We start from the raw sequence: 461373 nt of genomic DNA on the forward strand, positions 1-461373 counted from the left end.
CTTTTTTGGGCCGGAGGCCGACATGGCAAATTACCTGTTCGTAGAATCGCGCGATCCATATGGTGCCGGGGACACTCAGCGTGTCGAGGAGCTTGTCAGGGGCATACGCCAGAGGGGCAACACGGTCACAGTGTTCCTGGTTCAGAACGGCGTCCTTTCCACTCGTCCGGGGGCAAAATTCAGCGAGCGATATGCGGATCTGACGCGCAGCGGCATCACCGTCCTTGCCGATGAATTCTCCCTGCGCGAACGGGCGATCGGACGGCTGGCGGAAGGTGTCCAGAAGGCGGACATCGGACAACTCGTGGATCTTCTCTTTGTGGCGGGAACCAAGGCCATTTGGCATTGAATTAAGGAGAACGTGATGGCTACCGGTATGAAATTGACCCTGGCACTGATGGATCCCCCGTATGAGAAGGCAGCGAGCACGACGGCGCTGCGCATTGTGGATGCAGCCCTGCAACGAGGGCACGACGTAACGGTGTTCGCCTACGAAGGTGCAGTCAATCTGACCATGAAGGCGCAAGCCCCGCATGCCAATCCAGTCAAGGGCACATCCGTGGAGGAGGAGGATCACCCGACAACCAGGGACTGGGTGGCAGCCTTGTTTCAACTCGCTGCCCAGCAGGGCGCCAAGCTCGATTGGATCAACTGCGGCCTGTGTGTGGACGAACGCGGCGCAGGCGACTGGATTGAGGGTCCCCGCCGAGGCAGCCCGAAGGATTTTCTCGACGCCTCGATTCAGAGCAACGCTGTGCTGGTAATCCCGACGAAATAGGAGCCGCGCCATGAAAATCCTGAGCATTGTTGAGACAGCGTATCGGGCTACCCTGGAAGAACAGGATGACACCATCCTGTGGCTAAACCATGTGCTGAAAAACGCCGGTGCGGACATCAGCCTGCTGCTGTGCGGGAGCGCCGTGAACTATGCAGCGCGCGGGCAGGATGCCACCGGCCTCGCCTTCGGCGCGCGCCGACAGGTCCATCCGCCGGCGCTCGATAAGGATCTGGACAAAATGATCGGCGTCGGCGTTACCGTGTATGCGGTCACCGAGGACATGCACGACTGTGGACTGGCACAGGACGATGTCATCGGCGGCCTGACGCCGCTCGCGCGTGCCGAGATCCCCGCCCTGTTCGACCGCTTCGATCAGGTCTGGCACTGGTAACGGCTCAAGGCTGCACGGCATTCTGCTGACCCGAGGGAATGCTTTCGTTTCGCTCGCAACCCTTGCGGGATGCCGTCAGCACGGCACTCCGGCCATACGCAACGGTCGCTGAGCGGAGAGTTGCAGTGATCAGTGAACAAGCTTCCGGAAACTCGTTGCGCTCCAACCTTCACCGCGTCAGCGGTGTCTGCGCATCGACAGCTGGCGACGCGCCGAACGCGCAAGACTTCCGCCCGCCGGGCATCACGAATCCCGGCGGTCAGGTCGCCCCTACCTCGCTACGCCTTTTTCGCATAAGCGCTGCACCAGCCTTTCGCATTGACCTGCTTGCCGCCGAAAATGGCGCACGGCGCCATCGCGGCACCGGTCTTGCCCTGAAAGAACTGGCAATTCGCGCAGGCCTCGCCCGCCTGAAATGTCGGGAACTTCGCATGGTCGACCCGGCTTGCATCCGTCTTGTAGCCGAGGGCCTGGGCGTTTGCATCGGTTTCCTGCACGGCACCGGCCCCGGCATCCGCCGCCGCAGCGCGGCGTCCGAAGGCCAGCGCGGATGCCAGAACGGTGGTGGCAGCAATAAAACGTCTGCGTGAAAACTTCATGGCGTCCTCCTCCATGTTTGTGTGACCGGATGTCCGCGAAGCGTCGCCCGATAGTTCGTCAGGCCCGAACCAGACGGGTTCGGGCACGTGAAGCATGTCCGCCATGGCGTGCACGACGCAGGCCGGCAGCATCATCATGCCGGCCGTTGCAACACGCCTCTGTTCCGGAGATTTCAAACCTGGCCGCCTCCGATGCCATGACGCCACCCGGCCCGTAACCGCGGCACATCACCCTATCCATCGCGATGCGACACATTCGTCGCCCCCGAACCGCCCGGCGAAGCAATCATCTAAAGAACAGCTCCCGCATACCCAGCGTGTGATGCGCTTCCGCAGCCATCAGCACCATGAGCACCAGCAGGCACAGCGGCGGCATCAGGATCGCGTACACCAGCGCCAGCCGCTCCCACATCATGTGCATGAAGATCGACACGATCAGCCCGGCCTTGGCGATCATGAGCACGACGATCAGCCCCCAGCGCGCCAGGCCCTGCACGCGGAAGTAATCGACCAGGTACGACATCGTGCTCAGCACGAACAGCAGGCCCCAGATCTTCAGGTAGAGGCCGATCGGATGCTGCTGCCCGTGCGCGGCGTCGGGTCGATCGGCGGGATCGGTGTGATCCATGGCTTGCCTCACCACAAATAGAACAGCGCGAAGATGAACACCCACACCAGGTCGACGAAGTGCCAGTACAGACCGGCAATCTCGACGATCTGGAAGTTGCCGTGCGCGTCGAACCCCGGCTGCCGGATCCTGCGTGCGACCAGCAGCAGGTAGATCACGCCGCAGGTCACGTGAAAACCGTGGAACCCGGTGATCGTGAAAAAGCACGCGCCGAACTGCGCCGCGCCCAGCGGGTTGCCCCAGGGCCGGATACCCTCGTGGACGATCAGCTTGGTCCATTCGAGCGCCTGCATCGACACGAAGGACGCCCCCAGCAGCGCGGTCGCGAGCAACAGCGCGCTGGCGCGCCGGGCGTTGCGCCGGTAGCCGAAATTGACCGCCATCGCCATGGTGCCGCTGCTGGTGATCAGGATGAACGTCATGATGGCGATCAGCAGCAACGGCACATCCAGGCCGCCCACCGTGAGCCCGAACACCTTCGACGTGTCGGGCCACGGCGCCGTGGTCGAGATGCGCACCGTCATGTAGCCGATCAGGAAGCTGCTGAACACGAAGGTGTCCGACAGCAGGAAGATCCACATCATCGCCTTGCCCCACGGCACCTTGAAGGCTTCGCGATCGGCCGACCAGTCCGTGACGATGCCGCGCCAGCCGTCAGGCCCGGTGTCGGGCGGCGCGGGGGTAGCCGGTTCGCCCGCCGATTCGCCAGGAAGCGTGGGCGAGGTCATGGCGCGGCTCCATACAGCGGCCCGCAGATGGCGGCGACGAATCCGGGGGTGATCCACCACATCGCCGCCAGCAGCACGAGCCAGACCGCCAGCAGAAAATGCCAGTAGAGGGCGCAGAGCGCGATCGCGCGCTGAACCCGGAACGGATCCGTGCGCCGCAGCCGCGCTATCGTCATGACCCAGGCCACCAGCCCGCCCAGCACATGCAACCCGTGCAGGCCGGTCAGCAGGTACAGGAAGCTGTCGGAAGGATTGACGGTGACGGTCTGCCCGGCCGCGGACAGCATGCGCCACGCGGTCAGTTGCCCGATCACGAACAGGGCCGCCAGCACCCCGCCGGCGACCAGCCACGCCGCGCGGTGCGGGCTCATCCGTCGGGCACGCTGCATGGCGATGCCGGCCAGCGCCAGCGCGGCGGTGTTCCACCACAGCAGCGCCGGATGCGGGATCGGTTGCCAGTCGGGTTCACGCATGCGCATGCCATAGGCGAGCAGCAGCAGCGAAAACAAGGTCGTGGCCACCGCCATGAAGACGATCAGGCCGGTGCGACCCGCATTCGGCAACACCGGTCGCGCGTCGGGAACGAAGGGGCGCGGCAGCGTGGTCATTCGTGTGCCTCGCCGGAGTGAAGCGTCGGCCGGGCCGGCTCGGGCGCAGTCGCGGGCGGCTGGTTTTGCGGGACGAAATCCTGTTCCTGCCCCGGCGGACTGTATTCGTATGCCCAGCGGTAGACGACGGGCTGCTCGGTGCCCCAGTTGCCGTGCACCGGCGGCGTTTGCGGCGTCTGCCATTCGAGCGTGGTGGCCCGCCACGGATTGCCGTCGGCACGCTTGCCGCGCACGAGACTCCACGCCAGGTTGAACAGGAACAGCAATTGCGCAGCCGCCACGACCAATGCGACGACGGTGATGAAGGTGTTGAGCGTCTGCGCCGATTGCGGAATGAAGCTGTAACCCTGATATGCGTAATACCGTCGCGGCATGCCGAGGATGCCGAGATAGTGCATCGGGAAGTAGATCGCATAGGTGCCGACGAAGGTGATCCAGAAGTGCGCGCGCCCGAGCGTGTCGTCGAGCATGCGGCCGGTCACCTTCGGATACCAGTGGTAGAGGCCGCCGAACACCACCAGGATCGGCGACACGGCCATCACCATATGGAAGTGCGCGACCACGAAGTACGTATTCGACAGCGGAATGTCCACGCTCACGTTGCCGAGGTAGAGCCCGGTCAGCCCGCCGAGCACGAAGGTGCTGATGAAGCCGATCGCGAACAGCATCGGCACGGTCAGGTGGATATCGCCGCGCCACAGCGTCAGCACCCAGTTGTAGACCTTGAGCGCGGTCGGGACGGCAATGATCAGCGTCGTGGTCGCGAAGAAGAAGCCGAAGTACGGGTTCATGCCGGCGATGAACATGTGGTGCGCCCAGACCACGAAGCTCAACGCGCCGATGATCACGATCGCCCACACCATCATCCGGTAGCCAAAGATGCTCTTGCGCGCGTGCGTGCTGATGAGGTCCGACGCAATGCCGAAGGCCGGCAGCGCGACGATGTAGACCTCCGGATGCCCGAAGAACCAGAACAGGTGCTGGAACAGCAGCGGGCTGCCGCCGGCATGCTTGAGCGTCTGCCCCATCGACACCACGGCCGGTATGAAGAAACTCGTGCCGAGCGTCCGGTCGAGCAGCATCATCACCGCCGACACGAACAGCGCCGGAAACGCCAGCAGCGCCAAGATGGTCGCGATGAAGATGCCCCACACGGTGAGCGGCATGCGCATCAGCGTCATGCCGCGCGTGCGTGCCTGCAGCGTCGTGGTGACGTAGTTCAGGCCGCCCATCGTCGCCGCGACGATGAAGATCGCCAGCGACACCAGCATCAGCACGATGCCCCACTCCACGCCCGGCGTGCCCGGCAGGATCGCCTGCGGCGGATACAGCGTCCAGCCCGCGCCGGTCGGCCCGCCCGGCACGAAGAAGCTCGCCACCAGCACCAGCACGGCCAGCAGATAGACCCAGTAGCTCAGCATGTTGAGAAACGGGAACACCATGTCGCGCGCGCCGAGCATCAGCGGGATCAGGTAGTTGCCGAAGCCGCCCAGAAACAGCGCCGTCAGCAGGTAGATCACCATGATCATCCCGTGCATGGTGACGAACTGGTAGTAGTGGCTGGCGTCGATGAAAGCGAACTTGCCCGGAAAACCCAGCTGCAACCGCATCAGGTCCGACAACACCAGGCCGACCAGCCCGATGGCGATGGCCGTGAGCGCGTATTGCACGGCGATGACCTTGTGGTCCTGGCTCCAGACATAACGAGTCCAGAAACCGTGCTGGGCGTGGTCGGTGTGTGCGTACGGCATGGCTGGCTCCGCTACGGCTGGGTGGCGGTGCTGGCAGCCGGCCCGCCCTGCGCCTTGATATAGGCAACCAGCGCGGACAGTTCCTGCTCGCTCAGGTCGAAGTGCGGCATGATCGGCGAGTAGCCCTTCACGACGCGGGCCGTCGGGTCGCGGATGAACGCGCGCAGATAGGCGTCGTCCACCTTCGCGGTACTGCCGTCGGCCATCGTTTCGGTCTTGCCGTACAGGCCCTGCCAGGTGGGGCCCACGCGCGGGCTGCCGTCCACGGTATGACAGGCGACGCAACCCTTGGCCGCCGCGAGCGCCTTGCCCTGTTCGGCAAGCGCCTGCGCGCTGCCGCCGGCGGCGGCGGGGGCGGCCTGCACGCGGGCCTGCTGCCGCTGCTCGAACGTGCTTTGGCGCGCCAGCCAGCGCGAGAACGACGCTTCGTCTTCCACCACCACCACGCCGCGCATGTTCGAGTGCCCGATGCCGCAGAGCTGCGCGCACAGGATGTCGTAACGCCCTGCCCGGGTCGGCGTGAACCAGAAGGTGGTGACCATGCCGGGCACCATGTTCATGCGTGCACGGAACGGCGGGACGTAGAAGTCGTGCAGCACGTCGCGCGAGCGCGTCAGGACCTGGATCGGCCGGTTGAGCGGCAGGTGCACCTCGGGCGCCTCGATCAGGTAGTTATCCCGACCATTCGGGTCGGCGGGGTTGAGGCCGAAGGGGTTGTCGTTGCTGATGTAGCGCACGTCCGACGTGCCCAGCTTGCCGCCGGGGCCGGCAAAACGGAAGCGCCATTGCCATTGCTGGCCGAGCACCTCCATCTGCAGCACCTTGGGCGGCGGCCGTACGTAGTCCGCGTAGACAAAGAGCCCCGGTGCCAGCAACGCTGCCACGCCGACCGAGGTCAGGCCGATCAGCCACCATTCCAGCCGCCGGTTGTGCGGCTCGTAAGCAGCACGATGCCCGCTGCGGTGGCGGTAGCGCACCAGTGCGACCACGATGAACAGGTTGATCGCGATGAAGAGCGCGCCGGTGATGACGAGCGTGATCGTCAGCATGTCGTCCATGCGCACCCAGTTCGACGCGATCGGCGTGATCCACCAGGGACTGGCAAAGTGAAACCCCACCGCCAATACGATGATCAGGGTCAGGGCAATCGCAAGCGCCATTCGCCGCCTCGCTGCGTGTCACTCGTCGGAGCCGCCAACAACGTTCCTGGCGTCGTTGTGCCGCCATGTCGTACGTCGTATTGATTTCGCCGGCAGTCTGCCAGGACCGATTCGCCAAGCGGTTCAAGCGGGCTCTAAAGCAAAGGTAGTCCTCTCCTCCGCATCGTGCAAGGCAGCGCAACGGGGACGCGCGCCCCATGGGCGCACCGCGCGAAGGGAGGCGTCGCTTGCCGCGATGCAATGCAGAACGGCGCCTCCGGCATGGGTTGTCGAGGCGGCTGTCTCACGAGGGCGCCGGGTGTTCCGGGTTTGTTCGCGTGTGCGACCTACGTACGTCGCACACGCGAACAGACCCTGTCGGCGCGGCGGGAAAACACGGCGTGTCAGCGCATCGCGTCCTGCTTGCGCCGCTCGAGCATGCCGTAGGTGACGGCGGTGACCACACCGAACAGCAGGTTTGCCAACAAGGGTCCGGAACCCCGCTCCGAGACGAACCATGGGAACACGGCTGTCATCACATAGAAGTTCCACACATACGCGACGATCCCGAAGGCCAGCCCGATGACAGCCTCCATGCGCACACTCGAATCGAAGCGGAACGGCGCAATGATCACGGCGAGAATCATCCCCATGATGGCGCCGAGCACGTAGTGCAGTATCAGCGCCGTCCCCACGATGCCGACGCTGAAGACCGACATCTGTTCGAGCGCACTGCGACCCAACACCATCGCCGCGATCTTGTGGGTCGGTTGCCACGGGCTTTCGTCGAGCACCATGGTCGACCAGAAGAATTCGAGCACGATCACCAGGGCGCCACCCGCAAGACCGGCCACGGCAGCGGCGAGCCAGTCGGGCGTCCGCCGTTGCCAATGGTGTGATTGAATGTTCAGTTCCATACGACCTCCTTGCGGACAGTTCAGCTTCGGCATTCAGGTTAGGAGGGCGCCACGTGCGTCACAAGTACGTCCCTTCTGCGATTCAGAATGGCAGATATGGGTGCCAATGCAAGGTGCAAAAACCCTGCGCTCTGCATGGCGCCACGGCGTTCTGCATGCGTTCCGGCGAGGGGGCCGGCGGGTGTCGGTGCGACATGGAACGGCGGTGCCGGGGCAACGGGCGTCCCCGGCAATTCTCCTGCGCGGACGGATGCCGATTTCACTCCGGCCTGAATCCGGCATGCGCAATGCCGAGCCAGCCTCGGGTGTCGTGTATCGCGGTTTTCGAGTGTCAGGGGAAGATCGGTGTCGTAGGCTCGGCGCCTTCCAGATCCGCCTTCGGAAAATGCTGGGCGACCATCTCCTCGATTTCCTGCTCTCGCGATCCCGGTACGTCGGCCATGATCAGAATCTGGCCTTCCCGGATGGCTTCGCGAAATCGCTGGAGTCGCACGTTCGGCTCGGCGATGCCGATCATCGCGGCCGTCCATGCCCCGAAGCCCGCTCCGGCCAGCGTCAATGCGACGACGGCGCCGCCCGCGATCACGAGCTCGGCGGGCGGAAACACCAGCGCGACCAGGCCGATCAGCGCGCCCGTCGCGCCGCCGAGCGCCACGCCGCGCTCGAGTGCGTGAACGACATCGCTGCTTTGAAGCAACGATGCTTCGGGCAACTGATCGAGTGTGACGCTGTGATCAGCGAGCACGTGGATATGGCGCCAGATGATGCGTGCGCGCAGCAAATCGTCGACGATCGCTTTCGCCATCTGCGTATCGGGGACGAGGAAATAAAGGCGTCTCATGTTGGCACCCCTTTTCTGCCATCAACTCACCCGCAAGGGCGTATTTTGTATTCTAGGTCAGCAACGGCGACGCGGTAATTGTGCAAATACGCGTGGTGGCGCCGTATGGCCGATTCGTTTCGTGCGGCAATGAGCGCTCTGCGCGTCCCCGCGTGTCGGGCAGGTGCCAAGAACAACGTCGTGTGCGAATCTCCGGACCAAACGGCAACGACGACCGATGCGATGTGGGCGGCGTAGCGCGCAGCGCCAAGCGCCGCCGATTTGCTCTATCCGCGTTTGCGGAGCGGCTCCAGCAAACCTCTCAGGCCGTTGTGATCGATTTCGTGCATCAGCGCGAGCTGTCGGCCGATTTCTCCGCGCGGGAATCCCTCACGGGCCAGCCAGTTGAGGTAGTTCCCGGGCAGGTCGGCAATGAGTCGTCCCTTGTATTTTCCGAAGGGCATGGTGACGGTGACGAGGGTTTCGAGGTCTGGGGCTTGCATGCGCGTATTGTGCACGGCTTTCCGCCCCCACTGCAGGCAGACAGATCGGGGCCGATCGAAGATCCTGAAACCGCCTCGTCACGCGATGCCGGATCGATGGACCGCTTCGGGTCGACGGCCATCCGTGACGTCCGGCGGATCGGACGCAGCGGATCGCCCGCCCCTCCTCCGGCCTGCTAGACTGAAACTTCCCCCTGCAAACCATGGAGGGAATCATGATGTCCATCTACGTCGTGAAGACCGGCGAGCAGTTCCTCTGTACCGCCGAGGACGGTGACATCGGTATGGCACCGGCGGTTGAAGATGCCACGTCCTTTTGTTCGTATGAAGAAGCGGAAGAAGCAGCCCACGCGCACGCCGACCCCGGGTATGAAATCGTGGCCGTCTGCGTGATCAGACACTGACGTGGCGTCCGCTGTCGGGCGCTCGACTTGTCCACCACACGTGCGTCATATCGGCCCCGTCTCTGCCATGCGGTCATTGCAGTCCTGCCGATGCGGCCGCGCTGACACCCGCCTGGCGCGGCAATGCGATGGCGGGCGCCGATGGGCCGACGACGCATGAGTGTCGGGCAGGAACGATCCGCAAACGTGACGAGCGCCGTCGGAAAATCGACGGCGCTCGTCCAGTTCGGATTGCCGTTTCGCGGTCGAGACGACGGGCGTGAACGCCAACCCGTCCAGTGACGGACCTTCACGGACTTCCCGCTGTCACGCATGATAACGAGCGGGCGGGCCACACGGGCCCGGCGCGACCGGACCCGTCTCCCTCCCGCTCCACGTTGTTTTGGTCTCCCCAACGCAGGATCGTCGCATGCCGGCCGCCGTTGACGATGTCGCCGGCGGCCGTCTGTCCGTTAATTCTGAAGTGAAATCTCCACGCGCCGATTGCTCGCTCGCCCTTCCGCGGTATCGTTCGAGCCCACCGGATCGGCTTCTCCCCTGCCGGTCGCCGTGACGGAATCCGCCTTCAGGCCATGTTCGCGCAAGTACGACGCGACCGACTCGGCTCGGCGCCGCGACAGCACGAGATTGTGCGCCTCCGAACCGACCGCATCGGTATAACCCGTCACCGCGGCACGCGAGAAACGCCGGTCCGCCTGACGACTCAGCAATGCGTCGAGTGCCGCCTGAGCCTTGGGCGTCAACGTTGCGGAGTCGGTCGCAAAGTACGCATCGCCGGTCAAACTGATCTTTTCAACGGCAGCCGGCGCTGCCGCGGCGGGCTCCGGAGCCGGCGCTGGCGCCGCGCCGCACTGGAACTCGAGCGACCGCGGGTCGGCACCTTCGCGCAATGGCGCCGCGGAATCGACGACGCGGACCGCCTCCTTGTCGCACACGCGTGTTGCAACCTTCATGCAGGTCTTTTCGCTCGACAGGATGCCGTGACAGTCGACGCGGAACGTCCGGATACCGTTTCTCGGTTGCAGCTCATACGCGTTGAAGGTCGGCCCGGACGCGCTCGAGCATGCGGCGAGGGACGCCACGGACACAAGCAAGGCAAGAGAGTATTTGTTCACTGGATAACTCCGGAAAATCGATTCGAAATCGCGCATGCGGCGCGACAGCGCGGCCGCATGCGGATGCGTTCTCATTCGGTGCGCGCGGAACTACTTCCACTGGTACAACATGCCGCCGCCAACGACGCGTTGACTGCCGCTGAAACCGCCATTCAGCGTCGCCTTCAGGTTCTCCGTAATGCGCGCCTGCACGCCGACCGCCATCGCTTTCTGACCGAGGAAGCTCGCCGTACCGACCCCCATCGCGAAATTCGAGTCGCGGTCCATGTGCGGAATCGACGCGATCGCGGCGGTTGCGGCGATCCCTTCGCGCGCCATCGAATCGGTCTGCTGGATCTGCTGCTGCATCTGCGTCAGCTGGTTGTTGACGGTGTTCAGCGACTGCGTGAACTGGTTCGATACCGCATTCAACTGGTTCACGTTGACCGCGTCGGTGCCCTGCGTGCCGGCCGCGACGTTGACGACCTGGCGCGCCGAATCCGCCGAGCCGACCGCGACGACGTTCGAGCGCCCGCCGTCGTTGCTGCCCGTGCCGATCGCGGTCGAATTGCCGCCCGACGCCGTCGACCCGACCCCGATCGCGGTCGACCCGTTGCCGGACGCCAGCGACCCGTTGCCGACCGCCGTGCTGTTCGAGCCCGATGCAACCGCGCCCGAGCCGCCCGCCGACGAGTTCGCACCGGTCGAACCCGGCGTCACGTTCGTGCCGATCGGATTCGTCGTGTACGAACCGAGGTTGGACGTGCGCTGGGTGATCAGCGTCGTCAGCTGGTTGGCAACCGAATCGAGCTGCGACACGTTCACCGCGTCGGAGCCGTTCTTCCCGGCCGCCAGCCCGGTGATCTGCCGGTTGCCGACGTTCACTTCGCCGGCCGACGACTGCGGGGTGCTCAGGCCGTACGCGATGTAGTTGGTCAGCGCGCCGACCGTGGTCAATGAACCCGCGCCGAGCGCGACGCTGTTCGCCAGCGTCGCCGACGCGCCGGCGCCGAGTGCGAGCGCGTCGGTCGCATTGCTGTGCGCGCCCGATCCGAGCGCGACGCTGCCCACGCTGGCCGCGAGCGCGTTGGCGCCCTGCGCGACCGACTGCGCGCCGGTGGCCGTCGCGCCGCTGCCGAGCGCGATGGCATCGGCTTGCGCGGAACTGGCCGCCTGACCGATCGCCACGCCGCCCGGCGCGGTCGCGTCGACGATCGCGCCGTTGCCGATGCCGACGCCGTTGTCGCCGTTGACGACCGTCGTCGGGCCGACCGCGACCGATTCGGCGCCGACCGCGAGCGAATCCACCGCCGTCGAGTTCGCATGGAAATACTTCGTGGTCGTGACCGCGAACGACTGCAACGCGCCGGCCAGCTGCCGCACGGTCACCGCGTCCTGCTGGCCGGTGCCGTCCGCGACGTTGGTGATCTGGCGATACGTCTTGCTCGCCGCGTCGCCGACCGATACCGCGCCCAGCAACGTCTGGTCGGTCGTGTTGAACGGAATCGACGCGCTGCCGTTGCGGATGATGCCGGACGCCGGCACCGTCGCGCGATCGGACACCGAGCCGGCGCCGAGCGCGATGCTGCCGTCCACCTTCGCGATCGCGTTCGGGCCGATCGCGACGCTGTCGACGCCGAGCGCCTGGCTGTCCGGCGCGGTCGAGTTCGCGTGGAAATACTTGATGCCGTGCGCGTTGATGTTGTCGATCGCCGAGCCGACGTTGTTGTTGACCGTCGTCGAGCCGTCGCCGTTATAGGTCACGTAGGACGGCGCCGAAATCGTCCCGGTCGTCGGGTTGTAGGTCGCGCCGCCGCCGAGCGCGCCAGCCGTGCTGTTGCCGAGATTGCCGTTGTTCGACGCGATCGAGCTGAGGCCGGTCGACAACGAACTGATGCCCGTCGACGTGGCGGTCGACAGCGACGTCAGGTTGCTGTTCGTGCTCGACAAGCCGGTGGACAACGAGCCGACGATCGTCGAGGTCGACGTCGACAGCGACGTGATCGAACTCGTCGTCGAACTGAGCCCGGTGGACAGCGAACCGATGCTCGTCGACGTCGCGGTCGACAGTGACGTCACGTTGCTGTTCGTCGTGCTCAGGCCGGTCGACAGCGAACCGACGACCGTCGAGGTCGACGTGGACAGCGACGTCACCGCGCTGTTCGTGCTCGACAAGCCGGTGGACAGTGAGCTGATGCCCGTCGACGTCGATGTGGACAGCGACGTGACCGAACTGTTGGTCGAACTCAGGCCGGTCGACAGCGAGCTGATACCGGTCGACGTCGACGTCGACAGCGACGTGACCGAGCTGTTCGTCGAACTCAGGCCGGTCGACAGCGAGCCGACGACCGTCGAGGTCGACGTGGACAGCGACGTGACCGCGCTGTTCGTGCTCGACAGGCCGGTGGACAGCGAGCTGATGCCCGTCGACGTGGACGTCGACAACGACGTCACCGAACTGTTCGTCGAACTCAGGCCGGTCGACGTCGACGTGGACAGCGACGTGATCGCGCTAGTGGCCGACGACAAGCCCGTCGACGTGGACGTCGACAACGACGTCACCGAGCTGTTGGTCGAGCTCAGGCCGGTCGACAGCGAGCTGATACCCGTCGACGTCGACGTGGACAGCGACGTGATCGCACTAGTGGCCGATGACAAGCCCGTCGACGTGGAAGTCGACAGAGAAGTCACCGAACTGTTGGTCGAACTCAGGCCGGTCGACAGCGAGCTGATGCCAGTCGATGTCGACGTGGACAGCGACGTGATCGCGCTAGTGGCCGACGACAAGCCCGTCGACGTGGAGGTCGACAGTGAAGTCACCGAACTGTTGGTCGAACTCAACCCCGTCGACAGCGAGCTGATACCGGTCGACGTCGACGTGGACAACGACGTGATCGCGCTAGTAGCCGACGACAACCCCGTCGACGTGGAAGTCGACAGCGACGTCACCGAACTGTTGGTCGAACTCAACCCCGTCGACAACGAGCTGATACCCGTCGACGTCGAAGTCGACAACGACGTGACGGCACTGTTCGTCGAACTCAACCCCGTCGACAGCGAGCTGATACCCGTCGACGTCGACGTCGACAGCGACGTAATCGAGCTAGTGGCCGACGACAACCCGGTCGACAACGACGACACGCCCGTCGACAACGAACTCACACTCGACGCCGTCGACGTCGACAATGAATTGACCGCCTGGTTCGTCGCAGCGAGCTGCGAACCGTTGATCGCATCCGTGCTCGTCGAGCTGATGCGCCCGGCCGCGACGTTGGTGATCTGGCGTTCGGTGCCCGGCGCACCGACGCTGACGACGCTGGTCGGCGTCGTGCCCTGGAAGTTGTACGTGACGCCGCCGATCACCGCGCTTGCCGTCGGATTCGGCGCGGCCGTCGTCGACCCCGAGCCGAGCGCGACATCGTTCGCATTGTTCGCTACGGCCGACGCGCCGAACGCCACCGCGCCCGCCGCCGCTGCGGTCGACGTGTTGCCGAGCGCGAGCGAGCCGGTGCCCTGCGCGTTGTTGGAATTGCCGATCGCCACCGCGCCGTTGCCGTTCGCGGTGTTGTTCGAACCGGCCGTGACCGCGCCGGTGCCGATCGCGGTGCTCGGGTCGCCGATCGCCACCGCGCCGTTGCCGCTGACCGTCTGGCCTTCGCCGAGCGCCACGGCACCGGTGCCCGTCAGCACCTTCGAGTTGTTGCCGGCCGCGATCGAGCCCGCGCCCGCGGCAGCCGCAACCGAGTTGGTATCGCCGATCGCGACGGAGGAACCCGCCGCCGCGACGCTGTTGATGCCGATTGCGGTCGAATTGTTGGCCGACGCGGTCGCACCGGACCCCAATGCGGCCGCCGATATGCCGCTGGCGAGCGCGAGATTGCCGAGCGCGACGCCGAACTGCTGCGTCGCGGTCGCCTGCACACCCATCGCGATCGAACTGACGCCCGACGTGTTGGCGCTCAGGCCAAGCGCCATCGACTGGTCGGCGCCGGCCGTCGTGCTCGAGCCCAGCGCGATCGAGCTGATGCCGAGCGACTGCGTGCCCGATCCCGGTACACCGGCGACGCCACCCCAGCCGATCGCGATCGACGTCCCGCCCTTCGCGCCGCTGTTGACGCCCATCGCGACGGCGGAATTGCCGGACGCCAGCGAGCCGCTACCCACCGCAACGCCTGCCGCACCCGAACTCGTCGACTGGTTGCCGATCGCGATCGTGCCTTGATTGGTCGCCTGTGACGAAAAACCGAGCGCAACGCTGCCAAGGCCCGACGAAACCGCGCCGAGTCCGAGTGCAGCCGCATTCTGGCCAGAGGCCGTGGCATTGTTCCCGAGCCCGATGGCGGAAACGCCGTTCGCGGTCGCGCCACTGCCGATCGCCACCGTGCCGGACTGCGTCGCCTGGGTCTGATTACCGACGGCAACCGCAAACGCTCCCGAACTGATCGCCTGCACGCCGAGCGCCGCGCTATTGGTGCCGGTCGCCTGCGCGTTGATGCCGACGGCCGTCGAACCGTCGGCCATCGCATGAGCGCCCGGGCCCAGCGCGGTGGCCGACACGCCCTGCGCCGTCGACAGGTTGCCCAATGCGGTGGAATTCTGCTGCGCGGCACTCGAACCGACGCCGATCGAGATCGAACTGATGCCGCCGGTTGCCGACCCGCCATCCTGCGCGTACTGCGCATGCGCGGCAGCATGGAACAAGCCGAGATACGCCGATGCCATCAGCACGGCCAGCCGTCGTAGCGACAGCGCGGAAGGCATCCCCTCGTGTGTCGCGGCCCCCCCGTTCGCGGCCCGCTCCGGCGCGCGACTCGACGACGCAACCCGCTTTCCGCGCGCGCGGTCAAGCTCCGACGCCGCAACCCAGGCTCCCAATGCTTCGTTCCAGATCGACTTGAACGACTTGTTCATCTTGTCTTCCCTCGGTTCTCATGTGCTGGATGACGCGACAACGCACGCTGCGGCCGGCGAAGACGCATCCCTGCGCGTTCCGCTTGCTTCGTGACGCTCCGCTCTTCACTTTGGATGACTAACTAAACGACTGAGCAACGCTGCACGACACTCGCGATCGTTATCGCGATCACGCGACCGCACCCCGCATGTGCGTGGCAGCACGATGCGCGGCGACGATCGCCGGTTATCGAAACACGGAAGCCGACATCGCCGTCCCGGCGGCGGCACGATGCGCGACGCATGGCCAATGCACGCGCGTGCGCCGTCGCGCCGAACCAGCGGCGACTTCGGATCTCATCGGAAAGCGCCGTTCAGACGCCGGATGGACGGATGCCGGCCCGCACCTCGGGGCGGCCCGTCCTGTTTCATTCGGGAGGAGGATGACGTCGCGTGACCCGCGGGACTGAAGCATGCGCCGCCGGATCGCTGACGCTGACGGTCGGCACCGGTTCGCTCGAACCGGTCCGTTGACCTGCCATGCCTGTCGTGTTCATATTTTTCGTGCCCGCCTGATTCGATAGCGCACCGTACGCGACTGCCCCCGGACCTTCGAACCGCCAGGCTGCCAACGCGACGCCACTCACCCTTTCCGCTCAGCTTTCAAACGCATTTTCCGGATTTCCGGAAAAACATCGCCGCCGTGCCGAACGACCCCCGCATCGAATTAATCGATCGAATTTCCTTGACGATTTTTCTTTCTCGATGCTTCACACCCACACAAACCCGATCATTCGCCGGCTCTTCTTATATATCAACGGATACGGCGAAATATGAAGTTTGTATTACCCTCGTGCCAGTTATTTTCTTGCTGCCCCATTCCCAGATCTTGAGAATGCCATCATGCGATGTCACGTTTAACATCGCATGCTGAAGATACGACAGCGATATGCAATCCGCGTGAAACCAGCCCACCTCTGAAGAACCGATTCCAGCCGCGCCGGGGCTAGTGTGCAGGTGTTCTTCCAAACAAACCTTTTCCGGAGCGGAAAAACCCTTTTCCGGAGCGGACGGCATTTACATTCATACACACCGGCACGAAATCCGATTTACGGGCGAAAGAACTTTTGACCGTCTATCAACAAAATCTTAATCAGGCAAGCAGTGAATTGGCGGATTCAATTTACATCGAGCACCATCGACTTTTCGATACGTGACGCACGAATACATCGCCCGGGCCAAATCAAGTCCAATAACATTGAAACGGAAATAAAGACCGATATCAATATAACCATTCCGGAATATTTTTCCACCTCTTTCGTGCCAGCCGAACGTCGCGGCCGAAAACGCGCCGCGCCCCCGCCGGATATGCCCACACAGGCCGCACGGAATCCTCACAATCCGGCTGTTGCCGACATATAATTTTTCGCAACAATCGTGCACATAACGATGCTTTCAGCCCGTCTGGCCTACTTCCCTACCCGTTCGCAACCATGTCATCCCGCTTGTCCAGTCCGGCACCGCCTCGCTCCACGCCGGATCTCGCCGACGCACATATTCTTGTCGTCGACGATCGCCCGAACGACCTGCGGCTCCTGACCGAGATATTGCGTGTCGCGCGGTGCCGGATCAGCGTCGCGTTCGACGGGCTGCAGGCCTATCACCGCGCGCAGGCGATCGCGCCCGACCTGATCCTGATGGACGTGCGCATGCCGCGCATGGACGGGTTCGCCGCGTGCCGGCTGCTCGCGTCGACGCCGTCGACGCAGTCCATCCCGGTCATCATCCTGACGGCCGCGGGCGATCTCGAGGATCGCATCGCGGGGCTCGAGACCGGCGCGATCGACTACATCGTCAAGCCGTTCGAACCGGCGGAAGTGATTGCCCGGATCCGCAATCACCTGAAGCGGACGCGGCGCAGCCAGCCGTTCGCGCACCTGCCCGAACTGCCCGACAACCCCGAAGCAGCGCTGGTGCGCGCGGCGAGCGAGGTGCTGCTGCGCGACCTGCGTCATCCGCCGGCGCTCGAGGATCTCGCCAGACAGGTCGGCACGCATGAAAAACGCCTGTCCCGCGTGTTCCGCGACCATCTCGGCCAGACCGTATTCGAGTATCTGCGCGACACGCGCCTGCGCGCCGCGATGCATTTCCTCGCGGAGACATCGATGGGGATCGGCGACATCGCCGAGGAAATCGGCTTCTCCACACCCGGCAATTTCGCGACGGCCTTCCGCGAGCGCTTCGGCATCACGCCATCCGACTGGCGCCGCCAGCGTCATGCGGCCCATGCGCCGCCGACGCCCGGGGCGCACCATCACGATGCATAGGCGCCACGCCGCCTGGGCAGCGGGATGTCGCGCACTGCTGCTGCTCCTGATGGCGATGGCCATCACCTGTACGACGGCCCGCGCCGCATCGACGCCGAACCCCGCGCAACTGGAAGCCGTGTCGCTTTTCGAGGACACCGGCACGACGATGACCGCCGACCAGGTCGCCGACCGGCTCGCCGATCCGTCACGCAGTCGATCCTCAGCGACCACGCCGGCGTTCAACGTCGAGTTTTCCCGGTCGGCATGGTGGGTCCGCGCGACGCTCGGCAACCGCGGCAGCACGTTGCGCCCGCTGGTCCTGGTGTTGCGCGACGCGCGCGTCGACCAGGTCGACTTCTATCTCCAGCGGAACGGCCAGTGGACACACGCCAGCCGCTTCCCCGCCGCCGATGTCGAAACCGACGGCGACGCGAACCGGCAGCCATCGCGGTACCCGGTACTCGACGTCACGCTGCGCGCCGGCGAAAGCGTCCCCGTGCTGATCCGCGTCACGTCGCGCAAGGAAATGCGGCTCGCGCCGGCCGCGTACACCCGCGAAGCATGGTCCGCGCAGGAATCGCGCGCCACGATGTGGGACTTCGGTTTTTTCGGCGGGTTGCTCGCGCTCGTGTGGTGCGCGCTGCTGATCGGGTTCTTCTCGCGCAGCAGCGTGTTCTACGTGCTGGCCGCGATGGCGCTGAGCACGACGCTGTTCGAAGCGGCGTACCGCGGTTATGCGGCGATGGCGCTGTCGCCCGCCGCACGCGAGTGGGCGGCGCGCGGCGAAGAAGTGTTCGTGTACCTGTCGGTGGCATGCTTCATCGTCTTCATCCTGACGGTCGCGCGACGCGAGCAGGCCCGGATGCCGATGCGTGCCGTCTACATGGCGTTCCTCGCGCTCGAAGGCGTCGGCATCGCCGGTGCCGTATGCGGCGACCTGCTGACCTTCACGTGGTTCTGCCTGCGGTTGAACACCGTGCTGGGGATCGTGAACATCTGCGCGGCGTTGACGCTCGCGATCCGCCGGACGCCGACCGGCCGCGTGATGCTGATCGCGATCGCGACCGCCACCTTCAACATGCTGATCCGGATACTCGACGGCATGGACGCGCTGCCGCCATTCCTGTTCTGGCTCAAGTCCGATATCTATCCGAATCCCGTCATCGCGATCATCGGGCTCGCCACGCACCTGCTGGTGCTGGCCGCGTGGATCCACCACGTGGGCCGTCAGCGCACCGAGGCGAGAAAACGGCTCGAACAGTTCCAGCTCACCGAACAGGATCGCCTGCGCGACGAAGTCGCGAAACGGACGGTCGAGCTCAACGACGCGCTGCAGCTGGTCAAGACGCACATGCAGCAGAAGATCGAGACGCTCGGTTATGTCAGCCACGACCTGCGCGCGCCGCTGTCCACCATCAACGGCTACGCGAAGCTGCTGCTGCAAAGCGCGACGCGCGGCCAGGCGCGGCTGATCCGGTCGATCGACCGCAGCATCCGTTACCAGCTCGCGCTGATCGACGAATTGCTCGCGTTCACGAAGGCCGAACTGCAGCCGCTCGGCGTTGCGCCGGACACGAACAACCTGCCCGGCCTGCTCGACGACATCGGCCACTACGCGGTCGCGCTGTGCGGACAGCAGGACAACCGGTTCGTCTACCGGCCGGCCACGCCGCTGCCGCGCACGGTGTCGATCGACGGGATGCGGCTGCAGCAGGTGCTGCTCAACCTGTTGTCGAACGCGTCGAAATTCACGCGCGACGGCACGGTCACGCTGTCGGTTCATGCGGCGCGCGACGGCGATGCGTGGCGCCTGCTGTTCGAGGTGGCCGATACGGGCATCGGGATCGACATCACCGGAACCCGCGACATCTTCCGCGCGTATCAGCAGGTGCAGGCCGTGAACGGCGGAACCGGGCTCGGCCTGTTCATCGCGCAGCGCATCGTCGGCGCGATGGGCGGCGAGCTGACCGTCGCCAGCCGGCCGGGCGTCGGCACGACGTTCTCGTTCCCGGTCGTCGCGCCGGCCGTCGGACACGCGCTCGTGCCGGTGTCGGAGCTCGTCCGGCGGTTTCAGCCGGGCGACGATGTCGAGCCGGAAATCGCCGCGCCCGTGATGCACGGCCCGCCCGCCGATGCGCTCGACACGCTGATCCTGCTCGCCGGCGACGGGCGGCTCACCGATATCGAGGAATGGCTCGGTCAGGTTGCGGACGATCCGGATCAGGCCGGCTTCGTGCAGGACGTGCGCCATCACCTCGATATGCTCGATCTGCACGCGATCGAGAAACTGGCCCGCTCGCTGAAACGTGCACACGTTGCCGATACGTCGTTCGATGCCGAGACGGATTCGGCAGAACCGGCCTGACGGCGCAACCGCGGACAGTGCGACACTGGATCCGCATCCTTCATCCCTGCCTGGAGATCACCGTGCCCGTCAACGTGTTTGCCGAATCATTCGACCTCGAAGCCGCATTCGGCGATGTATCGGAATACTGGTCGCCGAAAGTCGTCGCACAGGTCAATGATCAGTACGTCAAAGTTGCCAAAGTGCGTGGACAGCTCGTCTGGCACGATCACGCGCACGAAGACGAACTGTTCTTCGTCGTGCGCGGACACCTCAGGATCGAATACGAAGGCGGCCGCGTCGTCGATCTGCCGGCCGGTTCGATGCACGTGGTGCCACGCGGCACGCTGCACAATCCGGTCGCCGACGACGAATGCTGGATCGTGCTGATCGAACCCGTGCAGACGAAGCACACCGGTGACGTCGCGTCACCGCTGACGCGGACGATCGACGAGCAGTTGCGCGCGGCGCGCTGAGTTCGTTCGTCTGTCTAACTAACCCACGCGATACATCGGCACGACATTGCTGTCGGCTTTCTCCGGCAGCGACGCAAGCGGGTGGCACGCTTGTTCGAGCAGCCAGTTGGTCAGCACGGCGATATCGAACTCGTTGCAGGCATCCGGGTTCTGGATGAGCACGTAGCTCCCGGACGCAACCGTACAGTGCGGAAACAGCTCGACGAGCCGGCCCTGCTTCAGCAGCCCGTCTACCAGCGGCCGCCGTCCAAGCGCGATACCGTGTCCGTCGACGGCAGCCTGAACAAGCTGGTCGTACTGGCTGAAGTGCAGCGCGCCGGCAGGCCGCAGGCGCGGCACACCGAGTTCCCTCAGCAGATGGCTCCACGCGTGCCATGGCCACTCGCCGCGCGGATCGTCGAGATGCAGCAGCACATGCTTGTCGAGATCCGAAGGCACCATCGACGCGGCGTCGCCCGAGGCCGACAACAGGCTCGGGCTGCAGACCGCAACGACGCGCTCGCGAAACAGCACTTCCGTGTCGTCGGTCGATGTACACGGCCCCGCATATCGCACGGCCAAGTGCAAACGTTTGCGTTTAAGATCTTCAACTTCGCTCGTTGCCGATACGCGCACGTCGATATCCGGATAGCTTGCCCGGAACGAACCGAGGCGCGGAATCAGCCACAGCGCCGCGAATGACACGGTTGTCGACAACGAGATCGAGCGCTGGCCCACGCTCGACGACAGCTTGCCGATCACCGATTCCAGGTCGGACAACGCGAACGCGATCGCGTCGTACAGTTCGCGTCCCTTGTCGGTCAGCGTCAGCGAACGGATGTGCCGGTGAAAGAGCTCGATGCGGAGCTGTTCCTCGAGCGCCTTGACCTGGCGACTCACGGCGGACTGCGTGACGTTCAGTTCCTGCCCCGCACGCGTGAAGCTCAGATGACGCGCCGCGCATTCGAAGCCCCTCAGGAAATCCAGCGAAGGCAGACTTCTCAATCGTTTTGCCAATCTCACATTAGCCATACCGCCGCCTCAAAGTTGCACCATCACCAAACAAGTCTCTATTCGTCTCCCAGAGTCGTTTCCTTTCATTTGAATTCGGAAACGATTTTATATTGAAGCATACATGCATCTCATTCTTATTTTCAATCATGACATTTGTATTTATCTATCAATTTTCGCGACCCCCACATTCTTACATAAGCGTTATGGAGTAACGATTTTGTAAATGAAGATGTGCACGATATTGCGTCGTGATTGATGCGAAAAATACCGCTCCCACAGCGGATTTCGGGCAGATTTCGCCGTTGCGTTGGCAGTTTTCACGCTACAACGGAGCAATCGCGATATGCCTACAAATCAATTTCAATTACCTGTCTTTTCAATTGATTTACCGTATTACGAAAACATGCAAAATACCGGCATGCATATCGAATGCATATAAATCATGAATTTACTGTTTATTGCGAACGACTAAACAGGTGGAATTTCGCTTGATTTCAACGCCGCCAGGAAATTGACACGCGGATCATTTCCGGAAATGGATATTCCGCCGATCGCGATTGGCGACCGGCGTTTTTTTCACCGCGTTGCGGCCCGCTCCCGACTACACGTCCGCCACCGCCGCGTCCACGCGCGCCGTCACCTCGCGGCGATAGCGGTTCAGTTCCTGCGCGGTCGCGAACGTGCGCTCGAACAGGATCGACAGGTTGTGCAGGATGCGCTCGACGACCTTCTTTTCCCACTCGCCGTCGAACCGGATCTGTTCGTCGAGCCAGCGCTCGAGCCATTCCGGATCGGGCAGGCGCGACTGCACGGTGTCGCGCGGGAACAGCGCCTGGTTCACGTGCAGGTTGGTCGGGTGCAGCGGCTTCTCGGTACGGCGCGCCGACGCCATCAGCACGCCGATCTTCGCGAACGCGGCACGCGCGACGTCGCCGCAGTTGTTCAGCTCCTTCTTCATGTAGCGCAGGTACGCGCCGCCGTGGCGCGCTTCATCGCGCGAGATCGTTTCGTAGATCTGCTTGATGACCGGCTCGGTGTGCCAGTCGGCCGCGCAGCGATACCAGTGGTTCAGGCGGATCTCGCCGCAGAAGTGCAGCATCAGCGTCTCGAGCGGCGGCGCCGGATCGAACTGGAAGCGCACCGCGTGCAGCTCCTCTTCGGTCGGCACCATTTCCGGCTTGAAGCGGCGCAGGTATTCCATCAGCACGAGCGAATGCTTCTGCTCCTCGAAGAACCACACGCTCATGAATGCGGAAAAGTCGCTGTCGTGCTGGTTGTCGCGCAGGAACATCTCCGTCGCGGGCAGCGCCGACCATTCGGTGATCGCGTTCATCCTGATCGTCTCCGCCTGCTCGTCGGTGAGCAGCGAAGCGTCGAAGCGGTCCCACGGAATGTCCTTCTCCATGTCCCAGCGAACCGCTTCGAGCGACCTGAAAAGTTCGGGATAGAGCATCGTCGTCACCGTCGTCGAAAGGCGTTCGGGCCAGGTTCGATCATGCCGACTGCGCGGACGCCGGCGCGCCGGCTTCGGCGTCGGGCCCGCGATCGTCCGCATCGTCGTCCACCGTGCGCGGCGACAGCCTGCCGCGCAGCAACGCGGCGTAGAACTGCCGGTACGTGCGGTGGTAGTAGCGGATCTGCGGCGCGATCGCGCCATGCAGATCGTGCAGTCGCTCGATCGGCAGGCCCGGCATCATGTGGTGCTCGACGTGATAGTTGTTGCCGTTCGTGAACCACGTCATGAACGCATTGCTCTCGATCGTCCGCGTGTTGCGGAACGGGTCGGTACTCGTCAGGTCGCAGCGATAGTGCTCCGGCATCTCGACCAGCGCGTGCACGGGCGCCGCGACGAGCACGAGCGGCACGACCCACACCCACACGACAAACCACGTATGCAGCGCGAACGACACGCCGGCCAGCAGCGCGATCGTCGCGACCATCAGCAGGTGATCGCGGCGGATCGCGCGCGACACGAGCGCGTTGTCGCCGAAGCGCGCGCCCGGCACGACGAGTTTCGCGACGTTCTTCGCGAACTGGATATAGTGCGCGGCCATCGACAGCCGCCATGCCCAAAGCCCGAGGTTGACGACGGGGCTCGCGCCGTACTGGTCGCCGTAGTCGAAGAACTCCTTGTTCTCGGGCGTGCCGAGCAACCGGTGATGCCGCAAGTGGCTGTCCTGGTATGCATGGAACGACACGAGCATCGGCATGCCGACCAGCACGCCGAACACCATGTTGAGCCGCTTGCTCCTGAACCCCTGGTAATGCAGCGCCTGATGCTGCAGTTCGACGCCGTGCGCATACATCGCACCGATCAGCACGATGCCGACGATCTTCAGGATCACCAGAGTCGACAGCGCGAACATCATGCCGTGCGCGAGTAGCGCGACGTAGACCGCCAGCTTCAGCGAGAAGACGACGCCGCTCGGGCGGCTTTTCATGTCTGCAACCGGTTTCGGGCGGGCGACAAGCGATGAGGTGACGGACAAAACGCTCTCCTTGGCCGGACCCTCGCCCGGCACCGTGGACATTGACGACGCTGGCGCGCTGCCGGGTTGCAATTCTTCTGTGAGTCGATGCTTCGGACAAACGAATTTTCCGAACGCATTGCATGACGCCCGCGCATGAGCGAACCACATCGTGAACTAGACGACTGGTCGAATGCGACCGACCGGTCACCTAGGGCCTGTTCCCGCTAATAACGGGCTTGCGCTGGCCCCACGAATGATTTTTTCCAAACAGGGGAACGCGCCTTGCCGGCCGTATTGCGGCGTCGATCGTCGCTTGTTTGGCGCGGCCAAACGGCGCTCCTCACTCCTTGCACTACGACCGGCAAGGCACGTTCGCAAGCCCGTTATTAGCGGGAACAGGCCCTAGTGAATGCGCGCTGCTCATGCATAGCCTGCAAAGATTCCGTTTGTCGCGTTGCGCCGATCCGGCAAGAATCCGCCTCACTCGACGAACGGCGCCGCCGGCACCGTGGCGCGAGCGGCCGTGTTCCTCAACGGGAGATCCTCGTGACGAAGTGCGCATCCACCATCCATCGCCTGATCGAATCGCTCGAGGACGTCGTGGGCGCCTCGCATCGCATGACGTTCGTCGACGATGCGGGCAACGAAGCGGACATCACGTACCGGCGCTTCGCGGAAGCGGTGTTTCGCCAGGCCGGCGCACTGCGCGAGCTGGGCGTCCGCGAGAACGATCTGGTGATGCTCGCGCTGCCCGCATCGATCGAACACGCCGCCGCGATGATGGCCTGCGTGATGACGGGTGCACTGCCCTGCACCGTGCCCGTCCCCGCGCGGCGCGCCGCCGCCGGGCGGCAGGTGGTCGATGTCGCCTGCGAGCTGTACCGGCCGCGCCTCGTCATCGCCGCGGATGCACAGTCGGCCGCCTGGCGCGACGATGCGTTTCCCGCTGCGTCCACCCGTGTCGTCGATCTCGCGACGCTGTCGATCGCCGCGGAAGCCGGCGCGCGTGCGCTGATCAGCGCGAAGCGCGGCCGCGATCCGCATCACGTCCAGCTCACGTCGGGCTCGACGTCGCATCCGAAGGCGGCCGTGCTCAGCCACGAGAACGTGGTCGCCAACGTGCTCGGCATCGGCGGATCGGTACGCTTCGACATCGCGGCCGGCGACGGCACCGCGTCGTGGCTGCCGCTCTATCACGACATGGGGCTGCTCACGCTGCTGTCGAACCTGCACTACCGCGCGCCGTTGCTGATGATGCAACCGAACAGCTTCATCCGGAATCCGCTCGGCTGGTTGAAGCGCATCGCATCGGCGCGCGCGACGACGACGTCGGTGCCGACCTTCGCGTTGCGCTACTGCGTGCGCCGTTTCAATGCCACTGCGATGGAAGGCGTCGACCTGTCCGCGTGCCGCAACATCTTCATCGGCGGCGAACGCGTGGACGACGCCACGCTGCGCGATTTCGCCGCGACGTTCGCGCCGTACGGCCTCGCGGCATCGGCGCTGCAGCCGTGCTACGGGATGGCCGAGTCGACGCTCGCGGTGTCGATGCACCGTGCGTGGCATGAAGGCACGGTCGACGGCGCCCCGTACGTGATCGCGGACACGCTCGACCGGCGCGCGCTGATCGAGCGCCGCGATGCGCAACCGGCCACCGCGAACGACCGCGACGAGCCCGAAACCGAAACCGTGCTCGCGATGGGCACGCCGATCGAAGGGATGGCGTTTCGCATCCTCGACGACGGCGACCACCCGCTGCCGGGCCGTGCGGTCGGCGAAGTCGCGATCCGCGGCACGTCGGTGATGCTCGGCTACCTGAACCCCGACGACGGCACGATCGCCGCGCCGCTGACGGCCGACGGCTGGTTCCGCACCGGCGACATCGGCTACGTCGCGGACGGCCAGCTCCATATCCTCGGCCGCAAGAAGGAAGTCATCATCATTCGCGGCAGCAACTACTTCCCGCACGAGATCGAGGAAGCGCTTGCGTCGCACAGCGCGCTGCGCAAGAGCACCTGCATCGCGTTCGGGCTGCCCGATCCCGAGACGGGCACCGAACGGCTGGTCGTCGCGATCGAAGCGCGGCCGGTCGATGCAACGCCGCAGACGCGCATCGAATGCCAGCAACTGCTCGCGTCGCGCATCGGATTCGCCGCGCAGGACCTCTGCTTCGTCGAACCGGGCTCGCTACCGCGCACGACGAGCGGCAAGCTGCAGCGCCTGAAGTGTCGCGACCTCTACGCGAACGGTGCGCTGCCCGTGATCCATGCGCCGGCGGCCGAAGTCGCACAGGGAGCGTACGCATGACGGCCGCCTCGCTCTCGCCGGTGCTCGAACTGCGCGACGTCACGCGCGTGTACGAAGGGGCCGGCCGCGTCGTTGCGGTGCGCGGCGCGACGATTTCGATCGGTCAACGCGACGTGGTCGCGCTGGTCGGCCCGTCCGGCAGCGGCAAGAGCACGCTGCTCAACCTCGCCGGCTTTCTCGACGTGCCGAGCACCGGCGAACGCTGGCTCGAAGGCCGCCGGATCGACGATGCGCCGGACACGCTCGAACGGATTCGCCGCGAGCGCATCGGCTTCGTGTTCCAGCAGTTCAACCTGATTCCGGTGATGTCGGCGCTCGAGAACGTCGAACTCGGCTGCTTCGCGTGGGGCACGCCGCGCACGCGCCGCGAACGTGCCCGCGCGATGCTCGACGCGGTCGGGCTCGCCGCGCGCGAACGCCACCGTCCCGGCGAATTGTCCGGCGGCGAGCAGCAGCGGGTCGCGCTGGCCCGCGCGCTCGCCAAGGAGCCGGCCATCGTGATCGCGGACGAGCCGACCGCGAGCCTCGACAGCACCAACGCGCAGGCGGTCGCCGAGCTGATCCTCGACACCAATCGCACGCTGGGAACCGCTTTTCTGATTGCGTCGCACGACGATCGTCTGTGCGCGCGCCTGCCTCGCCGCATCGAGATGCGCGACGGCGTACCGGGAGTGAACCGTGAACTGGTCGACGTTTGCGTGGCGTAACCTCTGGCGCAACCGGCGCCGCACCGTGCTCACGATGGCGATGATCGGCGTCGCCGCGTTTGCGTCGAGCCTCGCGCTCGGCTACGTGATCGCGACCTTCGACGCGGTGCGCGAAGGGTCGATCGACAGCGGCGTCGGCCATGTGCAGGTGCTGCATCACGGTTACCTCGACCTGATCGGCGAACGGCCGCTGCAATACGGGCTGACCGCCGACGAGCAGGCCGCCGCGGCACGCGCGGTGGCCACGCTGCACGGCGTCGCGACGACCGCGCGCGGCATCGACTTCGACGGGCTGATCTCGAACGGCGATCTCAGCTACGGCTTCGTCGGCGAAGGCATCGAGCCGAACCGCGAGCCGCCCGGTTTCTTCGACTATCACACGGTGCTGTCGGGCCGCTATCTGTCGCCGACCAACGCCGGCACCGAAGTCGTCGTCGGCGCCGAACTCGCGCGCAAGCTCGGCGTTCACGTGGGCTCGGTCGTGCAGCTGATGGCGTCGACCGCGCACGGCGGCATCAACGCGACCGACGCGCAGATCGTCGGCGTGATGAGCACCGGCAACAAGGACGTCGACGAGCGGATCGTCAACGTGACGTTCGCCGCCGCGCAGGCGCTGCTGCGCACCGACCGCGCGTCGCGCATCGCGGTGTTCCTGTCGGACACGTCCAACACACCGGCCGCCGCCGCAACGCTGCGCGCCGCGCTGCCGTCGCTCGACGTGAAGACGTGGGATCAGCTCGTGTCGCTGTATCACCAGGTCGTTGCGCTGTACAAGAACCAGTTCTCGGTGTTCGGCGCGATCCTGAGCCTGACGATCCTGCTGTCGATGAGCAACTGGATCCTGATGAGCATCGTCGAGCGTCGCCGCGAGATCTCGACGCTGCGCGCGCTCGGTGTGCCGGCCGCAACGGTGCGCGGCGTGCTGATCCAGGAGACCGCGCTGCTCGGCCTGCTCGGCGCGGCCGCCGGCATCGCGGTGGCGCTGCTCACGATGGTCGCGCTCAATCACGCGCAGATCCACCTGCCCGCGCCGCCGGGCCGCGTGAAGCCGATCCTGCTCGAATTCACGGTATCGCCGGCCGCCGTGGCCGCCGTCGAAGGCGCGTTCGTCGTGCTCGGCGTGGCGGCGGCGCTGCTCGCGACGCTCGGACTCGCCAAACGCAACATCCTCGAAGGACTCGCCCCATGATCCGCATTCGCGTTTTGTTCGCCGCGCTCGTCGCGTGCGCGCCGGTTGCCCATGCCGCCGACGCACCGACGGCCCAGACCATGCTTGCCCGTGCCGACGCGTATCGCAGCACGGCCGCCGACACGCAGACGAACATCGAGATCACGAACCTGGTCGGCGGACAATCCGACGACGCGACGCGTTATCTCGTCTATACGCGTGGCAACGGCGACACGCTCGCACTGACCCGCAGCGGCGATAACGACGGCCAGAAGTACCTGGCGACGACGCGCGGGCACTGGTTCTACGTGCCGAACACGCGTAGCGCGGTACGCATCAACGGGATGCAAAGGCTGCAGGGCGAAGTCGTCATCAGCGACATCACGCGCACGCATTGGGCGGACAGCTACCGCGCCACGGCCGCACCCGGCACGACGACGATCGCCGGCAAGCCGGCCACCGAGCTCGACCTGACCGCGACCGATCCCGACAACGTCTATCCGACGATCAAGCTGTGGGTCACGCCGGACAGCGACGTGCCGGTGCGCGCGCAGTTCTTCCTGGCCAGCGGCCTGCTGTTCCGCAGCGCCGATTTCTCCGCGCCGGTCGACGCGAACGGGCGCAAGGTGATCCGCAAGATCACCTATCGCAACGAGATCGAGAAGCAGCGCGCGAGCGTCGTCGACATGCTCGACGGCCAGCCGCGCAAGATTCCGTCGGGCTGGTTCAATCCCGACACGCTTGCCGATGGCCAGTGACCACGACGCCCATGCCGACGCCCATCGTGACCGCCCTCATCCATCGTCCGGCCGCGCCCGCACGCCGTGCCGGCGCGCATGGCAAGGTGCCGCGCTCGCCGTCCCGCTCGCGCTGGGCTGCACGCTCGCGCACGGAGAATCGCTGATGGACCAGCTCAGCACGCTGAACGGCATCGCGTACGCACGCTCGGTCGACAGCATGGACGGCCATGCGCTGCTCGGCAACCTGATCGGAGACCAACCGCGCGACCAGCAGGAAGCCGGCGTGCTCGCCCGCATCGACGGCGAGAACCTGTTCATGAATGCGCGCGTCGTGGCGAGCAATCACTCGCTCGGCGCGCAGTCCAGCCGCTTCAACGAGGCCGGCGTGCGCTACGCGTTCGACGACGGGATCACGCTCACGGCCGGCAAGCGGATCGACCCGCTCGACACGTCGCAGGCGTTCTTTCCGCTCGGCTTCTTCCAGAAGCGGGCCGCGACGGCGGACATCTACGATCGTTATGGCGACGTCGAAGGCACGCCGCTCGTCGAGGCGAAATGGGCCGGCGAGCAGACCACGCTGCAGTTCATCGCCGGCGAGAACCGCACGCTGCGCAACGACGTCGACAACCGCGACGTGCAGGGCGCGACGCAGCTCGTGCGCGGCGCGGTCAACTGGTCGGGCGGCTCCGCCGCGTTGCTGGCCGGTCGTCACGCGGGCCGCGGCGGCGCCGGCGCGACGCTGTCGTTCGACGTCGCACGCTCGAACACCGTCTATGCGAGTGCATGGCTCGAACGCGGCACGACGCGGCCGCTGCCGGCGTTCATCGCGAACGGCACGCCGCTCGATTCGCCGGCTGCCTACGACGCGGTCGACCGCCGCAACGACCGCCAATATATGTGGCGCAGCGCGGTCGGGATGCAGAGCGCACTGCCCGGCAACCTGTCGCTGATCGTCGAGTGGTCGCACGACGAGGCGCGTTACGACGCGAACCAGTGGCGCCAGCTGGTCCGCGCGGTCCGCGTGAACAACGCGCTGCTGCCCGTCGCGCCCGACGCCGCGCTGGCCAGCCTCGGCGGCACCGCCGATTTCGTGAGCGTCGACGGCAACCTGCGCGACTACCTGTTCGCACGGCTCGGCAAGAAGATCGGCCGCGTCGAGTACTCGCTGCGCGGCGTCTATTCGCCGCAGGACAAGGGCCTGCTCGCGATCGCCCAGGTCGTCGCCGACGTGAACAAGCGTGTGAGCGTCGATGTCGCGCTCACGCACGCATTTTCAGACAGCAACGCCGAGTACCGGATGGTCGGTCTCGGCACCCGCATCGACGCCGCCGTGCGCGTGCGCTTCTGACAGGAACCCTGCCATGTCCACGCTTTCCGTTTCCGCCTCGTCCGCTGCCCCGCTGTCGCCGCCGCTGCTGTTGCGCGTGGCCGACCAGGCCGCGTATCCGGTCATGCGCCACCTCGACACGATCGGCACGCCGCCGCGCGCGGCGGCCCGGCTCGTCGAAGCCGCCGCCGTGCGGCTGCTCGACAGCGAGATGGTGATCGCACTGCGCGCCGCCACGCCCGACGTGCTGCCCGATTCGTCCGCCTCGACGCCGCTGCGGCACGACGAGGCGCCGCTCACCGAAGCGCTGCTCGAACAGATCGGCCGCGAAGGCTTTCACCATCTGTTCAAGCCGTTCATGCGCGCGTTCATCCGCATCATGTTCGGGCTGTTCTTTTCCGAGGACCAGAACCGTCGTGCGTGCGACTGCATCGACGCCGGTCACAACTTCGCGTTCCTGATGAGCGACGGCGGCGGGCCGACCCTTGCCGCGTGGCGCACGGTCGTGCGCAGCGACGACAGCGGCCTCGCGCTCACCGTCGACAAGGTGTGGGGCATCGAGGCGCACCGCGACTGCATGGCGGTCGTCGCGGCCCGCTTGCCGGGCGTGATGTTCCCGGCCGCGTACCTCGTGTGGCCCGACGAGTATCGAAAGCTGAAGCGCGCGACCTGCGGCGCGCCGTTCCTCGCGGGCAACCTGCAGCTCGCGAACGTCGGCGGCCAGGTCCGCGTCGACGCCGAGGACCGCCTCCGGATCGGCGGCCCGACCGTGTTCAACAAATACCTGACCGTCGTGCGGCCGTACTTCGTCCGCGCGCTGATGGCACACGTCGACTGGCTCGCGCAGACCGGCCGCGTCGAACTCGATGCCGACGCGCGCGCCGTGCACCGTTTCATCGCCAGCGCCGCGCGCAGCCAGACCGACGACGCGCACTACAGCTTCGGCAAAGTGCAGCGCGTGCTCGCGATCAAGCTGCTGTCGAACGAGTTCCTGACGGCACTCGTGCGCGACGGCAAGGTGGCCACCTTCGACGACCAGCGCGACCTGCTGGCGTTTTCGAAGATGGAAGGCAGTTCGTACCGTTGTTATCACGAGCTTCGCAAGAGCCTGCGCTGCGAAGCCGGCAGTTGACCCACGCGACAGGCCGATCGATCCCGATCAATCCACTCAAAAACCCAGGAGCTCCTCTCATGACGACCCAGAACGTTCCGGCCGACGCGCTCGACATCCTGTCCCGCGAAGTCGCGAAGATCCTCAACATCGAGACCGTCGACACGGATGCCGGCATCGGCGAACTCGGCATCGATTCGCTGAACATCGTCGAACTGATCGTGTTCTGCGAACAGCTGTACGGTTCGATCGATCCGGAAGCGCTGAACATCACGCAATATACGACGCTTCAGCAACTCGACGCGCAGCTGCGCCGCCAGCAGCACGCCGCCTGACACGACGATGCTCGCGCCTCTTGCCACCGCGACGGCAGCCGCCGTCCAGCCGGCCCCGGCGACCGCGCTGACCGTGCAGGCGCTCGCGTACCGGCGCGTCGCGCCGGCGCGCGACGGCGCGGTCGTGCCGCTCGCCGACACGGCCATGGCGATCGGCGCGCTCGCCTGTGCCGAACGCGAGCGGTTGTGCGGCACGGTCTGCGCGGACGACTACGTGGTCAGCTCGACGATCCTGTCGATGCTGTTGATGAACGACTCGCCGGAGCACCGCGTGTTTGCGCAGGCGCTCGCCGGCGCGAACGACTACACGCCCGACTGGATGACCTGCTCGTACGAATGCGCGGGCTGGGGTTACGTGCTGCGCCGCGCGCTCGCGACGACCGCCGACACCGGGCCGCGCACGCTGCTGCTGCAGATCATCGACATCGACGTGCACGGCTACACGTACTGGCACGGCAATCCGGCATGGGGGCGCTCGGGTTTCGGCGTCTGCACGCTGCTCGTCGATGTCGGCCGCGAGCCGGCGCAGTCGGTGCTCACGGACGCCGCGCCGCCCGCCAGCGCGGTCGTGCGGCTGGGCCGCGACATCCGCACCTTCTGCGCGGCCCGCCCCGGCATGCACGCGGCGCTGCCGTTCTTTCCGGCCACGTCGCGCCGCGCGCTGCTGGCTTCCGTCGGCAAAACGCCGCTGCTGCCGGACGGCCACGGGCTGTTCGGTCATGCGTTCGGCAGCGATCCGTGGCTTTCGGTGCTGCTCGCGCATCGCGGCGGCGACACGCCGCGCCGCGCGGCCGTCTGCTCGCTCGCGCTGAACGGCTATTACGCGATCGCCGACATCGCGTTCGCGCCGGACGCGACGTTTTCTCTGCACGGCGAGGCGTGACATGGTGCGCCCCGTTCACTTCACCTACCGGATCGAGCGCGACGCACGGCAGCCGGTCGCGGTCGCGGCGAGCGCGTACCGGATGCCGCTCGACACGCCCGCCGACTACGCGCGCGCCGCGCTGGCCGAAGCGGCCGGCGACACGTACGACGCAGACGACGCACCCGTCGGCGAGCGCCGCGTGCTGCTCGACCACGTCCAGTATTTCGCATTCCTCGCGGAAGCCACCGCGCGGATCCGCGACGCCGTGCATCCGGATGCACGCGTCTTCATCGAAGTCTGCGCGCCGTACTTCGGCGCGCTGCCGGCCGAACTGCTCGCGCCGCACGTGCTGCTCGGCGTGCACCTGTACGACGAAGCGCTGCGCGATGCCGCGCGCGGCACGCCGATCGTGTGGATCGGCGACCGGATCCTGCGCGATGCGGAGTTCGCCGGCGACAACCGCGTGTGCTGCGCGATCTGGCCCGCCCGGCTCGCCGACACCTTCGACGCGCAACTGCGCGGCCCGTGGCCGTCGTATGCGATCCGCCTCGAGCCGCATCCGGGCGCGTCGCGCGCCCCCGCCACCTTGACCGATTCCGCCCATCATTCCGGCGCCGCCGTGCGGCCGGGGAGACCTTGACATGAATCAAACGCTCACCGTTATGCAGGACACGGCCGATATCCGCTGGTCGATGCCCGTCGATGCGCTGATGTCGAACGACTACGCGCTGCGCGAAGAGGCGCTGAACCGGCTGTACGAAAAAGCGAAGGCCGCGCAGTGGGACGTCGCGACCGACGTCGACTGGAGCCACGAGCTCGACCCGGCCAATCCGCTCGGCATGCCCGACCCGACGCTGCTGATCTACGGCACCGAACTGTGGGGCAAGCTGTCCGACACCGACAAGCGCGAGGTGCGCCATCACGCGCAGGGCTGGCTGCTGTCGCAGATCCTGCACGGCGAGCAGGCCGCGCTGATCTGCGCGTCGAAGCTCGCATCGGCCGAGACCGGCCTGAGCGCACGCCTGTGCGCGGCGGCGCAGATGATGGACGAAGCGCGCCACGTCGAGGCCTACGCGAAGCTCGTCAACGAGAAGCTCGACGTCAGCTACCCGATGAGCCGCTCGCTGAAGGGGCTGCTGCACGACACGATCACGAGCAGCGCGCTCGACATGACGAACCTCGGGATGCAGGTGCTCGTCGAGGGCATCGCGCTGTCGATCTTCCAGAGCGTCGTCGCATACAGCACCGATCCGTTCATCAAGGATCTGTTCGTGCGGATCCAGCGCGACGAATCGCGCCACTTCGCGGTCGGCCGGATCACGCTGTGCCGCGTGTATGCGGAGATGAGCTCGAGCGAGCTGCGCGAGCGCGAGCAGTTCGTCTGCGAAGGCGCGGCCGTGCTGTACGAGCACCTGTGCGCGGACGACATCTGGGAGCCGATGGGGCTGTCGAAGCGCGAATGCAGCGCGATGGTGCGCGAGTCGCCGGTGTCGAGTTCGATCCGGCGCTCGATCTTCCGGCGCCTCGTGCCGACGATCCGCGAGATGGGCCTGCTCACGCCGACCGTGCAGGCGACCTTCGAAAAACTCGACGTCCTCGACTACGCGGCGATGCCGCTCAACTGACATGACGATGCCCTCTTCCCACGCATCCCGCGACCCCGGCTTCTGGATCGGCATCGACGCGGTGGCCTACGAGCTGCCGGGCCTGCCCGTCGATATCGAGGCCTGGGCCGCCGAGCGCGACTACCCGGCGCAGCGGGCGGCGGCGATCGCGCAGTCGGGCAGCCGCTATTTCCACATGGCGCTCGACACGAGCGAGACCGACCTCGCGATCGCCGCGGCCGGCCGCCTGCTCGACACGGCCCGCGTGCAGCCGTCCGACGTCGGCGCGATCGTGCACGTGCACACGCAGCAGTTCAGCGTGCCGCCCGCGCCGCGCAGCCTGCCGCACGAGCTCGCCGCGCATTTCGGCATCGAGCCGTTGTGGCTCGGTTCCGTCGCGCAGCTGAACTGCGTGTCGGTGGCGGCCGGCATCGAGACGGTCCGCGCGCTGATGCGCCGCCATCCGCAGCTCGACGCGGCACTCGTCGTGTCGTCCGACCGCGTGTACGGCGAGGATTACCGGATGCGGCAGATGACCGGCGTGCAGTGCGACGGCGCCGCCGCGATGCTGATCGCGCGCAACAGCACGAAGAACCGGCTCGGCGGCATCGCGATCGAGACGCACGCGAAATGGCATCGCGGCTCGGATACCGTCGCCGCGAACGAGGCCGACCTGATCATGATGGAGTGGCCGTACACGCGCAAGGCGATCGACGCGGCGGTCGCGCTCGAGCCGCACGCGCTCGATGCGTACGAGCTCGTGCTGCCGCACAACGCCGACCTGCCCGGCTGGAACGCGCTGTGCCGCGCGATGCGTGTGCCGGCCGAGCGGCTCTATGCGGAAAATATCTTTGCGCGCGGCCATGCGTGCTGTTCGGATTTTCCGATCAACCTGGCCGACGTCGGGCTCGACGCGGTGGCGCGCGGCAAGCGCGTGCTCGGCGTGATGCAGTCGAACTGCGGCGCGTATGCGGCCGCCACGCTTCATCCGGTGGGCCGCCATGACGCCTGACCGCCCGCTTTCGCCCGCCGGCGATCACGCGTGGATCGCCGACCTGCGCACGCCATGCTACGTGTACGAGCCGGAAGTCGCGATCGCGCGCTACCGGTCGTTGAAGGCGCATCTCGGTACGAAGTTGATCGTGTCGCTGAAGGCGAACCCGAACCAGGACATGCTCGCGCGCTGCGCGCATGCGTACGAGGACGGTGTCGAACTCGCGAGCCGCGGCGAACTCGACGCGGTGATCGGCCGGATCAAGACGCCGCGCTACCTGAACAATCCGTCGATGGACGAGATGTTCATGCGCGCGGGGCTCGCGTCACGCTGCCATTTCGTGCTCGACAACCCGGACGCGGTCGCGCGCTTCGTGCCGCTGGCGCGCGAGGCAGCGGCCGGCGGCAGCACGCCGGGCCCGGTGCTGCTGCGCCTGAATGCCGGTGCGCTGGCCGGCGAGCACGCACGCGCGCTGTGGCACGACCACTTCGGGATGACGCCGAACGAAGCGCACGACGCGGTACGCACGCTCGCGGCCGCCGGCTTGGCCGTAGCCGGGCTGCACGTGTTCTCCGGCCCGCATTCGTTCATCCGCCAGGACGCGACGCAACCCGACACGCTCGCGCTGCCCGAATTGCTCGCGGCGCTCGCACGCGATCTCGCGCCGGCCAACGGCGCGCCGCTCGGCTCGCTGAGCCTCGGCGGCGGGTTTGCCGACGATCATCCGGGCGATGCCGCGTTCGCGCGCTATGCGACCGCGCTGGCGCCGCTGGCCGGCAATTTCACGCTGGCCCACGAAGCCGGCCGCGCGATCTTTGCCGACGCGGGCGTGTTCGCGACGCGTGTCGTCGCGGTCAAGACGTGGCAGGACCGCACCATCGCCGTCTGCGACGGCGGCCTGTCGCACGCGTTCCTGCTCGCGCAGACCGAATCGGTGATGCGCCGCCTGGCCGCCCCATCGCTCGTGCGCCGCACACCCGCGCCGCCGGCACGCGGCGTGCCGACGATCTACGCCGGCAGCACCTGCAGCCGCGCGGACGTGATCGGCCGCGACGACACCGGCGCCCCGCCACAGGTCGGCGACATTGCCGTGTTCGCGCGCTGCGGCGCCTATCACCGCACGTACTCGATGGCGCATTTCCTGTCCCACGACGCCGCGCACGTGTACGTGCGGCCCGCCTAAAACACCCAGAGGAGCCGATCATGAACGCACTGATCAGCGTCGCCGACCTGCTCGAGCACGGCGCACAGCGCTGGCCGCGGCATCTCGCGTATGCCGACGGCGGCGGCGCGATGACTTACGAACAGCTTGCGCGCGCGGTCCGGCGCGCGGCGGCCGCACTCGCGTCGCGCGGCGTGCTGCCCGGCGAGCGCGTCGCCATCTACGCGCCGAAGCGCATCGAAACCGTGGTCGCGATGCTCGCGGCCAACGCCCTCGGCGCGATCTTCGTGCCGGTCAATCCGCAGTTGAAGGAAGCGCAGATCGAACACATCGTCGCCGACAGCGGCGCGGCATTGTTCGTGACCGGCGCGCAGCGGCTCAAGCGTCTGCCGGCGCTCGCGTCGCTGGTCGGTACGCGCGTGCTGCTGATCGAGGAACTGGCCGATGCGATCGCCGCACCGGGCGACGCGCCGGCGCCGGCCATCGCCGGCCGGCCGGTCGACGACGATCCGGCCGCGCTGCTCTACACGTCCGGTTCGACCGGCAAGCCGAAAGGCGTCGTCGTGTCGCATCGCAACCTGGTCTCGGGCGCGTTCAGCGTGGCCGCGTACCAGGGGCTGGCCGACGACGATGTCGTGCTCGGCGTGCTGCCGCTCAGCTTCGATGCGGGCCTGAGCCAGCTCACGACCGCGCTGGCATCCGGCGCGTGTTATGCGCCGCTCGACTTCCTGCAGCCGGCCGAGGTGCCGCGTCATTGCGACGCGCTCGGCGTGACGTCGATCACCGGCGTGCCGCCGCTGTGGATGCAGCTCGCGTCCGCCGACTGGAACGACACCGCGCGCACGCGGATCCGCCGTTTCGCGAACACCGGCGGCCATCTCGCGACGCCGCTGCTGCACCGCCTGCAGGCGCTGTTCACGCACGCCGCGCCGTACCTGATGTACGGGCTGACCGAAGCGTTCCGCTCGACCTACCTGGCACCGGCCGACGCGGCGCTGCGCCCGACATCGATCGGCAAGGCCGTGCCGAACGCGGAGATCCTCGTGCTGCGCGCGGACGGCAGCGAATGCGCGGCCGACGAACCCGGCGAACTCGTGCATCGCGGCGCGTTCGTCACGCTCGGCTACTGGAACCGGCCCGAGCTGACCGCGCAGCGCTTTCGCGCGCTGCCGCGCCGGCACGCCGAGATTCCGCGCGGCGACGTCGCCGTGTGGTCCGGCGACATCGTGCGGCGCGACGCGGACGGCTACCTGTACTTCGTCGCGCGCGGCGACGACATGATCAAGACATCCGGTTATCGCGTGAGCCCGACCGAGATCGAGGACGTGCTGTTCGCGCTGCCGCACATCCGTGAAGCGGCGGTGTTCAGCGTTCCGCACCCGGCACTCGGCGAGGCGATCGCCGCATGCGTCGTGTCGACGCTCGACGCCGACGCGTGCCGCGCCGACATCGCACGCGCCTGCCGCGACGCACTGCCGACCTACATGAACCCGCTCGTCGTCGAACCGCTGCCGGCGTTGCCGCGCAACCCCAACGGCAAGATCGACCGCCCGGCACTGAAAACCCAGTATCGCGACACGTTCGCGCGCACGAACCTCGAGGAGACCGCCGCATGACCCTGTCGACGCTCGATGAAACCTGCCTCGGCGCACGTCGCGTCGCCGCGCCCGGCACGCTCGCGCTGTCCGGCGGCGTCGTGGTGCTGCCGCCCGCCGTCATGTTCAGCGCGATCCAGGCGCAGGAGCGCCATCCCGGCTACCGCCACCTGCTGTTGCCGCAAGCGCGCTTTGCGCGGCCGCGCGGGATGGGTGCGCTGACGCCGGAAGAAGGCACGCGCCTCGCGCCGGGCGGCCGGCCCACGCTGCGGGTCGCGCCGCCCGGGCGCAGCCTCGCCGATCTTGCCGCCGACGCGGCGCTCGACCTGCGCGACCAGCTCGGCTCCGGGCAGCTCGCCCGCACGACCCACGTGATCGTCGCGAGCTGCGCGCTCAACGAAGGCATCGGCGATTCGGTGGTCGGCCGCATGCAGTACGAACTCGGCCTGCAGCGCGTGACGCCGTTCGCACTCGGCCAGAACGGCACGCTCGGCTGGTATTCGGCGCTGATGCTGCTCGACGGGCTGCTCGACGAAGGCGACCAGGCGCTCGTGATCCTGAGCGACAAGTGGCTCTATCCGTTCTTCCGCCAGTTCGGCGACCTGGTCGGCTACGGTGACGCGGCCGCCGCGCTGCTCGTGTCGCGCGCGGGCCCGGCGCCCGAGCCGGCCGTCTGGGGCGGCGTGCGGTCCGTCGCGGTCGAATACGGGCCGTCGATCGCCGATCCGTGGGCCGACGCGCCGGCCGCGCTGCGCGACACGCTCGCGCCGGTCGCCGCGCGCGCGATCCGCCGCGCACTCGACGGCGCGAAGCTGCGCGCGGGCCAGATCGACTGGTGCGTGCCGCCCGGCTTCGATCCCGGCTTCGCGGCACGCGTGGCCGATGCCGCGTCGATCCCGCTCGGCGCGCGCATCCAGCACGACGGCTCGGGCCACCTGTCGTCGGCCGAATCGGCCGCCGCGCTGATCCGGCTCGCCGGCGCGCTCGACGAAGGCGAGCACCGCACGGTGCTCGTCTGGGACGCGGCGCTGCATGGCGCGGCGGCCGCCGCCGTCGTCGACCTGGCCGGCGGCCTCGACGCCGCGCTCGATATCGAAGGAGACGCGTGATGAGTGCCTACAAGGTAAGCCTGCGCGAACTGCGTTTTTTCCTGTGGGAACTGTTCGAGGCCGACCAGCGCTTTCTCGAACACGGGCCGTACAGCACGCACGATCGCGCATCGATCGACGCGTTGCTCGAACGCGCGCGCGACTTCGCGCTCGACCTCGGCCGCAGCTACCAGCAGGCGGACGCCGAGGGCTGCACGCTGCTCGACGACGGCCAGGTGCGCATTCCGTCGCATTTCCATGCGCTGTGGGCACGTTTTCGCGACGAATGGTCGAACACGCTGTTCGGCACCGCACACGGGCTGCCGCCGATCGTCACGCAGATGATCTACGAGATGTTCATGGGCGCGAATCCGTCGTTCATGACCTACGGCGGCTTCACGCGCCCGGCGATCAAGCTGCTGCAGATGCACGGCACGCCGCATCAGAAGACGCTGATTGCGCCACTCGAGGCGTACCGCTGGGATGCATGCTTCTGCGCGACCGAACCGCAGGCCGGCACCGATCTCACCGCGGTCGCGTTACGCGCGACGCCGCTCGAGCGTGACATCTACGCGATCGACGGCGAGAAGGTCTACATCTCGGCCGGCATGCACGAGCTGACCGAGAACACGCTGTATTTCGTGCTCGGCCGCATCGACACCGCGTCGCCGGACTCGTTCTCGCTGTCGTGCCTCGTCGTGCCGCGCTTCTGGCCGGACGAGGAAACCGGCGAACTGCAGCCGAACCATGTCGACTGCATCGGCCTGCCGCGCAAGATGGGGCTCAAGGGCTGCGCGAACACGCACCTGGTGTTCGGCTCGAACGGCACGACCAGGGGCTGGCTGCTCGGCGGCCGGCGCAACGTCGGCCTGCTGCAATTGATGCCGCTGATGAACCAGGCGCGGATGAGCACCGGGATGTTCGGCGTCGGCGTCGCGTCGAGCGCGTACCTGCATGCGGTCGACTACGCGGGCCGCCGGCTGCAGGGCCGGCCGATCGAACGCGCGTCGAACACCAGCGCCGCGCGCGTCGCGATCGTCGAGCACGCGGACGTGCAACGCATGCTCGTCGACATGAAGAGCCGCGTCGACGGTTGCCGCGGCCTGCTCGGCAAGCTCGCGGCGACCGCGACGCGCGCGGCGATGCTCGAAGCGACGCCCGACGCCGATCCGGCCGAGATCGAGCGTCATCGCAAGCTGCAGTTGCTGCTGACGCCGATCTGCAAGGCGTTCATCTCCGACCAGGCGTGGCGGATCTGCGAAACCGCGATCCAGGTGCACGGCGGGCTCGGTTATACCGACGCGAGCCCGGTCGAGCAGAACGCCCGCGACGTGAAGATCCTGTCGATCTGGGAAGGCACGAACTACATCCAGTCGCAGGACCTCGTGCGCGACAAGCTCGGTTTCGGCCGTCATTCGCGGCTGATCCAGTACTACCGCGACGAACTCGACACCTTCCTGGCACGCCAGCATCACGCGGGCACGCACGCGGAACTGCGCCCGCTGTTCGACGCGCTGCGCGCGGGCGCCGACCGGATCGCCGCCGCGCTCGACGACATCGCGCGCGACGTGCAGGACGGCCACACGCATCGCAGCAGCCAGTTCTACACGCGCTTTCTCGAGATGTTCGGCGTCGTCACGTCGGCATGGGTGCTGCTCGAATCGGCGACGATCGCCGCGCGCCGGCTCGACGCACCCGACACGGCCGATACGCCCGCCGAACTCGCGTTCTATCGCGGCAAGCTGAAAAGCGCGCGTTATTACTTCGCGAACGTGCTGCCCGTCGTCGACCAGCATGCGGCGGTGATCGCCACGATGGCGCACGCGGCGATCAGCGTCAGTTGCGAAGAACTCGTGCAGGCGGAATGACATGGACACGACTCTCGACTCCGGCGCGGCCGCGACGACCGGCGATGCACCGCGCAACCTGCTCGGCCGCCCGGCGACCCGCCACCGCGGCACCGACATCGACGGCGCGACGCTCGAACCCGAAGCGCTGCGCGTGCGCGATCTCGACCTGAACGCGCTGATCGGCGCGACGACGTTCGAAGGCGCGCTCGCGCACCTGTGGTTCGACGTCGCGCCCGGCAGCGTTGAACACGGCGCATACGAAGCGGTGATCCGCGCGCGGCTGGCGGAATTCTCTGCTGCACTGGCACCGGGATCGGCCGCACAGTTCGTCGCGGCGAATCTCGGCGCGGCGGGCGTCGCGCCGGTGTTCGCGGCCGCGTCCGGCCTGCTGCGCGGCTTCGACGACGTGCTGGCACGCATGCACGGCAACGCGCCGGACGACGCCGATCTCGACGCGATGCTGCTGTGCGCGGCCGCCGCGCCGTTCCTGCTGCATGCGGCGATCGAGGGCCGGCCGTTCGCCGCCCTCGGCAGCGCGGGGCTCGACGACGCCGCGACGCAAGCGCAACGCATGCTCGTGCTGACCGGCGCGACGCGCACCGATGCGTCCGCGCAAGCCGCGATGGACATGCTGCTCGTCGCGTGGCACGCCGGCTTCGGCTACATCACGCCGACCGTGCTCGCGCCGCGTGTCGCAATTGGCACCGGCGTCACGCTGACGCAGGCAATTGCGGCCGGTTTCCTTGCGAGCGGACCATCGCACGTCGGCGCCGCACTCGAAGCAATGAACTGGCTCGGCGCGCTCGCGCTGTCGGTCCCGGGCGGCACCGGCGCGCCGGCCGCGGCGCTCGACGCGGCCGGGCGCGCCGCGATCGATGCGGTGCTCGACGCGAAACGCACGCTGTACGGCTTCGGCCATCCGCTGTTCGTCGCCGATCCGCGTCCGCCGCACATGCGCCGCCTGTTCGCGGCGCAGGGCTTCGACGGCGCGTACGTGACGCTGTTCGACGCGTGTTGCGCGCAAGCCGACGCGCGGCGCGCGCTGCGGCCGAACATCGATTTCCTGACCGCCGCGACGCTGCTCGAACTCGGTGTCGCCGCGCCATCCTGGGGCGTCGGCATCGGGCTCGGCGCACGCATCGCGGCGATGGCCGCGCATGCGGTCGAGCGCCGCCGCCGCCCCGCGTTCGGTGTCAACAGCGCGACCGCGCGACGGCTGCTGGCCGCCGTGCCGGTCGGCTGGCTGTGATCCTCTCACCCATTCGTAAAAGGAACGTCATGCTGCTCAAGAACCTGCGCCCGGCGAACGACTACGATCGTTTCGCCACCGAAACGCTCGAACCGTGGGACCTGCTGTTCATCAGCCGCATCCGCCAGCTGGCGCGCGGGATGACGCCCGGCGTGATCGCCGACATCGGCACGGCCACCGGCGTCGTGCCGGTGCGGCTCGCGACCGATCCGGCCATGCGCGGCTGGCGCTACGTCGGCATCGACCTCGATCCGGCGATGCTCGACGAAGGCCGACCGCGTATCCACGAGCTGGGCCTCGACGACACGGTCGAGATGCGCGTCGGCGACGCGCTCGCACTGCCGTTCGACGACGGCACGCTGACGATGGCGGTCGGCCGCGCGACGCTGCACCACCTGCCCGACAAGGCGCTCAGCCTGACCGAGATGTATCGCGTGCTGGAACCGGGCGGCATCGCGCTCGTGCACGACATGCGCCGCGACGCGCCGCAGCACCTGCTCGACCGCTTCACCGAGATGCGCGCGGCGGCCGACTATCCGCCGACCCACGTCGAGGAAAAGATCACGCTCGACGAAGCGCATGCGCTCGTCGCGGAAGCCGGCCTCGCGGACGTCGCGTCGATCTACAGCCCGAGCGCCGGGCTCGGCGCGCTCGGCTTCGAAATCCTGCTGAAGAAACCGGCGCTGGCCTGAGCGATGACCGATCTCGCCTTCCTCGCCGCGCACGCCGCCGTGCGGCTCGGCGCCGACGACGTCCACTGCTCGGCGGTCGCGCCCGGCGCGACGCTGCCGCTGTGCGTGACGCCGCGCAGCGCCGAACTCGCGACCTCGCCGGACATGTTCGTCGCGTGGTACCGCTCGCGGCTCGACACGATCGACACGCTGCTCGACGCGTGCGGCGCGCTGCTGTGGCGCGGCTTCGCGGTGCCCGACACCGCCGCGTTCGGCCGCCTCGGCGCGCTGTATCCGGCGCACGCGAACGGCTACACGGCGGGCGCCGCGCCGCGCCGGCAGATTGACGGCCAGGTCTACGAGTCGACCCGCATGCCGCCGCCGTTCAAGATCGGGCTGCACCAGGAGATGGCCTACATGCCCGCGTTCCCGCGCCTCGTCGCGTTCTATTGCCGGCAGCCGGCCGACGCGGGCGGCGAAACGCCGATCTGCGACATGCGCCGCGTGACGGCGCGCGTGCCGGCCGCGCTGCGCGACCGGTTCGCCGAACGCGGCGTGATGTACCTGCGCAATTTCGCGGCGCCCGGCGATCGCGCGGACGGGCTCGCCGCCAACCCGAACCTGCCGTTCGCCGCGTACCACCGGCCGTGGGACGACGCGTTCGGCACCGCCGAGCGCGGCGAGGTCGAGCGGCTGTGCGCGGAGCGCGGCGTCGGCTGCCGCTGGCTCGACGACGGCAGCGTGACCGTGTCGCACGTCGGCAGCGCGCTGCGCGCGCATCCGCGCACCGGCGAAACCGTCTGGTTCAACCAGGCGAGCGCGCAGCATCCGAATCCGCGCTCGATGGGCGAGCTCAGCTACCGCTACCTGCAGCGCATGTACGGCGAGCGCGCCGCGTTCCCGTACGAGATCCGCTACGGCGACGGTTCGCCGATGCCGTACGACGATCTCGTCGCGATCTACGACGCGCTCGATGACGAGGAACTGTCGTTCCCGTGGCAGGCCGGCGACGTGCTCGTGGTCGACAACATGCTGGTCGCGCACGGCCGCAACCCGTACCGGGGCGCGCGCGATACGCAGGTCATGCTGTTCGACTGACAGGATCCCGACCATGAGCGTCTCGTTTCTCGCTTCCGTGCGCGCGATGTTCGGCCCGCACACCGCATTCGACCGGCCGCAGCGTTCGGGCACGCAGCCGCTGCCCGATGCGCATGCGCCGGGCGCGGCGCTCGGCGCGCGCGCGATCGACGTCGCGGCCGGCGATTTCCGCTTCTCCGCGCGCCACGTCCGGTTCCGGCTCGGCGCGATCACCGCGATCGTCGGGCCGAACGGCTCCGGCAAGACCACGCTGCTCGAAACGCTGCTCGGCTTCCGGCGCGGCGGCAGCGACGTGCGCGTGCTCGACGTGCCGGCCGAGCGCTTCATGCGCGATACGCCGTCGCTGCGGCGGCTCGGCGCGCAATTGCAGAAGGTCGAGTACCCCGACCATCTGCGCATCTCGGAGATCGTCGCGCTGCACCGCGCGATGTACGTGCATGCGGATGCCGCGATCACCGCCGCACTCGGCATCGCCGAACTGCTCGACAAGCCGTGCCGCGCGCTGTCGAAGGGGCAGCGCCAGCGCGTGGACCTCTACGTCGCGCTCGCGCACCGGCCCGAACTGGCCGTGCTCGACGAACCGTTCACCGGCCTCGACCGTCGTTATGCGGGCGTCGTGATCGACCTGCTGCGCGACCGCGCGCGCGGCACGAGCGTCGCGATGATCTGCCATTCCGAAGAAGAGCTGGCCGTCGTCGAAGATCTCGTATGGGTGCGCGACGGCGGCGTGCGCTACCAGGGCGACAAGGCGACGCTGCAGGCGGAACTCGTCGGCGCAGCGCGCGCGGTCCTGCATTGCCGCGACGAAGCCGACGCGCGTGCGCTGCGCAAGCGGCTCGCGGCGCTGCCCGGCGTGACCGGCGTGCGCGTGTCGGCGGCGCACGTCGTCGAAGTGTTCGGCGACGCGACGCTGCATCCGAACGTGCACCGGATCGTCGGCGAACGGGGCATCCAGCATCTCGCGCTCGCGCCCAGCACGCCGGGTGACCTGTTGCGTCTCTGCACCGAGGGCCCTGCCCATGACTAAGGTCTTCCTGATCCTCGTTCGCAACGAGCTGCTCGGTTATCTGCGCAGCCGCTCGTCGCTGTTCTGGACGCTCGTGTTCCCGGTGTTCCTGTTGAGCGTGATGCTGTTCGCGTTCGGCGGGTCCGGCTCGCTCGGCACGGCCGACATCGCGTTCGACGTGCCCGGCGGCCCCACCGCTTACAGCCGCGCATGCGAAGCGCAGATCGTCGCAAGCCTGTCGCACAGCGACACGGTCAAGGCGACCTTCGGCGGCAGCGGCGCGGCGGCCGATCGCGTCACCGTCGTGCTGGGTGCGGACGAACGCACGCCGGCGACGATCCGCTACGACTTCAACGGCTCGCTCGCGGTCAAGGCCGCATCGCGGGTCGTCGAGATCGCGCTTGCGCGCTGCGACGCGCAGCGGCTCGGGCTGCCCGCCGCGCAGGCGCGCTTCGAGAACGCCGCACCGGCGCGCCGCCCGTTCGACTATGGCGCGTTCTTCGCGACCGGCATTCTCGTGATGGCGTTCATGGCGATCGGCCTCAATTCGACGACGACCGCGATCGCCGCGCTGCGCGAACGCAATACGTTCAAGCTGTACGTGTGCTTCCCGGTCTCGCGCGGCGTGTTCCTGGCCGCACTGATCGTCGCGCGGATGGTGATGATGGCGTTGTCGGCGCTCGTGCTGCTGACGGTCGCGCGCGTCGCGTTCGGCATCGCGCTGCCGATCGCGTCGCCTGACGGACTGCGTGCGTTGCCGATCGTGCTGCTCGGCGCGGCGATGGTGCTGAGCATCGGTGTGCTGCTCGCGAGCCGGACCCGCTCGCTGGCGGCCGCCGAACTCGCGTGCAACGTCACCTACTACCCGCTGCTGTTCTTCAGCGACCTGACGATTCCGATGCACGACGCACCGGCATGGCTCAAGGCCGTGCTCGCGTTCCTGCCGACCAACCAGTTCGCCGTTGCGCTGCGCGGCGCGCTGGTCGACGGCGCGCCGTATGCACAGCTCGCGCCGCAACTGCTCGGCATGACCGCGAGCACGGCGCTGTTCCTGTTCGCCGCCGCGCGGCTGTTCCGCTGGCATGACGCATGACGCGTCGCCCGCTGTTTCGACGATGGAGAAAATCCCGATGAAATCGACCAATCCCATAACCGACTACCTTCTGCACGCCAGCAACTTCCTGCCCGCGATCGTGTTCCTGTTCTACGGCCGGCTGGGGCCCGGGCAGCCGGACGTGCGCTGGACGCACGCGTTCCTGATCGGCGGCGTGCTCGCGCTCGTGCACGGCGCGTGGCTGATCCGCCGCGCGGACCGCAACAGCATCGCGCTCGGCGTCGACCTGTTCCTGGTGATCGGCGCCGTGCTCGCGATCGTGTCGCCGACGGGTAGCCGCCTGTGGGGCGAGGAACTCGGGCCGGCCGCGATGCTCGTCTGCGTGCTGGTCGTCGGTATCGTGCATACCGCGTGGTCGGACGGCGGTTTCGTCGACGGCGCATTCGTCGACCATGCGCGCGCGCGTTCGCTGTCGCTCGTGTTGCTCGCCGTCACCGCCGTCGCGCTCGCGGTGTCGATCACGATGCGGCACAGCCCGCTGTGGGGCGGCGTCGTGCCGCTGCTCGCGCTGGTCGTCGTGCGCGGCCGGCTGCGCAAGCAACTGGTGCGGGCGAACTGACGATGAACGCGCTGCCCGAACGCATTGCGCAGCAGCGCGCGCTCGCCGCGACGCTCGGCGACGGTTGGCTCGAAGGCCCATCGTGCGAGCCGTACGCGACCGACGCGGCGCTGATCGGCGGCGTGGCGTTGGGCGTCGCGCGACCGGCATCGACCGCCGACACGAGCGCGCTCGCACGCGTCGCCGTCGCGCACCGGATCGCACTCGTCGCGCAGGGCGCGCGCACCGGGCTCGTCGGCGCCGCCGTGCCCGATCGCAGCGGCACGCAGTGCGTGGTGTCGTTCGACCGGATGCGTGCCATTCGCGCGTTCGATCCGGCGAATCGCAGCATCACGGTCGAGGCCGGCGTGCGCCTGTCCGACCTCAATCGCGTGGCGGCCGAAGCCGGCCTGTGCCTGCCGATCGATCTCGGCAGCGATCCGGCGGCCGGCGGCCTCGTCGGCGCCAACGCGGGCGGCAGCCGTCTCATCAAGTACGGCGACGTGCGCCGCAACGTGCTCGGCGTCGAAGTCGTGCTTGCCGACGCGGCGGGCACCGTGATCGACGCGCTCGCGCCGCTGCGCAAGCGCAACGCGGGCTTCGACGTCACGCAGTGCTTCATCGGTGCGAACGGCGCCAACGGGCTCGTGACGGCCGTATCGTTCGCGCTCGCGCCGCTGGAACGCTCGTCCTGTGCGGCGTTCGTCGCGTTCGCGTCGTACGATGCGGCGCTCGCCGGCCTGCTCGCGTTCGAGCGTGCGTTCGGCGAGATGCTGTCGGCGTTCGAATTCATGTCGGCGACCGCGGTCGGCTGTGTCGCCGCCGCGTTTCCGGCATTGCGCGTCCCGTTCGCGGCCGGCGATGCCGCGTGCTACGCGCTCGTCGAGATCGCGACCGGCATGCCGGGGCTCGATGCGTTGCTCGAGGAGCGCGCCCTTGCCACGCTCGACGCGCTCGCGAACGAACGCGTGGTGCTCGACGCGGCCTGCGCGCCGGCCGAACGATTCTGGCGGATCCGCGATGCACTGCCGGCCGCGGTCGCGCAGGACGGCATCCCGTTGTCGTTCGACGTGTCGTTTCCGCGCGGTGCGCTTGCCGCGTTCATCACCGACGCCGAGCAGTGGATCGCGGCCGCGCATCCGTCGCTGCGCTGTCATGCGTTCGGCCATTTCGGCGACGGCGGCTGCCATCTCGTCGTGTCGATCCCGCACGCCATTGCGCAACGGTACGGACCGCTGCAGCAGGTCGCGCTGCGCGGCGCGCTGTATGACCGCGTCGTGCGCGCGGGCGGGTGCTTCAGCGCGGAACATGGCGTCGGCCCGGTCAATGTCGCGTACTACCGGAAGCTTGTCCCGGCCGAACCGCGGCAGCTCGCCGCTGCCGTCCAGCACGCGATCGACCCGCTGGGTTTGATCGGGCGTGTCCGATACTGACGCGCCGTCACGGCGCCACGGAGAATTCGCATGATGCTTCAACACCCGCCCAGCGCAGGCACGCCCGCCGAACCGGATGCGGATCAACCGCTGTCCGGCATTCCGACGACCCTGCCCGACTCCGGCGTGGTGGTCAATGTGGATGGCATCGCGTACCTGATCAATCTGCCGCGACGCGACCATGCACGCCCGGCGCTGTGGCGCGACCTCGAACAATGGCGGGACGGCAATTCGAACCACCTCGCGCCCTATCGGGTTCGGAAGCCGGACACGCGGAAAGACTGATCGTTCGTACGCAGGTGCGAGATGACTCGGCGAGGTCCCGGTGTCATCGTGTCCGGGCTCACCGAAGGGCCAGCGTATCCGTCTCGCGCGGTGTGGGACACGATCCCGACGTCGTCGAATTCGATCGCGCCGCGCGCGGCCCGTCGACGTAATCGCGCGGCGTGCGCCCGAGCACCCGGCGGAAATGGCGGCACAGATGGCTCTGGTCGAAAAACCCGACCTCGGTCGCGACGACCGACGGCGGCAGCCCCGCGCGCAGCAGGTCCTGCGCGCGCCGGACCCGCACGAGACACAGATAACGATGCGGCGAAACGCCCAGCTCGCTGCGAAAACGCGCGGCAAACCGCGACACGCTCAGCCCGGCGACCGTCGCGAGCGCCTCGATGCTCAACGGCTGCGCGTACGACGTCTCGATGATGCGCAGCGCGCCGCCGACGGCATGCGACACGGATTGCGCGACACCGAACGGGCGGATCGACGCGGGCTCACCAGCAGAATGAAAAACGTCGGCCATGCGAGGCTCCATCAGGTCGTCGCGTGCGTCGCGTCGGCCGGCGCCGCGAAGCGCGCGATCGCGAACGGATCGATCGGCGTGCTCGTCGCCCCCGTGTCGATCAGCTCCGCCATCGTGTCGCCGACGCCCGGCCCGAGCTGGAAACCGTGCCCGCAGAAGCCGAACGCGTAATACAGCCCGTCGACCTTCGCGCTGCGCCCCATGATCGGCCGATCGTCCGGCATGTAGCCCTCGACGCCGCTCCATACGCGAATGATGTTCAGCCGCGTCAGCGCCGGTGCGACGCGCGCGAGCTGCGTGAACTGCAGCAGCGTGCTCTCGGGCAGCACCTTCGCGCGCCGTTCGTCGAGATAGGCCGGCGCACGCGCGCAGCCGCCGATGACGATGTTGCCGCGCTCGACCTGCCGGAAGTACACGACTTCCTCGATCTGCGGCGACGAGACGCCGACGGACGGCAGGATCGAATACGGCACGGGCTCCGTCACGCACATCTGCGGCCCGTTGACCGCGATCGGCACCGGCTCGCCGAACTGCGTGCTGAGCTGGTTGCCCCACGCGCCGGCCGTCACGAGCAGATTCGGCGCGCAGAACACGCGCCCGTCTTCGCTCGTCGCGCGGAATGTATCGCCGTCCTTCTCGACGGTCGCGATCGCGGTGTTCTCCTCGATCCGCGCCCCCGCGCGCACCGCCGCACGGCCGAACGCCGGTGCGGCGAGCCGCGGGTTCGCATGGCCGTCCAGCGCCGAATGGGACGCGCTCAGCACCTCCGGGCCGAGAAACGGAAACTTCGCGCGCATCGACGCGCCGCGATACAGGTCGAGCTTCAGCCCGTAATGCGCGGCCTCGCGCGCATAAACGTCGAACGAGTCGTCCTGCTCCTGTCGGTAACACACGCGAACGTGCCCGGTCTGCAGGAATTCGGCGCTGTGCCCGATCAGTTCGGGCATGCGGCCCCAGATCTCGCGCGAGCGGTTCGCCAGCGGCAATTGCGGCAGGAATCGGCCCTGGCGTCGCACATTGCCGAAGTTGGTGCCGCTCGCCTGCTGCCCGATCAGCCCGCGTTCGAGCAGAATCACCGAGCGGCCGCGCCGGCGCAGGAAAAACGCCGCCGCGGCCCCCATGAAGCCGCCGCCCACGATCACGACATCCGCATCGGCCCGCATCATTCGTCTCCCGTCATCGCCGCGGCTTCGGCCCGCGGCGCGGGCGGCCCGCCCGCCGCACGCAGCGCGACCGGCAGCGGCTTCACGGGCGCCTGTCCGCGCAGACGGCCGACCGCTTCGAGCGGCACACCGGCCGCGGCGGCAATCACCTCGGCGCCCGCGTGGCCGCAGTAACGGCCCTGGCAGCGCCCCATTCCGACGCGGCTGAACGCCTTCGCGCGATTCGCTTCGCACGCGCCCTCGTCGCGGATCACGCGGCGCAACTCACCGACGCTCACGCCCTCGCAGCGGCACAGGATCGTGTCGTCGGACAGCGTCGCGGCCTGTTGCGCGGGCCACGGAAACGCCTGCGCGAGCCCCGCGCTGAAACGGCCCATCTTCGCGCGTTCGCGCTGCAACGCGGCGACCGCGCGTGCGTCGACCGGCCGCCCGAGATCCGTCAGCACCGCGAGCGCCGCGAGGCGGCCCGCCGCTTCCGCGCCGTCCGCGCCGAGCACGCGCGCGCCGTCGCCGGCCAGATAGACGCCCGCGACCGAGCTGCGTCCCAGGTCGTCGAGCTGCGGCAGCCATTGCCGCGTGTCGCCGTCGAAGCGGAACGCGCAACCGGCCAGATCCGCGAGCTGCGTCTCCGCGCGCAGGTGGTAGCCCAGTGCGAGCGCGTCGCAATCGATGACCGCGGCGGTGCCGTCGGCCGTGCGAAAACTGACGCCCGACACGCCCTGCGCGGGATCGCCGTGAATCTCGAGCGGCTCGATCCCGTGCTCGATGCGCACGCCGGCACGCTTCAGCGCACGGGTGAGCGCGATGCCCTTCACGAGCACGTCGGGCCGCGCGAGCAGTTTCGGCAGCGCGCGCAGCCGGTTCGCGGCGGGCGACGTGTCGAGCACGGCTGCGACGTTCGCGCCGGCCTGCACGTACTGGTTCGCGACGAGATACAGCAGCGGGCCCGAACCCATGAACACGACGTTCGCACCGATCGCGCAGGCCTGCGCCTTCAGCGCGATCTGCGACGCGCCCAGGCTGTACGTGCCCGCGTACTGCCAGCCCTTGACGGGCATCAGCCGGTCGGTCGCGCCCGGGCACAGCACCAGCGCGTCGTACGGGCGGCGCTCGGACGCGCCATCGTGCGCGGTGTAGAGCGCGCCGCCGGACACGTTCCACGCGAGCGTATCGGGCGCGTAGTCCAGCGACGCGCGCAGGCGCTCGAACGTGTCGTGCAGGTCTTGCGCGCGCACGGCCTCGGTGCCGTACAGCTTTTCGTAGGGGCGCGAGAACGTGTCGGGCTGACGCCGGTAGATCTGGCCGCCGTCGCGCCGCCCTTCGTCGATCACGAGCGGCCGCACGCCGGCTGCCACCAGCGTCTGCGCGCAGCGCACGCCGGCCGGCCCGGCGCCGACGACGATTACGCGAGGCTCGACCATTGCGCCTCCGGTTGGCGGGTGACGATGTCGAGGCCCGCCTGCACGACGGTCGTGCACGCGCGCAGGCGCTCGCCGTCGGCGGTCCAGACCCAGCAGTCCTGGCACGCGCCCATCAGGCAGAACCCGGCCCGCGCCTCGGGGCCGAACTCGGACTGCCGCACGTGGCCGGTCTGCGTCAGCATCGCGACGAGCAGCGTATCGCCCTCGAGCCCGGTCACCGCGCGGCCGTCGACGCTGAATGCAACCGGACGGCGCCCGGTTTCGGCGAGACGAACGAATCGCCCTGTCATCTGCAACCCTCCTGTCGCGCGAGCGGCCCGCACACCGGCCGGCCCGCCGCGTCGCTGTTCATCATTCAGTGCAGGATGTCCTGCAGCCGGTAGTACGCGCCGACGAACGGCAGGAACCACGCGTGTCCGAAATGGCCCGGCATCGCCGGCCAGTCGAGCTCGCGCCACGGATTCGATGCGGCCGCGCCGTACAGCACGTCCGCCATCACGCGGCCCATGTGCACCGACATCTGCACGCCATGGCCGCTGTATCCCATCGAGTAATACACGCCGTCGTGCTGGCCCGCGCGCGGCAGGCGGTCGGCGGTGATGTCGACGAGACCGCCCCAGCAATAGTCGAGCCGCACGTTCGCGAGCGCCGGGAAATAGGCTGCCATCCCGGCGCGCAGGATATCGCCGCTTTTCGCATCCGAGCGCGGGCTCGACATCGCGAAGCGCGCGCGGCCGCCGAACAGCAGCCGGTTGTCGGGCGTCACGCGGAAGTAGTTGCCGATATGGCGCGACGTCACGTACGCGCGGCGGTGCGGCAGCAGCCGGTTCAGCTGCGCGTCGGGCAGCGGCTCGGTCACCACGATGAAACTGCCGACCGGCGCGATGCGCCGCCGGAACCACGCGAACGGCCCGTGCTGCGATGCGCCGGTCGCGACCAGCACGCGATCGGCCACGATCGTGCCGCGCGTGCAGGTAATCGCGTGGCGCTCGCCGTCGAGCCGCTCGAGCTGCGTGACGGCCGCATGCTCGTAGATGCGTGCGCCGGCCCGCGCGGCGGCCTGCGCGAGTCCGACGCCGAACTTGCCCATGTGCATCTGCGCGCCGTTGCGTTGCAACAGGCCGCCGTGGAAGCCGTCGGAGCCGACCTCGTCGCGAATCCGCGACGGTTCGATCAGTTCGATGTCCGGATCGACGTCGCGCCGCAATGCGTCGAAGGTCTTCGCGAGCCCCGCGAAATGCTGCGGCTTCGCCGCAAGCTTCAGCTTGCCGGCGCGCCGGAAATCGCAGTCGATCGCATGGTCGGCAACGATCGTCTCGACACTCTTCACCGCGCTTTCGTACGCGCGGTAGAACTGCTTCGCCTGCACGGCGCCGATTCGTCCGGCAAGCGATGCATAGTCCTGCGCGACGCCCGTATTGCACTGACCGCCGTTGCGGCCGGACGCCTCCGCCGCAACCTGCGCGGCTTCGAGCACCACGACCGACACGCCGCGCTGCGCGAGCGCCAGCGCCGCCGACAATCCGGTAAAGCCGCCGCCGATCACGACCACGTCGGCACGCCCTTCGACGCGCCCTTCGCTACCGGCGCCAAAGGCGGGTCGGGTATCCAGCCAGTACGATTCGAATTTCATCGGATCCTTCGTGAGCATTCCGCGCTCGGACGATCGCCGCCCGGTGAAAACCATTTAATCATCGCCAAAAAGCGCAGTTGCCGCGTATTGGCGCGCGGCGCGCGCATCAAACGCTGTTTTGCACGGCCGCGGCAGCACACCCTGCTCGACATGCGCCGGCGCCATCCGTCACGCCTCCACCGACATGTCGATCAGCACGCTCTTGAAGCGCAGGTTCGCCTCGTAAGCGTAACGACCGAGATCCTTGCCGATGCCCGACTGCTTGTAACCGCCGGTCGGGATCACGAAATCCGACGTGCGGCCATAACGGTTGATCCACACGGTGCCGGCCTCGAGGCCGCGCATCATCCGCAGTGCGCGCCCGAGATCGGCCGTATGCACGCCGGCCGCGAGCCCGTACTTGTCGTGCGCGGCGAGCGCGAGCGCCTCGTCCTCGTCGTCGAACGTCTGCACGGTCAACACCGGCCCGAAGATTTCGTCGCGCACGGCCGGCGATTGCGTCGTCACGCCGGTCAGGATCGTCGGTGCGTAAAACGCCCCATCGCCGGCGAGCGCGATGCGCGCGCCGCCCGCGACCGCCTGCGCGCCGCCTTCGAGCGTGCGCTGCACGATCGCGTCGATCCGCTGCAGCTGCGGCTGCGACACGATCGGCGCGAGCGTCGTGCCGGCCGCCCAGGTCATGCCTGGCTTCAACTCGGCGAACGCGGCCGCAACCCGGTCGACGAAGCGCGCTTCGATCCCGCGCTGCACGAGCAGCCGCGAACCGGCAACGCACACCTGCCCCGCGTTGCCGGCGATCGCGGCGGCGACACGCCGCGCGACCGTATCGAGGTTCGGCGCATCGGCGAACACGAGCTGCGGGCTTTTGCCGCCGAGTTCGAGCGTGACGGGTTTCGTGCCGGATTGCGCGCACGCCACCATGATCGCCGCGCCGGTCTGCGTCGACCCGGTGAACGTCACCTTCCCGATTCTCGGATGCCGGCACAGTGCATCGCCGGTCGTCCGGCCGTCGCCCTGCACGACGTTGAAGATGCCCGGCGGAATCCCCGCCTCGATCGCGAGTTCGGCCAGCCGCAGCGCCGAGAACGGCGTCATCTCGGACGGCTTCAGCACGACCGCATTGCCGGCCGCGATCGCCGGCGCGATCTTCCACGACGCCATCACCAGCGGGAAGTTCCACGGCGCGATCGCCGCGATCACGCCGTACGGTTCCGCGATCGTCATCCCGAGATGATCGCTGCGCGTGGCGGCGACTTCGCCGCCGATCCGGTCCGCCCACTCGCCGTAGAAACGAATGCCTTCGGCGGTAAACGGCACGTCCCAGCGCGCCGCGTCGGCGATCGGCCGGGTCGAGCCGACCGCTTCCAGCGGCGCGAGCGTCGCGACATCCGCCTCGATCAGGTCGGCCCAGCGCCGCATCGCGCGCGCCCGCTCGCGCGGCGCGCGGCGCGCCCAGTCGCTCGTCTTGAACGCATGCCATGCGTTCTCGACCGCGTGGTCGACGAGCGTCGCGTCGGCGATCGGCAGCGTCGCGTACACGTGGCCGTCGGACGGCCTGCGCACGTCGAGCGCCGCCGCGCCGTCGATGAATGCGCCGCCGATGAAGTGCGCGCTGCGCACCGCGACGACGGCCGGATCGAAACTGTTCATCAGGATGACTCCGGGGTGCGTCGCGCCCGGCGCCGACGGAACGGCCATCGGCAAACCAGCGCGACGAGTGAATGGCGTGGCATGGGCTACAGGCGCACCGGTTGCGACGGCACGGCGGCCGCAACGGGCGGCTCCGCCTGGAAGCGCGTCAGGTCGTCCTCGCTGCGATGGCACAGCACCTGCGCGCCGTTGTCGAGGGTGCGCAGCACGGGCGCCGTCCGGTTGCATACGCCGTCCACCCGCATCGCGCAGCGCGACAGGAACGGGCACAGCGCGGCGTTGTCCGCGCTCGCGCCGATCGGCACCAGCGGCTGGTGGCAGCGCTCGGCCGCATCGTCGAGCCAGCCCGCGCGCAGTTCCGGCGCCGACGACACGAGCAGGTGCGAATACGGGTGATAAGGCGGCGCGCACAGCGCGTCGCGGCTGCCCGTCTCGACCCGGCGGCCCGCGTACAGCACGACGATGTCGTCGCTGATCGCGCGCACCTTGGCGATGTCGTGCGTGATGAACACGTACGACACGCCGAGCTTCGCCTGCAGTTCGCGCAGCAAGTCCATGATCGCGGCGCCGACCACGGTATCGAGCGCCGACGTCACCTCGTCGCACAGGATCAGGTCGGGCTCCGCCGCGAGCGCGCGCGCGAGGTTCACGCGCTGCTTCTGCCCGCCGGACAGCTCGCCGGTGCGCCGCCCGGCGACGGCCTGCGGCAGCCGCACGAGCTCGAGCAGTTCCGCGACGCGCCGCCGGGCGCGCGCGCCCTTGATCCCGTGATAGAACGCGAGCGGTCGCGCGAGCGTACGCTCGACGGTATGCACCGGGTTGAGCGCGGTATCCGCGTTCTGGAATACGATCTGCACGCGCCGGTGCTGCTCCTTCGTGCGTTTGCCGATGTCGAGCGCGAGCGGCTCGCCGTCGAGCAGGATCTGCCCGCCGGTGGCCGGCACCAGGCCCGCGATCACCTTCGCGAGCGTGGTCTTGCCGGAACCCGATTCGCCGATCACGCCGACGGTCTGCCCGCGCCCGATGCGCAGGTCCACTTCGTGCAGGATCACCTTGGCCGGCCAGCCTTTCGCGGTGCGGCCGCCGTAGCCGGCGATCGCGCCACGCACGTCGAGCAGCGGCGCGGGCGCGGCGGGCGCGAGGCTCGCCGCCCGTTCGGCATCGCCCGGCGCGACCGCCGCGATCAGGCTCTGCGTGTAAGGATGCACGGGCGCATGCAGGATCTGCTCGGTCGCACCCGATTCGCGGATCACGCCGTCGCTCAGCACGATGATCCGGTCGGCCATCTGCGCGACGACGGCCAGGTCGTGCGACACGTACACCGCACTCATCCCGTAGCGCCGGATCACGCTCTTGAACGCCAGCAGCACGTCGATCTGCGTGGTCACGTCGAGCGCCGTCGTCGGCTCGTCGAGGATCACCAGCTCCGGATCGGTGATCAGCGCCATCGCCGCCATCAGGCGCTGCAACTGGCCGCCCGACACCTGGTGCGGATAACGCTTGCCGATCGTCTCCGGCTCCGGCAGCGCGAGCGCGCGGAACAGCTCGACCGCCTTCGCCTGCGCGTCGCGCTTCGTCAGCGTCCGGTGGATCAGCGCGCTCTCGATCACCTGGTCGAGGATCGTGCGCGACGGGTTGAACGCGGCGGCCGCGCTCTGCGCGATGTACGCGACCCGGCGGCCGCGCAGCGCGGTCAGCGCCTGCGCGGACAGCGTGCAGACGTCCGCACCGTCGAGCTTGACCGAGCCGCCGGCGATCCGGCAGCCGGCGCGCGCATGGCCCATCAGCGACAGCGCGATCGTCGTCTTGCCCGAGCCGGATTCGCCGATCAGCGCGAGCACCTCGCCGCGCCGGACGTCGAAGTCGACACCGTCGACGATCGTCGTTTCCGTACCGCCCGGCCGGCCGCCGACCACGCGCAGCCCGCGCACCTCGACGAGCGGGTTCGATTCGTGTCGCATCAGTGTGCTCCCGCGGCGGCGGCCGCACCCTTGCGGCGGCCGCGATGCGGCAAGCCGTCGATCAACAGGTTGACGCCCACCGTCAGGATCGCGATCGCGACCGCGGGCATGATCGCGACGGCCGAGCCGTCGCCGAGGCTGGCGATGTTCTCGCGCACGAGCGAGCCGAGATCCGCGTACGGCGGCTGCACGCCGAGCCCGAGAAAGCTCAGGCCGCTCAGCAGCAGCACGACGAACGTGAAGCGCAAGCCCGTGTCGGCGAGCATCGGGTGAATCATGTTCGGCAGCATCTCGACGCACGCGATGTACAGCGCGCTCTCGCCGCGCGCCCGTGCGACCTGCACGAATTCGAGCGTGCTGATGTTGACCGCCAGCGCGCGCGCGATCCGGTACGAGCCCGGCATGTAGCTGATCGCGGCCGTCAGGATCAGCAGCGGCAGCGACGAGCCGAACGCGGCGACGATCATCAGCGCGAACATCTTCGACGGGATCGACGTGAGCGCATCGAGCACGCGGCTCATCGTCTCGTCGACCACGCGGCCCGACACCGTCGCGAGCAGCCCGAGCGTCGTGCCGGTCAGCGCGGCGAGCAGCACCGCCGCAAGCGCGAGCAGCACGGTCAGCCGCGTGCCGTACAGGATCCGGCTCAGCATGTCGCGGCCGAGGAAGTCCGAGCCGAACGGCAGCTTCGCGCTGAACGGCGCGAATACGTCAGGCGTCACGATCGTGCCGACGTCGTGCGGCGCGAGCAGCGGCGCGAACACCGCGATGAACAGCATCAGGCTCGCCATCGACAGGCCGATCCAGCCGCCGGTCGTCAATGCGGGGCGCATCGCGCGGCGCTTGCGCGGTTGCTCGGGAGAAGGCGCGGCAGGCGGCGTGTCGCCCCACGACGGGCGCGGATCGCCGGGCGGCGGCAGCGCGCTGCTGCGTTGTACGGGTTCGGTCGGGTGCATGTTCGGCATCTCGGGAGAAGGACGGGACGGTCAGGTCCGCAGTCTCGGGTTCGACACGATCGAGCACAGGTCGGCGAACAGCACGAGCGTCAGATAGGCCACGCAGAAGATCAGCGTGCACGCCTGCACGAGCGGAAAATCGCGGTTGCCGACCGCATCGACCATCAGGCTGGCAAGGCCCGGATAGTTGAAGATCGTCTCGACGACGATCACGCCGCCGAGCAGATACGACAGGCTCAGCGCGATCGCATTGGCGATCGGCCCGATCGCGTTCGGCAGCGCATGGCGCAGCACGACACGCGCGGGGCTCGCGCCCTTGAGAACGGCCATCTCGACATACGATGCGCTCAGTTGCTCGATGACCGCGGCGCGCGTCATCCGTGCCATCTGCGCGATCACGACCGCGCACAGCGTCAGCACCGGCATCGCATACGCGCGCAGGAAATCGTGGACGCTTTCGATCGGGCCGCTGTACGACAGCGCGGAAAGCCAGTGCAGCTTCACCGCCAGCACGAGCACGGCGACCGTCGCGATCAGGAATTCCGGCGTCGCGACGAGCGACAGCGTGCCGAGGCTGATCACGCGGTCGATCACCGACTCGCGCTTGACCGCCGCGAGAATGCCGAGCACCAGCGCGATCGGCACCGAGACGCAGGTCGTGATCGCCGCGAGCGTGAGCGACTTCGGCAGGCGTCCGCCGATCATGTCGGACACCGGCATGTCGCTCGACAGGGAACGGCCGAAATCGCCGTGCAGCAGGCCCGCGAGCCAGTGCACGTAGCGCACGTGGGCCGGCATGTCGAGACCGAACTGCTGGCGCAGCGCGGCTACCGTTTCCGGCGTCGCGGACTGGCCGAGCGCGGCCTGTGCGGCGTCGCCCGGCAACAGGTTCGTGATCGCGAAGATGATCACGGACACGAGCAGCAGCGTCAGCGCGGTGACCGCGATGCGGCGGCCAATCAATCCGAGCAGAATGCGGTTCATTGAGCAGCACTCCGGAAAGGTGTGGCCGTTGCCGGCGCGGGCATCCGCACCGGCAACGCGACCGTGGCGGGCAGCGGCGTCAAGCGTTCCACCACACGTGCTCGGCGAACATGAAGCCCATCATCCCGCCGGTCGGGATCGAGCCGAGACCGCCGAGCCGCTTGTCGTAGCCGTCGAGAAAACTGATGAAGGCCGGAATGCCGATCCTGCCCTGCTGCGCGACGATCACCTGCATCTCGCCATACATCTGCTTGCGCTTCGCATCGTCGGTCTCGGAACGCGCGGCGAGCAGCAACTGATCGAACTTCGCGTTCTTCCAGCCCGACTCGTTCCACGGCGCATCCGACTTGAAGAATTGCGTGAACAGCACGTCGGCGCTCGAACGCGGATTGATGTTGCCGAAGCCGAGCGGGTGCTTCATCCAGTGGTTCGACCAGTAGCCGTCGGCCGACACGCGGTTCACCTGCAGGTTCAGTCCGATCTTCTGGCCGGCCTGCTGCAGCAGCACGGCCATCTCGATCGAGCCGTTCGCGTCCGACGTCGCGTAGATCGGCGGCAGCGCGGCGCCCAGCGCACCGGCCTTCTGCAACAGGAATTTCGCCTTGTCCGGATCGTGCGGCCGTTGCGGCAGCGACGCGTTGAAGTAACGATGGCCCGGCGGAATCGGCTGGTCGTTGCCGATCACCGCGTAACCGCGGAACACCGCCGAGCGGATCTGCTCGCGGTCGAACAGGTACTTGATGCCTTCGACGAAATCCGGATTGGCGGTCAGCGGGTTTTCGCTGCGAATGATGAGGTCGGTATACAGGCCCGACTTGGTTTCCTTGAGCGCATAACCGGGCGTCGACGCGACACGCTGCGTCGAGCGCGGGTCGACCGCATTCACGAGATGCACGTCGCCCGACAGCAGCGCGTTCAGGCGCGCGGCGCTGTCGCTGATGCCGATCAGCTCGATCTCGTCGAGATACGGCATCCCTGGCTTGAAATAACTGTCGTTGCGCACGCCGACCGTCGTCACGCCCGGCTTGAACGTCTTCAGCTTGTACGGGCCGCAGCCGATGCCGGTCGTGAAGTCGGTCGTGCCGTCCTTGACGATCACGAGCTGCGGCGTCGCGAGGATCACCGGCAGGTCCGCGTTCGCGCTCGCGAGCGTCAGCGTGACTTCGTCGGGGCCGGTCGCCTTTGCGTCGGTGAACTGGTCGGCGATCGTCTTGACCTTCGACGCCGTGGCCGCATTCTTGTGGCGCAGCAGCGAGAACACGACGTCGGCCGGGCCGACCGTCTTGCCGTCGTGGAACGTGACGCCCTTGCGCAGCTTGATGACCCAGGTCTTCGCGTCGCTCGTGCGCAGCGACTCCGCCAGGTTCATCTGCGGCGTCAGGCTGGCATCCAGCTGCGTGAGGCCACTGTAGAACATGAAGAAGCGGATGTAGTCGGCGCCCGTCGAGCCCTTGGCCGGGTCGAGCGTATCGGCCGTCGAGCTGGATTCGTTCGCCACGCGGATCTTGCCGCCGCGCTTCGGCGCGGGCGCGGCGAACGCCGGGTGCGCACCCATCAGCAGCCCGCCGGCCCCGGTGGCCATCATGCCGCCCGCCGCCATGACCCGCATCATGTCGCGGCGCGTAAAGCCGCGGTGATCTCCGCCGTTGTCGATATCGTCGCTCATCCGAACTGCTCCTGACTGTGGAAAGTGGGTCCTGGGGTCCAGCGTGGTTCGAGATTCCCGCCGCGCCCGCCTGCTGGTGGCGAGCACGACGTCGTACGCATTGAGTTCATTTAAGCACCGCCAAAATGCGGGTTGTCGCGATTCGGGGCGCCTGCACGACACGATTCGACCGTTTTGGGCCGTCCGCGCAGCATGATCCGCTGCGCGTTCGCGTCGGCTGCCGCCGCTTCCCGATCGACTCGCGACACATGCGTGACACAGGGAATCGTAAAGCGGCGGCCGCCGCAGATTGCACCGACAAAATTGCCCGTTCGGCATCCGAAACGCGTTCGGCGGCCTCAAACCGCATGTTGTGCGTCGATCGCGCGCGCGGGCCGAAACGAGCGAAACGTCCTAGTCGCCGGCCCCGCGCGCATGCGACAGTGAGCCGCCCTCGCAGCCGCTGCGCGAGGGCGACTCCCCCCACCCGCAAGGACACCCACGCATGAAAGTTCAGAAGATTGCCCGCTCCGTCGACATCGACTTGCCCGAAGACTGGGGCACGGCCGGATTGCCCGGCACCGAGCCCGCCCGCGTGTCGGGCCGCCAGGTCGTGATCCCGGGCAGCGAGGCGTTCGACACCGGCGTGTTCGAATGCACGCCGGGCACGTATCGACGCGGCGTGAAGGAAGCGGAGGTGATGCATTTCCTCGCGGGCGCCGGCACGTTTGCGCCGGACGGCGAGGAAGCGATCGCGTTCGGCGCGGGCGACACGCTGTTCTTTGCCGCGAACACCGAAGGGCTGTGGGACGTGCGCGAGACGATGCGCAAGGTGTATGTGATTTTCTGACGCGGGTGCATCCGCACCCGCGGGCATTCCCGAGACGGCGGGCCGGCCGCTCAGTTGGCCAGCCGGAACACCGCGACCGCGGACCTCAGGCGTGCCGCCTGTTCATCCAGCGACGAAGCGGCGGCGGCAGCCTGCTCCACGAGCGCGGCGTTCTGCTGCGTGACTTCATCCATTTGCGTCACCGCCTTGCCGACCTGTTCGATGCCGGTACTTTGCTCGGCGGAGGCCGTGGAGATCTCGCCCATGATGTCGGCCACGCGGTCGATCGACCGGACGATCTCCGTCATGCGCGCGCCCGCCGCCTCGACGAGCCGGCTGCCGCTGCCGACCTTCTCGGCCGACACCTCGATCAGCCCCTTGATGTCCTTCGCCGCCGCGGCGCTGCGCTGGGCCAGCGAGCGGACCTCCGCGGCCACGACGGCGAACCCGCGCCCTTCCTCGCCGGCTCGCGCCGCTTCGACGGCTGCGTTGAGCGCAAGAATGTTCGTCTGGAACGCGATGCTTTCGATCACGGCGGTAATGTCGGCGATCCGCACCGACTCGTCCGAAATCTGCCGCATCGTTTCGACGACTTCCTGCACGGCGGCACCGCCGAGTTGGGTCGCCTCCTTGGCCGTGGTGACGAGCACATTGGCCTGACGCGCATGCTCGGCATTCTGTCTGACCGTCGACGTGATCTGTTCCATGCTGGCGGCCGTTTCCTGCAGCGACGCGGCCTGTTCCTCCGTGCGCTGCGACAGGTCCAGGTTGCCTTGCGCGATCTCGCCGGTGCCGACGGCGATCGAGCGGGTCGTGGTCTGGATTTCGGCGATCGTCTCGGTCAGCCGCGCCTTCATTTCGCCGAGCGCCGCGAGCAGGCTGCCCGGCGCGGCCCTTGCCGCATCGAACTCGACGTCCAGTTCGCCGGCGGCGATGCGCGCCGCGATGTGCGCCGCGTGCGCCGGCTCGCCGCCCAGCGTGCGCCTGACGCTGCGCAGCACGCCCCATGCGATGGCCGCCAGCGTCGCGGCGATCACGAGCGCGATCGCACCCAGCACCATCGCGAGCCGGGTGAACGCCGCGTTGATATCGTCGTAAAAGAATCCCGTGCCGATCCACCAGTCCCAGTCCGGAATGGCAACCACGCCCTGGAGTTTCGGCTCCGGCTCCGCGTCGGGGCTGCGCTTGACCAGCACGTCGACGAGCGCGAAATGCGCCTGCGCCATGCCGGCGCGGTAAGCCTCGCTATCGGTCAGGCCAGCGGTCGTGCGGTTGCCCTTGGCCCGGGTGCCGATGAACTTCGCGTTCGGATGAACCAGGTTGACGCCGTCGGCCGTCGTGACCCAGTAGTAGCTTTTCGTATCCGCGTTGAGCGCCGACAGCGCGGCCTTTGCCTGCTGCTGCGCCTGATCCGCCGTGAGCGTGCCGCTCGCCTGCAGCGCGCGGTACGAATTGACCAGGTGTTCGGCCTTCGTCAACAGAATCACGATCTCTTCGCGACGGCTGTCGATCAGCGCGCCGCGCAGCGTGTGCAGCGACATGGCGGCAAGCAAAGTGACACCGAGCAGCGCGGCGGCGACGAGCATCAGCAGTTTCGTGGACAACTTCATGCGGGAGCCTCGATATATTAACCATTCGGTACATATATCGGCGCTGGCGGCTCCAGCTTGAACGGTACCGCATCGGTAATTACCCTCGATCCGTGCGCTGATCGCACGCACACGGCGGCGCGCCGCACGACAGGTGCGCGCGCAGCCGGCGCGCCGCTTACAGGCCCAGTTGCGTCGCGAGATCGCCGATGTCGGCCACCTCGTGGTAGTTGTAGAACGGCGTGCCCGGCTCGTGGCCGCGATTGACGAACGCCTTGTGCCTGATCCCGAGATCCTCGGCCGTCATCAGGTCGTAGCGCAGGCTCGACGACACGTGCAGCACGTCCTGCGGTTCGCAGCCGAGCTTGCCGAACATGTACTCGAACCCCTGCATGCGCGGCTTGTACGACTGCGCCTGCTGCGCGGTGAACACCGCGTGGAACGGCGCGCCGAGCTTGTCGACGTTGCTCATGATCTGGTCGTCCGATGCGTTCGACAGGATCACCAGCTTGTACTTCTTCGCGAGCCGCGACAGGCCGGCCGGCACGTCCGGATGCGGGCCCCAGGTCGGGACCGCGAGATAGAAGCGTTCGGCTTCGGTTTCGTCGAACTTCACGCCGAGCTTGCTGCAGGTACGCCGGATCGCATTGACGACGACGTCGCGGTACGGCTTCCACGCGCCGAGCACCTCGTCGAGGCGGTAGCCGGCGAACACGCGCACGAACTCCTCGAGCGCGGCCGGCGACAGGCGGTCGGCGTAAATCTCGCGCGCCATGTCGCCCATCCGGAAGCGGGTCAGCGTGCCATAGCAGTCGAACGTGATGAATTTCGGTTCAAATTGGATCATGGTGACGTCCTGTCGGTGTGAAGCCCCGGCAGGGCCGGGGACGGGCTGGGTTGAATGCAATTGAATCAGGGCAATAAATCCTTCGCGCATCGTTCGGCGCCGCGCGAAACGCACGATCGCCGCGTATTGCCGGGCCTGCACGGCACGATCTGCGGCACGTTCCCGGCGGGCGGCGGGCGCCAAACGCGCTGCACTGCCTGCTTGAATCGTACTGGCGATCGCGCAGCAGAAGCTGCCGGAATGACCGCCCGCGCCGGCACGCAGCACGCGTTGCGTCGCGCCGTTCGAACCGGTTTGCGTCGATTTCGCGCGACCGGCCGCGATCGCCGAAAAACAGGCGAATCGTCCTATCCGCACCGTGGCGCCGCTGGCAGAGTGGATGCGTCATTCCTACCGATCCGGAGTCCGGCGTGGCCGACCTCAACCTTTCCCGCCCGCTTATCTATCGTCCGTTCGCCGAAAGCGACCTTCCCGCCGCGCATCGGCTGTCGGAAGCATTCAACTGGCCGCATCGGGTCGACGACTGGCGTTTCGTGCTGCAACTCGGCAGCGGTTTCGTCGCCGAAGACGAGACCGGCGTCGTCGGCACCGCACTCGGCTGGCGCTTCGGCGAGTCGCACGCGTCGCTCGGCATGGTCATCGTGTCGCCCGAACGCCAGGGCCGCGGCATCGGCCGCGAACTGCTCGCGCGGATCGTCGACAGCTTCGGCACGCGGGTCATCTTCCTGCATGCGACGCCGGCGGGCGAACCGTTGTACGTGAAATTCGGCTTCGACGTGATCGACACGATCGATCAGCACCAGGGCGCCGCGTTCCAGCCGCCGCTGATCTCGCTGCCGCCCGGCGAACGACTGCGGCCGATCGGCGCGAACGACGGCCCGCGACTCGCCGCGCTCGCGTCGCGGGCGGCCGGTTATCCGCGAGACGGCGTGATCGACGCACTGCTCGGCATCGCCAACGGCATCGCGATCGATCGCGACGGCGAGTTGCTCGGCTTCGCACTGTTCCGCCGATTCGGCCGCGGCCACGCGATCGGACCGGTCATCGCGCCGGACACGCTTCGCGCGCAAGCGCTCATCAGCCACTGGCTCGCGCTGCACGAGGGCATGTTCGTGCGGCTCGACGTGCCGGGCGACAGCGGCCTGTCCGACTGGTTGCAGGGGCTCGGGTTGCCGCGGGTCGACACGGTCGTCGCGATGGTGCGCGGTGCGGCGCCCGCGCGCGATCCGGCGCTGCGCGCGTTCGCGATCGTCAACCAGGCGCTCGGCTGAGCGACGCGCCCGATGAGCTTCGTCTACAAGGCCGATCCGGTGCGCGGCGCGCAATGGGCACGCCGTTTCGCCGAGCTGGCCCCCGATCTCGCGTTCCGGATATGGCCCGACATCGGCGATCCGGACGCGGTCCGCTACCTCGCCGCCTGGCAACCGCCCGACGATCCGGTCGCGCTGCTGCCGAATCTCGAGATCGTGTTCTCCGTCGGCGCCGGCATCGACCAGTTCGACCTGTCGCGCGTGCCGGCGCACATCCCGGTCGTGCGGATGATCGAACCCGGCATCGTCGACGGCATGGTCGAGTATGTGACGCAGGCCGTCCTGACGATCCACCGCGACCTGTTCGACTATGCGGCGCAGCAACGTGCCGGGGTGTGGCACGAGCGGCCAGTGCGCGCGGCCGCATCGCGGCGTATCGGCGTGCTCGGGCTCGGCACGCTGGGCCAGGCCGTGCTCGACATGCTGCGGCGCTTCGGCTTCCCGTGCGCCGGCTGGAGCCGCACGCCGCGCACGCTCGACGGCGTCGAGTGCCATGCGGGCGATGCGGCGCTGGACGCGTTTCTCGCCCGCACCGACATCCTGATCTGCCTGCTGCCGCTGACGGACGGCACGCGCGGGCTGCTCGGCGCGCGCGTGTTCGACGCGCTGCCGGCCGGCGCGTCGCTCGTGCAGGTCGGTCGCGGCCCGCAGCTCGACGCGGCCGCGCTGCTCGCGGCGCTCGACAGCGGCCGGCTCGACAGTGCGATCCTCGACGTGACGGACCCCGAACCGTTGCCGGCCGGCCATCCGTTCTGGACGCATCCGCGCGTGCGGATCACGCCGCACATCGCGAGCGCGACGCGGCCCGACACCGCGGTCGACGCCGTGCTCGCGAACCTCGCGCGGCATCGCGCGGGGCAGCCGATGATCGGCGTCGTCGACCGCACGCGCGGCTACTGACCGTTCGCGCGCGCCGGCGCGCGGGCGCAGCAGAAAATGCCGAAGCGCGCCGTGCAAACGCCGCACCCGTACGTTTCACGCGGCAAATTGACGGCACGCGCGCATTTCTCGCTCGGTAGCATGACTCCATCGCTGACACCCGACGAGAGACCCGCCCTGCCATGACCTACTCCGCGCTGATCGAAGCCGATCGTCAACACCTGATCCATCCGGTCGTCAATTACCGCGAGCACGAGGCGCGCGGCGTCACCGTGCTCGACTCCGCCGACGGCGTCTTCCTGCGCGACGCGAACGGCCATACGCTGCTCGATGCGTTTTCCGGCCTGTGGTGCGTGAACGTGGGCTACGGCCGCGACAGCATCGTCAAGGCGGCAGCCGACCAGATGGCGAAGCTGCCCTACGCGACCGGCTATTTCCACTTCGGGTCGCAGCCCGCGATCGAGCTCGCCGAACGGCTCGCGGCGCTCGCGCCCGCGTCGCTCAACCGCGTGTACTTCACGCTCGGCGGCTCGGACGCGATCGATTCCGCGGTGCGCTTCATCACGCACTATTTCAACGCGACCGGCCGCCCGACGAAGAAACACATGATCGCGCTCGAGCGCGGTTATCACGGCTCGTCGTCGATCGGCGCCGGGCTCACCGCGCTGCCCGCGTTCCATCGCCATTTCGACCTGCCGCGCGCCGACCAGCACCACCTGCCGTCGCCGTACCCTTACCGGCACCCGCTCGGCGACGATCCGCAGGCGCTGATCGCCGCGTCCGTCGCCGCCCTCGAAGCGAAGGTCGCGGTACTCGGTGCGGACAACGTCGCCGCATTCTTCTGCGAACCGGTGCAAGGCTCGGGCGGCGTGATCGTGCCGCCCGCGGGCTGGCTGAGGGCGATGCGCGACGCGTGCCGGCGTCTCGGCATCCTGTTCGTGGCCGACGAGGTGATCACCGGCTTCGGCCGCACGGGCCCGCTGTTCGCGTGCGAGACCGAAGGCGTCGAGCCCGACCTGATGACCGTCGCCAAGGGGCTGACCGCCGGTTATGCGCCGATGGGCGCGGTACTGATGTCCGACGAAATCTACGAAGGGATCGCCGGCAGTCGCGCCGATGCCGCGGTGGTCGGGCACGGTCAGACGTATTCCGCGCATCCGGTCAGCGCCGCGATCGGCCTCGAGGTGCTGAAGCTCTACCACGACGGCGGGCTGCTCGCGAACGGCCAGGCGATGGCGCCGCGTTTCGCGGCCGGCCTTGCCGCGCTGCGCGACCACCCGCTGGTTGGCGATGCGCGTTCGGCGGGCCTGCTCGGTGCGCTCGAACTGGTGGCCGACAAGGCGCGCAAGACGCGCTTCGACCCGGCGCTGAACGTGCCCGACCGGATCACGGCGGCCGCCTACGCGAACGGCATCGTGTTCCGCGCGTTCGGCGACGGCGTACTCGGTTTCGCGCCGGCGCTGAGCTTTACCGCCGGCGAGTTCGACCTGATGTTCGAGCGCGTCCGCCAGACGCTCGACGACGTGCTGGCCGACCCGGGCGTGCGGCACGCGCTCGACGCCGCCCACGCGCAGCCCGCCTGAATCGGGCGAGGGAAAGACGGGCTTGTGGCGGCTACCGTTCGACTCTAAAGTAACTGGACATTCCATTTCTGCCTTCTCACGCGAACATGACGGACAGCAAGCTAGACCGGATCGACCTGCGCATTCTTTCCCAGCTGCAGAAGCGCGGGCGCATGACCAACGTCGAACTGGCCGATGCAGTCGGACTGTCGCCGAGCCCGTGCCTGATCCGCGTCAAGCGGCTCGAGAAAGCCGGCTACATCGCCGGGTACGGCGCGCATATCCAGATCGAGAAGCTCGGCGACGTGCAGGTGGTGTTTACCGAGGTCACGCTGGCCGACCACCGGCGCGAGGACTTCGACCGGTTCGTCGCGGCGATCCGCAATGTCGACGAAATCGTCGAATGCCATCTCGCGAGCGGCGGTTACGACTATCTGCTCAAGTTCGTCACGCGCAGCGTGAGCCACTACCAGACGATCGTCGAAGGACTGCTCGAGCAGAACATCGGCATCGAGAAGTATTTCAGCTACGTGATCATCAAGTCGCCGTTCGTCAAGCGGCACTATCCGCTCGAGTCGCTGTTCGGCGAACGACACTGACGAGCAGCGTGCGGCCGCCCCGGGCGCAGCCGCACGCCGACTTCGAGCCGCCTTCATCCAAGGACCCGACATGTCACTTACCCTCACCCGCACCGAACTCGTTCGCAGTGCGAATCTGATCGACGGCGCGTGGTGCGACGCGCTCGACGGCCGACGTTTCGCGGTCACCGATCCGGCGACGCTCGAGCGCGTGGCCGATGCGCCCGACAGCGGCGCGGCCGACGCGCGTGCCGCGACCGACGCGGCCGTGCGCGCGCTGCCCGCGTGGCGCGCGACGCCGGCCCGCGAACGCGCGGCGATCCTGCGCGCCTGGCATGCGGCGATCGTCGCGCACACCGAGGATCTCGCGAAACTGATGTCGCGCGAACAGGGCAAGCCGCTCGCCGAAGCGCGCGGCGAAGTCGCGTATGGCGCGTCGTACGTGCTGTGGTTTGCCGAGGAGGCGACCCGCGCGTACGGCGACCTGATTCCGCAACAGCAGCGCGGCAAGCAGTTGAGTGCCGTCAAGGAGCCGATCGGCGTCGTCGCCGCGATCACGCCGTGGAATTTCCCGCTCGCGATGATCGCTCGCAAGATCGCGCCCGCGCTGGCGGCCGGCTGCACGGTCGTCGCGAAGCCGGCCGAAGACACGCCGCTCACGGCGCTCGCGCTGGCGTTCCTCGCGCAGGAAGCCGGCGTGCCGCGCGGCGTGCTGAACGTGATCGCCGCATCGCGCGCGCACGGCATCGACGCGGTGGCCGACTGGCTCGCCGACGGCCGCGTGCGCAAGATCACGTTTACGGGATCGACGCCCGTCGGCAAGCTGCTCGCACGCGAATCGGCCGCGACGCTCAAGAAGCTGTCGCTCGAACTCGGCGGCAATGCGCCGTTCATCGTGTTCGACGATGCCGAGCTCGACGCCGCCGTCGATGGGCTGATGGCCGCCAAGTTCCGGAACGGCGGGCAGACCTGCGTGTCGCCGAATCGCGTGTACGTGCAGGCCCGCATCTACGAGGCGTTCGCCGCGAAGCTCGCCGCGCGGGTCAGCGCACTGAAAGTCGCACCGGCGACCGACCCGGCCGCACAGATCGGCCCGATGATCAATGCACGCGCGGTCGACAAGATCGCGCGCCACGTCGACGACGCGCTCGAGCGCGGCGCCCGCGTGCTGACCGGCGGCAGGCGCCTGCCCGAACTGGGGCCGAATTATTATGCGCCGACCGTGCTGGTCGACGCGGCCGCCGGCATGCAGCTGGGTTGCGAGGAGACGTTCGGGCCGGTCGCCGCGCTGTTTCCGTTCGATACCGAGGACGAGGCCATCAGCGCCGCAAACGACACGCCGTTCGGGCTCGCCGCGTATTTCTACACGCAGGACGTCCGGCGGATCGCGCGCGTCTCGGCGCGGCTCGAAACGGGCATCGTCGGGATCAACGAGGGCGCGCTCGCGAGCGAAGCCGCACCGTTCGGCGGCGTGAAGGAATCGGGCTACGGCCGCGAAGGTTCGCGTCATGGCCTCGACGACTACCTGTCGATCAAGTACCTGTGCCAGGGCGGGCTCGACTGAACGCGCGCCTCATTCTTACGTTTTCGTTACCCGGTATGCCGCCATGAACGCTTTCACCCCCTACCCGATCGAAGTTTCGTTTCCCGACCTGGCGCCGCACCGCGCGGGCAATACCGGGGTCGACCACGTCTATCGCTTCGCGTCCGGCCTGGCCGGCCCGAACGTGATGGTCAACGCGCTCACGCATGGCAACGAAGTCTGCGGCGCGATCGTCGTCGACGCGCTGCTGGCGCTCGGCCTGCGGCCGCGCCGCGGCACGCTCACGCTGTCGTTCGCGAACGTCGCGGCCTACGCACGCTTCGATCCCGCGCAGCCGGACGCGGCGCGCTTCGTCGACCAGGATTTCAACCGCGTGTGGACGCCCGCCGTGCTCGACGATCTGTCGGTCCGCTCGGTCGAGCTCGATCGCGCCCGCGCGCTGCGCCCGTTCGTCGATGCGGCCGACTGGCTGCTCGACCTGCATTCGATGCATGAGCGCAGTGCGCCGCTGATCGTCGCGGGGCCGCTCGACAAGGGTGTCGCGCTCGCGCGCCGCGTCGGCGCGCCGGCCACCGTGATCCGCGACGAGGGCCACCCGGAAGGCACTCGGATGCGCGATTACGCCGCATTCGGCGAGCCGGACAGCCCGAAATGCGCAATGCTGGTGGAATGCGGGCAGCACTGGGAAGCGCGCGCGGTGGACGTCGCGCGCGACACCACGGCGCGTTTCCTGGTTGCGTCCGGCGTGGTCGAGCACGACGACCTGCCCGCGGACTGGTTCCTGCCGCTGCCCGACACGATGCGCGTCGTGCAAGTGACGGAACCCGTGGTCGCGACGAGCAGTGCGTTTCGTTTCGCGGGCAACTATACCGGGCTCGAACATTTCCCGGACGCCGGCACCGTGATCGGCTGGTCGAACGATGTCCCGGTCGTGACGCCCTATCCCGACTGCGTGCTCGTGATGCCGTCGCTGCGGCAATTGCGGCCCGGCGTCACCGTCGTCCGGCTCGGGCGGCTCGTCGACGAATCCGGCGCGCGCGGCTGACGGTTCGGCTTCGACGCAACCGGCGCGCCGGCCGCACACGTTTGCGGCCGGCGCGCGTCGATTTGCTTCGCATCCGGACCTCGATTTCCCCGCTTACCTGCCGTTAACCCGGATTTCAGCGCAGCCTCGGTCATCGCACCGGGCGTTCCCTACGAGCGCGTAGCATGTCCGCATCCACTTGCATCGAAAAAATCGCCGACTGGGCGGGCCGAAACCATCTCGTCGTCGGCGCGCTGGGCACACTGATGGCGCTCGCTGCGCTGAGCATCAGCGCCATGACGCTCTGGGCCACGAGAAGCGGTGTCGTCGAGCATGCGCACGAAACCTCCCGCAACGTCGCCGCCGTGCTGGTCAGCGAGATCGCGCGCACCGTCGAAACGTCCAACAACGCATTGATCGCGCTCGCATCCGATCTCGGCAAGCCGGAGGTCCGGCGCATGGATGCCCAGCTGCGGCACGACCTGCTGTTCCAGCGCGCGGCCGCGCAGTACGTGACCGGCATGGGCGTGACGGACCAGTCCGGCCGCCTGATCGACGGATGTTGCGGCCCGTCTCACCGTTGGGACTTCAGCGATCGCGACTACTTCAAGGTGCATCGCGACGCGGCGAACGTCGGCCTTTACGTATCGGAGGCCTATCGCGCACGATCGCGCGGCGGCAAGGAGTCCATCGCGCTGTCGCGGCGCATCGAACGGCCGGACCATACCTTCAACGGCATCGCGGTCGTCGCCATCGACCTCGCCTATTTCGATCAGTTGCTGTCCCGACTGAACGTCGGGCCGAACGGCATCAGCGCGATCCTGCGCGCGGACGGCACCATCCTCGCCAGAAATCCGCCGCTGAGCGACCACCAGATGGTCCGCCTGCGCCGATCGAGGGCCTTCGATCGCATGCTGAACCAGGACTCGGGGTTCTATGCGGCCTACTCGCGTATCGACGGCACCTTGCGGCTGTATACCTTCCAGCGGGTGCCCGGCACGCCGCTGATTGCCGTCGTCGCGCCGGCCGAGCGCGACGTGCTGGCCGGCTTCACGCGCATGTCATGGTCGGTCGGCGTGTCGGCATCGTTCATCTGCGCGCTCTTCTGCGCCGTCGTCTGGCTGCTCGCGTTCGCGCTGCGGGACAATCTTCGCAAGCAGACGCTGCTGACCGATCTCACGCGCACCGATCCGCTCACGGGCCTGCACAACCGCCGCGCGCTCGACGTCGCACTCGCCGACGAATGGGAACGCATCCAGCGCAGCAACGACGGCAGCCTGTCCGTGCTGTTCATCGATGCCGACCACTTCAAGCAGTACAACGACCGATACGGACATGCCCAGGGCGACACGGCGCTCCGGTTCCTCGCCGAATGCATCCGCGCTCACACGCGACGGCGCGGCGATCTGGCCGCGCGCTACGGCGGCGAAGAGTTCGTCGCGGTGCTGCCGGACACGGATGAAAGCGGTGCCGCGAAGGTCGCGGAGGCGATCCGCCAGGAAGTGGAACGCAACCGGCTCGCCGAGTTTGCCGAGACGGTTCCCGCTTTCACGGTGAGCATCGGGTACGCGACCGGTCATCGCGCACACCCGGCGTCCGTCGATGCGCTCACGCATCAAGCGGATCTTGCGTTGTATGCGGCGAAGCGACAGGGTAGAAACCGCGTGTGCCGCGGAGAGACGGAACCGCTCGCGCTTGCGGTTTGAGGAGCGCATCGATCGACGATCTCATGGTCCGACGGACGGATCGTGACAGTTTCATTACCCTGCAGATTCAAGAATCACGCACTCCATAACGTCTGACGTAAACACCTCTCCCGAGAACGCTCCGAATTGCGCGTTCTCGACCATTGCGAGTTTCACCCCCGCAAACGATTGCATTTCTTCGACACCCTAAATTCTTCTGAAACCAACCCGATAATAAGGAACGCTACTCAATATCGACGCAACGGGGCATGACAGATGGATAACAGACAATTAATGGTGCGTACCAAACTCACCCTTACATTCGGCCTTCTGACATGCGTGGTGCTGCTCGTTTCGTTCCTCGGCGTCGTATCGCTCAGCAACGCGAACGCGGTGTTCGCGAGCTACGTCAACGGCATCAACGCTCGCGCGGAACTGGCGGCCAAGGTCCGTGTCGCCGTCGATCGGCGCGCCATCGCGGCTCGCAATCTGGTGCTCGTGACGACGCCACACGACATGGAGATCGAGAAGGAAGCCGCGCTGCAGGCTGACCGCGACGTCGGCACACGGCTCGCCGCACTCAGGAACGCCGTTACCAGAGACGCCGACGCATCCGACCAGGCGCGCGAGCTGGTGCGGAAAATCGACCAGGTCGAGGCCAGGTACGGCCCGGTGGCACGGGCCATCGTCGACGCCGCACTGAACAACCGGCGCGATCAGGCCATCACGATGATGAACGAACAATGCCGACCGCTTCTGGCGCAACTGGTCGACGCATCGCAGGCCTATAGCGTGTACACGCGCGAACGCGCCGTGCAGATGGTGAAAGAGTCGGAAGACCGCTACGCGGCCCGGCGGGCGCTGCTCATCGTCATCTGTATCGCCGCCGTCGCGGGCGCGGTGGTGGCGGGCGTCATCATCGTGCGAGGGCTCACGCGTTCGCTCGGCACGGAGCCCGCCACGCTCAGCGACATCGCGCGTCGCATCGCCAGCGGCGATCTCGCCGCCGGGTCCACCACCGTCGACGCGCCACACGGCAGCGTGCTGGCTTCCATGCGCGAAATGCAGGCCAATCTGGTGCGTCTGATTTCACAGGTCCGCATTGCGTCCGGCAATGTCGCGACAGGCGCGAGCGAAATCGCGTCCGGCAACCAGGACCTGTCGTCGCGCACGGAACAGCAGGCCGCATCGCTGCAGGAGACCGCCTCCAGCATGGAAGAACTGACGTCCACCGTACGACTGAACGCCGACAATGCCCAGCAGGCGAGCTCGCTGGCCAATAACGCATCGGAAGTCGCCCAGCGCGGCAGCGCCGCGGTCGGCCTGGTGGTCGAAACGATGACGGGTATCAGCGACAGCTCGACGAAAATCGCCGAGATCACCGGGATGATCGAAGGGATCGCGTTCCAGACGAACATCCTCGCGCTCAACGCGGCCGTGGAGGCGGCGCGCGCAGGCGAACAAGGTCGCGGCTTCGCGGTCGTGGCCAGCGAAGTGAGAAGCCTCGCGCAACGTTCGTCGACCGCCGCGAAGGAAATCCGGCAACTGATCACGCAATCGGTCCAGAAGATTCAGGACGGCTCGCGTCTCGCGAACAATGCGGGCGACACCATGAACCAGGTGACGCAGGCGGTGGCACGCGTGACGGACATCATGGGCGAGATCGCCGCGGCATCGGACGAGCAGAGCCGCGGCATCGCGCAGGTCGGCCTGGCCATCACGCAAATGGATGAAGTCACGCAACAGAATGCGGCGCTCGTCGAAGAAGCCGCCGCCGCATCGAAGTCGCTTGAGGAACAGGGAAGCCAGCTTGCCGAGTCGGTATCCCTGTTCCGGCTGGAAGCGGGCGCATCGCACGCGTAGCCGCGTCGACGCGTCACGCCATTCGTGACGCACACCTTGCTTTCGATACCCTATCCGTTTAGGAAAGCAAACTAAACATCATCATCCGAGGGCAGGACGGTCTGAATCGCGCCGCATGACGTTAAACGGTTTCGTAACCGCCGCGTAACGATCGGCCACCACAATGCGCCATCTTCTACCCTCAGGATGGAGTCTTGCATGTTTGCGTCACCGAGCCGTCTCCCGCTGCACGTCGCAGCCCTGTCGACCGCGATCGTACTGGCTGCCTGCGGCGGCGGCGACGATGTCGTCGCAACCAGCTCGACGAATGCCGCGGTCCCGGCGCCGCCGGCCGATCCCGGCTTCGTCGACAGCGCGCCCGTTCCGAGCGTGCCCGCGTTCGTCGACAACGTCGCGACCAACCAGCGCGGCGACGCTCGTTATGCAACGCTGTCGACCAACGCCGCGGTACGCGTGGTGAGCCGCTTCCTCGACCTGTGGCAGCCGGCGACGATGCTCGTCGATGCGGGTGTGGCCGCGCCGGCCAACGGCGCGTTTCCGGCCATCTCGCCTTCCACCTGCTCGGGGCTGCCCGGCAACGGCACGCCGTGCGGCACGATCGTGAATGACGCGGTGCTGTCGGCGAATGTCCAATATGTGGTCAACGCAACGACCGCGCGCACGCCGCAACAAGCCAACGCCGCCTACTATGACGACCGGCGCGGCAAGGGCTACAGCGTGACGGACGGCATGGGGCCGCTCACCGCGGCATGGCGCACCGCCGCCCAGCAGACGACCAGCATCACCAGCGTGCCGGCCGACGCCACGACCGTCCTCTATAACGACACCGGCAACAACGTCGGCGTGGGCAGCAGCACGAACGCGAGTTTCGGGAAAGTCGTCGACCTGCTCAACGAAATGGGCAACAACGCGTCGACCGAACCCGCCAAGCGCTTCTATAAATATGCGCGTCCGTATCGCTGGAGCACGAGCGTCGTCGTCGCGCCCACGCTCGTGCCTGCGGAAAGCACGACGCCGGCGACCGACGGCGGCTTCATCAGCGGCCACCAGGCCGAAGCGATGCGCGACGCCGTGACGATGGCGTGGCTCGTGCCCGAGCGCTTTCAGGAAATGGTCGGCCGCGGCCTCGAACTCGGCGAGAACCGGATCCTCGCCGGCATGCACTCGCCGCTCGACGTGATCGGCGGCCGCATGCTCGCGCTGGCCCTCAGCGCGGCCAACCTCGCCGCGTATGCGAGCGACGCGCAGGCCGCCTATGGCCAGGCACACCAGACGCTGCAGCAGCTCACCAGCACCACCGATGCGACCTTCCCGGCCTTCGCGCACTCGGGCACGACGACGACCGACCGGTTCGCCGACTACGCGACGAACAAGGCGGCCGTCACGCGCCGCATGACGTACGGCTTCGGCGCGATCGACGCAACCGGCGCGCCGCCGGTCGTGCCAAAGGGCGCGGAGATCCTGCTGCAGACGCGCTTCCCGTACCTGGGCGCGGACCAGCGGCGCGTCGTGCTGAAGACCACCGAACTGCCGTCCGGCTACCCGGTGATGGACGATGCGGAAGGCTGGGGCCGGCTGAACCTGTTCGCCGCCGCCGACGGCTACGGCGCGTTCAACGGCAACGTGACCGTCGCGATGGATGCATCGAAGGGCGGCCTCAACGCCGCCGACCTGTGGCGCAACGACATCGCGGGCACCGGCAAGCTGACGCTGCAAGGCAGCGGCACGCTGACGCTGGCGGGCAACAACAGCTATACGGGCGGCACGCAGGTCAGCGGCGGCACGCTCGCCGCCGCTTCCACGATGGCGTTCGGCAACGGCGACGTCTATGTCGGCGCCGGTGGCGGCATCCAGATCGCGGCCAGCGCACCCGTCACGGTCGCGACCCGCTACACGCAGCTCGACAACACGACGCTCGAACTCGACATCGACGGCAACGGCGGCGGGCGCCTGCGCGTGGGCGGTGCGTTCACCGTCGCGGGCGGCACGCTGCACGTGAAGTTCGTGAACGGTTATGTGCCGAAGGCCGGCGACACCATCGCGCTGATCGACGCAGCAGCCGGCGCCGCGAAATTCTCGACGGTGACGGTCGACGGCTTCAAGGTGACGCCGGTCTATACGGCGACGGGCGTGTCGATCACGCTGTCGGCGGCATAACAGGCATCAGGAATCGATCCGTGCGACGGCGCCGCCCGCTGGCGGCACCGTCCATCCGCAGCGGGTGGAGGTCATCCCTTCGTCGAGCATGCCGACTTCGCTCGATGGCAAGTCGTCCGTCGCAGCCGACCGGCAGTTCCACATTCTGATCGCGGAAGCCGCCGGCAATTCGGTCGCGGCCCGGACCGCCATCCGCGCGCACCTGCCTCCTTGTCGCAACGCGTCGCCCGGCGTCGTGCGTAAACCCCACTCCTCCATACTACACAAATCCCTTATTATGGGATTGTGATAAATTATTTCTGTATTTATCCCAATATATCTTCAAATTATCCCGCATTTAAGACTTTTATTTCATTATTCTTACGACCACCCGTCGGCGGCGCTCGACGTGATGCAACAAGCAGTAACCGGGCCTCGCCCGACGCGTGCCCCGGCGTTTTTTTCTGGATATGATCGTCGCCATGACCTGCCGGTCGGCATGACACCTTCCGGCAGACGCCATGCGGATCGCGCGCGTCAAGGCAATCACCCTGCTCCGCGCCCGGACGGCATGAACCGGCTTCGGCCGGCATCGGATTTGAGAAGGGACACGTTAGCCAGACCATGAACCTGCACGCTGAAACACGGTGCTTCTCGGATGTGTTCCTCCATTCCCAGGCGATCGTGAACTGGTCGCAGCACTACGATCAGATCAGTCCCGGCACCGCCACGACCTCGCTGCGCCAGGTTGCCGGCCAGCGCTTTCACGTCTTTCGCGAACGCATCAACCAGCGCGTCATGCAACACGGGATGGCGCCGCGCGACCGCCTCTGCTTCGCGCTGCCGATCGCCAGCTCGGTCGCGCCGGTGGTCCAGGGGCGCACCGTCGAGCGCCCGAGCCTGCTGACCTTGCGCGGCGGCGAGGAGTTCGTCGCCCATCTTCCGTGCGATACCGAAGTGCTCGCGTTCACGATCGATCGCACGCTCACTGCCGATCGCGCACTCGACGAACTCGCGAACCTGCCCGCGCGCGTGCTGAAGCAGCCGGTGCTGCCCATCTCGCACGCGCGTTACGCCAATGCACTGGATGGCCTCGAGCGCGTGCTCTGCCAGGCGCTCGACAGCGGTTCGCTCACGGCGCGCGATGCGTTCGACGAACGCGTGCTCGCGCACAGCGTCGTCGGCATCCTGCTCGACCTCGTGCAGTCCGACGAATCGGATGCCGGTGCGCTGCCGTCGGCATCGACGCAAAGCTACATCGTTCGCCGCAGCCAGGAAATCGCGCTGGAAAGCGACGACGTGCCGACCGTCATCGATCTCTGCCATCACCTCCGGATCAGCCGCCGCACGCTGCAATACAGCTTCCAGAACGTCGTCGGCACCACGCCGACGGCCTACCTCCGCTCGATCCGGCTGAACGCGGTGCGACGCTTCCTGATGACGACACCCGAGACGATGCGGATCGGCGACGCGGCGGCGCAATTCGGCTTTTGCCACTTTGGGCGCTTCTCCGCGTACTACCAGCAACATTTCCACGAGTTGCCGTCGCACACGCCGCGCCTGAGCTGAGACCGCGCGTGCACGGCACGCTGCGGCGTCGCATCCGGGTAATCCCCTGCCGCCCGACGCACGCGGATTGCCGATAGCGGACAACGTCCCGCTTTTCGGCACCGTAAATTTTGTCGTCGGCCTGCTCGCGCGCTCCGTGCGTGTCACCGGGCGGCCGTCGAAGCGCACACCTGTGTCGCCGGCGGACGGCAGCCTCCACTGCCGGATCGTCAGGATCGGCCCGCGACGCAGGGACATTGATCAGGCATGCCGGTGTCGATTCCTGACGGACGATCCGGCCAGCAGGACTACTCATGAACGAACTGTCATCCCGGTCCGAAGCGGGGCTCAGTAAAAACGCCGTCGGACTTTCGCACATCGTCTTCTTCGTCGTCGCCGCGGCCGCGCCGCTCACCGCGATGGTCGGCGCCACCCCCGCGGCATTCTCGCTCGGCAACGGCCCGGGCGTGCCCGGCGTATTCGTGCTCGCGGGCGTGATGTACCTGATCTTCAGCATCGGTTATGCGGCGATGAGCCGGCACATCTCCAATGCGGGCGCCTTCTATGCGTATATCGCGAACGGCCTCGGGCGACCGGTCGGCGTGGGCGGCGCATTCGTCGCGATCGTCGCGTACAACGCCGTGCAGATCGCGATCTACTGCATGTTCGGCTTCTTCCTGAACAACGGCGTCCAGCAGCACTACGGCATCGACGTTCCGTGGTGGGTGTTCGCGCTGGCCTGCGTCGCCGCCGTCCACTTCTGCGGCGCGCGGCGCATCGAGTTCAGCGGGCGCCTGCTCGGCATGCTGATGATCGGCGAGATCGCGATCGTGATGCTGCTCGATCTCGCGATCGTCGTGCACGGCGCGAGCACCGGCGGCTTCAGCGCGAAACCGTTCGGCCCCACGATGGTGTTCGCGCCCGGGCTCGGCACCGCGCTGGTGTTCGTCCTCGGCTCGTACATGGGCTTCGAGGCGACGGCCATCTTCTCCGAGGAAGCCCGCGATCCGAAACGCACGATCCCGCGCGCCACGTACCTGGCCGTGGTCCTCATCATGGTGTTCTACGCGCTGTCGTCGTGGGCGATCGTCGAGGCGTGGGGCGAAGGCCAGATCGCCGCGCAAGCGAACCGCGATCCGGCCAATCTGTGGTTCGCCGTCAGCGGCCGGCTGCTCGGCGGCATCGCGACCGACGCGATGAACGTGCTGCTCGTCACGAGCCTCTTCGCGGCCATCCTGTCGTTCCACAACACGATCACGCGCTATTTCTACGCGATGGGCCGCGAACGCGTGCTGTGGCGCAAGCTCGGCCATACGTGCCCCGTGCATCGCTGCCCCGATGTCGCCGGAAAAGTGCAGACGCTGATCGCGCTCGCGGCCATCGCCGGCTCCGCCGTCTTCCGCCTCGATCCGTTCGCGGTCGTGTTCTCGTGGATGAGCGCACTGGCCACGATCGGCATCATCGCGGTGCAGATCCTCGTGGCGGCATCGGTCATCGCGTTCTTCGCGCACGACCACCGCGATGCCGGCCTCGTGCACCGCCTGATCGCACCGCTCGTCAGCATCATCGCGCTCGGCGCCTGCCTCGTGCTGGTCATACGCAACCTGTCCGTGCTGAGCGGATCGGATTCGACCTTCGTCGCGATGTTTCCGTATTTCCTGCTCGCCATCGGCGCGCTCGGCATCCGCGCCGCGTTGCGATTGAAGCGCAGCGATCCCGACCTGTATCGCGAACTCGGACGCGCCGTCCAATAGTCGCCGCGCTGCCGATGCCGCACGCGACATCGGCATCGGCCTCGCGTTGCCCCGCACCTGACACTTTCCCGCTGCCGGCGCGACACGCATCGACGTGTCGCGCCGCTGTCGTTGCGCGGGTATTCCCTATCCCGATCTCGCCGCAGCGATTGCCGATAGCGGACAAGGCCCGCCATTTCATCGACATACAGTGGATCCGACGTTGAAGCCGAGCCGTGGCAGCCGCCATCGCCTCGACCGGCCCGGCCCGACGATTCGCCCCTGGGAAATACGGACACCATGATGAAAATTCAGAACCTGATCGGCGGACGGCATTGCGACGCATCTGCCGGCCGCACCTTCGAAAAGCTGGCGCCGGCGACCGGTGACCATGTCGCCGCCGTGCCCGCGTCGACCGCCGAAGACGTCGATCGCGCGGTGCGCGCCGCACACGGCGCACTGCACGACGACGCATGGGCGCGCGCGGGCGGCTCGGCCCGGGCCCGCTGGCTGCTTCGGCTGGCGGACCTGGTCGAGCGCGAGCGCGAAGCGCTGGCAGGACTCCTGGCCGTCGAACAAGGACGTCCGCTCGCCGAGATGCGCATGATGGACCTGCCGATGTGCATCGACACGCTGCGCTACTTCGCCGGCTGGGCCGACAAGCTCGAGGGCCGCACGATTCCCACCGACGGCTTCATGGGCCGCCCGACGCTCAACTACACGCGGCGTGCGCCGGTGGGCGTCGCCGCGCAGATCATCCCGTGGAACGCGCCGCTGATGATCGCCGTGTGGAAACTCGCGCCGGCGCTCGCGGCCGGCTGCCCGGTGGTCATCAAGCCGTCGGAGGACACGCCGCTTGCGCTGTCCCGGCTCGGCGAACTCGTCTGCGAAGCCGGCCTTCCCGCCGGCGTCGTCAACATCGTCCACGGTGTCGGCTCGGAAGTCGGCGCCGCGCTGGTCGCACACCCGCTCGTGAGCAAGGTCAGCTTCACCGGCAGCACCGAAGTCGGCCGGGCGATCGCCGGCGCAGCCGCCGCGACCTTCAAGCGCGTCACGCTCGAACTCGGCGGCAAGGCCGCGCAGATCGTGTTCGCGGATGCCGATCTCGACCGCGCGATCCCGTCGCTGATGGCCGGCATGTTCGCGAACCAGGGGCAGACGTGCGCGGCCGGCTCGCGCGTGCTCGCGCACCGCTCGATCGCGAGTACGCTCGAAGAGCGGCTCGCCGACGCGGCCCGCGCCATCCGCGTCGGCCCGCCGACGGAGCCCGGCGTGCAAATGGGCGCGCTCATCAACCCGCGTCACCTCGCGCGCGTGCGCGCGCACGTCGAAGGCGCGCTCGCCGAAGGCGCGGTCATGCTCGCGGGCGACGAACAGGTACCGCCGCGCGGCTGCTTCATGCGCCCGACGATACTCGGCGGCGTGCATCCGGACATGCGCATCGCTCGCGACGAAGTGTTCGGCCCGGTCGGCATGGTGATGCCGTTCGACACCGAGGACGAGGCGATCCGCATCGCCAACGACACGCCGTTCGGCCTGTCCGCGTCGGTCTGGACGCAGGACGTGGGCACCGCGCACCGCGTCGCCGAGCGGCTCGACGTCGGCGCGGTCGCCATCAATGCCTGGAGCCCGATCGACGCACGCCTGCCGTGGGGCGGCACCAAGCAGAGCGGGATCGGGCGCGACCTGTCGAAGGCCGCGCTCGATTCGTACCTCGAGGAAAAGATCATCAGCGCAGCCCTGTGATTCCGCGGCGCACGTCGCGCCGCACTGTCTTCAAGCACTTCGTGAGAGAACCACCATGGACTACCAAAAGCGACAAAAGCGATTCTGGCACCCGATGAGCTCGGCGGCCGCCGGCCACACGACCCCCACCGTCATCATCGCGCGCGGCGACGGCAACTACGTGTACGACGTCGAGGGCCACCGCATGCTCGACGGCGTCGGCGGACTGTGGAACGTCAACGTCGGCCATAACCGGCCGGAAGTGAAGGCGGCGATCGCCCGCCAGATGGACGAGCTGTCCTATTACCAGACCTTCGACGGCGTCGCCCATCCGCGCGTGTACGACCTGGCCGACCGCCTGTGCGCGATGTTCGCGCAGGAGGACATGCAGCGGGTGATGTTCGGCAGCGGCGGGTCCGATGCGGTCGAGACCGCGCTCAAGATGGCACGCCAGTACTGGGTCGCCGCGGGCGAGCCGTCGCGCACGAAATTCCTGTCGCTGCGCAACGGTTATCACGGCGTGCACGTCGGAGGCACGTCGATCGGCGGCAACGGCGTCTACCATTACAATCACGGCCCGCTGCTGCCCGGCTGCGTGCTGCTCGACACGCCGTGGCTCTATCGCAATCCGTGGAACTGCGACGATCCGCAGCAACTCGTCGAGCATTGCATCCGGCAACTCGAGGAAACGATCGCGTTCCATGGTCCGCAGACCATCGCCGCGTTCGTCGCGGAGCCGGTGCAAGGCGCGGGCGGCCTGATCGTCCCGCCCGCCGACTACTGGGCGCGCGTGCGGGACGTGTGCGACCGCAACGGCATCCTGCTGATCGCCGATGAAGTGGTCACCGGTTTCGGCCGCACCGGCAGCATGCTCGGCAGCCGCGGCTGGGGCGTCGCCCCCGACATCCTGTGCGTCGCCAAGGGCATTTCCGCCGGCTACGTGCCGCTCGGCGCGACGCTGTACAACGGGCGCATCGCGGACGCGATCGAACATGGCGCCGGCTTCTCGCACATGGTCATGCACGGTTATACGTACAGCGGGCATCCGCTCGCGTGCGCCGCGTCGCTCGCGGTGCTCGACATCGTCGAAGCCGAGGATCTGCCGGGCAATGCGGCACGGGTGGGCCAGCGCCTGCTCGAGCGACTGCTGCCGCTGACGGCCGACTTCGAGACCGTCGGCGACGTTCGCGGCAAGGGGCTGATGCTGGCGCTCGATCTCGTGACCGACAAGGCCAGCCGCACGCCGCTCGATCCGGGCCAGGGATTCGCGGCGCGTGTGGCCGACGCGGCGCGCAAGCGCGGCGTCCTGGTCCGCGCGATCGCCAACAAGGTGGTGATGTCGCCGCCGTTGACGCTGCAGCAGGACGAGGCCGACTTGATCGCGGTGACGCTGCGCGAAGCGCTGCAGGAGTGCTGCGCGGATCCGCGATCGATCGCCTGACGCCGCGGGCCCACGCGCGCACGAATGTCGCGTCACCGGTTCGTGCGCATCGCGATCCGGCCGCCGCAGGGCCCCGGCTCGATAACGATCTCCGCGGGATGTCGGCACCCGGCATCCCGCCTGTTGCAGTTTTGCTTTCAAGGACGACACGCCAAATGGAAAACCAGGCCATTACCTTTGCTGTGGAGAAATATCCGCTCGCGCTTCGGCTGCTTCACTGGGTCAGGGCGATCCTGATCGGTGCGCAGCTCTGGACCGGCTGGACCATGGTCCGGCTCGACGACAACCTGCCGGCCAAGTTCGACTGGTACTACCCGACCCACAAGGAATTCGGCGTGCTCACGCTGCTGGTGGTGCTCACTCAACTGGCGATCCGCGCGATGAAGCCGTTGCCGCCGCTGCCGGCGAGCCTGCCGAAACTCGACCGCAAGCTCGCCAAGATCGGCCACTACCTGCTGTACGCGCTCGCGATCGTCGTGCCGCTGATGGGTTATTCGATGTCCAGCACCTATACGCAGAGCGACGGCGTGCCGTTCTTCCTTTTCCGCGTGCCCGAGCTGCTGCCGAAGAACGACCACTGGTTCGAGGCGTTTCAGTGGCTGCACAGGACGCTCGCCTATACGCTGCTCGCGCTCGTCGTCCTCCATGTTCTCGCCGCGCTGAAACACCGGTTCTTCGACCGCAACCCGGAAAACGACGTCTTGCGGCGGATGCTGTAACGCTGCGGTAACACGGGGCCGCGATCCCGCCGACGTTCCGCATGCGGGTCGCTCGACGACGGCGGCCCGATCTCTTTCAGTTCAAATATTTCGTTTTACTAACTACAAGCGGACCGTTTCGAGCGTCCGGCGATCCCGCACGCCATCGAAAACGGCACCGCACGGCCCTACCGGCCCTCACCTGGAGATCGACGATGAAGAAGATGATTGCGGCCGTATCGGCCGCCGGTGCGATGGGATTCAGCCTGACCGCGCACGCGCAGAGCACCGTGACGCTTTACGGGTTGATCGACGAAGGCGTCAATTTCACCAGCAACGCGGGCGGCAGCAAGGCCTACCAGATGGTCAGCGGCGACACCGTCGGCAGCAACTGGGGGCTGAAAGGCACGGAAGACCTCGGCGGCGGGCTGAGGGCGCTGTTCCAGCTCGAGAACGGCTTCAACGCGAGCACCGGCGCGCTCGGCGTGACGTCGCGGATGTTCGGCAGGCAGGCGTACGTCGGGCTCGACTCCGACCGGTTCGGCACGCTCACGCTTGGCCGCCAGTACGATCCCACGCTCGACATGTGGAGCCCGTTCACGGCCACCGGAAACTGGCTCGGCGACTTCGGCGCGCACCCGTACGACAACGACAACGCCGACTGGGACTACCGCATCCAGAACAGCGTCAAGTACGTGTCGCCCGCGTACGCCGGCTTCAAGGGCGAGGTGCTCTACGGCCTCTCGAACCAGGCGGGCGGCTTTGCGCGAAACCGTGTGTACAGCGCGGCGGTGCAGTACCAGATGGGCGCGTTTTCCGCCGCCGTCGCATACCTGAGGGCGAACAACGGCGGCGCGACCGCGGGCGGCGCGTTGTCGAGCGACGATACTGTCTTCAGCAGCCGCTCGCAGCAGAACATCGATGCTGGTGCGTCCTACAAGCTCAGCGACAAGCTGACGCTGTCCGCCGCGTATTCGCACGTGGACGTGTACAACCCCGAATCGAACCTCTACTTCGCGAGCCAGCCGGCGGCCGGCTCGGCGCACGCGTGGAAATTCGACAACTTCGAGGTCAACGGTCAGTATTTCTTCCGGCCGGACGTCTGGCTCGGCGCGGCCTACACCTTCACGCACGCGCATGTGACGACGGTGGCTGGCGATGCTGCGCCGAGCTGGCACCAGGTGTCGATGATGCTCGACTACGACCTCAGCAAGCGGACCTCGACATACATCCAGGGCGCCTACCAGCATGCAACCGGCAACACCGGCACCGACTTCGACTATGCGCATGTGCTCGGTACCGCCGGGCAATCGTCGGGTCGCAACCAGCTGGCGCTGCGCGTCGGGATGATGCATCGGTTCTGACGGCGCCGGGCCGGGTACCCGCGCGCGCACCGGCGCGAACCGCCGTCGCCCTGCACCGGCACGGCCGGCGGTCACTCCCGATCCGGCGCTCGATGCCCGGACCGGGACACACTCGCGATACCGGTACACGCGCGGGCGCCGACGCTCAGGCATTCGACGTGAGCAGCACTGCCCCGTGTCGATCCGCACGCTCCATATGCACGATCGCCTCGGCGAACCGGGCCAGATCGTAGCTGGCCGCCACCTCGAACGGTTCGGGCGCGGCGCGGCCGATCTCGATCGCCTCGGCCACGTCGTCGCGGCGCTGTTCGGCAGACGTGGTCTGCAGCCATCGCGCGCTCGACACGCCCTTGAACATGATCTCGTGATGGGCCAGCTGGATCGAACCGAGCGCGACGGGCTCCGCCGCGAGGCCGCCGTAAAACAGCAATGCGCCACCGTCGCCGAGCAAGCGCACGAGATCGCTCGCCATCGCCCCGCCCACCGGGTCCATGATGACCTGGAGTGGTTGCCCCGAAGCGGCGCGGCGGATCTGGTCGATCCAGTCCGGCTCGGCCGTCGATACCACGGCGACATCCGGAAACCGTGCGGACAGCGCTTCCGCGCCGCGCGTGCTGCGCACCGCGCCGATCACCTTCAAGCCGCGCCGGCGTGCGGCCACCGTCAGAAAGGAAGCGACGGCGGATCCGGCCGCGGTCAGGAGGATCGGGGTCTCGCGCCCCGCATCCGGCACCGCCCGCTGCGCCGCGCGCAGCAGCAGGAATGCGATCACCGCGTTCGGGAGCAACTGGGCGGCAACGGCGTCGGACAGGCCGTCGGGCACTGGCGTCACCAGCTCGACTCGGGTCTTGAGCCGCTCGGCCCAGGCGCCCGGGGACGGATTGAAGATCACGCGCTCGCCCGGCTTCACGCCCGATGCCGGATCGACGCCTTCGCCCACGGCTTCGACGACGCCCACGCCGTCGGCACCCGGTACCAGGAAGCCGTCGGCCGGAAGCGGGATGTTGAACCGCCCGCGAATCATCGCGAGGTTGCCGGGATGCACGCTGCGCGCGGTCACGCGGATCACGACCTCGCCGGGCCCGGGCGGTGCCGGGTCCGGAAGGGTCGTCAGTTCGAGGAATTTGGCCGGATCGCCAAAGCCGGTAAGAACGATCGCTTTCATGATTTCACTCCAGATCGGGATAGTGGTGAGGAGCGAAGATAGGCGCTTTATTGCACGTTGATTAGCGGGTATCGTTTTGTTCCTGTTTCAAGCAATCGTTGAAGGTCGTGATCCCATGGAAACACTGGTCAATCTCGAATCGTTCGTGCGGGCGGCGCAAGGCGGCAGTTTTTCGGAGGCGGGACGCAGGTTGGGGCTGACCGCGGCGGCGGTCAGCAGAAACGTGGCGATGCTCGAACGCAATCTGGGGGTTCGGCTGTTTCAGCGATCGACCCGCAAGCTCACGTTGACGGAAGCCGGCGAGCGGTTCCTGATGTCGATCGACGGCACTCTCGATGCGCTCCAGGCGGCCATCGCCGAGGCTGCCTCCCACGACGGCGAACCGGCCGGCGTCCTGAAAGTCAGCTTGAGTCCGGCGTTCGGCGTCGCGCATATCCTGCCCTTGCTACCCCGTTTCCTGGAGAAGTACCCGCGCATCAAGCCGGAGTGGCATTTCGAGAATCGGCCGGTGGACCTGATCGCCGAGCACTACGACGCCGCGATCGGCGGCGGCTTCGACCTCACCCCCGGTCTCGTATCGCGCACGCTGGCGCCGGTGCACATCGTTGCCGTGGCGTCGCCGGCCTACATGGCCGGCCGGCCGCCGCCCGGCGATCCGTCGGAGCTCGCGGCCTGCGACGGCATCGCGATGCGCTCGCCACGCACGGGTCTAATTCGTCGCTGGATATTCCGCAACGCGCACGGCGCCGAGATCGCGGGCACGCCCGCCGAAACTGTCGTCGTGAATGATCCCGTGGCGATGCGCGAAGCCGCGCGCCTCGGCTTGGGCGTATCGCTGATCGCACTGATCCACGTGCTGCCCGACCTCGCGCGCGGCGACCTGATTCGGCTGCTGCCGGACTGGTACGCCGATGCCGGCGCAGTCTCGCTCTACTATGCGTCGCGGACGCTCGTGTCGGCCAAGACGCGCGCATTTGTCGATTTCGTCATCGACGCCTTCGAGCCCGAACGGATGCAGCGCTTCGCTCCGTAGCAGAGGCCGCCTCCCGAATCGACCTCGTGTCGGGTCGCGAGGCGTTCGAACCGGACGCACAAGCGTCTGATGTGTGCAGCCATGTACAGGTGCGTTCGACGCCCCACCGTGTTTTGCCGTGCCGCTGCCGTGCGGTTGGCGCCCGGGCGTTCAGCGCCCGATGCAGGTTGATACAAGACGAACGGGCGTCGCATCGGTGTGGGCGATGCATGATTCTTCTCGATAAGCGAATTCCTATATAAAAATCAGAAATTCCCTACCCGATTATTCTGGAAAGATTGAAGCGGCTGGTTGGATACCGGGGTATCTTCAGCATTTACCAAGAATATCGGGTTGTCTGGTTTTAGCGCTGAAGAACCGGAGTCGGTCAGCCCATGTCGCATTTTCCGAAACAAGGCGTGACGGCTCTTTCGAAGTCGAATTGACACTACCCCCTCGAATCCTTTCCTCGCACGCGACGGTCAACCCGACCCGGCAAAAGCCTTGCAGCGCAATAATCGGACGAAAGTGACATGGCCGCGCAACATGCATCAAGAACAATGTCAGCCGCCCAAGCGGATAGGGTTCCTGATGAAAAACGCGACGACATCGAGCGGCAGCATCGACCGCTCCTTTATTTAATCGAATTGAATCAGTCGAACCATTTAATCAGCTAACGCGCAAAAACTCATGAAACGCATTGATACATCGAATTGATTTCAGAAATTGACAATGACCATCAATCGTAGAAATTTCATCAAGCAATCCGCCACATTACTGGGTGCGGCAAGCGCAGTGTCTCTTTTGCCTGCCAGCATACAGCGTGCACTCGCCATTCCCGCTGCATCGAAAACGGGGACGATTACCGATATCGAGCACGTCGTCATCCTCATGCAGGAAAATCGCTCGTTCGATCACTATCTCGGCGGTCACGCCGGTTTTCGTGGATTCAACGATCGATCGACACTGCCGATCGACAATCAGGCATCCATCTGGAATCAACCCAATGGAAAGGGCGAGTACGTGACGACCTTCCACCTGGACAGCAACTCCACGAAAGCGCAGACGATCAGTTCCCTTCCGCATGGGTGGCCCGATGGGCATAGCGCGTGGAACAACGGCCGCTGGGACAATTGGGTGCCCGCGAAAGGCGGGCTCACCATGGGTCATTTTTTGCGCGCCGATATTCCGTTCCACTACGCACTGGCCGACGCATTCACGGTATGCGATGCGTACTTTTCATCCTGCATGGGGCCCACCAACACGAATCGTCTTCATTTGATGACCGGCATGATCGATGTCGGGAGTACCGGGGGCGGCCCGCTGATCGACAACACGCCGACCAATATCTTCACCTGGACGACCTACCCCGAACGTCTTCAGAAGGCAGGCATAAGCTGGCATGTCTACCAGGGATCGGACGGCACGGAATCCTTCAAGACGACCCTCACGCCGAATCCGGCAGGATCGACGAACGTCGACTACCCGAATCCGTATAACGTCCTGAATTTCTTTCAGGCATACACGTCGACCAACGCCGACCCGGCACTCGTTGCAAATGCGGTACCCAAGCGAACACTCGCGGATTTCACCCGCGACGTGAAGGCCGGCACGCTGCCGCAGGTCTCGTGGCTCCTGCCGCCCTACATGTGCTCGGAACATCCGGCCCGCTCGCCGGCCGACGGTGCGACCTACATTGCCGCCGTGCTCGATGCCTTGACGTCCAATCCGGATACGTGGAGCAAGACGGCGCTGTTCATCACGTACGACGAAAATGACGGCTTCTTCGATCATGTCGTGCCGCCCTCACCGCCCGCGTCCGGCAGCGACGGCATCTCGAACGTAGCCACGCCGGGCGAATTCTATTCAGGCAGTGCGACGAATCCCGCCGGCCCGGTCGGGCTCGGCGCGCGTGTTCCGATGTTCGTCGTCTCCCCCTGGTCAAAAGGTGCGTGGACATGTTCAGAGGTGTTCGATCACACGTCGGTCATCAAATTCCTCGAGAAACGCTTCGGCGTTGTCGAACCCAACATCAGTGCGTGGCGGCGGGCAATGTGTGGCGATCTGACCTCTGCGTTCGACTTTGCAAACCCCGACACGAGCGCCGTGACCGTGCCGTCGGTTGCCGGGCTGAGTGCCGCTGCGGCAGCCCAGAGCACGCTGCCGTTGCCGGCGGTCCCGGTGACGCAGGTGCTGGCGCAGCAGGAGCGCGGCAGTCGGAATGCGCGCGCGCTGCCCTATGAGCTGTTCGTCAATGCGACGGAGAATATGGCCGCCAGAAACGTCACGCTGACGTTCATGAACAGTGGAAGCGTCGCAGCCGGATTGACCGTGTATTCGGGCATCTCGCCGACATCGCTCAAGCGATATACGGTCGATACCCGAACCAGGCTGTCCGACACGTGGAACTTCTCTGCAGCGTCCGGCACAGCCGCGTACGACATTACCGTAGTCGGTCCGAACGGTTTCGTGCGCCGCTTCGGTTCCTCCGGTTCGAGCGCGAGCACGCAGGAGGCGACCGTTTGCTACGAGGTCACCGCAGGCGATCTCGAGATCAACCTGACCAATAGCGGAAAATCCAAAGTGACCTTCCTGATCACGGACAACCGTTATGGCGTCACGGCCCAATCGACGACCGTCCCGGCCGGCCAGACGATGCAAGTCGCATGGCCGCTTGCAGCGAGCAGGCGATGGTACGACCTCAGCATCACGTGTGATGCCGATGCGCAATTCTTGCGCCGGTTTGCCGGGCATGTCGAAACCGGTGCGCCGGGCATCACCGATCCGTCGATGGCCTGATTCATCAATCGCCGTCGCCCGACGCCGTCGATCCAATGCGTTGGGCGATCGCCAAGCTGATCCGCGGACGTACTGCGTGTGCCGCAGCCCCGCTCTTGTTTGTGCCGAGCCCGGTTCGCTGCCTCGTCGACCCGGCAGCCCAGGCCGGATGAGCGTCGGTCGCCGTTTTTCGAAGCCCTTGTCAGAACTGGTGCCGAACGCCGACCCGCATCGCGGTCTGCGTCGAACCGGCCGCCGCCCCGCCGAGCGCGGCCTCGACCTGCGCGCCGTAAGCACTGTCGTGCCCGCGTGCAAATACCGCGTACAGGCCGGTGCGCTTCGACAGCGAATAGTCGGCGCTCAGCGTGACCTGGTTGGCCGAGCCGATGTCGCCGCCGCGCTGCTGGTACTGGAAACCGCCGCCCAGTTGCAGCGACGGCGTGACCGCATAGGTGAGCCCGGCGTCATAGGTGGTGGCCCTCAGCGGCGCGGCGGCGCGGATCCGGACGTCCGACACCATGCCGAAGACGCGGAACGGGCCGAGGTTGTAACCGGCCCCGCCCGAGAAGTTGCGAAGATTGCCGCCGGACGTCACGTCGTGCTGGCCGAAATAAGCGAGCGCGGCGCTGAACGCACCCTGCGTGTAGGACAACATCGCGCTCTGCACGCTGCTGCGCGCGACCGTGCCGGGCACGTTGCCGAACCCCCACATGCCGCCGAACGACAGCCCGCCGAAGGTCGGGCTCACGTACTTCACCGCATTGTTCACCTGAACGCCCCATACGCGGTTGTCGAGCGCGCCGCCTGCCGACGCATTCGCCGGCAGCCCCCATGCGAGCAGGCCGGCCGGCGTGTTCGCACCGACCGCGAAGGCCGGCATCAGATCGCCGACGAAATCGAACTGGCGCCCGAGCGTCACGGTGCCCCAGTCGCCGCCGAGCCCGACGTACGCCTGCGAACTGAACGCGGAGCCCGGCACGGTCAACGCGCCGTCCGACGTCTGGAACTGGCTTTCGAGCCGGAACACGGCAAAGTTCGCGCCGCCGAGATCCTCCCGGCCCGTCAAGCCCCACACGTCGTTGCGCGACACGCCCGCCTGCAGCGCGAGCTGACGGCCGCCACGCGGTAAGGACGCCACGTCGCTCGTATAGGTCAGCCCGGTGTCCAGCGAACCGTAGAGCGTCACGCTCGATTGCGCAAACGTCGGCGTAACGACACCGCAGCCGCACAATGCCACCATCCGGAACCACGTTTTCATCTTCCTTTCCTCATCAGGTTTTTCCGGTCGATGCGCTTGTGCGCCGACCGGCACGCCGGCGGCATCGAGCCGGCATGATTCGCCCCATCAACGTAGGAGTCCATATCGACACAAGACGGCACGATCCGTCGTGCCTCTGCCGACCCGCATCCCACGGCTTTCTTGACGCGGTTCCGGTTGCTGCCTGCGCGACTTAAGTTAGACTACGACCCTGTCGCCGCCGCTGCCGCATTCCGTGCCGCAGCCTGGCTGCCCGAACCGCTGCCGATCTTCTCGTTCCATTGCCGCAAGCCGCCTGAATCCCGGATCACGTCATGTCGAGCCTCACCAAAATGCTGTCCATCCTCGACGTCTTCTCTTCGTCCGCGACGTCGATGACGGCCGAGGAGATCGCCGAACACATGGGCTTTTCGCGGACCACGTGCTACCGCTACGTGAAGGAACTGGCCTCCGTCGGCTTGCTCGTCAGCAGCAACGGCCGCTATACGCTCGGCCCGCGCATCATCCATCTTGACTACAACATGCGGCAGTCGGATCCGACGCTCACCGCCGCAAAACCCGTCATCCAGAAACTGGTTCAGGTCACCGGCGGCGATGCGCTCGTGTCGACGCTGTTCGACGAGCAGATCATCAACGTGATGCACGAAACCGGCGCCGAGAACCTGCAGCTCGGCTTCGGCCGCGGCCGCATCATGCCGCTGTTCCTCGGCGCATCGTCGAAAGTGATCGTGGCCGCGATGTCGCGTGCACGCCTGAAACGCCTGCACGAACGGCACAACGCCGAGCTCGGCGAGCTCGCGGCCGACTGGACGCAGTTCTGGCGCGCCTGCCAGCAGATCGCCGACGCGGGATACTGGATCTCGCGCGGCGAGCTCGACGCAGGGTTCATCGGTATCGCCGCACCGATTCGCACCGCCAGCAGCGGCGAAATCAACAGCAGCCTGTCGCTGGTCTTTCGCGCCGAACACTTCGCGCTGTTCGACGAGCATGTGCTCGGCAAGCTGCTGATCGACGCCACCGCTCAGATCGGCGCAGCCACCTGAACGCTTGCGCGGCGTCGCGAACGACACCGCGCGCGATCGTCGACGCACAGGGTCAATTCATCTGCGTGATGAATTTGGTGACCAGGTAACCGTCGAACGTCTCCGTGCCTCCCTCGCTGCCGAAGCCGCTGTCCTTCACGCCGCCGAACGGAATCTCCGCCGGCCCCATGCCGAAGTGATTGATGTTGACCATGCCGGCTTCGAGCGCGCGGCCGATCCGGTGCGCATTGCGCGCCGAAGCGGTGAACGCGTACGACGCGAGGCCGAACGGCAAGCGGTTGGCTTCGGCCAGCGCGTCGTCGAGTTCGTCGAACGGCACGATCCCGACGATCGGGCCGAACGGCTCTTCGTTCATCAGGCGCGACTCGCGCGCCGGGCTCAGCACGACGGTCGGCGCGAAATAGTGCCCGGCTCCCGGCAAGCGCGTGCCGCCCGCGGCGATTTCCGCGCCTTTCGCCCTGGCATCGGCGACGAATGCGTCGATCTCGGACACGCGTCGCGCATGCGCGAGCGGCCCCATCGTGGTCCCCTCTTCCAGCCCGTGGCCGACGCGGATCGCGCCGACCGCATCGAGATACGCGGCAACGAACCGTTCGAATACCGGGCGCTGCACGAAAAACCGCGTCGGCGATACGCACACCTGCCCGGCATTGCGAAACTTGTACGCGGCCAGCATCGTCGCGGCACGCTCGATGTCCGCGTCCGCGCAGACGAGCACCGGCGCATGCCCGCCCAGCTCCATGGTCATGCGCTTCATGTGCGACGCGGCGAGCGCAGCCAGTTGCTTGCCGACCGGCACCGAACCGGTGAATGAAATCATCCGCACCAGCGGCGACTCGATCAACTGCGTCGACACGTCGCCCGGCACACCCCAGACGATATTCAGGCAACCCGCGGGCAACCCGGCATCGTGAAAGATACGGGCGAGCGCAACGATCGCGCTCGGCGATTCCTCGGGCCCTTTCAGCACCAGCGTGCACCCCGATGCAAGCGCGGCCGCGATCTTGTGCATCGCCTGACTGAACGGAAAATTCCACGGCGAGAACGCCGCGCACACGCCGATCGGTTCCCGCAATACCGTCTGCACGACGTCCGGAGAACGCGCCGGCACGACACGGCCGTAGGTGCGGCGCCCCTCCTCCGCATGCCATTCGAGCTGCTCGGCGGACGACCTGACCTCGGCGATCGCCTCGCGCAGCGGTTTGCCCTGGTCCATCGTGATGTGGCGGCCGATGGTCTCGGCACGCTCGCGCACGAGCGCAGCGGCACGACGCAGGATGTCCGAGCGCGCGAGCGGCGACTCGCGCCGCCATGCCGCGAACGCGCGATGCGCGGCGTTCACCGCGGCGTCGATATCGTCCGGCGTGGCATGCGGCAACTCGCCGAGCACGCGGCCGGTTCCCGGATCGAACACGGGCTGCGTGCGACGGCCGTCGGCCTGAAGGAACCGGCCATCGATAACTAGCTGGAGTGGCGCGTAATCGCGTGGTGCATCAGGCGTCATGCGGGAAGTCAGCGGCGTGAACGGAATCAAGACGAATACCTCGGTAGAGACTGCACGATGGGCCCGGACGGTGCGACGATCGCATCACTCGGCCGGTCGCGACGCACGCAACAGACCGCCGATTTCCTGCCGGAGAATCTGGTTTTCCTGCCTGACGAGCAGATGCCGGACCTGGCCGCGAAACGTCCTGAACTCGGGATCGGCCATCAGCGCGGCACGACGCCGCGCGCGATCGTCCAGTGAATCGAACGCCCACAGATAGACGAGCTGGTTCAGCGGCCCGACTTCCGTCGCAAAACAGCCGACCATCGTGCCGAGCGCCTGCTCCTGCGCCGCGCGTCCGCATTCCGCGTACAGCCGCAGATATTCGGCGACGCCGCCCGGCACCAGCGTATAGGTGCGTTGCTCAACAAACATGCGCTTCCTCCCGTTGTCGCGGCGCGAACGCCTGAAAGGCCGCGGTCACGCGGGCCATCCCCACGGCATCCGTCTGCGCCGCCACGTAGCGATCAGGGCGCACCACCACGAGCGGGCCGGCATGCCGGTCGAACCAGGCGCCCAGCGCGTTGTCGACGTCCTCGACACACGTGCTGCCGTAGGCGCTGGCCACCCGCCGGGTGCGGCCGGTCCCGCTGCGCGAGCGGCTGACCTGAACGAAGGTCGCGCCCAGCGCCGCCCAGTACGCACGATCGTCATCGCTCAGGCACGCCTGCGGATCGCATTGCCAGCCGACGATCGAGAACCACGGGCCCAGCACGTCGTCGAGCTTGCGGCGCGCGCCGTCGGCCGTTTCGACGTCGGGCTGCGCGATCATCCTGCCGACCGCGTCGTCCGGCGCCCCCGGCAGCACGACCCCGCGCGTATAGCTCGGCATCGGCTTGAAACGCATCTGCAGGATGTAGTCCTTCAGGCCCGGCACGTACCGCGCGAGCCCGAGCACACGATCGCGCAGGAACGCGACGAGCCGGTTGGTCGGCATCAGCATCGCGCCGAACGTGTCCGCCAGGTCGATCATCGCCTTCGCGTGGTCGCGCCGCTCCGATTCGTAGCTACCGATCACGCCGGGATGCAATACGCCGTTGACGACGCCCGCCAGTTTCCACGCGAGATTGCCCACGTCGCGCAAGCCCGCGTTCAGACCCTGGCCGACCCATGGCGGCGTCAGGTGGGCGGCATCGCCGATGAGCGCCACGCGGCCCACGACGAAACGTTCGGCGAGTCGCGAATGGTGCGTGTAGGTCCGCGCGCGCACGATCTCGATGCGATCGACGTCGTCGACGTACGGCTCGATCAGCGCGCGGATCGATTCCGGTTGCGCGATCGCCGCTTCGTCCTCGTGCGGGAACACGAGAAACTCCCAGCGCCGGAAATTGAACGGCAGATAGATGCAGACGTTCGGGCGGCGCGGGTCGCAGTTCAGCGCCGTGCACGGCTGGTCGAGCCCGGCGTTCTTCACGTCGACCACGACCCATTTGATTGGATGCGTCGTGCCGGCCAGCTTGACGCCCAGCAGCTCGCGCATCGGGCTGCGCCCGCCGTCGGCCGCCACCACGTAGTCGGCCTCGAGCGCATACCGCTGCCCGTCGGCGCGGCGCACCTGCAACGTGACACGTTCGTCGTCCTGTTCGACCGCGACCACTTCTTCGCTGGTCCGCAGCGACACGTGCGGATAACGGGCCAGCCCGTCGCGCAGCGTTCGCTCCGCCAGTTGCTGCATGAAGATGTTGCGCCGCCACCAGCCGAATTCACGCATCGACGGGCGGATGTCGGCAAAGCATTCGCCGTTCGCCTTGTACATGCGCAGCGGCACGTTCTGGATGATGTCGCGGCTCAGTTCGTCGGCCAGCCCGGCGGTCTGGAACATCCGCAATGCCTCGTCGTCGATGCCGACCGCACGCGGAAATTCGACGATCTGCGGCGTCTTCTCGACGATCACCGTCGCGACGCCATAGAGGCCGAGCAGGTTCGCCATCGCCGCGCCGTTCGGCCCCGCGCCGACGATTGCAACCGACGTCCGCTCCGGATTGTTCGCTTTCATGCGTCAGCCTCCCGTCCGCCACGCCGGATCGTCGAGACGATCGAGCCACGTGCGCAATGCGTGGTTGAATGCGGCAGGCTGATCGTCATGTACGTAATGCGTCGCACCGGGAATATCGATCCGCTCGATGCCCGCGTTGGCCGCCGCCATTTCGGCCGCCACGTCTGCGGACAGGAAATCCGATGCACCGCCGCGCAACAGCAGCGTCGGCACATGCAGGTTGAGCACCAGCGGCCACAGATGGACAAGTTGCTCCGGGGTCGCGGCCAGCCGCGCCGCCGCAATCCCGTCGGCATCGTGCCGCCATACGATCCGCCCCTGCGCATCCTCCCTCAGCGAGTGCGCGAGGCGCGAATCGAGCGCGGATGCCGCGATGTTCGGCCGCTGGCGTCGCCAGAACGCGCGCGCGTCGTCCCACGACGCGAACGCGTCCGGCGTTTCCTTCAGCTCGCGCTTGATGCGCTCCGAACCCTGCGAACCGGCCGACGCACCCGGACCCATGTCCTCGATCACGAGGCCCGCGAGCCGTTGCGGTTGCGCCGCCGCGTAAACGAACGCATTGGCGCCGCCCATCGAGTGCCCGACCAGCACGAATCGTTGCAGGCCGAGCGCGCGCACCAGCGCGTCGAGATCGCGCACATAGGCCGCCGCGTAGTAGTCGCGCCGCGGATCCCAGTCGCTCCATCCACGCCCGCGCTGATCGAGCGCAACGACCCGATAACGATCGACCAGCGCGTCGGCGACCGGCTCCCACGTATGCGCATAACTGCGCAAGCCGTGCAGCATCACCACGACCGGCGCATCGTCGCGCCCCCAGCTCACGTAGTGCAGCCGCAGCCCGTCGCTGTCGACCCATCCATCCTTGACGGACGCCGTATTCATCATGTGCTCCCCGGCCCGCATCTACGATCAGACCAGACCGTCGCGGCCGACGATCTCGCTCGCCTTCAGGCCGCCGAGCCGCGCATGCAGGCGGCCGCGCGTCGCGAACGCGAAGATCACCAGCACTTCGTCGTCGTTGGGCGCATCGGGGAACAGGCACGTCACCGTGTCGTAATGCGAACGCACGTAGAGCGCGTCCTTGTGCGCGAGCGGGACGTCGATCACCGTGTTGACCGGGCCGCGCTTGCCGCTCGACGGCACCCATGACTTTCCGCCGCCCAGCGCCGCGCGGATTGGCTCCGCGAAGATCGACGTGAGGAACGCGTTGCCGTGTTCGTACTCGCCGGCCGAGCCGACCAGGCACGCCTTGCCGTAGCTCTCGATCGCACGGCCCGCGGCAAGCGCCTCGATGCGCCGCGCGAACTCCTTGCCGAGCGCCGGCGACGGCCGCACGAGATCGTCGAGATTTTCGCTGAAGCGTCCCGCGTACGGGTTATGAACGGCCGCGGCGATCACGATCTTGCGCAACGGCTCGCCGTCCGCGAGCTGGCCGGACTCGTTCGCGAGCGAATCCTCGATCTGCGTGTACCACTTGCGGATATGAAAGCCTTCGAAATTGGCGATCTTGCTCATCAGGAATCCTCTATGAAATATCGGTTGTACGGGAATGAAAGGCGGCACCTCAATCGAACAGCGGCTCGAGCTCCACGGGATCGCTGGGCGCGTTGTACCGGTGCAGCACGCGCTTGCCCTCTTCGTCGTCGGTGACGGTTTCGCAGAAGAACTCGAGGCGGTTGCCGTCCGGGTCCGGGAAATACACGCCGATCCCGACCTTGTGATCGGTGATCTTGACGATCGGCACGTCGCGGCGAATCAGCATGCCGTACAGGCGTCGCAACTCGGTCAGGCCGCCGGCGATCTCGAGGCCGTAGTGCTGCAGGCCGATCGTGCCGAGCTCCGCGTCGGACGCCGCGCGAATCAGCGCGATGTCATGGTGTTTCTGGCCGAAGGACATGAACACCCACTGCTCGCCGCGCGCGGTTTCCGTCATGCCGAGCACTTCGGCGTACCAGGTGCTCGAGCGCACGGGATCGCGCACGAACAGCGACAGGTGGGTGCGCTGGACGCGCGGCGTGGGCAACGGCAGCCCGCGCGCGTTCGCGCGTTCGGCGTGTTGCTGGATGTCGGACGGTGTCATCGTTCGCTCCGCTCAATCGGTCGACTGCGCGTGGGCGACGAGCGGCGCGTCGAACGGCGTCCACGCGACCGCCGTGATCTCGCTGAAATCGCGCCATTCCTTGGTCCAGTTCCGGCCGCCGTCGCGCGAGCAGAACAGGTGCCCGTACTTGGTGCCCGCATAAACGAGCTCCGGCCGGGCCGCATGCACGCCGAACGCCCAGAACGTCGAATTCGGCGGCGTCTGCAGGTCCGTCTCTTGCCACGCGTAGCCGCGATCGGTCGAGCGATAGATGCGGCTGCGGGTGCCCGGTGTACCGTCGCCGATCGCCATCAGCAGGTCGCCGTCCGGCTTCGGCAGCTGCGCGACCGTACGCGTGTAGTACAGCCCGTCGAAACGATCGCGCGACAGCTTGCCGTCCCAGGTCTGGCCGTCGTCCTCGCTCACATGCACCGCGTTGACCGTCAGCAGCACCGTGGTCTTCGGCTGGTCCGGCGTCGCGGACAGCACGGCGATCGCATGAATGTCGCTGTTGCGGATCGCCGTGCCGGGACCGTCCACGCGCGTCCAGCTCGCGCCGGCATCGCGGCTGCGCCATGCGCCGCCTTCCTCCACGCCGTACCAGACATTGCGGGTGTCGTCCGGGTCCACGCAGATCGTCAGCAGCCGCGGACGATTGACGCCCGAGCAAAACTCGGGAAACTCGGGCGCCGTTCTCTCCCAGGTCAGGCCCGCATCGATCGACTTGTACAGCGCGGCGCGCGACGGTGCGCCGGTCCCCGCATAGAGCACCGCCGGGTTCGCCGGGTCGATCGCGACGGACCAGACCGTCTGCCCGTTCAGGCAGTTGTCGGGCCGAAACCAGTGCGCGCCGCCGTCCTCGCTGATGGACAACCCGGAATCGGCGCCGGCATAGACGCGCGACGGCGTCGCGGGGTCCACCGCGAGCGCGCGCACGATGCCGTCGAACTCGATGGGCTCGGTCAGCCCGAGGCGATGCCAGGTCTTGCCGTCGTCGTTCGAGCGTAGGATGCCTTGCCCGGCCGTGGCGACCAGTACGGTTGCGGTCATGAAATGCTCCTTGTGTCAGAGAAAAATGCCGCGCGTGAGCCCGCCGTCGCAGCCGATCGACTCGCCGGTAATCGAGCCGGATTTCGGCGATGCGAGAAACGCGACGATCCACCCCATTTCTTCCGGCTGCAGCACGCGCCGAATCGGCGTGACCTTCACGTAGTTGGCCTCGACCTCCGCGGCCGTGAGCCCCTGCTTCTGCGCTTCTTTTTCGTAGAGTTCGTGGATGTGCGGCGTCTCGACGACACCCGGGTGAATCGTGTTGACCGTGATGCCGAACGGGCCGAGCTGGTCGGACAGCGTCTTGGTCAAGTGCACGATCGCCACGTTGCGCATGCCGGACAACTGCTTGCTGCCACGGCCCGTCAGGCCGCCGATGTTGACGATCCGGCCGAAGCCGTTGCGCCGCATGTACGGCGCGGCCGCCTTCGCGCAACGCAGGTAGCCGACCACCTTGATGTCGATGTCCTGCAGCAGCCCCTGCGGGTCGGCGTTTTCCAGTTCCGCCCGCACGAGGCCGCCCGGATGCGCGGCGCCGTTCAGCAGGATGTCGAGCCGGCCGAAGCGCTCGACGCTCGCGGCCATCGCCGCTTCGACGGACGCCATGTCGGTCGTGTCCACCGTGACGGGCAGGATCGTCCCGGCCGCGTTGCCCAGCGGCGCGAGCGCCGCGCGAATCTCGGCGGCGGCGGCCTCGAGATGTTCCATGCGTCGCGCGGCGATGGCGACGTTGACGCCTTCGCGGGCCAGTTCGAGCGCGACCGCCTTGCCGATGCCCATGCTGCCGCCGGTGATGAACGCGGCTTTTCCGTGGAGTTGCAGATCCATAACGATGAAAGGTGAGAGTCGGGATTGAAGGGATAAGCGGGTTGCGCGATCAGGACAGGCACATTTCGATGAGCCTCGGCCCGTCGGCGTGGGCGAGCGCGGCATCGAGCGCTTGCGACAACGCTTGTACGGTGCTCGCGCGCTCGGCCGCCACGCCGTAGCCGCGCGACAGCGCGAGCCAGTCGATCGGCGGATCGTCCAGCAGCGTCAGGCGGCTGGCATGCGGTGTGTCGGCCGGCAGGCCGCTGCGCGCGAGCTCGGTCTGCAGGATGCCGTAGCGCCGGTTCGATGCGATCAGCATGACGATCGGCAGACGCTCGCGCGCCATCGTCCACAGCGCCTGGATCGTGTACTGCGCGCTGCCGTCGGACTGCAGCGCGAATACGCGGCGCTCCGGGCATGCGACCGCGGCGCCGAGCGCCACCGGCAAGCCCTGGCCGATCGCACCGCCCGTATTCGTGAGGATCGTGTGACGGCGCGCGCGCGCCGACGCGGTCACGAACGGATAACCGCACGTGCCGCCCTCGATCGACACGATCGCGTCGTCGGGCAATGCATTCGCCAGCACGCGGCCGACGGCCTGCGGTGTCAGCGGCCCCTCCTCCACCTCCCAACGCTCGACCTGCACGCCGACGGCGTTGCCCGGCGCACCGATGCGATCGGCCAGCGCTTCCAGCGCTTCATCCGCTGCGTCGCCCGGTTCGGCCAGCATCACGATGTCCTCGGGGCGCGCGAGTTCGCCCGGAATGCCTTCGTAGCCGAAGTAGGTGACGGGTGCGAGCGCGCCCGCCAGCACCACGCGCCGGTCGGCCAGCGCGGCCAGCGCCGGCTCGGGGAAATACGGCAGGCGGTCGATATCCGGCAAGCCGCCGCCGCGCTCGGCGCGCGCCGGAAAGGTCTCGCTGAAGCAGGTCGCGCCGGTCGCCGCCGCGATGCGCGCCGCCGCGCGCTGTCCGCGGGCCGACAGTGCGCGACCGCCCATCAGCAGCACCGCGCGATGGCCGCTGAGCAGCAGATCGGCGACGCGTTCGACCCGTGCGTGATCGAACGACTCCGCGGCCGGGCGAACGACGGCGGGCGATGCCGCGTCGCGCACCTTGACCGACTGGAGATCGACCGGCAGCACGAGGGTCGCGACACCGCGCTGCGCGCCCATCGCGGCCGAGATCGCATCGGCCGTATCCGTCGCGAGATCCGCGTCGCGCGCCACGCTGCGGTACCACACCGACACCGGGCGAGCGAGGGATTCGATGTCGGACGTGAGCGGCGCGTCGTACTTCAGATGGTCGCGCGTGTGATCGCCGACGATGTTCAGGATCGGCGTGCGGGCGCGGCGCGCGTTGTGCAGGTTGGCGACGCCGTTCGCGTGGCCGGGCCCGAGATGCAGCAGCGTCATCGCGGGCTTGCCGGCCATGCGGCCGTAGCCGTCCGCGGCGCCCGTGCATACGCCCTCGAACAGCCCGAGGATGGAACGAACACCGGCCACGGTATCGAGCGCGCCGACGAACGGCATCTCGGTGGTGCCGGGATTCGCAAAACAGACGTCGACGCCGGCATCGCGCGCCGTCTGGAGCACGATGCTCGCCCCGCTTCGTGTTCCGGTATCGGTGTCCAACTGTGGGATGTTCATGCGGCCGCTCGACGGTGTGAAAGGAGTGGAGATGACTGTAATCCCGAATTACGGGATTTGTCAAACACCCAAGATTCCGCCAACGAACCGATTTGATCCACGTTTACCCGATTAATTTCGCTTCTTTCTGGTATATGGCACCCTTCTTCAATCCATAACACCCCACTCCGACATGACAAAATTCCCGCAATTCGGAATTTACTCATTTAGATGGCCGCGCGAGCGCCGACACCGGGGCATGAACAGGAAGAGCCGGGGCAGCCACACCGATGGGCATCGGGAGACCTGTACGACTGGGTGCGGGCGTCGCGCGGTAGAACAACTTCGGCGGGCTGTGGGACAACTACGCCGTGCGCGGATTAGCCGGCGACGGGACGGTCGCCGACATCTCCCGCATTGCTGCCGCTATGTACGCTCCGCGCATAGCGCAGCGGGCCTCGACACCTATCGTGTCGAGGCCCGCTTCAGCCGCGATGTCGCGACGATCGATCAGGTAGCCGAAGTACCGTACACAATGCCGCGACCGCTGTTCGGCGACACGTAGACGGTGCCGAACGTCCTCGGGTCACCGACCACCAATGCGTAGCCGCCCCACTGATGCTGCGCATCGTTGATCTGCACCCAGGTTGCGCCCTGGTCGATCGAACGGAACAGCGCGATCACGCCATTGACCGTGCCCGCCAGATAGATGGCCGGATAGCTCGCGCCCGGCGCCGCCTTGCCGAAACCGACCGAGATCGCCGACGTGACGATGCCCGGCTGGAAGGCGTCCCAGGTCCAGCCCGAATTGCTGCTCCGATAGAGGCCGGACGACGTCGCTAGCCAGATCTGCCCCTGGATGCCGGTCACCGTCGACGCCTTGCCGTTGGCGGGCAGACCCTTGGCGGACATCTGCCACGTCGCGCCCTGGTCGCCGCTGCCGTAGAACACACCGTTCGTGCTGTCCCACGCATAGAGCAGGTTGGCGTTGAGTCCGTCCGACAGCACCTGGACACCGACCGGCAGCGGCGTGTTCGTCCACGCCCCCACGCACGGGTTCCAGCTCTCGCCGTTGTTGGTCGAGTAGACCGGCGCCACGTCGGACGGCGCCCACACGATCGTGCGCCCGTCCGCGGACAAGGCCACCGTGCCGGCCCCCTTGGACGAGCCGGCCTGGTTGGCGAAGGCCGTCCATGTCGTGCCGCCGTCCTGCGAGACCGCGCCGAACGCGCTGCCGCCCGCCACGCCGGTCCCGACCAGAACCATCTTCGCCGGAACGTTTCGCGCGAAATCGACCCCCGTGCCGTTGCCGCCGTTGATGTTCCCCGCCGACCGCTTCGGCGCCTGCGTCAGATCGGTATGCACGAACCCGCCTATGTCGCCGAGGCCGCTGATGAGCGGGGCGCCCGCCGTCGGCGAGGCCAGCGCGAGCACGGCGGTTTCCTCGACGCCGTTGGCGCCGATGGTCCAGCGGGTCGGCAGGCCGCGATCGGCGTCGGTCAGGTTGGAGGTGCGCCAGATCGTGGCGCCGGTCGAATAGAACGCGTGGTCGACATTCGACGGATCGATCACGACCTGCCCCCAGTTGCCGAACCCGGCCTGTGCGTTGCCATCCGTCAACCAGGGCGCCAGGCTGGCGTCCCGCACCGCCTGCGCGCCGACGTCCGTCCAGGTCTTGCCGCCGTCGCCCGTGCGATACATCGTGTCGCTCGGCCACCAGTGATCCATCGTCATGACGACCGCGACGCCCGGGTTCCACGGATCGACCGCCAGGCCGCTGAAACCCGATGGGTAGCTGCTCGCCCCGGGCGGCGTGATGTTCTCCCAGGTGCCCGCGTCGATGCTGTACTTCCACACCTGGCCGGCCGTCATGCTGTTGGGGCCCGCGACGTTGCCGTACGTGACATACAGGTTGCGGTCGGGCCCGATCAGGCCACGCTGCGGCATCATCGGGCTCGCCGGGCCGCCCGCGACCGCGTTCCACGTCACGCCGCCGTCACCGCTGCGATACAGGGTTGACACCGCCGTGCCGGTCGACACGCCAGCGAACAGGATCTGGCTCGGCGAACCGTTGCCGCCGGAGCGCGGATCGAATGCGACGAACGCGACGCCGGCGCCCGTGTCGTCGCTCGACAGCGCATTGAAGCCGCCCACCTTCGCCCAGGTCCGGCCGCTGTCGGCACTCTTCCACAGGCCGTTGGCGGCGGGTTGGGAGCTGTCGTTGGAGCTCCCGTAGAACAGCGTCGACCCATGGTTCGGATCCACCTGCAGCCGTTCGCCGACCTGCCGCCCGTCCTGGTTGCCGCCCACTCGCAGGCTCAGCGGATACGACGTGAAGGTCGCACCGCGGTCCGACGACACGAGCACGGCCCCGTTCTGGGCCCACCAGCTGGTATAGAGGCCGACGACCATGTAAAGCATGTTCGGATTGCCCGGATCGACGGCAATGCTCTCGATCCCCATCCAGTGCGAGTTCGACGGCGGCGTCCAGTCGTTCAACGGGATCCAGGTACTGCTCGCCGCGTCGTAACGATACGCGCCGCCGATATCGGTGCGCGCATACAAGAGCCCGCTTGCCCACGGATGCGCGATGAGGCCCGATACATAGCCGCCGGCGACGACTCGCACGTTACCCCACGTATAGGCGGGCTGGGCGGCCGCTCCGGCGACGCCGGTTGCCGCGGCCTTGATCGAGGCCGCCAGCGGGCCGCCGCCGTCTGCTCCACCGCAGGCGGAAAGCAACGTTGCGGCGCCGAGACCGCCAAGGCCCAGCAGAAAGTGTCGCCGGGCGTTGCTTTCGATGCGGCTGTCCGCCGCTTGATGGGCGGCCGGCTCGCATGCCGGCACTTTTTCCTGATCCATGACACCACTCCTCTCTCGTTGTTGATGCACGCAAGCCAGAGGCAATGAACCGCACTGGCCGCGCGACAAACGCGGCGCCAGCCCGACACGAGCTCGAAAGAACGACAGGACACCGAAGCGATGCCGATCGCCACGCGACGTGCGTGCTTGCGCTGCCGATACGGGCCGCCACGGCGGCCCGCATGCTCGTGCCGCCGTTACGTGGCCAGGGCCACGATCTCGCTGTCGCTCAATGCGCGCGAGTACACGCGGAAATCCTGGATGCGGCCGTTGAACGACGGATGCACCGCATCGCGGCCAAGCAGGCTCAATCCATCGCCGACCTGGCGCGGCGACAGCAGGAGCTGATCGCTGCTGCCGGCCACCTGGCCGTCGATGTACAGCTTCGCGGTGTTGCCCTGCAGCGTGACCGCCACATGCGTCCAGCGGCCCGTGGGCAATGCGATGCCTGCCTCGACGAACTGCTCGTCGTTGTAGCTGGCGCCGGCGATCCCGAAACGCAGATGCCCGCCGCCCGCTTGCGGGGCGAGCCGCATATAGGCGATGTTGTCGGTCCCGATGAAGAAGAGGCAGCTGTCCCAATGGAGCAAGTTCGCGTACACCCACATTCCGGCGGTGAAATCGCTCAGTTGACCGAACAACCCGGCCGGAAGCTGCAGATACGCTTGCCGACCGTCGAATGCGACCGCATTGCCCGAAAGCCGCCCCGCTCCCCACGTCGCACCTTGCCCGAGCGTTCCCGCGACGCGCTGGCGCGTGCCGTCGCCCGCGAAACTCCAGCCGACGGCCGTGGCGCCGCTCCCGTCGTCCAGCCCCATCGACAGTTGCATCTCGCCGGGGAACGCCACGCGCAACGACCCGGAGGCCACGGTGCCCTGACTGGCCGCGCCAACGGCTTCGACGCGGTAGAACCAGACGCCGGCCGGTGGCGTATCGGTAAAGGTCAGCACGTCGCCGGCCGCCACCGTGCCAAGATCCGAGAACGAACCGTCCGCGACGGTACTGCGCTTGATCCGGTACGACGCGGCACCTACGCTGCCCCACCACGACAGGACGACATGCCCACCGGTACTGGCTGCGGACAGGCCGCCCGGCGCCTTCATCGCCCCCGCATACGGCGGCAGGCGATGCGTGAGCGTGCCGAACACCATGTCGTCGCTGTTACCGGACCAGTAGTTCTGCTCAGTCTTCGCGACGATCTTCGTGACGTTGGGCGCATCGATGCCCATGCGATTGACGTAGTGGTTGTAGAGTGGCTCCCAGCAGCCGCGCAGGTTTTGATAAGACTGGTTGTTGGCCGCGGTGAAGACGCCCTGCGAGCTCCATTGACGCGCAAACGGCATCACGTAAGGCTTGCCGGCGGCATCGAGCAGGTTGGACTTCGCGACGTATTCCGCGCCGGCCAGGAACCGGTTGTTGTCGAAGCCGTACAGGTCTTCGCCCTGCTTCCAGGCCATCTCGCACAGCGCCCCGCACAGCGACATGCCCAGCGTCGCGTGCCCCTGATCGCGCCCGCTCTCCTGCCATTGACCGAAGTAGCCCGGATGCATGAAGTACACGCTGTGCGCCGACGCGCCATTGCCGAAGGTCGCGCGGAAGTCGCCGAGGTTGTTCGCCTTGTAGTAGTCGATCGCCTGCTGATAGAGATCGGCCCGATCGCAAAACACGCCGATGGCGAACGTGCCGCACAGTGCGGCCAGATCCCAGTTCGCAAACGAGGCGAGGTGCTGGCCCTTGGTGCTGGTGTCGGTCAGCCAGCCTGACGAGAGGCTCGCGAAGACCGTCAACAGCATGTTCTGGAAGCGGGCGATGGCGTCCGGCGCCCATTTGGAATACGTCCGCATGAGCTCGCCAACGTTTGCCCATTGGTGCCCCTGAATGCCCGCAATCAACCAACCGGTCCAGTCTTCCGGCGCACTGGAGCCATCCGGGCGGGACCATACCCGCTTCAGCTCGGCCGACCACGCATCGAGCGTCGCCACCGCGAGATCGGCATAACGATCGTCCTGCGAGATCTTCCAGCGCAGCGCGCAGCAATACGCGCGCTGGATGTCCCGGTACATCGCATAGACGCTGCGGTCGGAGCGATACACGGCGCTGCGCGCGCTCGGCTTGCCGTTGAGATCGGTCGCGGAGTTCGCGCACAGCGTCGTCCACCAGGTCGACCACGGTTGTTCTCCCGCCTTGATGCAATCGCGAATCCGTGTGAAGTCCGCTTCGGCAAGCAGCAGCCCGGGGTGGCTGAAACCAACCGACGTCGCAGCGGCAGCCGCGCCGGATGCCGGCAGCACCGCGTCGGCCGGCGCGACACTGCCCTGCATCGCCGCTACGCTCGCGGCCGCGACACCGCCGTTACCGCCGTCTCCCCCGCCGCATGCGGGCAACAACGTGACGGCCCCCAGCCCGGCCACGAATCGCCGTCTTGAACGGCTGTCGACCTCCGCGCCCGTATCGAATATCGATTCGACCGCGTTGCCCGCGCTGCTTCCTGCTTCCATGTTTCCCGACCTCGTAATCGTTGACTTTAGTATGTGTGGACCGCCGCGACACCGGCCGGACGGCACGGCGGCACCGCGAATCACGGAGGCTCGCAAGCGCCCGTGACATGCAGATGACTTGCACGCCAAATCGGATTCGCACGGCGAAAATCCGTCGGCGAATTATCCGTATACCTGAGTAACTTTCCAGTACAAAAATATTCTGGCGCGGACTCGCCCCGTCGGTCGACGTGCGTTTCCGCCCGAACGCGCCGGTTCGGCATCGCATGCGTTGTCTCGATGCCTGCGTGCAATGCATGCGTTCCCAGGCGGTTGCCAGCCGAAGCCCGCTTTTCCTGAAAATTCCGCAAGGCGTTCGCCGATCGAGCGCATCGATCCATGCCGACGCGCGAAGCGGTCAAGCAACGGAGAATCGTCCGAAGAAAGGAAAGGAAAAAGTTCGCGCGGGATGCGCGGGATGGCACCGGCAACGGCGCGGCTGCACCGCCTGCTTCGGCGGTGGTGACGCGGCAACGAAGCCATGCGCGCGCAGCCAGCCGGACAGCGCGACGAACACTGTGCATGCGACGACCGCAACCGATGCAAACCGCAGCGTACGCATTACGAGGGCATTCCGGTCGACGCCGCCTTCGCAAGCTCGATCGCGATATGCGACGACAGTCCGTGACGAATCTTCTCCCAATAGAGCGGCTTGTAGACTAGTTGCCACAATGCTTCGTACGCAGCAACCGACATCAACACCCAATATGCGAACCCGGTCAGCGCATAGGGAACCAAGTCGCCCCATCGACGACGCAGCGGTGCGAGCATCGTCAGATAGATGAACGCACCATTGCCAGCCAGCCGGTTGAACAGGCTCAGATAGCGTAGGAACGGCGGGAAAAAAGGTCGTCTAAACGTGTCGTATGCGAGAACGACCACATCACTAACGTCGCCTAATAGAGCGGGCTGAGCAGCCCGGACAGCACGGTTCCGCCGACGATGAACGCGAAGCCGAGCGCCCCTCCGACGCCCGTCAGAAATGCATGAGGCTTCTCTGTAACCGACAACGCTCGGGACTATGTTCCGGGAGACTACTCTGAACCATGTTCCCTTCCTCAACAGATTGGCGAACCTCCAGTTCGCCATCGGTCTTGACCCGCAACAGTTAGAACTTGTGCCGAATGCCAATCCTCGCCGCAGTCTGAAAACTCGTGCTGGACGGCGATCCGAGCGCTGCTTCGATTTGAGCGCCGTGTGTGTGATCATGCGCGAGCGCGCCAACGAAATAAACGTCGGTGCGTTTGGAAATGAAGTAATCGGCCCCGATGGTTACCTGATTCGCGCTGCCGCCCCCATTGTTGCGCTCTTGAAACTGGAACCCCGCTCCAAGCGAAATATCGGGCCTGACAAAGTAAGTCATGCCACCGTCATAGGTCAGCGCCCGAGCTTTGGTGCCGCTGCTCAACTGGACATCAGTCACTACGCCGAATATCTGAGCTTTCCCCAGGCTGTAAGTTGCACCGCCAGCGTATTCCGTCAAATTCGCGGAATTTGTCGCGTTATGCTGCTTGAAATACGACAGCGATGCGGCGAGCCCACCTTGGCTGTAGTTCAGCAGAAAATTCATCGAGCTGTTGGTGCCCAACGAGCCGGCCACATTGCCGAAACCGTACATGGCACCGGCACTGAACCCCGAGATCGTTGGCGAAAGATACTTCACCGAGTTATTGACGTTATCGCCCCACAGTCGGTTATCAAGCGTATACCCGCCAGCAGCATACGCCGGGATTCCCCACCCCAGGATACCCGCTGCCGTGTTCCCTGCGATCGAGTACGCCGGGAAAATATCGCCGATGAAGTCGTATTGCCGCCCGAGCGTCAGCGTCCCGAAGCGACCATCAAGGCCCACGAAGGCTTCACGATTGAACAACAGCCCGCTTTGCGCCAAGGCCCCGTTAGAAAGTTGAAAGCCACTTTCGAGCGTAAAGATCGCCTTGAGCCCGCCACCCAGGTCCTCTTTACCCGTTACCCCCCAGCGATCCCCCTGCGAAGACCCGGATGCAAACTGTACGAGCGCGCCATGTCCCGTGCTCGATGTCGCATTGTTCGTGTACGTAATGCCCGCATCGATCAGCCCGTACAGCGTCACGGACGACTGTGCATGTGCCGCGCTGCACCCAACCGCGGCGCACACAACCATGCTTCTCTTGATGACCATATTCATATCGCTTTCCTAATTTTATAGAGTAGTTTTCGTTGACGAGAATGACTGAGGAAAACGTCCCGCTGGAAATGCATCGGAATCGTTTGGTCAATGGGCAGGCGTCTCCGGGTAATCCTCCAGCTTGCCTCGCTACAACGAACAGTCTCAGCACGTCCGCTTCCCACTGTGCGTCTACTCTATGAGCAGCTTTTTTTGATCCCCATCGTTAGAAATGTCGACACGAAAGCCGTGGCTCGAACCCTCTCCCACGAAATTCAAGGGCCCCGTCGAGCGTCGCCTTTTGCACCGCAAGCATCCCGTGGATCCGACTGCGGCATGAATGCAACGAACAGGTAAATGAAGCGAAGTTCGTTGCCGATCAGTATTTTTTCCCTGCTATGCTTGATGTGTAATGCGAACCAGTTTTTCCGGGCTGCAGCGTATGCTGTCTCCTGATTCCTCCTACCGATGAGGCCCCCTTGAAGCCACCAGTTCACGACCTCACGCTCGACGAACTCCGACTTTTCGGGGACATCATCGGACGGCTCGAAGAGCTCGGACCGATGGTGGATGTCAGGCGCGTCGTTTTGTCAGACCTGACCCGGCTGCTGCGATCCGATTTCTGCGTGTCGTACAACTGGGATGCGGAAAAAGGGATGTACGTCGACCCGATTGCAGTCAATGTCGACTCCGATCACGTGCGTCGCTACACAAGCTGGTACCAGCACAATGACCCGATGACAGCGCAGCTCTGCAAGATGCGCAGAGCTACCTTGGTGGAGGAGGTCATGGACCGGCCTGCACTGGAGAAAAGTGCGTTCTATAACGAGTTTCTCGCGCATGACGGTTTGCATCACGGAATCAACGTGTTTGTTTTCGACGGCGAACGGCAACTCAGCGATCTGAGAATCTGGCGGACGAAGAATCGACCTGACTTCGAGATGCGCGACAAACTCGTGCTCGATGCACTCGAGCCGTTCCTTTGCCGCGCCATCAAACGGAGGGCCGGCAGCGCGACGGGTCTCACCGACCGGGAGAGCGAGATCGCCCAACTTGTCGCGAAGGGTTGTACCGATCAGGATATCGGCCGTCTTCTCTGCATCAGCTTGTCTACCGTGCGCACCCATTTGCGGCGGATCATGGACAAGAAGGGATTCTCCAACCGTGCGGAGCTTGCTGCTTCCGTCGCCGCGACCAGAACGACCGTGCCGTCATGAGTGTTGAACGGCACGGTCGACAGTCAGGTGCGAGCGACGAATCGTTCGATACGAGAGACTAAACCGCCAGTACGGCTTCGAGCTGCTCGCGAGACATATCGATCGAGTCGCCCGACAGCACGATCTCTCCATGATCCAAACCGATGAAATTGTCGGCGATCGAAGTGAGAAACGTCAGATTCTGCTCGACAACCACAAACGCCGCCCCTTCAGCGGTTCGAGACCGGATAACAGATGCCATCCGCTCCAGGTTCTCCTGCTGAACACCTTCCGACGGCTCATCGATCAGCGTGACAGGCGAACGCTCTGCGACGATTCTGGCGAAGGAAAGCAACTTCTTTTCACCGCCGCTCAGCTTGCCAGCCGGCTGTAACAACCGCTCTTTCAGACGCGGGAAAATCTGGAACAAGTCGTCGTATGCTTCCAGGCTTCTTGTCTTGAATCCAAGCGTCAGGTTGTCTGCAACGCTCAGATTGTCAAAGACAACCCGCTCCTGCGGTGCGTAGCTCATCCCTAGACTTCGCCGTCGGTGCGACGGCACTTTGCCGACATCACCGCCGTTGACAGTGACAGTACCGGACGTGGGCTGGATGACGCCTGTCAACGCGCGCATCAGCGTCGACTTGCCAACACCATTGCGGCCGAATACGCCGAGGACGTTACCCGCGGCCACCTCGCCGCTGATCCCTTTGAGCACCATCGTGTCACCATAGCCGGCGACGATCGACGAAAACCTCAACATTGCTTCTCGCTGGCGTGCGCTCATTTTCTTCCTCCCGAGTAGACAGCCTTGACCTCTGCCGACATCTTGATTTGCGACAGCGAGCCAACCGCGAGGCTTCTTCCCTGATGAAGGACCACCACGTTGCTGGCGATCTTTTCGAGCGCGCTCATGTCATGCTCGATCACAATGGCCGACGCCTCCAGTTCGCTGACCGTCGACGTGATCGCGTCCATCATGTGATGGGTTTCGTACGCCGAGAGGCCAGCGCAAGGCTCGTCAAGAAGCAGAAGACGCGGCTCGGTGATTGCCACCATCGCGAACTCCAGCATCTGGCGCATCCCTTGAGAAAGATCTCCCGCACGAACAGCCATATGCAATTCAAGAAACCCGAATTTGCCAAGCGTGCGGATTCGTTGAACCGAATTCCAATGCAGGGGGGCATCGGTCAGCATCTCGTGGGAACGTATCCGGTTCGCCCACAGGGCGATCTGAAGATTCTCGTTGACGGACAACTGGGCAAAAACCGTGGGAATCTGAAACTTGCGGCCGACGCCCAATCGGGCGACCTGCCAGGCCTGAGAGGACGAAATCTCGGCCCCGCGAAAGTGGATCTCGCCTGAACGTACTGGCAAGCGGCCCGTCATTGCATTGAATGTCGACGTCTTCCCGGCGCCATTGGGGCCAATGAAACAATTGATGACCCCGGCCCCCACCTCGAGATCGAGCCCGTTGAGAATGTTGACGCTGCCCTGGCTTACTTGCACCTTGCTGAAACTAAGCAGCGTAGATTGGGGCGGTCGTACGTCAATCGTGGCGATGTCGGGCGCATCTACCCGTTTCTCCGGAATGGTGTTCGCGACGCGCAGGCCCGCGATTCGGGCAAGCGCTGCGGCCGCGCCGGCCAGGCCATCGGGAAATAGCCGCACCACACCGATGAAAATCAGCGCGACCAGTACCTCCCAATAGGTGAACAGATCACGCCAGGTCGCTGCGAGCAGTCCGATCACCACGGCACCGAGTTGCGCGCCCAACGGACTGCGCTTCCCCCCAACGGCAGCCCAGATGACAAACTGCGCTGACAACGCCACGCCGACCGCCTGAGGACCGACAAGACCCTCGTGCGGCGCATACAGGGCGCCACCCAAACCCGCGATCGCGCCTGAGAGGCCAAACGCGGCAGCCTTCAGTTTGTGTGTCGCGAATCCAAAAAACTGAAGGCGATCTTCATTCTCCGAGGTAGCGGCCCAGAGCGTCCCGATCGGTCTGCGGTTCAACCAGGTGATCAGTCCAGTGACGACTACCGAAGCCGCTGCGATCACGTAATACAGGTTTCCATACCTGTCGGTCATCGGCAGGTCAGGGATATCGGTCAACCCGTTGAAGCCGCCGGTTACGCTGCTCCATTGATTGGCAACCAGAAATCCCAACATGCATAGCGCAAGGGTAATCAATGAAAAGAACGGTCCGCTGTCGATCCGGCGCGCAAAGACGATGAATCCGATTGCATAGGCCAGCGCCGCAGGTACTGCGATTGCAAGCGGAAGCAGAATCATCTGCCATTCGCCGCCGGCCGCTGCCGCGGAGCGCAATACAAAGGCGCTGACATACGCGCCCAGCCCGAAAAACAGGCTTTGGCCCAGCGGCAGGAATCCTGCATTCCCCCAGCACAACGCAACGCTTTGCGTTGCCATGCCATACAGCAACAGAAGCCCGATCTGGTTTGCGCTGTAGTCACCGGCCCACAGCGGCAAGCTTAGAAGAATCGCCGCCGTGACAGCCTGGAGGGACGTTTCAACGGCGCGAGACGAGGCCATTTGGGCGACTCCACAAGAAATAGATGGATAGGATCAGAACAGCGGTATACCCCGACGTCTGATCGATGAAACTCGACACTGCGACCTGCGTTCCTCCAATGACGAACGTGCCTACCGCGAGACCGAGCAGACTGCCCAGACCGCCGACAACGAGCACAAAGAACGAATTGAGCAGATAGTCGAGGCCCATGTACGGCTCGACCCGCACGATCGGTGCGAGCAGCACGCCCGCCAACCCGGCCAGAACCACACCCGTTATGAAAGTGCCACTGGCCAGTCGGGTCGTATTGATGCCGGCCGCCTTGGCAAGAAGGGGATTCGCGACCATGCCTCGAATCCGCGCGCCCGTCTGGCTGCGGCTGTACCATGCCGCGAGCCCGGCGAATGCCAGGCCCACCGCGAGCATCATCGCAAGCCGGAATGCCGGGTACTGGGTGCCGAAGACATCGATCGATGCGCCATCCGCACCCGCCACGTCCTGGTAACCCTTTCCGAACAATGCGACCACGCCTTCGCGGAGAAGGATCGACACGCCCCAGGTTGCGAGCAAGGTATCGAATGGCCGCTGATACAAAGGACGAACCAGCAGGCGCTCGACGATCCACCCGACCGCAGCGCATACGACGATCGCCAAAGGTATGGCAAGCAAGGCGGGCAGCCCGAGACGCTGCACGACGACCACCGAGTACGCGCCCAGCATGATGAACTCGCCATGCGCCATGTTCAACACGCCCAGCAGCCCGAACACGATTGCCAGACCTATCGTCGTGAGCGCGAGGGCCGCACACGCGTACCCGAGATTGAGAAGATAGGAAAGCAGCATGACTTCAGCCCGCACCCGCTCCGCTCGTGCAGGTTTCGGCCGAGCTAAGTTGTGAGAACGTCTTGACGATGTCGTATCGGGCGCCTGAAGCCTTGGCGAGGAAGATGTCGGCCGTCACGTTGCGGGACTTCATCGTGACCACGCCACGCGGGCCTTTGTAACTCGCGCCGTCGGAAGCCTTCATCAGATCGCCGATCGCCGCGGAGTTCGCCTTCCTGGCCATGGCGTCATACATCAGGATGCCCTCGTACGTCGACTCGCCGATGCTGCTCAAAACCGCCGAAGCGCCGAACTGCTTGTGATAGCGCTCCAGAAACTGGCCGGACGTGGCGGTCGGCGTCGAGAAAAAGCCGGAAGCCGAGTAGAGGTTCCTGGAGTTGGACGCCCCGATGCCGATCAAGGTGTTTTCTTCGATCATCGTGCCGAAGCGGATCAGCTTGTCGCTGAGACCGAAGCTCGCAAAACTTCTGTTGAACGTGACGGCCGACCCGCCCACCAGTGTGATGAAGACCGCATCTGCCTTGCTGTCCCGGATTTTGCCAAGCACCGCGTCAAAGTTATCGACGTCGAATGGAACGTACTCTTCGCCGACCACGGTCGCGCCGGAACCTTGAATCGCCTTTTTCGCCACTTCGTTCGACTTGCGCGGCCAGATGTAGTCGTTGCCGATCAGGAACCAGTGCTTGACCTGGTGTTTGGCCGTCAGCCACGGAATGACCGGCGTCAGTTGCTGTGCGGGCGTCTCGCCGACGAAAAACGTACCCTTCGCGCAATCGCCTCCCTCGTACATCGGGGTATAGAAGTAAGGCACCTGGCCTCTGAACAGACTTTCCAGCGCCGTGCGGACAGCACTATCGTGCGATCCGACAAAGACCTCCGCCTTGTCGCGCTTCCAGAGGCGAAGCGCCGTCTGCGCCGACTCGGAAGGCGCGGCGCCGGCGTCTCCCACCAGCAACTCGAGCGGGCGCCCCAACACGCCCCCGCGCGCATTGATCTCGTCGACTGCCATCGCTGCGCAGTTTTTGCAGGCTTGACCAAAAAATGCGGCAGGCCCACTCATCGGCGCCATCAGCGCCAACTTCAGTGGCTGGTTTGCCGCGCGTACCGATGCCGGCACGAGCCCCCCGACGCCCACTGCGGCACTCGCAGCACCGAGCGCAATACTTTTCAGGACATTTCGACGATTCATTTGCTTGCCTTTCTCGTTAAGCCGTTGCCGGACGTATTAAATGTGTGCATCGAGACGCGGGAACGTCGCGGCACTCAGAACGCGCTCCATTTCCTTGCCGATCTGCAGGATTCGCTGATCCGAATGCGGAACACCGTCCAGCGCCAATCCAACCGGGAGCCCCTCCTGGGTCAGCCCTGCGGGAACGGTGATGCCGGGTACCCCTGCATTGCTGCCTGGTTCGGTATTTCGCGTGTACGCGGCAAAGACGTCGAGCGCTTCCGACCCGACCGCCACGGTTTCAGCGCCGATGGTGCAAGCCGGAACCAGGATGGTGGGAAATAGCAGTGCGTCTGCCCCCACCTCGCGAAGACACTCCACGTAAGACGCGCGCGACCGCTCTCGCGCGAGAAGCGCTTCGGCATAGTCGGTTGCAGATATCGCACCGTCCCCCAGGATCTCGCTGACGATCCGTGCCACATCCGGGCTCTTGATCTGGGCAACGATCTCCGGGAACGTCACAGCCACCCCGCCTGTTTCCAGATAGCGTCCAACGGCACCGCCAAACTCGAAAAACGGGATGGTTGCGCTCTTCTGCGCACGGAAAAACGGATACCGTCGCAGATCGACATCAACCAGTTCGAAGCCTGCGTCCTCGAGCTTCTGCAGGGCGCCTTCGAGTACCGGCCGGGCATCGGGTGACAGCCCCTCCCACATCGTCGAGTACGGGACTGCCACGCGGAAGTCACGTGCGCCGTCGACAACGGGAAGCGCTGAGCCACTTCCAGACAGGATCTCGTCCAGCAACATCACGTCGGCGACGGTTCGGGCGATCGGGCCTACCGTGTCGCGCGTGGGCGATATCGGTACAACGCCCTCTGACGGATACCGTCCATGCGTAGGACGAAAACCGACCAGTCCACACAGCGCCGCCGGTATTCGCACCGATCCGCCCGTGTCAGTGCCGAGGGCCGCCGGCACCGCACCACTTGCCACCACCACTGCAGACCCGCCGCTGCTTCCTCCGGGAATTCTGGACGGGTCATACGGGTTGCGGGCCGGGCCAAAGAATCCGTTGTCGTTCGTGCAGCCGAAAGCGAGTTCGTGCATGTTGGCTTTGCCGGCGGCCAACGCGCCCGCTTCGATCACGCGTGCGACGACTGGCGCGTTCGCTCGAGGTACAGCGTGGCGGAGCGCTGCCGTTCCCGCGGCTGTCGGCATGCCCACGCAATCGATGTTGTCCTTGATTGCCAAAGGAATGCCTGCAAGCGATATCCGCCCTGTTCGGGCAGCGGGCGATTCGTCATGCGCCCGCGCCGATTGCAAGAACTCCTCAGGGTTGAAATACACGAACCCGTTCAGCGACTCGGTTTTGGCCTGTTGATCCACCAGAGCCTGAACGTATTCCAGGCAGGAGATCTCGCGTCGATCGATCGCACCTTTTGCGTCGACGACTGAAAGCTGCGGGAGGGTTGGCATCTACGTCTCTCTTACGTTTCGGTCTTCGTAGAATGCGCGCCTGCTTTTTTGTATCGCATCGTTAGAAATGACGACGCAGTCAACCCTCGCAACGTCGCCTCGCCCCCCCTGATTCAGCCTCTCTGCCGACGTCAGCGGCCTTGATCGCGCGATTCCCGCAAAGGCCTCAAATCCACCGGCGCTTTCCCCGACGTTCAGACCGCGTCTATGTTCGAGACGGAATGCTTCGACGTAGCAGCGGGCACCGTTTCCTCGAGAAACATTCCCACGAGTGCGCTAACCAACGACACGCCCCCGACGATCAGCATCGGATAACCAAGACCGAATGTGTCGGCAAGCCCACCTGCCACCACCGGCATCAGGACCCCGCCGATGAGTTCACTGACAGCGGTGGGAACGCCCACGGCGGAGCCCGTCAGAGTGGGCGGTACGGATTCGCAGGGAATCACGGCAAGAAAGAGCGGTGCGATGCCGAAGCCGCAAATCCCGGCGGCAAAGAGGTTGCAGAACATGACGATCGGAGAAGCGTGGCAAAGAACGAACGCCAACATCAGGACCCCATAGCAAGCCGCGGAAACGACCAGCACGATACGCCGACCGAGCCGATCAGACATCGCCGGAACAGCGATCATCCCGATGAATCCGCCGAAACCCCATCCGGATATGATCAGGCCAACCGTGCCGAGACTGAGGCCCACCACCTTGGTCAGATAGAGCGCGACAAACGTCGAGAAAACGAACAGGCCCGTCTGGAAAAGTGATCCAATTACCGTGGTCAACCAGATGTTCTTGTAACGCAGCACGGTCAAGGGGCCGGCCGATGCCGTTCGGGCCTGCTTATCTCGACCTGCCTCCGACTTTCGCATGGTCTTGCCGATCAGGAACGTCAGCAGAAGCCCCGGGATACCGAGAACGAAAAACACCCACTCCCAACGCATATGCATCACGAGCTGGGTAGCGATGATCGGTCCAAGGCCGATACCCAGAAGGGGAAAGAACGACTGGTGGATGCCCAGATTCAAGCCGCGCCGACGCGGCGTCGATATTTCATCGATGGTCGCGACGCTGGCACTGAAGACGCCCCCCTCTCCGACGCCAAGGAGGCCGCGCACGAGCAGCATGCTGTGGAACGACTTGGCGACCCCGGTAAAGGATGTCATCACCGAGAAGAAAATCGAAGACCCGAGCAGAATCTTGCGACGCCCATAGCGGTCGGACAGACTCCCGAGCACCCATGTCGAAATTGCCCAGGTCAACGCGAGAACCGAGGCGATGGCGCCGGCCTGCGTGTTATTCAGTTTGAGTTCCGGCAGAAGAACCGGAAACAGGTACACGATAACCAGACGGTCGAGACCGACGATTCCGAACAGCACCGCAAGAAAGATGACCATCTTCCATTCGTAGTCTCTATTTTCTTTGTATTTCATATCGACATCCTAAATATAAAGTCATGACTGGATTGCTGTTATTCCGAAGAAAAACCATCCAGTTCCAATCGACATCAATCAAACACGGCTGCGACGTAAAACCCATGAACCGGCTCGCCATGGAATGCCACCGCGAGCTCGATGGTCCCGCTACCGATCTGCTCCACTTGTCGCAAACTCGAACAAGCAGCCGTTGTCTGCCGACGGTTGGCCATCGGCAACCGTCTCCGCCGGCGTTTTATCGAGAATCTCGGTGAAAGGGGGGCGCGGTCGCCGGTCGATCAGCAATCGAACAACGTCCGGCCGGGAGTAATGCCCCGCGGGATCGAAAACGCACTTCGAAAGCGATTGCTTGCCGAGATCGATATGGGCGTAGAGCAGGCCTTCTGCGGTTTCGTCGATCTTTTCGAACAGCTCCGCCCCGTCGGGCCCGTATCCCACGCTATGGCCGCCGCCTGCCCGCAACAGCTGACGCTTGTCCGCGGTGTCGCAGAGACTCTCGACCATCTCTTCGGTGACGACTGTCGAAGGCGCAAGGACAAAGCAACTGCCTTCGACGGCATAGGTCCGCGTAACCGCGTTGTTCACCTGGTGGCTCAATGCGCTGGCGAATTCATACAGGGAAAAGCTCGGCCAGGCGGCAACGTGAACCTGTTCGCCTTGCGCATACATCGCGGCTTTGGTCAGAGGTTGCACGTGTTCGGCACAACAAAGCGCGCCAAGCTTGCCCAGCGGGCTGTCGATCACGGTCAAGCCACTGCCCTCTCCGTCACCGAAAACGGTCCGCTCGAGGTGTGTAGGCTTGAGCTTCTGTCGTTGCAGGAGCGTTTCTCCGTCGGGGCCGATAATCCATTGGGAGATATACAACGAGTGACCCTTGCGCTCCGAAAGCCCCATCACCACCGTGATACGGTTTTTTCTCGCCGCGTCCCGCAGTGCATCGGCTTCCGGACTCTCGTAGCTCAGCGAGTTGTCGAAATAACGCTGAACATAGCCTTTGCTCATATACCAGGCCGGCGTACCGAGCCAGACATAGAACGGATAGCCCGGCAGCCAGACTTCGGGGAATGCGATCAGGTCGGCGCCGGCCTGTGCGGCCTCCTCAATCAAGCGTATGGATTTTTCGATTCCTGCCTGAAGATCGAGGAACGCCGGGGCGGCCTGCACCACGGCCGCTTTATATTGGGGATGGTTGAGAGCCAAGATACTCCTCCACGACTCGCGGGGCGGGACGCCCGCAACGTTGTGGATGAAGTGTCCCGGGCCAATATGGCGGCCGCTTGACTCAGACAGAACAGGAATTTCACATATGCTGCCAGCAGGCGGGATCGCTGCGCAGCCAACTCAAGGCCGATTCAGAAAACGTCTTGATGCTTCGCACGGTAGTCGCGCGCGGACATTCCGAAGTGACGTCGAAACGTACGACTGAAATGCGATGCATTATTGAAACCCCATGCCATCGCGATATCGGTAATCGAGCGGTTTGCGTAGGCGCGTTGCTGAAGCCACTCGCCGCACCCATTGAGCCTGGTCGTGCAGATGATCTCGCCAATCGACTCCCCGACCTCGGCGAACAGCCGGTAAAGATAACGGCTGGAAACGCCCAGCTCGTCGGCGACCTGCTCGGGTCCCAATTCCGGTTCGTGAATACGATCCTTGATGAACGCACGTGCCCTGAGCAGGTGCATCTCTTTCACGTTGGATTTGGGCAGGGGAACCGTGTTGAAATAATCGGCCAGCGCCAGGGCGACCAGATTTGCGGTCACATCGGCAAGCCTCGCGCAGCCCGCCACGGCGCCTTCGTCCGACGAAAGCGCTCTGTGCAGGGACGCGATATGGTCCGCGGCGATTCGGCGTATCCCGGTCGCGGCGGGAATCCTCACCGCGGTGTGCTGCCGGCCACACGGCACCAGGTTCTCCAGCGCCTTGCGTGGAAAGCGGATCGTGTAATGCTCCCCGGAGAAATGCCAGGCGAAATTGCGCGACGAGTCAAACAGCACCATGTCGGTAGGGGCGACGAACGCGGTGCGGGCATCCTGCTCGATCGCACCGCGTCCCTCGATCTGTATCGACACGAGCAGGTAGTCGTCCGCCGTACGCCGAACTTCGTCCCAGTCATGCGCCGCAACGTGATCGACCGCCGAGATCCGGGACACGCACACGCCGTCGGTGCTCACGCTGGAGATCTCCCCACGAAATCCCTGATCGGACTCGGTCCGGAAAACCATGGGGACGCAACTGGCCCGAACCTGATCCGCCCATGCCAACAGCCTGTCGTCGCGATGGTAATGATCCGTAGTAATCACTTTATTCATGGCACAAAATTCCGACGGCAAATACGCGGGTAGCTATCCCGAACCATTGCGCATCCAGAATCCGGCGTCAATGCGCAAAAACCTACGAGGGGCGCTTCGAAATATAGCTGCGATCGAGCTCACCGACCGAGCGGCAACCGATGAGGGCGAGCGTCCGGTCGGTTTCCCGTTTGATCATCTCGATGACGTCGCTCACGCCGATTTCCCCTCTGGCTGCCAACCCGTATAAAGTAGCGCGCCCCAGCATCACCGCATGTGCCCCCAAGGCGATCGCCTTGACAACGTGGGCCCCCGTCCGTATGCCACTGTCGAGAATGACAGTCGCCCCGGAGGTGCGCTCGACAATATCCGGCAGCACATCGGCAGTGGCGGGCAGGTCGGCGAGTTGCCTGCCGCCGTGGTTGGAAACGATCACGCCGTCCGCACCGAGCTCGACGCACCGCGCCGCATCTTCAGCCGTCACGATGCCCTTGACAAGGAGTTTGCCCGGCCATTCGTCCCGCAAACGGCGCAGGTCGTCCCAACTGAAGCTCGCATCCATCTGTCTGCGAAGAATCGCTGCCTGGGAGGCGGTGTCCGATGCGTCATCCGTCGCGAAATTTTTCAACTCCGGCATGCCGTTCATCAGATAAGCCCAAAGCCAACGCGGGTGCGATAGTCCGTCGACAGCCGCACGCGCACTTGCCTTGAACGGCATGGTAAATCCGTTGCGAAGATCGCGCTGGCGAAAGCCGTTGACCGCTACATCGGTGGTGAGGATCAAGGTCGAATAGCGAGCCGCACGGGCACGATTGACCAGGCTCTTCGCGAGGTTGCGATGAACCACGTACAGTTGAAACCACAGTTCTCCGTCAGCCCCTTTTGCCACCTCTTCGATGGACATGTTGGACGCCGTCGATAGTGCAAACGGAATACCGGCGTTGCCCGCTGCGCGCGCAAGTGCGAGGTCGCCTTTGGGCCAGAATGCGCCATTGAGGCCCGTTGGTGCGATCACCAGCGGTGATGGAAGCCGCTGGCCCAGAAGCTCCACGGACTGCTCTCGCGTGCTGACATCCGACAGTCGGCGTGGCAACAACTGCAACTTATCGAACGCGGAACGGTTATGCCTCAGTCCCGATTCATCGTCCGCCGCGCCTTCCAGATAGTCGAACACCATTCGTGGCAGCCGCCGTCTGGCTTCGTCACGGTAGTCGCTGACGGAGAAAATGCCGGGAGATCCTGTTGTCATGATTTGCGTACTGTCAGAGTAAATCGTGATGCGAAAACATGAGGCGCGCTGTACTCCAGTTTCGCGCGCCTCTCTCGATCGTTCGAACCGGAAGACGACAAAGCAATTGCACGAATGTCGAAAGCTAGACGACGACGCTCCCGACATAGTTTTCGGCCAGGGACCTCGCCGCAGTCTCGGACGTGGTCACATGTTCGAGTTCGGCAACCTGCAACTGCTGCTCGAACGGCGATGCGTCATCGAGGCGATGCATCATGCGGGTCATCCAGTAGGAGAAATGCTCCGCTCTCCAGATCCGCTTCAGCGCGGACTGACTGTACGAGGCGAGTTGCACTTCATCGCCATTCCGGTAATACGCGTCGAGTCCACTGCTCAGGATCCGTACGTCGGAGACGGCCAGGTTGAGGCCTTTGGCTCCGGTGGGAGGAACGATATGAGCGGCATCGCCGGCAAGAAACAGCCGGCCATGCTGCATCGTCGTCGAGACAAAGCTTCGCATGCCGACGATATTCTTCTGAAAAATCTTCCCGTCGACAACGCGCTGACCATCGGCGGAGTCGACTCGTGCGTGCATTTCGGCCCAGATCCGATCGTCGGACCACGTATCCACGGAATCTTTCGGGTCGCACTGGAAATACATACGTTGAACCGTCGGCGAACGGGTGCTGACCAGAGCAAAGCCACGATCGTGACGTGCGTAGATCAGCTCGTCGGCGGAGGGCGCACCTTCAACCAGAATGCCGAACCAGCCGAAGGGATAAACGCGCTCGAAATCGCGACGAACGCTCTCGGGAATCGCCGAACGCGATACCCCTTGCGAACCGTCGCATCCGATCACGAAATCGCAGTCCAGCGTGTGTGCCTGCCCCTGATGCACGAACTGGATCGACGGGGCGGAGGTGTCGATGTCGTGAATCGAGACATCCGAGACACCGAACAGGATTTCCCCGCCCGCTGCAACGCGAGCCGCCACCAGATCCTTGATGACTTCGTGCTGCGCATAGACGGTGATGGACCGACCGGTCAACGCCTTGAGGTCGATGCGTCGCCGCTTTCCGTCGAACGCAAGTTCAAAGCCGTGATGCAACGCACCTTCCGCCTTCATCCGTTCGCCGACACCGGACGCTTCGAGCAGATCCATCGTCCCCTGCTCGAGTACACCCGCCCTGATCGTCGATTCAATCTGCTCGCGTTCGCGGGTTTCGAGCACGACGGATTCGATACCCTTCAGGTGCAAAAGATGAGAAAGAAGGAGGCCGGCGGGACCGGCGCCAATAATACCGACTTGAGTGCGCATAAAATCTCCAACTGAAGGTACTGTCAGGTGCTTTCTGAAATTCGATTCAACATGAGCGACGCCGTTACCTGCTCTGCGCGGAGCCCGTGGCAAACGTCGCCCTCGAGACTGACGTCATGCTTGGTCGACGGGCGGAATATGACGATGCACGATCATCAGGCAGATAAAGACCATCGCCATCGCGCCACCCAGCATGCCCAGGTACGCAGACGCCCCGCCCTGCGTGATCACGAATGCCCCCGCGAACGCGCTGAGAATCGCGCCGAGCCGCCCGAATGCGAGCGCGGATGCGGTCCCGGTCGCGCGTATCCCGGTTGGATAGACGTAGGCGCAAAGGGCGTACATCGTCGACTGAACCGCGTTCACGAAAAGGCCGTGCAAACCGATGCCGAACACAAGCAACGTCGCGTGGGCGGAGACGTCGAGACCGCGCAGGAAAAGCGCGCTCGCGGATGCCATCAGGCAACACGCGAGCAAAGGCCAGCGCGACCCGAACCGGCCGATTGCCACTGCGCAGCCCAGTGCGCCGACGACACCGCCCAGGTTGTAGGCGGTGAGACCTGAACCTGCCACCGACGGGCTGAGCCCCTCGCCGGCAAGCATCGTCGGCAGCCAGCTGAAAGCGCTGTAGACCGCGATCAGGTTCATGAAGAAAGCGATCCAGATTGCGATCGTGTCGCGGCCCTGGCCGTCCGCGAACAACGCACGAAAGCCTGGACGCTCTCCCGCCTTCTGCTCCTTCTGATCGGCGAACACGGCGTCCGGCTGAATCGCGCGGGACATGCGGGTCAGCAGGCGACGCAGTTCATTCCAGCGTTCGTGATGACGGGCAAGATAACGCGGCGATTCCGGCATGACGAGAAACAGCAGGAGCGCCAGCGCGACGGGAAGCGTGCCTCCGATGAGAAAGAGTCCCCGCCAGCCATAGTGAGGCAGCACAACGCTCGCGAACAGTCCGGCAAGCATGCCCCCCAGCGGTACGCAAACGATCGTCGCAGTCACTGCGAGCGTCCGCCGGCGAGCAGGCGTAAATTCCGCGGTCATGGTCGTCGCGCTCGGCAGCGCGCCACCGATACCCAGTCCCGCGACGAAGCGCAGGATCGCAATGGTCATGACGTCGGGCGACAGCGCAATCGAACTCGTCGCCACGCCAAATATCAGCACGCTCCCGATAATTGCCCAGCGCCGCCCGAACCTGTCCGCGAAGAGCCCTGCGAATGCGCTACCTATACCCATGCCCACGAGGCCCGCGGCAACCGCTGGCGCAAATGCATTGCGCGTAATGCCCCATTCCTTGATCAAGCTGGGAATGGCGAACCCGATGAGTTGCCCGTCGAATCCATCCATCACGATCGCAAGCGCGGCGAGAAAGACGACCATTCGCTGAAACGCAGAGAACGGTCCGTCATCGAGGGTGCGGCCTATGTCTACGGTCGGCAGGCGGAGATTACGATCGTTCATTTCGCCCCCCGGACAGACCCGCACCCGGTGCGATCGAGCGACAACTCAACATTGAAAATAGGCATTGCAGTCTCCTTGAGGTGATCGCTCGTCGTTCCAGGAGCGAACGCTACTCACCGGTGTATCGTTGTTGTTTTGCTCGCACCCGCGATCCGGAGGCTCGTCTCTTCCACCATGAGAAAGACGTGCCCCGGCCGCAGCAACCGTCAGAACGGATAGTGACGAGGCGTCGTTTGCACCGTGATCCAGCGCAGATCGGTAAATTCCGCGATCCCGGCTTTGCCACCGAAGTGCCCAAAACCACTGGACTTCATTCCGCCAAACGGCATTTGCGCCTCGTCGTGAACCGTCGGCCCATTGACGTGGCAAAGCCCGGACTCAATACGCTTCGCTACCGTCAAGGCACGCGCAACGTCACGGCTGAAGACTGCCGCCGACAGACCATATTCGTTGTCATTTGCGCAGGCGATGGCCTCTTCGTCTCCATTGACGCGGACGATCGCCTTGACGGGCCCGAACGACTCCTCTCGATAGATATGCATGTCCGCCGTGACGTGATCGAGCAACGTGGCCGGCATGAGCGTGGTCTCGGACTTTCCTCCGCACAGCAACGTCGCACCTTTCGCCAGCGCGTCGTCGATCAGGTCGTTGCACTTCCTGACGGTCGCCATGTCTACGACGGAGCCGAGTACGACCGGGCCCTTTCTCGGATCGCCAAGCGGCAGGCTCTTCGCCTTTTCGGCCAGTCGCGCGACGAACTCATCGGCGATCTTCGTGTCGACGACGATGCGTTCGGTGGACATGCAGATCTGACCGGAATTGGCGAACGCCCCGAATGCTGCGCCTTGAACTGCAGCTTCGATATCGGCATCGTGAAGAACAAGAAACGGAGCCTTTCCGCCAAGTTCAAGTACTGAAGGCTTCAGATATTTCGCGCACTGGGCAGCGACGATGCGGCCGACGCGGGTCGAACCCGTGAAGTTCACACGTCTGACCGCCGGCTCGGCAATGATCGATTCGACAATGTCGCCGGCATTCGCCGGTGCATTCGTCACGAAGTTCACAACGCCACGTGGCAGTCCGGCTTCCTGCAACGCCTCGATGATGAGGCCGTGGGTCGCGGGGCAAATTTCGGAACCTTTGAGCACGACGGTATTGCCGCAAGCCAGCGGCAACGCGATGGCCCGCACGCCAAGGATGACGGGAGCGTTCCACGGTGCGATGCCGAGCACGACGCCGGCGGCCTGTCGAACCCCAAGCGCGAGACTGCCGGGCACGTCCGAGGGAATCACTTCGCCCGAAATCTGCGTGATCATCGCAGCAGCTTCGCGCAACCCGTCGGCCGCCAGCTTGACGTTGAAGTCTGCCCACAGGCGGGACGCGCCGGTTTCGGTTGCCATTGCCAGCGCGAAAGCGTCGCCCTTCCCTTCGAGTGCGTCTGCGGCGCGATTGAGCAATGCGCGTCGCTCGCCGGGCCCCATCGCCGACCATGCGGGAAACGCGGCGGCCGCAGCGTGCACCGCGGCTTGCGCATCGGCGACCGTCGCGGCTGGCGCCGTCGACGCAACCGTGTTATCGAGCGGGTTGCGGCGCTCGAAGGTCGCCCCATCACGAGCCGTCGTACGCTCGCCGTTGATTAGCATCGCTACCTGATTCATTACCGTCTCCTGGAATATGTTTGAATAGCCAACCTGTCGAACCATCGACTCTCGGTCAGGCCACGACAATTTCTACAAGGCGCGTTTCGCCTGAAGACAACGCGTCTTCCAGCGCGGACTTCAGCGACGGCGCGTCGCTCACTCGAACCCCTTTGCAACCCATGCTGTTGGCCAGAGAAACGAAATCCAGCCCCGGGAGGTCGGTGCCCTGCACCGGATCCGACGCGCAGAAGCCAAATACGGGCGCGAATTCCTGCAAGGCGGCATAGCGGGCGTTATTCAGGATGACAAACGTGATCGGGAGATCGAGCTGGACCGCGCTATAGATCGCTTGCGGCGAATACATCGTCGAGCCGTCACCGATGAGCCCGATCACGCGACTGCCGGGCTTGCCCAAAGCCACGCCCACCGCGGCGGGCATGCCGTAGCCCAGGCCGCCGCTTGCCATCGTGTAAAACGTCTGACTGCGCGTGAACGGCAGATAACGTTGCATGACGGGCCGCGAACTGGGCGCCTCCTCGACCACGATATCCGCTGCGTCGCGGACCTCGGACAGCGTCTGCAACGCATACGCGACCGACATGAGCGCCGTGGGCTCGGCTCGCTCGACGACTTCGCGAGCAGCCGGTAGAGGCCGGCCATGCGGCGCCGGACGGGCGAGCAGGTCCGCAAGCCCCAAGCGAATGTTCGCCACCACCGACGTGCCGACCGGGGTCCACGCCGCGGTAGCCGGATCGTCGATGAGCTGGTACAACGCCGCGCCATCAGGCACATGCGGCCCACTGCCTTCGACGTGATACGCAAAGGCCGGCGCCCCGACTGCGAAGATCAGGTCATGCCCATCCAGAATCCGAACGATTTTTTCGCGCATCGCCGGAAGGAATCCGGCGAAAAGCCGATGATCTTCAGGGAAGCTGCAGCGCGACGACATGGGCGCAACGTACACCCGCGCATTGTGGCGCTCGGCCAGCTGGATCGCCTCACTCCAGGCATCGGCACGATCGAGTTCCGCGCCGACGACGATGGCCGGCCGTTTGCAGCTATCCAGCGCGTCGCCGATCTCCGCAATCCGTACCGGATCGGCGCGGAACCGGGTGCTGACCCGTGTCACCTCGACGAGGTCGGCCGGCTGATCCCAGTCGTCGACCGGAATGGAAACGAACACCGGGCCACGCGGCTCCTGCATCGCCACGTGGTAGGCACGAGCGAGCGCAAGCGGAACATCCGCTGCACGAGCCGGTTCAATGCTCCACTTCACATAGGGGCGCGGCAGCTCGGTTGCCTGCGATGCCGACAGAAACGGATCGAACGGCAGAATCGAACGGGCCTGCTGGCCGGCAGTCACGATCATTGGCGTCCGGTTCTTGAAGGCCGTGAATATGTTGCCCATCGCATTGCCGACACCGGCGGCCGAATGCAGATTGACCAGCGCGGCATTGCCGGTCGCCTGGGCATATCCATCTGCCATACCGACAACGACCGCTTCCTGCAATCCCAGCACGTACCGGAAGTCCTCCGGGAAGTCGCGGAACATGGGTAGCTCGGTTGAACCGGGATTGGCAAACACCGATGTCATTCCGAGGCGCCGCATCATGTCCACGACTGCATCGCGAACGGTCGGCTGCCCACTTGTGTTTCGTTGCATCTCGAGTCCTCTGCGGTTCGCCACTCAGGCTGGCGGTGATTGGATGAGCCGCAGTATGGGATCCGATGCCTTGTTTGAAAATTGCCAAAAATGCTTAAAGTCATTACATTTTGGCATAGGCTTGCCTGGTTGCGGGATGAGCCTATTCCGCCCGGAGGCCTTACCAGTCAAGGCTGTCCGCGGTCATCACCGACTCTCCGGCAGCCGCAGTGAGCGTACACGGAGATCCCTTTCAGGGAAGACACCTAGCGCTGGACAACTCGGGATCTTGTTCGATCCCTTTAACCCCTTTCAATCTGGTTCGCCGCGATGAGTTTCAATCTGCAGCAGTTGATGATGTTCACCACGATCGTTTCCGCGGGTAGCCTGGGACGAGCCGCGACCATGCTGGACATGACCCAGCCAGCGCTGAGCAGATCGATCAAGCGACTTGAGGAGTCCGTAGGGGCGCCGCTTTTCGAGCGCCACACCAAAGGGATGCAGCTGACCGCGCTGGGTGAAGCGTTGATGCCGCATGCCATGTTGCTGCAAAGGGAAGCCGAACAGGCGCGCGAGGAACTGGACGCGATGCGCGGCCTGGCGAAAGGCGTCATCAAGGTTGGCGCGGTGGGCAGCATAGCGAGCCTCGTCTTGCCGATGGCCATCGCGTGTGTGCTCGAGAAATGGCCCAATCTGCGCGTCGAGGTGATTGAAGGCGTGTGGGATCGCCTCGTCGAAGGCTTGCTCACTTACGAAATCGACCTGGCGCTTTGCACATCGGGAATCGAAACCGAGGATGTCGCCGCGCTCTCCGATTGTTCATGGACCGACAGGAGTTACGTGGTCGCGGCGACCGATCATCCATTGCGCTCGAAGCGCAGTCTTCGACTCGACGACACGTTGACACAACGGTGGGCACTCACGCCCAAGGGAACCGGACCTTATGCCCATATGCAAGAAACCTTCGAAGCCCGGGGTCTCCCCATGCCGGCCATTGCAGTCGAGACCCGTTCGGTAACCGTGCTCAAAAGCCTTGTAGCACGATGTGGCTTTGTCTCATGGATGGCCGAACCGATGTACGACACCGAAAGCAAGGCTGGCGTCATCGACGCTCTGAATATTGAAGGCCTGGATGCGCAACGCACTTTAACCGCGTTCAGGCGCCGGCGCGGCACTCTGCCAGCACCCGCCGTCAAACTGCTGGACGAATTGCGTCGTCTGACGGGATCTTTGCGCCAAGAAAGGCAAATCCGGTCTTGACGGCCGTGGAATGACTCGTGTCCAGGACACCCATCGCTCACGATCCCGAAGAAACAGCCTCACGAAGACAACCCGCCACGACTCGACATGGATCTGCAGGATCAGTGCATCGCCTGCTTGGCCAGGCGACAGCGCGAACCGTTGTGGCTGTTCGAGCATCCGCGGCAACCCTATGAATCTTGGTTGTCCATCCTCCGCGGGACTTGTCGATGGCTTGGAGTCCATTCTTTATCGAGTGATCGGCAATGTGTTCGCCGATCGGGCGTGTCGATCCAGATCGATGCGGCAACCGATCGACCGGAGACAATCATGCGAGGAAAGGAAGCGGTAGCGTTCGAGCTGGATTCGCGCGACAGCGTCGACGACGAACGGCGCCTGCCAGGCCCCTCGTGCGTCAGCGCGCGCCGACGCGGGTGGCCTCGTTCATCGCGTCGCCGCATCGCTCAGCGCGCTCGACGACACGCGCCAGCCGAATGATGTCGGTCAGCGCGAAATCGTTCGCGTCGGGCCTCGGCTGGTTGCGCTCGTCCGCCACGCGCATCGCGAACGCGAGCGCTTCGGAGCGCTCGCGCAGCAGCGCGCGCAACGCATCCGCGATGACGCGGCGGTCGCGCGGATCGCCCAGGCCGAGCACCGGCGCGTAGCCGTGTTCGACGTCCGGCTTCGCGAGCAGCGCGGCCGCCAGCGCGGAGATACCGGGCATGGGAACCGGGTTCCGTTTCATGACTTCCTCTCGTTGACCGCCGCCCGGGCGCCGCGTCACCGCCGGTTCGACCGCGACACCACGTCGATCCACACCGCCAGCACCAGCACCGCGCCCTTGACGATCATCTGCCAGTACGCGTCGACGTCCAGCATCGACATGCCATTGTCGAGGCTCGCCATCACAAGCGCGCCGATCAGCGCGCCGTAGACGGTGCCCGACCCGCCGCGCATCGACGTGCCTCCGATGAAGCATGCGGCGATCGCGTCGAGTTCGCCCATCGTGCCCGCCGACGGCGAGCCGGCCGCGAGCCGCGCGGTGTTCACGATGCCGGCGAACGCGCACATCAGCCCCATCAGCGCGAAGATCGCGAGCTTCACGCGATCGGTATCGACGCCCGACAGCCGCGTTGCCTCGAGATTCGAGCCGACCGCATAGATGCGCCGGCCGAACACGGTCTGCGTCGCGATCCACGAGAAGACGCCGAGCAACGCGAGCAGCAGCAGCACCGGCACCGGAATGCCGCCGTAGCGGTCGAGCGTCGCGACGAACGCGAACAGCACCGCACCCGCGCCCGCGATCTTCACGGCGTCCTGCCACACCGGCGCGACCGCGAGCCGGTAGCGGCGCCGCGTGCCGCGCTGTCGCACGACCAGCAGCACGACGAGCGCGAACAGCAACAGTGCGAGGCCGTCCCCCGCCATGCGCGGCAGATAGCCCTGCCCGAGGAACACGAAGCCGTCCGACACGGGCGCGATCGTCGAGCCGCCCGTCACGCCGAGCAGGATCCCGCGAAACGCGAGCATCCCGCCCAGCCCGACGATGAACGACGGCACGCGCCGGTAGGTCGACCACCAGCCGTTGAAGAGCCCGACCAGCACGCCGAGCGCGAGCACGGTCGGCACCGTCGCGGCAAGCGGCCAGTGGCGGTTCACGTCGAGAATCGCCGCGACACCGCCGAGCAGCCCGAGCAGCGAACCGACCGACAGGTCGATCTCGCCCGCGATGATTACGAACACCATCCCGCACGCGAGCATGCCGGTGATCGACATCTGCCGCAGCAGGTTCGACACGTTGCGCGGCGTGACGAACGCGCCGTCGGTCAGCACCGAGAAGAACGCCCAGATCGCCACGACCGCGAACAGCAGCGCAAGCACCTTGTAGCGCACGAAAATCTGGCGAAGCGGACGGCCAGTTGGACGGCCGGTCGGACGGCGCGTGTCGGCGTCCGGCGTCGCGGCGGTAGAGGAGGAAAGTTCGGAATTCATGTCGTGCTCGTTGCGGTGGGTTCGGTCGGCAGCCGGCCGGGTTTCAGCGCGGCGCCAAGAATCTGTTCCTGCGTCAGACCGTCGTTGACGAAATCGCCGCGCAGTTCGCCTTCGCCGATCACCAATACGCGATCGGCGAGCCCGAGCACCTCGGGCATTTCCGACGACACGACGATCAGCGCGACACCACGCTTCGCGAGCGCGAACACGAGCCGGTAGATCTCGGCCTTCGCGCCCACGTCGACGCCGCGCGTCGGCTCGTCGAGAATCAGCACCTGCGGCTCGGCCAGCAGCATCTTCGCGAGCACCGCCTTCTGCTGATTGCCGCCGGACAGGCTCGAGATCGGCAGGAACGGGTGCGCGGCGCGCACCGACAGCCGCTGCATCTCGGTGCGGATCGCGTCCAGCTCGGCGGCCGCGTCGATCCGCCCGCGCGCCGCGAAGCGCCGCAGCACCGCCAGCGTGATGTTGTGGCCGACGCCGAGCTGCGGCACGATGCCGTGGCGCTTGCGATCCTCGGGCACCATCGCGATGCCGGCGCGGATCGCGTCGGCAGGCGAGCGGATCGTGAGCGGCCGGCCGTTCATCAGCACGGTCGCCGTGCACGCGCCCGGATACGCGCCGAAGATCGCCTGCATCAGCTCGGTGCGGCCCGCGCCGACGAGCCCGGCGACGCCGAGAATCTCGCCACGCCGCACGCTGAACGACACGTCGTCGACCCGCTTGCGGCGCGGGTTCGTCATGTCGCGACAGGTCACGTGGCGCGCCTCCAGCACGACGTCGCCGATCTCGTGCGGCTCGCGCGGATACAGGTCGCGGATCTCGCGGCCGACCATCATCGCGATGATCCGGTCGGTCGTCAGCGCACGCATCGGTTCGGTCGCGACATGGCGGCCATCGCGGATCACGGTCACCGTGTCGCACACGGCCTCGACCTCGTCGAGCTTGTGCGAGATGTACACGCACGCGACGCCGCGACGCTTCAGGTCGCGCACGATATCAAGCAGGATCCGCGTCTCCGCGGCGCTCAGCGACGACGACGGCTCGTCGAGGATCAGCAGCTTCGCGCGCTTGTTCAGCGCCTTCGCGATCTCGATCAGTTGCTGGTGCCCGCCGCCGTAGTTCATCACCGGCTGCGCGACGTTGATCGAGTCGATCCGCAACTCGTGCAGCAGTGCCTCGGCACGCTGGACCATCGCCGCGTAGTGCATGCGCCCGCCCGGCAGCGTGATCTCGTTGCCGAGGAAGATGTTCTCGGCGACCGACAGTTCGGGCACGAGCATCAGTTCCTGGTGGATGATCACGATGCCCGCGCGCTCGGTGTCGCGCACGCCGGACGCGACGAGCGGCGCGCCTTCCCAGCGGATCTCGCCGTCCCACGTACCGTGCGGATAAACGCCCGACAACACCTTCATCAGCGTTGATTTGCCCGCGCCGTTCTCGCCGCACAGCCCCACGCACTCGCCCGGCCGCACCATCAGGTCGATGCCGTCGAGCGCTTTCACGCCGTCGAAATCCTTGACGATGCCGCGCATCGTCAGCAAGGGTTCGGTCATACGCTCATGCCTCGCAGTATGCGCGCGGACGCCCCGGTGGGCCGCCCGCGCGCCGCGCCGTTACTGGCTCGCCAGCTGCGCCTGGGTATAGAAGCCGTCCTTCACGACGATGTCGACGTTGCGCTTGGTCAGCAGCGTCGGCTGCAGCAGCACCGTGTCGACCTTCTTCCTGCCGTTGTCGTATTGCGCGTTGAACGCGGGCTTCGTGCCCTTCGCGAGGTCCACCGCGAGCTTGGCCGCTTCGCTCGCGATCAGCTTCAGCGGCTTGTAGACGGTCATCGTCTGCGTGCCGGCGATCACGCGCTTGACCGCCGCGAGGTCCGCATCCTGCCCGGACACCGGCACCTTGCCGGCCAGATGCTGCGCGGCGAGCGCCTGGATCGCGCCGCCCGCGGTGCCGTCGTTCGACGCGACGATCGCATCGATCTTGTTGTTGTTCGCGGTCAGCGCATCCTCGACGATCCGCAGCGCGGTCGACGCGCTCCATTCAGGCACCCACTGCTGGCCGACGAGCTTGATGTCGCCGCGATCGATCGCCGGCTTCAGCACCTTCAGCTGTCCTTCGCGCAGCATCTTCGCGTTGTTGTCGGTCGGCGCGCCGCCGAGCAGGAAATAGTTGCCCTTCGGCTTCGCGTCGTAGACACCCTGCGCCTGCAGCTCGCCGACCTTCTCGTTGTCGAACGAGATATACGCATCGACGTCGGCGTCCAGGATCAGCCGGTCGTACGACACCACCTTGATGCCCGCCTTGCGCGCTTCGGCGACGACGTTGCCGAGCGTCTTCGAATTGAACGGCACGATCACGATCACGTCCACGCCGCGCGAGATCAGGTTCTCGATCTGCGAGATCTGCCGCGCCTCGCTCGCGTCCGCGGACTGCACGGACACTTTCGCGCCGAGCTGCGTGGCGGCGGCCACGAAATAGTCGCGGTCGCGCGACCAGCGCTCGACGCGCAGGTCGTCGATGCAGAAGCCGATTTCCGGCTTGTCCTTGCTCGCATGCGCGAGCGGCGCGCCAAGCGTGAGAGCCGCCAACGTAGCGGCGCCTGCCAGCGCACTCAATACGGTACGACGCGTTACGGATTTCATGTCTCCACTCCTGTCTTTATTGGACTACTACACGAACGCGGGGCAGCCACCGAAGCAGCTCGCCCATCGTCTTGCCACCGCACGGCACGGCTTCATGCGGCGTGACCCGCGCCCGCCGCAAACACCGGTTCGAGCGCGCGATACAGCGCGCGAAACGTCGGCCGCCTCACGTCGCGATACCACGCGTGGCGCGCCATGTCGGGTTCGCGCACGGCCACCACGGGCGGCTGCGGGCACACCGCGTCGAGCGGCGCATCCGGTTCGAGCGCGAGATGCGCGAGCCGCGCGGCACCGAGCGCCGGCCCGACTTCGCCGCCCGCGCGCAAGGTCAGCGCGCGGCCGCTCAGGTCGGCGAGCATCTGTGTCCAGTACGCGCTGCGCGAACCGCCGCCGATCACCGTGATGCCGTCGGGTGCGAGCCCGGCCGCATGCAGCGCGTCGATCCCGTCGAGCAGCGCGAAGCCGACGCCCTCGAGCGTCGCGTTCGCGAGATCCGCGCGCTGCGTGTCGGGCGTCAGCCCGTAGAACACGCCTTTCGCATTCACGTCGTTGTGCGGCGTGCGCTCGCCGCTCAGATAAGGCAGGAACCACGGACGATCCGCGCGCGCGTTCGCCTCGGCGTCGGCGAGCAGCGTCGCGACGCCGTCGTAGCCGGCCAGTTGCGCGGTGAAATCGATGCAGCCGGCCGCATTCAGCATCACCGACATCAGGTGCCAGGTGCGCGGCAATGCGTGACAGAAGCTGTGGACCGCCGATTCCGGATTCGCGCGAAAACCGTCCGACACCGCGAAATAAACGCCCGACGTGCCGAGCGACAGCAGCGCATCGCCGGGCCGCACGATGCCGACACCGACCGCACCGGCCGCGTTGTCGCCGCCGCCCGCGACGACCGGAATGTCGCGCAGCCCCAGCGCACGCGCGACCGCCGGCTGCAGCGTGCCGGTGATGCGGTTGCCCTCGAACACGGCGGGCACCTGCGCGCGCGACAGCCCGCACGCGGCGAGCAGCGTGTCGTCGTAGTCGCGCTTCGCGACATCGAGCCACAGCGTGCCGGCGGCATCCGACGGATCGGTCGCGAACACGCCGGTCAGCCGGTAGCGCAGATAGTCCTTCGGCAACAGCACGTGGGCGATGCGCGCGAACACGTCCGGCTCGTGCCGGCGCACCCACAGCAGCTTCGGCGCGGTGAAACCCGGCATCGCGAGGTTGCCGGCGACGGCGCGCAGCGTGGGCGCCAGCCGCTCGAGCTCCGCGCACTCGGCGTCCGCGCGACCGTCGTTCCACAGGATCGCGGGGCGCAGCACGTCGCCGCGTGCATCGAGCAGCGTCGCGCCGTGCATCTGCCCGGTCAGGCCGAGCGCGTCGACGTCGCGCGGATCGATGCCGGCCGCGCGCGCGTCGGCGACGAGCGCCGCCAGCGCGCCGCACGCCGCGTCCCACCAATCGCGCGGCGCCTGTTCGGACCAGCGCGGCCGCGGCCGGCTCACCGCCAGCGGCCGGCTCGCGCTGGCGCGCACCGCCCCGTCGCGGTCGAGCAGCACGGCCTTCACGCCCGACGTGCCGAGATCGAGTCCGATAACCATGGTGTCAGCGCAGCCCGTAGATCGCCTGGTTCACGATGTTCTCGAGCCGCTCCTGCGCGCCGCTTGCATGCTGCGGGTTCACGCCGCGCGCCAGCGCGTCGGCGGCGAGCGACTCCAGCGTGTAGCCGCCCGACAGGATCTCGCGGCCGAATGCACTGTCCCACTGCGCGTAGCGCTGCCGGCGCAGCGCGTCGAGCCGGTCGTTCTCGACCAGCACGGCCGCGCGCTCGACGGCCAGCGCGAGCACGTCGATCGCGCCGACATGGCCGTAGAACAGGTCTTCCGGATCGACGCTCTGGCGCCGCACCTTCGCGTCGAAGTTCATGCCGCCGGTGGTAAAGCCGCCATGGCGCAGGATCTCGTAGAACGCGAGGGTCAGCTCCTCGACGCTGTTCGGGAACTGGTCGGTATCCCAGCCGTTCTGCGCATCGCCGCGATTCGCATCGACGCTGCCGAACACATCGAGCGCGAACGCGTTCGCGATCTCGTGATGAAACGAGTGACCGGCGAGCGTCGCGTGGTTCGCTTCGATATTCACGCGGATCTCGTTCTGCAATCCGTATTGCGTGAGGAAACCGTGCACGGTCGCGACGTCGTAGTCGTACTGGTGCTTGGTCGGCTCCTGCGGCTTGGGCTCGATCAGCAGCGCGCCGTTGAAGCCGATCCGGTGCTTGTGCTCGACGACCATCGACAGGAAGCGGGCGAACTGCTCGCGCTCGCGCACGAGATCGGTATTGAGCAGCGTCTCGTACCCTTCGCGGCCGCCCCACAGCACGTAGTTCTCGCCGCCGAGCCGATGCGTCGCATCGAGCGCGTGGCGCACCTGGGTGGCCGCCCACGCGAATACGTCGGGGTTCGGGTTGGTCGCCGCGCCCGCCGCGAAGCGCGGATGCGAGAACAGGTTCGCGGTGCCCCACAGCAGCCGGACGCCCGTCGCCTGTTGACGCTCGCCCAGGTAGTCGGTCATCCGCGCGAAGTGCTCGACGTACTCGCGCAGGCTATCGCCCTCCGGCGACACGTCGGTGTCGTGGAACGTATAGAACGGCGTGCCGAGCTTCGTGAAGAATTCGAATGCCGCATCGGCCTTCTGCCGCGCCCGCTCGAGCGGGTCGCCCGGCTGCTGCCACGGCCGTCGGAACGCGCCCTGGCCGAAGATGTCGTGGCCGGGCCACACGAACGTGTGCCAGTAGCACACCGCGATCCGCAGGTGTTCCTCGAGCGTCTTGCCGAGCACCTGCTTCGTGCGGTCGTAATACCGGTAGGCCAACGGATTGTCCGACTGCGGACCTTCGTAGCGAATCGCGGGAATATGTTCGAAATACGACATGGCGTCTCCGTCCGGTTTCTTGTTGCAGTGCGGCGCGCATCGCGGTGGCGTGCGAGCCGAATTCGATCTGGCTGGATCGTGCCCGCACGCCCCGGCACCCGCAATTGCGAAATTGCGCAGCACGCTTAACGTTTCTTGCCAGTGCGCTGCGCACGGCACGTGTTCCGTCCTACAATCGCCGGACACCAGACAGATCAGACAGCCGCGCGGCCTGGCCCGCGCGCCCGGAGACAACGACGCGACGCCATGGTCGGCGCGCGCTTCGAGACCGAGATGAATCGCGCCCCTTCCACCCAGACGCCGCACCGCATCGCGCTGCTGTTCAACGCCAACAAGGTCTACGACCGCGAGATCATCAGCGGCATCGGCCAGTACCTGCGCTCGACGCGTGTGGTCTGGGACCTGTTCCTCGAAGACGACTTCCGCTGCCGGCTCGCCGGCATCGAGCGCTTCGACGGCGACGGCATCATCGCGGACTTCGACGATCCGGCCGTCGCCGACGCGCTTGCCGGCTCGCCGCTGCCGATCGTCGCGGTCGGCTCGTCGTACGAGGATCCCGCGCAGTATCCGGACGACGTGCCGTATATCGCGACCGACAACGCAAAGCTCGTGTCGCTCGCGTACACGCACCTGATCGGCGCCGGGCTGCCACACTTCGCGATGTACAGCCTGCCGGTCGCGCAGGAGAACCGCTGGGCGCAGCAGCGAGAACGCGCGTTCGAGCGGCTCTCGCACGCGGACGGCGCCGATGCGGCGATCTACCGCGGGCTGTCGACGAGCGCGTCGGGGTGGAACCACGCGATCGAGCAGCTGATCGGCTGGCTGCATGCGCTGCCGAAGCCTGTCGGCGTCATCGCGGTGACCGACGCGCGCGCGCGGCACCTGCTGCAGGCGTGCCTGATCGCCGGCCTCGCGGTGCCGGAACAGGTCGCGATCATCGGCATCGACAACGACCCGCTCACACGCACGCTCACGCGCATTCCGCTGTCGTCCGTGATCCAGGGCACCGAGGAAATGGGCCGTACCGCCGCGCACCTGCTGCACCAGATGCTGCGCGGCGCGCGTTTTCCCGACCGGCGGATTCTCGTGCCGCCCGTCGGGATCAACGTGCTCGAATCGACCCGCCACCAGCCGCTCACGAGTCCGTACGTGATGCGCGCACGCCACTTCATTCGCCAGTACGCGTGCCAAGGCATCAAGACCGAGCAGGTGGCGGACTACGTCGGCGTGTCGCGCTCGCTGCTCGAAGAGCACTTCCGGCGCGAACTGCAGCGCACCGTGCACCAGGAAATCCTGCGCCACAAACTCGAAGCGGCGCAGACGCTGCTCGCGGGCAGGCAGGCGTCGAGCGCCGAAGTCGCGATCCGCTGCGGGTTCACGTCGCTCCAATACATGTACGCGGTGTTCCGGCGCGAGCTGGGCTGCACACCGCGCGAATACCAGGAACGCGCGGTCGCCGCGCACTGAAGCTCGCCGTTCACCTCGAATCCACCCATGCACATCGATACCGATTCCCCCCGCCTGACGCCCGGCGTCGCCCGCGTGTCCTCCGAGCCGTGGGGCACGCTGCCCGACGGCGAACCGGTGCGGCGCTACACGCTGCGCAACGCGCACGGGATGCGCGTCGTCGTCAGCGACCTCGGCGCGACCGTCGTGTCGTGGCTCGCGCCCGACCGCACCGGACGCTTCGCCGATATCGTGCTCGCGCACGACACGCCCGCGGAATACCTCGAATCGGGTGTCTACCTCGGCGCGACGATCGGCCGCTGGGCGAACCGGATCGCCGGCGCGCGCTTCACGCTCGACGGGGTCGACTACCTGCTCGATCGCAACGAGAACGGCAACCTGCTGCACGGCGGCGCGAGCGGCTTTCACCGCCAGCGCTGGGAAGTCGTCGACGACTGCGGCGGGCTGACGCTGCGGCTCGATTCGCCGGAAGGCGACGCGGGTTTTCCGGGCAACGTGAGCGTGCTGGTTCGCTACACGCTCGACGACGACGGCACGCTGACGATCGACTACACCGGCGTCACCGACGCGCGCACGCCGCTGAACCTGACGAATCACAGCTATTTCAACCTCAGCGGCCGCGCGGGCAGCGACGTGCGCGGCCACGTGCTGAGCATCGACGCCGACGCGTTCCTCGAAGTCGACGACGCGCTGATCCCGACCGGCACCGCCGACGTGACCGGCACGGCCTTCGATTTTCGGCAGAGCGCGCCGCTCGGCGCACGCCTCGACTGGCCGCATGCGCAACTCGCGCGGGCGCGCGGCTTCGATCACTGCTTCGTGCTGCGCGACGGCGCGCGCGCGGTCCGGCCCGTCGCCGGCATCTACGATCCGGAAAGCGGCCGCGAGCTGATCGTGTCGACCGATCAGCGCGGCCTGCAACTCTATACGGGCAACTATCTCGACGACGTGCGCGTGAGCGGCGGCACGCGTTGCGCGCGACATGCGGCGTTGTGCGTCGAAGCCGGCGGCTTTCCGGATCAGGTCAACATGGCCTGCCTGTGCGACGACGTCATCCTGCAGCCGGGCAACGTCTATCGGCAGACCACGCTGTACCGCGTAGCCGTTCGCGCGTAACGCGCGCGCCGGCCGCCTTCGACAGGCACCCGCGGCAAGCACCGGTCGCGCCGCTGCGCCGTCGTTCGGCACGGCGCAGCGCGCGTCGTGCGATCCACTACACGCGCCGCATCGTCGATACGAGTGCCGCGTCCTCGCCCGGCTCGGCCGGCCGCACGCGCGCGGTGTCGCGCTTCGGTCGTTGCGGGTCGAGCCCCGTGCCACCGGTGCGCCGCCGCGCCGCATGCCGCTCGATGACCCGCTGCAGCACGCAGAACACGCACAGCAGCGCGCCGATCACGATCCGCGTCCACCACGAGCTCAACGTGCCGTCGAACGTGATCAGCACCTGGATCGTGCCGAGGATGCCGACCCCGAACACCGAGCCGATCACGTAACCCACGCCGCCCGTGAGCAGCGTGCCGCCGATCACGGTCGCGGCGATCGCGTCGAGTTCCATCCCTTGCGCCTGCAGCCCGTAGCCCGACAGCACGTACAGCGTGAACACCACGCCGCCGAGCGCCGAACACAGCCCGCTCAACGCATAGACGCCGATCTTCGTGCGCGCGACCGGCAGCCCCATCAGCAGCGCCGAGCGTTCGTTGCCGCCGATCGCGTACACGTTGCGCCCGAAGCGCGTGAAATGCGCGACGTAGATCGCGACGGCCAGCGTCGCGAGCGCGACCAGCGCGCCCGCGCTCAGCGTGCCGCCGCCGACCGGCACGCTGATGCCCGCGATCGCATGAAACGTCGGCTCGTTGATCGTGATCGACTGCGTCGTGATCAGGAAACACGCGCCGCGTGCGAGAAACATCCCGGCCAGCGTGACGATGAACGGCTGCAGCCGGAAGTAATGGATCAGCGCGCCCATCGCCGCGCCGTACAGCGCGCCGAACGCCAGCACCAGCGGCACGATCACCCACACGGGCCAGTGCAGCCGCTCGGCGCCGACCGCGCAGAATATCGTTGTCAGTGCAACGACCGAGCCAACCGACAGGTCGATGCCGCCCGACACGATCACAAACGTCATCCCGATCGCGACGATCAGCAGGAACGCGTTGTCGACGAACAGCCCGGTCAGCACCTGCATCGAGAAGAATCCCGTGTACATCACGGACCCGAAACCGAACAGCGCGGCGAACAGCACGATCGTCACGACGATCGGCAGCGTGCGCGGGTCGGCGAGCCGGCCAAGGAATCGGTTCATCGCGGTGTCGCTCCGGGGGTGGCGCGCGAACGCGCGGAAGGCAGCAGCCGCGACGCGTGCCGGACGACGAGCGCACGCGCCGCGTCCGACTGGATCAGCGTCACGACGATCACGACGACCGCCTTGACGACCAGCGTCGCCTCCGGCGGCACGCCGATCGAATAGGTCGTGTAGGTCAAGGTCTGGATGATCAGCGCGCCGAGCACCGAACCGGCGAGACTGAAGCGGCCGCCGAGCAGCGACGTGCCGCCGAGCGTCACCGCGAGGATCGCGTCGAGTTCGAGCAGCAGCCCCGCGTTGTTGCCGTCGGCGCTGCGCACGTTCGAGCTCGCGAGGATGCCGGCGAGCGCCGACATCACGCCGGAACACAGATACACGCCGAACACGACCGCGCCCGAGCGCAGCCCGACGAGCCGCGTCGCGACCGGGTTCACGCCGATCGCGCGGATGAACAGCCCGAGCGCCGTGCGGTTCACCAGCAGCACGGTCGCGGCGATCGTCGCGACCGCGATCCACACCGAGCACGGCACCGTCGCCAGATACCCGCCGCCGAGCGCGAGGTAGCCGGGCGCGCCGATCGGAATGATCTGGCCGCCCGTCAGCAGCTGCGCGACGCCGCGCCCGGCCACCATCAGGATCAGCGTCGCGATGATCGGCTGCATCCCGACGAACGCGACCAGCAGGCCATTCCATGCGCCCGCGAGCAGCCCGACACCGAGCGCCGCGGCCAGCGCCACGCCGACCCGCGACGGGTCCGCATCGAGCACGATTGCCGCGGCCGCACCGGCGATCGCGACGATCGCGCCGACCGAGATGTCGATCCCGCGCGTCGCGATCACGAGCGTCATGCCGAGCGACACGATCACGAGCGGTGCCGCGCGGTTCAGGATGTCGATCGGCGCGCCGAACAGGTGGCCGTCGAGCAGTGAAATCGCCAGGAAGCCCGGACGATGCGCGACGTCGAGCGCGAACAGCAGCGCGAGCGTCAGCACCGGCCACGCGAGCGGATGACGAAACAGCGTGCGCACACGCATCATGACTGGCCTCCCGCGATCAGCCGGTAAACCTGCTCTTCGGACGCGTCGGCACCGGTCAGTTCGGCGACCTTGCGCCGGTCGCGCAGCACCGCGATCCGGTGGCTCACGCGCACGACCTCGCCGATCTCCGACGAGATGAACAGGATCGCGAGCCCGGTCGCGCACAGCGCGAGCACGCGCTCCATGATGTCGAACTTCGCGGCGACGTCGATGCCGCGGGTCGGCTCGTCGAGAATCAGCAGCTTCGGATCGGTCGCGAGCCAGCGCGCGAGCAGCACCTTCTGCTGGTTGCCGCCCGACAGCAGCCCGATCGGCTGCTCCGCGTCGCGCGCCTTGATGCCGAGCCGCGCGATATACGTGTCGGCGATCTCGCGCTGACGCGCGCGCCCGATCAGCCGCCACCAGCCGCGCCGCGCCTGCAGCGCGAGAATGATGTTCTCGCGGATCGACAGCGCGGCGACGATGCCCTCCTTCTTGCGGTCTTCCGGGCAATACGCGATCCCGTGCCGGACCGCATCATGCGGCGACGCGAGCCGCTTGCGCGTGCCGTCGATCTCGATCGCGCCGGTGTCGGTGCGCTCCGCGGCGAACGCGAGTTGCGCGGTTTCGGTGCGCCCCGAGCCGAGCAGCCCGGCCAGCCCGACGATCTCGCCGGGCCGCACGTCGAGATCGAGCGGACTCATCATCCCGCGCCGACCGACCTGCTGCAGCGACAGGAACGGCGCGGCCGTGCCGGCGGTCCGCTCGACCGCGGCGGCACCCGCCTGCAGCGTGTCCGACATGCGTTCGCGGCCCGTCATCTTCGCGACCAGCGTGTCGACCGGCAGGTCGCGCGCCAGATATTCGCCTTCGCGCTCGCCATTGCGCATCACGGTGATCCGGTCGGACACCGCGTAGGTCTGTTCAAGGAAATGCGTGACGAACAGGATCGCGATGCCCGACGCCTTCAGCCGGCGCAGCACGTCGAACAGCCGCGCGACCTCGCCGTCGTCGAGGCTCGACGTCGGTTCGTCGAGAATCAGCACACGCGCATCGACCGACACCGCGCGCGCGATCGCGACCATCTGCTGCACCGCGATCGGATACGCGTCGAGCGAGCGCGTGACGTCGAGCGACAGGTCGAGTTCGGCCAGTGCGGCGCGCGCCCGTGCATGGATCGCGTTCCAGTCGATCGCGCCGCGCCGCATCGGCTGCCGGCCCGCGAAGATGTTCTCCGCGACCGACAGGTTCGCGCACAGGTTCACTTCCTGATAGAGCGTCTGGATCCCGGCCGCCTCGGCCTCGCGCGGCGCGGCGAAGCGCACCACCTCGCCGCCGACGCGAATCTCGCCCGCATCGTGCGCATGCACGCCGGTGAGCACGTTGATCAGCGTCGACTTGCCCGCGCCGTTCTGGCCCATCAGCGCGTGGATCTCGCCCGGAAACAGCCGGAAGCTCACGCGCTGCAGCGCGCTGACGCCCGGAAACGACTTGTCGATGTCGATCATCTCGACCACCGGCGGATTCGTCATCAACCCTCCATCGAAGCGGTTGCCGGCGGCGGCTGCGACGCCGCCGCCCATGCGGGCCAGGTCAGTATTTGCGGGTCGGCATCACCTGCGCCGCGACGCTCATCGGGAACACGGTCTCGTTCGTCACGATGCGCTTGGGCAACTGCTTGCCGGCGACGACGTCCTTCACCGCGCTCATCAGTTGCGGGCCGAGCAGCGGACTGCATTCGACGTCGACGTTGATCTTGCCGGCGACCATCGCCTGGAAGCCGCCCTTGGTCGCATCGAACGACACGACGCTCACGTCCTTGCCGGGCTTGATGCCGGCCTCTTCCATCGCCTGGATCGCGCCGAGCGCCATGTCGTCGTTGTGCGCATAGACGACGTTGATCTGCTTGCCGTAGGTCTTCGCGAACGCTTCCATCACCTGCTTGCCGCCGGCGAGCGTGAAGTCGCCGCTCTGCGACGCGATCACCTTGAATTTCGGATTGTTCTTGATCACTTCGAGCAGGCCCGCGCGGCGATCGTTGGCCGGCGCCGAGCCGACCGTGCCCTGCAGCTCGACGATGTTGATCGGGCCCGCGTCGTTCTTGTAGTGCTCTTCCATCCAGTGGCCGGCACGCCGCCCTTCCTCGAGGAAGTCCGAGCCGATCATCGTCACGTACAGCGACGGATCCTTCACGTCGACGCCGCGGTCGGTCAGGATCACCGGGATGTGCGCGGCCTTCGCCTCGGTCAGCACCGGCTCCCAGCCCGATTCGACGACCGGCGAGAACGCGATCACGTCGACCTTCTGCGCGATGAACGAGCGGATCGCACGGATCTGGTTCTCCTGCTTCTGCTGCGCGTCCGAGAATTTCAGGTTGATGCCGGCGTCCTTCGCCGCGCCCTTCACCGACACGGTGTTCGCGGTGCGCCACGCGCTCTCCGCGCCTACTTGCGAGAACCCGAGCGTGATCGGCTTTTGCTGGGCGAACGCGCTCGGCGCCAGTACCGTCGCCGCGGCGACGATCGCACCGGCCGCCAGCTTCCTGATGAATGTCATGGTCCGTCTCCGATGATGTCGTTGTATGCCGCGGCGCTGTTCTGGTTCTGCTTGGCGCGGACGCGGTTCGGGGCGGCGCTGGCCGGTGCGTCCGGCCGGCCCGGTCTGCATGCCCCGCATCAGTCTAGGAACAAGTCCGATAACCTTCCAATGAAATCTTGGACGGGAGCGATATCCGAACCGGCATACGTATAAACACTAATGCGCGGGGAAGCCCGGCGTGGCGGCAACGCCGGGCGCGCCGCGTCACGATTCCGTGAGCGGAGTCCCGGTGGGCGGCGACAGAAAGGGAGATTGGGGTCTGCTTCAGATTCAGAGGAGGCGGCGGACGGCACGATCATCGGCATGCCCGGGCACAGCACGACGAGAGCAAGCCAGCGCTTGCCCTCGTCGATACCCTGCGTCGTCATGAAACGGCTTCTGCCGGATCAGCGCAACGCACCCTTGGCGCGCAGTTCGTGGCCGATGCGCACGATTTCACGCTCGCCCTCCACCAGCGCGGCCGCGCTCGTGTGCACCGAGTAGTTGCCCAGATGGAGATCGTGCGGATGCGGGATGGCCGTACCCACCACGAAGCGCACGTCGGTCACCGCGTCGAATTCGATCGCGGCGTCGGACGGGTCGAACACCGCCAGCTCGCCCTGCCCGACCGGGTCCGGCGTAAGCAGGCTGCCATCCATCACGGCCGTCCAGCCGACCCGCGCGCCCTGCTGCGGCTGGCAGGTCCAGCGCTCGCCGGCCTTGAGGGTCACGACGAAGTAGTTGATGCCCGGCGGCGCATCGATCGGGCTGACCGCGTCGCCGCTGCGGCCGAGCAGCACGCGTGCCGGGCCGTCCGACGGGATGTCGTCGATCGACAGGTGCTGGCTGAACGCCGGCGCCAGCTCGCGCCCGGGCGGCAGCGCGACCCACAACTGGAACGCCTTGACCGGTGGCACGACGGTGCCTGTGTGCCAGACGCCGCGCCCGGCGCTCATCCATTCGATGTCGCCCGCCTCCATCGTGCCTGCGTGGCCGGTGGATTCGGCATACGTGCCGCGTCCGTCGATCGCGAGCGTCAGCGTCGCGATCCCCGAATGCGGATGCCAGCCGAAGGCCGGCTGCCCCAGCGGCGCCTGCGTATCGATCAGGTCGAGAAAGACGAACGGCTTGATCATCTCGCCGACGTCGGACGGGCTCGCCATCCGCACGACCGGCCCGTGCGCGTGGCCGCGCGTACGGAACACGACGTGACGCTCGGCGACGGCGACTGCGGGTTGCGTGGCATTCGACATGGTGGTTCTCCAGTAGCTGGTATCCGGCGCGTTGCGTCAGGCCGCGAGCGCAGCCGCCGCTTCCTTCGCCGATGCGATGGCGCCGCTGCGCTTGTCCTGCCCCATCGCCACGCCTTCCGCGCGAATGAACGTGATGTCCGTGATGCCGAGGAAGCCGAACGCCGCTTTCAGATAGGTTTCCTGATGATCGAACGCGGCCGTCGGCGAGCCCTCGCTGTACACGCCGCCGCGCGACGACGCGACGACCAGCTTCTTGCCGACGCACAGACCGATCGGCCCGTTCTCGCCGTAGCGGAACGTCTTGCCGGCGACGGAGATGCGGTCGATCCACGCCTTCAGCTGCGACGCAATACCGAAGTTGTACATCGGTGCGCCGACGACCACGATGTCGGCCGCGAGAAATTCGTCGAGCGCGCGCTGGCCGATCTCGACGTCCGCCTTCAGCGCGTCGTCGATCGGCGCGCCTTGCGCGGCGGCGAGATGGTCGGCCGTCAGATGGCCGATCGGCGTGGCGGCGAGATCGAGGCGCGTCACCGTGAGGCCCGGGTTGCGGCCACGGAAAGTCGCGACGGCTTCCGCCGACAGTTCACGGCTGACCGAGCCTTGGCCGAGGATGCTGGAATCGATATGCAGCAGTTTCATGAGGGTTCTCCGAAAGGGCTTATTGCTTGAGGGCTTCGGCCGTGATCAGCAGGCGCGTCTTCATGCTGAAGCCGTACGTCTTGCCGAAATCGACGCCGAACTCGCTGCGATCGAACTCGCCCACCGCATCGACGCCGCACACTTCGCGCTTGAGCATCGGATGCGGCATGCACTTGAACGAATCGATCTTCAGCGTCAGCGGCCGCGTCACGCCATGCATCGTGAGATTGCCGACGACCGTCGCCGGCTTGTCGCCGTTGAACGTGATCGCACCCTTGTAGGTCGCGTCCGGGAACTTCGACGCATCGAAGAACTGGTTCGATTGCAGGTCCTGGTCGAGCTTCGTGCTGCCTGTATGCACCGACGCAATGGCGGTCGTCACTTCGACGGTGCCCGTCTTGGCCGCGCGGTCGAGCGTCACGGTGCCGCTCGATTTGTCGAACTTGCCGCGCCAGACCGACAGGCCGCCGATGTGATCGGCCTCGAAGCTCGGGTACGTATGGTCCGGATCGAGCTGGTACGTCGACGCGGCCGCGAATGCGGAAAACGACAGCGATGCGGCGAGTGCGCCTGCCACGATCGTCAGATGCTTGTTCAATTCAATCTCCTTGGGACGTCAGGTGTTCGTCGGTAGCGTGATACGAGTATGGAGACTGAAGCTGCTTTACACTAGACGGATAAATAGGATTTGATTAATCCATTTTTGGAGGAATCCGATGCTCGATCTGAATGATCTCGCGCTGTTCGTCCAGGTCGTCCGCGCCGGCAGCTTCTCGGAGGCCGCGCGACGCCTGCGCATGCCGGCCAATACGCTGAGCCGGCGCATCGACCAGCTCGAAGGGCAACTCGGCACACGCCTGCTGCATCGCTCGACCCGCAAGCTCGCGCCGAGCACGGAGGGCCAGACGCTGTTCGAGCGCTATGCGCCCGCACTCGACCGGATCTTCGAGATCGAGCGAATGCATGCGGACGAGCAGGAGCCGTCCGGCACGGTTCGCGTGACCGCGATGGCCGGCCTGTTCGAATTCTTCCGGCTCGAATGGCTGGCCGAGTTCTATGCGCGTTATCCGCAGATCAGCATCGACTTCCTGCTCGACGATACGCCGGCCGACCTGATCGGCGAGCGCATCGACCTCGCGCTGCGGATGGGGATCGAGACCGGCGGCAGCTTCCGCGTGCGCCGGATCGCGCCGGGCACGATGATCCTCGCGGCCAGCCCCGCGTATCTGGCACGGCGCGCCGCGCCGCGCACGCCGCGCGATCTCGCCGAACACGATTGCCTGACGGTTTCCAGCCGCCAGGGCCGCAGCATGTGGCGCCTGCAGGGGCCGCGCGGTACTCAGGAAATCGCAATCGATGGCCGCTTCTCGGTGAACGACATGCGCGTGGTGGTGCAGGCGTGCGTCGCCGGGCTCGGGATCGCGCTGCTGCCGCAGTTGCTCGCCGAACCGGCGATCGAGCAGGGAAAACTCGTGCGGGTATTGCCCTCCTATCAACGCTCGAGCACCGGCCTCGGGCTGCAGCTCGTCTATACGAGCCGCCCGCCGCTGCCGCAGGCTGTCGCGCTCTTCGCCGAGTTTCTGCTGGAAAAACTGGGCGACGGCATGCCCGGGCAGCCAGCGAGCCAGGCAGACCGATAACGTTTCCTTGTCGGCGCAAACGGAATTTCTTGTTGGACGCGGAATTTCGGCGATCCAACACTGCGGGGCATCGCGTCGGGGTCCGACCGACGCCATACAAGGGCCCGGTGCCCATCGCAGGAGACAGCCATGCCGGCAGCAGGAAGTTCCATCAATGTCCGTGAATTCATCGACGCGCGCGCGGTCAGCCCGTTTCAGTGGCTGGTCGGGTTCCTCACGTTCGTCGTGATCTCGCTGGACGGCTGGGATACCGTCATCATCGGCTTCGTCGTCCCCGAACTGATCAAGGAATGGGGCGTCACCAAGAACGCGCTGGCGCCGGTACTGAGCGCCGCGCTGTTCGGTCTGGCGGCCGGTGCGCTGCTCGGCGGGCCGATTGCCGACCGGTTCGGGCGCAAACGCGTGCTGGTCGCCAGCGTGCTGATCATCGGCCTCGGGACGCTGGCCACCGCGCACGCCACGTCGCTCGCAACGATGCTGCCGATCCGGTTCGTCACCGGGCTCGGCCTCGGCGCCGTGATGCCGAACGTCGTGACGCTGTGGTCCGAGTACGTGCCGGAACGCCGGCGTTCGTTCCTCGTGACGATCGTGTACAGCGGCTTCACGGTGGGCGCCGCACTGTGCGGCTTCATCGCGGCCTGGATCATTCCGGCCTACGGATGGCGCACGATGCTCACGGTCGGCGGCGCGCTGGCCGTGGTATGCGTGCCGCTTCTGATGCGCTGGCTGCCGGAATCGGTGGCATTCCTGACGGTTCAGAACAAGCGTCCCGAACGGATCGCGAAGATTCTGTCCGCGATCGGACGTACGCGCGTGCCGGCCGATACGTCGTTCTTCCTGCCGGCCCAGCCCAGGGTGAAAGGCGGCGCGATCGGCACCATCCTGTCGAAGCGCTACGTCGCCGGCACGGTCCTCATCTGGCTGTGTTATTTCGTCGGGCTGTTCGTCACCTACCTGCTCTACAACTGGCTGCCGACGATGGCGAAAGAGGCCGGCTACACGAGTGCCCAGGGCGCAATCATGGTCGGCTTCCTGAACTGGGGCGGCGCGCTGGGCTCGATCGCGATCGGCTGGCTGATGGATCGCTTCGATCGATACCGGACGATCGCGCTGAGCTTTTGCCTGGCGGCCGTGTCGCTCTGGGCAGTCCATGGGATGCAGTCGACGTTCGGCGCGCTGCAGGTGCTCGCCTTCGCGTGGGGATGGTTCATACCCGGCACCAATACGGGGATGAACGCGTTGACCGCGCGCTTCTACCCGACCGTCGCGCGCTCCACCGGCTTGAGCTGGATGCATGCGTTCGGGCGGCTGGGCGCCATCGGCAGCGCGTTTGCCGGCGCAGCCATCCTGAGTGCGGGATTGGGGCTCGGCCAGATTCTCCCGATGATGGCGGTTGCGCCGCTGACGGGTGCGGTAGCCGTGCTCGTCATCGCTGGGCTCGTGAAGCGGTGGGCGCTGGCGGACGAATCGGTGTCGGTGGTGGTGCCTGCGGCGACCGAGGTTTCGCCGAATACGTGACGCGCGTTGAACCCGGGACGATCGCGCGGCTGCATGCATGCCGCGTGTGCGTCCGCCGGTCCACGCCGAAACCGGAACGCATGACGGCCGTCGCCGCGGCTCAGTTCCGGCATGCCACCGCCTTCCTGTCGGTGTCGCGATCCTGATTCGAAACGACGCTTGCAGCGTGCGCTCGCGTGTCGCCACTCACCCGCGTCGGATTCAACTCGCGTAACACGCTGGCGCGCCCGCCGTCGTCATCGGGCAGTTGCGGCATCCCGCGCGCCAAGGCCGGAGCGACCGCCGCCGCGAGCAGCGCGGCGATCGCCAGTCGGGAAAGAACCTTCATCGCCCGGCTCCCGTTTTACTGCGCATTGACGGACGGCACGGACGTCGACGCGGTCGCGGTACCCGGCTCGCCGTGCGCGATCGCATACAGCTCGGCATTGCGCGAGATCGTCTGCGTGCTCGGCGGATAGTCCCAGTTCGACGTCGGCACAGTGCCGTCACGCTGCGCCTGGACCAGCTGGGCGATCACGTCGGCGCGCGTCAGGTCCGACGACGACGTCTGTGCGAAAGCGGCGACCGGCGTGCCGATTGCGAGTGCGAGCAGCGCGGTGGCTGCGATCAGTTTGCGATTCATGATGAAACTCCCGGAACGGTTCGATGAGGACGCATCGTCGATGCGCCGCCGGCGGTACCGCGGATGCGGTTCGCCGCCCGACACCTTCATTCTGGTCATCGCGGCCGGCACGACGCTGACCGCCACATGACAATCCTGAAATCTGCGGCTCAGCACGCAGATAACAGCTTCGTAATCTTCGAGTCAGGGCCGGGTCAACGCGGCGCCGGCAGACTGCACGCTCGTCGCATCGAATGCGGCGCCCCTGCCCTGCTTCGAGGAACAAACTCATGTGGATCGTCCGGCTGGCGTTGCGCAGGCCCTATACGTTCGTCGTGCTCGCGCTGCTGATCTTCATCGCGGGACCGCTCGCGCTGCTGCGCACGCCGACCGACATCTTCCCGAACATCGACATTCCGGTGGTCAGCATCGTCTGGTCGTACAACGGCTTCTCCGCCGAGGACATGGCCAAGCGCATCACGTCGAACTACGAACGCGCGCTCACGTCCGACGTCGACGACATCGAGCACATCGAATCGCAGTCGCTGAACGGCGTGTCGGTCGTGAAGATCTTCTTCCACCCCGGCGCGGACATCAATCGCGCGATCGCGGAAGCCGCAAGCAATTCCGCGTCGATCCTGCGGATCCTGCCGCCCGGCACGCTGCCGCCGAACATCATCACGTACAACGCGTCGACGGTGCCGATCCTGCAGCTCGGACTGTCGAGCGACACGCTCGCCGAGCAGCAGCTGTACGACCTCGGCAACAGCTTCATCCGCACGCAGCTCCCGACCGTCCAGGGCGCGGCCGTGCCGCTGCCGTTCGGCGGCAAGATCCGCCAGATCGTCGTCGATCTCGACACGCGCGCGCTGCAGGCGAAGGGGCTCGCGCCGATCGACGTGGTGAACGCGATCAACGCGCAGAACCTGATCCTGCCCGGCGGCACCGCGAAAATCGGCACGCGCGAATACAACGTGCAGATGAACGGCAGCACGCAGACGGTCGCCGCGCTGAACAACCTGCCGGTGAAGACGATCGGCGGCAGCGTCGTGTATGTGCGCGACGTCGCGCATGTCCGCGACGGTTACGCACCGCAGACCAACATCGTGCGCGCCGACGGCAAGCGCGCGGCGCTGCTGACCGTCGAGAAGACCGGCAGCGCATCGACGCTGACGATCATCCAGCAGGTCAAGGCGATGCTGCCGAAGATCGCGGCCGGCCTGCCGAAGGCGCTGCACATCTCGGCGCTCGGCGATCAATCCGTGTTCGTGAAAGCGGCGATCCAGGGCGTCGTGCGCGAGGCGCTGATCGCCGCGTGCCTCACCGCGCTGATGATCCTGCTGTTCCTCGGCAGCTGGCGCGCGACGCTGATCATCGCGGTGTCGATCCCGCTCGCGGTACTCACATCGCTGCTCGCGCTCGCCGCGCTCGGCCAGACGATCAACATCATGACGCTCGGCGGGCTCGCGCTCGCGGTCGGGATCCTGGTCGACGACGCAACCGTCGCGATCGAGAACATCACGCATCACCTCGAACGCGGCGCGCCGCTCGAAGACGCGATCCTGACCGGCGCGGGCGAGATCGCGGTGCCGACCTTCGTGTCGACGCTGTCGATCTGCATCGTGTTCGTGCCGATGTTCCTGCTGACCGGCGTCGCGCGCTACCTGTTCGTGCCGATGGCCGAGGCGGTGATCTTCGCGATGGTCGCGTCGTATTTCTTCTCGCGCACGCTGGTGCCGACGCTCGCGATGGCGCTGATGCGCGCGAAGGGGCACGGCAAGCCGCCTCGCGGCGTGTTCGCACGGATCGCGCGTTTCCAGGCCGCGTTCGAGCATCGTTTCGAAGCCGTACGATTGCGCTATCGCGCGCTGCTGTCGGCGGCGATCGCGCGCCGCCGCCGTTTCGCGGCGGCCTTCCTGCTCGCGTGCGCCGCGTCGACCGGCCTGTTCGCATTCGCCGGGCAGGATTTCTTCCCGTCGGTCGACACCGGCGAAATCCGCCTGCACCTGCGCGCGCCGACCGGCACGCGAATCGAGGAAACCGCACGCCTGACCGACGAGGTCGAAGCGCGCATCCACGACGTGATTCCCGCGAACGACATCGCGAGCGTGCTCGACAACATCGGCGTGCCGGTGAGCGGGATCAACCTCACGTACGACTCGTCCGACCCGATCGGCACCGAGGACGCCGACGTGATGATCACGCTGAAGCCGAACCACGCGCCGACCGCCGCTTATGTCGCGAAGCTGCGCAACCTGCTCGCGCAGTCGTTCCCCGGCGTGACGTTCGCGTTCCTGCCGGCCGACATCGTCAGCCAGATCCTCAACTTCGGGCTGCCCGCGCCGATCGACATCCAGATCGTCGGCAACAAGCTCGACCAGAACCGCGTGGTCGCGAACGCGCTGCTCGCGAAGCTGCGCGGCGTGCGCGGCCTCGTCGACGCGCGCATCCAGCAGCCCGGCGACGAGCCGGCGATCAACGTGAACGTCGACCGCACCAAGGCGATCCAGGCCGGCCTCGAACAGCGCGACGTCGCGCAGAACCTGCTGATTGCACTGTCCGGCAGTTCGCAGACGACGCCGAACTTCTGGCTCGACCCGCGCAACGGCGTCAGTTATCCGCTGATGGTGCAGACGCCGCAGTATTCGGTCGATTCGCTGCAGGCGCTCGCGAACGTGCCGCTGCCCGCGGGCACCGCCCGTTCGCCGCAGACGCCGGCCGGCGGCCCGGCCGCGGGTGCACCCGCGCAGAACCTGCTCGGCGCGCTCGGCAGCTTCTCGCGCGCGACGCAGCAGGCGGTCGTGTCGCACTACAACGTGCAGCCGGTACTCGACATCTTCGCGTCGGTGCAGGGGCGCGATCTCGGCGGCGTCACGGCCGACGTGACGAAGCTCGTCGACGACGCGCGCGCGCAGTTGCCGCCCGGTTCGTCGATCGTGCTGCGCGGCCAGGTGCAGGCGATGCACGAGTCGTTTGCCGGGCTGCTCGGCGGCCTCGCGCTCGCGATCGCACTCGTCTACCTGCTGATGGTCGTCAACTTCCAGTCGTGGCTCGACCCGCTCGTGATCGTCGGCGGCCTGCCCGCGTCGCTCGCCGGCATCGCATGGATGCTGTTCGTCACGCGCACGACGCTGTCGGTGCCCGCGCTGACCGGCATGATCCTGTGCATCGGCATCGCGACCGCGAACAGCATTCTGGTCGTCAACGCGGCGCGCGAGCTGATCGCGGGCGGCGCGCCGCCGTGGCAGGCCGCGCTCGATGCGGGGTTCAGCCGCTTCCGGCCGGTCGTGATGACCGCGCTCGCGATGCTGATCGGCATGCTGCCGATGGCGCTCGGCCTCGGCGACGGCGGCGAGCAGAACGCGCCGCTCGGCCGCGCGGTGATCGGCGGGCTCGCGTTCGGCACGCTGTCGACGCTGCTGTTCGTGCCCGTCTTGTTCGGCTTCGTCCATGCGTGGATCGAGCGGCGCCGCGACGCGGCCGCCGCGCGCCGCGCGCAGGACACGCCGGCGCTGTCCTGATCGCCGCTTCATGCCGATTCCCTTCGACTCGCCCGACCTCGACCCCATCATGAACGACTCGACCGAACCCCTCGCCCCCGCACCGGCCGCCGAAGTGGACACGGCGCCGCCGACCGTGCACGACACGACACCCGAAGCCTCGCCGCGCCGCCGCCCTCGCAAGCTCGCCGTGCCACTGGCCGTGCTTGCGGCGGCCGCCGCACTGCTGGCCGCCGGCATCGTGCCGCGCGTCGACGCACGCGCCGCGCAGCGCGTGCAGGTGGCCGCGCAGCAGGCGCTGCCGGTCTCGGTGATCCTGCCGGGCACCGCGCCCGCCGACCAGACACTGACGCTGCCGGGCTCGGTGATGCCGTATGCCGAGGCGTCGATCTATGCGCGCACGAGCGGTTATATCGCGCACTGGAGCGCCGACATCGGCGCGCACGTGAAGGCCGGGCAGACGCTCGCGCAGATCACCGCGCCCGACCTCGATGCGCAGTTGCGGCAGGCGCGCGCCGACGCGGCGACCGCGCAGGCGAACTACGACTACGCGAAATCGACCGCGCAGCGCTGGCAGGACATGCTGAAAACGCAATCGGTATCGCAGCAGGACACCGACACGAAGGTCGCCGACATGAACGCGAAGCGCGCGATGCTGGCGTCCGCGCAGGCGAACGTCGCGCACCTGACCGAGCTGGTGTCGTACGAATCGGTCGCGGCGCCGTTCGACGGCGTGATCACCGCGCGCAACGTCGACGTCGGCACGCTCGTCACCGCGGGCGGCACGCCGGGCAGCCCCGGCCTGTCCGGCGAGCTGTTCCATCTCGAACAGACCGGCACGCTGCGCGTGTTCGTCGACGTGCCGCAGGACAGCGCGGCCGGCGTGACGACGGGCACGTCCGTCTACCTGACCACGCAGCAGTACCCGGCGCGGCGCTTCGCCGCCCGCGTCGCGCGCAGCGCGGGCGCGATCGATCCGGTCACGCGCACGCTGCGCGTCGAGATCGACGTCGATAACGCCGACGGCGCGCTGATGCCCGGCGCGTATGCGCAGGCGCACCTGCTCGTGCCGAGCGCGGCCCCCGCGTTCGAGCTGCCCGTCAGCGCGCTGCTGTTCCGGCCGAACGGCGTGACGGTCGCGACCGTCGGCGCGAACGGCACCACCGCGCTGAAGACCGTGCAGATCGGGCGCGATTTCGGCACGCACGTCGAGATCGTGTCGGGGCTCGCCGCGAGCGATCGCGTGATCGACAACCCGGGCGATTCGATAACGGCCGGCGAGGCGGTGAAGGTCGTGTCGGTCGCGCATGGCGCGGCGCCGGCCGCGCAAACCGGCCCGGTTACCGGTGCGAAGGCCGCACCGCGCGCCGCTGCGGCGGCGCCCGCTTCGATGCCGGCAGCGGTTGTCACGCCGGCCCGCGGCTGATCCGCCGATGCAAACCCGCGAGAGATCCGTCATGTGCTTCCTTCGTCCGCTTCCGTTCGCCCGCCGCGTTGTCGTGCTCGGTGTCGCCGCCTCTTTGACCGCGTTGTCCGCGTGCTCGACGCTGCCTGCGTATGCGCCGCCCTCCGTCGCGGTGCCCGCGCACTACGCTGGCGTACCGGCTTCGGGCGCCCCCAACGCCCAGCCCGGCTGGAACGTCGCCACGCCGGCCGATGCCGCGTCGCGCGGCCCATGGTGGACCGTCTTCAACGACGCCGATCTGAACGCGCTCGAAGCGCGCGTCGACATCTCGAACCAGACCGTGAAGAAGGCCGTCGCCGATCTCCAGCAGGCGCGCGCGATGGTCGACTACCAGCATGCGGGGTTCCTGCCGACCGTGACGGCCGGTGTCGCACAGACCCGCTCGCGCGTGTCGCAGAACAAGCTCGGCTCGTCGCTCGCCGGTAAAACGACACCCGACTACCAGGCCGGCGTGGCTGCGAGTTGGGAACCGGACGTATTCGGCCGCGTGCGCGACGCGGTGACCGGCGCGCAGGCGAACGCCGACGCGAGCGCGGCCGACCTGCAGGCCGTGAAGCTGTCGGTCACGTCCACGCTCGCGACCGACTATTTCGCGTTGCGCTCGCTCGATACGCAGAAGCAGTTGCTCGACGACACGGTGCGCGCGTACGCGGACGCGCTGAAGCTGCTGAAACAACAGCTCGCGGCCGGCGCGATCGACGCGTCGGCCGTCGCGCAGGCCGCGACGCAGCTGGAATCGACGCGCACGCAGGACACCGACATCGATGCATCGCGCGCTCAGTTGCAACATGCGATCGCGACGCTCGTCGGCGAAAGCGCGTCGACATTCGCGCTGCCGCCGCGCGTCCAAGCGTTCGACGTGCCGGCGATCCCGGCCGGCGTGCCGTCGCAACTGCTCGAGCGGCGGCCCGACATCGCGGCGGCCGAGCGCCGCGTCGCGGCCGCGAACGCGCAGATCGGCGAGGCGCGCGCCGCGTTCTTTCCCGATCTCGTGCTGTCGGCGAGCGCCGGGCTCGAAAGCGGCTTCTTCGCGCCGTGGCTGACCGCGCCGAGCCTGTTCTGGTCGCTCGGCTCGCAGCTCGCCGGCACGCTGTTCGACGGCGGGCGCCGCAGCGCGTCGCTGCGCGGCGCGCATGCGCAATACGACGGCACGGTCGCCGACTATCGGCAGACCGTGCTGGTCGCGTTCCAGCAGGTCGAGGATCAGCTGTCCACGCTCGGTGCGCTCGCGTCGGAGGCCCGCAGCCAGCAGCGCGCGACCGATGCGGCCGACCTGTCGCTGCGGCTGACGACGAATCGCTTCAACGCGGGCGCGGTCAGCTACCTGGATGTCGTGACCGCGCAGACGATCGCGCTGACGAATCGGCGCCTGGCCGACCAGATCGCCGCGCGCCGGATGGAGGCCGCGGTCGGGCTGCTGACCGCGCTGGGCGGCGGCTGGCACACGGGTGCGGACACAACCGCCGCCGGGCACCCGGCCGCTACGCCGTCGGCGTCTTGATGAACGTGAGGATGAAGCGCGTCCCGCCCGCGTCGCTCTCGACGCGCGCGGTGCCGCCGTGCAGTTCCATCACCGACCGCACGATCGCGAGGCCGAGCCCGGCCGTGCCGCCCGGCACACCGCCGCTGCGCGCGGGGTCGCCGCGCACGAAGCGGTCGAAGATACGCGGCACCAGCGCGGGATCGATCGGCTCGCCCGGGTTCGAGACGACGACGCACACCGCGTCCGCCATTTCGTCGACGCGCAGCGCGATGACGCCACCCGCCGGCGTATAACGCAACGCATTCGCGAGCAAGTTGCTGACCGCGCGGCGAAACAGTTCGAGATCGGCGGTCAGCCGGCCGTGTCCGTCGACGCGCAGCGTCGAACCGGCTTCATCGGCGAGCCCTTCGAAATATCCGGCGATACGCTCCAATTCGTCGTGCACGTCGAATGCGCGCTGCCGCGTGACGAAGCCCGGATGCTCGGCGCGCGCGAGAAACAGCACGTTCTCGATCATCCGCGCGAGACGGTCGTATTCCTCGAGATTCGATTCGAGCAGCGCCTGGTATTCGTCGGCCGAACGCGGCCGCGCCAGCGCCACCTCGGTCGCGCCGCGCATGTTGTTCAGCGGCGTGCGCAGGTCGTGCGCGAGATCCGCGCTGAATTGCGACAGGTGCCCGAACGCCTGCTGCAGGCGGCCGAGCATCGCATTCTGCGCGTCGACGAGCGCCGTCAGCTCGCGCGGCGCGCGCGACGCATCGAGCCGCGTATCGAGCTTGTCGACGGTGATGCGGCCCGTGTTCGCGACGATCTCGCGCAGCGGTGCGAGCGCGCTGCGGATCAGCCAGTAGCTGAGCAGCATCGCGAACAGCGCGCCGAGGCCGCCGGCGATCTTCAGCTTGTCGCGGTAACCGTCGAGCAGTGCGGCGCGATCGCTCATGTTGCGCGCGAGCGCGATCCGGATCAGCGTGTGATCGCGCAGCGCGGCCTCGGCGACGATACCGCGCACCGGCGTGCCGCCGTCGGCGGTCCACGTCGCGATCCGGTCGACGGTAATCCGGTCGTTCGCGGGCACCGGCGTCGCGTGCGGCGGAAACAGTTCGGCATCGGGTAACGCGGGCCGCACCGGCAGCGCGGGCGACGATGCGTCCGGCGGATCCTCGAGCTCGGTGCGCTCGACGTTGTGGCGCGCGAGCACGTTGCCCTGCGCGTCGGCGACGGCCAGCGACAGCGCCGCGTTGCCGAGCACCTGGCTCGTCAGCCGGTCCGCATGCGCGCGCACCGCGTCGAGCGAGTCGAGTTCGCCCGCCAGCCGGCGCGTGTGCCGCGCGGCGAGCACGATGTCGAGGTCGTCCTGCGCGCTCACCTGCCGCTCGAGGCCGCTGTACACATACGTGCCGACGAGCGCGAAGACGGCGAGCGTGGTCGCGCCGAACGCGAGCGCGAGCGTCGCGCCGAGCGAGCGGCCGAGCGTCATGCGTCGTCCTTCGGTTCGAGCACGTAACCGACGCCGCGCACCGTATGGATCAGCTTGACGGCGAACGCGTCGTCGATCTTCGCGCGCAGCCGCCTAATCGCGACTTCGACCACATTGGTATCGCTGTCGAAATTCATGTCCCACACGTACGACGCGATCTGCGTGCGGCTCAGCACCTCGCCTTGCCGGCGCGCGAGCAATTGCAGCAGCGAGAATTCGCGCGGCGTCAGGTCGATCCGCACCGTGCCGCGCTTCACGCGGCGGCGCACGACGTCGATCTCCAGGTCGCCCACGGCAATACGCTCCGTCTCGCGCGGCGGTCCGCGGCGCGCGAGCGTGCGTATGCGGGCGAGCAGTTCGACGAACGCGAACGGCTTCACGAGGTAGTCGTCGGCGCCGAGTTCGAGGCCGTGCACGCGGTCCTGCACGTCGTCGCGCGCGGTCAGGAACAGCACGGGTGTCGTGTGCGTGTCGCGCAGCCGCTTCAGCACGCTCCAGCCGTCGAGCACCGGCAACATCACGTCGAGCACGATCACGTCGTAGTTTTCTTCCTGCGCGAGCGTCAGCCCCTCGCCGCCGTCCTTCGCGAGATCGACGCTGAAGCCGGATTCCTCGAGCCCCTTCTTCAGGTACGCGCCGGTCTTCGGTTCGTCTTCGACTATCAGGATGCGCATGATCGGCTCCGTCGCATTCGGTGATGACATGCGCCGATGTTACCGGGAAACGATGCGGGCGAGCCGCCCCGCGCGGGCGCGACACGGCTTGATTACGAAACTGTAATCAGCGGGTCAGTGTGGTGACTGCTCGGGAAACCAGAATGGGAAACGTGGGCCCCTCCCCACTCGCCCGTTCATTCATCCGCCCAGGAGCCATCATGAAACTCGTCGCTGCTTTCGTCGTTGCCACGCTGAGCCTGCCGTTCGGCACGCAGGCCTTCGCCCAGTCCACACAGGCGCCGATCACGCGCGCCGAAGTGCGCCAGCAACTGATCGATGCCGAAGCCGACGGCCTGCTGCCGTCGAACCGGAACGACTACCCGCCGTCGCAGTCGCAGATCGCGCGCAACCGCCAGCTTTACGCGCTCCAGCATCCGGACGCGGCGCCGGTCGCGACCGCTTCGACCGGAAATTGATCTCGGCTTATTACCGACAGCCGGCTGACAGTCGCATGTCGCACCTGCCCGGCACATTGCCGAATATTCCGCGGCGCGCCAGAATCGCGTCCGCGGAATCCTTTTCAATCAAGTGCTTGAGCGTATCGTCTCGACCGCTGCAATCCCGCTTAACGATCGACCCGCGTGCGTGAAAACCTCTCTCGATCGCCCTATCCGCGACACCGCTATTTTTGGAAATCGGACGTTACCCGCGTGTAATTCTCATTCATCCGACCTTCCACTAGATTGAAGGCGTTCCCAGCGCAACGAGGTGACGCGATGAATGCGAAACAATGGGCCGTCCTCGGCTCGGGCGTGCTGATTGCATGCCTTTCCGTACAGCCGGCGATGGCCGGTATTTCGATCGGTCTCGGCATTGCGGCGCTCGCGCCCGTCTATGTCGCACCGGCACCCGTGTATGTCGCGCCGCCGCCGGTCGTCGTGCCGGCACCGCCGGTGGCCTACGCGCCGTATGCACCGGCCGTCGTGGCCGCGCCCGTGATGGTGCCCACGGTCGGCATCGCGCTCGGCTGGCATGGCGGCCGCTACTGGGATGGCCGCCGCTGGTGGGGCCGGCAGGACTGGGCCGCGCATCACCGCTGGTAAGCGCGCGGCGCGCGGCCGACGCCGACACAGGCTCGCCGCAAACAAACTTGATCGACTGCACGACCCGCGCGGCGGATGCGGATCAGAGGCGGCGACGTGATCGCTGCCCCCAGTCCTTTTTGTTGTTCTTCATGGATTTCCGGCGGATATCTGTCGGATAACGACCCGCAAGCGATGCACGTCGCTCTCGTCAACGGACCTTCGCCAGAGGCAATGTGAGTTGCAGGCCTGGCGTCCCGGTCTCGCTCAGTTGATGGCGAGCAGGCTTCAACCGCGGATCGCCGCAGTCACCACAATGAGCGCCGAGAAGATCAGCGCCGGAGCGATATGCCGGAATGGCTCCCGATTGCGCAGCAACGTGAACAACGCGCCGATCATGATCGCACCGGCCAGCATCAGGCCCAGCACCCTCGTTTGATGTCCAACAAGAAGTCCCGCACTGAGCAGCTCGAGCGCGCCGCAAAGCAACTGAAACCATGCCGGGTAACCCCAGCGTGCGAAGTCGCGCTTCGCCGCGCCGCGTCTTGAGAGATTGACCACGCCGGCAACCGCGAACAGCACCGCTGCGATCGTCGCGAGAATCGATTCAACAGAAGCAGGGTTGAACGCCATCGTCATGCTCCGTTGCGTTGCTGAAAGTGCTCCCGTGCGGAGAGGTCCGCAATCAGGCCCGGGCCATGGGGTTCCCACGCAAGTACGTGCCGCGCATGCTGGCCGCTGACCGTCTGGTCGAGCGCAAGTGCGTCGGCAAATGGTCCAAGCGATTGGCGAGCGTGGTCGAGCGGCCAGCATTCGACGCGGTCGGCGCCGACCGAGGCCCGAATCGCTTCGCCCATTTCGGCAACCGCCACGGCCTCTTCCGCGACCACGTTGAAGATCTGTCCGTTGACGCGATCGTCTCCGCTTGCCAGCCGCGCCACCGCGCTCAGATATGCGGTGGCCAGATCATCGACGTGCACGGCCGGCCAGTGATTACGACCATCGCCGACGATGCTCACGCTGCCGGTCTGGCCAACCATGCCGGCAAGCATGCCGAAGATGCCGCCGCCGTAGCCGTGGACCATCGCCGGCCTGAGGATCGCCGCGGCAATCGAACGGCGTGCTGCCAGCGCCTGCACGCGTTGCTCCACGGCGGGCCGCCAGGCGACGAGGGGGGTCGGGTTCAGCGCCGATGCTTCAGTGGCCGGCTTGCCCTCCGTATTGCCGTAGACCCATATGCCCGATGTGTAGAGGAACGCCGCGCCGGGACGCAACTGGGCAAGCATCGCCTCGACCGCGGCGGCGTCGGCTGCAGCGGCGGAGGCATCGTTGGTCGACGCCATGTGCACGACGCCATCGGCGACACCGGCAGCCGCGGCAAAGGACTGCGGCTCACGCAGGTCGCCTGCATGCAGTTTCACGCCGAGACGAGCCAGCGCGTTCGCGGCCGCCGACCGGTCGTCGCGCACCAGCGCCGTCACTTGATGGCCGAGGCGGATTGCCTGGCGCGCGACCGCTTGCCCGATGTAGCCCGTACCACCTGTAATGAACAGTTCCATGGTGTTTTCCTCGATGGGTGCCCGCGAAGTCGACAGGCCACAAAACGAGACTCATCAGTCTCGTTTCGGCCAATGTAGACGAGACTGGCCAGTCTTGTCAACGATTCGATGATCTGTTATTTATCGGGCATGAACACTTCCTCTGTCCCCGACTTGAGCCCGCTGCAACGCCGCAAGCGGTCCGCCATCCTCGACGGTGCGAAAACCGTTTTCTTAAGCCAGGGTTTCGGCCTGGCAACCATGGACGACGTCGCCGCGGCCGCGGGCGTCGGCAAACAGACGGTCTACCGTCACTTCAAGTCGAAGGAAGCACTCTTCGTGGGCCTGGTGACCTCGATGTGCGCCCAGGTGGGTGGCGTCCTTGCCGGCGCGCTGGACGCGCAAGCCGATGGCTTGCCCGAAGCCGAGTTGCGCGAACTGGGATGGGCCTTGGCCCGGATCCTCATCGTTCCGGACAATCTGCGGCTTTACCGGGCCATCGTTGCCGAGGCCGAGCGCCTCCCGGAACTCGGCCAGGTGTTTTACGAAAACGGCTTAAAGGTCGTGCGTGCGTTCGCCGCGAAAATTCTGCGAAAGCGATTCGACGAATCGACGGCTGCATTGCGTGCAGCGACATTCGTTCAACTGGTGCTGGGCGACGCGTATCTGGAACTGTCGATTGGCTTCCCGGTGCCCGATGTCGATGCGCGCTTTGCGTTGCAGGTCGACGAGGCGGTTGCGGCTGCACTTCGTTAAGGCGCGCCGCACGTCAATGCCGGACAGTTGTTGCCGCGAGCATCACGCGTACGTCACGCGCTTGCTTCCTTCCGAGCCGTGATGCGGCCGCCTGCGCCGCATGCTCTCCCGATTCGACTCTGCCACCGTGACGACACCGGAACGCGTCGTCGTCCACCCGATGCGAAGCACGCATACGTCTCGTGCGTGAAACGCACCCACGCCGCCACCACCGCCGCCCGTTTCAGTGATTTTTCGCGAACGGAGGAATCTGAATATGTCACTTGTCGGCCAGTTTGTAGCTACTTACGATCGATTCGACTAGTCGCGGTGGGACTGCACGGCACAGCTGAAGCGGGCCCGGTCTTCTCTCTGTTGGCGGATGCTCGGCATGATCGACCCCCATGAAAGCAAACGCGCTAGCCTCGCGGTGTTCGCGCTGCTCTACCTCGGTTTTTGTCTGTCGTACATCGATCGCTCGGCGATCGCGCTGTCGTTCGTCGCCATCGGCAAGGAGTTCCACGTCGGCGCGGCCGCACTCGGCGTGGTGATGAGCACGTTCTATATCGGTTATGCCGCGATGCAGATTCCCGGCGGCTGGCTCGCGGATCGCTGGGGCAGCAAGAAGGTTATCGTCGTATCGATCCTGTCGTGGTCGGTATTCACGTTGATGACCGGTCTCGCGTGGTCGCTGGCTTCGCTGATCGCGATCCGCTTCATCTTCGGTCTCGGCGAAGGCGGTTATCCCGGTGCCGCCATGAAGGGCATGGCCGAATCGAGTGCGCGGGAAGATCGCCCGAAACTGTTTGCGCTGCTCATGTCGTCGAACTATGTCGGCAGCTTCATCGCACCGCTCGCCATCGCCCCCCTCATCCTGACTCTCGGCTGGCGTCATGCGTTTGTCGTCGCGGGTGTGGTAGGTCTCGTGTTCGCGCTGTTCTATCTGTTCGCGGTGAAGGACACGCATCAAAAGCGCGATTCGGCAGGCCGACCCGCACGCATCGACGGCGCGGCAACGCGCGCGCTCCTCAAGATGCCGCTGATGTGGAAGATTCTGCTGACCTGGTTCGGCATGGGCATCGTCAACAAGGGGCTCGATGCGTGGATGCCCACGTATCTGCTGACCGAAAGACATCTCGATCTCAGGGCGGTCGGCATGCTCACGCCACTGCCGTTCGTGGCGGCAAGCATCTCGACGGCGCTCGGCGGCTGGATTCTCGCGCGCTGGTTCGACGGCCGCGAAAAATGGCTGATGGCCGCGTGCTGCGCGATCTCGGGCTTCTTCCTCTACGCGATGTACACCGCCGAAACGGTGGCCGGCGTGATTACCTGTCAGGCCATCGTCTACTTCTTCAAGTCGTTCGTCTTCGCCGGCGTCTTTGCGCTACCGGCAAAGTTCCTGCCGCAAAAACTCATCGGCACGGGTACCGGCATGGTGAACTTCGGCGGACAGGTCGCGGGATTTGTCGCACCCGCGGTCATCGGCCTGTTGATCGCGGTCACCGGCAACTATGACGCGGTATTCGGCTTCCTGATCGTGGCAACGGCATTTGCGTTCGTCACCAGTCTGTCGATCCGGCTGTCGCCCCAGGCAGATTCGCGCATCGGCGCTGTCGAGGAGGCCTGATCGCGCCGCCCGCCCACCGGACGTTATGATGGAATATTGCGTGTCCTCCCGTCGATCCATCATGAGCGCCCGTATTCTTCAGGAAGCCGCTGTCCGTTATTTCCTCGAAGTGGTCAACGCCGGTTCCGTCGCCGACGCCGCCACTCGCCTGAATGTCGTGCCATCCGCGGTGAGCCGCCAGATTGCGCGGCTCGAGAACGAGCTTGGCACGCCGCTCTTCGTGCGGCAATCGCGCGGCATGGTCCCGAGCAAGGCGGGCGAAATGCTTGCCGCGTATGCGCGCCGCTCGCAGCTCGACGCCGAACAGATTTCGCTGGAAATCGACGCGCTGCGCGGTGAGGCCGAACGCACGATCCGCATCGCCTGCACGGAAGGATTCGCGGCCCACTTTCTGCCGCGTGCGATGGCGGACTTCCGGCGCACGGTCGCGCCGGCCTCGTTCGAGGTCGTCGTCGATACGGCCGCCGACGTCACGCAGCGCGTACGCGACGGCGAATGCGATATCGGCCTCACGTTCAGCTTCGGCCCGTCCAAGGACATTCAGATCTGCTTTTCCGCGCCGTCGCCCGTATTCGCGATCGTCGCGTCGTCTCATCCGCTCGCGCGGGCCGAGCAGGTGTCGTTTCGCGAATTGCTGGCGTACCCGCTCGCGTTGCCGGGGGTGCATTCGACGCTGCACAAGCTGATCGATATCTATTGCAGCCGCGAAGGTGTCGCGTGCAAGAGCGTACTCCGCAGCGCGACGCTCGAAACGCTCCTCGGTTTCACGCTCGCAAGCGACGCCGTCACGTTCTGCGGCGAACTCGTGGTGCGCCCGCGTCTCGCGTCCGGCGAACTCGTCGCGTTGCCGGTGCCGGAGCTCACCACCGGCGAGCGTGCCATCGAAATTCAAACCCTCGCGCGACGTGAACTCCCGCCGCTGCTGCAATCGTTTGTCGAGCATCTGAGCAACGGGATTTCGCCGTCCGCACGCGTTGAGCAAAAGTGAACTGACCGTTCGATAATCGTCACTGGCGGCCGTTTTTCTCGTCGTCTACATTGAGCGGACTCCTGCCTCGTCACTTAAAGCACCGTCCGATGAACCACCGTCACGAACTGACCCGTCACAGCGCCGTCGAGCTGCGTGTGTTGTTGCAGGCGCGAGAAATTTCCGCCGTCGAATTGCTTGAAGCCTGCATCGCGCGAATCGAAGCGCTCAATCCATACGTCAACGCCATCACGGCGACGAGCTTCGAACGCGCGCGAATCGAGGCCCGGGCCGCGGATGCCGGACTCGCACGCGGCGATACCGTCGGTGCCTTGCATGGCTTGCCCATCGGCATCAAGGATCTCGAAGAGACCGAAGGTCTGCTGACGACGTACGGCTCACCGATCTATCGCGCGAATGTGCCTGCGCACGACAACACGCTGGTGCGCCGCCTGCGCGCAGCCGGTGCGATCGTCGTCGGCAAGACCAACGTGCCGGAACTGGGTGCGGGTGCGAACAGTTTCAATCCCGTGTGGGGCGCAACGGGCAATCCGTTCGATCCGCGCCTGAACGCAGGTGGCTCGTCGGGTGGCTCGGCGGCCGCACTCGCGCTCGACATGGTGCCGCTTGCCAGCGGCTCGGACACCGGCGGCTCGCTGCGTATTCCGGCCGCGAAATGCGGTGTGGTCGGTTTGCGCACCTCGCCGGGACTCGTGCCGAGCGATCGCAAGCCGCTTGGCTGGACGCCGATTGCGGTGGTCGGGCCGATGGGACGCACCGTCGAAGACACCTGGCTGCAACTCGCGGCGACGGTCGGCCAGTCGAGCACCGATCCGCTCGGCTATCCGTTCGCGATGAGTCCGACGATGGACGGCCGCGCCCCCACCGACCTGTCGAAACTGCGCATCGGTTACACCGAGGATTTCGGCGTATGCGAAGTGGACGACGACATCCGCGCCGTGTTCCGCCGCAAGATCGACTTCCTGCGTCGCGAGGTGGCCGTCTGCGATCCGATCGACGTGGACTTCGAGGGCGCGCATCGCTGCTTCGATGTCCTGCGCGCGGAGGCGTTCGTCGCGGGCCTGCAAAAGGCGTACGAGGCCAACCCCGATTCACTCGGCCCGAATCCGCGCGCGAACTACGAAATGGGTATCGACCTCGGCCTTGCGGATTGCGTGCGTGCGCACGGCGACCAGACACGCTTGTTCCGCCGCTTCCAGACGCTGTTCGACCGTTACGACGTGATTCTTTCGCCGACGACGCCCGTCTCGCCGTTTCCGTGGACGCAGCCGTATCTGAAATCGGTGAATGGTGTCGAACTCGAGAACTACTATCGCTGGCTGTCGCTCACGTACGTCGTGACGCTCGCGACGAATCCGGCACTGTCGCTGCCGTGCGGCGTCGATCATCGCGCCATGCCGTTCGGGCTGCAAATGATCGGCGCGTTCCGGGGCGATCTTGCGCTGCTCGATGCGGCGCGTTCGTTCGAAACGCTCTTCGCGTCGTCCGACGAGACCCGCCGCCCGATTCCCGATGCCGCGAAGCTGCGCGCAGCGCAGGTCGACCTGAAGTCGATCGTTACGCATCCGCCGATACTGGATGCCGTGTCGGCGTCCAATGTCGCCTCTTCAGTGGCCTGAGCGACGCGCTGCTTATCGCCGAGGTATCTGGCGGTCGCTGTCTACCGCCGCGCCGCCAGGAAATTGCGCGCCGTGCTCGTCAACCGCGACCACGGCCCCGCTCGCCGTTCCGCGCCCTGCTCGGCCAGCCCACCCAGCGCCGCCTTCATCATCGCGAGTTCGCTCGCAAGCACGGTGTCACAGCCGAAGCTGCCGGCCGCGGCGAGATCCACGATCCGCATCGCCTGATCGACGCACATGTGTGCATAGGCGGCTGTGGCATCCGCATCGGCGCGCGCGCCCAGCGTCGCCTCGGCCAGCTTGCTCGCCCACAGCGCGAGCGCATCGACCGGTGCGCTGCCGTCGCGCACGAGCAGCTTGCCGATTTCCATCGCGGCGAGATGCACGTCCTCGTCGTCGGAGCACGACAGCGTGCGGCTGCGCACCGCATGGTTCCGGTGCGCGGCACGCATCGACGGCGTCAATCCGGTCAGGTTCGCGATCCACGCTTCCGCGGCACTCAGGTACGCATGCGACCGGATCGCCAGGTCGCAATCGAAGATCGCATCCGCGTGAGTCGTCGAATACCGCATCGCGAGCAGCCAGCAGCCGAGAAACGCGCGATAGGTAGCGGCCGGCCCGACATACGCCGCGTGCGCCTTGAAGAATTCGATGCTGTGATTGGCCGGCTGCTCGCCGACGCACGGGAAGTTATCCGGCAAATCGATTCGCAAGCCGACGACGACGCTCTCGACCGCCGGCACGCTGCGGCCGCACGCGAGCGCCAGGTACGGCAGCGCGATACAGTGCGCATCGCGATGCGCGACGAGCCGGTCGCAGTACGACTGCCACTGCGCGAGCGGATTGCGCGCGACGACGATGTGAACGACGTCCGGGAATGCGCGGCGCATCCATGCGAGGCGTCCGAGCGATTCGCCGAACCGGAATACCGGTATGCACCCGCGATCGAACGCCTGCGCCATCAGTTCGCGCAGAAAGTACTCGATGTCGCCCGCATATTCAGGCGTCGCCTCTTCGAACTGGTTGGCTGAAAACGCCATCTCGACGCGCGACATGCCGAGCGCGTCCTGTCTGAGCGTATCGGCAACGCTCGCGGCCGGCCGCCGGCCGGGCGCGGGTCCTTCCGAACCGGTGTCGGCATATTGCGCGTAGTCGACCGACTCGACCATCGCGCGCAGCGGTTCGTCGTAGGCCATCACGCCATCGAGATCGCGAAGGCAGGACCACAGCCAGCCGTCGGTCGCACCATATCCGGAATGCAGAAACACCGCTTGGGTCGAGTTCATGGAAGCCATTGGATCGTTGTGTTGAAGTTCGTCCATCACGTCGATCCAGTGTAGGTTCCGGTGGAATTACCCGGTTTACGGGTTCGGTTACGGTGATTTACCGGCCACACTCGAGCATCGCCCGCTTTCCCCACACCATTTTCATTACGGCATTTGACGCGCGAATGCGCACTCGCGCATCGCTTCGCGCCGCAGCATGACCAACCGCCACCGACGCAGCCCCGTGCGACACGGCTCGCGCGGCGAGTCGCACCTCGCCGCGCAACGTATCAAATAGATTGCGCACGCAACCATCACATTACATGAACGCGCCGCCGAAACCGGCGGTAAACCCGTCGTTGTGGATTCCCAACGGACTGAAAATTGTGACGTGACCTAATGGCGGCTCCTGACGAAGGCCGATCGATTCGGCAGGAACGCAAGCAGTCCCGTTACATGCCAGGAGAGTTCATGATGAAAGGTATTTTGAGGAAATCGCTGTTGTCGCTCGCGTTGCTCACCGGCTTCACCGCCGCGCACGCACAGAGCACGGTGACGCTGTACGGCGTCATCGACGAGTCGCTGCAGTTCACGCATAACGCCACGCCCACCGGCAGCAACCAGCTCGGCCTTTATTCGGGCAACCTGTCCGGCAGCCGCTGGGGCCTGATGGGCAGCGAGGATCTCGGCGGCGGGCTGAAGGCGATCTTCCAGCTCGAGAACGGCTTCAACGTCAACAACGGCAAGATGGGCACCTACAACGGCACGACCTCGCTGTTCGGCCGCCAGGCCTACGTCGGCCTTCAAAGCAATCAATACGGCACGGTCACGCTCGGCCGTCAGTACGATCCGCTCGTCGACCAGGTTCAGGGCCTTACCGAGGACAATTATTTCGGCAGCACGTTCGCCACTGCCGGCGACGTCGACAATTACGACAACAGTTCACGCACCAACAACGCGATCAAATACCTTTCGCCAAGCTACGGCGGGTTGCAGGTCGAGACGATGTACGCGCTCGGCGGCGTCGCGGGGCAAACCGGATCGGGGCAAACGTGGGCGGTCGCGGCCTCGTACAACAACGGTCCGTTCTCGCTGGCCGCCGGTTACTACGTGGCGGACAACTCGAATTCGACGCTCGCACGCACCGGCTGGTCGTCGACGTCGGACGGCACCTTCGACGGCCCGGTCAACTCGGGTTACGCAACGGCGAAGTCGATCAATATCGCGCGCGTCGCCGCACGCTACATCGCCGGACCGTACACGGTCGGCCTCGCGTACAGCAACTCGGCGTACAAGGCGGACGCGCAGTCGGCATTCGCGTCGACCGAGAAGCTCAACACGGGCCAGGCCTATTTCAACTATCAGGCCACGCCAGCGCTGCTGCTCGGCCTCGGCTACAGCTATACGCATGCGAGCGGCGATACCAACGCATCCTATAACCAGGTGTCGCTCGGCGCCGACTACAGCCTGTCGAAGCGGACCGACGTGTATCTCGTGGGCGCGTGGCAGAAGGCGACCGGCACGCAGCTGAACGCGGATGGCACCGTGTCGAGCGCCGACGCGTCGATCGGCTCGTACGGCGTCGCCGGCACGAACAGCCAGGACATGGTCAGCCTCGGCATCCGCCACCGGTTCTGATCGCAAGCAGCGCCGGCCGTCGTTCGCGACGGCCGGCGCACGACCGCTTTTCGCCGCAATCGTTTTAAATATTGCGGCCGTCCAACGCGCCGAAATGCGCTCCCCGATGCGAAAACCCGGCAAACGATGGCGCGTCACACGTCATCACGCAGCATCGATTACCGATCGCGCCCATTGCCCGCTGTCAGCGTCTTCGAATATCTCAATAATAGACGGCCACTCTTGCGCGAGATCCAATTCATTCCGCTTACAACACGTCATTCACGGAGTCCTGAATATGACGAAACAATCTTGAAATTTATTTGACGATCGCGTGACCTATGCTTCCGTCACACCGCATACCGGCCACGCCGATAGCGGCCGTCCTCCCCGACAGCGAAAGTGAAAGGCCCGATCATGTATCACACGATGCGCATGGAAGTCTCCACCGAATCCGGGTATCCAGTGATCCGATTCACGATCGACGGCCAGACGTCCATACTCGGCGTTCACGACATCGACCAGATGATCCTGCAGCTCGCGACCGCACGGGCCGCGATGCAGCCGACGCATCCGGTCGAACCGCCGGAAGGCCAGTATCCGTTGCAGATCGACCCGTGCTGGCGCGTCGACCGGCTCGCCGACTACGACGGTGCGGTGCTGTCGATCCGTCACGTCGGGATGGGCTGGATCGCGTTCGCGCTGCCGTCCGTCAACCTGACCAACCTCGTCGAAGCGCTCGCGTCGCCACCAGAAATGACCGCTCCGCTCAACCACGCGATGCTGAACTGATGCGCGATCGGCGCTGACTTCGTTCGCGCCAGATCGCCGAATCCGATCCAATTTAATTCGCTATGCGAATCATCACGATCCGCCGATACCGGCCCGGATCGTGGCTTTCCGTTCCTTTCTGCCAGGACATGCCCATCATGCGAATCCCCTCCCCGACCGCCGCGCTCGCCCGGCGCCCGTCCGCCTATGCGTTGTCGGATCTCGGCGCCTGTACCTGGTTTCTGCTGCCGATCGACTCTCGGCCGGCCGTCTCCGCGGCCGGCACCGCACCCGCATTCGACGCACGTCCGATTTTCCGCTGCCGGCTCACCGGCCGCTACGCACCCGGGCTGTCGCTGAATGCCGTCTGCGGCAACGGCTACGCGGCCGTGCATCAGCTGGCCGAATCGCATGTCGACACGGTATCGCGCCTGCTCGTGCGCGATGCGCAGAACGACGCCGAACATCGCGTTCACGCGCTCGACGACGGGATCGACTGGCAGTGAAGACGCGTTCGATGAGCTTAGGCTGGCTCGCCCGGCTTTGCTGGCTCACGCCAGTCGCATTCCCGGTCCACGCGCAACCGGCGCAGGCCGCGCAAACGGCGCCCGACACACCGGCGTCGACCGGTTTCGCGATCCAGGACATCCGCGTCGAGGGTCTGACGCGCATCGAGCCCGGCACCGTGTTCTCCTATCTGCCGTTCAAGATCGGCGACACCTTCACCGACGACAAGGCATCGGCCGCGATCCGCGCACTTTACGCGACCGGGTTCTTCAACGACGTGCGGATCGCGACGGAAGGCAACGTCGTGATCGTGAACGTCGCCGAACGCTCGGTGATCGGCACGATCGATTTCGCGGGCCTCCACGAGTTCGTCAAGGACGCGATCGAGAAGGCGATGAAATCGGTCGGCCTGGTGTCCGGGCACGCGTACGACCCGTCGCTCGTCAGCAAGGCCGAGCAGGAGCTCAAGCGGCAGTACCTGACGCGCGGCTACTACGCGGCCGAGGTGACGACCACCGTCAGCCCCATCGACCGCAACCGCGTGGGCCTGCTGTTCTCCGTCATCGAAGGGCCGAGCGCGAAGATCCGGCAAGTCACGTTCCTCGGCAACCACGTATTCAGCGACGCGACGCTGCGCGACGAAATGCAGCTGTCGACGCCGAACTGGTTCTCCTGGTACACGAAGGACGACCTGTATTCGAAGGACAAGCTCGCGACCGATCTCGACGCCGTCCGCGCGTACTACCTCGATCGCGGTTATCTGGAGTTCAACCTCGAGTCGACCCAGGTGTCGCTGTCCCCGGACCGCAAGGACATGGACCTGACGATCACGCTGCACGAAGGCCAGCCGTACACGATCTCCGCCATCCGGCTGGCCGGCGACCTGCTCGGGCGCGAGGTCGAACTGAACCGGATCATCGAGATTCGCGCGGGGGAACGCTTTTCCGCGGCGAAGCTCAAGGACACGACGCAGGCGCTGATCGACAAGCTCGGCGAGTATGGTTACGCGTTCGCCACCATCAATACGGTCCCGCAGATCGACCAGCAGCATCACAAGGTCGACCTCACGCTGCAGGTCACGCCCGGACGCCGCGTCTACGTGCGGCACGTCGACATTTCCGGCAACACGCGCACGCGCGACGAGGTGATCCGCCGCGAGATGCGCCAGATGGAAGACGCGTGGTTCGATTCGTCGCGGCTCAAGCTGTCGAAGGACCGCATCAACCGCCTCGGCTATTTCACCGACGTCGACGTCACGACCGTGCCGGTCGAGGGCACCGCCGACCAGGTCGACGTGCACGTGAAAGTCACCGAAAAGCCGACCGGCACGATCTCGCTCGGCCTCGGTTACGGTTCCGGCGAAGGCCCGATCATCTCGGCCGGCGTGTCGCAGGACAACGTGTTCGGCAGCGGCCAGACGATCGCCGTCAATGCGAACACCGCGACGACGATGCGCACGCTGACGGTGTCGCAAACCGATCCGTACTTCACGATCGACGGTATCAAGCGCATCACCGACGTGTACTACAAGACGACCCAGCCGCTCTATTACTCGAGCACGAACGACACCAGCTTCCGGATCATCTCGTACGGTCTGGACACGAAGTTCGGGATCCCGTTCTCCGAAAGCGACATGGTGTATTTCGGGCTCGGGCTCGAACAGGATCGCCTCGACATCGATTCGACCACCCCGCAGAGCTATATCGACTACGTGAACACGCTCGGCCGCGTGTCGAACGTCGCACCGTTCACGGTCGGCTGGTCGCGCGACATGCGCGACAGCGCGCTGATCCCGGGGCGCGGTTACTTCCTGCAGGCGAACGCGGAATACGGCACGCCGATCGGCACCGTGTCGTATTACAAGACCGACGTGCAGGCGCAGTACTACCACTCGTTCGCGCGCGGCCTCGTGCTCGGAATGAACTTCCAGGCCGGCTACGGCAACGGCCTCGGCGGGCAACCCTACCCGATCTTCAAGAACTACTTCGCGGGCGGCATCGGTTCGGTGCGCGGCTACGAGCCCGGTTCGCTCGGCCCGCGCGACGCGACGACCGGCGACCCGATCGGCGGCTCGAAGATGGTGGTCGGCAACGTCGAGATGACCGTCCCGCTGCCCGGCACCGGCTACGACCGCACGCTGCGCGTGTTCACGTTCGTCGACGGCGGCAACGTATGGGGCACCGAAGGCAACAGCGTCGGCGCGAACGGCTTGCGGTACAGCTACGGCATCGGGCTCGAATGGATCTCGCCGATCGGCCCGCTGAAGATCGACTATGCGCTGCCGATCGTCCACCACACCGGCGACCAGTATCAGAAGTTCCAGTTCCAGATTGGCACGTCGTTCTGATCCCGCCACCGGCCCGCGCAACGGCGCGCGCGGCGGCCTCGTCGCCCGTCTCCGCGCGTCGGCGATCGCGCTGCTCGTCGAAGCCGCGCTGTCGATCGCGATCTGCGCGCCACGCGACGCCGACGCGCAATTGCTGAACGCCGCGGCGGACCCGTACCGGATCGGCGATGCGTGGGGGCTGCGCATCGCGTCGCAGCTCGTCGAGCATCCGCTCGCGACCGGCCAGGTCGCGACGACGTTCGGCATCGGCGCGACGGCCACCGGCACCGTCGACCAGGACCTGTCGCTGCACGGCAACGCCGAACTGCGCCGCGGCCCGTCGGTCGTGAAAGCGGATGCGATCCACTACGACGCCGACACCGACATGACCGACGCGTACGGCCATGTGCGGGTCGTCCACGACGGCAATGCATTCGCCGGCCCCGATGCCCATCTGCAGCTCGACAGCGTCGAAGGCACGATGACGTCGCCGCACTACCGCTTCAACCTCACGGGCGGCTCGGGCTCCGGCACGCGCGTCGACCTGCTCGACGACGCGCGCGAGGTCGTCTACGACGGCACCTACACGACCTGTCACTGCACGAAGGATCCGGCGTGGTATCTCGGCGCGTCGCGGCTCGATCTCGACAATGACGCCGGCGAAGGCGTCGCGCACGACGGCGTGCTGTTTTTCGCGGGCGTCCCGGTGTTCGCGTCTCCGTGGATGTCGTTCCCGCTGAACGGCGAGCGCCACAGCGGCATCCTGCCGCCCACGTTCGCGGTCAGCTCGACCAACGGCGACGACATCGCGGTGCCGATCTATTTCAACCTCGCGCCCAACTACGACCTGACGGTCACGCCCCGGCTGATGACCAAGCGCGGCGCGATGCTGACGACCGACTACCGCTACCTGAGCCCGACCTATTCCGGCTCGCTGTCCGTCAGCGTGCTGCCGGATGACGCAACGACGCACACCAACCGCTACTCGATCGCGTTCCAGCATCGCGAGAACCTCGGCAACGGCTTCGCCGCGTATGCGAACTACAACCGCGTGTCCGACGCATCGGTGCCGTCGGACTTCTCGAGCGCGAACTCACTCGTCGTCGGTTCGCAGACGCTGTTCCAGCAGGAAGCGGGCGTCACCTACAACCACGGACCGTGGTCGGTGCTCGCGCGCGTGCAGAACTGGCAGTCGTTCACCACCACGCCGCCGTACAACCGCGAACCGGAGCTCGATGCGAAATACACGCGCTACAACGTCGGCGGCTTCGATTTCGGTGCCGACGTGAACGCGACGCGCTTCACGATCCCGACCGCCGATTCCACCGAAGGCAACCGGCTGACGTTCGACACCTCGGTCAGCTACCCGATCGTGACGCCCGGCTGGTATGTGACGCCGAAACTCCAGTGGCATGCGGCATCGTACGACCTCACGTCGATCGGCAGCGACGCGCCGGCCGGGCAACCGAAGAACTTCACCGTCAACGTGCCGACCGCGAGCCTCGACATGGGCGCCACGTTCGAGCGCGCGGTCCGATTGTTCGGCATCGACCTGATCCAGACGCTTGAACCGCGGCTGTACTACGTCTATACGCCGTACCGCAACCAGACCTTCGCGCCGGCGTTCGACACCGCGCCGCTCGACTTCGGTCTCGCCGAGATCTTCACGAGCAACCGCTTCGTCGGCGACGACCGCGTCAGCGACATGAACCGCTTGACGGCCGGCGTCACCACGCGATTCGTCGATGCCGGCAGCGGCACCGAGCTCGCGCGCTTCGTGCTCGCGCAGGAGTATTACTTTCGCGCGTCGCAGGTCACGATGCCGGGCGACACGCCACCGACGGTCGGCCCGTCCGACGTGATCGCCGGCGCCGCGTTCCATCTCGGCACCGGCCTCGAGCTGCAGCAGGCCGTCGAATACAACCAGTCGAGCAACGAACTGACCCAGGCCACGGCCGGCATCGACTGGAAACCGGCAGCCGGCAAGGTGATCAATCTCGCGTACCTGTACGCCCGTGCCAACGCGACCCTCGACGACGAGCCCGAGAACCAGGTACTGCTGTCCGCACAATGGCCGCTGACGCATGCGTTGTCGGGCGTCGGCTCGGTCGACTACGACCTGGCCGCGCACCGGCTGGTCAGCGGGCTGCTCGGGTTCCAGTACGCGGCCGACTGCTGGGCCGTCAGCGTCGCGCTCCAGAAGTACACCAACTACAACGGCACCACGTCGCCGACCACCGGAACCCGTGTGCTGATGCAGTTGCAGCTCAACGGGCTGAGCCGCATCGACAACGGGCTGCTGCAGCAATTCCGCGCGAACGTGCCCGGTTATTCGACGCCGACGCTGCCGGCGCCGACCTCGCGGTTCACGGATTATCCGTAAGCTGTCTCGACGAGCGATTCATTCGACGCGGCGAATAAACCACCCGCCCACCGCACGCCTACGACGGCTCCGAATCGAGGAACACATAGAGCGCGGCGATCTTCCCGTCGCGCACGATGATCACGTCCACGCCCGTATATTCGGGCGCTTCGCCGCGCGGCCCGGAACCCCACGCGATGCGGCCGGCGTTATGAAGTGCCTGCGGCTTGCCATGCGGCGTGTAGACGAAATGCGGATGCGTCGCGCGCAAATCGCCGGCAAACTTGTCGAGCGCGTCGTGCCCGACGAACGTGCCGGGCGGCACGTAGAGCACACAGTCGTCGGTGTAAAGCGCTTCGATCGCGGCGCGTCGGCGCGCCGCATCGCCCTCGCCGAACACTTCCTGCAGATTGCGGTCGAGCAGTTCATGGATACGGTCGTTCATTTTCGTTCTCCTGATCAAGTGACGTAAATAGCCAAAGCATGCCCTCGCGTTACCGCGCGAGTGCCAGGGTTTTATCGACGGCAGTGACGACCGCCGGGCGCGCGGCGATTTCGTCGTACCAGCGTGCGACGGCCGGAAAGCGGTCGAGCGACGCGCCGATCAACTGATGGCGCCACATCCATCCGAAGTGCGCGATGTCCGCGATGCTGTATGCATCGCCGGCCACGTATCGGCTGCGTTCGAGCCCATGCTCGAGCACGCCCAGCGTCCGATCCACTTCCGCCAGCGCGCGCGCTTTCGCGTCCGGTTCCGGCGACGCCTGAATCGCCACCCGGAAGGCCTGCAGAAAAGCCGGGCTCAACCCCGACGCGTGGAAAAACAGCTGTTCGAACACCTTGCCGCGTTGCGGACCGTCGCTGGGCAGCAGTTGCCCGGTCTTCTCCGCCAGGTACACCAGGATCGCGGCCGACTCGCTCAGTACGATGTCGCCATCGGCGTGAGCCGAGCGGTCGACGAGCACCGGCACCTTGGCGTGCGGATTCATCGCCCTGAACGCGTCGGTCTTGTGCTCGCCCCGGCGGAGGTCGACGGGCACGAGCCGATAGTCGACCCCCATCTCTTCCAGCGCGATGGGCACCTTGACGCTGTTGGGCGTCGCGAATGCGAAAACTTCCAGCATGGCCGATTCGGGATCGCCGGCGGCGACGGCATTCTTTCTTTCGAGTTTGGGTTCCATGATTCATCTCTGTGTTGCGGTGAGACAAATGTATGGCGCCGTGCTATTTTTCGAAATAGAAACGATTGCAAACCATCATTGCAAATATGTCGATGTCGAAACTGCCGGATTTTGAAGGTTTCGCGATGTTCGCGAAGGTCGCCGAGGAAGGCTCGTTCGCCGCTGCCGCGACGGCGATGGGCGTGTCGGTCGCGACGGTTTCGCGCGCCGTGACGCGCCTCGAGGAGCGGCTCGGCGGGCGCCTGTTCAACCGCACGTCGCGGCGGCTCGCGCTCACGGATTACGGCCATACGCTGATCGAGCGGGCGGCGAAGCTCTACGCCGATGCGGAAGACACGGAGGATTTCGCGCGCGAAACGTCGAGCCGCCCGCGCGGCCTCGTCAAGCTGGCCGCGCCGCTGTCGTTCGGTGCACGCTGGGTTGCGCCGCTGCTGCCCGAATTCTTCGAGAGTTATCCGGACATCTCCGTCGATCTGCACCTCACCGATACGCATTCCGACCTGATCGGCGAAGGCTTCGACGCCGCACTGCGTATCGCGATCCTCGAAGACTCGTCGCTCGTCGCGCGGCTCATTGCGCCGGTTCGCCGGTTCGTCGTCGCGTCGCCGGCTTATCTGTCGCGCCACGGCCGCCCGCGGCATCCGCAGGAGCTCAGTGCCCATCCGTGCCTGACGTACGCGAACCGAAACCAGCGCGACGTGTGGCGCTTCACGCGCCACGACGGCGAAACGTGCGCGGTCACGCCCGGCGGGATGCTGCGCGGCACCAGCGTGGAAGCGTTGCTGCCGACGGTGCTCGCGGGGCTGGCGATCACCGAGTTGCCCGAGTTCGCCGCGACGCCGTATTTCGCGGACCGGCAACTCGAACCGATCCTGACCGACTGGCGCCTGCCCGAAGGCGGCCTGTACTTCGTCACGCCGTCTGCACGCGCACGACCGGCCAAGGTCAGCGCGCTCGCCGATTTCTTCATCGCGAGGCTGGCGACGGCCGAGTGGCGTGCGCCGGCCGGATAGCCGCATCCGCTCGCAAACGCGCGATTCGGCGCAACGGGCACCGCTCGACGCCGTGTCGTTTACAACCGGATCACGGGCGCATCGCCGATAGCCGGTTGCGCCTGTTTCTCTAAACTGGTTCGCACATCACATCTGCCCGGTGTCGCCCGCTGCGCGCGTCACTCGACCGACATCGAGGCACCCATGAGACATTCGCCTTCGCTGTCCATCGGCCCGCACCACTCCACTGCATGTCTGCCCGGCCGGCTGCCAAGGCAATTCCAGGAGAGTTCATTGAGCCCGTCGCAAGCGCACCCCGCGAAAGCGCGATCTTCGCGCAAGTCCGTCAAGCTGGATGACATCACGATCGTCGACCCTGCCGTCCTCAAGCGCGCGGTCGGCGCGATGGCGTTCGGCAATGCGATGGAATGGTTCGACTTCGGTGTCTACAGCTACATCGCCGTCACGCTCGGCAAGGTGTTCTTCCCGTCCAGCAGCCCGTCCGCGCAGCTGCTCGCGACCTTCGGCACGTTCGCGGCCGCGTTCCTCGTACGCCCGCTCGGCGGCATGGTGTTCGGCCCGCTCGGCGACCGCATCGGCCGCCAGCGCGTGCTCGCCGCGACGATGATCATGATGGCCGTCGGCACCTTCGCGATCGGCCTGATCCCCAGCTACGCATCGATCGGCATCATGGCGCCCGTGCTGCTGCTCGTCGCCCGCCTCGTGCAGGGCTTCTCGACCGGCGGCGAATACGGCGGCGCGGCCACCTTCATCGCCGAATTCTCGACCGACAAGCGCCGCGGCTTCATGGGCAGCTTCCTCGAGTTCGGCACGCTGATAGGCTACACGCTCGGCGCGGCGACCGTCGCGTTGCTGACCGCGACTCTGTCGCAGGAAGCGCTGCTGTCATGGGGCTGGCGCGTGCCGTTCTTCATCGCCGGCCCGCTTGGCCTCGTGGGCCTCTACGTACGGCTGAAGCTCGAGGAAACACCGGCGTTCAGGAAGGAAGCCGAAGCACGCGAAGCGGACGAACGCGCGCGGCCGAAGCAGGGCTTCGCAACGCTGCTCGTCGAACAGTGGAAGCCGTTGCTGCAATGCGTCGGCCTGGTCCTGATCTTCAACGTGACCGACTACATGGCGCTGTCGTACCTGCCGAGCTATCTGTCGGCGACGCTGCACTTCCGCGAATCGCATGGCCTGTTCATGGTGCTGCTCGTGATGGTGCTGATGATGCCGATGACACTGTACGCCGGGCACCTGTCGGACAGGGTCGGCCGCAAGCCGGTGATGATGGCCGGCTGCGTGGGCCTGCTCGTGCTGTCGGTGCCGGCACTGATGCTGATCCGCACCGGCGGCATGCTGCCCGTGTTCGGCGGGATGCTGATCTACGGCACCTTGCTGTCGACGTTCACGGGCGTGATGCCGTCGGCGCTGCCGGCGCTGTTTCCCACCCGGATCCGCTATGGCGCGCTCGCGATCGGCTTCAACGTATCGGTGTCGCTGTTCGGCGGCACGACACCGCTCGTCACCGCGTGGCTGGTCGATCGCACCGGCGACCTGATGGTGCCCGCGTACTACCTGATGGGCGCGTCGTTCATCGGCATCGTGTCGGTGCTCGCGCTGCGCGAAACGGCGCGCCAGCCGCTGCCCGGTTCCGGGCCGTGCGTGGCGAGCCGCGCGGAAGCGTTGAGCCTGATGCGCGGGGAATTCAATGACGCACGCGGCCGCGACCGGAAGCTCGCGCCGCTCGGCGAGCGTGCGTAGTGCCGTGCCGCAGGGGCTCGCCGTGCGTGCGTGTCAGTTCGACGACAGCCGTTGCCCGTCGAACCAGTCGAGCAACGCGCGCGTGACGAACGCGGGATTTTCCAGATTCGAGATGTGGCCGGCATCCGGCACCAGCGCATGCGCGCAACCGATCACGCTCGCCATCTTCACGGTTTCCGACGGCGGGCGCGCCATGTCGCCCGCGCCGCACATCAGCAGCGTGCGCTCGGCATCCAGTTCGGCCAGCGCCGGCAACGTGTCGGGTCGGCCGAAGATCAACCGGCCGAGCGGGACGATCGATTGCCGCAGCCGGTCCGCGGGCAGGTTCGCCAGCGCATCGCGGAACGCGGTCGGCACCGGGTCCGCCAGATTGACGTCCAGCCGGAAGAACAGCGGCACGATCGCATCGAGCAGCGGCGGCGCAATGCGGCCCGCGGCCGCAATCGCATCGAGCATCCCGAAATAGCGCAGGCGCGTCGCGTCGGGTTCGGCCTCCAGCGACGCATCCATCAGCACGAGCGAACGCACGCGCTGCGGTTCGCGCAATGCGAGCCGTGCGCCCCACATCCCGCCGACGCTGAGCCCGACGATCGCGCATTGTTCGATTTCCAGCGCGTCGAGCAGCGCACTCGCGTGCGCGGCGAGATCGTCGAGCGTCTGCGTGCCCTCGGGCAATGCGCCTGATGCGCCATGCCCCCACAGGTCCGGCACGATCACGCGATACTTGCGCGACAGCGCGTCGATCTGCGGCGCCCACATCGCCGCGTCCCACAGATAGCTGTGCCCGAGCAGCACCGGAAAACCGGCGCCGCGATCCTGGTAATGCAGGGTACTGCCATGAACGATGTGTGCGGGCATGTCGCCTCCGGGTGTCAACGCGATCGGCGACGACCCTGAAACGGGCGCCTCGATCAAGGGCGTTCTGCGGCGAACGCGAAGCGGCGAATCATCGCACAGGTTGATGACGCAGCGTGTAACGACCCGCACGCCACGCGGCGACGAAAACGCTGCGCATACCGCATGCGCGAACGACGCCACCCCGTCCGCCGAACATCAGTTCGCCCCGTCGTACGACACGATCTCCACCCAGTTCGCACCGTTGCCGACCGGATACTTGCCGATCCCGTCGAGGCGGCCCGTGTTGCGGTCGATCCGGTAGACGGAAAGCGTCGGCGACAACTGCCCCGCAGCCAGCAGATAGTTGCCCGACGGATCGATGCCGAAGCCGCGCGGTTGCTTCTCGGTTGCATACGTGCCGACCCGCTCGAGCTTGCCCGACGCGGCGTCGACGCGATACGCGGCGAGCGTGCTCGACGTGCGCTCCGACGCATACAGGAATCGCCCGTCCGGTGTCAGGTGCAGGTCCGCGCCCCACGGCTTGTCGCCGTGAAAGTCGGGCGGCAGGATCGACACGGTCTGGATCGGCCGCACATCGGCCCCGCCGCGCGACAGCGCGAGCACATGCAGCTTGCCGTCGAGCTCGTCGATCAGATACGCGAAGCGCCCGTTCGACGAAAACACGAAATGGCGCGGGCCCGACTTGTCCGGCAGCCGGCAGGCCGGCGTCGCGACGTCGGTCAATGTTCCCGTCGACGCGTCGAACGGCAGCCGCAGCCACGCATCCGCACCGAGCACCGACGCGAACGCATGGCGGCCGTCCGGCGACAGCCGGATCGCATGCGCCATCGGGCCCGTCTTCACCGTCTGCTGCACGTCGCCCGCGACGCCGTTCTCGCCGATCCGGTTCACCGCAAGCAGGTTGCCGCCATATGAAGCCGAGAACAGGTAACGGCCGGACGCGTCGGTCGACACATAGGCCATGCTCTCCGCGAGCGGCGCGCGCCCCAGCTCGATCAGCCGTCCGTCAAGCGGGTTGATCGCGAAGCTGACGACGCGATACGGCGTCGAGCGCAGCGCCGCATAGAGGCGATGATGATCGGGCGACAGCGTCATCGGCATCACGGTGCCGCCGACCGGCACGGTCTCGATCGCGGTCAGCGCGCCGTTCGACGGATCGACGCTGAACACCGAGATGTCGCGGCTGTCGCTGTTCGATACGTACGCGTACGTCGCCGCGTGCGCGAGCGACGCGGCCATCGCGAACGCGGCCACCGTGACGGTACGCCAGAGTGTCTTCGAGTTCATGGGGCTTGAAGTGAAGTAATGGGAACGGCGGACATGAAAACGGCGCCGGACAACCTGAGTCGTCCGGCGCCGCGACGGGCGAAGCGCGCGCTCAGAACACCGCGTGCCCGCTGATGACGCTCGGCAGCCAGGTCGAGAAGAACGGCAGATAGGTGACGATATTGATCGCACTGAAGATCGCGAGGTAATACGGCCACGCCATCTTCGTGGTCTCGCCGATCGACACGTTGCCGATCGCGCATCCGACGAACTGCACCGATCCGATCGGCGGGTGCACGAGGCCGAGCGAGCAGTTCAGCAGCAGCATGATCCCGAACTGCACCGGCCCGACGCCGCACGCCATCGCGATCGGCAGGAACAGCGGCGTCGTGATCAGGATGTGCGCGGCCATGTCGACGAACGTGCCGAGGAACACCTGGATGATGTTGATGTACAGCAGCATCAGCCACGGCGCGGCGGTCGACTGCTTCAGCAGCCCTTCGATCGCATCCGGAATCTCCAGGTACGACATCTGGAAGCGCAGCATGTTGGACACCGCGATCAGCAGCAGCACGACGCCCGTCGTGCGTGCCGCATGCGACAGCGCGCGGCGCAGCTTCGCGACCGTCAGCGTCCGGTAGACGATCGCGGTCAGCACGAGCGAGTAGACGACGGCGATCGCGGCCGCTTCCGTCGCGGTCGCAATCCCCTTCGCGACGCACACGAGGATGATCGCGATCACCATCAGCCCGGGCACCGCGCCGACGAAGCTGCGCAGTACCGCATACCAGCCGGGAAACGCGGGCAGCGCGGACGAGCCGTCTTCGCGGCGCGGATAACCGTGACGCACGGCCTGCCAGTACGCGGCGGCAAGCACGAAGCCCATCACCCACAACACCGGCAGCAGCCCCGAGAACAGCAGGTCGCCGATCGACACGCCGCTCACCGGCTGGCCGTGCAGCATCCCCGTGATCCCCTGCGCGGCGAACGCGTAGATGATCATGTTGGTCGACGTCGGCATCAGCGCGCCGGCGAGCGATGCATGCGTCGTCACGTTGACCGCGTACGCGGCGCTGTAGCCTTCGCGCTTCATCAGCGGAATCACCACGCCGCCCATCGCCGACGTATCGGCGGTCGGCGAACCCGACACGCCGCCGAACAGCGTACAGGCGACGACGTTCGCCATCCCGAGGCCGCCGCGGAAATGGCCGACCGTCGCCTGCGCGAAGCGCAGGATCCGGTCCGCGATGCCGCCGTGCAGCATCAGTTCGCCGGAGAAGATGAAGAACGGCACCGCGAGGAACGAGAATGCGTTCATTCCCGAGACCATCGCCTGCATCGCGGTCGCGATCGGCAGGCCCTCGACCATATAGGTCAGCACGCAGGCTATCCCGAGCGCGAACGACACGGGCACGCCTAGCACGAGAAAAATCAGAAAACTGACGGACAGGATCGCGAGTTCCATGGCGTTATTGTCTCGACGAGGGACGACGAAGCGCGAGCAGGTGCTCGAGCGAGAAGAGGATGATCGCGATCGCCGCGGGCATCGCGATCAGGTAACGCACGCCTTCGGGCAGCCCGATGATCGGAATGCGGTCGCCCATCGTCTCGGCGGCCATGCTGCCGCAGCCGACCATGATCATGATCGCGAACGCGATCAGGCTCAGGTGCTGGATCGCGACGACCACGGTGCTCGCCTTCGGCGGCAGCCGGCGCACGAGCGAATCAAGGCCGATATGGCCGCCGTCGCGCACCTTCATCGCCGCGCCGAACATCGCGATCACGATCACGAGCAGCAGCGCGATCGGCTCCACGAAATCCGGTGCATCCTCGAACACGTAACGCATCACGACCGCGTAGAACACCAGCACCGTGAGCACCGCGAGACAGAGCGATGCGATCACGGCCAGCACGCGGAACAGCACGTCGTTCACGCAACGCAGAAACGGCGCGGCATGCGGCCGCGCCGGCGCCGCGCCGTCCGGGGCGGCGGCCGACGAACCCGCGGCCGCCGCGCTGTTCAGGGAAGTGCGACGCGTCACTTGGTCGCCTCGATCTCGTCGACGATCTGCTTCATCTGCGGCGTCTTCTCGTACTTCGTCCACAACGGCTGCATCGCCTTCACGAACGCCGCGCGATCGATCTGCGCGGCCGGCAAAATTTTCGCGCCGCCCTTCGTCACCGCCTGCTGCGCGGACGCCTCGCGCGCCGTCCACAGCTTCTGGTAGTACGGCACCGAATCGGCCGCCGCCTTCTTGATCGCCGCCTGCTCCTGCGGCGACAGCGTGTCCCAGATCTTCTTCGAGAACACCAGCACTTCAGGCGTCATCGCGTGCTGCGTTTCCGAGTAGTCGGGCGCCACTTCGTAGTGCTTCGTTTCCTCGTACGACGGCATGTTGTTTTCCGCCGCGTCGACGAGGCCCGTCTTCAGGCCCGTGTACACCTCGGCGAACGGCATCGGCGTCGGCGTGCCGCCCATCGCCCTGATCTCGTCGACCATCAGGTCGGACGGTTGCACGCGCACCTTCAGCCCCTTCATGTCGGCCGGCGAGCGCACCGGGCGCTTCGCGTAGATCGAACGCGCGCCGCTCCCGTAGAACGTCAGCGCGATCATCCCCTTCGCCGTGAACGCATCGAGGATCTTCTGGCCGGCCGGGCCGTACATCGCCTTGCGGAAATGGTCGACGTCGCGGAACAGGAACGGGAACGACGGGATCAGCGATTCCGGCACGATCTCGTTGAACGACGCCCCGTTCACGCGCGCCATGTCGATCGCACCGATCCGGACCTGGTCGACCGTGTCCTTCTCGGAGCCGAGCGCGCTGTTGCCGAACACCTTGATCGAATCCTTGCCGCCCGTCTGCTTCGACAACTCGTCGCCCATGAACTTCACCGCCATGTTGGTCGGGAAGTTGTCGCCATGCACGTCCGCCGAGCGGAACACGCGCGCCTGGGCGGACATCGCGAAGCCGGCCATCAGCGCGACGGCCAGGGCGGTACGGGAGCCGGTGAATCGGTGCTTCATGGTGAGTCTCCTTGATGGTCGATCGTTGTTGTGTGGCGATCCGCCGGCATGCGCAGGCTTCCGCGCCGTGCTCGCTGACCGCAGAGTCATACGTCGTATGACGTGTTGACGCGAATGTACGTCGGTTAATCGTTTAACTCACTTGGTGCATACCCCTATAACCGTTGTCATCACGGGTTTTCGGCGTATTTCGAGGAATCGCTTTCTCTGTTTTAGTGATTTTTAGCGAAACGTTTTCCGGAAATGGGTGCGCATTTGAAGCGCGCACCTGCGCCGTTGCTTTCTGAACGCTCGAAAGCAATCTTTCGCTTCGCTTGACGTAGTCATAGGATGACTGACTACGATGCCGAGAGGCCGGCGTGATGCCGCGGCGACACACCAAGTGCGGCAGAACCGGGAAGGTACGACAGGGAATCGGTGGCAAGCGTCGGCGCTCGCCACGCCGTCACGTCTGCATGACCAGCGACGTCAGTTGCGACGCACGCGCCACTTCCGTCTTCGCATAGATCGACTTGATCTGCGTGCGGACCGTGCCGATCGACACGCCGCGCAACGCCGCGCATTCCTGCGGCGACAACCCGTCGCAGCACAGCAGCACGGCGAGATCGGCTTCGGCCGACGACAGGCCGTAGAACACGCGCAGCCGCTGCGCGCGGGCCGACGGCGACCGCAGGTCGGCGGCCGTCATCAACGCCGCGACGCCGGAGCGTTCGCGCGCGAGCCGCGACTGTCCGGGAATCGGCATCAACGCAAGCGGCAACGGTTCGCCCGTCGCGCGCCGCAGCAGCAACCCGCCGCGCGCGAATGCGTGCCGCCACTGCGCATCGTCGATGCAGCCTTCCGGCGCGAAACGCCCGTTCAGGATCCGCATCGCCGGCTCCGCCGCGATCAGTTGATCGGCCGCGCGATTCGTATAGCGCAGCTCGCGTCGCTCACCGAGCAGGAACACCGGCACCGGAATCGCATCGAGCGCCGACTCCGCGGCGGCCACGCGCGCCTCGAGTTCCCCGATACGCGCCTGAATCCGCAGCGCGCGGCTGATATGCGCCCCCATGATTTCGATGGTGCGGCGCTGATCGTCGGAAAGGCCTTGCGATTCGGGGCCGCCCTGTACACTGAGGAATGCGCCGGTGCCCTCGCCGCGATGGATATACAGGCCCGAGATGCTGCCGAGCCCGTATGGATGCAGGAATTCCTGATAGAACACGCTGTGTGCGCGCTCTTGCCGAGACAAGTGCTTGACGTCCTCGAACCAGCGGCCTGCCGGCCAGTTGCCGGCGATCGGTACGACTGGGTCGTACCGGTAGAACTCGGTGTTGTAGGTGCGGTAACACGCGGCAACCCAGGACGGATCGTCACCCGCCGCCCGCTCGATCGCCGGCACCCTCGCCGCTTCGTCGAACGACAGCAGCGTGACCATGCGCACGCCGACCGACGATCGCAGCCCGTCCAGCACCGTGTCCCACCGTTGATCGCCGAGTGCCGCAGCGTAGAGGTCATCGACCCACGCCAATGGAATCAAACCGTTCATTTGCATCTGGCCACCCCGCGCCGTGCGTTTTTGTCGAACGTCTTTGGCGAATCTTACTCAATCGGCGGCATCGTTCAAATTACCCGTCTGCGTTTGATCGAAATACCACGTTTGTTACCGTTTCTCGTCAGACGTAATGGCCACATTCGGCCGGCACGTATCGCGTGGGCGGCTTTTCATCCGGATCAGGGTATGCCATGATGCAGCGCATGACGATTCGAAACGCCACCCCCTCGCTGCACCATCACCACGGACGCCCGCTGTTGCGCCGTGGTTCGTTTCGCATCTAGAGATTGAATCGGGTCTTTCCCGATCAAGACAACGACCAAGGCGCCTCCGGCGCCTTTTTTGTTTTTTGCCGCCTTAAAAACCCGCTGCGCGGATCAATCGATAACGTACGGAGTGTTTTCAATGCAACAACCCTGGAAAGAAGTCGCCTTGTCGGATTTGCCGCTCCGGGAGGACCTCAAGTTGCAGCACGCGTACGGGGCACCGCAGCTCGACGTGCCGGTATGTCTGAACGTCAACGAGAATCCGTATCCGCCGTCGCCGGCGCTCGTCGAGCGCATCGCGGCCGCGGTGGCCGACGCGGCGCGCGCGGCGAACCGTTATCCCGACCGCGACTTTGCCGAGCTGCGTGCGCATCTGGCTGCTTATCTGACACACGACACCGGCGTGACGCTCGACGCGTCGCGCGTCTGGGCGGCCAACGGCTCGAATGAAGTGATCCAGCAGATCCTCCAGGCATTCGGCGGCCCGGGGCGATCGGCGCTGGCCTTTACGCCCGCGTATCCCATGTATGACGAATACTGCCGGACGACCTTCACGCGCCTGCATACGCTGCCGCGCACCGAGGATTTCGCGCTGGACCTGAATCAGGCGATCGACAGCATCCGCGCGCATCAGCCGAGCGTGATCCTGCTGACGTCGCCGAACAACCCGACCGGGACCGCGCTTCCGCTCGACACGATCCGGGCGATACTCGACGTCGCGCCGGGCGTGGTCGTCGTCGACGAAGCGTATGCGGAATTCCGGCGTCACGGGGTCCGCAGCGCGGTGACGCTGCTGCCGAACCATCCGCGGCTCGTCGTCACCCGCACGTTGAGCAAGGCGTTCAAATTCGCCGGTGGCCGTGTCGGCTATTGCGCGTGCGCACCTGCGATCGTCGACGCGCTGAAGCTGGTTCGCCTGCCGTACCACCTGTCCGCTTTTACCCAGGCGGCTGCCTGCGCGGCGCTGGTTGCCCGTGACGAAATGCTGTCGCAAGTGGAAGCGATCAAGGCCGAGCGCGATTCGATCGTCGGCTGGCTGCGTGACCAGGGGCTCGCGGTGGCCGATTCCGATGCCAATTTCGTGATGTTCGGCAAGTTTGCGGATCGCCACCGGATATGGAGCGGACTCCTGCGCCACGGGGTCCTGATTCGCGAGTCGGGCCCGCCGGAATACCTGCGCGTGTCCGTCGGTACCGCTGCGGAGATGGCCGCGTTTCGTGCGGCCCTGCTTGCCGTGATGGCGCTCGAGTGAGCAACGGGCAAGACGATCGACGATGCGCTGGAGCGCGTGCGTTTCAGCGCAAGGTCCGACGATGCACTTACTTCATCGCCGCAAACCGCGATTCCATCTCGTCGATCTTCGCGAGCACGGCTTCGCTGAGCTTTCTGACGTGGTGCGGCACATCGGGCGCCGACAGCAGTTCCTCGATTCGCCCACGCCAGTAGCTCGGGTGCCTCACGCGCCCCGCGCCCGACATCGACACGTCGTCGGCAAGCGTCTCGCTTGCCAGGAGAGCCACCATTCTCTGGATGTGAGAGAGCTCTCGTTCCACATAGTCTCGTGCCAGCATATTGATTGAAATTCCCCGAAATGCGACGTCAGGCCTTCCGTCATCAACGCGCCATCGTGCCGCGATGCAAACGACCCACCACACACGTTGCGCGTCATCGTACGCAGACGCTGTGTCAGTAAACCGCGCGGGCGTTTACAGCATTCGACGCGCAATGGCAGGCCTGTCCGCTTGTTCTCGTGACATCCGGTCCCCGATGCCCTGTTGTCCATCGTAGGCGTACCGCACGGCGATCGCATCTCCCAAAGTGGGGATGCCGGCCGATATTGGCGCAGCGGCGGTTTCGGGAAATTACGGCGGAGCTGGATGAATGACTTGAACGACCTGCCGCCGGTGCACGGCGGTCATGCAAATCGGCAATGCGGATTTGCCGCACACACGGGCGTTGTGCACGATCACGTATCGCGCCGTGCGTGACGGCGCGTTGTTATCGCCGGTAGGACGGCGGCGCGAGTTCGAGCGGATCAGGGTTCAGGCGCACCCACGCGACGGCCAAGCGACACAGTTGCGCCGGGTCGCCGGACTGGCGCTTCACGTCCTGCACGACCGCTTCCACGTCTGACAAATCCGCCGCCGGCAGCGACGTGCCGGTGCGCACGAATGCGGCGAACGCATCGGCCATCTTGCGGAAGTCCGCGTCCCAGTTGCAGCCTCCGTTGTGGTCGAGTTCATGTGCGATGCGGCCCGAGATCCGGATGATTTCGCCCTGCACCGTCGCCGCATGCCCGGTTCCCGGCACCAGCTGCTTCCACAGTGCCTGATGCTGCTCCTGCCACGAGCCGGCCCCGACGACGATCGGCGCCCGGCCGTCGTGCAGCTGACGGCGCGGCACCGGCGGCACGTCGAACAGCGCATAGAGCCGGTCCAGCGCGGCGCTGGCCGCGTCGACGGATTCCGGGTTGAAGCGCTCGCGCATGAACTCGAAACGCTCGCCGATCTCCGTGACGCTGGTTTGCATGCGCGGCGTCTTCGCCGCGCCGGCGTCGAGCAGCACGTCGGCGAGCGCCACCATGTGCTCCAGATCCGCATTGCCGCAGGTGCGCAGCGCACGCTCGAGCGGCGTCTGCCCGTCGCGGTTCAACGCGTCGACGCGCGCGCCGTGCTCGAGCAGCACGCGGGCAGACAGCGCATTGCGCGAGTCGGCCGCGGCGTGCAGCGCGGTGCCGATCGACGCGCCGTCATCGTGAACGTCCGCGCCGAGTTCGAGCAGCACGTCGAAGCGGCCGCGGCGGCTGCGGACGCGCGCGTGCAGCGCCGTATTGCCGTACGCGTCGGCCGCGCCGATATCCGCGCCCTGCGCAACAAGCCAGCGCGCGAGATCATCGGGGCAACGATCGAACGACAGCGCGGTCCGCTTGCTCGGCCCGCCGCGCGCGTTCACGTCGCAGGTATCGAACACTGCCTGAAGCTTCGCGACATCGCCTTCGTCGAGCAATGTTTCAAAGTCCTTCGGCAGCAGTTTCTTTTTTGCTTTCGGCATTGCAGGCCTCCTGCCATTGCAGAAATGCGCATCATGCGCCGGTTGTCTGACTGTTTTGCGAAGCGGCCCGCGCGCGAGGTCCGGCTCGCGAAAAATCAGCTGCCGGCATTGCCACGCTGCAATCCAAAAATGAAATCCGCTTCCACCGACGCGCCCTTGGGCAATTGCAGCACGCCGACGGACGAACGCGTATGAACGCCCGCATCGCCGAGCACCGCATACAGCACATCGGATGCGCCGTCGGCAACTTCGCTTTGCATCGTGAAGTCAGGCGCGCTCCGCACATAAACGGTCATCCGGGGAACAGACGCTATCGCATCGAGCGTGCCACAGTGCTTTCGAACCAGCGACAGCGCACGCAGCGCCGATATGCCGGCGGCACGGCGACCGTCGTCCAGCGAAACGGATTCGCCCACGACGCCGACGAACCGCACGACTTCCCCCACGCGCGGAATCTGCCCGGCAATATAGGCCGTGCTCCCGTCGACCAGAACCGGCGTGTACTTTCCGCCGATCCTGATTTCCTCGTCCGGATCGAATCCGAATTCGGCGGCGACCTGTGTCAGCTTATCGTCCCTGTTCATCAGTGAATTCCCCGATATGTCAGAAAGAAGTAAAAGAATAATTGAGTCTTCCGCGCTTGTCCCGAAAGAGAAAGCCGGCCGCGAACGACCAAAGAGACGCGACCGGATTGCGTCGCGTGCGCAGGCAATCATGTGTGCATTCGCCAAAGCGATGCACTTTTCAGGTGTTCGAAACAGTCTTGCACGCCATATCGATGGCGAATTGCGTTGTAGAAGAGAATTTCCTCATCATTTCCGCTTTAAACCGCTATCATGTGTGTACACAACCCCAACGAGCGATATATGGCGACTTACAAGGAACTGAAAGCCCAAATGGAAGCTTTGGCCGAGAAAGCCGAAGCCGCGCGCGCCGCGGAATTCCAGTCGATCGTCGACGACATCCGCGCCAAGGTCGCGGAATTCGGCATTACCGAAAAGGACATTTTCGGTGTACGTCGAGGCCGGTCGGCCAAGCAAGCGGCGGCACCCGTGCAGGCGAAGTATCGCGATCCGAAGTCCGGGGCAACCTGGTCGGGCCGCGGTCGCGCGCCCGCATGGATCAAAGATGCGAAGAATCGCAATCGATTCCTGATCCAGGAATAAGATTCTCGACGCGTACCGGCGCGCAATTCAGCGCGTTGTCCGGCGATTTGGGCATCGATACCGGCGGTATTCAAAGACCGCACCGGGTTGATGTCGTTTTGCCGAATCCGGCGCATGGCCGACCGTTACGCGTCGAGTCGCATCCCGGCCAATCGTGATTCAGCGTTCGTAATAAACAGCAAGCCACACGGTTTGCTCGTCTTCGTGCGTCCACGCGACGCGATGGCGGTTATGCGGCTCGATCAGCACGTAGTCGCCCGGGCGCATGTCGTGCCGTATCGAACCCTCTTCGAACTCGAGCACGGCCGCCCCCGACAGCAGCACGACCCATTCGGCGCGCGAGTCGTCATACCAGAACCCGTCGGGGCTCGCGTGTCCCACCGACACGATCCGTTCGACATTCAGATGCTGCCCCGTGACGAGGATATCGATCCGCTCGTCGCCACCGCGCTGCCCTTCCACATTGAACAGATTACCGGTTTGAAGCTGCATGGCTCGACCTCATCGTTGACCTTCGTGTAAAGGGTGGCGGTCTAAAGATACCCGAGAAATATTCACTTTAGTCCAACGGCTGCCATTGAAGGAAACGCGATCGGCCGTCAAAGCATCCGCGCCCACTCATTGCCGGGGTGGAGAACATCCAGACAGTCTTTCAGCCACGTGCGTTCGATAACCGGCAGTTTCGGTAATGCATTGTCGAAATCCCGCTGGTCTTTGGGACGCCGATCGCGGGCCTTGAACAGCAGTACCGCGGAGGGATTCAGAAACGGGATGCCGTCGGCGGTTCTCATCACCATTTCGGCACGCGGCCGCTTGAACGACGGGTCTCGTTTGTAGGCCCACCATTCGGGTGTTCCCGGCTCGATCATCATATCGATCCGCCAACGTTCGGCAGCGCGATCGTATCCCCAGAATTGCATGATGCCGGATGGCGTGCGCTGGTTTTCCGGCAGTTTTTCGACAACACCCGCATGGGCCGTATAGAACTCCAGATCACCAAACGCCTGCCGGAATCTGTCGAAGTCTTCTCGTAAAATGGTGAATTCCAGATCATTGTGTTCGCGTGTTTGCACGCCATGCCAAAGATCGAGCGCCCATCCACCGACGACGCACCATGGCAAATGAATATCGCTCAACCGTTGCGCAAGTACGTTCGGTTGCCATGCGTTCCATGCCTCTTGGTCGGGAATAGTCATTTGAGCGCTGATCCTGCCGGAATGATCTGTATTGAACAATGCGTGCTGAAATGACTCTGCGGACGGCGTGCAATCATTGCAAGCGGGCCACTTGTTGTTCTTGATCGGTCTATTCATGCTGGCCGAATTCATGGACGTAAACCTGCCTGCGTCACTTCGCGTCGAATAGCGCTGTGTTCAGGAATTCGGGCGGAGACGGCCATCCGCCCGCCGCGGTCGAGCGCTGCGTCGACCGCGTGCCCGCCGAGATTCACATCACGCGCACACCGCAATTGCCGATCAGCATGACCGCTTGATCGACGGAGAGGATCGCCCCTTTGAAATGAAGCAATACATCGGATAAACGCAGGCCGGTCAAGTCTGTCGAGCGCAGGTCCGCGCCGTCGAAGCGCGTGTTGTGCAGGCGCGCATTGCCGAGGCTGCCACCCTCGAATACGGCATCGCGAAAATCACAATCGGACAGGTCCGCCTCGGAGAAATTCAAAGCTTCGAGGGTCTGCTTCCGGAACGACAACCCGCTGAGATTGGCGCCCACGAGCAGGGAATCGTGGAAGCTGAGCCCCAGCGCCCGGATGTCCGTGAAACGGGCTCCCGTCAGCCTGACCTCCGTAAAGACGGTCGATGCAAGCTTGGCGCCGGTCCAGTCGGTATTGTTCAAATCGCTCCGGCAGAATCGGGCATCACTCGCATTGGCATACCGGAAATTCGCCGTGGCCCCCTTGCAACCCAGCCAGCGGCTGCCCGTCAGATCGCTGTGCTCAAAGCGGGTCCGCTCGAAGTTGCACTGCGCGAATCGTGCCGCGCGGAAGTCAAGGTCGGACAGGTCCTGGCCGTCGAAGTCGCAGCGCTCGAAGGTCGGCCCGTCGCCGGATTGCTGAAGAACGCGAGCCAGTTCGTCGCGGCTGAAGTTCGTGTCGCTGAACACCGCCCCGTTACCGGTCGACGGATCTTTTACGTGTGTGCGCATTGGTGCAATTCCCCATGGATGGGAGGCGCGCAGCGTCATGTCCACAGTGCGCCCCCCTTGACTCGTGAAAGCAAGGTTGACGCCGCGGCATGGTTAGAACCCCTCGCGGGGCGCAGGAGATACCAACCTGCCACTCTATTTTCGGCGACACGAATTCTACCGCTCTCGCACTCGGCTTCGCAATGTCGACGAACGTTGTCGTCCGGGCCGGGGCAGACGATCCGGCAGCGCCAGCCGAAATCGGCCGGCACCGATACACTGGCTCCGCCCTTTGCAGGATCTTCGAACCATCCCTTCCGCATTCGTCAAACCATCGTCTTCAACCACGCGAGCAGCTCCGACTGCGCACTTCCCGCCGCCACGGGCGCCGGCGTCAGCAAGCAGTAGTGCGAGCCGTCCTCCACGAAACCCATCGGCGCGACCAGCACACCGCTTTCGAGGTCATCGCGCACGAGATGCCACGGGCCGATGGCGACACCGAGCCCCGCGACGGCCGCCTGCAGACTGAAGTAGAAATGGTCGAACGTCTGCCGCCGCCCGCTCCCCTTCGGCTGATTCGCCGCCACCACCCATTCCTTCCACGCGTCCGGCCGTGTGCGCGTATGCAATTGCGGCGCGTCAGGTTTCAACGAGCGAGCGCCGCGACGAGCGGAAAACCACGCATCGACTTTGTCCGGCCGGCAAACCGGCCCCACCCGCTCGGCGAACAGAGGTTCGGCGTGATACCCCGCCGACCACGCAAAATCGTTGCGGCGGATGGCCATGTCGATGCCGCTGTCGAACGAGAACGGACCGCCCGCCGCAGCGAGATGGATGTCGACTCCCGCATACCGGGCCTGGAAGTCCGGCCAGCGCGGAATCAGCCAACGCATCAGCAGCGTCGGTTCGCACGACAGGACCCAACGCCGCGCCCGGGCGGCCTCGGTGCGCAATGCGTGCGCGGCGTGGCGCATCAGGCCCAGGCCATCATGGACAGCCTGGGCCAGCTTGCGGCCCGCATCGGTCAGGAACACACGACGGCTGCGGCGCTGGAACAGCGCAACGCCCAGGTCATCCTCGAGCAGACGCACCGCACGGCTGACCGCGCCATGGGTCAGGCACAGTTCGTCGGCGGCACGGCTGAAATTCTCGTGACGCGCCGCCGCCTCGAAACAACGCAACGCCATCAGCGACGGCAGGGTCGTACGGATCGACTGTGAGTCAATCTCACCATTCTGGTCAGAAATCATCGCTTTTCCCGATGGAATACGGTCCCTAAGATTGTGCCATGACGACATCAATCGAAAGGACAACGCGATGACGGAGCTGATAGTTGTAGTCACCATTACGCTGCTGGCTGTCATCAGCCCGGGCCCGGACTTCGCGATGGTCACGCGCAACAGCCTGATGCTGTCGCGCCGATCCGGCGTGCTCACCGCACTGGGTATCGGGCTGGGCGTGACGGTCCATGTGAGCTACACGCTGCTGGGCGTGGGCCTGCTGATCCGCCAATCCCTGTGGCTCTTTAATGCCGTCAAGCTGATCGGCGCGATCTACCTGATCTACCTGGGCGCGAAGATGCTCATGACCAAGCCCGGTGACGGGCAAGCCGACGTGCGTGCGGCGCCGCTGTCGGATCTGGCCGCGCTGCGCACCGGCTTCTTCACCAACGCGCTGAATCCCAAAACCACGGTGTTCATCGTCAGCCTGTTCATGCAGGCCGTGCGGCCCGACACACCGTTGATCGTGCAGCTCGGCTACGGCGCCTTCATCGCGCTCGCGCATGCCGGCTGGTTCAGCCTGGTGGCCCTGTGTTTCTCCGCCACGGCTGTCCGTGATCGCCTGCTGTCGCTGCGCCACTGGATCGACCGCACCTTCGGCGGCTTGCTCGTGGGCTTCGGCATCGCACTCGCCATCGCGCGCGGCGGACGCTGACGCACGTATCCGGGCCGCGCTTCGAAACGATCATCGGGCGCGATCCGCTGCCGTGCTACATGCGATGCGAAGCGCGGCAACGTCAGAACGTGTGCGCGATCGTGCGGGCTTCGTCGATCGCACGACTGCGATCGACCTGTCCGTCGGGACCGAACAACGTCCGCTCGACGACAATGCCGGTGACGTCTTTCACGCCCACGAACTTCAGCCAGGTTTCCATGTACGGACGCTGAAGATCGAACTCGCCGGCCGGCGTAAACGAACCCGGCGCCTGATAACCGAGCCCACGCGCATAGACGACCGCCGCCTTCTTCCCGGCCAGCTTGCCGGCGAACCCCGAACCGTCGAACGTGAACAGCACATCCTTCTGCGAGATCACATCGATCAGGTGCTTGAGTTTGTACGGAATGCTGAAATTCCACAGCGGCACGCCGAACAGGAACTTGTCCGCTGCGTGGAAGGGCGCCGCGAGCTGTTCGATCTGCTGCCAGGCCGCCGCCTGCGCCGGCGTCAACGCCGTTCCGCTCAGCCCTGCGTATTTCGCGGCCAGCGCCGCTTCGTCGAATTCGGGCATCGCCAGATCCCAGATGTCGAGCTTCTGTATCTCGTGGTCCGGATGGGCGTGCCGGTACGCATCGAGAAAGGCGCTGCACACGTCGATCGACGCCGAATAGTCCTTGTTGGGTGAGCCTTCGATATACAGCACGCGCGTCATGGAGCCGGTCCTTGCCAAGAGTGGCGGCGACGCGCGACATGCGCGATCGCCCACTGCGATTCGCAGCGTATCGAGTCGGCCTATAATTTAGAAACGATATTAATTGATTGAATTAACCCGGATCGGTGATCAATGAATCCTCCCCTCGACACGGCGCTGCTTCATACGTTCGTTGCGGTTGCCGACGTGCGCAGCTTTACCGGCGCCGGTCACCGGCTGAATCTCAGCCAATCCGCGGTCAGCGCCCAGATCGTTCGTCTCGAGGAGCAGCTCGGCCGGGCGCTGCTCGTGCGCAATACGCGCAGCGTCACGCTCACCGAGCACGGCCAGACGCTGCTCGGCTACGCGCGCGCGATGCTCAATCTGAGCGAGGAGGCGAAGGCGAAGCTGGGAACCGGCGACGCAGTCGAGATCAAGCTGCGTATCGGCGCATCGGAAGACTTCGCGGGAGGCTGGCTTCCCGACGTGATGCGACGCTATGGCGCCGCGCGGCGCGGCTTGCGGCTGGATCTGACGGTCGACATCGGCGACAGCCTGTTTCGGCGGCACGCAAACGGCGAATTCGATCTCGTGATCGGCAGCCGCTGCTCGCACTCGGGCCAGGGCGCGACGTTATGGCGAGAATCGCTCGTCTGGACCTTTGCACGCCACGAGCCGCTTCCCGAAGGCGATGTCCCGCTCGCATGCTTTCCCGATCCGTGTCCGTACCGGGCGGCCGCCATCAAGGCGCTCGCGCTGGCCGGCATGCGCTACCGGATCGCCTGCGAAAGCCCGAGCGTCACCGGCATCCTCACGTTCGCGCGCGCCGGCATCGCGCTCGCCCCGGTGCCGCGCAGTGCGATCGACGACACGCTCCGTGAATTGGGTAGGTCCGAAGGGTTGCCGGACCTGCCGGAAACGGAATTCGTGCTGATGCATGACGCCCGGATGCCGGCAGCCGCCGAATTCGCCGCGACGATCTTCGACGAAACTGCTGTTCGCACGGGCGCCGGCAAACGCAACCGGCCGTAGCACGCGGCCCGCGCGGAAATACAACCGGGGCATTCGCCTTTGGCCGCGATGCCCCGGCGCGGTGCCCCACCCGACTCAGCGCTTTGCACTCAATCCAACGCGCCCGTCTGCCGGATCTCGACTCCGCCCAAGCAACGCCGCCAGCGCGAAATCCGCGAGCTTGCCGAACGGCGCACGCAGCAGGCTCGGCAGGCTCCAGCGCCCCTGCACGAACACGCCCTTGGCATGGCTCATCGCACGGAATCCTTCGATGCCGTGATACGCGCCCATCCCGCTGGGACCCACACCGCCGAACGGCAAATCCTCCTGCGCGACATGCAGGATCGTGTTGTTGATGCCGACATTGCCCGACGTGGTTCGCTTCAGCAACGTATCGCAGTCGCCGTCCCGTGCGCCGAAGTAATAAAGCGCAAGTGGCCGCGGACGCGCATTCACGTAGTCGACGACCTCGTCGATCGTGCGATACGTGCGCACCGGCAGGATCGGCCCAAAGATCTCCTCCTGCATGACGGCCGTGTCGTCACCCGCGCCGACGATCAACGTGGGCGCAAGCGTCCGCTTGCGGGTGGCCGCATGTTGCGGATTCACGCCCGCCTCGATCACGCGCGCACCCTGGCTGCGCGCTTCGTCCACGAGACCCTTCAGACGATCGTAATGCCGGTCGCTGACGATCGACGTGTAGTCCGGACTGGTCGGCCCGTCCGGATAGAAGCGCGCGACCGCCGCATCGTATTGCGTGACGAACGCATCCAGATCGTCTTCATGCACGAGCGCATAGTCGGGCGCCACGCAGGTCTGTCCGCCGTTCGACAGCTTGCCGAACACGATGCTGGACATCGTCCGGCCATCGACGTGCCCCCTCGCGACGATCGCGGGGCTCTTGCCCCCCAGTTCGAGCGTCACCGGCACGAGATTCTCGCTCGCCGCCTTCATGACCTTGCGGCCGACCTGCGTGCTGCCGGTAAACAGCAGATGATCGAACGGCAGCCCGCTGAAGGCGGCGCCGACTTCCGGGCCGCCGAGCACGACTGCGACCTCTTCGCTCGGGAAGGTGTCCGCGAGCATGCGTCGCATCACCTCGCTGGTGCGCGGCGTCAGCTCCGACGGCTTGAGCATCGCGCGATTGCCGGCGGCCAGCGCGGTCGCCAGCGGAATGAACGTCAGCGCGAACGGGTAGTTCCACGGCGCCATCACGCCCACGACACCCACCGGCTGATATTCGACGTGCGCCTGCCCGGCGCGATAGAAGATGCCGACGTGCCGGCGCTGCGGCTTCATGAAGCGACGCAGGTTGCGGGTCAGGTAATCGATCGCCTGGATCACGCCCACGAGTTCCATGATCGCGGTCTCGTGGTGCGAGCGATGCCCGAAATCGGCGTTGACCGCCTCCTCCACGTCGCGGCGATGGGCCAGCACCACCGCGCGCAGCCGGGCGAGCCGCGCCTTGCGCTGCTGCATGCTCGGCGGCCCCTCGGTCACGAACGCACTGCGCTGGCGGGCCAGCAACGCCGCCGGGTCGATGCTCGAGCTGGATGCTGCGGAAACGGCCATGGTGCACCTCACGAGGTTGCGTCGATGTAGACACTGTCAACTTGCGTGTCACGGATCATAGGACCACAATGTGTTCCATGTCAACATAGGAGCAACACGATGCCGTCAGACGCGGATGCGGACGCCGGGCAAAAGGCTTATCACCACGGGGATCTGCGCCGCGCGATCATCGACACGGCACTCGACACGTTGCAGGAGCAACGAGGCTGGCAGTTCACGCTGCGTGAAATCGCGCGGCGCGCGAACGTCAGCCACTCCGCGCCATACCGGCATTTCCCGGACAAGGCCGCGTTGCTTCACGAGCTGGCGCTGATCGGCTTCGATCGCTTGCGCGACGATCTCGCCGCGTCCGTCGATCCCGCCGCGGGCGCACCGGACGTGCTGCTTGCGCTCGCTTATGCCCATCTCGCGTTCGGGCAGCGCCATCCGGATCTTTATCGACTGATGTTTGCCGCGGATGCCGGCGAGCCTTCGGATATCCATCTCGATCCGCGCGTGCAGGCGCCCTTCCTGCTGGTCGTCGACATCCTGGAGCACGGCCAGCGCGCCGGCACGATCCGCCCGCGCTCCGCGCTTGGCCAGGCGACGGCCTGCTGGGCGCATCTCCATGGCCTGACGATGCTCGCGATCGACGGACGGCTGGTGCGCGAGAAGGTTGGCGATCATGCGATCGAGGATGCGCTGACGACCTTGCTGGACGGACTCGTGCTGCCCGAAAAACGCGCGCGGACGGTCAACGCGAAAAGGTCTTGACCTTGAACTTCGCTTGAAGGTTAAGGTTTGCCTCGGCAGCATATCGAGGCCATGGGGTTGGGTTCTGCCATCCGACCATCCGGCGGTGCGTCGACGACGTCCACCCGTGGCCGCTCAAGAGGAAATCGCATCATGACCACGCGCATCCTTCATGTCGTCAGCAACGTCGCGCACTATGCCGATCCGTCGCAACCGACCGGCCTGTGGCTGTCCGAGCTGACGCATGCCCACCACATCTTCGCGGCGCAAGGCTATGAGCAGCGGCTCGTGAGCCCCAGGGGCGGCGTGTCGCCGCTGGAACCGCGCTCGCTGAAATGGCCGCACGCCGACGCCGCCGCGAAAGCGTGGCGCGCCGACCCGGCCAACGAGGCGCTGCTCGCGACCACCGCGCGCCCCGACGAGATCGACCCGGCCGATTTCGATGCGATCTACTTCACCGGCGGCCATGCGGTCATGTGGGACTACCCGGACGATGCAGGGCTGCAGCGCCTCACGCGCGCGATCTACGAGCGCGGCGGCGTCGTGTCGTCGGTCTGCCACGGCTACTGCGGCCTGCTGAACACAAAGCTGTCGGACGGCTCGCTGCTGGTTGCCGGGCGCCGGATCACCGGCTACTCGTGGATGGAGGAAATCCTGGCCGGTGTCGCGAAGAAGGTGCCCTACAACGTCGAGCAGCAGATGCAACAGCGCGGCGCGCGCTACGAGAAGGCGCTGCTGCCGTTCACGTCGAACGTCGTCGTCGACGGCCGCCTGGTGACCGGCCAGAATCCGCAATCGGCGAAGGCGACGGCCGAACAGGTCGTCGCGCTCCTGTGACGCGGCGGACGGGCTCGCGCCGGCGCCGACCTAAGGGCGGATCGTCCGGCGCGGCACCGGCTCGTGATGAGCGTCGGCGGTGCCCGCATCGCCGGCGTTCACGGCATTCCCGGACGGGATCCTCGACAACAGCCTTTTCGCATTGGTTGCACAATCAACCGACTCCGGCTTCGCCCGGATTTCGGCGATCAGCGACACGACGTGCGCCTTGCTTCGCGCCAGCCGCGCCTCCAGCGCCTCGATGTCTTCCACCTTGCGGCACAGCGCTTCCAGCAACGAACCGCATTGCCATTGCGTGAGATCCGACGGAATCAGCGTGCGAATCTCGTCAAGACTGAAATCCGCCTTCTGCGCGGCGGTGATCAGATCGAGCACCGTCACCGCTTCCTGCGGATAACTGCGATAACCGTTCGCTTCGCGTTCGACGAACGTCAAGAGACCGATGCGTTCGTAAAAGCGGATGCGCGAAGGGGTAAGGCCGGTGCGTTCCGCCAGTTCCCCGATCTTCATGTTGCCGCGACTCCCCGGCCGGAGCAGGTCCGGCCATTCGACTCACCGTGACAGTCAAGGGTCTCCCCACATTGATTCGCAATCCGATCTTTATCGGCTTCCTTTCGAATAGCGGACGGAATGCGCGCTCAAATCACGTCGAAACGCAATCCCGCGTGGCGCACCAGACGCTCGACAAAGCGCTCGTCGAACATCGTCGCGGGCGTCCAGAAACCGCCGCCGCGCCCGGTCTTGTCGCCGTCGCGGCCGCAATCCAGCGCGAGACTGATCGCGGCCTGGCCCAGCATCTTGCCGGTGGAGCCGTAACCCGGATCGCGGTCGCCGGTGACTTTCACGCGCAAGGTCCGCCCGTCGTCGGCACGGCCGAAGAAACGCAGATCGTAGCGGCCGGCCAGTTGGGCCTCGGCGCTTGGCCCCTCACCGGGTTTCGGCAGCAGGAAGCGCTCCATCAGCATGCGCACCGGCTTGATGATCACAGCCACCATGAACGCGCCGAGGCCCGCCACCATCGCCAGCGCGGTCAGGCGGCCTTTCAAGCCCGTGCCCGTCATGACGGCTTCGTCGTAGGTGAACCGGCTGCCGTACGCGTTGCCGGCCAGCGCATTGGAGCGGTGCACGACGCGCTCGTTGATGGCCGCCATCACGAACGGCGCGATCCACGCGTCGCAGTCGCGATCGAATTCGGCCGATCGAACCGCGTGCTGCCGCGCCGTGAAGCCATGACCTTTGGGGCACAGCGAATAAGGATCGAGCAGTTCCCGGCGCAACGCGGGATCGGCCGCGGCTTCCCGCACGACGTTGATCACGCTCGCCACGGTACCGCCCGACGCGCCGCCCTTCAGCGTCCGGACGCGCATCTTCACCTGCCCGGCCGGCGCGCCCCACTGCCGCCGCGCCTGTTGCTGCAGGAAGAACACGCCCATGTCCGACGGCACCGAATCGAAGCCGCAGCAATGAACGATGCGCGCGCCCGATTGCCGGGCCGCCGGCTCGTATTTTTCGATCATCCGCTTGATCCACTGCGTCTCGCCGGTCAGGTCGCAGTAGTCGGTGCCGGTTTCCGCACAGACCTTGACCAGCGGCTCCCCGTAAAGCGCGTAGGGTCCGACGGTGGACACGACCACCCGTGTTTGCGCACAGAGCGCCCGCAATTGCGCTTCGTCGGCCGCATCGGCGACGATGATCGGCAACGACTGCCCCGCCGCGCCCAGCGCATCCCTGACCTGCCTGAGCTTCGCTTCGGAGCGGCCGGCGATGGCCCAGCGCAGTGTTTCGCCCGAGCCAGACAGATAGTCGGACAGGTAGCGGGTCAGGATCTGCCCGACAAAACTGGTGGCGCCAAATACGACGAGATCGTGGGTCGGCTCGGTCATGGACGGTTCCTTCGGCGCGGGCGTGTCGCGGGCTGCCGTGCCGTTAGTGTTGTGTTCCGGGTTCATCGAAGGTCTTTAAGGGCGTCGGCAGGTTCAGGACCAGCTGCGCGTCTTTTACCACGTCGAGACGCATGATGGTGGACGCGCCGAGCCCGTCGAGCAACTGGCTCAGCGGGCCGCCGTGTCGCACCAGCTCGACGTTGCGCGGCAGCAGGCGCTGCGCGAACGATAGCGTATTGGTCTGCACCGAGGTCTGGTGCCATTCGCCGTCGATGCGATTGATCATCGTCGTCGTGCCCATCTGCGATTGGGACGCGACGTGGGTCAGCGCGGGCAGCGGCATACTCAGGCTCAGGTCCGGCCGTCCGCCCGGGCCGGCAATGCGGGCGCTTGCGGTGGCGCCGATGTTCACGTCGATATCCGCGAGCCACTTGGGCAACTGATAGCCGTGTACGCCGCGAACCCGCGCGATTTCCGTGGTGACCGGCAGCGCCAGCACATGCGCGAAGAAGCTCCGGCGCCGCATCGAGTCGATCAGTTCCAGCGCGTGCGACCCTTTCGCGCCGGGCCGACGGATCACCACCGCGACGGATACTTCGTCATACGGATCGTTATCGCAGACCGAATAGGAAAAGAAGGTCAGTGCGACCAGCCCGCGCCCGGGGAGCGCACGCAACGGTTCGAGCGGCACCGGCAACAGGGTCCGCAGGCGGTCGAGCGGCGCAAGGAACAACAGCTGAATGCTGCTGGAACGGTAGTAGAAGTTCGGCGCCCAGGTCGGGCCGACCCGCGACGCCACCTGACGCTTCGGAATCCGGCGGAAAAAATCGATGTTCCCCGCGGCGAGATCGCGCGCCACCTCGTCCAGGTCCGGATTCATCCTGAACCGGTCGTAGTACCCGCCTTCGGGCACGTCGACCGTGTGCGGCCCGAATTCGACCTGTGTAAAACGCCTGTCCATGTCCGTTGCCTCTCGTCGATGATTGACCGTGGCAGGCAACACCCGAAGCCTGCTGATTCACTGCTGTCAGCAAGCACTCTAAGATTAAACTCAACTTTAAGGTCAAGGCCTCGAATAGAGGGGCAAGTCGGACTTCGTTGGCGCGACGGGCGCAATCATTTATCCCCGGACGACGAGTTCAGGCCGCGAAGAAAATCGGGCACCGCGTTTTCGATCGATTCCAGATAGCCGGCCATCGCTCCGGCGACCTTCCGGATGGCCGGACGTGCGGTCATCCGCGCACGCCACGCGAGCAGGTTGGGGGTCTCCGCCGTCATCGGCGCGCCCTTGCGCGCGCCGAACAACTGCGCCATGTAGAACGCAATGTCGGCATAGGAATAGGTCCCGGCCAGAAATTCCCGATCTGCCAGCACGCGTTCCATGCGCCGATAGTATTGCGACGCTTCGGCGCGCGCCGCCTGTGCGGCCGGATCGTCCGGCGTATCTTCAAGCCCCATCAGCCGGACGACGTGCGGAAAATAGATTTCGTCGCTGCAATGTTCGAGCTGACGCGCGATCGCGCGCGCCGCCGGGTGCGCCGGCCATAACGCGGGATCGGGCTTCAGATCCTCGAGATACTCGAAGATCTGCGTGGAATCGAAGATCTCCAGCGTGCCGTCCATCAGCACCGGCACCTGGCGCTTCGGGTTGATGCGCAGCACATCCGGATGTTTCGGGTCGTAGCCGCGAAGCTGGCTGAACGGCGTCATCACCAGCTCGAAGTCGATGCCCTTCTCGTGCGCCGCAATCTCGACCTTGGCGCCGAACATGCTCAGCGGCCCGGAAATGATCTTCATGGTTCGCTCTCCCGTTGATGAAATGCGGCCCGACCTGAACACGCTTACGCGCGAACAACCGAGCGTGCGGTGGGCACCAGCCGATGCGTCTCGGTCGCGCGGATCGACCAGCGTGCCAGTTGCGGGGCGATCTCGTTCGCCCATCGATTCGAACGGCCGAATTCATCGAAGCGCGCGATGTCGGGAAACACCGCGACGCCCACCAACACCTGTTCATTCGCCCGCACCGGCAATCGGCGGAAATCGTTCTCGCGCGGCTCCGTGATGTACCACCCCTGAGCCATCGCACCGCCGGCGGCAAGAACGCTCGACATGCGTCCGCGGCAAAACGCCAGAAGCGATGCCGATGCCGGCCCATTCAGATAGAAGATCGTGATGTCGACGAATCCCGGCGGGGTCGCCACGGCGTCGCGGCCCGCTCGGCGAGCCACGTCGACGGGCAGGTTCGATCCTTCCCATGCCGGCTTCAACAACAATACGTTATCCGAATCGATCATCGTCGCATTGGCCGCGTCGGCATGCGCTTTCCAGCTCGGTCCGCCGTAGAAATCGGTCAGCCCTCTCACCCGGGTCGCCATGCTTTCAAAGCCGCGCAGCCAGACGAACAAATCCGGACGATCGAGATCGCGAAACTGCCCCATGACCGTCATGCCGACCGCTTCCTGCGTCTCGACCAGCTCGCGGTCGAAGAGATCGATCAGCACGTCGCGCTGGTGCGGATGAAGCGTGTACTGGCGCAGCTCGACGACGTCGAGCGGCTGTTTTCGGATGTTCTCGTTCACGTTTGACCTTCGCCTCGATGAAGCGGATCGGGCATGCGGCAAAGCATAAGTCCGATAACATGACACCTTATGTCAGGTATTTGAGGTAACGTATCGCGTATGAAAGCCAGCCGCCTGTTGTCGATCATGATGATGCTGCAGGCGCGCGGCCGGATGACCGCGCCGGCGCTGGCCGAAGCACTGGAAGTGTCCGAGCGCACGATCCTGCGCGATATCGACCAGCTCTCCACGGCCGGCGTGCCCATCTGGGGCGATCGCGGCCGCAACGGCGGATTCCAGCTGCGCGACGGCTGGAGTACCGATCTCACCGGGCTCACCGAGCACGAAGCGCACGCGCTGATCCTGGCCGGCCTGCCCGGGCCGGCGAGCGAACTGGGCCTCGACGGCATGGCCGCCTCCGCGCGGCTGAAGATGATGGCCAGCCTGCCGCCGGGCTCGCGCGAGCGGGCCGACCGCGTCGCCAGCCGGTTGCACATCGATACCGTGGATTGGTACCGGGCGCAGGAAACCCCGGCGTTTCTGCGTGAAGTTGCCGATGCGGTATGGGGTTCGTACCGTATCGACGTGAAGTATCAGAGCTGGCGGGGCGTGTCCCGCCGCGAACTCGAGCCGCTCGGCCTGGTGCTCAAGGGCGGCGCCTGGTACCTGATTGCCCGGGTGGCGGGCAAGCCCGGCGCACTGACGTTCCGGCTGGCGAATATCCACGAACTCACCGCGTCGCGCCGCCGTTTCAAGCGCCCTGCGCGATTCGATCTGGCGACGCACTGGCGCGACGCGATGAGCCGGTACGAGACCGATCTCAATCGGCTGACCGCCCATATCGCGGTGTCGCCGCGCGGCGAAACCTGGTTGGCCAACGCGCGGATCAAGATCGCGCCGGTCTCGCATGATGCGCGCAGCGCGGAGGTGCCGCCGGGATGGAGGGAATGCCTGATGCCGATCGAATCGATCGAGCACGGCGCGCGGAAGCTGCTGGGGTACGGCGCACACGTGAAGATCCTCGGGCCGCAGGCGCTCAAGGAGCAATTCATCGAAGAGTTGTCGCAGTTGGAAGCGCTTTATCGATCCGGCGACGATTGAAGCGGCGCCTATTGCGTCGACGCGGTCGCCGCACGATGCACGGTGCCGACGGCTGCCAGCGTTTGCGCCTGCACGCCAACGGTGCCGCCGCCCACTTTTGAAAGCGCGGCATCGATCCGTCCCGCATCGTTGCGCGCACCTGCCGCACGCAATGCGGCCTTTCGGGCAATCGTGCTCGCGGGTTCAACGCATTGCCATAAGACGCCCATCGAATCAGATTTCGTCGGCAAACTCGTCGAGAAAGCGGCGCAGGCGATCATGACGAATTTTCGCCAGACGGGCACCCGTAGCCGTCTGGAAACCGGATGCCAGCGTCAGCAGTTTCGTGTGGAAGTGGTCGATCGCGAATCGCGTATCGTCGAGTGCCCGTTCCGATGCGTGCGGATCGACCGGGTCATACAACGCGCTGCCCATCCGGCCGGCGACATAAAAGCAGCGCGCGACACCCAGCATGCCGATCGCATCGAGCCGATCGGCATCCTGCAGCGTTTTCGCTTCCAGCGTCGTCGGTGCAACACCGGCCGAAAAACTATGCGCCTCGACCGCGTGTGCGACGGCGTCGATCTTCGCGTCCGGCCAATCCAGAGACTTCAACACCTGCCGGGACTTTTCCGCCGACAGCCGCGATGCCTGCGCCCGAAGCGGAGAATTTTTCTCTACCGGCACACAGTCGTGCAGCAGTGTCGCGGCAAACAGCACTTCCGCATCGCCACCTTCCTCGGCATGGATCGCCGCCGCGTTCTTCCACACGCGTTGCAAATGCGAAGTGTCATGGGAGCCGTCGCCATTGGCGTCGTTCCAGTGAGCCAGCAAGACTGTGGCGAGATCCTGAAAGGGTGCAAACGCAGGGGTAGTCACGGGTGAGAGGGATGAACGACTGGACGCCGATTATCGCGCCAAATGCTGCGCGGCACACGATCCGAGGTCGGACCCGGACACGCAAACCGGTACCGCCGGCGGAACGCCGTTGGCTTATAGTGCGGAGTGCCCATTCATCAAGGAGAGCTGCAATGAAACTGCTGGCCAACGGTCCTTTTGAAGTGAAGCTGAATCCGGAAGCCCTGAGTAGCGTCGCGGAAAACACCGGGCTCGGCCGCATGTCACTGGACAAGCAATTTCACGGCGACCTGGAAGCCGTCAGCCACGGAGAGATGCTCGCGTTCCGAAGCAGTGTCCAGGGCTCCGCTGGCTACGTGGCAATGGAAACCGTGCAGGGTGTGCTGGGTGGGCGCCACGGCAGCTTTGTCCTGCAACATAGCTCCACCATGACGCGCGGGCAGCCGAAGCAATCGATCACCGTCGTGCCCGATTCCGGGACGGGAGAATTGCTCGGGCTCTCCGGCTCGATGACCATCAATATCGATAACGGCCAGCATTCGTACAGCTTCGACTACGCGCTGCCTGAATCCCCGCAGTGAGCCGCGCACGCACGAGCGCCGCTGATTCCGTGTGCCGCTGTTGACCTATGCGATAACGCGTTCCAGCGTCACGCGACGGCCTCTTCGCGCAGTCGGAACTGCGCGACCGCCGCGCTCAGCCGCGAACCCTGTTCGTCGAGCGACAGCGCCGCGGCCGCCGCCTCCTCGACCAGCGCGGCATTACGCTGCATCGTCTGCTCGATCTGGATGACCGCGGCGTTCACCTGCTCGATGCCCGACGACTGCTCTTCGAATGCGTTGCTGGTTTCGCTCATGATTGCATTGACACGCTCGACCGCGGCGACGAGTTCGGCCATCGCCGAGCCGGCCTGCGTGACAAGGCCGCTGCCGTCCGCGACGCGCCGCGTGGAATGGCCGATCAGGTCCTTGATTTCCTTCGCCGCCGACGCACTGCGTTGCGCGAGCCCGCGCACCTCGGTCGCGACCACCGCGAACCCGCGCCCCTGCTCGCCGGCACGCGCGGCCTCCACGGCAGCGTTCAACGCGAGGATGTTCGTCTGGAACGCGATGCTCTCGATCACGCCGACGATGCCGGAGATCCGCGCGGAGCTGCTGGAAATCTCGGACATCGTCTCGACGACGCGCTGCATTGCATCGCCGCCGCGCGACGCGATGCCGGCCGCGCCCTCGACGTACGTGCGTGCGTCGCGCGCGTTGTCCGCGTTCTGGCGCACGGCCGCCGTCAGTTGTTCGACGCTTGCCGCCGCCTGCTGCAGCGACACAGCCTGCTGCTCGGTGCGCGCGGACAGGTCGACGTTGCCGCTCGCGATCGTGCGGACGTCAACGACGATCGTCTCCGTGCTCGCGCGCACCTGGTTCACCGTATCGACGAGGCCGTCCTGCATCCGCTTCAGCGCATGCAGCAGATAGGCCATCTCGTTTTCGCCCGGAATGACGACCGTCCCGGTCAGGTCGCCTTTCGAGATCTTGTCGAACTGGCCGACGGCCAGATTGATCGGCTCGATGATCGCCTTCGCGAGCATGCGCTGCGCAAAGAAGCCGACGACCAGCGCAAACACCGCGACCGCCGCCATCCCCCACACGATCCGGTGGAAATGGTCGCCGGCCGCCTCGTAGCGGGCCTTTTCGCGCGCGACCTGGAACGATTCGAGCGCATCGATCGCATCCTGGTACGCGGCGAACAGCGCGGGCGGCGCCGTACGCTGCGTGTCGAGGAAGTTGAACGCGTCGTCGCCGTCGAGCTGCGATAGCGCCTTCAGGAACACCCGGTCCAGCAACGCGCGACGACGGCTCTGCAGCGTGTCGAACAGCGCCTGTTCATTGGCGTCGCGCGCATGTAGACGCGTGTAGGCATCCAGTTCGTCGTTGCTCTGCTTGAGGAGCGTGTGGAGCTGCGCAATTCCGTCCTTGCCCGACTGGCCGGCGCTGATGATCTGCGCGACGTCGCTCATGCGTTCGCGCAGCACCAGCATCCGCTCGGAGCTGGTCTTCAGGTGCAGCAGCGACGCGGTGTCGTCGCGGTACATCGCCTCGAGCGAAGCGTTGCCCTCGTAGAGGGCCGCGATGCAGGCGCCGACCACCAGCACGAGCAGCACGGTATAACCGGCGATGGTCGCGATGAGTCCACCACGAATAGTGAGTTGTTTTCGCATGACGTTCCCTTGCGCTGGCCGGGCGCGGCCAACAGCGGATGTGGACTACGGATCACGAAAGACGGGCGTCACGTCGCAACACGTGGCGCGAGGGCTGCGAACGGGTTAACGGCGGGCTGGACGGGAAGGTTTTACCTGCACGCGACGTGAATCTTGACGATTACGACAGATTTGACCGGCGAAGCGGCATGACGCTGAAGCGTGTGCTGTTGCGCGAAGCCCTGCGGGTAGCCCCACGGATGGATGTCGGACGACCGCGGACGGGAAACGAGGTGCCCGACGTGCTCCCTGCTCGGCAACGATCGGCTATCCGCCGTCGGCCAGCCTCGAGCGGATCTCGTCGGCCGAGAGGTCGCGCTGGTGCGTGGCGATCTGCCACGTGTTTCCCCACGGATCTTGCACCATTGCCCGGCGGTCGCCGTAGGGCATGTCGGCGGGAACTTCGAGCGAGATCGCATTCGCCGCGATCGCACGCCGATAGGTCGAATCGGCGTCCTCGACATAGACGTACAGAAACGCCGGCATCGGTTCGCGCAGGCCGTCTCCGCCGCTGATCATCACGACGGAATCGCCGATCCGGATTTCGGCAGGCAGCCCGGCGCGGAATTCGCCCTGTGCGTGGAATACCGTCCTGACGAACAGGATCAGGTTCTCCGGATCGCGCACGACGATTCGGGGCGTGACGGTATGCCATCCAGCGGGCTGAAACGTGGCCATGATGCGCAACCTCCGACGAGATTTCCGCGGGTATTGTCCTCCGGGTGCGGATGGTCTGCAAAGGGGCGGCTGCGGCTACGCTCACTGATTGCGGCAATCGTTGGCGGACCGCTGCTTGTCGCGGCGTTTTTCGGCAACGTCGTTCCGGGAAAAGACCGGCAGACCACGGGTATGGAGAGAGGGTCGTGCCGGGAAAATCACCTGCATCAAGGAGTCGATGAGTTCACGGATCGATTCCGCGAACTCACTTACCCGAGTTTTATTGCGTGGACATCTGCGACATATCGACGAACATCACTTCCCAGATATGGCCATCCGGGTCTTCGAAGCTGCGGCCGTACATGAAACCGAGATCCTGTTTCGCATTGACGTCCGCTTTGCCGCCGTGCGCCCCGGCCGTTTCAGTCATCTTGTCCACGCTCTCACGATCTTGCGCGCTGAGCGCCAGCATGACCTCGCTTTCGCGCCGCGAGTCGACGATCGGTTTCTTCGTGAAATGCGCCCATTTTTCATGCGTCATCAGCATCACGAAGATCGTGTCCGACCACACCATGCAGGAACTCGTATCGTCGCTGAACTGCGGATTTCTGCTGGCACCGATGGCGGTATAGAACGCCGTCGCCTTCTGCAGGTCTTGCACCGGCAGGTTGATGAAGATTTGCCTGGACATATTTTTTCTCCTTTTAGTAATGGTTGAGACAAAAATGCGGCGCGGTGCCTTTCATGACCTTCAGAGGAGATGCAGGCCGCCATCGCACTCCATGATGCTGCCGGTGGTGTAGCCGTTTCCGATCAGGTAGGCGATCGCCTGCGCGACATCGTCAGGCTGCCCGACGCGCCCCACCGGCAATTCGCTGGCATGCTGTTCGAAGAATGCCCGCCGGGCTGCGTCCGGCATGGCGTTCCACCACGCCGTCTCTACCACGCCGGGCGAGACTGCGTTGACTCGGGTCGGCGCCAATTCGCGAGCAAGCACCGGCACCATCGCCTCGATCGCCGCATTGATCGCGGCCAGGCCGCTCGTGCCCGGGTTGGCGATGCGAGCGGAAATCGCGGTGACGAACGTTATGCTGCCGACCTTGCGCAGGGTCGGCAGGACAGTCTGCGCGGCCTGTACATGAGGCCAGAATTTCGCCTCGAAGCCACGACGCAACGAGGCCAGATCGAGATCCTTGAACGCGCCGGCGCCTTCGCCACCGCTCAATGCGATCACCAGATGGTCAATGGTCCCGATGCTCGCAAAGAAACGTTCCAGCTGATCACGCTGCGCGCCATCGAACGCTTCGACGCGCACGGATCCCTTGATCGATGCGGCCACTGTCTGCAGCTTGTCCGCATCACGTCCCGTGGCGATCACTTCGTAACCGGCGCCGGCCAGGCGCCTCACCGTAGCCAGTCCGATGCCGGACGAGCCGCCTAGTACCACCACCTTGCCAGTGTCGCTGTTCATTGCGCTCCCCTGTCTTCACGCAGCCGCTGTTGCGGCGGGCGGAGATAGCATGCATGCTAGGCGGACTATTATTCCAATTGCTTATTGTGATGACATCCATCATCGAGAATGATCTTCGGCGATTCGATCTCAATCTGCTGCTCGTCTTCCATGCACTCATGAAAGAGCGCCATGTCACGCGTGCAGCCGAGCGGTTGTTCCTCGGTCAGCCCGCCGTGAGCGGCGCACTGAAACGACTTCGCGCTGCATTTGGTGACGAGTTGTTCGTGCGGAGTCGTTCCGGAATGGAACCCACACCGCGTGCACTGGAGCTTTCCCGGCAGATCGACACGCTGCTGATTGGCCTTCATGAAAGCATGCGCGTCGGCCAGCCATTCGATGCCCGAAATTCCGATCGGACATTCCGGGTCGGTGTTTCCGAAGCGATAGCGGTGACGCTGTTTCCTACCTTGTTCAACAAGCTCGCCGTCGAAGCGCCGGGCGTAAAGCTCATCTCCCTGGATACGGACTGCCACCGCGTCTCCAGCATGTTCGAGCGCAACGAGATCGAGGTCGCATTCGGCGTGTTCAACGAATGCGCGCCATGGCAACAGCAGTGCGCGCTACTGGACTGGCGCTTTGTATGCCTCTACAACCCGGCGCTGATACGGACGCGAGGCGAAACCGTGAGCATGCGCGAGTTTCTGGCGCATCCGCATGCGCTGACCTCGTTCAAAGGCGAACTGCGAGGATTCATCGACGAACGGCTGGAGGCGCTGGGCAAGCAACGGCGCGTGATATTTTCCAATCCTCACTTTGCAACGCTGCCTTTCATTGCACGCGACAATCCCGTGTTCGTCACGGTGCCCGACTACATCGCTCGCATCTGGAGCCGCAGTCTTGGCCTGCGCATCAGCACGTTGCCGTTCGATACGCCGACGCATCAGATCAGCGCGCTGTGGAAGACCGCGCATCAGGGCGACCGCGGCCTGCGTTGGCTCATCGGGTTGGCCGAGCAGGTGGCTCGAACTATCTGAGCGCTCGCACCGAGAAATATCGGCTACACCGGGCGACAATCGTCCAGTTGACGACCTTCGACAACCGCACGTGGATCGCTGACAATGCGAACTACTCGCTCAGGAATCATCCCTCGGCAGCGGTGAGGGTTCTGAGGGCAGCGCCTGATTTTTTTGGATATATCGATTACTTCATGAAGCGCGTTCTCCTTCCCCTGATTCTTTCCCTGTTTGCCTCGGTGGCATACGCTGGACTCGACGTCACGGCATACAGTGGATTGAAACGTGTCGAATTGCCTACCCTGTCATCGGATGGGGAGCCACAAGGAAAAAATCAAGTCATTCTGTCTCCCGTGGATTTCCCTGAGCGTTTTCGCGGACTCGAGAGTGGCAAGGTGTACCAGTTCGACTCGTCATTCGACTTCAGAGCGGGCTCCTACTCGGGCTACAACGCATGGCGGAATGAACTGGCCAAGCTCGCCGGATACCAGCCAAGCGCATCCACGCGGAACAACGTGGTTGAATCGAGATACGACGAAACGGCATGGAAGCTTGACCATGGACCGTTTTGGGAATTGATCAATTTCTCCGACGCGGAAGGCGTGATCGGTCCGGAAGTGTGCCGCAAGGTCTATCGAGATTTCGTCCAGTACCGCGATCAGGCAGCACACGTACCTGATGCTTACTTTTACGAGTCGTATGGCGACTGGATGAAGGCCTTCGAGATGTGCGCAGACAATGGCGCGATTGTGTTTCACTAGTAAGAGTAGAACCCTCATCGCGCAATCGACGTAACCGCGGCTTGCGCCGCATCGATTTCGAACGGGCGACGGCCAGGCTCAATCGACCGGATCTGGCCGTGGCCGCAGCCAGTTCGAGACACGCGACTGCCACGACCGGATTGCCGACAGCCGTTGGCATACGGGTGCCGCCGAACATCAGGGCAAGCCATCGGCCACCACTACTGCGCGAGCATCAGGTTCAGGTTCTGAACCGCAGCGCCGGCTGCGCCCTTGCCGAGATTATCGAAAACCGCGGAAAGAAGAACGTGCCCGTACTCCATGTTGGGAAACACGCTCAAGCGCATATCGTCGGTACCGTTCAGACCCTGCGGATCCAGTTGCTTCAGAGCGCACGATTCGTGCAGCGGCACGACATGTACGTGAGCCGCCTCGGCATAGTGGCGCGCGAGGCACGCGTGTAACGTGGCGCCGTCAGCGTTGGGTGCCAGCAGCCGCACATCCAGGGGCACCGTCAGCACGATGCCCTGGCGGAACGCCCCATACGCAGGGACGAAGATCGGACGCCGCGCGAGCCCGGCGTGCTGCTGGATCTCCGGGGTGTGCTTGTGCGCGAGCTCCAGACCATACACCTGGTACGACGGTGCGTTGACGGCACCCGGCCCCTCGTGTTCTTCCACACCGGCACGCCCGCGTCCGGAGTAACCGGACACCGCGTAGATACTGACCGGGTGGTTCCCCGGGATGAGCCCGGCTTGCAGCAGGGGACGCAGCAGGCCAATTGCACCGGTCGGATAACAACCCGGATTGGAGACCCGACGGGCGGTCGCAATGCGCTCAGCCTGTCCCGGCGTCATTTCCGGAAAGCCGTAGGTCCAGTCCGGCTGTGTGCGATGGGCGGAACTGGCGTCGATGACTCGGACGGCAGGGTTGACGATGGCGTCCACCGCCTCGCGCGCGGCGCCATCGGGCAAGCACAGGATGGCGATGTCGCAGGCGTTGATGGCGTCGGCGCGACGCCTGGAATCCTTGCGTTCCGCGGCTGGAAGCGTGACCAGTTTCAGATCGGTCCGGCCGCGAAGCCGTTCGTGAATTTGCAACCCGGTGGTGCCTTGGTCGCCGTCGATGAAAACAAGGGGAGAGCTCATGCGCGCAATACTCCGGTGACTGGTAACAAGCGGAACGAGCCTGTTATCTTCGGCGCGCCGCTAGAATAGTGAAAGTTGAATTTCGTGACTTTGACATTCAGTTTTTCTGAATCGGGACGCCGACATGCGAGAGATCAGCCTGGACCGCTTGCGCACCCTGGTCGCGATTGCCGACCGTGGCTCATTCGCCGACGCGGCGCGTGCGTTGCATCTGGCGCCACCAACGGTCAGCCTCCACATCGCCGAACTCGAAGAGCGCATCGGGGCTCCGCTCCTGTCGCGCAAGCGTGGACAGGTTCGGCCGTCGGCAACCGGCGAGTTGTTGATCGAGCGCGCCCGTCGACTGTTGGCCGACGCGGAACAGGCGCTGGACGATGTTCACCGCCAGGTTCAAGGGCTGGTCGGACGCGTTCGGCTCGGCGCATCGACCGGCGCGATTGCGCATCTTTTGCCACAAGCGCTTGACGTGCTGCGTCAGCAGCATCCCGCCATCGATATTCAGATCGCGGTACTCACCTCGCATGAAACGCTGACCCGATTGGCGGACGGGACGCTGGATATCGGGCTGGTCGCACTGCCGCAGCCTCCGGTGGCCGGACTCGTGATAAAGCCTTGGCGCCGCGACCCCGTGATGGCCTTTGTACCGGCACATTGGCGAAGTCCGGCTCGCATTACGCCTGAATGGCTCGCCACTCAACCGCTCATTCTCAACGATGCGACTACGCGTCTCTCGCGTCTGACCGCGGAGTGGTTTGCGGCCGGAGGGCACCATCCCGCGCCGCGCATTCAGCTCAATTACAACGATGCGATCAAGAGTCTGGTCGCGGCAGGTTATGGCGCGGCGCTGTTGCCTCATGAGGCCACGACGCCATTACCCGACAGTCGCATTGTCATGCGTCCACTGCGCCCGGCGTTGTGGCGCCGGCTCGGTATTGCGCATCGTGCGGGGCACGTCGAGCGTTCCACGCAACATGTCCTCGATGCGTTGTGGGATCTGCGATTGGCGTAAGCGTTTGCCCTTTCTCGCGTCGGTTCATTCTCGCGACGAGGCGGTGGCCTATTGCTCGCCACGACGAACAAATGGCCGGTTTGTCGATATTTGACCGGTTGAATCGGGTCGTTCAAAGCCATCGGCCGAACTGGACCCTGCCCAACCCGCGCGCCATGCCAGGCACGGCGCGCAGCCAAGCAGGGCCACATCACCTCGTCCACAAAACGGACCTTTTGAAGACACAGTTACAAGTTAATCATTGACGCCACCCCTGCCCGACCGTTAGTGTGTGCCCCGAAGTCCAAGAAGTCCGATTGCTGTTCATCAATTGCTCGCTCCTCAGCGGTATTCGTTGTCCTCTCCCTCCTTGACGCTTCAAGCGCTCTTCAACAGAGCAACTCTTCTTATTTTTTTCCTCAAGGATTCTTCATGGATACCGGTATCGTTAAGTGGTTCAACGACAGCAAAGGCTTTGGCTTCATCACTCCGGACAACGGCGGTGACGACCTGTTCGCTCACTTCTCCGAAATTCGCGCAGACGGCTTCAAGACGCTCGCTGAAAATCAAAAAGTGAGCTTCGAAACGAAGCAAGGCCCGAAGGGTCTGCAAGCGGCCAACATCAAGCCGCTGTAAAGTTTGAAGGACCCGGCCTCCCACGACGGACGCCGGGTCGCAGCGACACCCTCACGGAGCTTTGTCTCCTAAAGTTGGCGCGATCGCTCTTAGCTGCATCTGTTTGTTCAGCAGCTTGCCAAGCGCCACACGCCTCGTTGCACTTCACTCTCCCCTCCGGCAGCAACGCCTTTTTTCGCTTTCCGACTGCTTCAGATTCAGCTCGCAATGGCTTTGAATCGGCGCACCCGTGCACATTTGGCACGGCACGCGCGCACTCGAACATCATTAAAATTAAAATGCAAATGCAAGACAAACGAACTCAACAGTACAACGGCTATGCCGTCCAACCCTCGGCGCATCGCTTGCCCGACGGTAGTTTTTCATCCAACCTGCTGCTCGAACGCGCCGGCAGCTCGCGCGCCGAAGGCCGCTACCAGTTCTATTCGCTCGACTACTTCCCGAGTGAAGTGCAGGCGCTGCAGCACTCGGCACGCTGGGCACGCAACTGGGTCGACACGCGCGGTTAAAGGTGGCGTCCCGGTGCGATGCACCCAACGCATGTCACTCACCAGGGCGCGCGCAACAAAGCGCGCCCGAACATCACGCCCGATCGATTCGTTATCTTGCGGTTTGATCGGCGCGCTCGATTCGAACTTCCGGATTTTCCCTTTCGACTTCGTCGGCAAGCGACGCTATCTCGGAGTCGAAGTCGACGACGTACTTGAGATGTCAGAGCAGACCGACGTGTGAATGCAGACGTGACAGAACTGCGATCACTCGTCGGTTACTGTGCGGCCCGGACAAGGCGTTCGACAGTTGTTATCGATGCAGCACCGGGATCAAACAGCAGGCGAAGCATCAAAGTGCGTGCCAGACCTCTGCTACGGTACGGCAGACGCGATCGACATTTTCCTCACTCATTCCAACGTGCAGAGGCAGGGTAACGGTCTCGCGCGAGATGCGTTCGGCATTGGGAAACTGGCCTTCGGCATAGCCGAGTTTCCGGCCAAGCGAAGTGGTATGAAGTGCCTCGTATGAAACGCCGGTCAAGATGCCGCGGCGCTCCAGTTCGTTACGGAACGCGTGGCGGCTGAATCGCGTTGCGGAAAACGGGAACAGGACGCAGAACATGTTCCAGCTTTGCCGCGGCACTGCCTGCGGAGGCAGAACAGCCCCCGCTATTTCCGGAAATCCCTGAAAGTATCGCGAAACGAGCGTCTCCCGCTTTTCCAGAAATCCATCGAGTTGCTGAAGTTGTCGCAGGCCGATAGCCGCCGAGACATCCGACATGTTGAATTTGCCGGCAGCTTCGTCGACATCCCGGGTACCGTCAGGCAAGCGACGGATGCCGTGGAACCGGAGAACATCGATGCGTCTCGCTTCCTCTTCCGAATTGACGACGATGGCTCCGCCCTCGATTGTCGTCATGTTCTTGTTCGGATGGAAACTGAACGTCGTCACGTCGCCGAAGCTGCCGATCGCTCGTCCCTGCCAATGCGAGCCCTGAACCAGGGCAGCGTCTTCAATGATGCGCAAGTCGTACTTGCCGGCGAGCGCCATAAGCGCATCCATGTCCACGAGAGACCCTGGAAAGTGCGTCGGCATGATTGCCTTGGTTCGCGCGGTGATCGCGCGCTCCACTTGTTCCAGATCGATCGTGCGCGACTCGAGATCACAGTCGACGAATTTCGGAATCGCCCCACATTTGACGATCATGTTCATCGTCGAAAAGAAGCTTTGGGCCGAGGTGATCACCTCGTCGCCCGGCCCGACGCCACAAACCTGCAATGCCAGCTCCATTGCCGCCGTCGCCGATGTGACGACGCGCGTCGGTCGCCCCCCGAAAGTTGCAGAGAGTGCAGCCTCGAAAGCCACTGTTTTGGGACCACTCGTCAACTGGTGTGACCGAAGCACGTCAGTGACTGCCTCAATGGTCAGTTCGTCAAGCTCCGGCTGCGCAAATTTAATGGGCTTTAAATGATCGGTCATGATTTCGATGGGGACAATGAACGACGCCTGAGGCCACACAGCCGCCGCGCGTATGCGATGAATGATCGTATTACAAAGGACGCTTGCCCGTTCCCGACGTTCGATGTCCACGACGCAATTGTGGGTCGGGTAATTGGCGTCGAGCAATGAAGCATGACGCTTCTGCAAGGCGTCGCACCCGGTCAGCTACGTCGGCGGGAGGGTGCAGATTGGCGGGCCAGCGATCCGCGGCGCAGTCCGACTCGCGCACCATCGCAGTGGCGCTTTGGCGCTTTCCTTTCGACGGTTCCAGTGCTGACGAACGACCACCGCGAGGAGATATAGGGGGCCGCTTCGGGTCGCCCACGGCCACCGCTCAAGGAATGAGGGTGGCCGCAAAGACAAGCAATTGCGGCGCGCGCATCACCGACAACGACTCGGCGCGCGCCTGCTCCAGACAATCGACCTACAGAACGCGGTTCAACGCGTCGGCAAACCTGGCGACCGCACCGTCGACATCATGCAGTTTGTCCAGGCCGAACAATCCGAGGCGGAAGGTCTTGAAATCCTCGGGCTCGTCGCATTGCAGCGGAACGCCCGCCGCGATCTGCAAACCGACATCGGCGAATTTCTTCCCGGAGCGGATGCCGTCATCGTCCGTGTAGCTGACCACGACGCCCGGCGCCTGAAAACCTTCGGCCGCCACGCTTTTGAAACCCTTGTCGGCCAGCAGCGAACGAATGCGTTTGCCGAGTTCAAGCTGCTCCGCCCTCACCTTTTCGAAACCGTATGCCTCGGTTTCCTTCATCACGTCGCGCAGCGTCGTGAGACTGTCCGTGGGCATCGTCGCGTGGTACGCGAACCCGCCGTTCTCGTAGGCTTCCATGATCTGCAGCCACTTGCGAAGATCGCAGGCAAAGCTGGTGCTGGTCGTTGCATCGATTCTTTCGCGCGCCAGCGGGCTGAGCATGACCATTGCGCAGCAAGGTGACGCACTCCATCCTTTTTGCGGGGCACTGATCAGGATATCGATACCACTGGCCTGCATGTCGACCCAGACCGTACCGGACGCGATGCAATCCAGGACGAACATGCCGCCGACGGCATGCACGGCGTCGGACACCGCGCGCAAATAGTCATCGGGCAACAGCATCCCGGAGGCGGTTTCGACATGCGGCGCAAAGACGAAATCCGGCTTGTTTTCCTTGATCGCAGCGACCACTTCGTCGATCGGGGCAGGCGCATACGGGGCCTGTCTTCCCGGTTCGACCGGACGCGCCTTCAGCACGATCGATTCGGACGGAATGCTGCCCATGTCGAAAATCTGCGACCAGCGGAAACTGAACCAGCCATTGCGGATAACCACACACTTCTTGTTCGTCGCGAACTGCCGGGCAACGGCTTCCATGCCGAACGTCCCGCTGCCCGGGACGATAACGGCCGACTTCGCGTTGTAGACGTTTTTCAGCGTAGCGGAAATGTCGCGCATGACGCCTTGAAAGCGCTGCGACATATGGTTGACCGACCGATCCGTGTAAACCACTGAATATTCGAGGAGCCCCTCGCGGTCGACATCGGGAAGTAAACCTGGCATGCCCGCCTCCGGTAAAAGATGAACAATCGAATCAGGGCGAGCAGCGTCTGTAACCGGATACCGCTCTGCACCAATGCAAATACGTTGTTTCCTCGACGAAAGCAGATTCTAGCGAACACCGCCTGCCACTTGGGCATATTTTGTCTGCTGTCTGGCGCGCGCACGAAGGTGTGCGGCCGCCGCCCCAAGCAGGACATTCGCGAGGACGCCCACGTCGGCTCACGGGCAACGGCCAATACGGTTCGGGATCACGGATCGGACTTGACGATGCGACTTAGGGCAAACACTCATCATCGAATCGGGTCAACTGAGACCAACCGAGTCTGGCTACAACCGGTTCAATCAACGATGAACAATTTGGCGCCTGCCTGCGTGGACGACCGGTGCGCTTCCGCATTGTCGGCGACCTGATAGCTCATGCCCGGGCGCAGGATGAACTGTCGCCCGTCGTCGAGCTCCGTCAGCAACTCGCTTTCAAGGCAATAAAGGATGTGACCTTTGACGCACCAATGATCCGCCACGTAACCGGCCGAATATTCAACGTGCCTCACCCGAATGTCGCCGAATTGCAGTGTCCGCCAGCGAGCGACACCGCGCTCTCCATTGTGTTCGGTCGGTTCCACCGTGTTCCAGTCGATCGTGCCGAACGGGATGTCAGTCATTTTCATCGTTCATCTCCCTTTGCGATGCGCCTCTCAGAGAATCTCCACTTCGATGAACACGACTTCGTGATCAGTCGCGTTGACGACATTGTGCTCGACGCCCTTCAACCCCGCATAGCTGCTCCCGGCATGCAGTTGCGACTCGCGGTTGCCTTGTGTGGTCTCGAGGAGAAGCTGGCCGTCCGTTTGCGGCACGACGACATAGTCATGCTGATGGATATGCCAGCCGGTCTCGGCACCGGGCGCAAATCGCCATTCGGTGACGATCACGCGTTCGTTCGATACCTGGCGTGTCGGGACTGCTTTCGGACGGTCGTGCATCGTGTTTCTCCCAAAGTAAAGTCTGCGACGAGGTCCATCGGTCGGCCGTCAGACCCTGTCGACGGCCGAACCATTGCGTATTGAAAGCGCCCCGTCAGACGCGACACCCATTCTAAAGATGCCGCGCATCTTCGGACACAAACAGGTTGCTCGCGAAGACGCCACACCCTGCTTGCGTCAGACACAACGCGTCAGGGATGTTGCATCGCCGAATGACGGAGGACACAGGACGTATCCAAAGGGGATCTTGCATCAAGACGTTTCGCGCGGGCAACCGCAGCCAATGGCATTCGAGTTGTGCGCGTCGTTCTCTTCGAATCGCTTGGCTAAGGCGCGCTCGTTCGGATGGCCGACGCGATATCGCGACTCATCGCGGCGATCGCTCGATCGTACGCGCCGATGAGTGCCGCGTAACCGTTCCCCTGCACGGGCTCGCGCGTAACGGAACGGCCCGTCACCGCCGCCGCCTTCCCCGGCGGCCGCACGGCCCACTGGGCTTCGACCGTGACCGAATCGCCCGATATCGCATCGAAGCGCATGACGTCCACACGAACACGCCAGGCGGGCGCCGCCGCCGCTCCCGCATCGAACACGTTGACGCGCGGCGAGCCCAGCAACTGGCCAACATCGGCGGCAATGACACGGGCGATATCGGACTTCAGCGGTTCCGCCCAGCGCGCAAACTCGTCCAGCGACACCTGGTTGCCGGCAACGCGCGTGACGATCTGAGGGCGATCGACGAGGTCAGGCACGGTGACCGGATTGACCACGACAGAAACCGGCATGGCGGCACCGTCGCCAGTGAGCGTCGCATCGGGGCTCAGCGTGTAGAAACGGGCCGTCGGCGAACTGCCGCAGCCGCCGAGCAATCCGGCCATCAGCACCACGGGGACGAGCGAATGGATGCGTGTCATGGCCGGCCCTCCGCCTTGCCCCGCACCAGTGCTTCCGGATGCCGCTCGAGGTAGTCCGCCAGGTTCCTGAACGCCGCGGCCGTGCGGGCAATCTCCCGCATCGCGTCGCCGGTGTTCTGCTGCAGCTCCGAGCCCGGCTGCAGCGCACTGTTCGCCGAATCGAGCGCGGAGTGCGCCGATGCCAGCGTATCGCGCGCCTGCGGTACCACGGTGTCGAGCTGCTTGAGCAGCAGGTTGGCACTCGCCAAGGTCTGTTGCGCGTTGTTGCCGATCTTGTCGAGCGGCATGCCGTTGAGCTTCGCCATCAGGTGCGTCACCGAATCCTGCAGCGATTGCAGCGATCCCGGAATCGCCGGCAGTTCAGGCGGGTTGGAGGCCCAATCGATCGACGCCTTCGCTGAACCCGGAAAGAAATCCAGTGCGACATAGAGTTGTCCGGTCAGCAGGTTGCCGGTCCTCAACTGCGCGCGCAGCCCGCGCTCCACCAGCATGTTCGCCAATTGTTCGGGGTGCTGGGAAAGGCGCCCGCCTTTGGCACCTGTCCGGTAGCGCGACGTGAAACGCTCCGGATAAAGATTGAATTCGACAGGAATGCTGAACTTGCGGGTTTCGCGATCGAAGCGCGTATAGATTCCCGTCACTTCGCCAACCGTCACGCCGCGGAAATCGACCGGCGCGCCGACCGTCAGGCCGCGCACCGAATCGGTGAAGTTCACCAGATACTTCGCGACGATGGCGTCGTGGCGCTTCATCGCCTCCGCGCGGTCGTGGTACAGCGTGAACGTCATGTCGGTCGGCGCCGCCGCCTGCTCGAGCGGCTCGCCGGGCGTCTCGAATGCAATGCCGCCGATCATGATCGACACCAGCGACTGCGTCTCGACCCGCAAGCCGTCGGGACTGAGCGCGACGTCGATGCCGCTCGCGTGCCAGAATCGCGAATCCGTGTTTACGAACCGGTCGTACGGCGCATTGACGAATGCGTGCACCGTCACGCCCTTGCCGTCCGCGTCGAGCGAATACGAAACGATCTGCCCGACCTGCAGCCGTCGGAAATAGACCGGCGTGCCGACGTCGATCGACCCCATGTCCATGCCTTTCAGCACGAACGTCCGGCCCGGCTCGTCGCTCGTGAACACTGGCGGAGCCTCCAGGCCGGTGAAGTCGCGGCGTGCGCCCTTCGCATCGCCGACGTCGGCGCCGATGAACGAGCCGGACAACAGCGTGTTGAGGCCCGACACCGTGCCGCCGGCAATACGCGGGCGGACGACCCAGAAGCGCGTGTTGTCGACCAGCAGCGTCGTCGCATCCTTGGAGATGTCGGCGGTCGCCACCACGCGCTTGTGATCGGTGGACAGCACCACCGACCTGACGACACCGATATCGACGTTCTTGAACTTGATCTTCGTCTTCCCGGCTTCGAGACCCTCTCCGGTCCTGAAGGTGATCGTGATCGTCGGGCCTTGTTCGATGACGGCCTTCACGGCCAGCCATCCGCCGATCAGCACCGCGACAATCGGCACGAGCCACACGAGTTGCATGCGCCAGCGCGAGCGCGTCGTCGCGACGGCGTCCGGTATGTCCGGCATGTCAGGCTTCTGCTCGGGGCCACCCATGATGCTGCTCTCCAGTGTCCCAGATCAGGCGGGGGTCGAATGTCGTCGCCGCGAACATCGTCAGCACGACCACCGCCCCGAACGCGATCGCCGCAGGGCCGGCCTTGATCGTCGCCAGCGCCTGGAACTGCACGAGCGCGACGAGCATCGTGATCACGTAGATGTCGAGCATCGACCAGCGCCCGACGAATTCGACCATCCGATAGATGCGCGTACGCGGTTCCTGCAACCATCGCGAATGCCGCTGGACCGTGAACGCGAGATACGCGAGCGCGAGAATCTTGAGCAGCGGCACCGCGATGCTCGCGACGAACACCACGACCGCGAGCGGCCACGACCCGGAGACCCACAGATAGACGACGCCGCTCAGGATGGTGTCCTTCTGCGCTCCGAACAGCGAACTCGTGTACATCACCGGCAGCACGTTCGCGGGAATGTAAAGGACCATCGCGGCAATCAGGAGCGCCCACGTACGCGACACGCTCGCGGGTTTGCGCAGGTGCAGCGCCGCGCCGCAGCGCGGACAGGTCAGATCGTGCGCGTCGGCCGGCGCGCGCGCGAGTTGCCCGCAGTCGTGGCACAGCGCGAGGCCGCAATCGGCGGCCGTGACGGTACCGCGCGGCACCGGCATGCCGCTGCCGCGCCCGTCGCCGTGGCCTCGCGCCGCGTCGATACGCGACCACAATTCGTGCGCATCGAACGCCGCGCCGGCCGCTGCAAGCACGAGCATCAGCCCGCCGAACGAATAGAGTGCGACGCCCGTCACGACACTCGCGATGTGGGCCAGCTTGACCAGCGCCACCAGCAAGCCGAGGATCAGCACTTCCGTCATCCCCCACGGTGCCGCGAGGTGGCAGAGCCGAAACACGAGCGCCGCGCACGCGGGCACGCGGTTCATCCGCAACGGCACCAGCAGCCAGAGCATGCCGGCGATCTGCACGAACGGCATCAGCATCGTGGTCGCGAACACGAGGCCGGCGAGCGGCCAGATCCCGTCCGCATACAGCACGCGCACGGATCCGGCGAGCGTCGTCTCGACCACCGTCCCGCCGACCGACAGGCCGACGATCGGGTACAGGTTGGAAATGACGAACAGCACACCCGCGGCCGTGGCAAACGCCAGCGCGCGCGTCAGGCTGTCCTCGCGATTCCGGTAAAGCTCGGCGTGGCAGCGCCGGCACCGCAGCGCGCCGCCAGGCGTCACCGGCACGTTCCGCTGCAACAGGTCGCATTCGTGGCACACGATCAGGCCGGCGCGGTTCATCTCGGCCCCTCGTCGGAAACGGGTCGATTGGCGTCGGCGTGCGGCGGTGCGGTCATCCGCTCGGCCGTGACGACCCAGCCCCCGCCCATCGCCATGTAGAGATTGACGAGCGACGTGAGCGTCGCGCTGCGCGTCTGCGTGTACGACAGCTCCGCGTTGAACAGCGTGCGCTCCGCGTCGAGCACCTCGATATAGCTCGTATAACCGCCCTCGTAGCGCAACCGCGCGAGCCGCTCGTAGGTGCGCAACGCGTCGATCTGGCGCGCCTGCGTGGCGAGCTGCTCGCGCGACTTCTGCGAACCGATCAGCGCATCCTCGACCTGCTGGAACGCGACCTCGATCGCCTTCTGGTACGCGTAGAGCGCTTCCTGCTGACGCGCCTCCGCCTGGCGGACCTGGCCCGTAATGTTGCCGCCGGTGAAGATCGGCAGCGTCGCCGATCCGGCAAACGACCAGACGCGCGCGGGCCCGGTAAAGAGATTCGAGAACTGCGCGCTGACCGAACCGAACAGCCCGGTCAGCGAAATCGACGGGAAGTACAGCGCGCGGGCCGCGCCGATCAGTGCGTTCTGCGCGATCAGGTTCTGTTCCGCCTGCAGCAGGTCGGGCCGGCGTTCGAGCAGATCCGCCGGCAACCCCGCGGGAACCGCGGGTGCCTCCAGCTCGGCGAGCGCGCGGCCGCGTACGATCGGGCCGGGATTGCGGCCGAGCAGCACGGACAGCGCGTCCTCCTGTTGTGCAATCTGCGATTCGAGCTGCGGGATGGTCGCGAGTGTCGTCTCGTATTCGGACTGGCTCTGCGCCAGCTCCATCTGCGATACTTCGCCCCCGTTGAAGCGCGCCGTAAACACCTTGACGGAGTCCGCGCGACTCGCTGTCGTCGCTTTCGCGATCTCCAGCTGGCGGTCCAGGCTGCGCAGCGTGATGTAGGACGACGCAACCGACGCCACCAGCGTCAGGATCGTCGCGCGGCGCGCTTCCTCGCTCGCTCGCAGGTTGGCACGCGCGGCTTCGGTTTCGCGCCTGACCTTACCGAACAGGTCGAGGTCCCACGTGGCGGACACGGTCGCCTGAAACTGGTTCGAGACCGACGGCACCGTCGGCGGCAGCGGAATCGCGCCGCTTCGCGACGAGCGCTGGCGCGTGGCGTCGAACCCGGCGGCGACTTGCGGAAACAACGCCGAGCGCGTGCTGACGAACTGACCGAGGAATTCGTCGACGCGCGCCGACGCCACCTTGACGTCGCGGTTTTCCGCCAGCGCGGTCGCGATCAACGCATTCAGTGTCGGGTCCTGGAACTGCTCCCACCACGCGCTGTTGGCGACGTCCACGGCCTCGCCGGACGCGAACCGGAACGACGCCGGAACGTCGACCTTGGGCCGCACGTAGTCCGGGCCGAGCAGGCATCCGCTCAAGCCCATCAGCAAGACCGGCGCGCAGAGGCGCCAGAACGCGGCGCGTCGCATGTCAGCCGTCCTTGCGGGGTGCGGATGGCGCGGTGTGCGGCGTCCCGGGCCCGGCCCCCGGGGAAGGCGGCAGGGCCTGGCCGCGCGAGCGCGACGACAGCGCCTCGAGCAGGTAATAGAACATCGGGATGAAGAGCACGGCGATCGCCGTGGCCCCGAGCATCCCGCCGATGACGCCCGTGCCGATCGAATGGCGGCTGTTCGCCGACGCGCCGAGCGCGATCGCCAGCGGCACGACGCCGAGGATGAACGCCAGCGAGGTCATGATGATCGGCCGCAAGCGCTCTTCCGAAGCGGTGAGCGCCGCGTCGTAGGGCGATGCGCCCGCCTCGCGGTTGATCACCGCGAACTCGAAGATCAGGATCGCGTTCTTGGCGGCCAGCGCCACCAGCATCGTCAGCCCGATCTGGAAGTAGACATCGTTATTGAGCCCGCGCAGCAGGATCGCGACCAGCGCGCCGAACATCGCGAACGGTACCGCCATCAGCACGCCGAACGGCAGCGACCACTTCTCGTATTGCGCCGCGAGGATCAGGAACACCATCACGAGGCCGAAGCCGAACACCAGGCCGGACGTTCCACCCGCCTTGCGCGCCTCGTAGGCCTCGCCGCTCCACGCGACGTCATAACCGGGTGGCAACTGTGCCGCCAGCTCTTCGAGCACGGCGATGACCTGGCCGGAGCTGTAGCCGGGGGCCGCATTGACCGTGATCTTGACCGCGGGGAAATTGTTGAACCGCGTGATCAGGTCGGGGCCCGTCACGTATCGGTAGGTCACCACGGACTTGAGCGGCACCATGTTGCCGTTCGTGCTGCGCACGTAGATCTGGTCCAGGTCCTGCGGCTTGAGACGGTAGGACGGTTCCGCCTGCAGGATGACCTGCCAGAGCCGGCTCGCCCGGTTGAATTGCGACACGTAAAGCGAGCCGAACATCGTCTGCATGGCGCTGTACACGTCCTGGATCGGCACGCCGAGCGTCTCGGACTTGTCGCGATCCACGTCGACCAGCAGCTGTTGCGACGATGCGTTGAAGGTCGATGTCACGCCCGACAGCTCCGGCCGCGCTTTCGCCTTGTTCACGAAGTCCTGCACGACGCCCGCCAACTGGGCGATCGTCGCGTCGCCCTTGCTCTGCACCCATACCTCGGTGCCGCCGGTCGTACCGAGCCCAGGAATCGACGGCGGATTGACGGGAATGACGATGCCTTCCCTGATCCCGGACAGGTTCACGTACGCATCGACCAGCACGGCGCGGGCGTTCTGCGTCTTGATGTTCGCGAACTTGTAGCGCTCGTCGAAGCCTTTCAGGCCGATGAAGAACGTGCCGGCATTGTTCTTGTTCTGGCTGTCGAGCAGGCTGAAGCCATCGACCGTCGTCACGCTGCTCACCGCCGGTTGCTTCATGAAGTAGTCGGCGACCCGCTGCGACACGTCGCCCGTGCGGTCCAGACTCGCCGCATCCGGCATGACGATCGCGCCGAGCAGGTAGCCTTGATCTTCCGGTGGCAGAAACGCGCCCGGGATCGTCCTGAACATCAGCACCGTCAGCACGATCATGCCGCCGAACAGCACAAGCGCGAGCACGAAGCGCTTGATGACGAACCTGACCGCGCGCGCGTAACCGGCCGTCAGCCGCGCGAACACGTTTTCGAACCAGCGGAAGAAACCCTTCTTCTCGTGGTGCGTGCTCGTGAGCAGCAGCGCGGCCAGCGCCGGCGACAACGTCAGTGCGACGACGCCCGAGATCACCACCGAAATCGCGATCGTGATCGCGAACTGCTTGTAAAGCTGCCCCGTGATGCCACCGAGAAACGCGACCGGCACGAACACCGCGCAGAGCACCAGCACGATCGCCACCACCGGCCCGGCCACCTCGTCCATGGCCCGCTTGGCAGCCGCCTTCGGGTCGAGCTTGTACACCGTCATGTTGCGCTCGACGTTCTCGATCACGACGATCGCGTCGTCGACCACGATGCCGATCGCGAGCACCATCCCGAACAGCGTCAGCATGTTGATCGAGAAGCCGAGCAGCGCCATGCCCATCGCCGTGCCGAGGATCGACACCGGCACGGCCAGCACCGGGATGATGGTCGCGCGCAGGCTCTGCAGGAACACGAACACGACGATCACGACCAGGATCAGCGCCTCGAAGAAGGTGTGCACGACGTCGGTGATCGACGCGCGCGTGAATTCCGTCGTGTCCATCGCGATCTGGTAGTCGAGCCCTTCGGGAAACGACTTCTTCATGTCCGCGAGCGTCGCGCGCACCTGCTTCGACACATCGAGCGCATTGGCGCCCGGCTGCTGATAGACCGCGATGATCGTGGCCGGCTTGCCCTGGAAACGGCTGCGAATCGAATAGTCCTTCTGCCCCAGCTCGGCCCGCCCCACATCCTTGAGGCGGACAATCGCCGTGCCCTGGCTCGCCGCACGGATGATGATGTTGTCGAAGTCGGCCGGCTCGGCGAGGCGGCCCGGGGTCGTCACCGCGAACGACTGCTCGACCGCGCCGCCGGTCGGCGCCTGACCGAGCCGCCCGACCGCGAACTGCTGGTTCTGGTTGGCGACCGCGCGCTGGACGTCGGCGGCGGTGATGCCCAGTTGCGCCATGCGGTCCGGCTTCAGCCAGATGCGCATCGCATAGTCGGGCGTGCCGAAGATGGCGGACTGATTGGCCCCGCCGATGCGCTTGATCGCATCGAGCACGTAGATGTTCGCGTAGTTCGCGATATAGGTCGCGTCGTAGCGTTCCTGCGGCGAATAGATCGCGATGACCATCATGAACGCCGACGATTTCTTCTGGATCTGCACGCCCTGTGCCTGAACCGATTGCGGCAGTTGCGGCAGCGCCAGGTTCACGCGGTTCTGCACGTCCACCTGCGCGAGCTCGGGGTTGGTGCCGATCTCGAAGTACGCGTTGATCGTCAGGTTGCCGGTCGACGAGCTGGACGAATTCATGTAGATCATGTTGTCCGCGCCGTTGACCTGCTGCTCGATCGGCGCGGCCACGTTATTGGCGACGACGTCCGCGCTCGCGCCCGGATAGGCGGCCGCGATCGTGATCTGCGGCGGCGTGACGTCCGGATACTGGGCCACCGGCAGCGCAAGCATCGTCAATGCGCCGCCCAGCGTGATGACGATCGAGATGACGGACGCGAAGATCGGCCGGTCGATGCAGAAATGGGAGATGTTCATGAAGCCGCCCCGTCACTGGGTCGCGGCGACGCCGGATCCGCTCGCGGCCGACGGCGGCGCCCCGGCAACGATCTTCAGCGGCGTATCCGGCGCCACGCGGATCGCCCCGTCAACCACCACGCGCTCGCCGGCCTTCAGCCCGTCGGTGACGAACCAGTCGTCGCCGTGCCATTCCCCGACTTCGACGACGCGCTGATGCGCCTTCGATTCATTGTCGACGACCCACACGTAGTGACTCTTCGCGCCCTGCAGGACAGCGCGCTGCGGCACCAGCACCGCGCCGGGCCGCGTCGCGCCGGACACGCGCGCGCGCACGAACTGCCCGGGGCGCAACGTGCCGTTCGGGTTGTCGAACACGGCGCGCACCAGAAACGTTCCCGTGTCGGTACTGAATGCCGGATTCGCGAAATTGATCCGCCCGCGCTGTGGAAACTCCGTACCGTCAGCCAGCACGAGTGTCACGACGAATTCGTCGTTCGGCGGAAAGCGCAGCTTTCCTTTCGCAATTTCATCGCGGCGCTTGAGCATCTCGTTTTCCGAAATGCTGAAGTTCACCCACATCGGGTCGAGCTGGTAAATGTACGTGAGCAGTCCCGCTGCAGTGGCCGTGACGTAGCTGCCGTCCTGCTGCCGGGCGAAACTCGACAGGCCGGTGATCGGCGACTTGATCGTCGTGTAGCCGAGGTTGAGCTGCGCCGTCTGCACCTGCCCCTGCGCGGCGATCACGGCGGCCTCGGCCTGCTGCACGTTGCCGACCGCGTCGTCGAGGTCCTTCTTGCTCAGCGCGTTCTGTGCGGCGAGCGGCCTGACCCGTGTCAGATTTTCCTTCGCGACGTTGAGCCTCGCCTGCTGCTGCGCGAGCTGTCCCTTCGCGGTCTGCAGCGCGGCATCGAACGGCTTGTGGTCCATCTGAAAGAGCGTCTGGCCAGACTTCACCATCTGACCTTCGACATAGGTGCGCTTGTCCAGGAATCCGTCCACCCGCGCTCGAATCTCGACCTCGTGCGAACTCTGCGTCTGCGCGGTGAATTCGAAGTCCACCGGCGTGTCGTGTGGCGCGACCGTCACGATCGTCACTTCAGGCTCGCCGAGCTTCGGGACCGCTGCCGGCTTCCTGCATCCCGTGCAGACGGCGAGGGCCGCGATCAGCGGCATCGAGAGAATGAGGGTTACGGGCTTCATGGGATGATTCCCGACGCTACTTCGCCGTGCAGTCTCCGAACACCACGACGGCGTCTTCGCGATTGACAAGGGTCGCAGTGATGGTCCCGTCGCGCGTGTCGAGCACGAGTGTCCACGCGAAGCCGAGTTCGGTGCCCTGCATCGCGATCTGGTTCTGGCCTTGCTCCATGAATTGAATCGGTGCGCTGCGCGCGGGCCCGGCAATCGTCTTCTTGTTGAAATCGATGGACAGGAACCTGGGCGCACCGACGTCCGCGGGTAGCGCACGCACGCAAGCAAGACCCGGATCGCATGCGTGGGCCTCGACCGTCGCGCATAACAACGGCTTGCTTCCGTCGAAATCACCTGCGCATGCGCCCGCACCATCCAGCAGGAAGGTTGCCGCCAGCGCCGTACGTACGAGGTTGTTCATGGTGCGTCCACCGCTCGGCTCCGATGACTATTGGCTCGTGTAACCCCGCCCGTTCATGCATGCGGTCACGGCGCGCATGAACGTCGACAACTGGCTCGCGGTGCTGCTCTCCACGGCCTGCTCCTGCCGGGCAGCGGCCTCTTCCCGCCGCAGCCGGCGCATGCCGCCGCCGGCCGTGCCGGTGATCGCGCCGATCGCCGCACCCTTGCCGGCATCGCCCGCGATCGCACCGATCGCCGCCCCCATGGCTGCACCGCCCGCGGCACCTCGCAACATGCCGCCCTGCGGTGGCGGCTGAGCGGACGGCGAGGCGGCGCGCTGCGCGAGGGCAACCGGATCGACGCCCGTGGTCTGCTTCGCCCATACCTGGCATTCCGCCGTATCGGTCTGCTGCTTTTGCGCACTCTGCCCCTTCGCGGGATAGAAGATCGGCTGTTGCGCAACAGCGAAGCCGGCAAGCGTCAATGCGACGAGACCCGTCGCGAAAGATGCGAATCGCCGCCTGCAGGCCGCGCCATGCTTGCCCGGCCGTGCAGGGTTCGATCGCTGCAACGCGCATTCCATGTGTGGCCTCGCTTCCACCCGGTCTTCCGACCGCCATCCACGCCACCGTTCGCCTGCGTGCGGCAGGCAAGCGGCGTCTACCTCATCGATTGAGGCGGGTGATCTTCGATCCTCTCAAGCCGATCCCGGCCATCAATCCCTTCTGGTCGAAGATGAACGCGTAGATATCCGACTGCAGCGTGGCCGTCGTCAGATTCCTGGCCGCACCGGCATCGCCGATCACGACGGTCGGCGCCATGCCGACTTCGAAACCGGGGCTCGTCTTGAGGTTGTCGAGTGCCTTGTCCGACATGAACATCATCACGTAGCCGTAGGTCTGGACACCCGCCTGAAGACCGTAAGTCACCGATGTCGTCGCGTAGTATCCGGTGACCTTGCCACCCTCGATCAATTCGCCCGTACCGTGCGACGCGCCGGCAATGAACCCGGCTCGCACCACGCTCGGAAACACGAGAATGCCCTTGGCCTTGGCCGCTACGTCCTTCGCCTGCGGCGTGGCGACATACAGATTCGCCAGCGCTGCCTGCGCATCCTGGTCGAGGACGGCGTCCCCGGATTCGGTACCGGATTGACTGGTCGAGCAGGCCGCCGTCACGGCGAGCAGCGAGATCGCGGCCAGCTTGCGTATGCATTCGATCATGATGCGTACTCCCGTTGAATTCCCGCAATCGTGCAAGCCCGCGCCATCGCCGATGACATCGGCCGCACGTTGTCGGATTCCAGTGTGGTTGCCGCATTCATCAAGAACAATGGGACTTTGGTCCCATAGGGCACCGGCGGCACCGGCGCGGATATGGCGTCACGACGGCGACGCGATACCCAGTGCCGTGCACACGGTCTTGATCAGCAGTGCATCGTTGAACGGCTTGCGCACATAGGCGATCGCCCCGGCCGCGAGCGCCTGTTCACGCACGGCGACGTCGTCGTAGGCGGTGATCACGATCACGGGCACACCGGTGCCGTCGAGGCGCCGCTGCACCTCGAGTCCATTGAGCCCGGGCATCTGTATGTCGAGAATCACGCAAGCCGGGCGGTATGACGGCATCGACGCGAGCGTGTCGAGAAAATCGTCGCCGCTCTGAAAAGCGTCCGCACCGATGCCGACGGATCGCAACAGACGCTTGATCGCCCGGCCCACCGATTCATCGTCGTCGACAACCGCAACGAATTGCTTGACGTTACCCATTGTGAGAATTCCGGATTCGGCCGTTGACCGCGTCGCAGCGATCCCGCAAATTGAGGCTATCAGGCGCAAAGCGAAACCGGTATAAGACTTTGGTCCCGCGTCGTGACGGAAGATGCGCCGAGCGGGAGGTCAGCGCGCAGGGCGCATGGATGTCGAAGCGCCGAAGCCGAGCTTGTCGGCGAGGCGCACGAGGTCCGCCAGCGACGCCGCCTCCATTTTCTCCATCACGCGTGCGCGATGAATCTTGATGGTTTTTTCGGCGATGCCGAGATCGTTGGCGACCTGTTTGTTCAGGCGGCCCGTCACGACGAGCGTCATGACTTCCCGCTCTCGCGGCGTCAGGCGATCGAAGCGCGCCTGGAGGCTCGCGAGTTCCCGGCGACGTTCGCCCATCTGCATCGAACGCTCGAGCGCGCGCCTGATTGCGTCGAGCAGAACCGTGTCGCTGACCGGCTTCGGCAGGAAGTCGGCCGCACCAGCCTTCATTGCGTCCACGGTCGTGCCGATATCGCCGTGCCCGGTAATGAAGATGATCGGCAGCGCTGCATTCAATGCGCGCTGGATTTCGAGCCCGTTCACGTCCGGCAGCTGGAGATCCAGCAGCAGACACGCCGGGCAATTCGTCAGGTCGGCTGCGTCGAGAAACGCGCGTCCCGACTCGAACGACTCGGCGCGGTAGCCCGACGACCGGACGAGCCGTGATAGCGCGTGCCGTACCGAAGCGTCGTCGTCCACGATGAAGACAATCGAAGCGGGATCGCTCATGGCTGCCGGTGCGCGTGGTTCGATTCCGCCGTACCCGATGCCGGCAACGCCACATGGAACGACGCGCCGCGGTCCGCATTGTTTTCCGCCCAGAGACGGCCGCCGTGCGCGGCGATGATCGTCCGGCTGATCGACAGGCCCAATCCCAACCCGTGCGGCTTCGATGTGAAGAACGGCTTGAATATCCTGTCGAGTTGGTCGACCGTCAGTCCGTGCCCTCGATCGCACACGCAGATGCGCACGGCCCCATCGGGCTCGGCCCATACCCGCGTGGTGACGACACGATCCACGGCAGGCCCGTCGTGTACCGCGTCGAATCCATTGAGCAGAAGGTTGAGCACGACCTGCTGAAGCTGCACCCGGTCGCCGCGCACGACCGGGAGTTCGTTTTCGATGTCGAGCGTCGTCCGGATCCCGCGCATGATCGCGTCGCTATGCACGAGCAGCACGACGTCCCGAACGACACCGCCGACGTCGAGCGGCTGCAGATCCACGTCGCCCTTACGGACGAGCGCGCGCATTTTTCGGATGATTTCGCCCGCGCGGCAATTGTCATCCACGATGTCCTTCAGGGTTTCCCGCAGCTCGTGCAGGTCGACCGGGTCCGCCACCAGGAAGTGCTGTGCGGCCTGCGCGTTGCTGAGGATCGCGGTCAGCGGCTGGTTCAGTTCATGCGCGAGCGATCCCGCCAGTTCGCCGAGCGCGGAGATACGCGTGAGATGCGCGAGCTCCTGCCGGCTTCGCTGCAATTCGACCCGCTCGCTGCGATCGACGATCACCGCGAGCCGGGTCGGCGCGCCGTCGACGCAGCATTCGCTCGTCGTCACTTCCGCCGGGAATTCCGCTCCGTCGCTGCGTCTCGCCACCACCGATTGCATCGACTGCACCCGCGGCGGCATGGGTGGCGCAACCTGCGCCCGCGCATCCCACTCGACGCCCGCGGAACAGCCGATAAACAGCATCCGACCGGACACGCCGGTCAACGCATCGCCGTGGTACCCGAACAGCGCCATTGCCCTTTCATTGGCAAAAGCAATTTCATTGCGCTCGTTGAAACCGATGATCGCGACCGGCACGTGTTCGAACGCATCACGCATCGGCGTGGCCGTTTCACGATGCTCCGGACCGGGTTTCAACCGCTTGCCGAACCAGGGGATGCGTGCTGCCGCGTCCGACGCGCGGCGCAGCGCCGGCGGAATGTGCAAGCCCGCATGCGCGATGATTCCTTCGCCGCGGGGCTCCCGCCACGCTGCGGCGCATTGCGGCGCAGCAATGCCTGACGGCACACTGCGCGCATGCGCGTGACGAGATGAATGCCGGCCTGCGGGGCCGCCGATCGAGCCGACCGGCGATTGCAGTTGCGTGTGCAAGTTATATAAGCGCCACACGAACGACTCCATGGCCGCCGCCAGCACGACCCCGATATCCAGCGTAGGGACAGACATGACTGCCTCTCTCCGTGGCGACGCGCGGCCCCTACGCACCGTCAAACCTGCTGCGGCGCGCAGTCGCTCCGGCAGTCCGCCCTTGGAACGGACCGCGATAGCCCCGATGCTCCACCGTGTTCCGGCGCTTCCTGCGTGGTGTTGCGTTTGCTATCTGCCGTCTGGGAATCGGCGGCGCAAGCCGTGATTACTCACGTACTCGCAACCAATTCTAGGTATACCGATCGATTAGATTCCAGTCCCGATGGAAATCTTCGCCGTCGCAACGCGGATATTTTCGATAGGCTTGATCGAAGTCATTGATATGCCGGAACACCGTTCATCGCATCAATCGTGCCGGCGCCAGCGCGATCACGGACAGCACCGACTATCCGCTCGTCCCCCCTGCGCGCGAACCGAACCCGCTTCGTCATAAGCCACGATGGTCAGCCCTTCCGCCGGATCCGGCGCGACGAAGTAACGCGTGATCTGCTCGAACTCGGCGTCCGACGCCTGGAACGGATGCTCGCCTCGCGCATTGCGCACGCGCAGACGCGCCTTGCAAACCGCATCGCTTACATCGAGGTAATGCAGTCGATGGTCGCAACCGGCGGCCTGCGCAACAGCCTGCCCCCATGCACGCGCAACGATCGTATTGAACGGAAGATCGAGAACCACCGACACGCCCGCCTGCAACACCGCGGCGACGTGGTCGGCGATCACCTCCTTGATGCGCGTTGCACATCGGACATAGTCGTCGATCGACAGGATCTCGCCCGGATAAAGGCGAGCGAGCCAGACGTCTTCGCTGATCAATACGGTCCGCTCCGCGCTCGCGAGCGTCGCGGTAAGCGTCGATTTTCCGGATGCGATCTTGCCGCATACCATGTGGAGCAATACCGCGTCGTTCGAGGCTGTCGTGTGATTGTTGCCGGTCTGCATTTCCAGGCGCTCCATCGAATGCCCAGAAAGCAAAAACCCGCCTTCCGGGCGGGTTGTGATGACATGCATTCAGTCGATGGCTACCCCGCCGGCGAAATTGCGGCGCAAACAATCGAGCGGGTATGCGATCGGTTCATGTGCAGCAGAATAACCAAGTGCCCGATCGCGAGCAAGCAGGTTCGAGATCGACACCGATGGTTACGCGACCATCAGCGAACGACGCGCGCCTTCGCGCGCCAACCATCCGCCGTGCCTCGGCGTAACCGCGACCGGCTCCCGAAGCACGCGCCTCATGCCGCCCCATCGCCGCCCTTCGGAAACACACCCTTGCTCATCGCATCCAGTTGCCGAACGATCTCCGCGCGCATCTCGGCCGATACCTCGACGCTGTCGAGCAGCTCCGAAATCCACAGCCCGTCGGCCGCGAGCCGGCAGATCATCAGCGTGGCGGCCTGCTCGAGCGGCACGGGATCGGGTCGCGTCCATTCCCGCATCGGCACCGACCATCGCGCGCGCGTCTCCTGCTCGGTAATCATCGACGCGACCAGCACGCGCAGCACATCGGTACTCGCGGCCGGATTCGCCGCGTCGAGCACCGCATGCAGATAGGCCCGTGCCGCCGCACCGTCGCCGCGCGAATCCGCGGCCATTCGCGCGGCCATCTGCGCGGTGAACCGCTCGGTCGCCTGCCCGAACAGCGCATCCAGCAGCCCCTGCTTGTTCGCGAAGTGATACTGCAGCGCGCCTTTCGTCACGCCGGCACGCTCGGCCACCGCATCGAGCGTCAACGCGGCCACGCCGTGATGCGTCGCGATCTCCGATGCGGCCGCCAGCAACTGCGCGCGCACCTGATCCGGCGCTTTTTTCCGCCGCACACCGGCGACGGCGGCCACCGCCGACGCGGATGATCCTTCGGACGCCCGTGCGCCGGCCATTTCAGCCGGTTCGACAGGCACGGACACATCGCGCGGCGCAGGTTCGAGGCGTTTTTTCATAGCGCGGATGGTAGCACCCGAGGGTCTCAATATAAACATTCCGGCTGGATGGTATGATCCGCCGCATGAATAAACCGTCCCCCTCCTCCTGGTCCGCGCTCGACACCGCCATCGCCCGTGGACGCGACGCGCTCGTGCGTCTTCAGCAGCCCGACGGCAGCTGGTGTTTCGAACTCGAATCCGACGCGACGATCACCGCGGAATACATCCTGATGATGCATTTCATGGACAAGATCGACGACGTGCGCCAGGAGCAGATGGCGCGCTACCTGCGCGCGAACCAGCGGCTCGACACGCATGGCGGATGGGCGCTGTACGTCGACGGCGCGCCGGACGTGTCGTGCAGCGTGAAGGCGTATTTCGCGCTGAAGGCGGCCGGCGACAGCGAACACGCGCCGCATATGGTCCGCGCGCGCGACGCGATCCTGAAGCTCGGCGGCGCGGCGCGCTCGAACGTGTTCACGCGCATCCTGCTCGCGACGTTCGGCCAGGTGCCGTGGCGCGCGGCGCCGTTCATGCCGATCGAATTCGTGCTGTTCCCGAAGTGGGTGCCGATCTCGATGTACAAGGTCGCGTACTGGGCGCGCACGACGATGGTGCCGCTGCTGGTGCTGTGCTCGCTGAAGGCGCGCGCGCGCAATCCGCGCAACATCTCGATCGGCGAGCTGTTCGTCACGCCGCCGGACGCCGAACGTCACTACTTCCCGCCCGCCCGCGGCATGCGCAAGCTGTTCCTCGCGCTCGACCGCACGGTTCGCCATATCGAGCCGCTGATGCCGAAGCGCCTGCGAGCGCACGCGATCCGGCATGCCGAGGCGTGGTGCGCGGAGCGCATGAACGGCGAGGACGGGCTCGGCGGCATCTTCCCGCCAATCGTGTACAGCTACCAGATGATGGACGTGCTCGGCTACCCGGACGATCATCCGCTGCGGCGCGATTGCGAAAACGCACTGGAAAAGCTGCTGGTCACGCGGCCGGACGGCAGCGTGTATTGCCAGCCGTGCCTGTCGCCGGTGTGGGACACCGCATGGAGCACGATGGCGCTCGAGCAGGCGCGCGGCGTGGCGGCACCGGAAGCCGGCGAGACGGCCGGCGCGCTGCACGAACTCGACGCACGCATCGCGCGCGCGTACGACTGGATGGCCGAGCGGCAGGTGAACGACCTGCGCGGCGACTGGATCGAGAACGCGCCGGCCGAGACGGAGCCGGGCGGATGGGCGTTCCAGTACGCGAACCCGTACTACCCCGACATCGACGACAGCGCGCTCGTCACCGCGATGCTCGATCGCCGCGGCCGCACGCATCGCAACGCGGACGGCACGAACCCGTATGCGCCGCGCGTCGCGCGCGCGCTCGACTGGATGCGTGGTCTGCAATCGCGCAACGGCGGCTTCGCGGCGTTCGACGCCGATTGCGATCGCATGTACCTGAACGCGATCCCGTTCGCCGATCACGGCGCGCTGCTCGATCCGCCGACGGAAGACGTGTCGGGCCGCGTGCTGCTGTGCTTCGGCGTGACGAAGCGCGCGGACGACCGCGCGTCGCTCGCGCGCTGCATCGACTATGTGAAACGCACGCAGCAGCCCGACGGCAGTTGGTGGGGCCGCTGGGGTACGAACTATCTGTACGGCACGTGGAGCGTGCTGGCCGGCCTCGCACTCGCCGGCGAGGACAAGTCGCAGCCCTATATCGCGCGTGCGCTCGACTGGCTGCGCGCACGGCAACATGCGGACGGCGGCTGGGGCGAGACGAACGACAGTTATATCGACCCGAAGCTCGCTGGTACCAATGGCGGCGAAAGCACGTCGAACTGCACCGCGTGGGCGCTGCTCGCGCAGATGGCATTCGGCGATTGCGAATCCGATTCGGTGAAGCGCGGCATCGCGTATCTGCAGTCGGTGCAGCAGGACGACGGTTTCTGGTGGCACCGCTCGCACAATGCGCCGGGTTTTCCGCGCATTTTCTATCTGAAGTATCACGGGTATACCGCGTACTTCCCGCTGTGGGCGCTTGCGCGGTATCGGCGGCTGGCGGGTGCTGCTTCCGCGGTTGGCTCGACCGCGCGCGGTGCAGTGGCAGTGACGGCAACCGACACGGCAGTCGCTTGAGCGGCGGCGCGCTCGCCGCGCCGCGCGAAACGCGCGTCAGACGAATCCCTCGTCAACCAGCGTGCAACCATTCGCCGTGATCTCGTGCCGCTGGCCCGAGCCGCCGACCACCCGGCTCCAGCTCTCGGACACGAGCACGGCCGCGTCGCCATCCGCGCGCAGCGAATAGCCGAATCCGCCATACATGCCCGGCACCGCGAACCACATGCGTGCGGCCTGCGCGTCGAGTTCGAGCAGCGGTTCGAGCTCAGGCAAGCGCAATGCGTCGACACGCAGGTGCGTGATGCGGCCGACGATCATCGCGTGGAAATGGCGCTGGATTTCAAGCAGCGTATCGTCGGGCACGACGCGTTTCGGTTGCGGCGTCAGCCAATCGACCAGATGCCGATGCCCGTGCGCCACTGCAATATCAACCGCGCGCTCGCGTTGCGCATCGCGCAGCATGCGCCACGCACCGAGCCGCAGCAGTTCGGCGACGACCTCCTTCGGCGCGCCGCCATACGCGGCCTGATGCAGCGGCGCATAAAGCGACGTGCCGCCGAGCCGCGTCGCATTGACGAGTTCGGGCTGCTTCGCGACGAGGTCGAGCATCGTCGCCCAGTCGCCGCTCCTGGCCGCGTCGGCCAACGCATGCCGGCTCGCGACCTCCGTTTTGCCGAGCACGTCGGCGCTCGTGATTCCGTCCCATGCGATGCTCAATCGGCTCTCCTCGTGTGTCGCATCTGCGTAACCGTGTCGACCGCTCATCATAAGCGTTCGTCACGACTACAACGGGCGATCACGCATCGCTTCTCCGGGCCGACGACGCATCGAGCGCGTCATGATCCAGCAGCAGGTTCAGCAACTGGCGGCGCGATTCGATGCCGAGCTTCGCGAACGCACGCCGCGCGTAAGTGTCGATCGACGACGGCCGAATGCCGAGTTCTTGCGCGATATCCTGCGTCTTCCTGCCGCGAATGAGCCGCGCACATACCTCCGATTCGCGAGACGTCAGCTTCTCGAACACGTGGGTCAGCCGCTGCGCGGCAACACTTTCGTTGCTGCGCGCCGCGTCCGCATCGGCCGGCCGATCGCCGACGATCCGTCGATGCGCAACAGCCAGCGGCAACACGATCAGCGCGACATGCCGGACGATGCTCAGCTCCTTGAGCGTAAACGGCGGCAGCCGTCGCGCACGACACACCGACAGCGCATAGGTGAGTTCGTCCACGCGGTACGTGACCACGCACTCGTCGTGAATGTCCTCGCTGTCGTAAAACGCGCGTCGAATCTCGGGGTTCAAGCGCAGCGTCGACAACTGCAGCAACTGCGTATCGCGTTCGCCGCGGATGCAGTCGAACGTCGTATCGATCCGCGCGAAATCGCGGTAGTAGTGCGTCATCGTGCGCTCGATCTGGTCCGGGTACGTTCCGTAGCTGCCGATCCAGCCGACCCGGCGATCGAGCAGCGACTCGTCCTCGTAATCCAGATGAATGGAATCGCAATCGACGATGCGCGTCAGGTTCTCGAACACGACCGCGACGAACTCCGGCGAGCCGATCGCGCCGGCCACGGCCGACAGCGCGTCGGACATGAACACGAGCTGGCCCAGCTGGATATCGATCGTCGCGTCGGCGTCATGGTCGGTCATACGATGCACGGAAGAATGGGACGGTTACCGTTACCACGCCAAAAGTGCGTTGCCAATTCCCTCGCGCGGGTTTCCGGTGCACACCGCCGCCCGGCTGTACGGATTTCATGGACAGACAGCCGGATGCCCGCCGCATACAGTCATCCCCGATATCCGGCGAGGCCCGCCAGTGCATCCCTGGTTCGAAGCGAACCGTTGCGAGCCTCATCGACCGCCCCGCGGCGCGCGTGCGCAATGCAGCGCCCCGCCCTCGTTTCGAAAGGGAGTGACCATGATCGTCCGCGTTTTTCGTCTCGCCTTCCCCGTCGCCATCGCGACCGCCGCATGCTTCGCGTCGCTGTCGGCAACGCCCGCCCGCGCGTCGGACGCCGAACTGAACGTCTACAACTGGTCCGAGTACATCGCGAAAAACACGATCCCCGACTTCCAGAAGCAATCGGGCGTGCGCGTGCGCTACGACGTCTACGACAGCGACGACACGTTGCAGTCGAAGCTGCTGGCCGGGAGCTCCGGGTACGACATCGTCGTGCCGACCTCGAACTACATGGCCAAGCAGATCCAGGCCGGCGTCTACCAGAAGCTCGACAAGACGAAACTGCCGAACCTGGCAAACCTCGACCCCGCGCTGATGAAGAAGATCGCCGAATCCGATCCCGGCAACCAGTACGGCGTGCCGTGGGCCTACGGCACGGACGGGGTCGGCTACAACGTGCAAGCGGTCAAGAAGGCGCTCGGCGACAGCGCGCCGCTCGACAGCTGGGCACTGGTGTTCGATCCGGCCAACGTGTCGAAGCTGAAGAGCTGCGGCGTGTCGTTCCTCGATGCACCGGACGACGTATTCGCCGCCGCGCTCCAGTACCTCGGGAAGGACCCGAACAGCAAGAGCCCCGCCGATTATCAGACGGCGTTCGAGATGCTCAAGAAGGTGCGCCCGTACATCACGCAGTTCAACTCGTCGGGCTACAACAACGATCTCGCCAACAACGACGTCTGTGTGGTGCTGGGCTGGTCGGGCGACGTGAGCGTCGCGCGCCGCGAAGCGGTGGCGGCGAAACGCGGCTACGAGATCCGTTATGCGAACCCGAAGGAAGGCGGCATCCTGTGGTTCGACGTGATGGCCATTCCGAAGGACGCGCCGCATCCGGAAGCCGCGTTGCAATGGATCAACTACATCGAGGATCCGAAGGTCAACGCGGACATCACCAACGAGATCTACTATCCGAGCGCGAACAAGGCGGCCCATCAGTACGTGACGCCGGCCGTCGCGCACGATCCGAACGTCTATCTGCCCGCCGACGTGCTCGACAGGATGGCGCTCTCGAAGCCGCGTTCGGCTGACATCGCGCGGCTCGAGAACCGGTTGTGGCAACAACTGAAAACCGGCAACTGACCAGCCCGGCCGCAAGTATGAAATCATACGAACGCGCCGTCGGCGCGTTCATTCCAACTCGACGAAGACTGCCCATCATGATCGACGTTTCATCCATTACCGACGCGCTCATCCCGAGCGGCGAGCCGACGCAGTACCGCGTGTCGCCCGAGAAGCTGATTGCGGGCGATCCGCTGCAAACGCTCACGCCGGGTTTCGCGAGCCCGTGCGGCCGTTTCTCGACCGGCATCTGGGAAAGCACGCCCGGTTGCTGGCACGTCGCGTACACCGAAGCGGAATACTGCGAGATCCTGGCGGGCACGTCCGTGATCACCGACACGGAAGGAAACCGGAAGACCGTTCGTGCCGGCCATCGTTTCGTGATTCCGCCGGGTTTTCGCGGCACGTGGGAAGTCGTCGAACACACGCGGAAGATCTTCGTCGCGTACGACGAACAACCGCCCGCGTAAGCGCCACCGCTTCGTCGGCCGGCATGTGTCGCACGCAACATAGCGCCCCAATTTGCCACGCCGCTCCACCGCGATGACACGGAATTGACACGCGCGGCCGGTAAGTTCCGCTCGTCTCGTTCCGTGTCTCGCCATGCTTGCCCTGCTTCTCGCCGCCTTCTATGAAACCGCCCGCCAGGGAAGCGTGACCGCGGCCGCGAAGCGCCTCGACGTGAGCCAGCCGACGATCACGTCGCGCATCCAGCAGCTCGAACGCCATTACGGCGTCGATCTGTTCCACCGTCGCGGCAACCGCCTCGACCTCAGCGACGCCGGCGCGTCGCTGATGCCGATGATCGGCCAGATGCTGCAGATGGAGAACGATATCGATTTCGCGCTGCGCAACGAGCGCGAACTGCACACGGGCAACCTGCGCGTCGGCACGACCGGCCCGTTCTATATCCTGCCCGCGATCGCCGCGTTCCGGCGCCAGTATCCGGCCGTGAAGATCAGCATCGAGATCGGCAACTCGCAGCAGGTGCTCGACGCGCTGGTCGATTTTCGCGTCGACGTCGCCGTGTCGTCGCAGCGCGACGACGATCCGCGTTTCGTCCGGCATACGATCGCGAACGATCCGCTGGTGCTGGTCGTGCACCGCTCGCATCCGCTCGCGACGCGCGATACGACCCGTCTCGCCGCGCTGACCGGCGAGACGCTGCTGCTGCGCGAGGCCGGCTCGCGCACGCGCGCGCTGATGGAGCACGTGCTGAAGGATGCGGGCATCAGCCTGCCCGCGAACGCGATCGAACTCGGCAGCCGCGAAGCGATCCGCGAAGCCGTGCGGCACGACATGGGCTGCACGCTGATGCCGCGCGGCGAGGTCGGCGCGCATCCGGAGCTGCGCGCGATCGCGCTCGCCGACGACATGCCGCCGATGCACGAATACCTGTACTACCTCGACGCGCGCGCCGATACGCGGCTGATTACCGCGTTCATGGCCAATGTCGAATGCCGCGACGAGCGTACGCCGTCACGCACGTAACGACGCCCGCCTTCACACCGTCTCGAACAGCTCGACGATCTGCCAGCCGCGCGCCGTTGCGAGCGCGCGCAGCCGCTCGTCCGGATTGGTTGCGACCGCATCGGTCACTTTCTCGAGCAGCGGCACGTCGTTGTGCGAATCGCTGTAGAACCAGCTGCGTTCGAAATCGGACCACGCGAGGCCGCGCGACGCAAGCCACGCATCGGTGCGCACGATCTTCCCTTCGCGGTAGCTCGGCACGCCGGCCTGCCGCCCCGTATAGCGCGAGTCGGGGTGTCCGTCGACGGTCTCGAGTTCGCACGCGATCAGCGCGTCGATGCCGAACGCATGCGCGATCGGCCGCGTGATGAACGCATTCGTCGCGGTGACCACGCAGCACAGGTCGCCGCGTGAGCGGTGGTGGCGCACGAGGTCGAGTGCAGCGGGAGCGATCGCGGGCAGCACGACGTCGTCCATGAAACGCGCGTGCAGGACGGCGAGCCGCTCGCGCGAATGACGTGCCAACGGCGCGAGCATCGCGCACAGGTGCGCATGGATATCGAGCGTGCCGGCCGCATAACCGGCCGAGAACGCGGCGTCGAGCCGGTCGAATTCGGCGGCATCGACGAGGCCGTGTTCGACCATGAAACGGCCCCAGGCCTGGTCGCTGTCGAACGGAATGAGGGTGAGGTCGAGATCGAAAAGCGCGAGTTGCGGCATCGAATGAAGCGTGTGTGAACGGAGAGGAATGAAAAACGCGCGGCCCCGTCGACGCGAGGCCGCGCACCCAAGCCGCCGGCGCGGGTCGGCGCGCCGGCGGCAACCGGTGATGCGACGCCGGCCACGCGGCCGGCGCCGGTCAGCTGGACACGCCCATCGCCGGATCGCTGATGCTGTCCTTGCCGGTCTCGACGCGGCCCGCGAAGCGGCGCACGAGGCCGTTCTCGGCGGCCAGCGTGAAGTCGTACCAGCCGCTCGACGCGGCAAGCGTCCAGTACGGCTCGACCTGCATGCCGGCCGGCACCGCGTAACTCCACGGGCCGTCGGTGCGGTACGCGTTCGACGTGACCGTGACCTGGCTCGCCGCATTGCCGACGTTCATGATCGTCAGGTACACGGCGTCGTTGGCCGGGTCGTAGCACACGCGAATCTCCGGCACGGGCCCGCTCGCGGCCTTCGCGACGTTGCCCTGGAATTCGCGCAGGAAGCCGTTCGGCCCGAGCACCCACAGGTCGTAGTTGCCCGCGTCGTCGGCGACCACGCTCCACGAGTCGGACAGCTGCTTGCCCGCTTCGACCGTATAACGACGCGGTGCGCGGTCGAGATGCAGCTTGTCGTACACATGGAACACCGCACCGACCGTGCCCGTGTTGCTGAAGGTGAGCCACAGCAGCCCGCCCGACACGTCGGCGTTCGCGCTCGTATGCAGTTCGTACGGCAGCGCGCGCGACGGCCGCGTGCCTTGCGGCTGCGTCGGCATCTGCTGCGCGCCGACCGACGGCACCGGCACCGCGCCCATCAGGCTCTGCTGCACGTGCTGCGCATCGGCCGCGGCCTTGGTCGGCGCCGGCAGCGACGTCGTCGGGTTGCCGTTCGGGTTCCTGAAGTTGAACGCCGACGTCATGTCGCCGCACACCGCGCGGCGCCACGGGCTGATGTTCGGCTCCTGCACGCCGAAGCGCTGCTCGAGAAAGCGCAGCACCGACGTATGGTCGAACACTTCCGAGTTGACCCAGCCGCCCGTGCTCCACGGCGACACGACGAACATCGGCACGCGCGGGCCGGGCCCGTACGGGCGGCCGTCCGGCGCGAGCGGCGACGAATCGCCGGGCGGGTTCGGCAACGTGAAGTACTCGTACTGCGTGGTCACGGTCGACTTGCCCGCATACGTGCCGTCCGCGTTGCGCGACGGTGCGTTCGGCGGCGGCATGTGATCGAAGAAACCGTCGTTCTCGTCGTAGTTCACGAACAGCACGGTCTTGCTCCACACGTCCGGGTTCGCGGTCAGCGTGTCGAGCAGGCGCTGCAGGTAGTACGCGCCCTGCCCCGGCGTCGATGCGCCCGGGTGCTCGCAATACGCCTGCGGCGACACGATCCAGCTCACCTGCGGCATCCGGTTCGCCGCGATGTCGTCGGCGAGCGACTGCAGGAAGCCGCCGTCGGGCATCGTGTTGCCGATCCCCTTGTACAGCGGCGACAGCGCTTCCATCGCCGGCGTATAGGGCGCGTTCGGCGAGCCCGGCACGGTCTCGTTGACCTTGCGGAACGTCGCGAAGCCCGCGAGCGGGTTGTCGGTGTAGTTGTCCGGCATGTTCTGGTAGACCTTCCAGCTTACGCCGGACGCCTGCAGGCGCTCCGGATAGGTCGTCCAGGTCAGGCCCGTCTTCGACGCGCCGAGGCCGTCCCAGCCGTCGTTGTTCACGACGGCCGTGTTCGAGCCGGTCGGGCCGTTCGTGCCGGTCCACAGGAAGATCCGGTTCGAGTTCGTGCCGCCGTGCAGCGAGCAGTGATACGCGTCGCAGACCGTGAACGCGTTCGCGAGCGCGAAGTGGAACGGCAGGTCGGACTGTCGCAGGTAGCCCATCGACGCATCGCCCTTCGACGCGGGCCATGCGGTCATCCGGCCGTTGTCCCACGCGGTATGCGAATCGGTCCACGAGTGCGCGCCGCCGACGAGCAGCGCATTGCCCTTCGTGCTGTCGAGATAGAACGGCAGCACCGGGCGCTTGCCGTCGCTCTGCTGCCAGACCGGCGTGCCGCCCGGTTGCGGAATCGTCAGGCGGTCGCCGAACCCGCGCACGCCGGGCATCGTGCCGAAGTAATGATCGAACGAGCGGTTTTCCTGCATGAAGATCACGACGTGCTGGACGTCGTTGATCGTGCCGGTCTGGTTGTTGGCGGGAATCGCGAGCGCGCGCCGGATCGCCGGCGGGAACATCGAGAAGGCCGTGCCGGCAGCGGCGGCACGGAGAAACGAACGGCGGTCGATGGAGGTCATGGTCGAGAAGGAAGGTCGTCCCGGAAAGGCGCGCGCGTCACGGCGCGCAGCGCAGCTGCGAATTCAGCGACGGCGACTGCAGCGCGGCCGTGCCCGATGCGGGGCACGGGCCGGCGCCCGGCAGCGCGACGATCGGCACGGGCGCGCTCGCGCCGCCCGCACCCGCGGGTGCGGCGTTCGTCTTTGCGGCGCTCGCGGGCGTGCCGCTCGACGCATCGTCGCCGCCGCACCCGGCAACCAGTGCGCTCAGCACGCAGGCGGCGAGCGCGACGCGCACACGGCGCAGGTCTGTCGTGTTCATGTGGGGACTCCCGTCAGTGAAGGATCGTCGACAGCGGCTTGCCCGAGCCCGCGACCGACTGCAGTTCGGTTTCGGTCACGACGCGGCTCCACATCGCGACGTCGGAGAAGCTCTCCACGTTCGGCTTGACCGTCGTGCACGCGTTGACCGTGTAGCCGCCGCTGTAATGGCTCGCCGGGTAACCGCACGCGAGCATGTGGTACTGGCCCGTGCCGTCCTCGTTCACGCCGAACGTCTTCGTGCCGAGGCCCGGCAGCGCGCTCGCCGACACCGTGAGCGGCGTGCTCTGCTTCTGCTCGCCGAGCACCGGGTCGAACGTGTAGGCCGTCATCGTCTTGCCGACGGTGTCGATCACGAACGCCGCGTACACCCACTGGTTCGCGGTCACGCTCATCGTCTTCAGGTCGTTGCGGTTCGTGCCGTCGCCCGCGTTGTACTGGATGTTGCAGGTGCCCGACGGCGCGCCCGACGCCTGCGGGAACAGCCCGATCGCGATGCCCGCGTTCTTGCCGCTCTGCCAGTTCTTGTTCGCGAACACCGGCGTGCCGAAACCGACCACGTCGGTGCACGGCGTCTTCACCCACATGCCGATCGTGAACTGCGCCTGCGTCGCGATGTCGGCGTTCTGCACCAGCTTGTAGCCGTCGTAACCGTTCGCGTCGACGGTCTGCGTCGTCACCTGCAGCGCCTGCCCGCCGAACGGATCGGCGGTGAGCGAACCGCCGTTCGCGGCGGCCGAGAACGGGCCCATCGTGCTCGCGTTCAGCGCATCGACGGCCGGCAGCGCGCCGAACGGGTAGTACGACGCGAGGCCATTCTTGAGCGTTGTCGCGAGCGGCGGCGGCGGGGGCGGCGGCGGCACGTACGCGATCTGCGCGATGCTGCCCACGGGCGCGCCACCCGCCGTCACCACGTAATCGAAGCTGTAGGTGCCGGCCGCAGTCAGGCCGAGATTGCTGTCGGTATAGGTCGTCGTGCCGGCGGGCAGCGTCGCGATCTGCTGGCCCGCGCGGTAGATCGCGATCGCGCCGCTCGAAGGTGCGGCCCACGTCAGCACGACGCTGTGGCCGTCGGTGCTCGTCGTGCCGGCGAGCTGCGACACCGGTTGCGCGCCGATCAGTTCGCCGCCGTCCATTTCGTACGCGGACGGCGCGGGCAACGCACCGAATTGCGCGAGCACGGTCGGCGCGATGTCCGCGATGCTGGCGCGCGTGTGCAGGTCGGCCAGCGACGCCGGCTGCGCGGCGCTGCCGAGGCGCCCGTTGTCGGCCTGATTCATCGCGATGAAGGTCGTCGCTTCGGACAGCAGCGGCAGGCCGTCGCTGCCGCCGGCCGCGTTCAGGCCGTGGCCGCCGGTCACGACGACCAGCCAGTTCTCCTTGTTGCGCTTCGCGGTTTCGGCGACGAGCGCGCCGACGGCCGCGTCGAGCTGCTTCAGCGTATTCGCGTACGCCGACGCGCCGAGGCCGTAGTTCAGCGCCGCATCCTGCGCCGAGTGGTATTGCGCGACGACCAGCGAGTAACCCTGCTGGATCATCGTGGTGCTTTGCTGCGTCACGCAGCTGTCGACCGCCGCGCAGTTCGCGAGCGTGTCGAGGTTGCCCGCGTTGCGCCCGGCGGTCAGCAGCGACGCCAGCGCCGGCGACCCGACGGCCGCGCCGAGCAGGCCCGCGTTCGCGGTCTTCAATGCGTCGAACGCGGTCGGCGCCTGCAGCGCCTGGTTCGGCGCGTCGGACAGCACCTGGTGGCGGTTGCCCCATGCACCGGTCAGCAGCGTGGCCCAGCTCGGCGTATCGAGGTTCGGCTGCTGCGACAGCAGCCCGTTGACGCCACCGCTATAGGCGGGCGCGACATGCAGCTTCGCGAGGTTCGGCAGCGTGCCGCCAGCGATGCCGGCCGTCAGCGCCGCGTACGTCACGCCGTCGAGCTCGATCACGAGCGCGCGGTTCGCGACCTGCTGGCCCGGCGGCGTGCCGCCGTTGCCGGTGCCGTTATCGGTGCCGCCGGCCGCGTTCGTCGCCGTGCCGCCGGACCCTGCCGTGCCGTCCATGTTGCCGCCGCACGCGCCGAGCGCGCCGACCAAGGTCAGCCCGCACAGCAACCGTGCGAGAGTGGTCTTCCGCATGTTTCCCCCTGATTGGAATATCCGGACACGCCCGGAGATCTGCCCGGATTCTGCTCAGGGGATGCGATGCGCGTATTTCGTTTTGCAGAAGCGCGCCGATACAGGTATCAGTATTTTTGGGGCGGGCCGGACCCGCGGAACGGCCGGCCCGCCGATGGAAACGTTACCGCCCGTCGCCGAGCGAACCGAGAATCTGGTACGCGACCTTCACGCGATCCTCGATCGGGTAACTACGATTCGCGAGCATCACGATCGCGATCCGCTTCGCGGGGACGAACGCGACATACGTGCTGAAGCCGTTGGTCGAGCCCGTCTTGTTGATCCACCTATTCGGGTTCGGCGCCAGCGGCGGCGTGATCGCGCTCGCCGGCGTCGCGTTGAACAGCATCTTCGGCGCGTTGCCTTCGAGCAGCGTCGGCAGCGCGACCGGATACGGATACTGTTCCCAGATCAGATCCTGCGTCAGCGGCCCCGAGCGGAAATAGCCGGTGTGCGTGCGTTCGATCGCGCGCTGCAGCCGCGGTGCCGTGTCGACCAGCCCCATGTTCGCCTGCACGAAGCGCAGCAGGTCGGCCGCGGTGGTCCGCACGCCGTACGCCGGCTGCCACAGCATGCCGCCCGTCATCCGGATCGGCTTGCCGTCCTGCGTATAGCCCTGCGCATAGTCGGCCTTGCGCGCGTCGGGTACGTTGATATACGTATGCGTCATCCCGATCGCGGGGAACAGCCGCTGCTCCATCAGCACGGCGAAATCGCGGTTCATCGCCTTCGCGGTAAGCCACCCGAGCATCCCGATCGCGACGTTGGAATACGTGCGGCGCGTGCCGGGTGTATACGCGGGCCGCCACGCGTCGAGATAGCGCATCAGGCCGGCCTCGTCGTGGATGCTGTCCGGCACCTGCAGCGGCATCCCGCCGGGCGTGTGCGTGCCGAGCTGGAGCAGCGTCAGGGCACCGAACGGCTTGCCCTGCATCGCGGGCAGGTACTTGCCGGCCGGGTCCGACAGCGACAGCTCGCCGCCCTCCTGCGCGTCGGACGCGAGCGTCGCCGTCAGCGTCTTGCTGACGGAGCCGATCTCGAACAGCGTGTCGCCGGTGACGGGCTTGCCGGTTTGCGTCGACATCACGCCATAGTCGAACACGTAGGGCTTGCCGTCGGCGACGATGCCGATCGCCATGCCGGGAATGGCGTACTGCTTCATCAGCGGCGCGACGTGGCGGGTCACGGTGGCGTGGATGTCGTCCTGCGTGACTGCGGCCGCGCGGCCGGCCGTCGCGGTGGCGCACGCGGCGACGAACAGGGTCGCGGCGAAGCGGGTCGCGTTGAATCGCATGGTTGCGGTTCCTTTGGTATCGGATGGTTGCGTGAACAACAGATCCGGCCGCACCGCGCGGAAATCACGGCGGCCGGCCTGTCGAAGCAGGACTATCCGCTACCGGCCGGCCGCCAACAATCGACGATATGTTGCGCGAGCCTAAAGAAAATCTTATGAGATACGCGCGTTGCCGGATTGGCTCGCGTGCAGCCGTTTCAAGCGCCGTGAATATGAACGGCCGATGCGCGATTGCAGGAAGCCGAGCGCGACCGGCAGATCAACGACAACCAAGCGATCGAGATGGGCGCGCGCGTCAGCCCGGCAGCCGGTCGAGAAAGTCCAGCATCGCCGCGTTGAACCGCGCGGGCCGCTGCAGCGGCGCGAAATGGCTCACACCGGGCAGGATCGTCAGCGTTGCGCCCGGAATCGTGCGCGCCAGATACGCCGCATGCTCGGGCCGGATGAATTCGTCGTGCTCGCCCTGCACGATCGTCACCGGCACGGCGATCGCCGCGAGATCCTGCGCGCGGTAATTCGGTTGCGTGCGCATCATTTCGCTGACGGCCGCGACGAACGCGTCGAACTGGTCCGGCGTCGCGGACAGTTGTGCGTAGTCCTTCCGGTGCCGCGCGAAACAGCGGTCGATCAACGGGCTCGGCACCATCTCCTTCGTGCCGCCCGGATCCATGTTGCACGCGAAGAAGAACACGCCGGCCGCGCGTTCCGGCGCGCGGGTGGCGAGCACGAGCGCGATGCACGCGCCATCGCTCCAGCCGACGAAGCGCGCGCGGCCGATGTGCAGCGCGTCGAGGACCGCGAGCACGTCGGACGCCATGCGTTCGTAGGAATAGGGTTGGTCGTCGCGCGTGCTGCGGCCGTGGCCGCGGCTGTCGATCAGGATCGCGCGGTAGCCGGCCGCGAGCAGCGCGGGCACCTGGTTGCCCCAGTTGCCGCCGTGACCGAGGCCGCCGTGCAGCAGCACGACCGGCGGGCCATCGCCGAACGACGCGTGCCAGATGCGCGCGCCGTCATGTTCGAGCCATCCTTCGGCATCGGCCGCCGGCAGCGGCGTGCCGCCGTGCGCGTCGAAGCGGACGAGTTCGTCGTCGTCGAGTTCCGCATTCATCGTTCTGCCGTCCTTTCGAGGGAGACGAGCTTGCGATTGTAATGCGTACGACGAAAGCGGCCGCGACGATCGCGCGGCCGAAGCGCGTCACGCCTGCGTCGACACCAGCCCGCCCGACGACGAGCCGCCCGACTTCTCGATCGCCGCGGCAAGCTGCGAGATCGCCGTCGCCAGCGCCCCCGAGATCGCGCTGGCTTCCGCGCTCAGCGACTGCTGTTCGATCGCCGCGGCCGGGTCGTCCTTCGCGCGCTGGGCCGCGCTCGCCATCTGCCGCTCCAGCGTCGCGAGCTGCTGCTGCAGCCGCTCGATCAGCGCCTTCAGCTGGTTGACCGCCGGGCTGTCCGACGCGCCACCCGATGCGCCGAGCGTTTCGCCGGTGCCGCCGGCCGAATCCTTCGTGCCGGTGGTGCCGGTCGTGCTGGTCGTGCTGGTCGTGCTGGTCGTGCTGGTCGTGCCCGTGGTATCCGTCGCGCCATCGGTAGACGAAGTCGCGGCGGATTGAGTCGACGTCGCCGTCGCGGCACCCGGCGACGCGTTCGCGCTCAGGCTGCCATCGGTCAGCGGGGATCGCGCGGTCGTGGAGAAATCGATCTGCATCGTATCGGTCCGTGTATCGGTAAATGCATCATGACAGGGGGCAGGAATTGCCTTCCAACTCGTTTACGGCATTCGTCACACGAAACTTGAGTATCGGGGCCGGACGGATTTTCGCGAGGATCGCAGCGCTTGAGCCCCGAAAGGGCCAGATTCGCGACGAAGCGACGCTGGTAAAATTGCCGCTTCGCCGGCCGGATCCGCGCGCCGATCGCCTCCGGGCTCGATCGCGCAACGCCGCCGGTGTCGATCCCGCCCGTTCGGGCGCGGCACGCAACGCGTGCCAGCGCCGCCGTCACGGCTTCGCGGGTCGCCTTTTCCGTCCGCCTTCGTGTCCCGCTCGCCGGTTCGAGCGGCCAGCGCCGTGCGGCACGTTGACGTCATCACGCATTCGAGGAACTCACGATGGCCCGCATCGGCGCCTTCTGCATCACGACGTGGCTTGCCGCCGCGATTCTCTACTTCGGCCAGCACTCCGTCGCGATGATGGTGCTCAGCGGTGTCGTCGTCTTCGGCGGATTCGATCTGCTGCGTCCGTAACGCGCATCAGCAGACCGCGAACGTCGGCACCGCCTGATCGACCGCCAACGCGCGCTCGTTGAACACCACCGGCACGCCGCCGAGCCCCAGCCTGCAGTTCGGGCGATCGAGCCGCCACCCGTCGACCCGCAACGCGACGCGCGACACCGGCGCGCCGCTCGCGTGCGGCAGGTCGATCGCGATCTGCCGCTTCGCGCCCGGCACGAGGTTCAGGTAGTTGTCGCTGTAGAACGCGGGCAGCACGCGCGCGCCGGTCGACGGATCGAATACCTGCAGGTGCGTCATCAGCGCGAGCGTCGCGCCGACGTTGGCGACATCGACCGTGATGCGTGTCGTCACGTCGTCGGCCTCGGCCGCCGTCGCGCTGATCGCAACCGCCGCCCCCGGCATCGTGTCGAGCGATGCGTACGCGTCGTCGCCACCGTCGCGCTGCCGCCAGTAGACATTCTCCGCCAGCATATTGCCGCCCGAATCGACCAGCGCGAGCGCGACGATGCACACGTCGGATTTCGCGGCGGCCATCGCCGACGCCAGGTTCGCCACCACGCGATACGACGCCTTCGCGACGCCGCCGACATCCGCGGTGGTCCGGCTGCTCAGCGTGCCGTCCAGGTTGTACACGCGCATCTCGACGCGGCCGGTGACCGACGCCGCCGTGTGATTCGCGATCGTCACATCGCCGGTATTCGCATCGAGGATCGCGTTGACGCGGCGGCACCCGTGCCGAACCGCGAAAAACGACGCGTGCTCCTCGAGATCGTGGCTGTACATCTGCCACACGAAACTCGGTTGCGCGGGGTTCGTCATCCACATGATCACGCCGGTGGCCGGCGACGTGATCTTCCCGGCCACCGGGCCGATCATCACGGCCGCGTTCGCCTCGTAGATCGAGCGAATGCATTCGTAGTTCATCATCTGCGCCTTGCGCACGAAGTCGGCGAGATTCCGGATCGCGCCGTAGCGCAGCGCCGTCATCGCGATGTACCCGGCGCCGCCCTGCTTGCCGACCGCGTCGTAGTACGCGCCGTTACCGTTCATGTCGCGGTCGGCCCAGAAGTCGTCGGGGCATTCGACCGAACCGGCCGGCAGCATCGCTTCGACACATTCGAGCGTCGGGATCGAATGCGAGCCGACTTCGTTGTGAAACGCAACCGACGTCGTGCCGTAGCCGCGGCCGAACGCGGCCTGCGGCGACGCCCAGTTGTACGGCCCGCCGGACGAATAGCCGTTCACCGCGCCGGCGCCGGTGTCGCCCGCCGAACTCGTGAGGCACAGGCGTTGCGGGTCCAGCTCGGCAACGAGCGCGTCGAGCCCCTTGACGAGCGCCGGCGGCGGCGCGCCTTCGTTGCCGCCGCACCAGAGCAGGATCGACGGGCGATGACGGTTGCGTGCGATCACGTCGCGGATGTTGTCGAGATCGCGCGGCACGTTGGCGGCGCCCGACCCGTCTCCTTCGGTCGAGAAGAAGAAATCCTGCCAGACGAGGATCCCGTAGCGATCGCATGCGTCGAAGAAATCGTCGCTCGTGCTCTGCCCGTTCCAGTTGCGGATCAGGTTGAGATTCGCGTCGCGATGGAGCCGCACCTGGTTGAACAGCCGTTCGCGCGGAATGCGCTTCAGCGCTTCGTCGAGCCCCCAGTTGCCGCCCATCACGAGGATCGGCAGCCCATTCACGGTGATGCTCAACTGCGGGCCCATGCCGATGTCGCGCGCGTAGTCGATGCGGCGCAGGCCGATGTTCAGCGTGCGCTCGTCCGACCGCTTGCGCGCCACGTCGATCCCGATCGTCACCGCGTAGAGATTCGGCTCGCCATACCCGTTCGGCCACCACAGGCGCGGCTGCCTGATCGACAGCGCCGCGATGTCCGACGACGTGAGCGACACCTTCATCGGAGTGCTCGATGCGGGAATCGCGATGTCGTGGCGGAACGGCGTGCCGTTGCCGATGGTGCCGACGACGGTCGCGACGAGGTCCGTGCCGGAGCCGTTGTCCAGTTCGAGATCGAGCCGCAACTCCGCGCGCGAAAGATCGGCGGACAGCGTGTGGGCGATATTGATCGCCGCGATACGCACCGCGCCGGTCGTGAACCACGCGACCGGTTGCCAGATGCCGAGATTGCGGTCGGGGATCGTCGGCAGCCAGTCCCAGCCGGCCGAGCAGAAGAACGTCGGCCCGTTCTTCAGCGTGACGCCGGTCGGGCCGCCATTGCGCCCGCCGCGCGTGACGCCGCTCTGGTAGTTCGGCAGCAGCGGCCCTTCCGAGAAATCCAGCTTGACGACGCGCACCGCAAGGCTGGCCGCGCCGCCCGCCTGCGGCACCCGCCGCGTGATGTCGAACGCGCCTTGCTTGAACGCGCCTTCGAGCCGGCCGACGAGCGCGCCGTTCAGCCAGATCTCCGCGCAATAGTTGACGCCGCCGAAGCGCAGCCACAGCCGCTGCCCCGGCTGTCGGGCCGGCGCCGCGAAGGTCGTCCGGTACCAGTAGTCGGTGTCCTTCAGCGTATCGGGAATGGTGTCCGTGACGATGCGCCCATGGAATGGATCGGGATACTTGCCGTTGACGATCATGCTGTTCAGCACGGTGCCGGGCACCGTCGCCGGCGCCATGCCCGTCACGCCGGCGGCGCTCGACAGTTGCGCGCCGCTCGCGCCCGGCAGGCTGCTCGCGGACGCGAACGTCCAGTGCTCCGACAGTTCCTGCGCGGCCAGCAGGCTGTGTTCCGGGTCGGCCGGCACGCCCGGCGCGATGGGCGTGACCGTCGCCGGCCCGTCGGCGCCCGGTGTGCCGGATACGCCCGACGTCGAATCGATGTCGCCATTGCAGCCGGCGAGCCAGCTCGTGCCGACCAGCGCGGCGCTGTAGGACAGGAATTTCCGGCGTTCTTTCGATGTCACGTTGTGTTCCTCCCTGATTGCGTCGTCGTCAGTGCGAGCTGGCCTGGCGTATCCGCATCACGTCGGACGAACCGCTGGCCGTCATGCGCGTGTAGTCCGCATTCGGCCCGGACGGCGGCGTCAGGTTGTCGGCGGCCGCCCATTGCGTCGGCGTCGCCGACAGCGCGTAGTTCATCGTGCCGCCGTTGGCGATCGTGCCCAGCGGCAGCCACGAGCCCGCGTAGTCCGCGCCGTTGACCTTCAGCGACCGGATATACGCGAACGACGGGTGACCCGAGTCGTCCATCGTGACCTGCTTGTCGCTTTCGAGCCGCAGCATCTTGCCGTTGCCGAACCAGACGGTGATCCCGCTGAACTGCGGCGTGGACAACGTGAGCCCGGCTTCCGACGGAATGACCGGGAACATGCCGAGCGCCGCCCACACATACCAGCTCGACGTCGCGCCCATGTCGTCGTTGCCCGGCAGCCCGTCGCGGCCGGTCGTGAACGCCTTCGACATGATGATCGGGAGAACGTACTGTGCGCCGCTCGGCTGCCCGGCCCAGTTGTACCCCCACGGCGACTGGAATGACGGTTCGTTGCCGATGTACAGGTTGTCGGACGATTGGCCGCCGTTCAGGCCGCTGGAGGCCGGCACGGTCGAGAACGGCGTCGTGACCGCAAACAGCTTGTTCAGCCGCGTGACGGCCGCCTGCTTGCCGCCGATCGCGTCGATCAGCGCGGTCCAGTCCTGCGCGAAGGTCCAGAAGTAGTTCGGCTCCGTCGATTCATGGAACTCACCCGACACGAGCGTGCCCAGCGTACCGGGCGGCGAGCCGGCCGGCGGTGCATTGCGCGCGGCAATCACCTTGTTCGTGTAGTCGAAGATGTTGCGCCACCAGCCTGCCCGCGTGTACAGCGTGCCGATGTTGTCCGGCGTCACGCCGACCGACGGCGCGTTCAGCACGCTCGCCGGCAGCGCCTGCAGGAATGCGGCCGCCGAGCGGTCGCTCAGCACGCGCTCGATGGTCGCGGACGACGAGTGGCCGTCGTCGCTCTGCGACAGGTAGTGGGCCGACAGGAAATGGGCCAGCCCCCCATCGCTCGGGCGGTCGTTGCAGGCACTCGACGGGTCGAACACGGATTGCCTGGTCAGGCGTGCGGCCGACACCAGATCGAAATCGGTCGCGCCGAACTTATAGGCGCCTGCAATCACGTTCAGTGCGTTGTCGCCCGCCATCGGCGTCGAGTCGTCGCTGCCGTCGACCCAGTGCGGAAATGCGCCGCATTGCAACGCGTCGACGACGAGCGACTGCATCATGTCGCTCGATTCCTTCGGTGCGAGCAGCGCCAGCAGCTGCGCCTGAGACCGGTACGTATCCCACAGCGAGAAGCCCGTGTAGTGGTTGCCCGCGCCGCCCTGCGAACCGTCGCCGCGCCGGAACGCATAGTCGCCGACCCTGGCCGTCGCGCGCGGCGGAATGGTGCCGGTCTGATCGACCGACTTCGGATAGCTGCCGTCCGCGTTCCTCGGCTGGCGCATGCTGCGGAATTCGCCGTTCGTGTCGCTATAGAGCGTCGGCGTGCCGAACACGTGATAGAGCGCGGTATAGAACTTCGTGAGGTTCGCCTTCTGCGTTGCGTTCAGCGACGCGGGATTCGCGGCCTGGTCGATCTGGATCGTGTTGAGGCGGTCGTTCCACAAGCCTGATGCGTTCGTGCGTGCATCGTCGAACGCCAGCTTCTCGCCTTCGTCGTGCAGGTTGCGCTGCGCGTTCTCGACGCTGACCGACGAGACGCCGACCTTCACGGTCACCGTCCTGTCCGCGTCGGTCAGGTCGAATTGCAGCGTCGCCGCGCCGTTGCTGGCGGTGTTCACCGCCGACGTGCCCGCTTGCTTGCGCAACGGCTTGTCGAAAGTGGCGTAGAAGTACACGGGCGCATTCCACACCGTGCCGTACGGCGTGCAGAACGCCGGCGCCACGGCTTGCCCGCTCATCGACTTGCCGTCGCTCGCGATCGCCAGCGCGACGTTGTTCGCGGTGACCTTCGTGCTGCCCGAATCGCTGTTGCCGTTCAGCTTCGCGTCGATCGAGAAGAAACCCTTGTCCTTGTTCGTATACGTGAAGCGTGCGATGCCGGAGCGTGCGGTCGCGCTCAACTCCGTCACGATCCCGTTCGCGAGGCGGACCTTGTAGTACCCGGGTTCGGCCGTTTCATCCGCATAGTTGTACCCGATGCCGGTCGGTTGGCCGCCGGACGCGACCGCGGTCGCCGCATCGCTCGGCAGCATCGCGACCGCGCCCTGCCCCGGACAGCCGACGCCGCTCAGGTGCGTCACGCTGAAGAAGTCGATCGTGCCGCCCGACCCGCCCGACGACAGGTAGCCGCCCGAACCGTTGAAGTCGTAGCGCGGCGTGTTCGGCCCGAAATTCACCATCCCGAACGGCACGGTCGCGCCCGGGCTCACGTTGCCCGCGTAACCGGAGTCCGAATTGACCTGCGTGCCGATGAGCGGATTGACGAACTGCGTCAACTGCATGTTGGTGCGCTTGGGCGGAGTCGGCTGCGACGGCTGCCCCGGTTGCGACGGCCCCGAAGTCGGTGGCGGCAAGGTCGACGGCGTGTCTCCCGCGCCGTTGCTGGCCGTCGAAACACTATTCACGTCGTCGCCGCCGCATGCGGCAAGCGCTGCGCAAGTCAGTGCAGCGACGATCAAGAGTCGTGGATTTTTCATTTTTCGTTTAGTGATGTTAATTAAAATGAATCGTCCGGCGTCGACCACCGCCGCCCTCCTCCTGCATCCGGGAATGTCACAGGCTTCCCAGGGGCTTACAGTGCCGTAACGACTGTTTATTCACCACGAGAAGTTTCCCGAATTTTCAGTTTGTTTAACTAAACAATCGGGAGTTAAGTGGCTTTGGGTACAAATTGCCGCTGTTTGTTGCGTTGCAGCGGCGCTGGAGAGGGTCGTGCATCGGCAAGCACCCGGCAAAATCCGGGCGCCGCGTGACCTCGGGGATGAGAATGAATCGCCGATGCTCGCGCCGGCACGTGCGTCAGTGCCGGCGTCGGAGCGATACGATGCGCATCAGCGCGGCAACGTCCTCAACGACGACGGCCCGCCCGTCAGCGCAATCCGCTTGCCCGTATCGTGCAGCTTGCCGCCTTCCACCGCATACAGCGCAAGCTGCCGTTCGACGTTGAACTGCACGATCACGTGCCGGCTGTCGGCGGTGAACACGATCCCCTGCGCCGCTTCGCCGCCGGGCAACTCGCTGGTCTTCACGGCCTGCCCGTCGCGGATCTCGAACAGCAGCACCTTGCCGATCTTGTGGCGGCCCGGATTGTCGGGCGTCAGGTTCGAGCCGTCCATCGCCTGCACGGCGATCCACTTCCCGTTCGGCGAAATCGCGACGCCTTCCGGCAGCGACGGCACCGTCAGGTACTGGACCGTGCGGAACGGCACGCGCGACACGTCGATCAGCGCGATCGAATCCGCGTCGCCCGCGAGTGTGCCCGTATAGCCCGGCAGCCCCGCGAGCCCGACGTTGCTGACGACGGCCCAGCGGTTGTCGCTCGACACGTCGATCGTGTACGGCGCGACGCCGGTGCTCAGGCGCGTGCCGCTGTCGGTCACCTTGCCGTCGTCGACGTTCAGCACCGCGACGCCCTGCTCGTCGCGCAACGACACGAGCGCATGCTTGCCGTCGTGCGTGAAGCTGATCCCGGCCAGCCGCTTCTTGCCGATCTTCAGATTGCCGTCGAGCGTCGCATGCGTGCCGTCGATGCGCAGGATCGAGACGCTGCCGTCGACGTTCGCGACGAGCGCGAGCCGGCCCGAGCGGTCGATCGCGATCCCTTGCGGATGGGCGCCGAGCTCGATGCGCGTGATCGCGGGCGGCGCGGCGTCGAGATTCACGACCTGCAGGAACGTGTCGTACACGAGCTGCTTCGCGGCCGTGTCGTAACGCGTCGGTGCGCCGACGAGCGCGAGCTTCGCGTCGGGCGTGATCGCGACCGCCTGCGGCGGCCCCTGGATGCCGTTCTCGACATCGACCTGCACGGCAACCTTCGGCGGAAACGTGCTGGCGTCGAGCAGCGTCAGCGTGTCGGCAGGCGGTGAGGCCAGATAGGTGTCGCGGCCTTCGACGCGCTGATACTTGCCGTCGTTGCCGGACACGATCCAGTCGGCGGCGTGCACGGCAACAGCGGTCGTAACGAGGGTCAGCGCGGCGAGCAGGCGCGCGCTGCGCAGGTGGAAAGGCTTCGAATGCATGGCGGTCGGGTCTCCGGATCGGTTGCGGACGCAATGGATTGTTCGACCCTGCTGCTCGACGGGTCGATGCCATCGCATGATGCCCGAAAGCGGACGAATCCGGCGTCTCGCGCCCGTTTCCGTCAGGCCGTCGTTCGCGCGCCAGGCTCCCACCGGCCGACGTCGTCGAGCGGATACACGGGCCGCGCAAGCCGCTCGTAGCGAAACAGCCCGTAGTCCGAGCCCGTCACGCCGCGGCTGTCGCATTCGACCAGCGCGGCCGCGATCGGCACGAACACCGGCCGGCAATACATCCGCGACTTCAGCAGCAGGAAGCGCGCGCGGCGTGGATCGACGCCGACGCTCTCGAACACGCCGAGATCCCACGGCTCCTGCGTGCGTTCGGTGACGACGAGCGTCGCCGCGCCGATGTCGAGCACGGCCGTGCGGCCCATGTAAGCGCGCTGGCCGGTATACGTCGGCCCCGTGATCACGTATTCGCCGTCGGTTATCGCGCGCACGACGCCGGTCGCGCGGAACGGCTCGCGCCGCACGCCGCCGTGCGACGGCAGCCGGTTGCCGACCGGCACCGTGACGGTCGCGCCGACGCCTGCATCGATCAGCGCCGCAACGGCCTGCGGGTCGCACAGCGGCCCGCTGACGATGCCGTCGAGCCCGTGCGCGAGTGCGGCCTCGAGCAGGTCCATCGTGTCGCACGGGCCGCCCGACATGCAGTTGTCGCCGTGATCGAGCATCAGCACGGGGCGATCCGCGTCGCGCGCAAGCGCCGCGGCCTGCGCGACCGACTCCGCGAGCGGCGCGCTGCGGTACACGAACTCGTCGCGTGCCGCCCAGATCTGCCGCGCGATGCGCTCGGCCACCGCATCGGCCGCGGCACGGTCGCCGTCGGCCACCACGACAACGCTGATGCACGGCGCGGGGATATCCGCGAGCGAGAAGCCGGGCAACACCGACACCGCGAGCATCCCGTCGGCCTCGGCGGCACGCGCGGCTTCCACCGCGCGCCGCATCGCGCCTTCCGCGCTCGCGCTGCGCAGCGTCGACGTCATCAGCGGCGGCTGCCGCCACGCGAGCACGGGCCGCGCGCGACCGCTGAGCCGGTCGAGCAGCACGCGCGCCGCATGCTCGCCGGTCTCATACATGTCGACGTGCGGATAGGTCTTGAAACTGACGATCACATCCGCGTGGTCGATCATCTTCTGCGTGACGTTCGCATGCAGGTCGAGCGCGACCGCGATCGGTGCGTCGGGCAGCGCCGCGCGCATGCGCGCGAGCAGGTCGCCCTCGCCGTCCGCGCTCTGCTCGGCGACCATCGCACCGTGCAGGTCGAGCATCACCGCGTCGCAGCCGGGCGCGGCCGCGACGATCGCATCGCAGATCGCCGCGTAGGCGTCGGCCGCGACGGGCCCGCTCGGGTTCGCGGCCGCCGATACCGGCGTCACGACTTCCGCGCCTTCGCGCTCAGCCGCGTCGAGGAACGCGGCCATCGCGGTGCGCATCCCGTAATTCGCGCGATACGCGTCGTCGCCCCAGTCTGGGCCGTTGCGACCGAATGCGGCAAGCGGCGTCGGCACTGGCGAGAACGTGTTGGTCTCGTGGTTCATGCGGGCGATCAGGATCTTCATCGCGCGCGGCCCTCCGCGAGCGCGGCCGCGCCGCGCATGCCCCCGGTCATGTCCAGAACCTGCATCGTCGAACTCCTCGCAATCGATGAAACGGCGCGGCGCCCCGCAGGACGCCCTCGCCCGGTTGGCGCATCCGCGCGTCGCTCAAGCGTACCCCGTCGTGCCCTTCGTCTCCAGATATTCGACGAGGCCGAACTCCGCATACTCGCGCCCGTTGCCCGAGCGCTTGTAGCCGCCGAACGGCGCGGCCGGGTTCCATGCCGGGTAGTTGATGTGGACATTGCCGACCCGCAACCGTGCCGCGACCCTGCGTGCACGTTCGAGATCCGTCGACTGCACGTAGGCCGCAAGCCCGTAGACCGAATCGTTCGCAAGCGCGACGGCCTCGTCCTCGGTCCGATAGGTCATGATCGACAGCACCGGCCCGAAGATCTCCTCGCGCGCGATCGACATGCCCGGCGTGACGTTCGAAAACACCGTCGGCCGCACGTAGAACCCGTCGCCGAGCCCGTCCGGCCGCCCGAGGCCGCCGGCGACGAGCGTTGCGCCTTCTTCGATCCCGAGCCGGATGAAATGCTGGATGCGGTCGAACTGCGTGCGGCTGACCACCGGCCCGATACCGGTTTCCGGCGAACGCGGATCGCCGACGACGGTGCGTTCCGCTTCCCGGCGCGCGGCCTGCTCGGCCAGCGCCAGATGATCGGCGTGCACGAGCATGCGGGTCGGCGCATTGCACGACTGGCCGCTGTTGCTGAAGCAGCTGCGCACGCCGCGCGTGACCGCATCCTCGATGTCGGCGTCGGGCAGGATCAGGTTCGGGCTCTTGCTGCCGAGTTCCTGGTGTACGCGCTTCACGGTATCGGCGGCGGCCTTCGCGACCTCGACGCCCGCGCGCGTCGAGCCCGTGAACGACACCATGTCGACATCCGGGTGCCGCGACAGCGCGTCACCCACTTCATGCCCGTAGCCGTGCACGAGGTTGAACACGCCGGGCGGCACGCCGGCCTCGTGCAGGATCTCCGCGAACAGGATCGCGCTGAACGGCGCGATCTCGCTCGGCTTGAGCACCATCGTGCAGCCGGCCGCGAGCGCCGGCGCGACCTTGCACACGATCTGGTTGATCGGCCAGTTCCACGGCGTGATCAGCGCGCACACGCCGATCGGTTCGTGCGACACCAGCAGCGAATCGGTCTGCGTGCTGAACCGGAACGACTGCAGCGCGCGGATCGTCTGTTCGAGGTGCGCGGTGCCGACCGCGGCCTGCATCGCACGTGCGAATGCAATCGGCGCACCCATTTCCTGGCTGATCGTTTGCGCGACCTCTTCGTAGCGGCGCTGGTAGATCTCGAGCACGCGCCGCAGCAGCGCGACGCGCTCGTCGACCGGCCAGCGCGAGTACGTGTCGAATGCGCGCTTCGCCGCGCCGACCGCGCGGTCGACGTCGGCCGCGCCGCCGATCCTGAGCTGCGCATACGGCTGCGCGGTGGCCGGGTCGATCACGTCGATCGCCGGCGCGCCGGCCGGATCGAACCACTGGCCGTCGAGATAGGACTGTTGTGACGTTCGCATCGAATGCTCCTGTTATGACGGATGCCGGCGCCGCGCTCAGCGCGTCGCTCGCGCATAGGTGTCGACGAGGATGTCGCGAATCTGCGCGACGAACCACACGATCTCGTCGCGCGACATCACGAGCGGCGGCGAGAACTGCACGATCGGCGTACCTTCGTGATCGACGCCCGCGCGGCACAGCAGCCCCGCGTCGAAGATCGCGGGCGCGAGCAGCGTCGACACGAACGCCTGCGCGCTGATGCCGGCCGCCCAGCGGCGCGCGGCCTTGTCGGTCACGAGTTCGAGCGAGTAGTGATAACCGTCGCCGCGCACGTCGCCGACGCACGGCAGTTCGAGCAGCTCGTCGAGCGTCTGGCGGAACACCGCTTCGTTGTCGCGGACGTTCGCGAGCACGCCTTCGCGCTCCATGATCGCGAGGTTCGCGAGCGCGGCCGTGCATGCAACCGGATGGCCGCCGTACGTCGCGCCGTGCAGGAACATCTGCTGCGGCCCGTCGAGCACCGCATCGACCACCGCGTCGCTCGCGATCACGCCGCCGAGCGGCACGTAGCCGGACGCGATGCCTTTCGCGAACGTCATGATGTCCGGCTTCAGCCCGTAGCGCGCCGACCCGAAATATTCGCCGAGCCGGCCGAACCCGCAGATCACTTCGTCGGCGACGAGCAGCACGCCGTGCCGGTCGCAGATGTCGCGCAACCCGGCCGCGTAGCCGGCCGGCGGCGTCAGGCTGCCGCCCGCGTTCTGCAGCGGCTCGACGACGATTGCTGCGACCGTATCCGGCCCTTCCTGCACGATCAGCGATTCGATCTCGTCGAGCAGGTGGCGCGTGAACTGCGCTTCGGTCTCGCCCGCCGGGCGGCCGTAGCGCTTCGTGTTGCCCACGTGCCGCACGCCCGACATCAGCGGCTCGAAATGCTTGCGGAAGTTGGTCATCCCGTTCAGCGCGAGCGCGCCGAACGACGTGCCGTGATACGCGACGCGCCGCGCGATGAACTTGCGCCGCTGCGGCTCGCCGCGCGACTGGTGATACTGGCGCACCAGCTTGATCGCCGCTTCGTTCGATTCCGAGCCGCTCGACGTGAAGAACACGCGGTTCAGGCCTTCCGGCGCGAGCGCCGCGAGCTTGTGCGCGAGCCGGATCGCCGGTTCGTGGCCATAGCCCCAGTTGGTCGCAAAGGGCAGCCGCACCATCTGCTCGCGGATCGCGTCGCCGATCTCCGCACCGTGGCTGTAGCCGACCTGCACGCAGTACAGCCCGGCCAGCGCATCGAAATAGCGCTTGCCGTTGCGGTCGACGAGCCAGCAGCCTTCGCCGCGGTCGAACACGGTCAGCGCGTGGTCGCGATACGCATCGGCATGCGTGAAGTGCATCAGCAGGTGGCGCTTGCCGAGCGCCTGCAGGTCCGCGTCGAGACTGACGTCAACAGCGTTCATGGGTCATTCCTCCTTCAGGGTTTCCAGGCCGGCATCGCGCGACCGGCCATTCAATTCATCGACAGCGTCGGCGCCGGGCGCGTGAAGCCGCGCGTCAGCCACACGAGCTGGCAGAGTCCGAGCACGAGCCAGCCGATGCCGACGTAGAACGTCTGGCGCGACAGTCCCGACCAGAGCCACACGTTCATCGCGAAGCCGATCGCCGGCATCACGCCGAACGTGATCCAGCCCGCGACATGGCGGTGCTCGGGCCGGCACAGATAGCTGCGCATCACGCACAGGTTCACGATCGCAAACGCGACGAGCGCGCCGAAGCTGATCATCGTCGACGCGAGATCGAGCGTGATGAACAGCGCGGACAGCGACACGACGCCGACCGCGAGCGTCGCGCGCACCGGCGTGCGCAGCCGCGCATGCAGGTGGCCGAACACGCGCTCGGGCAACACGCGGTCGCGGCCCATCGCGAACAGCACGCGCGTCACGCTGGCCTGCCCGGCCATCGCGCTCGCGAAGCAGCCGGCCACGTACACCGCGACGAAGAACGCCGACAGCGTGCCGCCGCCGATGCGCCGCATCAGTTCGAGGCTGGCCGAATCGAGATCCTTGAACGCGTGCCAGTCGGGGAACACCACTTGCCCGGCATACGCGATCAGCATGAACAGCAGGCCGCTTGCCAGCGTGCAGAGCAGGATCGCGCGCGGCACCGTGCGCCGCGGCTCGTGTGTTTCCTCCGACAACGTGGTGACCGCATCGAAGCCGAGAAACGACAGGCACAGGATCGCGGACCCGGCGAAGATCGCGTGCGCATCGCCGGACGTCGGCAACGCAACCGCCAGCGACAGCCCTTCGCCGGCTGCGACCTGCGCCGATGCGATCACGAAGATCGCGATGAACACGAGCTGGCTCGCGATCAGAATGAGGTTCACGCGATTGACGAGCCGGATGCCGACGATGTTCAGCCCGGTGATCAGCACGATGCTCCCGACGATCCACACGCTGGCCGGCACCATCGGAAACAGCTGTTTCATGTAGATGCCGATCGCGAGGTAGCTGATCATCGGGATGAACAGGTAGTCCATCAGCAGCGCCCAGCCGACCATGAAGCCGGCCGACGTGCCGAAATTGCGGCTCGCGAACGTATAGGCGGACCCGGCGCTCGGCATCAGCCGCGCCATGTGGCCGTAGCTGCGCGCGGTGAACAGCATCGCGACCAGCGTGACCGCATACGCGGCCGTCAGATGCCCGTTCGTTTCGCTCGTGACGAGCCCGTAGGTCGTGAACACCGTCATCGGCAGCATGTACGCGAGGCCAAAGATCACCAGCGTCGAGAGTCCGAGCAGATGCGGCTTGCGGCGTCCGTCCGCGTCGTCTCGATGCATGCGCGGCCCGATGTCATTCATCGCGGCGACTGATGCGGATCGACCTGGCCTGTCGTTGTCCATGCTGTCCTCACGTGAGTGGCTTCGATGACTTCAACGCTCGTTCGCGCGGCACGGCCGGCGTGTCACGATTCGAAGAAAGTGTGGTGCGCCAAAAAATCGAGGACGAATGAGAAAAGCGGACGTAATCGGGGGATATTTCCGGACGCATTGCCGCGCGTCGCGCCGGCCGGTCGTCACGGATGCTGCGCCGCACTGGCGTTTCGCGGACATTCCGGCTATGTTCTACGCGAACCCGTCGCCCCGTCAGCCCCATGGATAGCAGGTCTCATCGAAACCAGAGCAGGGCCGAGCGCAGCCTGCGTTCGTCGCTCGGCCTCGCGCGTCCGGCCGGACGCCAGGAGGACATTCCCGCCACCGTCCACGCGATCGCGGTCGCGCTGGACGAGTGCCGCGTGCGGCACATCGACAGCGCCGCGCTGCTCGAAGGCACGGGGCTCGGCGCGGACGAAGTCGCATCGCCGAACCTGCACGTGAATCGCGGCCAGGAACAGCGCTGTTTCAGCAACCTGCTGCGCTGCAGCGGCGTGCCGTCGATCGGGCTGTCGATCGGCGCGCGGCTGCACGTGTCGACGCTCGGCCTCGCCGGTTACGCGATGCTGATCAGCGGCTCCGTGATGCAGGCGTTCCGCTGCATGAGCCAGTTTCCGCTGTTCATGGGGCTGTATTTCGACGTGCGTATCGACGCGCATGCGGACGGCATGAGCGTGACGATCGGCCGCTACAACGGCGAGCCCGATCTCGAGGTGTTTCAGGTCGACATGTGCCTGTCGAGCCTGCGCCTGATCGTGTCCGATCTGGTCGGCAAGCCGGTCTGGCCCGAGCAGCTGCAGCTCGCGCGCCGCACGCCGCGCAACGCGGCCGACTACGCGCGCCACTTCGGCTGCAAGGTCGCATTCAATGCGGGCGACAACCGTCTCGTGTTCACGTCCGTGAACGGCACGGAAGCGCCGCGTCTCGCGAACGAAGTCAGCTTCAATGCACTGCACGGCCAGTGCGAGGCGCTCGAACGGCAGTGGGCCGCGTCGGTCGGCACGCGCTTTGCCGATCGCGCGAAGGAGCTGATGGCGCGCGACCTCGCGCGCTTCAAGTCGATGACGGCGCTCGCGGACGCATTGCACCTGACGGAGCGCACGCTGCGCAGGCGGCTCGACAAGGACGGCATCACGTTCCAGTCGCTGCTCGATGAAGTGCGTCACGACGAAGCGGTGCGGATGCTCGACGATCACACGTTGACGGTTGCGGCAATCGCCGAACGTCTCGGCTACAGCGAGCCGCGCAGCTTCCGTCACGCGTATCGGCGCTGGACGGGCAAGACGCCGCGTGCCGACGCGGACGTCGACGCGTGAAGCGGACCGGTTAATGCTGCATGACCGGCATCACGACTTCTTGCACACGTAATCCATCACGAGTGATGGCGCGATTCTACGTTCTTCGCTCACGCGTCATGCAGGCGAATCGACTCGCGTAGAATGCGCGCATCAAATCAACCAGAACGGGGCCGCGGCCGCTTGCCGATTCCACCCGAGACGCGTCTGCCGATGCAGTCGATACGACTCGCAACGACGCAGCGCAATCATCGGTAACCGCGGCGGCGATCGACGTCGTCGCCTGCCCGGGCGAACGTCGCCGCGACGCTCGTCGACCGACGAAGCATCCATGAGCAAACCGATCCTGTACCTCCTCGCCGGCAACGGCAGCGCGGCCGACTGGTGGGACGATGCGCTGCCCCACTTCCGGCACTACCGGCCCGTGCCGCTGGAACTGCCGGGCTTCGGCGACCATCCCGCGCCGCCCTGCGAAGACCTCGCTGCGTACGCGCAAGCGCTGCTGGAGGCGACCGAGCCGGGCCACGCGATCATGGCGGTCGGCGTGAATGCGCTGCTGGTGCTGCACGCGTTGCAGCGGCGCCCCGGCCACTTCAGCCGCAGCGTGCTGCTCGCGCCCGTCGGTGCGTTTCTGTGGGAACGGCGCCTGCCGAAGCTGATGGCGCCGAAGCCGCTGCGCAAGACCATCCACTGGCTGCTCGCGCACTACCCGACGCTGTTCGCCCGCAAGTTCTCGAACCAGACGTGGACACCCGCGCAGTACCGCCGCATGGGCGCCGGCTATGCACGCTGCCGCGCGTTCCTGCCGCACTGGGATCTCGTGCGTGCCGATACCGCGCTGCCGCTGCTCGAATGGGTCACCGATCGCATCGAACTCGTGTGGGGCGACCAGGACAACGTGCTCGGCGTGCGCCAGGCCGCCGCGTGGTCGGCCATCCTCGCGCGCGCCGACCTCACCGTCACGCTGCAGGCGGGCTGGGGACACTATCCGTGGATCGACGCGCCGGCGGCGTTCGCGCAATGGCTCGAAGCAGGCGACGCCGGCTTCGTCGCGCACACGAAAGGCGGGCGCCTGGCGCTGGCCACGATGGCCGGGCTGCCCGTGCCGCCCGCGCTGTCGCTGACCCGCGCCGACGACCCGCGCCTGCCCGGCTTTCTCGCGAGCCAGCCGGACGCCGTGTGGGCGATCCGCTCGTCGAGTCATGGCGAAGACCAGGCCGATGCGGCCAATGCCGGCCTGCACACCACGTTCCTGCGCGAGCCGGCATCGCAGGCGGCCGCACGCGTGGCCGAACTGCTCGACGGCGGCCTCGAGGAAGCAGTCGTGCAGCGCTTCATCACGCCGGTGCTGTCCGGCATCGCGTTCGTGCGCCATCTCGCGGTCGAAGTGGAATGGGTGCAGGGCCACCTCGAAACGCTCGCCGACGGGCAGGCGAGCCCGCAGCGCGCGATCCTGTCGCGGCTCGGCGAGCCCTGGCAGAGCGGCACGTTCCCGACCGCGCACGGCCTGACCGCACAGCAGCTGTGGACCTTCCTGCAACGCGTGCTGCGCGCGTTCCATTACGTGCCGGGCGATGTCGAATGGGCGTGGGACGGCACGCAACTGTGGCTGCTGCAGTACCGCCCGATCAGCAGCTACGGCTGGCACCGGCACCTGACCTCGGCCAACATCGCCGAGATCCTGCCGCCGCAGCCGAGCCGGCTGGTCGAGTATGCGCAACGCCGCGCGGCCGGCAGCATCCCGGCCATCATGGCGCGCTGGGATGCGCGCGTGCTGCGCGACAACGAACCGTTCACCGCGCTCTATGGCGGCGCGTCGTACATCAACAACGACCTGTTCCTCGCGCGCCTGGCCGACTGGGGCGTATCGGCCGGCAACTACAGCGGCGAGATCGGCGGCGCGACGCCGCCGCTGCGCTGGCGCCCGCTGCGCCTGCTGCGTTCGCTGCCGGTGTTCTGGCGCATGCTGCGCGTCGCGCGCGGGCACCTGCCGACGCTCGAGCGCGGCTTGGAGCGCTTCGACCGGGAACTCGCGACGCTCGTCGAACAGCGCGCCGACGGCCAGCAACTGGCCGACTGGTTCACGCGCTTCTACGTATTCGTCGTGCAGGGCAACCTGTGCATCGCGGCATCGCTGGCCAGCAGCGGCGGCGCCCTGTGGGGACGCCCGCCCACCGTCTACGGCCAGCTCGACGACAGCCCGCACCGGCTGCCGTGGGAAACCGATCCGGGCACCGCGCGGCCCGCGGCCACGGACCTGCCGCTGCAGGCGTTTCCCGACTGGCCGCTGCCGGTCCGCGTGCTCCACACGCTCGGCGCGCCCGGCATGCGCGGCTGGTATCTGCAGGTGCGCGAATGGTATCGCGACAACCTGATGCGCGTGTTCTTCCGCCTGCATCATGCGATGCCGGCCGCCGACCGCGACGCGTGGTTCGCCCCCCATCCCGAGCGCCGCGAACGCAACGGCAGCTTCTGGCAGGACGGCGGCGAAGGCACCGACGAGGCAACCGGCTTCATGATCTATCCGGGCCACACGCAGGGCGTGCTCGGCCACGACATCCTGCTGGAAGACACGCTCGACCCGGGCCGGCACGCGCAATACCAGGCCGCGCGCGCCGTGATCGCCCGCATGGGCGGCCGGCTGTCGCACGGCGCGACGCTGCTGCGCGAACTGCGCAAGCCGTCGGCGGTGCTGCCGCGCGTCGATGCGGCCTGGATCGGGCGCGAAGTGCGGCTCAGCGACGGCCGGCTGACGCTGGTCGAGTAAGCGCCCGCCGTCGTGTTGAACGGCACGGCGGCGGTCGCTACACTGGTCCGGCGAATTCCGGAGACCCCACATGAAAGAAGCGCTCGCAAAACTGTCGGCGGACCTCGAACGGCTGCTCAAGCTGCGCAGCATCCCGTTCGGGATGAAGCTGTTCGAACGGCGCGAGGACATGGAAGCCGTGCCGCGCATTCGCCGCCCGAAAGCGATCCATTCGCTCGACCAGATCGTCGGGCAAACGGCGCGGCTCGGCTTCACGCTCGGCATCACCGCCGACGACCTGGTCGGCGCGCAATACCGGTCGGTCATCGGGCTCGGCCACGCGAAGGATGCGGAGTGGACCTCCGGCCAGCAGATGGCAGGCGTCTGGTATGCAACGCAGGAGGATTCGCGTGCCCATCAGGCCGCGATGCACTGCGTGCCGGACGGCAAGTACGAGGCGCTCGTCGTGTCGCCGCTCGCGGCCGGCCGCATCGAGCCCGACATCGCGCTGTTCTATGCAACGCCCGGCGCAATGATGTACTTCATCAACGGCCTGCAATGGTCGGGGTACAAGCGTTTCGACTGGAGCGTGGTCGGCGAATCGGCATGCGCGGATTCGTGGGGGCGCGCGCTGACGACCGGGCAGCCGAGCCTGTCGATCCCGTGCTACGCGGAGCGCCGCTACGGCGGCGTGCTCGACGACGAGATGCTGATGGCGTTGGCACCGGATGCGCTGGAACAGGCCATTACCGGGATGGAGGCGCTGGCGCGGAACAGGCTGCGCTACCCGTTCGCACAGTACGGCATCCAGCAGGACGTTCGCGCGGGGATGGAAGTCAGCTACCCGAAAACGACATGATGCGTCGCGGTCGACCGGAGCCGGAATCGGACTTCAGCGCAGCGGCGTGCGGATCTTGCCATCCACCTTCAGCGTGCGCCGGTCGTGCGCGGCCTCGTATTCGACCGTCTGCGCGGGCGTGACCGCGCCGTACGACCGGCCGTTCACATAGACGATGCCGTCCCGCAGTTCGACCTTGTCGCCGTTGACCATCGCGGTGGCCCGCTCGCCCTGCAACACCGCGCCCGAACACCCGGCGGTCGAAAAGCTGCGGACCGACGTGCCCGGCATCGCGGCGTTGCCGCCCGGGTCCGCCGCGTTCGCCGCGCTGCAGGGCGGCGCATCCATGCTGCCGGCCGCGCGGAGCGTTCCCGCGCTGATGCCGCATCCGGCCAGCAACGCAATCGTCATCGGCAACAGCTTGTTCATGGTGATCTCCGTGGTCCGTGACCGCGGATTGAAATCGCGGCATCACGTCGACTGATGGCCCTTGCCTGCAGGTCGACCAGATGCACCCAGTATGCGACCACTTCACGGCGTCCGGCCATCCGCTTCACTACCATTCACCGCCGATCCCTGCCGGCTGGTCCCGACCCCTGAATCCGCTTCGACGCCGCCGCCGGAAACAACCGGTTCGCGTGAAAATCCGCCTTGATCAAGTTGTGACTCGCAACTATTATTGATTGCGATACGCAACCATTTCGGGCAAACCATGGATCTCATCGACGCTCCCGCCAAGCCTCGCGACGCGACCATCCTCGAGCTTCGCGACTTCTCCCGCAAACTGGTCCGCGAGCTCGGCTTCATGCGCGCCACGCTGGCCGACAGCGACTGGGCGCCGTCGGCCGTCCACGCGATCCTCGAGATCGGGATGACGCCCGGCATCAACGCCAGGGATCTGGGCCATGTCCTGCGGCTGGACAAATCGAACACGAGCAGGCAACTCGCCCGGCTCGAGGCAGCCGGTGTCGTGGAGCGGCGCGTGTCGAGCGACGACGCACGTGCGACCGAGTTGTACCTGACTGCCGACGGGAAAAAACTCCAGAAAAGAATCGACAAGTTCGCGACGGATCAGGTGTCGAATGCGTTGCGTCGCATGATTCCCGCCGACCAGCAGGCGCTGCTGCGTTCCCTCGCGCTGTATGCCGATGCGCTCGCGCAGGACAACGCGGCCAGGACGCCCGCCGCGACACCCGAAGCACTGCCGATTCGCGAAGGCTATCAACCCGGCTGCATCGGCGACATCGCGAGCCTGCACGCACGCTTTTATTCGGAGCACTGGGGATTCGGCGCCTTTTTTGAAAAGCGCGTGGCGACCGAGCTTGCCGAGTTCGCGGGCACGTTGCCGGCCGACGGCAAGGCGCTTTGGCTCTGCCAGGAAGACGGGCGCACGCTCGCGTCGCTCGCGATCGACGGAGACCCGGCGACTGGCGTCGCGCACCTGCGATGGTTCATCGTCAACGATGCGCTGCGCGGATCGGGCGTCGGGCGCCAGCTCATGACGCAGGCGATGCGCTTCGTCGACGCGCAGCGGTTTCGCGAGACCTACCTGTGGACGTTCAAGGGCCTGGATTCGGCGCGCCATCTGTACGAGTCGTTCGGCTTTGCGCTGACCAGCGAATCCGCGGGCACGCATTGGGGAACCGAAGTAGTCGAACAACGCTTCAGCCGGCCGGGGCCAGGCTGCTGATGGTCAACGGGCAGCGTCCGTTCCGAATGCCGCTATAGTCTGTCGACGAACCATTTCCGACTCGCCGACACAAGGACGCAACGCATGTTCGAACGTCTCGCGGCCCTCGCGCTCTGCGCGGCGATCACCGCGCCGGCCGCCGCAGCCGACATCGACCCGATCGACCAGCAGATGACGCTGTGCCTGAACGACCCCGAGCACGCATCGACGGGCGGCCAGGACGAATGCATCGGCGACGCGGGCCGCGCATGGGACGCGCGGCTCAATGCCAGCTATCGCGCGCTGCAGGCATCGCTGCCGGCCGCGGACCGCCCGGCACTGCTGCACGCGCAGCGCGCCTGGCTCGCACGCCGAGATGCCGACCTGAAGCTGATCGATGCCGTCTACGCGACGACGCACGGCACCGTCTATGCGCCGATGAATGCAAACGACGTGATGAGGCTGACGCAGCAACGCGCGCAGACGCTGCAGCGCTTCGAATCGGATCGCGCCGCACACCGCTTCAGCATGACCGGGCGTCTGCCGCCGGCAACCGAAACAAAGCCCGAACGTGTCGCAACCGTCCCGCAACGCGGCGCGCGCTTCGAACGCGCGCACTGCGCGACACTCGTCGATCTCGACGCAATGGGCCGCTGCGCGGCGCAGGCCACACCGCTGTATCTGCAAGACATCGACGACACGACGAAGGCGATCGAGCGTCGCCTGCCGCGCACGTCGCGCGATGCGATGCGGATGTCGTCGCAGAAATGGCAGGCGTTTGTCGCCGCCCAGCCGCCGCTGATCAGTGCGCTCTACCCGGCTGCAAATTCCGCCGGCGTGAAGCCGCAGGTCGCGATCGAAATGCGCGACGAAGCCGCCGCGCGCCTACAGCAGCTCGTGTACGCCGAAGACAAGATCGGCGCCGATTGATGCGGCGGCATGCTCACGACAACCGTCTCTCCATCTTCACGATTTCCAGTTGAATCGGGCTGTTCCCGTGGGAGAAGTGCCCTCGTCCGATCACGTCGAAACCATGCCGGCCGTAGAACGGCACGGCGTCGGTCGCCGCCTCGAGATACACGCGGGCATATCCGGCTCGCGCGATACCGGAAACGGCGGTCTCCAGTAGCGCCTTCCCCGTGCCACGCCGCGCGCGATCGCCGCGAATGAACAGCTTGGTCAGCTCTTCGCCGGCCGTTTCCGCGAATCCGAGCAGGTCGCCGTCTTCGGCAACCCACAGCGCGTGACGCCGGATCGCGTCGAGATACATCGCCGGCGTGCGCCCGTCCAGCCAGCTGGCGATCTGCTCGCGCGAGTAATCCCCGGCACACAATCGCGTAACGGAATCCAGATGGACATCGAAGATCCGCTGTATGTCGGACTCTTTCGCGGATCGGATTTCAAAGGCGGACACGTTCGCTCCCGGTTAATCGCCGCACGGCGGCGCAAGCGTCAGACCGTCGAATATTCTCATCGCCTCCGACGCATCAAGACCCGGGAAAACCCTCGCCTACACGCCATTTCGCGGAGCGTGGTTTCTCGCACCGAACGCACTCATCGGTATTCGAATCACTAGGGAAAATCCGGAGACATCCTTACAGCGATTTACCTGATGATTCACAGGAGCGTCATGTTTCGGCGATTCCGCGGCATGCCAAGCTTTCAGTCCGCGTCATGAAGCCGATGCCGCCGCGCGGCAATCGCGATGACTGAAGACTGAAACGGCAGTCGTTGGCGTATCGTCAGGTGTTCAATACTTTCAACAACCCGGTCGAGAGTAATCGTGAGAATCCGTGGCCCGCTGGTGCGGTGGAGACGAGGCGATGCGCGCAACCTGCGCGCCGCGATCGTGTCCGCCGACGACAGTGACGGCCGGCAAAGTCCTCGCCTGTTTCTGTCGATCTACACCATCCTGTCCCGCCGTTCCGTGCGCCGTCACAACGCCGTCGCCGCGCGCGCCTCCGTCGCGATCCATACCGACGACGTGGCGTCGCTGCTGCCGTAGCGCCCCGCCTCCTTTCCCGTGTTCCGTTCGACCTGCTCGCCGTGTCGCCTGACCGGTGAAGGGATCAACTCGCGCTTCTTTTTCTCGCGAGCCGGCGCAAGGTCGAATGGACTCCTGATCGTTGTGCCCAGCCAGCGCTCGCGCGAGCGGCGGTCGTGCACGCCCGCTCCATCCGAAGAACCGTCGCGCAACGACCCGCGAATCGCGGATCGATACGCGCACCGCCATGGAAAACCTTGTCATGCGAATCCGAACGCTTCGCCGCACCATTGCAACCGCCGCCGTCATGTCGGTTGCCGCCTACGCCGGCACGAACGCCCACGCGGCCGGCGAACTGAACATCTACAACTGGTCCGACTACATCGCACCGGACACGATCCCGAACTTCCAGAAGCAGACGGGCCTGCACGTCCGCTACGACAACTACGACAGCGACGACACGCTGCAGGCGAAACTGCTGTCGGGAAATTCCGGCTACGACATCGTCGTGCCGACGTCGAACTACATGGCCAAGCAGATCCAGGCGAGCGTCTACCAGCCGCTCGACAAGTCGAAGCTGCCGAACCTGTCGAATCTCGATCCGCTGCTGATGAAGATGGTCGCCGACGCCGATCCCGGCAACCAGTACGGCGTGCCGTGGGCGTACGGCACCGACGGCATCGGCTACAACGTGCAGGCGGTGAAGAAGGCGCTCGGCGACAAGGCGCCCACCGACAGCTGGGCGCTGGTGTTCGATCCGGCCAACATGGCGAAGCTGAAGAGCTGCGGCGTATCGTTCCTCGACCAGGCCGTCGACGTGTTCGCCGCAACGCTACAGTACATGGGCAAGGATCCGAACAGCACGAACCCGGCCGACTACCGCGCCGCGTACGAGGTACTCAAGAAGGTGCGCCCGTACATCACGCAGTTCAACTCGTCGGGCTACATCAACGATCTCGCGAACAACGACCTGTGCGTCTCGCTCGGCTACTCGGGCGACGTCGGCATCGCGCACCGCCGCGCGGCCGAAGCGAAGCGTCCGTACGAGATCCGCTTCGCGAATCCGAAGGAAGGCGGCCTGCTGTGGTTCGACATGATGGTGATCCCGAAGGACGCGCCGAACCGCGATGCCGCGCTGAAGTGGATCAACTACCTGCAGGACCCGAAGGTCAACGCGGGCATCACCAACGCGGTGTTCTATCCGACCGCGAACAAGGCCGCGCGCCAGTACGTGAAGCCCGCGATCGCGCGCGACCCGTCGGTGTACCCGGCCGACGAGGTGTTGAGCAAGATGACGCTGCTCAAGCCGATGCCGCCCGAGATTCGCCGGCTGCAGAACCGGCTGTGGGCGCAGTTGAAGACCGGGCGCTGAGCAAGCCGCCGCGATGCCGGATCGTGCCTGCGGCGGCTTGCGCCGCGGGCACGCGTCGCAACGAACACGGTCGAAATCGATCGCGCGAACTATCGCAACGCCTGCGCCGGCTCCGCCGCAAACGCGTCTTCCACGAACCGGATCACGTCATCGAGCGACGATGTGCACACCGCGCCGGCGGCAAGCTCCCGAAACGCGCCGTCCGGACCGAAGCAGACGAGCGGCTTGCGCCAGCGCCGCGCGAGCGAAATCTCCTCGGCCGTGCCGGGCCCGCCCGGCAGCGCGACGATCAGGTCGCTGCTCAGCACGTTCACGTAGTTGCGGTTGATCGTCTGCGGATCGGCGCCCGGTTCGCGGCGCGGCAGCGGCGTGAGGACCGGGATGTCGACGAACGGATGCGGGTAGCCGTCGAGCGGCACGAAGCCCGCGAGCGGATCGGCCTGCGTCGGCAGGATGCCGATCGATCGGCCGGCCCGCCCGGGCACGCCGGCGAACGCGCGCGCGACCGCCAGCATCACACCCTGCCCGCCGCCCGTCAGCAGGTTGAACCCGGCCTGCGCGAGCCACGCACCGAGCGGTTCCGAAAACGCGAGCCACGGTTCCTTGCCCGAGCCCATCACGCCGATCGTCTTGTTCTTCTGTTGCATCGTGGTTTCCGGTGAAGTCGTTGCGGCGCGCCGCACTCATTCGAGCTCGATGCCCTTGAGCTCGGGAATCAGGAACAGCGTCGCGACCATATCGAGCACGTAGAGGCCGGCGAGCAGCGCGATGGCCGTCTGGAACGAGTAGTGCGCGGCGAGCGCGCCGACCGCGACCGGACCGAAGCCGCCGACCGCGCGGCCGATGTTCCACAGCACGTTCTGCGCGGTCGCGCGCGCGGCCGTCGGATAACCTTCGGACATCAGCGTCCCGTAGCCGCCGACCATCCCGTTGACGAACATGCCCATCAGCGCGCCGGCCCACAGCATCGCCGTCGGGTCCGACAGCCGCGCATACGCGATGACCGTCACGACCGAGCCAAGCTGGTACAGCAGGAACGTCGGCTTGCGCCCGATGCGGTCGGCCAGTTGCCCGAACACCCACACGCCGATCATCATCCCGACGACCGTCGCCGCCGTCCACAGCCCCGACTTCGTCAGCGAGAAGCCCATCTGTTTCGACAGGAAGGTCGGCAGCCAGATCATGATCCCGTAGTAGCCGAAGTTCTGGACCGAACACAGGATCACGATGCCGAGGCTCGTGCGCGCGGTGCGGCCGTCCGCGACCAGCATGCGGAACGCGTTGGACTTCGGCTGCGTCGCGCGCTGCACGAACGCTTCCGGCTCGTGCAGCTTGTTGCGCATCGCCCACGCGAGCAGCGCGGGCAGCACGCCGACCAGGAACATGCCGCGCCAGCCGATGTGGAGCAGCAGGAACGGCGTCAGCAGTGCGGCCAGCAGCACGCCGGCCTGCCAGCCGAGCGCGACGTAGCACGACACGCGTGCGCGCTTGCTGGCCGGCCATGCTTCCGCCGCGAGCGCCATGCCGATCCCGAACTCGCCGCCCAGCCCGATGCCAGCGATGGTGCGGTAGACCAGCAGATCCCAGAAGCCGCGCGCGAACGCGCACAGGCCGGTGAAGATCGCGAACAGCAGGATCGTCCAGGTCAGCACGCGCACGCGCCCGTAGCGGTCGCTCAGCGCGCCGAACACGATCCCGCCCGCGACGGCGCCGATCAGCGTCCACGTGACCAGCGCGCCGCCCTGCCCGGGCGTCAGGTGCAGTGCCGCCGTGATCGCCGGCAGCATGAAGCCGAGGATCAGCAGGTCGAAGCCGTCCATCGCATAGCCGATCGCCGAGCCGGCCAGCGCTTTCCACGCGTACGGCCCGACCTGCTCCACGCGCGGGGCCGACGGGCCGCCGAGCGTCGAAGATTTCATGTTTGCTGCCATGGTGTCCTGCCACGAATGTCCGGCGACATTCTAAGGCCTGTGCCCGCGCACGACGGGCCGGCGAACGTGCCGGCGGCGGCCACCCGGGCGCGCGTCGGCGCCCGCTTGCGGGACGGCAAGCGGGAATCTGCAGGCAATGAACGGGAAAGCGGCGATCCGGTGTCGGCGGCGAAGCCGGCGATGTCGCGGTCAGGCCGGACACCGGATGAAAGACAGCGTGCCGGCGAAGTATTGCCGGCGGGCCCGCCTGCGCGGCCCGGACAACGCCGGGCGGCCTGGCGGCGCGGCCGGCTTCAGCCCTGATCGTCCCCGGGCCACCAGGCCTTGGCCTCGCGGTCGACGACGAGCATGTCGAGATCCTTGCCTTCGAGCCATTTCGGGCGCGGGCCGCGGCCCGACCACGAGCGGCCCGTCGTCGGGTCGTAATACTTGGCAGGCGCCTTGCGTTTTCGCTGGACGATGTAGCCGAGCGCGCTCAGCACTTCCTGCTGCGAAATTCCCAACAACTCGACCTGTTCCTTGAATGCCGCGAGCGCGGCCTGCTTCTCCTTCTGCTTCGCATCCGACAGCTTGATATTCAGGTCCCGAAGTTGTGCTTCGAGTTCCTGCAGGGCCTGGGTCATGTATTCATCCTCTCTGGGCATGTTTTTGCAAAAAGCTCCGATGGGCGAACCTACCACGAAGTTCCGCGAATCGGTGCTGTCATATGTGTGAATCGTTTGCCTGATCCGGCATGGTTTGCGCAACGCGCAAAAAACGACGTCGTGCGTCAATGACGGACAGGGCTGGGCCGGCAACGCGCGGCACGCCGCATGCGGATGCACGGCGAACCGCTGCGGCAAGTGTTGCGCCGCACCTGGCACGGGCGCGGCATGGCGCGAATGATAGCAGGCGTATTGCAGGAGTCGCGGCCCGGAGTCGATGCGGGCCGGCGGTTTACCGGTCGACGCCGTGGGAATCCCACGCGATCCGGTCGAACAGCGCGCGCAGCTTTGCGCCGCGCGCCGCGTTCAGCGCGACCGCATGCGCGACGCGTCCGGCGAGATGCGCGCGGAAATCCGGATGCGCGTCGCGATTCTGCGAAGCCGGGCCGCGCCGGATGCAATTGGTCAGGATGGCCTTCAGGAGATCGAACTCATCGCGCGCCAGGTTCGGATGACGATTGACGACCACGCCGGCCAGTTGCTGCCGCGTGCCGCGCCGCATCACGCGCGTCTTGCGCAATTGCAGCGTGAAGCCTTCCTCCAGCGCGATCGCGGCAACCCTGACCTGCAGCCGTTCGACTTCGCGCGCGAGCGCGCCGCCACCCGAAAACGCGAGATCGTCGGCATAACGCGTATAGGTCGCATCGAGCGAACGCGCGAGCGCGGCAAGCCGCATGTCGAACCGGAAGGCGCTCAGGTTCGCGAGCGCCGGCGACGTCGGCGCGCCCTGCGGCAGATGCCGTTCACGATAGCGCTGCCGGCCGATCCAGTCGAACCGGTCGCGCAGGTCCCGCGCGAGCAGCCGCGCCGACGGCACGCGATTGGTGCACAACCGGGTGAGCGTGCGCGCGACTTCGGCCGGATACCCGAGCGTCACGAACAACGCATGGACGCGTGCGGCGCGCACCGACACGAAGAAATCCGCGAGATCGAAGCGGACCACGACATCGCGATCCGCGTGCGGCGCCGCGAACGACACGATCCCGTGCCCCTTGCGGAAACCGTGTACGGCGCCGTGCGGCGCAATGCGATCGAGCAGCCCATGCAGGATGCGGCGCTGCGCTTCGCGCAGCCGTCCCTTCGGGATCTCGACCAGGCGGCATCCGCCGCTGCGCTTGTCGACCGCGACGTACGTGTAGTGATGCAGCGGCGTGGCGCTGTCGCGCGCATCGACGCGCCAGTGGTCGGACAACCAGTCGAGTTCCGCCGCGCTCATGCCGAGCCAGCCCGCGAGATCGCCGGGCGTCGCCCATTGCGGCACGTCGCAGCCGGCAAGCGGCGCCGGCAACGGCCGCTGGACCAGCGGCCGCCGTATGACGCGAATCACGGTCGGCCGATGGTCGCCGTACCATGCGCTTACGAACCCGGGTGTATCGGCTACGACCGCGGCAACGGCGTCGACGTCGGCATCGGCCCAGTTCGCGCCGAAGCGCGCGAGCGCGTCATCCGCGGCTTCGTGCGCCCAGGCCGGCGCATCGCCGAGCACGGCCGCGATCCGCGCGACGACACTGCCGCGTTCGGGCGAACCGGCCAGCATCGCTTCGGCAATCACGTGGACGGTATCGCGCAGGGATGAGTGCATGGGCAGAGAGGGGCGGGACGATGAGTCAACGTGACCGGTACTGCGAGAGCCGCCGTTGCGCGACGCGCAACTCGGGCTCTTGCGACGCATCGGGGTGTCGATCTCATCCACGGGGTAGCCCCGTAGTCCTGGAACATCGACTGCCTGTTCCGGGCGTGTGCTTGACCCACCGCCCCGCGACGCGACTTTAATGGCCGGGAAGGCGGCATGTCAAACGTGACGGCGACTCGCGCCGGCATGGGCGGGCCGTGCCCGATCCTACAGCGCCTGCGGCGCACCACCCAGCACGGTGCGCAACGCGCTATCGAATGGCGTCGCGTAATCGATGCCGAGCTGGCGCACGCGCGAGGCGTCCAGATGGCAATCGTACGGGCGCGGCGTCGCATCGGTCGGCTGGTCGATCCGCGTGAGCGATGCGTCGATGCCGAGCGCGGCCGCGATCCGACGCGCGATGTCGTACTTCGTCATCGGCTCCTCGCCCGACCAATGACGGATGCCCGTGACGGACGCGCCGGCGAGATGACGCAGCGTCAGATCGCGGATGACCTGCGCGACGTCCGGTGTGTAGGTCGGGTAGCGGATCGCCCATGCGTCCATGCCGACCGCGTCGGCCCCCGGGCGCGCGGAAGCGACGATCGCCGGGACGAGGCTCGTGACGGCCGATTCGCTCCAGTCGGCGATCGGGCCGTACAGCAACGGCAGGCGCAGCACGCATGACAGCGGCGACGCGGCGAGGAGTGCCGCCTCGCCTTCCAGCTTCGTGCGGCCGTAGATGTTCAGCGGATTCGGGGGGGCGTCTTCACGGTACGGGGCGGCCTTGCCGTCGAATACGTAGTCGGTGGAGATGCCGAGTGTCCACGCGCCATATCGCGCGGCGACCGCGCCGATGCGGGCCGGGGCGTTGACGTTGATCGCGCGGGCGGCGGCGGGGTTGTTTTCGCAGACGTCGGGGCGGCGTTCGGCGGCGCAGATGATGACGGCCGCGGGTTTGCGGGTTTCGAAGAGGTGTTCGAGGGCCGGTTGGTCGAGGGCGTCGAGCTCGGTGATGTTGTCCGGTGGCAGTGCGAGCAGTTTTGCGCCCGCGCTTTGCGGGTTCCGGATGGTCGCGATGAGGGACAGCGACGGTTCGCTGACAAGGGACGCGGCGACCGCTCGGCCGAGCAGGCCGGAGGCACCGATGAGGAGGACGGACGGAAGTTCGGTCGACGAGGGTGTACGTGGCATGGGTTGCGACTCGGAAAATGATGCGGGTGGCGCGACGAGTGGCCAGCGGCCAACTCGAAAAGTTTACGCCATTGCTCCGACATTCCACTACAAAAACCGACTCGGTGCGATATCAAACGGTGTCGACGGCGCGTGGGTCGCTTATAGCCTTCCGGATACCCGAGCCCGATTTTCCCATCCTATCGCCATAGAACTCCCCCAATTCATTTCAAGCAGTTCATCCGACAGACAATCTGATCAACTCCATCACGTCTTTTACATATTTTTTTGCAGCCGGAATCCGTGATTTTTTTACATATTCTTCGAGATACTGTTGCCCCTTGATCCCCAACAGAAACTCAATGGCGTACATCACCAAAATTCCACGAGAAAAGCCAAGGATCTTCTCCTTTTTGTCGAAATCCTCAACCTCCTCTCCCTTCGGGAAATCCTGCTTGGTCTCATGCGTTCTGAAGAAATTGATCTTTGCAGCACAAAAATCGATAAATCTTTTATCTTTCTCCTGCACCAAGGCCTTGATTTCATCCGAGCCCAACCCGGACGCCTCAACCCTACCCTTATCAAATCTGAAAATTACATCGTTATATTGCGCATGAATAGATATACCTTCCCGCCCGCAAAGTTCATCAAGGACCTCTTGATATTGAGGAGAAAAAGCAAATTCATACAAACCTTGGATATCCTCTACCATGTGTCTATTCCCTTTATAGTGCTGATCAAATCTTCGCCGGTGTGTCGATAAGGATCGACCGCCTCATGCTGCCAGGGCGTCAACTCGCTGAGGTTCGATGGCGCATGCACGCCTGTTCCCCCAACACGCTGCGGTATCGTGGTGTGATGCAGTTCCATCGCAACGTCCTTGGTTGAGATCGCGCCTGTCTTCCGGTTGATAACCTCGACTGTCATCTTTGGCGCTCTACCCGCCGCCATTTCGTTGATGTTGTTTTGCGAATACCGTCCGGTCGGGTTCAAACTTTCGTTCTCACCGACGGACTTCCAATAATTCTTGCGCTCGGTACTCCAGCACGCCCAGCCCCACGGATCGATCCAGCTTAGTGGATTCGGCGCATACCGATACTGATTCAACCCACCCGCCAACCCGATCGGATCCGGCGTGATGAACCGCCCGACGTCCGGGTCATAGTACCGGAACGTGTTGTAGCAGAACCCCGTCTCCAGGTCCTCATACTGCCCCTGGAATCTCAGCGTCTGGGGCAGCGGCTGCATGACATCGCCGACCGGGTTCGGCTGGAACTCCCGCGCATACTCCTGCAGCACCGTATTGCCCCACGCACGATACCGCGTCCGCCACACCACCTTGCCGTCGCGGTCGGTCAATTCCTCCGGCGCACCGCTCACGTTCGCATGGAAGTAATAGATCTTCGCGTCCGGCTTCGCATCCGCCGGCGGCTTGTTCCGTTCATCCTCGTGATACAGCCGCCACAGCCAGTGACTGTCTTCATGAAGCGCGTCGATTCGCGCGAGCGGCACGTACCCGCCCCCCTCATACAGATACGTCACCGCCTGATGCCCGCGCTGCTCCTGCGCGAGACGCATCCCGTCCCACACGAAACGTGTCGTGCCGAACGCATCGCGCTTTTCGGTCCGGCGTCCAAGCGCGTCGTAGCGGAACCGCACCGTCTGCTCGACACCGCGTCGATTCGTGTTCACCTCGATCAACTGATGCTCGGCGTTGTACTTCAGACGCTGGATCGTATGACCGCCGGTCAGTTTCTCGATGAGCCTGCCATGCACGTCATACCGGTAGCGCCGGTCACCGCTCATCAGCAGGCGGTTGCCTTCGACGCGGCCCGGTTGCCCGGACGGCCGCAAATTCGACGCCGCGTCGTACGCGAACTGCTCCGTCAGCACGCCCGCCGCATCCGTCCGCCCGCCCGTGCCCGCACCCGCAGCCGCGCTGCCCAGCAAGCGCCCGGCAGGGTCGTAGCTGTACGTCAATTCGCCGCCGAGCGGATCGATTCGCGCGGTCAGTTCGCCCGCACGGTCATACGCAAACGCCTTGCGCAGCACGTCCTGCCCCTGCCGCGCGCCGAACGCGGTCCATGCGCCCGGCGCGTGCTGCGCGTCGCCGATCCATTGCGCCACTTTCCGCGACAGGCTGTCGTAGCCCGTCGCCAGTGTCAGCGCACCCTGCGTACGACTCACCTCGCGATGCAGCCGATCGCGCTCGAAGTCGCACACGACCTCGTCGTTCGATGCGATCTGATGCAAATGGCCGCTGCCGTAGTACAGCCAGTTCACGGTCCGGTTGCCCGGCAGCGTGGTTGCCGTCCGATTGCCGAGCGCATCGTATTCGTGCGCCAAGCGCGTCGCCAGCATCTGGCCATCATCGTCGACCGTCTCCGACACTTCCTCGACCAGCCGGTCCAGCGCGTCGTACGCGAACGTCACCGTATCGATCGGCTGGTTGTCGCGATCGGTTCGCGCGACGCGTTCGAGCCGCCCCGCCTCGTCGTAGCCGTACGTCGTCACGGTCTCGGGCGTACGCTTGCGGACCAGACGTCCGAGCGCGTCGCGCGTCAACCCGACCGTGATCTGCTGCGGCGTACCGGCACCTTGCCTGACCACGATCGGCGCACCGCGCGCGTCGTGCTCGTATTCGACGCGCATGCCGTCCGGACCGACCTGTTCGATCACCCGATCGGCAGCGTCGTACGCGAACCGGTAGCTGTCGCGGACTTCGTTGTAGAGCGTGCACAGGTTCCCGGCCGCGTCGTATTCGAGGCTGATCCGATGCCCGTTCGCATCGGTTCTCGATGTCACGCGTCCAGCCGCGTCATAGTCGAACGAAGTGGCATGACCGTTGCCGTCGACGGCAGCCTCAAGGCCGTCGGCCGCGGACCAGCGGTATTGCTGGCCGCTGCCGTCCGGCAACTGAACCTCGATGGTCCGGTCGCGTCCGTCGTGACGATAGCGCGTCGCATGGCCGAGTGCGTCGACGAGCGCGGTGACGCGCCCCCGCGCGTCATACTCGAACCGCGTCGTGATCCCCGAACAATCGGTGCGGGCGATCAACCGGTGCTGCCGGTCCCAGCCGAACTGCGCGATCCCGCCGCGCACGTCGACGATCGCTGCCGGCCTGCCCTGGCGGTTGAGCCGGAACTCGGTGCGCTGCCCGAGCGGATCGATCTCGCCCACGCAATTGCCGCGCATGTCGAACTCGTATTCCCACTGGCGCCCGTCCGCGAGCGTCTGGCGCTCGAGCGTCATCCACATCGGATGCCACTCGAACTGCGTCGTCTGCCCCAGCGCGTTCGTCAGTTCGGTCGGCAAACCGCGCTCGTCGTCGTAACGAAGCTGCGTCGTTGCATTACCCGGCTCCACGATGCGCAGCAGCTCGCGAGACGGACTCCAGTCGAACCGCCAGGTCTGTCCGAGCGCATTGGTATGCGCGGTCACCAGGTAATCGGTATTCCATTCGCACAGCTGCACGCGGCCGAGATGATCGGTCACATGGGTAGCTTGTCGCACGAAATCGTAGGTCAGTCGATAGCGCTCGCCGTCATCCGTCCAGTGCTCGACGACACGCGCCTCGCGCCCCGTGAGGCCGTTCTCTTCCGCAAGCGCGTCGCGCTCGAACTCCTCCCATGCGTAAAACGCCGATTGCCCGCTCGGCAGCCGATGCATCGTCATGCGCGAGGCCGGGTCATAGGCAAACCGGCGCCGCTCCGTGCCGTCGCCGTCGGCGACGCGCTCGAGCAACCCGTCGGCGGTATAGCCATAGTTCACCAGGCATTCCGTACCGCCATCGGTATGCAGCATCACACGCGCCATCCGCTGCGCATGCACGGCGTCATAGTCGATCGTCACGCGATGGCCGGCCATCGTCGCGAGTTCGACCAGCCGCCCCTGCGCGTCGTAATGGAAATTGAGCCAGTTGGCGTTGCGATCCTCGATCACGCGCGGGCGCAGCGTCTGGACCATCTCGCCCGGCACCGGCAAACCGAAATCGAAACAGGTGCCGTCGTCCTGCTCGATCATCCAGTGGCCACCCGGCGTGCACGCGAAGGTCAGCGCCTCGCTGCGATTGAAGTATTTCTGCCCCGGCTGGAGATCGGGCACGGGCGTCCGCCGCCCCTGCGCGTCGATCCACCGATGCGGATTCTCGCCGCCGGCGCCGAGCCGCAGTTCGACCGCATACGGCACGTTCCAGCCGCGGCCGAGCGGCCGGTCCGTGCGCGGATCGAGACTGCTGTAGAAGCGTTGCCAGACGATCGGCACCGGCGCGTCGAGCACGAAATCCAGGTCCTCGTCTCCGTCGAGAATCTTCGCGCCGGTCGGCAGGTGAACCGGATGGCCGAGGCGGCCGGACATCGCGGTGCTGACGAGTTTGTCCGCGGCGACGTTGATCGCGAAGTTCATCGCGAAACACGCCAGCTTGCTGGCGAGTGATCCGTGACCGCGCAACGCCTGGCAGATCGCGATCGCGAGACCCGCGTACTTCGCGATCGTCGCGAGCCACGGCGGCATCTCGCTCGTGACCTCCCGCACGCGCAGCCGCTCGCCGCCGATGCTGACGTTGGTGGAGCCGGTATTGATCTTGCCGTCGCAAGTCGTCGCATCCTTGATGCGCGATGCGGGCCGGCCGTTGATGAAGACGCTCGACGAACCTTCGGCCAAGTGCTCGCCTTTCGGATTCGGGTGATTCGAGCAGCCGACCAGATCCTGGTCGACCGGCGTGAACAGGTCGGCGACCGACTGCGGTTCGACTCCGACCGGAAGCGGTGGCTTCGGCACGCCTGCCGCGCGCGCGGCGCCCTTGCTGTTGACGAATACATCGGCGGAGCCGGTCAGGATCGCGCCCTTCACTTCGCCGGGAATGAAGCTATCGATCAGTTCTCCTGCCTTTTCTGACAGATATCCCTCCAATGAATCGCTGCCGAGGAACTTCGACGTCGCGGCGTTAACGACTTGCGACAGCACCGCACCGACGATCGCACCCACGACGACCGCGCCAAGCCCGCCCGTCCCGACGATGAAGACCGCCGCGGCCCCGATCGCCGCGCCGACCAGCAACCCGGCCCCGATGGTCGACGCAACCTTGAGCATCTGCGCGAGCAGGGACGTATGGGTAAAGGTATCGCCCAGGCGGGCAGCGGCGAGCAGGGACATGACGGGATCGATCCTGATTCGTTACGGAATGGCCGCGCCGGGAACGCAAGCACGGGCACTCGGCGTTCGATGAAGTAGGTGTTCCTATCCGTGAGGGTGATAACTGTCCAGCAACTGCTTCCACGCGGTGCGATGCTCGTCCGACAGCGGCGTCTGGCTCGACAGCGTGATGACGAGAAGGCGCGGCGCGTCGACGACGGTCATCGCCTGGATCTGGTGAAACGTCGAACCCGACTGCCGGAACGTGCTCTCGAGCTCCAGCGCCGGCACGTGTTGCGCACCGATCTCGACCTGCCGCCGCGCGATCTCCTTGAAACCCGTCACGTGCCGCGTCATCAGGCCGATCTGCCGCTGCATGCAGCGCTCGAGATCCTCTCCACCGACGAGCTGGTCGCGGCTGACGACGATCTGGTACGTGCCGCTCGTCTGCGGATGCGCGAGCGTCAGCACGTTGACGGTGCGATCGTCGGTCAGCGACGGCACATCGAAACTGCCTTCCTGAATGAGATATTTCATATGCGTTGTCGTCTTCGGAATAATCCGGCGCCCTCGCCGGTCAGGGGTTCAGATCGATCTTCTTGCCCTGCATCAGGAAGTAGTCCGACGCGTTCTCGACGATCTGCACGCCTTCGAGCCGGATGACGCCGTCCTTGGTCAGCGTGATGCGCGCCTTGCCGCACTGGATCACGATCTGTTCGGTGACGTTGAGCGTGTAGGTGCCGGCGTCGGGCGGCGGCGCGTTGTCGGGCGGCAGCGCACCGACCGTCATCGCAAAGCCGCTGCCCACGCCGACCGTCTGGTTGTTGCCGGTGTTCGACGCGTGATCGACCTTGACGTTGAGCGTGTGATTGCGGCCGACGGCCCAGCGATGATCGTTGCCGACGACGCGCAGCTCGTCGTGCTCGACCTCGGTGCGCATGTCGCGTTCGGCCTGCAGCCAAAGCTCTTCTTCGCCCTGCTTGTCCTCGAAACGAATCGCGTTCGCGGTACCGGAGTGGCCCTTGGTCGAGCGCGACAGGATGCCGCTTTGCGTCGCATTCTCCGGCAGCTTCCACGGCGGCATGTTCTGCGCGTTGTACACACGCGAGATGATGATCGGCCGGTCGGGGTCGCCGTCGAGAAACGACACGACCACCTCGTCGCCGATACGCGGAATCTGCACGCCGCCGAAGCCGCCGCCCGCCCACGGCTGACCGACACGCACCCAGCATGAACTGCTCTGGTCGCGCTTGCCGAGGCGATCCCAGTGAAACTGCACCTTCACGCGGCCGAGCGAATCCGTGTGGATCTCCTCGCCCTTCGGCCCGACGACGATCGCCGTCTGCGGACCGGCGATGACCGGCTTGACCACCGACAGCAACGGCCGCCACGGAATCTTCTTGCGGATGCACTGGAAGCTCGCCGAGTACCGGCCCGAGCCTTCGTTCGACTGGTAGTTGTTCATGCCGTGGTGCCGCACGGCCGTCACCAGGAATTGCCGGTCGGTTTCGTTGGCGCTGCCGGGATCGTAGTGATCGGTCAGTTCGAAATAGCGATCGGGCGACAGCGTGCGGCAGTTGGTGGCGCCGGAGAATGCCTTGCCGTTGGCGGCCAGCGCCTCCAGCCGGAAGCGTGCGAGCTCTTCGCCATGATCCGTCGAGTCGAAACCGTATCCGCCGAGATAGTCGTAGATCTCGTAGTGGTCGACGTCGCCCTGTTTGATCGGTGCGTCGCCGGACACATAGCGCCGCGCGTTCGGCACCTTGTAGTCGAACGTCTTCATGCTGACGCTATCGGACGACAGGTGTCGCTGCGCGACCCATTGCGTGACCACGCTTTCGTCGTCGAATGCTTCACCGGCCGCGGCATAGCGCAGTGCCGACGGTCCGTCGATCGGCTTCGCATTGGTCGACGCGTCGGTCACGATCAGCTTGTGGCTGTCCTTCGCATGCTCGAAATAGAAGAACAGCCCGTCCTGCTCCAGCAGGCGCAGCACGAAATTGAGATCGGTTTCCCGGTATTGCGTGCAATAGCTATACGGCTTCAGCGTTCTCGATACACGAAACTCGTAGGACGCAAGTTTCGCGTAACGCGAAAAAACATCGCCGAGAATATCCTGGACATTCTTGTCCTGGAAAATGCGCGAATCGACGCGACGCGACAGCATCCACAACCACGGCCGCACGGTTGCCGTATAACTGGCCAGCCCGCCGTCGGTTCCGGTATGCGCGAACTGCGTCACGTAACCATGGAAAACCCGTTCGTCGCTGCTCGCCAGCGCATTGCTCAACTGCAACGATACCGTCACGGGTTGCCCGATCATCTGCTTCAACTCGATGTTCGGGTTTCTCGACGCGAGTCCGAGTTGCATGTCGTACAGAACCGACAGCCCCTCATTGCATTGAAAGTCGCCCAGCACGAGTTCCGACGCCCCGGACAAGGGTGTTTTGATCGTCAGCAGACGGCTGTTCTGCAGGTTGAGAAAACCTGCCAGATCGGACAATTGCATAATGGCCCCCTCAGATTGCTTTTGCCCTTGTCTCGGGTATCAAGCCGCAAAATCATAATCCACGACCGGCCAAAAAGGGGACTCCGGAATCGTTATTTGACAGTTCAACGAACGAACCCCAATAATCGATATAGAAATAATTACCGACATAAAATCGACTTGAAATACAGTCCGGGAATTATTACCTTTCCGTTGACTTTCCCTTTATTGACAACGACTTCCTTTCGTCCAACCGGCTGGTTTTCGTCATGCAGCCGGATTATATTTGCGGCTGATCGCCGAAAGCGTCGGCACGCTCACTGGCCTCATCGATAATCAACTCAGCATTATTAATACGACGCCATGCCGAAATCACCCGCACTGTGGGAACCCTATTGCCACCGGGCCGACGCCGAGTTTCACCTGTCGAATTTCGCCGGACGGGTACTCGGCCCCAAGGCGGGTGTGATCTTTTTCGACGGCCTGGCCGCGGCGCGGCTCAAGCCCGCGCTTCCCGACGCCGACGGTCATGCGCTGGATCTGGTCGTATCCGCGTCGAGGTTTCCCCTTGCGGCACCCGATCCGTTGAGCAACGCCAGCCCGCAGACCATCGCGCAGTTGTCGCACGCCTGGTCGCAACGCGTCACGGCGGCATCGGGGCCGACGGCGCTCGACAGGGGGCTCGCGGCGACACGGCAGTTCATGGGCGAGCACAAGACTGCATTTGGCGCGGCGGCCGTCGCCGGCGATGCATTCGGGGTGCTGGCAGGCGTCGTGTCGCTCGGCCTGCTGTTCGCCGGGGGCGCCGTGCTTCTCCCGGCCCTCGGCGTGGTCGCCGGCGCCGCCTCTGCCGTGCTGCTGTTCGAGGACGGCAAGATGCTCTACTACGAGCTGACCGGCGACGAAGTCCACCGGAAGGCGCTCGAAAACTCGTGGCATTACAAGCTGGTCGAAACGATCGGCCCGATCCTGCTTTTGCCCGATCTCGCGTTCAGCGGTGTACGAACACTGGCGTCACTGCCCAGGCTTTCACGGGAAGCCGGCGAAGCAGCGGAGGAAGCCGCTCAAGCGGTCAAGCGACTGGCCAATCAACGCAAGGACATCGATACGTTTACCCGCAACAACCTCGATCACCCGAATCAGGCGCTGATGCGTGAACAGGCCAATCAGATGCGCGGACAGGCAAGCGGTTTCGCGAACGACGTGCGTGAGGCACAGAGAAAACTCGACAAGGCCCACCGCGAGCTGATGCTGGCGCGGACCATCGGCGCGCCGGCATACTTGACGACGACCTACGGCACCGGTGTCTACGGCGTCAATTCGCCCAACAACTGGCCGGAAATCATCGCGTGGGTGAAAGAACATACGCATCAGTTCGCGGACCATGCAGCCGGTTTGCTCATGCCGCCGCGCGTGGCCAACGATACCGGGGCCGGCGACCCGACGACCGTGTTGCAGTTTCAGGTCGGTATCAGCCGCCATCCGGAGCACGCGCAATGACCGACCTCGATCGACCGTCGATCGCTTTCGACGACCCGCAGCCGGAGCGCCCGGGCGATCGTCCGCGCGGTGCGCCCGCACAAGCCGTCCTTGCAGGCGGGGCGTTCTTCGTGGCGGCGGGATTCACGTTCGTGGAACTCGTCTATGGCATCGCCTCGCTGATGCACGTCGGCGACGAAGTCGTGATGCTGCCGACATGGATCGTGCTGTCGATCGTCATGCTCACGGTCGGTGTCGGCGTAGGCCGCGGCAAGCTCTGGGCCGTCCGCCTGTTTCGCTGGCTCTCGTTCGTCTCGATGGCGCTCTATCTTCCGTTGCTCGTCCTCGCGCTCTACCTGAACGCGGGCCCGATACCCATCGATCGGGGCCTGGCCGTCGTCATGTTTGTCTCGGCCGTCGTCAAGCTCCTGCCGTTCATCATCATCTACCGCGCGCTGCGCAAAGTCCGCTGGCTCGACCCCGATTCGCTGCCCCATGAATGGGAACCGCCCTACATCCAGCGCTGACCCGATCGAGGATGGACGAACTCCTGCCCCACTACGAGCGCGAGCTGGCGCTGCTGCGCCGCTCGACGCGCGAGTTCGCCGCGCGCTTTCCGAAGATCGCCGCGCGCCTCGGGATGACCGACGGCGAAAACGACGATCCGCATCTCGGCAGGCTGCTGCAGTCGTTCGCCCTGCTCGGCGCGCGCATCAGCAGGACACTCGACGACGACTATCCGGCGTTCGCGCAGGCCGTCATCGACACGCTCTATCCCGAGCAGCTGCGCCCCATTCCGTCGTGCTCGATCGCGCAGTTCGACGCAGGTGTCGCGCTCGGCCAGCTGACCGAACCCGTGACGGTGCCGCGCGGCACCGAACTCGAGGACCGGGCCGGCACCTGCCGGTTCCGGACCAGCTACGACGTCACGTTCGCACCGATCGCAATCGATCGGGTCGGCGTCGCGCCGGCCGCCGCGTTGTCGCCGCGCAGCAAGCTGCCGCCGAATACGTCGATCGTGCTGTCGATTACGTTCGCATCGCTAACGGATGAAGCGGCGTTTCGCGCGGCAACGCCGGAACAGATCCGCATCCACTTCCACGGCATGCCGGCACTGTCGTCCACGCTGGCCGATGCGATGCTGCTGCATGCGCCGATGGCGTTCGTCGAAAGCGACCGCAGTGGCCACTGGAAACGCCTGCCGCAATTTCCGCTGAAGCCGGCCGGGTACGACGAACGCGACGCACTCGTGCCGCACGCGGAAGCGGAACATGCGCCGTGGCGCCTGCTGCGCGAATACTTCGCGTTTCCCGACAAGTTCGCATTCGTCGACATCGACTTCGGGATGCTTGCGCGCGCGGCCGGCCCGTGCCGCAAGCTGACGCTGCACGTGCCGATCGTCGACGTGCCGGAATCGTCTGCCGCACGCGTGCAGCTCGACGCGATCACGACCGACAACCTGCGGCTGTGCTGCACGCCGATCGTGAACCTGTTCAGTCGCGACGCGATGCCGATCACGCTCGGGCCCGACGCCACGACCTACGCCATCACGCCGCACGTGTTGAGCATGCGCGGCATCACCGTCCGCTCGATCGATTCGGTTCGGCTGGCCGCCGAGGGCGCACCGGAAACAGTAGGCGGCACGCCGGTGCCGTGTTACCGCGGCTTCGTGCATGAACGGTCGTCGCGCGACGCGCCGGCCTACTGGCTCGCATCCGGACGCGAACACGACGACGACGCCAACGCGTCGCGACACCCGGAGATCATGCTCGTCGACCTGACCGGGCGTGCGATTGCACGAGCGGGCGGCCAGCTCATGCTCGGCCTGACCTGCACGAACGGCAACCACCCTGCGACACTGCCGTTCGGCGCCCCCGACGGCGACCTGTTCAACGAGAACGACAATCTCGCGGGCCGCGTGACGCTGTTGCGCGCCGCGTCTCGCTGTCGCACCGTGCCGCGTCGACAGCGTGCGCTCTGGCAGCTCGTCGCCGGCCTTGCGCCGCATGTGCTGACCCTGAACCCGGCCAGCGTCGAAACGCTGCGGGCATTGCTGCGCCTGCTGGCGGCCGACGCAGCGGGGCCGGCGCCGATCATCGACGCGATCGTCGGCGTCTCGCACCGGTCCGCCATGCAATGGACGGCCGTCAAACCCATGTCGACGTTCGTGCGCGGCATCGAGATCACGGTAAGCATCGAACCGGCCGCATTGAATACGGCAAGCCTGTACGCATGCAGCCGCATGCTCGACCCGTTCTTCGCCCATTTCGCGCCGGCCAACGGCTTCGTGCAGTGCGTGATCCGCGATGCGTCCGGCCGCGAGCAGGTGCGCTGCCCGCCGCGCTTCGGCACGACGGCGGTGCTGTAGGCGACGCCTGCGCGCAAGCCCATCCACCACCAACAAAAACAAGGCCCGGTGCACTTCCGCGCACCGGGCCCGCCCTGCTTCACGAAAATCCCGCGTTATCTCACTTGCGGTCGAGCGAATACCGTCCCGGCCCGCTCAGCGCGAGCAGCAACATGCCGCCGATGATGCTCACGTTCTTGTAGAAGTTGATCATCGCGATGTACTGGTCCATCCCCTGCAGCGCCCAGTAGCGATGGCCGATCAGCGCGGTTGCGAGCGTATAGGCGGCGAACATCAGTGCAAGCGGGCGTGTATAGAAGCCGATCGCGATCAGCAAGCCGCCGGCCAGCTCCACCGCCACCGCGATCGCGGCCGCCAGCTCGGGCGCCGGGTTACCCGTCGACGCCATGTACGCGACCGTGCCCGAGAAACCGGTCAGCTTCTGCCAGCCGAACAGCACGAACAGAATCATCAACAGCACGCGAGCCGCCAGCAGCAGCTCGTCCTTCTTCGATTCCAGCGAAAAGTAACGCATGACAATCACCCTTGAATTGACGGTTTGATGCACCCGGTGCCGATGCGCGCCGAATCGGCGCGCCAATCCGGCAACGGACCACTCCTCGCACAATCGGACAGCGGGCCGACCGGCCTGCCGCCGGGGAATCCGATCCGGAGAGCGCCGTTCCTGGCGCGCTCCGGATCGGTTCCGGCGAAGCACGAGTGCAGTCTACTGTCTCACCAAGAATCATCAATCCGTCAAAACATGATTCGCTGTCTTAAAAAAGTGGACAATCGGAGACGACGAGGCCGTACATGGCAGCAGACCGGGCAGCGCCCACGAACCTGTTCCCGTGTTTCAAGAGCATGAAAATTACCTGGCCTTTTACCGGTCACCGTCTCCAATAACTATTCCCGACTTCAATTGACGCGAACCGGCCGCAACAATGCGCCACAACCGTTATTCAGCGACACGCTCAATGCGCGACTCACTCGCGATCACTTCAACCGGACAACTCGACGGTCTTTGCAATTGCCGAAGCATCATGTTCCGCATCAGGACACATGGCCCGGGAATGCGAATTGGCAATCGAAAACGTTTCACGTGCATGTGGCCTGGTGTCGCACGTAACGAGATGACGTCCGGTGGGCAAGGCTCACAGCTCGATGCTCGCCGGGAAGCACGCGTTCTCCGCGCAGTCGATCCGACCGATGTTTAGCAAAATGCACGAAAACTTCTTCATCAAACATTCATGCTTTCAGCAAGATTTCAATGCCAGCGGAAATCCTCTAATAAATACAATTAAAATCATGCGCTTACGCTAAAAAATCGCCAACCGCCCTCGCGCATCCACCCGCCCGCACCCCGTCTACAATTTTCTCAAGAAGCATTACAAAAAATTACCAATTAATACCGATTTAAATATAGGATAGCGCACTGTCACGTTCTTACGTTTCCCCGACACCGCCCGTGGACCCGGAAGGCGTCGCGCGGGAAACGGCATGCAGGCGAATCGCGACGAGGCCGCCCGGATCTCCGCATGCGGGTTCGGCGGCCGCTCGTCTGAGGATCGCCTTTCAACCGGAGCTCACCCATGCCAACGAACACGCCTGTGAATAGCAGCGCGAACGCAAACAGCCTGATGCAACAGGCGGCGCAATCGATCATCAACGGCTCGACCGGCAATCCGTCGATGGACATCGGCTCGCTCGTCAAGACGCTGGTGAACGCGAAGACGGCCGGCCATGCCGCGTCGCTTGCCGCGTCGCAAACGTCCAGCAGCACGCGGATTTCCGCATTCGGCGCGCTGTCGTCGGCGCTGGGCGCGCTCCAGGCGGGCCTCACGTCGCTGACGAACGGCGGCCTGCAGTCGACCTTCACCGCCGTCGCGAGCGGCAAGGGCCTGACCGCGACGTCGGGTGCGGGCGCGGTCGCCGGCACCTACACGGTCGGCGTCACGCAGATCGCCACCGCGCAGGCGCTGTCGTCGGCGGGTTTCACCGGGAACAAGGCGCTCGGCACCGGCACGCTGACGCTGTCGCTCGGCAGCCAGTCGTTCAAGGTCGAGGTCGGCAGCACGAACAACACGCTGTCGGGCATCGCGGCCGCGATCAACTCGGCATCGAACAACCCGGGGATCAGCGCGACGGTCATCAACGGCACCGACGGCGCGCACCTCGTGCTCGCGTCGTCGAAGACGGGCTCCGCGAACGCGATCAGCGTCGCGGTCGGCAACGTGGCCAACGACAGCGGGCTGTCGAGCCTCGGCGTCACGTCGACGGCCGACACGTCCGGCGGCGCATCGAAGATCGACTCGGCGAACAGCGCGGCCGCGTGGCGGCAAAGCGCCGCCGCACAGGACGCGAAGTTCACGATCAACGGGATCGCATCGACCAGCGCGAGCAACGCGGTGTCGGGTGTGTTGACGGGCATCACGCTGAACCTGTCGGCTGCCGCGGTCAGCGCGACCGATACGCAGACGCTGACGGTCAGCACCGACACGAAGTCGCAAGCAGCGACGATCACGAATTTCGTGAACCTGTACAACACGGCCGTCAAGACGATGGGCGCGCTGACGAGCTACACGGAAGGCGCGAACGCGCAAGGCGCGCTGATCGGCGATTCGACGCTGAACACGATCCGCAACTCGCTCGCGTCGATCGTCGCGCGCGGCGTCGACGGCGCCGCCACCGAGAACGGCCACGGGCGCATGAACCTGATGGCGATCGGCATCAAGCTCGAGAAGGACGGCACGCTGAACGTCGACAGCGCGAAGCTCGGCGACGCGCTGTCCGCCAACCCGACGGCGGCCGCGCGCCTGTTCGACCCGACGAACGGGATCGGCACGCGCCTGAACGATCAGATCACGCACTTCACGAAGAAGGACGGCATGATCGACGTGCGCACGAACGCACTGAACGCCGACCTGAAGCGCGTCACGCAGCAGCAGTCCGATCTGTCCAACTACGCCGCGCAACTGACCAAGCAGTACCAGGCGCAGTTCACGGCGCTCAATACGCTGATGGCGAGGATGAACTCGAACACGCAGTACCTGACGCGGCTGTTTGGCGGTGCCAACAGCAGCGGCACGCTGGCGAACAAGTGAACGGCCGGGCAGCACGCTGAACGCGCCGGCGGCTCGCGCCGCCGCGCGCGGTGTATCGCCTGGCGGTATGGTTCATGCCCGGCGCGGCACCAGCGCCTGCCGGGTGCACTTGCCCGATTCATGCGATCGCGGCAGGCGGCCTGCACTCGGTTCGTCGCCCGACATGGGCGTGCCGTCAGCCGAGACCTTCGACCCGATCCGCAAACAAATCGATCGCACGCGAAACCTGACGCCCGAAATAGCCTGGCCGCTCGCGTTCGTACGCGCGCAGCAGCGACGTGCATTCGCGCTCGGCCCAGCGCCACACCGGGCCCTGCTTCGCGAATGCCGGATGATCGCGCAGCTCGGCAGGCACCGTGTGCTCGTCGTCCCAGCCCCAGAAATAAGCCTGATACGCGCGGGCGAACGGCATCCCCAGATTGGTCGCGACGGTCTCGTCGTGGCGCAGCGTGAAGTCGACGATCTCCTTGCGCGCGCGGCCGCCGACGTCGTCGTGACGCGCTTCAATCCAGCAGTGATAGCGCGCGAGTTGCGACAGATGCCGTGCGGTCCGGCGCCGCTCGCGCGTCGTGCACAGCGCGTACAGGTTGCCGGCGCCGAAATCCATCACTTCGCCGCCCGCGAAGGGCCTGTAAGGCTTACCGGTCAGCAGCGTCAGCACCTGCGCGCCGACGATCGCGTAGTCGGCACAGCGCATGTAGCCGCTGCGCGTCGTCGCCTCCGACACGCTCCGGTGGACGGCCTCGTCGATTACGGCGTGCAGCATGGCATCAACCGGCGCCGCCAGGATCGGTGGCTGGCTTGTCGTCGTCACTTGTTGCATGGAGGGTGAATACGGATTCAACGGTTCGTCGGTAAAAATCACACCGCGGCATAATATTACGAATTGTTACGGGAAACGACGGGAAGGTTTGGCTAAATTTGTGTGCTTTTGTCATACGGCACGGGAGCACGTCGGATGGCCGGTGGAAGCGGCAAACGCGGAACGCAGCGCGGCACGCCGGACGAACGTCGGCGGTGCGCTCGCGGATCGCGGGCGGCTGGCTGTGGTGATGTGGTGAATGAAGGCAGGACAGCGCATCGGCCTCGTGTCGGCGATGCGCTGTCGTTCGTGGCGATGGGTATCGTGACGGACCGGCCGGCTAGTGTGGACTTGCGGGCGCGGCAGACGGCTGTGCCGTCATCGACGCGCTCGGGAATCCCGGCGGTTTCGTCACGTGGCGCACGCGGCCCGGTCGCGGTGCCGGGTTCATGTCATCCGGGGCATTGCAGGCACACCGTTGACGTCGCATGGCGCGACGCATCTCGAGGTGCCGATGCTTCTTGCGGCAAACGCACGCGCCGGCCGCGCGCTTCCCGACGATCAAACGCAAAGGCGGCCGCACGCGCGGCTCGCCCGGGTATCGCGCGCCGCCCGGTCCGCACGGCGCGCATCACATGCTATTGCGCGGCGATCCGCCGGCGGAAATGCTCGGTGCCGGCCACGATCTTGTCGAGCACCGCGTCGAGCGCCCAGAATCGTTCGCGCACGTCGTAGTCGATCGCACGGCACTTGATCGACCCGAAGGTGCCGATCCGCTGATGGTAGAGCTTCGCGAGCGCCGGGTAGCCCAGTGCCTCCGATACCGCCGAGACGACCAGGAACGTCGACAGCTCGTCGGCCAGCGGCGGATTCGTATGTCCTTGCGTGCGCAACCACCGGTAGAGATCCGGATGGAAGTTGGTGAACACGCCGTTGAAGCCGGCGGACCCCGCCTTCATCGCGTCCCACGCAATCGCCGCGTTCGCGTTCAGGATCTTCAGCGGCGATCCCGCCGCGAGCGCGACACGCCGCTTCACCGTCTCCAGGTCGCAGCTCACGTCCTTGAGCATCACGAACCGGCCCGTGTCGATACACGCACGCAATTCGTCGTCGGACAGCAGCCGCCGGTAGGGCGCCGGACACTCATACAGGCCGAGCGGCAGATCGGACGGCAATCGCGCGAGCAGCTTGTGAAGATGGTCGAGCAACGCGGCGCTGCCCTTGCGCTGCGGATCGAGGCGGTTGGTCACGAGCACGACGCCCTGCGCGCCCGATTCGGCCGCCGCGCGCAGCTCGGCCACCTGCGCATCGAGATCGTCGCTGATGTGCCCGGACGCGACGACGGGCACGCGCCCGGCCACCCGCTCGACCACGAAGCGCGCCAGTTCCGCGCGTTCGGCAAGCGTCAGGAACTGCATCTCGCTCGATTGCGCCACCGCAAACAACGCATCCGAGCCGTGCGCCAGATACCATTCGATGAGCCGTTCGAGCCCCGCGTAGTCGATCGCGCCGGCGTCGTCGAACGGCGTCAGCATGACCGGCACGATCCCCTCGATGGTCACGCTCGATTGCTGCTGGTGTTGCATCTGTTTCTCCTTGCTTCAGTGAATACGTGGTGCGAACCGCGGGCTCAGGCCGGCAACGGGCCGGGCGCGGCGTTCGCGGCGTGCTCGGGAATCGGCTTGCGCACCAGCAGCAGGTACGCCATCGCACCGGCGAACGCGATCGCCGCGGCAGTCAGCAGCGCCGGCACGAACGACCACTTCTGCGCGATGACGCCCGTCAGGATCGGCGCGAGCGCGCCGCCGATGAAGCCGCCGAAATTCTGGATCGCGCCGAGCGACGCGATACGGCTCGGCGGCGCGGCCGCCGTCGCGAGCGCCCACGAGCAGGCCGACGCCGCGTTGGCGAGAAAGATCACGACCGAAATGCACGCGAGCGCGACCACGTTGCTCTGCACCAGCGCGGCCGGGATCGTGAATGCGACCATCCCGAGCATCGCGACCACCACCGCATTGCGCCGGCTCACGACCGGAGAACGGCTGCGACGCGTGACCAGGTCCGACAGCCAGCCGGCGACCAGCGAGCCGATGAACCCGCACAGGAACGGCACCGACGCGGCGAATCCGGTACGGATCAGGCTCATGTGCCGCTCCATCGTCAGATAACCGGGCAGCCAGGTCAGGTACACCCAGTTCAGGTACACCGACCCGAAGAAGCCGATCAGCATCCCCCAGGTCGTGCCGTGCGAAAACAGGCTGCGCCATTCGCCGAAGGTCAGTTTAGGCGCCGCAACCACGCTTTGCGCATCGGCATCGAGATAACCGCGCTCGGCCGCGGTCAGTTGCGCACGCACCGGATCGCGGTACAGCGCGAACCACACGACGGCGACGACGAGACCGAGTGCACCCGTCACAATGAACGCCCAGCGCCAGTCGAACGATACGACGAGGATCGACAGCAGCAACGGCGCGAGCGCGGTGCCGAGCGGCGACGCGGCGTTGAAGATCCCGGTCGGCGTGCCGCGCGCGCGCAGCGGAAACCAGTTGCTCACCACGCGCGCGGCCGACGGGAATTGCGGCGCCTCGCCGATGCCGAGCACGATGCGCGCGACGATGAACCAGCCGAAGGTGGACACGATGCCGCCCGCCGCCTGCGCGAACGACCAGACGATCAGCCCGATGCCGAGCAGCCGGCGCGGACCGATGCGGTCGACCAGCCCGCCGACCGGGAACTGGCACAGCGCATAGCTCCACGAGAACGCCGACAGCAGCAGCCCCATCTGCGCGAGCGACAACCCGAGATCGCCCCGGATCGCCGAGCTCGCGACGGCCAGCGTGCCGCGATCGAGATAGTTGACGATCCCGCTCGCCATCAACAGCGCGAGCGCGATGCGTTGCCCGCGCCGGATCCGCGGCGGCGCATGCGGAACAGATTGGTTTTCGCTCATTTCGATTGTCTCCATGTCATGGGTATCGGCCGGATCCGGCCGTTCCGTCGTGTGCGGAATTCAAGCGTCCATGCGTGCCACTTCTTCGCGTGTCGGGATCGACGTCTGCGCGCCGTAGCGCGTGACGCTGATCGCGGCCGCACGCTGGCCGAAGCCGATCGCGTCGTCCATCGACGCGCCGTCTGCCCGGGCCGCCGCGAATCCGCCGACGAACGTGTCGCCGGCCGCGGTCGTATCGACGGCGACCACCGTCATCGCCCGATGGCGGCCATGCCCTGCGCTGCCGCGCCAGCACACGCCGCGCGCACCGAGCGTGACCAGCACGTTGCCGACGCCCTTCGCGCACAGCGCATCGGCGGCGCGCACGGCCGACGCATCGTCGCCAACCGCGATGCCGGTCAGCGACTCGGCTTCCGTTTCGTTGACGACGAGGTAGTCGACCCGCGCCAGCAACGCGTCGAACAGCGGCTGCGCGGGCGCGGGATTGAGCAGCACCGGCGTGTGGTGTGCGGCCGCACAGGCAATCGCGTGCGCCACGGTGGCGATCGGCACTTCGAGCTGGCACACGAGCAGCGCCGCTCCGGCGATCGTTTCACGCGCCGCGTCGATCCGGTCGGTATCGACGCACGCATTCGCGCCGGGCACGACGACGATGCTGTTCGCGCCGCGCGCGTCGACCGTGATCGTCGCGACTCCGGTTGCCGTGCCGCCGACGCGATGCAGGTGCGTCACGTCGATGCGCTCGGCCGCCAGCGCGTCGTGCAGGCGCGCACCGAACGCGTCGTCGCCGACGCAACCGATCATCGCGACCGACGCGCCCAGGCGCGCGGCGGCGACTGCCTGGTTCGCCCCCTTGCCGCCGTGAACGGTCTGGAAATCCGTGCCGAGCAGCGTTTCGCCCGGCACCGGCAGGCGCGGCGCGCGCGTGACGAGGTCGATGTTCACGCTGCCGACGACAGCGATCCGCGGTGAATGAGCGCCGTTCATTTTCGAATGTAATCGCTTACATTTTCGGCGGACAAAATGGCCAGGAAGGCCGTCGTCGATGAAAATTTCGCCATGCGGATGGAAGGGTCGTCTGACATAATAGGAATACAGCATCAAGATAGCGCTTACATTCTCACAGGGTCGAACGGGAATGCAAGCGGGACCATCATGAATCGAGGGTAAACAATGACGCTTTTGACAGCGCGCGGCGCCGGCCACCCCGCCACGCCGGGAGACGGCCGATGAGCACGACTCCGTCCCGCGGCGGTGCATCGCGTGCGCGCCGCGGCAGCGGCCGCTCGGTGCTCGGCGATGTCGCGAAGCTGGCCGGCGTATCGACCGCGACCGTCTCGCGCGTGTACAACGATCCCGGCAAGGTGTCGGCCGACGTGCAGCAGCGCGTGCGTGATGCGGCGCGCGCACTGAACTGGATTCCGAACGCGGCCGGCCGCGCGCTCGCGTCCACGCGCACCCACATCACGGGCGCGATCATTCCGACACTCGACGACCAGGTGTTCGCGTCGCAGGTCGCGGGCATGCAGACGGTCATGGCCGAGCACGGCATCACGCTGTTTCTGGGCTGCTCGAACTACGATCCCGCACAGGCGCTGGCCCAGGTGCGCGCGATGCTGTCGCGCGGCGTGGAAGCCGTGTCGCTGGTCGGCGAAGCGTATCCGCCGGAACTGTTCGAACTGCTCGCGCTGCATCGCGTACCGTACGTCGTCACTTACGCGTATCGCGACGACAGCCCGCACTGCTGCATCGGCTTCGACAACCGCGCGGCGTTCGCGCGGCTCACCACCCACCTGCTCGACCTCGGCCACCGCGATTTCGCGATCATCATGCAGCCGTCGGCGGACAACGACCGCGTGCAGGCGCGCCTGCGCGGCATTCACGACACGCTGGCCGCGCACGGGCTCGCGGTGCGACCGGTACATCAGCACGAAGGCGCGGCCACGATCGCGTTCGGGCGGGCCAGCCTGCGCGCGATCGCCGACAGCGACGCGGCGACGCGGCCGACGGCCGTGATCTGCGGCAACGACGCGCTCGCGCTCGGCGCGTTGCTCGAGGCGCAGGCGCTCGGCATCGACGTGCCCGTGCAATTGTCGATCACCGGGTTCGACGACATCGCGCTCGCGCGCGAGATCCAGCCGCCGCTGACGACGATGTGGGTCGACACCGATGCGATCGGGCGCCAGGCCGCGCATGCGTTGCTCGACGCGCTCGAAAACGGCGCGACGGGGCCCGGCCGGGCGGTGATGCCGGAGTTGCGCACGCGGGAATCGGTCGCGCCGCCGGCGCAGGCGCGCGCATCGCGCAAAAAATGAAGCGGCGCCGGCCGCTCCGCGCGCTTACTGCATCACGTCGATCGGCAGCGTCTTGTCGAGATTGTCGTGCCACGCCTGGAGGGTCTTCGGCACGGTTTTCTTCCACGCCTGCGCGTTCGAGTAGTAGCGCATCCTGACCTTGTCGTGCGCGTCGAACACGAGCAGCCCGATCCACAGATCGGTGCCGCGGCTCATCACGATCGCCGCGTTCGTCGTCGCGATGCCGCGCACCCAGTACGACATCACGCGCGCGTGCAGCCCGTCGAGATCCTTTTCGTCGGCACTGCTGTTGACCGTGTCGACGAGCGTCGCGTAGTCGGCGCCGAGCAGCTTGTGCGCGATCGCGTTCTGCGTCGCGTCGGTCACGACCTTCAGGCTCAGCAGGTCGGCCTGCGGCCTGGCCTGCACCTGCGACGCAGTCACGTAGTCGCCCGCATAGACGACACCCGAGCCGGCGCCGCAATCGAAATCCGCGCCCTGCTGCGTGACGCGGATGCGTCCGCCCTTCCGTTCGAAATCGAGCCGGCATTTGTCCTTGCGGTAGGCGCCGCTGTCGCCATGCAGCACGACGTCGCCGTCGAGCCCGCCGGTATTCGCGCCGTTGTTCGCGCTCAGCTCGAAATGCAGGCGCGGCGCGGTGCCGGTCAACGTCAGCACGCCGCCGAACGACGGGTTGTCGCTCGTCATGGTCCAGGTCTGCTGCCAGCGATCGGCGGCAAGCGGCGTGCCGTTCAGGCTCGCGAGCCGTTCGCGATAGCGGTCGCCAAGGCATGGCGCGTCGGCGCCGCACTGGTCGCGCTGCTTGAGCCACTTCAGCTGCGCGGCCTTCAGCGCGGCCGTATCGCCGCCCTTCGCGAGCGCCTTCTTCCACGCCGCCGACAGGTCGCCGTCGAGCTTCGACAGTGCGGGGTCCGCGCAGATCGTCTTCTCGGTCGGCGAAGCGGCCTTCGCGCAGTCGAAGCCGGCCGCGTGCGCGGCGATCGGCAACAGCGACAGCAGTGCGGCCATCGCGACGGATCGCAGCGGCGTGTGCCGCGCATCGCATGGAGGAGTCGCGGCCGGGCCGCGCACGTTCGATCGGATCTGGAGGGTCATCGGCTTGGCTCGTCGCTGGTTTGCGCGCTTGCAGAAGCTACCTGCACGCGACATTCGAGGTAAAAACGCCCGGCCCGGCATGCGGCGCATGCCATCGCCCGCCGAAGCGTAACCCGAATGCACGACGCCGATCAATCGACGCTGGATGTCGGCGCAACCGTCCCGGCAGCCACGCTGCATTGCATGAAACCATCGCGCAATGCGGCTTCCACCGCCGCATCGATGATCCCGATGAAGACCATGACACCGTCGGCCCCTGTGGCCAGGCGCAAGCCCGTCGAACCGGCCACGGCGAGCACGCCGAGGAGCGCAGACGTCAACAGAAACGTATCGCCAAGCAGTCCGATCTTCTCTGCATTGTGCCGGACGCAGGTCATGCGCGAGTGACCGACGGGGTACCACGATGGAGATCCGTCGCTGACCGGGCAAACCGGTGCCGGCGTCAGACGTCGAACGGCGCCAGTTCGTAACTCGTGCTCCGGCCGCCGGACGACGAGCGACGCAGCACACCGCGCTCGACGAGTTCCAGGATGTCGCGCAGCGCCGTATCCTGCGAGCACTTCGCAAGGGCCGCCCACTTGCTGGTCGTCAACTTCCCTTCGAAGCCGTCGAGCAGGCGATTCATGACCTTGACCTGGCGTGCGTTCATCGCGAAGCCCGCACATCGCTGCCAGAAGCGCGCCTTGACCAGGACCGCGTCGAGCGTCGTGTGCGCATGATCGATGGCCCGGTCGAGTGCATTCAAAAACCATGCGAGCCATTCGGTGACGTCGAGCGAACCGCGCTGCGTACGCTCCAGCACGTCGTAATACGCGTTACGCTCGCGCTGGATTTGTGCCGACAGGCTATAGAAGCGCTGCGGACTCCGATCGGCGCGCGCAAGGACCAGATCCCCGAGCGCTCGCGCGATACGGCCGTTGCCGTCGTCGAACGGGTGAAGCGTGACGAACCACAGATGGGCCAGGCCGGCCCGGATCAGTAACGGCTCGGCCGGCGTGGCATTGAGCCACGCGAGCAAGCGCCCGACCTCGTTGGCCAGCCGCGCGGCGGGCGGTGCCTCGAAATGCACGTGCTGTCGGCCGATCGGCCCGGACACCACCTGCATCGGCCCGCTTGCATCCGTACGCCATGCGCCGACCGTGATCCGTGACATCCCCGAATAGCCGGTCGGGAACAGTGCCGCATGCCACCCGAACAGACGGCTTTCGGTGACCGGCGCCGCCGAATGGGTCATCGCATCCAGCACCATGTCGACCACGCCCTCGACGTGGCGATCGACCGGCGCAAGCGCACCGATATCGACCCCGAGCCGGCGCGCAATCGACGATCGGACCGATGCAACGTTCAGATTTTCGCCCTCGATGGCGCTGGTCTTGACGACGTCCTCCGTCAGCGCGACCAGGCTGGCCTCATCGCGCAGCGCCAGGCCGATATCCGCCAGTCGCCCGACCAGCGTGCCTTGCGCACGGCTGACGTCGGCGAGTGACGTGGCAAGTGCCGGGAGGTCGAAGCGCCATGCAGGCCAGTCTGCCGACTCCCAGATGAAGGTGTAATCTCCGCTCATGATGCGGAGATTATCCCACCGATTCACCGCACGCCTCAATATTCTCCGCAAATTCTGCGGAGAATAGCCACCCTATTCACCGCAAACCGGCCCGCTACCGCGCGCGGCCCGCCCCGCCCTTTGCCGCCGGCGCCGCCTGCCCCAGCCGTTCCGCGAGAAACCCGATGAACGTGCGCAGCGTGACGAACCCTTCCCGGTGCTGCGGAAACACCGCATTGAGCGTGATCGGCGACGGCGCATACGCGTCGAGCACCGGCACGAGCGCGCCGCTGTCGAGCGCCGCCCCGACGATGAAGTGCGGCAGCAGCGCGATGCCGAGCCCGGCGATCGCCGCGTCGCGCACGACTTCGCCATTGTTCGCGACGAGCGGCCCCTGCACGTCGAACGTGCGCGCCGCGCCGTCGACCCGGAATTCCCAGCCGACGCGCCGTTCGCGCCCGTACAACAGGCACGTGTGGCCGGCAAGATCGGCCGGTGTCGCGGGCGTGCCCTGCCGCTTCAGATAGGCCGGGCTCGCACACGCGATCATCTGCCACGCGCCGAGCGGCCGCGCGATCAGCGTCGAATCCTCGAGCGAGCCGATCCGCAGCACGAGATCGAAGCCCTCGCCGATCAGGTCGACGCGCCGGTCGGTCAGGTCGAGGTTCAGCCGCACGGCCGGGTGCGCGGACAGGAATTCGGCGATCAGCGGCGACACGTGCGTGATCCCGAACGACAGCGGCGCACTGATCTTCAGCGACCCGTGCAGCTCGGTGCTGCGCACCGACATCGCCTGCTCGGCGTCGGCGATCTCCGCGAGGATCCGCTGCGCCCGCGCATAGAACTCCTGCCCCGATTCGGTCACCGCGAGATTGCGCGTGTTGCGATGCAGCAGCCGCACGCCGAGCGACGCCTCCAGCGCCATCGTGCGCCGGCTGACGAACTGCTTGGACAGCATCAGCTGGTCGGCCGCCGCCGTGAAGCTGCCCGCGTCGACCGTCGCGACGAAGATCCTCAGATCGTTGAGTTCCATATTGTCCACTCCATAGCGACAGTCATTATCTCCATAGCCATTTATTTGTCAAATCGATTGACCTAAGATTCATCTCAACGAACGGCCGGTCCCACTTCCGAGGTCCGGCGACTTCAAGGACAGAAATCATGATCGAAATCCGTGCAGCAAACCAACGTGGCCGTGCGGAGCATGGCTGGCTCAGCTCCCGTCATACGTTTTCGTTCGCGAATTACTACGATCCGAAGCAGGTCGGCTTCTCCGACCTGCTCGTGATCAACGACGACCGCGTCGCGCCGGGCGGCGGCTTCGGCACGCACCCGCACCGCGACATGGAAATCCTGTCGTACGTGCTCGACGGCGCGCTCGAACACAAGGATTCGATGGGCACCGGCTCGGTGATCGTGCCGGGCGACGTACAGTTGATGAGTGCGGGTACGGGCGTGCGCCACAGCGAGTTCAACCACTCGCCGGAAACGCCGGTCCACTTCCTGCAGATCTGGGTCGGGCCGGCCGAAAAGGGTGCCGAGCCGCGTTATCAGCAGACGAATATCACGGCCGGCGACAAGCGCGGCAAGCTCACGCTCGTCGTGTCGCCGAACGGCGACGCCGGTTCGCTGAAGATCCGGCAGGACACGCGGATCTACGCAGGCCTGTTCGACGGCGCTGAACAAGCGACGCTGGAACTGGCGCCGAACCGCTTTGCCTACGTGCACGTTGCACGCGGCAGCGTGACGGTCAACGGCACGACGCTCGGCGAAGGCGACGGCCTGCGCGTCCGCAACGAGCAGGCGCTGACGTTCGCCGACGGCAACGATGCCGAAGTGCTGGTGTTCGACCTGCGTCCGGTCGAAGTGACAGCCGAGTGGGCATGACGCCCGTTCGGGAAACCGGGCCCCGCTGAACGCGGGGCTCTTTTAATCGGAGATTCGCAACATGGCCAAGGTACTCGTTCTTTACTACTCGTCCTACGGGCACGTCGAAACGATGGCGCAACACATCGCGGAAGGCGCGAAATCGGTGCCCGGCGTCGAGGTCGCGCTCAAGCGCGTGCCGGAAACGATCCCGGTCGACCAGGCCAGGGCCATCGGCGTGAAGGTCGATCAGGCCGCACCGGTCGCCACCGTGGACGAACTCGCCGATTACGACGCGATCATCTTCGGCACGCCGACCCGCTTCGGCAACATGGCCGGCCAGATGCGCACGTTCCTCGACCAGACCGGCGGCCTGTGGATGAAGGGCGCGCTCGTCGGCAAGATCGGCAGCGTGTTCGCATCGACCGGCACGCAGCACGGCGGCCAGGAAACGACGATCACGTCGTTCCACACGACGCTGCTGCATCAAGGGATGGTGATCGTGGGCGTGCCGTACGCGTGCAGCGGGCTCGTCAACATGAACGAAATCACGGGCGGCACGCCGTACGGCGCGACCACGCTCGCGGGCGCGGACGGCAGCCGCCAGCCGAGCGCGAACGAACTCGAGATCGCCCGCTACCAGGGCAAGCACGTCGCGGAACTCGCGAGCAAGCTCGCGTCGTAACGCCTGCGCGGGCCTCGCGGCCCCGCACACGAACAAACGGCGCCGGTCGACCCGGCGCCGTTTGCGCTGTGCACACCGTCCGGCCGTTACTGCCCGGAAGCCGGCGCGGCGGGCGCCGCCTTCGTCGCAGGCGCCTTCTGCGCGGCGTTCTGCGGATAGTTGCTCTGGTCGTTGGTCAACCGGTAACCGCTGCCGGTGCCGATCGACTTCAGGTCCGACGCGTGACGCGCGCGGGCCGCCTTGCGCGCGGCCTTCTTCTGCGCCTTGTCGAGCTGCTTCTGCGTCGGCGCGGACGCCGGATCCTGCGCGTATGCCGCCGGCGCGGCGGTCAACAGCAGACCGAACGACGCCGTTACTGCTACTGCCACCGAAACCACGCGAGACTTCTTCATGGCCGGATCTCCTTGTCGATTGTTGGTTGTGGGTCGAACACCGGCGCGCACGCGAAGGCTTGCGGCAACGGCGCCGATGCAACGTTAGCCGATCACTGCACAAATGTCCCTGTGCGTTCCTGAATTCTCCCGATAACGGCAGCGATACGTGCGGGCCGCGCGCGCCGCCGTTTCGACACGCCGTGCGCGCCATCAGGGAAACCGATACCCCCGGTAGCCGGCGCTCAGACCCAGCGCGACAGCATCGGCAGCAGGATCGGCACGACGAAGGCCGTCAGCACGCCGTTCAGCCCCATGCCGAGCCCGGCGAACGCGCCGGCCTCCTCGCTGACCTGAAACGCGCGCGCGGTGCCGATCCCGTGCGACGCGACGCCGAGCGCGAAGCCGCGCACGGCCGGCTCCTCGACCCGCAGCACGTTGAGGATTCCGCGCGCGCACACGGCCCCGAAGATTCCCGTCGAGATCACGAGCACGGCGGTGAGCGACGGAATGCCGCCGATCTCCGCGGCGACGGCCATCGCGATCGGCGTCGTCGCCGACTTCGGCGCGAGCGATGCAATCGTCTGATGCGACGCACCAAACAGCGCCGCGATACCGACCGCCGACACGATCGCGGTCAGCGAACCCGCGAGCAGGCCGACGAGCAGCGGCACCGCAGTGCGCCGCAGTTTCGACCACTGGCGATACAGCGGCAGCGCGAGCGCGACGGTCGCGGGGCCGAGCAGGAAGTGGACGAACTGCGCGCCTTCGAAATACGTCGGATACGGCGTATGGGTGATCGTCAGCAGCACGACGATCAGCGCGACCGCGATCAGCACCGGGTTCGCGAGCGGGTTGAAGCGCGCCCGTGCATAAACGGCCTGCGCGAACAGATACGCGATCAGCGTGATGGTCAGGCCCAGCAGCGGGCTCGCGGCGAGATAGACCCAGATCGCGCCGAGTTTCGGGAAGGCCGTCATTGCGTGCCTCCCGCGGTGTCATCGGCGCGCCGCTGGCGCCGCAGCAGCGCGCGCGTGACGAGCGCCGTCACGGCGATCGCGAGCGTCGTGCTGACGGCCAGCGCGACGACGACCGCGACCGCATCGCCGCGCACACGATCGGCCGACACCATGATGCCGACGCCGGCCGGCACGAACAGCAGCGACAGGTGGCGCAGCAATTCGAGCGCGGTCGGCTCGATCGCATCGGCCACCTGCGGGCGCAGCATCACGAAGCCGAACAGCAGCAGCATGCCGATCACGGGGCCGGGCACCGGCAGGCCGAACAGATAGGACACGCCTTCCCCGAGACACTGGAAGGTGAGCAAGACCGCGAACGCCTGCAGCATGGAGCGCCTCTCCCGAACGTGGCCGAACCGGCGTATCGCGGCGCCGGCGTGAACGATATGCGCGATCGTATCAACAATGCCGGCGGCCGGTCGCGACGGTGCAATCGCACGAGCGTTACTTCGACCGTTTCAATCTGGCCGGAGCGGGCAAGAGATCGGACGGAACGGGATACCGCTCCGCACGCGCGTGGCGTTGCACCACGCAAACCGTCCACGTGCAAAAAAAACGGCGGGCCTGAGCCCGCCGTTTCGTCGTTCGCATCCGAATGCAACCGAATGCGACCCGTCGCGTTACTTCAACCGCGTCGCGATTTCATTCGCCAGCGCCTTCGTCGCGGCCTTCGTCGGCGCATCCGCGGCCAGTGCGTTCAACAGACCGAAATCGTGGATCGTGCCGTCGTAGCGCGTGGTCGTCGCATCCACGCCGGCGGCGTCGAGCTTGCGGCCGTACGCTTCGCCTTCGTCGCGCAGCACGTCGAACTGCGCGACCTGGATCAGCGCGGGCGGCAGGCCCTTCAACTGCGCGGTGCTCGCGCGCAGCGGCGACGCGTAGATCTCGTTACGTTGCGCTTCGTTCTTCGTGTAGGCGTCCCAGAACCACTTCATCATCGGCCGCGTCAGGAAGTGGCCTTGCTGATACGCGTCGTACGAACCCGTGTTGAAGTTGTGGTCCGTGACGGGCCACATCAGGCCCTGGAAGCGGATCGCCGGGCCGCCCTTGTCCTTCGCCATCAGCGACACCACGGCCGCCATGTTCCCGCCGACGCTGTTGCCGACCACCGCGAGGCGATTGCCGTCGACACCGATTTCCGCGCCGTGCGCGGCCACCCACTTCGTCGCCGCATACGCCTGGTTGATCGCGACCGGGTAATGCGCTTCCGGCGACGGCGTGTAATTCACGAACACCGCGACGGCGCCCGTCTGCACGACGAGATCGCGCACGAGGCGTTCGTGCGTCGGGAAGTCGCCGAGAATCCAGCCGCCGCCGTGGAAGAACATGAATACCGGCAGCGTGCCCGTCGCGCCTTGCGGGCGGACAATCGTGACCGGCACCGACAAGCCGTCCTGCTCGATCGTGCGGGTCGACACGTCGATGCCGGACAAATCGACCTTCGTGCCGTCCTGCGCGCCGACCAGCACCTGGCGCGCCTTCGCGGGGCTCAGCGTTTCGAGGCCCGGCCCCTTCTGACCGTTCAGCGCGGCGAGAAACCCGCTCGTCGTCGTATCGGGCCGGACGGTTTCGGCACCGGCGGCAAATGCGGTGGACGCGGTGGACAACGCGGATGCAACGGCGGCGGCGATCAGCAGCGGCTTGACGATCTTCATGATGAAACTCCTTGGCTTAACCGGTGAAAAACGATGAATGATTCGCAGTGCGATCGATCAGACGAGCGTGAGCGTGACGTCGATGTTGCCGCGCGTCGCGTTCGAGTACGGGCACACGACGTGCGCGCGGTCGATCAGCGTTTGCGCGGTGTCGCGGTCGAGGCCCGGCAGCGAGATCTTCAGTTCGACTTCGATGCCGAAGCCGTTCGGGATCGCGCCGATGCCGACGCTGCCTTCAATGGCGGCATCCGCGGGAATCGCGATCTTGTCGCGGGCCGCGACGAACTTCATCGCGCCGATGAAGCACGCGCTATAACCTGCTGCAAACAGTTGCTCGGGGTTCGCGCCCGCGCCGCCTGCACCGCCGAGTTCGCGCGGCGTGGTGAGCTTCAGGTCCAGGCCGCTTTCGGGCACCGTGGCACGGCCGTCGCGGCCGCCGGTGGCTTTTGCATGGGCGCGGTACAGCACTTTTTCGATCGACATGACAGACTCCTTTTCAATCAGTGAGTGAAACAGCCTTCCAACCCGGGACCGCGCGCCGGCAGCATGGCCGCCGACACCGCGTTTGTTTATCTACCCATAGATAGATAAACACCCCCAAAAAATGCAGATGGGCGATCCATCTGCCCCAACAATCTATCTACCAACAGATAGATAACCAACCCCAACAAAAGGCGGCGAACCGCCTGACCGCTGGCCCCGTCCGTCAGGACCGGGTTTTCCAGACGGCCTCGACATCCTCGAGACGCGCCCGCGTATGAAACAGCCGGCTGGCCAGCACGCTGCCCTGGAACGCCGCGTACAACGTGCGCGCCGCCGTTTCGGGCTTGCCGCTGAATTGCAGCGTGCCTTCTTTCACACCCTGCGCCAGCAATTCCGCGAGCCAGCTCTCGTTGGCCTTGAAGAACCCCTGCACGGCCTGCCGCACGTTCTCCGGCAACGATTCGATGTCGGCCGCGAGCATCCCGCACAGGCAGATCTGGTTGCCGTCGCCGAGCGTCCGGCCGAACAGCTTCGTATACAGGCTCAGCTTCACGTCGGCCGGCAGCGCCGGATCGATCGCCCGCATGGCCGCGAGGACTTCGTCGCTGTAGGCCGCCACCGCTTCCAGCACGAGGTCGTCCTTCGCCGGGAAGTAGTAGTGGATGCTCGACGTCTTCACGCCCACCAGGTCGGACAGGTCTCGATAGCTGAAGCCGTTGTAACCGCGCAGCATCATCAGCGTGATCGCGTGGTCGAGAATCTGTTCGCGGACGGTCGGTTTCGTTTCCATGGATCGAACTTTATCTACTCATAGATAGACAGTCAAGGACTTTTTTGGGGGCGGGATGTAAAGTGCCGAAAGCCCGGGGGCACAGGCACGCGCCGCACCGCACGGCCGCCGTTGCTTACAACCGCCCTGCAGCCGGATCGAATCGATGCGACACTCGCAGCCACGCGACGCGATCGCGACGCAATCGCCGATCGGCCGGATGTGCGCGCCAGTGCCCCGGCATCGCGTCGCGCCCGGTACATGCATCACCGGTCCGCCTGCTGCTGCGGACCGCAAAAGGAGAACAGTCGATGTATTCGTGGTTTGAACGGCGCCTGCCGACTTTCCCGCTCGAAGATCCCGTCACGCCGCCGAAGGGATTCTTCTCGTTCGTCTGGGCGTGCACGAAAGGCGCGCGCAGCTGGATTCTGCTGATCGCGCTGACGTCGGCCGCGTTGGCCGCGTACGAGGCCGCGCTGTTCGCGATGATGGGGCGCGTGGTCGACTGGCTGTCGTCGGCGACGCCGGCCGATTTCGGCGGCCGGCATTTCGGCACGCTCGCCGGTTTCGCGGCGATCCTCGCCGGCAGCACGGTGCTGATCGCGCTGCATACGATGGTCAAGCACCAGGTGCTCGCGATCAACTTCCCGATGCGGCTGCGCTGGCTGTTTCACCGGCTGATGCTCGACCAGAGCCTGTCGTTCTACGCGAACGAATTCGCGGGCCGCGTGACGACCAAGATCATGCAGACCGCGCTCGCCGTGCGCGACGCGCTGTTCATGTCGGTCGACGTCGTGATCGGCGTCGCCGCGTACCTGATCGGCATCCTCGCGCTCGCGGCCAGCTTCGACTGGCGGCTGATGATTCCGCTCGTGCTGTGGGCGCTCGGCTATGGCGTGGCATGCGCGTATTTCGTGCCGCGCCTGGGCAAGGTCGGCAGCCGGCAGGCCGATGCGCGCGCGCTGATGACCGGGCGCATCACCGACGCGTATTCGAACATCACGACCGTGAAGCTGTTCTCGCACACGCGGCGCGAAGCCGACCACGCGCGCCGCGCGATGGAAGCGTTCAAGGCGACCGGCGACGCGCAGATGCGGCTCGTCAGCGCGTTCGAGATCGTCAACCACCTGTTGTCGACGCTGCTGCTGGTCGGCTCCTCCGGCCTCGCGGTCTATCTGTGGATGCACGGCGAAGTGAGTGCGGGCGTCGTCGCGGCGGTGATCGCGATGGCGCTGCGCCTGTCGAGCTATTCGCACTGGATCATGTGGGAGATGACCGAGCTGTTCGAGAACGTCGGCACGATCCAGGACGGCATCAACACGCTGACGAAGGTGCACAGCGTGGTCGACGCGCCCGATGCGACGCCGCTCGTGGTGCAACGCGGCGGGATCGTGTTCGACAACGTGCAGTTCGCGCACGAGGACAACGACCGCGCGGTGTTCGACGGGCTGAACCTGACGATCCGGCCGGGCGAGCGGATCGGCCTGATCGGCCGCTCGGGCGCCGGCAAGTCGACGCTCGTGAACCTGCTGCTGCGCTTCTACGACGTGGGCGGCGGCACGATCCGGATCGACGGACAGGACATCGCGCACGTGACGCAGGACAGCCTGCGCAGCGCGATCGGGATGGTCACGCAGGATACGTCGCTGCTGCACCGGACGATGCGCGAGAACCTGCTGTACGGGCGCCCCGACGCGACCGAGCGCGAGATGCAAGACGCGGCCGTGCGCGCGGAGGCGTCCGAGTTCATCGACCGGCTGCGCGACCGCCACGGGCGCAGCGGTTACGACGTCGAGGTCGGCGAGCGCGGCGTGAAGCTGTCCGGCGGCCAGCGGCAGCGCGTCGCGATCGCGCGCGTGATGCTCAAGGACGCGCCGATCCTCGTGCTCGACGAAGCAACCAGTGCACTCGATTCCGAAGTCGAAGTCGCGATCCAGCGCAGCCTCGACGGCCTGATGCACGGCAAGACGGTGATCGCGATCGCGCATCGGCTGTCGACGATCGCGGCGATGGACCGGCTGATCGTGCTCGACGAAGGGCGCATCGTCGAGGAAGGCACGCACCAGCAGCTGCTGCAGGCGGGTGGCATCTATGCGGCGCTGTGGGCGCACCAAAGCGGCGGTTTCCTCGGCGAAACGGCGGATGCGGAGGGCGCGGCGCAGTAAGGGGCTCATCGGCATGCGTGCGACGCGCGGCCTCGTTGCCAGGGCCGCGCGTCGCGCCCGACACTACAGGCGCAAGATCGTCGATTTCAGCTCGGTGTATTTGTCGAGCGCGTGCAGCGACTTGTCGCGACCGTTGCCCGACTGCTTGTAGCCGCCGAACGGGAAATTCAGGTCGTCGCTGCCGTCGCCGTAGCAGTTGACCCACACAGTTCCCGCGCGCAGCCGCCGCGCGACCTGATGCGCCGTCGCGAGATCGGCCGACCACACGGCCGCCGCCAGCCCGTACTCGGTGTCGTTGGCAATCCGCACGGCTTCGTCGACGTCGTCGAACTCGATCACCGACAGCACGGGTCCGAAAATCTCTTCTCGCGCGATCTTGGCATCGGCCTTCACCTCGAACACCGTCGGCTCGACGTAGAACCCGCCCGTCTCTTCCCGCACGCGCGCACCGCCCGTCACGAGGCGTCCCTCTTCACGCCCGGCGCCGATATAGCCCATCACGCGATCGAGCTGCATGCGATCGACGATCGCGCCCATCGTCACCGACGGATCGAGCGGATGCCCGGGCGCGAAACGCCGCGACGCCGCGACCACTTTTGCGACGAAGGCGTCCTTGATGTCGCGATGCACGAGCAGGCGCGAGCCGGCCGTGCACACTTCGCCCATGTTGAAGAAGATCGCATCGGCGGCCGCCTGCGCGGCCCGGTCGAGATCGGGGCAATCAGGCAGCACGATATTCGGCGACTTGCCGCCAAGTTCGAGCCACACACGTTTCAGGTTCGATTGCGCGGCGCACGCCATGATCTGCTGCCCGGTGCGCGTCGACCCCGTGAACGCGATGCAGTCGACGTCGCGATGCAGCGCCAGCGCCCTGCCCGGTTCCGCACCGCCCGGCACGACGTTGAACACGCCGGGCGGCATGCCGGCGTCGCACGCGAGCTGCGCGACGCGGATCGCGGAGAGCGGCGATTTCTCGGACGGCTTCAGCACCACGCTGTTGCCGGCCGCGAGCGCCGGCGCGAACTTCCACGCGGCCATCAGCAGCGGAAAATTCCACGGCACGACCGCCGCGACGACACCGATCGGCTCGCGCGTGACGAGCCCGACGAGATGATGGTCGGCCGGCACGGCCTCGCCGCCGACCTTGTCTATCGCTTCCGCATACCAGTCGACGCAATGCGCGGCGGCCGGCACGTCGATCGCCGTTGTGTCGCCGATCGGCTTGCCGGTGTCGAGCGTCTCGAGCAGCGCGAGTTCGTCGAGATGCTCGCGTAGCAGCGCGGCCCAGCGCTGCAGCACGGCCTTGCGGGCGCGCGGATTCATGCCGGCCCAGACCTGCGCGTCGAACGCGCGGCGCGCGGCGGCAACTGCGCTGTCGACGTCGTCGGCGCCGCAATCGGCCACGTGCGCGAGCACGCAACCGTCGATCGGGCTCACGCACGCGAAGGTCGCGCCGGTGTGCGCGTGACGCGCTTCGCCGTCGATGAACGCGCGCCCTTCGATCCGCAGTCCGGCCGCGCCGGCTTGCCAGTCTTCGAATGTCCGTTGATTCATTTGGAATCCTGTAAAAATCGGAGAATCACGATCCGGTGACCGGATCGATCGGCGTGAAGATGCCCGCGCGCGCCTCGATCGCCTCGCCCGCGGCGAGACACAGCGCTTCCTCGAAGCGTCCGGCGACGAGCTGCACGCCGGTCGGCACGCCGTCGCGGATGCCGGTCGGCACCGACAGCCCCGGCAACCCGAGCAGCGCGGTCGCGAGCAGCGGCCCCTGCAGGTCGACGATCCGGCGCATCGCGTCGTCGCCGCGCAGGTCGGCGTCGATCGGGAACGGTCGCGCGCACGACACGGGCATCAGCAGCAGCGGATAACGCGCGAAGAACTGCTGCCAGTCGCGCAGCAGCGCGGTACGCCGCGCGAGGCCGTTCATGTAGCCGGCGAGATCCAGCGGCGCCGCGAGATTGCGCTGGCTCGCGAACGCGGTGCGGATCGCCGCGTCGCCGTGCTCCATGATCACGTCGCCGAGCCCACTGCGCGCTTCGTTGGTCACGAGGTCGACCCACAGCGCGCATGCTTCGGCGATCTGCGGCGGTTCCGCTTCCTCGACGATGCAGCCGGCGTCCTCGAGCCAGCGCGCAGCCTGCCGGATCGCGTCGACCACCACCGGATCGGACGGCACGCCCGGCAGCGCCGGGCACACGGCCACGCGTGCGGGGAACGCGGCATCGCGCGCGGCCGGGGCGACCGGCATCCACCACGCGTCGCGCGCGTCGCCGGCCGCCATCGCGTCGAGCGCGAGCCGCAAATCGCCGACCGTGCGCGCGAGCGGCCCCTGCACGGACGCGAACTGCACCGCGAGCGTGCGGTCCTTCGACTGCGTCGGGTTGTACGCGGGGACGCGCCCGGTGCTCGGCCGCAGCCCGGCGACGCCGCACGCGTAGGCCGGGTAGCGGATCGAGCCGCCCAGGTCGTTGCCGTGCGCGATCGCACCGATACCGGCGGCCACGGCCGCGGCCGCGCCGCCGCTGGAACCGCCCGGCGTCAGCGACGCATCCCACGGATTCGTCGTGCGGCCATGCAGTTCGTTGTCGGTGAACCAGCGATACGAAAACGCCGGCGCATTGCTGCGCCCGATCACGATCGCGCCGGCCTTGCGCAGGTTCGCGGTCACCGGGCTGTCCTCCTGCGCGATCAGGTCCGAAAACGCGCGCACGCCGTTGGTCGTCGCGTGCCCGGCCGTGTCGACGTTGATCTTCACGGTCACCGGCACGCCGTGCAGCGGGCCGACCGGCGCGCCGCGCGCGATCGCCGCGTCGGCATCGGACGCCGCCTGCAACGCGCTGTCGGCCATCACGTCGACGATCGCGTTGATGACGGGGTTCACCTGTTCAAGCCGCTGCAGGCAGCTGCGCGTGAGTTCCGTCGCCGACACGTCGCGACGCGCGACGCGTGCGGCCATCTCGGCCGCGCTCAGACGCCACAATTCCTGGGTCATGGTTTGCTCCTCGTTGATCTCGATGATTGGGTTGACTCGGCCACGCACTACGTGCGCAACGGTCCGGCCTGCGGTGCGTGCGACGCATAGATCTTGCGGCACGTTTCGACGACTTCCCACGTGCCGCGAAACCCCGGCGGGATCACGAACCGGTCGCCGGCGCGCAGCACGCGCTCGCGGCCGTCCGCATCGCGCACGATCGCGACGCCGCTCAGCATCTCGCAATACTCCGACTCGTCGTACTCGATCGTCCAGCGGCCGGGCGTGCATTCCCAGATCCCGCAGCTGAACTGCCCGCACGGGCTGATGTAGTGATGCGACAGCGTCTGCATCGGATTGCCGTCGAGCAGCAGCCCGCTCGGCACACGGCTTTGCGTGAGCTTCGCCGGCGCCCGCATCAGGTCGACGAGATGCGTGATGTTGGTCATGGTTGCCTCCAGGGCATCAAGGGTTCGAAACGATTCGGTGCCGCGCGGCCGGTGCGACCCGGCCCGCGCGAGTCAAAGCAGGTCCATCATCCGGTGCCACGTCATCGCGAGCGCCAGCATCGGCGTGCGCAGCGCGCGCCCGCCGGGGAAGTCGCGATGGCGAATCCGGCCGAACAGGTCGAAGCGCGCGGCCTGCGCATCGATCGCTTCCGCAATCAGCCGCCCCGCGAGGCCCGTCACGTTGACGCCGTGCCCGGAAAAGCCCTGCGCGAAATACACGGTCGGTTCGAGCCGGCCGAAATGCGGCGCGCGATTCATCGTCGCGTCGATCAGCCCGCCCCATGCGTAGTCGATCCGCACATCGGCCAACTGCGGGAACGTCTTCAGCATGTCGCGCCGCATCGCGGCCGCGAGGTCGCGCGGCGTGTGCGTCGAGCTGCTCGCCTTGCCGCCCCACAGCAGCCGGCGGTCGGCCGTCAGCCGGAAATAGTCAAGTGCCGACTTGCTGTCGCAGATCGCCGCATTGGCCGGCATCGTCTCGGCCGCGCGCGTGTCGCCGAGCGGTTCCGTCGCGATGAGGTACGTTGCCACCGGGATGATCTTGCGCGCGAGCGCCGGCGCCAGCCGCCCCAGGTATGCATTGCAGGCCAGCACGACGTAACGCGCGTCGACGTGCCCGCCCGCGCAGGTGACGCGGTGATGCTGCGCCGTTCGATCCAGTGCGAGCGCGGGTGTGTCCTCGTGGATCGTCACGCCGGCGTCGCGCGCCGCCCGCGCGAGACCGAGCGTGTAGTTCAGCGGATGCAGGTGGCCGCTGCCTTCGTAGCGAAGGCCGCCGACGTAACGGTCCGATGCGACGAAGCGCGGCATGTCGGCGCGCTCGACGAATTCGTAGCCGCGATAGCCGAAGCGGTTCGCCGCGGTATCGCGCCACGCGCGCAGCGCATCGAGGTGGCGCGGCTTGTTCGCGGCGGTCAGGTAACCGAAGGTCAGGTCGCAATCGATGCCGTGGCGCTCGACCCGCTGCCTGACGATGTCGACCGACTCCAGCCCCATCGCCCACACGCGCCGCACGTCGTCTTCCGGCAGGTAGGCCGAGAACGTATCGACATCGCACGCGTAACCGGCGATCAACTGGCCGCCGTTGCGGCCGCTCGCGCCCCAGCCGATCCGCGAAGCCTCGACGAGCACGACCGAATGGCCGCGCTCGGCGAGATCGAGCGCCGCGGACAGGCCGGTGAGCCCGCCGCCGATCACGCAGACATCGGCGGTCGCGGCCCCGTCGAGCCGCGGATGGCGCACCCGGTTATTGACCGTCGCTGCGTAGTATGACTGAACATGCTGCTGGTTTTCGAACTTGAGCATAAGTGAGACTCGCGAACGGCGTCGCGTCAGAACGCGTAGATGAGTTGGGTCGCGAGCAGGTCGTTCGACTTCGTATACGACCCGTCGTGACGCAGGAAGACCTTGTTGCTCGCCCAGTCGTGCCGGTATTCGACCTTCACCGTCACTTGCTGGGTCGGGTAGAACAGCAGGTCAAACGCGGCGGCCTGCCGCGTCGCGCCCTTGCACTCGAAACCGACGCCGCCGTTCGCCTTCGACATGGCGAGGCAGTCCGCATCGATGCCGAAGCCGTTGTTCGGGTCCATCCCGTTGCCGTTCAGGCCGATCGACGAACCGCCGCCGCCGTTCTTGCGGTTCACGAGCAGGTCGTAGCGCAACGTCGCGCCCATGCGGCCGACCACCGGCGCGTTGAACTTGCGGTGCGCGAGCAGCGACAGCCCGAACCACTGCGCGAGCCCGCCGTTGAACGCGCCGTGCTGCTGCTGACCGTAGTCGAGTTCGGCGTTGTACTGCGCATCGGCGAGCGTGTAGGTTGCGTCGGCTTCGCCGAAGAAGAACGCGCCGTACGCGCTCGGCGCGTTGCCGCCCACGCCGTAGCGCACGTTGCCGGTGGCCGGGTCGATCGCGCTGACCAGCGTCTGGCGGCCGATGTTGATCGAGCCGCCGACGTCGAGCGCGCTGCCGCGCATGTAATCGACGCGCGCTGTGAAGGTCGGAACCTTGTTGCTCGTCGTGATCGGGTCGCCGAGCGCATTCACGCCGGTCTGCGTGACCGCACCCGCGCTGCGGAACTGTTCGTTGCCGACGAAGAACTTCCACGCCCAGTGGCCGTCCGCGCTCTGGTAGTTGATCCCCGCGCCGATCGACGAACCCGGATCGGAGAAGTCGTACAGCAGGTTGTGCGTGAGCGTGAGCATCTGGCTCGACTGCTGGTACTCGTAACCGCCGAAGCCGAGCACGAGCCCGCCGACGAACGAGGTCGTGCCCGACAGCGGCACCGTGACGACCGCCGTGTTCACGATGTCGAGCCCGCTCGCGCCGCTGCCCGTCATCATCGACAGGCCCGCGCCGCGGTTCGGCATCAGCGTGATTTCCGCGGACGGCGCGGTCGGGCCGACGCCGAACGTCTTCTTGATATCGAGGAACACGTCGCCGAACGTGCTGTTGTAATAGGTGTACGCGTTCTCATGGTTCGCGAACTGGAACGACGACGTGCCGGCACCGCGGTTGTACACATAAGTCGGGTCGAGGTAGCCGGTCACCGACAGCCCCGCGATCGGGCCCGTGCGCGCGGCGTCGGTCAGCGAATCGACCTTCAGTTGCTGGTTCGCGACCTGCTGCCGGATCTCCGACACGTCGTCGTTGGACAGCACGGCCGGCGCCTGCCCGTAGCCGGGCGCGGACGGGTCGGCCGCCGTCGCGCCGGCAGCGACGTTCGATGTAGCCGGCGCGGCCGGCGATTTCGCGGCAAGTTGCGCTTGCATCGCGCTCATCTGCCGCTGCAGCACCGCGAGTTGCTGCTGCAGCGCCCTGATCTGGTCGGCGCTCGAATTGGCGGCGGCCAACCCCGGCAGCGCACCGGCAATCAGCGCGCAGAGGATCTTCTTTTTCATGAAACGTCTCCTTGTCGTTCGTCACTTCGTGGGATGCGGTACGCGGTCGCGCAGCGGCGGCACGGCCGGTGGGCACGCGGGCGGCATGGCGGACGGTGAAGCGGGCGTGTCCGGCGCGGATGCCGCATGCCACGCACGCGCGTCACGCGCCTGCCGCCGCTCGCGGGCCAGCATCGCGCGGTTCACGACAACGACGCCGATCGTCACGACCGTGATGAACACCGTTGCGAGCGCATTCATCTCCGGGTTCAGCCCGAGCCGTACGCGCGAGAACACGACGAGCGGCAGCGTCGTCGAGCCGGGGCCCGACAGGAACGCGGACAGGATCACGTCGTCGATCGACACGGTGAACGCGAGCAGCCAGCCGGACACCAGCGCCTGCGCGATCAGCGGCAGCATGATCACGAAGAACACCTTCCATGGCCGTGCGCCGAGGTCGAGCGCGGCTTCCTCGATCGAGCGATCGAGCTCCTTCACGCGCGACTGCACGATCACCGCGACGAACGACAGGCACAGCATCACGTGGCCGATCCAGATCATCAGCCAGCCGCGGCCGGCCGGCCAGCCGAAGGTCTGCTGCATCGCGACGAACAGCAGCAGCAGCGAGATGCCCTGGATCACTTCGGGAATCACGAGCGGCGCGTTGATCATCGCCGCATAGAGCGTGAAGCCGCGAAAGCGCCCCATGCGGGCCAGCACGAAGCCGGCCCAGGTGCCGATCGCGACCGACGCGGTCGCCGTCAGCAGCGCGATCTTCAGCGACAGCCACGCGGCCGTGAGCAGTTCGTCGTCGTGCAGCAGCGCGCCATACCACTTCAGCGAGAAACCCGACCACACCGTCACGAGCTTCGACGCGTTGAACGAATAGACGACGAGGCTCGCGATCGGCACGTACAGGAACAGGAAGCCCGCGCCCAGCACGCACGCGGACAGGATGCGATTCGCGCGGGTCATGGCTGCGCCTCCCCTTCGGCCTGGCTGTAATGGAGCAACGCCATCGGCACGAGCAGCAGCAGCACCATCGTCACCGTCACGGCGGACGCCATCGGCCAGTCCATGTTGTTGAAGAACTCGTCCCACATCACGCGGCCGAGCATCAGCGTGTTCGCGCCGCCGAGCAGTTCGGGGATCACGTATTCGCCGACCGCCGGGATGAACACGAGCAGGCTGCCCGCGACGATGCCGTTGCGCGACAGCGGCAGCGTGATGCGCCAGAACGCCGACCACGGCGTGGCGCCGAGATCGTTCGCGGCTTCGAGCAGCGTGAGGTCCATCTTCACGAGGTGCGCGTACAGCGGCATCACCATGAACGGCAGGTACGAATAGACCATCCCGATGTAGACGCCCGCGTCGGTGTGATACAGCCGCAGCGGCGTCGCGATCACGCCGAGCGCCGCCAGCGCGTGATTCAGCAGCCCGTCGTCCTTCATGATCCCGACCCACGCATAGACGCGGATCAGGAACGACGTCCAGAACGGCAGCATCACGGCCATCATCAGCAGGTTGCGGCGGGCCGGCGCCGCCCGCGCGATGCAATACGCGATCGGGTAACCGGCCAGCAGGCACATCAGCGTCGAAGCGGCGGCCATCTTCAGCGAGCTGACGTAGGTGTTCAGGTACAGGTCGTCCTGCAGCAGCAGCGCGTAATGCTTCAGCGACAGCACGACCTGCACCGTGCCGGCCTCCAGCCGTGCGAGCGCGGTGTACGGCGGAATGCCGAGCATCTGGTCGGCGAAGCTGATCTTCAGCACCAGCACGAACGGCAGCGCGAAGAAGATCACAAGCCACAGGAACGGCACGCCGATCGTCACGCTGCGGCCCGACGGCAGCCAGCGCGACAGCGACGACGAAGCGGAAACGGAAGGTCTCGTCATGGCATCCTCATTGCGTCAGCACGACGCCGCTGGCCGGCGACCACGACACGAACACGTCGTCGTTCCACGCCGGGGCCGTGTCGCTCATCAGGTGCGAGCTCGACAGGTTCGACACGACCGTCTTCCCGCTCGGCAGGCGCACGTGATAAAGCGAGTAGCTGCCCATGTACGCGATGTCGGTCACGACGCCGCGCGCCCAGTTGTGCTTCGAGCCCGGCTTCTCGCGCGACACGTGTACACGTTCCGGGCGCACCGAGATGCCGACAGGCATCCCGAGCGGGCCCGTCACACCGTGGCTCACGTGCATGCGTGCCTCGAGGTCGTCGCTCTCGACGAAGATGTGATCGGGCTCGTCCTCGACGACGCGGCCCTCGAACAGGTTGGTCGAGCCGATGAATTCAGCCGAGAAACGGCTGTTCGGAAACTCGTACACCTCGCCCGGCGCGCCGATCTGCACGATCTTGCCTTCGCTCATCACCGCGAGACGGCTGGCCATCGTCATCGCCTCTTCCTGGTCGTGCGTGACCATCACGCAGGTCACGTCGACCTTGTCGATGATGTTCACGAGTTCGAGCTGGGTCTTCTGGCGGATCTTCTTGTCGAGCGCGGACATCGGCTCGTCGAGCAGCAGCAGCTTCGGGCGCTTGACCAGCGAGCGCGCGAGCGCGACGCGCTGCTGCTGGCCGCCGGAAAGCTGGTGCGGCTTGCGTTGCGCGTACTTGCTCATCTGCACGAGTGCGAGCGCGTCGGCCACGCGTTCCTTGATTTCGTTCTTCGGCGTGCCTTCCTGCTTCAGGCCGAACGCGACGTTCGATTCGACCGTCATGTGCGGGAACAGCGCGTACGACTGGAACATCATGTTCACGGGCCGCTTGTACGGCGGCAACTGCGCGAGGTCCTCGCCGTCGATCAGGATCTTGCCCGACGTGACTGTTTCGAGGCCCGCGAGCATGCGCAGCAACGTCGACTTGCCGCAACCCGAGCTGCCGAGCAGCGCGAACAGCTCGTTCTTCGCGATCGTCAGGTTCACGTTGTCGACGGCCGTGCTGTCGCCGAATTTCTTCACGACGTTCTCGATGCGCACGAACGCGTCGTGGCGTGCGCCGGCCGCGGCCGGCGCGGCGGGGAGCGTATGGATCATCGTCGTCGCCCTCAACCGCCCGACTTCAGTTGCAGCCACAGACGGTTCTGCATCCGTGCGATATCGGCGCTTCTCGGCATCGCGAGCGACGCCTTCGCAATCGTGCTGTCGGACAGGTAGACGCTCGGGTCCTGCACGATCGCCGGCGTCACGAACGCGCGCGCGGCCTTGTTGGCGGTCGGATAGAAGATCTCGTTCGTGATCGCCGCGTTGGTCTTCGGCTCCTCGATATAGTTGATCCACTTCAGCGCGGCTTCCGGGTGCGGCGCATCCTTCGGAATCGCCATCACGTCGAACCACAGCAGGCCGCCTTCCTTCGGATTCACGTAGCGGATCTCGTACGAACGTTTCGCGTCCAGCGTGCGCCGCCGCGCGATGCTGACGTCGCCCGACCAGCCGAGCACGACGCAGACGTCGTTGTTCGCGAGATCGTCCGCATAACCGGCCGAGCTGAACTGCGTCACGTACGGGCGGATCTTCTTCAGCACGTCGTAAGCCGCCTGGTAGTCGGCCGGGTTCTTGCTCTCGGGATCCTTGCCCATGTACTGCAGCGCCGCCGCGAACGCGGCGTCCGGCGCATCGAGCAGCGAGATCCCGCAGCCCTTCAGCTTCGCCGCGTTCGCCGGGTCGAACAGCAACGCCCAGCTGTCGGTCGGCGCGTTGTCGCCGAGCCGCTTCCTGACCGCCTCGACGTTGTAACCGATGCCCGTCGTGCCCCATGCCCACGGCACGCCGTACTGGTTGCCCGGGTCGGCCTTCGCGATCATCTTCATCAGCACCGGGTCGAGGTTCGCGAGATTCGGCAGCTTCGACTTGTCGAGCTTCTGGTACACGCCGGCCTGGATCTGCTGTGCGAGATAGTTCGACGTCGGCACGACGATGTCGTAGCCCGAGCTGCCCGCGAGCAGCTTGGTCTGCAGCGTGTCGTCGCTGTCGTAACTGTCGTAGCGGACCTTGATGCCCGACTGCTTCTCGAAGTTCGGCACCGTGTCCTTGGCGACGTACTCCGACCAGTTGTACACGTTCAGGTTGGTGTCGCCCGCCCGCGCGGACAGGCTGGCCGCGAGGGCAAGCCCGGCCGACGTGACGAGCGCGGCACGCAAGGCCGGGTGGCGACGGATACGGATACGCATGGGGAGTCTCCTTGTGATGGGGATCGGCCGTTGCGCCCGGTCCGGGTCCGGACTCGCGTCAACGCCGTCGAGCGGTGTTCAGCACAAGGGTCAATGTAGAGATCGCGGCGCGCACCGTCAGTCCCGAAAACCGGGACAAACGGCAACGCCGATCGGGGCCGGTTGGGTAGATTCCCGCGTAGGCAGTCGAAAATATTCGTGATACCTGTAGCGCCACCTGAAATCTTCGAAACACGACGCCATGAGCGCTGCGCTTCCCGCCCCCGATCTCCCGCTGAGCCACGTCGCGTTCGTGACCGAAACGCTGGGCGACATCGCGCAAACCGTCGGGACGCCGCAGTTCATGCGCGCCGTCTACGACACCCTCGTGCGCTACGTCGACTTCGACGCCGTGCATCTCGACTACGACCGCGGCCCGTCGTCGGGCCGGCGCAGCGTCGGCTGGATCGGCAGCTTCGGCCGCGAGCCCGAGCTGGTCGCGCAAGTGATGCGTCACTACTACCGCAGCTACGCGAGCGACGACGCGACGTACGCGGCGATCGAAACCGAAAGCGACGTGCAGTTGCTGCAGGTATCCGCGCAGCGCGTCGCGAGTGAGCTCCGGCACCTGTTCTTCGACGCCGGCGACATTCACGACGAATGCGTGATCGCCGGCGTGACGGGCGGCACGCGCTACTCGATCTCGATCGCGCGCTCGCGGCGGCTGCCGCCGTTTTCGCTGAAGGAACTGAGCCTGCTGAAGCAGTTGTCGCAGGTCGTGCTGCCGATGGCGTCCGCGCACAAGCGCCTGCTCGGCGCGATCTGCGCGGACGACGTGCCACGCGACGAGCTCGATCTCGACCTCGTCGCGCAATGGCTGCCGGAATGGCAGGAACGGCTGACCGCGCGCGAAATGCACGTATGCGCGTCGTTCATCCAGGGCATGACGTCGGCCGCGATCGCACAAGCGATGGGGCTCAAGACGTCCACCATCGACACGTACGCGAAGCGCGCATTCGCGAAGCTCGGCGTCGATTCGCGCCGGCAACTGATGACGCTCGTGCTGAAAAACGCGTCGCGGCGGTACGACGCGTAGGTTCCCCGCGCAGCGGCCACCGACCGCCTGCTCGTTGCGTGCGCATCCATCTCCGCGCCGCCTCATAACGATCCGACAATTTATTGGTTCCCTCGACGATGCGCTGTCCGTATCGTTCACCGATTCGTCAGACCTATCGACCAACGGGGGAATCCAACAATGAAACGAATGCTGTCATTCGCACTGCTCGCGCTGCCGGCCGCGCTCTACGCCACCGGCGCGCATGCGCAGAGCAGCGTCACGCTGTACGGCATCGCCGACGCGGGCATCGCGTACGTGCACAACGCGCAGAACGCGAGCGGCGGCAACGCGTCGAGCCTCGTCAAGTTCAGCAGCGGCAACCTGTCGGGCAGCCGCTGGGGGCTGCGCGGCATCGAGGATCTCGGCAGCGGCCTGTCCGCGCTGTTCCAGCTCGAGAACGGCTTCAACATCGGCACCGGCGCGCTCGGCCAGGGCCAGCGCGAATTCGGCCGCAAGGCCGTCGTCGGCCTCGCGAGCAGCACGTACGGCACCGTGACGCTCGGCCGCCAGTACGATCCGGTCGTCGATCTCGTGCAGGGCCTCACGCAGGACAACTACTTCGGCGGCGTGTTCGCGACGCCGGGCGATCTCGACAACTACGACAACAGCCTGCGCGTCAGCAACTCGGTGAAATACACGAGCCCGCTGATCTCGGGCTTCCAGTTCGCCGCGCTGTACGGCTTCGGCGGCGTCGCGGGCGCCACCGGCAACGGCCGCACGTACAGCTTCGGCGCGAGCTATGCGAACGGTCCGCTGTCGCTCGGCGCCGGCTTCTTCTACGCGAACGGCGGTTCGACAGTCGCGAATGGCGTGCGCACGTGGTCGAGCAGTTCGGACACGCTGTTCAACACCGTGATCAACCAGGGCTTCTCGAGCGCGAAGTCGATCCAGATCGTGCGCGTGGCCGGCCAGTACGTGGCCGGGCCGGCGACCTTCGGCCTCGCGTATTCGAACACGCAGTACGGCGCGGACACGCTGTCGGCGTTCAGCCAGAACGCGAAGTTCAACAACGGCTCGGCATTCTTCAACTGGCAGTTCTCGCCGGCGCTGCGCGCGGGCGTCGGCTACAACTACACGTCGCTGACGGGCCCGGCTTCCGCGCACTACAACCAGGTCAACCTCGGCGCGGACTACGCACTGTCGAAGCGCACCGACCTGTACGCGTTGTTCGGCTATCAGAAGGCGAGCGGCAACACGCTCAACGCGAGCGGCGCAACCGTCAAGGCCGCCGCGTCGGTCGGCTCGTACGGCGTGAACTCCGGCACCGATACGCAGGAACTCGCGATCGTCGGGATTCGGCACAAGTTCTGATCGCGCCGTTGCGCGACGCAAGCCCGGCAGGCGCGCACCGCGGTGCGCGCCTGCGGCGTTTACACTGTCCGCATTCCCGTTCCACCCGACGCAAGGAGGCCGGCATGCTGACCGTATGGGGGCGCCGCAATTCGTTCAACGTCCAGAAGGTGATGTGGCTCGTCGACGAGCTCGCGCTCGAGCATCGTCACGTGCCGGCCGGCGGGCAATTCGGCGAGCTCGACACGCCCGCCTTTCTCGCGATGAACCCGCACGGGCGGGTGCCCGTGATCGACGACAACGGCACGGTCGTCTGGGAATCGCACAGCATCCTGCGCTACCTCGCCGCGCGTGACGGACGCCCCGGCTTCTGGCGCGACGATCCCGCCGAACAGTCGCGCGCCGACCGCTGGATGGACTGGTCGCAAACCACGCTGCAGCCGGCGTTCCTGACCGGCGTGTTCTGGGGCTTCTACCGGACGCCGCCCGAGCGGCGCGACACGGCGCGCGTCGAGCAGAGCATCGCGCAGTGCGCGCGGCATTTCCAGACGCTCGATGCGGTGCTGGCCGGGCAGCCGTTTCTCGCGGGCGACGCGATCACGCTCGCCGACATCGCGGCCGGCACGCATCTGTATCGCTATTTCGAACTCGATATCGCGCGGCCGCACGTGCCGCATGTGGAAGCGTGGTACGAACGGCTGAAGGCGCGGCCCGCGTTCCGCACGCACGTGATGATTCCGTTCGACGACCTGCGCGGCCGGCTCGATTACTAGGTGTCGTGGGGGCGGCCTCGTTCCCGAAGTTCGCCGTGACCGGCTGCGCCGCATGTGTCGCGCGTTATCTGATTGCCGGCCTTAATGCCGTCGCATTCCACCGCCCCCGCTCATTCCACCGAACGGATGCGTGCCGCCGAACCCGTGACTCGCGCCAACCGGGAACGGACCATGATGAAAGCCTGCGCCCACCGGCATGCCGAAGCGGCGATGCCCCATCGTATTGAAGTGATCGACGTGATCGAAGTGGTGGAAATGACGGAAACGATCGACGAACACGAAGCTCACGCCCGCGCCGATGAAAAGCGGCGGCCCCCAATACCACGGGTCGGCATACGGATAGGCAGCAGCCGGGTACCACAGCACGCTGCCGTCATCGCTTTGCACGATCTGCCACGTGCCATCGCTTTGCAGGCACGCACGCCCCACGATTTGCTGGTCCGTGCCGTCGATGTTCGCCTGCGCGACCACCGCACGGCAGGTGGTGCCGTAGTCCGGCTGATCGTCATACATTTGCGCAAGGACGGACGCGGAAAAACCGAGACAGACGATCCCTATCCCGGCTCGAAACACGTTGCACATGATCGGCTCCTGCATGGTTGCCCCCGACCACTTGCTCCGCGGCGTCGCTCGCGGCGCCCGGCGCATCGAATTGCTTGCGCAAGATTCATCGCGCGGCGCGAACGGCTCGCCGCTTCGTATCGGGTCTCCTGATGCTTAGACGATGCAGCACACCCGGATATTCCAGGGGTCGGGGTGAGAATGACAACGGCTGGAACGCGCGGTAATCGCGGCCGAATCAGGCGTCCGATTCAGCGTCTGACGACGCGGTAGATGCCCGCCGCCGTAACCCCGAAGACCAGATGAGCCACCAGCGTGATCGCGCCGCGAACCGGAACGAACCAGGGGAAGATCGCGGTGAAGGCGTACAGGTTCACGCCGTACAGGACGAGCCCGAACACGCCGCCCGCGAGCAGCGCGGGCCCGAGCGACAGGCTGCGGATCACCTTCGCCAGCACGGCCGCATAGGCCAGCGACAGCGCAGCATGCACGAGTGTCGCGACACCCATCACCAGCGGGTCGAAACCGGTGGACGCGCCGAGCACGCGCCGCCCCATCACGATGGCTGCCGTGAGACGCGCGTCGCGAAACAGGTTCCGAATCGCGTCATCGCCGACGATCGACCAGAGCAGCAATTCGATGACGGTCGATCCGAGCGCCGCGCCAAACGCTGCCCACAGAATCGGGACCGGACTGTTTTGTTTCAAGTGTCGTCCACCCTGGCGAGCAGCGGATGCATCGATGCGGGGACCGTGCGCGACAGAGCGTTACGACGCCCGTTCGCAGTCCGACCAGTACGCGAAAGGATCGCGATGGTTGGGATAGTGCTCGTCGAGCCATTTCAGCAACGTCGCGCGCGCATTGTCCATGTCGGCTTTCAGCGACGACGTCGTCAGTTCGTGTACTTCGATCGATTTTTCGCGATCGATCACGAAGCAGTTCCAGTCGGGGCCGTCCAGATCCGGATCGTCGGATGCCTTCGACGACTTGCCCCAGCCGAACCCCTTGCGTGCGTCGATGTAGTAACGCGGATGCACTTTCAGGTACGACATCTCGCCGCCCTGCAGGCTGCTCTCCGCGCGCAGCACATCGTGTCCGTCGACGATCTGCGTGACTTCCGGAAGCCGGCGCGAGCGCCATCCGACAGGCAGCGTTGCCACGGCTCGAACGCTGTCGTACGTCCCCCACTCCAGGCCCCACGCTTCGGCCATGCGTTTCATGAACGCGTCCGCGCCCGGATAGCCGCGCAACTGGATTCTCGTCGACAGCGTGCATTCAACGCGGCCGCGACCGCCGGGACCAACGGGCCCCTCGTCTTCCGACGCTTCGAACGGATTGCCCGGACGCGACGCGCTCTTTGCGTCCGCGGGCGCAATGCCCGAAAACAGTTGGTCCAGCGCCGCACGCGCTTTCGACGACTTGTTGTCTGGTCGGTTCATCGTTGACCTCCCTTGCATCCGAACGGCTGCATAAATTCTCGATTCTCGTTCATCTCTTCAACCTCACCGATTTCGGCGGCCGCATTGTCAGCGACCTTATAAAGACGTACACAAACTCCAGACGGCCCTTCGTGACAGGTCGCCACGACCGCGCCATCTAGCCCTCTTCCCGTAATGCCGCGCGCATGCGCTCCATCAACGCGAGCACCTCCGGCCGATTCTCCCCCTTCGCATGCACGAAGTGATACCGGAGCAACGAATCGACCTCATGACGGCTCACCCGGACGAGCGCGCTGCGCTTCAAATACGCATCCGCGAGCGGCGTCCGTGCCAGCGCCACGCCGAGCCCTGCTTCGGCTGCCGCCAGCACCAGGTTGTAATCCTCGAACCGGCGATCCTGCGCACGCGACTTGAACGGAATGCCCAGCGCCTCGAACCAGGTGCGCCATCCGGTCACGTCGGAATCGTGCAGGAGCGGCATATCGAGCAGCGCTGCATCACCGTGCCGCCGCCGCTCCCTGGCCAGTTGCGCGGCGAGCCGCGGATGCGCGACCGGATAAAGCCGCTCCGGCATGAACGCGCTGGTTTCGAGCTGACGCCAGTTGCCGCGCCCGTACCGAACCGACAGATCCGCTTCGCCGCCGGCGATATCCACGTTGCGCAGATCGATATGGAGATCGATGCGCAACGCGGGCGCTTCGCTCTCGAGCGCGCCCTGCCGCTCGAACAACCAGAGCTGCGCGAATGCCGGCACCACGCTCATCCTGACCAGTCGCGGCGTACGCGGCGAGCGCCACTGATCGGCCGCACTGTCGATGATCGCGAACGCCTGCTCGATCCGGCCGACGAAGCGCTGCCCGTCCGGCGTCAGGCGCACGCCGCGTGCATGACGTTCGAACAGCGCCATGCCCAGCCAGTTTTCGACAGCGGCCACCCGACGGCTGATCGCACCGTGCGTCACGCCGGAAACATCGGCGGCCGCCAGAAACGACCCCTGACGCGCCACCGTGCAGACCGTCTCCAGGCTCGCGAGCGGCGGCCGCGGGCCCGACGTCGGCAAACCAGCGGGCAGCGCCTCCGCCACCCGACGCTCAAGCACCGGACCGTCAGCCCGCCGCGGAAACGAGCTGTGAGCCATATTCATATCCGGGTGTTGATCTGTGCGCTAGCTTAGCATCTTGCCACGTCGCACCATTGCCGCATGAATACTCTTTCCTCGGCTTCGTCGCGCGGCGTGCGTCAACCGCTGGTCGCGGCAGGCGCGGTGGCTTTCACGATCGTCTCGTGGGCTTCCGCATTCCCGTTCATCCGGATCGGCCTGCATGGGCTGGCCCCACTGCAACTCGCGGCGGCGCGCTTCGCGACCGCGGCCGTGCTCGTGATCGCATGGCTCGCGTGGCGGCGGCCTCCCCTGCCGGCGAAGCGCGACGCGTTGCGCTTCGTCGCGTGCGGCTTTCTCGGCATCGCACTCTACAACGCGCTGCTCAATACCGGTGAGCAAACCGTGTCGCCCGGCGCGGCGAGTTTCATCGTGAACACGCTGCCGATCTTCACGGCACTGCTGGCCGCCGTGTTTCTTCGCGAACGCTTCAACCGGTGGGGATGGTTCGGTTCGCTGGTGAGCCTTGCCGGCATCGCGGTGATCGCACACGGGCAGCCGGGCGGCCTGGTGCTCGGCTCGGGAAGTACGCTGATACTCTGCGCGGCCCTGTGTTCGGCCAGCTATTTCGTGTTGCAGCGGCGGCTGATTCCCGTGTACGGCGCGCTGCCCTGCGCCGCCTACACGCTGCTGGCCGGCGCGCTGCTGCTCACGCCGTGGCTGCCCGGCGCGCTCGTGTCGCTCGGCGGCGCGTCGCGCGACACGACGCTGGCCGTGCTGGTGCTCGGTGTCTTTCCCGCCGCGCTCGGTTACGCGACCTGGACCTTCGCACTCGGCTACTTCGGGGCGGCACGCGCCGCCAACTTCCTCTATCTGACGCCAGCGGTCGCGACGCTCTTGTCGATGGTGCTGACGGGCGAGCGCCCTGGCATCGAGACGGCGTGCGGCGGCCTGCTGGCGATTGCAGGCGTGATATTCGTCGCACTGCGCGGGCGTTCTTAGGATCGCGGTTGTTTCGGGCGGCCATGACGGCCCGACGATCCGGAAGCGGATTGGTCCATAAGCGCCCCGGTCTCTGCGAAACCGAACGAATTATGCGGGCTTTCGATCCACGCCAATTCGCAGGTGCCGCCGGGCTTGACCGTTAGTTGCATCCAAGGGAGATCGCGCTCGACGAAGCTTTTCGATGAATCCGGGTGCGCAATCGAGAGTGTCCAAACTGTGCAGACAAATCGACCGAACAGTTCCCGATTGACCGCACGTCAGTGTGCATGGCTTCGCCCCGGCGACCGGCCGAATAATGGATGCGGACGTAAGGCCATCGACAGCGAACTGCAGCCTTCGGCTCGCTGCGGCGCACGATTTCGGGCCACGGGAATCGTCGGAATTCGGGCGCTGACCCGCGCCGCGCCGGCCCCACTACGCAATTCGCCGCAGCGCGCAAAATCAGCTTCGGATATATTCATACGAATTGCATGACGTCAGGCGTGGGTCCACCCACCCGCTCGCGCGGGCGGCCTGTCACACCGCCGGACGCCATGCAAGCGAAGCCCATGATGGGTATGGAGACTCGTCCGATCGCCCCGACCTCGCCGTCGGCCGGTCGAGACGTCAATAGAAAGATCATTCAATTCGGAGATGGCAGATGGAACGAAGCACTGTCGGCATGCGCTGCAAACCCCTGATCACCGTCGCACTGGCTGCCGCCGCGTTTGCGGCCGCATCGACCGCGATGGCCGACCAGGTCGTGAAGATCGGCAGCGTCGAACCGACGACGGGCGGCATCTCGCACCTCGGCAAGGACAACGAGAACGGCGCGCGCCTCGCGGTCGAGGAAATCAATGCGAAGGGGCTCACGATCGGCGGCAAGAAGATCACGCTGCAACTCGACGCGCAGGATGACGCGGCCGACCCGCGCCAGGCCACGCAGGTCGCGCAGAAACTCGTCGACGACAAGGTCGTCGCCGTCATCGGCCACCTGAACTCGGGCACGTCGATCCCGGCGTCGAAGATCTACAGCGATGCGGGCATCGTGCAGATTTCGCCGTCGGCCACGAACCCGACCTACACGCAGCAAGGCTTCAAGACGACCTACCGCGTGGTGGCAACCGACGCGCAGCAAGGCCCGGCGCTCGCGAGTTACGCGCAGGCGAAGGGCGTGAAGAGCGTGGCGGTGGTCGACGATTCGACCGCTTACGGCCAGGGCCTCGCGAACGAGTTCGAGAAGAAGGCGAAAGCACTCGGCCTGAAGGTGCTGTCGCACGACGCGACCAACGACAAGGCGGTCGACTTCCGCGCGATTCTCACGAAGATCAAGGGCGAGAACCCCGACGCGATCATGTACGGCGGCATGGACGCCACCGGCGGCCCGCTCGCGAAGCAGGCGAAGCAGCTCGGCCTGCGCGCGAAGATCCTGTCCGGCGACGGCGTGTGCACCGACTCGCTGGCCGAACTGGCCGGCCCGGCGGCCGACAACGTGCTGTGCTCGCAAGCCGGCGCGGCGCTCGAGAAGATGCCGGGCGGCGCGGCGTTCGTCGCGAAGTACGAGAAGCGCTTCAACCAGGGCATCAAGTTCGACGCGCCGTTCGCGTACGACGCGGTCTACATCGCCGTCGATGCGATGAAGCGCGCGAACTCGACCGATCCGGCCAAGATCCTCGCGGCGATGCCGGGGACGAAGTACGACGGCGTGATCGGCACGACGACCTTCGATTCGAAGGGCGACCTGACGCACGGGATCATCTCGATCTACGGCTACAAGAGCGGCAAGAAGACCTTCCTCGACCAGGTCAAGATGTAACCCGCCCTGGCGCCGGCACGACGGGAACGCCACCCGTCGGCGCCGGCGCCGCGCGGGCCGATTTCTGAATCACGGAGACGAAGCAACATGTGTGCAATGGCGTATACCGAATTTCAGCAGGAGTTGAGAAAGGCACAGCTGACTGCGCGAGAGTTCGCCCGACTGATCCGGATGAACGAAAGCTCCATCACGAACTATTCCAGCAAGGGCACCGTCCCGTCCCACCTCGCGGTCATCGCGAAACTGATCGGCACGCTGGCCGCGCACGAGATCGACTTCCGGCGCGTGATCAAGCAGATGCGGATCGAGCCGAAACGGCCGCGCGGCGTCGGCGTATTTCCCGCGGCCGACAAGCCGCGTGCAAGGAAAACCGCGAAAGCCGACGCGTGAGCCGCGGCATGTGTCGAGTGCGGCACGGCTAGCCGCTCGACATTCGACGTCACCTCACGGGCACCGCGACACGCGCCGCCCGATCGTCACCCCGCCGCCCGCACGTGATCGAGCAGCGCCTGCAACGGATGGCGCAACTGCCGCGCGGACATGCGCTTCACCTGGCTGCGACATGAATACCCGGTCGCCAGCGCCTCGCCTTCCGCATCCGGTGCAGCGACGTGCGCGGCCCACGATTGCGCATAGATCGTCTTCGACGTGTCCAGGTTGCGCGCCTCGTGCCCATAGGTGCCGGACATCCCGCAGCACCCGGTCGCCTGAACCTGCAGGCACAACCCGCGACGCGCGAACACCTGCGCCCATTGCTTGCCGCTGTCCGGCGCATTGGTCTTCTCGGTACAGTGCGGCAGCAACCGGTACGTACCGGACACACGGGGCACACCGTCCGCGCCCGCTTCCGGCAGCGCGTGCAGCAGCCATTCCTGCGGCAACGCAACCGTCGGCACATCGCTGAGCCCCGTCACCTTCAGGTATTCCTGCCGGTACGTGAGCGTCATCGCCGGATCGAGGCCGACCAGCGCGACGCCCGACCGCGCCAGCGCGGCCAGTTGCGTCGCGTTGCGAATCGCCGCCTTCTCGAATGCCCGCAGAAAGCCTTGCACGTGCAGCGCCTTGCCGTTCGGCGCGAGCGGTGCGAGCCACACCTGGAAGCCCATGCGCGCCGCCAGCTCGATCAGCGTCGCCAGTTGCTCGGTATCGAAATAGCGCGTGAACGTGTCCTGCACGATGACGACGCTGCGCGCGCGCTGCGCCTCGTTCAGCGCCGCGAGCGCGTGCGGGTCGGCCGGCTTCACGCGCCATTGGCGCATCACGGCCGCGAGATCGAAGCGGCTCAGCAGCGGGCTGTCGACCATGCCGACCTGCCGCTCCAGCAGCGTGCGCACCCACCCCGCGCGCATCAGCCCGTTGTACAGCGCGGGCACCCGCGCCATCCACGGCATCGTGAATTCGAGCGAGCCGATCAGGTAGTCGCGCAGCGGCCGCAGGTAGCGCTGGTGATACAGCTCGAGAAAACGCGAGCGGAATTCGGGCACGTTGACCTTGACCGGGCACTGCCCCGCGCACGACTTGCACGCGAGGCACCCGGCCATCGCGTCATACACCTCGTGCGAGAAATCGGCGTCGCCGTTGCGTGCGGCGCGGCTGTTGCGCCAGCGGGCGGCAAGGCCGCTCAGGAATGGCTGCCGCGCGCGCGCCGCCGCGACGACGTCGACGCCGGCCTGCCCTTGCAGGCGCAACCATTCGCGCATCAGCGACGCGCGCCCCTTCGGCGAATGCACGCGCTCGCGCGTCGCCTTCCACGACGGACACATCGCGTCGTCCGGATCGAAGTTGTAGCACGCGCCGTTGCCGTTGCAGTGCATCGCGGTGCCGTAGCTCTGCCACACACGCTCGTCGATCTGCCGGTCGTGATCGCCGCGCATCGGCACTTCGTCGATCTTCAGCAGCCGCATCGCGGGTTCCGGCGGCGTCGCGATCTTGCCCGGGTTGAACTGGTTGTGCGGATCGAACGCAGCCTTCAGTTGCTGCAGCGACGGATACAGCTCGCCGAAAAACGCCGGCGCATATTCGGAGCGCACGCCCTTGCCGTGCTCGCCCCACAGCAGGCCACCATGACGCTGCGTGAGTTCGGCCACCGCGTCCGACACGGGCCGCACCAGCGCGGCCTGCCGCGGATCCTTCATGTCGAGCGCCGGGCGCACATGCAGCACGCCCGCGTCGACGTGGCCGAACATCCCGTACTGCAGCCCGTGGCCGTCGAGCAGCGCGCGGAATTCCGCGATGTACGCGGCGAGGTTCTCGGGCGGCACCGCGGTGTCCTCGACGAACGGCTGCGGACGCGCCTCTCCCTGCACGTTGCCGAGCAGGCCGACCGCGCGCTTGCGCATCGCATACACGCGCTTCACCGCATCGTCGCCGGCCGCGAGCGTATGGCCCAAGCGCTCCACGCTCGTATCGGTGCGCAGATGGTCGACGAATGCACGCACGCGCGCATCGACGTCTTCCGCATCGTCGCCGCTGAATTCGATCAGATTGATGCCGAGCGTCGGCCGCCGGTCGTCCTGCGGAAAATACTCGGCCACGCTGCTCCACACGAAGTCCTTCATCGCCAGCATCAGCACCTTCGAGTCGACCGTCTCGATCGACAACGGCTTGTGCTCGAGCAGCGCGCGCGCATCGCGCAGCGCGTCCATGAAGCCGGCGTAGCGCACGTTGACCAGCACCGAAACCTTCGGGATCGGCAGCACGTTGAGCTTCGCCTCGACGACGAAACCGAGCGAGCCTTCGGCGCCGCACAGCACGCTGTTCAGGTTAAAGCGGCCGTCCGGTTCGCGCAGGTGCGCGAGGTCATAACCGGTCAGGCAGCGGTTGAGCTTCGGAAACTTCGCCTCGATCAGCGCCGCCTTGTCGTCGCTGATGCGCCGCGCGGTGCGGTAGACCTTGCCGATGCGGTCCTGCCGCGCACACCGGCGCTCCAGTTCGTCGTTCGCGAGCGCGTCGCTGTGCAACTGCTCGCCGCCCATCAGCACGAAATCCAGCTCGAGCACGTGGTCGCGCGTCTTGCCGTACGTGCAGCTGCCCTGCCCGCTCGCGTCGGTGTTGATCATCCCGCCGACGGTCGCGCGGTTCGACGTCGACAGCTCCGGCGCGAAAAACAGCCCGTACGGCTTCAGCGCCGCATTGAGCTGATCCTTGACGACACCCGCCTGCACGCGCACCCAGCGCCGCTCGACGTCGATTTCAAGGATCCGGTGCATGTTGCGCGACAGGTCGACCACCACGCCGTCGGTCAGCGACTGCCCGTTGGTGCCCGTGCCGCCGCCACGCGCGGCCACCTTGACGTCGCGATGCGCGGGCTCGGCCAGCAGCGTGGCCAGCAGCCGGACGTCGTCCGCATGCGCGGGGCAGATCACCGCTTGCGGCAGGCGCTGGTAGATCGAGTTGTCGGTGGACTGGACCGTCCGGTTCGCATGGTCCGCGTGGATTTCCCCGGCGAATCCGGCGGCCTGCAGCGCGGCGAGAAAGTCACGGTACGCGTTCGCGGGCGGGCTGGCGGGACGGGGCAACGGGGCGATCGACATGGGGTAAAAGCGGGGCAAAGGCGCAACATGGGTGGAACCGGTGTGTTTGCCTGCGCCAAAACATGAGTTTTGAGCAAGTTTCCACGCGACCGGGAATTCCAGTATCTTTGGAATATCCGCGAGAAACAAACGAATTCTCACCCGGCGAATATTGCATAAAACTCATGAATTACCGTCGCCTCACCCCGTCCATGTCGCTGCTGCTCGTGTTCGAGGCAGCCGCGCGGCACGAAAGCTACACACGCGCGGCCGAGGAGCTGTCGTTGAGCCAGAGCGCGATCAGCCGGCAGGTCCAGACGCTCGAGGATCAGCTCGGCGTGCCGCTGTTCCGGCGCGAAGGGCGCTCCGTGAAGCTGACGGAAGTCGGGCGCCGCTATTTCGCCGAGCTGAGCGGCGCGCTCGGGCGCATCCGCGGCGCGACCTTGCAGGCGATGTCCCATCAGGCGGGCGCCGGCACGCTGCGGCTCGCGACGTTGCCGACGTTCGGCTCGAAATGGCTGCTGCCGCACCTGCACGACTTCTACGCCGCGCATCCGGGCGTGACCGTGCACCTTCATTCGCGGATCGGCGGCATCGATTTCCTCAACGACGACCTCGACGCGGCCATTACCGTCGGCGCGGGCGACTGGCCCGGCCTGCATGCGCATCGGCTGTACAACGAGTTCCTGATCGCGATCGCGAGCCCCGAGGCGGGCAGCCGCAAGGCCGGCACACGCACGCCGGCCTGGGCCGCGAAGCAGACGCTGCTCGGCGTGACGAGCAACCAGCAGGCGTGGGCCGAATGGTTCTCGCACTATCGGCTCGACCATCGCCAGATGCGCATCGGCCCGAGCTTCGAGCTGACGTCGCACCTGATTCAGGCGGTGCGCGCCGGAATGGGAATCGGGCTGGTGCCGAAGGTGCTGGTGGAGGACGAACTGAGCCGCCACGAGCTCGTGTCGATCGGCGACGCGATTACCAGCCAGCGCAGCTATTACCTCGTCTACCCGCCGGGGAACGAAACGCTGCCGTCGCTCGTCGCGTTCCGCGAATGGCTGCTGAAGTCGTGCTGAAGCACCGCCGGCAACGTGCCGGTCAGGTCCGCCATTCGCCGAGAATCTGCTCGGCGAGGTAATCGCACGGCGGCCGCGCGGACTGCGCGCTGCGCGCGAGCACGACCTCGAGTTCGCCCAGCGGCGGCAGCCCGTGGCTCTCCGAAAGCTGGACGAGGTGTTCCGGAACGCAGCAGCGCGCCAGCGGCGCGACCGCGAGCCCGGCCTCGACCATGCTGAGCAGCCCGAGGTAGCTCGGGCTTTCGTACGACATCCGGAACGGAATGTGCTGCCGGTTCAGCGCCTTGATCGCGTGATCGCGCGCCATGCTGCCGCCGTGCGTGAAAAACGCCACCGGCAGCGGCCGCTCCTCCCACACGTTTCGTTTCGGCGACCCGGTCCAGACGATCGGCTCCATCCGGATCAGTTCGCCGGTCACGCCCTTGATCCGCGTGAGACACGCGAGGTCAACCGTGTTGTCCTTCAGCATCGGCACGAGCGCGCTGCTCGGCTGGCCGATCACGCGCACTTCCACGCGCGGATGCATCGCGGCGAATTTGCCGAGCACCTGCGGCAGCAGCGACGAAATGTAGTCGTCGGGCACGCCGATCGTCACGCGGCCGCGGATCTCCGGGCGCACGACCGATGCCCACGCCTCGTCGCGCATCGCCAGCATCCGGCGGCCGTATTCGGCGAGCATCCTGCCGTCGTCGGTGGCCGTCACGTTGCGCGTGTCGCGGATGAAGAGCGGCTTGCCGAGCGCGTCTTCCAGCGCCTTGATCTGCATGCTCACCGCCGACGGCGACCGGTGCACGGCCTGCGCGCCCTGCGCGAACGATCCGGACTCCGCCACGGCCACCACCATCGCCAGCACATCGAGGTCGAGCTTTTTCATGGCGTTCAGAAAATCTGATCAATCGATTCAGTTTATCCCGTTTTACTGTTCTCCTCCACGGTCGGACAATCCATCCCGTCAGCACTCGTTGCAGGAATCGGAAACATGCATACGTCCGGATCGATCTACGGATTTCTCGTCATTGGCGGCATGCTCGCGGTCACGCCGGGGCCGAACATGGTCTACGTGATGTCGCGCTCGATCGCGCAAGGGCGCACGGCCGGGCTGATCTCGCTGGCCGGCGTGATGCTCGGTTACCTGTTCTACATGTTCGGCGCGGCGTTCGGCATCACGACGCTGTTCATGAGCGTGCCCTATGCGGGCAGCATACTGGGCGCGGTAGGTGCGGTTTATCTGCTGTATCTGGCATGGCAGGCGGTCAGGCCCGGCGGCCGCTCGCCGTTCGAGGTGCAGGCACTGCCGAACGAACAGCCGCTGCGCCTGCTCGCGATGGGCGCGACGACCAGCGTGCTGAACCCGAAGCTCGCGATGCTGTTCGTGTCGCTGCTGCCGCAGTTCATCGACTACCGCAGCGGCAGCGTGTTCGGCCAGTCGCTGTTTCTCGGTTCGCTGCTGATCGCCGCGTTCATGTCGGCAAACGGGCTGGTGGCGATCTGCTCGAGCAGCATCGCGAAGTTCCTGCACGGGCGCCCGACGCTGCTGCTCGCGCAGCGCTGGGCGATGGGCCTCATCCTCGGCAGCCTCGGCGTGCAGATGGTTGTCGATGCATCGAAACTGGCGGGCGTGGCGTAAGTATCGCGCGGGCGCGGCACGGGCTGACGCAATCGCGCGCCGCGCGTCGGCCCGCATCCATCACGCCGCCACCGCCTGCCGCTGCGCCTCGAGTTCGCGCACGAGCGGCAACACGCGCTGGCCGAAGTACTCGACTTCCTCGATGAAATGCAGGAACCCCGCGAGCACGAGATCGACGCCGATCGCCTTCAACGCGACGATCCGTTCGGCAATCTGCTGCGGCGTGCCGATCAGGTTCGTGCGGAAGCCGTCGTTGTATTGCACGAGATCCTCGAACGTGGATTTCGCCCAGTTGCCCTCGCGCTCCGGCGACGCGCTGCCGGCCTGCTTCACCGCATCGCCGAACGCATGCACGGCCTCGACGTGCGCGTGCCGGATGATGTCGTCGAGCACGGCGCGCGCCTCTTCCTCGGTGTCGCGCGCAATCACGAACGCGTTGACGCCGATCCGCACGCGGTGGTTGTTCGCGGCGGCCTTCGCGCGGATGTCGTCGATCTGCGCCTTCAGGTTCTCCGGCGTATTGCCGTTCGTGAAATACCAGTCCGACACGCTCGCCGCGTTGTCGCGCGCCGCGCGCGAGCTGCCGCCCTGGAAGATCTCCGGATGCGGTTTCTGCACCGGCTTCGGGCTCAGCGTGTAGTCGTTGAAGCGATAGAAGTCGCCCTTGAACGTGAAGTTGTCCTGCGTCCAGATACCCTTCAGCGCCTGGATGAACTCCTTCGAGCGCCGATAGCGTTCGTCGTGCTCGAGCCACGGCTCGCCGATCGCGGTGAACTCGCCCTTGAACCAGCCGCTCACGACGTTGATCGCGATGCGCCCGTTCGAGATATGGTCGATCGTCGCGAGCTGCTTCGCGACCACGGCCGGATGCCATGGCCCCGGCAGGATTGCGGCGAGCACCTTGAGCTTCGTCGTCGCGTGCAGCAGCGCCTGGCTGAACGACACCGACTCGTGCTGGTATTCGGCGCCGTAGCCGGCCGTGAAGCGGATCTGGCTCAGCGCGTAGTCGAAGCCGGCCGCCTCGGCCGTGCGCGCGAGCTGCTGGTTGTATTCGAGGCTCCAGTCGGTGCGCTGCTCGATCGTGCTGACGACGAGGCCGCCGCTGACATTCGGCACCCAGTAGGCGAATTTGACGCCGTCGGCGGAAGGGTCGGTAAGGCTCATGAAGGTGTCCTGGTCGGGTGGGGAAACGGAAGCGACCTACGCGGCCGCGGCGGAAAGCGCATGCGGGCGCAGTTGCGGCACCGCGCGCTCGACGGCGAGCGCGATGCGCGCGCGCAGCGCCGGGTTCGTGATGTCATATCGATCGAAATCGCTTTCGGACGCATACACGCCGATCGGCAGCGTGCGTGCCTGGAAGAAGCTGAACAACGGCCGCAGCTGATGGTCGATCACGAGCGCATGACGCTCGCTGCCGCCAGTGGCGGCAAGCAGCACCGGCACGTCGACGAGTGCGTCGTGACGCACGAGGTCGAACAGGTGCTTGAACAGGCCCGTGTACGACGCGCGATAGACGGGGCTCGCGACGACCAGCGCATCGGCCGTCTCGATCGCGCGGATCAGCGCTTCGAGATCGGCCGGGACCTGCGCGCGCGTCAGCGCGCCGGCCAGCCGGCTGCCGATCTCACCGAGTTCGATCAGCCGTGTATCGATCGGCAGCGCGGCACCGAGCGCCGCGACGATCGCGCCGGTCAGCGCCAGCGTGCGTGACGGCCGTTGCAGGCCGCCCGATATCGCGACCACGTTGAGGGTGTTGCTCATCCGATGCATTTCCGTTGTCGAGCCGCGTATCGATGCGGCGATACCGCTTCGGGTGAGCAAGGAGTGTGCCATTCACATGCGTGTGTGTCGGGACGATCATCTGCATCACGAAATTTCATGCGATTGCCCAACCGACAACGCATTCGCCCAAATGCGCGATCGTGGTTAGCGTTCCGACGCACGTGTCACATCGATATTTCATGGCGTGATGAACCAGGCGAAGCAGTCTCGCTTGCGCGCTGCTGCTCAGGCAGCAGTGTGTCGTGCGCCATCACGTCGAATACGCTGCATTGACGGCATGCCCCCTCGCTCTCCCGCACCGTTGCACGCTGCGCGCCAATCGCACTTTGGTTATCAGAAATCGATACTTTCAGCGCGCAGCGAAACAGTGAACACTCTGCTGACCACGCAGCAGCCGGACCACGGCACCCATCGACACGGGATCGCTTCCCTCGGCCATCCAACGGTTTACCGCCATGACATCCCATTCCGCATCGCCGCGCCCGCTCAACCTTCGCGTCGTCACCGCGCCGCGCGGCGCACCCGTGTTGACGTTGCCCGCGCGTCAGGCACCGATCCGCGCCCGTGCGCAGGTATTCGTCGATCCGCGTTCGGTCGCGCTGCTCGAACGGATTCGCCTCGTCGCGCCGAGCGACGCGAACGTGCTGATCGTCGGCGAGACGGGCACCGGCAAGGAACTGATCGCGCGCCACGTGCACAGCCTCAGCCACCGCAACAGCGGGCCGTTCGTCGCCGTGAACTGCGGCGCGTTCTCCGAAACGCTGGTCGAGAGCGAGCTGTTCGGCCACGAGAAAGGCGCGTTTACGGGCGCGTTCGGCGCGAAGCCGGGCTGGTTCGAAGCCGCCAACGGCGGCACGCTGTTTCTCGACGAGATCGGCGACCTGCCGCTGTCGATGCAGGTCAAGCTGCTGCGCGTGCTGCAGGAGCGCGAGGTCGTGCGGCTCGGTTCGCGCACGGGCACACCGATTGACGTGCGCGTGGTTGCCGCGACCAACGTCGACCTGCAGCAGGCGGTCGCGACCGGGCATTTTCGCGGCGACCTGTTCTATCGGCTCAACGTCGTGCAGCTCGCGGTGCCGACGCTGCGCGAACGGCCGGGCGACATCCTGCCGCTCGCGCGCCACTTCTTCGACGACTACCGCAGCCGCCTCGGCTACGGACCGCGCAACATCGATCCGCGCGCCGAGCGACGGCTCGAGGCGCACAGCTGGCCCGGCAATATCCGCGAGCTGGAGAACGTGATCCATCATGCGCTGCTCGTGAGTCGCCACGAGTCGCTGCAGGACACCGACCTGCACATTTCTTCGCCGTGCGTGCCGGCGGCCGGCCCACGTGCGCCGGATGCGTCCGCCGGTGCGCAGGACGCGCTCGAACGCGCGCTGCGCGACCTGTTCGACGACGGGCACGGCAACCTGTTCGAACGCATCGAGGACACCGTGATGCGCGTCGCGTTCGAGTTCAGCCACCGCAACCAGATCCAGGCGGCACGACTGCTCGGCATCAGCCGCAACGTGCTGCGCGCGCGGCTGATCCGCGCAAAGGAGATCGCGGCGGCGAAGTAGCCGCATCCGGCGCGGGCCGCCGCGCCGGCACCGCACGATCGCGCCCGCGATCCGTGCAACGACGACCCGACCTGATGTATCGTGGCGCGAAGTGCAGGCCCGACCGCGCCCCGTTCACCCGTCAGGAATTGTCGCCATGAAAAAGCTTGTGAACCGCCCGTCCGATGTCGTGCGAGAAATGCTGGAAGGCATCGCGCGACAATCGCCGCATCTTGCGATCCTCGGCGACGAGCACGTACTCGTCCGCCAGCCGCTGCCCGAGCCCGCGCAGCGGCCCGTCGCGATCCTCTCCGGCGGCGGCAGCGGGCACGAGCCCGCGCACGGCGGTTACGTCGGCGAAGGGATGCTGAGCGCGGCCGTCTGCGGCGAAGTGTTCACGTCGCCGTCCACCGACGCCGTGCTCGCCGCGATCCGCGCGAGCGCCGGCCCGAACGGCGCGCTGCTGATCGTGAAGAACTACACGGGCGACCGGCTCAATTTCGGGCTCGCCGCCGAGCTCGCGCGGGCCGAAGGCATTCCGGTCGAGACCGTGATCGTCGCCGACGACGTATCGCTGCGCGGCCGCGTCGAGCGCGGCCAGCGGCGCGGGATCGCCGGTACCGTGCTGATCCACAAGCTCGCCGGCGCGGCCGCCGCGCGCGGGTTGCCGCTTTCCCGCGTCGCTGCGATCGCACGCGACGCGGCGGCCGAGCTCGGCACGATGGGCGTCGCGCTCGACGGCTGCACGATCCCGGGCGCCGACAAGTCGGGCTTCAGTCTCGCCGACGACGAGATCGAGCTCGGCCTCGGCATCCATGGCGAAAAAGGCGTCGAACGCCGCGCGCCGCTGCCGGCCGACGCGCTGGTCGACACGCTGCTGTCGAGCATCGCCGCCGATCTCGTGCTCGACAGCGGCGAACGCGTCGCGCTGTTCGTCAACGGTCTCGGCGCGACGCCGGACATGGAACTCGCGATCGTGCTGCGTACCGCGTACGACAACCTGAGCCGGCGCGGCATCGTCGTGGCGCGCGCGTGGGCCGGCACGTTCCTGTCGGCGCTGAACATGCCCGGCTGCTCGATTTCGGTGCTGCGGCTGAACGACGAACGTGCGGCGCTGCTCGACGCGCCAACGCAGGCGCGCGCATGGCCGGGCGGCGGCGCCGTGAATACGCGGATCCGCGTAGCCGCGGCCGATTCGCACGACGCGCCGCTGCCGCCGCTCGATGCAGCCGGCCGCGCTTGGGCCGCGCGCCTGCAGCCTGCGCTGCACGCGGTCGCGCAGACCTTGATCGACCACGAACAGACGCTGACCGACCTCGATGCGGCGGCCGGCGACGGCGACCTCGGCGCGAGCATGCTGCGCGCCGCGCAAGCGATCCTCGAATTGCCGGACACCGCGTACGGCACGCCGGCCGGCGCGCTCGCGGCACTCGGCGCCGCGTTGCGCCGTGCGATTGCAGGCAGTTCGGGGCCGTTCTACGCGACCGCGCTGCTGCGCGCGTCGCGCCGGCTGGCCGATATCGCGGAGCCGTCGGCGCGCGACTGGGCCGCGGCGTTCCGCGGCGCGGTGGATTCGATCAGCGAACTGGGCGGCGCGCACGCCGGCGACCGGACGATGCTCGATGCGCTGGTGCCGGCCGCCGATGCGTTCGACCGTGCGCTCGACCACGATCGCGATCCCGCAAGCGCGTGGGCGGCGGCGGTGGAGGCCGCCGAACTGGGGGCACAGGAAACCGCGCGCATGACGCCGCGCGCGGGGCGTGCGAGTTATCTCGGCGAGCGCGCGATCGGCACGCCGGATGGTGGTGCCGTGGCGGTGTCGTACTGGTTGCGCGCGTTGCAGCCGCACGTGCGGTAAGCGGAAACGCGCGCCGCCGCACGTCGATATGCGATATGTGGCGGCAGAAAAACATCCTGTACTGTGTATCGTCCGATCCGGCGGCGTACACAATCGAATCTCGCCCCAACGACAAATCAGAGCAAACCCCCGCCCGCAGGCAGATACTCAGCCGATATAACTCGACGCGTGACAGTTGGTGAAGATTCGCACGCGCTCCGTCGATAGGCATTCTGCGCCGAACACAAACTAGTGCGAACACATCGTCCGACTGCTCGGCCGCCCGTATAACCAATACAGTCGGTCGTCCGCGCCGCGCACCGCCTTGCTATGCACACGTCGTAGCGCAAATTGGCCCACGCTTTGGTGCTGCATCGCTCAATCCGTGCCGATTTTCGACAGTCGGAACGCATGACACACTCAGAACCTGAGCCAGTTTTGGAATGCTGGCCCCCGAAACGGCGCACACGTCCGGTCGGTAAATCAGAAACGAGGACAAACCATGCGGAGGGCCATCACTCGCCGATACCTGCTCGTTCCAAGTTACGCCGCCATCTGCATGCAAGCCTTTTCGGCACGGGCGAATTCGCACAGCAAGGCAGTGCCAATGCGGAGCAGCTTCATTTGTCGACGCGTAGCTTCATGCAAACAAACGGCCAATGGCAACGCCTCTGCGCCGCTCCCGCCTCTGCGTGCAGCGCTAAATGCATTCGACCGCCCTCCTGACGACACGACAATTCCGCTGCTTTGTGCAGTCTGCCCGATCAACAGCGATGCAATCAAGAAGGGGAAGTTACCCACGCTGCCGCGACGACGAAACGGCCGGGCGGCTCCGCCATCACTGCGTGCCTTTGATGGCGGAGACGTCCAACGCCCCTGTATAGGCTCGACGCTTACGCCTACGGCACTACGGCACGCCGGTTCGACGCCACACCGACCAGCGATTGGCCTCGTCGCACAAATGGCATTTCGCGAAACCTCTCTTGAATATCGCCCGAAGGAGATTCGACTCATGAAGAAAATATACCCCTTATTCCTCATCTTCCTAAGCTTGTTTATTGCACCGACAAGCCGTGCACAAACCAACCCACACGAAGAATTTCATGGGATCAAAACATTCTCATTGGGATTAGTAGGATTTGCTGGGCACATCAGTTTGGAGGAAAAAATTTACAGAAAAATAAAACAAAGCCCTGACGCAAAACATTATTTTGTCGAAACAATTAAATCAGGCGACTCAACCATCGAGTCGAAAATGTATGCCATGTGCGGCCTTCGCGACATTGACTACAAAATATTCAAAAAATACGAAAAACGCTTTTCGCCATCACTCGAAGCATCAACCATGAAAGGAGACATTCTATCGAAAGAGAAAGTTGCCAATATTTTATATCGTATCGATAAATTTGGATGTAATACAGGAACACGAGACCATGAAGATTCTCACTAATTCCGACACGATTTTCGTCTCCGGTGGGCTGGATCTATCCGGCGAACTTGAGTCAACCAACGTGATTGACTTGCGGGGCACACAAAAGAATGGTTGGGTCGACGCAAACGGAACGTGTTGGGCCCCTGGCTCATCGTCGGCCACCATGTATCCCAATTACGGTGAAGACGGCGACGGCTAACCAACTTTCAACAAATCAACGTATCCGACTCCTACCGCGGGTCGGATACATACTTACCTGGAGGCATCGCTTGTCATGATCAATTTTCCAATCGAAAGGAAAGATTTTCTACAACATTTTTTTGAGAAAAAACCTGCAATATTTCGAGGTGCTGCTTCCTGCGAGAACTTCGAATGGCCCGACATCGACGAGGCAATATACGCCAGCCAATCCAGTCCACTGCGAATCAAGATTCATAGTGGCAGTAATTTCCTTCCACCCGAGAGCTATGAATGGAAATGCGTCGAAGTCGGTGTCCTGAAAAGTCAGCTTAACGTCGCGGAAGTCCATCACCAACTCGACAACGGATCCACATTGGTTTTCAATAGAATGGAATCACTCTCATTGAAGATTAGAAATATCTGTCAGAATATTTCAAATTTCCTATCGACAGACATCGTTGCGAATGGCTACCTCTCTTTTGGAAAAAAAGGATCATTTGGAGATCACTGGGATACTCACGATGTTTTCGCCGTCCAGCTAATCGGGAGAAAGCATTGGAAGATTTACAATCCGACATTCAATCTCCCGGTCGAAGGACAAACCAGCAGAGACCAAAAACATCTCCGCCCGACTCATCCAGAACTGGATTTCACTCTCGAAAAAGGAGATGTCATTTATATTCCTCGCGGATGGTGGCATTCAGCAATCGCGCTTGGAGAACCGACGTTTCACGTCGCGGTGGGCATTCACACCAAGAAATACCTTGACTACATTGACTGGATCGCGAAAACGAAATTGAGAAACAACGAGTCCCTGCGAAAATCTCTCTCAATTGACAACACGGAAATGCACAATATCAACCAAATCATTGAAGACACGAATCGAGAAATTCTCGACCCAAACAATCTCAGAGAATATCTCGACGAAATTAACTCGCAAACTGTCGCAGCGTCCGGCATAGAAATAACACGATATGCAGAAAAATTTACCCCAAAGAGCATATCCTGAACAGTCTCATCCTAAACAATCGGCGCCGCTGTCTTTCATCGATTTCGATTTTCTAGGCAGAAAATTTAGAAATCGCGTTGCGCACAAGCATTTGACAAGACAGCGGCTCAACCAGTGTATTGGCCCGCGTCATCACGGTTGCAATCGCCAATGCAATAAGCGGGAACGCGCACCGGCGCACCGTGTGCTACCTCCTCCGCCCGGGCAACAACGCAGCGCCGGCCACCGCCGCGCCGAAACTCGCCAGCCAGCACCAGTAGCCGATCGCATCGAGATGCACGGGTTCGACGTCCCCGGCTTCGTTGACGAGGATCTGATGCTGCGTCAGGAAGCTCATCCCGAACAGCAGCGCCAGCACCGCGAGCACGACCGCCTGCATGCGATACCGCTTCACCGTCAGCACCCAGGCCGCAAGCACGAGCGGATTCGCGAGCCACGCGTAGATACCGGCAAGCACGCCCATCCAGCCCGTCAGCAGCACCTGCCAGCCGTCGGCCCACGGATGCGGTTGCGGCGCGCCCGTGCGGAACGGCGCGGTGAACATCGCGACCAGATAGAGCAGCAGGCTGATCGCCAGCAACGTCGTGGCCGCGCGGCCCATCGGCGGGCGGACCGATTCAGGAGACGACGTCGTCGTGTTCATGACGCGTCACGCGTTGCGTTCAAACGCCCTCGACCAGCACCGCGCGATAGCGTGAGCCCTTGAAGCGGTGCTGGACGACGGCCTGGTATTCGGGGCCGTGGTACCACGCATGCGCGGCTTCCTTCGACGGAAACTCGACGATCACGACACCTTCCGGCCCTTCGCCTTCCAGCGTTTCCTGCGGGCCATAAGCGGCGAGTACCTTGACCGGATGACCGGCCAGTGTCGCGCCAACCTTGCTCTGGTAGAGATCGAGTTCGTGCTGGTCCTGCGTGCTTTCCCGCGTAAAGACGATGTAGGTTGCCAAGATGCGTACCTCTTGTGCGATGGGTGGGAGATCGGACGCACGTCGCCGTTCCGCCGGCTGCATGTGCCGTCCCGGGCGCGGTGGTGTAACGCGCGGCCGGTCGTGACGATTATAGGTGGCCGCCGGCGATTGCGCCGGCCGCCTATCCGCGCAGGATGCGCTGTGCCTTCAGGATCACCGGCGCGTCGATCATCTTCCCGTCGAGCGCGACCGCCGCGCCGCCGCTCGCGTCGACGGCTTCGAGCACGCGCCGCGCCCACGCCCGCTCCGCATCGGTCCATGCATACGCGCGATGCACCGCATCGAGCTGCTTCGGATGAATGCACAGCTTGCCGCCGAAGCCGAAGCGCCGCGCGTAGCGCGCATGCCGCTCGATCGCATCGGCATCGTCGATGACCGTCGACACGCCGTCGACCGGCGGTGCGATACCGGCGAGCCGCGAAGCCAGCACGATCCGCGAGCGAAACGCGTTCAACTCTTCCCCGTCGCCGTCGATCCCGAGGTCGACCTGAAAATCGAGCGTGCCGAAGGCCACGCGCACGACGCGCGGCGACATACAGACTTCATCGAGCCCGGCGATGCCGGTCGCCGTCTCGACGATCGGCAGCAGTTCGAGCGCGCGATGTGCGTGCGCGAGCACCGCATCGATCTGCGCGCGCGCGTCGCACTTCGGCAGCATCACGCCGGCCGTACCCGGATGCGCGGTGATCGCCGCGATGTCGTCGGCAAACCAGGCGGTGTCGGCCGCATTCACGCGCACCCACACGGGCCGCGCGGCATCGAGGTGCGCGACGACCGCATCGCGCGCCGCCGGCTTGCCGTCCGGCGGCACCGCATCCTCGAGATCGACGATCACCGCGTCGGCGCCGGCCGCACGCGCCTTCTCGAAGCGCTCCGGGCGATTACCGGGAACGAACAGCCATGAACGAGCGGATGCGGCCGTCATGCCGAACCCTCCGGAAACAGCGTGCCGAGCGCGTCGCGCGACGCGACCTGCCACGCGTCGGCCACGAGCCGCTCGACCTCGCCAGCCGATGCGGCGCCCGAGAACGCGGCGAGCGTGCGCACCTTCCGCGCGATCTCGTCGCGCGACAGCGTATTGCCGGGATCGCCCTTCGGCTCGTCGACACGGCCCGCGAACGTGCGGCCGTCGCGCGTCGTCACCGTTACCTTGCCGATCCAGCGCGCCGGATACGCGCGATCGACCTCGTCGTCGAACGCCATCGACACGCGGTCGCGAAACGCGGCGACATGCGCGGCAGCGTACTCGCGCTCGAATTCGTCGACACCGGCGTGCCCATGCCACGCGACCAGCGCGAGCACGGTGCCCATGTTGAACTTCGCCTGATGCACGGTGCTCGGCACCGTGACCGCGCCGAGCACGTCGATCGCCCCCTGGTGCACGTGCGTGACGACCGCTTCGATGTCCGTCGCGGCGAGTCGCGCGCGCGCCATCACCGCGAGCAGCGCATCGGCGGCCGGATGCGTGTGGCGGCACGACGCGTGATACTTGAACGACGTTTCCGCCGTCGCCCAGCGTTCGCCGAGCCGGTCGGTCAACCGCGCGGGGTCGGCATCGGTCGACATCCCGGCCGCCATCCCCTGCGCGCCCTCGAGAATCCGCGTCGCGCCGCGAAACCCGTCGTGCGCGAGTTCGGCCGCCATCAGCCCGTTCGCGGCGGCCATCGCCGTATGCAGCTGCTTCGAATCGGCCGCGTCGCGCAGGAATTCCCACAGCCCGCTCGCCTGCGTGCCGGCCGATCCGAACGCGTCGAGCATCCGTTCCGGCGACAACCCGAGCAGCCGCCCGGCCGTCGCGGCCGCCGCCACCGTGCCCGCGGTGCCGGTCGTATGGAACACCTTGTAGTGCGAACGCCCGAGAAACTCGCCGACGCGGATACCGACTTCATACCCCGCGACCGCCGCCTCGATGAATGCGCGCCCGCTCGCGCCGCGTGCCTGCGCAAACGCGAGCGCCACCGGAAACACGACCGTCGCCGGATGGAACACCGAGCCGTTGTGCACGTCGTCCTGCTCGGCGAAATGCGACGCCGCGCCGTTCACCATCGCCGCGAAATACGGCGTCGCACGCGTGCGGTCGATCAGCACGTCGGCCGTGCCGGGCCCGCCGGGCGAGCCGCCCGCGCGGCGCGCGAACGCGGCGATCGTCTCGACCGGGCGCGCGCCCTTGCCGGCCAGCGCGGAGCCGAGCCAGTCGACATAGAGATTGACGGTGCGCGCGACGACGTCGGCCGGAATCGCGTCGAAGCGCAGTTGCGACGCGAAGGTCGCGAGCGTGAGGCCGGGAGCGGGAAGCGTGTTCATCATCGTGGGTCGTGGAAGCAGAATCAGATCGTGCCGTTCGCGCGCAGCGCATCGATATGCGCGCGGTCGTAGCCGAGTTCGGCGAGGATCGCGTCGGTGTGCTGGCCGAGCGCCGGCACCGCGTCCATCCGCGGCTCGATGCCGTCGGGCAGCCCGGGCGGCAGCAGCGCGGGCATCGGGCCGGCCGCCGTGTCGACGCTGCGCCAGCGTTCGCGTGCCGTCAGTTGCGGGTGCCGCCACACGTCGTCGAGCGTGTTCATCTGCGCGTTCGCGATACCGGCCGCGTCGAGCCGCTGCATCACGTCCGCGGCCGTCAGCATCGAGAATGCATCGACGATCAGCGCATGCACCGCATCGCGCGCCGCATGGCGTTTCGAATTCGCGTTGAAGCACGGATCGTCGGCGAGCGCGGGCTGCCGCAGCACCTGTTCGCAGAACAGCTTCCATTCGCGTTCGTTCTGCAGCCCGAGCATCACGGTCTTGCCGTCGCCGGCCGGAAACGGGCCGTACGGGCAGATCGTCGCGTGCGACGCGCCCGACGGCGCGGGCGGGCTCTGCCCGTCGATCGCGTAGTAGAGCGGGTAGCCCATCCACTCGACCATGCTCTCCAGCATCGACACGTCGATCCGGCATCCTTCGCCGGTACGGCCGCGCATCAGCAGCGCGCTCAGGATGTTCGTGTACGCATACATGCCGGCCGCGATGTCCGCGATCGAGCAGCCGGCCTTCGCCGGTTGCCCGGGCGCGCCGGTGATCGACAGGAACCCGGCTTCGCTCTGGATCAGCAGGTCGTAGGCCTTGCGGTCGCGATACGGACCGTCGTCGCCGTAGCCCGAGATGTCGCAGACGATCAGGCGCGGATGCGCATCCTTCAGCGCGTCGTAACCAAGGCCGAGGCGCTCGGCCGCGCCGGGCGCGAGATTCTGCACGAGCACGTCGGCATCCGCGAGCAGCGCGTTCAGCACGGCGGCCGCGTCGGGCTGCTTGACGTCGAGCGTCAGGCTCTCCTTCGAGCGGTTCACCCAGACGAAATGCGACGACAAGCCGTGCGCGCGTTCGTCGTAACCGCGTGCGAAGTCGCCGCTGCCGGGCCGTTCGATCTTGATCACGCGCGCGCCGAGATCGGCGAGCTGGCGCGTGCAGAACGGCGCCGCGATCGCATGTTCGAGCGTGATCACCTTGATGCCGTCGAGAGGTCTCATCGTCGGCCTCCGTCAGAACGAGCGCGGCAGGTCGAGGATATGCTCCGCGACGTAGGCCAGGATCAGGTTGGTCGAGATCGGCGCGACCTGGTACAGCCGCGTCTCGCGGAACTTGCGCTCGACGTCGTATTCGCACGCGAAGCCGAAACCGCCGTGAAACTGCAGGCACGCATTCGCGGCTTCCCACGACGCGTCGGCCGCGAGCAGCTTCGCCATGTTCGCCTGCGCGCCGCACGGTTCGTGCGCATCGAACCGGCGCGCGGCGTCGAAGCGCATCAGGCTCGCGGCCTCGACGTTCACGAACGCGCGCGCGATCGGAAACTGCACGCCCTGGTTCTGCCCGATCGGGCGCCCGAACACGACACGCTCCTTCACGTACTGCGACACCTTGTCGATGAACCAGTAGCCGTCGCCGACACATTCGGCCGCGATCAGCGTGCGCTCCGCGTTCAGCCCGTCGAGGATGTACCGGAAGCCCTGCCCTTCCTCGCCGATCAAGTTCTCGGCGGGAATCTCGAGGTTGTCGAAGAACAGCTCGTTGGTCTCGTGATTGACCATGTTCGGAATCGGCTGCACCGTCAGCCCGCGGCCGATGGCGTCGCGCAGATCGACGACGAAGATCGACATCCCTTCCGATTTCTTCTTCACGTCGGCAAGCGGCGTCGTGCGCGCGAGCAGGATCATCAGGTCCGAATGCTGCACGCGCGAGATCCACACCTTCTGCCCGTTGATCACGTAACGGTCGCCGCGTTTCTCGGCGGTCGTCTTGATCTTCGTCGTGTCGGTGCCGGTGGTCGGCTCGGTCACGCCCATCGACTGCAGGCGCAGTTCGCCGCTCGCGATCTTCGGCAGGTACGCACGCTTCTGTTCGGCCGAGCCGTGGCGCAGCAGCGTGCCCATGTTGTACATCTGCCCGTGGCACGCGCCGGAGTTGCCGCCCGAGCGGTTGATCTCCTCCATGATGATCGATGCCTCGGTGAGCCCGAGGCCCGAGCCGCCGTATTCCTGCGGAATCAGCGCGGCGAGCCAGCCGGCCTTCGTCAGCGCATCGACGAACGCGTCCGGGTAATCGCGCGCTTCGTCGATCTTGCGAAAATACTCGCCGGGAAACTGGCTGCACAGGTCGCGCACCGCTTCGCGGATGTCCTGGTACTGATCTTGTTGCGTCGTCTGCATGGTCCGTCGTCGAAGAATGGAAAGGAACGCGAGGCGTGCGTCACGCGAGGGTCGCGGTGGCCTGCATCGTCAGCCAGCCGTCGCGATCCTTCGCCCACAGCTCGATCGTGCCGCCGTCGTCCGACGGCTTGCCGCACAGCGTGAACGGCTGCCCGTCGAAGGTCGGGCGCACCGCGCGGAACGCGAAGCTCGCGAGTGTCGCGTCGGGCCGTTCGCGGTGCACGAGATCGACCAGCAGCGTCGCGATCAGCGGGCCGTGCACGACGAGCCCCGGATAACCTTCCTCCTGCGTCACGTAGCTGCGGTCGTAGTGGATGCGGTGACCGTTGAAGGTCAGCGCCGAATAGCGGAACAGCATCACCGCGTCGGCGGTGACGGTGCGCGTCCACGTCTCGCCCGTGGGCGCCGCGACCGGCTTCGGCGCGGGTGCGCCCGGCTGCGGCGCGTCGCGATAGACGATGTCGTGCTCTTCCTCGACGCACAGCGCGCCGCCGCACTCGATCCGGTGCTGCACCGTCACGAACACGAGCCGGCCGCTGCGGCCCGTCTTGTCTTCGATATTCGCGATCGTCGATTCGCGCGTCGCGCGCCGCCCCGCGCGCAGCGGCGCATGGAACGTCAGCCGGCCGCCGGCCCACATGCGGCGCGGCAGCGGCACGGGCGGCAGGAAGCCGCCGCGCCTCGGGTGGCCGTCGGGGCCGACTTCGGCCAGCGGCGCGACGGGCAGGAAGTAGAGCCAGTGCCACATCGGCGGCACGACGTCGCCGGGCGACGCCCGGTCGAGCGTGGCGGCCAGCGCATTCAGCGGGAACGCGGTGATGTCGTCGCCGAGCGTTTCGGTCTTGCCGAGCCACGCGTCGAGCGGCGCGGCGGCGGTGGGTTGCGAGGATGAGGTCGACACGTGCGGAGTCTCCGGTGCGCTTGCAATGTCCCCAATATGCACGCCGCGCGCCGTTTCGCGAAGTCGGCTTTCCCGAACCGGGGCTTCGAATTTGCTTAACTGGCACACGCGGCCCGGCCGGACGGATCTCGTCTGACCATTCAATATAGTCGCGGCGCCGGCCGCGCGCGGTTCGCTCACGCCAACCTTACAGTTTGACCATCCCCGGCACGCCGCCTAAATTGCTTCAGACGGGCCGGCCGCGCCGCGTGCGACGTGTCATCCGGGTGACAAAAACCGATAGTTTGCTATCGAATTGTTTTGCCCCTATCATCTCGCCCATGACCAATCTGCACGACCTCCGCCTCGCCGTCAGCAGCCTGCTCGTGCTGTCCGCGCGCAAGTGGCGCCGCACCAGTGACGGCGTGCTGAACGCGTACAACGTGTCCGAAGCCTGCGCGACGCCGCTCCTGATCGCCGGCCGCCTCGGCGAAGGCGTGCGGCAGGGCGCGCTCGCCGAACACGTCGGCATCGAAGGGCCGTCGCTCGTGCGCCTGCTCGACCAGCTGTGCGCGGCCGGCCTGGCGCGCCGCGACGAGGATCCGCACGACCGCCGCGCGAAAACGATCTCGCTGACGGCCGCCGGCCGCGCGGTCACCGCGAAGATGGAGGAAGACCTGCGCACGCTGCGCGCGCAGGTGCTCAAGGGCGTCTCGCGCGCCGATCTCGAAGCGACGCTGCGCGTGCTCGACGCGTTCAACGCGTCCGAATCGCATGCGCCCGCGGCGGGCGCACCCCACACGGGTCACACTGCGTCATGACGTACCCGAGCATTCGCGACTGGCTGTTCTCGGGCAAGACGTTTGCCGCGTCGATGCTGGCGCTGTACCTCGGCCTGTATTTCCAGCTGCCGCGCCCGTACTGGGCGATGGCGAGCGTCTACATCGTGTCGAACCCGTTCGTCGGCGCGACGCGCTCGAAGGCGCTGTATCGCGCGCTCGGCACCGCGCTCGGCGCGGCCGCGGCGATCCTGTTCGTGCCGCCGTTCGTCGAGACGCCGCTGCTGTTCGCCATCATCGTCGCAACCTGGTGCGGCACGCTGCTCTATCTCGCGATCTCCGACCGCACCGCGCGCAGCTACGTGTTCATGCTCGCCGGCTATACGATGCCGCTGGTCGCGCTGCCGACCGTGACCGATCCGTCCACGATCTTCGACGTCGCGATCGCGCGCACCGAGGAAATCGTGCTCGGCATCGTGTGCGCGAGCGTGGTCGGCAGCGCCATCTTCCCGAACCGGCTCGCGCCGATGCTGATCGAACGCACCGACGCGTGGTTCAAGGACGCCGCGTTCTACGGCCGCGAAACGCTGTCCGGGCAGATCGCCGGCAAGGCGCTGTCCGCGTGCCGGCAGCGCCTCGCGGCAACCATCACCGGCCTCGAATTCCTGCTGAGCCAGCTGGGCTACGACCATGCGCATCCACGCATCCTCGCGCGCGCGCAGGCGCTCGCGGGCCGGATGCAGCTGTTCCTGCCGCTGATGTCGTCGCTCGCCGATCCGCTGATCGCGCTGATGCGCGACCTGCACGTGCGCCCGCCCGCGCTCGACGCGCTGCTGGCCGACGCCGCGAAGTGGTTCGACGCGCCGCTGCCCGCCGTGAAGTCCGGCACCGAAGGCGACATGGCCCACGATCCGGTCGCGGACAACCTGCGCGAACGCATTGCCGCGCTGCAGCCACCCGACAGCGCGCTGGCGAGCTGGGACGGCGCGCTGCTGTCGAATGCGCTGTGGCGGCTGCGCCAGGTGATCGACATCTGGCAGGACTGCCGCTCGCTGCGCGCGCTGATCGCGAACGAGGCCGGCGTCTGGCAGCCGCGCTACCGGCACTGGCGACTCGGCGGCACCGAGCGCTTCTTCGATCGCGGGATGATGCTGTTCTCGACGCTGACCGTCATGCTCGCGATCGTGTTCGCGTGCTGGTTGTGGATCTCGTCCGGCTGGCACGACGGTGCGGCCGCCGTCACGCTCGTGGCCGTGTCGTGCAGCTTCTTCGCCGCGCTCGACGAACCGGCGCCGCTGGTGTTCAAGTTCTTCCTCGCGACGACCGCGAGCGTCGTGTTCGCGGGCCTGTACCTGTTCGTCGTGCTGCCGCACGTGCACGATTTCGCGATGCTCGTGCTGATGTTCGCGGGCCCGTTCATCCTGATCGGCACGCTGCTGCCGCGCCCGCAGTTCAACATGGTGACGATGCTCGTCGCGGTGAACACGGCCACCTTCATCAGCATCCAAAGCGCGTACGAGGCCGACTTCTTCGTGTTCCTGAACAGCAACCTCGCGGGCGTCGCCGGGCTGCTGTTCGCCTATGTGTGGACGCGCGCGACGCGGCCGTTCGGCGCGGAACTCGCGGTGCGGCGCCTGCTGCGCTCGGGCTGGGAGGACGTCGCGCGCTCCGCGTCGACGCAGCCGCTCGACGATCAGCGCAACCACGCATCGCGGATGCTCGACCGCGTCACGCAGCTGCTGCCGCGCCTCGGCGCGTCCGACGACCATCGCCACCCGTCGATCGAAAGCTTCCGCGACCTGCGTATCGCACTCAACGCGCTCGACCTGCGCCGCTCACGCCGCCGGCTGTCGGGCGACGTGCCCGACGCGATCGACCGCGTGCTGGCCGGCGTGACCGACCACTACGCACGCTGCGCGGCCGCGAACGCGCGCCAGCCCGCGCCGCCGGCGCTGCTCGCGACGATCGACGACGCGCTGCACCGCGTGGCCGGCCGCACCCTGCCGCGCGCGGCGCCGGCCGACGACGGCACGACGCCCGCGGCACCGGCCACGCCCGCGACACACCGGCGGCTGCGCGACACGCTGCACGCGCTCGTCGGCCTGCGCCTGTCGCTGTATCCGGCCTCGGCCGGGCAAGCGCCGCAGGCCCCGGACGGAGCACGCGCATGACCCGGCTTCCCAACCTGTCTTTCCGACCGCGACCATGATCGGTGAAATCGACATCTTCGGCGTGTTCGTGCCGGCTCCGCTCGTGCTGATGCTGATCGCGTACCTGATCAACATCGTCGTGCGCGCGGTGCTCGAGCGCGTCGGCTTCTACCGCCTCGTCTGGCACCGTTCGATCTTCGACCTCGGCATCTATGTGTTCGTGCTTGCCGCCGTCGTGATCGTTTCCCACCATCTCGTGGCTACCTAACGTGAAAAAAACCTGGCTCTCGGCAGGGCAAATCCTGCTCACCCTGATCGTCGTCGTCGTGGCCGGCCTCGTGCTGTGGCGGATCATCAACTACTACATGTTCTCGCCGTGGACGCGCGACGGGCACGTGCGCGCCGACGTGATCCAGGTCGCGCCGGACGTGTCAGGTCTCATCACGTCGGTACAGGTCGACGACAACCAGGAGGTCAAGCGCGGCCAGGTGCTGTTCGTGATCGACCAGGCCCGCTACACGCTCGCGGAACGGCTCGCCGAAGCGACACTCGCGCAGCGCCGTGCGACGCTCGCACAGGCGAAGCGCGAATACGCGCGCAACCTGCAGCTCGGCAACCTGGTCGCGAGCGAACAGGTCGAGGAAAGCCGCACGCGCGTCGAACAGGGCGAGGCCGCCGTCGCCGATGCGCAGGTGTCGCTCGACACCGCGAAGCTGAACCTGCAGCGCACGACGATCGTGAGTCCCGTAGACGGCTACCTGAACGACCGCGCGCCGCGCGTCGGCGAATACGTGCCGGCCGGCCGCGCGGTGCTGTCGGTCGTTGACCGCAACTCGTTCCGCGTCGACGGTTACTTCGAGGAAACCAAGCTGCGCGGCATCCACATCGGCCAGCCCGTCGACATCATCGTGATGGGCGAGCCGCATACGCTGCGCGGCCATGTGCAGAGCATCGTCGCCGCGATCGAGGATCGCGACCGCACGCAGGGCGCGAACCTGCTGCCGAACGTGAACCCGGCGTTCAGCTGGGTGCGGCTCGCGCAGCGCGTGCCGGTGCGCGTCGTGCTCGACGAAGTGCCCGACGATTTCCGGATGATCGCGGGCCGCACCGCGACCGTCTCGATGCGCGCATCCGACACGCGCCGCAACGACAAAGCGAAGCCGGCTGCCGGCGCAAGCGCAGCGTCGGTAGCCACGCCGGTCGCGACGGCTTCCGGGATGGCCGCCAGCGCGGCGGGAGCGTCGCAATGAATCGGCACGGTCTGCGCCTCGCGGCGGCGCTCGCGCCGCTTGCGCTCGCCCTCGGCGCGTGCAAGTCCGTCGGCCCCGATTACGCGCTGCCGCAGCAGGCGTACGTGAATGCGCCGCTCGCGAACCATGCGCTCGACGACGCGAACGGCACGCTCGTATCGCGCGACGCCGTGCCCGGCAACTGGTGGCAACTGTACGACGACCCCGTGCTCGACGAACTCGTGCGCGCCGCGCTGAAGTCGAACACCGACCTGCGCGTCGCCGCAGCCAACCTCGCACGCTCGCGCGCGGCGCTGGAAGTCGCGAACCAGCAGGGCGGATTCTCGGGCGGGGCAGATGCAGCCGTGCAGCGCGCGCAGGAATCGGCCGAGCAATACCTGCTCGAAAACAAGCTGCCGGTCGTCAACGAAGGCGCGGTCGGCATCAACGTGTCGTACGAGATCGACCTGTTCGGCAAGCTGCGGCGCGGCGTCGAAGCCGCGCGCGCGGACAGCGAGGCCGTCCAGGCGGCCGGCGACCTGGCGCGCATCACGGTTGTCGCCGACGTCGTGCGCGCGTACGTCGAATCGTGCTCGGCCGGCGACGAGCTCGCGGTCGCGAAACAGTCGCTCGCACTGCAGAAGCAGCGCGTCGCGCTGTCGCAGCGGCTGCGCGATGCCGGGCGAGGCAACCAGACCGACGTGACGCGCGGCGTGACGCAGGTGCGCACGCTCGCCGCCGACATCCCGCGCTTCGAAGGCCGCCGCAAGGTCGCGCAATACCAGCTCGCCGCGCTGCTCGCGCGCTCGCCGGCCGACCTGCCGAAGGCCGTCGCCGAATGCGAACGCCTGCCGAAGCTGCGCCAGCCGATTCCGATCGGCGACGGCGCCGCGCTGCTGCGCCGCCGCCCCGACGTGCGCGAAGCCGAGCGGCAGCTCGCCGCCGCGACCGCGCGGATCGGCGTCGCCACCGCCGCGCTGTACCCGTCGGTCAGCATCGGCGCGTCGGCCGGCTCGGTCGGCGTCGCCGCCGACCTGTTCTCGTCGACCACGAATCGCTGGTCGTTCGGACCGCTGATCAGCTGGTCGTTCCCCGTCAACGGCCAGCGCGCACGGGTGCGCGAAGCCGAAGCGGCGACGGGCGGCGCACTCGCGCACTTCGACGGCGTCGTGCTGAACGCGCTGCGCGAAACGCAATCGAGCCTCGCGACCTATGCCGCCGACGTGCAGCGCACCGACGCACTGCGCACGGCCTACGACTCGGCGCGCAATTCCGCCGACGAAACGCACCGCCTCTATGCGGCCGGCCGCGAATCGTTCATCTCCGATCTCGACGCGACACGCACGCTGACGAGTGTGCAGGCACAGGTCGCCGCGGCCGAAGGGCAAGTCGCGGCCGACCAGGTGCGGCTGTTCCTCGCGCTTGGCGGCGGATGGGACAGCGACCACGCGGCGACCGCGCAGGGCGCGCCCGACACCGCGCACGCCGCGCACACCGCTTCGGCACCCGCGGCGAACGAGTAATACCCCGGCGTCATAGACTTCGGTATATAGCGCCAGCGTCGCAAAACGCCTTGAATAAAGGGGTTTTCGTGATTCGCACCATAGCATCCGGAGGGCAACGGACGCCCGCATTGGCGGTAAACTCGCCGATGCATTCCATTCATCTTTCGCTGCCGGTCCGGCAGCGTCATCCACTCCGGAGATCCATCATGCGAACCAGCGCCCGCAACCATTTCGCCGGCCAGGTCGGTGCCGTCAAGCCCGGTGCCGTCAACGACGAAATCACGCTTCGCACACAGGACGGCCTCGACATCGTCGCCGTGATCACCCACGGCAGCGCGGCTTCGCTGGGCCTCGCGGCCGGCACGAAGGCGTTCGCACTCGTCAAGGCGTCGTCGGTCATCGTGATGGTCGACGTCGACAGCAACAAGGTATCGGCCCGCAACTGCGTCGCGGGCACCGTATCGTCGGTCGTGAAGGGCGCGGTCAATTCGGAAGTCGTGGTCAAGGCCGCGGGCGGCGCCGAGATCGTCGCGATCGTCACCAACGACAGCGTCGCTCGTCTCGGCCTCGCAAGCGGCACGGCCGCGTCCGCGATCTTCAAGGCATCGAGCGTGATCGTCGGCGTCGAGTGATCGCGTGACGATCGCGATGGCGATCCGTTTTGCGCCGCGTATTCGCGCGGATCGTGCGGCCCGGCTGCCCTGCGGGTGCGCACGATGACGACCGAACCCGATCGCGCGAAACCGTCCTCGCATGACCAGGCGTTGCCGTCGCTGCTGCACGCGGCGGCCAACGCCGACACGCCCGACGCCCGCCTGTTCGGCGCCCTCGTTGCGGCACGTGCGTGTCGCAACGAACTCGCGCTGCTCGGCCTGTCTCGCGCGCAACTGGCCGGCCTGCTTGCCCGCCAGTTTCCGCGCCTGCCTTCCGCCGATGCCGTCGCACTCGTGTCGACGGTCGCGATCGCACTGCTGCCCTCCACCCACGCGGCATTCGTTGCGACGCTGCACACGCGGCTGATGGACGACGCGAATCCCGCCGCCTGCCGCGACGACGCCGACTGTCTCGCGTCGATCATCGCGCATGCGTGCCTGCGCCCCGACCATCTGTGGCGCGACCTCGGGCTCGACGGGCGTGACGCGGTATCGGCGATGCTCGATCGCTTTTTCCCCACGCTCGCCGCGCGCAACGTCGCTCACCTGCGCTGGAAGAAATTCCTCGCACAGGAAGTGGCCGCATCGCTCGGCGTGCCACCGGGGCCCGCACCCGGATGCCCCGGCTGCGAGGATTTCGGGTACTGCTTCCCGCAAGCGCGATAGCCGTCGCGGTAGCCTGCGCGGCCCATTCGTTTCAGCTGGAATTCTTTCCGCACCCCGAACTCGATCCGGCGACGAGCGGGTTCAGTTGCTGCTTTCGGCTCGCGGATGTCGGTACGTTCTTCGACGACGTGCTCGCGGCCGGCATTCCGGAGCAAGCAAGCGGCTGGCCGCGCGCGCACCGGCCGACACGCGAAACCTGGGGCGGCACGATCGGCGCACTGATCGACCCGGACGGTTCGCTGATCTCGTTGATCCAGACCGAAGACCAGGCTCGCACCCGCTGTCGTTGTCGCGATCGAGCGGCGATGGAAATGGGCGGGCGCGCGATTCGACGCAGGTCCCATAAACGGTCACCTTGCAATGCGCATCGCGCGTGGCGTGGCCGCCCGCCGTTCATCACGCAGTCAATGTCGATGCCGGTGATGAATGTCCGGAAAATGCGCATGGCTGTGCGTGATCGGCAGATGCACGTGCGGATGCGTGTGCGGTTCGTCACCGTCGTACGCGAAGTCGTGCGTATGCTGGTGATGTTCGTCGTGCCGATGCCGGTGCGTGTGCTCGAGCCGCTCGTGCGCATGCGTGTGTTCGTGCCGTTCGCGCACGTGCAGCCAGATGCCGAGCGCCATCAGCGCGGCGGCGATCCAGAACGTCGCCGGCGGCAGCGCGGGCCAGATCAGCAGCGACAGCACGACGCCGAACAGCGGCGCGATCGAGAAATACGCGCCGGTACGTGCGCTGCCGAGATGACGCAACGCGACGACGAACAGCACGAGGCTGATCCCGTAGCCGCCGAGCCCCGTCAGCATCGCGGCCGCCGTAACCGGAACGGCGGGCAGCGTCGCCCCGGTCGCCAGCGCGATGCCGATGTTCACGGGTCCGGCGATCAGCCCTTTCACGCACGCGATAACCATCGCGTCGTTCGCGGCGACCTTGCGGGTCAGGTTGTTGTCGATCGCCCAGCACAGGCATGCACCGACGATCAGCAGCGCGCCGACCGGCACGCCGGCCTGGCCCGGCGTCCACGACAGCAACGTGCCGCCGGCGACGATCGCGACCATCCCGAGGAACACTTGCGAGTCCACGTTCTCGCGAAACACGACCCACGCGATGACGGCCGTCAGCACGCCCTCGAGATTGAGCAGCAATGCGCTCGTCGCCGCCGGCGTGCTCGACAGCCCGAGCATCAGCAACGCCGGGCCGGCCACGCCGCCTGCTACGATCGCGCCGGCCAGCCACGGCAGGTCGGCGCGCTGCAGCGGCGCGGCGGCCGCGGCCGGCGCGCGACGGTTGTGCAGCCCGCGCACCAGGATCCCGATACCGAGCCCGACACCGCTGCCGAGATAGAACAGGCCGGCGACCATGAACGGCGACATCGCGCCGATCAGCGCCTTGGCGAGCGGTGTCGCGGCACCGAACAACGCGGCAGCGGTGAGTGCGACGAGAATCGCGGAAAGTCTCGGGTTCATGATCCGGTTTGATTTGACGTTGAAAAACGATGGGCGTGGCTTCGGGTCGTGTCGGCGCGAGCGCCCTTTACCTTTCTAAATGCAAGCTGCATCGCACTGGCCGACTTGCTCTCGGCCTGACGATCCCGGCGAGATTATCGCGCGTCATCGTGACACGATGGCCGGACGACATCGTTCACATGCCAATCGACGATCCCGATATCAATATTTTAGGAAACCGAATTATTTGATTGGAGCATTACTGCATTCAGGCATGCTTGTTATTCATACGCACACAGGAACGTCGAAGCATCGTGCAGGCAGCACACGTTGACGGGCCTGTTTCGTCCGGTCGCGTTGTTTATCTGATGCGGGATGGATGCGTGCCGGCAGTCGAGCGCCGGAGAGGCAGTCCTGACCTGCCTCGAGCGAGGCAGGTCAGTCTGTCGTGTCATGCGCCGCATGCGGCATGCATGCGGGTGAGCGCCATGCAGTCGCACGGCGGCGCGGCATGTGTTACTCGTTTCCGGCCGTTTGCTGCTCGACCTGCGGTGCGGCGTGGGTCTGCGTTTCCGTGTTCGCCGGTTGCGGCGCGACGGCCGCGGTGTCGGTTTGCGCTTCAGTGTTCGCAGGTTGCACTGCGACGGCGACGGCGGCGACCGCGGAGTCCGTCTGCGCTTCCGCTTCCGCCGGTTGCGGCGCGGCAGCGGCTTCGGCCTGCTGCTCGGCCTTCGGCGGCTGCTGCGCGCCCTTGGCCGATTGCGCCGCACCCTTGCCGGGGCGGCGTGCCTTCAGCCGGCGCGCACGCGCTGCGTCGTCATGCGTCACCCGCCCTGCTTCGTTGCCTTGCAGATCGACCCGCACTGCATCTTCAACGAGGCAGGACCAGTAGCGGTTGCCACGGCACCACGTCGACATCGCTTCGCGCAGTTCAGCTTCGTTGAGACCCACCGACTGTGCCTCGCGTGCGAGGTCGTCCCAGATACCGACCTTGAGCGGCACTTTGGGGGCCGGATTCTTCGGGAACGCGCGCGGAAACTTCCGCTGCAGTTTGCCGATCGCGACGATGACCGGATCGACCGGCGCCGACGGCTTCGCCGCAGCGGGTTTCGCGCGATGCGATGCTTTCGCGCCGGCACCCGGTTTGGCGCCGCGGGGCGGCTGGTCGCCACCGGACTTCGGCTTCGCGCCGGCGTCCGTCGGCGCTGCCGGCCGCTTCGCGTTGCGATCCTGCTTGGCCTTCGCTGCGAGCTGTGCCCGCAATTCGGCAAGTTGTTCAAAACCCATAAATTCAATCCACCAGGAATATAAGGTGTGGTTCGTGCGGCCATTCCGCGCGGCGCAACTGCTTCGCCGCCATACATGCGCCCCGTCCGCCTCCGATGCGGAACACTGCGGGGCCGCATCGCGCACGCCACTCTGTTTTCAGGCACCCGGCCACGATGCCGGACAAGGCAGGAGTGGAAGTATACCGTTACGCGCGGCAGCCGGCTGACTCGCCGGTCTGCAATTGCTCGATCCGGGGGCCCGGAAATGCGTCCGCGCGGTCGTGTTGCGCATTATATGGATACGCTCCCGGATGTCACGTCGCTCACCGCCGTCATCGAAAATCGGGCCAGTCTCGCGCGACATGATCTGTCCGGCTTCGGCGCTTGCCGACACCCGCCGTGCTGCATTCCGCCCGACAAAGGCGGAGACGATCGCGTCGCCCGAGTGCGGTGACGAACATGCCAACGATCCCGGTTCGCGAGCGACGCACCGCATGCGGCGATGGAACGGCGCAACGTCTCTGCGACACGCCCGTACGCCCATCGATTGCACCGGCACCCGGCCCCGATTCGTTGCGCCCGCATCGATCGCGTGGCGGACGAGGATGCCGGAAAATGCGTAGTATGGCCGGATCAACGTCGTCGGCAGCATACATCGACCCGCCTCGCTGCGCACCCGTTCGGCTGGCGACATCCCGCTTGCCTGCGAAAAGAACCGGTTGTATGAAACGGAGCGGATTCATGGTTCCCCAACACGACATCCTCCACGACGGCATCACGCGCGAGGAGATTCACCATCGACAGATCGACATGTGCGGCTATCGGCGCAGCGACGGCCTGTTCGAAGTGACGGCCTGTCTCGCGGATCGCAAGACAAGCGATTTCACGCCGCCGGGCGGCACACGCACGGTCGCGGCACTGTCGCCGATCCACGACCTCGGCGTGACGCTGGTCTTCGACGTCGACATGGTCGTCCGCGCCGTATCCACCTTCATCAAGTCGCACCCGTATGCGCAGTGCCCGGGCGGCGGCGACTCGCTGCAGGCGCTCGTCGGGCTGACCATCGGTGCCGGCTGGAACAGCGAGATCCGCAAGCGCCTGCCGTCCTGCGATACGTGCACCCACCTGAAGGAATTGCTCGGCCCGGTCGCCACCACGGCCTATCAGACGATGGTCGGCATCCGGCCGTCATCGCTCGACTACCGCGACAGCGAAGGTAAGCCGCTCAAGATCGACAGTTGCCATGCGTATGGCGCATCGCGCGATCTCGTGAAGCGTCTTTGGCCCGAATACCATCGGCCTTCGGCGCCGGCACAAGACAGCTAGGGACTCGGCATTCGGCCGGATCGGTGTCTGCAGGAACGTGTGAGTTGTGTGCACAACCGGCCGCAGCCCTCGTCTCGCGTCGACCGGTTGCCGCCGACGCCACACCGGACGTCAAAACACGCCCAGCGCGAGTCCTGCGGCAAGGCCCGCACCGAGTTCGGCGCAGCGCGCGAGATCATCGGTATCAATCGTCTTCGGTGCGAGGATGCGCTCCGGCGTCTGCGCGTGCGTACAGACGATCAGGCCGGGCGCCACGTTCTTCAACCGCCATCCGGTCGCGATCCGGTCGATCTGCCGCAACGCGTTCTGTCCGTCGCTTCCTGCGCAGATCATGGCCGCATACGGGCGGCCGTTCACACGATCGAGCGCCGCGTAATAACAGCGATCGAAGAAGTCCTTCATCAGCCCGGACATCGCCGCGAGATTCTCGGGCGTCGCAAACAGGTAGGCATCGGCGGCCAGCACATCGTCGGCGCTCGTCGCGTCCGCGCGCTGCAGCCTGACGTCGACGCCGGGTTGCTCGCGCGCCGCGCCGGCAGCCGCTTCGGCCATCTGCTGCGTGCCTCCGGTCATCGTGTGATAGACGATTAACAGCGTCTTCATTCGTAGTCGCTCGGGTTCGGCTTCAGGTACGGCGACGGCAGCCGGTATCTGCTGGATGGCTATTCGTCACGTGTCGAGGCGGTTCTGCGTTCACTTGTGCGGATCGGCTGGTTGGCACGCACGTCGGCTCGTCGGCGCGAAGCACGCATCGATCGTACGCATGGCTCCGGCTTCGATTCGCGCATGATCTTCCGGGGTGTACGGTCAGCCTGGCATGGCGCGTGATACGTCGCCATCGTCCGACCGCGCGTAGTACGCGAGAAACATGTCGGCAGCGGAGTGCGCAACTTTCTGCTGCTCCGGCGCCGTGAGCGGCGGCTGGCCCATCGTGATCTGCGGCCAGAATGCGAATGCCTTCACGACGCCATGCAGCTGATGCGCGGCGAACACCGGATCGGTGACCGACAGGCGACCGGCGGCCGCGGCCGCCCGCAACCAGACCGTCACGTCTTCCTCGCGCTCGCCAAGACGCTCGACCATGTCGCGGGCGCGTTCCGGTGAATGAATGGCCGCCCCGATCGCGACGCGCGCGAGCGCGAGAAATGACTCATCGCTCATCAGACGCAATTTGCGGTCCAGCAACGCGAGCAGTTGCTCGCGCAGCGGCACATCGGGGAGATAGGTCGGCGAACTGCCGGTCCGGGTCGCATCCCACAACTTGTGCAGGATCGCGGCGAACAACGTTTCCTTGCCTGGAAAGTGGTTGTAGACCGTGCGCTTCGACACGTCCGCGCGCGCGGCGATGCGATCCATGCTGGTCGCGTCGTAGCCGGCCGCGAGAAATTCCTCGATGGCCGCATCGACGATGGCTGCGCGCTTTCGATCGGTCAGCCGCTGAGGGGGGGTGCTGGTATCCATATGGAAATTTTACACCGGGCAGTTTACTTATCCTAAAAATAAACTACACTGTTTAGTGTACTTTATTCTCCGGACGAACCGACATGGCATCGCCTCTCGTTTTGATTCACCGCATTCTGGGTTTTGCGGCCGCCAGGCGCGGCCGCGCGCTGTCCGGCGGGTCGCCGCAGCACAATGGCGAGCGCTTCAGCAATGTCGCGCCGCGTCCGGTCGAAGGGTTCGGCAAGACGCTCGGGATCGCCTGGAACATGCTGATCAACAAGCCGCGCAATACCGTGCCGGCAGGCGCGCTGCCCGTCGATTCGCTGACCCGCGCGGAACTCGACGCGGCCCCCGATCGCAGCCTGTACCGACTTGGCCATTCGACGCTGCTGCTCAAGCTGCGCGGCGAATTCTGGTTGACCGATCCCGTGTTCGCCGAACGTGCATCGCCGTTTCGGCGCGTCGGCCCCAAGCGCTTCCATGCGCCGCCGATCGCGCTTGAAGATCTTCCGCCGCTGCGCGGCGTGATCCTGTCGCACGATCACTACGATCACCTCGACCGCGATACGGTGCTCGCACTCGCGGCCACCACCGACGTGTTCGTGACAACGCTGGGCGTCGGCGATCGCCTGATCGAATGGGGTATCGACGCGACCAAGGTCCGTCAGCTCGACTGGTGGCAGAGTGTCGACGTGGCCGGCCTGACGCTGACCGCGACACCCGCGCAACACTTCTCCGGGCGCAGCCTGTTCGACGGCAACAGCACGCTGTGGGCGTCGTGGGTCATCGTCGACGACGACCTGCGCGTGTTCTTCAGCGGCGACACCGGCTACTTCGACGGATTCCGGACGATTGGCGAGCGCCTCGGGCCGTTCGACGTGACGCTGATCGAAACGGGCGCATACGATGCGCAATGGCCGTACGTGCACATGCAGCCGGAAGAAACGGTGCAGGCACACATCGACTTGCGCGGACGCTGGCTGGTCCCGATCCACAACGGCACATTCGATCTCGCGATGCATCGCTGGCAGGAGCCGTTCGAGCGCGTCACGGCGCTGTCCATCGTGCGCGGCGTCGAGCTGTCGACGCCCAGGATGGGCGAGCGGCTCAATCTCGACGCACCGCATCGCGGCGAGCGGTGGTGGCGCACGGTAGACGAGCGCGTGACGACGCCGGCAACGAAACCGCGCCGCTGGCAGCTCTGCGCGTCGCAGGCGACTAAGTAACGGGTTCACCGTTCGTGGCGCACGCCTTCCGGGAGCGCGGCAATGCCGCGATTCCGGAAGAGACGTTATCGGGGCACCTGCACGTCGGCGGCGTGCCTGAAGACACGATCCCCTGAATAGAGAAGTCATGCATCCGGCACCCGTCCGAAATACACCCAGCCAACGAGACGACGGCGTCGCCACCGCCGCACGCAACCAGGCAGACTCCAGGCCGACCAGTCGCGAGAACGATCTGCGGCACACGATCGCTGAGCGCGTCGCGAAATGGACCGAAGGCGTCGACCACCTCACCACTGCCATTCCGAACCTGAGCTTCCATCGAAGGGAAGCACCGACGCAGCCGATGGACTGCATGGTCGAGCCGAGCTTCGGTCTCGTCGTTCAGGGCGCGAAGCGGATGATTCAGAGCGGCGATGCCTATATCTACGATGCCAATCGCTTCCTGATCACGTCGCTCGATTTGCCGGGTTCGACGCAGGTCATCGAGGCCAGCCGCGAAAAGCCGTATCTCGGGATCGGCCTCAAGCTGGATTTTCGCGTGATGGCCGAACTGATGGCGCAGGTCGCACCGGATCATGACGAAGCCCCTGCAGGTCGCGGCCTCGTCGTCGGTGACATGACCGAACCGCTGTACGACGCACTGAACCGGTTGCTGGCATTGCTGGACGACCCGAACGCCATTGCCGTGCTCGGACCGTACGTCGAGCGGGAAATCTACTACCGGCTGCTGACGAGCGACCAGGGTACCCGCCTGCGTCAGATCGCGTCCGTCGGCAGCCAGGGCAACCGCGTGTCGCGCGCGATCCGGTGGTTGCGGACCCACTATGACGAGTCGCTGCGAGTCGATGATCTTGCGGCGCAGGTTCAGATGAGCAGTTCGACCTTCCATCACCACTTCCGCCAGCTCACCGGCATGAGTCCGCTGCAGTATCAGAAATGGATACGGCTCAATGAGGCGCGTCGGTTGATGCTGTCGGAGCGGCTCGACGCCGCGTCAGCGTCGTTCAGGGTCGGGTATGCGAGCCCGACCCAGTTCAATCGCGAATACAGCCGGTTGTTCGGCAATTCGCCGCGGCGAGATATCGATAGCCTGCGCGGCGGGACGGACGTCGTTCTGTCGATCGCGGCAACTTATTGATTGCGGGACTGGAGCAGGGCGTTGTCACGTGACAACTCGCGTTGAAAATTGGCGTTCCGCGTCGGAGGGAGACTCGACCGGGTGTCGTGATGTACTGAAGCTGCGGCAAATCGATTGCCCTTCGGTGCCAGGCCGACAACAATACGTATTAAAAACCACGAATCACGTATCAAAACAGACAATTCGCGCCCCTTTTGTTTCGTGCGACAGTCGCAACCCGCGAGAAAGCCATGCGCCCCTATTTCCGGGGGTGATCTCATTCATTTTGCGTGAAACAACATGAAGAATATGGCGCAAGTCATTGCCAGACAAGGATTTCCGAGAATACCCCATTTCTCGAAAAATGTTTCACGATCCGACCTGTTTGTGTTGGCACGCCTCCGTCAGCGCATGCATTTGCGCCCCAATCGGGGCACGCACGCGTCAGACGTTACGGATAGATACCGAACTGCGCTGATTCGTATTGGCTCAGCATGACAAAACCACGCCCCTCCCCTGCCGACAAGGTAGGCGACGAAACAAGGTGGCGGCATCCCCTTTAAATGGGGACATATCAATCGCGCCTACGATGGGTTCTCCTGGATGCAGATCGGCAAGCGGCAGGGGCATTCATCTGGCACGGCGGTGCGAGTTGGCCGCGATAGAGTATTCAGACCGACAGATCGATTGATGTCTCGCGACCTCTTCGACATGGACGCGTCCACGACGACAAGTCGAGTACCTCATACCGATTCGCCACTCGAGTCGCCGGGTATAGCGGCCCTGTTGTCACGTGACAACCCACCAACCGATCGGCCTGGCAAACGCAGCTTGGCGGCAACCTATTGCCGGAAAATCCCTCCCAATTTAGTGCCCCCCTTCGACATCCTTTGTTTCTGTAGATCGCAACGTGCTCTGAGAGGCATAACGACTACGCCGTTGATCAGCACTCTGGGGCATTTGTCACGTGACAACTCACCCCGATGCAATGCGATTGGAGGGGGTCAAGGGCTGTACATCGGGCGTCGAAACGAAATCGCTGCAATCGAAACCGCGATCGGTTCAAGAACTCCCTGGCGACGTACGACGCCAACAGGGATCGCTTTCTGCCCACTTGTCACGTGACAACTGCATATCTCGGCGATACCCACGAAACCAATCGATCGGTGTCGCACCACCTTTGACAGCGACAAAGACATAGCCAGGCGACCAGTCTCTCCGATTCAACTTCGTCACCCACAAAAAAACATCGAGTTCTCTTCCTGTCTTTGTGCAATCGTCACGAACGCAATCCGCATTTTTATTTTTACTCGGTTACTAATTGCGAACGATTCGTTAGCCATTTGGCCCACTTGTCACGTGACAACCACATCGACTACCAAGACATACACCAAGTCGAACGCTTTTCTGGACATTTAGACAATAACTGCATATATTACGCAAAACTCCTTGGAGGAATTAAATGGCTTTCAAGATCGCCGTCAGTAATCAAAAAGGTGGGACTGGAAAGACAACCATCTCCGTCAATATCGCGGCTGCGTTCGAGGCCGGCGGCAACAAGGTCGCCTTGATCGATGCCGACCCTCAAGGCACTTCCGTCCGATGGGTCACGAGCGGCGAGAACACGCTGCCGATGACGGTCCTTTCGCTGGCCCCCGCCGGCCGCGGTATCGGTGGCGAGATCAAGAAGCAGGACGCGAACTTCGACGTGATCGTCGTCGACTGTCCCGGCAACCTCGAAGATCCCCGCATCGCGTCCGTCCTTGAAGTTGCAGACTTCTGCCTCGTGCCGTTGTCGCCGTCGCCGGCCGACCTGTACAGCACGGTCGCGATGATTCGCATGATCGAGTCGATGCGCGCCGTTCGTAACCCGAGTCTTTCTTCCGCATTGATGCTGAATAGTGTCAATGGAAAAACTAAAATGCGTGAAGAAATTTTAAAAATTCTAAGGGCTGAAGAAATAGGGGAGCATCTGCTCGACAGCCAGATCGCGCAACGCGAGGTCTACCGTCAGACGTTCGCACTCGGCACCACGATCCATCATCACAATCGATACCTGAAGGGCCTGAAAGAAGCCCGCGCGGAAATCGAAAGGCTGGTCACGGAAATGGCCCAATACATCGCGTCGACGCGCGCTACCGGAGCCGCCGCCCATGGCTAAGGACACATCGAAAGAGAAGAAACCGACCGGCAACCTGCATCTCGCGGCCGGCCTGTTGCGTGGACTCGCGCAGGAAAACGCCGCACTCGAAACGCGGCTGCCCGAACCGGCGGCCACGCCGAATCTCGCCGGCGAAGCGGCACCGGTCGTCGCCACCGCCGCGGCCGCCCCTGCCGGCACGCCGGATCTCGGCGCGCCGCAGAAGGTGCTGGTCAGGGACTGCATCCCGAACCCGTTCAACCCGCGCGTGTTCTACTCGGAGTCGAGCCTGCACGAGCTCGCACTGACGTTGAAGCGGGAAGGGCAGATCGAGCCGATCAAGGTCACGCGGCTCCCGGAGTTTCCCGGCAAGCTCGTCGTGATCGACGGGCAACGCCGGCTGCGCGCGACGAGCATCAACGGCGACGAAACCATCAACGCCACGTTCCGCACGGACCACACGCCCGAGCAACTCTATACGATCGCGTATCGGGCGAACCACGACCACGAACGCCAGACGATCTTCGATGATGCGGTTGCGTGGAAGCGCCTGCTCGACGAGAAGGTCTTTTCCGACCAGAACACGCTGGCGGAGAAGATCGGCAAGGACAAGGCATCGATCAGCAAGACGCTGTCGCTCAACGCACTGCCCAACACACTCCTGGAACGGATGGCCAACGCGAATGACGTGGTCGGCCTGCAGGCGGCGTACTTCCTGAAGCTGATCTTCGAGCGGCTCGGCGAACCGACGGCCGACCGGCTGCTTACCGCCGTGATCGACCGGAAGAAATCGGTCCGCGATCTCGAGAATTTCCTGCGTGCGCAAAGCGACGGCAACAAGAAAGCAGGACGCACGCGCTACAGCGTTCGTCACGACTTCGCGCTCGAATCGCGCGCGATCGGCCAGTTGAAAACCTACCCGGACGGGCGTCTGGATCTGCAGCTGAAGGGCGTCGACGCGTCCCACCAGGAAGCGCTCGCCGACAAGCTCAAGACCGTCATCGACGCGTACGTCGCCGAGCTGGCGGCGGACACGCCAAAGTAACGCGCCAAAAGCAGAAGGCCTCGCATCCGCGTTGCGCCGCGAAGCCGGACGTTCAGTCCGGCGCACGACGCACACTCGGCTGCGAGGCCTTGTTCAGTTGCCGGCGAGACTGCTTTTGAGCAGGAATTCCAGCAGGTCGTCCGAGGTCGGTTCGCCCCAGGTATCCAGCGCCAGCCAGCGGAAGAAGCTGGTCTGCGCGAGCTTGCTCGCCTTCTTCTTCGGCGACAGCGTCAGGTCCTTCGAGCCCGCCACCGTCTCGTTGTAGCGCTCGATCAGCTTGGTCTGGTCGTCGATCTCCAGCTCGCGGAAATACGCACCGGCTTCCTCGACCTTCGCCGCCAGATACTTGTCGCGAATCTGCTCCTGCTTGCTCTGCGAGGATTCCTTCGCCGGCGCGGCCGCCTCGGTGCCCTGCCCGTCGGCCAGCGTATAGCCGTGCGTCAGCGCCTTGCGGAAATACGCGGCCACGTTGTCGACCGGCGCCGCATTCTTCTTCGTAGTCCGATTGAGCGTATAGGCAATCGCCGCCTTGATGCGCTGCACGCCATATTGCGTGATCAGCCGGCGCGCTTCCGACCGCGGAATGCCGAACTTGGCGACCTCCTCGACCAGCGCTTCGTTCTTGACATCGCCATCCTCGACCGTATCGGCACTCTGCTTGCGCGTCACCTTGAACTGAACGGCTTCCACGCTACGGCCGGACTTGTGTTCGATCAGCTCGAGCGTGTGATCCGATACTTCGTTCACCTCCTGAATACACGGCACCAGGACCTTGCTCTTGAACAGCTTGTATTCCTTGTACGACTGCGACGCCTTGTCCTGGCCGAGAATCAGGTCGCGGAACTTCGGCAGCGGGATCTTCGCGGTGATGCCGATCCCTTCGTAGCGCACCGTGTTCTCCCACAGCGCGAGCGAGTGCGACCGCCGGAACTCGCGGGCGATTCGCATATCGATCAGCGCGTAGATTTCGGGGTTGAGCAGTTCACTGCGAATCTGGTCGGAGAAGCTGTACTTCAGCACCGATTGCTCGAGCTCCGCGCCCGCAAGCAGGCCCGACGCTTTCCAGACGGTCGAACGGTCCGCGGCCAGGTAGTCCCAGTTGACGACGGTACTGATCAGCGAGTTGACCGTGTCCTTCACGTACTTCGTGTTGTTGCTGTTCAACCCGCTCTCGTGCGAAAGCGACGCGATCGAGATCGAGAAGCTCGTCCGGCCCGGCTCGAATGCCTCCTGACGAAGCGCGTTCTTGATCAGCGAGCTGAACATCTTGCGCTGCTGCAGACCGATCTTGCCCGACTTGGGCGCGATATGAATCGCCTGGACCGCCTTGCGCAGCAAGTCGGGAGGCTCTGGTGTCTGAAACAGCGAAACCTGTTTGTCTGAGCCTTTGCTTGCGGGCTTGCGCGGCATCGTGATGTCCGGATAAGGTGACCGTGTTGGAAGCGGACTTTATACCTTTTCGCGCCGGGGGGCAACGCCCTTGCTCCTGCATCACTTGCACTTTCGCGGCTAAGCTCCAGATGCAAAAGGGAAATTTCCGATTAACCGATCTGCGCGGAGCCCCATATCCATCTACCTTTTGGCCAAAATACGTCCCACAAGCCGCTACCTTTCATGTTCGGGCACGGAAACCCGGCACGAGATTTGCCCTCGGGAAGGTACCCATCCATGGGGAGCAACCGAGCGGAATCGCGATCGTCGGCCGAATTCGTGGTGCCCTGCAGCACAGTCGCGTTTTGCTCCCATAAATTGCTACCTTCATCGATTCCCATAGGAGGGTACCTGTCGACAGGCGTCGGCTTTGCGGGTTGCGTTATTTTCGGTCTCGAAGGTAGAAATCGCTCCCATAAACGGCAACCAATCATGTTCCCCATAAAGGGTTACCTGTTTGCCGTAGCGATCCTGTCTATGGGAACCGTACACAGAGCACCATGGCGAAATGCAATCGATCGATCCCGGATGCCACCCATAAACGGATACCTTCGAGATGCCCCACAAATGGCTACCCAAAGAAATTCGCTGTGCAACCAGACACTTACGGATCGATAAAAGCGCCCCATAAAAGGCTACCTTCATGTGTTCCCATAGACGACTACCCCACGTGTTTTACGGTCGATTTCCCATAACCGGGTACGCTTGCCCCATATCCACAACCCCGATTCCCCACAACCCGGTACCCCAAACCCCAAATCCACAGACCTAAAGCCCCAGACCCTTCCACCTGTGCCCCCATAAATGGGTACCGAACAAGGCTCAAACCCTTATGGAATAAGGCTGTGAGCCGTCTAAAAGTAGTTAAAGAAGTAAACGTTGTTAACCAAAGATGTAAACACACGTGTGCGGACACAGAAAGACAAGCCCCATAAACCGCTACCAATGGGAGCCATCTGTGGTGCGCCAAGCGTCCCGATGCCGCGATTCAGGCGTGCCGAGCAATGCCCTGGCGCCTTGTTCCACCAAGGCTTCAGGCCCGACAGGGCTTCCAGAAGAGGTGAGTACCCACTCACATGAGGCGAAACGTAGAAACCTATGGGGGAAATCGGGATGAAAAAGCCCGTTTTCACTGACAGGTTCCCTTTTATGGGACCAAAAAATCAACGGCGCGGCTACCCACGTGCCGGCGATTGACCGGCAAAACCCATCCGCGACCGAAAACGCGGACACCTTCGGTTTCACCCACAGCAGTTCGAAATCATCCTGGTCTGAACGCGCGTGGTTTTTTGCACTCGTGCTTTCCCGTCCGCGGACAAGTTTTTTCCGATCGTCTGTCGACGCGCCTCGTCACATTTAGCCTGTGGACTGTGCACAGAGGAAACGGACCGAGGTTCATTTCGCCGCCCGAGGTCTTCCAACTTTTCTACCTTTGGGAGTCAACCGACGAGCAATGCTGTGCCGCCGGGTCGCGAGGAGGGGTCAGGACGGCTTCCCGGGAGCAAACATCGTGGCCTGCGCCGTCAGTACACAGCGTCGGCTCCTGGGTCGATCTCAGGCTCGTTGCGAGCCAAAGTGAAGATACCGTCAGCCACGAAGCTCACCGCACCCGAATCCGAACGACGATCCCGAATATGCTCACCTTCCAGAACGTCCGAATCCCGTAAAAGCTCACCGACGCGGCTGCCCTACAGGTATATGCAAGCTGTGCAGACCGGATCAAGCGACGGATGTCGGCCCACCGACACGATCAAATAAAAGATCTGTGGCACTTATGCGCGGTGCCTGATGTGTCGGCACGCACGGTCGCGCGGACCAACCAGTCTTGTGGCGACTTCAGCGCAGAAGCAACTTTCACAAGACGAGCATCGCTCGTCCGCGCGGTTTCCTCGGTGCATCCGTGAGGCGATGCCGATCGACCGCTTCACCTTGCGTCTGGCGTCTACCGTTTTCGTCATACATGCCACACGGCAATGTGTTTCTGCCAAGGTAACCATCGGCATCACAGTGCTGCGATAGGTCACCGGATTAATCACCGCGGCCCAGAGTGAAGTTCCTTGATCGCCAGACGAACCGAATCGTGGCCGTTTATGGGAGAAACCGACGCTTGAACCGCGTCGACTGGCAACGTGGCACACAGGTCGACTGCTGCAGCGGTGATCGCGGTCGTGTGATGACGATCACGTCGAACATGACCGTGCCGGCGACGCCACCGGTGAAATCGTCATGGGGTATCTCGCATCGCATTGCGTGACCTGTCCTCTTCTATTCACCGAAGCATGAGGTTCATCGGACGTTTCCGCTTCCCGTAACCGCACGATCCGCAAGCGCGCCGAAACGCGAGACACCGTCGCTGTCCTGCTCAGGAGACGGTCGCGCGACTCCCGCGTTTTCTCCCATACGTGTATCCCCAATTCCGTTTGCACGTTGGCGCCACATTTTTCCCGACACGGTTATGATGCACAGGTCCCGATCGCGACACGACGACCGATCGGGACAGGGGCGGTATCTCGACGGTCTTTCAATCCGTGATAAACCAGAAAAGAGAGTTCAGCGATGCGAATCCAGATCAGAAAACTCACGTTGGCTGCGACCGCAGCCGCGTTCCTGTTCGGCTCGGCAGTTCCCGCGTTTGCCCAGACCGACGCCAGCGCGCCCGCCGCACAGGACGCCAAGGCAGCGAAGAGCCAGGCACGCAAGGCGGCCAAGGCCCAACGCAAGGCAGAGCACAAGGCTGCGCGCGCGAAGAACACCGCCGAGCTGAAGAAGCTCGAGGACGCCGGTTACAAGCCGGCGGCTAACGATCCGAACTATCCGCAGAACCTGCAGAACGCAGAGAAGAAGGCGAACCCCCAGTAAGCGTCGCCCAGGCAGCAAGCCACGGTTCGATCCGCGGCTTGCGTCGTGCATCGCGGTCACGCGATGCACATCAAAAGCGAATGCCCGGCATGAACGACGACTAACACGTTCGACGAATCCGCGTTATTTGATTCGTAATCCTGCATTTCAATTTCATCGCGCGCATGACCCGCATGTCGATGCGGTCAATGCCGTCCGCCTGACACCCCTGCGTTTCCCGTCATCTTCAGCCAGTCCTTGAACGCTCGCACGGCGTCGTCATCCGCGCGGGCGGATGCCACATACGTGAAGTAGCGCCATGGCGGCAACGCCGGTTCGCTGAATGGCTGCACGAGCCGGCCTTCGGCGATGTCGTCCGCGACGAGCGCGATCGGTCCCATCGCGACGCCGAGCCCGTCGAGCGCGCCTTGCAGCGTCAGGTAGAAATGCTCGAGCGTGAGCGAGTGTCGCGGCACGAGATTCGCGTGTCCGGCCGCCGCGAGCCATTCGGGCCACATGCCCGGATAGGTTGCCGCGTGCAGCAGCGTGAAGCCGGCGAGATCGGCGGGCGTATGTAACGGCCGGCCCTCCAGCAGCTTTGGCGCACACACCGGCAGCCGCACTTCGGACAGGAATTCCTCGGCGACGTAACCGTCGATGGCCTGCGGGCCGCCGCGAACGATCAGGTCGACCTTGTCGCGGAGCTTCTCGATCGGCTCGTTCGACGTCGACAGCCGCACCTCGATGGTCGGGTGCGCGACCTGGAACGACGACAGCTTCGGCACGAGCCACCTCAACGAAAACGTCGCGGGCGCGCTGACGCGCAGCACGCGCTGCTGCGCGTGGCCGAAGTGTTGTGCGGTGGCGAGCGCGATCCGGTCGAACGATGCGCCGACCTCGGCGAGATACGCGCGGCCGGCGTCGGTCAGTTCGACGCGCCGGTTGTGGCGTTCGAACAGCGGCCGCCCAAGCCACGCCTCCAGTTGCTGCACATGCCGGCTGATCGCGCCGTGTGTCACGCACAGCTCGTCGGCGGCCAGCGTGAAGCTGCCGAGCCGCGCGGCGGCTTCGAACGCACGCAGCGAATTCAACGGGGGGAGGCGTCGGGCCATTGTGTCGTTTCGCGTGATATTTCCTCACGCGATGTCTCAGGTTTAATCGTTTGATCGGGCGATCCAGCTCCGCCAATATGGCACACAAACGGCCAGCTCGGCCGAATCAGTGTCTGAATTTCTCACATGGAGTATGGAGCATGCCGAACGTGGTGGTCGTGGGCGCCCAATGGGGCGACGAAGGCAAGGGGCGTGTCGTGGACTGGCTGGCCGCACAGGCCGATCTCGTCGCACGCTACAACGGCGGCCATAACGCGGGCCATACGCTGGTCGTCGACGGCAAGACGTACAAGCTCGCGCTGCTGCCGAGCGGCGTCGTGCGCGGCAAGCGCGGCGTGATCGGTAACGGCGTGGCGCTCGATCCGGAAGCGCTGCTCGCGGAAATCGCGCGAATGGCCGAACTCGGGCTGTCGGTGACGCCGGACAATCTGTCGATCGCAGAGAATGCGACGCTGGTGCTGCCGATTCACCGCGCGATCGACCAGGCGCAGGAGCGTCTGCGCCGCGAACCCATCGGCACCACGCTGCGCGGGATCGGGCCGGCGTACGAGGACAAGGTCGGGCGCCGCGGGCTGCGCGTCGGCGATCTCGCGGAACCCGGCCAGCTTGCCGACAAGCTCGATGTGCTCGTCGAGCACCACAACGCGTGGTTCCGTGGCCTGGGACTCGACGAGGTTTCCCGTGACGCGATGCTGGCGACGCTGGTCGACCTTGCGCCGAAGATCCTGCCGTTCGTGCGCCCGGTCTGGGCCGACCTCAACGACGCGACCGACCGCGGCGAGCGCATCCTGTTCGAGGGTTCGCAGGCCGTGATGCTGGACATCGACTGGGGCACGTACCCGTTCGTGACGTCGTCGGGCACCGTCGCATCGGCGGCGGCGGCCGGCACGGGTCTCGGCGCGTCGAAGCTCGGCCACGTGCTGGGCGTGACCAAGGCGTATGCGACGCGTGTCGGCGGCGGCCCGTTCCTCACCGAGCTGACCGACGCAACCGGCGAAACGCTGCGCGCGCGCGGGCAGGAATTCGGCGTCAACACCGGCCGGCCGCGACGCTGCGGATGGCTCGATGCCGCGCAACTGCGCCAGGCCGTCAGGATCTCCGGCATCGATTCGCTGGCGCTCACCAAGCTCGACGTGCTCGACGGTTTCGCGTCGATCGAGCTGTGCGTCGGCTACGAACTCGATGGCGCGCGGGTCGACCATCTGCCCGCGAGCCTCGATGCGCAGTCGCGTGCGAAGCCGATTTACGAACGGTTCGACGGCTGGCACGGCACCGTGAAGGGCGTGCGCGAGCGGGCGGCGCTGCCGCAGGCCGCGCAGGATTTCATTGCGCGTATCGAAGCGGTCGCGGGTGTGCCGGTATCGATGATCACGACCGGTGCGGAGCGCGACGACACGATCGTGTTGAGCAATCCGTTCGATGCGGCGGCCGCGTAACGCGCCAAACGTGACGTAAATCGCGGGTCGGCATCGTGGTCGCCGGGTAGTTTTTGCCGACCCGATGCCGTTGGCGTGTCAGCGCGTTCGATCGCATACACACCGCTTCCGGGCGTCGCACATGGCTGCTCCGCGACACGATTCGGCGTCCGGATCACGCCGCGTACGGCGAACTGGACACGCCTGCAGCGCTGCTGTACTGTTCCGCACAATTCGCGCCAGACCGGCTTTGGCCGGCGCCGCCGGCACCATGGCCGCACGGCGGCGCGACGTGATCTCAATGCCGGGGACAGGTCGATGGACACGTTACAGATGATGCGCATTTTCGTCCGGGTCGCGGAGGAGGGCAGCTTCACGAGCGCGGCTCAGCGCCTCGACATCACGACGGCCTACGCATCGCGTTCGGTCGCGCAGCTCGAGACGCATCTGCGCACGCGCCTGCTCAACCGCAGCACGCGCCGCATCGCGCTGACCGACGCCGGGCAGCGTTATCTCGACCGCTGTCAGCGCATCCTCGGCTATATCGACGAAGCGGAAGCCGAGGCGGCGGACGCACAGGTGAAGCCGTCGGGACGGCTGCACGTTCACGCGACGACGAGTTTCGGCCAGGCCTATGTCGTACCCGCGGTCGTGCGCTACCGGCAGCGCTATCCGTCGGTCGCGGTCGAGCTGACGCTGTCGCAGCATGTGCCCGACATCATCGACGAAGGCTACGACGTGTCGCTGCAGTTGAGCACGGCGGAGTTGCCCGATTCGGGGCTCGTGTCGCAGCGGCTCGGCGAGGTGCACAGCGTGTTGTGCGCGTCGCCCGCGTATCTGAAGGAGCGCGGCACGCCGCGCACGGTGCGCGAGCTCGAAGGGCATGCGTGCCTGCAGATCGTCACGCCGGTGTTCCCGCGCGATCGCTGGCATCTCGACGGCCCGGACGGCCACGAAACGTTCGACCTGCCGTTGCCGGACTTCCAGGTGAACATCGCCGATGCGCTGGGTGGCGCGCTGCGCGCCGGCCTCGGGATCGGTTCGCTGCCGATGTCGTCCGCGCTGCCCGCGCTCGCGAGCGGTGCGCTGGTGCGTGTGCTGCCCGACTACCGGTTGCAGAAGCTGACGGTCTACACGCTGTACGCGTCGCGTCAGTATCTCGATGCGAAGATCCGCACGTTCGTCGATTTCCTGCGCGAATGTGTACCCGAAATGCTGGCCGCCGACGAGGCTGCGCTGAACGCTTCCTGCCATTCCCGGGATTCCTGAGTCCGGCACTGCCGGTGTGTAGTGCACCGTTCTTCGTTCAGGCGAAGCAATTAATTTGCAATCCTTCCTTTATCGAAGGCGTCCAGCAGTCGGCAACGATGGACCCAGGCAATCGGCGCCCTTATGAGAACGCTTGCTTTCGATATCGAACATCGTTGGTTCGACGCGCGGCGCCAACCTCCTAGAATCGGTTCGACCTGCTTCATCGCATGCGTGTGCAAATCCGCACTCACTCCATCGAATCCGAAACGACATGGCAGACCGACTATCCAGAACCCGCCGCCGGCTCCTTCATGCCGGCCTGGCGATCGCGGCGGGCGCCGCTCACCCGGGCTTCGCGCTGGCGAACACGGCCGGTGCGCGGACGTTGCGCATCGGCTATCAGAAAGGGCCGCTCAGCCTGCTGAAGGCGCGCGGCACGCTGCAGGGCAAGCTCGCGACACTCGGCGTGAACGTCACGTGGACCGAGTTTCCGTCGGGACCGCCGCAGCTCGAGGCGCTGAACGCGGGATCGATCGACTTCGGCGACGTCGGCGAGGCACCGCCGATCTTCGCGCTCGCGGCCGGCGCGCCGCTCGTCTATTACGCGCAGACGCCGGCCGGCCCCGCGGCCGAAGCGGTGGTCGTCGCGAAGGATTCGCCGGTCAGGACCTTTGCGGACCTGCGCGGCAAGCGCATCGCGCTGGTGAAGGGATCGAATACGCACTTCCTGCTGGTCCGGCTGTTGCAGGCCGCGAAGCTCAACTACGCGGACGTCACGCCGGTCTGGCTGTCGCCGTCCGATGCGCGGGCCGCGTTCGAGAACCGTTCGGTCGACGCGTGGATCATCTGGGATCCGTTTCTCGCGGTGGTCCAGCAGGCATTTGGCGCGCGCATCGTCGCGGACGGCACGGGGCTCGTCGAGAATCGCGGCTACTACTTCGCGTCGCGCAGCTATGCGCAGCACAATGCCGACGTGCTGGACGTCGCCGTGTCGGAACTGACGGTGGTTCAGCGATGGCTCGATGCGAACCGCGCGCAAGGTGCGGCCGAGTTCTCGAAGCTCTGGGGGATTCCGGAGCCGGCCGTGGCGCTTGCGTTCCGCCGCGCGCGCTTCGGCGTCGAACCCGTCACGCGCGACACGCTCGCGTATCAGCAGCGCATTGCGGACGTGTTCTATCAGGCCGGCATCCTGCCGAAACGCGTCGACGTCAGCCAGGCTGCGCCGCCCGCGCTCGCGTGACGGCACCCGGCGGCGCCGTATTCGCTCGACGCGTGACGCAAGCGACCTACGGCGCGACGCGGGACAGCGGCACCGCTTCGCCGCGCAGCTTCGCGACGTCGCGGCCCGGCGCCTCGCCGAAGAGCCGTGCGTATTCGCGGCTGAACTGCGACGCGCTCACGTAACCGACGCTGCGGCACGCCTGCCGCGCGTCCATCGCCGACAGGCACATCAAGCGGCGCGCCTCCTGCAGCCGCAGCACCTTCTGGCATTGCAACGGGCTCATCGACGTGACCGCACGGAAGTGGTGATGGAAGGTCGACGGGCTCATGTCCAGCTGTCGCGCGAGCGAGTCGACCGACATCGGATCGACGTAGTGGTCGCGAATCCACGCGACGGCGCGCGAGATGCGCTGCGTCGTCGAATCGGCCTGGCCGACCTGCGCGACGCGCGCGCCCGACGGGCCACGCAACAGGCGAATGAGGATTTCGTCGACGATCAGCGGTGCAAGCAGGTCAAGGTCGTCGGGTTGCGCGATCAGCTGCATCAGCCGCGCAATGGCGTCGACGATTTCCGGTAGTGCATCGTGCGTGTCGACCGCGCTGCAGTCGACGGCCTTCGGCAGCCCGCGCGGAAACACGCGCGGCGTGAGCGCCGCGATGCGGGCCGGGTCGAGTTCGAGCTGGACGGAAAGAAACGGCTCGGCCGGGTCCGCGTGCGTCACGCGGCCGGTGACGGGCAGGTCGGCCGTCGCGACCAGCATCCGCGATTCGTCGATCACGTAGGTGTTGTCGCCGATGCGCATCGACTTCGCACCTTGCCCGATGATGCTCACGCACGCGTGGTGCACGCCGTGGTGCCAGTGCGTCGGCGACGCCGATGCGCGGGCGATGCGCATGCCGCGCACCGGGAGTTCGAACGTGCCGTCATGTGGCGCGTAAGCGGCGATCAGCGCTGCGAGCCGGGCTGCGGGCGACCGGGCAGGCGACCGAGAGTCGTGACCTGGCGTGGTGCGCGGTGGCGGCGGCGTTCGGGCGTCGATTTCCATGTTGTGCGAGCGAATGGCGGAGTGATCGGTACAAGGCGCGCGACTGCGATTCCCTGTTGGCCTCCAGGCAGGGCGCTCGCGCGGCGGTCACATCGTACGGCGAGTCGCGTACGCGGGATTGCCTAAACCTGTCGGAAATTAGCCCGATCATCCGGACCTGCAGGGCCGGCGCTCGCATTGCCCGTCGTCGCGCGGTGTGCAGCGCACAAATTCGGAAATTAAGGCAAAACAATCGCAGGATCGGGCAAGCCATTTCCCGGCGGTTTTCATACTATTGCACCTGCTGAAAGAAATGTGTTCCGGCACGCATCGGGTGATGCGGGCAAGTGTCGCATGACTCGCGGACGCCGCCGCGATCCGCCGGAAAAGACTCAGGACTGCTATTCGAATGTTCGTGCATCGGGCCAGCCGAGGCCGGCTTGCGCCCGTTGTATACCGGCGCGCGACGCGGCGGCGGATGCAGAGGCAAACAGATGCAAAGGCAGCCTTCCGCGCAGGGGAACCGGACAAATGGACCAACTTCAATCGATTCGGGCATTCGTGACGGTAGCCAGGGAAGGCGGGTTTCGCCGGGCGGCGACGCGGCTGCGCGTGTCGACGGCGATGGCGAGCCGGCTGGTCGATGCGCTCGAGACGCGCCTCGGTGCGCGCCTGCTTCAACGCAGCACCTGCCACCAGTCGCTGACGGAAATCGGCGAACTGTATCTCGCGCGCGTCGAGCGGATTCTCGGCGCGATCGACGAGATCGACGGCCGTTTCGTCGCGATGGGCAGCAAGCCGGAAGGCGTGTTGCGCATTGCCGCGCCCGTCGCGTTCGGGCTCAGCCAGTTGAGTGCGTTGCTCGATCGCTTCGTGCACCGGTTTCCGGACGTGCGGCCGATCGTGACGCTGACCGATGCCCACGTCGATCTGACATCCGAAGCCATCGATGTCGCGTTCCTGACCGACGGCATGCCGGTTTCCGGTGCGCATGCGCTGCATACGCTGGCCGCGTACGAATCCGTGCGCGTCGCGGCGCCTGGTTACGTCGCCGCGCACGGTGGCGCGGCCGCATCGGGCGACTGGCCGGACATCGCGGCCGTGCGGCTCGATCTGCCGATGGCCGACGACGAGTACGCGGCCGGGCTGCGACCCGACGCGGCGCCCGGCCATACGGGGGTTGGCCATCTCGAGATGGCGCGGCGCCTGGCCGTGGCCGGCATGGGCGCCGCGGTGCTGCCCGCGTATCTCGTCGACGCCGATCTGGCGGCCGGCACGCTGGTTCGCGTCGCGCCGGTCCGCCCGCTCGCGCCCGTCACGTTGAAGCACGCGCACGCGCGTGCCGCACGTCTGCCGGCCGCCGCGCGAGTGTTCATCGAATTCGCCGGCGCCGCGTTCCGGCCTGCGCGCTAGCGGCACGGTTCGCCGCCGCGGCAACGCGCGCCCGCCGGGGCCGCGCGCTCGGCATTCTTTTTTCACGGAAGCAGTTCGGCAAACGGACGCTCCGCAGGGCGCAGTGCACGCCCGCCACACGCGTCCGCCTCCGCGGCGGAAAGGAAGCGACAGCATTCCGACTTCGCGTGCGGGCCATGAGGAGACCTGGTGATTCCCATTGAAGGTCGTTTATTTGTGAGAGGTCGCTCCATGCGCGTCGAACGGGTTCCATACCGCTTAATCACTGCCGCAACGGCTGCCGTTTTCCTGGCCGCGTGCGGGAAAAAAGAATCGGCGCCGCCGCCGCAAACGCCGGAAGTCGGCGTCGTTACCGTGCAGCCGCAAGCCGTGCCGGCGGTGACCGAACTGCCGGGCCGCACCAGCGCGTTCCTCGTCGCGCAGGTGCGTGCACGCGTCGACGGTATCGTGCTGCGCCGTGAATTCACCGAAGGCGCGGACGTCAAGGCCGGCCAGCGCCTCTACAAGATCGATCCGGCGCCGTATGTGGCCGCGTTGAACAGCGCGAAGGCGACGCTCGCGAGAGCGCAGGCGAACCTCGTGGCGCAGAACGCGCTGGTTGCGCGCTACAAGGTACTGGTGGCGGCGACCGCGGTCAGCAAGCAGGACTACGACAACGCGGTGGCCACGCAAGGTCAGGCCGCGGCGGACGTCGCGGCCGGCAAGGCGGCGGTCGACACCGCACAGATCAACCTCGGCTACACCGATGTCGTGTCGCCGGTCTCGGGCCGTGTCGGCATCTCGCAGGTGACGCCGGGTGCCTACGTGCAGGCGAGCCAGGCGACGCTGATGTCGACGGTGCAGCAGCTCGACCCGGTGTATGTCGACCTCACGCAGTCGAGCCTCGAAGGGTTGAAGCTGCGCCAGGACGTGCAGAGCGGGCGTCTGAAGACGACCGGCCCGGGCGCCGCGAAGGTGTCGCTGGTGCTGGAAGACGGCAAGACCTATGCGGAGCCGGGCAAGCTGCAGTTCTCGGACGTGACGGTCGACCAGACCACCGGCTCGGTGACGATTCGCGCGCTCTTCCCGAACCCGGGCAAGGTGCTGCTGCCGGGGATGTTCGTGCGTGCACGGATCGAGGAAGGCGTGAACGAGAACGCGTTCCTGGTGCCGCAGATCGGCGTCACACATGACCAGAAGGGCCAGGCGATCGCGCTGGTGGTGAACGCAGCCAACAAGGTCGAGACGCGTCCGTTGACGACGACAGGCACGTACGGCCAGAACTGGATCGTCGAAGGTGGTCTGGAGGCGGGCGATCACGTGATCGTGCAGGGCGTCGACAAGGTGCGCCCGGGCGCGACCGTGAAGACCGTCGCGGCGCAGCTCGCACCGGCACCGGACACCGTATCCGCCACACCGGCAAGCGCCGCGCCGGCGAGCACCGCCGCCCATGCTGCAGCAAGTTCGGCCGTCGCATCGGCCGCGCAATAACAGGGAGCTCGTTTCATGGCCAAGTTCTTTATCGATCGCCCGATCTTCGCGTGGGTGATCGCGATCGTGCTGATGCTGGCCGGCATCGCGTCGATCTTCAAGATGCCGATCGCGCAGTATCCGACGATCGCACCGCCGACGATCCAGATCCAGGCGAATTACCCGGGCGCTTCCGCGAAGACGGTGGAAGACACGGTGACGCAGGTGATCGAGCAGCAGATGAGCGGTCTCGACAACTTCCTGTACATGTCGTCGACGAGCGACGACTCGGGCAACGCGACGATCACGCTGACCTTTTCGCCGGGCACGAATCCTGACGTCGCGCAGGTGCAGGTGCAGAACAAGCTGTCGCTTGCGACGCCGAACCTGCCGCAGGTCGTGCAGCAGCTCGGCATGCAGGTCACGAAGTCGAGCAGCAACTGGCTGATGTGGTTCGCGTTCAACTCCGAGGACGGCAACATGTCGAAGGAGGACCTGACGAACTATGTCGCGTCGCACGTGCTCGATCCGCTCAGCCGCGTCAACGGCGTCGGCCAGACGCTGCTGCTCGGTTCGCAGTTCTCGATGCGCATCTGGCTCGACCCCGTCAAGCTGACCAACTACAGCCTGACGCCGGTCGACGTGACGGCCGCGATCACGCAGCAGAACGTGCAGATCGCGGGTGGCCAGATCGGCGGCACGCCGGCGAAGCCGGGCACCGTGCTGCAGGCGACGATCACCGAATCGACGCTGCTGCGCACGCCCGAGCAGTTCGGCAACATCCTGCTGAAGGTCAACCAGGACGGTTCTCAGGTCCGGCTGAAGGACGTCGGCCGTGCGGCGCTCGGTTCGGAGAACTACACGTTCGACACGAAGTACATGGGGCAGCCGACGGCCGGCCTCGGTATCCAGCTCGCGACCGGCGCAAACGCGCTCGCGACTGCAACCGCGCTGCGGGCCAAGATCCAGGAGCTGTCGAAGTACTTCCCGCACGGTCTCGTCGTCCACTACCCGTACGACACGACGCCGTTCGTGCGCCTGTCGATCGAGGAAGTGGTCAAGACGCTGATCGAGGGCATCGTGCTCGTGTTCCTCGTGATGTACCTGTTCCTGCAGAACCTGCGGGCGACGATCATCCCGACGATCGCGGTGCCGGTCGTGCTGCTCGGCACGTTCGCGATCATGGGCGTCGCCGGCTTCTCGATCAACACGCTGTCGATGTTCGGCCTCGTGCTCGCAATCGGCCTGCTGGTCGACGATGCGATCGTCGTGGTCGAGAACGTCGAGCGCGTGATGGCGGAAGAGGGCCTGTCGCCGAAGGAGGCGACCAGGAAGGCGATGAGCCAGATCACCGGTGCACTCGTTGGCGTGGCGCTCGTGCTGTCGGCGGTGTTCGTGCCGGTCGCGTTCTCGGGTGGTTCGGTCGGCGCGATCTATCGCCAGTTCTCGCTGACGATCGTGTCGGCGATGGTGCTGTCGGTGCTCGTCGCGTTGATCCTGACGCCGGCGCTGTGCGCGACGATCCTGAAGCCGATCCCGCAAGGGCATCACGAGGAGAAGAAGGGTTTCTTCGGCTGGTTCAACCGGACCTTCGATCGCAGCCGCGATCGCTACACGAGCGGCGTGAACCACGTGATCCGGCGCTCGGGCCGCTGGCTCGTGATCTACCTGGCCGTCTTCGTCGCGGTCGGCGTGATGTTCGCGCGTCTGCCGAAGTCGTTCCTGCCCGACGAGGATCAGGGCTACATGTTCATGATCGTGCAGACGCCGTCCGGCTCCACGCAGGAAACGACCGGCAAGACGCTCGACAACATCAACACGTACCTGACCACCGCGGAGAAGGAGGTGGTCGACTCGGTGTTCACGGTCAACGGCTTCAGCTTCGCGGGCCGCGGCCAGAACGCGGGTCTCGTGTTCGTGAAGCTGAAACCGTACGAGCACCGCCAGTGTTCGGACCAGAAGGTCCAGGCGCTGATCGGCCGGACCTTCGCGCACTACTCGCAATACAAGGATGCGATGGTGATCCCGTTCAACCCGCCGTCGATTCCTGAACTCGGTACGGCTGCCGGTTTCGACTTCGAGCTGACGGACAACGCCGGTCTCGGCCACGAAGCGTTGATGGCCGCGCGCGGGCAGTTGCTCGGGATGGCCGCAAAGGACCCCGCGCTCGCGCTGGTGCGCCCGAACGGCCTGAACGACACGCCGCAGTACAAGGTCGACATCGACCGTGAGAAGGCGAATGCGCTTGGTGTGACGGCGGCCGCGATCGACCAGACGTTCTCGATCGCATGGGCGTCGCAGTACGTGAACAACTTCCTCGATACCGACGGCCGGATCAAGAAGGTCTACGTGCAGTCGGATGCGCCGTTCCGGATGACGCCGGAAGACATGAACATCTGGTACGTGCGCAACAGCGCGGGCGGGATGGTGCCGTTCAGCGCGTTCTCGACCGGCCACTGGAGCTACGGCTCGCCGAAGCTCGAACGCTACAACGGTGTGTCGTCGATCGAGATCCAGGGGCAGGCCGCGGAGGGCAAGTCGACCGGCCAGGCGATGACCGCGATGGAAGCGCTCGCGAGCAAGCTGCCGGAAGGCATCGGTTATTCGTGGACCGGCCTGTCGTTCCAGGAAATCCAGTCCGGCTCGCAAGCGCCGGTGCTGTATGCGATCTCGATTCTCGTCGTGTTCCTGTGTCTTGCTGCGCTGTATGAAAGCTGGTCGATCCCGTTCTCGGTGATCATGGTCGTGCCGCTCGGTGTGGTCGGCGCGTTGCTCGCGACGATGCTGCGCGGTCTCGAGAACGACGTGTTCTTCCAGGTCGGCCTGCTGACCACCGTGGGCTTGTCCGCGAAGAACGCGATCCTGATCGTCGAGTTCGCGCGCGAGTTGCAGGCGAAGGAGAACATGGGGCCGGTGCGCGCGGCGATCGAGGCGGCACGGCTGCGGTTGCGCCCGATCCTGATGACGTCGCTCGCGTTCATGCTCGGCGTGCTGCCGCTCGCGATCAGCAACGGCGCGGGCTCGGCGAGCCAGCACGCGATCGGCACGGGTGTGATCGGCGGGATGATCACGGCGACGTTCCTCGCGATTTTCATGATCCCGATGTTCTTCGTGCGGGTTCGCGCGATCTTCAGCGGCGAGACGGAAAACGTCGACGATGCATGGCGTCTCGTGCAGGGCGACCTGCAGCACGGTCACGGCGACGCACACGATTCGAAGGGGCAGTAACGATGCAAAAACACGCTTTGACTGCAACCGCGGCCGCACTGGCAGCCGCGCTGTTTGCCGCGGGCTGCACGATGGCGCCGCATTACACGCGGCCCGACGCGCCGGTTTCGCAGGCATTCCCGTCCGGCGGCGTCTATGCGACGCAGCCGGGTGCCGCTGCCGGCGCGCGCAGCGCGAACGGCCAGGCGGCGACCGCCATCGGCTGGCGCGAATTCTTCGTCGATCCGCGCCTGCAGCGGCTGATCGAGATCGCGCTGAAGAACAACCGCGACCTGCGCGTGTCGGTGCTGAACATCGAGGCGGCGCGTGCGCAATACCAGATCACGCGTGCGGGCTTGTTCCCGACGCTCGATGCGACGGGCACCGGTAGTCGTCAGCGCTTGCCGAATGCGCTGACGTCGGTGCCGGGTCGGAACATCACGACGACCTACAACGTGGGCTTGTCCGCGTCGTGGGAGCTTGATCTGTTCGGCCGCGTGCAGAGCCTGAAGGACCAGGCGCTCGCACAGTACCTGTCGACCGCGTATGCGCGGCAGGCGTCGGAAATCTCGCTGGTGTCGCAGGTGGCTGACCAGTACCTGACGGTGCTGTCGACCGACGATCTGCTGAAGGTCACGGAGAACACGCTGAAATCCGCGCAGGCGTCGTACGACCTGACGAAGCTGCAGTTCGACAACGGTACGGGCTCCGAGCTCGACCTGCGTCAGGCTCAGACGGTCGTCGAGGCGGCGCTCGCGAACCAGCAGGCTCAGGCACGCGCTCGCGCGCAGGCCGTGAACGCGCTGGTATTGCTGATCGGCGAGCCGCTACCGGACGATCTGCCGCCGGGCATGCCGCTCGATTCGCAGAACCTGCTGACGGACGTGCCGGCCGGGTTGCCGTCGGATCTGCTGACGCGTCGCCCTGACGTGATGCAGGCCGAGCAGACGCTGCTGGCCGCGAACGCGAACATCGGCGCGGCACGTGCGGCGTTCTTCCCGAAGATCTCGCTGACGGCGGCGTTCGGTACCGCGAGCCCGACGCTGGGCGGCCTGTTCAAGGCCGGCACGGCGGCGTGGTCGTTCGCGCCGAACATCGCGCTGCCGATCTTCGAGGGCGGGCAGAACATCGCCAACCTCGATCTCGCGCACGTACAGAAGCGCATCGAGATCGCGAACTACGAGAAGGCGATTCAATCGGCGTTCCGCGAAGTGTCGGACGGGCTGGCCGCACGCGGCACGTACGACCAGCAGATCGCGGCGCTGGAACGCAACGAGTACGCGCAGCAGCGTCGTTTCGACCTGTCGGACCTGCGCTACAAGAACGGCGTCGACAGCTACCTGTCGGTGCTGACCGCGCAGACGGACCTGTACTCGGCGCAGCAGTCGCTGATCAGCGCGCGTCTGGCACGCTGGACGAACCTGGTCGACCTGTACCGTGCATTGGGCGGCGGGTGGATCCAGCGGGCCGGCGAAACGCCGCGTGCGCCGGACACGCCGGTCGACTACGACAAGGCCGCGATGAACGGGTAAGCACGAAGCAGGGCAGAAGCGGGCATCCGCTCCTGTTTGCCGAACCGGTTACACGCGCAGAAACGAAAACGCCACGGACATCAATCCGTGGCGTTTCCATTTGCATGACCGCCCGTCGCAGGCGCGGCCGCAGCGGCGTTACGTTACCCCTGCTTCGCCCAAAGCGTGCGGCCGAAGAACGTCAGCGTGCGATCCCATGCGATTTGCGACCACACCGGATCGAACTGCGTGCCGGCGATGCGGCCGGTGCCGACGGCCTCTTCGTTCGCGAACGCATGATGCGCGAGATAACGATGGAACTCGAACCCGACCTTCGCATCGGTCAGCTTCTTCTCGAGCGCATCGACCTGGTCGATCGCAAAGAACGCGTCCTGCGTGGCCCAGTGGCCCATCAGCGGCACCTTGAGCTTTGCCGGATCGATGTAGTCGAGCGGCGGGAGGCCGTACCACGTGACGCCCGCATCGGCATCGGCGTACTGCAGCGACAGCAGCGTGAGTGCGCCGCCCATGCAGTAGCCCGTCACCGCGACGCGCGGAGCAAGCGTCTTCAGATAGGCTACTGCGCCGGGAATGTCCTGCGATGCGGCGTCGCCGAAATCGAGCCCGGTCATCAGGTGGTGCGCTTCTTCCTCCTCGACCGTCGACTTGCCGCGATACAGGTCGGGCACGAGCGCGAAGTAGCCGCAGCGCGCGAGGCGATCCGCGACGCCGCGGATCTGGTCGTTCAGCCCCCACCATTCCTGGATGACGACGACTGCGGGCGCGCCTTCGGTCTGTGCCGGCGTGGCGAGATAACCCTGCAGTTCCTGGCCGTCCGGGCGGCGAAACGTGATCATGGAACCGGATGTTTGAGACATGAAACCGCTCCTTGTCGAAAAATGCGATGAGTGCGGCATCGGGCCGGCCAGCGGGCGCGGCGACGATCGGGCATGCCGGGCGTCGTGGTTCCGCTCGCATTTGTTTCGGCCGACGCCGACCACGCGGCCATTCTATGCGCAAACACCGGCTGCCTGCGTGAACGACGCTGCGCGGTGCGATTCACGGGTTCGTTCACGTCGGTCGAAGATGGCGATCCCGTTGCGGAGCGGATGACCGAAAAGCAAACACCCCGCCCTGAACGAGAGCGGGGTGTTTCGCTTGCCGCGCGCGGACCGGAATCCGCGCACGTCGGTCCGGCTTACTGGCCGAAATAGACGGAGTCGCGGCCTTCCTGCTTGACCGCGATCGCGCGGCCGGCACGCACGCCGGCGGCAGCTTGCGCGCCGTAGCCGGTTTCATCGGCGTTCGTCACACGGGCCTGTGCGGTCTGCAGCGCGCGCGGGTAATACTGGTCGGAGACCTCGGGCTTGTAGCCGGCCTGTTCGAGCTGGACGAGTTCGGCGCGCACCTGGGCACGCGTCAGCTGGCCCGACGGGTTCGACTGTGCGAAGGCGCCGTACGAGGCGGACAGGGCGGTTGCGGCGACGACTGCGTAGATGAACGACTTCATGATGACCTCCGGTTTCGTTGATTTCGCGCTTCGCTCGTTGCGTTCAGCGGTTGATTGCATCGTAGCGATCACGTTACCGGTCGGAAATACGCGTTCCAGTGATTCATTATTGCAACTGGGTAAACGATCCGCGTGGACGGGTGGTTTTGTCTGATGATTGACGGGGGTGTCGGGCCTGGCCCTTTCGAACGCGATATTGTCGGCCGGCACGCGTCGAAGGGACGACCGTTTGAATCGTATTCCGAAGTATTTTTGAAAGGTCACCGGCATCGCCCATGCCGGGTCACTCGGCCAGAACCGCCTGCCGCTTCCGGTATTCGGCCGGCGTGATCCCGACGTGCCGCGCGAACGATCGCCTGAGCGTATCGACATTCGCGAAGCCGCATTTCGCGGCGACCTGTTTCGGCGTGTCGTGGCCGTTCTCGAGCAAGTGGCGGGCCGCCGCGATGCGGGTTGCCTCGACCCATGCGGCCGGCGTCATGCCGACTTCCGTGCGGAACAGCCGCGCGAAGTGGCGCGGGCTCATGCCCGCATGCTTTGCCATCTCGGCCACCGAATGCTCGAGTTCCGGATTCGCCGCGATCCAGCGCTGAACCTCCTGCAGCACCGAGCGTCCGGCGGGGCGCGCCTCGCCCTTGCGGCTGAACTGGAGTTGCCCGCCCGGCCGCTTGAAGAACATGACCAGTTGCGCGGCGACGCGCCGCGCGATCTCGCGGCCGAGATCCTCCTCGACCAGCGCGAGCGCGAGATCGAGCCCGGCCGTGACGCCGGCGCCGGTGCGCAGCTTGCCGTCGCGCACGTACAGTGCGTCCGCATCGACGGTGAGCGACGGATAGGCTTCGGCAAGCGCGTCGGCGGCGGCCCAGTGCGTGGTCAGGTGGCGCCCTTTCAGCAGGCCGGTGGCCGCGAGGATGAATGCGCCGGTGCAGATCGAGCCGTAGCGCTTGCTTTGCACGGCCGCCGCTCGCAGCCACGCGAGGACGTCGGTGCGCAACGTGAGCTGGCTGGCGCTCGGCGCGCCGGCGACCAGCAGCGTATCGATGCGCTCCGGGATGGCGGGAACGATCCAGTCGGGCAGCAACTGTGCACCGGATGAGCTGCGGATCGGACCGGATTCGCCCGCGATGATCCGCAACGTATAGAACGGCTTCCCGCACTCGGCGTTCGCTTGCGCGAAGACGTCGAGCGGGGCGGAGACATCGAGCAGCTGAACGCCCGGTACGGCGAAAATTCCCACGACCTTCGGCATGATCGGTTGCGTGTTGTGTCGAACGTGATGCGTAGCAGTATAGGGGCGCCCCTGTGGCCCCGCAGGCACCGTGTCCGTTCGTCGCGCGAAATGGCAGGATTTGACGTGATACGTCTATTGATGACAGCTATCGGGCTCCGGAGAATCGGGGGGGTCTTCAATGGAGGTCGATCATGACTGTGAACGTTGCCGGCATCACCCTTCCCGATAGCCAACTGGCTCGCGAGATCACCGAGCTTGTGCGCGATACCGAATCCGAATTGCTGTTTCACCACTCCAGCCGCGTCTTCTATTTCGCGGCGCTGGCGGGCCAGCGTCGCGGGCTCGAATACGATCCCGAGCTGCTCTACTGCGGCTGCATGTTCCACGACATGGGGCTCACGCACCAGCACAGCAGCGCGTGCGAGCGCTTCGAAGTGGACGGTGCCAACGCGGCCCGCGATTTCCTGAAAAGCAAGGGCATCTCGCAGCAGGATATCGATGTCGTGTGGACCTCGATCGCGCTGCATACCACGCCGGGCATTCCGCAGCACATGCATCCGGTGATCGCGCTCGTCACGGCGGGCGTCGAGATGGACGTGCTGGGCCTGACGTATCCGGAATACAGCGACGCCGAGCGCGACGCGGTCGTGAGCGCGCATCCGCGCACGCCGCATTTCAAGGAGGACATCATCCAGACGTTCTACGACGGGATCAGGCACAAGCCGGATACGACGTTCGGCAACGTGAAGGCCGACGTCATCGCGGACAAGGATCCGCATTTCCGCGCCGGCAATTTCTGCAGCGTGATCCGCAACTCCGCATGGGCTGGCTGACCACCGTCGTCCGCCAGAGCGTTCGTCGATGCCGGTCGCCGGACCCGCGCGACCGGCGCCGCCTCAGCCGATATTGATCGACTGCCCGACGTGCAGCACGTTCGGCGCCGAGGCCATGCCCGGATTCAGCTGCAGGATCTCGTTGAGTGCGCGTGCATCCTGCTGGTCGTGCGTCATCGCCTTCTGGTCATCCCGCGACACATGCGCCGCATCGAGCAGCGATTGGCGATGCGCGTCGGCGATCACCCAGAGCGAATCCCCCGCGACGACGATGTACGGTTGCGCGGCCGGCGACGGCGGCGCGGAGGGTTGCGCGGGCGCCGTGCTGCCCGTCGTGCCGGTGCCGGGCGGCTGCGTCACGGTTGCGCCCGGTGCGAGCCCGGTCGTCGGCGTGCCGCCGGTCTGCGGCGGCTGATGCGATGACGACGATGACGACGATGACGTCGGTTTCGACTTGTGCGTCGACGACCCCGATCCGCTCGAAGGCGATCCGAAGAACAGGCTCTGCAACTGCGTGAAGCCCCAGATTCCGATCGGCACGAGGATCAGCGCGGTCGGGTATTTCTTGACCCAGCGCGTCGCGTTCGGGAAATGGGTGTTCAGGCGCGCGCCGAGCAGGATCGCCGTCGATGTCGCGGCTGTTGCCGCAAGCCCGTAATGGCCCTTGTCGTATTGCGCGATCGTGCCGGCGACGCCGCTCGCCACACCGACGAAATCCGACGTCGAATCGATCAGGCGCACGACGCGGCTGCGCTTGTCCGCGTTCACGCGATGCGCGCTCACTGCGTAGACCAGGCCCGAATACGTCGCGGCGAGCGCCGCGCTCGCGGTCGTCAGCGCGCCCGCGACCGTCGGCGTGGTCATCAGCCCGTGCACGCCGACGGCGATCGTCCCTGAATAACCGACGATCGCGCTGCCGCGCCCGACGAGGCCGAGCAGCCGGCGGGAATTGCCGCGGTGCAGCTGCGTGAGCGACGTGCCGCCGACCATGCCCTGCATGTTCGCCAGCAGGTCGGCCGACAGTTCCTTGATCTGCGCGGCCGCATCGTCGAAACCGATCAAACCTTGACGGTGCATTTCGACGAAGTGGCTCGCCTTCACGCGGGTCTCGTTCGTCAGCAAGTCGAGCTGTTCGAGCCGCGCCGGATTGTAGCCGTGCACCGAAGCGCTCAGCTGCTGCGCGAGCGAGCGCTGCAAGCGGTCGAGTACGTCGTGCACCGCGCGCGGGTCGCCGCTTTGCAGGCTCTGCACCGCACCCTGGTGCATCGCGCCGAACACGCGGCCGGCACGCGCGCCGACGAAGAGCGCGGTGTTCGCGTGACTCAGCGCGTCCGAGCTCATCATGTTCATGCCGTTGAACACGTTCAGCGCAACCAGCGAGCTTGCACCGGCCACCGTGCCGCCGAAACCCAGCGACCACATCCAGTCGCGTTTGCCGAACGACGGCCGGTGGACGCGCAGCGCGTTGAGTTGCGCGAGCGCGGCTTTCTGCGGGTCGCCGCGCTGGTGGCTTGGCTGCGCGGCGATGTCCCGGTTCACGATGACGGGTTTGGTGTCGTCGATGGCGAGCTTCGGGTCGGCCGCCACCGCGCGCCAGAAAGCGGTGCTCGACGCGTTCGCGTGCGCGTCGATCTTGAGCTGCATGGGTTCGGTGTCCGGCTTGCCGTATTGGCTCAACCAGCGGCTGCCGGCGTCGCGTGCGCGGAATTCGGCCCGGTTGGCGGCCGCGGCGGTATTCCAGTAGTTCTCCTTGGCATAGGTAATCGTCGCCTGTCGCGCGCGGTCCATCAGCGCGGTGGTATTGCCTTCGTACAGTTTGGTACGCAACTGCGCGAGCTTCTCGGGCGTCATCCCGTTCGCGAGGCCGACGCGTTCGACCTCGGCGAACAGCACCTGGTGCTGGTTCGCGAGCGTTTGCGTGCCGACACGCTCGAACACGCGCGTGAGTGCGTCGGCGCCATGCAGGCGCGCGAGCTTGCCGGGCGCGCGCAGTTCGTATTCGACGAGCTTGCGGGCGAGTGCGGCGGTCAGGTCCTGGTTCGCGATGAAGTCCGAGCCGTGCGTTGCATACGACAGCCCGAGGTGAACCCAGTCGAGTTCCTTGCGGTCGAGCACGGCCTCGACGAGTTTCAGGTGACCGTCGCCCGGCACCGGTTCGAGCACGGCATCCCAGCCGTGGAACGTCACCATCACGTGCGGCGCGTCTTTGTCGGTGTTCCGGCGGGCCCACGTTTCGAGCGCGTCGAACGTGCGCACGTAGTCGTGATAGGCATCGTTGGTGCCGGCAAGCGTGCGCTGGTCTTCGGCCGACACGAGCGCGCGCGACGGCGCGGTTTCGAGGCGCAGCACGAAGCCGCCTTCGGATGCCGCGTCGAGCCATTTGTCCAGGTGGTCGAGGTCGTCGAGCTCGAGCTGGCGACCCGTGCCGTCGATGTCGATCCGCGCGTTCGCTTCGTCAAACTGAGCGTTATCGAGGTTGCCGAGCTCGCGCACGCGGCGGATGAACGCCGGGTCGTGCTTCCTGCCGAGCGCCGCGGCCAGCGAATGCGGATCGACCGCGACCGACACGACCGGCATCGCGCCGCCGTAGCGTTTGACGAGCGCGAGCATCTCGTCGGGGTTGTCGCGCAGCGTGAAGCCGCGCGCCATCAGCGCAATGCGATCCTGAATCTCGGCCTTCGCGCGTGCATAGGCCTGCAGCGCATGCCGGTCCGCGGCGCGTGCGATCGACAGATAGGTAATCGCGCCTTTCGCATGGCGAGACAGCACGTTTGCCGCGTGATCGGGCCGCGACAGCGGGCCACGCCACGGCATGCTCGACACATCGCGCGCGAGCCGCAACGGGAGGCCGAGCGCTTTCATCATCACGCTGTCGGCCATCATGACCTGCCGGTTTGCGCCGAGATCGAGCGGTTCGCCGCTGCGGCCCGCAAACGCCTTGACGCGTTCGTGCTCGGGGAACCAGTTGTCGACTTTCGCCTTGCCGAAGCGAAGGATCCATTCGGCGATCGTCGCGCTCGACAGGCCGGGCTGATAGGTCTTGATGCTGAACGGTTCGCCGGCGGGGAGTGCCGGCGGCGCGGCAGGTGCCGGTGCGGCCGGCGTGCTCGGGTTGCCGTTCTTGCCCTTGCCGCGCGTGCGTTTCTTCGGCTTCGCCGGCGGGCTGGCAGCGGGCGCGCCCGACGCGGGGTCGTTGGCGAGTCTGGCTTGCTGGGTCGTCGCTGCCGTCAGTTCGGTCGCGATGCGCTTCTCCAGCTCGCCGAACGGCGCGGACGATTCCGCGGCGGCTTTCGTCAGTTGCTTGTCGAGTTCCGCCTGTTTCAATGCATAGGCTTCGAGCTGCGTCGGTTTTGCGCGCGCGTCGAACGCGGCCGGATCGAGCTTCGTCACCAGGAAATGGCGGTTCGCGCCATCCGGGCCGCCGCCGATCGTGGTCTTGTCGAGATCGATGCCGGGCTTGCCCGCATCGTTGAAATGCGTTGCGTCGTCGAACCATTGCAGCTTGTCGTCGCGTGTCGCGAGGATGCCGTCCGGCTTGTGCAGCGTGTCGATCAGCGCGCCTTCCGTGCCGTAGACGTAGATGAAGTACGCCGGGCCGACCTGGCCGAGATCGATCACGCGCCGCAGATGCAATGTGTTTGCGCCGCTGAAGTCGTGCACGTCGTCGGCCGATTTCGGCAACAGGTTCGGCGCGACCCATCGATGGGCGAGCGGCGTCGCCCCTGCGGGCGGCTTGCCCGCCGACTGAATCCTGCCGAGCCGGCGTTGCACGCGGTCGCTCAGTTTCAGCGGCGGCGGTTTCTGCTCGGCGACCGGCAACGCCCGCTCGGCAGGCTCGAAGCCGCCATAGCGGGACACCGCCGATTCCGGCAGCGAGGACGGGACGAACACGACGCCGCGCCGTCCGTCGGGCAGCCCGCGCGCGCGGCGGCGAAACGCGGTGCCGAGATCCTGCGCCCCGATCGACGCGTCGCCGACCGAGGTCTTCTCGTGATAGGTCCAGCCGCCCTGTTCGGACTCCGCGTAGCCGAGCACCTTGCCGGTCTTCCTGTCGACCGCGAAGATCGTCGCGCCAGCGGGCAGGGCCTCCGCGGCCTTTGCGGCCGCTTTGGGCCGTTTGTACCGCGGCGCGCGGGAGAGGGCGTCGATCTGCTTGACGACCTCATCCGCAGGCATGTCGCCGGAAGGCTCGGCATCCCACACGCGCTTCGTGTCGATGTCTTCGACCTTCGCCGCGCCGCCGAATTGCCGCAATTCGTCGAGCGACACCGGCGACAGGTAGAAGTCGAAATCCGCGCGCGCCTCATGCGGCGGCTTGCTGTCGTTGCGCTTGCGCGGACGCGTGCCCGGATACACCGCGTCGCGTACTTCGTGCGATGGCGTGTCGCCGGGATCGGCCGCCTCGGGCTGGCCGGGCTGGCTGTACGCGTCGGTCTTCAGGCTCGCGACGAAGTCGGGCTGCGGATGTGTGCCGTCGTCCGCCGGCCGGTCGAGGTGCTTCGCGATCAGCACGTGCGCGTTGGGTCCCGCGTATTGCGCGAGGTCGCGGATGTCGGCCAGTTGCGTCCCGTCGATCCGCTTCAGGTTGCGCTTGCCGTGCGCATCGAGCCAGTCGGCCGCACGCGACTCGGGTGTGAGCGCGGGCGCGGCCGGCATGAAGGTAGACGGATCGGGCACCGGCCACATCATCATCGACGGCATCGTCCGCGGCGCCGCACCGGTGCGCCCGGCCTTGCCATCACGCATGGCCTGCTCGGCCTGCGCGCGATACAGCGCGCGGTAGACGGGGTTGCCGGGCAGCGACGCGGGCGCATTGCCGAACGCGTCGGCGAGCCGGGCGAGGCCGGCTTCGTCGCTGGGCATCACATGGTCGGCTTCGCGCGCGATCGCATCGGGGAGTACCGCATGCTCGGCGATGTCGATGCCGGTCGCTTCGAGGATCTGCTTGCGCACCGCGAACGCGTTGGCCTGCGCGCGTGCTTCGGCGAGCAGCGTGCTTTGCACGTACGCGTCGGGGTTGCGGGTGTCGAGGTCGAGCCGGTTCGTCGCCACGTCGACCGCGTGACCGATCTCGTGCGCGAGCACGTAGACGATCGTGCCGGCGTGGCGCAGGCCGCCGTCGATCACGATCCGGCGCTGTTCGGCGTCGACCTTGCTGCCGGCGCCCGCGCGGCCCTGCACGATCTCCCAGTGGCCCGGATTCAGCAGCCGCATCTGATCGGCGAGCAGGCTCGACTGACCGGCGAGCGCATAAGCGGCGTCGGGCAGCGGCGCACCGCCGAACCACATCCGGATGCGCGTGATGAGAGACGGCTTCTGGACGAACGCGCCGTCCGGCAGCGTTTCGCTGATCGCCGGATGCGCGAGCTCGACGTGGCCGCTGGCGATGCCGCGTTTCAGCGGGTCGATGACGGCATCGATCATCCCCGGCGTCCGGTTGGCGGCCGGGTCCGGATGCCGGATCAGGACGGAGGGATCGCTGAAATAGAAGTTGCCCTGTGCATCGAACAGGCCCTCGAAGTCGAACGACAGGCCATGACGTTCGGCCAGCGCGCGCATGGCGGCGAGCTGCCGCATCGATTCGCGCGTCACGCGCTTCGGCAGGATGCCGTTCATCACGTCGATGCTGCCGAGCTCGGCGAGCGGGCTGTACAGCACCGCGATGCGGCCGCGGTACGTGAACGGGCCGTCGACCGTGACCGTGCGCATGCCGAGCGCTTTCAACTGGTCGAGCCCACGTGTTTCATGCTCGAGCATCGTGCGCGCCTTGTCGCCACCCGCTTCGAACAGGCCGATCGCGTTGCGCTTGCCGAGTTCGAACACCGCCTTCGCGGTGCCCGCGCCGAGGAACGGGCCGAGCAGTTCGGCGGGATCCACGCGCCGCGACGGATCGCCGGCGACATGCAGGCCGTTCGCGTCGGCGGCGAGCGCGCCCGGGTCGATCCGTTCGCGCGGCGACGGTGTGTAGCGGGTCCACGTCCCCGGGCCACCGAACTGCATCCGGTGCGTGCGGTCGGTGTGCGACTCGCCGATCGTGCGAACCGTGCCGCTGTCGGGCACGTAGATCGTGCGCTGCCAGATGTTCGCGAGCCACGCGCCGTGCGCCGCGCGTGCGTCGCCGCCATCGAGCACGAGGCGGTTGCCCGTTTGGGCGGGCCCGAACGCGTGGCGATGATCGATCGAGTAGTCGACCGGCGTGGCGGGACGGCCGTGGGCGTCGAGCAGGCCGCCGACGGCATCGGTTCGCGCATGGACGAGCGTCAGCGGTTCGCCGCTTGCATAGGACACCGGACCGTTGCGGGAGAAGGTCAGCTTCGGCGCGCTGCCGCCGAACCAGCGCCGCGGGAACGGCGACACGCGATCCGCATGCTCGTTGCTCCACTGCACCTGTTCGTCGAGCGTGCGCGGCAGCCGCGCGCCGCCCGTGCCGCCGGACGATTCGGTCGTATGCGGTGCGGGCATGCGCAGCGATGCGTTGCCCGACTGCTGCTGGTCCCAGGCGTGGCCGTAGAACGTGCTGTAGCGTTCGCCGTTGCGGCCCGACACCGCGGCGTTGCCGAATGCGTCGGCGAGGCGCGCGAGGCCCGCTGCGTCGCCCGGCATCACGTGGTCGGCCTCGCGTGCGATCGCGTCGGGGAGCACCGCGTGCTCGGCGATGTCGATGCCGGTCGTTTCGAGGATCTGCTTGCGCACCGCGAACGCGTTGGCCTGTGCGCGTGCTTCGGCGAGCAGCGTGCTTTGCACGTACGCGTCGGGGCTGCTGGTGTCGAGGCCGAGCCGGTCGTTCGACACGTCGGCCGCGTGACCGGCTTCGTGCGCGAGCGTATAGACGAGCGTGCCGGTGCTGAGCAGTCCGCCGTCGATCACGATCCGGCGCTGGTCGACGTCGGTGCGGCTGCCGCGTCCCGCGCGGCCCAGCACGATCTGCCAGCCGTCCGATTTCAGCAGCCGCATCTGTTCGGCGAGCAGGCTCGACTGACCGGCGAGCGCATAAGCGGCGTCGGACAGCGGCGCGCCGCCGAACCACATGCGGATACGCGTGATGAGGGACGGCTTCTGGACGAACGCGCCGTCCGGCAGCGCTTCGCGGGTCTCCGGATGGGCGAGGACGATGCTGCCGTCGGCGATGCCGCGTTTGAGCGGATCGATGACGCTGTCGATTTCCTCGAGGGTGGACGCGATATCGTCATGCTCGTCTGAGCGGAACACGGTGGAAGGATCGCTGAAATAGAACTCGCCGTGCGCGTCGAAGAGACCCTGGAAATCGAACACCAGCCCATCGCGTTCGACGATCTCGTGCATCGCTGCGAGTTGTCGCATCGACTCGTGCGTGATGCGCTTCGGCAACGCGCCGAGTGAGACGGCCCGGCTGCTGAGTTCGGCGAGCGGGTGGTACAGGATCGCGATCCGGTTGCCGACCGAGAACGGGCCGTCGATGGTCAGCGTGCGCATGCCATAGCGGCGCAGCATGTCGAGCCCGCTGCGTTCCGTGTTGAGCGCATCGTGATGATCGTCAATCTGGCTGTCGCGCGGCCGCTGGGGATCGATGTCGTACAGGCCGATCGCGTTGCGCTTGCCGAGCTCGAACACGGTCTTTTCGATGCCGGCCCCGAGGAACGGGCCGATCAGCGCTTGCGCGTCCAGGCGCCGTGACGGATCACCGGCCACATGGAGGCCGTTTTCGTCGACGGCGAGTTCGCCATAGTCGATCCGCTCGCGTGGTGATGGCGCATAGCGGGTCCACGTTGGCGCATGGCCGAACTGCACCTGTTCTCTCGTGCCCGCCGGATTTCCCGCAACCGCATTGAGGCTGCGGATCGTGCCACCGTCCGGCACGTAGACCGGACGCTGCCAGGTGTTCGCGAGCCACGCGGCGCCAGCGTGCCCGTTGTCCGCGGCGAAGATCAGCGCGCGTCCGGAGCCGGCGCCGGTCGACGAGCCGGCCAGGAAGTTCGCGATTGAATAGTCGACGTGCTGTGCGGGGCGTCCGTGTGCGTCGAGCAGATTGCCCGCGGCATCGGTTCGTCCGTGGATGACCGTCAGCGGGTCGTCGGGCCCGATCGACGTGCGTCCGTCCAGGCTCTTGAGCGTCATCTGCCGCGGCTCGTTGCGCCCGCGTTGCGCGAACGGCGAAATCTGCTCCGCATGCGCGAAGCTCCACCGCACCTGTTCGTCGAGCGTGCGCGGCAGCGGCGTGCCGCCGTCGCCGACCGATTCCGTCGTGTGCGGCGCGGGCATGCGCCGCGGCGCGCCGCCGTGACGCTTCTGCTTGTCCCAGATGCCGTCGTAGAAAGCCTGATAAGTCTCACCGCGGCGGCCCGACACCGGCACGTCGGCGAATGCGTCGGCGAGCCGTTCGACCGTGCCCGCATAGTCGCTCGACGGTCCCCAGTGGTCGGCCTCGTGCTGGAGCGCGTCGGGCAGCGTCGTTTGCGCCGCGATGTCGCCGCCGCCCGCGAGGTCGATCTCGTAGCGCGCTTCGAACGCGTTGATCTGCGCGCGCGCTTCGGCTTCGAGCGCCTTGCGCGTGAAGCGGCTGCGACCGCTGTAGTCGAGCGAATCGAGCGTGCCGTCGATCGCCTCGACCGCGTGCTTCGCCTCGTGTGCGAGCGTGTACGTGATGCTGCCCGAATCGCGCAGGCCGCCGTCGATCGTCACGCGGCGCCGCTTCGGATCGATCCGGCTGCCGCCGCCGCGCTTGCCGAGGCTCACGCGCCAACCGGCGTCGCTCATCATCCTCAATTGCTGCGTGAGCGTGTCCGATTGCTGCGCGAGCGCATGGACCGCGTCCGGCAGCGGTGCGCCGCCGAAGCGCATCTGCAGCCGCGTGAAGAGGCCGGGGCCGGCCAGCGACGGGTCCGGCGGCGTTTCGGTGATTTCCGGGTGCGCGGCGGGCGGGAGCGCGTGGTCCTCGGCCTGCGCGTCGCCGGTCGGAGTCGGGCGGGACGCGTCGCGCGCATCGTTTGCCGCCTGCGAGGCAGACCGCTCGGCCGGCTTGACGAGCACCAGGATGCGGTTCGGCGCGCTGAATGCGCCGTCCAGCGCGCGTGCCGCGCGAGCGGGCGGTTGCGGCGGCAGGGCGGCGCTGTTCTCCGGGTCGGTGGCGCCGCGCTTGGTCGACGCGAGCACGATGACGGTGTCGTCGTTCGCGGGCGGCGGCGCGCGGCGGATTGCGGGCGCGTCGGGAGCCGGCGCGGGCGTGTCGGCTTCGGCGATGCCTGCCGTCGCGTCGACGTGCTGCGCCTGCGCGTTCGTGCCGACGACGCGGCCGCCCGTGACCGGCGCATCGGGCGCAGGCATGTAGCGAGTCAACGACGCATCCGCGCGCAGCGTGCCGTCCGTGTGCAGCGCTTCCGGCGTGGCGGCGAACACCGGGCGCTGCCAGCGGTTCGCGAGTTCGGGCGCAACGTGCGCGTCCGCGGCATCGGCGATGACGACGATCGGTTCCGCGACGTCCGCGGGCAGCGATCCCGCCGCGCGAGGTTGCGCAGCATCGGGCGGCGCCGCAGCGTGGTCGTCGCCGTTACGCACGATGAAGAGCGTGTGCTCGCCGTAGTCGAGTGCCTCGACCGACGGGCCGCGCGGCACGGAGACGCCAGCCGGATCGAGCGTCGCGGGCCGGGTTGCCGGTTCGGCGTCGGTCAGGTCGATCACGCGGACCGGCGTGCGCGGTGCGGCGCTGGCCGGTTCTTCGAGGGCGTCGGCACCGGGGGCGCCGGGCGCCCGCGCGACGGCCGGATCTTCCGCCGCGCGCAGGTCGCTGCTGCGGCGATTCTGCGCGGCGACATGCGAATCCGACGAGCGCGTTTCCTGCTGGTTCTCGTCGCGCGCGGCCTGTGCTTCGCTCGTGTGCTGCGCATCGCGTGCGCTTGCCGCCGTGGTTGCGGTGGCCGTGTTGCTCGCTGCGGACGCGCGCGTCGCGGCTTCGTCGGCGGCGGGCGCGTTCTGCGCATGGTCGGCGGGCGGAGCGTGGTCGTTCGCCTGTTGCTGCAGGTCGTTTTGCCACTGCGTGGGTGTTTTCGCGACGAGCTTCGACGGCGCGTCGATTTCGCCGTCGCTGCCGAACGACAGCCGGTCGCCCGTCTGCGTGATCGAATCGATCTTCGTGCCTTCGGTCCAGGTCTTGCCGGTCAGCTTGACGATGCTCAGTTCGCCATTCTCGCCGAGCATCACCGAGGCACCCCGCGGCAGATTGTTCAGGTCCTTGTTGTTGAGCCCGTCGAGCACGCGCACGGGCATGTTGTCGTAGGTGAGCACCTTGTCGCCGGCCATCAACGTGCCATCCTTCGCGACCTTGATGTCGACGCCGTCGAGCGACGCGCGCGTCGCGCCGAGCGCGAGTTGCGGCGGCTCCTTCCCGCCCAGGATTTTCTGCAGCTGCTGGCCGTCGATCGAGATGCTGTCGCCAGCCGCCGAGCGCGCGATCACCGGCCTGCCGGTGACGCGAACCGCCGCATTGACCACGCGATCCCGCACGCCGCCTGCACCCATCAGCGCGACGTTCGTGAAGCCGGACTTGAGATCCTCCCAGCCCTGCTTGCTGTTCCCGTCGGCGAACGCGAAACCGGCCTCGACGAAGCTCTCGCCCGCGGCGCCGACGCCGGTGGCGAGCGACGTGCCGCGCACGATCGCCGTGGTCACGCGCGCGGCTTTCGCCGAGCCGGTGAGTGCCGTGATCGTCTTGCCGAACACTTCCGAGCCGGCGAACTTCGCGGCGCCGGCCGCGCCCATCGGCACGAGGTTGAGCCAGTCGCCGCGCGCGCCGGCGTCGGTGAACGGATTGATGCTCTGGTTGTGTTCCCATCGCGAGCCGATATCGATCGCGGATTTCGCCATGCTCGAACCGATCGCCGTGTCCATCATGGCCGCGCCCGTGAAGTTCAGCGCGGCGCCGGCAAACGCGCCCGCGCCCGTTGCGTCGAGCAGCACGCCGGCACCCTCCATCAGCAGCCCGAGACCCATCATCCCGAGGTTCACCTTGCCGCCGGTCAGCGTGTTCAGCGCGCTGTCGAACCAGTCGTCGTGATGCGCGGCCTTCTGCTGAAACTGCGCGTGACCGTTGCCGTCGTAGCCGGTCACGAGGTCGAGCGTGCCGCTCGACGCAAGCTGGTTGTTGTCGAGGTAGTCGCCGACGTTGTCGTAATTCGCCGACGTGTCGTCGACGTACTGGACGTTGCCCTTGCCGTCGGTGACCTTGAAGAGCGCGCTCGTCACCATGCCGGCCGTCTTGTCCGAATAGATCAGCGGCAGGATGTTGACCTGCGTGCCGGCGCCGCCGCCGAGCTTCAGGATTTCGCCGCGCACCTTGTTGATCGTGTCCAGCTTGTCCTTGTCGGTGTAGCGCACCGTGTCGTCGTTGACGGGCGCGGTGGGCGAGCCGGCGTCCGACGACGGCTGGACGTCCGGCGCGAGCCCGATCGCGGTGCCGATCAGGTTGCGCTGCTCGTTGTCGGTCAGCTTGCCGAAATCGATCGTCGCGGCCTTGTTCGTGGTCGCGCCCGCCTGGTCGAGCAGCGATTGCGACAGTTCGCCCTGGTGCGCGCGGAAGAAGCCGTCCAGCGCCTTCGAGTACGCGTCCTTGTCGTCCTGGCTCTGCGGGTTGCGCAGGTTCTCGGCGAGGCTCGCGTCGAACTGGTCGAGCAGCACCTGCTGATGCGACATCTCCGTCAGTAGCTGCAGCTTGTTGATGTTCGCATCGGCTTGCTGCAGATCGCTGCGGGCCTTGTCGAGGTCGCCCTGGTACGGATTCGCGCGTAGCGGCGTCGGCATCGGGATCTCGTCGCCGTCCACCATGCGCAGCCGCACCGGTGTCGGGTTGTGCGCGTACCAGTCGTCGTAGGTTTTCTGCGTGTCCGCGAGCTTGCCCTTCAGCACGCCTTCCTGCGTCTGCGCGTTCGCGAGCTGGAATTTCGCGGCTGCGTCGTTGTACGTGTTGGACAGCCTGCTGTCGGCCGCGCGCAGCGCGCCCGCGACGACGTGCAGCTTTTTCGCGTCGAGCGCGGTCTGGCCGGTCGCGGTGGTCGGCACGGACGTGTTCGAGCCGGGCGGTCGCAGCACGAACGACGGATTCGTGAACAGCGTCGTGGGGGGAAACGATGTCGACAGACTGCTGGCCGGTGCCGACGTGCTCAATGACGACGACGGCGTCTGCGTCGTCGACGGAGCCGGCGTACTCGATGTATTCGGCGTACCCGATGCGCTCGGCAGCGACGTGCTCAACGACGGCGACGGTCCTGGCGACGGGGCCGGTGTCGTCGTCGTGGGCGGCGGATTCGTCGACAGCGTCGGCGTCGGGTTCTGCAGCACGAACGGCACCTTCGGCGCGAGTTGCGTATCGATCTGCGAGCCGGCGTCGTCGTACTGCTGCGCGAGCGTCTGGCCGTAGGCGACGACGAAGCCGTCGTGCGCGAGGCTTGCCGTCTGTTTCGCCTGTGCCAGCGCATCGGATGCGTTGCCGAGATCGACGTCGACCTTCGGATGCGGATCCAGCGATTTCGGATTCGCGGAATGCCAGTCGTCGGACGCGCTTTTCGCCGTGTCGTATTTGGTCTGCAAGTCGTCGACCGTGAGCTGCGCGCCGAGCATCTGCATGTAGCTGCCGCTCGTGTTCGCTTGCGTGGTCGCGCGATCGAGCGCGGCCTTGTCGTCCTTCGCCGCGCCGGGCGTCGACCCGATCAGGCAGGCGCTGTCGACGTCGTATTTCTGCTGCAGCGTCGTGACCTGTTGTGCGTCGAGCGACGCAGCATAGGCCGCGTTTGAATAGTTCGCGATCTTCGCTGCCTGCGCGACGTTCGCTTGCACGGCGTTCATATCGACGTTGCCGTTCTGGTCGGCCGCGGGCGCGTCGGGCAGATCGACCTGCAGTTGCAGCTGCGCGAGCGCATCGTTCAGATTGCCGACACCGGTATCGATCGCGTCCTTGTACGCGGGATCGCCCATGTACGACTGGAACTGCGTATAGGCGAGATTCGCGTTGCTGACGTCCGCCCAGTACTTGGCCTGGCCGACCGTCGCGCTCGACGTCGCTGACTGCCAGTCGTCGTACGCCTGGACCTGGTCGGGCGTCTTGCAATCGCCCTGTTGCGGAACGAAGTTCGGATTCGCCTTCGTCTGATCGGGGAACAGCTTCTGCAACGCGGCGAGTTTCGCGTCGGCCTGCTGCTGCGCGGGGCCTTCGATGTTCTGGTTCGTCGGGTCGGAGCTGTACTGGTCGGCCTTCGCCTGTTCGCCGTACAGGATGCGGTAGCCGGCGTCGGTCGTCACGTCGAGCTCGCGTTGCGCGGTGTCGGCCGCATTGCGCGCTTTCGTGTAGTTGTCGACGGCGGCCTTGTGCTCGTCGGGCGTCGAGTCGGGGTCGCGGCTCGTCATCCGCAGCACGCCTTGCGCGCCTTGCAGTGCCTGCTGCGCGTTGTCGTATTTGGTCTGCGCGTCCTGTATCACGCCCTGGACCGCACGCGTCGTGTCGTTGTCGACGGTGATCTCGGGCGGCGCCACGCGATATTGATCGGCCAGGCTCTGCAGCAACGCGGTGGCCGAGCCGATTTCGGCGTTGGTCGGTTTGGACGGATCGGTGCCGAGGTCCGCCTGCACGGGGATCGGCGGCGCGGCGGTCGGGTTGACCGGGTTGGCGGGACCGTTGTTCGGGCCGTCGTTGGACGTGCCGTCCACATTTTGCGGCGGCTTCGGCGCGAGGTCCGGATTCAGCGTTTGCGACAGGAAACGCTGCCAGTTCAAACCCAGACCCATTCCGTCGATGGACAGCATGCAAGGCTCCCGTCAGGCGCGGCCGTACGCGGGATGCACGCCGCCTGCGCCGCATGGCGCGAATTCGAGTGTACGGAAGCGGGGGGAGCGGGCACGGGCACGATTCGTAGCGGGTGACGGCAGGGAGCCGGCTCGTCCGGGCAACGCTACGGGAAACGGCCATGCCGGCGTACAGCGCGGTGCGCGGGACAGCGCGGCGATGGGGCGGGAGCCGCGATTCGCCTGGTTTCGCGTGTTACGGCTTCTTTTCTGGTGCTCGGCGAATTCTTACTGTCAGCTTTCGTTTTGGTGGCCAGGGTTGCGAAATAGGCTGTGACGCTTCGGCGATCCGTCGCGTGACGTGGATCCGGCGCTTGAACAGTGCGGTTGCTTCAGCGTTCCACTGTCAGAACGTTGTTACGTGACAACTGCAAGTTACAGTGGATGATTTTATATACTGAATCTCTATCTCGACTCCGCGAGGCGAATCTTCGATTCGCGCGAGTTCTCGCGCGTCCTCTTTAACAGGCCTTCCAGCCCGTTGGGATACCCGCACTTCCGCAATCCGCAAGTTCCCGGCAAAACGCCTATAATGATTGGGCAAATTGCCGGAGAGAGGTCATGAGCACCATTGCTTTTCATCCTTCGGGCGTCGCGCATCCGCGCCAGGCCGAATTCACGATTCTCGAGCAGCTGTTGGCGATCCGCGTCCGATCGGGGGCCGATCTTGCCGAGCTGGCGAGCGCGCGCGTCGATGTGTCGGTGATCGACCGGCTGTCGGAGCGCGGCCTGAAATCGGACGAGCTGGCCTTCATCATCCCGCGCCGCACGCTGAGCCATCGTCGCCAGGCGCACGAACGCCTGTCGCCGGAGGAATCCGACAAGGCGATCCGCCTCGCGCGCATCGTCGCGCAGGCGACGGCCACGTTCGGCGACCAGGACAAGGCGATGGCGTGGCTGCGCAACGGGCTCCAGCGCTTCGGCGGCCGCACGTCGCTCGACATGGCGAGCACCGAGCATGGCGCACGGCTCGTCGAAGAAGCCCTCACGCAGATCGACGAGGGGTACTTCGCTTGACGACGCTGTGGCGGATCAGCAATTACGCCGACCTGAAGGGCATCGGCGGGTTGCGTGCCGGCGGGCGCTGGCATTTTGCCGGGCAGCCCGTCGTGTATCTCGCCGAGCATCCGGCGCTCGCGCTGCTCGAGACACTCGTTCATTTCGAAATCACCACGGTCGCGCAATTGCCGAGCGGATATCAGCTGCTTCGCATCGAGGTGCCCGAATCGGTGGACGTCGCCGAGATCGCGGAAGGCGATGCGCCGGACGACTGGCGAACCAACGTCGACTGGACCCGCAGCGCCGGCACCGAGTGGCTGCATACGCAGCCGAGCGCGCTGCTGCGCGTGCCGAGTGTCGTCGTGCCGCACGCGCACAACTTCCTGCTGAACCCGCTGCATCCGGCGGCGTCCGAGGCCCGCGTCGCGGAAGTCATGCAATCGCCGTACGACACGCGGATTCTGCGGTTGATCCAGTCGAAGCCGGGCGAATAGGAAACCACGAAGAAACGGGCCCGTGCCGGGCGCCGGCTCAGCGTTCGTGCGCGGCGCGATCCGCAGCCGCGTCCCGCGGCAGCGTTTGCCGGATGCGCGTGACCGTTCGCGTGCTGACGAGACCGAGCATCTCGCTGACATCGGCATGCGCGTGGCCGGCGAGCAGCTGGCGGCGCGCATACGTGTTGCGCAGCACGCGCGGGCTCATGTCCGCCGCGTGGAAGCCGATCGCGGTCAGCGCGTCGCGCACCACGAGCAGCAGGAACATGTCGTTCATCGCGCCACCGCCGCGCGGCGCGGGAAACAGCAGCGCCGATGCGGGTGCGTCTGCCGAGCGCGCGCGCCATGCGGCGAGCGGTGCCAGCGCGAACGCCGCGAGTTCGATCCGGCGTGCCGGCCGCGCGCGATCGCGTGGCACGGACAACGCCGGCGCACGCGCGTCGAGATCGGGCGCGTCGTGCGTCGTCGCGCGAATCTCGGCCGACGTGATGCCGCTCGCGAGCAGCAGCGCGACGATCGCGCGATTCCGGCAGTCGGCCGGCGTGTCGTCCGGTTGCGGTTGTACATAGCGCTGCAGCGCCGCGTCGGCATCGGGCGGCAGGTAGCACGGCTCGGGCTCGCCGTCCGGCCAGGCGAGATCGCGCGTCGTCCGGCCGGCCGGATGAATCGTCCGCACGCCGGTGTCGACCAGATGCCGGCCCAGCCGGTCGATCAGCTTCGCGTAGCGCACGCGGGTCGAGGTGCCGGGCGCGCAACTGCGCTCGAGTTCGGTCATGAAGGATGCGACATGGTCGGGCCCGAACGTGGCCAGCGACACGCGGTGTGCGATCAGATGCCGCAGGAACCGTTCGAACATTGCGACGTGCTGCACGACCGAACGCGGCGCGAACGGCCGGCGGCCTGCGCCGGTGGCGGCGGTTTCCTGCCACGCGCGAAAGGCGCCGACGGGGTCGTGAATCCAGCGATTCGTGTCCATCCACGATTTATAGCCGGAACGCGGTGGCGCCGGCAATCGTTCCGGGATTCAATCGGACGGCGCGTCAGCGCGCGCCGTCACCATCACGCGTCGCGCGAAGGCGCCGGCGTCGCGGCTGCTTCCGCACGCGCCTGTCCGCTCAACCTCGCGAACGCGGTGAACGCCAGTTGCGTCGCGATAGCCGCGAGCGTGCCGGCCGCCATGCCGTTGCCGAGCACGATCTGTACGGGCGCGCCGAACTGGCGATACAGGTTCGGCACGAGGATCGGCGCCAGGCCGACGACGAGCGCGGCCGCGAGCGTGTACTGGTTGGCGCGCGTGTGCAGGTCGACGCCGGCGAGCAACCGGATGCCCATCACGCCGATCATCGCGAACACGACCAGCGCGGTCCCGCCGACCACGGCGGCCGGAATCGCATACGCGAGCCGCGCGAGCGGCGCGAACAACGCGATGACGATCAGGATCGCGCCGGCGGCAGCCGTCACGTAGCGCGAACGCACGCCGGTCGTCTGCACGACGCCGATATTCTCGGCGCTGGTCACGATCAGCGGCGTGCCGAACAGCGCGCCGGCCAGCGATGCCAGCGCATCGCCGCGTATCGTCTTCGGCACGTCGCGCGTCAGCGAGATCGGCTTGCCGCACGTTTCGCCGACGGCGACCGTCTGCGCGGTGGCCTCGGCCATCGAGATCGCGGTGAAGATCAGCAGCGGCAGCGCGGCCAGTACGTCGAAGCGCGGCATCCCGAACGGCAGCCACACCGGATACGTGAACAACGGGCCGCGCCACACGTCGGCGAGCGCGGGCATCGCATCAAGCGCCCAGCCGAGCGTTGCGCCGGCCATCAACCCGATCAGCACCGCAAGGCGCCCGAGCGTGCCGCGGAACGCACCCGCGACGACGATGGTGGACACGATCGTCGCGAGCGCGAGACCAAGCGCGCGCGGCTGCGCGAAATCGGCCGCCCCGGGCTGGCCGACGACGATCGTCGCGTAGATCCGGATCAGGTTGACCGACACGAGCAACAGCATCGCGCCGACGACGATGCGCGGAAAGAGCCGCAGGCAGCGCGTGAAGACGGGCAGCAGCACCCAGTAGAACGCGCTTGCGAGCAGCGCCGCGCCGGCCGCGGTCGGCAGGCCCGATTGCGCGGCGATGCCCGCGAACAGCATCGTCGGTGCGCCGCCGGGCACCATCACGAACGGCATGCGCGCGCCGATCGGGCCGGCGCCGAGCGATTGCAGCAGCGTGCCGATGCCGCAGGCGAAGAACGTCGCGCCGATCAGCTGCACCGTCAGGTCGGCCGGCAACGCGAGGACTTTCGCGATCAGGAACACGGCCGTGATCGGGGACGCGGCCATCGACAGCACGTGCTGCAACCCGAACAGCGCGAGCTGCCACGCGGGCAGCCGTGCATCGACGGGCGGAGAGATCGGTTCGTGCGACACGGCAGGCCCCTCGGAAGCGAACGGCGACGATGGCCGGAAACCGGCGGTGAACGGACCGTCAGGTCCGCAGCCAGGGCAACTGTGCGGCGCTGTAGCGGAACGTCTGGAACACGCTGTTCAACTGGCCGGGGCCCGTCTTGCGCGCGGCTTCGTCGGGGTATTCGGCGAACCACGGGATCACGTATTCCCACACGACTTCGCCGGCGGGCGTCACTTCGAACAGCCGGCCCGTCGACGATTCGGTGATGTGCGTGTTGCCGTTCGGCAAGCGCTGCGCGTTGCCCATGAACGGCGTGTAGAACAGGTTCACGACGTCGTCCGCATACGACCACACGACGCGCTGCGTCGACGGGGCGATCTCCACGACGCGCGAGAACACGACGTGCGCGCCGTGGCGGAAATTGCCGTTGTCGAACGCGAGGATGTTGCCGTTCGCGAGCGGCACCGGCGCATGCTGGTGCGACACGACATCGGGCCCGATCCGCAGGTCGACGCTGCCGGTTTCCCGGTTCACGCCGATGATGCCCGACGTCGTGCGCAGGCTCATCAGCACGCGGCCGTTCGCATCGACGCCGAGACCGTTGACGAGCGGCCAGTGATAACGGCCGAAGCCGGCCGCGATCGGGAAATCCTCGGGCCGCAGATGGTCGCGCGCATGCCATTCCCAGACGATCTGCCCGGCCCGGTTCACTTCGCGGATCACGTCCGCGTACATGACCTCGTCGTCGCCGTGCGGCGTGCCGCCCGGCACGCGCCGCGCGAACGCCGCGTCGACCGGTTCGCACGCGGCGTAGAGCAGGTTGCCGTTCGGCAGCCACTGCGCGTCGTGGTGATGCGCGGGATCCTCGTAGCGCCACACGGTTTCGCCTTGGGGCGTGACCTCGTAGAAATCGCCGCCATGCCACATCGACCACGGCGCATAGCGCGATTCGGATTGCGGATGATTGCCGTTGTAGCCGAGGTTGCCGTTCGCGAGGATGACCGCATGGCGGCCGGGGCGCACGGGCATTTTCCAGCGGTGCACGACTTCGCCGTCGATGTCGACGAGATAGACGTTGCCATCGGCCGTCTGCGGCGCGATGAGCGTATAGCCGCCCGCGGACAGCGCGGGGTCGTGGGCGATGAGGCCGACGCCGCGGCGGCGCTGGGTGATCTGGTCGACGGTCGTCACTGCGGTCTCCATTCGAATCGGACACGGGGATGCAGCGAAATCTAGACGATCCGGCCGGTCAGTAAAATCGGATTATTCTTGACGGCCTGTTCGGAAAAATCTAACGGTACCTCCATGCGTTCGATATCGCAGACATTCCGCTGTTTCGACGAAGTCGCGCGACGCGGCTCGATTCGCAAGGCGGCCGACGCGCTGCACCTGACCGCTGCCGCGGTGCACCAGCAAATCCGCAATCTCGAGGAGCAGGTCGGCGTGCCGCTGTTCGACCGGCTGCCGCGCGGCATGCAGCTGACGCTCGCCGGCGAGATCGTCATCGCGGCCGTACGGCGCGGCCAGCGCGACTTCGACAACGCACTGACGCAGGTCGAAGACCTGCGTGCGCTGCGGCGCGGGCACGTGAACCTGGCCGTGCCCGCATCGACGGCCGAACAGCTCGTGCCCGACGCGATCCTCGCCGCGATGCAGCGTTATCCGGGCGTCACGTACAGCGTGCGCTCGGGAAACGGCGAGAGCATCGTGCGCTGGGTCGAGACGGGCGAGGCCGACATCGGTTATGCGCTGCGCCGGCGCACGGCGGCGGGCGTCGTCGAGGTGCGCGCGTTCGCGCAGCCGCTGGGTGTCGTCACGGCGCCCGGCCATCCGCTGGCATCGACCGGCGGCAAGGTGCGGCTGCGCGACTGCTTCGCGCATCCGCTGATCCTGATGACGCCCGACACGGAACTGCGCGCGATGTTCGACCAGATCGATGCACGGCAGCCGCGCACCGTGCGGCCGCTGGTCGAGACTGGATCGGTGCCGATGGTGCGGCGCCTCGCGGCCGAAGGCGCGGGTGTCGGCTTCCTGATCGCGGAGAACGTCGCCGACGACGTGGCCGCCGGCCGGCTCGCCTGGACGCCGCTCGCGGATGCGGGCGCGCGCTCGTTCAGCTGCATCTACCAGCGGGCGGACATGAGCGCGACCGTCGCGATGACGATGTTTCTCGAGTTCTTCTCCGCGGCGATCGACGCGATGGAGCGCGGTTTCGCGCGTGACGGCGGGGCGGCCGGCAAGCGGCGCCGGGCGCCAAGGTAACGGAAACGGCATCGGCCGTGCGCCCGCATGGCGATGCAGTGCAACAAGCGAACCGCATGCCGGTTCGCCGAAGTTGCACACACAACGGCCGGTCGCATCGCGTCATTTCCTTATTGCGGAAAAAATTTTGTTCATGGGACTATCGAACGCGTTGCCCGCGCACCGAGGGGGGCGCAGGCAGCGAGACGCCCATCGCAACGAACGACAAGAACATCGACACAATGAAAAAACCGGCGATTTTCCCGTATGCATCCGCGTTGCTCGCGGCCGCCATGATGACGGCCTGCGGCGGCAACGACATCGAAACCGATGCGGGCTCCACGACGACACCCACGGCCGACACGAGCTGTCTCGCGATCGACAACAGCGGTTCGACGGTCGTCGTGGGCTCGAACCAGCCGGGCGATCCGTCGCTGCCGGAAGCGTCGTCGGGTTATCGCACCGGGATGAAGCCCGTTTATGCGAAAACGTACCTGGTGGCCACGTCGAACGCGTACGCGAGCGCGGCCGGTTGCGCGGTGCTGAAGAAAGGCGGCACGGCCGCCGACGCGGCGGTCGCCGTGCAGGCCGTGCTCGGCCTGACGGTGCCCGAGGCGACGGGCCTCGGGTCGGGCGGCGTGCTGCTCTACTACGATGCGCGCGGCAAGACGCTGCAGGCATACGACGGCCGCGAAACCGCGCCGGCCGCCGCGACGGAGAACTACCTGCGCTACGTCGACGACGCGACCGACCAGTCGGCGCCGCAACCGAACGCGCGCGCAAGCGGCCGCTCGATCGGCACGATCGGCGTGCCGCGACTCATCGAGGCGCTGCAGCAGGATCACGGCCGGTTGCCGTGGCAGAGCCTGTTCGGCGACGCGATCACGCTCGCGACCAACGGCTTTCCGATCGGCGGCCGGCTTGCCGACGCGATCGCGGCGAACGCGCCGAACCTGAAGCGCGACGCCGAAGCCGCCGCGTATTTCCTGAACGCCGACGGTTCGCCGAAGACGCTCGGCACCGTGCTGAAGAATCCCGCTTACGCCCATACGCTGACGCTGATGGCACAGTCGGGCGCGAACGCGCTGTACACGGGGCAGATTGCGCAGGACATCGTCGCGAAGATCGCGACGACGAAGGGTGCGGACGGCTCGACGCTCACGCCGGGCAAGACGACCGTCGCGGATCTGGCCGCGTATCAGGCGAAGCGTCGCGAACCTGTGTGCACGACCTATCGCAGCTACTGGGTGTGCGGAATGCCGCCGCCGTCGTCGGGCGGCATCGCGGTTGCATCGGCGCTCGGCATTCTCGAGAACTTCGACCTGAAGTCGCTGAAGCCGACGGCGATCGATCTCGAAGGCGGCAAGCCGACCGTCGCGGGCGTGCACCTCGTCACCGAGGCCGAACGGCTCGCGTATGCCGATCGCGACAAGTACGTGGCCGATACGGACTTCGTGCCGCTGCCGGGCGGCACGTGGGACACGATGCTGAACAAGCCGTACCTGAAATCGCGCGCGGCGCTGATCGACACGAGCAAGAGCATGGGCACCGCGCAGCCCGGCAATCTCGGCGCGGTGCCGCTCGGCGTCGACACGACGCTGATCGAGCACGGCACGAACCAGTTCACGATCGTCGACGGCGACGGCAACGTGTTGAGCGCGACGACGACGGTCGAATCGAGCATGGGCTCGTTCCACATGACCAACGGCTTCCTGCTGAACAACCAGCTGACCGACTTTTCCGCGAACCCGGTCGACAGCGCCGGCAATCCGGTGGCCAACCGCCTGCAGCCGGGCAAGCGGCCGCGCAGCTCGATGGCGCCGACGATCGTGTTCGGGCAGGCCGCGGACGGTTCGCGCGGCAACTTCGTCATGGCGACCGGTTCGCCGGGCGGCGGCACCATTCCGCAATACGTGGTCAAGACGCTCGTCGGCGCGCTCGACTGGGGGCTCGACGCGCAGCAGTCCGCGGGGCTCGTCGATTTCGGCGCGAGCAACAGCCCGACGACCACGATCGGCGGCGAGCATCCGAACGTCAATACGGCGAACAACGGGGCGAACGATCCGCTGATCACGGGGCTGCTCGCGCTCGGGCACAAGGTGTCGACGTCCGCGCAGGCGAGCGGCGTCAATACGGTGATGCGCGTGACGGTCGGCCAGTCACCCGCGTTGCAGGGCGGCACCGATCCGCGTCGCGAAGGCGTCGTGCTCGGCGATACGTTCCGGCCGTAATTCGACGGAACACGTGCGGCCCCGATCTGCCTGTTTCCGCCGACAGGCGGTCGGGGCCGCGCGTCGTGAAGGAGTCGCAATGACGAACGCGCATCTGCTTGAAATGGACGCAATCCTGTCGGCGCCGGGCTTTTTCGATTTCCTCGGCGACGTCGATTGCGATCGCGCGCTGGACAGTCGCGATGCCGACCCGTTCGATGCGCAATGGATAGCGGCATTCGATGCGATCGACGGCGATCCGGGTGCCGCGATCGATACGCCGGCCGTAAATGCGTTGCGCGAAAAGGCGTACAAGCTCGCCTTCAGCGCCTCGGGCAACGCCGATGTGGCGGCGTGCGTGTCCGACGACATCGAACTGATCGCGAGGAGCCGGTTGTCGGGCCGCACCGACGGCTGGCCGACACATATCCTTTGGGATGCTTATAAAAGCGGCCGGTTTCCCTGCTAGCCGTTCATCTCACTGGTTGCCCGATGCGTGATGATCGGGTAGATCACCATCGCGACGTGGCCCGCGCCGCACGCTACCGGGTTCGCGCCCGCCCGCCTGCAAATACCTCCGCCGTTTCGTCGCAAGCCCCCGATTGTCAAACTATGTGAGTCAATCGTCAGCATTTGCAACGGAAGTAACAGTCCCCGCAATTCAATCGTTTTGCACGCCGGCGCCGCTACATTAGCTCCACCTGCCGCACGTCGCGGCGAGGCATGCGACAAGCCGCCCGGAGGCGGCTCGCAGCAACAACGTCTTTGGGGAGAATGACCATGAACAAGATTCGTACGATTCTGCTGGGTGCCGCACTGACCGCGATGGCGACTTCGGCTGCGTTTGCACAGACGGCCCAGACCGGCGCCGGGGGTTCCGCAGGCGTTGGTGCACAGGTTCAGACGCCGCTGCTCGGCGGCGGTGTGGGCGTGCAGGCTGGCGCCGGCGCGAACGCGGCAGGCTCGGGTTCGGGCGCGGGCCACCTCGTCGGCGGCGCGCTGAACGGCGTCGGCAAGACGGTCGGCGGCGTCGGCTCGGCAGCCGGCAATGCGGTCGGCGGTGCGACGCAAGCGGTGGGTTCGGCAGCGGGCACGGCGAAGGATGCCGCGGCATCGACCGTGCACGCGACGAAGTCGCATGTGAAGCACGTCGCCGGCACAGCGAAGAGCCACGCGCAAGGCGCGGTGTCGACGGCAGGCGATGTCGCGGGCGGCGCGAAGGCGAAGGCCGGCGAAGCGCTCGAAGGCGCGGCGAATTCGGCGCAGGGCGGCGCATCGATCGGCCTGAAGGGTTCGGCGTCGGCACAAGGCGGCGCGCTGTAAGCGACACGCATCCCGTCACGGCCCGGCCCGCTTCGTTGCGGGCCGGGCCGTTTTTTTATGGGCGCGCGTGGCCCCTGCCCATTGCCCGTCCGCCATGCTTAAATAGCGGGGCTCCCGGTTGCCGGGCCGCCGCGACGGCGGTGCCGGCCGATCCGGGCAAGCATGTCCGATCGACATCGTGACGACAGACGAAACCAAAACGCCGTTCCGGCCCGCCCGGCGCGGTCCGATAACATTCCGAGGCATCACGTCATGACCATCCTGTTCCGTCTTCTCGCGCTCGCCTGCGCGCTCTGGCTGGCTGCCTGCGCGGCACCGCCGTCGCCATCCGCCAGTACCGCCGCGTCCGCCGCCGCGCCGCAGGCGCCGGACGCCAGCGAACGCCGCGGGCTCGGTACCGCGTGGGGCGAGTCGGTGCGATCCGAAACCCGCAATGTCGAATTCGAACGCGCGGATCCGGCGAAGCCGACGGATCTCGCATCGGTCTACTACAACGATGCGTTGCCCGGACATCCTCCCGCCGCCCAGGTTCGCCGGTTGCCGACTCGCGTCGCACTCGCGAACGGCGACATCGCGCTGTCGTTTACCGACGAAAAGGGCGCGCTGCTGCGTCTTGCACGCAGCAACGGCCGCTGGCACATGGCGGGCGTCGAGGGTTCGCGCTACATGATCGTGCTGCGCAACCAGGGGCGCCGCACGTTCGAAGTCGTGTCGACGGTCGACGGGCTCGACGTGCTGTCGGGGCGGCCGGGCAGCTATACGAACGGCGGTTACGTGCTGTACCCGGGCCGCACGCTGACGATCGAGGGCTTCCGCAAGAGCCGCGACGAAGTCGCCGCGTTCCGCTTCGCGGCGGTGCCCGACAGTTATGTCGCGAATTCGAAGTACGGCGATGCCGCGAACGTCGGCGTGATCGGCGTCGCGCTGTTCGCGCAGAAGGAGAACGACGAGGAAGCATTGCGCCGCAACGCGAATCCGTTCCCCGGCAACGACAACGGCTTTGCGCCGCCGCCCGTACCGCGCGGCGAGTGACGGCACGTGGCGAAGCGCATCGCATTCGTCGCGACGCACGACGCACGACGCACGACGCACGCGGTGCGCTCTTGAAACGGGACTGCCCGGCCTGCATGCCGGCGCATACGACGACCTCCAGGACACTCCTGCGCGATCCATGCGGACACGAAATAACCCGACGATATCGGTTGCGTTGAAGGCCGCGGCGCTCGCGTTGCTGGCCGCGAATGCCGCCGTTGCATGCGCCGAAACGCCAGCGCACGAATCGGTGTTGCTTGCGAATGGTCATGCGATCGAATGGGCACGCCCGAGGCTGCTCGAAGTCGACGCGGCCCGCCACCGGACCTCCGTGCTGAGCGTGCCGGACGCGCTTCGGCGCGCCCTTGCCGATGCATCGAGCGTCGCGTTCCCGTCGGACCGTTCGAAGCGGATCGACGGCAACGACTATGTGCTGGTCGTCGTCAACCGCTCGTCAAGCAGCCGTCCGACCGGGTATTGCGGCGCGGGCGAAGAAGGGGCGCTGTACGTGCTGGAACTGCGCGGTGCCCGCGCGGTGCCGCGCTTTTCGTTGCCCGTGCAAAGCTGTCTCGACACCGTTTCGCTCGAAACCGATGGCGGAACGCAATCGCCGTATCGGGCGATCGCGTGGCGCGACGCACCGGCCGGCATCGACATCCGGTGGGAATATCTCGCGCACGGTGGCGCAACGCATCGCGTCTATCGTTTCGTGAACGGCACGTTTGCCGAAGTCGAGGTTCCGGAGTAACGCGGTCGTGCTGCGGCACAATGGACGTTCGAATTCGCATCGCGTGCTTCCCCACCATCCGGATCGACGGAGAACCGCATGTCGTTACCCGCTTTCAGGTACCATCCCGACCCGCTCGCAACGGGCAGCGTGATCCGCTCGGACGCGCGCTGCGTGTGCTGCGGCGATGCGCGCGGCTACGTCTACGCCGGCCCCGTGTACGCGGTCGACGAGTACGAGCAGTGCATCTGCCCGTGGTGCATTGCCGACGGCTCGGCGCAAACGCGGCTCGATGCAAGTTTTACCGATACGGACGGCATCGGCGGCGGCGAATGGGACGAGGTGCCCGAAGCGGTCGTCGACGAGATCGCCTGTCGCACGCCGGGTTTTCAGGGCTGGCAGCAGGAACGGTGGTGGACGCATTGCGGCGATGGCGCGCAATTCATCGGCCGCGCGGGCGCTGACGAACTGACGGCGCTCGGCCCGCAGGCCGTCGCGTCGATCCGGGCGTCGACCGGGCTCGACGACGGTGCCGAGTGGCGGCGTTTTTTCGCCGCGCTCGACAAGGACGGCTCGCCGACCGCGTATGTGTTTCGCTGCATCCATTGCGGCGAACTCGGCGGCTACCAGGATTGCGATTGACGGCCGGTCCGCATCATCGTCATGAAACAGAGGAATCTTCGTGAAGTTCATCCACGCGGCAGACATTCACCTTGACAGCCCGTTGCACGGCCTGAGCGCGTATCCCGACGCGCCGGCCGCGCAGTTGCGCAACGCGTCGCGCGAGGCGCTGCGGCAACTCGTGGATCGTGCGATCGAAGAGGAAGTCGCGTTCCTCGTGATCGCCGGCGACCTGTACGACGGCGACTGGAAGGATCACAACACGGGCATCTTCTTCGGCCAGCAGATGGGGCGCCTGCGCAAGGCCGGCATTCGCGCATTCGTTCTCGGCGGCAACCACGATGCCGAAAGCGAGATGACGAAGAAGCTGACGCTGCCCGACAACGTCACCGTGTTCGGCCACCGCAAGCCGGAAACCGTCAAGCTGCCGGAATTCGACGTCGCGCTGCACGGTCAGAGCTTCAAGGACAAGGCCGTCGTCGACAATCTCGCGATCGCTTATCCGGACCCGGTGCCCGGCTACTACAACATCGGCGTGCTGCACACCGCGCTCGAAGGTTATGCGGCGCACGCGAACTATGCGCCGTGCACGCTGGCCGAACTGCATGCCAAGGGTTACGACTACTGGGCGCTTGGCCACGTGCATGAATTCCAGCAATGGTCGGGGCCGTCCACCGTCGTGTTTCCTGGCAACCTGCAGGGTCGCCATATCCGCGAGACGGGCCGCCGCGGCGCGGTGCTCGTGACGGTCGAACAAGGCCGCACGCAGGTCGAGCGCCTGTATCTCGACGTGCTGCGCTGGGAAGCCGTGTCGGTCGACGCGTCCGACTGCTTCACGGTCGCCGACCTGTCGAGAAAGATCGGCCAGTCGCTGGAGGCGCTGCTGACCGTCGACGGCCACGTGCCGCGCGCGGTGCGCGTGACGGTCACGGGGCGCACGCCCGCGCACGGTCTCTTTTTCGGCCGCGCGCCGCAGTTGCGCGCGGAGGTGCTGAACCAGATCGGCATCATCGGCAACGAACGGCTGTGGCTCGAGAAGGTCCGGCTCGCGACGTCCGCCGCCGATCATCAGCAGGGCGAGAGCGAGCAGCTCGAAGCGCTGGAGGACCTGAAGCAGATCCTGGCCGACGCCGCGCACGATCCGGATTTCCTCGCGCTGCTCGAACGCGACCTGAAGCCGTTCGTCGGCAAGGTGCGCAGCGACGTGAAGGAGGAAGTGCCGTTGCTGACGATGGCGCGCGCAGGCGAGCTCACCGCGCTGGTCGAGCAGGTCGGTCCCGCGTTGCTCGCGCGGCTGGCACGGGGGGAGTAAGCGATGCGCATCAATCAGCTCGATCTGATCAAGTACGGCAAGTTCACCGACGAGACGCTGCGTTTCCCGTCGGCCGGCGAGGATTTTCATGTGATCGTGGGGCCGAACGAGGCCGGCAAGTCGACGATCCGCACGGCCGTGTCGGAGCTGCTGTTCGGGATGAAACTGCAGACGCCGCTCGACTTCCTGCACAGCACCCCCGAACTGCGGATCGGCGGCGTGCTGGAGAACGGTACGGGCGAATACGCGTTCCACCGTGCGCGCGGGCGCAGTCCGCTGCGCACACCTGCCGACGACAAGCTGCCCGACGACTATCTGGCCGCCCTCCTCGACGGCGCGACGCGAGAATTCTTCGAGCAGATGTTCGGGCTCGATCACGGGCGGCTGGTTGATGGTGGCCGCAGCATTCTCGATGCATCCGACAAGCTCGGCCAGGTGCTGTTCGAATCGGCCGCCGGGGTCGGCAGTCTCGGGCCGGTGCGGGAGGATCTCGATGCGCGTTCTGGCGAGCTGTGGGCGCCGCGTCGTAGCGGCAGCGCGTTTGCGCTGGCCGAAACCTTGTTCACCGAAGCCGTGACTGAACTGAAGACGGTCCAGGTGCGCACGCGCGACTGGGTCGATCGCAAGGACGCGCGCGAAGCGGTCGAACAGCAGATCGAGCAGGCGCGCGCGGAGCAGCGTCGGCTTGAAGCGTTGCGTTCGAAGCTGGAACGCGTGCGGCGGCTCGCGCCGTACCTGAAGGAGCTGACGGTCAAGGATGCGGCGCTGGCCGAACTGGGCGTGGTCGTCGAATTGCCGCCGACCGCGTATGCGGATCTGCTGAAAGCGCAGGGCGATCTCGCGGCGGAGCAAAAGGTACTCGAGGAACGGCGTGCCGACCTGCTCGCCAAACGGCAGGCGCGCGATGCGATCGACGCCGATGCCGACACGCTCGCGCTCGAAGCCGATATCGAAGCGCTCGATCGGCTGCGCGGCGCCTGCATGAATCACGCGCAGGATCTGCTGCTGCTCGGCGCGGATGTCGAGCGGCACCTGTCCGCCGCGTTTTCGGCGGCCGCCCAGCTCGACTGGCCGACGGACGAGGCGTCGTTGCGTGCGTCGCTGCCGACGGCGCTGTCGCTGAAGACCGTCGCGAGCCTGCTGCGCGAACACGGCGCGCTGCACCAGGCGCTCGCCGGCGCGCGCGAATCGCTCGACGAACGCACGCGCGAGCTTGCGCAGGTGCGCGAGCAACAGGCGCGCGTGTCGACCGTCGACGTGCCGGAGGCGTTGCGCGCGGCGCTCGCCGACGCACAAAGTTTTCGCAACAGCGGCCAGCGCGAGCAGGCGCTCGAAAGTGAAATCGCTGCCGCCGAACGGACGCTGTCCGGCGCGCTCGATGCGCTCGGCCAGTGGCGCATGCCGGTCGACACGCTGCGCGCGCTCGACGTGCCGTCGGCGGCGCGGCTCGGCGTGCTGCTCAAGGAAGAAAGCGAGCATGCAAGCGCGGCTGCCGCCGCGCGCGAAGCGCGAGATGGCGCGCTCGAAGAGCTCGAGCGACTCGAACTGCAGGAGAAGCATTTCGCGGAGAACCACAAGGTCGTCACGACCGCGGACGTGCTGGCAGCGCGCGCACGACGCGACGGTGCGTGGGGCGACATCCGCAGCGGCGCTGTCGATCTTGCAACCGGCGCACCGGCGGTCGACGACGCGATTCGCCTCGCCGACGAACTCGTCGATGCGCAGCTCGGCGCCACGCAGGCAGCGGCGACGCTGCAATCGCTGCGTCAGCAGGTTGAAGCCGCGCGGGCTGGCGTGACGCGCAGGCAGGCTGCGTCGGACGAGCGCGAGCGCGCGTTGGCCGCGCATCGCGACGCATGGACAGCACTCGCCACGCAAGCCGCGGTGCCCGGCATGCCGCTGGCGGCGATGGGCGACTGGCTGGCGAAGCGCGACACGGTGTTTGCGGCGCAGGCCGATCTTGACCGTCAGCACCGCGAGTTCGACACGATTCGTACTGCACGGGCCGGTGCCGAAGCCGCGCTGCGTGCGGCACTGCATACCGTGTCGCGCGGCGGCGAGTCGGACGGACTCGCCGCGCTCGTCGCGATCGCCGAGACCTTCGTGCAGTCGGCCGAGAAAGCGATCGCGCAGAAGGACAGCCTCGAGGATCGCGCGCGGGAAGCCGAACGCGGATCCGCGACCGCGCAGTCGCGGGCCGACCACGCGCAGACGGCCTACGATGCGTGGCACGCGCAATGGCGCGACGCGCTGGCCGACGCGAAACTGTCCGCGAGCGCGGTGACGCTGGCCGCGGCGGAAGGCGCGCTCGGGCTCGCGAACGCGGTGACGGCCGAACTGGCCGATGCCGACGCGCCGCGCAACCGGATCGCCGCGATCCGCGCGGAGCTGGCCGCGCTCGAGGCCGGCGCGCGGCGGCTTGCCGAAGCGCTTGCGCCGGAATGGCTGACGAGCGGCGACTGGCCGGACGTTGCGCGCCGGCTGACGATGCGCCTCGCGGCCGCCAGGGAAATCGCGCGCGCGATCGGGCGTGCCGACGAGGCCGTGCGGCAGGCCGATGGCAAGGTCGCGGATGCGGCCGCCGCGGTGGCCGGTGCCGATGCACGCATCCAGCCGCTGCTTCAACTGGCCGGCGTGACGTCGATCGACGCGGCGCTGCCGCTGGCCGAGCGTTCGGATCGCCAGCGCCAGCTGCGGCAAGCGGTCGATGCCGCGCACGAGGCGCTGGTGCGCGATGGCGACGGTCTGTCCCGGTCCGCCGTCGAGGCGGAGGTCGCGGAACATGACATTGTCGACGTGCCGGCGCACCTGGAAGCGGTGAAGCAGTCGCTGGGCGATGTCGGCAAGCGTCTGAACGAGCTCGCGCAGCAGCAGGTCGTGGCCGACCAGGCGTTCGGTGCGATCGACGGCCAGGCGAATGCGGCCGTCGCCGAGTCGAAGCGGCAGGAAGCGCTGGCGGCGATGGGCGATGCGGCCGAGCAGTATCTGGAGGCGGCCACCGCGAGCCGGTTGCTGAAGTGGGCGACGGATCGCTATCGCGACCAGAAGCAGGGGCCGATGCTCAGGCGGGCGGGCGAGATCTTCGCCGGACTCACGCTCGGCGAATTCGCGAAGCTGACCGTCGATACCGAACGGACGCCGCCCGCGCTGTATGCGCGGCGCACGAAGGGAACGTCGGTCGAGGTCGCCGGGTTGAGCGAGGGGACGCGCGACCAGCTGTTCCTCGCGCTGCGGATCGCGGCGCTGGAGCTGCAGCTCGGCAGCAGGACCGCGCTGCCGTTCGTTGCCGACGATCTGTTCATCAACTTCGACGACGCGCGCGCGAAGGCCGGGCTCGACGCGCTGCGCGATCTGTCGACGCGAACCCAGGTGCTGTTCCTGACGCACCACGATCACCTGCTGCCGCTTGTGAAGGACGTGTTCGGCGCGCGGGTCAACGTGGTCGAGCTGCAGCGCGCGCCGGCCGGCGCGTGATGCGGGGCGCGCGCGGATGCCGGCGCACGGGAAGGGTCATCGCGTACAGGTAGTATGTGCGGTTCCGAAATGCCCGCGGCCGGTTCTGCCGGTCGCGGGACTGGCCACACGAGGGGGGAATATGAAAAAGCTGGTAGCCGCCATCGCGTTCGCGGCGGACAAGCATCGCAATCAACGGCGCAAGGACGAAGAGGCGTCGCCGTACATCAATCATCCGATCGCGCTCGCCGACGTGCTGGCCAACGAGGCCGGCGTCGAGGACGAACGCGTGATCGTCGCTGCCGTGCTGCACGACACGGTCGAGGATACCGAGACGACCGAGCAGGAGTTGCTGCGGCTGTTCGGCAAGGATGTCGCGGACATCGTGATGGAAGTCACCGACGACAAGTCGTTGCCGAAGGACGAGCGCAAGCGCCTGCAGGTCGAGCATGCGGCGACCATCAGCCGGCGCGCAAAGCTCGTGAAGCTGGCCGACAAGATCTGCAACCTGCGCGACATCGCGCGGCACCCGCCCGCGGACTGGCCGCTCGAGCGCAAGCAGGCGTACTTCGACTGGGCGAAGTCGGTCGTCGACCCGATGCGCGGCGTGCATCCCGGTCTCGAGGCGATCTTCGACACCGCATACGGCGCACGGCCGGCGGACTGAGGCACCCGCATGCGATCGGCCCGATCCGTCGGATCCGCCACGCGGCATTCGCCCGTCGTGGCGGGCGTGGATGTGGGCGGCGACAGGAAGCAATGCGATCTCGTGATCCTGCGCGGCTCGACGGTCGTCTGCCGCGAAGCGCGGATCGCGCCCGAGGCGGTGCCGGCGCTGTGTCTCGCCCATGACGTCGTGGCCGTCGGCGTCGACGCACCGAGTCTGTGGTGGGCGGGAAGCGGGCGCCGGGCGGCCGAACAGGCGCTCGCGCGCGAACGGATCTCGTGCTTTCCGACGCCGTCGCGGGAGCAGGCGGTCGCGAGCACGTCCGGCTTCTTCGACTGGATGTTCATGGGAGAGCGCGTCTACCAGGCGCTGGCGGATGCCTATCCGCTGCTCACCGACGAGCGATATGCGGGCGGGCGCGCGAGCTTCGAAACCTATCCTTACGCGATTACCTGCGCGATGCTGGGTAAGGCGGTTGCGTCGGCGAAGCAGAAGCGCAACCAGCGCCGGCAATTGCTGGAGCGACTGGGCATCGACGTGTCGACGCTGCGTTCCGTCGATGCGCGAGACGCGACGCTTTGCGCGCTGACGGCGCAATACGTGATCGACGGGAGCGCGCATGCGTATGGCGATGCGGAGGGCGGATATATCCGCGTGCCGATCGTGAGCGAGACGATCGTCCTCGACTCACCGTAGTTGCGATGCACGGCCCCGAGGCGGGCGGAGATCGCAGGCTTGTCGTTGCGACAAGGTGAGCTTTTGCGGGAGGTGTGCGGCCGGCCTGGCGACGAAGGTGTCAGGCCGCGATTGTCGGCCGGCACGCATCGGGATTGCCGGCGCACCTGGCATGAAGCCGGCGTGCCGTGCGCTTCCGGGTGGTGCTGCTCAATCCTCGAGGATCGATTTCGGCACGCTGGCCAGATCGCAGGCTTGTGCCTGCTCGAAGTAGTTTTCTGCGTCGTCGATCATCACGACCGCGACGTCGATCAATTCATCGAGCCGCTGCAGCAGCGATTCACGCCACTCGATGTCTTCGTCGCGCTCGGGCGTCTTGTCCATCTGCTCGATGATCGAATCGGCCGTCTGCAGGAAAGGAATGGCCTGCTGATAGTTTTCGATCGAGACCATCGCCGCGTTGCGCGCGCCGACGAGCCGTTCGCGGTGCTCATCCGCCAGTTCGGATTCGCCGCTGATCCGCGGCAATACATCCGAGATGCGCTGCAGGAGCGGCGGGGCCTGTTCTTCCAGCATGATGGCGCGCTCGCGCAGGGCCGCATATTCGTCGCGAAGATCGGCGTCGCCGGATTGAGTGGTGCTGTCCATCGTCGATGTGAGTACGTAGTTCAGTCGCGGCATGATACTCGACCGCGCAAGATCCCTTGTTTGTTCGGCAGATTGGGGTTGCGAGGTCGGTGGAGGGGCGAACGCACGCCGTCGAAGCCGGGAGGCTCGACATCACGTTCGGTGGTCTGAGGATTGGCGGGGATGCGAGCCCGGAACGCGGTTGAGCATGCAATGCGGCCGGTCTCTATATATAGGACGAAAGAGCGGCTTGCCTCGCTTCCTATGGAGGGCGGTTCGCGCTGCGATGCGCGGTCCGTCGAGCCCAAGCCACCGTGCGCGTCAGCGCACGGTGGCTTTTCAAAAGAATTTCACAAAGGGGCTTGCGCGAACGGGTCGGGGTGCATAGAATCACGCCTCTTTCGCGCTAACGGAAACGCGGCGCGGACGAGGGAAGCGAAGCAGTGTGAGTGTCTGGTTTCGGACGCTGGCGCTGCTGAGGAAGTTGAACCCCGCAGTCGCAACGAAGCAGTTAAAAAGTTGTTGACGAACTGCGAAACACGGTTCATAATCTCGCTTCTCTGCTGCTGAAAACGCAGCGCTGCTGAGAAACACGAAGTTCCTCGCAGATTGCTCTTTAAAAATTAACAGCCGATAAGTGTGGGCGCTTGATGGAAGCGAGCTGATCCTCGGATCAGATAGCAAAAGTATCAAGAGTCTCACACTAAAGTAAGTCAGGTTTATGAAGCAATTCATATTCCTGTCAGCTTTGAGTGAGCGACCGGTTCTTAACCGAACCGAAAACAGTAACAGGTTTAAACTGAAGAGTTTGATCCTGGCTCAGATTGAACGCTGGCGGCATGCCTTACACATGCAAGTCGAACGGCAGCACGGGTGCTTGCACCTGGTGGCGAGTGGCGAACGGGTGAGTAATACATCGGAACATGTCCTGTAGTGGGGGATAGCCCGGCGAAAGCCGGATTAATACCGCATACGATCTACGGATGAAAGCGGGGGACCTTCGGGCCTCGCGCTATAGGGTTGGCCGATGGCTGATTAGCTAGTTGGTGGGGTAAAGGCCTACCAAGGCGACGATCAGTAGCTGGTCTGAGAGGACGACCAGCCACACTGGGACTGAGACACGGCCCAGACTCCTACGGGAGGCAGCAGTGGGGAATTTTGGACAATGGGCGAAAGCCTGATCCAGCAATGCCGCGTGTGTGAAGAAGGCCTTCGGGTTGTAAAGCACTTTTGTCCGGAAAGAAATCCTTGGCTCTAATACAGTCGGGGGATGACGGTACCGGAAGAATAAGCACCGGCTAACTACGTGCCAGCAGCCGCGGTAATACGTAGGGTGCGAGCGTTAATCGGAATTACTGGGCGTAAAGCGTGCGCAGGCGGTTTGCTAAGACCGATGTGAAATCCCCGGGCTCAACCTGGGAACTGCATTGGTGACTGGCAGGCTAGAGTATGGCAGAGGGGGGTAGAATTCCACGTGTAGCAGTGAAATGCGTAGAGATGTGGAGGAATACCGATGGCGAAGGCAGCCCCCTGGGCCAATACTGACGCTCATGCACGAAAGCGTGGGGAGCAAACAGGATTAGATACCCTGGTAGTCCACGCCCTAAACGATGTCAACTAGTTGTTGGGGATTCATTTCCTTAGTAACGTAGCTAACGCGTGAAGTTGACCGCCTGGGGAGTACGGTCGCAAGATTAAAACTCAAAGGAATTGACGGGGACCCGCACAAGCGGTGGATGATGTGGATTAATTCGATGCAACGCGAAAAACCTTACCTACCCTTGACATGGTCGGAATCCCGCTGAGAGGTGGGAGTGCTCGAAAGAGAACCGATACACAGGTGCTGCATGGCTGTCGTCAGCTCGTGTCGTGAGATGTTGGGTTAAGTCCCGCAACGAGCGCAACCCTTGTCCTTAGTTGCTACGCAAGAGCACTCTAAGGAGACTGCCGGTGACAAACCGGAGGAAGGTGGGGATGACGTCAAGTCCTCATGGCCCTTATGGGTAGGGCTTCACACGTCATACAATGGTCGGAACAGAGGGTCGCCAACCCGCGAGGGGGAGCTAATCCCAGAAAACCGATCGTAGTCCGGATTGCACTCTGCAACTCGAGTGCATGAAGCTGGAATCGCTAGTAATCGCGGATCAGCATGCCGCGGTGAATACGTTCCCGGGTCTTGTACACACCGCCCGTCACACCATGGGAGTGGGTTTTACCAGAAGTGGCTAGTCTAACCGCAAGGAGGACGGTCACCACGGTAGGATTCATGACTGGGGTGAAGTCGTAACAAGGTAGCCGTATCGGAAGGTGCGGCTGGATCACCTCCTTTCTAGAGCTTCTCGCAAAGTTGAGCGCTCACGCTTATCGGCTGTAAATTAAAGACAGACTCAGGGGTCTGTAGCTCAGTCGGTTAGAGCACCGTCTTGATAAGGCGGGGGTCGTTGGTTCGAATCCAACCAGACCCACCATTGTCTGACGTGTCGGTGATCGTTAGCGCTTTAGCGCTTACGAGTACCCCAAGCCGACCGGCTAACACCTGAGGATCTCTGTACATGGGGGCATAGCTCAGCTGGGAGAGCACCTGCTTTGCAAGCAGGGGGTCGTCGGTTCGATCCCGTCTGCCTCCACCAATCTTCAATGACAAATATTCGAATGAAGTTTGTTCGAGTCTTTGTCATTGGCGATTGAGCCAGTCAGAGTGATACGTAGTATGTATCGGCTGTCGTTCTTTAACAATCTGGAAGAAGTAAGTAATTTGGATAGCGGAAGCGTCTTGAGATGGACGTGGAAACTATCCGGGTTGTGATTGTATCGATGTATCTCAAGATGATTCGAACTCTATGTTTGACTCAATTGGAATACGGCACAACGCGAAAACTCAACCTGTAACGACTGTCGGAGAGACAGACTCGTTATAGGGTCAAGCGAACAAGTGCATGTGGTGGATGCCTTGGCGATCACAGGCGATGAAGGACGCGGTAGCCTGCGAAAAGCTACGGGGAGCTGGCAAACGAGCTTTGATCCGTAGATGTCCGAATGGGGAAACCCACTCCTTTTGGAGTATCCATGGCTGAATACATAGGCCATGTGAAGCGAACGCGGTGAACTGAAACATCTAAGTAACCGCAGGAAAAGAAATCAACCGAGATTCCCAAAGTAGTGGCGAGCGAAATGGGATGAGCCTTGTACTCTTTATTTGTATTGTTAGCCGAACGCTCTGGAAAGTGCGGCCATAGCAGGTGATAGCCCTGTAGGCGAAAACAGTATGAAAGAACTAGGTGTACGACAAGTAGGGCGGGACACGTGAAATCCTGTCTGAAGATGGGGGGACCATCCTCCAAGGCTAAATACTCGTGATCGACCGATAGTGAACCAGTACCGTGAGGGAAAGGCGAAAAGAACCCCGGGAGGGGAGTGAAATAGATCCTGAAACCGCATGCATACAAACAGTCGGAGCCTCGTAAGGGGTGACGGCGTACCTTTTGTATAATGGGTCAGCGACTTACGTTCAGTAGCAAGCTTAACCGTATAGGGCAGGCGTAGCGAAAGCGAGTCCGAATAGGGCGTTCAGTTGCTGGGCGTAGACCCGAAACCAAGTGATCTATCCATGGCCAGGATGAAGGTGCGGTAACACGTACTGGAGGTCCGAACCCACTAACGTTGAAAAGTTAGGGGATGAGCTGTGGATAGGGGTGAAAGGCTAAACAAACTTGGAAATAGCTGGTTCTCTCCGAAAACTATTTAGGTAGTGCCTCGTGTCTCACCTTCGGGGGTAGAGCACTGTCATGGTTGGGGGGTCTATTGCAGATTACCCCGCCATAGCAAACTCCGAATACCGAAGAGTGCAATCACGGGAGACAGACATCGGGTGCTAACGTCCGGTGTCAAGAGGGAAACAACCCAGACCGCCAGCTAAGGTCCCCAAATATAGCTAAGTGGGAAACGAAGTGGGAAGGCTAAAACAGTCAGGAGGTTGGCTTAGAAGCAGCCACCCTTTAAAGAAAGCGTAATAGCTCACTGATCGAGTCGTCCTGCGCGGAAGATGTAACGGGGCTAAGCTATATACCGAAGCTGCGGATGCGTGCTTTGCACGCATGGTAGGAGAGCGTTCCGTAAGCCTGCGAAGGTGCGTTGAAAAGCGTGCTGGAGGTATCGGAAGTGCGAATGCTGACATGAGTAGCGATAAAGGGGGTGAAAGGCCCCCTCGCCGTAAGCCCAAGGTTTCCTACGCAACGTTCATCGGCGTAGGGTGAGTCGGCCCCTAAGGCGAGGCAGAAATGCGTAGCTGATGGGAAGCAGGTCAATATTCCTGCACCATTGTTAGATGCGATGGGGGGACGGATCGCGGAAGGTTGTCCGGGTGTTGGAAGTCCCGGTCGCTGCATTGGAGAAGGCGCTTAGGCAAATCCGGGCGCGGAATTCAAGGGTGTGGCGCGAGCTCCCTAGGGAGCGAAGCAATTGGAAGTGGTTCCAAGAAAAGCCTCTAAGCTTCAGTCTAACGATGACCGTACCGCAAACCGACACAGGTGGGCGAGATGAGTATTCTAAGGCGCTTGAGAGAACTCGGGAGAAGGAACTCGGCAAATTGGTACCGTAACTTCGGGATAAGGTACGCCCTTGTAGCTTGATGCCCCTGCGGGCAAAGGGTGAAGGGGTTGCAATAAACTGGTGGCTGCGACTGTTTAATAAAAACACAGCACTCTGCAAACACGAAAGTGGACGTATAGGGTGTGACGCCTGCCCGGTGCCGGAAGATTAAATGATGGGGTGCAAGCTCTTGATTGAAGTCCCGGTAAACGGCGGCCGTAACTATAACGGTCCTAAGGTAGCGAAATTCCTTGTCGGGTAAGTTCCGACCTGCACGAATGGCGTAACGATGGCCACACTGTCTCCTCCCGAGACTCAGCGAAGTTGAAGTGTTTGTGATGATGCAATCTACCCGCGGCTAGACGGAAAGACCCCATGAACCTTTACTGTAGCTTTGCATTGGACTTTGAACCGATCTGTGTAGGATAGGTGGGAGGCTATGAAACCGGAACGCTAGTTTCGGTGGAGCCGTCCTTGAAATACCACCCTGGTTTGTTTGAGGTTCTAACCTTGGTCCGTGATCCGGATCGGGGACAGTGCATGGTAGGCAGTTTGACTGGGGCGGTCTCCTCCCAAAGCGTAACGGAGGAGTACGAAGGTACGCTAGGTACGGTCGGAAATCGTGCTGATAGTGCAATGGCATAAGCGTGCTTAACTGCGAGACCGACAAGTCGAGCAGGTGCGAAAGCAGGTCATAGTGATCCGGTGGTTCTGTATGGAAGGGCCATCGCTCAACGGATAAAAGGTACTCTGGGGATAACAGGCTGATACCGCCCAAGAGTTCATATCGACGGCGGTGTTTGGCACCTCGATGTCGGCTCATCTCATCCTGGGGCTGTAGCCGGTCCCAAGGGTATGGCTGTTCGCCATTTAAAGAGGTACGTGAGCTGGGTTTAAAACGTCGTGAGACAGTTTGGTCCCTATCTGCCGTGGGCGTTGGATATTTGAAGGGGGCTGCTCCTAGTACGAGAGGACCGGAGTGGACGAACCTCTGGTGTACCGGTTGTCACGCCAGTGGCATCGCCGGGTAGCTATGTTCGGAAGAGATAACCGCTGAAAGCATCTAAGCGGGAAACTCGCCTTAAGATGAGATATCCCTGGGGACTAGATCCCCTTGAAGGGGCGTTCGAGACCAGGACGTTGATAGGTCAGGTGTGTAAGCGCAGTAATGCGTTCAGCTAACTGATACTAATTGCCCGTAAGGCTTGATCCTATAACAAGTCTGTTTCGACAGCCGTTAGCGCTTTAGCGCTTACGGATGTCGAACGTCGAGTGCAGCGCACTCGACGTACAGCGGTTGAGTAACCGCGTTAGTGTGAGATACAACCTCACAACCCCAAAATTACTGCTTCTTCCCGATTGGTCGCGCTGCGAAGCAACACGACAACCCTCTTTGCCTGATGACCATAGCGAGTCGGTCCCACCCCTTCCCATCCCGAACAGGACCGTGAAACGACTCTACGCCGATGATAGTGCGGATTCCCGTGTGAAAGTAGGTAATCGTCAGGCTCCCTAAGCCAAGAACCCCCGCCCGAAAGGCGGGGGTTTTTGCATTTCCGGCGCCGGAAATGCGTGCGCGTCGGCGAAGCGGCAACGTAGCCAAACTGGGCACCGATGATGTCGACTCAGGCCCGCGCCGTTCTCGAGCGATCCGCAGCACCGCATCACCGAAATCTCCTGGCGCCTTCTCCCTTGTACACCTCACGGACAGACAGCACGGTAGTCCGATCTCTCCGAATCAGTCCGTCCTCACCCAACTCCGTAGTCCCCGCCGATCTGCCGCCCACACTGGTCTGGCCAGTCAGGCCTTAAGTTCCTGCAACCGCTGTCGTTAAACAGGACGTTGCCGGCTTTCGGCGACCCCATTCAAAAAACGTGGTTACGGAGATCGAAGTCATCATGCTGTCGTCGATACGCGCTCGGATACTTGCGACCTGCGTCGCCATTGTGGTCACGGCGCTGGCCGTCACGGGGGGGCTGGTCTATTACGTCGTCAAGAACCACAACGACGAGACCATCGACCAGAATCACAAGTCGATCCTCGCCGGGCACGCGCTGGCGATCAACGAATGGGTGGCCAGCCGAAGCCGGGAAACCCAGGCGCTCGCAGACACGATCGCGATCGGCGAAGGCGACCCGCTGCCGGCGCTGAAGTTGCTCGGCAAGTCGGGCGGCTTCGAAGTGCTGACGCTGGGCCTGCCGGACAAGACCGCATTCTCGAACGTCCCGCTCGCGCCCGGTTACGACCCGACCGCACGGCCCTGGTACAAGCAAGCCGTCAGCGCGGGTCATCTGGTCGTGACGGCACTCTACCGCGATGCGACGACCGGCAAGCCGGCTGTTGCGTTCGCGGTGCCCGTGGTGCGCGACGGCGCAGTGAAGGGCGTGCTGGCGGCCAGCCTGTTCATGGAGAGCGTGAGCTCGGTCGTGACCTCCGTCCACCCGACGCCGGCGAGCTTCGCGTTCATGGTCGACAAGAGCGGGCGCGTGATCGCGTCGGCCAAGACCGATCTGATCATGAAGCCGGCGACCGACCTCTCGCCTGCGCTCGACGCCGACCACCTCGGTGCGCTGCAGGCAACGGCCGCGCCCGTCGCGGTCGACATCGACGGGGCCACCAAGCTGGTCCGTGCGCAGCCGATCGCCGGCACCGATTGGTCGCTGTTGCTCGCGCTCGACAAGGCGGACGTGACGGCCGGCATGCGTGCGGTCGCGACGACGACGCTCGCTGCCATCCTGATCGTCGCCGTCATCGCGGCGGCGCTCGTCGGCGCGATGACGAACGCGGCCTTCAAGCGCATTCTGATGGTTCGCGATGCGCTCACGGATGTCTCGAGCGGCAGCGGCGACCTGACGAAACGCCTGCCTGCCGACGGATCGGACGAAGCCGCGCAGATCGCGCATGCGTTCAACCTGTTCGCCGAAAAGATCAGCACGATCCTGCTGCAGATCCGCGAGTTCAGCGAATCGGTCAACCTCGCGAGCGCCGAGATCGCGCAGGGCAACCAGGATCTGTCCAGCCGGACCGAACATGCGGCGTCGAGCTTGCAGGAAACCGCCGCCGCGCTCGAGGAAATCGCCGGCACGGCCCGCAATTCGGCCGATGCCGCAAGCCAGGTGAGTCGTCTGGCGGAATCGGCGTCGGATGTCGCGTTGCGTGGCGGCACGGTCGTCAGCGAGGTCGTCTCGACGATGAACGACATCACGCAAGCGTCCGGCGAGATCGCCAACATCGTCGGCGTGATCGACGGCATCGCGTTCCAGACCAACATTCTCGCGTTGAACGCGGCGGTCGAGGCTGCACGTGCGAACGAGCACGGCCGCGGCTTTGCGGTCGTCGCGGGCGAGGTGCGTGCGCTCGCGCAGCGTAGCGCGCAGGCGGCCAAGGAAATCAAGCAGCTGATTCACTCGTCGGTCGAGAAGATCGAAGGGGGCTCCGGGCTCGTCCAGACGGCCGGCGCGACGATGGACGAAATCGTCGAGGGCGTACGCAACATCACGAGCGTGATTGCCGAAATCACCGTCGCCGCGAAGGAGCAGAGCACGGGGCTCGAGCAAGTGAATCAGGCGGTGTCGCAACTCGATAACGCGACGCAGCAGAACGCGGCGCTCGTCGAACAGTCGGCGGCTGCCGCGACGTTGCTGCGCGAGCAGGCTGCCCAGCTCGCGCAGACGGTCGGCGAGTTCAAGCTCGAGGACAGCCGTGCGTCGAGGTTGCAGTCCGCTTGACGAGACGCGCACCGGCTTACGCCTACCTCCGGCGTGGACAGGCGTAGCAGTCTGCCCCGGGCCTTCGCCCGCGCACGCACGCTCGGATGGCCGGAACCGGGCGCCGCCTACATGACCTGCGAAGCATGCCCGGCGACGACGCGCCAGCCGGCGCCCGATCGACGCCACAGGCGCGTATAGGCAAACGTACCGTCGAACGCCGTGCCGTCGAACCGGCCGGCGAGCGTCGCCTTCGTCGTGGTCAGGATCATCTCGTCGATCGCGCATGCGCGCGTCTCGTGGAAATCGAGCTGATCGAGGCGCAGAAGTTTCGCGCGATGCGCGGACAGATCGTCCTCCTTCGAGATGACCTGGCCGGTCGGGACGGTGAACACCAGCTCGTCGTCCAGCAGCGCATCGAGCGCGTCGACATCGTTGGCCAGCATCGCTGCGCGTAGTGCGGCTTCGTAGGGTTCGATGACGGTACGGATTGCATCCATGTCGGGGTCTCTCAGGGTCTCTGAAGGTTGGTGGTTCCGCTCATCGGCGGCGACTCGTTGCAGCAAGCAGCGTACTCCGGACACAGCACCGACGGACAACACCTACCGCGCGCTCGATAGCGATTGACGCCGCACGAGCATCACCAGGCAGATGCCGATCGACGCGACGATGTTGACGGCCGGATAGAACGCGACCGCGACACTCCACGTGCTCAGTGCCAGCAACGCCAGCGCGTACTTGAGCACGCACAGCGCGAAATAGGCGAAGCTCTCGCTCCACGGATCGCGGATCGTCTTGCGCACGGTCGGGCCGAGGCCGGCAAGCTCGATCAGCGTGACCAGGCAGATCGAGACCGTCGGATCGTCGGTCAGCATCCATAGCGGAATGGCCGACAGGGCTGCGCCCAGAAAAACCCAGTCGAGGCCTGTCCAGCCGCGTTCGCCGCGAAAGATGCTGGCCACCAGCGTCAGGAAGCACGTGACGGCAATCGCCGCCGTACACCACGCGGACGGCCCCGCACCCGCCACGAACTGGCCGGCGGCCGCGATCGCCGTGACGACCGACCACACGAGCCACGTGAACAGATGCGGACGAACGGTGCGCCGGTAGATCGCGAGCGCGTACGGAATCGCTGCCAGCAAAGATACGGCAGTTCCGACAACGCCAAAGATCGAAGCGGCACCCTGATCGACACTCAGCATCGACGCACCCTTGTTCGTACAGGCCGACCAGTATGTGGTCGGACGGGCCGCGGCGCAACGTCGTGCCGGCCACGCGTCGCAGTGGGTCGCACGTGGCATCGCAATGGCAAGCCGCTGCGATCGAACGCAAACAAACGGTACAGGGATGGCGAAGCGGCAGGAAAACCCGCTGCACGACAGCCGGATGAATAGAAATAACCTCTTCAGTGAGAAGAAAAACTGTTCTTTCAAATCTCTTTTTGATGCCCGACAGTTTGGCAACCGGACGACTGCCGCGATTCGCGGCGGTCATGGACCTTGGTCATGCCCGCTGGCGTCTTTCGTCGGGTCGAATCCAGGCGGAGAACAACGCACAAGCGCCTGGTCGTCACAACGGAGTCTTGAATGAACCCAACTTCAGCAGAAAACCATCAGCACGCGGACTGGAGACGACTCGCGGCGCAGGTTACCCCGAGAACGCTCGCGCATATCGGCGGCCGCAGCGTGCCGGCCCGAAGCGGCCGGACGTTTGCCGCAATCAATCCGGCCACCGAGGCCGTCATCGCGGAAGTCGCGTCGTGCGACGCACCGGATGTCGACGATGCGGTGCGCGCAGCACGCAGCGCATTCGAATCGGGCGTCTGGTCGCGCTGCGCGCCGGTCGAGCGCAAGCGCGTGCTGTGCCGGCTCGGCGAACTCATCGCAGCGCATGGCGCGGAGCTCGCGCTGCTCGATTCGCTCAACATGGGCAAGCGCGTCGCGGACGCATTCAGCATCGACGTGCCGGCCGCAGGCGGACTGTTCAGCTGGTACGGCGAGGCCGTCGACAAGCTGAACGGCGAAGTCGCATCGACCGACCCCGGCAATCTCGCGGTCGTCACGCGCGAACCGCTCGGCGTCGTCGGTGCCGTGGTGCCGTGGAATTTCCCGCTCGACATGGTCGCGTGGAAGGTGGCGCCGGCGCTGGCGGCCGGCAACAGCGTCGTGCTGAAGCCTGCCGAACAATCGCCGCTGTCCGCGTTGCGCCTCGCGGAGCTGGCGCTCGAGGCCGGCCTGCCGCCCGGCGTGCTGAACGTCGTGCCCGGTTATGGCGAGACCGCGGGGCGAGCGCTCGGGCTGCATCCCGACGTTGACGTGCTCGCGTTCACGGGCTCGACGGCCGTCGGCAAGAAATTCCTCGAGTATGCGGCGCAGTCGAACATGAAGCAGGTGTGGCTCGAATGCGGCGGCAAGAGCCCGAACCTGGTGTTCGACGACACGGACGATCTCGACCTCGCCGCACGCAAGGCGTGCTTCGGCATCTTCTTCAACCAGGGCGAGGTGTGTTCCGCGAACTCGCGGCTGCTGGTTCAGCGCTCGATTCACGATGCGTTCGTCGATCGGCTGATCTCGCATGCGGCCGCGTTCATGCCGGGCGATCCGCTCGATCCGTCGAGCGGGATGGGCGCCATCGTCGACGAGCAGCAGCATCGGCGCGTGCGCGAGTGGATCGCGCGCGGCCGCGACAGCGCGACGCTCGCGATCGGCGGAGGCGCGCCGCGCGTCGACGGCAAGGGCTACTTCATCGAGCCGACGATCTTCATCGATGTGAAGCATGACGACGCCATCGCGCGCGAGGAGATCTTCGGGCCGGTGCTGTCGGTGATGGCGTTCGACACCGAGGACGAGGCCGTCCGGCTCGCGAACGACTCGATCTACGGCCTCGCCGCGTCGCTTTGGACCGGCAGCCTGTCGCGCGCGCACCGCGTGGCGGGCCGGCTGCGCGCCGGCACGGTGTCCGTCAATACGGTCGATGCGCTGAGCGCGCAGACGCCGTTCGGCGGGTTCCGCCAGTCGGGCTTCGGTCGCGATCTTTCGCTGCACGCGATCGACAAGTACACGGGCCTCAAGACGACCTGGATCAGTTACTGATTCGACGCGGCGGGCCGCGCCGCAGCGTGCGGCGTCGGCTTCCGCGGGATGCCCGACCACGCTTTTTATCCATAAAACGAACCGGAGACTTGCCCATGAATGCACCCGATTTTCCGCATCGCACGACGCAGGACTATCAACGCAGCGACGCCGCCCATCACCTGCATGCATTCGTCGACCAGAAGGCGCTGAACCAGGAAGGCGCGCGCGTGATGGTGCGCGGCGAAGGTGTCCATCTATGGGACAACGACGGCAACCGCTATCTGGACGGCATGTCCGGGCTGTGGTGCACCAATGTCGGCTACGGCCGGCCGGAACTGATCGACGCCGCCGCGCGGCAGATGAAGGAACTGTCCTACTACAACATGTTCTTTCACACGACGCACCCGTCGGTGATCGAACTGTCGGAACGGCTGTTCGCGCTGCTCGGCAATCGCTTCAGTCACGTCGTGTATACCAATTCGGGATCCGAATCGAATGAAGTGCTGATCCGCACCGTGCGGCGGTTCTGGGACGTGATGGGCAAGCCGGAGAAGAAGGTGCTGATCGGTCGCGTGAACGGCTATCACGGGTCGACGGTCGGCAGCGCGTCGCTGGGCGGCATGGCGTTCATGCATGAAATGGGCGACCTGCCGATTCCGAACATCACGCACGTCGACGAACCGTACTGGTATGCGAACGGCGGCGATCTGAGCCCCAAGGCATTCGGCAAGCAGGCGGCGCTGTCGCTCGAACGCAAGATCCTCGAGATCGGCGCGGATCGCGTTGCCGCGTTCGTCGCGGAGCCGTTCCAGGGGGCCGGCGGGATGATCTTTCCGCCGGACGGCTACTGGCAGGAGATCGAGCGCATCTGCCGTCAGTACGACGTGCTGCTTTGCGCGGACGAAGTGATCGGCGGCTTCGGTCGCACCGGCGAGTGGTTCGCGCACCGTCACTTCGGCTTCGAACCCGACCTGATCTGCATGGCCAAGGGCTTGACGTCGGGCTACGTGCCGATGGGCGGCCTGATCATGAGCCGGCGCGTCGGCGATGCGCTGGTCGAGAAGGGCGGCGTCTACGCGCACGGGCTGACCTATTCGGGGCACCCGGTCGCGGCGGCCGTCGCGCTGGCCAACCTCGACGTGCTCGAGCGCGAAGGCCTCGTCGAGCGGACCAAGACGGATACCGGCCCGTATCTGCAGCAGGCACTGCGCGACGCATTCGACGGCCATCCGCTGGTCGGCGAGATCCAGGGCGTGGGCGCGGTCGGCGCGATCCAGTTCGCGAAGAACAAGGCGACGCGCGAACGCTTCGAAAACGAGGCCGATCTGACCTGGCACAGCCGGACGGTCGGCTTCGAACTCGGCGCGATCGTGCGTTCGACGAACGGCCGCCTGATCGTTGCGCCGCCGCTGGTGATCGATCACGCGCAAATCGACGAACTGGTCGGCACGATGCGCAAGGCGGTGGATGCAACCGCACGCGAAGTGCTCGGGATCGACTGCTGACCGGTTGAGCGACGCGCTTTCGTCCGGCGACAGGCGGGCGGGAGCGCAATGGTCGGCGGGTTTCGCTCCGGAGATTGGCCGGTTGCTTGCCTTCTCCTGAGCGGATATCCGAGACGCCGAAGAGCGGGCTTCAGGGGTATAACTGCACGATCGAACGATGTGGTGGTTTTCATTAAGTAGTTAGGATTGCAAATAACAAAAAATCACTAACTGAAGATCGCATGCCTCACGCGGACCAGAGCGTTCGCGTCACATCGAGTGCATTGCCACCACTGCCCGCGAACCGCGAACATCACAACAGAAACAAGGAGACGACATGAGTCAGGGCGAGTCCATTGCTCATCTCGAGGAAAGCACCATCCAGCCGATTCCGCTGACCGAGCGGCACGGCAGCGCGAAGGACCTGTTCACGATCTGGTTCGGGTCGAACATCATGATGCTGACGATTGTCACCGGATCGCTCGCGACGACGGTGTTCAAGCAGCCGTTCTGGTGGGCGGCGCTCGCCACGCTCGTCGGCAGCCTGATCGGCGCGGTCTTCATGGCGCTGCACTCCGCGCAGGGGCCGCAGCTCGGCGTGCCGCAGATGATCCAGACCCGCGGGCAGTTCGGGTCGTTCGGCGCGCTGCTCGTGGTCGCGCTGGTGGTTGTGATGTATGTAGGTTTCTTCGCGTCGAACTGCGTGTTCGGCGGGCAGGCGCTGCACAGCCTGAGCCCGGACATGCCGCTCGACGCCGGCGTTGTGGTGATCGGCCTGATCAGCCTGCTCGGATCGATCTACGGCTACAAGCTGATCCATGCCTATGCGCGGCTGCTGAGCTGGTGCTCGGGCAGCGTGCTCGTGCTGGCGTTCGTCTGGATCATCTTCGTGCACGGGCTGCCGGCCGATACGTTCTCGAAGCATTCGCTGAACCTGTCCGGCTTCCTCGGCGCGATGTCGGTCGCCGCGCTGTGGCAGATCGCTTACGCGCCCTACGTGTCGGACTATTCGCGCTACCTGCCGCCCGATACGGGGCCGCGCACCGCGTTCTGGTCGAGCTACTGGGGCTGCGTGCTGGGCTCGTTCTTCCCGATGCTGCTCGGTTGCCTGGTCGGCCTCGCGACGCCCGACGGCAACGTCGTGAGCGGCCTCACCGGTCTCACGCAGGGGATCAGCGTGCTCGTGATCGTCGTGCTGTCGTTCGGCATCGCGGCCAGCAATGCGATGGAGTTGTATTGCGGCGCGTTGTCGGCCATCACCGTGCTGCAGACGCTCTTTCCGTCGTGGTCGGGCAAGGCGCGTGCGCGGGCGATCACCGCGATCGTCCTGTGCGCCATCGCGCTCGCGATCGCGCTGTTCGGGCAGGACAATTTCCTTGCGGGCTACACGAACTTCATCCTGTTGCTGCTGTACGTGCTCGTGCCTTGGACGGCGATCAATCTCGTCGATTACTACCTCGTGTGTCATGGCGAGTACGACGTCGATTCGTTCTTCCGGCAGGACGGCGGGATCTACGGGCGCTTCAATACGATCGCGGTCGGGTCGTATTTCATCGGGATCGTCGCGCAGGCGCCGTTCATGGCGACCGATCTCTATACGGGCGAACTGGCGAGCCGGCTCGGTGGCGCGGATGTCTCGTGGATCGTCGGACTGTCGCTGACGTCGCTCGTCTACTACGCGGGCTGCAAGCTGTTCTCGCGGCCGCTGCATGGCGTTGCCGCGAGCGTTGACGGCATCTCCCGCTGAGTTCGTGGCGCGGCGATGGCGCAGGCGTTATGTCACGGCACGAATGCGCGCAGGCGTTCGGCGTGGGCGTCGAGCCCATCGAGGCCGAGATAGGGACTGAGCTTGCCGGCGCGAACCTGGTTCGCGTCGGCCGTGAGCTTGCGCAGCAGCGTCGCGCTCGCCGCGCGGTAGGCGGCGGCCGCGTCGATGCCTTGTGCCGACAATGCCGCGCCGATCAGCGTCGCGCGACGGGATGTCCGCCTTCGCCGAGCGCACAGTGAGATGACCGCCTGCCGCATCATCGCGCCCGCGATTCAAGGCTCCTCCTCCGCCGCATGCACGTCACGCCGGAACGCGCCGGGGCTCGTACCCGTCCATTTGCGGAACGCGCGATGAAACGCGCTCGGCTCGGTGAAGCCGAGCTCGGCCGCGATCTCCGCGACGCTGAGCGCGTGCCCGCGCAGCAGCGACTGGGCGAGCGCGCCACGTAGCTCGTCCTTGATCGCCGCGAAGCTTTGCCCTTCGCTGCGCAAACGCCGCCGCAGCGTCGCGGGCGTCGTGCCGAGGCGGACGGCCAGCGTGTCGAAGTCGGGCCACTCGGCGGCCGGCAGCGCCTTCAGGTGCGCGCGCGTTTTCGCGACCCAGCCGGTGTCGTGCCGGTAGCGCACCAGCAGGTTACCGGGCGCGCCGCGCAGGAAAGTCTTCAACGCTTGCGCGGAACGGATCGTCGGCAGCGCGAGGTACGCGGCGTTGAACGCGAGCCGGCTGTCGGGCCGGTCGAAATGCACGGGCACGCCGAAGAACTGGTGATAGTCGCTGCGCTGGTCGGGGCTCGGGCACGCGAAATCGATGCGCTGCAGCGGGATGCGCCGGCCGATCAGCCAGCATGCGACGCCGAGCAGGATCAGCCAGAAGGTCCGGTACGCGAACGCCGGATACGGCGCACCCGACTGCGTCAGCACGATCTGCGCCTGCCCGTCGGCGACGACGAGCTCGCCGTGTGGCTCGTCCAGCACCACGCGCAGGAACTGCAGCGCCCGCCGCAGCGCCTTTTCGAGCGTGCCGGCGTCGAGCACCGCGTGGCACAGCAGCGTGAAGCTGCCGTGTCGCATCGGGCGCGCGGCGAGCCCGAAGAATTCGTCGTCGATCGTGCCGGCGATCGCGAGCCACAGCCGCCCGTACTGCTGCGGCGTGACGGGCTCGCGCACGGCGGCCGGCAGGCCGGCGGCGCGCAGCACAGGTTCTGTCGGGATGCGTTGCCGGCGCAGGCACGCGAGCGCGTCGTCGACGAAATCCGGCGAAATCATCTGCGGCCCCATTTTCCTGCATCCTCCCGACATGGCAAAAGCGATCACGATTCTAGATTCTGTTTGTCATTGATTGCAATGTCACGGCTGTCTACTATCGATGTATCCCCCGTCGCGCCCCCGGCTCGCCGGCGGCCATAACGCACAGGAGACACGCATGCCTGATGGAGCAACCGCCCGGGCGGTGCCGGCCTACGCCGACGCCGTGGCCCGGTTCAGTATCGAGACCGCCGCGACCCAGCTGCACGGCGACCTGGAGCGTGGCCTGAACGCGTGCGTCGAATGCTGCGACCGGCACGCATCGGCGGACGCGATCGCGCTCGACTGGATCGATGCGGGCGGGCAGCACCACAGCTTCACGTTCGCGCAGATGCAGGCGCTGTCGGCCCGCGTCGCCAACCTGCTCGTCGCGCAGGGCGTGAAGCCGGGCGACGTGGTGGCCGGCCTGTTGCCGCGCACGCCCGAGCTTGTCGCGACGATCCTCGGCACGTGGCGCGCGGGTGCCGTCTATCAGCCGCTGTTCACCGCGTTCGGCCCGAAGGCGATCGAGCACCGGCTGCGGATGAGCGACGCGCGCCTGGTCGTGACCAACGTCGCGAATCGCGCCAAGCTCGACGAGATCGCCGCGTGCCCGCCCGTCGCGACGGTGCGCGAATCGGGCGACGCGCTGCCGGCCCGAGACATCGATTTCCGCGCGGCGCTCGACGCGCAGTCCGACACGTTCGAACCGGTGCCGCGCAAGGGCACGGACCTGTTCATGATGATGTCGACGTCCGGCACGACGGGCTTGCCGAAGGGCGTGCCGGTGCCGCTGCGCGCGCTGCTCGCGTTCGGCGCCTACATGCGCGAGGCGGTCGACCTGCGCGACGGCGACCGGTTCTGGAACATCGCCGATCCGGGCTGGGCGTACGGCCTCTATTACGCGATCACGGGCCCGCTGTTGCTCGGCCATGCGACGACGCTCCACGAGGGCGGCTTCACGGTCGACAGCACGTACGACGTGATCGAACGGCTCGGGATCACGAGCCTCGCCGGTTCGCCGACCGCGTTCCGGATGCTGATGGCGGCCGGTACGGAAGCGGCGGCGCGCGTGAAGGGCAAGCTGCGCGTGGTCAGCAGCGCGGGCGAACCGCTGAATCCGGAAGTCGTGCGCTGGTTCGACGCGGCGCTCGGCGCGCCGATCTACGATCACTACGGCCAGACCGAACTCGGGATGGTCGTGAACAACCATCACGGCCTCGCGCACGTCGTCCATCCGGGATCGGCCGGTTTCGCGATGCCGGGCTATCGCGTCGCGGTGCTCGACGACGCGAGCCGCGAGCTCGGCCCCGGCGAGCCCGGCAACCTCGCGATCGACATCGCGCGCTCGCCGCTGCTGTGGTTCCACGGTTACTGGCAGCAGGACACGCCGGCGATCGCGGACGGCTACTACCGCACCGGCGACAACGTCGAGCTGGAGCCGGACGGCACCGTGAGCTTCATCGGCCGCGCGGACGACGTGATCACGTCGTCCGGCTACCGGATCGGGCCGTTCGACGTGGAAAGCGCGCTGATCGAGCATCCGGCCGTCAGCGAGGCCGCCGTCATCGGCGTGCCCGATCCGGAGCGCACGGAGATCGTGAAGGCGTTCGTCGTGCTGTCGAAGGGCTTCGACGACACGCCGGCGCTGGCCGAGGAACTGAGCCTGCACGTGAAGCGGCGGCTGTCCGCTCACGCGTATCCGCGCGCGATCGACTTCGTCGACGCGCTGCCGAAAACCCCGAGCGGCAAGATCCAGCGCTTCGTGTTGCGCAAGATGGAAGCCAAGAAGGCCGCTCAACCCTGAATACGGATTGCTAATGAATATCAAGGATCGCGTTTTTCTGATTACGGGCGCCGGTTCGGGCCTCGGCGCCGCGGTGGCGCGCATGGTCGTCGCGGAAGGCGGCAAGGCGGTACTGCTGGACGTCAATGACGATGCCGGCGCGAGCCTCGCGCATGAGCTCGGCGAATCCGCGCGCTTCGTGAAGACCGACGTGACGAGCGAAGCCGATGGCCAGGCGGCCGTCGCCGCTGCACGCGACGCGTTCGGCCGCATCGACGCGCTCGTCAACTGCGCGGGCGTCGCGCCGGGCGAGAAGGTCGTCGGCCGCGACGGCCCGCATTCGCTCGATCGTTTCGCGCGCGCGGTGTCGATCAATCTCGTCGGCACGTTCAACATGATCCGGCTGGCCGCCGAAGCGATGTCGAAGCAGGACGCCGATGCGGAAGGCGAGCGCGGCGTGATCGTCAACACCGCGTCGGTCGCGGCGTTCGACGGGCAGATCGGGCAGGCCGCGTATGCGGCGTCGAAGAGCGGCGTGGTGGGCATGACGCTGCCGATCGCGCGCGAACTCGCGCGGTTCGGCATCCGCGTCGTGACGGTCGCGCCCGGCATCTTCGCGACGCCGATGATGGCCGGCATGCCGCAGGACGTGCAGGACGCGCTCGGCAAGAGCGTGCCGTTCCCGCCGCGGCTTGGCCGCCCGGAAGAATTTGCGGCGCTGGTGCGCCACATCGCCGAGAACACGATGCTGAACGGCGAGGTCATCCGTCTCGATGGCGCGTTGCGCATGGCACCGCGCTGACACTGGAGGAAGCGAATCATGACGACTCAGGATCCGATCGTAATCGTTGGTATGGCGCGTACGCCGATGGGCGGTTTTCAGGGCGACCTGGCGGCCGCGAGCGCGAGCGAGCTCGGCGCGGTAGCCATTCGCGCGGCGCTCGAGCGCGCGAACGTGCCGGCCGAGCGCATCGATGAAATCGTGTTCGGCTGCGTGCTGCCGGCCGGGCAGGGCCAGGCGCCGGCGCGGCAGGCCGCGCTGAAGGCCGGGCTGCCGCTCGCGGCGGGCGCGACCACGGTCAACAAGATGTGCGGCTCGGGGATGAAAGCCGCGATGTTCGCGCACGACCTGCTGCTGGCGGGGTCGGCGGGCGTGGCCGTCGCGGGCGGGATGGAGAGCATGACGAATGCGCCGTACCTGCTGCCGAAGGCGCGCGCGGGGATGCGTATGGGTCACGGCCAGGTGCTCGACCACATGTTCCTCGACGGGCTCGAGGACGCGTATGAAAAAGGCCGCCTGATGGGCACGTTCGCCGAGGACTGCGCGCAGGCCTACCAGTTCACGCGCGAAGCACAGGATGCGTTCGCGATCGCGTCGCTGACGCGCGCGCAACGCGCGATCGCGGAAGGGCACTTCATGTCGGAGATCGCGCCGGTGACCGTGAAGGCAGGCAAGACCGAAGCCATCGTGTCGATCGACGAGCAGCCGGGCAAGGCGAAACTCGACAAGATCCCGACGCTGAAACCGGCATTCCGCGACGGCGGCACCGTGACGGCAGCCAATGCGTCGTCGATCTCGGACGGTGCGGCCGCACTCGTGATGATGCGCCGCTCGGAAGCCGAGCGCCTCGGCCTCACGCCGAAGGCCGTGATCGTCGGGCATTCGACTCACGCGGACAAGCCGGGCCTGTTCGCGACCGCGCCGATCGGCGCGCTGCGCAAGCTGTCGGAGAAAACCGGCTGGAACCTGCGCGACGTCGACCTGTTCGAGATCAACGAAGCGTTCGCGGTGGTGCCGATGGCCGCGATGCGCGATCTCGACCTGCCGCACGAGAAGGTCAACGTACACGGCGGCGCGTGCGCGCTCGGCCATCCGATCGGTGCATCGGGTGCGCGCGTGATGGTGACGCTGCTGGCCGCGCTCGAAACGTACGGCCTGAAGCGCGGTGTCGCGTCGCTGTGCATCGGCGGCGGCGAGGCGACGGCCATCGCGATCGAGCGTATCGCGTAACGCTGGCACACACACTGCGATACGGGCGACGGGTATCGCGCAGGGAGCCCCTGCGCATGGCCCGTCGCCCGTTTTGTTTGCGCCGGATCGTGTGGCTGCGTTAGCGCTTCGCGTGCGGCGACACGGCGCCGCACGCACGAATCACGAACTGCACGACCTGCTCGGTCTTCTCGTCGAACGCCTTCTGCGTGAATGCGCGCTTGCCGCTCAGCGCGCGGATCTGCGCATCGAAATCCGCGTAGTGCTGCGTGGTCGCCCAGATCAGGTACATCAGCGCATGCGCGTCGATCGGCGCGAGCAGCCCGCGCGCGATCCAGCCGTCGATCACCTTCACGCGCGTGTCAAACCACGGCTTCACGCGTTGCGACAGGATGTCCTGCATGTGCTCCGCGCCCTGGATGATCTCGTTGGCCCAGACCTTCGAGCCGAGCGGGCGCCGCCGCGACAGCGCCATCTTCGCGCGCACGTAGCCGCCGATCGCTTCCACCGGATCGTCGTCGGCCTCGAACGAGCCGGCCGCGTGATGCCATTCCTCGAACAGGTCGTCGAGCACGCGGCGGTACAGCGCGAGCTTCGTCGGGAAGTAGTAATGCAGATTCGCCTTCGGCAGGCCGGCGCGCTCCGCGATCATCGCGGTACTCGCGCCGTCGAGCCCGCGCTCCGCGAACACGGCCTCCGCACAGGCGAGCAGATGCGCTTCGTTGGACTCGCGGATGTGCGCCTTGCGTCGCCGCAATGGCGCGGTCGTTTCGTCACGGCCGGTCGCTTCGGCTGCCGCCTCGTCATGTCTCATCGTTGCCCTCGCGCGGCGGGCATGCCGCGTTGGGCTTCATTCTAGCCGCTGATCCGCGTCGAACGCACGCGTGCGGACCCGACGCATCCGCAGCGATGCTGCGTTGCGATGGCACGTTTCTCGCTCTATCGATCCACGCAAGAAAGACATTGCTTTGGTCATTTTGATCGTCTAAAACCTGTCCAATCGGACAGGATTCGACGAGCGGCGGAAGGCAACGTTAACCCTTCCGCCGATTCGTCGGACGAACTTCGCGAACGACCGGGACATGCACCGCACATGGGCGGGTTTGCCCCTGAAGCAGGCATGGCACGCACCGGCACAGACCGGGCTGACGACATCACCGACCCCACAGGAGCGATACGAATGAACGCGGTATCGGAAGCAGTGAAGCGGCCCGTCTTCGACCCGTCGATCAAGATCGACGGCAAGCGGTTGTGGGACAGCCTGATGGAAGTCGCGAAGATCGGCGCGACGCCGAAGGGCGGCGTGTGCCGCCTCGCGCTGACCGATCTCGACAAGGCCGGCCGCGACCTGATCGTCGGCTGGGCGAAGGCGGCCGGCTGCACGGTGACGGTCGATACGATGGGCAACGTGTTCATGCGCCGCGCGGGCCGCGTGGCCGACGCGGCGCCGGTCGTCACGGGCTCGCATGCGGACTCGCAGCCGACGGGCGGCCGCTTCGACGGCATCTACGGCGTGCTCGGCGGCCTCGAGGTGATTCGTAGTCTCAACGATCACGGTATCGAGACCGAGCATCCGGTCGAGGTCGTGATCTGGACCAACGAGGAAGGCTCGCGCTTCGCGCCCGCGATGGTCGCGTCCGGTGTGTTCGCCGGCGTGTTTCCGCTCGAATACGGGCTGTCGCGCAAGGACGTCGACGGCAAGACGATCGGCGAGGAGCTGGCGCGCATCGGTTACGCCGGCGACGTGCCGTGTGGCGGACGCAAGCTGCACGCGGCATTCGAACTGCATATCGAGCAGGGGCCGATTCTCGAAGCGGAGTGCAAGACGATCGGCGTCGTGACCGATGCGCAGGGGCAGCGCTGGTACGAGATCACGTTCACCGGGCAGGAAGCGCACGCGGGGCCGACGCCGATGCCGCGCCGCCGCGATGCGTTGCTCGGCGCGTCGCGGGTGGTCGATCTCGTCAACCGGATCGGCCTCGATCACGCACCGTTCGGCTGCGCGACGGTCGGCATGATGCAGGTCCACCCGAACTCGCGCAACGTGATTCCCGGCCGCGTGTTCTTCACTGTCGATTTCCGTCATCCGGACGATGCCGTGCTCGCGAAGATGGATGCCGCGCTGCGCGACGGTGTCGCGCGCATCGCCGGCGACATCGGGCTCGAGACGGAACTCGAGCAGATTTTCTACTACAAGCCCGTCGCGTTCGATCCGGCCTGCGTGGAGGCCGTGCGTGGCGCGGCCGATCGCTTCGGCTACTCGCACCGCGACATCGTGTCGGGCGCGGGGCATGACGCGTGTTATCTCGCGCAGGTCGCGCCGACGTCGATGGTGTTCGTGCCGTGTGTCGACGGCATCAGTCACAACGAGATCGAGGACGCGACGCCCGCGTGGATCGAGGCCGGCGCGAACGTGCTGCTGCATGCGATGTTGTCGCGCGCATGCGAGCCGGCTTCATGACGCATCGACCGTAGCAGCCGGCAGGCTGCACAGCGCGCGAGCGCAGGATTTCTCAGCATGACCGCCCCGACTGTGCATTTGCAGCCGGCGGGGACGGCTTTGTCTCCACCCAGTCGAAGGAACGCGTATGACCACCAAGCCAACCGGCGATATCGCCGCGCATCGCCTGTCGTCCACGCAACTCTCGTGCGAATTCGCGGATATCGCGCCGCTGCTTGATCCGACCGCGGCAGCGGCCGCCGCGAGCCGCTGCCACTACTGCTACGACGCGCCATGCGTGCAGGCCTGCCCGACGCAGATCGACATCCCGAGCTTCATCCGCAAGATCGGCAACGGCAACCTGAAGGGCGCCGCGACCGACATCCTGTCCGCGAATCCGCTCGGCGGGATGTGCGCGCGTGTGTGTCCGACCGAGATCCTGTGTGAAGGCGCATGCGTACGCAACCACCAGGATTCGCAGCCCGTCGCGATCGGCGCGCTGCAGCGGCACGCGACCGACTGGGCGATGGAGACCGGCGCGGTGCACTTCCGGCGCGCGCCCGAAACGGGCCGCCATGTCGCGGTGGTCGGCGCGGGGCCGGCCGGGCTCGCGTGCGCGCACCGGCTCGCGCTCGCCGGGCACCGCGTCACGCTGTTCGATGCACGCCCGAAGGCCGGTGGCCTCAACGAATACGGGATCGCCGCGTACAAGACCGTCGACGATTTCGCGCAGCGCGAAGTCGAGTGGCTGTTGTCGGTCGGCGGCATCACGCTGGAAACGGGCGTGGCGCTCGGGCGCGACGTGACGCTCGACGCGCTGCGCGAGCAGCACGACGCGGTGTTTCTCGCGATGGGTCTCGGCGGCGTGCGTGCGCTCGCGATCGACGGCGAACAACTGGCCGGCGTGATGAACGCGGTCGATTTCATCGAGCAGGTGCGGCAGGCCGACGGGCTCGAGAACGTGCCGGTCGGGCGGCGCGTGGTCGTGATCGGCGGCGGCAATACGGCCATCGATGCGGCGGTGCAGAGCCGCAAGCTCGGCGCCGAGCGCGTGACGATGGTCTATCGGCGCGGCGTGGACGCGATGAGCGCGACGTGGGCCGAGCGCGAGTTCGCGCAGAAGAGCGGCGTCACGCTCGTCACGCACGCGAAGCCCGTGCGCATGGTGGGCACGAACGGGCAGGTGACGGGCGTCGAATTCGACGCGGCGTCGGGCGAGCGCTTCACCGTCGACGCAGACATGGTGCTGAAGGCGATCGGCCAGACGCTGGTGCCGGATGGCGTCGCGGCCGAGTTGCTGACGGCGGACGGCGCGCGTTTCGCGGTGGACGCGGACGGGCGCACCGCATGGCCCGACGTGTGGGCCGGCGGCGACTGCGCGGCGACGGACGGCATCGACCTGACGGTGCAGGCCGTGCAGGACGGCAAGCGCGCGGCTGCATCGATCGACGCGGCGCTCGCGCAGCACGACGCGAAGGCCGCATAAGCGCACACGCACGCATCCACGCATCCACGATAGCGACCCCACTCTCACGGAGCCGAACATGGCCGACCTTCGCTGCACCATCGCGGGCATCACTTCGCCGAATCCCTTCTGGCTCGCGTCCGCGCCGCCGACCGACAAGGCCTACAACGTCAACCGTGCATTCGAGGCGGGCTGGGGCGGGGTCGTCTGGAAGACGCTCGGACTCGATCCGCACGTCGTCAACGTCAGTTCGCGCTACGGCGCCGTGCAGTGGAACGGCCAGCGCATCGCGGGGCTGAACAACATCGAGCTGATCACCGACCGTCCGCTCGACGTGAACCTGAGAGAGATCGCGCAAGTGAAGCGCGACTGGCCGGACCGCGCGCTGATCGTGTCGCTGATGGTGCCGTGCAACGAGCACGACTGGAAATGGATCCTGCCGCTCGTCGAGGATACGGGCGCCGACGCGGTCGAGCTGAACTTCGGCTGCCCGCACGGAATGAGCGAGCGCGGGATGGGCGCGGCGGTCGGGCAGGTGCCCGAATACGTCGAGATGGTCACGCGCTGGGTGAAGGAAGGCACGAAGCTGCCGTGTCTCGTGAAGCTCACACCGAACATCAGCGACATCCGGATGGGCTCGCGCGCCGCGTACAAGGGCGGCGCGGACGGCGTGTCGCTGATCAACACGATCAACTCGATCGTCGCGGTCGATCTCGATCACATGGCGCCGATGCCGATGGTCGACGGCAAGGGCACGCACGGCGGTTATTGCGGCCCTGCGGTCAAGCCGATCGCGCTGAACATGGTCGCGGAGATTGCGCGCGATCCGGAAACGCCGAACCTGCCGATCTCGGGCATCGGCGGCATTTCGAGCTGGCGCGACGCGGCCGAATTCATGGTGCTCGGCGCCGGCAGCGTGCAGGTGTGCACCGCGGCGATGCATTACGGCTTCCGGATCGTGTCGGATCTCGCCGACGGGCTGTCGAACTGGATGGACGAGAAGGGCTACGCGACGCTCGACGACGTGCGCGGCCGCGCGGTGCCGAACGTGACCGACTGGAAATACCTGAACCTGAAATACGACATCAAGGCACGCATCGACCAGGACCGCTGCATCCAGTGCGGGCTGTGCCATATCGCATGCGAGGACACGTCGCACCAGGCGATCACGCGCGAGAAGGACGGCGTGCGTCATTTCGAAGTGATCGACTCGGAATGCGTCGGGTGCAATCTTTGCATGCATGTGTGTCCGGTCGAGCAATGCATCACGATGGAGCGCGTCGACTCGGGCGACTACGCGAACTGGACCACGCATCCGAACAACCCGGCGAGCGCCGATGCGGGGGCAGGCCCGGCAGGAGCACCCGAGAAACACGCGAAGGCGGCTTGACCTGCATCCGGCGGCGCGGGAGATCCGGCGCCGCCGTTGTTCGTTCCCCTGGGCCGGCATCGCGCGATGCCGGCGCTGACGTTTACGTGGAGTGCGATCGATGAAACCCGCAGCGAACCTCGCCGATCCCGACAGCGCCGCGGCGCCGGGCGGCAGCCTGTACAACGACGACCTCGCGCCGACGACGCCGGCGCAGCGCACGTGGAAGTGGTATCACTTCGCGGCGCTGTGGGTCGGGATGGTGATGAACATCGCGTCGTACATGCTCGCGGCCGGGCTGATCCAGGAAGGCATGTCGCCGTGGCAGGCCGTGATGACCGTGCTGCTCGGCAACCTGATCGTGCTCGTGCCGATGCTGCTGATCGGCCATGCGGGTGCGAAACACGGGATTCCGTACGCGGTGCTCGTGCGCGCGTCGTTCGGCACGCAGGGCGCGAAGCTGCCCGCGCTGTTGCGCGCGATCGTCGCGTGCGGCTGGTACGGCATCCAGACCTGGCTCGGCGGCAGCGCGATCTACACGCTGCTGAACATCCTGACCGGCAACGCGCTGCACGGCGCGGCGTTGCCGGTCGTCGGCATCTCGTTCGGGCAGCTCGCGTGCTTCCTCGTGTTCTGGGCGCTGCAGATCTACTTCATCCTGCACGGCACCGATTCGATTCGCTGGCTCGAGAGCTGGTCCGCGCCGATCAAGGTCGTGATGTGCGTCGCACTCGTGTGGTGGGCGACGTCGAAGGCGGGCGGGTTCGGCTCGATGCTGTCGGCGCCGTCGCAGTTCGCGGCGGGCGGCAAGAAGGCCGGGCTGTTCTGGGCGACCTTCTGGCCGGGCCTGACCGCAATGGTCGGCTTCTGGGCGACGCTCGCGCTGAACATTCCCGATTTCACGCGCTTCGCGCACTCGCAGCGCGACCAGATGATCGGGCAGTCGATCGGGTTGCCGCTGCCGATGGCGCTGCTGTCGGTGGTATCGGTGGTCGTGACGTCGGCGACCGTCGTGATCTACGGCAACGCGATCTGGGATCCGATCGACCTGACGAGCCGGATGACGGGCATCGGCGTGGGCATCGCGCTGGTGATCCTCACGCTCGACACGATGTGCTGCAACCTCGCCGCGAATCTCGTCGGCCCCGCGTACGACTTCTCGAGCCTGTGGCCGAAGGCCATCTCGTACCGCACGGGCGGGATGATCACCGCGACGATCGCGATCGTGATGATGCCGTGGAAGATCCTCGCGACGACGGACGGTTATATCTTCACCTGGCTCGTCGGTTATTCGGCGCTGCTCGGGCCCGTCGCGGGCATCCTGATGGTCGACTACTTCCTGATACGCGGCACGCAGCTCGACACGCGCGCGCTGTTCGACGAACGCGGCGGCTTCAGCTATGCGCGCGGCTGGAACCCGGCCGCGCTGGTGGCGCTCGCGGTCGGCGTGCTGCCGAACCTGCCCGGTTTCCTGCACACCGCATTTCCGGCGTCGTTCCCGAACGTGCCGGCGTTCTTCAACACGCTTTACACGTACGCGTGGTTCGTCGGCCTCGTGCTGGCGTCGGGCGTGTACGGCACCTGGATGAAGTGGCGCGCCGGACCGCGCGCGCAGATCGCGAGCGCATGATGTGCGCAGCCCGCCGCATGCGGCACCCGACAGTCAACGAGGAGGCAACCCCATGGCAATCCTGATTCGTGGCGGCACCGTGGTCGATGCGGACCGCTCCTATCGCGCGGACGTGCTCTGCGCCGACCCGCAGGACGGCGGCACGATCCTGCAGATCGCCGAGACGATCGACGCGCCGGCCGGCGCGACCGTCGTCGATGCGCACGACCAGTACGTGATGCCGGGCGGCATCGATCCGCATACGCACATGGAACTGCCGTTCATGGGCACGACCGCGAGCGACGATTTCTATTCGGGCACGGCCGCCGGGCTGTCGGGCGGCACGACGAGCATCATCGATTTCGTGATCCCGAGCCCGAAGCAGCCGCTGATGGACGCATTCCACGCATGGCGCGGCTGGGCCGAGAAGGCGGCGGCCGATTACGGCTTCCATGTGGCGGTGACGTGGTGGGACGAGAGCGTGCACCGCGACATGGGCACGCTGGTGCGCGAGCACGGCGTGTCGAGCTTCAAGCACTTCATGGCGTACAAGAACGCGATCATGGCCGACGACGAGGTGCTCGTGAACAGCTTCACGCGTTCGCTCGAACTCGGCGCGCTGCCGACCGTGCACGCGGAGAACGGCGAGCTCGTGTTCCAGCTGCAAAAGGCGTTGCTCGCGCGCGGGATGACGGGGCCGGAGGCGCATCCGCTGTCGCGCCCGCCGGAGGTCGAGGGCGAGGCCGCGAACCGCGCGATCCGCATCGCACAGGTGCTCGGCGTGCCCGTGTATATCGTGCACGTGTCGGCGAAGGACGCGGTCGACGTGATTACGCGCGCGCGCAGCGAAGGGCTGCGCGTATTCGGCGAGGTGCTGCCGGGCCACCTCGTGATCGACGAGGCGGTCTATCGCGACCCGGACTGGACGCGTGCGGCCGCACACGTGATGAGCCCGCCGTTCCGCTCGGCCGAGCATCGCGAGGCGCTGTGGCGCGGGCTGCAGTCGGGGCAGCTGCATACGACGGCGACCGACCACTGCGTGTTCTGCGCGTCGCAGAAGGCGATGGGCCGCGACGATTTCACGAAGATCCCGAACGGCTGCGGCGGCGTCGAGGATCGCATGTCGGTGCTGTGGCATCACGGCGTGAATCACGGCCGCATCACGCCGAACGAGTTCGTGCGGATCACGTCGACGAACGCCGCGCAGATCTTCAACCTGTATCCGCGCAAGGGCGCCGTGCAGGTGGGCGCCGATGCCGATCTCGTCGTGTGGGACCCGGCCGCGACGAAGACGATCTCGGTGAAGACCCATCACCAGCAGGTCGACTTCAACGTGTTCGAGGGGATGACCGTCCAGGGCGTCGCGACGCACACGCTCACGCGCGGTGCGCTTGCGTGGGCCGACGGCGACCTGCGTGCGGTGCGCGGCGCGGGCCGTTATCTGAAGCGGCCGCCGGCGGCCGGCTACTACGAGGCGGCGCGCATCGCGAACCGGTTGCGCGAACCGCATCCGGTCGAGCGGGCGGGTTGAACGGCGTGTGTCTTGCGGGGCGTGCCGGTTCGAGCGGCACGCCCCGCACGCATTTGAGCGCGCCGAACGAGTAATATCCACCGACAGCGTCGCAAGAGCGTTCCGGGCCGCGTGCCGGACAAGATCAATAACATTGAGAGAAAGGAGCACAAGGTGGATATTCTGCGCAGTCTCCTGGGCATGTCGTTCCTGCTGTTGGTGGCTTACCTGCTGTCGAACAACCGGCGCGCGGTAAGCGGCCGGACCATGATCGCCGCGCTGCTCACGCAGCTCGCGATCGGCGCGCTGGTGCTGTTCGTGCCGTCGGGCCGCGCGGCATTGGCGGCGGCCGCGAACGGCGTCAATCGCGTGCTCGACATGGGCAATCACGGTATCTCGTTCGTGTTCGGCGGGCTGGTCGACAGCCGGATGTTCCAGCTGTTCGGCGACGGCGGCTTCGTGTTCGGCCTGCGCGTGCTGCCGATGATCATCTTCGTCACCGCGCTGATCGCGGTGCTGTACTACATCGGCGTGATGAAGTGGCTCGTCGCGATTCTCGGCGCCGGGCTCGCGAAAGTGCTCGGCGTGAGCCGGATCGAGGCGTGCTCGGCCGTCGCGACGATCTTTCTCGGGCAGAGCGAGATGCCCGCGCTCGTGAAGCCGTTCGTGCGGAACATGACGAGCGCCGAGATCTTCACGGTGATGGCGAGCGGCATGGCGTCGGTCGCGGGCTCGGTGCTGGTCGGCTACGCGGGCCTCGGCGTGAAGATGGAATATCTGCTCGCCGCGTCGTTCATGGCGGTGCCGGGCGGGCTGCTGTTCGGCAAGCTGCTGTTTCCGACCGTCGAGCCGAGCCGCGTCGTGGTCGACGGTCTCGATTTCGACGACAAGCGAGCCGCCAACGTGATCGAGGCAGCAGCGTCCGGCGCGTCGGTCGGCCTAAGGATCGCGATCAACGTCGGCGCGATGCTGATCGCGTTCGTGGGGCTCATCGCGCTGATGAACCTCATCGTCGGCGGCGTGGCCGCGTTCGCGGGTTTTCCGCAGATCACGCTGCTGGGCATTCTCGGCCACCTGTTCGCTCCGCTGGCGTGGATCATCGGTGTGCCATGGCACGACGCGGCGCTGGCCGGCAACTTCATCGGCGAGAAACTGATCTTCAACGAGTTCGTCGCATACGGCGACCTGTCGCCCTACCTGAAGGGCAGCGAGCACGTCGCGGCGGCCGGCCTGCAGGTGCTCGACCCGAAGACGCTCGCGATCGTGTCGTTCGCGCTGTGCGGCTTCGCGAACTTCTCGTCGATCGCGATTCTCGCGGGCGGCTTCAGCGCGGTCGCGCCCGAGCGTCGTTCGGAGGTTGCGCGGCACGGCTTGCGCGCGCTGACGGCCGCGACGCTGTCGAACCTGATGAGCGCGGCGATTGCCGGCCTGTTCTTCTCCCTGCATTGAACCGTGCAGCAGCCACCGACCGATCGAGGAGATGCAACGATGTTTCTACCGCAGGAATTCATCCGCAAGAAGCGCAACCGGCAGCCGCTCGATCACGCAGGGATAACCGCGTTCGTGCGCGGCGTGACCGACGGCAGCGTCACCGAGGGCCAGGTCGCGGCGTTCGCGATGGCCGTGTACTTCAACGACCTGAGCGTCGACGAGCGCGTCGCGCTGACGATCGCGCAGCGCGATTCGGGCGACGTGCTCGACTGGCGCGCGCTCGATCTCGACGGGCCGGTGATCGACAAGCATTCGACCGGTGGCGTCGGCGATGTGGTGTCGCTGATGCTCGGGCCGATGGTGGCCGCATGCGGCGGCTACGTGCCGATGATCTCGGGGCGCGGGCTCGGCCATACCGGCGGCACGCTCGACAAGCTCAGCGCGATTCCCGGCTACGACGTGATGCCCGATACGGCGGTGTTTCGCCGCACGGTGCGCGACGTGGGCGTCGCGATCATCGGGCAGACCGCGCGGCTGGCGCCGGCCGACAAGCGCATCTATGCGATTCGCGACGTGACGGCAACCGTCGAGTCGGTCGCGATGATCACCGCGTCGATCCTGTCGAAGAAGCTCGCGGCTGGGCTCGACGGGCTCGTGATGGACGTCAAGGTCGGCTCCGGTGCGTTCATGCCGACCGTCGAGAAATCGGCGGAACTGGCGCGCAGTATCGTCGACGTCGGCAACGGCGCCGGCATGAAGACGACCGCGATCCTCACCGACATGAACCAGTCGCTCGCGCCGTGCGCGGGCAATGCGCTCGAAGTGGCGTGTGCGATCGACTACCTGACGGGCAAGTCGCGTCCGGCCCGCCTGCACGAAGTCACGATGGCGCTCGCGGCGCAGTTGCTCGTCACCGGCGGGCTGGCACGCGATACCGCGCAGGCGCGGGCGATGCTGCAGCACTCGCTCGATTCGGGCGCGGCGGCGGAACGTTTCGCGAGAATGGTCGTGGCGCTCGGCGGTCCCGCGGACCTGATCGATGTGCCGTGGCGGCATCTTGCGCGGGCGGCGGTGATCGTGCCGGTGCCGTCGCGTGCGAGCGGCGTGGTGCGGCATGTCGATTGCCGCGCGCTTGGGCTGGCGGTCGTGGCGCTCGGCGGCGGCCGCATGCGCGCGGAAGATGCGATCGACACACGGGTCGGACTTTCCGCGCTCGCGGAGATCGGGCAGCGCGTCGACGCAGGTCAACCGCTCGGCTATGTGCATGCCCGTGACGCCGACACCGCGGCGCACGCGGTGGACGCGGTTCAGCGCAGCTACGTGCTCGGCGAGACGGGCGCCGCGCCGCCGACCATTCACCAGCAGATCGGCTGAGCCTGCACGGGGGAGTGTGCGGGTATCGGTGGCCGCTTTACATCAAGGGAGTATCGTGCGCACCGGAATGCGGCGGCGGCGATGCATCCCAACCCACTACCGGAGGCACCATCGCGATGGAACGAAACGAACTGATCGAACAGGCCAAGGCGGCGCGCGAACGCGCGTATGCGCCGTATTCGCGCTTCAAGGTCGGCGCGGCGCTGCAGGCGCACGACGGGACGATTTTTCGCGGCTGCAACGTGGAGAACGCGTCGTACGGATTGTGCAACTGCGCGGAACGCACGGCGATGTTTTCGGCCATCGCCGCCGGCTATCGTCCGGGGGACTTCGCGCGCCTCGCGGTCGTCGGCGACACCGACGGCCCGATCGCGCCGTGCGGCGCGTGCCGTCAGGTGATCATCGAGATCGGCACGCCCGACATGGAAGTGATCCTGAGCAACCTGAAAGGAGCAGTTGACGTCACGACGGCAGATACGTTGCTGCCGGGCGCGTTCCGGTTGTAACGGCGCGCGCCGCGGCGAGCATGCGATGTAAGGATCAAGCGCCGTCGCGCGCTTCGCGGATCGGGATCACGGTGCGCGCACCGCACTGGCGCAGCAGGTCGCGCAGCTCGTTGATGACCGGAAACACTTCGTGGTTCCAGTCGGCGCCCTGGCGATCGTGCGCTTCCTGCTCGCGCTCGACGATCCAGCGATCCTCGCGGAAGATGCGCTCGGTGAACCAGACGAGCAGTGGCCACGCGAGATCGAGCGCGAACGGGATGCCGGGCTTGTGGATCGACAGCAGTCCGAACGTGCGGTTGGTGCGTTGCTCGGCGTCGAGCGGCACGTAGACGATCCACAGATCCATCACGAGCGTGCCTTCGCTCGAACGGATCTGCAGCGTCTGGTACGGGTAGATGGTGCGCACCGTCATCACGCTCTTGTCGGACTGGTCGGCTGGCTTCTTGCTCGCGCCGAACACGAGCGCTTCGCCGACCGGCTGCTTGCCTTCCATCCGCACGAACGTATAGTCGACCTCGACCCAGTCGTCGCCGCGGCGACGGCCCACCGAACGCGCTCGCATCTGCCCCATTTGCTTGCGATGCAGGAACTGATGGTTCATATCCATCAGGTTCTCGTGCATGAACGAGTAGTGGCACTTGACCTCGCGGCCGAAGCGGCGGGTCTTGTACGCGCGGTCGTCCGCCGATTCGAGCGCGGGGAACGGCCGCTGGTCGGCGAGCGTCGCGTCGCCCGGAAACACGAAGATCAGCCCGTGCGCTTCGCGGCACGGATACGCGCGCACGCCGTTGGGCAAACGCTCGCGGCCGAGGTAGGGCACGTCGACGCAGCGGCCGCTGTCGCACGCGTAGGTCCAGCCGTGATAACAGCAGCGCAGCGTTTCGCCGCTCACGACCCCTGCGTGCAGCGGCACCTGGCGGTGTGCGCAACGATCTTCGAGCGCGTACACGGCGCCCGATTCGGTGCGCACGAGCACGATCGGATCGCCGGCGAAGCGCACGCCGAGCGTCTTGCCGTGCTTCAGCTCGCGCGACCACGCAAGCGGATACCAGTGATCGGGGTGAATGGGCACGCGGCGCAGGTCGCGCACGACCGCGCCGGTGGATGGCTCCTCGAGGGTGTTGCTGTCAGGCAAAGGCACTGCGCGCATGCGTGACGCCTCCTGGCTGGGCGATTGTTCCGAACGCCGCATCGTGGCGGCGGGGATCTCAAGAAGTCTACGCGAAGTTGCCCGGTACGGCGGACGCGATGCGGGTTTGCCCCGGCACGGCGGCAGGTGTTTCGTTGATGCGGCGCAAACCGGGCCGCAGGGCGGCGCGCGCGCTGGCCGCGCGGCACCGCATCATGCGGCCGCTTGAGGATCACGAGCCGGTGTCGCTCCACAGCACCGCGTTCGTGCGGTACAGCGCCGGGAAGTGCTGCTTCAGCCCGGCGACCTTCGGCAGGTCGTTGAACGCGATATACGGCGCGTCGGGATGCAGCTCGAGGTAGTTCTGGTGATAGGCCTCGGCCGGATAGAACCCCTTGTACGCCTCGACGCGCGTGACGACGGGCGCCGGAAACACATGCGCGGCACCAAGCTGGGCGATGTACGCGGTCGCGACCGCGCGTTGCTGCGCGGTGGTCGGGAAGATCGCGGACCGGTACTGCGGCCCGTCGTCGGGGCCCTGACGGTTGAGTTCGGTCGGGTCGTGCACGACCGAGAAGAACACCTGCAGCAGCCGGCCGTACGTGACCTGCGTCGGGTCGTAGACGATGCGAACCGATTCCGCGTGCCCCGTCAGCCCCGAGCCGACGAGCGTGTAGTGCGCGGTTTCGGATGCGCCGCCCGCATAACCGGCCGTGACCTGCTTCACGCCCTTCACGTGCTCGAACACGCCCTGTACGCCCCAGAAGCAGCCGCCGGCGAGCACGGCCGTTTCGTCGTGCGCCGCGCCGGGCGTTTCGTCGAGCGTCGGCGCGGGCACGGTGCGCATCGGCTCGGCGGAATTGACGACGCGCTGGAAGCCGAACACGGCGGCGGCCGCGACGGCGATGGCGCCGATGCGGCGCAGCATCGCTGCGCGCCGTCGCGACGCGGAATCTCGGGTGGGTGTCGGGTTCATCGTGTGCTCCTTCTGAATGCGTTGGCGAAGACGGTGGCCGGATCGCGGCGGCGCCTGGGTTCAACCGAAAGTGAATGCGTACGCATCGACCCCGCGATCGAGAAACTCGATCGCGAACGTGCGGTCGGCGATCGCGCCGGGCTGCCGGACGAGCTGGTACAGGCGCTGCCCGGTGACGGTGCCGTAGCCCTGCGCGTCGACGTCGGCGCCGTGCGCGGCACCGGGCGCCGCGCCGTCGAGCGTCACGCGAAAGCGCACGGGCTGGCCGTTCGCGCCCGGGCCGAGCACGAGGTGCAGGTCGCGCGCATGGAAGCGGTAGACGATCCGGCCGTCCGGCGCGGCGAGTGACGCGCGTTCGGCGCCGACCTGCCACGTGCCGGCGAGGCCCCAGTCGTTGAGGTCGGGGCGGGCCGGCGCGTCGTAGCGGTGCGCCGTATCGCGCACGACGCCGCCCGGCGACGTGAAGTCTTCAGCGCGCGCATAACCGACATAGGTTTCGGGCGAGCGGACATCCGCGGTGTCCGCTGCCGCGAGCGCGCCGCTCGCGGGCGCACCGGCCAGGCCGAGCGGCACGTTCAGCGCTTCCGGATGGCCGGCTTCGGCGAGCAGCGACTGGATCGCGCGTTCCGACTGCGCGTATTCTCCTTCGCCGAAGTGGTGATGGCGGATGCGCCCCTGTGCGTCGATGAAGTAGTGCGCGGGCCAGTATTCGTTGCCGAACGCGCGCCAGATCGAATAGCTGTTGTCGATCGCGACCGGGAAGTCGATGCCGAGGTCGTGCACGGCCTTCTTCACGTTGCCGATGTCGCGTTCGAACGCGAACTCCGGCGCGTGCACGCCGATCACGACGAGCCCGTACGGCGCGTACTTGCGTGCCCACGCGGTCGTGTACGGCAGCGTGCGCAGGCAGTTGATGCACGAATACGTCCAGAAATCGACGAGCACGACCTTGCCGCGCAGGCCGGCCGCCGTCAGCGGCGGCGAGTTCAGCCATTGCACGGCACCGTCGAGCGACGGCAGCGTGCCTTCGACGGGCAGCGCGGACGGTTTCGCGTCGGCCACGCGCATCATCGCGCCGCCGGCCTGCGCGCCATCGGCAGTCGCGGCCATCATCGCGCCGCCGCTTGTATTGGCGGCCGCGTTGCCCGTTGCGGCCGTCGCCGCGCCGTTCGAGCGCCCGCCGAGCCGATCGACGAGCTTCGTCTCGAGCCCACCCGTCGTGACGGTCGACAGTTGCGCGAGCGCGCCGGTATCGAGGCCGAGCGCGATCGCGCCGGTACCGGCCAGCAGCGCCGCGCCGATCCCGCGCCGGATCCATTCGCCGGCGCCGAGCGAGCGCTTCATCGCGGCGAACACCTTGCCGCCGATCACGAGCGCGACGCCGAGCGACGTTGCCGCGCCGGCCGCATACGCGACGAGCAGCAGCGTCGTGCCGACGCTCGCGCCGCGCAGCGCCGCGCCGGTCAGCACGAGGCCGAGGATCGGGCCCGCGCACGGTGCCCACAGCAGGCCCGTGGCGACGCCGAGCAGCAGCGACGACGCGGGGCCGGCCGGGCGGCCGTCGCGTTGCGCGAAGCCGGTGAGCCGGTTGCCGGCGGCGACGAGCGGGCGCGTCAGGTGTTCCGCGAAGCGCGGCATCAGCAGCGTCAGGCCGAACACCGCGAGCAGCACGATGGCGATCCAGCGGCCGGCCTGGTTGGCCTGGGCGACCCAGCCGCCGCCGACGGCCGCGAGCGTCGCGACGACGGCGAACGTCAGCGCCATGCCGGCCAGCAGCGGCAGGCCGGTGCGCACGAACGGCTGGTCGGCGCGCGCGAACACGAATGGCAGCACGGGCAGGATGCACGGGCTCAGGATCGTGAGCACGCCGCCGAGATAGGCAAGGACGATGAGCAGCATGGTGCGTTCTCCAGTCGGTCGAGAGTGGGGCCGGATCAGGCGGCGGTCGTGTGGAAAGTGAGCGCGAGGCCGTTCATGCAGTAGCGCAGGCCGGTCGGCTGCGGGCCGTCGTCGAACACGTGGCCGAGATGGCCGCCGCAGCGGTGGCAATGCACTTCGGTGCGGACCATCCCGAACGACGCGTCGGCGTTGGTATCGACCGCGTGGTCGAGCGGTTTCCAGAAGCTCGGCCAGCCGGTGTGGCTGTCGAACTTGGTGGCCGACGAGAACAGCGCGAGGCTGCAGCCCGCGCACGCGAACGTGCCGTGCCGGTGCTCGTCGTTCAACGGGCTGCTGTACGGCCGCTCGGTGCCGGCTTCGCGCAGGATCGAGTACTGGGCGGGCGTGAGCCGGCGATGCCATTCGGCGTCGCTGAGCGTGACCTCGAAAGGGGCGGCCGGCTGCGGGGTGGCGGGCGGCGCGGCGAATGCGCGGCCGACCAGCGCGCGGCGGCCGACGGACGACAGGGTCGCGAGCGCGGCGAGGCCGGTGGCGCCGGCGAACAGCAGGTGTCTGCGGGTGGGCATGATGGGCTCCTGGAAGCAGGTCCTGAAAATATGCGCCCATCGTAGGCAGAGGCCGGTGTCCAAGTCCTCACGGAAAGTTAAATGAATTGTGATTACTTTCCGGGTGTTCCGGTCAGTTCCGCAGAAACCCGTCAGAGCCCAGCCTGACAAGGGTTTGCGGGAAATTCGTGGTCTGCCCACTTCCGCGGAAATCCCGCACGAGCCGCAACTTTTTAGTGTCTTTTTAGTGTTCGTGGCGTGGGGTAGGCTCTGCTTAGGATGCGCGGGCCGATCGGGTCACGATATCGATGGAGGGCGATCATGGGTGCATTGACGGTCAGGCAAATCGAAGCTGCGAAGGCGACCGGAAAGCGGTATTTCCTGTCGGATGGGCGGGGACTGTTCCTGCGCGTGGGGGCGGCCGGCGGGAAAACTTGGTTTGTTCGTGTCAGTATCAATGGCAAGCAACGCGATAAGCCGCTCGGCAAGACGTGGGCGCGCTCGACAACCGATGCGCAGTTATCGCTAGAGGATGCGCGCGCAGCGGCTGAGACGATTCGTTCACAGGCGCGCGACGGTGTGGACTATCTCGAAGCGAAGAAGCGCGAACGCCTTGCCACGGTTGAACAAGCGGTGACGGCGGACCTCACGTTCGGCGACTTATTCGATGCGTGGTTCGCGACGATCAACACGAAACGCGGAAAGAAAGGCCGAAAGGATGGCGGTAAGTCGCTTCGAGGTGCGATGGAGAAGCACGTGCTGCCGACCATTCGTGCGCACAGGATCGCAGGCGTGTTTGCGTCGAACGTTCTGCCGTTGCTTACCGCGATTTCCGATGTGGGGTGCAACCGGCAAGCGGTCGAGATGTTGGTAACCATCCAACAAATGATTCGGTGGGGCGGGCGTAATCAGCCGTGGAAGCGCTTGTTGATCGATTGCGATGTGCTCGCACTTACGAAAGAGGATGTCGTTTCAGGTGATTACGACCCGGTGCGTGACAACGAGCGTAATCGGACACTTACGGATGACGAAATCTGCGCGCTCGGTGAACTGATTCCGGCCGCTCGGCTTCCACGCTCCATTGTGTCAGCGGTCTGGGTGATGCTCGCTTGCGGAACACGCGTCGGCGAAACAGTCCTGACGCGATGGGCCGATCTTGACTTCAAGGCACGGACGTGGACCATTCCAAAGGAACATACGAAGTCGAATGCGGCGATCACGATTCACCTGTCCGATTTTGTCCTCGCACAATTTGCAGCTCAGCAAGTGGTGCGTGCCGGCGTACCGGAAGGTGACGCACGCCGCGAATATGTGTTCCCGTCGGAAAAGGGCAAACTGCCACACGTCAGCATCCATACGACCTGCGGGGCGATCCGTGATCGGCAACGCCCGAAGGATGCGCCGACCGAAGGCCGCACGAGGGCAACCGATGCGCTCATTGTCCCGGGTGGTCAATGGAAATGTCATGACTTACGTCGGACATGTGCAACGATGATGCAGTCGTTGGGCATTTCAGAAAGCATTGTGCATCGATGCCTGAACCACGCGCGCAATGATCCGCTCGATCGAATCTATCTACAGTTTGATTATGACGCGCAGATGCGCGATGCATGGCGGCGATGGGGGGATCGTCTGTCGGTATTGCTTGGCACGGATACGGAAAACGTACGTTTTCTGTTTGCGCCGTAATCGGAGCGACTCCACCTCCGGAGAGGGAAGGGGAAAGATGTAACCCTGATAATACGAGTTATCACGGTTATATAAATTTGGGGTCATATTTATTTGGCGAATTCTCGCGGATCTAGCCGGCTGCCAACGTGGAGTGACGGTGATCGCAGGGCCACGGAGATGGTTGAAATCGGTAATGGCCCTTTTTCTCTCGCGGAACACGTCCGGTGTCAGCGTGAGCGCGGCAGCACCGTGGTGACCCCATGGTTTGCTTGTTCGCCCTGGTATGCGGTAGGGTGCGGCTTTGACTGGCTTAGCAGGAGCAATTATGAATAAGCAGGAACTCATCGATGCCGTGGCCGCTGATGCTGGCGTGAGCAAGAGCGAGGCGGGCAAGGTGGTCCAGGCGGTGCTGGACGTAATCACGGAGGCCGTGAGCCGCGGCGAGGCGGTGCAACTCATCGGTTTTGGGGCGTTCTCGCAGGGACAGCGGGCGGCCCGGACTGGCCGCAATCCGACGACCGGGGCGGAGATCGAGATCGCTGCGGCCAATACGGTGAAGTTTACGGCCGGCAAGGCTTTTAAGGACGTGGTGAACGCGTCGTGATGCCGCGCGAGGTCGAACCAGCCGCCTATGCGGGCCTGCATCGCGAAATTGCCGAGGTGGTTGCATCCAGCCGCGCAGCTGCCGCCCGCAGCATCAATGCGTTAATGACGGCGACGTATTGGGAAATTGGGCGGCGGATAGTACTGTTCGAGCAGGGCGGCGACGAAAGGGCGGCCTACGGCGAGGCCGTAATCCGGCGCTTGGGTGCTGATTTGTCACAGCGATTCGGCCGCGGCTTTGGCTGGCGCAACCTAGCGCAGATGCGCGCTTTCTATCTAACTTGGCCAGCTGATCGGATTGTGCAGACGGTGTCTGCACAATCGACGGCGCCTCAAATTGTCCCGACACCGTCTGCAAAATCGGCCAAGCGATCATCTGGTGCACGGCCCGCAGCCCCGTCGCTTGACCTCGGTACTGTCGCGCAGGCGTTTCCGTTACCGTGGTCAGCCTATGTGCGACTGCTTTCCGTGAAATCGACCGCGGCGCGCGATTTCTATGAAACTGAAGCGCTGCGTGAAGGTTGGTCTGTGCGCCAGCTCGACCGCCAGGTGAGCAGCCAGTTGTACGAGCGGCTGGCGTTGTCCCGCCACAAGGCAAAGCTGCTCGGAAAAGCCGCTGAACCGCAACCGGGTGAGCTACTCACCCCCGAGGAGGCGATCCGCGATCCGTTCGTCCTTGAGTTTCTCGATATGAAGGACGAGTACTCGGAGTCGGATCTCGAGGGGGCACTGATCGAGCACCTTGCCGACTTTCTGCTAGAGCTCGGCGACGACTTTGCTTTCATCGGCCGACAGCGGCGCTTGCGGATCGATGACACGTGGTTCCGTGTCGACTTGGTGTTCTTTCATCGCCGGCTGCGATGCCTGCTCATTATCGATCTTAAGGTAGGTCGCTTCAGCTATGCGGACGCTGGGCAGATGCACCTCTATCTGAATTACGCTCGCGAGCACTGGATGAAGCCAGGGGAAAATCCCCCAGTTGGGCTGATCTTGTGTGCAGAGAAGGGGGCTGCGGAGGCCCATTACGCGTTGGACAACCTGCCGAACAAGGTGCTCGCGGCCGAGTATCAGACCGTGTTACCGGATGAAGCGACGTTTGCGAGGGAATTGGAGCGCACCAGGACTGAACTCGAGCGACGTGGCCGCGTCGACTGAACCTGACGTCCAGAACAACGCGATGCCGCCTACTGGTGACGAAATCAGGCGCACCGTACGAGCCGAACTCTTGTCGTTGCCGTTGTGAAGTGAACGGCAAATCCAAACATGCGAAAACACTCTACCTTCGGTCGTCGACCGCTCACGAAGGCGCAACTGCTTCCGCTCCCTGCAGACCAGGTGCGCCGTCTTTCACTGAAACACCATTTGGCGCTTGCTACGCTCGTTTCCGGTCATGGTGACGTCGATGCAATCGTCACGTTATCGAACGTGCTCCAACTCGCGGGCTATCTAGGCGCCGGTAGTGAAGTTGAATCATATCGACGTGCAGAAGTCGCGCTCGATCAGTGTGTGACGCGTGCCGAACAGG

At 66.0% G+C, this 461373-nt stretch carries 383 protein-coding genes, 2 tRNA genes, 3 rRNA genes and 4 pseudogenes (1 of these 392 running past the window's edge); 180 read left to right on the forward strand and 212 right to left on the reverse strand.

Annotated features, from left to right (window positions below):
• The first annotated feature begins 22 nt into the window (after positions 1-22).
• Genes ACN22W_RS34350 through ACN22W_RS34360 form a run of 3 tightly spaced genes read left to right on the forward strand, consistent with a single transcriptional unit; the run spans position 23 to position 1169 of the window.
• On the forward strand, positions 23-349 hold the full coding sequence (locus ACN22W_RS34350) for a sulfur reduction protein DsrE (protein ID WP_419690504.1): 327 nt from the start codon (positions 23-25) through the stop codon (positions 347-349).
• A 15-nt stretch (positions 350-364) separates the two neighbouring features.
• Positions 365-778 carry a DsrE/DsrF/TusD sulfur relay family protein gene (locus ACN22W_RS34355; protein ID WP_193102591.1) on the forward strand — a complete coding sequence of 138 codons (414 nt, stop codon included), beginning with the start codon at positions 365-367 and terminating at the stop codon, positions 776-778.
• A 10-nt stretch (positions 779-788) separates the two neighbouring features.
• Positions 789-1169, forward strand: a complete 381-nt coding sequence (locus ACN22W_RS34360; protein ID WP_193102590.1) for a DsrE family protein — start codon at positions 789-791, stop codon at positions 1167-1169.
• A gap of 278 nt (positions 1170-1447) precedes the next feature.
• Here ACN22W_RS34360 and ACN22W_RS34365 read toward each other — a convergent pair whose 3' ends face one another.
• The 9 genes from ACN22W_RS34365 to ACN22W_RS34405 all read right to left on the reverse strand — a co-directional run bounded on the left by ACN22W_RS34365 (position 1448) and on the right by ACN22W_RS34405 (position 8862).
• The gene (locus ACN22W_RS34365; protein ID WP_193102589.1) at positions 1448-1768 is read right to left on the reverse strand and encodes a high-potential iron-sulfur protein; all 321 of its coding nucleotides are present in this window, start codon (positions 1766-1768) and stop codon (positions 1448-1450) included.
• Positions 1769-2054: 286 nt separating this feature from the next.
• Positions 2055-2396: a cytochrome C oxidase subunit IV family protein gene (locus ACN22W_RS34370; RefSeq protein WP_419690505.1), complete on the reverse strand. Its 342-nt coding sequence runs from the start codon at positions 2394-2396 to the stop codon at positions 2055-2057.
• A gap of 8 nt (positions 2397-2404) precedes the next feature.
• A complete protein-coding gene (locus tag ACN22W_RS34375) occupies positions 2405-3124 on the reverse strand; it encodes a heme-copper oxidase subunit III family protein (RefSeq protein WP_129518280.1) in 720 nt (239 codons plus the stop codon).
• On the reverse strand, positions 3121-3732 hold the full coding sequence (locus tag ACN22W_RS34380; RefSeq protein ID WP_419690506.1) for a cytochrome c oxidase subunit 3: 612 nt from the start codon (positions 3730-3732) through the stop codon (positions 3121-3123). Before ACN22W_RS34380 ends, ACN22W_RS34375 begins: the two co-directional genes overlap by 4 nt.
• Positions 3729-5483, reverse strand: a complete 1755-nt coding sequence (gene ctaD / locus ACN22W_RS34385) for a cytochrome c oxidase subunit I (protein ID WP_419690507.1) — start codon at positions 5481-5483, stop codon at positions 3729-3731. Before ctaD ends, ACN22W_RS34380 begins: the two co-directional genes overlap by 4 nt.
• Before the next feature lie 11 nt (positions 5484-5494).
• Positions 5495-6643 carry a c-type cytochrome gene (locus tag ACN22W_RS34390; RefSeq protein ID WP_419690508.1) on the reverse strand — a complete coding sequence of 383 codons (1149 nt, stop codon included), beginning with the start codon at positions 6641-6643 and terminating at the stop codon, positions 5495-5497.
• A 383-nt stretch (positions 6644-7026) separates the two neighbouring features.
• Complete coding sequence (locus ACN22W_RS34395) at positions 7027-7539, reverse strand: hypothetical protein (RefSeq protein ID WP_419690509.1); 513 nt, start codon at positions 7537-7539, stop codon at positions 7027-7029.
• A gap of 331 nt (positions 7540-7870) precedes the next feature.
• Positions 7871-8380 (reverse strand): DUF1269 domain-containing protein, encoded by a 510-nt coding sequence (locus tag ACN22W_RS34400; RefSeq protein WP_193102585.1) that lies wholly within the window; start codon positions 8378-8380, stop codon positions 7871-7873.
• A 266-nt stretch (positions 8381-8646) separates the two neighbouring features.
• Positions 8647-8862 carry a DUF3820 family protein gene (locus ACN22W_RS34405; protein WP_129518290.1) on the reverse strand — a complete coding sequence of 72 codons (216 nt, stop codon included), beginning with the start codon at positions 8860-8862 and terminating at the stop codon, positions 8647-8649.
• 215 nt (positions 8863-9077) lie between these two features.
• Between ACN22W_RS34405 and ACN22W_RS34410 the strand changes: the two genes are divergently transcribed.
• Positions 9078-9266, forward strand: coding sequence for a hypothetical protein (locus ACN22W_RS34410; RefSeq protein ID WP_048248396.1), 189 nt, complete (start codon positions 9078-9080; stop codon positions 9264-9266).
• A gap of 452 nt (positions 9267-9718) precedes the next feature.
• On the opposite strand, the gene ACN22W_RS34415 is transcribed toward ACN22W_RS34410, so the two are convergent.
• Together ACN22W_RS34415 and ACN22W_RS34420 are read right to left on the reverse strand one after the other, a co-directional pair.
• Entirely contained in the window at positions 9719-10417 is a 699-nt protein-coding gene (locus ACN22W_RS34415) for an OmpA family protein (protein WP_419690768.1), read from the reverse strand.
• Between the two features lie 54 nt (positions 10418-10471).
• Positions 10472-15271, reverse strand: a complete 4800-nt coding sequence (locus ACN22W_RS34420) for a YadA-like family protein (protein ID WP_419690510.1) — start codon at positions 15269-15271, stop codon at positions 10472-10474.
• Positions 15272-16743: 1472 nt separating this feature from the next.
• Here ACN22W_RS34420 and ACN22W_RS34425 point away from each other — a divergent pair.
• The 3 genes from ACN22W_RS34425 to ACN22W_RS34435 all read left to right on the forward strand — a co-directional run bounded on the left by ACN22W_RS34425 (position 16744) and on the right by ACN22W_RS34435 (position 20379).
• On the forward strand, positions 16744-17577 hold the full coding sequence (locus tag ACN22W_RS34425; RefSeq protein WP_193102583.1) for a response regulator: 834 nt from the start codon (positions 16744-16746) through the stop codon (positions 17575-17577).
• A complete protein-coding gene (locus ACN22W_RS34430) occupies positions 17570-19924 on the forward strand; it encodes a sensor histidine kinase (protein WP_419690769.1) in 2355 nt (784 codons plus the stop codon). The genes ACN22W_RS34425 and ACN22W_RS34430 overlap by 8 nt, the downstream gene beginning before the upstream one ends.
• Before the next feature lie 62 nt (positions 19925-19986).
• Positions 19987-20379 (forward strand): cupin domain-containing protein, encoded by a 393-nt coding sequence (locus ACN22W_RS34435; RefSeq protein WP_413464002.1) that lies wholly within the window; start codon positions 19987-19989, stop codon positions 20377-20379.
• Positions 20380-20397: 18 nt separating this feature from the next.
• On the opposite strand, the gene ACN22W_RS34440 is transcribed toward ACN22W_RS34435, so the two are convergent.
• The 3 genes from ACN22W_RS34440 to ACN22W_RS34450 all read right to left on the reverse strand — a co-directional run bounded on the left by ACN22W_RS34440 (position 20398) and on the right by ACN22W_RS34450 (position 23813).
• The gene (locus ACN22W_RS34440) at positions 20398-21390 is read right to left on the reverse strand and encodes a LysR substrate-binding domain-containing protein (RefSeq protein ID WP_419690511.1); all 993 of its coding nucleotides are present in this window, start codon (positions 21388-21390) and stop codon (positions 20398-20400) included.
• A 583-nt stretch (positions 21391-21973) separates the two neighbouring features.
• Complete coding sequence (locus ACN22W_RS34445; RefSeq protein ID WP_419690512.1) at positions 21974-22834, reverse strand: ferritin-like domain-containing protein; 861 nt, start codon at positions 22832-22834, stop codon at positions 21974-21976.
• Between the two features lie 31 nt (positions 22835-22865).
• On the reverse strand, positions 22866-23813 hold the full coding sequence (locus ACN22W_RS34450; RefSeq protein WP_419690513.1) for a fatty acid desaturase family protein: 948 nt from the start codon (positions 23811-23813) through the stop codon (positions 22866-22868).
• 576 nt (positions 23814-24389) lie between these two features.
• Here ACN22W_RS34450 and ACN22W_RS34455 point away from each other — a divergent pair.
• The 23 genes from ACN22W_RS34455 to ACN22W_RS34565 are packed head-to-tail and all read left to right on the forward strand — an operon-like array spanning position 24390 to position 48090.
• Positions 24390-26150, forward strand: coding sequence for a fatty acyl-AMP ligase (locus tag ACN22W_RS34455; RefSeq protein WP_419690514.1), 1761 nt, complete (start codon positions 24390-24392; stop codon positions 26148-26150).
• The gene (locus ACN22W_RS34460) at positions 26147-26857 is read left to right on the forward strand and encodes an ABC transporter ATP-binding protein (protein ID WP_129518298.1); all 711 of its coding nucleotides are present in this window, start codon (positions 26147-26149) and stop codon (positions 26855-26857) included. The genes ACN22W_RS34455 and ACN22W_RS34460 overlap by 4 nt, the downstream gene beginning before the upstream one ends.
• A complete protein-coding gene (locus ACN22W_RS34465; protein WP_419690515.1) occupies positions 26829-28046 on the forward strand; it encodes an ABC transporter permease in 1218 nt (405 codons plus the stop codon). The genes ACN22W_RS34460 and ACN22W_RS34465 overlap by 29 nt, the downstream gene beginning before the upstream one ends.
• Positions 28043-28783 (forward strand): outer membrane lipoprotein-sorting protein, encoded by a 741-nt coding sequence (locus ACN22W_RS34470; RefSeq protein WP_419690516.1) that lies wholly within the window; start codon positions 28043-28045, stop codon positions 28781-28783. Before ACN22W_RS34465 ends, ACN22W_RS34470 begins: the two co-directional genes overlap by 4 nt.
• The gene (locus ACN22W_RS34475; RefSeq protein ID WP_419690517.1) at positions 28773-30113 is read left to right on the forward strand and encodes a hypothetical protein; all 1341 of its coding nucleotides are present in this window, start codon (positions 28773-28775) and stop codon (positions 30111-30113) included. The genes ACN22W_RS34470 and ACN22W_RS34475 overlap by 11 nt, the downstream gene beginning before the upstream one ends.
• Positions 30114-30126: 13 nt before the next feature.
• Positions 30127-31224, forward strand: a complete 1098-nt coding sequence (locus ACN22W_RS34480) for a hypothetical protein (protein ID WP_419690518.1) — start codon at positions 30127-30129, stop codon at positions 31222-31224.
• Between the two features lie 59 nt (positions 31225-31283).
• Positions 31284-31538, forward strand: coding sequence for an acyl carrier protein (locus ACN22W_RS34485; protein ID WP_048248936.1), 255 nt, complete (start codon positions 31284-31286; stop codon positions 31536-31538).
• A gap of 7 nt (positions 31539-31545) precedes the next feature.
• The gene (locus tag ACN22W_RS34490) at positions 31546-32421 is read left to right on the forward strand and encodes a hypothetical protein (protein ID WP_419690519.1); all 876 of its coding nucleotides are present in this window, start codon (positions 31546-31548) and stop codon (positions 32419-32421) included.
• 1 nt (position 32422) lies between these two features.
• On the forward strand, positions 32423-33043 hold the full coding sequence (locus ACN22W_RS34495) for a hypothetical protein (RefSeq protein WP_129518304.1): 621 nt from the start codon (positions 32423-32425) through the stop codon (positions 33041-33043).
• 1 nt (position 33044) lies between these two features.
• Entirely contained in the window at positions 33045-34028 is a 984-nt protein-coding gene (locus ACN22W_RS34500) for a ferritin-like domain-containing protein (RefSeq protein ID WP_048248940.1), read from the forward strand.
• A 1-nt stretch (position 34029) separates the two neighbouring features.
• Complete coding sequence (locus ACN22W_RS34505) at positions 34030-35019, forward strand: 3-oxoacyl-ACP synthase (RefSeq protein ID WP_129518305.1); 990 nt, start codon at positions 34030-34032, stop codon at positions 35017-35019.
• Positions 35009-36184 carry a PLP-dependent decarboxylase gene (locus ACN22W_RS34510; protein ID WP_419690520.1) on the forward strand — a complete coding sequence of 392 codons (1176 nt, stop codon included), beginning with the start codon at positions 35009-35011 and terminating at the stop codon, positions 36182-36184. Before ACN22W_RS34505 ends, ACN22W_RS34510 begins: the two co-directional genes overlap by 11 nt.
• 20 nt (positions 36185-36204) lie before the next feature.
• Positions 36205-37779, forward strand: a complete 1575-nt coding sequence (locus tag ACN22W_RS34515) for an acyl-CoA ligase (AMP-forming), exosortase A system-associated (RefSeq protein WP_419690521.1) — start codon at positions 36205-36207, stop codon at positions 37777-37779.
• Positions 37776-38867 (forward strand): hypothetical protein, encoded by a 1092-nt coding sequence (locus tag ACN22W_RS34520; RefSeq protein ID WP_129518308.1) that lies wholly within the window; start codon positions 37776-37778, stop codon positions 38865-38867. Before ACN22W_RS34515 ends, ACN22W_RS34520 begins: the two co-directional genes overlap by 4 nt.
• Positions 38867-40714, forward strand: coding sequence for an acyl-CoA dehydrogenase (locus ACN22W_RS34525; protein ID WP_419690522.1), 1848 nt, complete (start codon positions 38867-38869; stop codon positions 40712-40714). Before ACN22W_RS34520 ends, ACN22W_RS34525 begins: the two co-directional genes overlap by 1 nt.
• Position 40715: 1 nt before the next feature.
• Positions 40716-41945, forward strand: coding sequence for a citrate/2-methylcitrate synthase (locus tag ACN22W_RS34530; protein ID WP_419690523.1), 1230 nt, complete (start codon positions 40716-40718; stop codon positions 41943-41945).
• A gap of 29 nt (positions 41946-41974) precedes the next feature.
• The gene (locus tag ACN22W_RS34535) at positions 41975-42637 is read left to right on the forward strand and encodes a class I SAM-dependent methyltransferase (protein ID WP_048248947.1); all 663 of its coding nucleotides are present in this window, start codon (positions 41975-41977) and stop codon (positions 42635-42637) included.
• A gap of 3 nt (positions 42638-42640) precedes the next feature.
• Complete coding sequence (locus tag ACN22W_RS34540; RefSeq protein ID WP_419690524.1) at positions 42641-43714, forward strand: TauD/TfdA family dioxygenase; 1074 nt, start codon at positions 42641-42643, stop codon at positions 43712-43714.
• A gap of 13 nt (positions 43715-43727) precedes the next feature.
• Positions 43728-44741, forward strand: coding sequence for an ATP-binding cassette domain-containing protein (locus ACN22W_RS34545; protein ID WP_419690525.1), 1014 nt, complete (start codon positions 43728-43730; stop codon positions 44739-44741).
• Positions 44734-45813 (forward strand): ABC transporter permease, encoded by a 1080-nt coding sequence (locus ACN22W_RS34550; protein WP_419690526.1) that lies wholly within the window; start codon positions 44734-44736, stop codon positions 45811-45813. Before ACN22W_RS34545 ends, ACN22W_RS34550 begins: the two co-directional genes overlap by 8 nt.
• 37 nt (positions 45814-45850) lie before the next feature.
• The gene (locus ACN22W_RS34555; RefSeq protein WP_129518314.1) at positions 45851-46393 is read left to right on the forward strand and encodes a permease; all 543 of its coding nucleotides are present in this window, start codon (positions 45851-45853) and stop codon (positions 46391-46393) included.
• A gap of 2 nt (positions 46394-46395) precedes the next feature.
• Positions 46396-47805, forward strand: coding sequence for an FAD-binding oxidoreductase (locus ACN22W_RS34560; RefSeq protein WP_419690527.1), 1410 nt, complete (start codon positions 46396-46398; stop codon positions 47803-47805).
• Positions 47806-47835: 30 nt separating this feature from the next.
• A complete protein-coding gene (locus tag ACN22W_RS34565) occupies positions 47836-48090 on the forward strand; it encodes a hypothetical protein (RefSeq protein WP_419690528.1) in 255 nt (84 codons plus the stop codon).
• Positions 48091-48148: 58 nt separating this feature from the next.
• Here the strand turns inward: ACN22W_RS34565 and ACN22W_RS34570 are convergent, their stop codons facing one another.
• From ACN22W_RS34570 to ACN22W_RS34615, 10 genes are all read right to left on the reverse strand, one after another.
• Complete coding sequence (locus ACN22W_RS34570) at positions 48149-48604, reverse strand: helix-turn-helix domain-containing protein (protein WP_419690529.1); 456 nt, start codon at positions 48602-48604, stop codon at positions 48149-48151.
• 11 nt (positions 48605-48615) lie between these two features.
• Positions 48616-49770, reverse strand: coding sequence for an NAD(P)/FAD-dependent oxidoreductase (locus tag ACN22W_RS34575; protein WP_419690530.1), 1155 nt, complete (start codon positions 49768-49770; stop codon positions 48616-48618).
• Positions 49767-51188: an FAD-dependent oxidoreductase gene (locus tag ACN22W_RS34580; protein ID WP_419690531.1), complete on the reverse strand. Its 1422-nt coding sequence runs from the start codon at positions 51186-51188 to the stop codon at positions 49767-49769. Before ACN22W_RS34580 ends, ACN22W_RS34575 begins: the two co-directional genes overlap by 4 nt.
• Positions 51170-51478: a (2Fe-2S)-binding protein gene (locus tag ACN22W_RS34585; RefSeq protein ID WP_419690532.1), complete on the reverse strand. Its 309-nt coding sequence runs from the start codon at positions 51476-51478 to the stop codon at positions 51170-51172. Before ACN22W_RS34585 ends, ACN22W_RS34580 begins: the two co-directional genes overlap by 19 nt.
• A gap of 65 nt (positions 51479-51543) precedes the next feature.
• Positions 51544-52821: an NAD(P)/FAD-dependent oxidoreductase gene (locus tag ACN22W_RS34590; protein ID WP_419690533.1), complete on the reverse strand. Its 1278-nt coding sequence runs from the start codon at positions 52819-52821 to the stop codon at positions 51544-51546.
• 168 nt (positions 52822-52989) lie between these two features.
• Entirely contained in the window at positions 52990-54471 is a 1482-nt protein-coding gene (locus ACN22W_RS34595; RefSeq protein WP_419690534.1) for an aldehyde dehydrogenase family protein, read from the reverse strand.
• An 86-nt stretch (positions 54472-54557) separates the two neighbouring features.
• Complete coding sequence (locus ACN22W_RS34600) at positions 54558-56432, reverse strand: ABC transporter ATP-binding protein (RefSeq protein WP_419690535.1); 1875 nt, start codon at positions 56430-56432, stop codon at positions 54558-54560.
• Complete coding sequence (locus ACN22W_RS34605) at positions 56432-57388, reverse strand: ABC transporter permease (protein ID WP_048248960.1); 957 nt, start codon at positions 57386-57388, stop codon at positions 56432-56434. Before ACN22W_RS34605 ends, ACN22W_RS34600 begins: the two co-directional genes overlap by 1 nt.
• Before the next feature lie 30 nt (positions 57389-57418).
• Positions 57419-58372 carry an ABC transporter permease gene (locus ACN22W_RS34610; protein WP_419690536.1) on the reverse strand — a complete coding sequence of 318 codons (954 nt, stop codon included), beginning with the start codon at positions 58370-58372 and terminating at the stop codon, positions 57419-57421.
• Positions 58373-58451: 79 nt separating this feature from the next.
• A complete protein-coding gene (locus ACN22W_RS34615; RefSeq protein WP_419690537.1) occupies positions 58452-60038 on the reverse strand; it encodes an ABC transporter substrate-binding protein in 1587 nt (528 codons plus the stop codon).
• 484 nt (positions 60039-60522) lie between these two features.
• Here ACN22W_RS34615 and ACN22W_RS34620 point away from each other — a divergent pair, with 484 nt between their 5' ends.
• Positions 60523-60867: a cupin domain-containing protein gene (locus ACN22W_RS34620; protein ID WP_129518326.1), complete on the forward strand. Its 345-nt coding sequence runs from the start codon at positions 60523-60525 to the stop codon at positions 60865-60867.
• A gap of 50 nt (positions 60868-60917) precedes the next feature.
• On the opposite strand, the gene ACN22W_RS34625 is transcribed toward ACN22W_RS34620, so the two are convergent.
• Together ACN22W_RS34625 and ACN22W_RS34630 are read right to left on the reverse strand one after the other, a co-directional pair.
• Positions 60918-62456, reverse strand: coding sequence for a methyl-accepting chemotaxis protein (locus ACN22W_RS34625; protein ID WP_419690770.1), 1539 nt, complete (start codon positions 62454-62456; stop codon positions 60918-60920).
• Positions 62457-62613: 157 nt separating this feature from the next.
• The gene (locus ACN22W_RS34630) at positions 62614-63282 is read right to left on the reverse strand and encodes a haloacid dehalogenase type II (protein ID WP_419690538.1); all 669 of its coding nucleotides are present in this window, start codon (positions 63280-63282) and stop codon (positions 62614-62616) included.
• 410 nt (positions 63283-63692) lie between these two features.
• Here ACN22W_RS34630 and ACN22W_RS34635 point away from each other — a divergent pair, with 410 nt between their 5' ends.
• The 16 genes and pseudogenes from ACN22W_RS34635 (at position 63693) to ACN22W_RS34710 (ending at position 84371) form a co-directional block, all read left to right on the forward strand.
• Positions 63693-64553: a GNAT family N-acetyltransferase gene (locus tag ACN22W_RS34635; RefSeq protein WP_419690539.1), complete on the forward strand. Its 861-nt coding sequence runs from the start codon at positions 63693-63695 to the stop codon at positions 64551-64553.
• Between the two features lie 12 nt (positions 64554-64565).
• The gene (locus ACN22W_RS34640) at positions 64566-65492 is read left to right on the forward strand and encodes a 2-hydroxyacid dehydrogenase (RefSeq protein ID WP_419690540.1); all 927 of its coding nucleotides are present in this window, start codon (positions 64566-64568) and stop codon (positions 65490-65492) included.
• A 161-nt stretch (positions 65493-65653) separates the two neighbouring features.
• Positions 65654-67054 (forward strand): aspartate aminotransferase family protein, encoded by a 1401-nt coding sequence (locus tag ACN22W_RS34645; protein ID WP_419690541.1) that lies wholly within the window; start codon positions 65654-65656, stop codon positions 67052-67054.
• A gap of 86 nt (positions 67055-67140) precedes the next feature.
• Entirely contained in the window at positions 67141-67632 is a 492-nt protein-coding gene (locus tag ACN22W_RS34650; RefSeq protein WP_048248968.1) for an Lrp/AsnC family transcriptional regulator, read from the forward strand.
• A gap of 70 nt (positions 67633-67702) precedes the next feature.
• Positions 67703-69175, forward strand: coding sequence for an NAD-dependent succinate-semialdehyde dehydrogenase (locus ACN22W_RS34655; RefSeq protein ID WP_419690542.1), 1473 nt, complete (start codon positions 67703-67705; stop codon positions 69173-69175).
• Between the two features lie 43 nt (positions 69176-69218).
• On the forward strand, positions 69219-70199 hold the full coding sequence (locus tag ACN22W_RS34660; protein ID WP_419690543.1) for a M14 family metallopeptidase: 981 nt from the start codon (positions 69219-69221) through the stop codon (positions 70197-70199).
• A 164-nt stretch (positions 70200-70363) separates the two neighbouring features.
• Positions 70364-71884 carry a diguanylate cyclase gene (locus tag ACN22W_RS34665; RefSeq protein ID WP_419690544.1) on the forward strand — a complete coding sequence of 507 codons (1521 nt, stop codon included), beginning with the start codon at positions 70364-70366 and terminating at the stop codon, positions 71882-71884.
• A 255-nt stretch (positions 71885-72139) separates the two neighbouring features.
• A complete protein-coding gene (locus ACN22W_RS34670) occupies positions 72140-73726 on the forward strand; it encodes a methyl-accepting chemotaxis protein (RefSeq protein WP_419690545.1) in 1587 nt (528 codons plus the stop codon).
• 198 nt (positions 73727-73924) lie between these two features.
• On the forward strand, positions 73925-75883 hold the full coding sequence (locus tag ACN22W_RS34675) for a phosphatase PAP2 family protein (protein WP_419690546.1): 1959 nt from the start codon (positions 73925-73927) through the stop codon (positions 75881-75883).
• Positions 75884-75989: 106 nt separating this feature from the next.
• Positions 75990-76067: pseudogene (locus ACN22W_RS34680) on the forward strand (GntR family transcriptional regulator); the annotation flags it as partial.
• 419 nt (positions 76068-76486) lie between these two features.
• Positions 76487-77431: a helix-turn-helix domain-containing protein gene (locus tag ACN22W_RS34685; RefSeq protein WP_419690547.1), complete on the forward strand. Its 945-nt coding sequence runs from the start codon at positions 76487-76489 to the stop codon at positions 77429-77431.
• Between the two features lie 293 nt (positions 77432-77724).
• Positions 77725-79164, forward strand: a complete 1440-nt coding sequence (locus tag ACN22W_RS34690; RefSeq protein WP_419690548.1) for an APC family permease — start codon at positions 77725-77727, stop codon at positions 79162-79164.
• A gap of 279 nt (positions 79165-79443) precedes the next feature.
• Positions 79444-80889, forward strand: a complete 1446-nt coding sequence (locus ACN22W_RS34695; RefSeq protein ID WP_419690549.1) for an aldehyde dehydrogenase family protein — start codon at positions 79444-79446, stop codon at positions 80887-80889.
• 55 nt (positions 80890-80944) lie between these two features.
• Positions 80945-82309 carry an aspartate aminotransferase family protein gene (locus ACN22W_RS34700; protein ID WP_419690550.1) on the forward strand — a complete coding sequence of 455 codons (1365 nt, stop codon included), beginning with the start codon at positions 80945-80947 and terminating at the stop codon, positions 82307-82309.
• Between the two features lie 155 nt (positions 82310-82464).
• Positions 82465-83028 carry a cytochrome b gene (locus tag ACN22W_RS34705; protein WP_419690551.1) on the forward strand — a complete coding sequence of 188 codons (564 nt, stop codon included), beginning with the start codon at positions 82465-82467 and terminating at the stop codon, positions 83026-83028.
• 194 nt (positions 83029-83222) lie between these two features.
• Complete coding sequence (locus ACN22W_RS34710; protein WP_419690552.1) at positions 83223-84371, forward strand: porin; 1149 nt, start codon at positions 83223-83225, stop codon at positions 84369-84371.
• A 145-nt stretch (positions 84372-84516) separates the two neighbouring features.
• Here the strand turns inward: ACN22W_RS34710 and ACN22W_RS34715 are convergent, their stop codons facing one another.
• On the reverse strand, positions 84517-85536 hold the full coding sequence (locus tag ACN22W_RS34715) for an alcohol dehydrogenase catalytic domain-containing protein (protein WP_419690553.1): 1020 nt from the start codon (positions 85534-85536) through the stop codon (positions 84517-84519).
• A 115-nt stretch (positions 85537-85651) separates the two neighbouring features.
• On the opposite strand from ACN22W_RS34715, the gene ACN22W_RS34720 reads away from it, so the two are divergent.
• Positions 85652-86569 (forward strand): LysR substrate-binding domain-containing protein, encoded by a 918-nt coding sequence (locus ACN22W_RS34720; protein ID WP_419690554.1) that lies wholly within the window; start codon positions 85652-85654, stop codon positions 86567-86569.
• A 711-nt stretch (positions 86570-87280) separates the two neighbouring features.
• Entirely contained in the window at positions 87281-89347 is a 2067-nt protein-coding gene (locus ACN22W_RS34725; RefSeq protein ID WP_419690555.1) for a phosphocholine-specific phospholipase C, read from the forward strand.
• A 181-nt stretch (positions 89348-89528) separates the two neighbouring features.
• Here the strand turns inward: ACN22W_RS34725 and ACN22W_RS34730 are convergent, their stop codons facing one another.
• Complete coding sequence (locus tag ACN22W_RS34730; protein WP_419690556.1) at positions 89529-90584, reverse strand: porin; 1056 nt, start codon at positions 90582-90584, stop codon at positions 89529-89531.
• Between the two features lie 314 nt (positions 90585-90898).
• On the opposite strand from ACN22W_RS34730, the gene ACN22W_RS34735 reads away from it, so the two are divergent.
• On the forward strand, positions 90899-91627 hold the full coding sequence (locus ACN22W_RS34735) for an IclR family transcriptional regulator (protein WP_419690557.1): 729 nt from the start codon (positions 90899-90901) through the stop codon (positions 91625-91627).
• Positions 91628-91679: 52 nt separating this feature from the next.
• Here ACN22W_RS34735 and ACN22W_RS34740 read toward each other — a convergent pair whose 3' ends face one another.
• From ACN22W_RS34740 to ACN22W_RS34800, 13 genes are all read right to left on the reverse strand, one after another.
• Positions 91680-93131: an NAD-dependent succinate-semialdehyde dehydrogenase gene (locus tag ACN22W_RS34740; protein ID WP_419690558.1), complete on the reverse strand. Its 1452-nt coding sequence runs from the start codon at positions 93129-93131 to the stop codon at positions 91680-91682.
• Positions 93132-93215: 84 nt separating this feature from the next.
• A complete protein-coding gene (locus ACN22W_RS34745) occupies positions 93216-93548 on the reverse strand; it encodes an NIPSNAP family protein (protein WP_048248990.1) in 333 nt (110 codons plus the stop codon).
• Positions 93538-95169: a bifunctional 3-(3-hydroxy-phenyl)propionate/3-hydroxycinnamic acid hydroxylase gene (locus ACN22W_RS34750; RefSeq protein ID WP_419690559.1), complete on the reverse strand. Its 1632-nt coding sequence runs from the start codon at positions 95167-95169 to the stop codon at positions 93538-93540. The genes ACN22W_RS34745 and ACN22W_RS34750 overlap by 11 nt, the downstream gene beginning before the upstream one ends.
• A gap of 3 nt (positions 95170-95172) precedes the next feature.
• Positions 95173-96051: an alpha/beta fold hydrolase gene (locus ACN22W_RS34755; protein ID WP_419690560.1), complete on the reverse strand. Its 879-nt coding sequence runs from the start codon at positions 96049-96051 to the stop codon at positions 95173-95175.
• Positions 96052-96078: 27 nt separating this feature from the next.
• Entirely contained in the window at positions 96079-96684 is a 606-nt protein-coding gene (locus tag ACN22W_RS34760) for an amino acid synthesis family protein (protein WP_419690561.1), read from the reverse strand.
• A 49-nt stretch (positions 96685-96733) separates the two neighbouring features.
• Positions 96734-97249, reverse strand: coding sequence for a VOC family protein (locus ACN22W_RS34765; RefSeq protein ID WP_343492844.1), 516 nt, complete (start codon positions 97247-97249; stop codon positions 96734-96736).
• 12 nt (positions 97250-97261) lie between these two features.
• Positions 97262-98299 carry a WD40/YVTN/BNR-like repeat-containing protein gene (locus tag ACN22W_RS34770; protein WP_419690562.1) on the reverse strand — a complete coding sequence of 346 codons (1038 nt, stop codon included), beginning with the start codon at positions 98297-98299 and terminating at the stop codon, positions 97262-97264.
• 15 nt (positions 98300-98314) lie between these two features.
• Complete coding sequence (locus ACN22W_RS34775; RefSeq protein WP_048248996.1) at positions 98315-99127, reverse strand: SDR family NAD(P)-dependent oxidoreductase; 813 nt, start codon at positions 99125-99127, stop codon at positions 98315-98317.
• 49 nt (positions 99128-99176) lie between these two features.
• The gene (locus tag ACN22W_RS34780) at positions 99177-100757 is read right to left on the reverse strand and encodes an acetolactate synthase large subunit (RefSeq protein ID WP_419690563.1); all 1581 of its coding nucleotides are present in this window, start codon (positions 100755-100757) and stop codon (positions 99177-99179) included.
• Positions 100758-101246: 489 nt separating this feature from the next.
• On the reverse strand, positions 101247-103598 hold the full coding sequence (locus tag ACN22W_RS34785; protein ID WP_419690564.1) for a hypothetical protein: 2352 nt from the start codon (positions 103596-103598) through the stop codon (positions 101247-101249).
• A gap of 197 nt (positions 103599-103795) precedes the next feature.
• Positions 103796-106096, reverse strand: a complete 2301-nt coding sequence (locus ACN22W_RS34790; protein WP_419690565.1) for a LamG-like jellyroll fold domain-containing protein — start codon at positions 106094-106096, stop codon at positions 103796-103798.
• Positions 106097-106696: 600 nt separating this feature from the next.
• Complete coding sequence (locus tag ACN22W_RS34795; protein ID WP_419690566.1) at positions 106697-107017, reverse strand: hypothetical protein; 321 nt, start codon at positions 107015-107017, stop codon at positions 106697-106699.
• Between the two features lie 226 nt (positions 107018-107243).
• Positions 107244-108302, reverse strand: coding sequence for a porin (locus tag ACN22W_RS34800; RefSeq protein ID WP_419690567.1), 1059 nt, complete (start codon positions 108300-108302; stop codon positions 107244-107246).
• Positions 108303-108760: 458 nt separating this feature from the next.
• On the opposite strand from ACN22W_RS34800, the gene ACN22W_RS34805 reads away from it, so the two are divergent.
• Entirely contained in the window at positions 108761-109498 is a 738-nt protein-coding gene (locus ACN22W_RS34805; protein ID WP_419690568.1) for a helix-turn-helix transcriptional regulator, read from the forward strand.
• 58 nt (positions 109499-109556) lie between these two features.
• On the opposite strand, the gene ACN22W_RS34810 is transcribed toward ACN22W_RS34805, so the two are convergent.
• The 13 genes from ACN22W_RS34810 to mdlC all read right to left on the reverse strand — a co-directional run bounded on the left by ACN22W_RS34810 (position 109557) and on the right by mdlC (position 126537).
• Positions 109557-110264 carry an ABC transporter ATP-binding protein gene (locus ACN22W_RS34810; RefSeq protein ID WP_419690569.1) on the reverse strand — a complete coding sequence of 236 codons (708 nt, stop codon included), beginning with the start codon at positions 110262-110264 and terminating at the stop codon, positions 109557-109559.
• A complete protein-coding gene (locus tag ACN22W_RS34815) occupies positions 110261-112036 on the reverse strand; it encodes an ABC transporter permease subunit (protein WP_419690570.1) in 1776 nt (591 codons plus the stop codon). The genes ACN22W_RS34810 and ACN22W_RS34815 overlap by 4 nt, the downstream gene beginning before the upstream one ends.
• Positions 112014-112859: a branched-chain amino acid ABC transporter permease gene (locus ACN22W_RS34820; protein ID WP_419690571.1), complete on the reverse strand. Its 846-nt coding sequence runs from the start codon at positions 112857-112859 to the stop codon at positions 112014-112016. The genes ACN22W_RS34815 and ACN22W_RS34820 overlap by 23 nt, the downstream gene beginning before the upstream one ends.
• A 4-nt stretch (positions 112860-112863) precedes the next feature.
• Positions 112864-114048: a substrate-binding domain-containing protein gene (locus ACN22W_RS34825; RefSeq protein WP_419690572.1), complete on the reverse strand. Its 1185-nt coding sequence runs from the start codon at positions 114046-114048 to the stop codon at positions 112864-112866.
• 36 nt (positions 114049-114084) lie between these two features.
• Positions 114085-115506, reverse strand: coding sequence for an indoleacetamide hydrolase (gene iaaH, locus ACN22W_RS34830; protein ID WP_419690573.1), 1422 nt, complete (start codon positions 115504-115506; stop codon positions 114085-114087).
• 194 nt (positions 115507-115700) lie between these two features.
• On the reverse strand, positions 115701-116933 hold the full coding sequence (locus ACN22W_RS34835) for an MFS transporter (RefSeq protein WP_419690574.1): 1233 nt from the start codon (positions 116931-116933) through the stop codon (positions 115701-115703).
• A gap of 150 nt (positions 116934-117083) precedes the next feature.
• Entirely contained in the window at positions 117084-118136 is a 1053-nt protein-coding gene (locus ACN22W_RS34840; RefSeq protein WP_419690575.1) for a carbon-nitrogen hydrolase family protein, read from the reverse strand.
• 152 nt (positions 118137-118288) lie between these two features.
• A complete protein-coding gene (locus tag ACN22W_RS34845) occupies positions 118289-119248 on the reverse strand; it encodes a helix-turn-helix domain-containing protein (protein WP_419690576.1) in 960 nt (319 codons plus the stop codon).
• Positions 119249-119330: 82 nt separating this feature from the next.
• Entirely contained in the window at positions 119331-120404 is a 1074-nt protein-coding gene (locus ACN22W_RS34850) for an alpha-hydroxy-acid oxidizing protein (RefSeq protein ID WP_419690577.1), read from the reverse strand.
• Between the two features lie 196 nt (positions 120405-120600).
• A complete protein-coding gene (locus tag ACN22W_RS34855; RefSeq protein ID WP_419690578.1) occupies positions 120601-121773 on the reverse strand; it encodes a 4-hydroxybenzoate 3-monooxygenase in 1173 nt (390 codons plus the stop codon).
• A gap of 114 nt (positions 121774-121887) precedes the next feature.
• Positions 121888-123234 carry an MFS transporter gene (locus ACN22W_RS34860; protein ID WP_419690579.1) on the reverse strand — a complete coding sequence of 449 codons (1347 nt, stop codon included), beginning with the start codon at positions 123232-123234 and terminating at the stop codon, positions 121888-121890.
• Between the two features lie 206 nt (positions 123235-123440).
• The gene (locus ACN22W_RS34865) at positions 123441-124892 is read right to left on the reverse strand and encodes an aldehyde dehydrogenase (protein ID WP_419690580.1); all 1452 of its coding nucleotides are present in this window, start codon (positions 124890-124892) and stop codon (positions 123441-123443) included.
• 55 nt (positions 124893-124947) lie between these two features.
• Complete coding sequence (gene mdlC / locus ACN22W_RS34870) at positions 124948-126537, reverse strand: benzoylformate decarboxylase (RefSeq protein ID WP_419690581.1); 1590 nt, start codon at positions 126535-126537, stop codon at positions 124948-124950.
• Positions 126538-126846: 309 nt separating this feature from the next.
• Between mdlC and ACN22W_RS34875 the strand changes: the two genes are divergently transcribed.
• On the forward strand, positions 126847-127776 hold the full coding sequence (locus ACN22W_RS34875) for a LysR family transcriptional regulator (protein ID WP_419690582.1): 930 nt from the start codon (positions 126847-126849) through the stop codon (positions 127774-127776).
• 105 nt (positions 127777-127881) lie between these two features.
• Here the strand turns inward: ACN22W_RS34875 and ACN22W_RS34880 are convergent.
• The 7 genes and pseudogenes from ACN22W_RS34880 to xylA form a co-directional block, all read right to left on the reverse strand.
• Positions 127882-128005, reverse strand: a pseudogene (locus ACN22W_RS34880) (IS5/IS1182 family transposase); the annotation flags it as partial.
• A gap of 165 nt (positions 128006-128170) precedes the next feature.
• Entirely contained in the window at positions 128171-128500 is a 330-nt protein-coding gene (locus ACN22W_RS34885) for a hypothetical protein (RefSeq protein WP_419690583.1), read from the reverse strand.
• Positions 128501-128535: 35 nt separating this feature from the next.
• Entirely contained in the window at positions 128536-129747 is a 1212-nt protein-coding gene (locus tag ACN22W_RS34890) for a sugar ABC transporter permease (RefSeq protein WP_419690584.1), read from the reverse strand.
• Entirely contained in the window at positions 129744-131303 is a 1560-nt protein-coding gene (gene xylG / locus ACN22W_RS34895) for a D-xylose ABC transporter ATP-binding protein (RefSeq protein WP_193102542.1), read from the reverse strand. Before xylG ends, ACN22W_RS34890 begins: the two co-directional genes overlap by 4 nt.
• A 60-nt stretch (positions 131304-131363) precedes the next feature.
• Positions 131364-132392 (reverse strand): D-xylose ABC transporter substrate-binding protein, encoded by a 1029-nt coding sequence (xylF, locus tag ACN22W_RS34900; RefSeq protein WP_419690585.1) that lies wholly within the window; start codon positions 132390-132392, stop codon positions 131364-131366.
• Between the two features lie 92 nt (positions 132393-132484).
• Entirely contained in the window at positions 132485-133975 is a 1491-nt protein-coding gene (gene xylB / locus ACN22W_RS34905; RefSeq protein WP_419690586.1) for a xylulokinase, read from the reverse strand.
• A gap of 4 nt (positions 133976-133979) precedes the next feature.
• Positions 133980-135302 (reverse strand): xylose isomerase, encoded by a 1323-nt coding sequence (gene xylA, locus ACN22W_RS34910; RefSeq protein ID WP_419690587.1) that lies wholly within the window; start codon positions 135300-135302, stop codon positions 133980-133982.
• 273 nt (positions 135303-135575) lie between these two features.
• Between xylA and ACN22W_RS34915 the strand changes: the two genes are divergently transcribed.
• Positions 135576-136769 (forward strand): XylR family transcriptional regulator, encoded by a 1194-nt coding sequence (locus tag ACN22W_RS34915; protein WP_419690588.1) that lies wholly within the window; start codon positions 135576-135578, stop codon positions 136767-136769.
• Positions 136770-136796: 27 nt separating this feature from the next.
• Positions 136797-137885 carry an aldose epimerase family protein gene (locus ACN22W_RS34920; protein WP_419690589.1) on the forward strand — a complete coding sequence of 363 codons (1089 nt, stop codon included), beginning with the start codon at positions 136797-136799 and terminating at the stop codon, positions 137883-137885.
• A 97-nt stretch (positions 137886-137982) separates the two neighbouring features.
• Here ACN22W_RS34920 and yjfF read toward each other — a convergent pair whose 3' ends face one another.
• The 7 genes from yjfF to ACN22W_RS34955 form a co-directional block, all read right to left on the reverse strand.
• Complete coding sequence (gene yjfF / locus ACN22W_RS34925; protein ID WP_419690590.1) at positions 137983-139071, reverse strand: galactofuranose ABC transporter, permease protein YjfF; 1089 nt, start codon at positions 139069-139071, stop codon at positions 137983-137985.
• A complete protein-coding gene (locus ACN22W_RS34930; RefSeq protein ID WP_419690591.1) occupies positions 139068-140108 on the reverse strand; it encodes an ABC transporter permease in 1041 nt (346 codons plus the stop codon). The genes yjfF and ACN22W_RS34930 overlap by 4 nt, the downstream gene beginning before the upstream one ends.
• On the reverse strand, positions 140105-141619 hold the full coding sequence (locus ACN22W_RS34935; RefSeq protein ID WP_419690592.1) for a sugar ABC transporter ATP-binding protein: 1515 nt from the start codon (positions 141617-141619) through the stop codon (positions 140105-140107). The genes ACN22W_RS34930 and ACN22W_RS34935 overlap by 4 nt, the downstream gene beginning before the upstream one ends.
• Before the next feature lie 61 nt (positions 141620-141680).
• Complete coding sequence (locus ACN22W_RS34940) at positions 141681-142643, reverse strand: ABC transporter substrate-binding protein (protein WP_419690593.1); 963 nt, start codon at positions 142641-142643, stop codon at positions 141681-141683.
• A gap of 428 nt (positions 142644-143071) precedes the next feature.
• Positions 143072-143917, reverse strand: a complete 846-nt coding sequence (locus tag ACN22W_RS34945) for a pirin family protein (RefSeq protein ID WP_193102533.1) — start codon at positions 143915-143917, stop codon at positions 143072-143074.
• A gap of 36 nt (positions 143918-143953) precedes the next feature.
• Complete coding sequence (locus ACN22W_RS34950; protein WP_419690594.1) at positions 143954-144559, reverse strand: FMN-dependent NADH-azoreductase; 606 nt, start codon at positions 144557-144559, stop codon at positions 143954-143956.
• Between the two features lie 19 nt (positions 144560-144578).
• A complete protein-coding gene (locus ACN22W_RS34955; protein ID WP_129518350.1) occupies positions 144579-145157 on the reverse strand; it encodes a YceI family protein in 579 nt (192 codons plus the stop codon).
• A 118-nt stretch (positions 145158-145275) separates the two neighbouring features.
• On the opposite strand from ACN22W_RS34955, the gene ACN22W_RS34960 reads away from it, so the two are divergent.
• Positions 145276-146199 (forward strand): LysR family transcriptional regulator, encoded by a 924-nt coding sequence (locus ACN22W_RS34960; protein ID WP_419690595.1) that lies wholly within the window; start codon positions 145276-145278, stop codon positions 146197-146199.
• A gap of 129 nt (positions 146200-146328) precedes the next feature.
• Positions 146329-147717: an MFS transporter gene (locus tag ACN22W_RS34965; RefSeq protein ID WP_419690596.1), complete on the forward strand. Its 1389-nt coding sequence runs from the start codon at positions 146329-146331 to the stop codon at positions 147715-147717.
• Between the two features lie 100 nt (positions 147718-147817).
• On the opposite strand, the gene ACN22W_RS34970 is transcribed toward ACN22W_RS34965, so the two are convergent.
• Together ACN22W_RS34970 and ACN22W_RS34975 are read right to left on the reverse strand one after the other, a co-directional pair.
• Entirely contained in the window at positions 147818-148045 is a 228-nt protein-coding gene (locus tag ACN22W_RS34970) for a hypothetical protein (protein ID WP_419690597.1), read from the reverse strand.
• A gap of 15 nt (positions 148046-148060) precedes the next feature.
• Positions 148061-148339, reverse strand: a complete 279-nt coding sequence (locus tag ACN22W_RS34975) for a DUF4148 domain-containing protein (RefSeq protein WP_419690598.1) — start codon at positions 148337-148339, stop codon at positions 148061-148063.
• A gap of 269 nt (positions 148340-148608) precedes the next feature.
• Between ACN22W_RS34975 and ACN22W_RS34980 the strand changes: the two genes are divergently transcribed.
• From ACN22W_RS34980 to ACN22W_RS34990, 3 genes are read left to right on the forward strand one after another with little or no spacing between them, the layout of a single operon-like run.
• Positions 148609-151839, forward strand: a complete 3231-nt coding sequence (locus ACN22W_RS34980; protein WP_419690599.1) for an efflux RND transporter permease subunit — start codon at positions 148609-148611, stop codon at positions 151837-151839.
• A gap of 49 nt (positions 151840-151888) precedes the next feature.
• Entirely contained in the window at positions 151889-153244 is a 1356-nt protein-coding gene (locus tag ACN22W_RS34985) for an efflux RND transporter periplasmic adaptor subunit (protein ID WP_419690600.1), read from the forward strand.
• A gap of 31 nt (positions 153245-153275) precedes the next feature.
• Positions 153276-154784, forward strand: a complete 1509-nt coding sequence (locus ACN22W_RS34990; protein ID WP_419690601.1) for an efflux transporter outer membrane subunit — start codon at positions 153276-153278, stop codon at positions 154782-154784.
• Here ACN22W_RS34990 and ACN22W_RS34995 read toward each other — a convergent pair.
• Both ACN22W_RS34995 and ACN22W_RS35000 read right to left on the reverse strand, forming a co-directional pair.
• A complete protein-coding gene (locus tag ACN22W_RS34995) occupies positions 154765-156243 on the reverse strand; it encodes a heavy metal sensor histidine kinase (RefSeq protein WP_419690602.1) in 1479 nt (492 codons plus the stop codon). The genes ACN22W_RS34990 and ACN22W_RS34995 overlap by 20 nt on opposite strands.
• Positions 156240-156917 (reverse strand): heavy metal response regulator transcription factor, encoded by a 678-nt coding sequence (locus ACN22W_RS35000; protein ID WP_419690603.1) that lies wholly within the window; start codon positions 156915-156917, stop codon positions 156240-156242. The genes ACN22W_RS34995 and ACN22W_RS35000 overlap by 4 nt, the downstream gene beginning before the upstream one ends.
• Positions 156918-157117: 200 nt before the next feature.
• Here ACN22W_RS35000 and ACN22W_RS35005 point away from each other — a divergent pair, with 200 nt between their 5' ends.
• Positions 157118-157375, forward strand: coding sequence for a DUF4148 domain-containing protein (locus tag ACN22W_RS35005; protein ID WP_193102524.1), 258 nt, complete (start codon positions 157118-157120; stop codon positions 157373-157375).
• Positions 157376-157675: 300 nt separating this feature from the next.
• The gene (locus ACN22W_RS35010; protein ID WP_419690604.1) at positions 157676-158002 is read left to right on the forward strand and encodes a hypothetical protein; all 327 of its coding nucleotides are present in this window, start codon (positions 157676-157678) and stop codon (positions 158000-158002) included.
• A 267-nt stretch (positions 158003-158269) separates the two neighbouring features.
• On the opposite strand, the gene ACN22W_RS35015 is transcribed toward ACN22W_RS35010, so the two are convergent.
• Positions 158270-158614: a DoxX family protein gene (locus tag ACN22W_RS35015; RefSeq protein ID WP_419690605.1), complete on the reverse strand. Its 345-nt coding sequence runs from the start codon at positions 158612-158614 to the stop codon at positions 158270-158272.
• A 2-nt stretch (positions 158615-158616) separates the two neighbouring features.
• On the reverse strand, positions 158617-159540 hold the full coding sequence (locus ACN22W_RS35020) for an NAD-dependent epimerase/dehydratase family protein (protein ID WP_419690606.1): 924 nt from the start codon (positions 159538-159540) through the stop codon (positions 158617-158619).
• Positions 159541-159669: 129 nt separating this feature from the next.
• Between ACN22W_RS35020 and ACN22W_RS35025 the strand changes: the two genes are divergently transcribed.
• The 4 genes from ACN22W_RS35025 (at position 159670) to ACN22W_RS35040 (ending at position 164488) form a co-directional block, all read left to right on the forward strand.
• The gene (locus ACN22W_RS35025) at positions 159670-160275 is read left to right on the forward strand and encodes a TetR/AcrR family transcriptional regulator (protein WP_419690607.1); all 606 of its coding nucleotides are present in this window, start codon (positions 159670-159672) and stop codon (positions 160273-160275) included.
• A 370-nt stretch (positions 160276-160645) separates the two neighbouring features.
• Positions 160646-161881: an MFS transporter gene (locus ACN22W_RS35030; RefSeq protein ID WP_419690608.1), complete on the forward strand. Its 1236-nt coding sequence runs from the start codon at positions 160646-160648 to the stop codon at positions 161879-161881.
• Positions 161882-161906: 25 nt separating this feature from the next.
• Complete coding sequence (locus ACN22W_RS35035) at positions 161907-162869, forward strand: LysR family transcriptional regulator (protein WP_419690609.1); 963 nt, start codon at positions 161907-161909, stop codon at positions 162867-162869.
• A gap of 89 nt (positions 162870-162958) precedes the next feature.
• Positions 162959-164488: an amidase gene (locus tag ACN22W_RS35040; protein ID WP_419690610.1), complete on the forward strand. Its 1530-nt coding sequence runs from the start codon at positions 162959-162961 to the stop codon at positions 164486-164488.
• Positions 164489-164529: 41 nt separating this feature from the next.
• Here ACN22W_RS35040 and ACN22W_RS35045 read toward each other — a convergent pair whose 3' ends face one another.
• Positions 164530-165774, reverse strand: coding sequence for a hypothetical protein (locus ACN22W_RS35045; RefSeq protein ID WP_419690611.1), 1245 nt, complete (start codon positions 165772-165774; stop codon positions 164530-164532).
• A gap of 450 nt (positions 165775-166224) precedes the next feature.
• On the opposite strand from ACN22W_RS35045, the gene ACN22W_RS35050 reads away from it, so the two are divergent.
• The 5 genes and pseudogenes from ACN22W_RS35050 (at position 166225) to ACN22W_RS35070 (ending at position 173357) form a co-directional block, all read left to right on the forward strand.
• Positions 166225-167391 (forward strand): porin, encoded by a 1167-nt coding sequence (locus tag ACN22W_RS35050; protein WP_419690612.1) that lies wholly within the window; start codon positions 166225-166227, stop codon positions 167389-167391.
• Positions 167392-167772: 381 nt separating this feature from the next.
• The gene (locus ACN22W_RS35055; RefSeq protein WP_419690613.1) at positions 167773-168162 is read left to right on the forward strand and encodes a hypothetical protein; all 390 of its coding nucleotides are present in this window, start codon (positions 167773-167775) and stop codon (positions 168160-168162) included.
• A 137-nt stretch (positions 168163-168299) separates the two neighbouring features.
• Complete coding sequence (locus ACN22W_RS35060; protein WP_419690614.1) at positions 168300-168647, forward strand: hypothetical protein; 348 nt, start codon at positions 168300-168302, stop codon at positions 168645-168647.
• Positions 168648-168772: 125 nt separating this feature from the next.
• Positions 168773-170995: pseudogene (gene bamA / locus ACN22W_RS35065) on the forward strand (outer membrane protein assembly factor BamA); the annotation flags it as partial.
• A gap of 64 nt (positions 170996-171059) precedes the next feature.
• Complete coding sequence (locus ACN22W_RS35070) at positions 171060-173357, forward strand: LPS-assembly protein LptD (RefSeq protein WP_419690771.1); 2298 nt, start codon at positions 171060-171062, stop codon at positions 173355-173357.
• Between the two features lie 58 nt (positions 173358-173415).
• On the opposite strand, the gene ACN22W_RS35075 is transcribed toward ACN22W_RS35070, so the two are convergent.
• Positions 173416-173781, reverse strand: a complete 366-nt coding sequence (locus tag ACN22W_RS35075; protein ID WP_419690615.1) for a nuclear transport factor 2 family protein — start codon at positions 173779-173781, stop codon at positions 173416-173418.
• A gap of 49 nt (positions 173782-173830) precedes the next feature.
• Positions 173831-174418 carry a glutathione S-transferase family protein gene (locus ACN22W_RS35080; protein ID WP_419690616.1) on the reverse strand — a complete coding sequence of 196 codons (588 nt, stop codon included), beginning with the start codon at positions 174416-174418 and terminating at the stop codon, positions 173831-173833.
• Positions 174419-174609: 191 nt separating this feature from the next.
• Here ACN22W_RS35080 and ACN22W_RS35085 point away from each other — a divergent pair, with 191 nt between their 5' ends.
• Together ACN22W_RS35085 and proP are read left to right on the forward strand one after the other, a co-directional pair.
• Positions 174610-175530, forward strand: coding sequence for a LysR family transcriptional regulator (locus ACN22W_RS35085; RefSeq protein WP_419690617.1), 921 nt, complete (start codon positions 174610-174612; stop codon positions 175528-175530).
• 273 nt (positions 175531-175803) lie between these two features.
• Positions 175804-177273, forward strand: coding sequence for a glycine betaine/L-proline transporter ProP (proP, locus tag ACN22W_RS35090; RefSeq protein ID WP_419690618.1), 1470 nt, complete (start codon positions 175804-175806; stop codon positions 177271-177273).
• A 33-nt stretch (positions 177274-177306) separates the two neighbouring features.
• Here the strand turns inward: proP and ACN22W_RS35095 are convergent, their stop codons facing one another.
• The 6 genes from ACN22W_RS35095 to ACN22W_RS35120 all read right to left on the reverse strand — a co-directional run bounded on the left by ACN22W_RS35095 (position 177307) and on the right by ACN22W_RS35120 (position 183953).
• The gene (locus ACN22W_RS35095; RefSeq protein WP_419690619.1) at positions 177307-178131 is read right to left on the reverse strand and encodes an alpha/beta fold hydrolase; all 825 of its coding nucleotides are present in this window, start codon (positions 178129-178131) and stop codon (positions 177307-177309) included.
• A gap of 195 nt (positions 178132-178326) precedes the next feature.
• Entirely contained in the window at positions 178327-179418 is a 1092-nt protein-coding gene (locus ACN22W_RS35100; RefSeq protein ID WP_419690620.1) for a lactonase family protein, read from the reverse strand.
• A gap of 91 nt (positions 179419-179509) precedes the next feature.
• Positions 179510-180862: a TRAP transporter large permease gene (locus ACN22W_RS35105; RefSeq protein ID WP_048249031.1), complete on the reverse strand. Its 1353-nt coding sequence runs from the start codon at positions 180860-180862 to the stop codon at positions 179510-179512.
• A gap of 4 nt (positions 180863-180866) precedes the next feature.
• Positions 180867-181439, reverse strand: a complete 573-nt coding sequence (locus tag ACN22W_RS35110; protein ID WP_419690621.1) for a TRAP transporter small permease — start codon at positions 181437-181439, stop codon at positions 180867-180869.
• Positions 181436-182422, reverse strand: a complete 987-nt coding sequence (locus ACN22W_RS35115; protein WP_419690622.1) for a TRAP transporter substrate-binding protein — start codon at positions 182420-182422, stop codon at positions 181436-181438. Before ACN22W_RS35115 ends, ACN22W_RS35110 begins: the two co-directional genes overlap by 4 nt.
• A gap of 445 nt (positions 182423-182867) precedes the next feature.
• Positions 182868-183953, reverse strand: coding sequence for a helix-turn-helix transcriptional regulator (locus tag ACN22W_RS35120; RefSeq protein WP_419690623.1), 1086 nt, complete (start codon positions 183951-183953; stop codon positions 182868-182870).
• A gap of 411 nt (positions 183954-184364) precedes the next feature.
• Between ACN22W_RS35120 and ACN22W_RS35125 the strand changes: the two genes are divergently transcribed.
• On the forward strand, positions 184365-185477 hold the full coding sequence (locus ACN22W_RS35125; protein WP_412026125.1) for a histidinol-phosphate transaminase: 1113 nt from the start codon (positions 184365-184367) through the stop codon (positions 185475-185477).
• 67 nt (positions 185478-185544) lie between these two features.
• Here the strand turns inward: ACN22W_RS35125 and ACN22W_RS35130 are convergent, their stop codons facing one another.
• The 3 genes from ACN22W_RS35130 to ACN22W_RS35140 all read right to left on the reverse strand — a co-directional run bounded on the left by ACN22W_RS35130 (position 185545) and on the right by ACN22W_RS35140 (position 187860).
• Positions 185545-185796, reverse strand: a complete 252-nt coding sequence (locus ACN22W_RS35130; RefSeq protein ID WP_129517442.1) for a hypothetical protein — start codon at positions 185794-185796, stop codon at positions 185545-185547.
• Between the two features lie 427 nt (positions 185797-186223).
• A complete protein-coding gene (locus ACN22W_RS35135; RefSeq protein ID WP_419690624.1) occupies positions 186224-187276 on the reverse strand; it encodes an ankyrin repeat domain-containing protein in 1053 nt (350 codons plus the stop codon).
• Positions 187277-187371: 95 nt separating this feature from the next.
• Positions 187372-187860, reverse strand: a complete 489-nt coding sequence (locus tag ACN22W_RS35140; RefSeq protein ID WP_343492800.1) for a RidA family protein — start codon at positions 187858-187860, stop codon at positions 187372-187374.
• A gap of 282 nt (positions 187861-188142) precedes the next feature.
• Here ACN22W_RS35140 and ACN22W_RS35145 point away from each other — a divergent pair, with 282 nt between their 5' ends.
• Entirely contained in the window at positions 188143-188442 is a 300-nt protein-coding gene (locus ACN22W_RS35145; protein ID WP_048249039.1) for an H-NS family nucleoid-associated regulatory protein, read from the forward strand.
• Positions 188443-188601: 159 nt separating this feature from the next.
• On the opposite strand, the gene ACN22W_RS35150 is transcribed toward ACN22W_RS35145, so the two are convergent.
• The 4 genes from ACN22W_RS35150 to ACN22W_RS35165 form a co-directional block, all read right to left on the reverse strand.
• Positions 188602-188934, reverse strand: coding sequence for a cupin domain-containing protein (locus ACN22W_RS35150; RefSeq protein ID WP_419690625.1), 333 nt, complete (start codon positions 188932-188934; stop codon positions 188602-188604).
• A 107-nt stretch (positions 188935-189041) separates the two neighbouring features.
• A complete protein-coding gene (locus tag ACN22W_RS35155) occupies positions 189042-189638 on the reverse strand; it encodes a nucleotidyltransferase domain-containing protein (protein WP_419690626.1) in 597 nt (198 codons plus the stop codon).
• A gap of 250 nt (positions 189639-189888) precedes the next feature.
• On the reverse strand, positions 189889-190644 hold the full coding sequence (locus tag ACN22W_RS35160; RefSeq protein WP_240674614.1) for a pentapeptide repeat-containing protein: 756 nt from the start codon (positions 190642-190644) through the stop codon (positions 189889-189891).
• Positions 190645-190910: 266 nt separating this feature from the next.
• Positions 190911-191834: a LysR family transcriptional regulator gene (locus ACN22W_RS35165; RefSeq protein WP_419690627.1), complete on the reverse strand. Its 924-nt coding sequence runs from the start codon at positions 191832-191834 to the stop codon at positions 190911-190913.
• Between the two features lie 67 nt (positions 191835-191901).
• On the opposite strand from ACN22W_RS35165, the gene ACN22W_RS35170 reads away from it, so the two are divergent.
• Entirely contained in the window at positions 191902-192519 is a 618-nt protein-coding gene (locus tag ACN22W_RS35170; RefSeq protein WP_419690628.1) for a LysE family translocator, read from the forward strand.
• Positions 192520-192601: 82 nt separating this feature from the next.
• Here the strand turns inward: ACN22W_RS35170 and ACN22W_RS35175 are convergent, their stop codons facing one another.
• A complete protein-coding gene (locus ACN22W_RS35175; protein WP_419690629.1) occupies positions 192602-193234 on the reverse strand; it encodes an FMN-dependent NADH-azoreductase in 633 nt (210 codons plus the stop codon).
• Positions 193235-193366: 132 nt separating this feature from the next.
• On the opposite strand from ACN22W_RS35175, the gene ACN22W_RS35180 reads away from it, so the two are divergent.
• A complete protein-coding gene (locus tag ACN22W_RS35180) occupies positions 193367-194245 on the forward strand; it encodes a LysR substrate-binding domain-containing protein (protein WP_419690630.1) in 879 nt (292 codons plus the stop codon).
• A gap of 75 nt (positions 194246-194320) precedes the next feature.
• Here the strand turns inward: ACN22W_RS35180 and ACN22W_RS35185 are convergent, their stop codons facing one another.
• The gene (locus ACN22W_RS35185) at positions 194321-195796 is read right to left on the reverse strand and encodes a coniferyl aldehyde dehydrogenase (RefSeq protein ID WP_419690631.1); all 1476 of its coding nucleotides are present in this window, start codon (positions 195794-195796) and stop codon (positions 194321-194323) included.
• Positions 195797-195895: 99 nt separating this feature from the next.
• Between ACN22W_RS35185 and ACN22W_RS35190 the strand changes: the two genes are divergently transcribed.
• Together ACN22W_RS35190 and ACN22W_RS35195 are read left to right on the forward strand one after the other, a co-directional pair.
• Positions 195896-196549, forward strand: a complete 654-nt coding sequence (locus ACN22W_RS35190; protein WP_419690632.1) for a TetR/AcrR family transcriptional regulator — start codon at positions 195896-195898, stop codon at positions 196547-196549.
• A gap of 132 nt (positions 196550-196681) precedes the next feature.
• Positions 196682-197365, forward strand: a complete 684-nt coding sequence (locus ACN22W_RS35195; RefSeq protein WP_419690633.1) for a type 1 glutamine amidotransferase domain-containing protein — start codon at positions 196682-196684, stop codon at positions 197363-197365.
• 30 nt (positions 197366-197395) lie between these two features.
• On the opposite strand, the gene ACN22W_RS35200 is transcribed toward ACN22W_RS35195, so the two are convergent.
• From ACN22W_RS35200 to ACN22W_RS35220, 5 genes are all read right to left on the reverse strand, one after another.
• Positions 197396-197875 carry a MerR family transcriptional regulator gene (locus ACN22W_RS35200; RefSeq protein ID WP_419690634.1) on the reverse strand — a complete coding sequence of 160 codons (480 nt, stop codon included), beginning with the start codon at positions 197873-197875 and terminating at the stop codon, positions 197396-197398.
• A gap of 128 nt (positions 197876-198003) precedes the next feature.
• Entirely contained in the window at positions 198004-199248 is a 1245-nt protein-coding gene (locus tag ACN22W_RS35205; protein ID WP_419690635.1) for a saccharopine dehydrogenase family protein, read from the reverse strand.
• Positions 199249-199291: 43 nt separating this feature from the next.
• Entirely contained in the window at positions 199292-200209 is a 918-nt protein-coding gene (locus tag ACN22W_RS35210; RefSeq protein ID WP_419690636.1) for an acetoacetate decarboxylase family protein, read from the reverse strand.
• Positions 200210-200364: 155 nt separating this feature from the next.
• On the reverse strand, positions 200365-201045 hold the full coding sequence (locus ACN22W_RS35215; RefSeq protein WP_419690772.1) for a glutathione S-transferase family protein: 681 nt from the start codon (positions 201043-201045) through the stop codon (positions 200365-200367).
• 44 nt (positions 201046-201089) lie between these two features.
• Positions 201090-201827, reverse strand: a complete 738-nt coding sequence (locus ACN22W_RS35220; protein WP_419690637.1) for an NIPSNAP family protein — start codon at positions 201825-201827, stop codon at positions 201090-201092.
• Between the two features lie 99 nt (positions 201828-201926).
• Here ACN22W_RS35220 and ACN22W_RS35225 point away from each other — a divergent pair, with 99 nt between their 5' ends.
• Entirely contained in the window at positions 201927-202907 is a 981-nt protein-coding gene (locus ACN22W_RS35225) for a helix-turn-helix transcriptional regulator (protein WP_419690638.1), read from the forward strand.
• A gap of 8 nt (positions 202908-202915) precedes the next feature.
• On the opposite strand, the gene ACN22W_RS35230 is transcribed toward ACN22W_RS35225, so the two are convergent.
• On the reverse strand, positions 202916-203167 hold the full coding sequence (locus tag ACN22W_RS35230) for a hypothetical protein (protein WP_419690639.1): 252 nt from the start codon (positions 203165-203167) through the stop codon (positions 202916-202918).
• Positions 203121-203765 carry an HD domain-containing protein gene (locus tag ACN22W_RS35235; RefSeq protein ID WP_419690640.1) on the reverse strand — a complete coding sequence of 215 codons (645 nt, stop codon included), beginning with the start codon at positions 203763-203765 and terminating at the stop codon, positions 203121-203123. The genes ACN22W_RS35230 and ACN22W_RS35235 overlap by 47 nt, the downstream gene beginning before the upstream one ends.
• A gap of 152 nt (positions 203766-203917) precedes the next feature.
• Between ACN22W_RS35235 and ACN22W_RS35240 the strand changes: the two genes are divergently transcribed.
• Positions 203918-204325 carry a DUF3224 domain-containing protein gene (locus ACN22W_RS35240; RefSeq protein ID WP_419690641.1) on the forward strand — a complete coding sequence of 136 codons (408 nt, stop codon included), beginning with the start codon at positions 203918-203920 and terminating at the stop codon, positions 204323-204325.
• Positions 204326-204393: 68 nt separating this feature from the next.
• Here the strand turns inward: ACN22W_RS35240 and ACN22W_RS35245 are convergent, their stop codons facing one another.
• The 4 genes from ACN22W_RS35245 to ACN22W_RS35260 all read right to left on the reverse strand — a co-directional run bounded on the left by ACN22W_RS35245 (position 204394) and on the right by ACN22W_RS35260 (position 208126).
• Entirely contained in the window at positions 204394-205959 is a 1566-nt protein-coding gene (locus ACN22W_RS35245) for a methyl-accepting chemotaxis protein (RefSeq protein WP_419690642.1), read from the reverse strand.
• 306 nt (positions 205960-206265) lie between these two features.
• Entirely contained in the window at positions 206266-206676 is a 411-nt protein-coding gene (locus tag ACN22W_RS35250; RefSeq protein ID WP_419690643.1) for a VOC family protein, read from the reverse strand.
• A 259-nt stretch (positions 206677-206935) separates the two neighbouring features.
• Complete coding sequence (locus ACN22W_RS35255; RefSeq protein ID WP_343492784.1) at positions 206936-207346, reverse strand: VOC family protein; 411 nt, start codon at positions 207344-207346, stop codon at positions 206936-206938.
• 60 nt (positions 207347-207406) lie between these two features.
• Positions 207407-208126, reverse strand: coding sequence for an SDR family oxidoreductase (locus ACN22W_RS35260; RefSeq protein ID WP_419690644.1), 720 nt, complete (start codon positions 208124-208126; stop codon positions 207407-207409).
• 89 nt (positions 208127-208215) lie between these two features.
• Between ACN22W_RS35260 and ACN22W_RS35265 the strand changes: the two genes are divergently transcribed.
• Together ACN22W_RS35265 and ACN22W_RS35270 are read left to right on the forward strand one after the other, a co-directional pair.
• Positions 208216-209142 (forward strand): LysR family transcriptional regulator, encoded by a 927-nt coding sequence (locus ACN22W_RS35265; RefSeq protein ID WP_419690645.1) that lies wholly within the window; start codon positions 208216-208218, stop codon positions 209140-209142.
• A 47-nt stretch (positions 209143-209189) separates the two neighbouring features.
• Positions 209190-209882, forward strand: coding sequence for a hypothetical protein (locus tag ACN22W_RS35270; RefSeq protein WP_419690646.1), 693 nt, complete (start codon positions 209190-209192; stop codon positions 209880-209882).
• Positions 209883-210082: 200 nt separating this feature from the next.
• On the opposite strand, the gene argC is transcribed toward ACN22W_RS35270, so the two are convergent.
• Positions 210083-211009 carry an N-acetyl-gamma-glutamyl-phosphate reductase gene (gene argC, locus ACN22W_RS35275; RefSeq protein ID WP_419690647.1) on the reverse strand — a complete coding sequence of 309 codons (927 nt, stop codon included), beginning with the start codon at positions 211007-211009 and terminating at the stop codon, positions 210083-210085.
• Positions 211010-211133: 124 nt separating this feature from the next.
• On the opposite strand from argC, the gene ACN22W_RS35280 reads away from it, so the two are divergent.
• From ACN22W_RS35280 to ACN22W_RS35295, 4 genes are all read left to right on the forward strand, one after another.
• Positions 211134-212018, forward strand: coding sequence for a LysR family transcriptional regulator (locus tag ACN22W_RS35280; protein ID WP_419690648.1), 885 nt, complete (start codon positions 211134-211136; stop codon positions 212016-212018).
• A gap of 411 nt (positions 212019-212429) precedes the next feature.
• Positions 212430-212633 carry a cold-shock protein gene (locus tag ACN22W_RS35285; protein WP_006485974.1) on the forward strand — a complete coding sequence of 68 codons (204 nt, stop codon included), beginning with the start codon at positions 212430-212432 and terminating at the stop codon, positions 212631-212633.
• A gap of 284 nt (positions 212634-212917) precedes the next feature.
• Positions 212918-213142, forward strand: coding sequence for a hypothetical protein (locus tag ACN22W_RS35290; RefSeq protein ID WP_412026089.1), 225 nt, complete (start codon positions 212918-212920; stop codon positions 213140-213142).
• A gap of 31 nt (positions 213143-213173) precedes the next feature.
• Positions 213174-213365 carry a hypothetical protein gene (locus ACN22W_RS35295; protein ID WP_419690649.1) on the forward strand — a complete coding sequence of 64 codons (192 nt, stop codon included), beginning with the start codon at positions 213174-213176 and terminating at the stop codon, positions 213363-213365.
• A gap of 108 nt (positions 213366-213473) precedes the next feature.
• Here ACN22W_RS35295 and ACN22W_RS35300 read toward each other — a convergent pair whose 3' ends face one another.
• The 18 genes from ACN22W_RS35300 to ACN22W_RS35385 form a co-directional block, all read right to left on the reverse strand.
• Positions 213474-214772, reverse strand: a complete 1299-nt coding sequence (locus tag ACN22W_RS35300) for a DegT/DnrJ/EryC1/StrS family aminotransferase (RefSeq protein ID WP_419690650.1) — start codon at positions 214770-214772, stop codon at positions 213474-213476.
• A gap of 277 nt (positions 214773-215049) precedes the next feature.
• Entirely contained in the window at positions 215050-216177 is a 1128-nt protein-coding gene (locus ACN22W_RS35305) for an aminotransferase class V-fold PLP-dependent enzyme (protein WP_419690651.1), read from the reverse strand.
• Positions 216178-216515: 338 nt separating this feature from the next.
• The gene (locus tag ACN22W_RS35310) at positions 216516-216845 is read right to left on the reverse strand and encodes a DHCW motif cupin fold protein (RefSeq protein WP_419690652.1); all 330 of its coding nucleotides are present in this window, start codon (positions 216843-216845) and stop codon (positions 216516-216518) included.
• A gap of 27 nt (positions 216846-216872) precedes the next feature.
• Positions 216873-217160 (reverse strand): cupin domain-containing protein, encoded by a 288-nt coding sequence (locus ACN22W_RS35315; protein WP_193102464.1) that lies wholly within the window; start codon positions 217158-217160, stop codon positions 216873-216875.
• 326 nt (positions 217161-217486) lie between these two features.
• Positions 217487-218038, reverse strand: a complete 552-nt coding sequence (locus tag ACN22W_RS35320; protein ID WP_419690773.1) for a PqiC family protein — start codon at positions 218036-218038, stop codon at positions 217487-217489.
• A gap of 32 nt (positions 218039-218070) precedes the next feature.
• The gene (locus ACN22W_RS35325) at positions 218071-219687 is read right to left on the reverse strand and encodes an intermembrane transport protein PqiB (RefSeq protein WP_419690653.1); all 1617 of its coding nucleotides are present in this window, start codon (positions 219685-219687) and stop codon (positions 218071-218073) included.
• Positions 219662-220951 (reverse strand): paraquat-inducible protein A, encoded by a 1290-nt coding sequence (locus tag ACN22W_RS35330; protein ID WP_419690654.1) that lies wholly within the window; start codon positions 220949-220951, stop codon positions 219662-219664. Before ACN22W_RS35330 ends, ACN22W_RS35325 begins: the two co-directional genes overlap by 26 nt.
• Positions 220948-222417, reverse strand: coding sequence for an efflux transporter outer membrane subunit (locus ACN22W_RS35335; RefSeq protein WP_419690655.1), 1470 nt, complete (start codon positions 222415-222417; stop codon positions 220948-220950). Before ACN22W_RS35335 ends, ACN22W_RS35330 begins: the two co-directional genes overlap by 4 nt.
• Before the next feature lies 1 nt (position 222418).
• Positions 222419-225613 carry an efflux RND transporter permease subunit gene (locus ACN22W_RS35340; protein WP_419690656.1) on the reverse strand — a complete coding sequence of 1065 codons (3195 nt, stop codon included), beginning with the start codon at positions 225611-225613 and terminating at the stop codon, positions 222419-222421.
• A 12-nt stretch (positions 225614-225625) separates the two neighbouring features.
• On the reverse strand, positions 225626-226795 hold the full coding sequence (locus ACN22W_RS35345; protein ID WP_419690657.1) for an efflux RND transporter periplasmic adaptor subunit: 1170 nt from the start codon (positions 226793-226795) through the stop codon (positions 225626-225628).
• Positions 226796-226811: 16 nt separating this feature from the next.
• Positions 226812-227207, reverse strand: coding sequence for a hypothetical protein (locus ACN22W_RS35350; protein ID WP_419690658.1), 396 nt, complete (start codon positions 227205-227207; stop codon positions 226812-226814).
• 27 nt (positions 227208-227234) lie between these two features.
• Positions 227235-227672 (reverse strand): glycine zipper family protein, encoded by a 438-nt coding sequence (locus ACN22W_RS35355; protein ID WP_419690659.1) that lies wholly within the window; start codon positions 227670-227672, stop codon positions 227235-227237.
• A 181-nt stretch (positions 227673-227853) separates the two neighbouring features.
• Positions 227854-228411: a YSC84-related protein gene (locus ACN22W_RS35360; protein WP_419690660.1), complete on the reverse strand. Its 558-nt coding sequence runs from the start codon at positions 228409-228411 to the stop codon at positions 227854-227856.
• Between the two features lie 159 nt (positions 228412-228570).
• The gene (locus tag ACN22W_RS35365; RefSeq protein ID WP_193103088.1) at positions 228571-228957 is read right to left on the reverse strand and encodes a response regulator transcription factor; all 387 of its coding nucleotides are present in this window, start codon (positions 228955-228957) and stop codon (positions 228571-228573) included.
• A 129-nt stretch (positions 228958-229086) separates the two neighbouring features.
• The gene (locus tag ACN22W_RS35370; RefSeq protein WP_419690661.1) at positions 229087-229722 is read right to left on the reverse strand and encodes a response regulator transcription factor; all 636 of its coding nucleotides are present in this window, start codon (positions 229720-229722) and stop codon (positions 229087-229089) included.
• Positions 229719-231167 (reverse strand): ATP-binding protein, encoded by a 1449-nt coding sequence (locus tag ACN22W_RS35375; protein ID WP_419690662.1) that lies wholly within the window; start codon positions 231165-231167, stop codon positions 229719-229721. The genes ACN22W_RS35370 and ACN22W_RS35375 overlap by 4 nt, the downstream gene beginning before the upstream one ends.
• A gap of 351 nt (positions 231168-231518) precedes the next feature.
• Positions 231519-232088, reverse strand: a complete 570-nt coding sequence (locus ACN22W_RS35380; protein ID WP_419690774.1) for an AAA family ATPase — start codon at positions 232086-232088, stop codon at positions 231519-231521.
• 290 nt (positions 232089-232378) lie between these two features.
• A complete protein-coding gene (locus ACN22W_RS35385; protein WP_419690663.1) occupies positions 232379-233083 on the reverse strand; it encodes a TetR/AcrR family transcriptional regulator in 705 nt (234 codons plus the stop codon).
• 53 nt (positions 233084-233136) lie between these two features.
• Between ACN22W_RS35385 and shc the strand changes: the two genes are divergently transcribed.
• A complete protein-coding gene (shc, locus tag ACN22W_RS35390) occupies positions 233137-235191 on the forward strand; it encodes a squalene--hopene cyclase (protein ID WP_419690664.1) in 2055 nt (684 codons plus the stop codon).
• Positions 235192-235227: 36 nt separating this feature from the next.
• Here shc and ACN22W_RS35395 read toward each other — a convergent pair whose 3' ends face one another.
• A complete protein-coding gene (locus ACN22W_RS35395) occupies positions 235228-235890 on the reverse strand; it encodes an ankyrin repeat domain-containing protein (RefSeq protein WP_419690665.1) in 663 nt (220 codons plus the stop codon).
• Positions 235891-235969: 79 nt separating this feature from the next.
• Positions 235970-236821 (reverse strand): helix-turn-helix transcriptional regulator, encoded by an 852-nt coding sequence (locus tag ACN22W_RS35400; protein WP_412026072.1) that lies wholly within the window; start codon positions 236819-236821, stop codon positions 235970-235972.
• Positions 236822-237092: 271 nt separating this feature from the next.
• Between ACN22W_RS35400 and ACN22W_RS35405 the strand changes: the two genes are divergently transcribed.
• From ACN22W_RS35405 to ACN22W_RS35415, 3 genes are all read left to right on the forward strand, one after another.
• A complete protein-coding gene (locus ACN22W_RS35405; RefSeq protein WP_129517677.1) occupies positions 237093-238211 on the forward strand; it encodes a polyamine ABC transporter substrate-binding protein in 1119 nt (372 codons plus the stop codon).
• 77 nt (positions 238212-238288) lie between these two features.
• Entirely contained in the window at positions 238289-238660 is a 372-nt protein-coding gene (locus tag ACN22W_RS35410; protein ID WP_193102447.1) for a cupin domain-containing protein, read from the forward strand.
• A 133-nt stretch (positions 238661-238793) separates the two neighbouring features.
• Complete coding sequence (locus ACN22W_RS35415; RefSeq protein ID WP_419690666.1) at positions 238794-239681, forward strand: LysR substrate-binding domain-containing protein; 888 nt, start codon at positions 238794-238796, stop codon at positions 239679-239681.
• 12 nt (positions 239682-239693) lie between these two features.
• On the opposite strand, the gene ACN22W_RS35420 is transcribed toward ACN22W_RS35415, so the two are convergent.
• The 7 genes from ACN22W_RS35420 to ACN22W_RS35450 form a co-directional block, all read right to left on the reverse strand.
• Complete coding sequence (locus ACN22W_RS35420; RefSeq protein ID WP_419690667.1) at positions 239694-240380, reverse strand: HAD family hydrolase; 687 nt, start codon at positions 240378-240380, stop codon at positions 239694-239696.
• 139 nt (positions 240381-240519) lie between these two features.
• Positions 240520-242658, reverse strand: coding sequence for a phosphocholine-specific phospholipase C (locus tag ACN22W_RS35425; protein ID WP_419690668.1), 2139 nt, complete (start codon positions 242656-242658; stop codon positions 240520-240522).
• A 37-nt stretch (positions 242659-242695) separates the two neighbouring features.
• Positions 242696-242959, reverse strand: a complete 264-nt coding sequence (locus ACN22W_RS35430; RefSeq protein ID WP_129517672.1) for a hypothetical protein — start codon at positions 242957-242959, stop codon at positions 242696-242698.
• A gap of 13 nt (positions 242960-242972) precedes the next feature.
• Positions 242973-245084, reverse strand: a complete 2112-nt coding sequence (locus tag ACN22W_RS35435; protein WP_419690669.1) for a hypothetical protein — start codon at positions 245082-245084, stop codon at positions 242973-242975.
• A 163-nt stretch (positions 245085-245247) separates the two neighbouring features.
• Positions 245248-246417: a class C beta-lactamase gene (gene ampC, locus ACN22W_RS35440; protein WP_419690670.1), complete on the reverse strand. Its 1170-nt coding sequence runs from the start codon at positions 246415-246417 to the stop codon at positions 245248-245250.
• Positions 246418-246712: 295 nt separating this feature from the next.
• A complete protein-coding gene (locus ACN22W_RS35445; RefSeq protein ID WP_419690671.1) occupies positions 246713-247525 on the reverse strand; it encodes an alpha/beta fold hydrolase in 813 nt (270 codons plus the stop codon).
• A gap of 87 nt (positions 247526-247612) precedes the next feature.
• Positions 247613-248122 carry a hypothetical protein gene (locus ACN22W_RS35450; RefSeq protein WP_419690672.1) on the reverse strand — a complete coding sequence of 170 codons (510 nt, stop codon included), beginning with the start codon at positions 248120-248122 and terminating at the stop codon, positions 247613-247615.
• A 402-nt stretch (positions 248123-248524) separates the two neighbouring features.
• On the opposite strand from ACN22W_RS35450, the gene ACN22W_RS35455 reads away from it, so the two are divergent.
• A complete protein-coding gene (locus ACN22W_RS35455; RefSeq protein ID WP_048248033.1) occupies positions 248525-248659 on the forward strand; it encodes a hypothetical protein in 135 nt (44 codons plus the stop codon).
• Positions 248660-248665: 6 nt separating this feature from the next.
• Here the strand turns inward: ACN22W_RS35455 and ACN22W_RS35460 are convergent, their stop codons facing one another.
• The 7 genes from ACN22W_RS35460 to ACN22W_RS35490 all read right to left on the reverse strand — a co-directional run bounded on the left by ACN22W_RS35460 (position 248666) and on the right by ACN22W_RS35490 (position 261882).
• Entirely contained in the window at positions 248666-251554 is a 2889-nt protein-coding gene (locus ACN22W_RS35460; RefSeq protein WP_419690673.1) for a glycoside hydrolase family 2 protein, read from the reverse strand.
• 28 nt (positions 251555-251582) lie between these two features.
• A complete protein-coding gene (locus ACN22W_RS35465; protein ID WP_419690674.1) occupies positions 251583-254270 on the reverse strand; it encodes a glycoside hydrolase domain-containing protein in 2688 nt (895 codons plus the stop codon).
• Positions 254271-254624: 354 nt separating this feature from the next.
• Positions 254625-255812, reverse strand: a complete 1188-nt coding sequence (locus tag ACN22W_RS35470) for a beta-propeller fold lactonase family protein (protein WP_419690675.1) — start codon at positions 255810-255812, stop codon at positions 254625-254627.
• A 122-nt stretch (positions 255813-255934) separates the two neighbouring features.
• On the reverse strand, positions 255935-257437 hold the full coding sequence (locus ACN22W_RS35475) for a M81 family metallopeptidase (protein ID WP_419690676.1): 1503 nt from the start codon (positions 257435-257437) through the stop codon (positions 255935-255937).
• A 144-nt stretch (positions 257438-257581) separates the two neighbouring features.
• Entirely contained in the window at positions 257582-259006 is a 1425-nt protein-coding gene (locus tag ACN22W_RS35480) for an aldehyde dehydrogenase family protein (RefSeq protein WP_419690677.1), read from the reverse strand.
• 36 nt (positions 259007-259042) lie between these two features.
• Entirely contained in the window at positions 259043-260440 is a 1398-nt protein-coding gene (locus ACN22W_RS35485; RefSeq protein WP_419690678.1) for an aspartate aminotransferase family protein, read from the reverse strand.
• 50 nt (positions 260441-260490) lie between these two features.
• Positions 260491-261882 (reverse strand): APC family permease, encoded by a 1392-nt coding sequence (locus ACN22W_RS35490; protein ID WP_419690679.1) that lies wholly within the window; start codon positions 261880-261882, stop codon positions 260491-260493.
• A gap of 251 nt (positions 261883-262133) precedes the next feature.
• On the opposite strand from ACN22W_RS35490, the gene ACN22W_RS35495 reads away from it, so the two are divergent.
• The 3 genes from ACN22W_RS35495 to ACN22W_RS35505 all read left to right on the forward strand — a co-directional run bounded on the left by ACN22W_RS35495 (position 262134) and on the right by ACN22W_RS35505 (position 266812).
• Positions 262134-263228 carry an AraC family transcriptional regulator gene (locus tag ACN22W_RS35495; protein WP_129517660.1) on the forward strand — a complete coding sequence of 365 codons (1095 nt, stop codon included), beginning with the start codon at positions 262134-262136 and terminating at the stop codon, positions 263226-263228.
• Positions 263229-263538: 310 nt separating this feature from the next.
• Positions 263539-265974 carry a PEP-utilizing enzyme gene (locus tag ACN22W_RS35500; RefSeq protein WP_419690680.1) on the forward strand — a complete coding sequence of 812 codons (2436 nt, stop codon included), beginning with the start codon at positions 263539-263541 and terminating at the stop codon, positions 265972-265974.
• A gap of 70 nt (positions 265975-266044) precedes the next feature.
• The gene (locus tag ACN22W_RS35505; protein ID WP_419690681.1) at positions 266045-266812 is read left to right on the forward strand and encodes a DUF169 domain-containing protein; all 768 of its coding nucleotides are present in this window, start codon (positions 266045-266047) and stop codon (positions 266810-266812) included.
• 33 nt (positions 266813-266845) lie between these two features.
• On the opposite strand, the gene ACN22W_RS35510 is transcribed toward ACN22W_RS35505, so the two are convergent.
• Complete coding sequence (locus ACN22W_RS35510; protein WP_193102424.1) at positions 266846-267220, reverse strand: sugar ABC transporter ATPase; 375 nt, start codon at positions 267218-267220, stop codon at positions 266846-266848.
• Between the two features lie 283 nt (positions 267221-267503).
• On the opposite strand from ACN22W_RS35510, the gene ACN22W_RS35515 reads away from it, so the two are divergent.
• A complete protein-coding gene (locus ACN22W_RS35515) occupies positions 267504-268481 on the forward strand; it encodes a bifunctional helix-turn-helix transcriptional regulator/GNAT family N-acetyltransferase (protein ID WP_419690682.1) in 978 nt (325 codons plus the stop codon).
• Between the two features lie 84 nt (positions 268482-268565).
• On the forward strand, positions 268566-269390 hold the full coding sequence (locus ACN22W_RS35520; protein WP_419690683.1) for a lysozyme inhibitor LprI family protein: 825 nt from the start codon (positions 268566-268568) through the stop codon (positions 269388-269390).
• Positions 269391-269403: 13 nt separating this feature from the next.
• On the opposite strand, the gene ACN22W_RS35525 is transcribed toward ACN22W_RS35520, so the two are convergent.
• On the reverse strand, positions 269404-269874 hold the full coding sequence (locus ACN22W_RS35525; RefSeq protein WP_419690684.1) for a GNAT family N-acetyltransferase: 471 nt from the start codon (positions 269872-269874) through the stop codon (positions 269404-269406).
• 369 nt (positions 269875-270243) lie between these two features.
• On the opposite strand from ACN22W_RS35525, the gene ACN22W_RS35530 reads away from it, so the two are divergent.
• Positions 270244-270465, forward strand: a complete 222-nt coding sequence (locus ACN22W_RS35530) for a hypothetical protein (protein WP_419690685.1) — start codon at positions 270244-270246, stop codon at positions 270463-270465.
• A 241-nt stretch (positions 270466-270706) separates the two neighbouring features.
• Complete coding sequence (locus ACN22W_RS35535; RefSeq protein ID WP_419690686.1) at positions 270707-271816, forward strand: polyamine ABC transporter substrate-binding protein; 1110 nt, start codon at positions 270707-270709, stop codon at positions 271814-271816.
• A gap of 89 nt (positions 271817-271905) precedes the next feature.
• Here ACN22W_RS35535 and ACN22W_RS35540 read toward each other — a convergent pair whose 3' ends face one another.
• The 9 genes from ACN22W_RS35540 to ACN22W_RS35580 all read right to left on the reverse strand — a co-directional run bounded on the left by ACN22W_RS35540 (position 271906) and on the right by ACN22W_RS35580 (position 284878).
• A complete protein-coding gene (locus ACN22W_RS35540) occupies positions 271906-272463 on the reverse strand; it encodes a DNA-binding protein (RefSeq protein WP_419690687.1) in 558 nt (185 codons plus the stop codon).
• Positions 272464-272499: 36 nt separating this feature from the next.
• Positions 272500-273747, reverse strand: a complete 1248-nt coding sequence (locus ACN22W_RS35545) for an MFS transporter (RefSeq protein ID WP_412026045.1) — start codon at positions 273745-273747, stop codon at positions 272500-272502.
• Positions 273748-274040: 293 nt separating this feature from the next.
• Positions 274041-274370: an H-NS family nucleoid-associated regulatory protein gene (locus ACN22W_RS35550; RefSeq protein WP_048248052.1), complete on the reverse strand. Its 330-nt coding sequence runs from the start codon at positions 274368-274370 to the stop codon at positions 274041-274043.
• A gap of 313 nt (positions 274371-274683) precedes the next feature.
• Positions 274684-276033, reverse strand: coding sequence for a reverse transcriptase family protein (locus ACN22W_RS35555; protein ID WP_419690688.1), 1350 nt, complete (start codon positions 276031-276033; stop codon positions 274684-274686).
• 258 nt (positions 276034-276291) lie between these two features.
• A complete protein-coding gene (locus tag ACN22W_RS35560; protein ID WP_419690689.1) occupies positions 276292-277257 on the reverse strand; it encodes a dTDP-4-dehydrorhamnose reductase family protein in 966 nt (321 codons plus the stop codon).
• A gap of 217 nt (positions 277258-277474) precedes the next feature.
• Positions 277475-277948 (reverse strand): hypothetical protein, encoded by a 474-nt coding sequence (locus tag ACN22W_RS35565; RefSeq protein ID WP_419690690.1) that lies wholly within the window; start codon positions 277946-277948, stop codon positions 277475-277477.
• Positions 277942-282390 (reverse strand): RHS repeat-associated core domain-containing protein, encoded by a 4449-nt coding sequence (locus ACN22W_RS35570; RefSeq protein WP_419690691.1) that lies wholly within the window; start codon positions 282388-282390, stop codon positions 277942-277944. The genes ACN22W_RS35565 and ACN22W_RS35570 overlap by 7 nt, the downstream gene beginning before the upstream one ends.
• Before the next feature lie 84 nt (positions 282391-282474).
• Entirely contained in the window at positions 282475-282906 is a 432-nt protein-coding gene (locus ACN22W_RS35575) for a DcrB-related protein (protein WP_193102396.1), read from the reverse strand.
• A gap of 40 nt (positions 282907-282946) precedes the next feature.
• Positions 282947-284878, reverse strand: coding sequence for a type VI secretion system tip protein VgrG (locus ACN22W_RS35580; RefSeq protein ID WP_419690692.1), 1932 nt, complete (start codon positions 284876-284878; stop codon positions 282947-282949).
• A gap of 342 nt (positions 284879-285220) precedes the next feature.
• Between ACN22W_RS35580 and ACN22W_RS35585 the strand changes: the two genes are divergently transcribed.
• The 3 genes from ACN22W_RS35585 to tssF are packed head-to-tail and all read left to right on the forward strand — an operon-like array spanning position 285221 to position 288704.
• Positions 285221-286357, forward strand: a complete 1137-nt coding sequence (locus tag ACN22W_RS35585; RefSeq protein WP_419690693.1) for a hypothetical protein — start codon at positions 285221-285223, stop codon at positions 286355-286357.
• Positions 286354-286863, forward strand: coding sequence for a hypothetical protein (locus tag ACN22W_RS35590; RefSeq protein ID WP_419690694.1), 510 nt, complete (start codon positions 286354-286356; stop codon positions 286861-286863). Before ACN22W_RS35585 ends, ACN22W_RS35590 begins: the two co-directional genes overlap by 4 nt.
• 11 nt (positions 286864-286874) lie before the next feature.
• Positions 286875-288704 (forward strand): type VI secretion system baseplate subunit TssF, encoded by a 1830-nt coding sequence (gene tssF, locus ACN22W_RS35595; RefSeq protein ID WP_419690695.1) that lies wholly within the window; start codon positions 286875-286877, stop codon positions 288702-288704.
• 100 nt (positions 288705-288804) lie between these two features.
• On the opposite strand, the gene ACN22W_RS35600 is transcribed toward tssF, so the two are convergent.
• On the reverse strand, positions 288805-289218 hold the full coding sequence (locus ACN22W_RS35600) for a DoxX family protein (protein WP_419690696.1): 414 nt from the start codon (positions 289216-289218) through the stop codon (positions 288805-288807).
• A 1057-nt stretch (positions 289219-290275) separates the two neighbouring features.
• Here ACN22W_RS35600 and fliD point away from each other — a divergent pair.
• The gene (gene fliD, locus ACN22W_RS35605) at positions 290276-291787 is read left to right on the forward strand and encodes a flagellar filament capping protein FliD (protein ID WP_419690697.1); all 1512 of its coding nucleotides are present in this window, start codon (positions 290276-290278) and stop codon (positions 291785-291787) included.
• A 175-nt stretch (positions 291788-291962) separates the two neighbouring features.
• Here the strand turns inward: fliD and ACN22W_RS35610 are convergent, their stop codons facing one another.
• Entirely contained in the window at positions 291963-292610 is a 648-nt protein-coding gene (locus tag ACN22W_RS35610; RefSeq protein ID WP_193102381.1) for a hypothetical protein, read from the reverse strand.
• Here ACN22W_RS35610 and ACN22W_RS35615 point away from each other — a divergent pair.
• Positions 292552-292848 carry a hypothetical protein gene (locus tag ACN22W_RS35615; protein WP_419690778.1) on the forward strand — a complete coding sequence of 99 codons (297 nt, stop codon included), beginning with the start codon at positions 292552-292554 and terminating at the stop codon, positions 292846-292848. The two genes, ACN22W_RS35610 and ACN22W_RS35615, sit on opposite strands and share 59 nt — an antisense overlap.
• Before the next feature lie 379 nt (positions 292849-293227).
• Here ACN22W_RS35615 and ACN22W_RS35620 read toward each other — a convergent pair whose 3' ends face one another.
• From ACN22W_RS35620 to rbsK, 3 genes are read right to left on the reverse strand one after another with little or no spacing between them, the layout of a single operon-like run.
• Positions 293228-294175 carry a dihydrodipicolinate synthase family protein gene (locus tag ACN22W_RS35620; protein ID WP_419690698.1) on the reverse strand — a complete coding sequence of 316 codons (948 nt, stop codon included), beginning with the start codon at positions 294173-294175 and terminating at the stop codon, positions 293228-293230.
• Positions 294176-294219: 44 nt separating this feature from the next.
• Positions 294220-295539 carry an MFS transporter gene (locus ACN22W_RS35625; RefSeq protein ID WP_419690699.1) on the reverse strand — a complete coding sequence of 440 codons (1320 nt, stop codon included), beginning with the start codon at positions 295537-295539 and terminating at the stop codon, positions 294220-294222.
• 60 nt (positions 295540-295599) lie between these two features.
• Positions 295600-296526 (reverse strand): ribokinase, encoded by a 927-nt coding sequence (gene rbsK, locus ACN22W_RS35630; RefSeq protein ID WP_419690700.1) that lies wholly within the window; start codon positions 296524-296526, stop codon positions 295600-295602.
• Between the two features lie 242 nt (positions 296527-296768).
• Between rbsK and ACN22W_RS35635 the strand changes: the two genes are divergently transcribed.
• Positions 296769-297854, forward strand: a complete 1086-nt coding sequence (locus tag ACN22W_RS35635; protein WP_419690701.1) for a LacI family DNA-binding transcriptional regulator — start codon at positions 296769-296771, stop codon at positions 297852-297854.
• Between the two features lie 24 nt (positions 297855-297878).
• On the opposite strand, the gene ACN22W_RS35640 is transcribed toward ACN22W_RS35635, so the two are convergent.
• The 4 genes from ACN22W_RS35640 to ACN22W_RS35655 all read right to left on the reverse strand — a co-directional run bounded on the left by ACN22W_RS35640 (position 297879) and on the right by ACN22W_RS35655 (position 301525).
• A complete protein-coding gene (locus tag ACN22W_RS35640; RefSeq protein WP_419690702.1) occupies positions 297879-298949 on the reverse strand; it encodes a lysozyme inhibitor LprI family protein in 1071 nt (356 codons plus the stop codon).
• A gap of 131 nt (positions 298950-299080) precedes the next feature.
• Positions 299081-299326, reverse strand: a complete 246-nt coding sequence (locus ACN22W_RS35645) for a hypothetical protein (RefSeq protein WP_419690703.1) — start codon at positions 299324-299326, stop codon at positions 299081-299083.
• Positions 299327-299391: 65 nt separating this feature from the next.
• A complete protein-coding gene (locus ACN22W_RS35650; RefSeq protein ID WP_419690704.1) occupies positions 299392-300513 on the reverse strand; it encodes a Fic family protein in 1122 nt (373 codons plus the stop codon).
• A gap of 94 nt (positions 300514-300607) precedes the next feature.
• On the reverse strand, positions 300608-301525 hold the full coding sequence (locus ACN22W_RS35655; RefSeq protein ID WP_129517623.1) for a LysR family transcriptional regulator: 918 nt from the start codon (positions 301523-301525) through the stop codon (positions 300608-300610).
• Positions 301526-301653: 128 nt separating this feature from the next.
• Between ACN22W_RS35655 and ACN22W_RS35660 the strand changes: the two genes are divergently transcribed.
• Together ACN22W_RS35660 and wrbA are read left to right on the forward strand one after the other, a co-directional pair.
• A complete protein-coding gene (locus tag ACN22W_RS35660; RefSeq protein WP_419690705.1) occupies positions 301654-302379 on the forward strand; it encodes a pirin family protein in 726 nt (241 codons plus the stop codon).
• A 61-nt stretch (positions 302380-302440) separates the two neighbouring features.
• Positions 302441-303043, forward strand: a complete 603-nt coding sequence (wrbA, locus tag ACN22W_RS35665; protein WP_129517621.1) for an NAD(P)H:quinone oxidoreductase — start codon at positions 302441-302443, stop codon at positions 303041-303043.
• Positions 303044-303129: 86 nt separating this feature from the next.
• Here the strand turns inward: wrbA and ACN22W_RS35670 are convergent, their stop codons facing one another.
• From ACN22W_RS35670 to ACN22W_RS35695, 6 genes are all read right to left on the reverse strand, one after another.
• Positions 303130-303435: a hypothetical protein gene (locus ACN22W_RS35670; protein ID WP_129517620.1), complete on the reverse strand. Its 306-nt coding sequence runs from the start codon at positions 303433-303435 to the stop codon at positions 303130-303132.
• Between the two features lie 224 nt (positions 303436-303659).
• Complete coding sequence (locus ACN22W_RS35675) at positions 303660-304394, reverse strand: LrgB family protein (protein ID WP_419690706.1); 735 nt, start codon at positions 304392-304394, stop codon at positions 303660-303662.
• Positions 304391-304762: a CidA/LrgA family protein gene (locus tag ACN22W_RS35680; RefSeq protein WP_129517618.1), complete on the reverse strand. Its 372-nt coding sequence runs from the start codon at positions 304760-304762 to the stop codon at positions 304391-304393. Before ACN22W_RS35680 ends, ACN22W_RS35675 begins: the two co-directional genes overlap by 4 nt.
• Positions 304763-305053: 291 nt before the next feature.
• Entirely contained in the window at positions 305054-306088 is a 1035-nt protein-coding gene (locus tag ACN22W_RS35685; protein ID WP_419690707.1) for an alpha/beta hydrolase, read from the reverse strand.
• 57 nt (positions 306089-306145) lie between these two features.
• Positions 306146-306571 (reverse strand): organic hydroperoxide resistance protein, encoded by a 426-nt coding sequence (locus ACN22W_RS35690; RefSeq protein ID WP_034182523.1) that lies wholly within the window; start codon positions 306569-306571, stop codon positions 306146-306148.
• 223 nt (positions 306572-306794) lie between these two features.
• Positions 306795-307361: a TetR/AcrR family transcriptional regulator gene (locus ACN22W_RS35695; protein WP_419690708.1), complete on the reverse strand. Its 567-nt coding sequence runs from the start codon at positions 307359-307361 to the stop codon at positions 306795-306797.
• 290 nt (positions 307362-307651) lie between these two features.
• Between ACN22W_RS35695 and ACN22W_RS35700 the strand changes: the two genes are divergently transcribed.
• A complete protein-coding gene (locus tag ACN22W_RS35700) occupies positions 307652-309505 on the forward strand; it encodes an ABC transporter ATP-binding protein (RefSeq protein WP_419690709.1) in 1854 nt (617 codons plus the stop codon).
• Between the two features lie 63 nt (positions 309506-309568).
• Here ACN22W_RS35700 and ACN22W_RS35705 read toward each other — a convergent pair whose 3' ends face one another.
• From ACN22W_RS35705 to ACN22W_RS35745, 9 genes are all read right to left on the reverse strand, one after another.
• Positions 309569-311059, reverse strand: coding sequence for an aldehyde dehydrogenase (locus tag ACN22W_RS35705; protein WP_419690710.1), 1491 nt, complete (start codon positions 311057-311059; stop codon positions 309569-309571).
• A 25-nt stretch (positions 311060-311084) separates the two neighbouring features.
• Positions 311085-312500, reverse strand: a complete 1416-nt coding sequence (locus ACN22W_RS35710; protein ID WP_419690711.1) for an amidase family protein — start codon at positions 312498-312500, stop codon at positions 311085-311087.
• A gap of 47 nt (positions 312501-312547) precedes the next feature.
• A complete protein-coding gene (locus ACN22W_RS35715) occupies positions 312548-312928 on the reverse strand; it encodes a cupin domain-containing protein (protein ID WP_053077683.1) in 381 nt (126 codons plus the stop codon).
• A gap of 72 nt (positions 312929-313000) precedes the next feature.
• Positions 313001-314293 (reverse strand): NAD(P)/FAD-dependent oxidoreductase, encoded by a 1293-nt coding sequence (locus ACN22W_RS35720; protein WP_419690712.1) that lies wholly within the window; start codon positions 314291-314293, stop codon positions 313001-313003.
• Between the two features lie 26 nt (positions 314294-314319).
• The gene (locus ACN22W_RS35725; protein WP_419690713.1) at positions 314320-315885 is read right to left on the reverse strand and encodes a DUF3138 family protein; all 1566 of its coding nucleotides are present in this window, start codon (positions 315883-315885) and stop codon (positions 314320-314322) included.
• A gap of 21 nt (positions 315886-315906) precedes the next feature.
• Complete coding sequence (locus ACN22W_RS35730) at positions 315907-316839, reverse strand: ABC transporter permease subunit (RefSeq protein WP_419690714.1); 933 nt, start codon at positions 316837-316839, stop codon at positions 315907-315909.
• Positions 316836-317759: an ABC transporter permease subunit gene (locus ACN22W_RS35735; RefSeq protein ID WP_419690715.1), complete on the reverse strand. Its 924-nt coding sequence runs from the start codon at positions 317757-317759 to the stop codon at positions 316836-316838. The genes ACN22W_RS35730 and ACN22W_RS35735 overlap by 4 nt, the downstream gene beginning before the upstream one ends.
• Before the next feature lie 7 nt (positions 317760-317766).
• The gene (locus tag ACN22W_RS35740) at positions 317767-318900 is read right to left on the reverse strand and encodes an ABC transporter ATP-binding protein (protein WP_415927131.1); all 1134 of its coding nucleotides are present in this window, start codon (positions 318898-318900) and stop codon (positions 317767-317769) included.
• An 11-nt stretch (positions 318901-318911) separates the two neighbouring features.
• Positions 318912-320033 carry a polyamine ABC transporter substrate-binding protein gene (locus tag ACN22W_RS35745; protein ID WP_129517605.1) on the reverse strand — a complete coding sequence of 374 codons (1122 nt, stop codon included), beginning with the start codon at positions 320031-320033 and terminating at the stop codon, positions 318912-318914.
• 241 nt (positions 320034-320274) lie between these two features.
• On the opposite strand from ACN22W_RS35745, the gene ACN22W_RS35750 reads away from it, so the two are divergent.
• From ACN22W_RS35750 to ACN22W_RS35760, 3 genes are all read left to right on the forward strand, one after another.
• Positions 320275-321108, forward strand: a complete 834-nt coding sequence (locus tag ACN22W_RS35750; RefSeq protein WP_419690716.1) for a helix-turn-helix transcriptional regulator — start codon at positions 320275-320277, stop codon at positions 321106-321108.
• A 159-nt stretch (positions 321109-321267) separates the two neighbouring features.
• Positions 321268-322440, forward strand: coding sequence for a porin (locus tag ACN22W_RS35755; RefSeq protein WP_419690717.1), 1173 nt, complete (start codon positions 321268-321270; stop codon positions 322438-322440).
• 104 nt (positions 322441-322544) lie between these two features.
• Entirely contained in the window at positions 322545-323192 is a 648-nt protein-coding gene (locus ACN22W_RS35760; protein WP_419690718.1) for a glutathione S-transferase family protein, read from the forward strand.
• Positions 323193-323273: 81 nt separating this feature from the next.
• On the opposite strand, the gene ACN22W_RS35765 is transcribed toward ACN22W_RS35760, so the two are convergent.
• The 4 genes from ACN22W_RS35765 to ACN22W_RS35780 all read right to left on the reverse strand — a co-directional run bounded on the left by ACN22W_RS35765 (position 323274) and on the right by ACN22W_RS35780 (position 326336).
• Positions 323274-323774: a hypothetical protein gene (locus ACN22W_RS35765; protein WP_129517601.1), complete on the reverse strand. Its 501-nt coding sequence runs from the start codon at positions 323772-323774 to the stop codon at positions 323274-323276.
• A gap of 230 nt (positions 323775-324004) precedes the next feature.
• Entirely contained in the window at positions 324005-324460 is a 456-nt protein-coding gene (locus tag ACN22W_RS35770; protein WP_419690719.1) for a sodium:proline symporter, read from the reverse strand.
• A gap of 60 nt (positions 324461-324520) precedes the next feature.
• Positions 324521-325192: a nitroreductase gene (locus ACN22W_RS35775; RefSeq protein WP_129517599.1), complete on the reverse strand. Its 672-nt coding sequence runs from the start codon at positions 325190-325192 to the stop codon at positions 324521-324523.
• A gap of 157 nt (positions 325193-325349) precedes the next feature.
• A complete protein-coding gene (locus ACN22W_RS35780; RefSeq protein WP_419690720.1) occupies positions 325350-326336 on the reverse strand; it encodes a LysR substrate-binding domain-containing protein in 987 nt (328 codons plus the stop codon).
• A 57-nt stretch (positions 326337-326393) separates the two neighbouring features.
• Between ACN22W_RS35780 and ACN22W_RS35785 the strand changes: the two genes are divergently transcribed.
• The 3 genes from ACN22W_RS35785 to ACN22W_RS35795 all read left to right on the forward strand — a co-directional run bounded on the left by ACN22W_RS35785 (position 326394) and on the right by ACN22W_RS35795 (position 329481).
• A complete protein-coding gene (locus tag ACN22W_RS35785) occupies positions 326394-327293 on the forward strand; it encodes a DMT family transporter (protein ID WP_048242520.1) in 900 nt (299 codons plus the stop codon).
• A 643-nt stretch (positions 327294-327936) separates the two neighbouring features.
• Entirely contained in the window at positions 327937-329091 is a 1155-nt protein-coding gene (locus tag ACN22W_RS35790; protein WP_048242521.1) for a branched-chain amino acid ABC transporter substrate-binding protein, read from the forward strand.
• A gap of 87 nt (positions 329092-329178) precedes the next feature.
• A complete protein-coding gene (locus ACN22W_RS35795; protein WP_048242522.1) occupies positions 329179-329481 on the forward strand; it encodes a hypothetical protein in 303 nt (100 codons plus the stop codon).
• Between the two features lie 86 nt (positions 329482-329567).
• On the opposite strand, the gene ACN22W_RS35800 is transcribed toward ACN22W_RS35795, so the two are convergent.
• Positions 329568-332624 (reverse strand): FAD-binding and (Fe-S)-binding domain-containing protein, encoded by a 3057-nt coding sequence (locus ACN22W_RS35800; protein ID WP_419690721.1) that lies wholly within the window; start codon positions 332622-332624, stop codon positions 329568-329570.
• Positions 332625-332788: 164 nt separating this feature from the next.
• On the opposite strand from ACN22W_RS35800, the gene ACN22W_RS35805 reads away from it, so the two are divergent.
• Complete coding sequence (locus ACN22W_RS35805) at positions 332789-333676, forward strand: LysR substrate-binding domain-containing protein (RefSeq protein ID WP_193102328.1); 888 nt, start codon at positions 332789-332791, stop codon at positions 333674-333676.
• Positions 333677-333698: 22 nt separating this feature from the next.
• On the opposite strand, the gene ACN22W_RS35810 is transcribed toward ACN22W_RS35805, so the two are convergent.
• Entirely contained in the window at positions 333699-334550 is an 852-nt protein-coding gene (locus ACN22W_RS35810) for a LysR substrate-binding domain-containing protein (protein WP_129517594.1), read from the reverse strand.
• Positions 334551-334655: 105 nt separating this feature from the next.
• Between ACN22W_RS35810 and ACN22W_RS35815 the strand changes: the two genes are divergently transcribed.
• On the forward strand, positions 334656-335303 hold the full coding sequence (locus ACN22W_RS35815) for a LysE family translocator (protein ID WP_129517593.1): 648 nt from the start codon (positions 334656-334658) through the stop codon (positions 335301-335303).
• Between the two features lie 60 nt (positions 335304-335363).
• On the opposite strand, the gene sfnG is transcribed toward ACN22W_RS35815, so the two are convergent.
• Both sfnG and msuE read right to left on the reverse strand, forming a co-directional pair.
• Positions 335364-336467: a dimethylsulfone monooxygenase SfnG gene (sfnG, locus tag ACN22W_RS35820; RefSeq protein ID WP_343492660.1), complete on the reverse strand. Its 1104-nt coding sequence runs from the start codon at positions 336465-336467 to the stop codon at positions 335364-335366.
• A gap of 36 nt (positions 336468-336503) precedes the next feature.
• Entirely contained in the window at positions 336504-337064 is a 561-nt protein-coding gene (gene msuE / locus ACN22W_RS35825; protein ID WP_419690722.1) for an FMN reductase, read from the reverse strand.
• 476 nt (positions 337065-337540) lie between these two features.
• Here msuE and ACN22W_RS35830 point away from each other — a divergent pair, with 476 nt between their 5' ends.
• The 5 genes from ACN22W_RS35830 to ACN22W_RS35850 all read left to right on the forward strand — a co-directional run bounded on the left by ACN22W_RS35830 (position 337541) and on the right by ACN22W_RS35850 (position 343084).
• Positions 337541-338647 (forward strand): sigma-54 interaction domain-containing protein, encoded by a 1107-nt coding sequence (locus ACN22W_RS35830; RefSeq protein WP_419690723.1) that lies wholly within the window; start codon positions 337541-337543, stop codon positions 338645-338647.
• Positions 338648-338783: 136 nt separating this feature from the next.
• A complete protein-coding gene (locus tag ACN22W_RS35835; protein WP_419690724.1) occupies positions 338784-340484 on the forward strand; it encodes a dihydroxyacetone kinase family protein in 1701 nt (566 codons plus the stop codon).
• Between the two features lie 538 nt (positions 340485-341022).
• Complete coding sequence (mchS3, locus tag ACN22W_RS35840; RefSeq protein ID WP_419690725.1) at positions 341023-341913, forward strand: MchS3 family protein; 891 nt, start codon at positions 341023-341025, stop codon at positions 341911-341913.
• Positions 341897-342094, forward strand: coding sequence for a hypothetical protein (locus ACN22W_RS35845; RefSeq protein WP_419690726.1), 198 nt, complete (start codon positions 341897-341899; stop codon positions 342092-342094). The genes mchS3 and ACN22W_RS35845 overlap by 17 nt, the downstream gene beginning before the upstream one ends.
• Before the next feature lie 75 nt (positions 342095-342169).
• Entirely contained in the window at positions 342170-343084 is a 915-nt protein-coding gene (locus ACN22W_RS35850) for a cupin domain-containing protein (protein WP_419690727.1), read from the forward strand.
• Positions 343085-343271: 187 nt separating this feature from the next.
• On the opposite strand, the gene ACN22W_RS35855 is transcribed toward ACN22W_RS35850, so the two are convergent.
• The 7 genes from ACN22W_RS35855 to ACN22W_RS35885 all read right to left on the reverse strand — a co-directional run bounded on the left by ACN22W_RS35855 (position 343272) and on the right by ACN22W_RS35885 (position 349638).
• Positions 343272-343727 (reverse strand): hypothetical protein, encoded by a 456-nt coding sequence (locus tag ACN22W_RS35855; protein ID WP_419690728.1) that lies wholly within the window; start codon positions 343725-343727, stop codon positions 343272-343274.
• A 19-nt stretch (positions 343728-343746) separates the two neighbouring features.
• Positions 343747-344034: a DUF1330 domain-containing protein gene (locus ACN22W_RS35860; protein WP_343492655.1), complete on the reverse strand. Its 288-nt coding sequence runs from the start codon at positions 344032-344034 to the stop codon at positions 343747-343749.
• Positions 344035-344176: 142 nt separating this feature from the next.
• Positions 344177-344980, reverse strand: a complete 804-nt coding sequence (locus ACN22W_RS35865; protein ID WP_419689885.1) for an HpcH/HpaI aldolase/citrate lyase family protein — start codon at positions 344978-344980, stop codon at positions 344177-344179.
• Entirely contained in the window at positions 344977-346362 is a 1386-nt protein-coding gene (locus ACN22W_RS35870; RefSeq protein WP_419689886.1) for an MmgE/PrpD family protein, read from the reverse strand. The genes ACN22W_RS35865 and ACN22W_RS35870 overlap by 4 nt, the downstream gene beginning before the upstream one ends.
• A gap of 20 nt (positions 346363-346382) precedes the next feature.
• Positions 346383-347561: a CaiB/BaiF CoA transferase family protein gene (locus ACN22W_RS35875; protein ID WP_419689887.1), complete on the reverse strand. Its 1179-nt coding sequence runs from the start codon at positions 347559-347561 to the stop codon at positions 346383-346385.
• 12 nt (positions 347562-347573) lie between these two features.
• Positions 347574-348737, reverse strand: coding sequence for an acyl-CoA dehydrogenase family protein (locus tag ACN22W_RS35880; RefSeq protein ID WP_419689888.1), 1164 nt, complete (start codon positions 348735-348737; stop codon positions 347574-347576).
• Positions 348738-348777: 40 nt separating this feature from the next.
• Complete coding sequence (locus ACN22W_RS35885; RefSeq protein WP_419689889.1) at positions 348778-349638, reverse strand: FAS1-like dehydratase domain-containing protein; 861 nt, start codon at positions 349636-349638, stop codon at positions 348778-348780.
• A gap of 320 nt (positions 349639-349958) precedes the next feature.
• Here ACN22W_RS35885 and ACN22W_RS35890 point away from each other — a divergent pair, with 320 nt between their 5' ends.
• From ACN22W_RS35890 to ACN22W_RS35925, 8 genes and pseudogenes are all read left to right on the forward strand, one after another.
• A complete protein-coding gene (locus tag ACN22W_RS35890; RefSeq protein WP_193102307.1) occupies positions 349959-350438 on the forward strand; it encodes a MarR family winged helix-turn-helix transcriptional regulator in 480 nt (159 codons plus the stop codon).
• The gene (locus ACN22W_RS35895; RefSeq protein WP_129517582.1) at positions 350435-352567 is read left to right on the forward strand and encodes an FUSC family protein; all 2133 of its coding nucleotides are present in this window, start codon (positions 350435-350437) and stop codon (positions 352565-352567) included. The genes ACN22W_RS35890 and ACN22W_RS35895 overlap by 4 nt, the downstream gene beginning before the upstream one ends.
• Positions 352568-352601: 34 nt before the next feature.
• Positions 352602-352814, forward strand: coding sequence for a DUF1656 domain-containing protein (locus ACN22W_RS35900; RefSeq protein WP_039369242.1), 213 nt, complete (start codon positions 352602-352604; stop codon positions 352812-352814).
• Between the two features lies 1 nt (position 352815).
• Entirely contained in the window at positions 352816-353796 is a 981-nt protein-coding gene (locus tag ACN22W_RS35905; RefSeq protein WP_419689890.1) for an efflux RND transporter periplasmic adaptor subunit, read from the forward strand.
• Positions 353793-355298, forward strand: a complete 1506-nt coding sequence (locus ACN22W_RS35910) for an efflux transporter outer membrane subunit (RefSeq protein WP_419689891.1) — start codon at positions 353793-353795, stop codon at positions 355296-355298. The genes ACN22W_RS35905 and ACN22W_RS35910 overlap by 4 nt, the downstream gene beginning before the upstream one ends.
• 188 nt (positions 355299-355486) lie before the next feature.
• Positions 355487-355912 (forward strand): TOBE domain-containing protein, encoded by a 426-nt coding sequence (locus ACN22W_RS35915; protein WP_419689892.1) that lies wholly within the window; start codon positions 355487-355489, stop codon positions 355910-355912.
• A gap of 84 nt (positions 355913-355996) precedes the next feature.
• The gene (locus tag ACN22W_RS35920) at positions 355997-356599 is read left to right on the forward strand and encodes a nitrogen fixation protein NifQ (RefSeq protein ID WP_419689893.1); all 603 of its coding nucleotides are present in this window, start codon (positions 355997-355999) and stop codon (positions 356597-356599) included.
• 35 nt (positions 356600-356634) lie between these two features.
• A pseudogene (locus tag ACN22W_RS35925) lies at positions 356635-356856 on the forward strand (bleomycin resistance protein); the annotation flags it as partial.
• A gap of 147 nt (positions 356857-357003) precedes the next feature.
• Here ACN22W_RS35925 and ACN22W_RS35930 read toward each other — a convergent pair.
• Together ACN22W_RS35930 and ACN22W_RS35935 are read right to left on the reverse strand one after the other, a co-directional pair.
• Positions 357004-358065, reverse strand: coding sequence for a DMT family transporter (locus tag ACN22W_RS35930; RefSeq protein WP_419689894.1), 1062 nt, complete (start codon positions 358063-358065; stop codon positions 357004-357006).
• A 495-nt stretch (positions 358066-358560) separates the two neighbouring features.
• The gene (locus tag ACN22W_RS35935) at positions 358561-359331 is read right to left on the reverse strand and encodes a ProQ/FinO family protein (RefSeq protein WP_419690775.1); all 771 of its coding nucleotides are present in this window, start codon (positions 359329-359331) and stop codon (positions 358561-358563) included.
• Positions 359332-360053: 722 nt separating this feature from the next.
• Here ACN22W_RS35935 and ACN22W_RS35940 point away from each other — a divergent pair.
• Positions 360054-360638: a DUF2889 domain-containing protein gene (locus tag ACN22W_RS35940; RefSeq protein WP_419689895.1), complete on the forward strand. Its 585-nt coding sequence runs from the start codon at positions 360054-360056 to the stop codon at positions 360636-360638.
• A gap of 111 nt (positions 360639-360749) precedes the next feature.
• On the opposite strand, the gene ACN22W_RS35945 is transcribed toward ACN22W_RS35940, so the two are convergent.
• Both ACN22W_RS35945 and ACN22W_RS35950 read right to left on the reverse strand, forming a co-directional pair.
• Positions 360750-361241, reverse strand: a complete 492-nt coding sequence (locus ACN22W_RS35945) for a flavodoxin family protein (RefSeq protein ID WP_129517573.1) — start codon at positions 361239-361241, stop codon at positions 360750-360752.
• Between the two features lie 204 nt (positions 361242-361445).
• A complete protein-coding gene (locus ACN22W_RS35950; RefSeq protein ID WP_419689896.1) occupies positions 361446-362099 on the reverse strand; it encodes a TetR/AcrR family transcriptional regulator in 654 nt (217 codons plus the stop codon).
• An 83-nt stretch (positions 362100-362182) separates the two neighbouring features.
• Between ACN22W_RS35950 and ACN22W_RS35955 the strand changes: the two genes are divergently transcribed.
• The 4 genes from ACN22W_RS35955 to ACN22W_RS35970 all read left to right on the forward strand — a co-directional run bounded on the left by ACN22W_RS35955 (position 362183) and on the right by ACN22W_RS35970 (position 367609).
• Positions 362183-363307 carry an MBL fold metallo-hydrolase gene (locus ACN22W_RS35955; protein ID WP_419689897.1) on the forward strand — a complete coding sequence of 375 codons (1125 nt, stop codon included), beginning with the start codon at positions 362183-362185 and terminating at the stop codon, positions 363305-363307.
• 127 nt (positions 363308-363434) lie between these two features.
• Positions 363435-364445 carry an AraC family transcriptional regulator N-terminal domain-containing protein gene (locus ACN22W_RS35960; RefSeq protein ID WP_419689898.1) on the forward strand — a complete coding sequence of 337 codons (1011 nt, stop codon included), beginning with the start codon at positions 363435-363437 and terminating at the stop codon, positions 364443-364445.
• Between the two features lie 1441 nt (positions 364446-365886).
• Positions 365887-366585, forward strand: a complete 699-nt coding sequence (locus ACN22W_RS35965) for a ParA family protein (protein WP_129517569.1) — start codon at positions 365887-365889, stop codon at positions 366583-366585.
• Positions 366578-367609 (forward strand): ParB/RepB/Spo0J family partition protein, encoded by a 1032-nt coding sequence (locus ACN22W_RS35970; protein ID WP_419689899.1) that lies wholly within the window; start codon positions 366578-366580, stop codon positions 367607-367609. The genes ACN22W_RS35965 and ACN22W_RS35970 overlap by 8 nt, the downstream gene beginning before the upstream one ends.
• A gap of 93 nt (positions 367610-367702) precedes the next feature.
• Here the strand turns inward: ACN22W_RS35970 and ACN22W_RS35975 are convergent, their stop codons facing one another.
• A complete protein-coding gene (locus ACN22W_RS35975) occupies positions 367703-369019 on the reverse strand; it encodes a replication initiation protein (RefSeq protein WP_129517567.1) in 1317 nt (438 codons plus the stop codon).
• A 2577-nt stretch (positions 369020-371596) separates the two neighbouring features.
• Between ACN22W_RS35975 and ACN22W_RS35980 the strand changes: the two genes are divergently transcribed.
• Positions 371597-371899, forward strand: coding sequence for a DUF4148 domain-containing protein (locus ACN22W_RS35980; RefSeq protein ID WP_129517566.1), 303 nt, complete (start codon positions 371597-371599; stop codon positions 371897-371899).
• A 185-nt stretch (positions 371900-372084) separates the two neighbouring features.
• On the opposite strand, the gene gcvA is transcribed toward ACN22W_RS35980, so the two are convergent.
• Positions 372085-372990 (reverse strand): transcriptional regulator GcvA, encoded by a 906-nt coding sequence (gene gcvA, locus ACN22W_RS35985; RefSeq protein ID WP_419689900.1) that lies wholly within the window; start codon positions 372988-372990, stop codon positions 372085-372087.
• A 140-nt stretch (positions 372991-373130) separates the two neighbouring features.
• Here gcvA and ACN22W_RS35990 point away from each other — a divergent pair, with 140 nt between their 5' ends.
• The 3 genes from ACN22W_RS35990 (at position 373131) to ACN22W_RS36000 (ending at position 376896) form a co-directional block, all read left to right on the forward strand.
• Positions 373131-374426 carry an adenylosuccinate synthase gene (locus ACN22W_RS35990; RefSeq protein WP_419689901.1) on the forward strand — a complete coding sequence of 432 codons (1296 nt, stop codon included), beginning with the start codon at positions 373131-373133 and terminating at the stop codon, positions 374424-374426.
• Between the two features lie 297 nt (positions 374427-374723).
• Positions 374724-375674 carry a LysR family transcriptional regulator gene (locus ACN22W_RS35995; RefSeq protein WP_193103079.1) on the forward strand — a complete coding sequence of 317 codons (951 nt, stop codon included), beginning with the start codon at positions 374724-374726 and terminating at the stop codon, positions 375672-375674.
• Positions 375675-375927: 253 nt separating this feature from the next.
• Complete coding sequence (locus tag ACN22W_RS36000; RefSeq protein WP_419689902.1) at positions 375928-376896, forward strand: aliphatic sulfonate ABC transporter substrate-binding protein; 969 nt, start codon at positions 375928-375930, stop codon at positions 376894-376896.
• Between the two features lie 46 nt (positions 376897-376942).
• On the opposite strand, the gene ACN22W_RS36005 is transcribed toward ACN22W_RS36000, so the two are convergent.
• A complete protein-coding gene (locus ACN22W_RS36005; RefSeq protein ID WP_419689903.1) occupies positions 376943-377773 on the reverse strand; it encodes an AraC family transcriptional regulator N-terminal domain-containing protein in 831 nt (276 codons plus the stop codon).
• A 660-nt stretch (positions 377774-378433) separates the two neighbouring features.
• Here ACN22W_RS36005 and ACN22W_RS36010 point away from each other — a divergent pair.
• From ACN22W_RS36010 to ACN22W_RS36025, 4 genes are all read left to right on the forward strand, one after another.
• Positions 378434-379315, forward strand: coding sequence for a LysR family transcriptional regulator (locus ACN22W_RS36010; protein WP_419689904.1), 882 nt, complete (start codon positions 378434-378436; stop codon positions 379313-379315).
• 231 nt (positions 379316-379546) lie between these two features.
• On the forward strand, positions 379547-380785 hold the full coding sequence (locus ACN22W_RS36015) for an efflux RND transporter periplasmic adaptor subunit (protein WP_419689905.1): 1239 nt from the start codon (positions 379547-379549) through the stop codon (positions 380783-380785).
• A gap of 15 nt (positions 380786-380800) precedes the next feature.
• Complete coding sequence (locus ACN22W_RS36020; protein WP_419689906.1) at positions 380801-383992, forward strand: efflux RND transporter permease subunit; 3192 nt, start codon at positions 380801-380803, stop codon at positions 383990-383992.
• 2 nt (positions 383993-383994) lie between these two features.
• Positions 383995-385503: an efflux transporter outer membrane subunit gene (locus ACN22W_RS36025; protein ID WP_419689907.1), complete on the forward strand. Its 1509-nt coding sequence runs from the start codon at positions 383995-383997 to the stop codon at positions 385501-385503.
• Positions 385504-385646: 143 nt separating this feature from the next.
• Here the strand turns inward: ACN22W_RS36025 and ACN22W_RS36030 are convergent, their stop codons facing one another.
• On the reverse strand, positions 385647-386360 hold the full coding sequence (locus ACN22W_RS36030) for a dienelactone hydrolase family protein (protein WP_193103072.1): 714 nt from the start codon (positions 386358-386360) through the stop codon (positions 385647-385649).
• A gap of 72 nt (positions 386361-386432) precedes the next feature.
• Between ACN22W_RS36030 and ACN22W_RS36035 the strand changes: the two genes are divergently transcribed.
• Complete coding sequence (locus tag ACN22W_RS36035; RefSeq protein ID WP_419689908.1) at positions 386433-386696, forward strand: hypothetical protein; 264 nt, start codon at positions 386433-386435, stop codon at positions 386694-386696.
• On the opposite strand, the gene ACN22W_RS36040 is transcribed toward ACN22W_RS36035, so the two are convergent.
• Positions 386681-386992, reverse strand: coding sequence for a DUF4148 domain-containing protein (locus tag ACN22W_RS36040; RefSeq protein ID WP_043185856.1), 312 nt, complete (start codon positions 386990-386992; stop codon positions 386681-386683). The two genes, ACN22W_RS36035 and ACN22W_RS36040, sit on opposite strands and share 16 nt — an antisense overlap.
• Before the next feature lie 283 nt (positions 386993-387275).
• On the reverse strand, positions 387276-388241 hold the full coding sequence (locus tag ACN22W_RS36045; protein ID WP_419689909.1) for a GlxA family transcriptional regulator: 966 nt from the start codon (positions 388239-388241) through the stop codon (positions 387276-387278).
• Positions 388242-388414: 173 nt separating this feature from the next.
• On the opposite strand from ACN22W_RS36045, the gene ACN22W_RS36050 reads away from it, so the two are divergent.
• Positions 388415-389056 (forward strand): HD domain-containing protein, encoded by a 642-nt coding sequence (locus ACN22W_RS36050; protein WP_419689910.1) that lies wholly within the window; start codon positions 388415-388417, stop codon positions 389054-389056.
• 63 nt (positions 389057-389119) lie between these two features.
• Here ACN22W_RS36050 and ACN22W_RS36055 read toward each other — a convergent pair whose 3' ends face one another.
• Positions 389120-402820 carry an LWXIA domain-containing protein gene (locus tag ACN22W_RS36055; protein WP_419689911.1) on the reverse strand — a complete coding sequence of 4567 codons (13701 nt, stop codon included), beginning with the start codon at positions 402818-402820 and terminating at the stop codon, positions 389120-389122.
• A 600-nt stretch (positions 402821-403420) separates the two neighbouring features.
• Between ACN22W_RS36055 and ACN22W_RS36060 the strand changes: the two genes are divergently transcribed.
• Complete coding sequence (locus ACN22W_RS36060; RefSeq protein WP_006480981.1) at positions 403421-403876, forward strand: antitoxin Xre/MbcA/ParS toxin-binding domain-containing protein; 456 nt, start codon at positions 403421-403423, stop codon at positions 403874-403876.
• The gene (locus ACN22W_RS36065) at positions 403873-404352 is read left to right on the forward strand and encodes an RES family NAD+ phosphorylase (protein WP_343492628.1); all 480 of its coding nucleotides are present in this window, start codon (positions 403873-403875) and stop codon (positions 404350-404352) included. Before ACN22W_RS36060 ends, ACN22W_RS36065 begins: the two co-directional genes overlap by 4 nt.
• A 37-nt stretch (positions 404353-404389) precedes the next feature.
• Here the strand turns inward: ACN22W_RS36065 and ACN22W_RS36070 are convergent, their stop codons facing one another.
• From ACN22W_RS36070 to ACN22W_RS36080, 3 genes are all read right to left on the reverse strand, one after another.
• On the reverse strand, positions 404390-405328 hold the full coding sequence (locus tag ACN22W_RS36070) for a site-specific integrase (protein WP_419689912.1): 939 nt from the start codon (positions 405326-405328) through the stop codon (positions 404390-404392).
• 83 nt (positions 405329-405411) lie between these two features.
• Positions 405412-406773, reverse strand: coding sequence for a uracil-xanthine permease family protein (locus ACN22W_RS36075; RefSeq protein WP_419689913.1), 1362 nt, complete (start codon positions 406771-406773; stop codon positions 405412-405414).
• Between the two features lie 58 nt (positions 406774-406831).
• Positions 406832-407956, reverse strand: coding sequence for an aryl-sulfate sulfotransferase (locus ACN22W_RS36080; RefSeq protein ID WP_419689914.1), 1125 nt, complete (start codon positions 407954-407956; stop codon positions 406832-406834).
• Between the two features lie 102 nt (positions 407957-408058).
• Between ACN22W_RS36080 and ACN22W_RS36085 the strand changes: the two genes are divergently transcribed.
• From ACN22W_RS36085 to ACN22W_RS36135, 11 genes are all read left to right on the forward strand, one after another.
• Entirely contained in the window at positions 408059-409015 is a 957-nt protein-coding gene (locus ACN22W_RS36085) for a LysR family transcriptional regulator (protein WP_193103061.1), read from the forward strand.
• Positions 409016-409236: 221 nt separating this feature from the next.
• The gene (locus tag ACN22W_RS36090) at positions 409237-411225 is read left to right on the forward strand and encodes a gamma-glutamyltransferase family protein (RefSeq protein ID WP_343492624.1); all 1989 of its coding nucleotides are present in this window, start codon (positions 409237-409239) and stop codon (positions 411223-411225) included.
• A 103-nt stretch (positions 411226-411328) separates the two neighbouring features.
• Positions 411329-411673, forward strand: coding sequence for a hypothetical protein (locus ACN22W_RS36095; protein ID WP_419689915.1), 345 nt, complete (start codon positions 411329-411331; stop codon positions 411671-411673).
• Between the two features lie 311 nt (positions 411674-411984).
• Entirely contained in the window at positions 411985-412527 is a 543-nt protein-coding gene (locus tag ACN22W_RS36100) for a hypothetical protein (protein WP_419689916.1), read from the forward strand.
• Between the two features lie 252 nt (positions 412528-412779).
• Entirely contained in the window at positions 412780-413559 is a 780-nt protein-coding gene (locus ACN22W_RS36105; protein WP_419689917.1) for a hypothetical protein, read from the forward strand.
• Positions 413560-413698: 139 nt separating this feature from the next.
• Positions 413699-414307, forward strand: coding sequence for a hypothetical protein (locus ACN22W_RS36110; protein ID WP_419689918.1), 609 nt, complete (start codon positions 413699-413701; stop codon positions 414305-414307).
• A 78-nt stretch (positions 414308-414385) separates the two neighbouring features.
• Entirely contained in the window at positions 414386-414928 is a 543-nt protein-coding gene (locus ACN22W_RS36115; protein ID WP_419689919.1) for a CbrC family protein, read from the forward strand.
• 40 nt (positions 414929-414968) lie between these two features.
• Positions 414969-416219, forward strand: coding sequence for a metallophosphoesterase family protein (locus tag ACN22W_RS36120; protein ID WP_419689920.1), 1251 nt, complete (start codon positions 414969-414971; stop codon positions 416217-416219).
• A 3-nt stretch (positions 416220-416222) separates the two neighbouring features.
• Positions 416223-419693, forward strand: coding sequence for an AAA family ATPase (locus ACN22W_RS36125; RefSeq protein ID WP_419689921.1), 3471 nt, complete (start codon positions 416223-416225; stop codon positions 419691-419693).
• A gap of 121 nt (positions 419694-419814) precedes the next feature.
• A complete protein-coding gene (locus ACN22W_RS36130; protein WP_048242583.1) occupies positions 419815-420339 on the forward strand; it encodes an HD domain-containing protein in 525 nt (174 codons plus the stop codon).
• A gap of 9 nt (positions 420340-420348) precedes the next feature.
• A complete protein-coding gene (locus ACN22W_RS36135) occupies positions 420349-421035 on the forward strand; it encodes a DUF429 domain-containing protein (protein WP_419689922.1) in 687 nt (228 codons plus the stop codon).
• A 189-nt stretch (positions 421036-421224) separates the two neighbouring features.
• Here ACN22W_RS36135 and ACN22W_RS36140 read toward each other — a convergent pair whose 3' ends face one another.
• The gene (locus ACN22W_RS36140; protein WP_343492616.1) at positions 421225-421695 is read right to left on the reverse strand and encodes an ATPase; all 471 of its coding nucleotides are present in this window, start codon (positions 421693-421695) and stop codon (positions 421225-421227) included.
• 742 nt (positions 421696-422437) lie between these two features.
• On the opposite strand from ACN22W_RS36140, the gene ACN22W_RS36145 reads away from it, so the two are divergent.
• The 6 genes from ACN22W_RS36145 (at position 422438) to ACN22W_RS36170 (ending at position 429957) form a co-directional block, all read left to right on the forward strand.
• Positions 422438-423970: ribosomal RNA gene (locus tag ACN22W_RS36145) — 16S ribosomal RNA — on the forward strand.
• Positions 423971-424032: 62 nt separating this feature from the next.
• Positions 424033-424109: transfer RNA gene (locus ACN22W_RS36150), tRNA-Ile, on the forward strand.
• A gap of 86 nt (positions 424110-424195) precedes the next feature.
• Positions 424196-424271 (forward strand) — tRNA-Ala (locus ACN22W_RS36155).
• A gap of 288 nt (positions 424272-424559) precedes the next feature.
• Positions 424560-427441, forward strand: a 23S ribosomal RNA gene (locus ACN22W_RS36160).
• Positions 427442-427624: 183 nt separating this feature from the next.
• A 5S ribosomal RNA gene (gene rrf, locus ACN22W_RS36165) occupies positions 427625-427737 on the forward strand.
• Together the 16S, 23S and 5S rRNA genes with 2 tRNA genes alongside form the textbook arrangement of a ribosomal RNA operon.
• 390 nt (positions 427738-428127) lie before the next feature.
• The gene (locus ACN22W_RS36170; protein ID WP_419689923.1) at positions 428128-429957 is read left to right on the forward strand and encodes a methyl-accepting chemotaxis protein; all 1830 of its coding nucleotides are present in this window, start codon (positions 428128-428130) and stop codon (positions 429955-429957) included.
• 107 nt (positions 429958-430064) lie between these two features.
• Here ACN22W_RS36170 and ACN22W_RS36175 read toward each other — a convergent pair whose 3' ends face one another.
• Together ACN22W_RS36175 and ACN22W_RS36180 are read right to left on the reverse strand one after the other, a co-directional pair.
• Positions 430065-430436: a nuclear transport factor 2 family protein gene (locus ACN22W_RS36175; protein WP_419690729.1), complete on the reverse strand. Its 372-nt coding sequence runs from the start codon at positions 430434-430436 to the stop codon at positions 430065-430067.
• Between the two features lie 102 nt (positions 430437-430538).
• Complete coding sequence (locus ACN22W_RS36180) at positions 430539-431138, reverse strand: hypothetical protein (RefSeq protein ID WP_419689924.1); 600 nt, start codon at positions 431136-431138, stop codon at positions 430539-430541.
• Between the two features lie 384 nt (positions 431139-431522).
• Between ACN22W_RS36180 and ACN22W_RS36185 the strand changes: the two genes are divergently transcribed.
• The 3 genes from ACN22W_RS36185 to ACN22W_RS36195 all read left to right on the forward strand — a co-directional run bounded on the left by ACN22W_RS36185 (position 431523) and on the right by ACN22W_RS36195 (position 436241).
• Positions 431523-433028 (forward strand): aldehyde dehydrogenase, encoded by a 1506-nt coding sequence (locus ACN22W_RS36185; RefSeq protein WP_419689925.1) that lies wholly within the window; start codon positions 431523-431525, stop codon positions 433026-433028.
• 95 nt (positions 433029-433123) lie between these two features.
• A complete protein-coding gene (locus ACN22W_RS36190; RefSeq protein WP_419689926.1) occupies positions 433124-434515 on the forward strand; it encodes an aspartate aminotransferase family protein in 1392 nt (463 codons plus the stop codon).
• Positions 434516-434831: 316 nt separating this feature from the next.
• The gene (locus tag ACN22W_RS36195; RefSeq protein ID WP_419689927.1) at positions 434832-436241 is read left to right on the forward strand and encodes a purine-cytosine permease family protein; all 1410 of its coding nucleotides are present in this window, start codon (positions 434832-434834) and stop codon (positions 436239-436241) included.
• A 32-nt stretch (positions 436242-436273) separates the two neighbouring features.
• Here ACN22W_RS36195 and ACN22W_RS36200 read toward each other — a convergent pair whose 3' ends face one another.
• Together ACN22W_RS36200 and ACN22W_RS36205 are read right to left on the reverse strand one after the other, a co-directional pair.
• Positions 436274-436444 carry a hypothetical protein gene (locus ACN22W_RS36200; protein WP_419689928.1) on the reverse strand — a complete coding sequence of 57 codons (171 nt, stop codon included), beginning with the start codon at positions 436442-436444 and terminating at the stop codon, positions 436274-436276.
• Positions 436445-436534: 90 nt separating this feature from the next.
• Positions 436535-437539: an AraC family transcriptional regulator gene (locus tag ACN22W_RS36205; protein ID WP_419689929.1), complete on the reverse strand. Its 1005-nt coding sequence runs from the start codon at positions 437537-437539 to the stop codon at positions 436535-436537.
• Positions 437540-437684: 145 nt separating this feature from the next.
• Between ACN22W_RS36205 and ACN22W_RS36210 the strand changes: the two genes are divergently transcribed.
• Genes ACN22W_RS36210 through ACN22W_RS36220 form a run of 3 tightly spaced genes read left to right on the forward strand, consistent with a single transcriptional unit; the run spans position 437685 to position 441342 of the window.
• The gene (locus ACN22W_RS36210; protein ID WP_419689930.1) at positions 437685-439352 is read left to right on the forward strand and encodes an acyl-CoA synthetase; all 1668 of its coding nucleotides are present in this window, start codon (positions 437685-437687) and stop codon (positions 439350-439352) included.
• A 13-nt stretch (positions 439353-439365) separates the two neighbouring features.
• Positions 439366-440133, forward strand: coding sequence for a 3-hydroxyacyl-CoA dehydrogenase (locus ACN22W_RS36215; protein ID WP_419689931.1), 768 nt, complete (start codon positions 439366-439368; stop codon positions 440131-440133).
• 18 nt (positions 440134-440151) lie between these two features.
• Complete coding sequence (locus ACN22W_RS36220; protein WP_419689932.1) at positions 440152-441342, forward strand: acetyl-CoA C-acetyltransferase; 1191 nt, start codon at positions 440152-440154, stop codon at positions 441340-441342.
• Between the two features lie 100 nt (positions 441343-441442).
• On the opposite strand, the gene ACN22W_RS36225 is transcribed toward ACN22W_RS36220, so the two are convergent.
• Complete coding sequence (locus ACN22W_RS36225; protein WP_193103039.1) at positions 441443-442135, reverse strand: TetR/AcrR family transcriptional regulator; 693 nt, start codon at positions 442133-442135, stop codon at positions 441443-441445.
• Positions 442136-442501: 366 nt separating this feature from the next.
• Here ACN22W_RS36225 and ACN22W_RS36230 point away from each other — a divergent pair, with 366 nt between their 5' ends.
• The 8 genes from ACN22W_RS36230 to ACN22W_RS36265 all read left to right on the forward strand — a co-directional run bounded on the left by ACN22W_RS36230 (position 442502) and on the right by ACN22W_RS36265 (position 453025).
• Complete coding sequence (locus tag ACN22W_RS36230) at positions 442502-443782, forward strand: Zn-dependent hydrolase (RefSeq protein WP_129517523.1); 1281 nt, start codon at positions 442502-442504, stop codon at positions 443780-443782.
• Between the two features lie 127 nt (positions 443783-443909).
• The gene (locus tag ACN22W_RS36235) at positions 443910-445247 is read left to right on the forward strand and encodes an NAD(P)-dependent oxidoreductase (protein WP_419689933.1); all 1338 of its coding nucleotides are present in this window, start codon (positions 443910-443912) and stop codon (positions 445245-445247) included.
• A 58-nt stretch (positions 445248-445305) separates the two neighbouring features.
• Positions 445306-446616, forward strand: a complete 1311-nt coding sequence (gene preA, locus ACN22W_RS36240; protein ID WP_419689934.1) for an NAD-dependent dihydropyrimidine dehydrogenase subunit PreA — start codon at positions 445306-445308, stop codon at positions 446614-446616.
• Between the two features lie 100 nt (positions 446617-446716).
• Positions 446717-448225 (forward strand): NCS1 family nucleobase:cation symporter-1, encoded by a 1509-nt coding sequence (locus ACN22W_RS36245; protein WP_419689935.1) that lies wholly within the window; start codon positions 446717-446719, stop codon positions 448223-448225.
• Between the two features lie 52 nt (positions 448226-448277).
• Complete coding sequence (gene hydA, locus ACN22W_RS36250; protein WP_048246245.1) at positions 448278-449735, forward strand: dihydropyrimidinase; 1458 nt, start codon at positions 448278-448280, stop codon at positions 449733-449735.
• A 153-nt stretch (positions 449736-449888) separates the two neighbouring features.
• On the forward strand, positions 449889-451163 hold the full coding sequence (locus ACN22W_RS36255) for a NupC/NupG family nucleoside CNT transporter (protein WP_193103033.1): 1275 nt from the start codon (positions 449889-449891) through the stop codon (positions 451161-451163).
• Positions 451164-451202: 39 nt separating this feature from the next.
• Entirely contained in the window at positions 451203-452519 is a 1317-nt protein-coding gene (gene deoA, locus ACN22W_RS36260) for a thymidine phosphorylase (RefSeq protein ID WP_419689936.1), read from the forward strand.
• 116 nt (positions 452520-452635) lie between these two features.
• Complete coding sequence (locus ACN22W_RS36265) at positions 452636-453025, forward strand: cytidine deaminase (protein ID WP_419689937.1); 390 nt, start codon at positions 452636-452638, stop codon at positions 453023-453025.
• A gap of 34 nt (positions 453026-453059) precedes the next feature.
• Here ACN22W_RS36265 and ACN22W_RS36270 read toward each other — a convergent pair whose 3' ends face one another.
• The 4 genes from ACN22W_RS36270 to msrB form a co-directional block, all read right to left on the reverse strand.
• Complete coding sequence (locus tag ACN22W_RS36270; RefSeq protein WP_419689938.1) at positions 453060-454175, reverse strand: Rieske 2Fe-2S domain-containing protein; 1116 nt, start codon at positions 454173-454175, stop codon at positions 453060-453062.
• A gap of 211 nt (positions 454176-454386) precedes the next feature.
• Positions 454387-455130, reverse strand: coding sequence for a peptide-methionine (S)-S-oxide reductase MsrA (gene msrA, locus ACN22W_RS36275; protein ID WP_419689939.1), 744 nt, complete (start codon positions 455128-455130; stop codon positions 454387-454389).
• Between the two features lie 60 nt (positions 455131-455190).
• Positions 455191-457029, reverse strand: coding sequence for a cytochrome c biogenesis protein DipZ (locus ACN22W_RS36280; protein WP_419689940.1), 1839 nt, complete (start codon positions 457027-457029; stop codon positions 455191-455193).
• 35 nt (positions 457030-457064) lie between these two features.
• On the reverse strand, positions 457065-457595 hold the full coding sequence (gene msrB, locus ACN22W_RS36285; RefSeq protein ID WP_129517512.1) for a peptide-methionine (R)-S-oxide reductase MsrB: 531 nt from the start codon (positions 457593-457595) through the stop codon (positions 457065-457067).
• A gap of 300 nt (positions 457596-457895) precedes the next feature.
• Here msrB and ACN22W_RS36290 point away from each other — a divergent pair, with 300 nt between their 5' ends.
• From ACN22W_RS36290 to ACN22W_RS36305, 4 genes are all read left to right on the forward strand, one after another.
• A complete protein-coding gene (locus ACN22W_RS36290; protein WP_419689941.1) occupies positions 457896-459263 on the forward strand; it encodes a tyrosine-type recombinase/integrase in 1368 nt (455 codons plus the stop codon).
• Positions 459264-459570: 307 nt separating this feature from the next.
• A complete protein-coding gene (locus tag ACN22W_RS36295) occupies positions 459571-459849 on the forward strand; it encodes an HU family DNA-binding protein (protein ID WP_419689942.1) in 279 nt (92 codons plus the stop codon).
• Entirely contained in the window at positions 459849-461003 is a 1155-nt protein-coding gene (locus ACN22W_RS36300; protein WP_419690730.1) for a PDDEXK nuclease domain-containing protein, read from the forward strand. Before ACN22W_RS36295 ends, ACN22W_RS36300 begins: the two co-directional genes overlap by 1 nt.
• Before the next feature lie 108 nt (positions 461004-461111).
• Positions 461112-461373, forward strand: the 5' portion of a protein-coding gene (locus ACN22W_RS36305; protein ID WP_419689943.1) for a hypothetical protein. It continues 200 nt past the right edge of the window; the window shows 262 of its 462 coding nt (coding positions 1-262); its start codon is at positions 461112-461114; its stop codon lies off the right edge, out of view.

This window comes from Burkholderia theae (genome assembly GCF_048565265.1).
Classification (GTDB): Bacteria; Pseudomonadota; Gammaproteobacteria; order Burkholderiales; family Burkholderiaceae; genus Burkholderia; species Burkholderia theae.

Bases quoted from the DNA above. Each gene is read 5' to 3' on its own strand.
- ACN22W_RS34350 (WP_419690504.1), top strand. From the start codon at position 23: ATGGCAAATTACCTGTTCGTAGAATCGCGCGATCCATATGGTGCCGGG.
- ACN22W_RS34355 (WP_193102591.1), top strand. From the start codon at position 365: ATGGCTACCGGTATGAAATTGACCCTGGCACTGATGGATCCCCCGTAT.
- ACN22W_RS34360 (WP_193102590.1), top strand. From the start codon at position 789: ATGAAAATCCTGAGCATTGTTGAGACAGCGTATCGGGCTACCCTGGAA.
- ACN22W_RS34365 (WP_193102589.1), bottom strand. From the start codon at position 1,768: ATGAAGTTTTCACGCAGACGTTTTATTGCTGCCACCACCGTTCTGGCA.
- ACN22W_RS34370 (WP_419690505.1), bottom strand. From the start codon at position 2,396: ATGGATCACACCGATCCCGCCGATCGACCCGACGCCGCGCACGGGCAG.
- ACN22W_RS34375 (WP_129518280.1), bottom strand. From the start codon at position 3,124: ATGACCTCGCCCACGCTTCCTGGCGAATCGGCGGGCGAACCGGCTACC.
- ACN22W_RS34380 (WP_419690506.1), bottom strand. From the start codon at position 3,732: ATGACCACGCTGCCGCGCCCCTTCGTTCCCGACGCGCGACCGGTGTTG.
- ctaD (WP_419690507.1), bottom strand. From the start codon at position 5,483: ATGCCGTACGCACACACCGACCACGCCCAGCACGGTTTCTGGACTCGT.
- ACN22W_RS34390 (WP_419690508.1), bottom strand. From the start codon at position 6,643: ATGGCGCTTGCGATTGCCCTGACCCTGATCATCGTATTGGCGGTGGGG.
- ACN22W_RS34395 (WP_419690509.1), bottom strand. From the start codon at position 7,539: ATGGAACTGAACATTCAATCACACCATTGGCAACGGCGGACGCCCGAC.
- ACN22W_RS34400 (WP_193102585.1), bottom strand. From the start codon at position 8,380: ATGAGACGCCTTTATTTCCTCGTCCCCGATACGCAGATGGCGAAAGCG.
- ACN22W_RS34405 (WP_129518290.1), bottom strand. From the start codon at position 8,862: ATGCAAGCCCCAGACCTCGAAACCCTCGTCACCGTCACCATGCCCTTC.
- ACN22W_RS34410 (WP_048248396.1), top strand. From the start codon at position 9,078: ATGATGTCCATCTACGTCGTGAAGACCGGCGAGCAGTTCCTCTGTACC.
- ACN22W_RS34415 (WP_419690768.1), bottom strand. From the start codon at position 10,417: ATGCGCGATTTCGAATCGATTTTCCGGAGTTATCCAGTGAACAAATAC.
- ACN22W_RS34420 (WP_419690510.1), bottom strand. From the start codon at position 15,271: ATGAACAAGTCGTTCAAGTCGATCTGGAACGAAGCATTGGGAGCCTGG.
- ACN22W_RS34425 (WP_193102583.1), top strand. From the start codon at position 16,744: ATGTCATCCCGCTTGTCCAGTCCGGCACCGCCTCGCTCCACGCCGGAT.
- ACN22W_RS34430 (WP_419690769.1), top strand. From the start codon at position 17,570: ATGCATAGGCGCCACGCCGCCTGGGCAGCGGGATGTCGCGCACTGCTG.
- ACN22W_RS34440 (WP_419690511.1), bottom strand. From the start codon at position 21,390: ATGGCTAATGTGAGATTGGCAAAACGATTGAGAAGTCTGCCTTCGCTG.
- ACN22W_RS34450 (WP_419690513.1), bottom strand. From the start codon at position 23,813: ATGAAAAGCCGCCCGAGCGGCGTCGTCTTCTCGCTGAAGCTGGCGGTC.
- ACN22W_RS34460 (WP_129518298.1), top strand. From the start codon at position 26,147: ATGACGGCCGCCTCGCTCTCGCCGGTGCTCGAACTGCGCGACGTCACG.
- ACN22W_RS34470 (WP_419690516.1), top strand. From the start codon at position 28,043: ATGATCCGCATTCGCGTTTTGTTCGCCGCGCTCGTCGCGTGCGCGCCG.
- ACN22W_RS34475 (WP_419690517.1), top strand. From the start codon at position 28,773: ATGGCCAGTGACCACGACGCCCATGCCGACGCCCATCGTGACCGCCCT.
- ACN22W_RS34480 (WP_419690518.1), top strand. From the start codon at position 30,127: ATGTCCACGCTTTCCGTTTCCGCCTCGTCCGCTGCCCCGCTGTCGCCG.
- ACN22W_RS34485 (WP_048248936.1), top strand. From the start codon at position 31,284: ATGACGACCCAGAACGTTCCGGCCGACGCGCTCGACATCCTGTCCCGC.
- ACN22W_RS34490 (WP_419690519.1), top strand. From the start codon at position 31,546: ATGCTCGCGCCTCTTGCCACCGCGACGGCAGCCGCCGTCCAGCCGGCC.
- ACN22W_RS34495 (WP_129518304.1), top strand. From the start codon at position 32,423: ATGGTGCGCCCCGTTCACTTCACCTACCGGATCGAGCGCGACGCACGG.
- ACN22W_RS34500 (WP_048248940.1), top strand. From the start codon at position 33,045: ATGAATCAAACGCTCACCGTTATGCAGGACACGGCCGATATCCGCTGG.
- ACN22W_RS34505 (WP_129518305.1), top strand. From the start codon at position 34,030: ATGACGATGCCCTCTTCCCACGCATCCCGCGACCCCGGCTTCTGGATC.
- ACN22W_RS34510 (WP_419690520.1), top strand. From the start codon at position 35,009: ATGACGCCTGACCGCCCGCTTTCGCCCGCCGGCGATCACGCGTGGATC.
- ACN22W_RS34515 (WP_419690521.1), top strand. From the start codon at position 36,205: ATGAACGCACTGATCAGCGTCGCCGACCTGCTCGAGCACGGCGCACAG.
- ACN22W_RS34520 (WP_129518308.1), top strand. From the start codon at position 37,776: ATGACCCTGTCGACGCTCGATGAAACCTGCCTCGGCGCACGTCGCGTC.
- ACN22W_RS34525 (WP_419690522.1), top strand. From the start codon at position 38,867: ATGAGTGCCTACAAGGTAAGCCTGCGCGAACTGCGTTTTTTCCTGTGG.
- ACN22W_RS34530 (WP_419690523.1), top strand. From the start codon at position 40,716: ATGGACACGACTCTCGACTCCGGCGCGGCCGCGACGACCGGCGATGCA.
- ACN22W_RS34535 (WP_048248947.1), top strand. From the start codon at position 41,975: ATGCTGCTCAAGAACCTGCGCCCGGCGAACGACTACGATCGTTTCGCC.
- ACN22W_RS34540 (WP_419690524.1), top strand. From the start codon at position 42,641: ATGACCGATCTCGCCTTCCTCGCCGCGCACGCCGCCGTGCGGCTCGGC.
- ACN22W_RS34545 (WP_419690525.1), top strand. From the start codon at position 43,728: ATGAGCGTCTCGTTTCTCGCTTCCGTGCGCGCGATGTTCGGCCCGCAC.
- ACN22W_RS34550 (WP_419690526.1), top strand. From the start codon at position 44,734: ATGACTAAGGTCTTCCTGATCCTCGTTCGCAACGAGCTGCTCGGTTAT.
- ACN22W_RS34555 (WP_129518314.1), top strand. From the start codon at position 45,851: ATGAAATCGACCAATCCCATAACCGACTACCTTCTGCACGCCAGCAAC.
- ACN22W_RS34560 (WP_419690527.1), top strand. From the start codon at position 46,396: ATGAACGCGCTGCCCGAACGCATTGCGCAGCAGCGCGCGCTCGCCGCG.
- ACN22W_RS34565 (WP_419690528.1), top strand. From the start codon at position 47,836: ATGATGCTTCAACACCCGCCCAGCGCAGGCACGCCCGCCGAACCGGAT.
- ACN22W_RS34570 (WP_419690529.1), bottom strand. From the start codon at position 48,604: ATGGCCGACGTTTTTCATTCTGCTGGTGAGCCCGCGTCGATCCGCCCG.
- ACN22W_RS34575 (WP_419690530.1), bottom strand. From the start codon at position 49,770: ATGATGCGGGCCGATGCGGATGTCGTGATCGTGGGCGGCGGCTTCATG.
- ACN22W_RS34580 (WP_419690531.1), bottom strand. From the start codon at position 51,188: ATGGTCGAGCCTCGCGTAATCGTCGTCGGCGCCGGGCCGGCCGGCGTG.
- ACN22W_RS34585 (WP_419690532.1), bottom strand. From the start codon at position 51,478: ATGACAGGGCGATTCGTTCGTCTCGCCGAAACCGGGCGCCGTCCGGTT.
- ACN22W_RS34590 (WP_419690533.1), bottom strand. From the start codon at position 52,821: ATGAAATTCGAATCGTACTGGCTGGATACCCGACCCGCCTTTGGCGCC.
- ACN22W_RS34595 (WP_419690534.1), bottom strand. From the start codon at position 54,471: ATGAACAGTTTCGATCCGGCCGTCGTCGCGGTGCGCAGCGCGCACTTC.
- ACN22W_RS34600 (WP_419690535.1), bottom strand. From the start codon at position 56,432: ATGCGACACGAATCGAACCCGCTCGTCGAGGTGCGCGGGCTGCGCGTG.
- ACN22W_RS34605 (WP_048248960.1), bottom strand. From the start codon at position 57,388: ATGCACCCGACCGAACCCGTACAACGCAGCAGCGCGCTGCCGCCGCCC.
- ACN22W_RS34610 (WP_419690536.1), bottom strand. From the start codon at position 58,372: ATGAACCGCATTCTGCTCGGATTGATTGGCCGCCGCATCGCGGTCACC.
- ACN22W_RS34615 (WP_419690537.1), bottom strand. From the start codon at position 60,038: ATGAGCGACGATATCGACAACGGCGGAGATCACCGCGGCTTTACGCGC.
- ACN22W_RS34620 (WP_129518326.1), top strand. From the start codon at position 60,523: ATGAAAGTTCAGAAGATTGCCCGCTCCGTCGACATCGACTTGCCCGAA.
- ACN22W_RS34625 (WP_419690770.1), bottom strand. From the start codon at position 62,456: ATGAAGTTGTCCACGAAACTGCTGATGCTCGTCGCCGCCGCGCTGCTC.
- ACN22W_RS34630 (WP_419690538.1), bottom strand. From the start codon at position 63,282: ATGATCCAATTTGAACCGAAATTCATCACGTTCGACTGCTATGGCACG.
- ACN22W_RS34640 (WP_419690540.1), top strand. From the start codon at position 64,566: ATGAGCTTCGTCTACAAGGCCGATCCGGTGCGCGGCGCGCAATGGGCA.
- ACN22W_RS34645 (WP_419690541.1), top strand. From the start codon at position 65,654: ATGACCTACTCCGCGCTGATCGAAGCCGATCGTCAACACCTGATCCAT.
- ACN22W_RS34650 (WP_048248968.1), top strand. From the start codon at position 67,141: ATGACGGACAGCAAGCTAGACCGGATCGACCTGCGCATTCTTTCCCAG.
- ACN22W_RS34655 (WP_419690542.1), top strand. From the start codon at position 67,703: ATGTCACTTACCCTCACCCGCACCGAACTCGTTCGCAGTGCGAATCTG.
- ACN22W_RS34660 (WP_419690543.1), top strand. From the start codon at position 69,219: ATGAACGCTTTCACCCCCTACCCGATCGAAGTTTCGTTTCCCGACCTG.
- ACN22W_RS34665 (WP_419690544.1), top strand. From the start codon at position 70,364: ATGTCCGCATCCACTTGCATCGAAAAAATCGCCGACTGGGCGGGCCGA.
- ACN22W_RS34670 (WP_419690545.1), top strand. From the start codon at position 72,140: ATGGATAACAGACAATTAATGGTGCGTACCAAACTCACCCTTACATTC.
- ACN22W_RS34675 (WP_419690546.1), top strand. From the start codon at position 73,925: ATGTTTGCGTCACCGAGCCGTCTCCCGCTGCACGTCGCAGCCCTGTCG.
- ACN22W_RS34685 (WP_419690547.1), top strand. From the start codon at position 76,487: ATGAACCTGCACGCTGAAACACGGTGCTTCTCGGATGTGTTCCTCCAT.
- ACN22W_RS34690 (WP_419690548.1), top strand. From the start codon at position 77,725: ATGAACGAACTGTCATCCCGGTCCGAAGCGGGGCTCAGTAAAAACGCC.
- ACN22W_RS34695 (WP_419690549.1), top strand. From the start codon at position 79,444: ATGATGAAAATTCAGAACCTGATCGGCGGACGGCATTGCGACGCATCT.
- ACN22W_RS34700 (WP_419690550.1), top strand. From the start codon at position 80,945: ATGGACTACCAAAAGCGACAAAAGCGATTCTGGCACCCGATGAGCTCG.
- ACN22W_RS34705 (WP_419690551.1), top strand. From the start codon at position 82,465: ATGGAAAACCAGGCCATTACCTTTGCTGTGGAGAAATATCCGCTCGCG.
- ACN22W_RS34710 (WP_419690552.1), top strand. From the start codon at position 83,223: ATGAAGAAGATGATTGCGGCCGTATCGGCCGCCGGTGCGATGGGATTC.
- ACN22W_RS34715 (WP_419690553.1), bottom strand. From the start codon at position 85,536: ATGAAAGCGATCGTTCTTACCGGCTTTGGCGATCCGGCCAAATTCCTC.
- ACN22W_RS34720 (WP_419690554.1), top strand. From the start codon at position 85,652: ATGGAAACACTGGTCAATCTCGAATCGTTCGTGCGGGCGGCGCAAGGC.
- ACN22W_RS34725 (WP_419690555.1), top strand. From the start codon at position 87,281: ATGACCATCAATCGTAGAAATTTCATCAAGCAATCCGCCACATTACTG.
- ACN22W_RS34730 (WP_419690556.1), bottom strand. From the start codon at position 90,584: ATGAAAACGTGGTTCCGGATGGTGGCATTGTGCGGCTGCGGTGTCGTT.
- ACN22W_RS34735 (WP_419690557.1), top strand. From the start codon at position 90,899: ATGTCGAGCCTCACCAAAATGCTGTCCATCCTCGACGTCTTCTCTTCG.
- ACN22W_RS34740 (WP_419690558.1), bottom strand. From the start codon at position 93,131: ATGACGCCTGATGCACCACGCGATTACGCGCCACTCCAGCTAGTTATC.
- ACN22W_RS34745 (WP_048248990.1), bottom strand. From the start codon at position 93,548: ATGTTTGTTGAGCAACGCACCTATACGCTGGTGCCGGGCGGCGTCGCC.
- ACN22W_RS34750 (WP_419690559.1), bottom strand. From the start codon at position 95,169: ATGAAAGCGAACAATCCGGAGCGGACGTCGGTTGCAATCGTCGGCGCG.
- ACN22W_RS34755 (WP_419690560.1), bottom strand. From the start codon at position 96,051: ATGAATACGGCGTCCGTCAAGGATGGATGGGTCGACAGCGACGGGCTG.
- ACN22W_RS34760 (WP_419690561.1), bottom strand. From the start codon at position 96,684: ATGAGCAAGATCGCCAATTTCGAAGGCTTTCATATCCGCAAGTGGTAC.
- ACN22W_RS34765 (WP_343492844.1), bottom strand. From the start codon at position 97,249: ATGACACCGTCCGACATCCAGCAACACGCCGAACGCGCGAACGCGCGC.
- ACN22W_RS34770 (WP_419690562.1), bottom strand. From the start codon at position 98,299: ATGACCGCAACCGTACTGGTCGCCACGGCCGGGCAAGGCATCCTACGC.
- ACN22W_RS34775 (WP_048248996.1), bottom strand. From the start codon at position 99,127: ATGGATCTGCAACTCCACGGAAAAGCCGCGTTCATCACCGGCGGCAGC.
- ACN22W_RS34780 (WP_419690563.1), bottom strand. From the start codon at position 100,757: ATGAACATCCCACAGTTGGACACCGATACCGGAACACGAAGCGGGGCG.
- ACN22W_RS34785 (WP_419690564.1), bottom strand. From the start codon at position 103,598: ATGGATCAGGAAAAAGTGCCGGCATGCGAGCCGGCCGCCCATCAAGCG.
- ACN22W_RS34790 (WP_419690565.1), bottom strand. From the start codon at position 106,096: ATGGAAGCAGGAAGCAGCGCGGGCAACGCGGTCGAATCGATATTCGAT.
- ACN22W_RS34800 (WP_419690567.1), bottom strand. From the start codon at position 108,302: ATGAATATGGTCATCAAGAGAAGCATGGTTGTGTGCGCCGCGGTTGGG.
- ACN22W_RS34810 (WP_419690569.1), bottom strand. From the start codon at position 110,264: ATGAGCGCACGCCAGCGAGAAGCAATGTTGAGGTTTTCGTCGATCGTC.
- ACN22W_RS34815 (WP_419690570.1), bottom strand. From the start codon at position 112,036: ATGGCCTCGTCTCGCGCCGTTGAAACGTCCCTCCAGGCTGTCACGGCG.
- ACN22W_RS34820 (WP_419690571.1), bottom strand. From the start codon at position 112,859: ATGCTGCTTTCCTATCTTCTCAATCTCGGGTACGCGTGTGCGGCCCTC.
- ACN22W_RS34825 (WP_419690572.1), bottom strand. From the start codon at position 114,048: ATGAATCGTCGAAATGTCCTGAAAAGTATTGCGCTCGGTGCTGCGAGT.
- iaaH (WP_419690573.1), bottom strand. From the start codon at position 115,506: ATGCCAACCCTCCCGCAGCTTTCAGTCGTCGACGCAAAAGGTGCGATC.
- ACN22W_RS34835 (WP_419690574.1), bottom strand. From the start codon at position 116,933: ATGAAATACAAAGAAAATAGAGACTACGAATGGAAGATGGTCATCTTT.
- ACN22W_RS34845 (WP_419690576.1), bottom strand. From the start codon at position 119,248: ATGAATAAAGTGATTACTACGGATCATTACCATCGCGACGACAGGCTG.
- ACN22W_RS34850 (WP_419690577.1), bottom strand. From the start codon at position 120,404: ATGGTGTTCGACTATCTGGAAGGCGCGGCGGACGATGAATCGGGACTG.
- ACN22W_RS34855 (WP_419690578.1), bottom strand. From the start codon at position 121,773: ATGCGCACTCAAGTCGGTATTATTGGCGCCGGTCCCGCCGGCCTCCTT.
- ACN22W_RS34860 (WP_419690579.1), bottom strand. From the start codon at position 123,234: ATGAACGATCGTAATCTCCGCCTGCCGACCGTAGACATAGGCCGCACC.
- ACN22W_RS34865 (WP_419690580.1), bottom strand. From the start codon at position 124,892: ATGAATCAGGTAGCGATGCTAATCAACGGCGAGCGTACGACGGCTCGT.
- mdlC (WP_419690581.1), bottom strand. From the start codon at position 126,537: ATGCAACGAAACACAAGTGGGCAGCCGACCGTTCGCGATGCAGTCGTG.
- ACN22W_RS34875 (WP_419690582.1), top strand. From the start codon at position 126,847: ATGAGTTTCAATCTGCAGCAGTTGATGATGTTCACCACGATCGTTTCC.
- ACN22W_RS34885 (WP_419690583.1), bottom strand. From the start codon at position 128,500: ATGAAACGGAACCCGGTTCCCATGCCCGGTATCTCCGCGCTGGCGGCC.
- ACN22W_RS34890 (WP_419690584.1), bottom strand. From the start codon at position 129,747: ATGAATTCCGAACTTTCCTCCTCTACCGCCGCGACGCCGGACGCCGAC.
- xylG (WP_193102542.1), bottom strand. From the start codon at position 131,303: ATGACCGAACCCTTGCTGACGATGCGCGGCATCGTCAAGGATTTCGAC.
- xylF (WP_419690585.1), bottom strand. From the start codon at position 132,392: ATGAAATCCGTAACGCGTCGTACCGTATTGAGTGCGCTGGCAGGCGCC.
- xylB (WP_419690586.1), bottom strand. From the start codon at position 133,975: ATGGTTATCGGACTCGATCTCGGCACGTCGGGCGTGAAGGCCGTGCTG.
- xylA (WP_419690587.1), bottom strand. From the start codon at position 135,302: ATGTCGTATTTCGAACATATTCCCGCGATTCGCTACGAAGGTCCGCAG.
- ACN22W_RS34915 (WP_419690588.1), top strand. From the start codon at position 135,576: ATGAATCGCGCCCCTTCCACCCAGACGCCGCACCGCATCGCGCTGCTG.
- ACN22W_RS34920 (WP_419690589.1), top strand. From the start codon at position 136,797: ATGCACATCGATACCGATTCCCCCCGCCTGACGCCCGGCGTCGCCCGC.
- yjfF (WP_419690590.1), bottom strand. From the start codon at position 139,071: ATGAACCGATTCCTTGGCCGGCTCGCCGACCCGCGCACGCTGCCGATC.
- ACN22W_RS34930 (WP_419690591.1), bottom strand. From the start codon at position 140,108: ATGATGCGTGTGCGCACGCTGTTTCGTCATCCGCTCGCGTGGCCGGTG.
- ACN22W_RS34935 (WP_419690592.1), bottom strand. From the start codon at position 141,619: ATGACGAATCCGCCGGTGGTCGAGATGATCGACATCGACAAGTCGTTT.
- ACN22W_RS34940 (WP_419690593.1), bottom strand. From the start codon at position 142,643: ATGACATTCATCAGGAAGCTGGCGGCCGGTGCGATCGTCGCCGCGGCG.
- ACN22W_RS34945 (WP_193102533.1), bottom strand. From the start codon at position 143,917: ATGTCGAATGCCACGCAACCCGCAGTCGCCGTCGCCGAGCGTCACGTC.
- ACN22W_RS34950 (WP_419690594.1), bottom strand. From the start codon at position 144,559: ATGAAACTGCTGCATATCGATTCCAGCATCCTCGGCCAAGGCTCGGTC.
- ACN22W_RS34960 (WP_419690595.1), top strand. From the start codon at position 145,276: ATGCTCGATCTGAATGATCTCGCGCTGTTCGTCCAGGTCGTCCGCGCC.
- ACN22W_RS34965 (WP_419690596.1), top strand. From the start codon at position 146,329: ATGCCGGCAGCAGGAAGTTCCATCAATGTCCGTGAATTCATCGACGCG.
- ACN22W_RS34970 (WP_419690597.1), bottom strand. From the start codon at position 148,045: ATGAAGGTTCTTTCCCGACTGGCGATCGCCGCGCTGCTCGCGGCGGCG.
- ACN22W_RS34975 (WP_419690598.1), bottom strand. From the start codon at position 148,339: ATGAATCGCAAACTGATCGCAGCCACCGCGCTGCTCGCACTCGCAATC.
- ACN22W_RS34980 (WP_419690599.1), top strand. From the start codon at position 148,609: ATGTGGATCGTCCGGCTGGCGTTGCGCAGGCCCTATACGTTCGTCGTG.
- ACN22W_RS34985 (WP_419690600.1), top strand. From the start codon at position 151,889: ATGAACGACTCGACCGAACCCCTCGCCCCCGCACCGGCCGCCGAAGTG.
- ACN22W_RS34990 (WP_419690601.1), top strand. From the start codon at position 153,276: ATGTGCTTCCTTCGTCCGCTTCCGTTCGCCCGCCGCGTTGTCGTGCTC.
- ACN22W_RS34995 (WP_419690602.1), bottom strand. From the start codon at position 156,243: ATGACGCTCGGCCGCTCGCTCGGCGCGACGCTCGCGCTCGCGTTCGGC.
- ACN22W_RS35000 (WP_419690603.1), bottom strand. From the start codon at position 156,917: ATGCGCATCCTGATAGTCGAAGACGAACCGAAGACCGGCGCGTACCTG.
- ACN22W_RS35005 (WP_193102524.1), top strand. From the start codon at position 157,118: ATGAAACTCGTCGCTGCTTTCGTCGTTGCCACGCTGAGCCTGCCGTTC.
- ACN22W_RS35010 (WP_419690604.1), top strand. From the start codon at position 157,676: ATGAATGCGAAACAATGGGCCGTCCTCGGCTCGGGCGTGCTGATTGCA.
- ACN22W_RS35015 (WP_419690605.1), bottom strand. From the start codon at position 158,614: ATGGCGTTCAACCCTGCTTCTGTTGAATCGATTCTCGCGACGATCGCA.
- ACN22W_RS35020 (WP_419690606.1), bottom strand. From the start codon at position 159,540: ATGGAACTGTTCATTACAGGTGGTACGGGCTACATCGGGCAAGCGGTC.
- ACN22W_RS35025 (WP_419690607.1), top strand. From the start codon at position 159,670: ATGAACACTTCCTCTGTCCCCGACTTGAGCCCGCTGCAACGCCGCAAG.
- ACN22W_RS35030 (WP_419690608.1), top strand. From the start codon at position 160,646: ATGATCGACCCCCATGAAAGCAAACGCGCTAGCCTCGCGGTGTTCGCG.
- ACN22W_RS35035 (WP_419690609.1), top strand. From the start codon at position 161,907: ATGATGGAATATTGCGTGTCCTCCCGTCGATCCATCATGAGCGCCCGT.
- ACN22W_RS35040 (WP_419690610.1), top strand. From the start codon at position 162,959: ATGAACCACCGTCACGAACTGACCCGTCACAGCGCCGTCGAGCTGCGT.
- ACN22W_RS35045 (WP_419690611.1), bottom strand. From the start codon at position 165,774: ATGAACTCGACCCAAGCGGTGTTTCTGCATTCCGGATATGGTGCGACC.
- ACN22W_RS35050 (WP_419690612.1), top strand. From the start codon at position 166,225: ATGATGAAAGGTATTTTGAGGAAATCGCTGTTGTCGCTCGCGTTGCTC.
- ACN22W_RS35060 (WP_419690614.1), top strand. From the start codon at position 168,300: ATGCGAATCCCCTCCCCGACCGCCGCGCTCGCCCGGCGCCCGTCCGCC.
- ACN22W_RS35075 (WP_419690615.1), bottom strand. From the start codon at position 173,781: ATGAACGACCGTATCCATGAACTGCTCGACCGCAATCTGCAGGAAGTG.
- ACN22W_RS35085 (WP_419690617.1), top strand. From the start codon at position 174,610: ATGTCGAAACTGCCGGATTTTGAAGGTTTCGCGATGTTCGCGAAGGTC.
- ACN22W_RS35095 (WP_419690619.1), bottom strand. From the start codon at position 178,131: ATGCCCGCACACATCGTTCATGGCAGTACCCTGCATTACCAGGATCGC.
- ACN22W_RS35100 (WP_419690620.1), bottom strand. From the start codon at position 179,418: ATGAACTCGAAGACACTCTGGCGTACCGTCACGGTGGCCGCGTTCGCG.
- ACN22W_RS35105 (WP_048249031.1), bottom strand. From the start codon at position 180,862: ATGGAACTCGCGATCCTGTCCGTCAGTTTTCTGATTTTTCTCGTGCTA.
- ACN22W_RS35115 (WP_419690622.1), bottom strand. From the start codon at position 182,422: ATGAAGCACCGATTCACCGGCTCCCGTACCGCCCTGGCCGTCGCGCTG.
- ACN22W_RS35120 (WP_419690623.1), bottom strand. From the start codon at position 183,953: ATGAACGGTTTGATTCCATTGGCGTGGGTCGATGACCTCTACGCTGCG.
- ACN22W_RS35125 (WP_412026125.1), top strand. From the start codon at position 184,365: ATGCAACAACCCTGGAAAGAAGTCGCCTTGTCGGATTTGCCGCTCCGG.
- ACN22W_RS35130 (WP_129517442.1), bottom strand. From the start codon at position 185,796: ATGCTGGCACGAGACTATGTGGAACGAGAGCTCTCTCACATCCAGAGA.
- ACN22W_RS35135 (WP_419690624.1), bottom strand. From the start codon at position 187,276: ATGCCGAAAGCAAAAAAGAAACTGCTGCCGAAGGACTTTGAAACATTG.
- ACN22W_RS35140 (WP_343492800.1), bottom strand. From the start codon at position 187,860: ATGAACAGGGACGATAAGCTGACACAGGTCGCCGCCGAATTCGGATTC.
- ACN22W_RS35145 (WP_048249039.1), top strand. From the start codon at position 188,143: ATGGCGACTTACAAGGAACTGAAAGCCCAAATGGAAGCTTTGGCCGAG.
- ACN22W_RS35150 (WP_419690625.1), bottom strand. From the start codon at position 188,934: ATGCAGCTTCAAACCGGTAATCTGTTCAATGTGGAAGGGCAGCGCGGT.
- ACN22W_RS35155 (WP_419690626.1), bottom strand. From the start codon at position 189,638: ATGACTATTCCCGACCAAGAGGCATGGAACGCATGGCAACCGAACGTA.
- ACN22W_RS35160 (WP_240674614.1), bottom strand. From the start codon at position 190,644: ATGACGCTGCGCGCCTCCCATCCATGGGGAATTGCACCAATGCGCACA.
- ACN22W_RS35165 (WP_419690627.1), bottom strand. From the start codon at position 191,834: ATGATTTCTGACCAGAATGGTGAGATTGACTCACAGTCGATCCGTACG.
- ACN22W_RS35170 (WP_419690628.1), top strand. From the start codon at position 191,902: ATGACGGAGCTGATAGTTGTAGTCACCATTACGCTGCTGGCTGTCATC.
- ACN22W_RS35175 (WP_419690629.1), bottom strand. From the start codon at position 193,234: ATGACGCGCGTGCTGTATATCGAAGGCTCACCCAACAAGGACTATTCG.
- ACN22W_RS35180 (WP_419690630.1), top strand. From the start codon at position 193,367: ATGAATCCTCCCCTCGACACGGCGCTGCTTCATACGTTCGTTGCGGTT.
- ACN22W_RS35185 (WP_419690631.1), bottom strand. From the start codon at position 195,796: ATGGCCGTTTCCGCAGCATCCAGCTCGAGCATCGACCCGGCGGCGTTG.
- ACN22W_RS35190 (WP_419690632.1), top strand. From the start codon at position 195,896: ATGCCGTCAGACGCGGATGCGGACGCCGGGCAAAAGGCTTATCACCAC.
- ACN22W_RS35195 (WP_419690633.1), top strand. From the start codon at position 196,682: ATGACCACGCGCATCCTTCATGTCGTCAGCAACGTCGCGCACTATGCC.
- ACN22W_RS35200 (WP_419690634.1), bottom strand. From the start codon at position 197,875: ATGAAGATCGGGGAACTGGCGGAACGCACCGGCCTTACCCCTTCGCGC.
- ACN22W_RS35205 (WP_419690635.1), bottom strand. From the start codon at position 199,248: ATGACCGAGCCGACCCACGATCTCGTCGTATTTGGCGCCACCAGTTTT.
- ACN22W_RS35210 (WP_419690636.1), bottom strand. From the start codon at position 200,209: ATGGACAGGCGTTTTACACAGGTCGAATTCGGGCCGCACACGGTCGAC.
- ACN22W_RS35215 (WP_419690772.1), bottom strand. From the start codon at position 201,045: ATGAAGATCATTTCCGGGCCGCTGAGCATGTTCGGCGCCAAGGTCGAG.
- ACN22W_RS35225 (WP_419690638.1), top strand. From the start codon at position 201,927: ATGAAAGCCAGCCGCCTGTTGTCGATCATGATGATGCTGCAGGCGCGC.
- ACN22W_RS35230 (WP_419690639.1), bottom strand. From the start codon at position 203,167: ATGATCGCCTGCGCCGCTTTCTCGACGAGTTTGCCGACGAAATCTGAT.
- ACN22W_RS35240 (WP_419690641.1), top strand. From the start codon at position 203,918: ATGAAACTGCTGGCCAACGGTCCTTTTGAAGTGAAGCTGAATCCGGAA.
- ACN22W_RS35245 (WP_419690642.1), bottom strand. From the start codon at position 205,959: ATGCGAAAACAACTCACTATTCGTGGTGGACTCATCGCGACCATCGCC.
- ACN22W_RS35250 (WP_419690643.1), bottom strand. From the start codon at position 206,676: ATGGCCACGTTTCAGCCCGCTGGATGGCATACCGTCACGCCCCGAATC.
- ACN22W_RS35255 (WP_343492784.1), bottom strand. From the start codon at position 207,346: ATGTCCAGGCAAATCTTCATCAACCTGCCGGTGCAAGACCTGCAGAAG.
- ACN22W_RS35260 (WP_419690644.1), bottom strand. From the start codon at position 208,126: ATGAACAGCGACACTGGCAAGGTGGTGGTACTAGGCGGCTCGTCCGGC.
- ACN22W_RS35265 (WP_419690645.1), top strand. From the start codon at position 208,216: ATGACATCCATCATCGAGAATGATCTTCGGCGATTCGATCTCAATCTG.
- argC (WP_419690647.1), bottom strand. From the start codon at position 211,009: ATGAGCTCTCCCCTTGTTTTCATCGACGGCGACCAAGGCACCACCGGG.
- ACN22W_RS35280 (WP_419690648.1), top strand. From the start codon at position 211,134: ATGCGAGAGATCAGCCTGGACCGCTTGCGCACCCTGGTCGCGATTGCC.
- ACN22W_RS35285 (WP_006485974.1), top strand. From the start codon at position 212,430: ATGGATACCGGTATCGTTAAGTGGTTCAACGACAGCAAAGGCTTTGGC.
- ACN22W_RS35290 (WP_412026089.1), top strand. From the start codon at position 212,918: ATGCAAGACAAACGAACTCAACAGTACAACGGCTATGCCGTCCAACCC.
- ACN22W_RS35295 (WP_419690649.1), top strand. From the start codon at position 213,174: ATGTCACTCACCAGGGCGCGCGCAACAAAGCGCGCCCGAACATCACGC.
- ACN22W_RS35305 (WP_419690651.1), bottom strand. From the start codon at position 216,177: ATGCCAGGTTTACTTCCCGATGTCGACCGCGAGGGGCTCCTCGAATAT.
- ACN22W_RS35310 (WP_419690652.1), bottom strand. From the start codon at position 216,845: ATGAAAATGACTGACATCCCGTTCGGCACGATCGACTGGAACACGGTG.
- ACN22W_RS35315 (WP_193102464.1), bottom strand. From the start codon at position 217,160: ATGCACGACCGTCCGAAAGCAGTCCCGACACGCCAGGTATCGAACGAA.
- ACN22W_RS35320 (WP_419690773.1), bottom strand. From the start codon at position 218,038: ATGGCCGGATTGCTCGGCGGCTGCGGCAGTTCGCCGACGGCCCGTTTC.
- ACN22W_RS35325 (WP_419690653.1), bottom strand. From the start codon at position 219,687: ATGGGTGGCCCCGAGCAGAAGCCTGACATGCCGGACATACCGGACGCC.
- ACN22W_RS35330 (WP_419690654.1), bottom strand. From the start codon at position 220,951: ATGAACCGCGCCGGCCTGATCGTGTGCCACGAATGCGACCTGTTGCAG.
- ACN22W_RS35335 (WP_419690655.1), bottom strand. From the start codon at position 222,417: ATGCGACGCGCCGCGTTCTGGCGCCTCTGCGCGCCGGTCTTGCTGATG.
- ACN22W_RS35340 (WP_419690656.1), bottom strand. From the start codon at position 225,613: ATGAACATCTCCCATTTCTGCATCGACCGGCCGATCTTCGCGTCCGTC.
- ACN22W_RS35345 (WP_419690657.1), bottom strand. From the start codon at position 226,795: ATGAAGCCCGTAACCCTCATTCTCTCGATGCCGCTGATCGCGGCCCTC.
- ACN22W_RS35350 (WP_419690658.1), bottom strand. From the start codon at position 227,207: ATGAACAACCTCGTACGTACGGCGCTGGCGGCAACCTTCCTGCTGGAT.
- ACN22W_RS35360 (WP_419690660.1), bottom strand. From the start codon at position 228,411: ATGATCGAATGCATACGCAAGCTGGCCGCGATCTCGCTGCTCGCCGTG.
- ACN22W_RS35365 (WP_193103088.1), bottom strand. From the start codon at position 228,957: ATGGGTAACGTCAAGCAATTCGTTGCGGTTGTCGACGACGATGAATCG.
- ACN22W_RS35370 (WP_419690661.1), bottom strand. From the start codon at position 229,722: ATGAGCGATCCCGCTTCGATTGTCTTCATCGTGGACGACGACGCTTCG.
- ACN22W_RS35375 (WP_419690662.1), bottom strand. From the start codon at position 231,167: ATGTCTGTCCCTACGCTGGATATCGGGGTCGTGCTGGCGGCGGCCATG.
- ACN22W_RS35380 (WP_419690774.1), bottom strand. From the start codon at position 232,088: ATGCAGACCGGCAACAATCACACGACAGCCTCGAACGACGCGGTATTG.
- ACN22W_RS35385 (WP_419690663.1), bottom strand. From the start codon at position 233,083: ATGAAAAAACGCCTCGAACCTGCGCCGCGCGATGTGTCCGTGCCTGTC.
- shc (WP_419690664.1), top strand. From the start codon at position 233,137: ATGATCCGCCGCATGAATAAACCGTCCCCCTCCTCCTGGTCCGCGCTC.
- ACN22W_RS35400 (WP_412026072.1), bottom strand. From the start codon at position 236,821: ATGACCGACCATGACGCCGACGCGACGATCGATATCCAGCTGGGCCAG.
- ACN22W_RS35405 (WP_129517677.1), top strand. From the start codon at position 237,093: ATGATCGTCCGCGTTTTTCGTCTCGCCTTCCCCGTCGCCATCGCGACC.
- ACN22W_RS35410 (WP_193102447.1), top strand. From the start codon at position 238,289: ATGATCGACGTTTCATCCATTACCGACGCGCTCATCCCGAGCGGCGAG.
- ACN22W_RS35415 (WP_419690666.1), top strand. From the start codon at position 238,794: ATGCTTGCCCTGCTTCTCGCCGCCTTCTATGAAACCGCCCGCCAGGGA.
- ACN22W_RS35420 (WP_419690667.1), bottom strand. From the start codon at position 240,380: ATGCCGCAACTCGCGCTTTTCGATCTCGACCTCACCCTCATTCCGTTC.
- ACN22W_RS35425 (WP_419690668.1), bottom strand. From the start codon at position 242,658: ATGACCTCCATCGACCGCCGTTCGTTTCTCCGTGCCGCCGCTGCCGGC.
- ACN22W_RS35430 (WP_129517672.1), bottom strand. From the start codon at position 242,959: ATGAACACGACAGACCTGCGCCGTGTGCGCGTCGCGCTCGCCGCCTGC.
- ACN22W_RS35435 (WP_419690669.1), bottom strand. From the start codon at position 245,084: ATGCGGAAGACCACTCTCGCACGGTTGCTGTGCGGGCTGACCTTGGTC.
- ampC (WP_419690670.1), bottom strand. From the start codon at position 246,417: ATGCGATTCAACGCGACCCGCTTCGCCGCGACCCTGTTCGTCGCCGCG.
- ACN22W_RS35445 (WP_419690671.1), bottom strand. From the start codon at position 247,525: ATGAATGCGGAACTCGACGACGACGAACTCGTCCGCTTCGACGCGCAC.
- ACN22W_RS35450 (WP_419690672.1), bottom strand. From the start codon at position 248,122: ATGCAGATCGATTTCTCCACGACCGCGCGATCCCCGCTGACCGATGGC.
- ACN22W_RS35455 (WP_048248033.1), top strand. From the start codon at position 248,525: ATGGCCCGCATCGGCGCCTTCTGCATCACGACGTGGCTTGCCGCCGCG.
- ACN22W_RS35465 (WP_419690674.1), bottom strand. From the start codon at position 254,270: ATGAAAAATCCACGACTCTTGATCGTCGCTGCACTGACTTGCGCAGCG.
- ACN22W_RS35470 (WP_419690675.1), bottom strand. From the start codon at position 255,812: ATGCATTCGAAGCCTTTCCACCTGCGCAGCGCGCGCCTGCTCGCCGCG.
- ACN22W_RS35475 (WP_419690676.1), bottom strand. From the start codon at position 257,437: ATGAAGATCCTGATCGCCCGCATGAACCACGAGACCAACACGTTCTCG.
- ACN22W_RS35480 (WP_419690677.1), bottom strand. From the start codon at position 259,006: ATGCGAACGTCACAACAGTCCTATCTCGACGGCCAGTGGTTCGATCCG.
- ACN22W_RS35485 (WP_419690678.1), bottom strand. From the start codon at position 260,440: ATGAACGCTGTTGACGTCAGTCTCGACGCGGACCTGCAGGCGCTCGGC.
- ACN22W_RS35490 (WP_419690679.1), bottom strand. From the start codon at position 261,882: ATGGACAACGACAGGCCAGGTCGATCCGCATCAGTCGCCGCGATGAAT.
- ACN22W_RS35495 (WP_129517660.1), top strand. From the start codon at position 262,134: ATGGATAGCAGGTCTCATCGAAACCAGAGCAGGGCCGAGCGCAGCCTG.
- ACN22W_RS35500 (WP_419690680.1), top strand. From the start codon at position 263,539: ATGAGCAAACCGATCCTGTACCTCCTCGCCGGCAACGGCAGCGCGGCC.
- ACN22W_RS35505 (WP_419690681.1), top strand. From the start codon at position 266,045: ATGAAAGAAGCGCTCGCAAAACTGTCGGCGGACCTCGAACGGCTGCTC.
- ACN22W_RS35510 (WP_193102424.1), bottom strand. From the start codon at position 267,220: ATGAACAAGCTGTTGCCGATGACGATTGCGTTGCTGGCCGGATGCGGC.
- ACN22W_RS35515 (WP_419690682.1), top strand. From the start codon at position 267,504: ATGGATCTCATCGACGCTCCCGCCAAGCCTCGCGACGCGACCATCCTC.
- ACN22W_RS35520 (WP_419690683.1), top strand. From the start codon at position 268,566: ATGTTCGAACGTCTCGCGGCCCTCGCGCTCTGCGCGGCGATCACCGCG.
- ACN22W_RS35535 (WP_419690686.1), top strand. From the start codon at position 270,707: ATGCGAATCCGAACGCTTCGCCGCACCATTGCAACCGCCGCCGTCATG.
- ACN22W_RS35540 (WP_419690687.1), bottom strand. From the start codon at position 272,463: ATGCAACAGAAGAACAAGACGATCGGCGTGATGGGCTCGGGCAAGGAA.
- ACN22W_RS35545 (WP_412026045.1), bottom strand. From the start codon at position 273,747: ATGGCAGCAAACATGAAATCTTCGACGCTCGGCGGCCCGTCGGCCCCG.
- ACN22W_RS35550 (WP_048248052.1), bottom strand. From the start codon at position 274,370: ATGACCCAGGCCCTGCAGGAACTCGAAGCACAACTTCGGGACCTGAAT.
- ACN22W_RS35555 (WP_419690688.1), bottom strand. From the start codon at position 276,033: ATGCACTCATCCCTGCGCGATACCGTCCACGTGATTGCCGAAGCGATG.
- ACN22W_RS35560 (WP_419690689.1), bottom strand. From the start codon at position 277,257: ATGCCACGTACACCCTCGTCGACCGAACTTCCGTCCGTCCTCCTCATC.
- ACN22W_RS35565 (WP_419690690.1), bottom strand. From the start codon at position 277,948: ATGGTAGAGGATATCCAAGGTTTGTATGAATTTGCTTTTTCTCCTCAA.
- ACN22W_RS35570 (WP_419690691.1), bottom strand. From the start codon at position 282,390: ATGTCCCTGCTCGCCGCTGCCCGCCTGGGCGATACCTTTACCCATACG.
- ACN22W_RS35575 (WP_193102396.1), bottom strand. From the start codon at position 282,906: ATGAAATATCTCATTCAGGAAGGCAGTTTCGATGTGCCGTCGCTGACC.
- ACN22W_RS35580 (WP_419690692.1), bottom strand. From the start codon at position 284,878: ATGCAATTGTCCGATCTGGCAGGTTTTCTCAACCTGCAGAACAGCCGT.
- ACN22W_RS35585 (WP_419690693.1), top strand. From the start codon at position 285,221: ATGCCGAAATCACCCGCACTGTGGGAACCCTATTGCCACCGGGCCGAC.
- ACN22W_RS35590 (WP_419690694.1), top strand. From the start codon at position 286,354: ATGACCGACCTCGATCGACCGTCGATCGCTTTCGACGACCCGCAGCCG.
- tssF (WP_419690695.1), top strand. From the start codon at position 286,875: ATGGACGAACTCCTGCCCCACTACGAGCGCGAGCTGGCGCTGCTGCGC.
- ACN22W_RS35600 (WP_419690696.1), bottom strand. From the start codon at position 289,218: ATGCGTTACTTTTCGCTGGAATCGAAGAAGGACGAGCTGCTGCTGGCG.
- fliD (WP_419690697.1), top strand. From the start codon at position 290,276: ATGCCAACGAACACGCCTGTGAATAGCAGCGCGAACGCAAACAGCCTG.
- ACN22W_RS35615 (WP_419690778.1), top strand. From the start codon at position 292,552: ATGGCATCAACCGGCGCCGCCAGGATCGGTGGCTGGCTTGTCGTCGTC.
- ACN22W_RS35610 (WP_193102381.1), bottom strand. From the start codon at position 292,610: ATGCAACAAGTGACGACGACAAGCCAGCCACCGATCCTGGCGGCGCCG.
- ACN22W_RS35620 (WP_419690698.1), bottom strand. From the start codon at position 294,175: ATGCAACACCAGCAGCAATCGAGCGTGACCATCGAGGGGATCGTGCCG.
- ACN22W_RS35625 (WP_419690699.1), bottom strand. From the start codon at position 295,539: ATGAGCGAAAACCAATCTGTTCCGCATGCGCCGCCGCGGATCCGGCGC.
- rbsK (WP_419690700.1), bottom strand. From the start codon at position 296,526: ATGAACGGCGCTCATTCACCGCGGATCGCTGTCGTCGGCAGCGTGAAC.
- ACN22W_RS35635 (WP_419690701.1), top strand. From the start codon at position 296,769: ATGAGCACGACTCCGTCCCGCGGCGGTGCATCGCGTGCGCGCCGCGGC.
- ACN22W_RS35640 (WP_419690702.1), bottom strand. From the start codon at position 298,949: ATGACCCTCCAGATCCGATCGAACGTGCGCGGCCCGGCCGCGACTCCT.
- ACN22W_RS35645 (WP_419690703.1), bottom strand. From the start codon at position 299,326: ATGACCTGCGTCCGGCACAATGCAGAGAAGATCGGACTGCTTGGCGAT.
- ACN22W_RS35650 (WP_419690704.1), bottom strand. From the start codon at position 300,513: ATGAGCGGAGATTACACCTTCATCTGGGAGTCGGCAGACTGGCCTGCA.
- ACN22W_RS35655 (WP_129517623.1), bottom strand. From the start codon at position 301,525: ATGGAACTCAACGATCTGAGGATCTTCGTCGCGACGGTCGACGCGGGC.
- ACN22W_RS35660 (WP_419690705.1), top strand. From the start codon at position 301,654: ATGATCGAAATCCGTGCAGCAAACCAACGTGGCCGTGCGGAGCATGGC.
- wrbA (WP_129517621.1), top strand. From the start codon at position 302,441: ATGGCCAAGGTACTCGTTCTTTACTACTCGTCCTACGGGCACGTCGAA.
- ACN22W_RS35670 (WP_129517620.1), bottom strand. From the start codon at position 303,435: ATGAAGAAGTCTCGCGTGGTTTCGGTGGCAGTAGCAGTAACGGCGTCG.
- ACN22W_RS35675 (WP_419690706.1), bottom strand. From the start codon at position 304,394: ATGACGGCCTTCCCGAAACTCGGCGCGATCTGGGTCTATCTCGCCGCG.
- ACN22W_RS35680 (WP_129517618.1), bottom strand. From the start codon at position 304,762: ATGCTGCAGGCGTTCGCGGTCTTGCTCACCTTCCAGTGTCTCGGGGAA.
- ACN22W_RS35685 (WP_419690707.1), bottom strand. From the start codon at position 306,088: ATGAAGATCGTCAAGCCGCTGCTGATCGCCGCCGCCGTTGCATCCGCG.
- ACN22W_RS35690 (WP_034182523.1), bottom strand. From the start codon at position 306,571: ATGTCGATCGAAAAAGTGCTGTACCGCGCCCATGCAAAAGCCACCGGC.
- ACN22W_RS35695 (WP_419690708.1), bottom strand. From the start codon at position 307,361: ATGGAAACGAAACCGACCGTCCGCGAACAGATTCTCGACCACGCGATC.
- ACN22W_RS35700 (WP_419690709.1), top strand. From the start codon at position 307,652: ATGTATTCGTGGTTTGAACGGCGCCTGCCGACTTTCCCGCTCGAAGAT.
- ACN22W_RS35705 (WP_419690710.1), bottom strand. From the start codon at position 311,059: ATGAATCAACGGACATTCGAAGACTGGCAAGCCGGCGCGGCCGGACTG.
- ACN22W_RS35710 (WP_419690711.1), bottom strand. From the start codon at position 312,500: ATGACCCAGGAATTGTGGCGTCTGAGCGCGGCCGAGATGGCCGCACGC.
- ACN22W_RS35715 (WP_053077683.1), bottom strand. From the start codon at position 312,928: ATGACCAACATCACGCATCTCGTCGACCTGATGCGGGCGCCGGCGAAG.
- ACN22W_RS35720 (WP_419690712.1), bottom strand. From the start codon at position 314,293: ATGCTCAAGTTCGAAAACCAGCAGCATGTTCAGTCATACTACGCAGCG.
- ACN22W_RS35725 (WP_419690713.1), bottom strand. From the start codon at position 315,885: ATGAAAAAGAAGATCCTCTGCGCGCTGATTGCCGGTGCGCTGCCGGGG.
- ACN22W_RS35730 (WP_419690714.1), bottom strand. From the start codon at position 316,839: ATGACCCGCGCGAATCGCATCCTGTCCGCGTGCGTGCTGGGCGCGGGC.
- ACN22W_RS35735 (WP_419690715.1), bottom strand. From the start codon at position 317,759: ATGACGAGACCTTCCGTTTCCGCTTCGTCGTCGCTGTCGCGCTGGCTG.
- ACN22W_RS35740 (WP_415927131.1), bottom strand. From the start codon at position 318,900: ATGATCCATACGCTCCCCGCCGCGCCGGCCGCGGCCGGCGCACGCCAC.
- ACN22W_RS35745 (WP_129517605.1), bottom strand. From the start codon at position 320,033: ATGCGTATCCGTATCCGTCGCCACCCGGCCTTGCGTGCCGCGCTCGTC.
- ACN22W_RS35750 (WP_419690716.1), top strand. From the start codon at position 320,275: ATGAGCGCTGCGCTTCCCGCCCCCGATCTCCCGCTGAGCCACGTCGCG.
- ACN22W_RS35755 (WP_419690717.1), top strand. From the start codon at position 321,268: ATGAAACGAATGCTGTCATTCGCACTGCTCGCGCTGCCGGCCGCGCTC.
- ACN22W_RS35760 (WP_419690718.1), top strand. From the start codon at position 322,545: ATGCTGACCGTATGGGGGCGCCGCAATTCGTTCAACGTCCAGAAGGTG.
- ACN22W_RS35765 (WP_129517601.1), bottom strand. From the start codon at position 323,774: ATGTGCAACGTGTTTCGAGCCGGGATAGGGATCGTCTGTCTCGGTTTT.
- ACN22W_RS35775 (WP_129517599.1), bottom strand. From the start codon at position 325,192: ATGAACCGACCAGACAACAAGTCGTCGAAAGCGCGTGCGGCGCTGGAC.
- ACN22W_RS35780 (WP_419690720.1), bottom strand. From the start codon at position 326,336: ATGAATATGGCTCACAGCTCGTTTCCGCGGCGGGCTGACGGTCCGGTG.
- ACN22W_RS35785 (WP_048242520.1), top strand. From the start codon at position 326,394: ATGAATACTCTTTCCTCGGCTTCGTCGCGCGGCGTGCGTCAACCGCTG.
- ACN22W_RS35790 (WP_048242521.1), top strand. From the start codon at position 327,937: ATGGAACGAAGCACTGTCGGCATGCGCTGCAAACCCCTGATCACCGTC.
- ACN22W_RS35795 (WP_048242522.1), top strand. From the start codon at position 329,179: ATGTGTGCAATGGCGTATACCGAATTTCAGCAGGAGTTGAGAAAGGCA.
- ACN22W_RS35800 (WP_419690721.1), bottom strand. From the start codon at position 332,624: ATGTCGATCGCCCCGTTGCCCCGTCCCGCCAGCCCGCCCGCGAACGCG.
- ACN22W_RS35805 (WP_193102328.1), top strand. From the start codon at position 332,789: ATGAATTACCGTCGCCTCACCCCGTCCATGTCGCTGCTGCTCGTGTTC.
- ACN22W_RS35810 (WP_129517594.1), bottom strand. From the start codon at position 334,550: ATGAAAAAGCTCGACCTCGATGTGCTGGCGATGGTGGTGGCCGTGGCG.
- ACN22W_RS35815 (WP_129517593.1), top strand. From the start codon at position 334,656: ATGCATACGTCCGGATCGATCTACGGATTTCTCGTCATTGGCGGCATG.
- sfnG (WP_343492660.1), bottom strand. From the start codon at position 336,467: ATGAGCCTTACCGACCCTTCCGCCGACGGCGTCAAATTCGCCTACTGG.
- msuE (WP_419690722.1), bottom strand. From the start codon at position 337,064: ATGAGCAACACCCTCAACGTGGTCGCGATATCGGGCGGCCTGCAACGG.
- ACN22W_RS35830 (WP_419690723.1), top strand. From the start codon at position 337,541: ATGACATCCCATTCCGCATCGCCGCGCCCGCTCAACCTTCGCGTCGTC.
- ACN22W_RS35835 (WP_419690724.1), top strand. From the start codon at position 338,784: ATGAAAAAGCTTGTGAACCGCCCGTCCGATGTCGTGCGAGAAATGCTG.
- mchS3 (WP_419690725.1), top strand. From the start codon at position 341,023: ATGCAAGCCTTTTCGGCACGGGCGAATTCGCACAGCAAGGCAGTGCCA.
- ACN22W_RS35845 (WP_419690726.1), top strand. From the start codon at position 341,897: ATGAAGATTCTCACTAATTCCGACACGATTTTCGTCTCCGGTGGGCTG.
- ACN22W_RS35850 (WP_419690727.1), top strand. From the start codon at position 342,170: ATGATCAATTTTCCAATCGAAAGGAAAGATTTTCTACAACATTTTTTT.
- ACN22W_RS35855 (WP_419690728.1), bottom strand. From the start codon at position 343,727: ATGAACACGACGACGTCGTCTCCTGAATCGGTCCGCCCGCCGATGGGC.
- ACN22W_RS35865 (WP_419689885.1), bottom strand. From the start codon at position 344,980: ATGACGGCCGCATCCGCTCGTTCATGGCTGTTCGTTCCCGGTAATCGC.
- ACN22W_RS35870 (WP_419689886.1), bottom strand. From the start codon at position 346,362: ATGATGAACACGCTTCCCGCTCCCGGCCTCACGCTCGCGACCTTCGCG.
- ACN22W_RS35875 (WP_419689887.1), bottom strand. From the start codon at position 347,561: ATGAGACCTCTCGACGGCATCAAGGTGATCACGCTCGAACATGCGATC.
- ACN22W_RS35880 (WP_419689888.1), bottom strand. From the start codon at position 348,737: ATGCAGACGACGCAACAAGATCAGTACCAGGACATCCGCGAAGCGGTG.
- ACN22W_RS35890 (WP_193102307.1), top strand. From the start codon at position 349,959: ATGACCAATCTGCACGACCTCCGCCTCGCCGTCAGCAGCCTGCTCGTG.
- ACN22W_RS35895 (WP_129517582.1), top strand. From the start codon at position 350,435: ATGACGTACCCGAGCATTCGCGACTGGCTGTTCTCGGGCAAGACGTTT.
- ACN22W_RS35900 (WP_039369242.1), top strand. From the start codon at position 352,602: ATGATCGGTGAAATCGACATCTTCGGCGTGTTCGTGCCGGCTCCGCTC.
- ACN22W_RS35910 (WP_419689891.1), top strand. From the start codon at position 353,793: ATGAATCGGCACGGTCTGCGCCTCGCGGCGGCGCTCGCGCCGCTTGCG.
- ACN22W_RS35915 (WP_419689892.1), top strand. From the start codon at position 355,487: ATGCGAACCAGCGCCCGCAACCATTTCGCCGGCCAGGTCGGTGCCGTC.
- ACN22W_RS35920 (WP_419689893.1), top strand. From the start codon at position 355,997: ATGACGACCGAACCCGATCGCGCGAAACCGTCCTCGCATGACCAGGCG.
- ACN22W_RS35930 (WP_419689894.1), bottom strand. From the start codon at position 358,065: ATGAACCCGAGACTTTCCGCGATTCTCGTCGCACTCACCGCTGCCGCG.
- ACN22W_RS35935 (WP_419690775.1), bottom strand. From the start codon at position 359,331: ATGGGTTTTGAACAACTTGCCGAATTGCGGGCACAGCTCGCAGCGAAG.
- ACN22W_RS35940 (WP_419689895.1), top strand. From the start codon at position 360,054: ATGGTTCCCCAACACGACATCCTCCACGACGGCATCACGCGCGAGGAG.
- ACN22W_RS35945 (WP_129517573.1), bottom strand. From the start codon at position 361,241: ATGAAGACGCTGTTAATCGTCTATCACACGATGACCGGAGGCACGCAG.
- ACN22W_RS35950 (WP_419689896.1), bottom strand. From the start codon at position 362,099: ATGGATACCAGCACCCCCCCTCAGCGGCTGACCGATCGAAAGCGCGCA.
- ACN22W_RS35955 (WP_419689897.1), top strand. From the start codon at position 362,183: ATGGCATCGCCTCTCGTTTTGATTCACCGCATTCTGGGTTTTGCGGCC.
- ACN22W_RS35960 (WP_419689898.1), top strand. From the start codon at position 363,435: ATGCATCCGGCACCCGTCCGAAATACACCCAGCCAACGAGACGACGGC.
- ACN22W_RS35965 (WP_129517569.1), top strand. From the start codon at position 365,887: ATGGCTTTCAAGATCGCCGTCAGTAATCAAAAAGGTGGGACTGGAAAG.
- ACN22W_RS35970 (WP_419689899.1), top strand. From the start codon at position 366,578: ATGGCTAAGGACACATCGAAAGAGAAGAAACCGACCGGCAACCTGCAT.
- ACN22W_RS35975 (WP_129517567.1), bottom strand. From the start codon at position 369,019: ATGCCGCGCAAGCCCGCAAGCAAAGGCTCAGACAAACAGGTTTCGCTG.
- ACN22W_RS35980 (WP_129517566.1), top strand. From the start codon at position 371,597: ATGCGAATCCAGATCAGAAAACTCACGTTGGCTGCGACCGCAGCCGCG.
- gcvA (WP_419689900.1), bottom strand. From the start codon at position 372,990: ATGGCCCGACGCCTCCCCCCGTTGAATTCGCTGCGTGCGTTCGAAGCC.
- ACN22W_RS35990 (WP_419689901.1), top strand. From the start codon at position 373,131: ATGCCGAACGTGGTGGTCGTGGGCGCCCAATGGGGCGACGAAGGCAAG.
- ACN22W_RS35995 (WP_193103079.1), top strand. From the start codon at position 374,724: ATGGACACGTTACAGATGATGCGCATTTTCGTCCGGGTCGCGGAGGAG.
- ACN22W_RS36000 (WP_419689902.1), top strand. From the start codon at position 375,928: ATGGCAGACCGACTATCCAGAACCCGCCGCCGGCTCCTTCATGCCGGC.
- ACN22W_RS36005 (WP_419689903.1), bottom strand. From the start codon at position 377,773: ATGCGCATCGCCCGCGCATCGGCGTCGCCGACGCACTGGCACCACGGC.
- ACN22W_RS36010 (WP_419689904.1), top strand. From the start codon at position 378,434: ATGGACCAACTTCAATCGATTCGGGCATTCGTGACGGTAGCCAGGGAA.
- ACN22W_RS36015 (WP_419689905.1), top strand. From the start codon at position 379,547: ATGCGCGTCGAACGGGTTCCATACCGCTTAATCACTGCCGCAACGGCT.
- ACN22W_RS36020 (WP_419689906.1), top strand. From the start codon at position 380,801: ATGGCCAAGTTCTTTATCGATCGCCCGATCTTCGCGTGGGTGATCGCG.
- ACN22W_RS36025 (WP_419689907.1), top strand. From the start codon at position 383,995: ATGCAAAAACACGCTTTGACTGCAACCGCGGCCGCACTGGCAGCCGCG.
- ACN22W_RS36030 (WP_193103072.1), bottom strand. From the start codon at position 386,360: ATGTCTCAAACATCCGGTTCCATGATCACGTTTCGCCGCCCGGACGGC.
- ACN22W_RS36035 (WP_419689908.1), top strand. From the start codon at position 386,433: ATGCCGGGCGTCGTGGTTCCGCTCGCATTTGTTTCGGCCGACGCCGAC.
- ACN22W_RS36040 (WP_043185856.1), bottom strand. From the start codon at position 386,992: ATGAAGTCGTTCATCTACGCAGTCGTCGCCGCAACCGCCCTGTCCGCC.
- ACN22W_RS36045 (WP_419689909.1), bottom strand. From the start codon at position 388,241: ATGCCGAAGGTCGTGGGAATTTTCGCCGTACCGGGCGTTCAGCTGCTC.
- ACN22W_RS36050 (WP_419689910.1), top strand. From the start codon at position 388,415: ATGACTGTGAACGTTGCCGGCATCACCCTTCCCGATAGCCAACTGGCT.
- ACN22W_RS36055 (WP_419689911.1), bottom strand. From the start codon at position 402,820: ATGCTGTCCATCGACGGAATGGGTCTGGGTTTGAACTGGCAGCGTTTC.
- ACN22W_RS36060 (WP_006480981.1), top strand. From the start codon at position 403,421: ATGAGCACCATTGCTTTTCATCCTTCGGGCGTCGCGCATCCGCGCCAG.
- ACN22W_RS36070 (WP_419689912.1), bottom strand. From the start codon at position 405,328: ATGGACACGAATCGCTGGATTCACGACCCCGTCGGCGCCTTTCGCGCG.
- ACN22W_RS36080 (WP_419689914.1), bottom strand. From the start codon at position 407,956: ATGGAGACCGCAGTGACGACCGTCGACCAGATCACCCAGCGCCGCCGC.
- ACN22W_RS36085 (WP_193103061.1), top strand. From the start codon at position 408,059: ATGCGTTCGATATCGCAGACATTCCGCTGTTTCGACGAAGTCGCGCGA.
- ACN22W_RS36090 (WP_343492624.1), top strand. From the start codon at position 409,237: ATGAAAAAACCGGCGATTTTCCCGTATGCATCCGCGTTGCTCGCGGCC.
- ACN22W_RS36095 (WP_419689915.1), top strand. From the start codon at position 411,329: ATGGACGCAATCCTGTCGGCGCCGGGCTTTTTCGATTTCCTCGGCGAC.
- ACN22W_RS36100 (WP_419689916.1), top strand. From the start codon at position 411,985: ATGAACAAGATTCGTACGATTCTGCTGGGTGCCGCACTGACCGCGATG.
- ACN22W_RS36105 (WP_419689917.1), top strand. From the start codon at position 412,780: ATGACCATCCTGTTCCGTCTTCTCGCGCTCGCCTGCGCGCTCTGGCTG.
- ACN22W_RS36110 (WP_419689918.1), top strand. From the start codon at position 413,699: ATGCGGACACGAAATAACCCGACGATATCGGTTGCGTTGAAGGCCGCG.
- ACN22W_RS36115 (WP_419689919.1), top strand. From the start codon at position 414,386: ATGTCGTTACCCGCTTTCAGGTACCATCCCGACCCGCTCGCAACGGGC.
- ACN22W_RS36125 (WP_419689921.1), top strand. From the start codon at position 416,223: ATGCGCATCAATCAGCTCGATCTGATCAAGTACGGCAAGTTCACCGAC.
- ACN22W_RS36130 (WP_048242583.1), top strand. From the start codon at position 419,815: ATGAAAAAGCTGGTAGCCGCCATCGCGTTCGCGGCGGACAAGCATCGC.
- ACN22W_RS36135 (WP_419689922.1), top strand. From the start codon at position 420,349: ATGCGATCGGCCCGATCCGTCGGATCCGCCACGCGGCATTCGCCCGTC.
- ACN22W_RS36140 (WP_343492616.1), bottom strand. From the start codon at position 421,695: ATGCCGCGACTGAACTACGTACTCACATCGACGATGGACAGCACCACT.
- ACN22W_RS36170 (WP_419689923.1), top strand. From the start codon at position 428,128: ATGCTGTCGTCGATACGCGCTCGGATACTTGCGACCTGCGTCGCCATT.
- ACN22W_RS36175 (WP_419690729.1), bottom strand. From the start codon at position 430,436: ATGGATGCAATCCGTACCGTCATCGAACCCTACGAAGCCGCACTACGC.
- ACN22W_RS36180 (WP_419689924.1), bottom strand. From the start codon at position 431,138: ATGCTGAGTGTCGATCAGGGTGCCGCTTCGATCTTTGGCGTTGTCGGA.
- ACN22W_RS36185 (WP_419689925.1), top strand. From the start codon at position 431,523: ATGAACCCAACTTCAGCAGAAAACCATCAGCACGCGGACTGGAGACGA.
- ACN22W_RS36190 (WP_419689926.1), top strand. From the start codon at position 433,124: ATGAATGCACCCGATTTTCCGCATCGCACGACGCAGGACTATCAACGC.
- ACN22W_RS36195 (WP_419689927.1), top strand. From the start codon at position 434,832: ATGAGTCAGGGCGAGTCCATTGCTCATCTCGAGGAAAGCACCATCCAG.
- ACN22W_RS36205 (WP_419689929.1), bottom strand. From the start codon at position 437,539: ATGGGGCCGCAGATGATTTCGCCGGATTTCGTCGACGACGCGCTCGCG.
- ACN22W_RS36210 (WP_419689930.1), top strand. From the start codon at position 437,685: ATGCCTGATGGAGCAACCGCCCGGGCGGTGCCGGCCTACGCCGACGCC.
- ACN22W_RS36215 (WP_419689931.1), top strand. From the start codon at position 439,366: ATGAATATCAAGGATCGCGTTTTTCTGATTACGGGCGCCGGTTCGGGC.
- ACN22W_RS36220 (WP_419689932.1), top strand. From the start codon at position 440,152: ATGACGACTCAGGATCCGATCGTAATCGTTGGTATGGCGCGTACGCCG.
- ACN22W_RS36225 (WP_193103039.1), bottom strand. From the start codon at position 442,135: ATGAGACATGACGAGGCGGCAGCCGAAGCGACCGGCCGTGACGAAACG.
- ACN22W_RS36230 (WP_129517523.1), top strand. From the start codon at position 442,502: ATGAACGCGGTATCGGAAGCAGTGAAGCGGCCCGTCTTCGACCCGTCG.
- ACN22W_RS36235 (WP_419689933.1), top strand. From the start codon at position 443,910: ATGACCACCAAGCCAACCGGCGATATCGCCGCGCATCGCCTGTCGTCC.
- preA (WP_419689934.1), top strand. From the start codon at position 445,306: ATGGCCGACCTTCGCTGCACCATCGCGGGCATCACTTCGCCGAATCCC.
- ACN22W_RS36245 (WP_419689935.1), top strand. From the start codon at position 446,717: ATGAAACCCGCAGCGAACCTCGCCGATCCCGACAGCGCCGCGGCGCCG.
- hydA (WP_048246245.1), top strand. From the start codon at position 448,278: ATGGCAATCCTGATTCGTGGCGGCACCGTGGTCGATGCGGACCGCTCC.
- deoA (WP_419689936.1), top strand. From the start codon at position 451,203: ATGTTTCTACCGCAGGAATTCATCCGCAAGAAGCGCAACCGGCAGCCG.
- ACN22W_RS36265 (WP_419689937.1), top strand. From the start codon at position 452,636: ATGGAACGAAACGAACTGATCGAACAGGCCAAGGCGGCGCGCGAACGC.
- ACN22W_RS36270 (WP_419689938.1), bottom strand. From the start codon at position 454,175: ATGCGCGCAGTGCCTTTGCCTGACAGCAACACCCTCGAGGAGCCATCC.
- msrA (WP_419689939.1), bottom strand. From the start codon at position 455,130: ATGAACCCGACACCCACCCGAGATTCCGCGTCGCGACGGCGCGCAGCG.
- ACN22W_RS36280 (WP_419689940.1), bottom strand. From the start codon at position 457,029: ATGCTGCTCATCGTCCTTGCCTATCTCGGCGGCGTGCTCACGATCCTG.
- msrB (WP_129517512.1), bottom strand. From the start codon at position 457,595: ATGCCCACCCGCAGACACCTGCTGTTCGCCGGCGCCACCGGCCTCGCC.
- ACN22W_RS36290 (WP_419689941.1), top strand. From the start codon at position 457,896: ATGGGTGCATTGACGGTCAGGCAAATCGAAGCTGCGAAGGCGACCGGA.
- ACN22W_RS36295 (WP_419689942.1), top strand. From the start codon at position 459,571: ATGAATAAGCAGGAACTCATCGATGCCGTGGCCGCTGATGCTGGCGTG.
- ACN22W_RS36300 (WP_419690730.1), top strand. From the start codon at position 459,849: ATGCCGCGCGAGGTCGAACCAGCCGCCTATGCGGGCCTGCATCGCGAA.